Genomic DNA, 448,421 nt, shown 5'->3' with positions numbered 1-448,421 from the left:
TGTCGAAGCGCGGGTCGGCGCGCAGGCGGCGCGTGGCTTCCAGGCCGTCCATCTCCGGCATCATCACGTCCATCAGTACCAGGTCGATCTCGCGCACGTGGGCGAGTTTTTCGAGCGCCTCGCGGCCGTTGCGGCCGATCTCGACCGCGGCGCCGCGCTGCTCCAGTGCGCTCGTCAGCGCGAAGATGTTGCGCACGTCGTCGTCCACCAGCAGGATGGTGCGGCCCTCGAAGATGCGGTCGCGCCCGCGCGCGGCCTTGAGCATGCCCTGGCGCTCGCTCGAAAGCTCGGCTTCCACCTTGTGCAGGAACAGCGTGACCTCGTCGAGCAGCCGCTCCGGCGAACGGGCGCCCTTGATGATGATCGAGCGCGAATAGCGCTGCAGTTCGGCCTCTTCGTCGCGCGTGAGGTTGCGCCCGGTGTAGACGATCACCGGCGGGAACGAGACGATTTCTTCGGCCGCCATCTGCTTGAGCAACTCGCTGCCCTGCATGTCGGGCAGGTGCAGGTCGGTGATCATGCAGTCGAACACCCGCCTGCGCAAAAGCTCGAGCGCTTCTCCGCCGGAGCCCACGGCAATGATCTCGATGTCTTCGTCGCCGATGAGCCGGATCACGCTCTCGCGCTGCAGCGCATCGTCTTCGACCAGCAGCACGGTCTTGACCTTTTGCGTGAGCTTTTCTTCGAGCCTCGCGAACACCTGCATCAGCTCGGCGCGCGTGGCCGGCTTCTGCGCATAGCCGATGGCGCCCATGTGCAGCGCGGCGGCCTGTGCGTTGTCGGCGGCCGACACCACATGGATCGGAATGTGGCGCGTCTTCGGCGAATCCTTCAGGCGCTGCAGAACGTCCAGGCCGGTGCTGTCGGGCAGCCGCATGTCGAGGAGGATTGCATCGGGCACAAACTGCTGCGCCAATTCAAAGCCGTCGGCGGCACCGTGCGCCACCAGGCAGCGGTAGCCAAGCTCGTGCGCCAGGTCGTAGAGGATGTGCGCGAACTGCGGCTCGTCCTCGATCACGAGCACCCGGCGCACCTGGTCGCGCGGCAGCTCGCGGTCGTCGGCAAAAAGCGGTGGCGGCACGGCGCCGTGCGGCCCCGGGGCCACCGGCGGCGAGTGTCCTGTGAAAGCAATGGGAGAGGGGGCCTGCACGGCTGCCGCTTTGGCGGGAGCCGGGGCCGGCTCTTGCAAGCCCTGCGGCGCCACGGCCGGCAACTGCAGCGTGAAGGTGCTGCCCTGCCCAGGCTGGCTCTGCACCGCGAGCGTGCCGCCTAGCAGCCCCGTGAGGTCGCGCGAAATCGAAAGGCCCAGGCCCGTGCCGCCATAGCGGCGGCTGGTGGTGCCGTCGGCCTGGTGAAAGGCTTCGAAGATCAGTGCTTGCTGGTCGGGTGCAATGCCGATGCCCGAATCCGAAACCGCGAAGACCGCACCGCCGTCCGGCGCGGCGGAAACCACTAGCGCCACCTCGCCGCTGTCGGTGAACTTGATTGCGTTGGAGAGCAGGTTCTTCAGGATCTGCTCGACCCGGTGCCGGTCGGTCACCAGCAGGGGCGGCGTGCCCGGGCGCATTTCCAGCCTGAAAGCCAGCCGCTTTTCGGCGGCCACGGGCTTGAAGGTACTCTCCAGGCTTTGCGCGAGTTTGTCGAGCGCCACGTTCTCGACCACGATCTCCAGCTTGCCCGCCTCGACCTTGGAGATGTCCAGGATGTCGTTGATGAGCGTCAACAGGTCGTTGCCCGACGAATAGATCGATTCGGCGAACTTCACCTGCTCCGGGCTCAGGTTGCCCTGCGGGTTGTCGCCGAGCAGCTTCGCAAGGATGAGCGCACTGTTGAGAGGCGTGCGCAGTTCGTGCGACATGTTGGCCAGAAACTCCGATTTGTAGCGGCTTGCCCGCTGCAGCTCGTCGGCGCGGTCTTCCAGGTCGCGCTGCACCCGGCGCAGGGCGGCGTTGCGCTGGTCCAGCGCCTCGGTGCGCTCGGAAAGCTGGCTGTTGGTCTGTTCCAGCTCGGCCTGTTGGTTTTCAAGCATGGCCTGCGAAGCCCGCAGCGCGCGCGATTGCTCTTCGAGCTCCTCGTTGGCGGTGCGCAGTTCTTCCTGCTGCACTTGCAGCTCTTCGTTGAGCTGCTGCGTTTCGGCCAGCGCGTCCTGCAGCTGTTCGCGATAGCGGGCTGCTGCCAGCGAGTCGCCGATGTCTTCGCCCACCAGGTCGAGCAGTTCGTTGGCGCGCGAATCGGGCGCGGCCGGAAGGCCCAGCTCGACCACGCCGTTGACAACGCCGTTGCTCGACACCGGCATCAGCAGCACGGCCGAGGGCGCCATTTCGCCCAGGCCCGAATTCACCTTCAGGTAGTCCGCCCGGATCGGCTCGATGAGCATGCGCCGCCGCTCCGCCGCAGCCTGGCCGATCAGGCTCTGGGTGGGGGAGAACACTTGCGGCGAGGCCTCCGCCTCCATCGAGAAGCCATAGCTCGCCGCGCGGCGCAGCGACCCGTCCCGTTCGCGAACATACAGCGCACCCACGGCGCTGCCCAGGTGACGCGAGCAAAAGGCCAGGACCTTGCGGCCCAGGTCGTTGGCGCTCAGTTCGCCCACCAGGTCGCCCACCAGCTCTGTTTGCGCACTGCGCAGCCACGCTTGCTGCGCCAGCCGATCGGCATGCGCGGCTTGCTCCTGCAGCACCACGTCGTAGCTGTCCGAAAGCCGCATCAGCTGCCGCCGGCCGAAGTACGCCACCAGGCCGGTGAACAGCAGCGTGAACAGCAGGAACGTGCCCACCACCAGCCAGCTCGTGCGGTTGGCCTGTTCGCTGCGCTGAAAACGCAAGCCCTGTTCGGTCTCGATAAACCCCGCGAACTCGGCGCGCATGGCATCGCTCAGCTGCTTGCCGCGGCCTTGCCGCACCGCCTGCTGGTAGTCGGCGCCGGTCTTGCGCACGGCAATCAGGCCGCGGGCATATTCATTCCAGTCCTGCTGGATGGCGTCTATGCGCTCCAGCCGCTCCAGCTGCTGCCGGTTGTCCGAAACCAGCTTGCGCAGCGAGTCGATCTCACCCTTGATTCTTGGCAAGGCGGTTTGGTAGGGCTCCAGAAAGCTCTCGTCGCCCGTAATGAGAAAACCGCGCAGCCCGGTTTCCATATCGATGCTGCGCCGCTGCAGCTCGCTTGCGCTGCGCGTCACGCGGTCCGAGTGCTCGACCGCGCCGATGGTCGACAGCAGATAGACGATCAGGCCAACGAACACCAGGGCGCCGATCAGGCCTCCGAGCAACGGCAGTTTCAGGTTTCGGCTCAGCAGGCGGTCGAAATCATCGGGGTCGATCGCGGTCGGAGTTTTCATTAAGGCGAGATTTGTAAGCAAAACTTTTCTAGTTTTGCCGAAGTCAGAGGTCCTTTGTGTCGGAGAAGGCCCCGAGACGTTCTTGTGCGGCAATGCGGAGCGCCACCTCGGGCTCGCCGTTATACTGTTCTTTCATACAGTGCCATCCAAGTGACCGCGAATCCTTCGACCAAGCTGCAGAACGGGGTGATCGATCCGCCCGGGGAGCGTACGGTGTCCGTCAAGGCGCTGTGTGCCTTTGCGGCCAAGGCGGGCGATCTCGACCTGCGTTTTGTGCCCGCGCCCAGCGCGCTCGAGGGCATGGCCGGCCACGCGCTGGTACAGGGGCGGCGTGGCAATGGCTACCAGAGCGAGGTGGCGCTGGTTTCGCACTGGGGCGCGCTCAAGGTGCGGGGCCGGGCCGACGGCCATGATCCGCGCGAACGCCGGGTCGAAGAAATCAAGACCTTCCGCGGCGACTTCGACGCCATTCGCGGCAACCACCGGGCCCTGCACTGGGCCCAGGCGCGCACCTACGGCTGGATGCTGTGCGAACTGCACGGCTACGAACGCATGACCGTGGCGCTGGTGTACCTCGATCTGGCCACCGGCGACGAAACCGTGCTCGAAGAGCAGCACGAGCGGGCGGCGCTGCAGGCGCATTTCGAGCGCTTGTGCGCGTGCTACAGCGCCTGGGCAGAGGCTGAAGCCGCGCACCATGCAGCGCTCGATGGCGCGCTCGCCCGGCTCGGATTTCCGCACGGCGCGTTCCGTGCGGGCCAGCGTGAACTGGCAGAGGCCGTGTACCGCGCCGCCGTGAACGGCCGCTGCCTCATGGCGCAGGCCCCCACCGGCATCGGCAAGACGCTGGCCACCATCTTTCCGCTGCTCAAGGCCCGGGCCGCGCAAAAGATCGACAAGATCTTCTTTCTTACCGCCAAGACCTCCGGCCGCGCCGTGGCGCTGGACGCGCTGCGCTTGCTGGGCAAAGACTGCGCGCAGGTGCGAGTGCTCGAGCTCACCGCGCGCGAGAAGGTGTGCGAATACCCAGACCGGGCCTGCAACGGCGACTCATGCCCGCTTGCCAAAGGCTTCTACGACCGCCTGCCCGCCGCACGGGAAGAGGCCGCGCGCACCGCCCGGCTCGACCGGCAGGCGCTGCGGCACATTGCGCTGGCACACACCGTGTGCCCCTATTTCCTTGCGCAGGAAATGGCGCACTGGTGCGACGTGATCGTGGGCGACTACAACTACTACTTCGACGGCAGCGCCTTTCTCTTTGCCACCATGAAAGACGCCGAGTGGCGCGCAGCCGTGCTGGTGGACGAGGCGCACAACCTGCTGGAGCGGGCGCGCGGCATGTACACCGCCCAGCTCGACGGCCCGGCGCTCGAAGAAGCTCACCGCGCGGCTCCCTCGGCGGTGCGCGGCCCGCTGGCCCGGCTCTACCGCGAGTGGGACACGGTGCAGCAATCGCAGGCCGAGCCGTACGACGTGGTCGATGAAGTTCCCGAGCGTTTTGCGCGTGCCCTGCAGGCGGCCAACATGGCGATGGGCGAATATTTCGCGGCCACGCCCGAGGCCCTGCAAGGACCGCTGCAGCGCTTTTTCTTCGATGCGCTGCAGTTCGCGCGGCTGGCCGAATCGTTCGGCGACCATTCGGTTTTCGAGCGAACGCTGGGGCCCGCGCAAGACCAGCAGCAGCGCAGCCTGGCCATCCGCAACCTGGTGCCCGCACCGTTTCTCGAACCGAGGTTTGCCGATGCCGCATCGGTCACCTGCTTTTCGGGCACCTTGTCGCCTTTCGAGTTCTACCGCGACGCGCTCGGGCTGCCGGCCGACACGGCCTTGCTCGACGTGGCGTCGCCTTTCTGCAGCCAGCAACTGCGCGTGGAAGTGGCCATGAACGTGTCGACCCGGTTCCGCGACCGCGCCGGATCGTTGCGCAGCGTGGCCGAAATCATCGGGGCCCAGTTCGAGCGCCTGCCGGGCAACTACCTCGCGTTCTTCAGCAGCTTCGACTACCTTGAAAAAGCCTGCGCGGCATTCTTGGCCAGGCACCCGGGCGTGCCCGTGTGGACGCAAACCCGCGGCATGGCCGAGGCCGAGCGGCGCGACTTTGTGGCTCGCTTCGAGGAGGGCGGGCGAGGAATCGGCTTTGCCGTGCTCGGCGGCGCCTTCGGCGAAGGCATCGACCTGCCCGGAAGCCGGCTCATCGGCGCCTTTGTCGCGAGCCTGGGCCTGCCGCAATACAACGCCCTGAACGAGATCACGCGCGAGCGCATGCAGGCGCGCTTCGGCAAGGGGTACGAGTACACCTATCTCTATCCGGGCCTGCAAAAAGTGGTGCAGGCTGCCGGGCGCGTCATTCGCACCGAACAAGACAGCGGCGTGCTGCATCTGCTGGACGACCGGTTTGCACGCGCTGAAATCCGGCAGCTGCTGCCGCCCTGGTGGGAGTTGCAGCTGGGCGGCCCGGCACGTGCGAAGGGAGAACGGGGAGGCGTCGATGCGATCCGCTAGGCGCATTCAGCTGGCCGACGAGCCCGACCTGTTCGGTGAGGTGCCGGCGGCAGCCATCGAGGGCCTGCGGTACGAGCATGAATTTCTCACGCGCGCCGAAGAAGAGGAGCTGCTGCGCATCGTGCGGGGCTTCGAGCTCCGGGAGATGCGCTACAAGGAATACACCGCGCGCCGCCGCGGCATCGGCTTTGGCGGCAGCTACGACTTTGCCAACCATCGTCTCAAGCCGGGTGCGCCGATCCCTGAGGTATTCCACCCCCTAAGGGCCAGGGTGGCCGAATGGATGGGCATGGCGCCCGAAGATTTCGCCCACATGCTCGTGGCCGAATATCGGCCCGGAACGCCGCTTGGCTGGCACCGCGACGTGCCCGACTTCGAGGACATCGTCGGCGTTTCGCTGCTCGGCGATGCCGTGATGCAGCTGCGGCCTTATCCCCCGGCCAGCGCCAGCGCACCTCCGGGCCTCGAGCTGCTGATGGAGCCGCGCTCCATCTACACGCTTCGAAGCGAAGCGCGCTGGGCCTGGCAGCACGCCATTGCGCCCACCGAGACGCTGCGCTATTCGATCACCATGCGCACGCGGCGGCGCGCCTGACATCCCGCGCGGCGAGGGCCTAGGCAGGGGCTGTCGTTCGAGTCCGGCGTGGGGCGCGCACCGGCCGGGGCGCGGGGGCGGCACGCCCGGGAGACTTGGCAGCCGCCGTTTTCTTCATCACCTCCGAGGCCACCCGCAGGTCCTTGAGCCAGGCTTCCCACGCGGCCTCCCTTTGCTCCGGGTCGCCGCGCAGCAGGGCGGAAGGGTGCAGCGTCACCAGCACTCGGTGTCCGGCGGGGTTCTCCTGCCACTGGCCACGCTCCTTCATCACGGCCACCGGCCGGCCCAGCAGCGAGCGCGCGGCCGTGCCGCCCAAGGCAATGAAGGCGCGCGGCTGCACGAGCTCTATTTCGCTTTCGAGCCAGTGCCTGCAGGCCTCAGCCTCGCGCTGGCCCGGCGTCTTGTGGATGCGGCGCTTGCCGCGCAGTTCGTATTTGAAATGCTTCACCGCATTGGTCACGTAGAGCTTGTCGCGCGACCAGCCGAGCTCGGCCACGGCGCGGTCGAACAGCTTGCCGGCGGGGCCGACGAAGGGGCGGCCCACCAGGTCTTCCTTGTCGCCGGGCTGCTCGCCCACCACCATCAGCACAGCGCCGACCGGGCCCTCGCCAAAGACCGACTGCGTTGCGGGCTCGCCCAGCGGGCACTCGCGGCATGCGTCGGTGGCGATGCTCAGCGCCTTCAGGGCTGCGGTGGCTTCGTTGCGGTGAGACATGGGCGAGACCGCAGGTAGTTCGTGTTCAGCCGGGGGCCCTCAGTGCGTGCCGCCGCCTCGGCGCGATTGGGTCTGGTTGCTGCTGCCGACGTGGCTTTCGCGGTCGTGGCGGCTTTCAGCGGTGCGGCGTGGCTCGTTACGGGGCGTGGGGCTCTGGTTGCCCGCCTTGTTGTGATCGGGCGGGAGCGAGCCGCGTTCATCGGGGGTGTTGGGATTCGTCTTCGACATGAAATTGCTCCTTGAAAAATGCGTGGACATGCATTTCTCCGCGCGGCGCGGGGCCGCCGGTGTGGGAATAGACCCACGACGGGCGTCGTCCAACCCGGGCGCTCGCGGCGGCGGCGGGCCAATAGCTTCGAGCCATGTCATTTCCGGTTTGCAACCGTTGAAGAAAGGCACACGCATGACGCACATCGTCCTTGGCGCGACCGGGCATGTCGGCTCGGCGCTGGTTTCTGCGCTGCTTGCGCAAGGCGAGAAGGTGATCGCGGTCACGCGCGACGCCGCACATGCCGACGCCTTGCACCGGCAGGGCGCCACCATCGCGGAGGCCGATGTGTTCGACGTGCCTTCGCTGCGGCGCGTGGTGGCCGGCGGCAAGCGCCTGTTCCTGCTCAACCCGCCCGCGCCGCCTTCCAGCGACACCGCTGCCGAGGAGCAAAGGAGCCTGGACTGCATTCTCGAAGCGATCGAAGGCTTGCCGCTCGAGAAGATCGTTGCCGAATCGACTTACGGCGCGCAGCGCGGCGACCGTATCGGCGACCTCGATGTGCTCTACCGGATGGAGCAGGCGCTTGCGGCCCAGCCTGTGCCAGTGAGCGCGATTCGTGCCGCCTACTACATGAGCAACTGGGACGCCTCGCTCGAGCCCGCGCGGAGCAAGGGCAAGCTGGACAGCATGTATCCGCCCGACTTCACGCTGCCGATGGTGGCGCCGCGCGACCTCGGCGAGTTTGCGGCGCGGCTCATGCTGGGCGAGGGCCGCTCCTCCGGGCCGCACTATGTCGAGGGGCCGGAGCGCTACTCGCCGCGCGATGTCGCTGAGGCGTTCGCAGAGGCACTGGGGCGGCCGGTGGAAGTGGTCGTGACGCCGCCGGACCAATGGGAGCAGGCGTTTCGTTCGATGGGATTTTCGGAGGCCGGCGCAAGGTCTTATGCCGCCATGACGCGCCTCACCCTCGATAACAAGGAAGAGCCGGAAAGATCCGAACGCGGGGCGACTTCATTGCGCGAATACATCTCGGCGCTGGTGAAAAAGGGCTGAAAACGCCAGGATGCCAAGCCGGCTTCTCATGATTTTCAAAATCAGCCATCGGCGTGTCCGATAACAAGAAAACACACCCGTGCGCCGGCGGATGCTCGATATTCTGCAACTATCTCTATCGTCTGCAAGACAACTTGCGTCCGGCCCTTCGCAAGTTCTACGCACGGGAAACCGCCGTGTTGCACGAGCTTGATTCGAACCATCAGCTACGCCGGCCAACGCCGCTCAAACCGGCCGCATCTCGCATCGGAGCCGGCGGTTTGCCGCGGCCGATCTGCGTCGATACGATCCCGCGCCTTGCTCCCAAAGGATTACGCGGATGCCGCCAACGATTGCTCCTCACCCGACGCCCGCGCCGTCAAAAAACGCGAGCTGGCAACAGCGCAGCCGGCGCCACGTGTGGCATCCGTGCACGCAGAGCATCCGCCTGGAGGCGGTGCCGCCGCTGCCGATCGCGCGGGGCGAGGGCGTCTGGCTCCATGACCATGACGGCCGCCGCTACCTCGACGCGACGAGTTCGTGGTGGGTCAATCTCTTCGGGCATGCGCATCCGGCCATCAACGCCGCGCTGAAAGACCAGCTCGACACGCTTTCGCACGTGATGCTCGCAGGCTGCACGCACGCGCCCGCGGTGGAGTTGGCCGAGCGGCTTGCCGCGCTGACCGGCCATGCGCTCGGCCATTGCTTCTACGCCTCCGACGGCGCATCGGCGGTGGAGATCGCGTTGAAGATGAGCTTTCATGCGTGGCGCAACGCGGGCCTCGCCGGCAAGCGCAACTTTGTCGCGCTGCGCAACGGCTACCACGGCGAGACGCTGGGCGCGCTGCATGTGACCGACGTGCCGGTGTTCCGCGATGCCTACGCGCCGCTGCTCGCGAATGCGCACTTTGTTGCATCGCCCGACGCACGGGGCGCACGGCAGGGCGAAAGCGCTGCCGCGGTGGCGCGGCACGCTGCAGCCGAACTCGAGGCGCTGCTGGCCGAAAGCCATGCGTCGATTGCCGCCGTGATCGTCGAGCCGCTGGTGCAATGCGCCACCGGCATGGCCATGCACGACCCCGAATACCTGCGCCTGGTGCGCGCGCTGTGCGACCGCTACGGCGTGCACCTCATCGCCGACGAAATTGCTGTGGGCTGCGGGCGCACGGGCACCTTCTTCGCGTGCGAGCAGGCCGGCATCTGGCCCGACTTTCTTTGCCTCTCCAAGGGCATCAGCGGCGGCTATCTGCCGTTGGCGCTGGTGATGACGCGCGATGCGATCCACGATGGCTTTGTGGACGACGACGTGGCGCGCAGCTTTCTGCATTCCCATTCGTATACCGGTAACGCGCTGGCCTGCCGGGCGGCGATTGCGACGCTCGACCTGTTCGAGCAGGAGGATGCGCTGCGGCGCAACCGCGCCCGCGCCGAACGGCTGCTATGCCGCTTGCGCGAAGGTTTGCGAGGCATGCCCGTCGATCACCTGCGCCAGCGCGGAATGATCACGGCCTTCGACGTGCGCCAGCCGGGTGCCCGGTTTGCCGAGCGCTTTCACCTGGGCGCGCGGGCAAACGGCCTGTTGATGCGGCCGATCGGCGCCACGGTGTACCTCATGCCGCCGTATGCGATTGGCGACGGCGAGATCGACCTGCTGGTCGACGCCACGCTGGACACGCTGCGGGCGCTAGACGTGCCCGGCCGCGCAGAACAAGGAGGCCGCGATGTCGCGCTTGCTTGAACGCCTGGAGGACGAGATTGCGGCGCTCGATGCGCAGTCGCTGCGCCGCCGGCGGCAGATCGCCGAGACGGCCTGCGCGCCCGAGCAGACGCTGACGCTCTCCGGCGCACAAGCGCAGCGCGCCATGCTCTGCTTCAGCAGCAACGACTACCTGGGGCTGGCAGCGCACCCGGCGCTGGCCGCCGCATTGGCCGAAGGCGCGGCACGCTATGGCACCGGCAGTGGCGGGTCGCACCTGGTGCTTGGCCATTCGCGCGCGCATGCGGAGCTGGAAGAGCGGCTCGGCGACTGGATGGCGCCCTTCATTCCCGAGGCGCGCAGCCTGTTCTTCTGCACGGGCTACATGGCCAACCTCGCGGTGCTATCGGCGCTTGGCGGTGCCGAAGCCGTGATTTTTTCGGAGTCGCTCAACCATGCCTCGCTGATCGACGGCGCACGGCTGGCCAAGGCTCGGGTCGAGCGCTATCCGCATTGCGACCTGGCCGCGCTGGATGCGCAGCTCGGCGCCTGCGATGCACCGGTCAAGCTCATCGTGAGCGATGCGGTCTTCAGCATGGACGGCAACATCGCGCCAGTAGCGGGGCTGCTCTCACTGGCGGAGCGCCACGACGCCTGGCTGGTGCTGGACGACGCGCACGGCTTCGGCGTGCTGGGCGCCACGGGGCGCGGCGTGCTGCAGGCGGAGGGCCTGCGCTCGGAGCGGCTGGTGCTTGTGGGCACGCTCGGCAAGGCGGCCGGGGTTTCGGGCGCGTTCGTGGCTGCGCACCGCACCGTGGCCGACTACCTGGTGCAAAAGGCGCGGCCATACATCTTCACCACCGCCGCGCCGCCGGCCGTTGCGCATGCGTTGCTTGCGAGCCTCAAGCTGATCGAGGGCGAAGAGGGCGATGCGCGCCGGGCCCGCCTGAAGGCACGCATCGCCCAGTTTCGCCGGGGCCTAGAGGCCATCTTGCAGCCGGGCGGCAGCGCCTGGCTGCCCGCTTCATCCACCGCGATCCAGCCGCTGATCGTCGGCGGCAACGCGCGTGCAATGGAAACCATGGCGCAGCTCGATGCCCGCGGACTGCGCGTGGGTGCGATCCGTCCGCCGACCGTGCCTGCCGGCACCGCGCGCCTGCGGATCACGCTATCGGCCAGCCACACCGAGTCCGATGTGGCCCGCCTGGTCGATGCAGTGGGCAGCGCGCTGGCGCAGCAGCCCGAGGTGCACCCATGACGCCCCGGCGCTGGTTCGTTACCGGCACCGACACGGGCGTCGGCAAGACGCTGGTCAGCAGCGCAATGCTGAGCCTGCTGGCCGCCTCGGGCCTGCGCGCGGTCGGCATGAAGCCGGTGGCGGCGGGCCTGGACTTGGTCGATGGTGCGTGACGCAACGACGATGTCGAGCAGCTGCATGCCGCAGGCAATGTCGACGCACCGCTGGCGCTGCGTTGCCCGTACCTGCTGCGCGCGCCGATGTCGCCGCACCTGGCGGCGCGGGAAGAGGGCGTGCGCATCGAGTTGCCGCCGCTGCTCTCGGCCTTTGCGGCCTTGTCGCAGCGCGCCGATGCGGTGGTGGTCGAGGGGGTGGGCGGGTTCTGCGTGCCGTTTGGCGACGACCTCGACAGCGCAGACCTCGCCGTGGCGCTGGGCTTGCCCGTGGTGCTCGTGGTCGGGCTGCGCCTGGGCTGCCTGAACCACGCGCTGCTCACGGCCGAAGCCATCCGGGCGCGCGGCCTTGTGCTGTCGGGTTGGGTCGCGAGCATCATCGAGCCGGGGATGCTGGCGCCCGACGCCAACCTGCAGACCTTGCGCGGCCGGCTCGGGGCGCCATTGCTGGGCGTGGTGCCGCACCTGGCAGAGGCTTCTGCGGCAAGCGCCGCGCAGCACCTCGACCTGCGTGCGCTGCGCGCAACCGCGGCGCACATCGCGAGGCGCTCAGCCGAGCTGGCCTGATCCTGCGAGACGTTCAGCCGCGCTGACTCGATTCCGCCAGGCGCTTTGCCCGTGCGCCGCCCTGACGCTCGAGCATCCAGCCCGGGTACTCGGAAGGCAGCGCGCTCACCTGGTCGAGTTGCGCCAGCTCGTCGGCGCCGAGCCGGATGGCCGTTGCGGCAATGTTGTCGTCCAGCTGCTCGACGCGCTTGGCGCCCACGATCACGCTGGTTACCACCTGCTGGTGCAGCAGCCATGCCAGCGCGATCTGTGCCACCGACACCTTGCGCGCCTCGGCCAGTTCGCGCATCGCGTCGATGCAGTCGTAGGCCCGCACCACATTCACCGGCGGAAAGTCGAAGGTGGTGCGGCGGCTGCCTTTTTCGGCTTCGGTATTGCGCCCGTACTTGCCGCTGAGCAGGCCGCCCGCCAGCGGGCTCCAGACCATGAGGCCGACGTTTTCGCTCCGCAGCATGGGCGCGAGCTCGCGCTCCAGGTCGCGGCCCGCAATGGTGTAGTAGGCCTGCAGCGACTCGAAGCGCGCGAGGCCCTGGCGCTCGGCAATGCCCAGCGCCTTCATGATCTGCCAGGCGGCCCAGTTCGAAACGCCCACATAGCGCACGTGGCCTTGCTGCACCAGGTTGTCCAGCGCGCGCACGGTTTCCTCGATGGGCGTGACCGGGTCGAAGCCGTGGATCTGGTACAGGTCGATATGGTCGAGCTGCAGGCGCTTGAGGCTCGCCTTCACGCCGTCCATGATGTGATAGCGCGAGGCGCCGGCCGCATTGGGGCTCTTGCCGGCTTCGCCGAAAACCTTGGTGGCGACCACGACGTTGTCGCGCGGTACCTTGAGGTTCTTCAGCGCCTGGCCGGTGATGGTTTCCGAAAGGCCTTCGGAATACACGTCGGCGGTGTCGATGAAGTTGATGCCCGCGTCCAGTGCCCGGCCGACCAGGCTTTCGGCCTCGGCTTGCTGGAGGTTGCCGATATGCCCCCAGATGCCGCTGGCGCCGCCGAAGGTCATGGTGCCGAGGCACAGCTCGGAAACGAACAGGCCGGTACGGCCGAACTTGCGGTATTGCATGGAGAGGTCCTTTGCGTTGGAAAAGCGTCGTCGGCAAAAAGTATCCGCCCGCAGGCACCGGCGCGGCGAGTGCGTTTCTGCAAAGTCTTTGCCTAATTCTCCAGACCTCGGTTCGGGCCCGTGCAGATTTGCAAGCGCGGCGCTAAGCTGTAACCACCCGATCCTCCACGGTGCGTGGCACCGTGGATCCAACCGCGACAAAGCCCTGAACATGTCCGACGAAACACCCGAAACCACTGCCGCCATTGCCCAGCCGATGCCCCTGGAGCCCGAACTCGACGAGGCCCGCAAGGAACTGGTGGCGCTGATCAACCGCATCACGGGCGGGCGCGACGGCACTGTGGAAACACCGGTGGCCGGCCTGCAGGTGTTCTGCATCAGCAAGCCCGACGGCCCCAAGCACGCCTTTGCCACCCCGGCGCTCGGGCTCATAGCGCAAGGCTCCAAGCGGATCATCGTGGGCGACGACATCTATGTGTACGACCCGATGCACTACCTGGTGACTTCGGTCGACCTGCCGGTGTGCGGCCAGGTGCGGCTGACGAGCGACAACGAGCCCTACCTGGGCGTGCGGCTGGAGCTGGCCATCGACGACATCGGCGAGCTCATCGGCGACGAGAAGCTGCCTGCCAAGGCCAATGCGCCCGCGTCGCGCGGCATGTATGTCAACCGCATTGCCATGCCGGTGCTGGAGCCGGTGCTGCGGCTCTTGCGGCTGGCTGAAACGCCGGAAGACGTGCCGATCATGGCGCCGCTCATCAAGCGCGAGATCATGTACCGCCTGCTGGTGAACGGCGAGGGCGCGCGCCTGCGGCAGATTGCGCTGCAAGACAGCCACACCCAGCGCATTGCCAAGGCCATCAGTGCGCTGCGCGTCAACTACGCGCAGTCGCTGCGCATCGAAGACATGGCGCGCGCCGTGCACATGAGCGTGTCGTCGTTCCACCATCATTTCAAGGCCGTGACGGCGATGAGCCCGCTGCAATACCAGAAGCAGCTGCGCCTGCAGGAGGCGCGCCGCCAGATGCTGATGGCCGGCGCCGACGTGGCGAGCGCCGCGCACAGCGTGGGCTACGAAAGCCCGTCGCAGTTCGCCCGCGAGTACGGCCGCATGTTCGGCGCACCGCCGCTGCGCGACAAGCGGCGTTGGCTCAGCGACGCGGAGAACGACGCGCAGTTGGGCGGTGCGGCCATGGCGGCCGCCTGAGCGTGGGGCGCCGGCGGCGGCTCAGCGGGACCAGCGCCAGTTTTCGATCTCGGGCATGTCCTTGCCGTGCCGCGTGACGTAGGCGCGATGCTCCAGCAGCTTGTCGCGCAGGTGCTGCTGCACATGGCCCGCGCTGTCCTGAAAACGACCGACCCTTGCAATGGCATCGGCCGCCAGGTGAAAGCGGTCCAGCCGGTTGAGCACGGTCATGTCGAACGGCGTGGTGGTGGTGCCTTCTTCCAGGTAGCCGTGCACATGGAAGTTGCCGTGGTTCGTGCGCTTGTAGGTGAGCCGATGGATCAGCGACGGGTAGCCGTGGAACGCGAACACCACCGGGCAGCCGGTGGTGAAGATCGAGTCGAACTCCGCATCGGGCAGGCCGTGAGGGTGCGCGTCGGGTGACTGCAGCGCCATCAGGTCGACCACGTTCACCACGCGCACCTTCATGTCCGGAAGCAACTCGCGCAGCAGGTCGACCGCGGCCATCGTCTCGAGCGTGGGCACGTCGCCGGCGCAGGCCATGACCACGTCGGGCGTGGCGCCTTCGTCATTGCTGGCCCACGTCCACACGCCCAGGCCCACCGTGCAGTGGCGCACCGCGGCGTCGATGTCCAGCCACTGCGGGCCGGGTTGCTTGCCGGCCACGATCACGTTCACGTAGTTGCGGCTGCGCAGGCAATGGTCGGCCACAGAGAGCAGGGTGTTGGCATCGGGCGGCAGGTACACGCGCACCACTTCGGCCTTCTTGTTGACCACATGATCGAGAAAGCCCGGGTCCTGGTGGCTGAAGCCGTTGTGGTCCTGCCGCCAGACGTGGCTGGTGAGCAGGTAGTTGAGCGAGGCGATCGGCCGCCGCCAGCCGATGCCGCGTGTCACCTTGAGCCACTTGGCATGCTGGTTGAACATCGAATCGACGATGTGGATGAACGCCTCGTAGCACGAGAAGAAGCCGTGGCGCCCGGTGAGCAGGTAGCCTTCGAGCCAGCCCTGGCAGAGGTGCTCACTCAGCACTTCCATCACGCGTCCCTCGGGTGACACGTGCTCGTCGCCGGGCAGGATCTCCGCGGTCGAGGTTCGCCCGGTCACGTCGAACACGTCGCCCAGCCGGTTGGACGCGGTCTCGTCCGGCCCCATCACGCGGAAGTTGCGTGATGCCGCGTTCTGGCGCATCACCTCGCGCAAGAACCGGCCTGCCACGCGCGTGGCCTCCGCATCTGCAGCGCCGGGGGAATCGACCGCGACGGCATGCTCGCGGAAGGGCGGCAGGGCCAGGTCCTTGAGCAGCAGGCCGCCGTTGGCATGCGGGCTGGCGCTCATGCGCTTCGCGCCCCTGGGCGCAAGGGCGGCGATGTCGGCACGCAACGCGCCGCCGGCATCGAACAGCTCTTCGGGCCGGTAGCTGCGCATCCAGTCTTCGAGCAGGCCCACATGGCCCGGCTTGCCGGAAAAGCCGGTGAGCGGCACCTGGTGCGAACGGAAGGTGCCCTCGATTGGCACGCCGTCCACCTGGCGGGGCCCGGTCCAGCCCTTGGGCGAGCGCAGCACGATCATCGGCCAGCGCGGCCGTTCGCTGAATCCGTTTTTCCGCGCGCGGGCCTGGATGGCGTGGATGTCGTCGAGCGCCTTGTCGAGCGCTGCCGCCATCAGGCGATGCATCTGCGCGGGGTCATTGCCGGCCACGAAGTACGGTTCGTGTCCGTAGCCTCTCATCAGTTGGGCCAGTTCTTCGTCGCCGATGCGCGCGAGCACGGTGGGGCCGGCAATCTTGTAGCCGTTGAGATGCAGGATGGGCAGCACGGCACCATCGGTCGCGGGGTTCAGGAACTTGTTCGAATGCCAGCTCGCCGCGAGCGCGCCGGTTTCGGCCTCGCCGTCGCCGACCACGCAGCACGCAAGCAGGCCGGGGTTGTCGAACACCGCTCCGTAGGCGTGCAGCAGCGAGTAGCCCAGCTCTCCGCCTTCATGAATGGAGCCCGGGGTTTCGGGCGCCACATGGCTCGGAATGCCACCCGGAAACGAGAACTGCGTGAAGAGCCGCTTCAGCCTCTCGGCGTCCTGCCCGACGTGGGGATACACCTCGCTGTAGGTGCCTTCGAGGTAGGTGTTGGCGACCACGCCCGGGCCGCCGTGCCCTGGGCCGGCAATGAAGATGGCGTCGAGCTCCCGCGCGTTGATGACGCGGTTCATGTGCGCATAGACGAAGTTGAGGCCCGGCGTGGTGCCCCAGTGGCCCAGCAGGCGCGGCTTGATGTGGGCCAACTCGAGCTTCTGGCGGAGCAAGGGGTTGTCCATCAGGTAGATCTGGCCCACGGACAGGTAGTTGGCCGCGCGCCACCAGGCATCGAGCAGCGTGAAGTCTTGCTCGGCAGCGGGCGAAGAGGCGAGGGGCATGGGCAGCTTTCGGCGGATTGGCTAGCCAAGTGTCAAAGCTTCGGGCGTGCCGTGGCTTGATGCTCATCAATGATCATCAACTGGTTGACGATGGTGCCGATGCCTTCCGCGCGGCGCACCGCACGCTCCACGGCGGCTTTCAGGCCTTCGCTGGCAAGCGTGCCCTGCAAGGTGACCACGCCGGCCGCCACGCACACGTCTACATCGCAGCCGACGACGGCGGGGTCCCAGTTCAGTTGGGCAAAGACTTCGTGCCTGAGTTCAAGATCGGGGTTCATTCCAAACCTTTCGAAAAAGAGAGTGTTCGAACAGGGGACCGTTCTTCTTTTTCGTTGCGCTCAGGGTGCAGGATGCCGCGATCGAGCCGAGGGTGCAAATGCAACCCCTGGCTTTTCTCGGGCGATTTTTGGGGCGCGACCGGCCGGTGGGCCGGCGGTGCTACGTGGCGCGTGTCAAGGCGTGAAGGTGACGCGCTTCGCGATGAGCACGCCGTTCTCGACCGTATCCCCGACCACGGAGACGCGGCGGCCGTTGGCCAGCTCGGCAATGGTTCCGCCTTCGAAGCTTGTACCTGGGCCGCTGGCGTTGACTTGCCGGCCCTGCACCTTGAAGTTCGATGGAGAGTGATACCCCCCGATGGCGCCGATGAGCGTGAAATCGACCGGCCCGCCGACGCCTGGCACGTTGCGGATGCGCAGTTTTTTCGCCACCAGGATGCCGTTGGCCATGAAGCCGTCGACTTCCACCTTCACGCCATTGCCGATCGATGTCGGGAGGCCCCCGGTGATCTGGGCATTGGACGCGTCGATTGCCGTTCCGAGAACCTTGAACTGGGCGTTGAGCGAGGTGTAGCTGGTAACGACGCCAGCAAGCTGCACCGCCGCGGTGTTCTGCGTTGGTATGGCGTACCAGCTCTGCACCTTGGTTGCGTTGAAAACGCCCGCAACCGGCGCTGCGATGCCGCGCACCCGGACAATCGTACCCTCGGTGAAGGTCGATGCATCGATGCCACCCGAGAACACGGCCCCGCCGTACTTCACCTCGAACTGGCCGAGCGTGAAGCTCTGCCTGAGCCGATCGAGGTTCTGCACGAACCCGGTAACCAGTGGTTCAACCGATGCGGGATTCAGCTCGACGCGGGTGGCACGCAGGCTGCCCGGCTCCGAGGGGAGGCCCCACACCTGCACTACAGCGCCCGCCGGCAGCTGGTTCAGGCTGGTCACGCCGCTCCACACCGTGGCGTTGTCTGTGGTGACGGTGGTGCCCATCACCACGAAGCTGCCGCCCGCGAGGTTGATGACCGAAACCGCGCCGCGCAGTTCAGCTGCCGAGACGACCTGCTGGGCCGTGGCAGCAGTAAAGGCGCTGTCGATCTTGCCGGCAATGCGCACGCTCATGCCGATCTGCAGTTCGCTCGTGTCTTCGAGACTGACGGTGGCTGCGTCCGTGTTGTAGCGCACACCGTTCAGGATGATGCTGCCGATTCCGCCCACCGAGCCCACGCCCGTCGCGTCGGCGGTGCTCACGCCGGTGCCGCCCGAGCCCACGCCCGAACCGTCGTCGGTACCGTTGCCCGCCGTGGTCGTGCCGTCGGTGCCGCCGCCTGTACCGCCCGTACCGCCGGTGCCGCCCGCGCCGCCCGCGCTCCCGGTGCCCGAACCGTCGGAGCCGCCCGCCGTGCCCGTGCCCCCGCTATCGCCGGCTCCGGTGCCCGTGCCAGTACCCGTGCTCGAACCCGTGCCCGTGGATGTACCCGCGCCACCCGAAGCCGAGCCGCCGCCAACGCCCACAACGCCTGCCGAAGTTCCGCCGCCACCGCCACCGCCGCACGAGAGCAGCAGCGCTATTGCTCCGGCAAAGAGGATGCCGCGCATCCATCTGTAGTGGTTCTTCATGGTGCTTTCTCTTCCCGCCTGGGCACAACGGCCGGCGCAATCGGCGCCGCGTCGTCTTCATAATAAGTGTAGATACCGACCCGGATGCGCCCTTTGGCGCCGCTCGGGGCTTGGTCTACAGCGCGCGTCATCTCGCCCGCCAGTTCTCGGTGCAGGGCGGACCAGCGTTCGCGCACCAGTTGATGGATGTTCTCGCAGTCTTCCAGCGCAAGTCCGCGAGCGTACACCGCGCGTTCGAGCATGCGGGGTTGCTCGCCAAGCGTGTTGGACACCGCCGCCAGCAGGTGGTCGCGGCCGTTGTCGCCCAGAAACGCCAGCATTGCCTGCAAATCGTCCACGGGCACGAAACCGTCGACCTTGAGTTCGGCGCAGCCGTTCTCCTCGGCCGCCATGTTCAGGCGCACCAGTTCGTCCAGGATGGTGCGGTGGTGCACGTTGCCGCGGCTGCCAAGCCTTGCCACCGCTTCGAAGGACGGCATGTCCTCGCCGTCGGCCGTGATCGGAAGCCGGTGGTACGCCTGGTTTTCGGACACCATCTGCAGCCACAGCGTGAAAGTCTTGGCGGCTGCGGACACTTCTGTATGGGGCAGGGCATCCGCCGGGGCGCGGACCTTGGAAGTCACGGCCTTGCGGTTAAGCCCGGTCGTAACCGACAACTGGCTGATATTGGGCTTTGCCACGCCCTGCTTGCGCCACGAAAGGGTGGCTTCCTCCAGCAGCAGGTCGCGCAGCAACACCTCCAGGTGCGGATGCTTCACACCCATGGCCAGGGCGAGCCGCACCACCGGCCGCAGGATGCGGCCGCAGGCGGCAAGTGCCCAGTCCAGTTGATGTTCCATGAAATGAGGCGTTTCTACTGATGAAATCGGCAGCGGCGATGTAAACGAACAGGGCCCAGGGCCGAGTTAGTGCACTATTGTCCGCATCGCCGAGGATCGCACAAAAAAGACCTCATTCATGCACCACAGGTACCCACACTGGTCCGGGTGATCGATGAACGCCCCGTGGCGCTTATTTTCACCACCCGCTCCTGGCTGCCGACCGGGGTGGCGCGGCAAATCGTGATGTTGGCCGCGGTGCCGCCGACACCGGTGGCGTCGAAGGTGAGGGCGCTCAGCCCGCCGCTGTCGCGCATCTGGTAGCCGCTGGCGGTGGCCGGTTGCTTCTGGATGACCCGCCCGTCGTTGCTCACGACGATCCATCCGGCTTCCCACTGGCCGTTGGTGGCGCAGGCGGTGCCGTTGGCCGAGGCGCACAGCGTTACGGCAGCGTTGCGCTTGATGGCTTCGCTGCGCGCCAGCTGGCTGCCGGCCACGAGATCGGTCGAATACGAGTTGAGCCGGCTCGAAAGCCGTATGTTGTCGAAGGAGGGCACGGCCACCGACACCAGCACGACCAGCACCACAATGGTGACCATCAGCTCCACGAGCGTGAAGCCGCGTGCGCGCATGCCGGAGGTTGTCTGCACCTTGCGCACCCTTTTACTTCTGGATGAACCAGTAGACGCGGCCCTTGGGCTGCGTGAAAGCGGTCTTCACCGCTGCACCCTTGGGGCTCAGGAAAGAGTCCGGGTTGGCGCCGATCACCACGTCGCGGAAACTGCCGTTCACCATGACGCGGCCGACCACGGGCGAGGGCGCAAGGCCGCCGCCGACCACGTTCTGGAACCGCGCACCCTGCGCTCCGGCGTTCAGGTAGGCCAGGTTGTAGACATTGGCCGTTCCCAGGTCGGCGCGGCAAGACTGGCGCACGGCCGGGTCGGTGGGCGTGTGGGTGTTGAAGGTGGTGTTGCCATAGGCGGTCACCGACGAAGTCACCACCTGTTCGCCCGGCGCGAGCACAAGATACCAGCCCTTCTTGGCCGCCAGGGCCGTAGGCGTGGGCGCGTCTGTGCCGGTAATGGCCAGCAGCGAGCCGTGGCACAGCAGCGAGCTGCCGTCGCAGTTGGTCGACTCGCTGGTCAGCCAGGTGTCGTCGGCCGGCTTGTCCACCATCATGTAGAAGCGGTTCGAGACGCTGAGCGCGGCGCTGTAGGAGCGCAGGGGCTTTTCGCGGTCGCCGGAGCCCAGCAGCAGTACGTTCATGCCGTTGTCTTCGACCACGTCGGGGCCGAACATGAACTTGCGGTTGGGCGTGCAGGTGGCTGTGGTGGTGGCGCAGCCGAGCGAGGCGATCTTGGTCATTTCCCAGCTGCCGGGTGCGGCTGAGCCTATCTTGATGCGGTAGACATTGCCGCCCAGGTCGGCCGCATAGGCAAGCTTGGCCAGGCCGGCGCTGTCGTTCACAACGGTAACTTCGCCGGTGACTCCCCGGTCGGTGTTGAAGGTCTTCAGCACATTGCCGGTGCTGCCGTCGAGCACGTAGATCCTGTTGCCCTTGGCGGCCGCGCCGCAGGCCTGGGCCGCAGAGGTGGTGTCGACGTCTTCGCACTTGTCGTACCCGCCGCCGAACATCACCATGGGCGAGTTGCCCGAACCATAGCCGGCCGACTTGACGATCTTCGGCGCCGACCAGGTCTGGCCGATGCCTGTCATGTCGTTTGCACCCGTGTCGCAGCCGAGGTCGTTGTCCTGGTTGGGGCAGCCCCTGCGCCATTTGAGAATGGGCGAGGCGGGGTTCGACACATCGAAGGCATAGACCAGGCGCCCGCCGCGGCGCATGCTTGCGTACAGCCAGGCTTCATTGCCCTGGCGGTAGGCGGCCATGGCGCCGTCCATGCCGTAGGGCTTGGGAGCGGTTGCGCCCACGCTGACTGGCAAGCCGGGGAAATTGATTCGCGTGGTGTTGTCGTAAAGCCGCTTGATGCTGCCGTAGAACTCCGGCGGCACGAAGGACCACATCTCGCTGCCGGGCGCCGCGGAGCCGATGGCGGCGGTCTGGTTGCCGTTGACGGCGCGCAGCATGCCGTCGTTGGCGCCATAGAACACCACCACCTGCGGCTGGTCGTCGCTGCCGTAGTTGATGGCCACGGGGCGGGAGTGAACCACGTCGCCGTGCACCGAGGGCCGCATGGCCGCGGAGGTCAGGGGGGTTCCGTCGGCGGCACGCCGCTCGTCGCCCTTGTTGTCCAGGCCGCGCAGCCATTCGATGAGTGCGCTGCGCTCGGCCTCCGTCGGCACGCCGAGCGCCTCTTTGGTGATGCCCGCCGTGTTGGTGGTGGCAAAGCTCGTCAGGGTCGAGCAGCCGCTTGCGGCGCAGGTCTTCACGTTGCGGTCGGCCGGGAGCACCTGCCGCAGCATGTAGCCTTGCGCGCCTTTTTCCACCACATTGCCGTCGGGGCTCTCGGCGGCCTCCTTGCCAAGGCAGTCACCGGCGGGCCGGAAGCTCCAGTAGGCGTCGGTGGCGCTTGGCGCAGGCGTCCAGAAACTTCGTGCGCAGGGCGCGATGAAGCCGGTCTGGTTGTTGATGGCGTTGGTTCCTGCGGCGTCTTGCAGGATGAGCTGGTTGTTGGTGTCCAGGCCGAGCTTGTATTGCTTGAGGTTGCCGTTCCAGCGCGGATAGGCGGAATCGTCGGGTCGGAACATGCCCACGAACACCTGGTTCAGATAGGTGCCCTGCGTGTTCACGCTCACGGGCAGGCTCACCGACGAGAACACGCTGTTGACCGACTGGATCTTGCTGAAGATGTCGTCGAGCGCGCTGGACAGCGCCTTGCCCAGGTCGGGCGTGGCGCTGAGGTCGTAGTACTCGCCCTTGCTCTGGGCGGCCATGCTCTTGAGCAGCGCGCTCCAGCCCGGCCCCTGGCCGCCGGTGGCCTGTGCGGCCTCGACGGTGTAGACCTTCACGCCCATGCTGGTCTGCAGGAACTTGGCCCATTCGTCGGCCACGTTGTCCTGCGAGCCGCTGGGGCTCAGCGGAATCATGGTGGTGCTGCCTCCGGCCGTACGCAGCGCGTTGGTCGAGGTGGTGGTGTCGCTGCTGTTGTCCTGCGCGGCGCCGTTGCTGATGTAGATGACGTAGGTGCCGATGCAGTTGGTGGTGTTCGGCCCGGTGTAGGTGCTGCTGTTGATGGCCGCCAGCGGGTTGTCGGGCAGCGCATAGATCGCCTTCGAAGCCGCGGTACCGAAGACATTGCCGGTGTAGTCGGCCTTGGCCTTGTTGTTGCCGCCCATCGGCGCGCCGCTCGAGAGATAGCGATACACCTCCGCCATCATCTTGCCGGCCTTGCCGCCGTTGGACTTGTCGTCGAGCTTGTCGAAGCTGCGGATCAGCGCGCCGTACTTGACCTTGTTGGCATCGTCCATCATGCGCACGCCGGCGCGCAGGTAGGCGCCGTCGATGTTCGAGTTGCCCCCGCCTGTTTCGCTGAACATCATCACGCCGACCTTGAACTTGCCCGCGGGCAGGCTCTCGAAGGCGCTGGCCAGCGCGTTGATCTCGGCAGTGAACGGCTGGTTCCAGTTGGCCGTGTTGTCCAGCACGAACAGCACGTTGGGCGCGTCCGTCACGGTCTGGTTGTAGCCGACGAACAGATCGATGTCTTCCGCCTGCGCCGCGGAAAGGCCGAACACCAGCATCGCGACGGCCCAGAACGGCCGGAAGAAGTTCTTTTTCATGATGTCGATCCGTTCATCGTCGTGATCATTCGCAGTAGAGGGCGCGGGGTCTGGCTACGAGCACAGGGCTTCGAATTGCTCTTTGCTCAGGAGCGCCCGAACGCCCTGGCGTACTGCCGTGACGGTGCCGCTGGCGGCGTCCGTCACGCTGGTGCTGATGTCCCACACCGAGTTGTATTGGTCGGGCAGGGCATTGAGCCCCGAGCCGCTGGTGGAAGAGCTGCCGCCAATGCCGCCGGGGCCCGCAGTGCCGCCGCCGCCCGTGTCGGTCGACTTGGTGGCGCGCACGCAGGTGGGCGGGGCGATGTCCACGGTGTAGTCGATGGTGCCGTCGTTGTTGATGTCCACTCGGCTCTGGGTGCCCAGCGGCCGGGCCAGCGAAGGCGATCCGTCCACGCCCGGCAGCAGCAGGGAGGAAGCCACTTCCTCGATGGCGCGGTTGGCCGCGGCCACCGCCTCGTTGCGGTTCTGCATGTTGCCCACCGACTTGAGGTTGGTGTTGCTGAGCGTGAACCCGGCCGTGACCGCAAGCGTGATCAGCACCAGCATGATCAGCCCGACGATCAGCGCCGCGCCGCCTTGCCGGCGCTTGGGCAATGTGGATGGCATCTTCACGGCGTTTCCCTGCGGCCGGTCACATTGGTCATGCGGATCGCCGTGGTGAACGCATGGCGCTTGTAGTGGTCGTTGAAGGGGCCGAGCGTTGCGCTGCCGAGGTTGTAGGTGCGCGTGTCCGTATGGCCCGGCGAAATCTCGGTGCTGCGTGCCACCACATAGAGCTTCACCGCGACCACGTTGATCAGCTGGTCGGCGGTGCAGGGTGAAGCCGTGCTGCAATGAACGAAGTTGCCGTCGGGGCTTCCGTCGCCGCGGTTCGTGGGGGCAGACCTGACGGCCGCATCCGCCCACGAGATGGCCTGGGCGTAGTTCACCGCCGCGCCGGTCTTGCTCAGCGTGTCCAGGCCCAGTTCCACGCGAAAGCCCTCGACACCTTCGATCAGAGGCACCGGCGGCTGCTGCGCCAACCCTGTGGCCGACAGGTCGAAGCGCGAACGTGCCAGCGTCGGAATGCCGTCGCCTACCGTGTCGGCGTAGTCGCGCACGTAGTAGATGTCGGAGATGAACTTGCGCTTGGGCGACGGCGTCGTGCAGTTCTTGCTCATCATGGTGGCAAAGCCGGCCGTGGTGAGGTCGAAATCCGAAGGCTTCTGCGTGCCGCAGAACGACGACTGAAAGTACAGCTTGCCCAGCGCGTCGGCTTCGCAGTTCGGCATGCCCGCCACGCAGGTTTCGGCATGGCGCACCACCAGCACGTCGGTGTTGGCCTTCTTGTTGGTGAGCAGGCCGGCGCAGCTGGCCGGCACGGCGTCGTAGGCCTGCACGGGTGTGTCGAGCAGGCTGCGCTTGTAGTCGTCGGTCCAGGTCGCGGCCGTATAGGGCAGGCATGGGTCGGGCGCGTTGCCGGTGGGCACCTTGGCGGGCACGCCCGAAACCGTGAGGTCGTCGAACTCGGGCATGTAGTTTTCCCAGAAGCCCGCGTGCGAGATTTCGTTTTCCAGCACAAACACGCTGAGCCGGCCGCTTTCGATCTGGCGGTTGACCTTGACCATCTCGCGCTGCGTGTTGTTCACGTTGAGGAACAGCGCAATCAGCGCGGCCAGCACGATCAGCATGATCGTGATCGACACCATCAGTTCGATCAGCGTCAGGCCGCGCTGGCGCAACAGGGCGCGGGCAGGGCGTGGCGCTCCGTGCGCAGAGGGTGCGCGCATCATGAAAGCGTTCCGATGCGCACCAGCGTCGTCACGATGCGGCGGCACCGGTCGGCCGTGCACTGGGGGTTTGGCGCCGTGGCGGTGGGAGCCACGTCGTACTGGTCCTTGCCGCAGGCCACGCCTTCGGGCGGCGCTGCAATGGGCACGAGGCCCTGCCAGGCCACGGTGACCATGTATTCGTTGTTGCCCAGGTCTTCCACGCAGCCGCGCCCGCCGATCATGGCGCCCAGCTTTGTGGCACCCGAGGTTTCGGCCGCGCCTTGCAGCGCGTTGCACCATTCCATGGCGTCCACCTGCTGGCGCGAGCCCGTGCCGGTCGGGCAGTTGATGCCGGCGCCGAGCGGCGAGCTCGTGACGTAGCTGGAAGCCAGCCGGCGGTTGATCGCGATGCGATTCGCCATGTCGTTGAGCAGGATCAGCGCCTGGGAGCGCTGGTAGGACTCCATCTCCGACGATTGGAGGCGGGCCTGCAAGCCCACCAGCCCGAACAGCCCGAAGGCGAGGATCAGCAGGGTGACCATCACTTCGAGCAGCGTCGCGCCGCGTTGCGCACCGGCGCGCCTGGAAAGCCGGCGGTTCGGACGGGGCTTCACCATTTGTCGGCCGGCGTTTTCGCGCCTTCGTTGTTGAGGGTGAGATTGCCGTCGGACGCCTGGCTTCCGCTGGGAGTGAAAGTCAGAACAAAGCCCGGAGGAGCTCCGGCCGCCGGCAGGGTGATCGTGTAGTCGTAATTGGCCGCGACTTCCGGAGGCAGCGAGTAGCCGCTGGCCGCCAGCGTCGTCTTGTCCGCGTAGCTGCGGTTTGCCAGCAGGAACTGCTGCTCCCGGTTGGCGATTTCCATCATCTGCGCCTGGGCGGCGGAGCGCTTGGCGCGGATCACGTAGCGCTGGTAGCTGGGCATCGCAATGGAGGCCAGGATCGCAACGATCACCACCGTGATCATTACTTCGATCAATGTGAAGCCATTGCGCCGACGCGAAAACGAGAGCTTTTTCATTCAGCGGGCCAGGTGATGATGTGTCAGATTGTATTTAAATGTGAATTTATCACATCCGCGCGGTAAATAGTGCCCTCAAGCACCGGTCTGTTCCAGTCCCGCCGGCCAGGGTGTCGTGTACCGGCACATACGAACCACCGACACATTCAACACTTTGAAAAGGATTCAGAGGCGAGGATGCTTCCGACTGATGGACGCTGGCGTCGTCCTACGCTCGTGCCCCGGCCGGCTCCCAGAATCCATTCATTGCCACTTTGCTCCTCGAGCAACAGGAGTCAAACGAAATGAATAGAGAACCTTCCAATCTCGGTTCGGGCGACGGATCCCGGCCCACCACCAGCGGTGGCGTGGACAACATCGGTGCCGGAGAAAAGTTCACCGGCAGTTCCTCGGCCACGGGCGAACAAGACTCGGCACCGGCTCCCGCCGAGCGCATGTCGAGCAAGCGCAAGAACGTGGAGGCATCGCGCCACGACGGTTCCGCAGCCTACGGGCTGAGGGAAGACCTGCGCTCGGAAACCAACAAGGAGCCGCGCAAGCCGTAACGGCGTGCACGGCCGAGGAGTTGCCATGACCTCAGAAAAAGCCTTCCCATTCCCCACGTCCAAGAACCACGGCAAGCCGGCCGTCGAACCGGCCAAGCCGGTCGAGCAGGCGCCCAGCGAGGAGGCGCTGGACAGCGGCGTCGAAGAGTCCTTTCCCGCCAGCGACCCGGTGTCCGTGACGGTGACCAAGGTCAAGCTGCCGAAGGCGCAGCAGGACAAGGACAAGGAAAAAGCGGACCAGGGCGCATCGGGCGGCGGCAGCAAGCAGAAGTAGCCGCCCCCGGCGCCAGGCACCCAACAGAAACCGCGAACAACGGGCAAGGTTCTTGCACGCTGGAGCATGCCGCCCGGGCAACCACCATGGCAGGACCCGGCCTTGGGCGGTAGATTGCGCTCCTGCCCCGGCGGCAGAGATCGGTATCACTACTTTGCCCCTGAGGAGTGTTCGTGGACGCATGGTCGAGCCAGCAGCTTTCCACCCTGTACGGGCGCGAGATCTTCCGATCGCGCAAGGCGGACGAAACCCACGCACTGGTAACCCATGAGCTGAAGGCGCACCGCAGCACCTGGGGCCGCGGCAGTGTCGATGCAGTCTTTTGCCGGGCCGAACTGAGCGCGCTGTCGCTGTGCATCCTGCGGTATGGCTGCGATGTCGACATCGAGCCCGACACGCTGGGCAACTTCGTGCTGGTCCAGATGCCGCTGCGCGGCCATGCCGAAGTGAATACCGGCGGCCAGACGGTGCAGATCCATCGGGGCCAGGGGGCGGTGGTGTCCGCGCACAAACCCGTGCGGCTGCGCTGGCGTGCCGACTGCGAGCAGCTGATGCTCAAGATCGACCTGGCCCGCCTGCAGGACGTGGCGCGCCGCACGTTTGCCGCCAGGCCCGCGGGCGGTTCGGCGGGTGCAACTGAAATCGGCGAAATCGATTTCGAGCTGCCGCTCCGGCTCGACGACGCAGCCGGCACGCAATGGTGCCGCATGGTGGCAGGCCTCGCATCGCTGCTGCCGTCTGACACCCGTGAGCCGTATGACCCGCGCTGGCTGGCCCACTACGAAGACAACCTCATGCTCTACCTTCTGTGCCACCGGCCCAACTCGGTGCGGCAGCAGCACGACGCGTTGCGGCTCGGCTCCGAGGCGGCCAGCATGCGGCAGCTGCGGCTTGCCGAGGAGTTCATGCGCAGCCGGCTCGATGCGCCGCTTTCGGTGGAAGACGTGGCAGAGGCTGCGGGTGTGTCGCGCCGTGCGCTGGGCCTGCTGTTCAGGCGCCATCGCGATCTTTCGCCCATGGAAGTGCTTCGCAACATGCGGCTCGATGCTGCGCACGCCCAACTGGCGCGGCACGACGGTGCGAGCGTGACCGAGGTTGCTTTCAACTGCGGCTTCTCGCACCTGAGCCGCTTTGCCGCCTGCTACCGCGAGCGCTTCGGCCGGCTGCCGCGCGAAACATCGCGCGAGCCGGCCCGGCACTAGAACCGCAGGCGCGCCAGTCGGCTTCTCAGGCCGGCTTCATTGCGCACTTGGCGGAAGAGCTGTCCTGGTAGTTCCGCAGCACCGTGCCGATCACCTTGTTGGCGATGCGTCCGCTGGCGTCCTTGCCGATCACGCGCAGGTAGTAGTTCTGAATGGGGAAGTTGTTGGCGCCATAGCTGAAGTCGCCCCGCACCGACTTGTACCTGGCGGCCTTGATCGCCTTCAGCAGCGCCGGCCGGTCGGCCACTTTGCCGCCCACGTCACGCACCGCCGCGTCCATGGCCATGAGCACGTCATAGGCCTGGCCCGCATAGAACGATGGATTGCGCCCGTTGTTCTGCTGCCGGAACGCCTCCACGAAGCGCTTGTTCGCAGGGTTGTCGAGGTCGTAGGACCAATGCGCGGTGTTGAAGAGTCCGAGCATCGGCTCGCCGACGGCGGGAATCATGTCTTCATCGGCCGAGAACGCCGTCGAGATCAGCGCCACGTCTTTCGACAGGCCCGCGCCGACAAACTGCTTGATGAAGCTCACGCCCATCGCGCCCGGCAAAAAGAAGTAAAGCGCGTCGGGCCGGGCTGCGCGGATCTGCGCGATTTCGGCGGAGTAGTCGAGCTGGCCCAGCTTGGTGTAGAGCTCGTCGCTTATCGCACCCTTGAAGTTGTGCTTGAAGCCGTTGATCGCATCCCTGCCGCCGGGGTAGCTCGGCGCAATGAGCGCAACCTTCTTGAAGCCCTTGTCCGAAGCGAACTTGCCCGCTGCCTCGTGGTATGCGTCGTTCTGGTAAGACGCGCCGAAGAAATAAGGGTTGCATTTCGCCCCCGAGTAGTCGCTCGGCCCGGTGTTGCTCGAGAGATAAGGCACCTTGGCCGCGAAGAGCGGCGCGCCCACTGCAAGCGCGACCGTCGAGCCGACGGGGCCGGTGAACAGGTCGATCTTGTCGCGCAGCAGCATGCGCTCGACCACCTGCCGGGCCATGTCGGGGCTGCCGCCGGTGTCGGCCTCCACAAATTCGACCGGCACGCCGCCGAGCTTGCCGTCCAGTTGCTTCATTGCCACCGCAAAGCCGGCCTTCGCCTCGGCGCCGCCCACGGCAAACGGGCCGGAGAGGTCCATTGCAAGCCCGACCTTGACGGTTGGCGCCTGGGCCAGGGCCTGCGGTACGAATGCGGCCGTGACGGCGAGGGCCAGCAAAGCGATGCCGGTTGTGATTCTTGCCTGCGACATGAAAGATCTCCTCAAGGGGTGATTCGGACGGCGTGGGGTGCAACAAAGGTATGTATGCGCGGGCCGAGTCTCCATGGCGCGCGGATCGCGGGCTATCCACTTCTTGCGCGGCATGCGCCTGCAAGAAGTGGACAGACAACGTGCCGGGCGCTCCACAGAATCGTCCGCCGAACCCCACCACTTCGGAGACTCGCCCCATGAGCCAATACATCGACATCGCAGCCGCAGACGGCCAGGCCTTTCGCGGCTACCTTGCATTGCCGCCTTCGGGGCAAGGCCCCGGCATCGTGCTGTGCCAGGAGATCTTCGGCATCAACGACTACGTGCGCGAGGTTGCCGACCTCTACGCCGAAGAGGGCTATGTGGTGCTCGCGCCCGACCTGTTCTGGCGCATGGAGCCGAATGTCGAACTGGGCTATTCGCCTGAAGACTGGCAGCGCGCGTTCGGCTTCTTTCAAAAGTTCGATGTGGCCGCCGGCGTTTCGGACATCACGGCCAGCGTGAAGGCGCTGCGTGCGCACCCGGCATGCACCGGCAAGGTGGGCGCGCTGGGCTTTTGCCTCGGCGGAAAGCTCGCCTATCTGGCAGCCGCGCATTCGGGGGTCGACGCGGCGGTGGGCTACTACGGTGTCGGCATCGAGGCAGACCTTGACGTGCTGCCGAAAATCCACTGCCCGATTGCGCTGCACTTTGCCGAGCTCGACAAGTTCTGTCCGCCCGAAGCGCGCGAGCAAGTGTTGGCGGCCTTTGCAGGCAAGCCCGGTGCGCAGATGTATGTGTACCCCGGCGTCGACCACGCATTCGCACGCACCGGCGGCGAGCATTTCGACAAGCCCTCGACGCTCATGGCCCACCAGCGCTCCATGGCGCTTTTCAAAGACGCCATCGGGCCCGTGTACGACCTGTCGGCTCTCTGGGACAAGCACTGCGAATACGAGTTTGCGACACGCGACGTGGTCGCCACCATGGGCACGATGGTGAGCGAGCCCTATGTGAACCACATACCTACCATGACGGGCGGCGTAGGGGCCAGGGAGCTCTCGCGCTTCTACAAGCACCACTTCATTCCCACCACGCCGCCGGATACGCGGCTCACCCCCATCTCGCGCACCGTGGGGGCCACGCAAATCGTCGACGAGATGCTCTTCTGCTTCACCCACACGGTGGAAGTCGACTGGATGCTGCCGGGCATTGCGCCAACCGGCAAGGCGGTCGAAATTCCGCTCGTTGCCATCGTCAAGTTCCGGGGCGACAAGCTCTATCACGAGCACATCTATTGGGACCAGGCCAGCGTGCTGGTGCAAATTGGCCTGCTCGATACGAAGGGCTTGCCGGTGGCGGGCGTGGAAACGGCGCGCAAGCTGGTGGACGAGCACTTGCCGTCGAACACGCTGATGCCGCGCTGGCAAAAGTCGGCCAGCCTGACCATTGCCGATCCGGCCCTGCCGCTGGGATGATGGCCGCCGGCCAGGCAATGCTCGAACCGCTGGTGCTCGACATCTGAAGACCACAGTTCAGGAGACCCATTTTCATGACCATCGACCTGCAGGCGCTCGTGCAGCCTGACCGCGTGCACAAGCGCGTCTACACGGACCCCGCCATCTTCGAGCTGGAGATGGACCGCGTCTTCGGGCAGGCCTGGCTCTACGTCGGCCACGAGAGCCAGGTGCCCAACGTCGGCGACTACTTCACCACGCGCCTCGGGCGCGAACCCGTGGTGATGGTGCGCCACACCGACGGCGCCGTGAACGTGCTCTACAACCGCTGCCCGCACAAGGGCGCCAAGATCGTTCCGGACGGCAGCGGCAGCGCCGGCAAGTTCTTGCGTTGCCTCTATCACGGCTGGACTTTCAAATGCGACGGCAGCCTGCTCTCCGTGCCGCTGCGCAGCGGCTACGAAGACACCGCGCTCGACCTGAAGGCGCAGCAGCATTCCGTGCGCAAGGTGGCGCGCGTGGCCAGCCACCGCGGCTTCGTGTTCGCGAGCCTGGCTGAGGAAGGCCCCGAGCTCGTCGAATTCCTGGGCGGCGTGGCCACCTCGCTCGACAACTTCTGCGACCGCGCCCCCGACGGCGAAGTGGAAGTGGCCGGCGGCGTGCAGCGCGTGATCCAGCGCAACAACTGGAAGATATTCTTCGAGAACCTGCACGACACGATCCATGCGGTGGCCACGCATGAATCGTCCTGGCGCGCAGCCAAGGAAGAGTTCGAATCGATGCCCGCCGGCACGCCCAAGCCCTTCGAAGTGGTGATCGTCGACGGCAACGGGGAGCCGCTGGAGTTCTGGGAAAAGCTCGAACTCAAGGGTTACGACCACGGCCACGGCTTCATGGAAGGCATCTTCGTGCCGCCCACCGACCCGGTGAGCCTGGCCTATGTGGCGGCGCTCGAAGCGAAGCAGGGCGCGGCTCGCGCCGACCAGATCTTGCGCGTGAACCGGCACAACACCATCGTGTACCCGAGCTGCTCGCCGCACACCTCGTTCCAGCAGATCCGGGTGATACGGCCGCTCTCGGTGGACCGCACGCTGGTGGAAATTTTCAGCTTTCGGCTGAAGGGGGCGCCGGAGGCCACATTCCAGCGCACGCTCAAGTACACCAACATCGTCAATTCGCCCTCGTCGAACGTGATGCCCGATGACCTTGAAGCCTACAACCGCGTGCAGGAGGGCCTGGCCTCCGACGGCGGCGACTGGGTCAGCATGCATCGCGGTATGGGGCGCGACCAGCCCCTGCCGGGCGGCCGGTCTTCCAACGGCAACAGCGAAATGCCGCCGCGCAACATGTTCGGCGCCTGGGCTGCGTACATGGGCGTTCAGGCTGGAGGCGCCGAATGACCTTCACCGACTGGCAAGAACAACAGGACATTTCACAATTTCTGTTTCATGAGGCGCGCCTGCTCGACGAGCACCGCTGGGACGAATGGCTGCGGCTTTTCACGCCCGATGGGCTCTACTGGGTACCGCTGGTCCACGGGCAGACCGATCACCTCAACCACGCCTCGCTGTTCTGCGAAAACGCCTTGCTGCGCTCGATGCGGGCTCGGCGGCTCGAGCAGGCCCGCGCCTATTCGCAGCAGCCACCGACTCGCACCGTTCATGTGCTGGGCAACATCTCGCTCGAGTCGCGCACCCAGGGCGGTTGCGTGGTGCGCTCGACTTTCCATCTGCTCGAGTGGCGCAAGACCGAGCAGCGCGCCTTCGGCGGCAGCGTGCTGCACACCTTGCGCCGCGAAGGCGACGCGTGGCGCATTGAAATGAAGCGCGTAGAGCTTGTCAATTGCGATGCGCCGCATGAAGCCTTGCAGGTGTTCATGTGACCAAGGCCGCGCTGCTGGCAATGCATTACCAGAACGACGTGCTCCACGCCGACGGCAAGGTGCGGGTGGGCGTGGCCGCAGACGACCCCGCGCGCCCGCGCCTGATTGCCTCAGCCGCGCGGCTGATTGCCGGTGCACGCGCGAGCGGCGTGCCGGTCATCTTTGTGCGCATTGCCTTTGCGCCCGGGTATGCGGACTGCCTGCGCAACAGCATGCTGTTCCGCCGCGTGGCCGAAACCGGCGCCGTGCTCGATGGGCAGTGGGGCGCGGAGTTCTACCCCGAACTGGCGCCGCTGCCCGGCGAAGCAATCGTCACCCACAAGCGCAACAATCCGTTCTGGGCGAGCGGGCTCGAAGAGGCGGTGCGCACCACTGGCGCCACGCGGCTGTATGTGGCGGGCATTGCGACCAACCACGTGGTCGAGCACGGTGCGCGCCATGCCAGCGACCTGGGCTATGACGTGGCGGTTGTGGCCGATGCATGCAGCACCGCGCAGCCGCACCTGCATGCGGCCAGCCTGGAGACACTGGCCATGCTCGCGGACGTGATGCGCGTCGACGAAGCGATCGCGCGCATGAAGAACGATGAGGTCCCCCAGGACATGAAAGAAGCGAAACAATCGAAAGACAGGCCATGACTCTGCAAGGCAAGGTTGCCATCGTCACCGGCGCGGGTGCCATGCTCGGCAGCGCCATCGCTCGTGCATTCGTGCAAGCCGGTGCTCAGGTATTGGCGGTCGATATCGATGCCGGGCGCGGCCAGGCGCTGCAGGCCGAACTAGGTAGCGGCTGCCGCTTTGCGGAGTGCGACATCGCATCGGACGCGGCGCTCGATGCGCTGTTGGCCGATGTGCTCGCCACCGAAGGCCGCATCGACTTTCTCATCAACAACGCGGTGGCCTACGGAGACAGCGGCATGGCGGCCACGCGCAGCGAATGGCTGCACGCGCTGGACGTCAACCTGGTGTCCGGCGCAGTGCTGGTGCAAAAGGCCGCGGATGCGCTGGCGGCGCAGCGCGGCGCCATCGTCAACATGGGGAGCGTCGGGGGCAAGTTCGGCACCGCGAACCGGGCGCTCTATCCCGCGGCCAAGGCCGCCATCCTGCAGCTCACACGCAACCAGGCGGCCACCTTGGCACCGCGCGGTGTGCGCGTCAACTCGGTGTCGCCCGGCTGGACCTGGTCCGACGCATTGAGCCGCATGGCCGGCGGCGACCGGGCGCATGCCGACCGCATGGCGGCGCCACTGCATCCGCTGGGCCGGGCGGGCGACCCGGACGACGTGGCGCAGGTGGTGCTTTTCTTGTGCTCGGACGCCGCGCGTTTCGTGACCGGTGCCGATATTCCGGTCGACGGCGGCTTCTCGATGCTCGGGCCGGACCAGGGAAGGTCGGCCCGTGATTGGTTCGGCGCCTGAGCTACAGCCTTTGCGCCGCTCCTCCGCTTACTCCTTGATGAAATTCAGCAGGTCGTTGTTGAGCCGATCCTTGTGCGTGTCGGCGAGCCCGTGCGGTGCACCTGCATAGACGATCAGCTTGGCGTTCTTGATCAGCTTGGCAGATGCCCGGCCGGATGCATCGATCGGCACGATCTGGTCGTCGTCGCCGTGCACGACCAGGGTCGGCACGTCGAAGCGCTTCAGGTCTTCGGTGAAGTCGGTGGCCGAGAACGCGGCAATCGAGTCGTAGGTGTTCTTGTGGCCGGCCTGCATGCCCTGCGCCCAGAACGACTGGATGGAACCCTGCGACACCTTGGCGCCCGGCCGGTTGAAGCCGAAGAACGGACCCGAGGCAATGTCGAGGTACAGCTGCGAGCGGTTCTCGAGCTCTCCCTTGCGAATGCCGTCGAACACCTCGATGGGGAGGCCGCCCGGGTTCTTGTCGGTCTTCAGCATGAGCGGGGGAACCGCGCTCACCAGCGCCGCCTTCTTCACGCGGCTGGTGCCGTAGCGGCCGATGTAGCGCGCCACTTCGCCGCCACCGGTGGAGAAGCCGACCAGCGTCACGTCCTTCACGCCGAGCGTGTTGATCACGGCCGCCAGGTCGTCGGCGTAGTGGTCCATGTCATTGCCTTCCCAGGGCTGGCTCGAACGGCCATGGCCGCGGCGGTCATGCGCAATCACGCGGTAGCCCTTGGAGGCGAGGAAAATCATTTGCGATTCCCAGCTGTCCGAGTTCAGCGGCCAGCCGTGGCTGAAGGCAACCACCTGGCCATTCTTCGGGCCCCAGTCCTTGTAGTAGATCTGCACGCCGTCCTGGGTGGTGATGTAGCTCGCGCTCTTTGCAACCGCGGCCGCCGGCTGGCGGACCGGCGAGGGGTCGGCGGCGAACACGGCATTGGCGGCAACAGCCAGGGCGGCCAGGGCGAAGATGCGGGTAACGGCGTTCATGTTTTTTCCTTTGATTCGGTTTCAGGTTTCAGGTCGGAATCGACAGAACGAACTTTACGTGTGTGGTGAAACGATTGGTGATAAAAAGTCCTGATAACTTGACTTGGAGTATTTGATGGCTGATCGGCTCGAAGCCTTGCTGACTCACTTTTCGGTCACTGCGCGGGTGTTTCATACCGGTGCGCTGTGCGGAATCAACGACCTGGACGGGGAGGGCGCAACGGGGCAGCTGCACCTGGTGCGGCGCGGCGAAGTGGGTGTGAGCCACGGCGGCGCGGAGGTGCTGCGGATCGGAAAGCCCAGCCTCCTGATGTATCCGCGGCCGATGGCGCACAGGTTCATTACCGACACCGTGCACGGCGCGGACTTTGCCTGTGCGCACCTGCAGTTCGAAGGTGGCGCCGCCAACCCGATCCTGGCCGCGCTGCCTGCGTTCGTCTGCCTGCCGCTGGAAGAAATAGACGGCACCGAGGGCGTGCTGGAGCTGCTGTTCGAAGAGGCTTTCGAGCAGCGCTGCGGCAAGCAGGTGCTGCTGAACCGCCTGTTCGATGTCGTGCTCATCCAGGTGCTGAGGCACCTCATGGAAAAAGGGCAAACCCGCTCGGGTCTGCTCGCCGGGCTTTCGCACCCGCGCCTGCGCAATGCCGTGGTGGCCATGCACGACAAGCCTGCGCTCGAATGGACGCTCGATGGGCTGGCTGCCGAGGCGGGCATGTCGCGCAGCGTGTTTGCCACGCAGTTTCGGGACACCGTGGGGTGCACGCCGGGGGTCTACCTGCAGCGCTGGCGCGTCGGCCTTGCGCAGCAGGCGCTGCGCCAGGGTCGCCCGCTCAAGCTCATTGCGCAAGAGGTCGGCTATGGGAGCGAAGCGGCGTTGTCGCGCGCTTTCAAGGCGCAAAGCGGCCTGTCGCCACGGGAGTGGAAGCAGGCCGCATGAGGCCTCGAGACTTGCGTTACACCGGTCTCGCTAGCCGGTGATGATGGGCTTGAGCGCGTCGATTTCAGTGGCAATGAAGTCGAAGAATGCGCTCACGCGGGGCGTCTTCCGAATCTCGGGCATCGCAAGGAGCCGCCAGTCCCGCGACAGCGCCGGGATCGGACCGAGAACCCGTTCCAGTTCCGGCTCCGAATCGCCGAGCGCTGTCGGCAGCGGCGCAACGCCCACGCCGGCCTTTGCCGACAACAGGAGACCGAGCACGCTGCCGCTGCGGGCCACGATGTTTGCCCCCGGCGCCACCTGGCGCAGCCACTGGCTTGCACGGTGGCTCGCCATGCTCTCTTCGAACCCGGCCACCGGATGCGCCTGGATCTCTTCGATCGACGAGGGTTTGCCGTGGCGCGCCACGTAGTCCCGGCTCGCATACACGGCCCACAGCGAGTCGCCCACCTTGCGGCCGACGAGCACGGCATCGTCCGTGTCGCCTGAACGCAGTGCGACGTCGGCCTCGCCGGTGCGCAGATCGACGTATTTGTCGCTCATTACAAATTCAACGTGCAGCGCCGGATGCAGCGCATGAAACCGATCCAGCAGGCCCGAGCGCGTCAACCTGTTCACGAGCGGCTCCGGGCAGGTGAGCCGGATCACGCCGGCGGCATTGCGCTTTGACGCAGCCAGCACCTGTTCGAACTCGCCCACGGCCAGTTCGACCTCACGCGCGGCTTCCAGCATTTCGATGCCGAAGCCGGTGAGCGTGTAGCCCGTGGTATGCCGCTGGACGAGCGCACGGCCGATGTGCCGCTCCAGCGCGGTCAGTCGTCGCTGCACCGTCGACTGGTCGACCCCCAGGGCCCGGCCCGCAGCCAGCGTGCTGCCGTGCTGCGCCACAGCCACGAAGTATTTCAGGTCGTTCCAGTCGAGCATGGCCCGTTATGCACTATTGCGGCCCCGTTCTGCAAGTCCGCGCCTTGTGGCCCATGGAGCTCCGGCCTACGCTGGAGTTGCCACACTACTTCAAGGCCGCCCATGAAGACAAGCTCCCTCGCCAATGGCCGCATGCCCCGCCGCCGGGTGCTGATTGCCGGTGCGGCCGCAGCAGCTGCTGCAGCCTGCGGTTCCGCCTCCATCGGGCAGACGGTATCGGGAGCGAAGCAGGAACGCCTTCGCATTCTTTGCACCGGTCCCGCAGGCAGCGTGCCGGACATCGTGGCGCGAACCTTTGGCGAAGCGCTTGCCGGTGCCTTCTCACAGCAGGTGGTTATCGACAACCGGCCAGGTGCGGCGGGGCAGATCGCGGTGCAGGCGCTGAAGTCGGCGCCTGCCGATGGCTCGACCTGGCTGCTGGGCCAAGGCGCGATTGCCAGCCTCTACCCAACCCTGTACGGAAAACTCGGCTACGACCCCGCGCGAGACCTCGTGCCCGTGTCGCTTGCCGCAGAGATGAATCTTGGCGTGGCCGTGGGCAATGCCGTACCGGCGGAGGTTGCCGACACCAGGATGTTGATCGAGTGGATGCGGCGCCATTCCGGCGAGGCCAACGCCGCCTCGCCCGGCACGGGCACCCTGCCGCACATTCTGGAAGCCATGCTGTTCGATCAGCCCGGGCTCGACTGGCGCCATGTTCCCTATCCGGGCGGCCCACCCGCCATGGCGGCGCTCCTGGGCGGGCAGGTCGCCGTACTCGTGCTGCCGGAAGGCCTGCTGCTGCCGCAACTCTCCGGCGGCCGTCTGCGGCTTCTCGGCACCTCGGGGCGAGAGCGCAGCCGTTTCTCGCCCACGGTGCCCACGCTCATCGATCAGGGCCACGCGCGATCGGTGATGCGCGAGTGGTTCGCCTTTTTTGCACCTGCCGGCACCCCGGCGCGTATTGCGGAACAGGCGTCGGAGGCGATCGGCAACGTCGTCACGCGCGCCGGGCTGTTACGCCGGTTCGAGGATGCGGCCATGATGGCTGCGCAAAGCTCACCCTCGCAATTGGCCGCGAAGATAGACGACGACCGACGGGCCTGGATGCCCCTGCTGGTCAAAGCTGGCATCCGGGGTGACGCATGACGGAGCCCGTTGTGAAAGCCTGGGACCGGGCTGCCGAAGGCTGGTCCAGCAGTTCGCCGATCATTCATGCGTGGTTGCGCCAGGCAACCGCAGCGATGCTGTCCGAGGCCCGGCTCCAGCGGGGTGCACGCGTGCTCGACCTGGCCGCGGGTGCGGGCGACCAGACAAAGGACATCGCGTTCGCAGTCGGGCCGACGGGCGACGTGCTGGCGACCGACATTTCGCCGAAGATCCTGGACTTCGCGCGCGGGCGCATCGAAGCGGCTGGCCTTGCCAACGTGCGCTTCGCCGTTGCAGACGCGGAGCAGCCGGTTCATGCGCAGACGCCTTTCGATGCGGTGATGTGCAGGCTCGGGCTCATGTTCTGCATGAACCCGGCCGCTGCGCTGGCCGCGGCATTCAACGCGCTGCGCCCGGGCGGCCGCTTCGTTGCGCTGGTGTTCGGCGACCCCGCAAACAACCCTTGCATCACGACCATGATGAAGGTGGCCCGCAAGCACCGGGGCTTGACCGGCAGCGTCTCGCCGTACGCCGATGGCGGTCTGTTCAGCCTTGCGGCACCGGGCAGGCTTGCAAGTCTGTTGACGGCGGCTGGCTATGCCGAGGTTGCAGTGAAACCGCTGGCGGCACCATTCGAACTTCCTGACGCCGCTGCCTACGTCGCATTCGTTCGAAGTTCAGGTTCACCCATCATGGAAGTACTCGCGCCGCTGGATGCACCGGCCAGGGAGTTGGCCTGGCAAGAGATGGAGGAGGCGCTTGAGGAATTTCGCGGCCATCGAGGCTGGCTCGGGCCCAACGAGCTGTTGCTCGGCTCGGCAACGCGGGCCGGGTGAGGCTGGGGTCAGCGCATGGGGGCGGCTCGGGTTGCCGCCGGCACCATGGTGCGGTAGCCTCCCGGCTCCAACACTGCCAGGAGTCTCCTCATGCCCAGTCGCTTGTTTCTTTCCGCTGGCGTCGCCATTGCGGCCACTGCACTGATCATCGGTTGCGGTGCCATGGGTTCATCGGGCGGCGGAAACTCCATGAGCTTCTTCATCACCAGCGCGAACCCCGGCAAGGGCGGCGACCTCGGAGGCCTGGCCGGGGCCGACCGCTTCTGCCAGTCGCTGGCCGCCAGCGCGGGGGCGGGCAACAAGACGTGGCGCGCTTATTTGAGCACCGCTGCCGCAAACGGACAGCCCGCTGTCAACGCGCGCGACCGGATCGGCACTGGCCCGTGGACCAATGCCAAGGGAATGGTTGTCGCTACCAGCGTGGCCGACCTGCACAGCGCCAACGCCAAAGTCGGCAAGGACAACTCGCTGACCGAGAAAGGCGAGGTTGTCTCCGGCTTCGGCGATCCGGTCAACCGCCACGACATCCTCACCGGCTCGCGCCCTGACGGCACCGTGGCCGTACCCGAGCCGGGCAAGGACACCACATGCGGCAACTGGACCAAGAGCGAAGGCGGCTCCGCCATCGTGGGACATCACGACCGCAAGGGCACCAATCCCGATCCGGTAGCCAATGCTTCGTGGAACTCGTCGCACGGTACGCGCGGCTGCAGCGTCGATCAGCTCAAGATGAGCGGCAGCGCCGGGCTGATGTACTGCTTCGCGGCGAACTGAGTTTGGCTAATAGGCGGGCCGACGCCCGCGTGGTTCGGCGGGGCTGTTCGTTGTCGAACAGCTACGTCCTTGCTCTCGACCTCGAAGGCGCCCTGATCTCAAACACGATGGAGCCAGATACCCTGGCCGGGCTTTGCTGAGTTCCCGGACCGTTGCGCTGAAATTTTCCTCGCATCGTCATGTCCGGCACTGTCAAGGAAGAACGGGAGGACGCCACTTGGCACGGCGAGACAAGAGACGGTTCGTTACGACGGCCCAGATTCTCCGACTCAGGGCTCCTGCCGGGCAGCGGCGGCGGCGAGCAGCGCATCCGTGACGTCGTCCGCGAATCGATAGCGCCCCTCTCCGATCAGGACGATGTCCGAGCCGTTCGGGTCCGGCCGCACAGGCGGCAGGCCATGTGCGCACAAAGCCTCTGCGCAGCCAACCCAGTCCCCCCCTTCGATCGGTTGGTTGAGCGATGCCCAGGACAGGGTGCCGCAGACGTTGTCGTCGAACCCGTGCAGCGTCCGCCAATCGGCGCCACGCTCCAACAGAAAGCGCGTGAGGGCTGCATCACCACGAAAAACAGCGTGGTTGAGCGCTGAGGCGTCGATGTCGCCACCGCGGATCTCCAGCGGCCAACCGCACGTCGCCATCACCTTGACGGCGGCGACGCACCCCTGCGCAGCGAGTTCGGGGAGCATGCGCAACCGGGCATCGTCGAGTGTGTCGATCAGGCCTGGGTGGGCCTGCTGAATTGCGCGTGCCGATTCCGCGTCGCCGCGTGCGCAGGCGGCCGCGAAGGCTTCATCCGCGGCGAGCGGCTCACGGCCGGCGCCTGCACGCTCCAGCAGTTCAGCAACCTCGACTTGCCCGAAGCGAAGCGCCAGCGTGTGGGCCGAAACGCCGTCGGGTGTGCGCGCGTTCGCCCTTGCACCGGCCGCAAGCAGGGCTTGGAAATGGACCAGCGAGCGGCGTCGGCGGATCGCCCACAGCAGCGGCGATCCCCAATCGGATGCCGGCGGACCCTGCGGCGGCTCGTTGGGATCGCCACCGTGATCGAGCAGCACTTGCAATGCGCTGGCGTCGTCGAGATCGAGCGCGCGATACATCGCGTTCGAACCGGCAATCCTCGCGCCCGCATCGAGCAGGAGCTTGGTGCATGCGGGTGCCTCGAGGGAGTGGTAGAGAGACTCGCCGTCGTTCGGATCGGCACCGGCCTCGAGCAGAAGCCGGGTCAGTTCCGGATCGAAGGCCTTGCCCGCGGCGCCGTAGAGCGCCGACAGCCGCTCGGTGGCCGAAGGCGCCTCGAGCGAAGCCGGAGGCCAGCGGTTGCCGACGGACTGGCTGGGCGACGCGCCGGCGGCCAGCAGGAAACTCGCGCAATCACGCAACCGCTCTCGAAAGCCCGGCCGGCGCGCCAGTCCTGAATGCGTTACTGCCACCAGGGGAGGCAGCCGCAACGGCCCACCCTCGCGGTGGACCCATGCGGGATCGTGCAGCGTCGCGCGACGCAGGCCGGCCTCGTCCCCGACGGCACAAGCCAGGTAGGGATCGTCCCCCGCCAGCGTGGGGTTCTCGGTGAGCAACCGTTCGGCCACAGCGGGCCGATGGGCGTTGTTGCCGCCAGCGACGTCGCCGGCATAGACCAGGGTCAGCCATCGGCGCACCGCCAAGTTCGGATCGTCGGCGAGCGCGCGGCGCGCATGGACGAAAAGCTGCAGGTCGGCCCAGGAGGGAAAGCCGTGCTCGCGCGCCAGGCACGACTGTGCGTCGTGCAGGCGCAAGGACATCGCGAGCAGGTCTTTGTCTTGCTTGCTGCGAGCCGCAGGCAGAAATTCGCGAAATCGGCGCATCGCTGCGGGATCCCCGCGACGATAAAGAGTGAGCAACTCTTTGGCCTGTTTCTTCAGTTGGCCGACGTCGGGCCGAGGGGGAATGCGCTTCATGGACACCTCCGTGCATCAAGTGCCGATGACCCGCAATGTCGGCTGCACAAAAGGCGTGAACAGGAGATGGAGGCAAGTGGGTTCAACCCTTCCCGCGGGCCCGGGCGCGTCTTGCACGCGGGGGGATCATAAAACATGTCGGGTTCGGCCCGCCGGTTGTCATTGCCTTGCCGAAATTGGCGCATGGATCAGTTTCTCGCCACGTTCCTGAACGCAGCAGAAAGTGCGTCCACGGCGTTCCGCGGCCGGCCCTCCCGGACCCTGGAGTGCAGCAGAACAGGCAATCGCGGCAACTCGGGTAGACCTAGTTTGGAGCCTACGTCGACGCAGCCCAAGGGCAGCATGCGCGGCGCTAGCGCCGCGATCCCAAGTCCGGCCATAACCGCCGCCGCGACGGCTGCGACGCCGCCCCCCACAAAAACCTCGGTCCACGGGATGCGGGCCGTATCCAGGAGCTGCCCCGCCAACGCGCGCACCCCGCAGGGCTCCGCCATCGTGGCAAGCGGCAGTGGCTCACCATCGCGGTGCTGCCAGTCCGCCGCAGCGAACCAACCGAAGCGCTCCTCTGCCAGAAGCTCTCCGTCGGTCCGTCCGGCATGCAACCGGACGATGACAGTATCGAGTTCCCGTCGATCGAAGCTCTGGAGCAGATCGCCCGACGAGCCGATCCGAATATCGATCAGCAACTGCGAGTCTTGCGCGTTCATGCGGGCGATCAGCGCGGGCAACTCCGGTCCCGCCACGTGATCGCTGATACCGATGGTCAGTCGCTGGCGGGCGCTCGCAAAGGCCAGCAACGCGCGATCGTGGACCGCCAGGAGTTCTCGGGCATGTGCAAAGAAGGCGACTCCTCGCGCGGACAGCTCCACGTGCCGGGGTGTCCGCTCCAGAAGCCGGCAGCCCAACCTGTCTTCAAGGCGTTTCAGTTTTTGGCTGATTCCTGCCTGCGTGGTCTGCATGACTTCGGCAGCGCGCGTGAAGCTGCCCAATTCAGCGATGCGAACGAAAGCCTGAACAGCGTCGAGATCCAGAGCGCGATCAATCATGACAAAAGATTGTTATTGAGATAAGTATCAATAGCAAATCAGAATACATAACATCCGTTGTTCCAGCATGACCGGAGTAGCGATGCCCCTCATTCACATCTCGATGCGCGCAGGAAAGCCAGAGGCTTACCGGCAGGCGATCTTCGATAGTCTCTATCGCGCCCTGCGTGACACATTGAACGTGCCGCAAGATGATCAGTTCATGACGATCACCGAGCACGACCCCTCCAACTTTCGATACGGAGGCGCCTTTGGAGTCGCGCGCAGCGACGATCTCCTTTACGTCCAAATCACCGTTTTCAACACACGCACCGCCGAGCAGAAGAAGGTACTGTTCCAGCGCACCGCGCAGCTGCTGGCGGAGAGTCCGGGGATACGCCCGGAGGATGTGTTCGTGACCATTGCTGATGCCCCCAAAGAGAACTGGTCCGTCGGGCATGGGTTGGCGCAATTTGCCTGAGGAACGGCTGCTCTCGGGCCGGCGCCATCTCTGCAAAGGGCCCGTCCGCGGCGGCAGCGGGACCGGCTACAGCCGGCCCCACGCCCCCGATCGACAGCGCCGTTCGATAGCTCAGCCCCGGCGGACAATAGAGCATGACCACCGACCAAGAGAGTTCGACAAGCTGGCCCGAATTCATGAGTGCTTTGGAGCCGGAAGCCTCGGAGAGCACAGTTGCTGCGGCCGTGCCGCAAGACCTCGTCGTCGTGAAGCCGTCGAGCGACCTGCCGGTCTCAGTCTCAGCTTGGTCCGGGGAATGGTCCGGATGGGCGGTCAGGGGCGGCCCTACGACGTCAAGCTGATAGTCGAGAAACTCTCCCTGCACGATGCCACGATCGTTTGCGTGCGTGCGTCTGATGGGCAGGATGTCTTTAGCGAACGTGTGATTGCTCGGATTCACGAAAGCGAGCTGCGAGGTCGCCTGACGAACGGGGCAAGCCTGCAGTTCAGGCTGAGAAATCCGCGTGTTGTCGAACTTGTGTGGCGCGAGCCCGACGGCCGCTGGATAGCTGGGGTCCTCTCGCAGCTGAGTGTCGAAGGACAACGCACCATCGAACGTGTGGCCACCGGAGCATTCGAACATGGGGAGCAGATCACGCTCGAGATGGTGACGTTCAAACCGGCGGGGCCGGGTCCTTTCCCGACACTGGTGTTCAATCACGGTTCGACGGGGATTGGAAATGATCCGTCGCTGTTTACCAGCACGGTGACCAGTCCGGCACTGGCGAAGCACTTTACTGACCGTGGCTGGATGGTCGTGTTCCCACAGCGACGCGGACGCGGAAAGTCGAACGGTCTTTACGACGAGGGCTTCGAACCAGATCGGTCGCAGTACTCTGACGATCCTCGATACGCTCTTCCGGGCTTCGAGCACGCGCTGCTAGACGTGGCGTGCGTTGTCGATCACCTGCTTGCGAGACCTGACGTGGACCATGAAAACCTGCTGATAGGTGGGCATTCTCGAGGGGGCTTCCTTGCGTTGGCATTTGCCGGGATACGACCCGATCTCTTTGGCGGCGTGCTCAATTTCGTGGGCGGCTGGGTTGATGAACATGGGCCCGCATCCGAGATGATCAATCCCGTGATCGCCAGGAGGGGAGCAAGGTTTCCCGGGCCTACCGTGTGGCTGTATGCGGAAAACGATCCCTTCTATAGCGTTGCTCATAGCCGCAAGAACTTTCACGCCTTCGAAGTCGCTGGCGGTCAGGGGCAGTTCCATGTGCTCGAAACATCGCCGCGGCAAGACGGCCATCACATCCTTTCCTTGACAAGCCTTTGGGGACCCGTTGTAGATGGCCTCCTCGAACTCGTTGGCAAGCGGAATGACCGGCGTTCTACATCGAATTGATCGGTGGACGCGATCAGGTTGGACAGCTGTTGCATCGGGCCTCAGGAGCGCGGCAACGCCCCGATCTGCTGCATCAGTCCGAGCAGGTCCGGTTGCCCCACTTCGGAGACGATTTTCCCAGTCGCGAGCCGATAGATGTTCAGCGCCTGCACGGCAATCGTCTTGCCGGTGCGAGGCACGCCGAAGAAGGCTCCGCGGTGCGTCCCGCGCATCGTGAATCGCGCCGCGATGACTTCACCTTCGATGACGGTTTCCTCAAGAGTCCATTGGATGTCGGGGAATCCGCCACGCATCATCCCGATGATCTCCAGGTAGCCTTGTGGCCCGTGCACGGGGTCGGCCCGCCCCGGAACGTGAAACACGGCGTCAGGAGAAACCAACTCTGTGGCGAGCCGCGGGTCCGCGGTGTTGATGAACTCCACGAAGCGAGCCATGAACTGTCGGTTTGCGGTTTGCATCTGTCGCCTGGGGCTGGCTATCTGGATGGGACACAGGGCATGGTGGCCGCCCGGTGCCGTGTTTCCATATTGTTCGATTTGCCGGCGTGTTCGACACGATCGAAGTCGGTTGCCGAATGGTGAATTTCGGACACAATGGGTCGATGCCGCGCGGAATGAGACCCATCGACATCGAGCGGGTGCAATATCGGCCCTCGGCCGAGAGTGCGCTGGATCTCGAGGTCTTTTCGATGGCGGACTTGAGACGAAGGGTGTCCCGAGCCCACCTACAGCGTCACCACCGCTACGACTTTCACATGTTCGTGCACGTCAAACGCGGAAGATGTCACGCCGTGGTGGACTTCAGTCACATCGAGTGCGGCGCCGGATCGCTGCTCACCATCCGGCCCGGACAAGTCCACCGCTTCGGCCCGGGAAGCCGTTGGGATGCAAACCTCCTGCTGTTCCGACCCGAACTGCTGCAGGCTTCGCAAGGCGAGGAACGCCTCCAGATGCCTGAACTGCTCGATGCGCTTCCTGGCCATCTGCGCCTCGACCGGTCGACGGGGCGGTTCTTGGCCGACACGCTCGCGCGGCTCGAGGAGGAGTGCACGCTCGAAGCCCGGCAACCGCTGCTGAACTGGCTGCTCCAGAGTGAACTGGCAACGCTCGTGGTGCGACTGCACATCTTTCACGCCGAGCAAAAGCCGCCTGCCGGAGCGTCGGCCGACGCGCCGGAGCGCTTTCGTCTTTTCAAACGGCTTTTGGACGCGAAGATGCATCAGTGGCATCACGTTTCACGCTACGCACATGCCATGGGATGTTCCGAGAAGACTCTCACACGCATCTGCAGTGCGGTGGCTGGCGTCGGTGCAAAGGCCTTTATCGCTTCGCGCCTTGCGCTGGAAGCCAAGCGCCTTCTCGTGCACACGGAGATGCCTATTTCCGCCGTCGCACAGCGGCTTGGTTTCGACGAGGCGACCAACTTCACCAAGTTCTTTCGCAGCATTGAAGGATGCACCCCAGGCGAGTTCCGCCGTCGGTTCGATGTCTCGTTGTAGCCGCGATACCCATCGACGCGAATCGGACGTTGCATTCGATCTCGCTCACGCGCTACGGGACTCCTCGCGTTCGAGCCAAGCTGCGCCATCTTTGGTTCTTCTTGGGCTGTGCCTCCAAAGGCAAGCAAGCTCGATTCTCCTGAAAATCAACATTCAGCCTCGCTGGCTGAGCACCCCAAGCAGCACGACCACCGCAATGCCCAGCAGCAGGGTCATGCATTTCCAGAAGATCACCGGGTTCTTCTCGACCAGCGGCGTGCCGCGGCTGTTCAAAAAGTCGGGATGAGGCTGCCGCAGATCTTGCACAAACTCTGAAAGCACTTCGTAGCGCTTGAGCGGGTTGGGGGCGAGCGCCTTTCGCAGGACTTCGTCGATCCAGGCCGGAATGGCCGGCTGCGTGTCCAGCGCAGACCGGTACTGCAGGTTTCGCTGGTCTGCCCGCGTGCGGATTCTTGCAGCCTCCGCGCCGTAGGGCAGGCGTCCGGTGAGCATCTGGTAGACGATGACGGCCAGCGAGAACAGGTCCGACCTCGCCGATCCGCCTTCGCCCAGAAAGTATTCGGGCGCCGTGTATTGCACCGTGCCCAGTATCTGGTTGGGTGCGGTCAGCGTGCTGTCGCCCAGCCCGGCCACCCAGGCGGAGCCAAAGTCGATGATGCGCACCGTGCCCGTGCGGTCGATCATGATGTTCTCGGGCCGCAGGTCCTGGTGCAGCATCTCCAGGCGATGGAAAGCCTGCAGGCCTCTTGCAAGCTGCTCGACGATGCCGCGCATCGATTCGAGGCTTGGCCGCGGGTTGTCCACCATCCACTGCGCCAGCGTCTGCCCTTCGACGAACTCCATCGCAACGTAGAGGTAGTTGCGCTTGCGGTTGCTGGCGTGCGGCTTGAGCACGTGGGCGCTGTCGATGCGCCGCGCGACCCATTCTTCGAGCAGAAAACGGTCCAGGTGGGCCTCGTCGTTCTGCAGGTCGACCGAGGGGGTCTTGAGCACCACGCGTTGCCCGGTGTCGTCGTCGGTGGCCAGGTAGATGTGGCTGCGATGGCTATGGTGCAGGTCGCGCAAGATGGTGTAGCCGTCGAAGCGCATGCGCGCCTCCAGCATGGGCGGCAGCTGCAATGCGGTGCGCTGTGCTTGCAGTTCGTTGACGTCGCCGTCGGGCAGCGCGTCGACCCTGACGATCTGCACCGTCAGGTTGTCCGGGCTGCCACGGCGATACGCTTCTTCGGCAATGCTGCGGGCTGCGGCATCCAGGTCGCCGGGGTTCGAATCGAGTGCGGCCTTGACGGCTGCGGTGTCGATATGCTCGTGAACCCCGTCGGAGGTCAGCAGGAAGACGTCTCCCTGCTCGATGGGAACGGCGCGGTAGTCGATCTCCACATGCGGCCCTACGCCGAGGGCTCGGCCGAGATAGCTTTGTCCGCCGCCCACCGATACGCGGTGGTCCTCCGTCAGCTGCTCGAGTGCCTGTGCATGCCAGCGATAGACGCGCGTGTCGCCCACATGAAAAACATGCGCGGTGGTCGACTTGAGGACCAGGGCGCTGAAGGTGCAGACATAGCCGCGGTCCTTGTCGAAACGGCCGCCGCCATTCTGGGTTTGCGCGTGCAGCCAGGCATTGGCGGCCGTGAGCACGCGTTGTGCCGAGCGGCTCACGCTCCATGCGTCCGAGGTGCAGTAGTAGTCGGTCAGAAAGCTCCTGACCGCCGACTCGCTGGCCACATGGCTCACGTCGCTGCTGCTGATGCCGTCGGCAATGGCAATTGCCACGCCCTTCGCGGTGCGGACTTGCCCCTCCGGCAGGGCGGCGCCGTGGAAATCCTGGTTGGTTTCCTTGCGTCCCTTGTCGGAGTGCTGTCCGATGGAGACCGCGAGTGCGCAGCGCATCGTCACCGACGGTGAGCGGTCAAGCCGTGTTCAGCGAGCCACGCGCTTGGGCGCAGTTCTCACATGCGTGGCGTACAGCGTGAGCCCGGTGAACGACAGGCCGCCGACGAGGTTGCCGAGCACGGTGGGGATCTCGTTCCAGATGATGTAGTCCATGATCGAGAAGTTGCCGCCCATGAGCAGCGCCGACGGAAACAGGAACATGTTGACCACTGAGTGTTCGAACACCATGAAGAAGAACACCATGATCGGCATCCACATGGCAATCACCTTGCCGGAGACCGAGGTCGAGATCATCGCGCCCACCACGCCGGTCGACACCATCCAGTTGCACAGCATGCCGCGCACGAAGAGCGTCAGCATGCCCGCGGCGCCATGGTTGGAATAGCCCAGCGTGCGTGCCTCGCCGATGGTGGCGATGACCTGGCCGACCTTGTCGGGCGGGCTGGTGAAGCCGAAGGTGAAGACGATGGCCATCAGTACGGCGACTGTGAACGCGCCGAGAAAATTGCCGACGAACACAAGGCCCCAGTTGCGCAGCACGCCGGCAACGGTGACGCCGGGGCGCTTGTCGATGAGCGCGAGCGGCGTCAGCACGAACACGCCGGTCAGCAGGTCGAAGCCGAGCAGGTAAAGAATGCAGAAACCGACCGGAAACAGGATGGCCCCGATGATCGAGTAGCCGGTCTGCACGTTGATGGTGACCGCAAACACGGCCGCCAGCGCCAGGATTGCACCCGCCATGAAAGAGCGGATGAGCGTGTCCCGCGTGGACATGAAGATCTTGGATTCACCGGCGTCCACCATCTTGGTGACGAATTCGGAAGGCTGCAAATAGGCCATGGCGTTACTTAGGTTCGATGGAAAAATTGAAAGAGAAAAATGAAGGGGAGGGGAGGCCGAAGGATCAGGCCGCCTTCTCCAGCGCAACATGAGCGGAAGACGCCGCGGCAGCCAGTCCTTGCAGCACGTCGCCCACCACGATGATCGAAGGGCTGCACAGGCCGTTGTCGGCAATCGTGCGCTCCAGGGTGCCGAGTGTTCCCACGGCGTGCCGCTGGGTTGGCATGCTGGCGTTCTGCACCACGACGATGGGGGTGGAGGCCGGAAGGCCGCTCAGCAACTCGCCTTGAATGCGGCCTGCGCCCGACACGCCCATGTAGATGACCAGCGTCAAGCGCGCGGCATGCGCCGTTGCGGCCAGCGCGTGCCAGTCGGTGCCCGGCGAACCTGGCTTTGCATGCCCCGTGACAAAGACGACGCCCTGCGCATGGTCGCGGTGCGTGAGCGGCACGCCGAGCGATGTCAGCCCGGCAAGGCCTGAGGTGATGCCGTTCACCACCTCCACATGGATGCCGGCCTGCGCCAAGTGCTCGACCTCTTCGCCGCCGCGGCCGAAGATGAAAGGGTCACCGCCCTTGAGCCGCACCACATGCTCGCCTTCGCGCACGGCCATGATCATCAGCCGTTCGATGAAGCTCTGCGGGGTGCTCTTGCAGCCGCCGCGCTTGCCGACGTGGATCAGGCGAGCACCGGGTTGCGCCATGGCAACGATCTCGTCGCTCACCAGGTCGTCGACGAGCAGCACGGTGGCCGACTGGATGGCCTTGAGCGCCTTGATCGTGAGCAGTTCGGGGTCGCCGGGGCCGGCGCCGACGAGCGTGCAGCGGCCGTGCATGGAGCGATCGTCCACGGGCGGCGTGCGTAGGTTGCGGTCGTCGCTGCGCGACGAGGGCGTAAGAGTGAGGCTCATGTTGTTCGTTGTGTCAGGCAGCCGTGTCTTCGGCCTGGAGGCAGGCACGGTTGGCCGGCCCGGCGACCGGGCGCTCGAGCTCCACGGCATGTGTCGCGAGCTCGTTCGAATCGAGATGCACCACGCCTTCGGCCACCTTCACCGCGAACTTGGGGGTGCACCCTTCATCGGGCGACCTGGCGCAGCCGTCGTTCAGGCCGATGGCCCAGTTGTGCAGCGGGCAGGCCACGCTGGTACCGAACACGATGCCCTGGCTCAGAGGCCCGCCCTTGTGCGGGCAACGGTCGAGCAGCGCGAACACCTGGTCCTCGGCATTGCGGAACACCGCCACATCCACGCCTACCGGGCGCGCCACGCGGCGTGCACCCAGCACCGGGATGTCTTCGACGCGGCAGATCACTTTCCATTCGTTGTTGTTCATGGTTGTTGCTCCTTTCAGGCTGCCTGGGCCACATCGTCCACGACGGCCACCGGCGTGAACTGCCGCACATCCACAGAAGCCTGGCTGGACTCGAACCAGGGATCCGGCTCCCCGTCCAGCGCGAACTGCAGCCGCTCCCACAGCGCCTTGCGGCCGGCCTCGTCTTCCAGGAGCGTCGGTGCAGCCGCACACCGCCTTCTTCTTGGGCGTGGCCGAATAGTCGCCGCCGGCGGTGAACATCAGGATCTGCTCCACGAGGCCGGTGCACGAGCCGCAGCTTGCGCTGGCCTTGGTGTGCTTCTTGACCTCGTCCAGGGTGAACAGGCCCTTGTCCTTGATCGCCTTGCAGATGGTGCCCTTGGTCACGCCGTTGCAGCCGCACACCTCGGCCTCGTCGGGCATGCTGGCGGCCTTGTTGTGGCCCTCGTGGCCGGTGTCGCCGATGTTGGATTCGCCGAACATCAGCTTGTCGCGGATGTCGTGCACGCTGCGCCCGTCGCGCAGGAGCTTGAAGTACCAGCTGCCGTCCACCGTGTCGCCGTACAGGCACGCGCCCACCAGCTTGTCGTCCTTGATCACCAGCTTCTTGTAGACCCCGCCGAAGGGGTCGCTCATGACGATCTCCTCGGTGCCTTCGCCGCCCATGAACTCGCCGGCCGAGAACAGGTCGATGCCCGTGACCTTGAGCTTGGTGGAGGTGAGCGAGCCCAGGTAGCGCCCGATGCCGAACTGGGCCAGGTGGTTGGCCGCGACCTTGGCCTGCTCGAAGAGAGGCGCCACCAGGCCGTAGGCGATGCCGCGGTGGGCGGCGCATTCGCCCACCGAGTAGATGCGCGCATCGGTCACGGTCTGCATGGTGTCGTTGACCACGATGCCGCGGTTGCACCACCGAGTAGATGCGCGCATCGGTCACGGTCTGCATGGTGTCGTTGACCACGATGCCGCGGTTGCAATGCAGGCGCATCTTCTCGGCCAGCTCGGTGTTGGGGCGGATGCCGACAGCCATGACGACCAGGTCGGCGGCCACTTCGGTGCCGTCCTTGAAGCGGATGGCACGGACGCGGCCGGCCTTGCCGTCCTCGGCATCGCCCACCAGCTCCTGGGTCTGGGCGCCGATGAGGAACTCCAGGCCCCGGTCTTCCAGGGACTTCTGCAGCAGCTTGCCGGCCACGTCGTCCAGCTGGCGCTCCATGAGCCAGGGCATGACGTGCACCACGGTGACGCTCATGCCGCGCAGCATGAGGCCGTTGGCCGCCTCCAGGCCCAGGAGGCCCCCGCCGATGACGACCGCGTGCTTGTGGGTGCGGGCGGTCTCGATCATGTAGTCGGTGTCGGCGATGTCGCGGTAGGCGATCACGCCCTTCAGGTCCTTGCCGGGCACGGGCAGCATGAAGGGGTTGGAGCCGGTGCACATCAGGAGGCGGTCGTAGGCGGCTTCGGTGACGGCGCCCTGCGAGTCGACGGCGCGCACGATGCGCTTGACGCGGTCGACTTCGACCACCTTCTTGCCCGCGTGCAGGGTGATGTGGTTGTCGGTGTACCACTCCCAGCTGTTGAGCACGATCTCGTCCACGGTCTGCTCGCCGGCCAGCACGGGGGACAAGAGGATGCGGTTGTAGTTGGGGTGCGGCTCGGCACCGAAGACGGTGATGTCGTACATGTCCGGGGCGAGCTTCAGGAGCTCTTCCAGGGTGCGCACGCCGGCCATGCCGTTGCCGACCATCACGAGCTTGAGTTTGTGCATGGGGTGGGGCCTTTCAAAATGCAATGCCGCGACGCTGCCAGGCGGGGCTGCATCGACGGACGGGGTTGGGGGGAAGGGGCCCGCTGCGTGCGGGCTGGAGGTGCTGGCGCTCCATTGCGCCGGGGCATTCGCAAGACCGCGAAAACCTCACCAAAGCGGTGCTTCGTTACACCGTGAGTTGTGGGTCATGCAAAGACCGTGCCTGCGCGGCGCGATCGCAGTCTTGCTGTGAAAGGCGCCTCGTGCGGCGGCCGAAGAGGGCACTCGAACGGAGCCCGCGCTCGCAACTGGTGCGGCGGAGCAGTGCCGCAGTGCCTCAGGCGATGCCGTGCACCAGGCGCTCGAACACGTCGTTCGAGCCCATCTGGCCGCCCTTCAGCATGATCTCCATGCCGTCGAGTGCGGCATCGTCGCTGTGCACGCGGCACAGCGATGCGCCGGCGCCCATGTCCGCCACATACGAAAGCCCCCATGCATCGAGCGCTTGCATGCCGTGGCTCGACGTGTCGCCGCCGGCAATGCCCACGCGCTGCAGCGGCGCCATCGCGAGCACCTTGGCCAGCAAGTCGCCGCCCGCGCGTGCGAGCGCCTGCGCATCCAGTTCGGTGGCGGGCTGCAACTGCTGTTCAGAGGGGCGGGTGCAGGCCAGCACGTTGCGGCCGCCTGCGAGGCCGCGCGCAATGTCTTGGGCGTGGCGTTCGAGCGTGGCCGCGTCCCGCTGTGCGAGCAGAGGTGCGTCGAGCCACACCGTCTCGAACGAGCGTGCCTCCGCCACTTGTCGTGCGGTCACGGGCGAGAGGCTTCCGGCAAGCACCAGCACCGGGCCTTGCGCGGGTGCCACGCGGGGCGGGCCGGCCTGCGCGTTGGCATGGCGCGGTCCAAGGGCGGCGGCCAGTGCGTCTACCACGCTGCTCGGCCCTACGGCAAGCAGCGTGGCACGGCTTGCCTGTGCCCACAGCACTTGGCCAATGTTTGCCAGTTGCGGTGCGTCGGCCACGTCGAACAGCACGGCGCCGGTGCCGGCTTCGGAAAAGGGCGCCTGCAATGCGCGCTGCAGCGCATTGCCGAGCGCATCCGTTCCCTGCAAGGCGGCCGTGAACGGAATGGAGCGCACCTCGGCCAAGCCCTGCCTGGCCAGGTGAATCCGCAGGTCCGCCTCGTGCATCGGCGTCACCGGGTGACGGCTCATCGTCGGATGCCGGTCGATACGGAACACCTCGCCGCCCGCACCGGCTGCGGCAAACAGGTTGCCAAAAAGGCAGTACCGCCCAAGGTTGGGCTGGCCGCCGACGATCGCGGCCCACGGTTGCTCTACGGCGGTGCGCAGCGCGCCAACGGCTGCGCCGATGGAGCCGATGTGCGGCGCGCTGTCGAATGTCGAACAGGTCTTGTAGTGCAGCACGCGGGCGCCGAGCGAGCGGAACAGTGCCGCCACCGGGGCCAGCTCGGCCTGCATCGCCTCCGGCGCCATGGCCCGCGCAGCGCCGGCAATGCCCAGCACGTCGAGCGGCCCGGTGCGGGCGAGCCGGGCGGCATCGGGCGTCTTCAGGAACAGAAGCGCACGCAGGCCCGCTCGCGCCGCGGTGCCGAGCGTGTCGGTTGCGCCGGTGAAGTCATCGCCGTAATAGACGACGGCTGGAGCGGGCGTTGCCGGCGTCACGGCTTGCCGAAGAAGGCGAGGGCATGTGCAAGCTCGGGAGCGCCGCGGGCCGCGTCTTCCAGCGCAATACCGTTGCGAACGGCCGACCATGCCTGCCGGATGCTGGCCACACCTGCCGCGGCACCGTCCGGATGCGCAAGAATGCCGCCGCCGGCCATGAAGAGCAGGTCGTCGCTGCCGATGGCCGCCCAGGTGGCTGGCACAGTGCCGGCCCATTGGCCCGACGAGAACGCCGGCATCACGCGGTCGTCCGCGGCATCGGTCAACGGCGTGAAGCAGTCGCGTGCCGATTCGATCACTTCGCTGTCGGCCTGCGAAAACTTGCCTTGCAAGCCGTGCACGTGCATGTGGTCGACGCCCGCGAGCCGCCAGAGCGTTTGATACGCCTGGAACGAGATGCCGAGCAAAGGATGCCGCGACAGCGCGCCGTATCCGTTGCGGTGGCCGTGCAGCGCCAGGCCGGTGTGGCGCCGCAAGCTCTGTATGCCCGAGTGCCCGCACCAGTTGAGGCTGGCCATCACGCATGAGCCGCCTTCGCGCTCGACCAGGTCGGCATGCCGCTTCATGGCATCGGTTTCGTCGGTGATGTTGAAGGCCACCATCACGTGCTTGCCGGTGCGCTCCTGGTGTGCGCGCACCACGGCCATTACCGCGGGCACGCGCTCCGCGAGCGGCGCATGCGCGGGGTCGGCGCACACCTCGTCGTCCTTGATGAAGTCGACGCCCGCGGCGCACAGCCGTGCCACCAGCTCAGCCGTCTCGGCTGCAGAAAGCCCCACGTTCGGCTTGATGATGGTACCGACCAGCGCACCGCTTGCCACGCCGGTGGCGCGCCGGGTGCCCGCGATGCCGGCGCGCGGCATTTCGAACTGCGCGCGGTAGGCCGCCGGCACGCGAAGCGATTCGAGCCTGAGGCCGGTGACTTCGCCCAGGTCGTACAGGTTGCCCGAGACGGTGGCCGCGAGCGTCGGCAGGTTGGCGCCGATGTTCGCCGCCGGAAACGAAATGTCGATGTGCGCGCGCCGCCACGGCCCGCGCGCGCCCTTGCGCTCCAGCAGCGCGTTCGGCAAGCTCGGCGCTTCGGCCGGGGCAACTTCGGCAATTGCCTCGACGGTGGCGCGGGCCCGCTCGCGCAGCGCATCCGTCTCGCCCTCCACCCGCGTGAAGGTGCCGCACGATTGCTCGCCCGCCATCACCTCGGCCACGGCGGCCGGGTCCAGCGGCGTTTCGATGAGGTAGCGCGCGTGGATGCGTTCAACTGGCGCCATCGCCGTGCTCACAGCTTGCTCAGGTCCGGAAAGGGCCGCACCGGCTCGCTGCCGTCCCAGCCTTCGGAGGCGCTTCGGATCAGGTCGAACATCTTGCCCTTGGGCCCCGCCACCTCGGACAGTTCGATCACCGTGCCCGGGTGGTATTCGGTGTCGAAGTAGATGAAGCGGCCGCGCTCGCCCACTTCGCCGCTCATTACCGGCTTGAAGCCCTGCGCGGTAAGGCGTGCCAGGTCGGCGTCGTAGTCGGCCGTCCAGTAGGCCACGTGCTGCAGCCCGGTGCGGCCGGCCTGCAGGAAGTCGCGGTACATCGAAGGCACGTTGTTGCGCGTCTGGATGAGCTCTACCTGCACGTAGCCCGAGTTGGCCAGCGCCACCGAGTTGTGCGGCTCATGCGCCTCGCCGTTGTAGCGGTAGTTCTTGATGGGCACCTTGGGGTTGTAGAACCAGGGGCCCACGCCGAGCTTGGTGCTCCAGTAGTCCATGGCGGCCTCGATGTCGTGCACGACATAGCCCAGCTGGCGAATCTCGCCGAGGAATCGACTCATTGCGGTTGGCTCCGTTGATGTGAGTGTGTTGTTGTGGTGTCAGAACTTGAGAAAACCGGTCGAGAACCACGGGAACGCGGCCACGATCACCAGGCCCACCAGCATGGCGGCGATGTAGCCCCAGATGTGCCTGATGCCTTCGTCGGGGTTGACCTTGCTCACCGCGCATGCGCCGTAGTAGCCCACGCCGAAGGGCGGTGCGAAGAGGCCGATGCCCATCGCAAAAATGACGACCATGGCGTAGTGCACCTCATGCACGCCCGCGGCCTTGGCAATGGGAAAGAGCAGCGGCCCGAACAGCACGATGGCCGGAATGCCCTCGAGCACGCTGCCCAGCACGATGAAGGCGACGATCGACACGGCAAGGAAGCCGTAGGCACCACCCGGCAGCGCGCCCATGATGCGAGCCAGGTCTTGCGAGAAGCCCGACTGCGTAAGGCCCCAGGCCATCGCCGTGGCACAGCCCACAATGAAGATGATCGCGCCCGAGAGCGATGCGGTGTCGATCAGCATCGGCTTGAGCCGCTTCCAGTCGAACTGCCGATACACAAAGAGCCCGACGAGCGCCGAGTAGACGATGCCGATGGTCGACACCTCGGTAGCCGTTGCCACGCCTTCGACCACCGCGGCGCGAATCACGAAGGGCAGCAGCACCGCGGGCAGGGCGACCAGCAGCAGCTTTCCGATTTCGCGCTTGCTGTGGCGCTGCACGCCGCCCAGGTCTTCGCGCCGGTAGCGCCACCACACCACCACGCACAGCGCGGCACCCAGCACCACGGCCGGCAGCAGCCCGCCGGTGAACAGCGCCGCAATGGAAATGCCGGTGACCGAGCCGATGGTGATGAGCACGATCGACGGCGGAATGGTCTCGGTCTGCGCGCCGGTGGCAGAGAGCAGCGCCACCAGGTCGCCAGGCTTTGCGCCGCGCTTCACCATTTCAGGGAAGAGCACGGGCGCAATGGCGGCCATGTCGGCAATCTTGGAGCCCGAAATGCCCGACACCAGGTACATCGCGCCGATCAGCACATAAGAGAGGCCGCCGCGCACGTGCCCCAGCAGGCTCGCAAGAAACTGGATCATGGCGCGCGCCATGCCCGTCATCTCGATGAGCGCGCCCAGGAAGATGAAGAGCGGCACCGCCAGCAGGATGAGGTGCGACATGCCTTCGTCGAGCCGCCCCACCATCACCAGCAGCGGCGTGCGCGTGGTGAGCGCCAGGTAGCCGAAAGTGGCCAGCGCGAATGAAAAAGCAATGGGCACGCCCGAGAGCACCGTGGCCGCCACCACCACCACGAAGAAGATCACCAGGTTGAACTTGCCGAGCGTTGCAAAGAGCGGCGCCGCCAGCCAGAAGGCGCCCACCAGCGCAGCCATGCCGAGCACCGCGACGGCGATCTGCCGGCCGGTGCACACGCGCAGCAGGCGCAGCAGCGCCATGACCACCATGATGCCGATGCCCGCCGGAATGGCCGCGGCGCGCCACGCGTTGCTGATCTCCAGCGCGGGCGTGACGATGAACGACTCTTCATGCGCGTAGTCGATCGACGGCCAGACGATCAGCACCAAAAACGCGACAGACGCCGCTATGGCAAAGGCGTCGAGCAGGGCGCGCGTCGAAGGCTGCACCTTCTGCAGAAGCGCGGTCATGCGCATGTGTTCGCCGCGCCGCAGCGCCACGGCCGCGCCGAGCATCGAGAGCCACAGGAACAGGATGGATGCGAGCTCGTCCGACCACACCAGCGGCGCATGGAACACATAGCGCGACACCACGCCCGCAAACAACACGCAGATTTCTGCCAGCACCAGCAGCGCGGCAACGGCTTCGACCGCGCCGCCGAGCACGCGGTCAGCGCGCCCGGCCATACCGCTCAGCGGGTTGGCCGATGCTCCGGTGGCCACGTCGCCGTGCAAGAGAGGCGGCGTCTCGAAAGTGGATTCATGCAGCATGGGCGGTCAGGCCAGCTTGCCGACGGCGCCTTCGAGCAGGGCCCACGCCTCGGGGCCGAAGCGGCCCTTCCATTCGCCGTAGAAGCCCGATTCGCGCAGCTTGGCGCGAAAGCTGTCGGCGGTGGGGCGGTTGATGGTGAGGCCCTTGGCCTGCAGGTCGCCCACCACCGATTCGTTGAGCTTCCTGATGTCTTCGCGCTGCTGCATGCCGGCGTCGTTGATGGCGCGCGCCACGATGGTCTTGAGGTCTTCGGGCAGGGCGTCCCAGGCCCGGCCGTTGGCAACGAACCAGTAGCCGTCCCAGATGTGGTTGGTGAGCGAGCAGAACTTCTGCACTTCGAACAGCTTGGCCACCTGGATGATGGGCAGCGGGTTCTCCTGCGCGTCGACGATCTTGGTCTGCAGGGCGGAGTAGACCTCGCTGAACTGCAGGCTGGCGGGCGCGGCGCCCAGGCCCTTGAACATCGAGATGGACAGCGGGCTCACCGGCACGCGGATCTTCAGGCCGTCCATGTCCTTCGCGTTCGACACCGCGGCCTTGCTGCTGGTGGTCTGGCGAAAGCCGTTGTCCCACATTTTCTCGAAGGCATAGAGGCGCGACTTGGCAATGGCGCCGCGCACGTGGGCGCCGAGCTTGCCGTCCATGGCGCCCCACACCTGGTTGTAGTCGTTGAACGCAAAGCCCACTGCGTTGATGGCCGCCACCGGAACCAGCGTGGCAATGACGAGCGCGGAAGGCGTGAAGAACTCGATGCCGCCCGAGCGCACCTGCGCCAGCATGTCGGTGTCGCCGCCGAGCTGGTTGTTGGGAAAGATCTTGATCTCGACCCGGCCCTTGGTTTCCTTGGCGATGCGGTCGGCGGCCTCTTGCGCGCGGATGTTCAGCGGGTGCGTCAGCGGCAGGTTGTTGCCGTACTTGTACGAGAACTCGGCCGCGCGGGCAATGCGCGGCACGGCCGACACGATGCCGGCGGCGGGGAGGGCGGAAAGCGTGCGCAGGGCACTGCGGCGGGTCAGCGATGTCATGTCTTTTGTCTCCTGGATCTTCGGAATACGGTTGATGCAATCTGATGCATCATTGGATTCGAGCCACAGCGAAGATAAAAGCATGCATGATCCGGGTCAAACTTGATCCTGATGGTTTTTGATGTATGAGGGATAACCCTTCAACCGATGCCCGCCGGGCACGCGTGGTCGACATTGCGCGCGCCGCAAAAGTGTCGACCGCCACCGTCGACCGCGTGCTCAACCGCAGGCCCGGCGTGCGCGACGCCACGGTGCAGCGCGTGCTCAAGGCCGCCGGAGAGCTCGACTACCTTCCCGGCCCCGAGCTCTATGCCGCGCTCACGCCGCCGCCGCTCAGGCTGGTGTTCTTGCTGCCGGCCGGCACCAACCGCTTCATTCGCATGCTGGGCGACATGGTGGGCTACTCGCAGGAGCACTGGGCGCCCTTCAACGTGCAGTGCCGCACGGTGTTCATCGAGAGCTTCAATCCGCATGAGCTGGCCGACGCGCTGCGGCGCTACGGCCAGCGTTGCGACGGCATTGCGATGATGGCGCTGGAGCACCCCGCGGTGCGCGAGGCGGTGGCGGCGCTGGCCGCGCGCGGCCTGCCGGTGGTCACGCTCATTTCAGACCTGTCGAACTCCGAACGCGCCGCCTTCGTGGGGTTGGACAACCGCGCCGCCGGGCGCACGGCGGGCTATCTCATCGGGCGGTTCATCGGCGCGCGTGCAGCAAAGGTTGCGCTCATCGCGGGCAGCCTGAGCTACAAGGCGCACGAAGAGCGTGAGGCCGGCTTCCTGCATGTGATCGATGAGATGTTTCCCAGGCTCGAAGTGGTGGGCCTGCGCGAAGGGCAGGACGACGCCGGCAAGAACTACCGCCAGACCCGCGCATTGCTGGAGCAATACCCCGACATGGGCGGCATCTACAACATTGGCGGCGCGTCCGACGGCGTGGCGCGTGCACTGAAAGAAGCCGGGCGCGAACAGAAGGTGGTCTTCATAGGCCACGGCCTCACGCCCGACACGCGCACGCTGCTGATCGACGGCAGCATGGATGCGGTGATCACCCAGAGCCCGCACACCACGCTCATGAATTGCGTGCGCATTTTTGCCAACCTGCGCGACGGGCGCGAAGCGCTCAGCGGCGTGGAAACCACCCGCAGCCAGGTGATCTTTCGGGAGAACCTGCCGTAGCTGCCGTTCAGCCCGGCCACTGAAAGCGCGGCGCGCGCTTGGCGAGGAAGTCCGCCACGGCGTCGCGGTGGCCCGTGGTTCCCATCGCGAGCGCCTGCGCGCTGGCCTCCAGTTCGAGCCGGGTGTCCAGGTCGTCCGCGGCAGCCAGGCTGCGCTTGATGAGGCTTACCGCAGAAGGCGAGGCGCCGGCAAAGCTGTCGGCCAACGCACGTGCGCGGGGCAGCAGTTGCTCGGGCGCCTGCAGTTCCATGGCCAAGCCCAGGCGCAGCGCTTCTTCGCCGCCGACCTCGCGGCCCGAAAGCATCAGCTCCTTGGCGCGTTGCGCACCGACGATGCGCGGCAGGGTATAGAAGGTGCCGCAGTCGGGCACGAGGCCGATCTTGATGAAGGACACGCACAAGCGCGCGCGCGGCGTGGCAGTCACGAAGTCAGCCGCCATGGCCAAGCCGAAGCCTGCGCCGAAGGCCGCGCCATCGACCGCGGCAACCACGGGGCGGTCGAGCGTGATGAGGTCGCGCAGCCAGCCGTGCAGGTCATGCAGGCGTTCGCGCCAGCCTTGGTTGTCCAGCCCCGCGCTTGCAATGCTGCGCAGATCGCCGCCGGAGCAAAAGTGCCCGCCGGCACCGGTGATGACCAGCGCGCGCACGCCGCGGTCGCGCCGAACGCGCTGTACCGCATCGGCCACTTCTTCGCGCATGGCCGGGCCGAGCGCATTGCGGGTGGCGGTGTCGTCGAGCGTCAGCACGGCCGTCGTGCCCTCGGTTTCGAAGCGGATGCGCTCGTAGGTTGGGGATGTTTCGGAGATGGTCATGGCGTTCAAGAAAACAAATTTGATTCAGGCCGCCGGCTTGAGCGCCGAGCTCAGGTCGCGCCCGCCGGCGAGCGAACTTCCGCCGTCCACCGGAATGACGGCGCCCGTGACAAAGCTGGACCAGGGCGAGCTCAGCATCAGCGCCATCAGCGCAACGTCTTCGGTGCGGCCGAATCGGCCGAGCGGAATGGATGCCGCCATCGCCGCGAGTGCCTCGGGCCCGGGGGCGAGCCTGCGCACGCCTTCGGTGTCGCCAATGGGGCCCGGCACGATCGAATTGACGCGCACGCCGTCCACGCCCCATTCCATGGCCAGCACGCGCGTGAGCATGTCGACACCGGCCTTGGCGGCGCACACATGCGCCTGGTAGGGCGTGGGGTTGGCCGCCTGCGGCGCCGAAATGTTGATGACCGATGCGCCCGGCCGCCGCAGGAATTCATGCGCCGAGCGCAGCACATTGAAGGTGCCCACCAGGTCGATGTCGACCACGGTGCGAAAGCCCTTGCTCGACATGCCGAGTGCGGGCGCCACGAAGTTGCCCGCAGCCCCCGAGATCAGCACATCGATGGGACCGAAGGATTCATGCGCCGAGGCCAGCGCGGCGCCGATGCTGTCCGCATCGCGCACGTCGGCACTCCAGCCTTCGGCGCGGCCGCCGTGGCTGCGCAGGCGCTCGACGGCGGCGGCCACGCGCTCGGGCGAGCGGCTGGCAATGCTCACGTTGGCGCCGCGCCGGGCGAAGGCCTCGGCAATCGACAGGTTGATGCCGCTGCTTCCGCCGGCGACGAAAACCGCGCGCCCCCGAAAGTCGAAGGCCGCTTCGGGTGGCGGTGCGAGAAAAGCTTCTGCGTGTTCGGTCATGGCGATGTGTGAATGAAGAAAGATGGCCGCTGCATTCAGTTTTCCGACGGCGGCAGCGGCAGGTAGCGAAACGATCCGAGCGCGGTGGCCACCAGTTCGCCGCTGGCGTCGCGCGCTTCGGCGGAGCACGAAATGACGCCGTCGTTGGTCTCCAGCGCAAAGCCGTCGGCCACGATGCGGCCAAGGCCAGGCCTGAGGAAGCTGGTGTTCAGGTTCAGCGTGACGGCCGTCTTGGTGAAGTCGACCAGCGAAACCGCTGCGCTCGCCATCACCACGTCGAGCATGGTGAGGATCACGCCGCCATGCACGGCGCCGATCACGTTCTGCAGTTCGGGCCGCGCATCGATCAAAAGCCGCGCCCGGCCGTCTTGCGAATAGGCACGCTCCACACCCATCATCCGCGTGAACGGCACGCGGGCATAGGCGTTGCGGCGCGCCGTCTCGTGGGCCCTTTTAGCGGCCATCTCAGCGGACATAGGCGGCGCGCAACGCGGTCTTGAGCACCTTGCCCGCGGCGCTCATCGGCAGCTCCTTGGCAAAGGCAATGCTGCGCGGGCATTTGTAGCCGGCCAGTTCGCGTCGGCACCAGGCCGTGAGTTCGGCGACGAGTTCAGCGGCGACGGCATCGCTGGCCGCACCGGCCGCGGGATGCCCTTGGCGCACCACGATCACCGCATGCACCGCTTCGCCCCAGCGCGTGTCGGGCACGCCGATCACCGCGGCGTCGGACACCGCCGGATGGCTGCGCAGCGCCGCCTCGACCTCGCCGGAATAGACGTTCTCGCCACCCGAGATGATCATGTCCTTCAGCCGGTCGGCAATGAAGATGTAGCCGTCTTCATCCATGCGTGCGGCGTCGCCGGTGCGAAACCAGCCGTCACGGAATGCCTGCTGCGTGGTCTCCGGCAGGTTCCAGTAGCCGCGCGTGACCATGGGGCCGCGCACCACGATTTCTCCGACCGATCCGCGCGGCAGCTCGCTGCCCGATTCGTCGACGATGCGGATCTCCGCGCCCAGCCCGGCCCGGCCGACCGAGCGCCAGCGGTCGGCAAGGCGAGCCTCGCCGCGGTGGTTCTGCGGCGGGTTGATGCAGACGGCGCCGGCGGTTTCGGTCAGCCCATAGGCCTGGAAGAACTCGGCGTCGGGCCAGGCCTGGAGGGCCCGGTCGAGCAGGTCGGGCGGCATGGGCGCGGCGCCGAATGCGATGCGGTTGAGCGACTGCGCGCGCGCCGCGTTGAAATACGGCCAGTCGAGCACGCCCTGCAGCATGCTCGGCACCATCACCGTGTCGGTGATGCCGTGGCGCTCGATGGCCGCGAGCACCGGCTCCGGGCGGAAGCTCGGCATCGTGAGGCAGGTGCCGCCGACCATCGACTGGCCCACCAGCCGCCCCATGCCGGCCACGTGGAACAACGGGGCCACCAGCAGCGACACGCTGTCGGGCGAGTTCGGCAGCTCGGCGGCGCGCGTCATCGAAGCGGTCCAGAAATTGGCATGCGAGAGCATCACGCCCTTCGAGCGCCCGGTGGTGCCGCCGGTGTAGAGCAGGGTGCACAGCGCATCGCCGCCGGTGCGGCTGTCGGGCAGCGGGGCGCAGCCCGCAGCCTCGCCGGCCAGCGTGCCGAACGAAATCACCGGTGCCAGCTCGCGCAGGGGCGCAGCAGCCTCGCCCAGCACGTCATCGGCAAGCAGAAGCAGGGCGCCCGCATCGGCCAGTGCAAAGCGCAATTCAGGCACGCTCCAGCGCGTGTTGAGGGGGCACGCCACGGCGCCCAGCCACCAGCAGGCCCACAGCGCCACGATGAGGCGGTCGCTGTTGGGCGCCAGCAGCGCCACGCGGTCGCCGGGTTGTATGCCCCTAGCCTGCAAGGCGGCGGCATGGCGAGCTACCGTCTCCAGCAATTCGGCAAAGTCGAGCGAGCGTTCCGAGTCTTCCGCCACATGGCGGAGGGCCGTCTTGTGGGGATGGCGCTGCACGGCGCGGTGCAGGCCTTGTGTCAGGTACATGTGTGTCTCCAGCCGAGTGGGTTCAGTTGGGGCGAGGCGCCTCGGTGGCGTTTGCATCGGCCGGCGCGCGGTAGCGGAAGGTGCCCATTGCCTTGGCCACCACCGTGCCGCTGCCGTCGACCAGCTCGGCCTCGCAAAAGCACACTGAGCGCCCGCCGCCCGTCGCACGGCCGGTGGCAACCAGCCGGCCTGCCGCGGGGCGCATGAAGCCGATGTGCATGTCGATGGTCACCACTTCGCGGCTGTAGTCGATGCGGCTGAGCGCAGCATGTGCCATGGCGCTGTCGAGCAGCGTCATGACCACACCGCCATGGCCGCCGCCGTGGTTGTTGCACAGCTCGGGGCGCAGCTCGAGCGAGACGATTGCCTTGCCGTCGGCCGCAAAGTCGCGGCTGGCAGCCAGCAGTTCGAGAAAGGGCACATGGCGCTCCGGTCCCGCTACGGGGCGCACGGTCGATCCGGGTTGGGTGAGGATTTCGTTCATCGGGGCAAGGTTCATTCGGGTTTGAAGCCGACCTCGTCCAGCATCTGCTTCTCGCGTGTGTACTGGGCCTGTGCGTAGGCGCGGAACGCCGCGGCATCCAAAGGCCAGGCCGCAAGATCGAAGTCGCTCAAGAGGCGCTGGTAGGCCGGGTCTTCCATGCCCTTGCGCAGGGCGGTCTGCAAGCGGGCGGAAATCTTCGCATCGAGGTTCTTCGGCGCCACCAGCCCGAACGGCGACTGGATCACCAGGTCGTAGCCTTGCTCCTTCACGGTCGGCACAGCGGGCCAGCGCTTCAGCCGCTCTTCGGTGAAGGTGGCCAGCACGCGCACCTTGCCGCCCATTGCCATCGCGCCGAAGCCCGGGTCGCCCGACACGTCGAGGTGGTGGCCGATGAGCGCGGTGAGCTGTTCGTTGCCGCCCTTGAACGGAATGAAGTTGAACTTGACGCCCGCCGCGCGCGCCAGCCGCTCGGCATAGATGCGGTTGATGCTGGTGCTGCCGACATTGCCCCAGCTGATCTCGCCCGGGCGCTTCTTCGCATCGGCCAGCAGGTCTGCAAGGTTCTTCCATGGCGCATCGGCCGCCACGGCAATGCCAGTGGCCAGGCCGGCCATGCCGATCACATAGCTGAAGTCGGTCCGCGGGTCCCACGGCACCTTGATCATGTGCGGCTGGCGGATGACGGTGTTGTGCATCACGGCCAGCGTGTAGCCGTCGGCATCGCCCATGGTGGTGAGGCTGGCCGTGCCGGTTACGCCGCCTGCGCCCGCCCTGTGCGTCAGGATAAAAGGTTGGCCGATTTCATGCGAGGCGGCGTCGAGCATGGCGCGCACCACCGCGTCTAGCATGCCGCCCGGCGGAAAGGGAAGAATGACGGTGATCGGCTTCGACGGAAACTCCGCCGCCAGCGCCGTTGTGTGCCGCCCGAGTGCCGCCGCGCCGAATGCAGCAAGCGCACCGGCGCCGAGTGCCCGGCGTGTGAGCCCCGGAGAAGCGGAAGAAAAAGATGAGGTCTGCATGCTTGTCTCCTTGTTTTCGTCAATGCGTGGCGCGCTCGACTTCGGCAATGGCCTCTTCCTGCAGCAGCCGCCACAGCACCTTGCCGGTTTCAGACTTGGGAAGGGCGTTGCGGAACACCACGCTGCGCGGCACCTTGTAGGCGGAGAGCCGCTCGCGGCACCAAGCAGCAATGCCTTCCGCGTCGACCTGCGCGCCCGGCCTGCACACCACCAGCGCCCGCACGGCTTCGCCTTGGCGGGCATCCGGCAGGGCCACCACGCAGGCTTCGTGGACGGCCGGGTGCTGGTGAAGAAGGCCTTCAACCTCGGCCGGCCACACCTTGTAGCCGCTCACGTTGATCATGCGTTTGAGCCGGTCGCGCATGAAGAAGAAGCCGTCCGCATCGCGGCAGGCGAGGTCGCCGGTGCGAAAGAATCGCTTGCCGTCGCGCTCGAAGAAGGCGGCCGCATTGGCCTCCGGGTTGTTCCAGTAGCCCAGCATGAGCTGCTCGCCGTGCGTGACCAGTTCGCCGACTTCGCCGTCGGGCAGCGGCGCCAGCGTGACCGGATCGACGATGCGCGAATCGACTCCGAAGGCCGGCAGGCCCAGCGACAGCGTCTTGCCGTTGCCCGGCGGATTGCCGTGCAGGAACGAGGCCGTCTCGGTGAGGCCGTAGCCTTCCACGTACGAGATGCCGAAGCGCTCCCACAGCAGCGTGGCAACGGCCTGCGGCATCGGCGCGCCGCCGCCGTTGAGCATGCTGAGGCTGCGCAGGTCGCGTTGCGCGGTTTCGGGGTGGGCGAAGAAGTCGTTCAGCATGGCGGGCGGTGCGGCCCAGGTGGTGACGCGGTAGCGCTCGATGGCGCGGCCCGCGGCCGCCACATCCCAGCGCGGCAGGATCACGACAGTCGCGCCGTGCGAAAGGGGCATCAGCATCGCGTTCTGCAGCCCGAGCATGTGAAAGAGCGGCGCCACCGCGAGCACCACCGCCTCGGCATGCAGGCCGCGCCACAGGGCGGCGCCGTACGTCGAAGCCAGCACTGTGCGGTGCGTGTGCATGCAGCCCTTCGGGTGGCCCGTGGTGCCAGAGGTGTAGGGCAGCAGGCACAGGTCGGTGGGCTGCACGTCCACGTCTTGCGGCGGCGGTGCGTCGGCCAGTGCGGCGTGCCACGCCACCGCGCGGGGCACATCGAGCGGTATGCGTGGCGCCGTCACGGCATCGGGCACCGGCTGCGTGGGTGGGTGCAGCAATGCATCCGAATAGGTGTGCACGACGGCATGTGCGAGGCGCCCTTCGTGCAGCGCCGGAGCCACCGCCGCGAGCAGCTCCTGCGCCACGCAAGCCACGCGGGCGCCGCTGTCGGCGAGATAGTGCGACACCTCGGCCGCGGTGCTCATGGCATTGACTGGAACCACCACGCCGCCCGCATGCAAGATGGCATGGAACGCGACGACGAACTGCGGGCAGTTCTGGCTCAGCAGCAGCACCCGGTCGCCGCGGTTCACGCCTTGCTGCTGCAAGTGGCCGGCCAGACGCACAGCCTGGTCGCGCAGCGCGGCATACGTGACGGCGTTCTCGCAGAAGAAGATGGCGGGCTTGTCCGGAAAGCGAAGCGCCGCCGATTCGAGCTGCTGCCAGAGCGTGATGCGCGGCACGTGGATGCGCGCAGGCAGCCCGCGCGGCCAGTGCGGCGGCGGGGTTTCGGCGAGAGCGGGGCGGTCGGTCATGGGCGGCGGAACCTGTTCTTGCTGCATCGCTTCGACGTCAGGGCTCGATCGCGCGGGCGATGATTTCCTTCATCACCTCGTTCGAACCGCCGTAGATGCGGCCGACGCGCGCGTCTGCCCAGATGCGCGCAATCGGGTACTCGGTCATGTAGCCGTAGCCTCCATGAATCTGCACGCATTCGTCCGCCACGCGGCACAGTGCGTCGGTGGTCCACCACTTGGCCATGGCGGCGGTTGCGGCGTCGAGCTCGCCGCGCAGCAGGCGCGCCATGCAATCGTCGACAAAGCTGCGCGCAATGGCGGCTTGCGTCTGGCATTCGGCCAGGCGAAAACGGGTGTTCTGCAGGCTCATCAACGTGTCGCCGAAGATCTGGCGCTGCGTGGCGTAGGCCACGGTGTCGTCCACCGCGCGCTGCATGGTGGCAGCGGCGCCCACCGCAATGAGCAGCCGCTCGCGCGGCAATTGCTGCATCAGCTGAACGAAGCCGCGGCCTTCGGTGTCGCCGAGAAGGTTGATTGCCGGCACGCGCACATCGTCGAAGAAGAGTTCGACTGTGTCCTGGCCGCGCTGCCCGACCTTCTCGAGCAGCTTGCCGCGCCGGAAGCCCCGCAGGTCGGCTGTTTCCACCATCAAGAGCGAAACCCCCTTGGCCCCCAGCGCGGGGTCGGTCTTCACCGCCACGCACACCAGGTCGGCATGCAGGCCGTTGGTGATGAAGGTCTTGGCGCCGTTCAGCACGTAGCAGTCGCCGTCCAGCCGGGCCGTAGTCTTGATGCGCTGCAGGTCGGTGCCGGCGCCAGGTTCGGTCATGGCAATGGCGCCGACCATGTCCCCGGTGGCCATCTTCGGGAGCCAGCGCAGCTTTTGCTCTTCGGAGCCGTAGCCCAGCAGGTAGTGCGCGAGGATGCCGCTGTGCACATTGAGGCTGAAGCTGTTGACCAGTGCGCGGCCTTGTTCTTCGCAGATGACCGCCTCGTGCAGCACGCCGCCGCCACCGCCGCCGTACGCTTCCGGAATGCCGGGGCACAGCAGGCCGAGCTCGCCCGCGCGGCGCCAGATGGCGCGGTCTGGGTGGTGCTGCCGCGCCCATTCCTCCTGGCGCGGCACGCATTCGGTTTCGAAGAACCGGCGCGCGGTGCCGGCCAGCATGGACAACTCGGCGTCCATCCAGGGGCGGGCGGCAGTGGGCAGGGGCATTGCTCGCAACTCCGGCTCAGGGGCGGCCGCCGCCGCAGACCAGCACCTGTCCGCTGACATAGTCCGACTCGGGAATGCAGAACAGGTAGACAGCCCCCGCTGCTTCTTCGGCCGTGCCGCCGCGGCCCAGCGGAATGAGCGATTCGGCGTTCTTCAGGATCTGCGGGTTGACGCCGACCTTGATCTGGCGCCCGTCGATGTCGATACTGGCGTCGGCATTGGCGTCCGCTTCGGTCAACCGTGTCTTGATGAGGCCGAAGGCCACGCTGTTCACATTGACCTTGTAGCGGCCCCATTCCTTTGCAAGCGCCTTGGTCAGGCCGTTGATGCCCGACTTGGCCGCCGCGTAATTGGCTTGCCCCGCATTGCCGTAGACGCCGGAGGTCGAAGAGATGTTCACCACCTTGCGCAGCACCGGCGTGCCGGCCTCGGCCTCGCGCTTCGACGCTTCGCGGATGAAATCGGCCGCTGCGCGCAGGATGCGGAAGGGCGCGGTCAGGTGCACGGCGAGGATGTCTTCCCACTGCTCGTCGCTCATCTTCTGGATCACGTTGTCCCAGGTGTAGCCGGCGTTGTTAACGATGATGTCCAACCCGCCGTAGGTCTCGATGGCGGTGCCGACGAAACGCGCGCCGAAGTCGGGCTGCGTCACGCTTCCGATGCAGGCCACGGCCTGCCCACCGGCCTCGCGGATGGCGGCCACCGTTTCAGCGGCCGGCGCCTCGTCGAGATCGTTGACCACCACGCGCGCGCCTTCGCTCGCGAGCTTGAGTGCAATGCTGCGGCCGATGCCGCGGCCCGAGCCCGATACCAGGGCGACCTTGTCGTGCAACTTGTTCAACTTGTTCATGGGTTGGAGTGCGTTCGAGAAGATGAAGAGATCAGGGCAGGGCCACCACGGCGTCGCCCGTGAGCTTGACCTGGCCGTCCTGGTCGACGGTAGAGAGCTCGAGCCGTACGCGGCGCTCGCCGCCCGCTTCGAACTTCTCCGCCACGCGGCCTTCGCAGCGCACGCGGTCGCCCACATGCGTGATGGCCGCAAAGCGCACGCCGTAGCTGCGCAGCGCCGAGGGCGGCACCCAGTTGGTCAGCAGCCGGCCGAGCCAGGCCATCGACAGCATGCCGTGGGCGAACACGTCGGCCTGCCCGGCACTGCGCGCAAAGTCGATGTCGACATGAATCGGGTTGTGGTCGCCCGATGCGCCGCAGTACAGCGCGAGCATGAGGCGCGAAACGGGTTCGAGTTGCAGCGCGGGGAGGGTGTCGCCGACCTGCAGGCTGTCGAACCGGGGAGTGTGCGAGGTTGTTGAAGTCATGGTGATGCGGTTCAGACCCGTTCAGGCGTTGCGCAGCACGGTCACGGTGCGCAGTTCGGCCACGCGTGCATCGTTCTGGTTGCGCACCTGCGTGCGGCGCACCACAAACTCCAGCGCGCCGCCTTTCTTGTCGTAGATGTCTTCGATGCGCTGCTCGAAGCGCAGCGTGTCGCCGGCATGCGCCGGTGCGTGATACGTGAACTGCTGCTCGCCGTGCAGCAGCTTCCGGTAGTCCATGCCCAGCATATTGCGGATGGCGGCCGGATCGGGCGCGTCCATCTCCAGGCAGAACAGGAAGGTGGGCGGCACCAGCAAGCCCGGCAGACCGGCGGCGCGCGCGGCTTCTTCATCGACATACAGCGGATCGGTCTGGCCCGTGGCCTTGGCGAAGAAGCGCAGCCGGCCGGCCTCCACGCGCACATCGAAGGCGGGGAGGGTGTGGCCGATGAAGCTACGGTCGATCATGCGGCTGCCCCTCAAGCGCGCTGGTACAGCGTGACCACGCAGGCGCCGCCCAGCCCGAGGTTGTGCTGCAGCGCGAGGCGCGCGCCTTCCACCTGCCGCTGGTCGGCCTGGCCGCGCAGTTGCCAGGTGAGTTCGGCGCATTGGGCCAGTCCGGTCGCGCCCAGGGGATGCCCCTTCGAGAGCAAACCGCCGGAAGGGTTGGTGACCACGCGGCCGCCATAGGTGTTGTCGCCTTCGAGGATGAACTTCTCCGCCGTGCCTTCGGGGGTGAGCCCGAGCCCTTCGTAGGTGATGAGCTCGTTGGCGGTAAAGCAGTCGTGCAGCTCCACCACGTCGATGTCTTCGGGGCCGATGCCGGCTGCCTCGTACACCTGGCGTGCGGCGGCCACCGTCATGTCGTAGCCGACCACCTTGCGCATGTCGTGCGAGTCGAAGGTGCTGGGCGTGTCGGTCGTCATGGCTTGCGCGGCAATCGAAACCGTGGTGTCGATGCCGTGCCGACGCGCAAAGTCTTCGGAGCACACCACCGCCGCGGCGGCACCGCAGGTGGGCGGGCAGCACTGCAGCCGCGTCATGGGCTCGAACACGGTCGGCGCGGCCATCACCTCGTCGAGCGTGACCGTGTCGCGAAACACCGCCATGGGGTTGCGCGCCGCATGCTGGCGCGCCTTGACGGAGATGCGGCCGAAGGTGTCGGCGCGGATGCCGTGTTCTTTCATGTAGTCGCGCCCGGCGCCACCGAAGAACTGGGCAGCGCGCGGCGCGGTCGGGTCGAAGCCCTGCAGTGCCGTCATCTCTTCGGCGAAGCGCGCCATCGGCGAGGGCCGGTCGTCGTACGCGCCTTTCAGTGCGCCCGGCACCATCTGCTCGAAGCCGAGCGCGAGCGCGCATTCGACCATGCCGCTTTCGACGGCCTGCCGCGCCAGGAAGAGCGCGCTCGATCCGCTGGAGCAGTTGTTGTTGAGGTTGAACACGGGCACGCCTGTGAGGCCGACGCGGTAGATGGCGGCCTGGCCGGCGGTCGAGTCGCCATACACATAGCTCACGTAGGCCTGCTGCACTTCGGCATACGGCACGCGTGCATCGTCGAGCGCAAGGCGCGCGGCACGCTCGCCCATCACGAGGTAGGGCTCGCTCTTGCCCGGCTTGCTGAATGGAATCATGCCGACGCCGGCAACGATGACTTTGCGTTTCATGGTCTTTCCTGGATCAACGAATGGAAGGAAGGGGGAGGTCGCCTACTGCAGCTTGATGCCGAGCTGTTCGATGAAGGTTTTTTCGCGCGCCGTCTGTTCGGCGGCGTACTGCTGGTAGGCCGCGCTGGACATGTACAGGTCGGGCTGGTCGTAGAGCTCCAGCGCGCGCTGGTAGGTGGCGTCTTTCATCGCGCGATGGAATGCGTCGTGCAGCGTCTTCACCAAGGCCGGGTCCATGCCCTTGGGGCCGACGATGCCGACCGGCGAATTGACTGTGATGTCGTGGCCCATTTCTTTCAGCGTGGGGACTTGCGGCCAGCGCTTCAGGCGCTTGTCGCCCAGCGTGGCAAGCACGCGGGCCTTGCCGCTCTCGACCAACGCGCCCCAGCCGGGGTCGGAGATGACGTCGATGTGCCCGCCGAGCAGCGCGCTGGTTTCCTCGGCCATGCCCTTGAACGGAATGAAGTTGAACTTGAGGCCCGTGGCACGCGCCAGGCGTTCCATCGCAATGTGGCCACCGCCGCCCACGCCGGTCGAGCTGTAGCTGATCTGCCCCGGCCGGCGCTTGGCGTCGTCGAGCAGGTCTTGCAGTGTTTTCCACGGCGCGTCGTCGCGCACCACAAGGCCGTTGGTGTAGCCCGTGAGATTGATGATGTAGGTGAAGTCGGTCACCGGGTCGTAGCTCACCTTCTGCAGATGCAGCAGGCGAAAAAGCGTGGCCGGCACCACGGAGATGGTGTAGCCATCAGGTGCGGCGCTGCGCGCCATGGCCGCCGGGGCCAGCGTGCCGGCCAGGCCGGGCTGGTTGACCACGACAACCGTCTGGCCGATTTCCTTGCCCAGCGCCAATGCAATGGCGCGCATCTGCGCATCGGTTGCACCGCCCGCGGGAAAGGGCAGGATGAGCGTCACGGGTTTGTGCGGATACGCAGGCGGCTGGGCCAGGGCAGCCGGCGCTGCAAGGCACATGGCCGATGCGGCAAGTGCGCCGAGGGCCTGGCGGCGGGAAAGAGCGCGATACGTCATCTCTGTCTCCTGTCTTTTTCGGCAGCTGTGCCGCTGCCTGTGGGCGATCACCGGCGGTGGCCGGTGTCATGTCGAACCTTGCGAACTTCGCAGGACCGATGAGGAAAGTTTAGGGAGACGACGCAGTGCGGCCCATGGCCGAACCGATGATTCGGATTGGCACGTTCGATCAGCGTGCCGGTCCGGCGGGTTCAGTGCTCGCGCAGACGCGTGGTGCGGTATTCGCCCGGGGCCACGCCGGTCCAGTGCTTGAAGGCACGGTGAAAGGTGCTGGCTTCGGAGAAGCCGAGCCGCTGCGCAATTTCGACCAGGTTCAGCTCGGGCCGCGCCAGGTACTCGATGGCGGCATCGCGCCGCAGGTCGTCCTTGATGGCGCGGTAGCCCTGGCCTTCTTCGGCCAGGCGGCGGCGCAGTGTTTGCGGCGTAACGGCCAGCTGCTTGCCGACCGTCTCGAGCGAAGGCAGTTCATCGGCCAGTTGCCGCCGCAAGATGCGGCGGATGCGCTCGGTCATGCTGGTCTGGTCGCGGTACTTCACAAGCAGGCTGGCCGGTGCCTGGCGAAGAAACTCCTCCAGGCTTTGCTCGTTCTGCACCACCGGCAGTTCGAGCCAGCGCGCCTCGAAGCGCCAGCCGGTGCAGCCCGCGCCAAAACGCACCGGTGCCTGGAACAGCGCGGGCGCATCGCTGGCGCGCTCGTCTTGGTGCGGGTAGTCCACCTGCAGCAGCGGCACGCGCCGCGCAACCAGCCAGGAGACCAGGCCATAGGCAAGAAAAGAAAATGCCCGCTGCGCATAAGCCACCGATGCTGTGAGCGGCACGCGCGGCACCAACGCGAACGTGGCCTCGCCGTGCTGCACATGCAGGCGCGGCACGAAGTCGCTGAGCAGCAAACGGTAGTGGCGCAGGCCGAGCGTCAAGGCTTCTCCGAGCGTGCGGCAGCGGATGAGAAGGCGCGTGGCTTGCGCAAAGCTCCCCGTCGGCACCGGCTGGCTGCACAGGCCCCACAGCTCGTCGCGCAGGCGGTGCCGTAGCGCGAAGATGAGGGCCGCGAACTGGTCCTGCGTGACGCGGGAGAGCGGTGCATCGAGCAGCGCCGCCGAGATGCCGGCACGCTGCAGCAGCGCATCCACATCGGCGCCCCGCGCACGCGCACCGATCAGGATCTGATCGACGTGCTGGATGCCGATGGTGTGGCGCGTGCTGTGTGTCGGTGTGTGCCTGATGGCCATGGGCGTTCGAGGTGCGGCAGCGCCCCGTGCGGCGCACGCATGGCCGGATTCTAGGAGCAGCTGCACCGGGCGGCGGCGCGTGCTCAGCCCACCACGCCGCGCCGGCGCAGGTCGGCGCGCGCGGCCTCGTCGTGCCCCAGCGCGGTGAGCACTTCGTCGGTGTCCTGGCCCGGCGACGGCGCCGGCCGCTCGATGGAAAACTCGAAGCCGGTCATCCTGACTGGGCAGGCCAGCTGAGGCGCACCGCCTTCGGCGGCTGGCGGATGCACCATGCCGCGCGCGATGAAGTTTTCGTGCGCGAGCGCCTCTTCGAGCCGCAGCACGGGCGTGACGCAGCATTGCCGGCCATGGAACACGTCGGCCCAGTACGCGAGCGGCCGCGCTTCGATAAGGGCGGCCACGTCGGCACGCACCCGCTCGGCGGTCGCTCGATCAGGCGGCATGTGCATGGGCTTCAGGTCGGGTCGGTCGAGCACGTCGCAGAAGCGCTCCCAGAACTTGTGCTCGAGCGCACCGACGGACAAGTGGCGTCCGTCTTGCGTGCGGTACATGGCATAGCAGGGCAGCGCCCCACTGAGCTTGTCGAGGCCCGCGCGGCGCGTGGCGCCCTGCGTGGCCAGGGTGACCATCGGCACCAGCGCATGCGCCAGCACGCCGTCGGCCATCGAGATGTCGACATGGCGGCCGGTGCCGGTGCGCGCCGCATCGAACAAGGCTGCGAGGATGCCCATCACGGCATTCATCGAGCCGCCGAGCAGGTCGGCGATGGGCAGGTTGGAGAGGGCGGGACCGGCGTCGTCGCGGCCGATCTGGTCGCTGACGCCGCTCAGCGCGCAGTAGTTCAGGTCGTGCCCCGGCTCGTCGCGGTAAGGCCCGGTCTGGCCGAAGCCGGTGATGCTGCAGTAAACCAGCCGCGGGTTCACCGCCGAAAGCGCGGCATAGCCCACGCCCAGTCTGTCCATCACGCCGGGCCTGAAGCCTTCGACCAGCACGTCGGCGTTTTCGGCCAGCCGGTGCAACAGCGCCACGCCGTCGGCTTGCTTCAGGTCGAGCCGCATGGCTTTCTTGTTGCGCTGGACCATGGCGCGCAAAGCCGGTGCGGCGTAGTCGCCAAGGCCGGTGTCTTCGACCTTGAGCACCTCGGCGCCAAGGTCGGCCAGGTGCAATGTGCAGACCGGACCGGGCAGCAGGCGGGTCAGGTCGAGTACGCGAATGCCGGCCAGCGGCGGGCGCGATGCGCCGGTTGTCTCCATCGAGTTTTTCCTGGGTGAATTTGGAACGGGCGCGTTGCAGTCTAAAAACAGGTGCCTGGCGTGCCCATGGCACAAAGCCTGAAAGCCGTTGGCAGAAAGAATCATTTGCACACACGCTCCGGTCGGTTCAGCCACGCCGAGGGGGCCCTTCGGCAATCGCGAATGGCGCGAATGAGGCACAGCCGGCATGCTCGACGCAACCCATGCCGAACTCCGGCGATTTCAATGACTCAATGACGAATTCATCGACGACATCAAAACCGACCGGCACCGGCGTGCTGGCGCGCCACCAGGCGGAGCTGGACGCTGGCCGCTTTCTCATTCAGCGCTGCGGCGCCTGCCAGCGCGCGGTGTACTTTCCGCGGGTGCTGTGCCCCCATTGCGGCGCTGAAGAGCCCGCGCTGGTGGCACCTGCCGGCACCGGCGCCGTGTATGCCGTGACAACCGTGCGCCGCAAGCCCGAGGCCGGCGGCGACTACAACGTGAGCATCGTCGAGCTGGACGAAGGCGTGCGCCTGATGAGCCGCGTCGAAGGCATGCCGCCGGCCGACGTGCGCATCGGCCTGCGTGTGCGGGCGCGCGTGGTGGTGCCGCCCGGCGGCAGCGGCATGGTGGTTTTCGATGCCATCACGGGAGACGCTGCATGACCACGCTGAAGCAACTGCGCGGCAGCGCTGCCATCGCCGGCGTGGCCACCTACGGCTGCGGCGAATCGCCCGGCCATACCGACATGGAACTGCTGGCTGAAGCCGCGCGCCGTGCCGTGGCCGACGCCGGGCTGGCCATGAAGGACATCGACGGACTTTGCACCGCCAGCGCAAGCGCAACGATGTGGGCCATGCCGGTTGTCGAGTACCTGGGCCTTCGCCCGAGCTACATCGACAGCACCATGCTCGGCGGCTCCAGCTTCATCGCGCACCTGTTGCCGGCCATGCAGGCGCTGGCCAGCGGCCAGTGCAACGCGGTGCTCGTCTGCTACGGAAGCGCGCAGCGCACAGCCACCTTCGGGCGCCGCGAAGTGGTGGCAAGCCGCCGCTACCTCGACCCGCAGCCTTACGAAACGCCTTATGAGCCGATGCAGCCGCTCTCGGCCTATGCGCTGGCCGCGTCGCGCCACATGCACGAGTTCGGCACCACGCGGCGCGACCTTGCCGAAGTGGCGGTGGCCGCACGCGCCTGGGCGCGGCTGAACCCCGAGGCGTTCATGCGCGACCCGCTCTCCATAGACGACGTGCTGAACGCGCGCATGGTTTGCGACCCGCTGACCGTGCGCGACAGCTGCCTGGTGACCGACGGGGCGGGTGCCTTCGTGCTGGTGCGCGCCGACCGCGCGCGGGACTTGCCGCGCGAGCCGGTGCATGTGCTGGGCACCGGCACGGCCGTGTGGAACCGGCAGATTTCATCGATGCACGACCTGACGACGACGGCCGCGCGCGACAGCGGACGTGCCGCATTCGACATGGCAGGTCTCTCGCCGCGCGACATCGACGTGGTGCAGCTGTATGACGCCTTCACCATCAACGTGCTGCTGTTTCTCGAAGACCTGGGCTTCTGCGCCAAGGGCGAGGGCGGGGCCTTCGTGCGCGGCGGCGCCATTGCACCTGGCGGCCGATTGCCGGTCAATACCAACGGTGGCGGGCTGTCTTGCGTGCACCCGGGCATGTACGGCATCTTCGCGTTGATAGAAGCCGTGCGGCAGCTTCGCGGAGAAGGCGGCGACCGGCAGGTGGCCGGTGCCCGCACGGCGCTGGCACATGGCAACGGCGGCACGCTGTCCAGCCAGGCCACGGCAGTGCTCGGGCTCGCGCAAACGTTGTGATGAATGAAGGGCGTCAGCCGTATTCCGCGGCCAGCTCCGTTCGGCCCACCGGCGTGATCTCCCTTACCACCGCGCACTCGTAGTCTTCGAACGAACTGCACAGATCGAGGGGCGGAGAAATCTCCGCCTCGACGCAGCCAATCGCCTTCAGAACAGCGATGGCCTGGATCGCGTCCCGGTCCCGGATATGCACCGGGAGGCTGGCATGCTCGAGTTCGAGCAAATACTCAATGGGTCTGGGTGTTGCTGGCACTGTATGGAAATACTAGCCCAACAACTTCGGCTTGTGCTCAGGGTGTCACCCCAGTAACCGTGCGGAACACGCTACAAGAGGTGTCGGAAAACTCGCACCACTTTCGACTCAATGCGCCTTGGCATGGGTGCATTGGTATTAGCGGTGCAGCGATGCACCGCCGCAAATGGCGATGTCCTGTCCGGTAATGGCTGCGGCCGGCGCCGAGAGAAGAAAGGCGACCAGCGCGGCAATCTCCTCGGGCTGGATCAGCCGCCCGATGGGTGGCAGGCGCGGTGCGCTGCCCGCGCGCGCCGGGTCTTGCAGCATCGCGGTCTGCGTGGCGCCGGGCGACACCACGTTGATGGTGACGCCGCTCGCGGCCACCTCTGCCGCCCAGCTGCGTGCGAGCGCGACCAGCGCCGCCTTGGTGGCGGCGTATTGCCCGCGGCCGGGCATGCCTTGCGCAACACGGCTGCCGACGAACACCACTCGGCCGCTGCCGCGCGCGGCCATCGCGGGCACGAGTGCATCGGCCAGGCGCGTGGCCGCATCGACATGCAGCCGCCACATCAGCTCGCCGCCCGCATGGTCGAGCTGGCCCAGCGGGCCGACGCGCAGGACGCCGGCTGCATGCACCAGCGCGTCGGCGTCTTGCAAGGCGGCCGCGGCGCGCGCAATGGCTTCGGCGTCCGACAGATCCATCGCCATGTGAAGAAAGGCTGCATGCGACAGCGTAGGCGCCGCAAGGTCGAGCCCGCTCACACGCCAGCCTTGTTCCAGCAGATGCGAGGCAATGGCGCGGCCGATACCGCTGCTGCTGCCCGTGACCACCGCATGCGGCGCGGCCTTATTCGACACGGATGTTGCCCTCGGTGATGATTTTCTTCGAGCGCTCCATGTCGGCATGCTGGAACTTGACGAAGTCTTCGACGCTCCCGGGCGTGAGCAGCAGCCCCTGCGCGTTGAGCGTTTCGCGCATGTCGGTGCCAAGCGCCTTGTTCACTTCGGCATTGAGCCGCTGCGTAATGGCCGCAGGCAGCTTGGCCGGGCCCCACAGGCCGTACCAGCTGTAGAACTCGTAGCCCGGAATGCTTTCGCCCACCGTGGGCACGTTCGGCAGGCTGGTGGCGCGGTTGGCCGAAGTAACCGCCACCACGCGCAGCATGCCGCTCTTGTGGTACTGCAGCGAGCCCAGGATGGGGTCGATGAAGCCGTCGATCTGCCCGCCGATCAGGTCCTGGAAGGCCGGTGCCGTGCCCTTGTACGGCACGATGAGGTAGTCGAGCCCGCCCGCGCGCTTGAGCAGCTCGGTCGACAGGTGGCCGGCCGAGCCGATGGAGCCGACCGCGAAGGTCATCTTGCCCGGGTTCGCCTTGGCGTACGAAATGAGCGACTTGACGTCGGTGATCGGCAGGTTCTTGTTGATGGCCACCGACAGCGGCGCCTTGGCCACCAGCGCCACCGGCGTGAAGTCGCGCACCACCTCATAGGGCACAGACTTCATCGTCATCGGCGCCGTGGTGAAAGTCGATGCGTTGAACAGCAGCGTGTAGCCGTCGGCCGGCGCCTTCGACACCACGTCGGCGCCGATCACGCCGTTGCCGCCGGGCCGGTTCTCGACGATGAAGGGCTGGCCGGTCTGGTCGCCGAGCTTCTGCGCAAGCAGGCGCCCCACAGTGTCGAGTGTGCCGCCCGGCGGAAACGGAATGACCACGCGCACGGGCCGCGTGGGCCATGCTTGCGTCTGTGCAAAGCCGCAGGAAGCCGCGCCAAGCGCGAGAACCGCGAGCGTGGCGCGCAGGAAATGGTTGCGTTGCATGTCTCTTGTCTCCTTCTGGTTTTGTGGGGGAGGGCACCGGCAGTGCCGGGCCTCTCGTGATCAGCGCTTCGACAAACCGGCTTGCTGCACCGCGGCGCGCAGCGCCTGCATCTCGCGTTCATTCGGCGCCTCGGTCGGTGGGCGCACCGTGGCGTTGTCGAGCACGCCGGCCAGGAACATGCCGCCCTTCATGCGCGCGTGCGCTTCTCCGGTCGGTTCGCCGCCGCCGTACACCGCGTCTTTCAGCGGCGTGATGAGGGCCTGCACGGCCATGGCCTTCTTCAGGTCGCCGGACTTCACCGCATTCCACAGGTCGATGATCAGCTGCGGTATGAAGGTGGCGAAGCCGACCAGCGCGCCGTCCACGCCTTGCACCATCGAGGCCAGCAGGTATTCATCGTGGCAGGTGAGGATGGCCTTCGACGCATCGGCCTCGCGGATCGCCTGGATATCGCGGGCGTATTTGTTCATGTCGCGCTGGCCGACCTTGAAGGCCTGCAGGTAGGGCAGGCGCGCCAGCTCGGCCAGCAGCTGCGACGAGTAAGAGGCGCGCGTCCAGGCCGGGTACACATGGCAGACCAGGTCGAGTTCCGGTGCGGCGCGGTGAATGGCCTCGAAGTATTGCAGTGCATGGCCGGGCGTGAAGCCGAAGCGCAGCCAGTGGTGGGGCGGCATCACGTCCAGCGCCACGGCGCCGGCGGCCTGGGCGGCGCGTGCATGCTCGGCGGCGTCGGCCAGGCCCTCGCAAACGATGGACGAGATGACCGGCATGCGGCCGCGCAGCTCGTCAGCCACGATGCGGGTCACCTCGGCGCGTTCGGCCGGCGTGAGCGAAAACACCTCGCCGGTGTGGCCGTTGGTCATGACTGCCACCACGCCGTCGTGCCCCGCCAGCCATGAGGCGAGCTTGCGCAGCGCCGGTTCGTCGATGCGGTGGTCGGCCGTGAAGGGGCAGGAAATGGCGGGAATGATCCCGCGATAATTCGCGATGGCAGGCATGCTGTGTCTCCGTTGTGGTTCAAGGTGCAGGAATGGGTGCATCTTTTGCCGGCGGGGCATGCACCGTCCAATACTCGAATCGCATACAACTATTCAACCGATTGCGCAGCACATGGGCCCCGGCAACCGCCCCCTCGACCTCGAATGGCTGGAAGACTTCATTGCCCTGGCCGAGACCGGCAATTTCTCGCGCGCGGCCCAGGTGCGCTCCATCGCGCAGCCTGCGTTCAGCCGGCACATTCGTGCGCTGGAAGAGTGGGTGGGTGTCGACCTGTTCGACCGCAGCGCGCACCCCGCGGCACTGACGGCCGCCGGCAAGCGTTTTGAGCCGCTGCTGAAAGAGCTGCTGGCCGGCCTGGAAGCCGCCCGCATCAAGGCGCGCGCGGCACACGACATGGCCGCGGCCAGCCTGAGATTTGCCGCCACGCATGTGCTGTCGCTGACATTCTTTCCGCGCTGGTTGGGCGCCGTGGAAAGCCGGCTCAGCCTGGGGCCGATCCAGACCATCTCCGACAGCTCGCAGGCCTGCGAAGACCTGATGCAGCAGCGCCGCGTGCAGTTTGTGCTGTGCCACGGCCATGCCGGTGCACCGGGCCGGCTCGACGAAGGGCAATACCCGGTCCTGCGGTTGAGCGAAGACGTGCTGGTTCCGGTTTCCGCACCGGATGCCCAGGGCGTGCCGCTGCATGCGCTTGGCACTGCCCAGGCGCCTTCGGTGCTGGCCTACAGCGACGCATCGGGGCTGGGGCGGATCATGCGGGCAATACAGGACAGCGAGTTCGGCAAGGATTTCGCATCGTCGCTCTCGGTGGTTTTTACGGCGCACCACGCCGCGCTGCTCAGAACCATGGCGCTCGAAGGACGCGGCCTCGCGTGGCTGCCCATGAGCCTGGTCGCGGACGACCTGCGCAGCGGTGCGCTGGTGGATGCCGGCAAGGGCGCCTGGCGGGTGCCGGTGGAAATCCGGCTGTACCGCCAGGCTGCAAGCATGGCCCCGGTGGCCGAGGCGCTGTGGCAACTGGTGAACGAAGGGTCACTCACCCGCTAGTGGAGTGCCTGCCCGGGGCGGCTCGGCTCAGGCCACCGGCGAAATGAACGAGATCAGCCGTCCCATCCGCGCGATGAAATTCGACGTGACGATGAACTGCGGCTTCTCGCGCTTCACATACGGCTCGATCTCCGGCGGCGCATCGGCCGGATACGGAGAGGTGTCGTAGATGTCGCCCACGTGGCGGCTGCGGTACGCCGTGCCGGTGTATGGCGTCGTCGGGCCGTTGCCGCGGTAGGGGTTCACGATCTCCGGCACGGGCGCGGTCCAGTAGTTGCCGTCCACCAGCGCGGCCAGGATCGTCTGCACTTCCGATTCGGGCACCACCGGTGTCTTCAGCACCGCGCCTTCGAACAGGTCCGGAAAATCCACCTCTCGAACGGCGGCAAAGTACTTTGGCAGGGCCCTGGGCGTGGTGGCCCGCAGCGGCGACTTGGCGACCATGGCATCGATCTGCGGCTGCGTCATCGCGTTGAGTTCGTTCAGGCGTGTTTGCAGTGCGGCGGCGTTCACCGACCGGCCCGACGAATAGTGGCTGATCGTGTTGGTGATGTCCTTGTCGAAAAAGTACGCGCCGTTGTGAATGTTGGAGCCATAGCGGTGAATGAACAGCGGCTCGTTTGTGTCGAGCTCGATGAACGTGGCCACGTTGCGCCCGGCCAGCAGCGGGTTGAGGGTCGCGACATCGGCTGGGAGCTGGATCGATGGCGACTTCAGCCAGTCGATCGCCTTTTGCAGCTGCGACAGGTACTTCTTGTCGCCGGTGAGCGTGAAGTAGCCGAACAGCTGCTGGATGTTGGTCTGCGTGGTGTGCGTGGCCAGTGAGCGCGGCTCGTAGGAGCGCGCGCCGGCCGGAGCCCCTGCCGGGCGGCCGTTCGTTACGCGCGACAGGTGCTGAAGGCTCCAGCCCGACTGCAGCGGCAGCGCCGACGAGGTCCACTGCATGCGCTGCATGCAATCCATCGCCCGCGTGATGTTGGCCACCAGGTCGGTGCGGCCCAGCGTCATCACGCACATGGTCAGGAACTTGATGTTCTCGCCCATGACGTCGTCGTTGAAGGTCACATGCAGCGTGTAGTCGCTGTCTTCCATGCCCGCACGCGCGCCCGCGGGCAGCTGCTGCGGGTTGGGCAAGGGCATCGACGTGATCGCGTTCGGGTTGTGCGGAAAGCGCTGCGGCCAACCGCCATCTGCAATGCCGAACTGCGGGCCGAACTGCGCATCGGTGATGAACTTGATGGCCTTCTCGGTTGCGGCCTGGTAGACCGGGTCTTTCTTTTCCAGGTACATGCGCAGCATCAGCTGCGATGCGACGGCGGTCGTGGCGTCGTCGAAGGTGGCATTGCCGTAGTAGTGCTGGAACTCTTCGAGGCGCCAGCCGTTCATGCCGACGGTTTCGTACCAGTGCTGCAGCGACGCTTCGCCGGCGAAGTCGTAGATGTAGTTCCAGCCGCCCGAGCTGTGCTGGGCCGCGGCAACTGCCTTGGCGGTGCGGTCTGCGGCCTGGTAGAAGCGCTCGTCGCCGGTTGCGTGATAGGCATCGAGGTAGATATGGCCGATGGACGATGTGCCCGGTGGCTGCAGCCACAGCATGGTGCGCTTGGCTTCCATTTCGCCGAATGTCTGCAGGAGATCGGGCGAGTACGACCACACGTAGCCGCCTTTGTACGAAACCACTTCGTCCATGTAGGTCGCCGCGCGCTTGAGCCCCGCCGCGGCGGTGGCCTGCGGAGTCGGGGCGGGTGGGGGGGCAGGGGGCGGAGGGGGCGGCGGAACAGGAAACGGGAAGCTGGGCCCGTCATTGCCGCCGCCGCCACAGGCGGCAAGCGCGATGGGAGACAGGACCGAAATTGCAAACTGTCGACGTTTCATGGCATTTCCCTTTATTGATCGAATGTCCGGGGTTGGTCGGGGGGTCATCAGATGTCATACAACATCAGTTGTCATACGACGCGGCGCGCGGATTATTTGGGCAGCTTCAATGCTGCGTCAATCAGGAATTGCGGAGAAATTCGCTTCAAAGTATCACCAGTAGTTACATGGTTGTAGGACAACGTATGAGTCGATGGGTAGGGTTCCACCTTTTCTCACCATTGCGCCGAACGAATGCGAGCCGGTGATAGCGCCGTTGCGTCGGCACTGCCAATCCCGTAGGCTGACTGTCGGCGTCTACACGCGATGCCCGAGCCTGCGAGGCCGCCGGGCAAGCCTTCGGGGCGCCAAGGAGTGCATGCCATGCCAAGCCGATCGAACGGCCTCGCGGCCGAGATGGAAGCAGTGCGAACGTTGGCGCTCGTCGGGCCTGCCGCCGCCGGCAAAAGCTCCCTTGCCGAGGCGTTGCTGCACAAGGCGGGCGCCATCGGGGCGTGCGGCAGCATCGAGCGGGGCAGCACTGTCAGCGACCACGATCCGCTCGAGCGCCGCATGCAGCATTCGCTCAACGCATCGGTGATGCACCTCACGCATGCCGGCACGCGCATCCACTTCATCGACACTCCCGGCGGGCCCGACTTTCTGGGCCAGAGCCTGCCCGCGCTGGAGGCCGTGGAAACGGCGGCCGTGGTCATCAATGCCGCTGCCGGCATCGAGCCGATGGCGGTGCGCATGATGGAGTACGCGGCCTCGCGCCACCTTGCCCGCATGATCATCGTCAACCGCATCGACGCGCAGGGCATCTCGCTTGCTGGGCTGCTGGCTGATATCCAGGCGACCTTCGGCCGCGAATGCCTGCCGCTCAACCTGCCCGACGGAGTCAACAGGCAGGTGGTTGACTGTTTCTTCAACCGCTTCGGGCGGTCCGACTTCGGGCCTGTCGAAGCGGCACATCGGGCGCTCGTGGAGCAGGTGGTAGAGGTGGACGCCGCCTTTGTCGACCGCTACCTCGAAGAGGGCGACGTGGACCCGTCAGAGCTGCATGCGCCTCTCGAGCAGGCGCTGCGCGAAGGCCACCTGATTCCGGTTTGCTTTGTCTCGGCGCGCAGCGGCGCCGGTGTGGCCGAGCTGCTCGACATCATCGTCAAGCTGCTGCCCGACCCCACCGAAGGCAATCCGCCGGAGTTCTTGCTGGGCGAGGGCGCAGAGGCCAAGCCGTTGGAGGTCAAGCCCGACCCGTCGCTCCACGTGCTCGCGCATGTGTTCAAGGTCACGGTCGATCCCTATGTGGGCAAGATGGGCATCTTTCGCGTGCACCAGGGCACGCTCACGCGAGACAGCCAGCTCTACATCGGCGACGGCCGCAAGCCCTTCAAGGTGGGACACCTGTTCATGCTGCAGGGCAAAGACCATGTGGAGGTTTCGCATGCGGTGCCGGGCGACATCGTGGCGGTGGCAAAGGTGGAGGAGATTCATTTCGATGCCGTGCTGCACGACGCCGCGGAAGACAGCCACGTGCATCTGGCACCGCTCCCTTTTCCGGTGCCGGTGTACGGCCTGGCCGTGGAGCCCAAGCGCCATGGAGACGAACAGCGCGCGTGGGAAATCCTGGGCAAGCTCGCGGCCGAAGACCCGTGCCTGCGCATCGAGCATGTGGCGGCCACCAACGAGACGGTGCTCTACGGGCTTGGCGAGCTGCACCTGCGCATCGTGCTCGAGCGCCTGCGCGAGGTGTATCGCTTCGAGGTGCTGACGCGGCCGCCCCGCATTGCTTATCGCGAGACCATTGCAGCGCCGGCCGAAGGCCACCACCGCCACAAGAAGCAGACCGGCGGCGCCGGGCAGTTCGGCGAAGTCTTCCTGCGCATCGAGCCATTGGCGCGGGGTGCCGGCTTTCAGTTTGCCGATGAAGTCAGGGGCGGTGCGATTCCGGGCCAGTTCATTCCCGCGGTGGAAAAAGGCGTGCGCGAAGTGCTGGCGAGCGGCGCGATTGCCGGCTACCCCGTGGTCGACGTGCGCGTGGTGGTGTACGACGGCAAGCACCACAGCGTCGACAGCAAGGACATTGCCTTTGCAACCGCCGGCCGCAAGGCCTTCATGGCAGCCATCCGCGAGGCTCGGCCGGTCGTGCTCGAACCGATCGTCGAGATCGGTATCGACGTGCCCGAGCATTCCGTCGGCGATGTCACGAGCGATCTGTCTTCACGCCGCGGCCTGGTCACAGGTACATCGGACCTGGGAGTGGGCACCGTGAGCATCGGCGGCCAGGTGCCCATGGCCGAACTGGCCAACTACCAGTCGCGCCTCAACGCAATGACCAGCGGCCAGGGGCGCTACACCATTGCGCTGTCGCACTATGAAGCCGTGCCGCCAGGGGTTCAGCAAACGCTGATGGGGCAATACCGGGTGCACGAAGACGAGTAGCAGGCCACTGGCCGCGTGGGCCGCTCACCGGGTTCGCCGCTAACCTTGCTTGCGGTAGCCCAGCAGCTCGCTGACCGCGCGGGCTTCCTGCCGCACCGCGGTGGCAATGGGGCCGTCGATGGCGGGGTCGAAGCCACCTGTCGCTCCCAGTGCCGTCAGCACCGCGCACACGCGGCCCGCGTAGTCGTAGACCGGCGCTGCCACGGCGCTGATGCCGCGCAGGTAGGTGTCCTTCACGCTCGCGCAGTGCGCCTTCTGTACGTCGCGGCGCAGTTGTCCGATGGGGTCGGCCGCATCGAGCGTGGCGCGCATGTCTTCAGGCGATTCGGCGAGCTCCTGCTCGGCGAGCGCCAACACCCGCGACTCGTCGAGCAGGCCCAGGAAAGCGCGGCCCGTGGCCGACCAGAGGATCGACATCACCGAGCCGGCGCGCACGTTCACCGTGACAGGCAGGCCCGGCTCCTCGAAGCGAACGATGGTCGGCCCCTTGTTGCCCATGACGGCGACAAAGCAAGTGACCTCCAGCGACTCGCGCAGCCGTACCAGGCAAGGCTCGGCCGCGCGAATCGGGTCGGCCTGGCGCATGGCCGCCAGGCCGATCTGGATGGCCTCGGTGCCCAGGTAGTAGTGCTGCGAGACGGCGTCCTGCAGCACCAGTCCTTCCTCCATCAGGCTCGCAAGGTAGCGGTGCACCTTGGCCGGGCTTTCGGCGACATGGGCCGAAAGGGCGGTAAGGCTGCTGCGGCCGCCCAGGTGGGCGAGGCCCTTGAGCACCGCCATGCCCGTTTCGGCCGATTGCACGCGCTGTCGGCGCTCGCGGATTACGGGAGAAAGAGAAGAGGGCTCCGGGGCTTTGGTCATGTGCGCCTGATGTTAGTTGCTGGGGCTGAGCGGCAAGGGGAGCGTTCGGATACAGGGTTAGCCCTCAAGAATCATCATTACGCAATGCGTATGATATTTACGCAATACGAAACTACGCTAACTGGAGACTTTCATGAAAAACCGTCTTGCCCGCTGCCTCGCCGTTCTCTCCCTCCTTGCCGCGGCCGGCGTCAGCGCCCAGACCTTTCCGGCCAAGCCGATCCGCTGGCTCGTTCCCTACGCGGCAGGTGGCGGCTCCGACTTTTTGGCGCGCACGGTCGCGCAGACACTCTCCACCCAAGTCGGCCAGCCGGTGCTGGTGGACAACAAGCCCGGCGGCAACACTGCGCTGGCTGCGGCTGAAACAGCACGCGCACCGGCCGATGGCTACACCGTGCTGTCTGCCGACAACGGCACACTGGTGTTCAACCCGGCGCTGTACAAGTCGCTCTCGTACAGCCCCACCAAGGACCTGACGCCGGTTACGCTGATGGGCAAGTTTCCGATGATCCTGGTGGTCGGCGCCAATTCAGGCATTGCTTCGGCCAAGGACTTCATCGCCAAGGCCAAGGCAAAGCCGGGCGACGTGAGCTACGCCTCGGCAGGCGCAGGCAGCCCGCATCACCTGGCAATGGAACTGCTCAAGGTAGAGGCCGGCCTGTTCATGGTTCATGTGCCGTACCGCGGTGCCGCGCCGGCGTTGGCCGACGTGGTGGGTGGACAGCTGCCGGCCATGATGGTCGACCTGGCGGCCGGTGCCGGGTTCATCAAGGGCGGCAAGGTCCGTGCGCTGGCGGTGGCCAACCCCACGCGCCTGCCGCAGCTGCCCGATGTGCCCACCTTCGCCGAGCTCGGCTACAAGAACGTCGAAGCCGCGGCGCTGGTCGGCGTGGTGGTGCCCTCGGCCACGCCGCCTGAGGTGGTGAACACGCTCAATCGCCAACTGGTGGCTGCGATCAACGAGCCCTCTGTGCGCACGCGCATGATCGATTTTGGCGTCGAGCCAGTGGCCAACACGCCCGCCCAATATGCCGCGCTGCTGAAGAGCGAAACGGTGCGCTGGCACAAGCTGATTCGCGACCTGAAGATCACGCTCGACTGACGCGACCCGAGAGACCGCCCATGTCCGATACCGCCAATCTCCCGCGCTCGACAGGCTGTCCGGTCGCCCACGGGCCGCTGTCGTCCGAACGCACGCCCACCGGCTGCCCCGTGAGCGCGCGCGCCGCCGAGTTCGATCCCTTCGAAGACGGCTACCAGCAAGACCCGCCCGAATACGTGCGCTGGGCGCGCGAGAAAGAGCCGATCTTCTACAGCCCCAAGCTCGGCTACTGGGTGATCACGCGCTATGACGACATCAAGGCGGTGTTTCGCGACAACATCACCTTCAGCCCCTCGAACGCCCTGGAAAAAATCACGCCGACGAGCGACGAGGCCAACGCCGTGCTCGCCTCGTACGGTTTTGCGCTCAACCGCACGCTGGTGAACGAAGACGAGCCCGCCCACATGCCGCGCCGGCGCGTGTTGATGGACCCGTTCACGCCCGAGGCGCTCAAGCACCACGAGCCGATGGTGCGCGAACTGGCCCGCACCTATATCGACCGCTTCATCGACGACGGCAAGGCCGATCTGGTGGACCAGATGCTGTGGGAAATTCCGCTGACGGTGGCGCTGCATTTCCTGGGCGTGCCCGAGGAAGACATGGACACGCTGCGCAAGTATTCGATTGCGCACACCGTCAACACCTGGGGCCGGCCCAAGCCGGAGGAGCAGGTGGCCGTGGCGCATGCGGTCGGCAACTTCTGGCAGTACGCCGGCAAGGTGCTCGAAAAGATGCGGCAAGACCCCGACGCGCCCGGATGGATGCAATACGGCATCCGCAAGCAGAAGCAGCACCCCGAGGTGGTGACGGATTCGTACCTGCACTCGATGATGATGGCCGGCATTGTGGCCGCGCACGAGACCACGGCCAATGCCACTGCCAACGCGGTGAAGCTGCTGCTGCAGCACCCCAAGGCGTGGCAGGAGCTGTGCGAAGACCCGAGCCTCATTCCCAACGCGGTGGAAGAGTGCCTGCGGCACAACGGATCGGTGGCCGCGTGGCGGCGCCTCGTCACCAGGGACACGCAGGTGGGCGGCGTCGATCTGCCGGCCGGTTCGCGGCTCCTGATCGTCACTTCGTCGGCCAACCACGACGAGGCGCATTTTGCCGATGCCGACCTGTTCGACATCCGCCGCGACAACGCGAGCGACCACCTGACCTTCGGCTACGGGTCGCACCAGTGCATGGGCAAGAACCTTGCGCGCATGGAAATGCAGGTCTTCCTCTCCGAGTTCACGCGGCGGCTGCCGCACATGCGGCTTGCGCAGCAGCGCTTCACCTATGTACCGAACACCTCGTTCCGCGGGCCCGAGCACCTGTGGGTCGAGTGGGACCCTGCGGCCAACCCGGAACGCCGGAATCCGGCGCTCCGCGAGGCGCAGTTGCCGGTGCGCATCGGCGAAACCTCGCGGCATGCCGTGTCGCGGCCCGTGGTGGTGGAGCGCGTCACGCGCGTGGCCGAGGGCGTGGTGAAGCTGCGCCTGGTGTCACCCGACGGCAAGCCGCTGCCGCGCTGGACCGCGGGTTCGCACATCGATGTGGAATGCGGCTCGCCCGAGCTGTCGCGCCAGTATTCCCTCTGCGGCGACCCGGACGATGCCGGCGCGCTGGAGATTGCGGTGCTGCACGAGCCCGAGGGCCGCGGCGGCTCTGCCTGGGTGCACGCGCAAGTGAAAGCCGGCGACCGGCTCCGCATTCGCGGGCCGCGCAATCACTTTCGCCTCGACGAGTCGCTGAAGAAGGCGATCTTCATTGCGGGCGGCATCGGCATCACGCCCGTGAGCGCAATGGCGCGCCGCGCGAAGGCGCTGGGCATCGACTACGAGCTGCACTACAGCGGCCGCAGCCGCAGGCACATGGCCTTTCTCGACGAGCTCGCGGCGTTGCACGGGGAGCGGCTGCACGTCTATGCGCGCGACGAAGGCCGGCGCTGCGATCTGCCGTCGCTGCTTGCCGAACCGGTGCCTGGTGCCCAGGTCTATGCGTGCGGTCCGCTGCGGATGCTCGAGGCGCTCGAAGGCTGCTGCGCCGCATGGCCCGAAGGCGCCTTGCGCGTCGAGCATTTCGAATCGACGCTGGCCACGCTCGACCCTTCGAAGGAACATGCGTTCGAAGTCGAGCTGAAGGATTCAGGCCTGGTCGTCACGGTGCCGCCGCACCAGACACTGCTGTCCGCCTTGCGCGCGGCAAACGTCGATGTGCAGAGCGATTGCGAGGAGGGCCTTTGCGGTTCGTGCGAAGTGCGGGTGCTGTCCGGCAACGTCGACCATCGCGACATGGTGCTGACCCGACCGGAGCGTGAGGCCAACACGCGGATGATGGCCTGCTGTTCGCGTGCTTGCGAGGGGCGGCTGGTGCTGGAGCTCTAGGCAAGCAAGACTCGGCAACTCAGCCCCGGCGGAACATCGTTCGTCGCGTGTTCCGGAAAGCCGGCCGGACCCTTGCACTCCACGCCGTTGCGCGAACGGCTAGCCATGCGGGGCTGCCCAGGGCGTCTGGACTCGCGAGGTCGTAGCAAGCGTAGTAGCGCGGAGAGCCCGTTGCGTCGAGGTAGCGCGCTGCGCGTACCGTTCCGGGAACGGAAGCCAGGCCAGGCAGATGCTCCTGTGCATACCAGGCGTTCAAGTCGTCTTCGTGCCCCGCCAGCACATCGGTTTCGACGATGTAGTGATAGGGCGCGCCCTGGCCCGCAGACGCGCCATCGAGCATCTGAAGGCACCGCAACCGGTGCCGTGATGTGCCTGACCCCGTGGCATGCCTTTCCAGATCGGCGCCGTCCGGTGCGTACACGTAAGTCCAGGGGCCTTCCAGCGACTGCCAGCATTGCGTGCCGGGTGCAAGGTGGACGGCGTCAGGCAGCGCGCCGGTCGCGGCATCATGCTTGAAAAGCCAGAGATCTTTCATTTGCCGCTCTCCTCAGTGCGCGACATTGAGCGCCACAAGCAGGCGCGACACCATGTTGTACGCGGCAACGGTGGCAACCACCTCGACCACGCCCTTCGGGTCGAAATGCTGCTGGACCCTGGCCATGAGCGCATCGGGCACCTTGATGTCGCGGGTCATCGCATCGGTCAGCTCAAGAGCAAGGCGTTCAAGAGGCGCAAATACGTCTGCAATCGAAGCGTCTCGGACGGCGTCGATCTTCTCCATGCTGAGGCCCGCCTTCTGCGCATGAGGCACGTGGGCGTCGAACTCGAAGCTGGCGCCGTTGAGTACCGCCACGCGAAGAATCATCAGCTCGCGAAGATCGGCGGGCACGCCGGTCTGGTTGCGAACCGCGGTAAGCATGCGTTCCCAGCCGGATGCGATCGGCCCGCTGTTGAGCAGCACCTGATAGAGCAGCGACACGCGGCCGCGCTCGGCCATGATTCGGGCTTCGACTTCGGCCAGTTCAGGCCGCGTGCCTGGCTGAACGAGAGGAACACGAATGGAGGTGTTAGTCATCATTCGGCCTTGATGTTCTTGGCGCGCACCAGCTTCGCCCATTTGTCGGAATCCTGCTTCTGGATGGCCGCCAGTTCCTGGGGAGTCGATCCGACGGGCTCCGTACCTGTCTTCAGCAGCTTCTCTCGCACGGCAGGCTCGGCCAAGGTGTTGCGCACCGCCTTGTTGAGCGCCGCAATCATGTCCGGCGGCGTCTTGGCCGGGGCAAAAAGGGCGTACCAGTTGTTGGTGTCCACGCCGCGGATGCCTTGCTCCTCGAGCGTCTTCACGTCAGGCAGGGAAGGGTGGCGCTTGCTCGATGCAACGCCGAGCGCCTTGAGCCTGCCGCCTTGCAGATGCCCGAGCAGGCCCGGCACGTCGCCGAAGAAACCGCTGACCTGCCCGCCCATGAGGTCGGCGATCGCGGGCGCGGCACCCTTGTAGGGTATGTGGAGCAGCTTGGCGCCGGTCGAGTCGGCCAGCTGCTCGATGGCCAGGTGAGGAATGCTTCCCGTGCCCGACGAGCCCATCGGCGTCGGGTCGGCCTTTTTCTTGGTTGCCGCGACAAATTCCGCCGCGTCCCTGGCCGGGTTGCCTTGCTGCGCGACCAGCAGCTCGACGTTGTTGACGACCAGGGAGACCGGCGCAAAGTCGCGCTGCATGTCGTAGGGGAGCTTGTCGTAGAGCGAAGAGTTGATGGCCGCCGCCCCGACGCTGGTGAACCACAGCGTTCCGCCGTCGGGGGCCGACTTCATGACATCGACCGCGCCGATCGCGCCATTGGCTCCGGGCTTGTTGTCGATGATGACCGTGCGCCCCAGCTCTTTGCCCAATTGCTCGGACATGGCGCGCGCGACGGCGTCGACTGGACCTCCGGAAGTGAACGAGACGACGATCCGCGTCGTCTTGGGTTGGGCGTGGGCGGTGGCCGCCAGGGCGGCGGAAAGAGCGACGGTGAGCAGATACCGTTTGACCATTGTGAATGTCTCTCTTCGTTCTGTTGGGTTGGCTGCTTGATCGTTCAGTCGCAGCGCGCCGTCATGCCGCCGTCCACGACGAGCTCGGTGCCCGTGATGAACCGGGCCTCGTCGCTGGCGAGATACAGCACCGCACTGGCGGTGTCGCGGCCGTCGCCCATGAAGCCGATCGGAATGCGCTTCTGGCGCTGGGCCAGAAGGGCTTCGACGTCGCCGCCCGCACGCTGCTTGGCCAGACGGGTCTCGACCATCGGCGTATGCAGCTGGCCGGGCACGACGCAGTTGACGCGCACGCCTTGCGCGGCATGCTGCACCGCCACCACCCGCGAGAGATGAATCACCCCGGCCTTGGTGGCGGCGTACGCGACCTGCGCGCTCCCGGTCCACCGCAGGCCCGAGGTGGACGCGATGTTGACGATGGCGCCGGCCCCTTTGGCAAGCAGGGTCGGCAGCACATGCTTGCAGGTGAGGAACACGCTCTTCAGGTTGATGTCGACCTGCGAGTCCCACACCTCTTCGGAGAGCTCGACGGGGCCCCCGGCAGCGGAGCCGCCGACGTTGTTGACCAGGATGTCGATGGTCCCGTAAGTCTTCACGCATGCCGCAGCCATGGCGGCAACGCTCTCGCTGCTGGTCACGTCGCACACCCAGGGCGTGATGGAGTCGCGCGCTTCGCCGGCCAGTTCAAGCGTTTCGTCCAGCCGCGCGCGGTCGCGGTCGACCGCCAGCACCTTGGCGCCTTCCTCCGCGAGCCGCACCGCAATGGCACGGCCGTTGCCCCAGCCGGCGCCAACGCATCCGGCGCCCGTGACTATTGCAATCTTGTCCTTGAAGCGAAGGCTCATGTGTTGTCTCCGAATTGATAAAGGCGTTCAGGGTTGTGCACCAGCAGCGCGTCGCGCGCGGACGGCGTGGGCGCGATCTTTGCGATGAGATCGACCAGTTGCTGCTCGTCGGGTACCGGCCCTGCGTGGTTGGGATGCGGCCAGTCGTTGCCCCAGACCACCCGGCTGCCGAACTCCGCAACCAGCATCCGCGCGAACGGTTGGGCATCGGCATAAGGCGGACCTAGCCGCGTGATGCGGTCCATGCCGCTCACCTTGACCCAGAAGCGCTCATCGGCCATGAGCTTCAGCAAGGCCTGGAAATAGGGCTGGTTCACGCCGAGCGCCGCGTCGATGCGGCCGATATGGTCCATCACCACGGGCGTGGGGCAGCGCCGCAATGCCGGTCCGAGCTCAGTCAGCAAAGCAGGGTCGCCGTGAATCTGCAGGTGCCAGCCGAGCGACGCGAACCGGCCCGCCAGGGACAACACATCTTCAATGGGCGTGTGCCGTCCGAGGTGCCCCATGAAGTTGAAACGGACACCGCGAAAGCCCGCTGCATCGAGACGTTTCAGCTCGGCGTCCTCAACGTCGGTCGGCAGCAGCGCGATGCCGCGATAGCTCGCCGGGCGGGAGGCGACGGCATCTTCGGTCGCGCGGTTGTCAAAGCCGTGGCAGGCCGACTGCACGACCACGCAGCGTTCCAGGCCGAGGCTGTCGTTCAGCGCATACAACTGCTCCTTGGGAGCATCTTCCTTCGGAACGAAGGTCGCATCGGGTGCGTAGGGAAAGCGCGCACGTGGCCCGAAGACATGGCAGTGGGCGTTGCACGCGCGCGGGGGCAGGGTGGTTGTCATGGCGCCAGTGTCGCGAAGCCACTGCGCCCTCGTAAGGACATTGCTTCTATATCAGCTATGCTGATTGGCTATGGAACTTCGCCAGCTGCTCTACTTCGTGACCGTGGCGGACGCGGGCAGTTTCAGCCGCGGCGCCGCAGAACTGAACCTTGCGCAGCCCAGCCTCAGCAGGCAAATTGCATTGCTGGAAGCCGATCTCGGGCAGCGCCTGCTTGTAAGAACCGGGCGCGGCGTGTCCCCCACCGAAGCGGGCGATGCCTTGCTCGTCCATGCGCGGGCAATGCTCGACATTTCGCGGCGAGCGCGAGACGAGCTTCAGGAAATGGATGAAAGCCCCGGCGGCCGGATCATCGTGGGAATGCCGCCGCGGGTGGCACTGGGTCTGAGCACACCGCTGGTCCAGAGGTTTCGCGAACGGTTTCCGCGCGCGGTGATTACGGTGCTCGAAGGGTTGAGCGTCGCGCTTCGGGAGTCGCTCCTCGCGGGCAAGCTCGACCTGGCACTTCTCTTCGACCCGGCAACGTCGCCGCAGCTCGCGTTCCAGCCGCTGATGCGCGAAAAGCTCCTGCTGGTTGCGCCGCCCAAGAGCAAGCTGCCGCCGCGGGTCGGCCTGGCCGCGCTTGCCAACTACCCGATGGTGCTGCCGAGTGCCCCCAACGCAATCCGGCATCTGCTCGACTCGGTGCTTGGTTCACGCGGCATCCAGCTGAAGGTGCTCGCCGAGGTGGGCGCGGTTCGTACCGTCATCTCCCTCGTGCAAACGGGCGTGGGCTGCACCGTGCTTCCCGAGAGCGCGCTGGGCTCGCCTGGCGACGAACTGCTGCCCCGTGCGCCCATCGGGCCACCAGCGATCTGGAATGCGCTGGTACTCGCCACTCCCAAGGCGCGCCCCGCAACCCGGCTCACCCGAGGGACAGCGCAACTGCTGCAGGAACTGGACTTTCGCCAGCGCTATTGACCAGAAGAGACGGAGAGAGGGGCATAGCCGCCAGGCATAGCTGATATAGGTTCCATGCCCTTACCGGTGATGGCAGTGCCGGGGAAACTCGCCTCCATGTCCACCGAAACCCAAACAAATCCGGCGCGTACGGCGCCACTGCAGCGCAAGCTCATCGCGTATCGCTCGCCCCCTTCGGGTGCAGAGGTGCAGATCGAATTCAGCGACGAAGGCCGAGGCCCGGTCATCTGCATTCTTCCGTCGCTTGCACGCTCGGGACGTGACTACGACGAAGTCGCCGCCAAGCTGGCAGCCGCGGGGTTCCGCGTGTTGCGCCCCGACCCTCGAGGCGTGGGCTCAAGCCGCGGCCCCATGGAGAACTTGGACCTTCACGACTTTGCCCGCGACGTCGCCGCGGTGCTCGACCATGAGGCAACCGGCCGCATCGTCGTCGTGGGGCATGCGTGGGGCAGCCAGCCGGCGCGCACCCTCGCGGCCGATCGTCCCGACCTGGTGCGCGGCATCGTCATGGCCGCGGCCTCCGCGGGAAAGCTTTCTCCGGGGTCCACCGAAAAGCCGTATAGCCGGCTTCGTGACGAGATCGACGGAGCCGGCGACCTGAGCCTTCCAATCGAACGGCGGCTGGAATGCCTTCGCAAGGCTTTCTTTGCACCGGGCCATGACCCGGCCGTATGGCTCGATGGCTGGTATCCCGCGGCACACCAGGCACAGGGCAGGGCGCGCGAGATGACGCCGGTCGATGACTATTTCTCTGGCGGTGACAGCGTGCCCATCCTGGACCTGCAGGCTGAGCACGATGCCGTGGTGATCCCGAATGTCATGAAGCCATATCTGGGCGACCGGGTCACTGTGCAGGTCATTCGCGATGCGGGGCATGCCATGGCCCCAGAACAACCGCAGGCGATGAGCGACGCCATCGCGGTCTTTGCCCGCGCGATCTATTCCGCGTGACGCCCTATCTGTTCAAGGCCATACAAATCCAAGGAGACGCTCCATGTTCAAGAAAACTGCTTCGTTCGCAAAATTCGTGTTGCTGGGCGCCGCCTTCGCAGGTGCCCAGCTATGTGCGGCAAGCGAATACCCGAACAAGCCCATCAAGATGGTCATTCCCTACACGCCGGGCGGATCGATCGATACGGTGGGACGCATGGTTGCCGACCAGTTGCAGAGGCAGTTGGGCCAGCCCATCGTCATCGAGAACCTGCCCGGCGCCTCGGGTGTGCTCGGTTCGTTGAATGTCAAGAAGGCCAAGGCCGACGGCTATACCTTGCTGTTCAACGCATCGAGCCAGGTCTACATGCCCCTCGTGGTGGCAAAGAAGACCTACGACGCGGAGCAGGACTTCACGCCTGTCGGGCAGATCGGCTATGTGCCCCTTCTCGTGGCGGTAAACAACGATGTTCCCGCAAAGAACCTCGGCGAGTTTGCCGCGCTGGTCAGGGCCAACCCCGGCAAATACACCTGGGCGACCTCGGGCCTGGGAACGACCAGCCACCTGAGCGAGGAAATGATCAACCGGGCGCTGAAGCTCAACATGGAAATCATCGCCTACAAAGGCGCGATTCCGCAGTTGACGGACGTGGTTGGTGGCCACGTGTCGGCGGCGGTTTCGCCGATGCCCGGCGTGCGCTCGTTCGTGCAGGGCGCACGCTTGCGTGCGATAGCCATTACCAGCAAGACCCGCGTTGCCAGCATGCCAGACGTACCCACCGTGGCCGAGAGCGGCATTCCTGGTTTCGAACTTCTCTCCTGGTATGGCATCTGGGGGCCGGCAGGCATGCCAGAGGCCGTGACGAACCGGCTCAATTCAGAAATTGCCAAGGCGGTCGACACTCCCGCGCTCAAGGCCAAGTTCACGGAGCTTTCCTTCGTTCCCGCCAAGTCGAATCCCGAGCAGTTCAGGAAGCTCATTCGCGAGGACCTTTCGAAGATAGGCCAGGCGGTGAAGGAAGCCAACATCAGGATCGATTAGCAGGAACTAGCGAGCGCGGCCTTCACATCCGCCGAAAGCGCGAGCAGCGGGCCTGCGAGCATCGCCTCGGCCTCGGCAATATCGGCCTTTGTGGTGATGCTCACGTTCAGCACGTAGACAGGCCGGCCTTCCGCCACGAGCGGCGTGGCAAGGGCAACCACCTCCGGTTGCCAGGCCGCCGCGCAAAAGCCGCGCTCGGCCACGCTTCGGGCCGCGCTCCGGATCTCGTCGCGAATCCGGTTCCAACCGCTTTCGCGCCTTTCGCGGAACTGCGCCATGAGGGCACGCCGCCTGGGCTCTTCGGCGACCGCCAGGTAAGCCCGGCCGAGCGACGTGAGCTCCATTGGCACCCGCTGGCCCGCAACCACGTTGCGCAGTGAAACCTTGCGGTTGTAGCGCACCGATTCGAGGTAGACCATCTCGTCGCGGTCCGCGACAGCCAGGCCGACGTTGATGCGAAGCTTTTCCGCCAGGTTCCGCATCAGCGGAGCAACCGTGTTCAACACCGGGGAGCCGGCCCGCATGGCGTGGGCAAAGCTCAGTACCGGCGCCGCAAGCCGGTAGGCCCGAAGGGTGCGGTCGTGCTCGAGCATTCCGGACTCGACCAGCGTCTGGGTCAGGCGGCTCACGGTAGCGCGCGAAAGCCCGGTGCGCTCGGCGATGTCTCCGTTTCCCAGCAGATCGGCACCGGGCCTGAAGGCCCGAAGGATCTCGATTCCGCGCTCCAGCGAGCGGTTGAGCGTCGGCTCTTCGAAATGTTGGCGTCTGGCGAGCGTGGGCACGAGTTTCAGGACTGAAGGAAAGGGCTCCAGTTTAATTCCACTGCTTGGAAATAGGGGGCTGCGCGAGACGCATTGAAAACCTAAGCTCGATGCACTCGATGAGAAGACCGATCCGCCATCGATCCTGCTTCTTTCCGCCCTTATTCCAATTGGAGACAACCATGCAAAAACGCCTGCTCTGGGCACGCCTCAGGACCGCCCTGGTTCTTTTCTCGACCGCAGCGGCAGCCGCGACTGTTTCGATGGCGGCGCTCGCAGCCTTTCCCGACAAGCCCGTCAAGATCGTCGTGCCGTTCGCACCCGGCGGCGGCACCGACCTTGTCGCACGGACCATGGGCATTGCGATGGGCCAGGAGCTGGGCCAGCCCATCATCATCGACAACAAGCCTGGCGCCGGCACGATCATCGGAACGGACGCGGTGGCAAAGGCACCGCCCGACGGCTACACGCTGGTGATGGCCACCGTGGCGCATGTGGTGAACCCCAGCATCCAGAGCAAGCTGCCCTATGACCATGAGAAGGCCTTTGCACCGGTCATGCTCGTCGGGGTGTCGCCGAACGTGCTGGTGGTGCGGGCGGAAAGCCCGCTCAAGTCGGTGCAGGACGTCATCAACGCCGCCAAGGCGAACCCGGGAAAGCTGTCGTTCGCATCGCAAGGCGCGGGAACCTCGGCGCACCTTGCCGGCGAACTGTTCAGGAACCTGACGAAGACGAACATCACCCACATTCCCTACCGCGGTGCCGGTCCGGCCATGAACGATTTGATGGGCGGCCAGGTGGATGTCATGTTCGCAACCGCCGCGGCGGTGGGCACCTTCATCGAAAACGGCAAGCTGCGCGCGCTCGCGGTAACCACGGCCACGCGATCACCGGCCCATGCCCTTGCCAAGGTGCCGACGATTGCCGAAAGCGGCGTACCCGGCTACGTGGCCGACAGTTGGTACGGCCTGTATGCGCCGGCAGGCACTCCCGCAGATGTCGTCGCGCGCCTGAACGCTGCGGCCAGGAAGGCCGTGCAGACGGAGGCCTTTCGCAAGCGCGTGGAAGGAGAGGGCCTTGTGATCAACGCGGGCTCGCCGGCGGACTTCGACAAGTACGCCAAGGGCGAGGAAGCGCGCTGGCGCAAGGTCGTCAAGGAAAACAACATCACCAACGAATGAATGAACAAACGAATGGAGGAACGGCGAAATGACTGATGAACAACTGATCGAGCTCGAAGTTGCAGCCGGCATCGCCACCCTGTGGCTGAACCGGCCCGAAAAGCGCAATGCCATGAGCGACGATATGCGGACGCAATTCATCGCGGCGCTGGAGCATGTGGCCAACGACAAGTCGATTCGCGCGCTGGTGCTCACGGGGCGCGGCAAGGGCTTTTGCGCCGGCGGAGACGTTGCCGGCATGGAGCGGCGCATGCAGGCTCCGGCGGGCGAGGTCGGCTTCAATGGCTGGAGCCGCCAGCAGCGCGTGCACCACACCCAGTCGCTGCTGCACACCATGCCCAAGCCGACGATCGCTGCGGTCAATGGTGCGGCATCGGGCCTGGGGGCGGACACGGCGCTGGCGTGCGATTTCATCATCGCTTCCGATGCGGCAAGCTTCACGTGGTCGTACATCAATCGCGGCATCGTTCCCGATGGCGGCGGCATGTACTTCCTGCCGCGCCGGGTCGGCCTCTCGAAAGCCAAGGAGCTGATCTTCAGCGGCCGGAAGGTCGAACTCGAAGAGGCCATCGGCCTCGGCATTGCCGATCGCCAGACGAGTGCCGAAACACTCGTTGCCGATGCGCAGCGCTGGGCGGCCGAGATGAGCAAGGGATCGGCCACCGCGCTGGCCCTTGGAAAGACGATCCTCAACCAGAGCTTCGAACTCTCCGCGCACCAGGTGTTTGCACAGGGAAGCCAGGCGCAGGGCATTTGCTACACCAGCACAGAGCACCGCGAATCGGTGATGGCCTTCCTGGCCAGGAGCAGTGCAAAGAACGGGATGACGAAATGACTGAGATGAACGCCATCGCCAGGCTGCTCCAGCCGCGCAGCGTTGCGGTGATCGGCGCATCGGCGGATGCGGCCAAGACCGCCGGCCGGCCCGTGGCCTATTTGCGCAAGCACGGATTCACGGGCGAGATCTACCCGGTCAATCCGCGCGTCGACTCCGTCGGCGGCCTGGCCTGCTACCCGGACATCGCCTCGATTCCCGGCACACCCGATGTGGGCATCGTGCTGCTGGGCGCGGAGCGGGCGCATCAGGCTGTGCGCGAACTCGCGGCCAAGGGCACGGCCGCGGCCATCGTGCTTGCCAGCGGCTACACGGAAACCGGAGAGGAGGGCGCACGGCGCCAGCAGCAACTCATCGAGGCGGCGGGCGGAATGCGCATCCTCGGTCCCAACACCATCGGACTGGTCAATCTGACCGACAACATCGTGCTTTCTGCCAGCGGCGCACTCGAGATGGACCACTTTCCGGTCGGCGGCATCGGCGTGGTCTCGCAAAGCGGAGGCATTCTGGGTGCGCTGCTTTCGCGTGCTGCGGCTCGCGGCATCGGCTTGTCGAAGTTGATCTCGACCAGCAATGAAGTCGATCTGGACCTGGCCGATTTTGTCGACTACCTGGCCGACGACCCGGGCACGAAAGTCATTGCCCTGTACGTGGAGAGCGTCCGCAACGCCGAGAAATTTCGGGCCGCTGCATTGAAGGCGGCTCGCGCGGGCAAACCGGTGGTGGCATTCAAGATCGGCCGTTCCGAGGCCGGTGCCAAGGCTGCCGTGTCGCATACCGGCGCACTGGCGGGCGCCGACAGCATGTACGACGCTTTGTTCAGGCAGGTTGGCGTGATTCGCGCCCAGACCTTCGGCGACCTGCTCGACATTCCGGTCGCACTGGCCACGGGCCGCAAGCTGCGCGGCAAGCGTGTGGCCATCCTGACCTCGACCGGCGGAGCGGGAACCCTGGTTTCGGACGACCTGGGCATGCGAGGATTCGAGACGCCCGCGCCGGACGCCGCAACGGCCGAGGCCCTGCGCGCATTGCAGAGCGGCGACCACGCCGTGCTCGACCGCAACCCCATCGATGTGACCCTGGCCGGCCTGCAACCCGACCTGCTGCGCGGCGCCATCAACGTTCTGCTCAAGAGCCCGAGCTACGACGCGCTGGCGATCATCGTCGGCTCCTCCAGCCTGGCCATGCCGGAGCTGATGGCGGGTGCCATCCAGGACTGCCTGCTCAATTCGGACAAGCCGGTGATCGCCTACGTGAGCCCGCACGCACCCGAAGTGGCCGCCTTGCTCACGCAGCGCGGCGTGCCGGCATTTGCAGCTGCCGAAAGCTGCACCAGCGCGCTGGGCGCCATGCTGAATGCCGGCAGCTGGCAAGAGCCGAAGCTGCCCAGCGAGCCTGCGGCCGACGTGCGCATCGACGATCTGCCGGAGGGCTCCCTCGACGAAGCAGAAGCCAAGCAGCTGTTCACCCGTTTTGGCATGCCCTGCGCGCGCGAGCGGGTCGTGACCATGCCGGGGGAGGCCGAAAGCGCGGTCCGCGAACTGGGCGGACGCGTCGTGCTCAAAATTCTTTCGGCCGAGATCACGCACAAGAGCGACGTCGGCGGCGTTGCCGTGAACATGACGGCCGAGACGGTGGGCGCGCGCCTGCTGGTGATGGCCTCCGAGGTCGAGAGCAAGACTGGCGTGCGGCCCCAGCGCTTCCTGGTGCAGGAAATGGTCGGCGGCGGCACCGAGCTGATCCTGGGCGTGCACCACGACGCCCTGGGCACGGCCATTCTGCTGGGCATGGGCGGCATCACCGCCGAGCTGTTCAAGGACACCGCGATGCGGCTGCTTCCTGCTCAAGGGGGCCTCGGCCGCGAGGAGGCGCTTTCGATGGCGCGCGAGCTGAAGACATGGCCCTTGCTCGACGGCTTTCGCGGCCGCCCCAAGGCCGATGTCGACGCGCTGGTCGATGCGATCGTCGCCTTCTCGCAAATGGCGGCCCAGCTCGGCAACCGCTTGCTCGAAGCGGAGATCAACCCGATCTTCGTGCTGCCGCAGGGGCAGGGCGTGTGCGCCGCCGACGGGGTGGTGGTGCTCGCGTCTTCGGAGAGTTGATATGCACGCGACAGAAATATTTGCCCGCTACGCAGCCGATTTCCATCGGCAGCCGCTGCCTCCCGAGGTCATCCATCACGCCAAGCGCGCAGTGATCGATTGGTACGCCTCCGTGTTCCCCGGCCTGGCGGCTGCACCTGTTCGGCAGCTCGAAGAAGTCCTGGCCGATGACCTCGGCTGCGGCCGGGCTTCGCTCATTCTCGGCCGGCCGGCGACAGCGCGCGCGGCGGCGCTCATCAACGGAACGGCTGCCCATGCGGCAGAAGTGGACGACAGTTTTCGCGAGGCCATGTACCACCCAGGCGCCGCGACCATTGCGGCCGCCCTGGCCGCCGGCCAGGATGCGGGCGCCAGCGGGATCGAGTTCTTGCGTGGTGTCGTCCTGGGGTATGAAGTGTCGACGCGCATCGGTGTCGTCATGGGCCGCGCGCACTACAAGTATTGGCACAGCACCGGCACCATCGGCAGCTTTGGCGCCGCGGCCGCCGCCGGTTGCCTGATGTCGCTCGACGAAGCGGCCTTTGCGCACGCGCTGGCAACGGCCGCCACTTTCACTGCCGGCCTGCAACAGGCGTTCCGCATGGACTCGATGTCCAAGCCGCTGCATGCGGGCCGGGCCGCGGAGGCGGGGGTGCTCGCGGCGCAGCTTGCGGCGCGGGGCGTGACCGGCTCGCTCGACGTATTGGACGGAGAAATCGGCCTGGGCCAAGCCATGAGCAGCGGCCCGGATTGGTCGCAGGCCGGCGCGACGCTGGGGCGGGACTTTCACATCACGCGGCTGACCTTCAAGAACCACATCGGCTGCGGCCACACCTTTGCCGCTATCGACGGCGCGCTGGAACTGAAGCAGCGTTATGGCCTGGAAGCCGCCGATATAGAGCGCGTGCAGGTGGCAACTTACCGCCCCGCGCTCGACATCGCCTGCTATACGCATCCGGCCACGGCCAACGAAGCGCGCTTCAGCCTCGCCTACGTTGTGGCGACGGCCTTGGCGCATGGCAGCGTGCGCCTGGCGGCGTACGAGCCGACCCGGCTGGCGGACCCGGGGACGCGCGCGCTGATGGAGCGCATGGACCTGGCCGTCGACCCGGAACTGGACGCGGCCTTTCCGGGACAGCGCGCCGCGCGCGTTGTCATCCACACCCGCGACGGGCGCCGTCTCGAACATCTTCAGCCCAACCGCAAGGGCGACCCCGAGCAGGCGTTGACCGACGGCGAACTGGAGGGCAAGTTTCTCGAACTGGCGTCGCCCGTGATCGGGAGCGAACGTGCTGGCGCGCTGCTCGCACGCATCTGGGCGCTGGATACCAGTGCAGCGCTGCCTGCCGCCTGAGTTGGGCCGGCGCCCTTTTCAGCTGGGCGTCGCAGCTCAGGCCGGCCTTTCCATCGGCCGTGGCCTACCATCGGCCGATGCTGCAACCCTCGCTTTCGTCAGAGCAACCCAGAGGACGCGCCCGTTGAAGCGGCTCGGCGCTTCGGTCGCGAAACTGCTCTGGCGTGTGCTGGCGCTGTTGCTGGTAGCTCTCGGCCTGCTCGGCGTCTTTCTGCCCGTTCTGCCCACGGTGCCTTTTCTGCTTGCCGCCGCCTGGGCCGGCGGACACGGCTGGCCGGCCTTGGAGCAGTGGCTTGTCGGGCACCCGCGCTACGGCAAGTACATCCGGCAATGGCGGGAGGGAGGCTTCGTGCCGCGGCGCGCAAAGTGGGCCGCAAGCTGGATGATGATCTTCAGTTCAGCCGTGCTGCTGGCAACCAACGCCCCCATTGCCGCGAAGATCGGCGCGCCGCTCTTCATGGCCGCGGTCGCCATCTGGCTGTGGATGCGGCCCGAGCCGTGATCCGCTGCTGAGCAGGGAACAGCTGGTGCCGCAGCTGCTCGCAGGCGCTAACCCGGTGCCGCGCCCTGCGTTGCGGTGTAGACGGCATACAGCGACTGGCTGGCCGCCATGAACAGGCGGTTGCGCTTGGGCCCGCCAAAGCAGATGTTGCCGCAGACCTCCGGCAGCCGGATGCGCCCGATGAGGCGGCCTTGCGGCGTCCATACCGTAACGCCGCTGTAACCCACGCTGCGGCCTGCATTGCTGGAGCACCACAGGTTGCCGTCGACATCGGCGCGCACGCCGTCGGGCGCGCACTTCACGCCGTCGATCATGAAGTTGCTGAAGAGCTTGCCGTTGCTGAGCTTGTTGTCCGAGCCGACATCGAACACATACATGTCGCCCTTGCCGCCGGCAATGGTGTCGCCCGGCCCCTGCCCGGTGCTGACGACGTAGAGCTTCTTGAAGTCGGGCGAAAAACACAGGCCGTTCGGATCCGGCACCAGGTCTTCGCCGGCCACCTGGGTGAGCGTGCCGCTCTTGTCCAGACGGTACACAGCGGTAGGCAGCTCGCGCTTGTACGAGCCGATCTCGGGCGGCTGCCCCAGCCTCGGATTCAGCCGGCCCGCCTTGTTGGCGGGCCCGCCCGGGGCATCGACCGCGCCCTCGTAGAGCTGGGCGCCGTAGGGCGGGTCGGTAAACCAGTAGCTGCCGTCGGGATGCGGGACGATGTCGTTCGGAGAATTGAGCTGCTTGCCGTTGAAGCTCGACGCGAGCACGCTCACCGAGCCGTCGAGCTCGTAGCGCACCACGCGCCGCGTCAGGTGCTCGCAGGACAGCTGCCTTCCCTGGTAGTCGAAGGAGTTGCCGTTGCTGTTGTTGGAAGGCGAGCGAAACACGCTCACGTGGCCGTCGTCCTCGCTCCAGCGCAGTTGCCGGTTGTTCGGAATGTCGCTCCACACCAGAAAGCGGCCGACCGAATTCCACGCCGGTCCTTCAGACCACAGCGCGCCGGTCCACAGCCGCTGGATGGCGGCATTGGGCTGGCGCAGGCCGTCGAAGGCCGGATCGACCGTGAGCACATCGGGATCGGTGAAGTACGTGGTCGGGGCGCCGCCCGGGCCAAAGTCGCGCGGCGGCTGGGTGATGGTGCTCGGCGGAGTAGCCGGTTTGCCGGACGCGGATTGCGCGTACGTCCACTGCGGAAAGACGAACGAGGCGCCGACCGCGGCTCCTACGCCCCCAAGAAGCTTTCGGCGTAGTACCGAACTATTCAATCCCGGATCGATTTTTTCCTGTGCCACGAATCACTCCATGAAAACGACGGAAGAAGCTGCAGACATCGAGACCGCAAAACCGGTCGCATGCTACGCGCTTCTCCTGCGCCGCACCAGATTGCGCCGATGCTGCATGAGCTGCATCGTGTTCGATGTTGCGCAAGGTTCGTATCGATCAGGAGCGATGGTCGATCGGCTGTGGGCTCTACTGGCTTGCGACGAAGCCGCTCGGCATTTCGAAACGCGCGGCCTCGGCCCTGGCATGCGCTTCAGGCGCGCGAACCAGCAGCACCGGAATGCTGGCGTGCCGCAGGATGAGTTCGGCGCTGCTGCCCATCACCATGCGCCCCAGGCCCCGGCGTCCGTGCGTTCCCAGCACGATCAGGTCCGCCGGCCAGGATGCGGCCTCTTGCGTGACGCGGTCGGGTACGGCGCCGCGAAAGGTGTCGCGCAGCACCGAGTCGGCTTCCACGCCTTCTGCAGCGGCCCTGGCCATGCCTTCTTCGAGCAGGCGGGTGCCCGCGGCGCGCAGTTCGTGCAGCCAGTCGCCTGTTTGCCCCGAATAGGCGTCCATGGCCAAGGCGAACGAGAGCTCGTCGATCACGTGGATGAGCCGCAGCCGCCCTTGCGTGAGCCTGGCAAGGCGAATCGCTTCGCCCAAGCCATGGCTGGATGTAGAGCTTCCATCGACAGGAACAAGAATTCGCTGGTACATGGTGTCCTCGCTGGCAGTGGTCCGAAGGCCAGTATCCCGGGCCGCACACGGCGGCACTTGATATCGATCAACCCAGCGCGATCTCGGCCGGCTGGGCTTTCCTGGGCAGAGCAACCGGTCGATCCGCCGAAGGACACACTCGCTTGCAGGGCTTGTCAATTGCGAGAAGATCCCAAGATCATTGGCTCCCGCCCATACTTGTCCCGCCCCCTATAGTGGCCTTCTTTGGAGAAAACCGAATGCCCGACTACCGCAAGACGCCCGAAGCCGTTGCCGCACTGTCACCGGAACAGTTCCGCGTGACGCAGGAAAGTGCAACCGAACGACCCGGAACCGGCGAATACCTGGAAAACAAGGAGCCCGGTATCTACGTCGACATCGTTTCGGGCGAACCCTTGTTCGCATCGTCCGACAAGTACGACTCCGGCTGCGGATGGCCAAGCTTCACCAAGCCCATCGAGCCGGCGCACATCAACGAGCTGCGCGACACCACGCACGGAATGGTGCGCATCGAAGTGCGCTCGGCGCACGGCGACAGCCACCTGGGCCATGTTTTTCCGGACGGCCCCAGGGACCGGGGCGGCCTGCGCTACTGCATCAACTCGGCATCGCTGCGCTTCATCCATCGCGACGACATGGCCGCGCAGGGCTATGGCGACTACCTGAACCAGGTGGAGGACATCAAGTGAACAACGAACGCGCAATCCTCGCAGGCGGCTGCTTCTGGGGCATGCAAGACCTGATCCGCCGCTACGACGGCGTTGTTTCCACGCGCGTGGGCTACACGGGCGGCGACGTTCCGAACGCCACCTACCGCAACCACGGCACGCATGCGGAAGCGATCGAGATCGTTTTCGATCCCGCCAAGATCAGCTACCGCAAGCTGCTCGAGTTCTTCTTTCAGATTCATGACCCGACCACGCTCAACCGCCAGGGCAACGACATGGGCCTTAGCTACCGGTCGGCCATTTTCTTCACCAGCGAAGAGCAGAAGCGCATTGCCGAAGACACGATTGCCGATGTGAATGCATCGGGCATCTGGCCCGGCAAGGTGGTGACCGAGGTTGCGGCGGCGGGGCCTTTCTGGGAGGCGGAGCCGGAGCACCAGGACTACCTGGAGCGCATTCCCAATGGGTACACCTGCCACTTCGTTAGGCCTGACTGGAAGCTTCCGGTGCGCGCCGGCGCAACGTAGACGGCGTCTCCTCGATAAGCCTGCTTCAAGGAGCCCGGCACTGATAGTTCGACGCCTGCGTGCGGTCACCGCCGACGTAGCGTGGGTAGCCGGGATGGCGGCACATGGGACGCGAGGCTTGCAGCCCGAACGCCGGAAGCGGGGCCTTCACAACCTGCACCAGGGCATTCGCAGGTGCATCGCCGGCGCTCACCCATCGGTCCAACGGGTCGAGCAGGTCCACCATCGTCGGCACTGCAGACCCACGGGCAACTCCGCGCGAGTTGCCGGAATGCGTTGAGCCGGGCGAAACGTAGAGCCGTACCGACTTTTCGGCTGCCGCGGCACCCAACCGCGCCACGAGCGCTTCGTGATACTGAAGGCCCATGAGTGCGCTCTGCGCGCGATCGGCGGCGTTTTCGCGCAGGATGCGCTTGCCGCCGCGCGCAAAGAATGCCGACAGGTCCGGGTTCGTGGAGTCGATCAGTGCCGAGGTCTTTTGCACCCGGTCGCGAAAATCTTCTGGACGATAGCTGCGCACGTCGTAGTTCCTGTCCCGCGCAATTGCATGGCGGATGCAGTTGCTTCCATAGATCCACTGGGTGGATTTGTGCGCGGCATCGGGCGGCGACGCAGGCGCCGCCGTACCGGTAACCCAGCGCACCAAGTTGAGGGCAGAGGGCCCGTCGAGGCTGTCTTCGTGGCCGTACAGCCATGGCGGATACGCCGTGAGGCCATTGGGCACCTGATTGCGCGCGAAGGCATGGAACAGGCCGGTCCAGTTGATGACGGGAACGATGCTGACGATGCCGTCATAGTCCGCCGGAAACCGCTGCGCCATCGTCAGCCCTTCACGTCCACCCTCGGAGCCGCCGAAGTAATACATGCGCTGGGGTGTCCGGGCGTAATACGCGCGCATGACGTTCACGGCCACGTCTTTCACTTTCTTGCAGGAGGCGAAAGCAAAGTTCTCGAGCATCTCGTCGTTCAGCGCGAAGGCGCCGCTTACCTTGCAGAACTGGGGCAGGGGGCATGAACGCGCCGCATTGAAGGGGTCAACAACGCTGAATGCTCCACGGGCGTTCCGAGGCGCCGGCGTCCAGATACGTAATTCCCCTCGCATCGGCGTCAGATTGCGATCAGTTCGACGCAAGAGCATTCGAACGTCCGGAGCCCAGTCCGGATGGAGACAAGCCGGGCCGTATTCACCCGCGCCGGCTGCGTTCGACAAACCCTCTACATCGAGAACGTATGAGAAACAGAAATCTTGCCAGGGGACTCTTCCTCATGGCAATTGCGCTGGCCTTCGGCCTCACGGCGCTTCGCTATCCCATTGGAGACCTGAGCCGCGCGGGGCCGGGCCTGTTCCCCGTGATGGTGAGCAGCCTGCTGCTGCTGATCGGCCTTTCGACGGTGGTCCGGTCGTTCTTCGTCGAGCCGGTGCGGCTGGACCTTCACTTCAAGAACATCGCGCTCATCCTGGGCAGCCTTTGCGGCTTTGCATTGATCTCGATGTATCTGGACATGGCCGTGGGCATTGTCTTCATGGTGTTCTGCTCGGCCTTTGCCGGCAGCTCCAACTCGTGGCTGCGCAACGTCAAGATTTCTGCCGGGCTGATTGCCATGGCCTTTGCGCTTCAGAAGCTCCTCGGCTTGAACCTGCCGCTTTTTTGAGGCTACCAACATCATGGAAGTCCTGCACAACCTGGCGTTCGGTTTTTCGCACGCCCTCACATGGCAGAACCTGCTGTTCTGCGCCATCGGCTGCACGGTGGGAACACTGGTCGGCCTGCTGCCGGGCCTTGGCCCGTTGGCAACCATCAGCCTGCTGCTGCCGCTGACCTATTCGATTCCCACGACCGGCGCGCTCATCATGCTGGCCGGCATTTACTACGGTGCGCAATACGGCGACAGCGTGAGCGCCATCACCATGAAGATTCCGCACGCGAGCAGCATCGTGGCGTGCATCGACGGGTATGCGATGACGCTGAAAGGGCAGACCGGACTGGCGCTCTTCACGGCCGGTTTCTCCAGCTTCATCGGCGGCACAGTGGCCATTCTGGTTCTGTCGTTCTTCGCACCCATGCTCGGCGAGGTCGCCTTTCTGTTCGGCCCCGCGGACTATGTAGCAATGATGCTGGTGGGCTTTGTGTGCGTGAGCTTCGTGACCACCGGCAGCCTGCTGAACGGCCTGGCCATGTGCATGATTGGCGTGCTGCTGGGAACGATTGGCACCGACGTGAACAGCGGCATGGCGCGCTTCACGCTCGACATGCCTTTCTTGACCGACGGCGTTGGCATCGTGAGCATTGCGCTGGGTTGTTTCGGCATTGCAGAGATCACCAAGAATCTCGATTCGCGGGAAGAGCGCTCGCCCTTCAACGGCAAGATCAACCTGATTCCCACCTGGGCGGAATTCAAGCGGATCATTCCCAGCGCGCTGCGCGGCAGCGTGGTTGGCTCGTTGCTGGGCATCTTGCCCGGCGGCGGCCCGACCATCGCGCAGTTTGCGGCCTATGCGCTGGACAAGAAGGTGAGCAAGTACAAGCATGAAATCGGCTCCGGCTGCATCGAGGGTGTGGCCGGCCAGGCCGCGGCCGATGAAGCGGCCGCGCGCACCAGCTTCATTCCGCTGATGAGCATCGGCATTCCGGAGAATGCGGTCATGGCGCTGATGCTGGCGGCCTTCATCATCAAGGGCATCCAGCCGGGGCCCAACATGATCGGCGCGCACCCCGAGCTGTTCTGGGGCCTGGTGGCCAGCATGTGGATCGGCAATGTGTTCCTGCTGGTGCTGAACGTGCCGCTGGTGCGCTACTGGCTTTCGGTGTTCAAGATTCCATACAGCGTGCTGTTTCCGTCGATCCTGTTCTTCTGCTGCATTGGCACCTACAGCGTCAACAACAACCTCGAAGACGTCTTCATCACGTCGGCCTTCGGCTTCATGGGGTACATGTTCATGCGGCTCGAACTGGACGCCGCGCCACTCATGCTCGGATTCATCCTCGGCCCGATGCTGGAAGAAAATTTCCGCCGGGCGATGTTGCTGAGCCGCGGAAGCTTCAATGTGTTCGTCAACAGGCCCATCAGCGGCACGCTCATGGCGATGATTGCCGTTTTCACCGTCTGGCAGGTTGTGGCCTTCTTCATCAAGGCACAAAAGAAGAATGCAGGCACGGGTGTGGTGCATGGGGTGTTGGCGGAGGAGTGAATCGGCCGGAGCGAGATGGGCACCGGGCAAGGGCGCTTGGTACGATTCCGACCGAACATGATCACCCTTCACCACTGCGTCAGCGCACGCTCGTTCCGGCCTCTCTGGATGCTTGAGGAAATCGGGCTTTCCTACCAACTCGAGATGCTGCCGTTTCCGCCGCGCGTGCTGTCGCGGCCGTACCTGGAGGTCAACCCGCTCGGCACGGTGCCGATGCTGTCCGATGGCGCCATGCGAATGACCGAGTCGGCCGCAATCTGCCAGTACCTGGCCGCGCGGTTCTCGGCGGGACAACTGGACGTAGGTCCCGGTGAACCAGACTTCGGGCCGTACCTCAACTATCTTCATTTCGGTGAGGCGACGCTGACCTTTCCGCAGACCCTCGTGTTGCGGTATGCGCATTTCGAGCAGGGGGAGCGAAAGCAGCCGCAGGTGGCCGACGACTATGCCAAGTGGTTCCTTGCGCGGTTGCGAACGCTGGAGCCGCTGCTCGCCGAGCGCGACTATCTTTGTGCGGGCCGCTTCACCGCGGCGGACGTGTCCGTGGGCTATGCATTGTTGTTGGCCGAGCACCTGGGCCTGGCGGAGCGCTTCACACCCTCGGTCTCGGCTTACTGGGGTCGGTTGCAGGCGCGCCCGGGCTTCAAGGCTGCGATGGCCGCGCAAGCGAGCGCCGCGAAGGCGCAGGGTGTTTCTTCGACCCCGGCGCCAGACATCAGGCCCGATCGCCCTTGACGGGTAGCGCCGGGCTCTGCTTTCGTGGGGCGGCTGCTTGCAGGTTCGGGTAAATTGCGCTCAAAACCACAGGAGACAAAGCATGCCCACGCGTCCACATTTCAACCCGTTCGGATTGCGGGCTGCCTTGTACTCGTGCCTGGCGATGCTCGCCTTGACCAGCCGGGCCGCAGATTACCCGGCGCCCCAGGAGGGCAGTTGGACCGCGAAGGACTTTCGCTTTCATACCGGGCAAGTCGTGCCTGAACTGCGCCTCAACTACGTTACCGTTGGCGCACCCCGCGGCGAGCCGGTGCTGATCCTGCATGGAACCGCCGGCTCGGCCGCAAGCATGCTCACACCCGCGTTTGCCGGCGAGCTATTCGGCGTGGGCCAGCCGCTGGACGCCACCCGCTACTACATCATCATTCCCGATGGTTTGGGAACGGGCAAGTCGGCCCGCCCCTCCGATGGCCTGCGCGCCAAGTTTCCCCGCTACAACTATGACGACATGGTGGAGGCACAGTACCGGCTTGTCACCGAACACCTGGGCGTCAGGCACCTGCGGGCGATCATCGGCAATTCGATGGGGGGCATGCACGCATGGATGTGGGGCGTGAAGTACCCGAACGCCATGGACGCGCTGGTGCCGATGGCGTGCCAGCCCACCGAAATGTCCAGCCGCAACTGGATGATGCGACGGCTGCTGACGGAGTCCATCCGACGAGATCCGGAGTGGAACAACGGCAACTACACCGCGCAGCCTCGCAGTGCACAGTTTGCCTCCGTGTTCTTCGGCACCGCCACCAGCGGCGGCAATCTGGCGATGTACAAGGCCGCACCCACGCGCGCCCAGGCCGACAAGCTGCTGGAGGGTCGCCTGAGTGCGCCGTTCACTGCAGACGCGAACGACATCCTCTACCAATGGGAAGCGTCCGCCGACTACAACCCGTCCAGTGGCCTGGAGCGCATCGAGGCAGCCGTGCTTGCCGTCAACGCGGCCGACGACGAGCGCAACCCACCTGAGACCGGCATCATGGAACGTGAAATGAAGCGCGTGAAGAATGGCAGCTATCACCTGATTCCGGCCAGCGACAGGACCACTGGACACGGAACCACAGCCCAGGCCATTTGGTGGAAGGCGCAGCTTGCCGAACTGCTGCAAAAGGCGCCAAGACGAGGGCTGTAGAGTCCACACCTGATCGGCTTTCGCCCGTTTTCCGCGGCCCCGATCCGCGCATACGCTTCCATGACACGTTTTCTCCACTCGGCCGACTGGCAGATCGGCCGCCAGTTCGCTACCTTCGATGCCGAGCACGCGCCGATCCTGGCGGAGGCGCGGATCACCGCGGTCGAGCGGCTTGCGGCACTTGCCACCGAGCACGGGGTGGATGCCGTGCTCGTCGCCGGGGACGTCTTCGACATGCAGACTGTTTCCGAGCGCACGCTGCGCCGGCTGTTCAATGCGCTGTCGGGCTACACGGGCCCCTGGCTCATGATTCCGGGCAACCACGACGCCGCCCTGGCGGAAAGCGTCTGGACGCGCGCGCAGCGCCTGGGCGTGGTGCCGCCAAACGTCCATGCGTTGCTGGCTCCCGAGGTGAGCGTGTTCGAGGCGCAAGGCTTTGCAGTGCTGCCCGCGCCGCTTGTGCAGCGCCACACCTACAACGATCTCACGACCTGGTTCGACGCAGCAGAAACGCCCGCGGGCATGTTGCGTATCGGCCTGGCGCACGGCAGCGTGCAGGGCCTGCTGGCGGAAGACATCGATTCCGCCAACCCCATTGCGCCCGACCGGGCAACGAGCGCGCGGCTCGACTATCTTGCGCTTGGCGATTGGCACGGCTGCAAGCGCATCGACGCGCGCACCTGGTACGCGGGCACGCCGGAGCCGGACCGTTTCAAGGACAACGGATCGGGCCAGGCGCTGCTGGTCGACATCGCCGCGCCGGGCGCTGAACCGCAGGTCGCCCCGCTGGCGGTAGGCCGGTTCCGGTGGCGGTCGATCACTGCGACGCTGCAGGTTGCCAGCGACAGCGATGGCTTGATTGCACAACTGGAGCCGCTGGATGTGCACGACGTGGCGGAGCTGCGCGTGCAAGGCCAGGTCGACGTCGCGGGCCTGCAGCGTTTGCAAGAGGCCATCGGCCGTGCGGAGGCTCGGGCGCGGCATTTGCAGGCCGATCTGTCGGCGCTCCGGCTGGTGCCTACCGATGAAGACATTGCCGGGCTGCAGGCCGACGGCTATCTGGGCGAGGTGGTGCAAGAACTGCGCGAAGCGCAGGCCGGCGCCGATCCGCACGAGGCGCGCGTGGCCCAGGACGCGATGGCGCTGCTGGCAGCCGAGCTTGTGCAGCGCGCACCGGCTGTCGTGCCGAAGGAAGAGGGCGCCCGGCCATGAAGCTGCAGATCACTCGCCTGCGCGTGGAGCAGCTGCGGCGCTTTCGCTCACCGCTGGAGCTCGGCGGCTTCGGGCCCGGGCTCAACATCGTGGCCGCGCCCAACGAGGCGGGCAAGAGCTCGCTGGTGCGCGCGATTCGCGCGGCTTTTTTCGAGCGCCACCGCTCCACGGCCGTGGAAGACCTGCGGCCCTGGGGCGAGGGCAGCGGTGCCGCACCGCTGGTCGAGCTCGACTTTTTGATCGACGGCCAGAGCCATCGGCTGGTGAAGAGCTTTCTCGGCAAGAAGCGTTGCACCCTTGCCGTCGGCACGCGCGCCTTCGACGGCACTGATGCCGAAGACCATCTGGCGCAGCTGTTCGGCTTTTCCTTCGCCGGAAAGGGCGCAAGCAAGCCGGAGAACTGGGGCATTCCAGGCCTGCTGTGGGTGGAGCAGGGGCGCGGGCAAGAGCTGGACGTGAGCCATGCCCGCGATCATCTGCACGACGCGCTTCGCGACCCAGCGGGCGATTCGGCTGCGGCGTTGGCAGCGAGCGGCGGCGACGTGATTCTCGACAGCCTGCGGGCCCAGCGCGATGAACTCCTGACTTCGACCACCGGCAAGCCGCGCGCCGCCTATGCGGAAGCCATCGCCCAGGCTGCTGAGTTGCAAGCCGAACTTGGAGCGATCGACACGCAGGTCGCCACCTACCGCCAGCAGGTCGACCAGCTGGCGGACATGCGCCTGCAGCACCGGGCCGACGAGATCGCCCGCCCCTGGGAAGTGCTGCGCGAAGAGCTGGTTGCAACGCAGCGCCGCAACGACGCGTTGCAGGCCAGCCAGGAACAATTGCGCAGCGACCGTGCGCGCCTGCACCAGTTGCACGAAACCCGCGAGCTGCTTGCAAAGGAATTGGCCGGATTGGCACAGCAGCAAGCCGAAGTTCAAACACGCGAGCGTGCCTGCGACCAGACGGCCAGGCAGCTGCAAGACAGCGACGCCGCCGTGGACCACGCGCGCCAGTACGCGGCAGAAGCCCAGCGCCGTGCCGACAGCGCGCGCGCTGCTTGGCGTGCAGCCAGCCACGAGGCCCAGCGCCGCAATCTCGAGCAGTTGCTGCAACAGGCGCAAGCCGATGCAGCGCGGAGCGCCGAAAGCATCGCCCGTGCGGAGGAGGCCCAGGCACGCCTGGCGGCGTTGCAAGCAACCTCGGCTGCGGCACCGAAGATCCGTGCGGCAGACGTCGAACAATTGCAAAAGCTCGAGCGGGCCGAGCGCGATGCCGATCTGCGCCGCCAAGCCGTGGCCACCCGGTTGCAGTTCGTGTTGCCTGAAGGCCAGGCGCTCGAACTACAGGCCCGCAGTGAAACCCATGAGTTGCGCGGGGAGGGCGAACGGCTCATCGACGCAACCGCCACGCTGCATCTTCCGGGGGGCGGGCGGTTGGTCATCACGCCGGGCGGCGACGACCTGGCGGCACTTGCGCGCGCGCACGGCGATGCACGCGATGCGTTGCACTCTGCACTGCGGGCCCATGGCGTAGAGGACATCGCGGAAGCTCGGTCGCGGCTCGGCACGTCGGCCGATCTCGATGCGCAGATCAAGCTTGCGCAGCAGGCGCTGGGCATCGTCGCACCGCGCGGGCCCGACACGCTTCGTGCGGACCTCGTGCAGGCGCAGTCGCGCATGGCCACTGCGCAGGCGGCGCTCGAACGCCTTTCCCCGCAGGCGGCAGAACCGACACTGCCGATCGAGGAGGCCGAAGCCGCGCAGCAGGCCGTGGCAGTGGCCGAGCAGGCCGGGCAGAAGGCGCTCGCCGAAGCGCAGCGCCGCCAGTCGGCGGCACAGGAAGCGAGCGCCTCGGCACAGCGTGAACTCGCCTCCGCGCAGGCCGCGCTTGCGGACCCGAGCCGGCAGCAACGCCATGCGCAGGCCAGCAAGCAATGGCTGGCGGTGGGCGCCGAGGCCGAGGCGCTGACCGCCCGCATCGAGCAGACGAGCGCCGACGTGCAGGCCGCGCGGCCGGACATCGTGCTGCAGGACATCGACAGGCTGCAGCGCAGCATCGAGCAGCTCACGCGCAGCCACCAGCTGCGCCGCGACCAGTTGCTGGTTCTCGAAAACACGCTGCAGCTGGCCGGGGCGCAAGGCCTGGAAGAACAGCGGGAGGCCTTGGCGGGCCAACTTGCGCAGGCGCAGCGCCGGCAGGCCGAACTGCAGCGCCGTGCCGATGCACTCGCGCTGCTGTGCCGCAAGCTGGAGCAGAAACGCCAGGCCACGCTGACGCGGCTGCAGGCACCGCTGCAGGCGCGCATGCAGCACTACCTGCCGTTGCTGATGCCGGGCGCGACCCTGCACATGGACGCCGGGCTCGCGCCCGCCACGCTGACGCGCCCGAACGCCGGGGGCACGGTCGAGAGCGGGCAGTTGCAGGAGCTGAGCTTCGGCGCGCGCGAGCAACTGCGGCTCATCAGCCGCTTCGCGTATGCCGACCTGCTGCAGGAAGCGGGCCGCCCGACGCTGCTGATCCTGGACGATGCGCTGGTGCACAGCGATGCTCCCCGGCTGGCGCAGATGAAGCGCGCCCTGTTCGATGCGGCGCAGCGGCACCAGGTGCTGCTGTTTACCTGCCATCCCGAGCACTGGCGTGACATGGGGGTGGAACTCAGGTCGCTGGGTTGAGCTTGGTGGTGCGACCCAGGGTGGCCTTGCGAATCTGATGCGCGAGTTTCCTGCTGCAAGTCTTCCGTCTTGTTGCAGGCGGCTTCATGCCACGTCTTCGCGGTTGGCGAAGATGCTTGCCACTTCGGCCATGTGCTCGGTGCCCCAGGTGCACAGCGGCACGATCGCGTCGGCCAGGCTGCGGCCGAGCGGGGTCAGTGCGTAGTCCACACGCGGCGGCACCTCCTTGTAGTCGGTCCGCGCGAGCACGCGATCGGCCTCCAGGTCTTTCAGATGCTGGATCAGCACCTTGTCGCTGACGCCCTCGATCAAGCGCTTGAGCTCGCCGTAGCGCCTTGGGCCGTCGCGCAGGAAGAACAGGATCAGCGGTTTCCACTTGCCCGAGATGATGCGCAGCGTGGCGTCGAGCCCGCAGGAGAAGCCGCCGGTACCGCAGGTGGGATGAGAGGGCGTCGTCATTAATTGATACTTACCAAAAAGTGCATACTTGTCCTTAGGTTATCAGAACTCCATACTTGTTCTCAAGCAGTTCCCTGCTTCCGTGCAACTCGAAACTATGGATTCATGACATGACCAGACTGAATGGAAAGACCGCCGTGATTACCGGCGGCGCTACCGGCATCGGCCGCGCCGCGGCAAAGCGATTTATCGAAGAGGGCGCTTTCGTCTTCATCTTCGGCCGCCGGCAGGAAGCACTCGACGCCGCCGTGGCCGACCTCGGGCCCAATGCGCGCGCGGTGAAAGGCTCGGTCTCCGATGAGGCCGACCTCGACCGGCTCTACGCGGCGGTGAAGGCCGAGCGCGGAACGCTCGACATCGTCTTCGCGAATGCCGGGGCGGGAAGCCCGCTTCCGCTCGGCAAGCTCACCGCCGAGCACATCGACGAAACCTTCGACACCAATGTGAAGGGCACGATCTTCACGGTTCAGAAGGCATTGCCGCTGATGGGCGAGGGCGCCTCGATCATCCTGACCGGATCGAGCGCCGGCACCACGGGCGCCCCGGCATTCGGCGCCTACAGCGCGAGCAAGGCAGCGGTGCGCAACCTCGCGCGGACCTGGGCAGAGGACCTGAAGGGCACGGGCATCCGGGTCAACGTGCTGTCGCCCGGGCCGACGGCGACCGAACTCGCGAAGGCCGCGCTGGGCGAGGAGGGCATGAAGGTCTTTGCCTCGATGAATCCGCTCCAGCGCATGGCCGATCCGGCCGAGCTCGGGGCGGCGGCTGCGTTTCTCGCCTCGTCGGACAGCAGTTTCATGACCGCCAGCGAGCTCGCCGTTGACGGCGGCCTGGCACAAATCTGATGCACAAGCCAAAGGAAAACAAATGAGCTACGCAATCATCGGCTTCGGCAATGTCGGCCAGGCCCTCGCCAAGGCGTTCGCCCGCAGGGGCATCGAAGTATCCGTTGCAACCACGCGCGACCCGGAAAGCTTTGCGCCTGCTGCGGCCGCGATCGGCCCCACGATCATTCCCAAAAAGCTGGCAGAAGCGCTCAAGGCGGACATCGTCTTTCTGGCTGTCCGTTTCGAGTCGCACCCGGACGTCGCGAAGGCGCTCCCCACCTGGAAGGGAAAGACCATCGTCGATGTGACCAATGCCTATGGGGTGCCCCCTGAGAAGCTGGGCGGAGAGCCTTCTTCCAGAGCCCTCGTGCATGCCTTCGCCGGCGCAAGGCTGGTGAAGGGCTTCAACCATCTGGTCGCTGGCGTCCTAGGCCAGGACCCTGCCGTCCATGGTGGCAAGAGAGTGGTGTTTCTTTCGAGCGACGATGACGGCGCGGCCGCGGAGATTGGCGCGCTTGCGGAGAATCTCGGGTTTTCGCCGGTCAGGCTTGGCGGGCTTTCGGAAGGTGGGCTGCTTGTGCAGGCGCGCGGGAACAGCTGGGGCCAATTGATCTTCAAGGACCTGGTCAAGTTCGACTGATGAGCCATCATCGCGCTCGAGCCAAGTGGCCGAGGAACCTTGGGCGTTGAACGCGCGCGACGACCCCGTTGGGTTCTCGCGCGATTCATCTGGCAGGAGCGACCTGTGCGCCGTGAATGCCATGCCGCGCCATGGTTGCCGGCAGCGTCGAAAACCATAGGCTGCAGGTCGCGACTTCATCGCACGCGACCTGGTCGCGCAGGGTCGGGCGGTCGTCTATTTGCAGAAAAGTGTTCGATAGAAACCAACGGCAAGTCATTGATTTATAACGGGCGATACATCCGCTGGGAAGTGCGCTTTCGACTACCTCGTTTGCACAAAACTGTTCGCGAAACCTCGATTTTGCAAAATGTGTTCGCGAGATGTAGGCAATTGCGGAAGGCCTATGAACTTGCCAAGAGTTGCGGCGCGAGGAGCATTGTGCGCCGAGCACCCGAGGACAGCGACTAGCGGAATTGCTGCCGTTCTTTCGGCGCATTCTTCAGAAGCAGGACTTGTCCACGTCTAGCGCCTCAACCGCAACAAAGTTGACACCAATGTTCCTGTGAGCGCGCTCATTGGGAGACAGTCATTCGAGCTTAGAACTTTGGTCATCTTTGCCCGCTTGTAGTTCAAAAGTGTGTCGCGATCTCGCAATTGTCAGCGAGTTCCTACTCGGGTATCTTTATGTTTCATAAGAACATTCGAGGGATCCCAAATGGGAGTCGTGGAGACGGCCGTGCAAGCGCACGGGGAGGGTGGCACGCCGCCGCAAAAGGCCCCTGAAGCAGGGCCTGCCGCGAACTCGTCTTTGGTCGCCCTGTGCACGGTGGCCCGCTTCCACCAGATCGCTGCCGACGCCGCCCTGCTGTCGCACCAACTGGGCCTGACCCCTTCCGAGCCGGTCGACACCGCTACGCTGCTGCGTGCGGCCAAGCACCTCGGCCTCAAGGCCAAGTCCTCCCGCACCACCCCCGAGCGCCTGTCCCTGACGCCCTTGCCCGCATTGGCCGTGCTGCGCCACAAGGCCGTGGACGGCAGCATCAGCGAGCGCGTCGTCATCCTCGCCCAGTGCGACGCCCAGCGCGTGCTGCTGCAGGACCCCTCCGCCGCCTCGGCCGAAGCCGCCCGCCCCGTCATCGAACCCCTGGACGTCTTTGCCGCCCACTGGACCGGCGAACTCATCCTCATCACCAGCCGCGCCAGCTTGGCGGGCGAACTCGCCAAGTTCGACTTCTCCTGGTTCATTCCCAGTCTCGTCAAGCACCGCAAGCTCTTGGGCGAAGTGCTCTTCATCTCCTTCATCCTGCAGCTGTTCGCACTGGTCAGCCCGCTCTTCTTCCAGGTCGTGATGGACAAGGTGCTCGTTCACCGCGGCATGACAACCCTGGACGTGCTCGTCATCGGCCTGTTGGTCGTCGTCGTCTTCGAATCCTTGTTGAACGGCCTGCGCAGCTACATCTTCAGCCACACCACCAACCGCATCGACGTCGAGCTCGGCGCGCGGCTGTTCCGCCACCTCGTGCAACTGCCGCTGGCCTACTTCCAGGCTAGGCGCGTCGGCGATTCGGTCGCCCGCGTGCGCGAGCTCGAGAACATCCGCAGCTTCCTGACCGGCAATGCGCTGACGGTGCTGCTGGACGTCGTCTTCTCCGTCGTCTTCGTGGCCGTCATGCTGTTCTACAGCGTGCCCCTCACCCTGATCGTGCTCGTGAGCATGCCGCTGTACTTCGGCCTGAGCCTGGCGGTCGTGCCCATCCTGCGCCGGCGCCTGGACGAGAAGTTCGCGCGCGGCGCGGAGAACCAGGCGATGCTGGTGGAGACCGTCAGCGCCATCCAGACCGTCAAGGCCACCGCGCTCGAGCCGGCCTTCGGCCGCCGCTGGGACAACCAGCTCGCCGCTTATGTCTCGGCCAGCTTCCGCACCCAGAACCTCGCGAGCTGGGCGCACGAAGGCGTCAACCTCATCGGCAAGCTCGTCAACGCCGCCACCCTCTGGTACGGCGCCCACCTAGTGATGAACAACGACATGACCGTCGGCCAATTCGTCGCCTTCAACATGTTCGCCCAGCGCGTGAGCCAGCCCATCATGCGCATGGCCCAGCTGTGGACCGACTTCCAGCAGACCGGCATCTCCATGGCCCGGCTCGGCGACATCCTCAACACCCGCACCGAGGTGCCGCCCAGCACCGCCGCCCAGCTGCCCGCGCTCAAGGGCCGCGTCACGCTGGACAACCTGACCTTCCGCTACCGCCCCGAGGCCGCGCCCGTGCTGCACGGCGTGAGCCTGGACGTGCGCCCCGGCGAAGTCATCGGCATCGTCGGGCGCTCGGGCTCCGGCAAGAGCACGCTCACCAAGCTCATTCAGCGCCTCTACGCCCCCGAGCAGGGGCGCCTCTTGGTCGACGGCATCGACATCAGCCTGATCGACGCGGCGCAACTCCGAAGACAGGTGGGCGTGGTGCTGCAGGAGAACACCCTCTTCAACCGCAGCGTGCGCGAGAACATCGCCGTGGTCGACCCGGCCGCGCCGCTCGAGGCCGTGATGCACGCCGCGCAACTGGCCGGCGCCCACGAATTCATCAGCGAGCTGCCCGAGGGCTACGACACCATGGTCGGCGAACAGGGCGCGAGCCTCTCGGGCGGGCAACGCCAGCGCATTGCCATCGCCCGGGCCCTGTTCACCCATCCGCGCATCCTGATCTTCGACGAGGCCACCAGCGCGCTCGACTACGAGAGCGAGGCCATCGTGCAGCGCAACATGGCGCACATCTGCAAGGGGCGCACCGTCTTCATCATTGCGCACCGGCTCAGCGCCGTGCGGCATGCGAACCGCATCATCGTGATGGACAAAGGTCGGATCGTCGAAGGCGGCACGCACGAAGCGCTGCTGAACCGGTCAAAGGGCATCTATGCGCACCTGTGGGCGATGCAGGGTGGCGGGCATCCGACCGAAGGGGCTGGAGCGGGAGCGACGGTATGACGCCGGAAGTCTCCACTACGGCCCCAGCGGCCAATGCGCCCAGTGTTCGTCATCCGGTTATCGAGCTGCTGGGACGTTACCGGGCTATCTTCAAGGCCGCCTGGCAGCACCGCCATGAACTGGCCGGGCCGAAACGCCTCTCCGACGAGGCGGCGTTCCTGCCTGCGGCCTTGAGCCTGCAGGATACGCCCGTGCATCCCGCCCCGAGGCGCTTGGCCTTCGCGCTGATCGCGCTGTTCCTCATCGCCCTGACCTGGGCCATCTTCGGGCAGGTCGACATCGTGGCCGTAGCGCCCGGCAAGATCATCGTGAGCGAGCGCACCAAGATCATCCAGCCGCTGGAGGTGAGTGTGGTCAAGCGCGTGCTGGTCAAGGACGGCGACCATGTCGAGGCCGGGCAGGCCCTGGTCGAGCTCGACCCCACCACGGCCACCGCCGACAAGACCAGCATCGACGAGCAGTTGAAGTCGATGCAGTCCGAGGTGCTGCGCACGCGCGCCTTGCTGCAGGCGCTCAATGCGCCCACGACCTCGCGGGCACCGGAGCTGGCCAAGAGCATGCCCGCCGGCTGGACGGACGCCGATCTCGCGGCCACCCGGGCGCAGCTGAGCGACGAATGGAGCGACATCACCGCCAAGCTCGCCAAGGCAGCATCGGAGATCAATCGCCGCCAGGCCGAGATTGCCACCGTGCGCGAGATGGTCGCCAAGCTGGAGACGACGGTGCCGATCGCCAAGCAGCGCGAGGCCGACTTCCACCAGCTGGCCAACCAGGGCTTCATGTCCAGCCATGCGAACCAGGACCGCACGAGGGAGCGCATCGAGCTGGAGCGCGACCTTGCCACGCAGCGCGCCCGGCTCGCGGAAGCCAATGCCACCCTGCGGGAGAGCGAGAACACCCGGGCCGCCTACATCGCCGAGACCAAGCACAGCTTGCGCACGCGCGAGGCCGCGGCCGAACTCAAGCGCCAGCAGGGCACGCAGGACCTGGCCAAGGCGGGTCAGCGCGAACGGCTGACCACCTTGAAGGCGCCGGTGGCGGGCACGGTGCAGCAGCTGGCCACGCACACCGAAGGCGGCGTGGTCACGGAAGCGCAGCCCTTGATGGTGATCGTGCCCGATGGGGCGCAGGTGACCGCCGAGGTGACGCTGGAGAACAAGGACATCGGCTTCGTGAGCCCGACGCAGGATGCCGCGATCAAGCTGGAGACGTTCCCGTACACGCGCTACGGGACCGTGAACGCGACGGTGAAGACGGTGACGGCGGATGCGGTGAATGACGAGAAGCGCGGGGCGATCTTCCCAGTGACGTTGAGCCTGAGCAGCACGACCATCGATGTGGATGGCAAGCCGATCAAGTTGAGCCCGGGGATGAATCTGACGGCGGAGATCAAGACGGGGAAGCGGCGAATTATTGAATTTCTGCTCAGTCCTGTGCAGAGGGCTAGCAGCGAGAGCATGCGGGAACGTTGACCGTCGTCGTGAACGGCGTACCGATTCAGCATTCGTTGCAACTCCAACCAGTCGGAATCCTGCATCCATAGACCTTTAACCCTTGGGACCCGCCTGCTCGGCCCTGCAGACAGGATTCTCAACGCTCAAAAATGCAATGAACAAAAAGATTCCTCGCAACATTGCCATCGCTGTTTCGGTCCTTCTGCTGATCGCATGCACGTGGGGGTACTGGCGCCTGATGGATTCGGGCTTCTGCGTGTCGAAGATGAGGTACCTCGACGATCGTGAGCTGATCGAATCCGCGATTCGGCACGAGCTCTTCCAGATGAACCTCGAAACGAACCCTGAGGCGATCGCCAGCTTTCTGCAAGCGAACAAATCTTGCTGCGGGGTGGACCGGCATCCCGACTGGCGTCGCACCTGGTTCGACACACTGACCGGCTTCAACTACGCCGAGGTCACCCTCAATTTTGAGAAGAAGCAGACCGAAGCCTCGCAGGGCATGCGGCGCTTCTACAAGAGCCTGGTCGCCGTTGATGCGTGCGGCCCGGCACTGAAGAGTATTGGCACCGATACCGCAACGCTCGAAAACTACCCATGAAGGTTTAACCAAAGGATCGCGATATGTACACGTGGATGCAACTGGGCGCCCGGGAGATGACGGCCCTTTATCTTTACGGCCAGACGACACCGCCTCAGAACCTTGCCAGCGCGGCGATGATCCGTCCCGCTGGGCCGATCACCATCGACATGGATGCGGTGTCCTTCATGGCTGGGGGGCCCGGCCGGTTCGCCAATGCATCCTCGATCCAGGTCGTCAAGGGCGCAATGCGCCAAGCGGCCAGCGCTATAGTGACCAACAAGACTGCTCAGACCCAGCGAGGCATTCGGGTCATTGCATGTCTATCCGAGCCGATCGAATACTCACAAGGGTCAAGATGAAACGACTGCTCACCTCGAATGCATTCCTACTTTGCCTGACTGTCACATCACTGTTTGTCGGATTCGTACTCAGCCTTCCGCTGCGAAATTTCGATTGGCTGAGCCGCTTCGGCGCATTGGTGATCTGCTGGGGCATTCTTCTTCTGGCACGCCCGAGCCTGACGGGCAAAGAGATCGGGCAGCACATAGGCGCCCACGACTCTGACCTCAGCCTGTTCGACCCTCAGTACTACGTCCTCAAAGGAGAGGCCGTTCCGGAATGGGTTGCCGACAACTCGATCTCACGCAACGCAGTAGGCGTCTATGGCCCCATCGTTTGTTTCTTGGGCACCTTCATCAATGGGTTTGGCAATCTGCTCAATGGGGCTGCCGGTTTTTGTTGACACTGCAGCCTGCAACTCTGCGTGTTCTAAGGGACTTACAGCCATGTCTGCAGAAAGAGGGCGAGCGCAGATGAAGTCGCGAACACATTTGTGCCAAAACGGCGAACACATTTGTGCAAATAGACGGCGGTCGGCCTGACGCTGACGAATCAACGCAAGTGATTTAACATAATGCACATTGTGTTATCTATTAGGGGGGTAGACAGACCCAGCATCCAGATCTCGAATCGCGCCCCTCAGGACCCCATAGGACTCACCGAAGCCATCGTCGGATCGAAATCGGCCTCTACACGGTGCACGTCCGGCACGCGCGGATACCGCAGCACGCGATACCCGGCCTCTACCAGCAGCGCATCTCGGTCCTGGTCGCGCTGCGACTTGCCTTTGCTGTTCTTGTCGCCGAGCGCGACCACGGCCACGACCTTGAACGAACGGTCGCACACGACAAAATCTGCGATCTTGCGGCTGAACGAGCTTCGTGCCGCGCGTGTGCGGGCCGTGAGCAATGCGCCGAAGCTGACCTGCGGCAGCACCACAAGGTCCGGCAGCGTTTGCACCAGGCGGTTGTACATGGCTTGTTCGCGCGCCGTAAGCGGCGGCCGTGCCTTGGGCTTGTCGACAAAGCCGCTGCTGCTTTGCGCAGCCTTTTTTCTTGCGAGCGCTACGAACACCAGCAGCCCGATGGCCAATAAAAAGACCATGAATAGAAACGTATTCATCTCTGCTTCTCCTTCTCCGCAGAGTCTCGCATGACTGCGCGAACGCCTCTTTTGGTGTTTTGCCGGACGTGTTCTGGAACGCCTTTTTCAGCCGTGCGCGTCGTACGAAAGCGGCGTTGCTCCAAGCGCGCAGCCCGCTGACGGCCGGGCCGCAGAACTCACCACTTGCCGTCTTTGGGAATCGCTTGAGGTGCCGGCTTTGCGCCGGCGGCAGCCGTAATGAGTTGCGCGGCTTCCGGGCGATTGGCCTTGGTTGCGAAGTCGACTGCGGTCATGCCGAGCTGGTTCTTCATGGTGGTGTCCGCGCCTTCGGCCAGCAGCAGCTTCACGGCTTCTGTCGATCCATACATCGCAGCCATCATGAGCGGCGTCGTGCCGTTGGGCGATTGCGCATCGATGAAGGCAAAGTTGTCGAGCAGCACTTTCATGATGCTCAACTGGCCGCTGCTGGCGGCATAGTGAAGCGGCGTCCAGCCGGTCTTGTTGACGGCGGCGTCGCGCTTGAGCAGCTGGGCGACGATGTCTTGCTGGCCCTTGATGGCGGCCAGCATCAGCGGGGTTTCGTCCTTGGCGTTGGCAATGTCGACGTCGGTTTGCGGCGACTCGAGCAGCACCTGGGCGACCTTGGGCGACGGTTCGCGCAGGGCGATGATCAGGCCGGTCTGGCCGTGTTCGTCGCGCGTGTTGGGATCGAAACCGCGCTGCAGCAAGGTGCGCACACCGCTGGCGTTGTCTCCGCGCACGGCCCGGAAGAAATCTTCGAACGAACCTGCGTGTGCGGCAAAAGTTGCTGCAGCGACAGCCACATAGAAGAACTTCTTAATGTAATTTCTCATTTTGTTTTTACTCCCTTGAACAGCGTTTCGAAGTTGTCGCTCGTAGCCGTTGCGACTGCTTCGATGGGCAGCTTGCGCAGCTCGGCAATCTGCTTTGCGACGTACGGCACGTACGACGGATTGTTGGTCTTGCCGCGGTACGGCACCGGGGCCAGATAAGGGCTGTCGGTCTCGATCAGCATCCGGTCCAGCGGCACAAAGGCGGCCACGTCGCGCAGGTCCTGCGCCTTCTTGAAAGTCAGGATGCCTGAAAAGGAAATGTAGAACCCGAGGTCGAGCGCCGCGCGCGCGACTTCGGCGGTTTCGGTAAAGCAATGGAACACGCCGCCTGCGGCCTTGCCGGAGCCGTGTTCGCCCTCCTCTTTCAGGATGGCAAGCGTATCGGCGGAGGCCTCGCGGGTGTGAATGACCAGCGGCATGCGGGTTTGCTGCGCGGCGCGAATGTGCACGCGGAAGCGGTCGCGCTGCCATTCCATGTCCGAAATGCTGCGCCCGCCCTTGCGCTCTTCCATCTGGTAGTAGTCGAGCCCGGTCTCCCCGATGGCCACTACCTTGGGCAAGGCCGCACGGCGAACCAGGTCATCGACCGTGGGCTCGGCGATGTCCTCGTTGTCGGGGTGCACGCCCACGCTGGCCCAGAAGTTGTCGTAGCGGGCCGCCAGGGCCTGCACGTCATCGAACTCTTCGAGCTTGGTGCAGATGCACAAGGCCCGGTCGACCTGCGCTTCGGCCATGGCTGCGCGGATTTGCGGCATCTGGTCCGCGAACTCGGGGAAAGTGAGGTGGCAGTGGGAATCGGTAAACATGGCGCTGATTGTCTGGCGGATGCCAGGGACGCCGAGGGACCGGCGCTGCCGGGCCTCTGGTGTCGCCCCCGGCAGGGGGTCGGCGGAGCGACACGACGTGCGCGCAGCCTGGGGGCGAGCCTGGCCTTCGAGCCTAGATAGTTTGTGTGGGGCGGTCGGAGGCCATCGAGCCGCCGAGCGCCGCCTCGATGCGCGCCTTGAGCTGGCGCGACTTTTCGTCCGACGGAAAGCGGATGCCGACGCCCGGCGCCCGGTTGCCGGCGGCGCGCTGCGGCGTGATCCATGCGACCTTGCCGGCCACGGGGTAACGTTGCGGGTCTTCAGGCAGCGTCAGCAGCACATAGACATCGTCGCCCAGCCGGTATTCGCGCGACGTGGGAATGAAGATGCCGCCTTCGGCAAACAGCGGAATGTAGGCGGCGTAGAGCGCGCCCTTTTCCTTGATGGCGAGCTGGATCACGCTTGGCCGTTGAGGCGTTGCGGCGGCGGCGGGGGCGGCTGGTTGGTTCATGGTCGGCGAGGAGCAGAGTTTAGGGTGGTTCGCGCCTCGCTCACAAGCGCTTCCAGCATCAGGCCCGCATTGAAAGGGTGTTCAGCGGTTCTTGCCGCACTGGCAAGCGACTTCGACCAGCGGGCCAGCGCCAGGTGCGAAGGCACTGCCGCCGGCAGGTCGGCCGCCTCGAAGAACCGGGGTTCAGCGCCGCTGCCGACGGCCATCAGGTCGTGGCAGAGCTTCTGCAGTGCACTGATGGCTTGCGAGGGCGCCTGGTCCGCCAGCGCGGCGACGTCTCCGCGCAACACTGCCTTTGGCAGCAGCGACCAGGCCTTGGGCGATTGGCCGGAGCGCGCGAGCCGCAGCGCATCGCTGGGCCGGCCGCCCGCCGCACGCAGCAAGGCGGTGGCGTCGGCCGCGGGTACGTCGTGCGCACCCAGCCAGGCTTCAGCTTCGGCCGTTGCGGGCCACGGCAGCGTAAAGCCGAGGCAGCGGCTGCGGATGGTCGGCAGCAATTGCCACGCCGCCTCGCTCGCCAGCACAAAGCGAACGTCCCCGACCGGCTCTTCAAGCGTCTTGAGCAGTGCGTTGGCGGTGATGGTGTTCATGCGCTCGGCGGGGTACACCAGCACCACCTTGCCGCGGCCCCGGGCGCTGGTGCGCTGGGCAAAGCCGACCGCATCGCGCATCGCTTCGACGCGGATTTCGCGGCTGGGCTTGCGCTTCTTGTCGTCGATGTCGGCCTGCGCTTTTTCGTCGAGCGGCCAGCCGAGCTCCTGCATGGCGACTTCGGGCATCAGCACGCAAAGGTCGGCATGGGTTCGGACCTCGATGGCGTGGCAACTTGGGCACTGGCCACACGCGGTGCCGCCCTCTTCTGTCTTGGGCTGCTCGCAAAGCCATGCGGCGGCAAGCGCCAGCGCGAGCTCGTATTGGCCCAGGCCCGACGGCCCCTGCAGCAACCAGGCATGGCCGCGCTGGCGCAGCAGCTCTGCGAGGGGGCGCTGAAGCCAGGGCGAAAGTGCCGAGGTGCTCATAATGCCGCCCCGCTCGCGGGTGCCAGCGCGCCGCGCGCGACAAGCGCCGCCTCGACCTGCTGCCAGACCTGGTCGCGCGTCTGGCTGGCGTCGATTCGAACGAAGCGCTGCGCATCGGCGGCCGCGCGGGCCGCGTAGCCGGCTGCCACACGCCGGAAGAACTCGACCGGCTGGGCTTCGAACTTGTCGGGCAAGCGCGCGCCCGCCAGGCGCTGGGCGGCGATTTCGGGTGCCAGGTCGAACCACAGCGTGATGTGGGGCTGCAGCAACCCTGCCGCTCCCCTGCCCCCTTGCACCCATTGCTCCAACGTCGACAGCACCTGCGCATCGAAGCCGCGGCCCGAGCCCTGGTACGCAAAAGTGGCATCGGTGAAGCGGTCGCACAGCACCACGTCGCCGCGGGCCAGCGCTGGCTCTATGACTTGCGTGACGTGATCCCGCCGCGCCGCGAAAACCAGGAGCGATTCGGTCAGCGGGTCCATCGGCTGTTCGAGGATGAGCCCGCGCAAGGTTTCCGCCAGCGGCGTGCCGCCGGGTTCGCGCGTGCGCACGACCGTGCGGCCCTGCGCCTTCAAGAGCGCTTCCATTGCATCCAGATGGCTGGACTTGCCCGCGCCGTCGATGCCCTCGAGCGTCAGAAACAGGCCTTCACTCATTGGGCAACCTTCGGTTTGGGTTCGCCGCCTCCGCGCTGGTAGCGGTTGACCGCGCGGTTGTGCTCGTCGAGCGAGGTGCTGAACTGGCTGGTGCCGTCGCCGCGCGAAACAAAGTACAGCGACTTGCTTTGCGCCGGCTGCACTGCCGCCAGCAGCGCGGCCTTGCCCGGCATGGCAATGGGCGTTGGCGGCAGGCCGCCACGGGTGTAGGTGTTCCAGGGCGTATCGGCCTGCAGGTCTTTCTTGCGCAGATTGCCGTCGAAGGTGGTACCCAAGCCGTAGATCACGGTCGGGTCGGTTTGCAGCGGCATGCCGGTGCGCAGGCGATTGACGAACACAGCCGCGATCTCGGAGCGGTCCTTGGCCTTGCCTGTCTCCTTTTCGACAATGCTGGCCAAAATAAGCGCCTCATCGGCCGTTTTGATCGGCAAATCGGCCGCCCGGGCGGCCCAGGCGGCTTCGAGCTTCTTGTCCATGGCCCGCATGGCGCGCTGCAGCAGCGCGATGTCGGTCGAGCCCTTCGAATAGGTGTACGTGTCGGGGAAAAAGCGCCCCTCCGGGTGCACGCCAGGCCTGCCGAGCTTGGCCATCAGCGCATCGTCGGGCAAGCCGACGGTTTCGGGCTTGAGCTGCTCGGCCTTGGCAAGGGCGGCACGCACCTGGCGAATGTTCCAGCCTTCGACCAGCACCAGGCTGCGGGTTGCCTCTTCGCCGCGCACCAGCACGTTGAGCAGCATCTTGGGCGTGATGCCGCGCTCCAGCTCGTAGCTGCCGGCGCGAATCTGGCGGTCTTGCCCCGAAAGGCGAAACCAGAGATAGAGCAGTTGCGGCTCCACGTTGGCGCCGGCATCGGCCACCGCCTGCGCAACGCCGCGCGGCGTGGTGCCGGGCTCCACCGAAAGATCCAGGCTCGGCGCGGGGAGCTTGAGCGGCTGGTGCACCCACCACAACCCGGCGGCGCCGAGGCCGAGCGCAGCCAGGGCGGCAAGCAGAAAGAGCGTAAGAAAGAAGCGGCGCACGGGTCCGATGGAATGACGGGAAGAAGAAAAACGAATCGAGGATTCGGCGCGAAAAGTCGGTGGCCCTGCGGGAACAACGGCAAGTTTCCCTGCAGACCGGACGGAACGGCCTCGACCATGATAATTCAGCGATGACTACTGTCGTTCTCAATGGTGTTACCGCCCTTTCGCACCTCGGCGTGATTCGCGCCGAAGGACCGGATGCCGCCAGCTTTTTGCACGGCCAGCTCACGCAGGACTTTTCGCTGCTCGGCGCCACGGAGGCCCGCCTGGCAGCCCTTTGCACCGCCAAGGGCCGCGTGATTGCCAGCTTCATCGGCATACGGCCGCAACCCGACCTGGTGCTGCTGGTCTGCAGCAAGGACATCCTGGCCGCCACGCTCAAGCGCCTGTCGATGTATGTGCTGCGCGCCAAGGCCAAGCTCACCGATGCCACGGAGCAGTTCGCGCTGTACGGCTTGGCCGGCACCGCGCTGACCGCCAACGGCCTCGATGCCGCCGCCCTGCCCGGCCAGCGCACCGCCATCGGCGAAGACATCAGCTCCGTTTCGCTCTACCCGGCCGACGGCGTGCCGCGTGCCATGTGGATCGCACCTGCCGGCAGCCCGGTGCCCGCAGGCCCGGCGCTCGATGCGGACCTGTGGCAGTGGAGCGAGGTTCGCAGCGGCATCGTGACGTTGACCACGCCGGTGGTCGAGGCTTTCGTGCCGCAGATGATCAACTACGAATCCGTGGGCGGCGTCAATTTCAAGAAGGGCTGCTACCCGGGCCAGGAAATCGTGGCACGCAGCCAGTTTCGCGGCACGCTGAAGCGCCGCACCTACCTTGTGCAGGCCGATGCGCCTGTGAGCGCAGGCCAGGAAGTGTTCGCCGCCGCTGATGCCGAGCAGCCCGTGGGCATGGTGGCACAGGCTGCGCCGGTACCTGGCGGCGGCTGGGCCGCGCTTATTTCCATCCAGATCTCGGCGCTTGAAACCGGCGGCCTGCATGCGAGCAGCGCCGACGGCCCGGCGCTCACGGTCGAGCCGCTGCCATATCCGCTGCTCGAAGACATCTAGCCTTGCCGCCAACCCCAGCGCCCTGAAAGAAGGACGCCCGGCGCTGCCCGAAAGAGGCAGCGCTATTTTTTTGCGCGCGTTTAACCCTGCCTCCGGTGCTGCTCCGTAGAAGCCCTACCGATCCACTCCCGGCAAGGAAGACCACCATGAAGCGCAGACTCATCTTCTCGACAGCACTCGCATTGGCCGCCCTCTCGGCTTGCGCTGAAAGCCCGATACGGCCGCCCTCGCCGCCTTTGACGTACGACCGCCTCGGCTCGCTCATGCAGGTGAGCGTGGTCGACCGCGCCACGGGCCGCGAGCTGCCCATCTACCGGTACCGCGGTGAATACTGGGTGGCTGGCCGGCCCGGCTCGCGCTACGCGATTCGCGCGCGCAATGCGATGGGCGAACGTGTCATGGCCGTGATGTCGGTCGATGGCGTGAACATCGTCACCGGCGAAACCGCGGGCGTGCTGCAGAACGGCTACGTTTTTTCCGGCGGCGAGCGCAGCGACATCACAGGCTGGCGCAAGAGCGATTCGCAGATCGCGGCCTTCGAGTTCACGTCTGTCGGCAATTCGTACGCGAGCCGCACCGGCCGGCCGGCCGACGTGGGGGTGATCGGCGTCGCGCTGTTCCGCGAGCGGGTGCCCGCGGCGCCCATCGTGCTGCCGCAACGAGACGGCTACGGCAGCAACCGCGAGATGGAGCGCCGCAGCGAGGCGCCATCTGCCGTCGCGGAGGCCGCGCCGGCCGCACCTGCGGCACAGTCCCGCTCCGCCGACAGCGCCTTGGGCGCCGAAGCCAGTGCATCGGCCAAGGGCGAGCTGGCCCGGCGGTCGCCAAGCCTGGGAACCGGCCATGGCCGGCGCGAGACATCGCATGTCGGCCACACCACCTTCGAGCGCGCGCAATCCACGCCCGACGAGGTGGTTCGCATCCGCTACGACAGCCGCGAGAACCTCATTGCCGCCGGCGTGATTCCGGTGCCTCCGCCTCCGCCGCGCTGGCCGCGTCCCGAAGGTCCGTCCGCCTTTCCGGGTTCGGAGATGGGCTATGTGCCCGACCCGCCGGCCCGCTACTGATTGAGCGTGCGGCGCATCTCGATGTGCGGGATGCCGGCTTCCTCGAAGGGCTCGCCATGCACGGTGTAGCCCAGCCGTGCATAAAAGCGCTCCGCGCTGCGCTGGGCGTGCAGGCCAATCTCGCGATCGCCGCGCGCCCTGGCGGCCTCCTCCAGCGCCTTCACCACTGCCGCGCCGTGCCCGCCGCTGCGCAGCACGCGGTGCACGGCCATGCGGCCGAGCATCGCTGTACCGTCAACCGCATCCAGCAGCCGGCCGGTCGCAATCACCTGGCCGAGCCGGTTGCGCGCCACCGCATGCAGCACCACCGCATCGTGCTCGTCCCACTCCAGTTCCTTGGGGATGTTCTGTTCCTCGATGAAGACGGCGCGGCGCAAGGCGCTTGCGCCTTCGCCCAAGGTTTTCCAGTCGCCCGTTTCCACGGTGCGCATCGGCTCGCCGGCTTCGAAGCCCATGAGAATTTCGCGCAATAGCGGCGGCACCGGCTTGGAGGTCTGCGTGGCCGGGTCTGCAAACACATAGACCAGTTCGCAGCCCACCAGGTACTGGTCTTGCCGAAACAGCGCGCCTTGGAAGACCATGGACGAATTGCCGATGCGCGCGCACTTCATGCCCACGTCGATCACGTCGTCCATGCGGGCGGAAGCCTGAAAATCTACCGTCGCCTTGCGCACATACAGGTCACCGCCCAGCGCATGCATGGCCTCTTCGTAAGGCAGCGCAAGCGCGCGCCAGTAGTCGGCAATGGCGGTGTCGAAGTACATCAGGTAGTGCGCGTTGAACACGATCTTCTGCATGTCGACCTCGGCCCAGCGCACGCGCAGGCGGTGGAAGAAACGGAAGTCTTTTCTCTGGGGTACTACGGTTTCTTGGCTCATGGCTTCAGTGCTTCTTTGAGTGCGCGCGCCGCGTCGTTTTGCGCCTGCAGCGCTTCAGGAATCGCGCGGCCCATTTTCAGAAATTCGTGGATCACGCCGCGATAGATTTCAAGATCGACCGCCACGCCCGCGGCACGCAGCTTGTCGGCGTAGGCAATGCCTTCGTCCACCACCGGGTCGCATTCGGCCAACCCGATCCAGGCCGGCGCCACGCCCTCGACATCGTCCGCCAGCAGCGGCGCAAAGCGCCAGTCGTCGCGGTCGGCCGGCGTGCGCACATACTGGCCGAAGAAATAGTCGATCAACGCCTTGGTCAGGAGCGGCCCGTTGGCGTACAGCCGGTGCGAAGGGGTGTCCTGGTGCCCGGTGGTGCCGGGGTAGATCAGCATCTGCAGCGCAAGCGGCAAGCCCGCATCGCGCGCAAGAATGGCGCACACCGCGGCCAGCGTGCCGCCGGCGCTGTCGCCGCCCACCGCAAGGCGGCTGGTGTCCAGGCCGAGGCGCGCGCCGCCGTTCGCAACAAAGGCGAAGGCGTCCCAGGCATCGTCGGAGGCGGTCGGAAACTTGTGCGCGGGTGCGAGCCGGTAGTCGACCGAAACCACCGCGCAGCCGCTCTTCAGGCTGAGCACGCGGCACAGCGTGTCGTGGGTGCGGATGTTGCCAACCGTGAAGCCGCCGCCATGAAAGTACACCAGCACCGGCAGCCTGGCCGACGATGGCGCGTAGAGCCGCGCCGGAATGTCGAAGCCGTCACGCGCGGTAATGCGGAAGTCTTCGATGCGCGCGAGCTCGGGCTTGGGCACCTCGAGCACGCCGGCGCCCTTCTCGTAGGAAGCCTTGGCCTCGTCGGGCGTGAGCTGGTCCAGGCTCGGATGGCCCGCACGGGCCATGCGCTCGACCACGCTCGCCATCTTGGCGGTCAGCAATGTGCCCGACGCGACAGCGGCAAGGGTTTTGTTCATGTGCAAGACTGATTGCTCTTGTTAGATTCGAATGGTCGGCAATCGTACCGCCCCAAGCATCAACGCCCATGGCCCTCATCCAATACCTCACCCAGATCCAGTTCGAGTTCGGCGCCATCAAGCTGCTGTCCAGCGAGTGCGCGCGCATAGGCATCACCCGTCCGCTGATCGTGACCGATGCGGGCGTGCGCGCCGCCGGCGTGCTGCAGAAGGCGCTCGACGCCATCGCCGACCTCGAGGTGGCGGTGTTCGACCAGACGCCTTCCAACCCGACCGAAGCCGCCGTGCGCGCGGCTGTGGAGCTGTACCGCAGCGCCCGCTGCGACGGGCTCATTGCCGTGGGCGGCGGATCCGCCATCGACTGTGCCAAGGGCGTGGCGATCGCGGCCACGCACGAAGGCCCGCTCAAGACCTACGCCACCATCGAAGGCGGCTCGCCGAAAATCACCGAGCGCGTGGTGCCGATCATCGCGGTGCCCACCACCAGCGGCACCGGCAGCGAGGTGGCGCGCGGCGCCATCGTCATCGTGGACGACCACCGCAAGCTCGGCTTTCACAGCTGGTTTCTCATGCCGAAGGCGGCCATTTGCGACCCCGAGCTCACGCTCGGCCTGCCGCCCCGGCTCACGGCTGCCACCGGCATGGACGCCATTGCGCATTGCATGGAAACCTTCATGTCGGCGGCCTTCAACCCACCGGCCGACGGCATCGGTCTGGACGGCCTGGAGCGTGCCTGGCTGCACATCGAGCGCGCCACCAAGGACGGCAGCGACCGCGAGGCACGCCTGAACCTGATGAGCGCATCAATGCAAGGCGCCATGGCTTTCCAGAAAGGCCTGGGCTGCGTGCATTCACTGAGCCACAGCCTGGGCGGTGTCGATCCGCGCCTGCATCACGGCACGCTCAACGCCCTCTTCCTGCCCGCGGTGATCCACTTCAATGCCGGTGCGGAGTCTGTGCAGAAAGAGCAGCGGCTGCAGCGCATGGCCCGGGCCATGCACCTCGATTCGGCCGGCGATTTGGCCGAGGCCATCCGTGACATGAATGCGCGTCTTGGCATGCCCAAGGGCCTGGCTGAAGTGGGCGTGACGCCCGACCTGTTCGAAAAGATCATCGATGGCGCCATGGCAGACCATTGCCATAAGACCAACCCGCGGCTGGCTACGCGCGACGACTACAGGGCGATGCTCGAAGCGTCGATGTAGGAGCTTTTGGGTTGTAGGAGCGCTGCTGTTCAGGGCGGCGCGCCCGCCGACGGGGTACCTTTCTCCGCGAATGTCCCCCGGCCTGCGGCCTCCTCCTTTATTTCGCTGCTCCCCGCAGCGAAATAAAGGAGGAGCCGAAGGCGGGGGACATTCGCGGAGGGGAGCACCCGGTGGCCTTTGCACGCGCCCTGAACAACGGCCTAAGAACAATAGCCCCCGAACAGCCACGTCATGTATATGACATAAGGAATTTCTAGACTGCCAACCGAAGGCTTTGCATCCGAACAAGCCCCAAGGGCGAGGGAAATTCCGAATGACGCGTACCGTCCAGGTTCACACCGTACTCAGCGCCGAGCAGCTCAAGTTTCGCGCCATGCGCGGGCGGGAAGCACTGTCGCAGTTGTTCGAGTTCGAGGTCGACATGGTCAGTCCGAGCTTCAACCTCGACCTGAAGAAACTGCTTGGCACTTCTCTCACCATCGAGCTGACAGACGGCGGCTCGCCCCGTTTTCTTAACGGTACCGTGGTGCGCTTCGAACTCGTGGGCCGCGCCAACGAAACCGGCCGCCACTATGTGTACCGCGCCTTGGTGCAGCCGTGGCTCTGGTACCTTACGCGCACGACCGACTGCCGCATTTTCCAGAACAAGAGCGTGCCCGAGGTGCTGGACGAAGTGCTGGGCAAATATGGCTTCGAGTTCGAAAAGCGTCTGGCGGGCAGCTACCGCCCCTGGGAATACTGCGTTCAATACCAGGAGAGCGACTTCGCTTTCGTGAACCGCCTCATGGAACACGAAGGCATCGCCTACCATTTCGAGCACACCAAAAGCTCGCACCTGCTCGTGCTGGCCGACGACACCGGCAGCTACCGCAAGCTTCCGGGGTACGCCACCATTCCCTACCGCCCGCGCGACCGCGTGCTGCATGCGATGGAGCCCTGCATCGACCAGTGGCGCGTGGCCGAGCAGATCACCTCGGGCCGCGTGATGCTCGACGATTTCGATTTCAAGAAGTCGCGCGCGTCGCTGCAAAGCGTGCGGCAAGACCCCAAGGGCCACGACCATTCGACCTACGAAGTCTATGAATGGCTGGGCGGCTACAGCGAACACCAGCAAGGCGACACCTACGCGAAAATTCGCCTGCAGGAGCTGCAGTGCGCGCATGAGCTCGCTGCGGGCCACACCAACGTGGTCGGCATGGCGCCCGGCTATCTGTTCGAGATGACGCACTGCCCGCGCGAGTCGGACAACCGCGAGTACCTGGTCACCGAAACCCGCTACGACCTGCAGGAGCCCGAGTACTCCACCGGCATCGGCACGGAGTCGGTGTGCCAGTTCGACTTCACGGTGCTGCCTTCGAACGTGCCCTTCCGGCCCGCGCGCAAGACGCCCAAGCCGCGCACCAACGGCCCGCAAACCGCCACCGTGGTCGGCCCCGAAGAAATCTGGACCGACCGCTTCGGCCGGGTGAAGCTGCAGTTCCGCTGGGACCGCTACGGACAGTCGGACGAAAACAGCTCGTGCTGGGTGCGCGTTTCGAGCAACTGGGCCGGCGCCAACTACGGCACCATGCACATGCCGCGCGTGGGCCAGGAAGTGATCGTCGATTTCATCGGCGGCGAGCCCGACCGCCCCATCATCACCGGCCGCGTCTACAACAACGACCAGATGCCGCCGTGGGAACTTCCGGCCAACGCCACCGCCAGCGGCATCCTCACGCGCTCGAGCACGGGCGGTGCGGCCAACCAGGCCAACATGCTCCGCTTCGAAGACCGCAGCGGCGCCGAGCAGATCCTGCTGCACGCCGAGCGCAACCTCGACGTCGAGGTGGAAGCCGACGAAACGCACACCACCGACGGCACGCGCACCACGCTCATCAAGGGCCATGAATCGGCCACCTACAAGAGCGGCGAAACCCGCGACATCACCGCGGGCGCGAAAGAAACCATTACCGGCGGCGACACGCGCGACGTGACCGGCGGCTTCAGCGAAACGGTCAGCGGCGGCGTCACGCAGACCATTTCGGGCGGCAAGAAGCGCACGCTCAGCGGCGGGCTGAACGACACGATCTCGGGCGGCGTCAACCTTGCGATCACCGGCGGCTTCCACGGCACCATCGATGGAAAGGAGATCCGCTTCGTGAGCGGCGGACGCAACGACACCATCGACACCTCGAACACCGTGCTGGTCAACGGCCCGTCGAACACCACGGTGACCGGCCCGACGGTGCACACATCTCCAGACGTGACCTTCAACACGACGAACCACATCCACAACACGACGCAGCACGTCATCAACACCAGCATCTACAACACAACGTCGAACACCTACAACAACCTGACGGTCAACTACACCAACAATTCCATCTCCTACACCAACAACTACTCCAAGAGCAGCGACTGGAGGTGGTTCCGCCTGGGCGGCACCGGCCTGAACATGGACGTGTCGGGCATTTCGCTGGGTGTGGTGGCCGTGCGTTCGATGGCTATCGGCGTTCAGGCGCAGGCCATCGGCGTGAAGCTGGAGGCCGTGGGCGCGGAGTGGAAGAACAAGGCAATGTCGCTGGGGGATGCCGGTGCGCTCATCCAGCTCGTGGGCACGGAGATCAAGACGGGCGGCCTGCGCGCCGGCATCCAGGCGCTCAAGATCCTGCTCTGAAGCGTGGAAAACGTGCTCGATATCGTGCTGTGGGGGGTGTTCGGCATCGTCAGCCTGGGCGTGATCGCGCTCGCCGCAATCGTGCTCGCAGTGGCGCTGATGAGCCATCGCGCCTATGCCGAGGAAGGCCGGCTGTCGCAGCAGTTGCAGGCCAGTGGGCGTCCGCTGCAGGGCGTCGCGGTTTCCCTGGTGCGCTCGCCCAGCGGCTACTCCCGGCGCGGCCCCATCGGGCAGCGCATGACGGCCGTGCAGCTGGGCGTTGCCTACGTCGATGCCGCCGGCATCGAGCAGCAGACCACCTTGCGCACGCTCATCGACGAGGACCTGCTGGCCCATTTTTCCGCGGGCCGGCCCGACATTCATCTGCTGCAGGACCCGCAAGATCCGTCGCGACTGGCCATCGACCGCAGGCACACCCCGCTGGAGATCCGCGGCGCAAGGCGCTGATGCCGCCGTGAAAACCATCAAGCCCCTGCGCCTGAGCGTCCTTACGCGACCCTTCCTGCGCGCGCAAAGCCAGCGTCTTGCACTCACCGTGATCGGCATGCACACCCTCGGCGAAGGGGGCGTGCTGCTGCCCGAGACGGAGCTCTGGAAAACCGTCTCTGCCGAACTGGGAAACCAGTCCGCAATCGATCTCGGCATTCCCAAGCTGCGGCCCGAATTCCTGGTGAGCGGCCAGGCCTACACCTGCCACCAGCAGGACAAGACGCGCTGCGCGGTCGACCTGCGCGTCGGCACCTTGCGACGCCAGTTCCTCGTTTCGGGCGACCGCTACTGGCTGGATGGCCGCGCCACCGAGCCGCAGGCTTTCGACACCATGCGCCTGGACTGGCGACATGCGTTCGGTGGCCCCGGCTTTGCCGCCAACCCCGCGGGCATCGGGTACGCACCCGAGATGGTCAATGGCCTGCTGGTGCAGCGGCTTCCCAATGTCGAACGCCCGGGCGATGGCATGGATCGCCCCGACCGCAGGCCGGTCCCGGCCTGCCCGGCTGCGATGGACGTCGATCTGCCCGAACGCCTGAAGCTGCTGGGAACGGACTACGGCGACCAGTGGCGCGAGACCCTCTACCCCGGTTTTGCGCGCGACATGGACTGGCAGTTCTTCAACGCCGCGGCTCCGGAACAACGCTGGAAAGACGAACTGTCCATTCCCGCAGCCGCCCCCTACGAGATCTGGAACATGCACCCAGAGCATGCGGTGCTGCGCGGACGGCTTCCGGATCTGCGCGCACGCGGCTTCGTGGCGAGAAAGTCTGCGCGGCCCCTTGCACTGGAAGAGGTGCCGCTGCGGCTGACCACCGCCTGGTTCTTCCCGGACATGGCGCAGGTCATGCTGATCTTTCACGGCGAGACGCTCATTGCCGAGGACGATGCCGCGGACATCACGCATGTCATGCCGGCAATGGAGGCGGCAGACAGCCCGCTGCGCCCCCTCTCCCACTACGAGAAGGTCTTCGAGAATCGCTGCAACCTGGAGAAAGGCGCGATCCATGCGCTGCTCGACGAGGAACTGCTGCCCGCCTCGGCCATCGGTCCCTGGCTGGACCAGATCGACGCGCGCGAATCGATCCTGGCAAGGAACATCAAGGACAAGGGCGAGCGCCTGCGTGCCGAGCTGACGGCGCGCGGACTGGAGGCCGGCCACAAGGCGCGCCATTTCCGGGAACGGCCCCTGCCGAAGCCTTTCGACAAGATGCCCACGCTGGCCGAGCTGCCCGAGTTCATCGACAACACACGCGCCTACCAGCGCGAACAGCAACGCAAGCTGGAGGAAGCCAGGCAGGAGGTCGCGAAGGCGGCCCGGGACAACGCATCCGAATCGCGCAAGGCGGGCTTCGACAGCAGCCGGATCACCGACGAGGAAAGCCGGAACGCGCAGCTCAAGGGCCCGCCGAAATTCGAGGCCGAGACAATCGTCAAGGGCCTGGCCGGCATCGCCGCGGCCACGGGCACCCCGGCCATGAGCGCCGCCGAGCACGCCGAGCTGCAGGCCCTCGGGCAGCGGGGCCGGCAGGACATGCTGACGCTGTACCGCATGGCGGCCCACCACCAGGCCGCTGCCGATCCGATGGCTGCCGAACAGAATGCGCAGACGCGCGAACGCGTGCTCGCCGCCATGGCCGCGGACCGCGATCTTTCCGCCATGGATCTGACGGGCTGCGACCTGTCGGGCCTCGATCTGCGGGGCGCCCGCATGCACCAGACCTTGCTCGAAGGCGCCCTCTTCCAGGGCACCCGCCTGGATGGCGCCGACTTGAGCCAATCGGTGCTGGTGCGCGCCGACCTGCGCCAGGCCTCGTTGACGGGCTGCAACCTGGAGCGTGCCAACCTCAGCCTCGCGCGCTGCGAAAACACCAACTTCGCGCAGGCCCGCTTCGAGCGCACGCAGATGGAGAAGCTGCGCCTCGACCGCTGCTGTCTCGACGAAGCGAGGTGGAGCCATCTGTTGCTGCAGGGAATCGAACTCGCGGATTGCAGCCTGCGGCGCGCCGACCTCCGCTACGTGAGCATGGCCGAGCACTGCCGGCTGGCGCGCTGCGACTTCGGCGAGGCTCGCTTGGAAAAGGTGCTGTTCGTGCAGGCCGAATTCGAGTCGGTGGATTTTTCCGGCGCCACCGTCGAAGCCTGCAGCTGGGCCCACACTCCATTGCACAAGGGCATCCGGTTTCGGCGTGCACTGCTCAAGACCACCAGCTTCGTCGGCACCACGGATCTTCGCGAGGCCGACTTCGAGGATGCCACGCTGGTGCATTGCACCCTGCGCGAGCTGCCTCTCGATGACGCGAACTTCAGGCGGGCTACGCTCGATACTTGCGATTTCTCCTCCGCGTCGCTCAAGGGCGCGGACCTGCGCGCGGCGGCGGCGCCCGACAGCCTCTTCATCCGCGCCGATTTCACGCGTGCCTCCCTGCGGCTCGCCAATCTCATGAATGCCAACCTTCAGAAGGCCTGCCTGGTCGGTGCCGACCTGGGCGAGGCCAACCTGTTCCGTGCCGATGTCTCCCAGATCCTCATCACCCCGGGCACGATCACCCTGGGTGCCCACATCGACCAGATGAAGACACTGCCCCGGCGCCCCGAGGCAAGCGGCGCGTGAACGCCGAGACACTGGCAGCCCAGGTCCGCAACGGCGAGCCGATACGCGAGAAGGACTTCAGCAACATGGACCTGAGAGGCATCGACCTGCGCGGCGGCGTGTTCAGCGAATGCAGCTTCCGGGGCGTTCAGGCCGATGCCGCGCGCCTGGGCGAATCGCTCTTCGAGAAATGCCGCTTCGACCAGGCGCAGTTGCCGGCGGCGGAGCTGACGCGCGCCGCCTTCCACGAGTGCAGCCTGCAGGATGCGGTGCTGGACGCGGCCTCCATGCCGCATTCGGTGTTCAGCGGCTGCAAGCTGTGGGGCATTCGGCTGGAAGAGGCCTTCATGGACCAGGCGAACTTGCATCAAAGCGAGCTGCGCAACGCCTGCCTGGACCGTGCCAGCCTCGACAAAGCCGTGTTCTCCGAGTGCGACTTGACGGGCGCGTCCTTCAATGCGGTGGCCTTCTCGTCGACCATCTTCTTTCGCGCAGCGCTGGCGGGCACGCGCTACGCCGGAGCCAGCTTCACGAACGCGATTTTCAGCAAGGCGGATCTTGCGGGGCAGGACTTCTCCGGGCAGCAGTTCCACCTCTGCCAGTTCATCGATGCGGCGCTGACGGCGTGCCGATTCCGCGACGCGCGCCTCACGCAGTGCAACTTCAAGGGTGCCGATCTGCGCAATGCGGTGTTGGCCGGGGCGCAGGCCATGCAGTGCCTGTTTCCCGAGGCGGACCTGCGCGGCGTCGATGCGCGGCGCGGTCATTTCCAGCAGAGCATCTGGGTCGACGCTCATCTCGACGGCGCAGACTTCTCGCAAGCGCAGCTCGAGCAGGGCGTCTTCCATCGCGCGCACTGCGGGCAGACCGCATTCGCCGGCAGCCGCCTGGACTACGCCGATTTTTCCTACGCCTCGCTGGTCCAGGCCGACTTCCGCGATGCCGCTTTCCTGCGCACCGTGTTTCATCGCGCCGATTTGGAGGGCGCCAGGTTCAGTACCCGCCTGGGTACGCTGGACCGGGACCCTGCGCTGCACGAAGCCGAGAAGGTGGCGCTGCAGCAACCCGAGCGCCCGTCTCGCCTGGACCGCGACATCCATGGCCGCCGCCCGAAGAAAGAAAGCCCATGACCTCCACCCGGACCATCACCCGGACCACCGCCGGCGACACGGTCGCCACTGCACGCCATGCAACGCAAGGCGTGCTGGATCCGCTCATGCAGCGCCCTTCACATGCGGCCCGCGCGGACTCGGGCACGCGGACCGCCACGGTGATCGCCAGCGATGGCGATCCCTGGTTCGAGGTCGACCTCGACGACGGCCAGGGACCGCTGCGCTGCCGGCGCGTCGCCAGCTGCCTGCTGCTGCCCGCGCCGGGCGATACGGTGCTGATCACCTCGACCCGCCAGGGCGACAGCTTCGTCATCGCGGTGGTCGTCCAGGCCGACCCGCGGCAGGCGACGCTGGCCGTGGACGGCGACCTGACGCTGGTGTCGCGCTCGGGCGGCATCCGCGCGCGCAGCGCCGGCCCGATAGCGCTGGAGTCGGACACCTCGGTCGAGATGCGGTCGCCCGAGTGGCGCGCGCAGGCCCAGCGGGCCCATTGCGAGATCGGGGAGATGGACTACCAGGGCGCCCGCATCCGCTTCAGCGTGCTGGTGTCGCGCTTCGTCGGGCGCACCTGCGAAGTGGTGCTGGATCGCCTCAACCTGCTCACCCGCTCGAGCTTCCGCCTGACCGAGGAGATGGAACAGGTGCGTGCCGGCCAGATCGACATCCAGGCAGAGCAGACCTTGCGCCTGCATTCGAAGAACACGCTGCTGACCAGCAAGGGGCTGGTCAAGGTAGATGCCGAGCAGATCCACATGGGCTGAAAAAAAGGAGCACCGCATGTTCGCCAACTGCCAGATGATGGGCCTCGATCTCGCCATCCCCGACGTCTGCAAGACGCCGCCGGCGCTGCCCATCCCTTACCCGAACTTCGCGCTCGGGCCTACGGCCATTCCCAATGCCTGGAACATCCTGTACGGCGGCACGCCGGCCCACAACCTGGCCACCGTCACGCCCATCACCAACGGCGACAACGCGGGCGTGCTGATGGGCGTGGTGTCGCAGACCGTGATGGGGCCTTCGCGCCACATCACGGGCGCTTTCACCGTACTGCTCAAGGGCACGCCCTGTACGCGCATGACCAGCCTGTCGGTGCAGAACCGCTGCAACATCGTGGGCATGCGGATCGTGCCGAGCCAGTTCAAGGTGCTGGTGCTGGCGGCCTGAGGCTTTCTTCGCTCGCCTGTTCCGCTATTCCGCCTTCACGCCGGCGGTGCGGATCACCTTCGCCCATTTCGTGGTTTCGGCCGCGATGAAGGCGTCGAACTCCTCCGGCGTGCTGCCCGCCGGAATCGTGCCCATGGCATCGAGCTTGGCGCGCGTTTCGTCGCTCTTGATCACGCGCGCCACCTCTTCCGACATGCGCTTGATGATGTCGCGCGGCGTGCCCGCTGGCGCCAGCATGCCGGCCCAGGTGCTGCCGGTGAAGCCGGCAAAGCCTTGTTCGATGAAGGTGGGCACATCGGGCGCGGCGGCCAGGCGCTTGTCGCCAGCCACGCCGATGAGCCGCACCTTCCCCGCCTTGGCCTGGTTGATGAGGCCCGTGGGCGCATCGAAGAACAGCTGGATCTGGCCGCCCATCAAATCCGTGAGCGCCGGCACCGCACCGCGGTACGGGATGTGGATCATGTAGGTCTGCGTGAGCGACTTCCACAGCTCGGTCGTCAGGTGCGCGGCCGATCCGTTGCCGGACGAACCGAAGCTCACCTTGCCCGGGTTGGCACGCGCGTAGTCGATGAGTTCGCGCGCGGTCTTGAACGGCGCATCGACGTTGACCGCCGCCAGCAGCGGCGACACGCCCATCAACGAAACACCGCTCAGGTCCTTTTTCGGGTCATACGGCAGTTTGGGGTACAGCGTGGTGTTGGCCGCATAGGCCGCAATGACAACGCCGAAGGTGGTGCCGTCGGGCGCGGCCTTGGCAATGGCATCGACGCCAATCAGGCTGTTGGCACCGGGCTTGTTGTCGACGAGCACCGGCTGTCCGAGCCGCGATTGCAGGCCCACCTGCACCAGCCGTGCCATCTGGTCGGTAAAGCCGCCCGGCGTGTACGGCACGATGATGCGGATCGGCTTGTTGGGCCAGGCGCTTTGCGCCAGCGCGGGCAACGGGATGGTTGCGGCTGCTGCGGCGGCAAGGGTGAATCGGCGGCGTGAAATCGGGGCCTGCTGCATGAGGGGCGGCTTTCTCTGAAAAGAGTGAACGGCCCATTCTCGAAGGCGCTGCGCGCCCGCAGCCTCAGGGTTTGCCCCGGCGATGCGTTTTCAGAGCGGCAGCAGGTCTTGCGTCCGGCCGGTTGAAAGCCACGCCTCGAACTCATCCGACAGCCGCTGCGCTTCGCGCGTCGCCCTGCCCCAGGCGCCGATGCGGGCCTGCGCGTCGTTTGCAAAACGGATGAAGTCCTTGCGATCGGGCAGCTTGCCGTTGGGCAGCGAGCGCACCCAGTCGGCGTCGGGTGCGAGCACCACCATGCGGTCGAGAAAGCCGGTGGACTTGTGCCGCCAGCGCAGGCCCTTGTCGAGCCAGCCCGGCACCACCGAGCGCTGGAAATGCGGATACAGCACGATGCCTTCGTCGGCCGGCTGGTAGTCCAGGTGCAGGTGATAGTCGGTAATGCCGCCGTCCCAGTAGGCGCCGCGTGGCGCGCCCGGAATGTCGTGCACGGCGGCAAGAAGGAACGGAATCGAGCACGATGCCTGCAGCACCATGTTGAAGTTCTCTTCGCTCAGCGCGTGCTGCCGCGTACGAAAGTCGTTGGTGCCGAAAGGCAGGGCCGCGCCGGGCGTGGAGAACACGCAGCGCTCCAGCCATGCGCCCAGGCTCTTGCGGTGCAGGCTGTTGGTGGCAAAGGCGCCCAGGTAGCCGAAGGGCGTGCGCGCCCTGCCCTCTCGCCCGAGGATGTGGCGGCCGCGCGAGGTCACCACATGGAGCTTGTAGCGCGAGTGGTTGAGCACCTCGCCGATGCGCCCGCCGTAGAACTCATGCAGGCTCTCGGCAAAGCGCGCGCTCAACTGGTCGGGGCTGAGCCGCTTCTGCCCTGGCGGCACTTCGAACTGCTGGCGCACATAGTCGTGCTCAAAGCGCTCGAAGGCCTTCTGCGGATCGGACAGGCAGGCCGTCGAAAGCCGCCACGCACCGATCGATGCGCCCACCAGGTGCACGGGCTGGCTCGACTGCGTGAGCCAGCGACCGAAGATGAAGCGGTCGAGCGGGCCGAGGATCAGCCCCTTGGGGCCGCCCGCGGCGCCGGGAATGGTGCGCACGTCCTGCGGGCGCAGGCCGTTCGCCTCGATGTGCTTGCGGGCCGCCGGGCCGGCATAGATGCGCAGTGCCTTCATCGTCATGCCGGCTGCCTCAGCAAGAACCGTGCGGCCGGTTTACTTGCGCAGCCCCTGCAGCTTGGCAAACGCGCTGGCCATCTGGCCCGCGGGCTGCGGCGCGCTGTCGCGGCGCGAACCCTGCTGCTGGCCGCGTCCCGCGCCTTCGAAGCGGTTGTCGCGCGGGCCGTCGCGGCGGGCTGGGGCCGCGTCGAGCTTCATGGAGAGCCCGATGCGCTTGCGTGCCACGTCCACTTCCATCACCTTGACCTTGACGATGTCGCCGGTCTTCACCACTTCGCGCGCATCGTTCACGAACTTGTGGCTCAGTTGGCTCACGTGCACCAGACCGTCCTGGTGCACGCCCAGATCGATGAAGGCGCCGAACTGCGCCACGTTGCTCACGGTGCCTTCGAGGATCATGCCTTCCTTCAGGTCGGCAATGTCGTCCACGCCGTCGTTGAAGCGCGCCACCTTGAAGTCGGGGCGCGGGTCGCGGCCGGGCTTTTCGAGTTCGCCGAGGATGTCCTTCACCGTGATGACGCCGAACTTCTCGTTGGCGAACAGCTCGGGCTTGAGCGTCTTGAGCATCTCGGCGCGGCCCATCAGTTCGGCGATCGGCTTGCCGGTCTTCACGATGATCTGTTCCACCACCGGATAGGTCTCAGGGTGCACGCCGGTAATGTCGAGCGGGTCTGCGCCGTCGCGAATCCGCAGAAAGCCGGCGCTCTGCTCGAAGGCCTTGGGGCCGAAGCCGGTCACGTCGAGCAGCTGCTTGCGCGTGGAGAACGCACCGTTCGATTCGCGCCAGCGCACCACGGCCTTGGCCACGCTGGCCGACAGGCCCGACACGCGGCTGAGCAGCGGCACGCTCGCGGTGTTGAGGTCCACGCCCACCGAGTTCACGCAGTCTTCCACCACGGCCTGCAGCGTGCGCGCCAGTTCGCTCTGGTTCACGTCGTGCTGATATTGGCCCACGCCGATGCTCTTGGGGTCGATCTTCACGAGTTCGGCCAGCGGGTCTTGCAGGCGGCGCGCAATGCTGGCGGCGCCGCGCAGGCTCACGTCCACATCGGGCATTTCCTGCGAGGCGAATTCGCTGGCCGAATAAACCGAAGCGCCGGCCTCGCTCACCACCACCTTGTCGACCTTCATCTCGGGTGCGCCGGCCTGGGCCGCCATCTTGGCGAGCAGCTTGATGAGGTCGGCGGCCAGCTTGTCGGTCTCGCGGCTGGCGGTGCCGTTGCCAATGGCGATCAGGTTCACGCCGTGCTTGGCGCACAGCTTGCCGAGCGTGTGCAGCGAGCCTTCCCAGTCCTTGCGCGGTTCGTGCGGGAACACGGTGGCGGTTTCAACCAGCTTGCCGGTCGCGTCGACCACGGCCACCTTTACGCCGGTGCGAATGCCCGGGTCCAGGCCCATCACCACGCGCGGGCCGGCGGGAGCGGCCAGCAGCAGGTCGCGCAGGTTGTCGGCAAACACCTTGATGGCGACCTTCTCGGCGTCTTCGCGCAGGCGGGTGAACAGGTCGCGCTCGGTCGAAAGCGCGAGCTTCACGCGCCAGGTCCAGGCGACGCACTTGCGGATCAGGTCGTCGGCCGGGCGGCCTGCGTGGCTCCAGCCCAGGTGCAGCGCGATCCGGCCTTCGGCGATGCTGGGCTTGCCCGGTTCGGGCTCCACCGGCAGCACCAGCTTGGCATCGAGGATGTCGAGCGCGCGGCCGCGAAACACGGCCAGCGCGCGGTGCGAAGGCACGCGGCCGATCGGCTCGTCATAGTCGAAGTAGTCGCGAAACTTGGCGACGTCGGCGTTGTTCTCGTCCTTGCCGGCCATCAGCGTCGACTTGAGCAGGCCCTCGGCCCACAGCCATTCGCGCAGGCCCTGCACCAGCGCCGCGTCTTCGGCCCAGCGCTCGGAAAGAATGTCGCGCACCCCGTCGAGCACGGCCGGCACGGTCGAGAAATCGGGGCCCGGCTTGCCGTCGTCGAGCGTGGTGGCGGGCTGCAGGAAGGCCTTGGCCTCCACTGCGGGGTCGAGCGTTGGATCGGCCAGCAGTTTGTCGGCCAGCGGCTCGATGCCGAATTCGCGCGCAATCTGGCCCTTGGTGCGGCGCTTCTGCTTGAACGGCAGGTACAGGTCTTCGAGCTCCTGCTTGGTCGGGGCGAATTCGATCGCGGCGCGCAGTTCGGGGGTGAGCTTGCCCTGCTCGTCGATGCTCTTGATGACCGCGGCGCGGCGGTCTTCGAGCTCGCGCAGGTAGGCCAGGCGCGCTTCAAGCTCGCGCAGCTGAATGTCGTCGAGGCCGTCGGTGACCTCCTTGCGGTATCGGGCAATGAACGGAACCGTGGCACCGCCATCGAGCAGTTCGATGGCCGCCTTCACCTGGTGCTCGCCTACCTTGATCTCGGCGGCAAGCTGGCGAATGATTTTCTGCATTTCTGGATGACGTCCCTGTCACGCACGGCCGGCTGGGCCGACGGTGCTTGGCGAATAAAGCGCTGAAGTTTGCCATAGGGCGGAAGGCGGCCATTCGGTGGACGCCGGCGGCAGGCCGCACAATCGCCCCGGTGCAAACCCCTCCTCCATCCGCTCCCCCGCCGGCCGGCCCTCGTCCCGCATCGGCGCTGCGAAAACTGCTGCGCACGCTGGTGGCCGTGCTGCTGGTGCCGGTGCTGCTGTTCGAGGAATGGGGTTGGGTGCCGCTGGCTGCCTTTGCCGCCCGGCTGGCGCGCCTGCCGCTTTGGGCCCGTGCGGAAAACTGGCTGCGCAATCTCCCGCCATGGGGCGCGCTGCCGGCGTTTTTCCTGCCCGTGCTGCTGCTGTTGCCGGTCAAGGTGCTGGCGCTCTACCTGTTCGGCCAAGGGCATTCGGCAAGCGCCGTCAGCTTGCTGGTCATCGCCAAGCTGGTAGGCACCGCGATCGTGGCGCGGATCTTCCAGCTGGTCGAAGCTGCGCTCATGCGCATTCCGCTGTTCGCCCGCTGGTACCCGCGCTGGAAAGCTTGGAAAGACCACGTGCTGACGCTTGTTCGCGAGAGCCGCCCCTGGCGCGTGGTGCGCGCCTTCAACTGGCGTGTACATCGCTTCTGGCGCCGGCTGCGCGGCCAAGCGTTCTGATATTTTTACCCGGGTATATTGCTTTTTTATCTTTTACCCGGATAAAATTAATGGCATGAACACCTCCATGCCAGCCTCAACAAGTCCAACAGCCCTGGCCAGCACCACCATTACCGCTTTTTCCGGTTTCCGGCGTATTGCAGGCGGCACCAGAAGCGAAGTCATCGCGCAACTGCGCCAGCTTCCTTACGCTGCCTCCGTGCTGCTTTTCGACGACTCGACCGGTGCACCGCTCGATCTCGACCTGCGCGAAGAAGCTGCACCCGCCGAACCCCAGACCCACGACGAAGCACCGCGCACTGTCGGCCGCCCCAAGCTCGGCGTGGTGGCACGCGAAGTCACCCTGCTGCCGCGCCACTGGGACTGGCTCGGCCGGCAGCCGGGCGGCGCCTCGGTTGCATTGCGGCGCCTCATTGACGACGCGCGCCGTGTGCACGCCGACCGCGACACCGTACGTGCCGCGCGCGAAGCTGCCTACCGCTTCATGACGGCCATTGCGGGCAATCTCAGCGGCTTCGAGGAAGCCACGCGCGCGCTGTTCGCGGGTGAATGCGAGCGCTTCGATGAACTGACTGCGCCATGGCCCGAAGACGTCAGGGCGCATCTGCAGAAGCTTTCCGCAGCCGCGTGGAGCGCCGCATGAGCACCACGCCAACCGCCACCACCGAAGTTCCCGCGGACAAGACCGGCCTGCGCGGCACACCCGTTGCTGCCGTCGGCGCGCCGCGAGCGCTCTGGAAGACCTTCTTGTTCTTCCTTGCGCCGATGCTGCTCAGCAACATCCTGCAGTCGCTGTCGGGCACCATCAACAATATCTACATCGGCCAGATGATCGGTGTCAGCGCCCTGGCGGCGGTGTCGAGCTTCTTTCCGGTGATGTTCTTCTTCATTGCTTTCGTCATCGGGCTGGGGGCCGGGGCTTCGGTGCTCATCGGCCAGGCCTGGGGCGCGCGAGACGTCGCCAAGGCCAAGGCCGTGGCGGGCACCACGCTGGCGGTCGGCATCCTGCTCGGGCTTGCCGTGGCGGTGTTCGGCGGCGCCTTCACCACGCCGCTGCTGGCACTGCTCGGCACGCCGCCTGACGTGCTGGCCGATTCCACGAGCTATGCCCGCATCATGCTGATTGCAATGCCGGGGCTGTTCGTCTTTCTGCTGTCCACCGCCATGCTGCGCGGTGTCGGCGACACGGTCACTCCGCTGCTCACGCTGATCATTTCCACCGTGACGGGTCTCATCGTCACGCCGGCGCTCATTCGCGGCTGGGGCGGCTTGCCGCAGCTCGGCGTTGCAAGCGGCGCCTGGGCCACGGTGGTGGCCTTCGTCATCGCCACCCTGTGGCTGGGCTGGCGCCTGCGCAGCCGCAACAGTCCGCTGGCACCCGACGCAGAGTTGATCCGCCACTTGCGCATCGACCCCAAGCTATTGAAGGCGGTGCTCAAGGTGGGCGTGCCCACGGGCGTGCAGATGATCGTGGTGGCGCTGGCTGAAATCGCCCTGCTCTCGCTGGTGAACGGCTATGGCTCCGGCGCCACCGCGGCGTATGGCGCGGTGAACCAGGTGGTGGCGTATGTGCAGTTTCCGGCCATCTCCATTGCAATCACCGCCTCGATCCTCGGCGCACAGGCCATCGGTGCGGGCCGCGCAGACCGGCTCGGCGCCATCGCCAAGACCGCGCTGCTCATGAACCTTGCGCTCACCGGCGGGCTGGTGCTGCTGGGCTACCTGTTCTCGCGCCATCTCATGGGCTTTTTCATTACCAGCGCGCCGGTGATCGAAATTGCGCAGACGCTGCTGCACATCATGCTGTGGAGCATGGTGATCTTCGGCATGGCCGCGGCCATCTCGGGGATCATGCGGGCCAGCGGCTCGGTGCTGGTGCCCACGGCCATCTCGATCCTCTGCCTCATCGGGATCGAGGTGCCGGTGGCCTGGTTCATGAGCCACCGCATCGGGCTCAACGGCATCTGGTATGCCTACCCCGTGACTTTCGGGGCGATGCTGCTGCTGCAGACGGCCTACTACCGGCTGGTGTGGCGCAAGAAGGCGATCCGGCGGCTGGTGTAGCAGCCGCGGCAGGGGTCACTCGCCGTCGAATGCCTTCTGCACAGTGGCGATGTCGAGCTTGATCATCTTCATCATCGCTTGCATTGCACGCGCGGCCTTGGCCGGGTCCTTGTCCTGGAACATGCGCAGGATGGGCATGGGTGCCACCTGCCACGACACGCCGTAGCGGTCGGTGAGCCAGCCGCACTGCACCGGCTGGCCGCCGCCTTCGAGCAGCTTGTCCCAGTAGTTGTCCACCTCGGCCTGCGTTTCGCACCGCACCAGCATCGAGATGGCCGGAGTGAACTTGTACTGCGGCCCGCCATTGAGCACCATGAACTCCTGCCCGTCGAGCTCGAACATCGCGGTGAGCAGCGAGCCCTTGAGGCTGGGGTTCTCGTCGCCCCAGAACTGCTTTTCGGTCAGGCGCGAATTCGGGAAGATGCTGGTGTAGAACTTCAACGCGTCTTCGCCGTTGCGGTCGAACCAGAGGCAGGGAACGATTTTCTGCATGGGAATCTCCTGGTTTTTTGATAATGAACCTGTAGGTTCAGTATCGGGGCGGTGCAAGGATCTTGTCAACCCGTGCAGCGCCTGTCAGAGCGAAGTCTTCATTGCGGCGAAGCGCCGGTCCGCTCCTGAGGAGCCGGCGCAGCCCCGCCCCCGCCAATCATCAGCCAGGCACTCAACGCACTGAACACCGCCAGCCCCGCGCTCAGCAGCATCACCCACCGAAAGCCCGCCACGAAGGATTCGGCCACGGCGCGCTTCAAGGCCGCGGCGGTGGCCGCATCGACGCCCGGCGGCAGCGCGGCGCCGGCCAGCTTGTTGCGCTCGCCCTCCAGAAACGCAGACACTTCCGCCGAGGCACCCATGCCGCGCAGGCTCTCGGCCAGCGTGCTGTCGAAAGCCCAGGCCATGACCAGGCCGAACACGGCAATGGCCAGCACCGCAGCTGCGCGCGACACTGCGTTGTTGACGCCCGAGGCCACGCCGGCCTGCTCGGGACCGACCGCGTTCATCACTGTGGTGGTGAGCGGCGCCACCGTCACGGTCATGCCGAAGCCCAGCACCACCACTGCCGGAAGAAAGCCGCTCCAATAGCTCGCTCCGACGCCGGGCACCGCGAACAGCGCAAAGCCGACGGCGGCAATCGAGGGGCCGATGACCAGCGGCAGCCGCGGGCCGAAACGGTCGACCAGCTGGCCCGCCCAGCCCGAGAGCGCAAACATGATGAGGATGAACGGCAGCAGCGCCGCGCCCGCCGCCGTGGCGGAGTAGCCCTGCACCTGAATGAGGTTGAGCGGAAAGAAATACAGGCTGCCGCCGAGCGCGGCATACAGCAGCAAGGTGAGCAGGTTGGCCCCGCTGAAGTTGCCGATCCGCAGCAGCGCAAGCGGGAGCATGGGCGTTTGCGCCCTGCGCTCCACGGCGATGAAACCCGCGCTGGCCGCAATGCCGATGCCCAAAGCTGCAAGCACGGCGGGCGAGTTCCAGTGCTGGGTAGGTGCCTCGATGAACGCGTAGACGATGCCGCCGAGCCCGGCGGTAGCCAGCAGCGCACCCAAAAAGTCGAGCCCGCCGCTTGCGGACGACCCACGGCTTTCGGGCACGTGCCGCCACACGATCCACAGCACCAGAAGCGCCATCGGCACATTGATGAAAAAGGCCCAGGCCCAAGAGAAATGGTCGACCAGAAAACCTCCGAGCACCGGCCCTGCAGCCGCGGTAATGCCGCTGAAGCCCGACCACACGCCGATGGCCTTGCCGCGCTCTTTTTCAGGAAAAGCCGCGCTGATGAGTGCCAGGCTGCCGGGCACCAGCAAGGCACCGCCAATGCCCTGAACCGCGCGCGCGGCAATCAACTGCTGCACGTTGGCCGCCAGCCCGCAAGCGACCGATGCAACGGCGAAGATGCCGACCCCAATCGCGAAGATGCGGCGCCGCCCGAAATGGTCGCCGAGCGCGCCGCCCACCAGCAGCAGCGCCGCAAGCAGCAAGGCATACGACTCGACGACCCATTGCGCCTGGAATGCGGTCGCCCGCAGGTCCGCCTGGATGGCCGGCAGCGCCACGTTGACGACCGTGCCGTCGATGAAGGCCATGCTGGAGCCCAAGATGGCAGCGGCCAGCACCCACGGTTTGGAAGCGTCGGGACAGACGCCATCCTGGGCCTTGGCGCCATGCAGGATCAAGGCGTTGTCGCAGGGTGCCTTGCCGATTTGCGCCATGGCGTTTGCTCCTGGCTATGGAATTTCAGGCCGGGCAAGCCGTCGCTGCAGGATTCGCCCTTGCCGCGCCCACACTGCGCGCAATGGCAGCAGCAGCCGCCGCCGTGATGCGTTGCGCACCCTGCGCCACCGCATCGATGCCGCCTGCCACGCCCTCGCCCACGTCGAGCTGGCACACCATGGTGCGGGTTTCATCGGAGCGCCGCAGCGTCCAGCTGAAGCCTGCGTCAACGCGCCCGCCATCGACGGCGTCGAACTGGCGCACCTGCACCGCAATGCGCCACACGGGTTGCGATGTTTGCCGGCCGCCCTTGGTTACGTCGAGCGCGCCCAGCCGGGCGGCAATGCCGCTCGCCAATGCGTCGCGCAGCTCGTTCTCGAACGATGCCGCCCAGCGGTGCTGCTCGAGCACATCGACCTGCACGCTGCCGTTGGCGCGCCCCACCACCATTTGGGGCCGTGCCAGCCGCTCGGGCACGGCCAGCGGCGCCAGTTCAATGTAGACCGGCGCGGCGGTGCCGATGGTCGACGGTGCGGCTTCGGCGGCCGGCACCGTGCTTGCCAGCGTGTAGTAGTTGTCGGGCTTGCTCGCGCAGCCCGCAAGCACCAACAGCGCTGCGGCCACGGCACCGGAAAGTAGCGGTTGTCTTTTCTTCATTTCTTGTCGTCCGGCTTGCCGCGCAGCAGCGACTCGGGGTGGCGCTCGAGGTAGTCGGTGAGCACGCGCACCGAGCCGGCGGCGCGGGTCAGTTCGCGCAGCGTCTGGCGCATGTCCTGCTGCAGCGGCGAATCGTCGGCCAGCGTGCGCTCGGCGTTGTTGACCGTCTTGCGCACGTCCTTCATGGCGGCGGCAAGCTCGGGCGTTACGTCGGTGTTGATGCGCGTCACGGCTTGCTCGGTGCTGGCGAGCGTCTTGTTCAGCGTGGTGAGCGTGGTTCGCAGGTCGGCCGCAATCTGTTCGTAGGGCACCTTGTTGAGCTTGCTCGCAATCTCCTGCACCTGCGACTGGATCTCGTCGAGGCTGTTGGCCATGGTGGGCAGCTCGATCGGGTTCTTCGTCACGTCGATCTTCGCCGGGGGCGCCTTCGGGAAAAAGTCGAGCGCGACGTACACCGAGCCGGTCAGCAGATTGCCGTTGCGCAACTGCGCGCGAAGGCCCTTCTCGGCCAAAAAGCGCAAGCGCTCCTGCTGCGTGGCGCGCGACTCGACACCAGTTTCACCGGCGCGGCGGCGCAGGCGGTCCGGGTAGACCTGCACCAGCACCGGCATGCGGAACTCCCGCTCGGCGCGATCGAACTCCACCCCAATAGACTTGACCTCGCCGATCACCACGCCGCGGAAGTCGACCGGCGCGCCCGGCGTGAGGCCGCGCAGCGACTGGTTGAAGTACATCAGCAGCGTCTGCGGCGGACCGTCGGGCTCCTTCATGGCCGTGGTTTCGTCTTCGGCAAGCGTGAAGGCCGTGTTTTCCTTGGCCAGCGGGCCCATGGCGTCGTCCGGCGCCTTGAAGGCAATGCCGCCCAGCAAGATGGTGGCAAGCGATTGGGTGCGCAGGGTAAAGCCGCTCGCGCTCAGCTGCGCATCGATGCCGCTCGCCTGCCAGAAGCGCGTGTTCACGCCCACGAACTTGTCGTACGGCGCGTTGACGAAGATGCGCAGCGTGACCCCGCGGCCGTCGCCGTCGAGTTCATAGGCGGCCACCTGGCCCACCTTGATGCGCCTGAAATACACGGGCGAGCCCACATCGAGCGAACCGATATCCGTGGCGCGCAGCAAGAACTGCTGGCCAGAGGCGTCGCGCGTGACGATGGGCGGCACTTCCAGGCCCTTGAACTCGCTCGCGGTTTCGGTCGATACGCCTGCGTCGGCGCCAATGTATGCGCCTGAAAGCAACGTGCCCAGGCCTGAAATGCCGGAGGTGTCGAGCCGCGGCCGCACCACCCAGAAGCGCGAATCCTCGGCGGTGAAGCTCTTGGCTTCGTTGTTCAACTGCACGATCACCCGTACGTGCGAGCGATCGCGCGCAAGCCGCAGGCTCTGCACGGTGCCGATCTGCACATCCTTGTACTTGACGGCTGTCTTTCCGGCTTCCAGGCCTTCGGCGGTGTCGAAGGTGAGCACGATCTCGGGCCCGCGCTCCATCAATATCTTGGCGATAAGCATCACGCCGACCAGCGCCGCAACGATGGGAATCAGCCAGATCAGCGAAGGCAGCCACTGGCGCCGCCGCACCACGCGCGGCGGCGGCAAGCCGGGCGGGGCCTGGTTGTCGTTCGGTTTGACTTCTTCTTCACTCATGCTGGCTTTTCTTCCCTGTTGTCGGGTGCGGGTTCATTTCGCTGCCGCTGGGCTTGCTGCTGCTCTTTGCTGTCCCATGTGAGCCTGGGGTCGAAGCTCAGCGAGGCCAGCATGGTGAGCACCACCACCGAGCCGAACGCCGCGATGCCCACGCCCGCGTTGATGACCGCAAAGCCCTGGATCTGCACCAGCCCGGTGAGCAGCGACACCACGAACACGTCGAGCATCGACCAGCGGCCGATGATCTCGACGATGTGATAGAGCTTGGCGCGCTCGGGCCTGCGCCAGTCGCTCGCGCGCTGTGCGAGCACCGCGAGCAGGATCAGTACCGTGAGCTTGAACAGCGGCACCAGGAAGCTCGCGATGAAGATGATGGCCGCCAGCCCGTAGGCGCCCGAGACCCAGAAATAGATCACACCGCTCAGGATGGTGTCGTACTGCGCGCCGAACAGCGTGCGCGTGATCATCACCGGCAGCAGGTTGGCCGGTATGTACATGATGCAGGCCGCAATCAGGAAGGCCCAGGTACGGCTCAGGCTGTAGGGCTTGCGCGTGTACAGGCGGGTGCCGCAGCGGCCACAAGGTTCTCCTTCGGCGGCATTGCGCCACACGGCGTCGCAATGCGGGCAGGCCACAAGGCCGAGCGAGGCCGCCGTGGCCACCGGGGCTTCGTCGCCGTCGTCATGCGGATGGAGAAAGGGGCCGATCACGCCGCATCCTCCTTTGGCTCGCCGGGCGGGCGAAAGGTCATTTCCCAGAAGGCGTTGGGATTGAACGAAAGCACCGCCGTGAGCAGGACCGTGAGCGCAACAAACGCCCAGAGCGCCGGCCCGGCCACCACGGTGGCCATGCTCGACAGCTTGACGATGGCCACCAGCACGCCCAGCAGGAATACCTCGATCATTCCCCAGGGCCGCAGCGTCTGCATGGCGCGCACCAGAATGGCAAAGCCGGCCGGCCGGTGCTCGCGCTGCAGCGGAACCAGCAGATAGCCCAATATGCAAAGCTGCAGCAGCGGAAAAAGAAGCGTGGTCGCCAGCACCAGCAACGCCACCGGCGACATGCCCTCCGTGCTCAGCACCACCACCGCGCCGACCAGGGTGGTTTCGCTGCGCAGGCCCTTCAGCTCGATCTCGACGATGGGAAACAGGTTGGCAATGGCAAACATGATGAGCGACGCCACCGTCAGCGGCAGGATGCGGCGCTGCTGGTCGCCGGCATGGCGGTAAAGCTCGGTACCGCAGCGGGCGCAGCGCGAAACCTCGCGCGGCGCGAGGGGCGCGCGGCTGAAGACCGCATCGCAGCCCGGGCAAACCACGGTTTCAGGTACTTCCGTCATGGGGCCGTACCCTACCCTATTCAGCCATGCTGTCCCGTCGTCTTTAGCCGCAGGGTGCTGAAAACCGCCGCCACGCCGGCGCAGCAGGCCGCCAGCACCAGGGCTACCACCGGCCCGTGGCCGCCATGCGGGCTCCAGACGCTGAACACGCCCGCCAGCACCACGGCGCCCAGCGTCTGGCCCGTGAGCCGCGCCGTGCCCAGCATGCCGCTGGCCGCGCCGCTGCGGTGCGCCGGCGGCGAGGTCACAATGGTGTGGTTGTTGGGCGACTGGAACAGGCCGAACCCCAGGCCGCACAGCGCCATGCGCCATGCAATGTCGGCATTGCCCGGCTGCGCCGGCAGCGCCGCAAGCAGCGCCAACCCGGCGGCAAGCAGGCCCAGCCCGATGCCGCCCAGGAGTCCGTCGGGATAGCGCCCGATCAGCCGGCCCGCCAGCGGCGCCATCACCACGATGGCCAGCGGCCAGGCGGTAATGAGCAAACCGGCCTCGATGTGGCTGCGGCCATATACGTCGAGCAGCAGGAACGGCAAGCCGATATAGGCCAGCATCTGCGCACAGAAAGCGGCCACCGAAGTGCCCATTGAAAGCGCGAACACCGGAATGCGCAGCAGGTCGATGGGGAAAAGCGGCACCGCCAGCGTTCGCTGCCGCCGCAGGTAGAAGAAACCGACCGCCAGGCCGGCCAGCAGGATGAGCCAGGCGGACGCGTGCGAACCGCCGGCTGCCGCCGCGCCGCCCTCGCGCACCCCCAGGTGGTCCACCCCCAGGAACACCAGCGAGAACATCAGCACGTTCAGCGCCACATCCACCGGCGAGAAGCGCAGCCCCGCGGCCGGCGCCACGCGGTTGAACGGCAGCGCCTTCATTCCCAGCGTGAAGACGAGCAATCCGAGCGGCACATTGATGGCAAAGAGCCACGGCCATGAAGCCACCGACAGGATGGCCGCCGCCACCGAGGGGCCTGCCACCGAAGATGTGGCAACCACCATCGAGTTGATCGCCATGCCCCGCCCCAGCAATGCCGAAGGAAAGGTCAGCCGCACCAGCGCCGCATTCACGCTCATGATGCCCGCCGCCCCCAGCCCTTGAAACGTGCGTGCGGCAATCAAGGTGCCGAGCGAATCGGCAAAAGTGGCGCCGATGGACGACACCGTGAACACCGCCATGCCCACCAGGTAGACGCGCCGGTAGCCCACCAGGTCGCCCAGCGACGCCAGCGGCAGCAGCATGACGAGCGTGGCAATCTGGTAGGCGTTGACCACCCATATCGCATGCGAGGGGCTGGCCTGGAGCTCGCGTGCGATGCCCGGCAACGCAAGGTTGACGATGGTGCCGTCGAGCACCGCCACCATGATGCCAAGGATGATGACCAGCATCGCGCGGCGGCGCGCGGGTTGCTCCAGCCCGTCGACGGGCTGCGCGGGCTCGTTGCTTTCTGGCGCCCGAGCCTCGGCGCCTGCGCGCGTGGTGTTCAAGCCTCTTGCGCTCCGTGTGCGTTACGCGTGGGCTGCGAAGGCACGCGCCCCAGCGTGAGCCAGGTCAGCACCAGCGCAATCAGCGCGCCGCCGGCCATGCCGGCCACCATGGGCAGCGGGCGCCCGTCGGTAAACAGGCCCACCACCGCCATGGCCAGCGCGCCGGTCAGCATCTGCAACGTACCGAGCAACGCCGAGGCCGTGCCGGCAATGGCGCCGTGCATTTCGAGCGCCAGCACGCCGGTGGTCGGAATCACCAGCCCCATGAAGCCCGAGGCAATGAAGTAGAGAACGACCAGCACCCAAAAGCTGTCGCCGCCCGTCGCAAAGCAGATGAACATGGCGACCATGGCCGTGCACGAGGCCACCACGCCAAACTTGACGAGGCCCACCAGCCCGAAGCGCTCGCCGAGCGAACCGGTGAACTGGGAGGCGCCGATGAAGGCCGCCGCGTTCACGCCGAAGGCCACGCTGTACATCGTGGGCGACAGGCCGTAGTGGTCGATCATCACGAACGACGAATTCGCCAGGTACGTGAAAAAGCCGGCCAGCGCAAAGCCGCCGATGAACACCAGCCCGAGGTAGTGCCAGTCGCGCAGCAGCAGCCAGTAGGCCGACAAGGCGCTGCCCAGGCTGCTTTCAACACGCTCTGACGGCGGCCGCGTTTCCTGCAGCTGCGCAACCATCATTGCAAGGCCGGCGGCAGCGGCAATGGTCACGGCCCAGAACACGCCGCGCCAGCCCGCCACCGCAATCACGGCGCTGCCCGCCAGCGGCGCGAGGATGGGCGACACGCTGAAAACCAGCATCAGCAGCGACATCAGCCGTGCCGCGTCGGTGCCGGTGTGCAGGTCGCGCACCACCGCGCGCGGAATCGCCATGCCCGCGGCAGCGCCCAGGCCCTGCACAAAGCGCAGCACGATCAGCGCCTGGATGTCGGTGGCCAGTGCGCAGCCGATGCTCGCAAGCGCGAACAGCACCAGCCCGGCATAGAGCGGCGGCTTGCGACCGACCATGTCCGAGACCGGCCCGTACAGCAGCTGGCCCGCACCCAGCGAGAGAAAAAATGCCGTAAGGCTCATTTGCACCGCGCCGATGTCGGCGTGCAGGCTTTGCCCGATCGCCGGCAGCGCGGGCAGGTACATGTCGATGGCGAAGGGGCCGATGGCGGAGAGCAGGCCCAGCAGCAGGGCCATCTTGAAGAAGGGAGAAGAACGCATTGGACGGATTGTCGCCAAGCCCGGCGAACGGTGCAGGCGTGGGGTCGCCGCCGGGCCGTTGCTAATTCTGAACAAAGAGTACGAACTTGGTATTCGCGCCGCTTGCCTGGGCGCTGTCCGATATTCGCAAGAAAGCAAACGGACGCTACGCTATCGGCTTCCCGGATATTTACAACGATTCACAACAACTGTCTCCTGGAGGGAGTACCCATGGCCGTCGCGCGCACGATCCATAAAGACCTTTTTCGCGTGTTTCTACTGACGCTGGTGTCGCTCTTCGCCATTCCGGCGGCGACCCTGGTTTTCACCGAATATGCGCTGCGCTCGCAAGACGCCGAGTTCTTGCAGGCAATCGAAGCGCGCATCGCTTCCGACACCCGCCTGTCCGCCGGCGACAAGGCGCAGACCACCGAGTTCTATCGCAGCCACCCGCTGTCCAAGGCTTGCAGCGCCACGGCGCCTGAAGACAAGGACTTTCACGACCAGGTGTGCAAGCCCTATTCGATGCAATGGCAGTTCCATTGGGCCGACCGCGCCGCCATCTGGACGCTGGCGCTCGGCGCGGCGCTGCTGGCAGCCGCGCTTGTGCTGGGCGCCCTCGCCTTTGCCAACCGCGGTCTTCGCTATGCCAGCTTTGTGGCGGGCTGGCGGCTCATGACGCTATCCAGCGCGGTCGAAGTCGTGCTGCAGAGCTCCATGCTGGTGTGGCTGTCCTTCTGGCTCACCGCGTACTTCATGGAGCGCTACTACGTCAAGCTGATCGCCATTGCCGGCATTGCGGCTGCGGTGGCTGTTTTCTATGCGATCTACACGCTGTTCAAGAAGCTGCCCTTCGGCAACGTGATCGAAGGCGAAGTGGTTGCCGAAGCCGATGCGCCGCGTTTGTGGAACCGCATCCGCGAACTGGCCGCCCGCGTGAAGACCACGCCGCCCGACCACATCGTTGCCGGCATCGACACCAACTTTTTCGTGACCGAGACACCCTGCGATGTTCGCGGCCAGACCCTGCACGGCCGCACGCTGTTCGTGAGCATTCCGCTGCTGCGCGTACTCGACCAGACCGAAGCCGATGCGGTGCTCGCGCACGAGCTGGCCCACCTGGGCGGCGGCGACACCCGAAGCAGCGCCGCACTCGGCCCCAAGCTGCAGCAGTTCGACCAATACACCTGGGAAATGCGCAGCGGCGGGCTGACCATCGTTGCGCACTTCTTGCTGCGCCTGTATCGCATGATCTTTTCGTTTGCCCTGGCGCGCGACAGCCGCGAGCGCGAATTCAAGGCCGACCGCGTCTCCGCGGGCCTGACGGCGCCGAACGCCATCGTGCAGTCGCTCATCAAGATTTCGGCCTATGCCAGCTACCGCAGCGACGTGGAGCAGAAGCTCTTCGAGCACAACCGCCAGCATGACGGGGCGCTCGGCATTGCCGGCTTCGTGGCCGCGGGCCTGCCGCCGTATGCGGGCTCGGAGGCGTTCATCGAGACGATGAAAACCGCCGACGTGCCGCACCCCTACGACACTCACCCGCCGCTCTTGGAGCGCATGCGCAACGTGGGGCATCACGTGCCCGAAAGCGACTACGGCACCATCGTCTCGACCGCGCCGCAGGCCTCGTGGGCCGACGAGATCGAAACTGCCGCCGACATCGAGGCGCGCCTGTGGAGCGACTATGAGCAGCGCTTCGTGCAGAACCACGAGCTGAGCCTTGCCTACCGCTACGAACCCGCCACGGAAGAAGAGCGCGCCGTGGTGCTGCGCCACTTTCCGCCGGTAGAGTTTGCGCTGAAGAACGATGAAAGCGTGCAGGTGAGCTACGAGGGCCTGCACCAGAGCGTCGACGGCGGCTCGACCATCGGATGGGACGAGGTCAAGGACCTCACCTACCAGGACAACACCTTCGGCGATGTGCTGGTCGTGACACACCACGACAAGGGCATGCTGGGGGCGCGCACCACCAAGGTAAAGGTGGGCGGTCTCGGCAAGCAGAAGGAAAACTTCAAGGGCGTTGTCGGCCGCTATTGGCAGCGGCACCAGATCATGAGGGCGGAGCAGGCGGCGTCCAAGCAGGAATGAGGAAGCACGCTGCTGCCGGGCGCGGGTTTCCGACCTTGCTCGCGCCTCTTGTGCTGCTGGTTGCATCTGCGCCCTGCCTGGCTTCGTGGAGCATTGAAGACGCCCGCTCCACCGCCGAAATTCACGGCCTGTACGAGATACGGGAAGAAGCCCGCGGCTTTGTCGCCAGGGAGAACGCAGCCGGGCGTGGCGAGGGGGTCGCGCTCGATCCCAACTTGAAGATCCTCGTCGCCAGGTGCGCGGTTCCTCTCAAGACACAATGGACGCCCCGCAGCTACGGCATGACGGGACGGAATGTGATGGTCAGCTGCGCGCAGGTTGCGCCGCCCCACAAGGCCTGGAACGTGCATGTTCCGGTGACTACCGCCGCCTTGCGCGCGAAGCACCTGCCCCCTGGCCGCTAACCCCTACCCCGCTAGTACAAGGTAGCGCGCTGCCTCGCGGGCAACTCGCGGTCGTAGGTTGCGCCGTCGAACGCAGCATCGGTCAGCGCCGACAGGATGGCGCCGGGCGTGGGCACCTCGCGTGGCTGGTCGGCCGGCAGCGGTGCCCACAGCTTCGAGCGCTGTATGGCGCGCGCGCATTGAAAGAAGACGGTTTCGACCCGAACCTCGATCACGCACTGCGGCAGCTTGCCTTCCACCGCAAAGCGTGCCATGAGTTCGGGCGCCACCGTGATGCGCGCGTTACCGTTCACGCGCAAGGTTTCGCCAACGCCCGGAATAAGAAACAGCAGTGCCACACGCGAGTCACCCACGATATTGCGAAGGCTGTCGATGCGGTTGTTGCCGCGTCGCTCCGGCAGCAGCAAGGTTTTCTCGTCTTGCACGATCACAAAGCCCGGCGCGTCGCCGCGCGGCGAAGCATCGAGGCCGCCAGGGCCGCAGGTGGCGAGCACCGCAAACGGAGACGCGGCAATCAACGCCTGGTAGGCCGGGTGCAGGTACTGCACTTCTTTCTTGAGCGAGGCTTCGCCGGGCTGGCCGAAAAGTGCTTCGAGCTGCTCGGTGGTTTCGATGGCGTGGGTCATGAATGTGATTTGATCTTTCGCCGTTTTTTCTAGAAAAGCGACGCCATGCCGTTCGGCCGCGCGCCCTCGATGCCGAGCATGCGCAGCTTTGTCAGCGCGCCGCCGCCCGCCGAAAAGCCGCCGGGCTTGTTGCCCGCGGCCAGCACCCGATGGCACGGCACCACCGGCGCGAAGGGGTTGTGGCCCATGGCCTGCCCTACCGCGCGCGAAAGGCCCTTGTCGCCCAGCTCGGCCGCAATTTCGCCATAGGTGCGCGTCTGGCCAGGCGGAATGCGGCGGGCGATGGCATAGATGCGTTGATGGAATTCCGACACGCGGCTCATGTCGAGCTCGACATTTGCCAAGTCGTCGGGCGCGCCTTGCAGCAGCGCCTGAATGGCCGCGACAGCCTTTTGCGCGCTCTCGGGCGGCTCCGCCTCGGCAAGATCCGGAAAGCGGCGCCGCATGCGTGCGCGGGTTGCGGGCGCCCCGCTTTCTTCTGGCAACTGCACGCCGATGAGCCCGCGCGGGCCCCACGCGAGCGCGCAGGTGCCTATTGCGGTGTCGAACAGCGCGAAGCCGAGGTCTGCCGCAACTGCCGGTGTTGTCGCCGATGCTTCATCGTTCATTGCGCCATTTTGTGCCAGCCGCGCAGGCCGTTCAACCGACTGTGGCTTGCGGTGCCAGGTGCCGCTCCAGCAGCACGGCCACGTGCACGGCTTCGCGCTGCGCGCCGTCGCCGATCTGGTGGCGGCAGCTGGTGCCGTCGGCCACCACTGTTGCGCCGGGCTTGGCGCGGATCGCCGGCAGCAGGCTGGCCTCTGCCATCTGCATCGATACGTCGATATGGCGCGCCTCGTAGCCAAAGCTCCCCGCCATGCCGCAGCATGAGCTTTCGATCAGTTCGGGCTCGGCGCCGGGAATGAGCCGCAGCACCTCCAGCACCGGGCTCACGGCGCCAAAGGCCTTCTGGTGGCAATGGCCGTGCAGCAGGATCGGTGCCGTGGCGGGCGTGAGCGCAAGCGCAAAGCGGCCGGCCTTCAACTCGCGCGCAATGAACTCTTCGAACAGCAGCGCCTGCCTGGCGACCACCTCGGCCTTCTTGCCGAAGCCCATCACCAGGGTTTCGTCGCGCAGCGTGAGCAGGCATGAGGGCTCGAGCCCGACGATGGGAATGCCCGCATCGGCCAGCGGCCTGAGCGCATCGATCAGTGCCCCGGCGCGGCGCTTGGCTTCCGCAACCATGCCGCTCGCCAGGAAGGTGCGGCCGCAGCAGTAGTGCCCGCCGCTCTTCTCGACCGTGTGCAGCGTGTAGCCCGCGGCCTTGAGTACGCGCGCTGCGGCCAGCGCGTTCTCGCTTTCGAAAGTGCCGTTGAAGGTGTCGACGAAAAGCACCGCGGCCTTGCCGCCGCTGGCCTGTACCGAAAGCACCGCCTCGCGGCTGGCGAACATGCCGTGCAGGTCGGCCTTGGTGCGCCAGAAGGTGTCGGAGCGCCATTCGGGCAGCGATCGTCGTGCGGAAAAACCCAGCAGCTTTTCGCCCAGCCAGGCTGCGCCGGGCAAGGTGTTGCGCAGGTTCATGAGCCACGGCAAGCGGCTGGCCTTGTGCGCGTAGTCGGGCATGTACGCCACGATCTTGTCCTTCAGCGTGTAGCCGTGGCGCTTCTTGTAGTGGTCGAGAAACTCGATCTTCATCTTCGCCATGTCCACGCCGGTCGGGCAGTCGCGCTTGCAGCCCTTGCAGCCGACGCACAGGTCCATGGTCTCGTGCATCTCTTCGCTGGTGAAGGCGTCGGCGCCGAGCTGACCCGAGAGGGCTAGCCGCAGCGTGTTGGCACGGCCGCGCGTCAGGTGCTGCTCGTCGCGCGTCACGCGGTAGCTCGGACACATGGTGCCGGCGTCGAACTTTCTGCAGTGGCCGTTGTTGTTGCACATTTCCGCGGCCTTGGCCAGGCCGCCCGTGCTGTCACCCCCGGTACCGGGCGCGGTGGTCTGCTCGGTCACCGGATCGGCGTTGACGTTCCAGACCGACCAGTCGAGCACGGGCTTGAGTTCGATGCGCTTGTAGGGCTTGGGCGCGGTGGGCGGCGCAAAGCGGAACAGCGCGCCGTCGTCCATGCGCGGCGTATCGATGATCTTGCCGGGGTTGAAAAGATTGGCCGGATCGAGCTTTTGCTTGATGGCGCGAAACGCCTCGTTGATGGCGGGGCCGAACTGCCATTCGATCCATTCGCCGCGGCACAGGCCGTCGCCATGCTCACCGCTGAAGGCGCCCTTGTATTTGCGCACCAGCGCGGCGGCTTCTTCGGCAATGGCTCGCATCTTGGCGCCGCCGTCTGCGCGCATGTCGAGAATCGGCCGCACGTGCAGCGTGCCTACTGAAGCATGCGCATACCAGGTGCCGCGGCTGCCGTACCGGGCGAACACTTCGGTCAGCGCGTCGGTGTATTCGGCCAGGTGCTCGAGCGGCACGGCGCAGTCTTCGATGAAGCTCACCGGCTTGCCGTCGCCCTTCAGGCTCATCATGATGTTGAGGCCGGCCTTGCGCACTTCCCACAGGTTTTTCTGGCGCGCGTCGTCGGGCATTTCGACCACGCTGCCGGGCAGCCCCAGGTCGCCCATGAGCTCGACAAGTTGCTTGAGCCGCGGCAGCAGCCCGGCCTTTTCAGCACCCGCAAACTCCACCAGCAGAATGGCCGCCGGCTTGCCGATCAGCGCCGTTTCCACCGTGGGCTTGAAGGCCGGGTTGGCAAGGCTCAGCTCGATCATCGTGCGGTCGACCAGCTCCACCGCCGTGGGGCCGAGCTTCACGATGTGCTGCGCCGCATCCATGGCCGAATGGAAGGTCGGAAAATTCACGATGCCCAGCACCTTGGCGCGCGGCAGCGGCGCGAGCTTGAGCTTCAGGCTCTTCGTATAGGCCAGCGTGCCTTCCGCGCCGATCAGCAGGTGCGCAAGGTTCACGCTGCCGTCGGCGGTATAGGGCCGCTCGTTCTGGTTGTCGAAGATGTCGAGGTTGTAGCCGGCCACGCGGCGCAGCACCTTGGGCCAGTTGGCGTGGATCTGTTCGCGATGCTCGACGGCCAGCCCGTGCACGAACTGCGCAATGCCATCCGCGCGCGGGCCCAACGTGGCCTGTGGGCCAAACTCCACCAGCTCGCCGCTCGAAAGCCAGGCGCTCGCGCCCAGTACGTTGTGCACCATGTTGCCGTAGGCAATGGAGCGCGAGCCGCAGGAGTTGTTGCCGGCCATGCCGCCCAGCGTGGCCTGCGCGCTGGTCGACACATCGACCGGGTACCACAGGCCGTGCGGCTTGAGCTGCGCGTTCAGGTGGTCGAGCACCAGGCCGGGCTCGACGGTGGCGGTGCCCTCTTCCACGTTCACGTCGAGCACGCGGCGGAAGTGCTTGCTGTTGTCGATGACCAGTGCGGCGCCGGTGGTCTGGCCGCACTGGCTGGTGCCGCCGCCACGCGCGAGCACGGGCACCTTCAGCTCGCGCGCAATGTCGATGGCCGTTGCAATGTCCTGGTCGTTGGTCGGCACGAACGCGCCCACGGGCATGATCTGGTAGATCGACGCATCGGTGGCGTAGCGCCCGCGCGAGCCGTCGTCGAACAGCACCTCGCCCTGCGTTTCGGCGCGCAGCCGGCGTGCGAGCGCATCGCAAGTTTCATTGGGCGGAAGAACGGTTCCGGCGGGCTGGATGTGGCTGGCGGGATCGACGCGCATGGTGTGGGGTCAGCTCGCTTTGTGGGTCTGTGGGTAGATTTCGCCGGCGCGCATCAGCTCCAGCACCGTGTCGCGCTTGCGCATGAGGTGCGCGACCATCACCTTGCGCATTGCCGGTGCGTCGCGCGTGGCCAGCGCGTTGACCATCTGCTCATGCTCTTCGACCGCATGCTTCCACTTGGCGTCGTTCTGGTTGGTGCGAAAGCGCAGCGACTGCACGCGGGCATTGATGGAACGGTAGGTGCTGGCCAGCACCGGGTTTCCCGCGGCCTCGTTGATGGCGGTGTGAATGCGCGCATTGAGGCGGTAGTAGCCCGAGAGATCGCGCCGCGCGAAGCAGGCCATCATTTCGTAGTGCAGCGCGCGCACCTCGGCCAGTTCTTCATCGGTAATGCGCTTGGCCGCCAGCTCGCCCGACATGCCTTCGAGCATGGCCAGCACTTCGAAGGTGTTGAGCACGTCGGCTTCGGTGAGCTTGACCGCCACGGCGCCGCGGTTGGGCAGCAGGTCGACCAGCCCTTCGGCCGCCAGCAGCTTGATGGCCTCGCGCAGCGGCGTGCGCGACACGCGCAGCTGCAGGCACAGCTCGCGCTCGTTGAGCTTTGCGCCCGGAGCAATGTGCCCTTCGACGAGCATCGTGCGCAGGCGCGAAGCTACCTGGTCGTGCAGTGCAAGGCGTGAGATTTCGATGATGTCGGCGGTCATGTCTGTTTCCCTCGAATGCATTTTGAATGCAAAAAACCTTAGCCGCAATCCGTCTTACTACGGGTAAACCATCATGCTTTATTCGATTTTGAATGCAAAACTGAAAGCGAAAGGACAGTCCATGCTGCAACTCGACATCCATCCCACCGGCCGCCACTTCCTCCAGATTCCCGGCCCCAGCCCGGTGCCCGATCGCATCCTGCGGGCCATGAGCCTGCCGACCATCGACCACCGCGGGCCCGAGTTCGGCACGCTGGGTCTCAAGGTGCTCGGCGGCATCAAGCAGATCTTCAAGACGAAACATCCAGTCGCGATCTACCCCGCTTCGGGCACCGGTGCCTGGGAGGCCGCGCTGGCCAACACGCTGAGCCCGGGCGACCACGTGCTGATGTACGAAACCGGGCACTTCGCATCGCTGTGGCAAAAAATGGCCACGCGGCTCGGCCTGTCGACCGAGTTCCTCGCATGGACGGGCAAGGACGACCAACTGCCCGCCGCGCCCAGCTGGCGCCGCGGCGTGCAGGCCGATCTCATCGAGGCGCGCCTTCGCAAGGACACCGAAAAGAAGATCAAGGCCGTGTGCGTGGTGCACAACGAAACCTCCACAGGCGTCACCTCGGACATCGCCTCGGTGCGCAAGGCCATCGATGCGGCGGGCCACCCGGCCCTCTTGATGGTCGACAGCATCTCCGGCCTCGCAAGCGCCGATTTCCGGCATGACGAATGGGGTGTGGACGTCACCATCAGCGGCTCGCAAAAGGGTTTGATGCTGCCGCCCGGCATCAGCTTCAACGCGCTTTCGCCGCGTGCGCTCGAAGCCTCGAAAACCGCCAGGCTGCCACGCGCGTTCTGGGCCTGGGACGAGATCGTGGAGATGAACAGGGACGGCTACTGGCCCTACACGCCCAACACCAACCTGCTCTACGGCCTTTCCGAATCGCTCGACATGCTGCTCGGCGAAGGGCTCGACAACGTATTTGCGCGCCACCAGCGCTGGGCCGCCGGCGTGCGCGCGGCGGTCAACGCCTGGGGCCTGCCGATCCAGTGCGCAGACCCTGCCGTGTACTCGCCCGTGCTCACCGGCGTGATCACCCCGGAGGGCGTCGATGCCGATGCGCTGCGCCGCCTGATTCACCAGCGCTTCGATCTGTCGCTGGGCACCGGCCTCGGCAAACTCAAGGGCCGCATGTTCCGCATGGGCCACCTGGGTGACAGCAACGACCTGACGCTGGTCGCGATGGTGGCGGGCGTCGAAATGGGCATGAAGCTCGCGGGCATCAAGCTGGCGGGCAGCGGTGTGCACGCGGCCATGGACCATTTCGCGAGCCACGCCGCATCCCCGGCACTGCAAAAGGCCGCGTAGCGCACGAACCCGTTCACGCCCGGCCGCAACACGTCGCTCGAACGGCGCGGCGGCCGACACCCTTGCCTGGCATCCAGTCAGGCACGCATCGGACCCACCACACACTGGAGACAAAGATGATGCAGAGACGTTCGCTGATTCAAGCCGCGGGTGCCGCGGCCGCCACGCTGGGCGTGCCCCGGCTCTTTGCGCAGGAGTGGCCCAGCGGGCCGGTGCGCATCGTGGTGGGGTTTCCGCCGGGCGGGGGCACCGATGCGCTTGCGCGCGTGGTGGCGCAAAAGCTCACGACGATGTGGAACCAGCAGGTCATCGTCGAGAACAAGGGCGGCGTGGCGGGCGTGCTGGCGGCCGAATACGTGTCGCAGCAGCCCAGCGACGGCAGCACGCTGCTCATGGCGCACATCAACAGCCACGCGCTCGCGCCCAGCCTGCAGCCCAAGCTGCGCTACAGCGTGGAGCGCGACTTCGTGCCGATCGTGCTGGTGGGTGTCACGCCCAACCTGCTGATTGCGAGCCCGGCGCAGAAGGCACTCACGGTGAACGACATCGTGACCGCTTGCAAGGGCGCTCCAGGCACGGTGAGCTTCGGCTCCGCGGGCGCCGGTTCGGCACAGCACCTGGCACTGGAAATGTTCAAGCTGCAGGCCAAGGTGGATGCGCTGCATGTGCCGTACAAGGGCAGCGGCCCGCTCTTGGCCGACCTGATGGGCGGCCAGATTCAATACAGCTTCGAAACCATGACCGCAGCCACGCCGCACGTAAAAAGCGGCCGCGTCCTGGCCGTGGCGCAGACCCGAGCCAAACGAGCCAAGGGCCACCCCAACGTTCCCACCATGCAGGAGCAGGGCTTCGCCGGTTTCGAGGCCACCACCTGGTACGGCCTGGCAGGCCCGGGCAAGCTGCCGCAGCCGGTGGCCGACAAGGTCAACCGCGACGTCAACACGGTGCTCGCAATGCCCGACGTGCAGGAAAAGCTCGACACCTATGGCGCGGAAGACGGTGGCGGTTCACAAGACAAGTTCAAGCAGTTCATTGCCACCGAAATCGCCAAGTGGGCCAAGGTGGTGAAGGATGGCAAGGTGCATGTGGACACTTGACGTGGTGCCTCTTCGGGGTTCCCGGGGCTTAGGGATTCAGGGCGGCGCACCCGCCGACGGGGTACCTTTCTCCGCGAATGTCCCCCGGGGCTGCGCCCCTCCGAATGTCCCCCGGCCTGCGGCCTCCTCCTTTATTTCGCTGCGCAAGGCACCCCGCCAGCGGGTGCGATGCAAAGAGCAGTCGTTGATCAGCGGTACACCAGCGACGTGCCCCAGTGCACAGGGCATCGGGTGCTCCGCGCAGCGAAATAAAGGAGGAGGGGCGCAGCCCCGGCGCAGCGAAATAAAGGAGGAGCCGAAGGCGGGGGACATTCGCGGAGGGGAGTGCCCGGTGGCCTTTGCACTCGCCCCAAACACAACTGACAAAATCCCCAAATGACCTCACAAATGACAGCCCTGACCGATGCGCTCGCTGCAGCCCGTCGCAGCAACACCACTCTCGATGCCGCCCCCTGGACCGATGTGCTTCAAGACGCAGCCCAAGCCTACGAAGTGCAGGACGCAATCGCCTCCGCGCTAGGCTGGTTTGGTGACCGTGCCGTCCCGGCACATTGGAAATCCGGCGGCGCCTCCAGAAGCGCGACGCTCACGCATGCGCCGCTGCCGCCACACGGCGTGCGCAAGAGCCCGGCGGACTTCAGCGACCTGGTTTTTCACGCGCCCGGCATCGAAGCTGAAATCGCCCTGCGGCTCGGACAGGACGTGACACCGGAAATGGCCGCGAAGCTCGACCACCAGGACGCGGCTTCGGTGATCGATGCCATGGCGGTCTCGGTGGAAATCGTCGATTCGCGCTGGCAAGACCTGGCCGCTACGCCCCCGTTGCTGCGCCTTGCGGATTCGCAAGTGCATGGCGCGCTGGTTCTCGGCGAATGGCAGCCTTATGCGGCCTTCGATTGGGCTTCGCAGCGCTGCGAAACCAAAGTCGGCAATTCGGAAACCGTGGTGCGCGAAGGCACCCATCCGCTGGCCGACCCCGCATGGCTGCTGCCCATCTGGCTGCGCCACATCACGCGCCATGGGCAAAGCGCGCCGGCCGGCACCGTCGTCACCACAGGGTCGTGGGTCGGCATCGTGCCCTGCCGCCGCGGCGATCAGGTAACCGCGGAATTTGCGGGCATCGGCTCGGTTCGCTTGATCGTGTAGCGCCCTCCCCCCACGCCCGAGCACGCCACCAGAAAGTCGAGCACCGCGCGCACGCGTGCTGGCAAGGTGCCGGCCTTGCCGATGTACACCGCGTGGATCGGCTCCACCTCGGCGGGGTTGAATTCCTGCAGCAGCGGCACCAGCCGGCCCGCATCGATGTCGTGCTGGATGTGATACAGCGACAGCCGTGCCACGCCCGCGCCGGCAATGGCCAGCTGCCGCAAGGTTTCGCCATCGCCCGCGCGCACCGGGCCGGCTACGGGCAGCGAGATCATCCGTCCATCGACACGTAATGGCCAATCAGGCGTATTGCGCCGGTAGCTCCAGCCCAACCTGTTGTGCGCCTCCAGCTCCTGCGGCGTGTGCGGCGTGCCGTACTTGGCAAGGTAATCGGGCGAGGCCACGATCGCCTGGCTGGTTTCGCCGAGGCGCCGCGCCACCAGGTCTGAAGGCGGCAACTGCCCCCAGCGGATCGCGATGTCGGCACGCTCGTCCATCAGGTCGACGATGCGGTCGGTCAGCGCAATGTCCAGCGTGATTTGCGGATGCAGCTCGAGCAGCCTGGGCACCAGCGGCACCAGCTTGTGGTGCCCGAAAGACACGCTCGCGTTGATGCTCACCCGCCCGCGCGGCGCGGCGCCCGCGGCGGCGCAGCGCTCGGCCTCGTCCATGTCGGCCAGCACCCGCGTGCTGCGCTCGTAGAAATGCAGGCCTTCGGGCGTAAGCTGCAGCTTGCGCGTGGAGCGGTGCACCAGTTGAATGCCAAGCCGCAATTCGAGCCGCGCGACGAGCTTGCTCACCGCGGAAGGCGTCATGTCGAGCAGCCGTGCCGCGGCAGAAAACCCGCCGGATTCGACCACCTGCACGAAGGCCTCCATTTCACCGGAGCGGTTCACATCGATACGCGGCATGGCGGCTCCTCGGCTTTCAGCTGTGACTTCAATTCACAAGTCTATGTACAGCCGGCATTCTAGTCATCCATGGGGATAACCCGCACAGTAGAGCCATCATGCCAATCGCTCTACTCGCCCTTACCGCCGGTGCCTTCGGAATAGGCACCACCGAATTCGTCATCATGGGCCTGCTGATGCAGGTCTCGGCGGATCTCCATGTCTCCATCACCGCCGCCGGCTTGCTGATTTCGGGCTATGCGCTCGGTGTTGCGGTCGGCGCGCCCATGCTCACCATTGCCACCCGCAAGCTGCCGCGCAAAACGGTGCTGCTGGCGCTGATGGCAATCTTCACGCTCGGCAACCTGGCTTGCGCGCTCGCGCCCAACTACGAGCTGCTGATGGCCGCGCGTGTGATCACATCGCTCGCGCATGGCACCTTCTTCGGCGTGGGCTCGGTCGTGGCCACGGGCCTCGTGGCGCCGGAGCGCCGCGCCTCGGCCATCGCCATCATGTTCACCGGCCTCACGGCCGCCACGCTGCTCGGCGTGCCGGCGGGTGCATGGCTCGGCCTGCAGTACGGATGGCGCGCCACCTTCTGGGCTGTGACGCTGATTGGCGTGCTGGCATTTGCAGTGCTCGCGCTCTTTGTGCCCCGCGTCAAGGGCGAGGCCAAGCCGGCACCGCTGCGCGATGAGCTTGCGGTGCTCGCACGGCCCCAGGTGCTGCTGGGCCTTGCGATGACGGTGCTCGGCTTCGCGGGCGTGTTCGTGGTGTTCACCTACATCCAGCCCTTGCTGACGCAAGTCACCGGCCTGCCTGAATCGGCGGTATCACCGATATTGCTGGTGTTCGGCGGCGGCCTTGCCGTGGGCAACATTCTTGGCGGCAAGCTGGCCGACCGCGCAACGATGCCCGCCGTGATCGGCACGCTGGTGGCGCTGGCCGGCGTGCTCGGCGCAATGCAATTCACCATCGCCACGCCGTTCACCGCCGTGGTGTTCGTCGGCCTGCTCGGCATCGCTTCTTTCGCGACGGTGGCGCCCATGCAGCTGCGCGTGCTCGAGAAGGCTTCGGGCGCGGGCCAGAACCTGGCGTCGAGCCTGAACATCGCGGCCTTCAACCTGGGCAACGCACTCGGCGCATGGATGGGAGGCGCAGTCATCGACCACGGCCCGGGATTGCGTGCGCTCGGCTGGGTGGCTGCGCTCCTCACGCTCGTTGGCCTGGCAATCGCGCTCTGGAGCCGGTCGCTCGACTGGCGCGAGAGCAACAACGGCGCTCCGGCCGACTGCGCCTCTTCGGCGCAAGCCTGAACCACTCAACGACCATAACAAGGACACCATCATGGAACAACGCTTTCTCGGCCGCTCCGGCTTCAAGGTTCCCGCACTAGGCTTCGGCGCCGGCACCTTCGGCGGGCAAGGCCCGCTCTTCAGCGCCTGGGGCAACACCGACGTCGAAGGCGCACGCGGCATCGTCGACCTGGCGCTCGATGCCGGCGTAACGCTGTTCGACACGGCCGACGTGTATTCGAACGGTGCATCGGAATCGATTCTCGGCGCCGCGCTCAAGGGCCGGCGCGACAAGGCGATCATCTCGACCAAGCTCTCGCTGCGTGCGGGCGACGGACCGAACGACGTCGGCGCCTCGCGCCACCACCTGATCGCCGCAACGGAGGCTGCGCTCAAGCGCTTGGACACCGACTACATCGACATCCTGCAGCTGCACGCCTTCGATGCGATGACGCCGGTCGAGATGGTGCTCGACACGCTCGACGACCTGGTGCGCGCGGGCAAGGTGCGGCTCATTGGCGCATCCAACTTCTCGGGCTGGCAGCTGATGAAGTCACTTGCGGCCTCCGACCGTATGGGGCTGCAGCGCTTTGTGGCCAACCAGACCTACTACTCGCTGATCGGCCGCGACTACGAGTTCGAACTGATGCCGCTCGGCATCGACCAAGGCCTGGGCGCCATCGTCTGGAGCCCGCTGGGTTGGGGCCGCCTCACGGGCAAGGTGCGGCGCGGCCAGCCGCTACCCGCCGGCAGCCGCCTGCATGAAACCGCCGGCTTCGCGCCGCCCGTGGACGACGAGCGCCTGTACCGCGTGGTCGATGCAATGGACCAGGTGGCCGAGGAAACCGGCAAGACCGTGCCGCAGATCGCGCTCAACTGGTTGCTGCAGCGGCCCACCGTGTCGAGCGTGCTGATCGGTGCGCGCAACGAAGAGCAGTTCAAGCAGAACCTTGGCGCACTCGGCTGGCAGCTCAGCGCGGAGCAGATCAAGCGGCTCGACGCGGCCAGCGCGGTGACGCCGCCCTACCCTTACTACCCGTACTGGAACGGGCAATTCGCCGAGCGCAGCCCCGTGGCGGTATGAGCCGGCCGAGGTAGATGAACGCCTAGGCCAGCGCGGCGTCGACAGAGCGCTCGTTCGCCAGTGCTCCACCAAGTTGGTCCACCAGCCGATCGACTTCCTGCTCAGCCTTGCGAATCGATTGCGCGAGCTCCTCGCCGCCGAACTCGTCGGACTCCACCGCCGCTTCGTACACATCGGTAATGCCGATGTAGCCAACCACGGAGTGCACAGAGCTTTCGACATGGTTCAGGTGTGCGATCCGTCCACCCGTGCCATAGCCGTGGTCGCCGCGAGCGCCGAGCAGCACCATGCGCTTGCCCGCATCCGCGAGCAGCGGCCAGTACGGCACGGCACCGCGTGCACGGTCAAAACCAAAAGTGCGGCCCACACGCACGATGTTGTCGATATACGCCTTGAACTGCGCGGGCACGCTGAAGTTGTACATCGGCAAGCCCACCACGATCACGTCGGCGGCAATCAACTGGTCGACGAGCCGGTCGCTCTCAGCCAGTGCCTCGGCCATCCACGGCTCGCGTTCGGCGGGCGGTGTGAACGCTGCATGAATCCAGCGGCCGTTGACGTGTGCGGGCGGGTGCTGGCCCACGTCGAGGTAGTCGATGCGGTCGCTCGGGCGGGCCTGGCGCCAACGCTCGACAAAGCGCGCGGAGAGCCGGCGCGTGTGCGAGCCGTGAGGGTCGATTCCTGAAAGCCCGGGGCGGGCGCTGGTGTCGATATGGAGAAGGTTCATGGTCGTCAATGAGTGAGTTGATCTGTTCTGTTCGGTGCGTTCAAAATGACTGCACAGGCCTCTAATCTAGAGACGACACCAGACTCCTACAAACGATCATTTCTCCATCGATGAACGAAAATAGCTCACCTGTTCGCCGACCGCGCAGCTTGCCACCCCTGCTCTCGCTGCGCGCATTCGAAGCGGCGGCCGCGCATTTGAGCTTTCAGCGCGCGGCGCACGAGCTTTCCGTGACGCCATCGGCCATCAGCCATCAGGTGCGCGCGCTCGAAGACACGCTCGGCCGGCCGCTGTTTCGCCGGCTCACGCGGCAGTTGGCCTTGACACCCGCGGGCCAGCGGCTTTTCGACGACCTGCGCGCAGGCTTCGACGCGCTTGAAGCCGGAATCGAAAGACTGCGCCAGCCTGCCGCACTGCAGGCCGTCACGCTCACCACCAACACCGCTTTTGCCGCCCGTTGGGTGCTGCCGCGCATGGCCGGCTTTGGCAAGGCGTGCCCCGGCATCGAGCTGCGGCTGCACGCCAGCGAGTCGCTCGTCGACCTGGCGCGTGGCGATGCCGACATTGCCGTGCGCTCCGGCAGCGGCAACTGGCCCGGTCTCACTGTGAGCGAGTTGATGGCCGAGCAATACGCACCGCTGTGCAGCCCGATGCTCGGCCTGAAGCGCGTGAGCGATCTGCCGAAGCACCAGCTGATTCACGCCGATTGGCAGCCCGGCGCCGCTGCGCCCGCAACCTGGCCGCGTTGGTTTCGCGAGGCCGGCATTGCGCCGCCCCGTGGCCGATCGATGAAGGCTGCGGGCCTCTCGTTCTCCGACGAAACCCACGCCATCCTCGCCGCCCTCGCGGGCCATGGCGTGGCGCTGCTCAGCCTTACCCTCGCGGCCGAAGAGCTACGCAGCGGCGCGCTGGTGCAGCCCTTCGGGCCGGCGCTGGACACCGGAAGCTACTTTCTCGCGACGGCGCAGGGACGCGAAAATGAACCGGCGATTCGCGGCGTCTGGGACTGGATCGCGTCGCAGGCCGCGGCAGCTGCCTGATGCAGCCTCACATACCCTTAAGGCACCCAAGATGAAGAACATGAACCTCGCACTGGCGCGCCTTCTTCACGGCGTTGTCGCACTCGCCGCGCTGGCGGGCATCGGCCTCGAACTCGCCGCGGCAATCACCGGCGGCGCGGGAGCCGCCCCGACGCATCTCGAGCGCTTTGTGCGGCTCTTCAGCTACTTCACCATCGACGCGAACATCCTCATCGGCGGCGTGAGCGCCTTGCTCGCTTTTCGTCCCGCGCACGATGGCCGACTGTTCCGTCCGCTGCGGCTGACCGCTGTCTTGAGCATTGCCGTGACGGGTATCGTCTTCCACACTGTGCTCACCGGGCTGCGCGAGCTGACGCCGTCCGGGCAGCTGGCCAACTTTCTGCTGCACACCGTGACACCGGTCGTCGCGGTGCTCGGCTGGTTGCTCGTCGGCCCGCGGCCGCGCATCGACGGCGGCACCATCGGTCTCTCGGTACTGCTGCCGCTGGCGTGGATCGTCTACACCTTCGCGCGCGGTGCGTTCGTCAGCTGGTATCCGTATCCGTTCATGGATGTCGGTGCGCTGGGGTTCGGGCGTGCGGTGCTCAACTCGGTGGTGGTTGCCGTGATCTTCCTGGTCATGGCATTCGGCTTGCGGCTGCTGGAGAAGCAGCTTCCTTCAGCGCCGGCGGCCTGAAAGCTTCAGCGCAGCGGCAGCTCGATGCAGCCTGCAAGCGGCACCGCGGTGACGCGTTCGCTGCTCGCAACGACGACAGCTCGGCCGGGCTGCGCAGCGCGCCGGGCCAGCGCATTCCACAGGTGATGAATCGATCGGGCATCGAGCGCAGCCGTAGGCTCGTCGAGCAGCACCAGCGGACGTCCCGATGCCAGTGCTGCCGCCAGCCACACCTTGCGCTTCGAACCGGTCGAGAGCATGTACATCGGTTTCTCGAGATGCGGGGTCAGTGCGAAGCCTTCGACGAGGGCCTGCCATGAAGCCTCATCGAAACCCGCATCACCTTCGCTGAGCGTTGCCGTGCATGCGTGGGCCGTGACCTGGTCGAAGGCCTCCGTCGTTGGATCGCAGAAGAAGACGTTCCGGCGATAGGCATCGGGTGCGAGGTCGAGCCGCGCGCCCACTACCGTCAGACGCCCGGTCGCAGCCAGCGCGCCGGCCATCAGGCGAAGCAAGGTGGACTTTCCGGTGCCGGTGTCGCCATACAGCAGCGCGACGCCCTCCCCGATGGCCACGGACCAACCGGACGCCAGCGGGGGCTGGCCCGGGTACGCGAAGCCCAGATCCTGGAGTTGAAGAATCGAGGAAGAAGTCGAAGGATTCATGCCCCGGTTGTAGCCGCAAACGATCAACCAGCCCGCAATTGCTCCCGCAGCTTCTGCCCGATCTCGGGCCGCTCGAGAAACGGATCCGCCGGGTTCTTGACCTCGACGATGTTCTCCATGCGGCTTCGCACATTGCCCAGCGCCTTCGGATGGCTGAACACGTAGAACTGGTTGTCTCTGATCGCCTCGAACACCTTCGCCGCCACCTCGGCCGCAGTGATCTTGCCGCTGCTCACCGCCTTGTTGCTCATGGCTTGGCCGATCAGCTGGCTCTTCGTGAGCTCCGTCTCCTTCGGCGCGTTCGGGCGGTTGCGCTCGCTGCTTGTGATGCCGGTGGGCACGAAGTAGGGACACAGCAGGCTCGCGCCGATCTGGTCTGTGACGAGGTTCAGGTCTTGGTAAAGCGTTTCGGTCAGGCTTACCACCGCAGCCTTGGCGGCGTTGTAGATGCCCATGTTGGGCGGCGTGAGCAGGCCCGCCATGCTGGCCGTGTTGGTGATGTGGCCGCGGTAGCCCGGGTCCTTGGCGGCGGCTTCGAGCATCATCGGCGTGAACAGGCGCACGCCGTGAATCACGCCCCACAGGTCGACGCCCAGCACCCATTCCCAATCGGCCACCGTGTTTTCCCACACCAGGCCGCCCGCGCCCACGCCGGCATTGTTGAACACGAAGTGCGGCGCACCGAAGCGCTCTTTCACCGCAAGGGCCAGTGCCTCCATCTGCGCAGCGTCGGACACGTCGACCTTGCGGGCCAGCACCTGCGCGCCAGCGGCTTCCATCTCGGCCTGGGCCTTGTCGAGCGCGTCTTGCTGCACATCGACCAGCACCAGGTTCATGCCGCGCGCGGCCCCGATGCGTGCGCACTCCAGCCCAAAGCCCGAGCCTGCGCCGGTGAGTACGGCCGTCTTGCCCTTGAAGTCCTGAATCATTTGCCGGTGTCCTTCTTGCGTTGAAAGTTTTGTCTCTGATTGACGTTGGTGCGGCAATTGAAATACGAAAAGCGCTGCGGCGCAGTCACGAAGGTGCCCCGCGCGAGAAGCTTTCAGGCTTCGGCTTGCTTCAGCACGTAGCCGATGCGCGGAAAATGCACGTGCACCGTGCCCACGCGCTCGTGGCTGCGCTCCAGCGTGTAGTGCGTGCGCGTGGCGGCCACCAGCGTACCGGGTGTTTCCTCGAGGCCGAAGCTCTCGGCGCGAACCGTGACGGCGCTTCCCAGCGGAATGCCGTGGTCGTCCTGAAAGGTGCTGTCCGTCAGCAGCGTGTGCGGCGTGGCAGCCTTGGCGATGGCAATGGCCTCGTCCGGATTCGATCTTTCAGGCGCACCGTGGCCAATGGCGGCCATGCGGTCCATCCAGTCGACCACCGCGGGCGTGAGGTCGAGAATGCCCCGCACCGAGTCGATGCGGCGCGTGTACCAGAGCGGGTGGTACGCCGAAAAGTCGGCAATGCACGGCGCTTCGCCCAGCAGGTAGGGCTTGTCGTCGAGCATGTCGGACAGGCGGCGCAGATAAGACTTGTACGCACTGGTCGCATCGGCCGGGCGCAGCCGCGTCATGTTGCCCGTGCTCATCTTCGCGCGATCTTCGCCGAAGGCCTTGGCGGCTTCAGGCGGCGCCTTGGCAAACACCTCGGCCACGCCGCGTGGCTGCAGGTTCCAGGCCATCGCGGCCCAGAACAGCGTGGTGTCGGCCCACTGCGAGAGGATGCGCGACATACCCTTTTCGGGCTCCGGGTAGAGCGTCGCCTCGGGCTGGAGATGTTCCAGCACATCGGCGATGAGTGCGCTGTCGCAGTAGATGTCGGCGCCGATCTGCAGGAACGGCGTCTTGCGGTAGCCGCCGGTGAGTATTCCCACCTCGGGCTTGGGCATGATGGCCGGAATGAGGACGGACTTCCACGGCAGCTTCTTGGCGCCGAGGATGAGCCGCACCTTCTCGGAAAACGGCGAAGTGTTGTAGTGGTGGAGGATGAGTTCGGCCATCGGCGTCCTTGTGTTCTTTCTTTGAATTGTTCGGGAGCATGCGATCAGCGCGGGCTGGCGCGCTCGATGATCGAATCGAAATCGGTGTCCGCACCCAGCGTGCCGAATGCGTTGCCCCAATCGCCGCCCAGGCGCGATGCGCAGAAGGCGCCCACAACGGCGGGCGGTGCGGTCTGCGCAAGCAACGCAGCTTGCACCGCCAGGGCCACGTCCTGTGCCAGACGGCGCGCCTCGGTTTCGGAGGCCATCGCCTCGATGCGGGACGGCAGCGCTTCGGCCAGACGGTCGAGTGCGGCGTGCTGGCCGCGTGCCGGCGCCAGCTCTTTGGAGAGGGCCGCTACGGCATCGCCCTTGCGCAGGCCGCGCAGCAGGTCGAGCGCCATGATGTTGCCCGCGCCTTCCCAGATGGAGTTGAGCGGCATCTCGCGGTAGATGCGGGCCATGGTGCCTTCGCCGCCCTCCTCCACATAGCCGTTGCCGCCCAGGCATTCCATGGCCTCTTGCGCAAAGTGGCTGCCGCGCTTGCAGATCCAGAACTTGGCGACCGGCGTGAGCAGGCGCGCCATCAGCCGTTCATGTTCATCGTCCTGCCGGTCGAACGCGCGGGCAAGGCGGATGGCGAGCGCGGTAGAGGCTTCGCTTTCGAGCGCGAGATCCGCCAGCACGTTCTTCATGAGCGGCTGCTCGACAAGCGGCTTGCCGAAGGCGTTGCGCTGCACGGTGTGGTTGATGGCCAGGCTCAGCGCCTGACGCATGAGGCCGCTGGTGCCCAGTGCGCAGTCGAGCCGCGTCATCGTGCCCATCTCGAGGATCTGCGGAATGCCGCGCCCCTCTTCGCCCACCAGCCACGCACTGGCGCCATGGAACTCGACCTCCGAACTCGCATTGGCCTTGTTGCCGAGCTTGTCCTTCAGGCGCTGGATGTGGATGGCATTGCGGGCGCCATCCCCCATCCATTCCGGCAACACGCGGGGCAGGAAAAAGCAGCTCAGCCCGGCAGGCGCCTGCGCCAGCACCAGGAAGGCATCACACATCGGCGCCGAGAAAAACCACTTGTGGCCGGTGATCGCGTAGCGCTCGCCCCAGGCGTCGCTGCCCTCGCGCACGGCACTTGTGGTGTTGGCCCGCACGTCCGAGCCGCCCTGCTTTTCGGTCATGCCCATGCCCATGGTCACGCCTGGCTTGTCCTTGAACGACTTGAGCGCAGGGTCGTACCAAAGGCTGCCGACCTTTGCCCCCCAGTCTGCATACACCGCCGCATTGCTGCGCAGTGCGGGCGTTGCGGCGTAGGTCATCGAAATGGGGCAAAGAACCGACGGCTCCAGCTCGGTGAAGAGCATGAAGCCCGCCGCCCGCTGCACGTGCGGCGAGGCGGAAGTGCCGGTCCACGGTGTGCCATGCAGGCCCGCGCCGACGGCGGCCTTCATCAGCGCGTGGTAGCTGGGATGAAACTCCACCTCGTCGATGCGCCGGCCGAAGCGATCGTGCGTATGCAGCTGTGGCATATGGGTGTTGGCCAGGCGCGCATGCGTCTGCATGTCGGCCGAGCCGACGGTGGCGCCCAGTTCATGCAGCTGCGCCAGCTGGAGCGCCGGCGCGTTGAACTGCAACGCATCGCGCAGGGGCCTGTTGGTTTCGAAGAGGTTGTAGTCCACCAGCGGCGCGGGCTGGTTGAACACCTCGTGCGTTCCAGCATTCTTCATACAGAACCTCCGAGAAGTCAGTTCCAGAAAAACCGCGGCACCGGGTTTGCCGGGCCGCCGGCGTGGCCCCCGGCAGCCTAGACCAGCTTGACCAGTTGCTTGCCGAAATTCTTGCCCTTGAGCAAACCCAGGAAGGCCTCAGGGGCGGATGCGATGCCTTGCGCCACCGATTCGCGCGGCTTGAGCTTGCCGGTGGCCACCAGCGTGCCGAGCTCGGTCAACGCCTCGGGCCACACTTCCATGTGCTCGCTCACGATGAAGCCTTCGATCTTCATGCGGTTGATCAGGATGAGCGCCGGGTTGGCCAGCGGCAGCGGCTGGCCGTCGTAGCCCGCGATCATTCCGCACAGCGCAACGCGCGAGAAGGCATTCGCGCGCAGCAGCACGGCGTCGAAGATATAGCCGCCCACATTTTCGAAGTAGCCGTCGATGCCGTTCGGGCAGGCTTCCTTGAGCGCGGCGCTCATGCTCTTCACATCAGGGTGCTGGCGATAGTCGATGCAGGCGTCGAAGCCGAGCTCTTCGGTCACGTACTTGCATTTGTCAGGGCCGCCCGCGATACCCACCACGCGGCAGCCGCGCGCCTTGGCGAGCGCGCCGAACGCGCTGCCGACCGCACCGCTGGCGGCCGTAACGACCATCGTCTCGCCGGCCTTGGGCGCAATGATCTTCACCAGCCCATACCAGGCAGTGACGCCCGGCATGCCGACCGCGCCGAGGTAGTGCGATAGCGGCACGTGCGTGGTGTCGACCTTCTTCAGCGCGCCGGGCTGCGACGCATCGACCACGCTGTATTCCTGCCAGCCGCCAAAGCCCACCACCTTGTCGCCAGGGGAGAACTTGGGGTGCCTGCTTTCCACCACTTCACCGGCGGTGCCGCCCTGCATCACCTGGCCGAGCGGCTGGGGCTGCGCATAGCTCTTGGAGTCGTTCATGCGGCCGCGCATGTACGGGTCCAGGCTCATGTAGTGGTGGCGCACCAGCACCTGGTTCTCGGCCAGCGCGGGCGTTTCGGCGGTCACGAGCTTGAAGTTGCTGGCAACGGCTTCGCCATCGGGGCGGTTGTCGAGGTGGATCTGCTTGTTGGTGGGCATGAATGGGCTCCTGGAGATTCGTTTCGGTGGTCGGTCAGTCGGTCGAGGGCGGACGCATCGCATTCGCGCTGGCCGGCCCTGTCGGCAGGCGGCGCTTCACGTACTTGAAGGTGCCTGTGGCATGGGCGCACACGCGCTCCTGCTCGTCGTAGATCTTGGCTTCGGTAAAAGCCAGCGTTGCGGTGCGATGAATGAGCGTGCCGCGTGCATGCAGCGGGCCGACCGAAGGCTGCATGAAGCTGGTCTTCATCTCGATGGTGACCACGCCCGTCTCGGGCGCCACGCTGCGCGCTGCGGCCGCCATGGTGATGTCGAGCAGCGTCATGCAGGCGCCGCCGTGGGTCACGTCGAAGGTGTTCAGGTGCTCGGGCTTGGCGGTGTAGATGATCTCGGATTCGCCGCCCTCGAACTTGGTGAGCTCGAAGCCCAGGTGGCGCGCGAAGGGAATCTGGCTCGTGTACGAGCGGATGTTGATGTCGGTGGAATCTTCAGTCATTACGCACCAAGCTTACGCGCCAAGCACCACGCTCACACCGCCGTCGACTGCGAGCCACTGCCCTGTGATGTGCTTGCCGGCATCGCTTGCGTACAGCAGCGTCAGGCCCTTCAGGTCTTCTTCATCGCCCAGGCGGCCGAGCGGCGCATGAGAGGCCATCTTTTCCTCGCCCAGCGACTTGATCAGCCCGGCGGCCATCTTCGTCATGAAGAAGCCGGGGCAGATCGCGTTCACGTTGATGTTGTACTTGCCCCATTCGGCGGCCAGCGTGCGCGTGAAGCCGATCACCGCCGTCTTCGAGGTGTTGTAGGCCAGCGTCTGCATTTCAGGCGGGTTGCCGTTCAGGCCTGCAATGGATGCAATGTTGATGATGCGCCCCGTTTTCTTGGGGATCATGTAGCCGTTGGCCACGTGCTGCGACAGGATGAAATAGCCGCGCACGTTGAGGTTCATCACCTTGTCCCACGCCTCGACCGGATGGCTCTCGGCCGGCGCGCCCCAGCTGGCACCCGCGTTGTTCACGAGGATGTCGATGGCGCCCATGCGCTGTAGCGTTTCGTCGGCCAGGCGGCGCGTGTCTTCTTCCTTCGAGCAGTCGGCGGCGATCCAGCGCGCGTCGATGCCGGCGGATTGCAGCTCGGCCGCGGCCTGCTCCAGGTCGTCGGCCTTGCGGGAGCTGAGCATGATCCTCGCGCCCGCCTCGCCCAGCGCATGCGCCATCTGCAGGCCAAGGCCGCGCGAGCCGCCGGTGATGAGGGCGGTCTTGCCGGTAAGGTCGAACAGCTGCTTGGTGGTGCGAGGGGTCATTGGGTGTCTCCGATATTCACGATGTTCAGAAGAGATGCGTGCTACTTGTCGCCCAGGCGCGAGCGCACATAGATGAGCACGACGCCCACAAGCGCGACCACCCCGCCGGGCACGGCCATCGACCAGCCGATCGCCGGTTCGGTGCGGCCGGTGGCAATGCCGAGGATCACGAGAAACAGGCCGCCGTAGATCAGGATCCAGATCCACTTCTCTAGCCGCGCGTGCGGCTTGGGTGGCTTGACGGGGTTGGGGGTGTTGTTGTTTGGGGCGGCGTTGGCCATTATCAAAAAGCTTCCTCTGGCAATGCTGTACAGGTGGGATCCCGGCTTTCGACCACGTTGAGCCAGGCGCCGATTTTCGGCAGCTCGTAGTGGAAGAAATAGTCCGTGGCTCCAATCTTGCCAGCTGTTACCGCCCTCGCCTTTTGTGCGTCGATTTCGAGTGCCCGCTGCGCCACGTCCAGCCAGATCCAGGCCAGCACGGTGTGGCCGAACGCCTGCATGTACGGCACGGCGTTGGCCAGCGCATCGGCCGGGTCGCCGGTGGACCAGGCGGCCTCGGTCGCACTGCCGATGCGCTGCAAGGCCACTTTCAGTGTCTTGGCATGCGCCGCGAGCGCCGGCACCTCGCCCGCGCGGCCGATGGTGTCGGTGATGCGGCCGGCCAGCAGCTGCAGGCCCCGGCCTTTTTCCATCAGCACCTTGCGGCCCAGCAGGTCGGCCGCCTGGATGCCGTGCGTGCCCTCGTGGATCATGTTCAGGCGGTTGTCGCGCCAGTACTGTTCCACCGGAAAATCGCGCGTATAGCCGTAGCCGCCGTGCACCTGAATGGCCAGCGAGTTGGCCTCGAGGCACCATTCGCTGGGCCAGCTCTTGGCAATGGGCGTGAGCACCTCGAGCAACAGGCGCGCGTCGTCCGCAGCCTGCGCGTTGCCTGTTTTCTGCTCGTCGACCAGACGGGCGCAGTACAGCTCCAGCGCCAGGGCGCCTTCGCAATACGCCTTCTGCGCGAGCAGCATGCGGCGCACGTCGGCGTGCTCGATGATGCGCACCTGCGGGCTGGCCGAATCTTTTGCGACCGCGGTGCCGGGCTGTTCGGCTTTTTTCACGAGCCGGCCCTGCGGCCGGGTCTTCGCATATTCGAGCGAGGCGTAATAGCCGGCCATGCCGAGCATGGTGGCCGCGGTGCCGACCCCGATGCGCGCCTCGTTCATCATGTGGAACATGCAGTGCAGGCCCTTGCCGGGCTCGCCGACCAGGTAACCCACCGCACCCGCCTTGCCGCCGACGGGATACTTGCCCTCGCCGAAGTTCAGCAGCGTGTTGGTGGTGCCGCGCCAGCCGAGCTTGTGGTTGAGCCCTGCGAGCGCCACGTCGTTGCGCTCGCCGGTCAACTCTCCATTCGTGTTCACCATGCGCTTGGGCACGATGAACAGCGAGATGCCGCGCGTGCCCGGCACCAGCTTGCCGTTGGCATCGGGAATCTTGGCAAGCACGATGTGCACGATGTTCTCGGTCAGCTCGTGGTCGCCCGCCGAGATCCACATCTTGTTGCCCGTGAGCCGATAACGCGGCCCCAGCGGATCGTTCTGGTAGTCGTCGCCGTCAGGCACAGCGCGCGTGGCCACGTCGCTCAGCGAAGAGCCTGCCTGCGGCTCCGACAGGCACATGGTGCCCGCCCAGCGGCCCGAAAATTCGTTCTTGGCGAACACCTCTTTCTGCAATTCGGTGCCGTGCACCATCAGCAGGTTGGCGTTGCCGCTGGTGAGCATGTTGGAGCCGATGCTCACCGATGCCATTGCGAAAAAACTGTTGGCCGCGGCCTGCAGCGTGTAGGGCAGCTGCATGCCGCCAATGTCGTAGTCCTGCGCCGCGCTCATCATTCCGGATTCGACAAAAGCCTTGTGCGCATCGTGGGTTGCCCGCGGCAACACGACTTTCTCGCCGTCGAAATGCGGCTCCTGCGTGTCGACGATGCGATTGGCCGGCGCGTACTTTTCGCGCGCGATGCGCTCGCAGGTGTCGAGCACCGCGTCGAAGGTTTCACGCGAATGGTCTGAAAAGCGCTCGCGCTGGCTCAGCGATTCCGCGTCGAGCCAGTCGTAGAGCAGGAAGTCGAGTGTGGGACGCAGGCTCATGATCGGATCTCGGTGTTGAGGCTACAGACTTCGACCGGTAGCGCTCGTCGGCCGGCGAAGCCAGGCCCGTTCGTGGAACACCGCGGAACCGGCTTTGCCGGTCCGCTGGTGTTGCCCCCGGAAGGGGGTTGGCGGAGGCGACACGAAGTGCGCCGCAGACTGGGGGAGAGTCAGATGATTTCGAATACGCCCGCGGCGCCCATGCCGCCGCCGATGCACATCGTCACCAGCACCTTCTTCGCGCCGCGGCGCTTGCCTTCGATGAGCGCGTGGCCCGTCAGGCGCTGTCCGCTCACACCGTAGGGGTGGCCCACGGCGATGGCGCCGCCGTCCACGTTCAGGCGGTCGCCCGGAATGCCGAGCTTGTCGCGGCAGTAGATCACCTGCACCGCGAAGGCTTCGTTCAGCTCCCACAGGTCGATGTCGTTGACCGTGAGGCCCAGGCGCTTGAGCACCTTCGGAATGGCGAAGACGGGGCCGATGCCCATTTCGTCGGGTTCGCAGCCGGCCACGGCAAAACCGAGGAAGCGGCCGAGCGGCTTCAGGCCCTTTTGCTGGGCGTACTTCTCGTCGACCACCACGCAGGCGCCGCCGCCGTCGGAGAACTGGCTGGCGTTGCCGGCCGAAATGAGGCCGCCGGGCAGTGCCGGGCGGATGCCGCTGATGCCTTCCTTGGTGGTACCGGGGCGAATGCCTTCGTCGTTCTCGACCGTGACTTCCTTGGTGCGCAGGCCCATCACGGGATCGGCCACGCCGGCCAGCACGGTGATGGGGGCGATCTCGTCCTTGAAGCGGCCGGCTTCGAGCGCGGCGGTGGCCTTCTGCTGGCTGGCGGCGCCGTATTCGTCCATGGCGTCGCGGCCGATGTTGTAGCGCTTGGCGACCTGCTCGGCAGTCTGCAGCATGTTCCAGTAGATCTCGGGCTTGTGCTTTACCAGCCAGGGGTCGGCCAGCATGTGCTTGTTGGCTTCGTTCTGCACGCACGAAATGCTCTCGACGCCGCCGGCCACGTAAACCTCGCCCTCGCCTGCAATGATGCGCTGGGCGGCGGTGGCAATGGTCTGCAGGCCCGACGAGCAAAAGCGGTTGATGGTCATGCCCGAGGTGGTCACGGGGCAGCCGGCGCGCAGCGCGATCTGGCGCGCAATGTTGGAGCCGGTGGCGCCTTCGGGCGTTGCGCAGCCCATGATCACGTCGTCGACTTCGGCGGCTTCGATACCGGCGCGCGAGATGGCGTGCTGCACCGCATGGCCGCCGAGCGTGGCGCCGTGCGTCATGTTGAAGGCACCCTTCCAGCTCTTGGCGAGCGGCGTGCGGGCAGTGGAAACGATGACGGCGCTGGTCATGGTGAGGTCCTTTGAAGATGGAAGGGAAAAGAAGTCGTGGTCGTCATTGCGCCGGCGCAGCGTTGGTGTTGCGCAGGAGCTGGTGATAGAAGCCGATCATCTCGCCGTAGTTGGAGATGGCCAGGCGTTCGTTGTTGCCGTGGAAGCGCGCCAGGTCTTCGCTCTTCATGCGGAAAGGCGAAAAGCGGTAGACGGCGTCGCTCACAAGGCTGAAGTGGCGCGAATCGGTGGCGGCCGTCATGAGGCCGGGCGCCACCACCACGTCGGGGAACGACTGTCGCACCGCCTGCTGGATGGCACGGTAGCCGGTGCTGTCGGTCGGCGACACGGGCGAAGGCTCGGAGTTGCCCGGATAGCGCTTGATCTTGATCTCGTCGTTGCCGAGCGCCGTGCGCAAGTGCGCTTCCACGCTGTCGATCGTGTCGCCCGGCAGGATGCGGAAGTTGACCGCCGCCTCGGCCCGGCCGGGCAGCACGTTGTCCTTGTTGCCGGCGCGCACGATGGTGAGCGCGGTGGTCGTGCGCAGCATGGCGTTGCTGCTCGGGCTCTTCTGGAGCTGGCTGCGCACCAGCGGCTCTGTGAGCCACAGGTTGGAAAGCATCACGCGGTTGACGCCGCTCATCTCGGGCGCGAGTGCGCCGAACATCTGGGCGGCCACGCCTTTGATGCCGCCGGGCATGGGATCGCCCTCGAGCCGCGCGAGCGCTGCGCTCATGCTGCCGATGGCGCTGCGCTGCGGCGGCATCGACGAATGGCCGGGGGCCGTGTCGAGCGAAAGAAAAAAGGTGCCGTAGCCCTTCTCGGCCAGGCCGATGAGCGCGGCCGGCTTCGAAAGGCCGGGCAGCACGCCGTCGAGGATCAGCAGGCCCTCGTCGAGCACCCAGTCCAGCCGCACGTTGCGCGACTTGAGCAGTTCGGCAATCGGCCGCGCACCGCGCAGGCCGCTCACCTCTTCGTCATCGCCCATCACGAGGTAGACGGTCTGCCTGGGCTTGAAGCCGCTCGCAATCAGCAGCTCGATGGCTTCCATCTGAGCGAACAGGTTGCTCTTGTTGTCGAGCGTGCCGCGGCCCCAGACAAAGCCGTCCTTGATCTCGCCGGCAAAGGGATCGACGGCCCAGGCCTTTTCGGTGCCGGGCGCAATCGGCACCATGTCCTGGTGCGCCATCAGCGCGATGGGTTTGGCCGCCGCATCGGTGCCGGCCCATGTGTAGAGCAGCGCCTTCTGGCCCACCACTTCCTTCTTGAGGGTGGCGTGGACCTTGGGGAACTGCTGCTCCAGGTAGGCGTGCAGCTTGTCGAACTCGGCCAGGTTGGCGGCCGGATCGTCAAGGCTGGAAACGGTGCGGATCGGAATTGCGCCCGCCAGCCGCGTGGCGGCGGCCTGCACGTCCATCTCGAGCTTGGGAGCGGGCGCTGCCGCCAGTTGCTGCGACGGCGTGCGCCAGGTATTGACCGCCACGGCTGCCACAAGCACCACAAGCACCAGCAGCAGCCCGAGAAAGATGCGTTTCAACATGGGCGGTCAGGCTTCCCGTATCAGCTGAAGGACTTGCCTTCGGCCACCAGCTTCTGGATCAGCGGCGCGGGCTGCCAGAACTCGGCGTCGTCGCGCGGGTTCTTGGCAAAGCGCTTCATGGTTTCGGCCACGTTGTACAGGCCGACCTGCGATGCGTAGTGCATCGGGCCGCCGCGCCAGATCGGGAAGCCATAGCCGGTGAGGTACACCATGTCGATGTCGCCCGCCTTCGAGGCAATGCCGTCTTCCAGGATGTGCGCGCCTTCGTTGACCAGCGCATACACCAGGCGCTGCACGATTTCTTCGTCGGAAATCTTGCGCGGCGTGATGCCCATTTCCTTGCGGTGGTCTTCGATCATCTTGTTGACCAGGTCCGACGGAATCGCATCGCGCTTGCCGGCTTGGTAGTCGTACCACCCTGCCCCGGTCTTCTGGCCGAAGCGGCCCAGTTCGCACAGCTTGTCGGCCGTGCGGCTGTACTTCATGTTCGGATGCTCCACGGCGCGGCGCTTGCGAATGGCCCAGCCGATGTCGTTGCCGGCCAGGTCGCCCATGCGGAACGGACCCATGGCAAAGCCGAACTTCTCGATGGCCTTGTCGACCTGCTGCGGCGTGGCGCCTTCGTCGAGCAGAAAGCCCGCCTGGCGCGAGTACTGCTCGATCATGCGGTTGCCGATGAAGCCGTCGCACACGCCCGAGACCACGGCCGTCTTCTTGATCTTCTTGCCGATGTCCATGACGGTGGCCAGAACATCCTTGCCCGTTTGCTTGCCGCGCACCACTTCGAGCAGCTTCATCACGTTGGCGGGGCTGAAGAAGTGCATGCCGACGACGTCTTGCGGACGCTCGGTGAACGATGCGATCTTGTCGACGTCGAGCGTGGAGGTGTTCGAAGCCAGGATGGCGCCCTTCTTGGCGACGCGGTCGAGCTCCTTGAACACCTTCTCCTTCACGCCGAGTTCCTCGAACACGGCTTCGATGATCAGGTCGGCGTCCTTCAGGTCGTCGTAGCTCAGCGTGGTGCTCAAGAGCGCCATGCGCTGCTCGTACTTGTCCTGCTTGAGCTTGCCCTTCTTGATCTGCGATTCGTAGTTCTTCTTGATGGTGGCAATGCCGCGGTCGAGCGCTTCCTGCTTCATCTCGAGAATCTTGACGGGGATGCCCGCGTTCAAAAAGTTCATCGAAATGCCGCCGCCCATGGTGCCGGCGCCGATCACGCCGACCGACTTGATCTCGCGCTTGGGCGTGTCGTCGGCCACGTCGGGAATCTTGGAGGCCGCACGCTCGGCCATGAACAGGTGGCGCAGCGCGAGCGACTCGGGCGTGAACATCAGCGATGTGAAGATGCGGCGCTCTTCGGCCATGCCTGCGTCGAACTTCATCTTGGTGGCGGCCTGCACGGCCTCCACGCACTGCAGCGGCGCGGGGTAGTTCTTCGACATGCCGCCCACCATGTTCTTGGCAAACTGGAAGTACGCATCGCCCTGCGGATGCTTGCACGGAAGGTTGCGCACCAGCGGCAATGCGTCGCCGGTCTTGCCGGCCACGCTCTTGGCAAAGGCCACGGCTTCTTCGAACACCGATTCAGGCGAGGCTGCGAGCCTGTCGAACAGCTTCTGGCCCGGCAGGCTGGCGAGCAGTTCGCTCTTGACCGGCTCGCCGCTCACGATCATGTTGAGCGCGGTTTCCACGCCCAGCACGCGCGGTAGGCGCTGCGTGCCGCCGGCGCCCGGAATGAGGCCCAGCTTGACTTCGGGCAGCGCAATGCTGGTGCCAGGAGCCGCCACGCGGTAGTGGCAACCCAGCGCCAGCTCGAGGCCGCCGCCCATGCACACCGAATGAATGGCCGCGACGATGGGCTTGGGCGAAGCCTCGAGTGCGAGGATCACGCTCAGCAGGTTGGGCTCTTGCAGTGCCTTGGGCGTGCCGAACTCCTTGATGTCTGCGCCGCCAGAGAACGCCTTGCCGGCGCCGGTGATGACGATGGCCTTGACGGCGTCGTCGGCATTGGCCTTCGACAGGCCATCGGTAATGCCGATGCGGGTCGAGAAACCGAGACCGTTGACCGGCGGGTTGGTCAGTGTGATCACGGCGACATCGCCGAGCACTTTGTATTCAGCCGTCATGCTGCGTTCCTTGGTGTGTGAAGAAAAAGAAGAAAAAGCACGAGTGTTCTTTTTCGAGGGATTCTAGGCGTTTCGCGTGGCTCAACAATGGCACGCAGTCGCTGTTGGGACAAGAGGATCCGGGGCGCGGCCCGGATCCTCGGAGGGCTTCTTCAGACCTCGAGCCACTCTTTGCGGGTGGTGGCGTCGGCGCGCAGGCTGTCGGGCGTTCCGTCGAAAACGATGCTGCCGTGGCCCATGACCAGCGCACGGTCGGAGATCTGCATCGCAATGGTGAGCTTCTGCTCGATCAGCAGCACCGAAATGCCCTTGTCCTTGAGCGTCTTGAGGTACTGCCCCACCAGTTCGACGATCTTCGGCGCAAGGCCTTCGGTCGGCTCGTCGATGATGATGAGGTCGGGGTCGCCCATGAGCGTGCGGCACAGCGTGAGCATCTGCTGCTCGCCGCCCGAAAGCACGCCGGCCTCGGTGTGCTGGCGTTCCTTCAGGCGCGGGAACATGCCGTACATGTCGTCGAAGGACCAGCGGCTGCCCTTGCCCGAACCCTTTTGCCCGAGCAGCAGGTTCTGGTGCACCGTGAGCTTGGGAAAGATATCGCGGTTCTCGGGCACGTAGCCGATGCCGAGGTGCGCGATTTCGTAGGCCTTCTTGCGCAGGATGTCCTGCTCCTTCCAGCGCAGCGTGCCTTCGGCATGCACCAGGCCCATGATGGCCTTGGCGGTGGTCGAGCGGCCCGAGCCGTTGCGGCCCAGGAGCGCAACGATCTCGCCGGCGCCAACCTCGAAGGAAACACCATGCAGCACATGGCTCTTGCCGTAGTAGGCGTGAATGTCGTGAAGCTTCAGCATGTCAGTGTCCCTGGCCTTGAGCATCGGCTACCGAAGAGCCGAGGTAAGCCTCTTGCACGCGCGCATTCGCACGCACTGCGGCCGGCGTGTCGAAGGCGATGACTTCGCCATACACCACCACCGCAATCTTGTCGGCCAGGCCGAAGACCACGCCCATGTCGTGCTCCACCGTGAGCAGCGTCTTGCCGACCGTGACGTGCTTGATGAGCGAGATGAAATGCGAGGTCTCGGTCTTGCTCATGCCCGCCGTGGGTTCGTCCAGCAAGATGACGTTGGCACCGCCCGCAATGGTTACGCCAATTTCGAGCGCGCGCTGCTCGGCATAGGTGAGGTTTACCGCGTGCACGTCGCGCTTGCGCTCCAGGCCGATCTGCTTGATGAGCTCTTCGGTGCGCGCATTGGCATCGTCCAGGTTGGAGAGAAAGCGAAGGAAGGTGTACTTGTAGCCCAGGCTCCACAGCACGCCGCAGCGCAGGTTCTCGAACACGCTCAGCTTGGGGAAGATGTTGGTGATCTGGAAGCTGCGCGAAAGGCCCAGCCGGTTGATCTCATACGGCTTCTTGCCGTCGATGCGCTCGCCGTTCAAGAGCACCTCGCCGCTGGTGGGCGCAAGGCGCCCGCTGATCAGGTTGAAGAGCGTCGACTTGCCCGCCCCGTTGGGGCCGATGATGGCCACGCGCTCGCCGGCGTTCACCGCGAGGTCGACGCCGCGGATGATCTCGGTCTTGCCGAAATTCTTGCGCAGCGCCTTCAGTTCCAGTGCATGTTGCGCGCTCATTTACGCCGCCTCCCGACGTTTGATTTCTGCTTCGATTTCTTCTTGCGCCTGGCCCCACACGCGCACGAAGCGGCGTCGCGCCACCTCGAGCGCACCCAGGCCCAGGGCCAGGATGGCCACGGCGCCGAGCCAGCTGCCCACGCCGGCGGTGTCGAGCGCCACACCGAAGAAGTTCAGCGTCGGCCCCATCGCTGCATTCAGCTGGATGTGGTAGATCATTTCGATGAGCGCAGCCGCCCCGATGACCACCGGCACCAGCGCCACGGCGAGCGCGAGGTACAGCAGCCAGAAGCGGTCGAACTTGCCGAACTTGGCAACGCGCAGGTTCATCATCACCAGGCTTGCAATGCCGCCGGGCGCAAACATCACCATGAACACGAACACCAGGCCGAAGTACAGCTGCCAGGCCTTCGACAGTTCGGACAGCAGGATCGACGCGAACACCAGCAGAATCGCACCGATGATCGGCCCGAAGAAGAACACTGCGCCGCCAAGGAAGGTAAACAGCAGGTAGCCGCCCGAGCGGATGGCGTTGAGGCTGTCGGCCGCGTTCACGATCTCGAAGTTGATCGAGGCCAGGCCGCCGCCAATGCCTGCGAAGAAGCCCGCGATGATGAACGCGAAGTAGCGCACGCGCTGCGTGTTGTAGCCGATGAACTCGACGCGCTCCGGGTTGTCGCGCACCGCATTCAGCATGCGGCCGAGCGGCGTGCCGGTAAAGGCATACATCAGCGCGGTGCAAACGAAGCAATACGCGGCAATCAGGTAGTACACCTGGATCTGCGGACCGAAGTTGAAGCCGAAGAAGGTCGGGCCGTACACGCGGTCGGTGGTAATGCCGCCTTCGCCGCCGAAGAAGCTCGGGAACATCAGCGCCATGGAGGCCACCAGTTCGCCGATGCCCATGGTGATCATCGCGAAGGTGGTGCCCGACTTCTTGGTGGTCACAAAGCCGAAGATCACCGCGAAGAACATGCCGGCCAGGCCACCCACCAGCGGGATGAGCACCAGCGGAATCTGCAGGCCGCCCTTTGCGCCCATGTTCATTGCATGAATGGCCAGGAACGAACCGAGGCCGACATACACCGCGTGGCCGAAGCTCAGCATGCCGCCCTGCCCCAGCAGGATGTTGTAGCTCAGGCAGATGATGATGAGATAGCCCATCTGCGAGAGCATGGTGAGTGCCAGGCTGCTCTTGAACAAAAGCGGCGAGACGATCAGCACGATGGCGAAGAGCGTCCAGACCAGGTAGCGCCCGATGTTCCAGGGCTTGAAGCGGTAGTACTGTGTAGAAGTTGCTGTGGTCATGGCGTCAGTCCTCCCGGGTTCCAAGAAGACCCTTGGGCCTGAAGATGAGGATCAGCACCAGGAACAGGTACGGCAGGATCGGCGCAACCTGCGAGATCGTGAGCTTGAGCAGCTCGTAGCCGAAGGTCTGGTCTGTCACGGTCATGCCGATGGCGCGCAGGCCCGTGGCCAGCGACTGGTCCATGGCCACCGCAAAGGTCTGGATGATGCCAATGAGCAGCGACGCCAGAAACGCCCCCGCCAGCGACCCCATGCCGCCGACCACCACCACCACGAAGATGATGGAGCCGACCGAGGCCGCCATTGCCGGCTCGGTCACGTAGGTGTTGCCGCCCACCACGCCCGCCAGGCCCGCGAGCGCGGCGCCGCCGCCGAACACCAGCATGAACACGCGCGGTACGTTGTGGCCCAGCGCCTCGACCATGTCCGGGTGCTTGAGCGCCGCCTGGATGACCAGGCCGATGCGGGTGCGCGTGAGCAGCAGCCACACCGAGATGAGCATGAGCACCGCCACCAGCATGATGAACGAGCGGGACTTGGGAAATTGCGTGCCGTACAGCGAGAAAAGCGGCCCCTGCAGCTGCGGCGGCAGGCCGTAGGGCACGGTGGAGCGGCCCCAGGCAAGCTGCACCACTTCGAGGATGAGGTAAGACAGGCCGAAGGTCACGAGCAGCTCGGGCACGTGGCCGAACTTGTGGACCCGGCGCAGGCTGTAGCGCTCGAACGCAGCGCCCAAAAGGCCTACCAGCAGCGGCGCAATGAACAGCGCCGGCCAGAAGCCGATGATGCCCGACAGCGTGTAGGCAATGTAGGCGCCGAGCATGTAGAAGCTGGCGTGCGCAAAGTTGAGCACGCCCATCATGCTGAAGATCAGCGTTAGGCCAGAGCTCAGCATGAACAGCAGCAAGCCGTAGCTCACGCCGTTCAGCAGCGAGATGACGAAGAATTCGACGTTCATCGGTCTTTCGGGTGCGTGAAAAAGAAAGAGGCCCGAGTGTTGAAGTCGGGCCTCGACCGGTCAGGCGACCGAAGCGGTCACGAGGCGCCGCCGGGCCGCTTCATCTGGCACGACGTGGGCGTGCTCGAGACATACGCCTCGTAGTATTTGACCGGTGCCAGCGTGTAGCCGGTGTTTTCGGGGCTGTACGGGTTCTTGGCGTCGGCCTTTTGCCAGCGCGTGATCCACAGGCCCTGCTGCAGCTGGTGATCGGCCTTGCGCATTTCGACGTCGCCGTTGAAGCTCTTGAACTTCATGCCTTCCATGGCAGCCGCAACCTTGACCGGCTCGGTCGACTTGGTGCGCACGAAGGCTTCGCTCAGCATGGCGTACACCGTGTAGATGTCGGTGGTGTACATGTCGTCGTTGAAGCGCTTCTTGAACTCGCCCATGAGCGGTTGGACCGGGCCCGGCGCGTTGTAGTGGCTGTAGCCCACCTGGTAGACCTTGCCGTCGGAGGCCGCGCCCATGGCGGTTGGCGTGCCATTGGTGACGGCGTAGTAGGTATAGAACTTGACGTTCAGGCCCGAGTCGTTGGCCGACTTGATGAGCAGCGCCAAGTCGGAGCCCCAGTTGCCGGTAATGACGGTGTCGGCGCCCGAAGCCTTGATCTTGGCGATGTACGGCGCAAAGTCGCGCACCTGCGCAAGCGGGTGCAGGTCGTCGCCGACCACTTCCACGTCGGGGCGCTTGGCCTTGAGGTTGTCCTTCGCGAACTTCGAGACCTGCTGGCCGTGCGAGTAGTTCTGGTTGATCAGGTAGACCTTCTTGATGTCCGGCTGGTCCTTCATGAAGGTGGTCAGCGCTTCCATCTTCATGGAGGTGTCTGCGTCGAGGCGGAAGTGCCAGTAGCTGCACTTGCTGTTGGTGAGGTCGGGGTCGACCGCCGCGTAGTTGATGTACAGCACTTCTTTGCCCGGGTTGCGGGCGTTGTGCTTTTCGAGCGCGTCGATGATGGCGAGCGCGGGGCCCGAGCCGTTGCCCTGCACCACGTAGCGTGCGCCCTGGTCCATGGCGGAGCGCAGCGCAGCGGTGGTTTCTTGCGGGCTGAGCTTGTTGTCGATGCCGATGACTTCGAACTTCACGCCGGCCGCGTTCTTCTTGTTGAATTCTTCGGCCAGGAACTGGAAGGTCTTGAGCTGGTTGGTGCCGACCGCGGCCATGAGGCCCGAGAGCGGATCGAGCCACGCGATCTTGACGGTTTCACCCTTCTGGGCCAGGGCGCCTGTGGCACTTGCGGCAAGGATGGCTGCGGTAGCGATTTTCAGAGCGAACTTCACGATCTATATCTCCTGGTCAAACCGAATCAAAAAGCCTTGCACGAGCGTACAAGCGTTCACTGCCCCTCCCCTCAGGGAATGCCCGGAGGGGGTGGGCCGCAAAGGCCCGTTTCTATCGCGCAGGCGACAGCGCATTTCTCCAATTGCTACCCACGGGTAGAGGGCTTCTACCCGCGAGTAGGAAATGCGTTTACAAAGACGCTCAAGGGCGCTTCATCTGGCAGGTCGTTGGCGTGCTGGCCACATACGACTCGAAGTACTTCACGGGAACGTTGGTGTAGCCGGTGTTCTCGGCGTCATAAGGGTACTTGGCGCTGGCTTTCTCCCAGCGCGAGATGTAAAGCCCCTGCTGCAACTGGTGGTCGGCCTTGCGCATTTCGACCTCGCCGTTGAAGCTCTTGATCTTCATGCCCTCGAGCGCGGCCGCAACCTTGACCGGGTCGGTCGACTTGGTCTGCACGAAGGCGGCATCGAGCAGCGCGAACGTGTGATAGATCGACGATTGCGTCAGGTCGTCGTTCATCTTCTTCTTGTAGCCGGCAAGCAGCTTCTGGATTTCGCCGCCCATGTTGTAGTGGCCATAGGCCACCGTGTAGATCTTGCCCGCGGAGGTGGCGCCCATGGCCGTGGGGGTGCCGGTGCCGAATGCGTAGTAGGTGAGGAACTTGACGTCCAGGCCCGAGTCGTTGGCCGCCTTGATGAGCAGCGACAGGTCGGAACCCCAATTGCCGGTAATGACGGTGTCGGCGCCCGAGGCCTTGATCTTGGCGATGTACGGCGAGAAGTCGCGCACCTGCGCGAGCGGGTGCAGGTCGTCGCCCACGATCTGGATGTCGGGGCGCTTGGTCTTGAGGTTCTCCTTGGCAAACTTCGACACCTGCACGCCGTGTGCATAGTTCTGCCCGAGGATGTAGACCTTCTTGATGTCTGTCTGGTCCTTCATCCAGGTGGTCAGCGCCTCCATCTTCATGGAGGTGTCGGCGTCCAGGCGAAAGTGCCAGTAGCTGCACTTGCTGTTGGTGAGGTCGGGGTCGACCGCCGCATAGTTCAGGTAGAGCAGTTCCTTGCCCGGATTGCGTGCGTTGTTCTTCTCGACCGCATCGATGATTGCCAGGGCCGGGCCAGAGCCGTTGCCCTGGGTGATATAGCGCGCGCCTTGGTCTTGGGCCGAGCGCAGCGCCGCGGTGGTCTCTTGCGGGCTGAGCTTGTTGTCGATTGCAATGATCTCGAACTTCACGCCCGAGGCATTCTTCTTGTTGAACTCTTCAGCCAGGAACTGCGTGGTCTTGAGCTGGTTGGTGCCAACAGCGGCCATCAGCCCCGACAGCGGGTCCAGCCAGGCGATCTTGACCGTCTCGCCCTTCTGCGCAAACGCGGCTGCGGCGCTCACCAGCATGGCACAAGCTGCTACGGACTTGACGGCAAATTGCATGAAGAGTCTCCTGGATGATTGGCGGGTATGAAGCGGGATGCCAGCGTACAAGCGCCCTTTTCTTCACCGCACAGGGATTGCCCGGAAGGAAGGCCGCCGAAGCGGCCTTGCTATCGCGTGCGCGACAGTGCGGCTGGATTCGGACGATTCGTCAGGCGGTCGGCAGCTTGTAGTCCTTCAGCATTTCGCGCAGCCGGGTCTTGAGGATCTTTCCGGTCGCGCCGATCGGAATGGCGTCGACAAACACCACGTCGTCTGGCACTTGCCACTTGGCGGTCTTGCCTTCGTAGAACTTCAGCAGTTCTTCGCGTGCAACTTCCGCGTTGGGCTTCTTCACGACCGCGATGATCGGCCGCTCGTCCCACTTGGGGTGGTACACGCCGATGCAGGCGGCCATGGCCACGGCCGGATGCGCAACGGCGATGTTCTCGATCTCGATGGAGCTGATCCACTCGCCGCCGGACTTGATCACGTCCTTGCTGCGGTCGGTAATCTGCAGGTAGCCCTCGGCGTCGATGGTGGCAACGTCGCCGGTGGGAAACCAGCCGCGGCCCTGCTCGTCGCGGATGAGCGGATCGCCGCCCTCGCCCTTGAAGTATTCCTTGACGATCCACGGCCCCTTGACCAGCAGGTCTCCGAAGGCCTTGCCGTCCCAGGGCAGCTCCTTGCCGTTGCCGTCGACGATCTTCATGTCGACGCCGAAGATGGCGCGGCCCTGCTTCATGCGGATTTGCAGCTGCGCATCGGGCGGCAGCGACAGGTGCTTGTTCTTGAGCGTGCACAGCGTGCCGAGCGGGCTCATCTCGGTCATGCCCCAGGCATGCAGCACCTCGACGTTGTACTTCTCCTGGAACGCCGTGATCATGGCCGGCGGGCAGGCCGAGCCGCCGATGACGGTGCGGTTGAGCTTGCTGAACTTGAGGCTGTTGGCCTGCATGTGGCCGAGCATCATCTGCCACACGGTGGGCACGCCGGCCGCAAAGGTGACGCCTTCGGATTCGATCAGCTCGAACACCGATTTGCCGTCGAGTGCCGGGCCGGGGAACACCACCTTGCAGCCCACCAGCGCCGCCGAGTACGGAATACCCCAGGCGTTGACGTGGAACATGGGCACCACCGGCAGCACGGAGTCTTGTGCCGAAAGGCGCATCACGTCGGGCAGCGCCGCGGCATAGGCATGCAGCATGGTCGAGCGGTGGCTGTAGAGCGCGGCCTTGGGGTTGCCGGTGGTGCCGCTCGTGTAGCACATGCTCGAGGCCGAGTTCTCGTCGAAGGTCGGCCATTCGTAGCCGGTCGATTGAGAGCCCATCCAGGCCTCGTAGCTCACGAGATTGGGAACACCGCTGTCGGCGGGGAGCTTGTCGGCATCACAAAGTGCAATCCATTTCCGGATGGTGGGGCACTTGGCGTGGACCGCCTGCACCAGCGGCAGAAAGCTCAGGTCGAAGCACAGGATCTGGTCTTCGGCATGGTTGGCGATCCAGGCGATCTGGTCGGGGTGCAGGCGCGGGTTGATGGTGTGCAGCACGCGGCCGCTGCCGCTCACGCCGTAGTACAGCTCCAGGTGGCGGTAGCCGTTCCAGGCCAGCGTGGCAATGCGGTCGCTGAACAGCAGCTGCTCGTCGTCCAGCGCGTTGGCAACCTGCCGGGCACGCGATGCGATGCCGCCCCACGTCGTGCGGTGGATATCGCCCTCGACCCGGCGCGAGACGATTTCGCCGTCGCCGTTGTGGCGCTCGGCAAACTCGATCAGCGACGAGATCAAAAGCGGTTGGTCTTGCATCAAACCCAGCATCTACGGACTCCTAAAGGAAATGACTTCATGAAAGCTTGCAAAGCACAGATTCACGCAAGCTTCGGCCGCTTCCACAATGACACAAACCCGCACTGCTGAATGGAACGAAGCGGCTCATCAAGGTGCGCTCGCGGCCGTGATTCTGGCGGCCGTTGGCGTTGCGTCGAGCAACAGCTGAGAGGGCCATGTCCCCCAGGCGACCCCGAGTTGGGGCGTGTTGGGATCGCCCTTGCGCATGAAGGCGCTCACGCTCGCCATCATGGCGGCGGAAAGCGCGAGCCGGCCTGGCTGGTTGGCCTTGCCGCCCATCACGTTGCTTAGCAGCGAGCCGTTGAAGTTGCCAAAGACGAACGGCAGGTCGAACGCGTGCGCCGCGCCGTACACATCGTTCCACGGCGGCGCCTCCTGCGCCCAGTCGAGCCGGTAGTGCCAGATGTTCGACTGGCGCGTCTTCATCGTGTTGAGCAGGTTGTCACGGCTGGCGCCGAAAAGCCCTTGGGTAATGACGTCGGTGGCCGCGTTGTAGCCCGTGCCCGGCTTGTCTACCGGAAGGTAGGACGCATCGATGATGTCGGCCACGGTGAGCGCGGACGGCGCATCGGGGTCGAAATTGAACATCATCGAGAAGCGCTGCGCGTCGGTCACGATCCAGCCCGGCTTCGGAAAACCGATGGTGCCCAGCAGCGAGGCGAAGAGCTTGCCCTCGTCGCGCGTGTTGCCCGCGAGCATGGGCACCTTGTTGTACCGGTCGGCCGCAATGGCGCCGATCGGGTCGAGCGGCAGCACCGTGCCGTCGGGAATCGGAGCGACCGAACCGAGGCCGGCGGCAACCACCTTGGTGAGCAGCGCCCCGCCCTCTTGCGCGCGCATGTAGTCCGCGATTTGTTCCGGTGTGCGGCTGGCGATGTAGGCCTTGGCCGCCGCGACGTCGGCCACTGTGCCGTCGGCAACGAGCAGTCTTTCCAGGATGGCCTGGCCCTGCGCGAGCGAGGCCGATGCCGGGGCCAGCGTGGGGAGCGTAGCGGGCGGCAGGTTGCTCGCAAGCGAGATGCCGCCGCTCATCTCGAAGGCCTTGTGAAACAGGCCCTTGGCCATCGGCGACGTCATGACCGCCAGCAGGTTGGTGGCGCCGGCCGACTCGCCCGAGAGCGTCACATTGCCCGCGTCACCGCCAAAGCTGGCGGCATTGGCCCTGATGAAGCGAAGCGCCGCCATGATGTCCAGCAGCGCGAAGTTGCCCGAATCATCCCCCGCCGCGCCGCCCGGGCGCAGTTGCGGCATGTTGATGAAGCCCAGGATGCCCAGGCGGTAGCTGGCGGTAATGACCACCGCGTTGGCGGCCTTGGCCAGCGCCGCACCGTCGTAGAGCGGATCGGCCGTGTAGCCGGAGATATTGCTGCCCCCGTGGATGAACAGCAGCACGGGCAGGTTCTTCTCTTCTGTCGCCGGGCGCCAGATGTTGACGAACAGGCAGTCTTCGCTGCCGACGGGCTTGCCCAGGTTGGTGCCGATGGTGGCGTCGAAGGTGTTGTTGGTGCCGGGGCTGAAAAGCCGGCCGATCTGCAGGCACGAGTTGCCGAACCTGGCGGCCGGCCGGATGCCGCTCCAGGCCTCGGGTTCGACTGGTGCGCGCCAGCGCAGCGCGCCCACTGGCGGTTTGGCGAACGGAATGCCTTTCCAGGACCAGGTGCCCGTTCGGGCGCTGTCGTCCACGCCTTCGATCTTGCCGGCAGTGGTCGTGCGCACCATGGCCCCGTCGGCAGGCGGCGGCGGGAGCGCCGCGGGGGCGGTCGGGATGACCGAGAACCCACCGCCGGATCCGCCGCCGCAGGCGGAAAGCGCGATGCAGGCTGTGACCGCGACCGCTTGCGCCGCGGTTCTTGCCGCAGCCTGCAGGGTTGCGCCGCGGACTTCCGTCGTCTCTGCTGTGTTCATTGTTTGTCTCCACACCGGGTTAATCGGAATGACTCCATCGGTGCCAGCCCGCCATACTCCGCCGGGCTGGATCCGCCAGAAAATTCTAGGAACCGGCTGCGTTTTCCCCGCTATCGCAAGCGAGCCAATTCAATGACTTCAGGAGCCTCCATGCCGCATGCCCAGCGCCGTCCGCAACGCCGGCCGGGCTGCGCACAGCAGCCGGAACTTCGAACCAGTTCGGCCGCGTGGCTCGAGGGCGTGCTCTCGATGTTTGCGGCCGAGGGCCTGGATGTGGCCTCGCTGCTGCGCGAAGCCGGCTTCGACCCCGATTCGCTGCACCGGCAGAACGCGCGCATTCCGGTCGACGAGGTCTCGGCGCTGTGGCAACTGGCCGTGGCCCGTGCCGGCAAGCCCACGCTGGGCCTGCACCGCGACCTGGCCGCCACGCACAGCAAGCTCGGCACGGTGGGCCACGCCATGTCGTGCAGCGCCAACTTGAGCGAGGCGCTCAACCGGCTTGCGCGCTACATGGCCGTCATCTCCGACGCAACCGCGTTCTCGATACAGCCCGATGCACGCGGCGCGTGGATGGTGATGGAGCACACAGGCGGCAGCCTGCCGATTCCGCGCCAGCGCGTCGAGTACGCGCTGCTCACCGTATTCATGCAGTGCCAATGGCTCACCCGGCGCGAGCTGCAGCCGCTGGCCCTCGAGTTCGTCTATCCGCCACCGGCCGACGACCGCCTGCACCGCGAGGCCTTCGGCTGCCCGATCCGCTACAACGCGCCGGCCAACCGCCTGCTGCTGTCAACGGCTGACTTGTCCATGCCCCTGCCCACTTACCACCCCACTCTGGGCGAGATGCAGGAGCACCTGCTTGACGAGCAGCTGAACCTGCTGGGCCAGACCACCACCAGCACCCTGGTGTGCGCCGAAATCGCGCGCCGCCTGCCCCATGGCGAGCCGCGACGGCAGGACGTGGCAGCGGGCCTCGGGCTGGCCGAGCGCACGCTGCAGCGGCGGCTGCAGGAGGAGTCGGTGTCTTTCCAGTCGCTGCTCGACCGCACTCGCCGCGAGCTGGCGCAGCAGTACCTGGCCGAAGACCGCCACACGCTCACCGACGTGGCGGACATGCTGGGATTTGTCGACAGCAGCAACTTCTTTCGCGCCTGCAAGCGCTGGTTCGGCCTGCCGCCGGCGCAGTACCGGGCGCGCATCTGGGACACGCCGGCGCTTGCCCACTGAACCAGCCCGATAGCGGGCGGCGTCCCCGATGGCCCGCGCCGCAAGGGGTCTCATGCTCTGCCGGACAATCGGGGCATGAGCTTGCTTGCTGAAGACACGGCCGCCGCCGACCTGGGCGTGCGCTGGAAACCCGGGTTCCGGACACTGGGCCCCGCCTTTCTTACCGAACTGCGGCCTACGCCGCTGCCCGATCCCTACTGGGTCGGCACCAGCGGTGCGGTGGCGGGCTTGCTAGGTTTGCCGGCCGATTGGCTGCAATCTGCCAGCACTCTGGCGGCGCTGACCGGCAGCCTGCCCGTAGCCGGCACCCAGCCGTTCGCTACCGTGTACAGCGGCCATCAATTCGGCGTGTGGGCCGGGCAGCTCGGCGATGGCCGCGCGATCATGCTCGGCGAAACCGAAGGCGGCCTCGAAGTGCAGCTCAAGGGCGCGGGCCGCACGCCCTACTCGCGCGGCGGCGACGGCCGCGCCGTGCTGCGCTCCAGCATTCGCGAATTCCTTTGCAGCGAGGCGATGCACGGCCTTGGCATTCCCACGACGCGCGCCCTGTGCGTCACGGGCTCCGACGCGCGCGTGTACCGCGAGGAGCCCGAGAGCGCGGCCGTCGTGACCCGCGTGGCCCCCAGCTTCATCCGCTTTGGGCACTTCGAGCACTTTGCGGCCAACCAGCGCGATGCCGAATTGCGCGCTCTGGCCGACTACGTCATCGACCGCTACTACCCGGCCTGCCGCACAACCGAGCGCTTCGGCGGCAACGCCTATGCGGCTTTCCTGGAAGCCGTGAGCGAGCGCACCGCGGCCCTCTTGGCGCAGTGGCAGGCCGTCGGCTTTTGCCACGGCGTGATGAACACCGACAACATGAGCATCCTCGGGCTCACCATCGACTACGGACCGTTCCAGTTTCTGGACGGCTTCGACCCGCGCCACATCTGCAACCACAGCGACACCAGCGGGCGCTACGCCTTCAACCAGCAGCCCAACGTGGCCTACTGGAACCTGTTCTGCCTGGCGCAGGCGCTGCTCCCGCTCATCGTCGACCAGGAGGTCGCAGTGGCGGCGCTGGAGTCTTACAAGACAGTGTTCCCACGCGAGTTCGAAGGCCGCATGCGCGCCAAGCTCGGGATCACCGATTCGGCCGAGGGCGACCGCGCGCTCATCGAGGGCGTGCTGAAGCTCATGGCCGCCGAAAAAGTCGACTACACGATCTTCTGGCGCCGCCTTTCGCAGCACATGGCGGACGGCAACGCCGAGCCGGTGCGCGATCTTTTCCTGGACCGCGCCGGCTTCGACGCCTGGTTGCTATCTTTTTTGGAGCGGCACGCCAAGGGCCAACGCGAGGAGGCCGCCGACTTGATGCTCAAATCGAATCCAAAGTTCGTGCTGCGGAACCACCTGGGCCAGCAAGCCATCGAAGCTGCTGCGCAGAAGGACTTCTCGGGTGTGGCAACCTTGCTGACCCTGCTCGAGAGCCCCTTTGACGAACATCCAGGTGCCGACGCATATGCCGGCTTTCCGCCCGACTGGGCCTCCACAATCGAAATCAGCTGCTCGTCATGACCGCACCCGTACAAAAAACCAACCACAGGCTACCGCCCAGCGCATGAAACTGATCCTCGACTTCTTTCCGATCCTGCTGTTCTTCGGCGCCTACAAGCTGGGCGACATCTACACCGCCACCGCCGTGCTGATGGGCGCCACCGTGGTGCAGATGGGCATCATCTATGCCACCGAGCGCAAGCTGCAGGCCATGCAAAAAGCCACGCTGGTGCTGATCCTGCTCTTCGGCACGCTCACGCTGGTGCTGCATGACGACCGCTTCATCAAGTGGAAGCCCACGGTGCTCTACGGCGCAATGGCCATTGCACTGGCCGTGGCGCTCTGGGTGCTGAAGAAGAACTTCCTCAAGATGCTGCTCGGCTCGCAGCTCCAGCTGCCCGACCGCATCTGGGGCCGCCTGAACGTGGCGTGGATCGGGTACTGCCTTTTCATGGCCCTTATCAACGGCTACGTGGCGGCGTACTTCACCACCGAGGCCTGGGTCAACTTCAAGCTCTGGGGCTATGTGTTCCCCATCGTCTTCCTGGTGGCTCAGGGCCTGTACATCTCGCCGCACCTCAAGAGCGACGAGCCCACCGCATGAGCGCCGCCGCAACCCATCCCCTGCCGACGGCAAATGCGCTCGAAGCGGTGCTGCGCGAGAAGCTGCAACCCACCGCGCTCGAGGTGATCGACGAGAGCAGTGCCCACGCCGGGCATGCAGGCGCCAACGCGAAGGGCTACGGCACGCATTTCCGGGTTCGCATTGCCTCCCCACTGTTCGAAGGGAAGCCCCGCGTGGCGCGCCATCGCCTTGTGTATGATGCCCTCCAAGTTTTTATCGCGCAGGGTCTGCACGCCATCGCCATCGAGGTGCTCTGAGTCGTTCGAGCGGTCAAATGACCGGTCAATGCCACGCGGCTTTCGCTGCGGCGGCTCCGCCCTCCACCCGTTTTCTCTTCGTTCTTCGTCCTTCCCGCTTTTTCCACGCGCTTTTTCTACACGCGCATTTCCCTCAGCCTGATATTCATTCCATGAAAAAACAAATCTTGACGGCCGTTGCGGCCGCAGCGCTGCTCGGTGCGATTCCCCTGGCGGCAGTGGCGCAGAACGCAGCCATCGTCAACGGCAAGCCCGTGCCCAAGGCGCGCATGGACGTGCTGGCGCAACAACTGGCGGCAGCCGGCCGACCCGTTACGCCGGAAATGCAAGGCCAGCTGCGCGAAGAAATCGTCGCGCGCGAAGTGTTCATGCAGGAAGCGCAGAAGCAGGGCCTGGACGCAACGGACGACTACCGCAACCAGCTCGAGCTTGCACGCCAGGCCATCCTGATCCGCGCGCTGTTCGAAAACTACCGCAAGACCAACGCCGTGTCGGAAGCCGACGTCAAGGCCGAGTACGACAAGTTCGTGGCGGCCAACGGTGGCAAGGAATTCAAGGCTCGCCACATCTTGGTCGAAACCGAAGACCAGGCCAAGAAGATCATGGCCGACCTGAAGAAGGGCGCCAAGTTCGAAGATATCGCCAAGAAGCAGAGCAAGGACCCGGGTTCGGGTGCCAACGGCGGCGACCTCGACTGGGCCAATCCCGCGAGCTTCGTGCCCGAGTTCTCGGAAGCGATGATCAAGCTCAAGAAGGGCGAAACCACGGCAGCGCCCGTCAAGACGCAGTTCGGCTATCACATCATCCGCGTCGACGACATCCGCCAGGCACAACTGCCGAAGATGGAAGAAGTGCAGCCGCAAATCACGCAGCAACTGCAGCAGCAACGCCTGCAGAAGTACCAGGAAGAGCTGCGCGCGAAGGCCAAGGTCGAGTAAGGGCTGGGCAGCCTCGGCGCTGCCCTCGTCTTCTCTTCCCCAAAAAAAAGCGGCCTTCAGGCCGCTTTTTTTGTTTGGGGCGATTCTTCTCAGCCCACCCAACGGCGCGCGTTGCGCCAGATCTGCATCCAGGGGCTCAGTGCGCTCCGGTCGCCCGGCGTCCAACTCATCTGGATGTTGCGGAACACGCGCTCCGGATGGGGCATGACGGCGGTGAAACGGCCGTCCGGCGTGGTCACCGAGGTCAGGCCGCCGGCGCTGCCGTTCGGGTTGAACGGGTACTGCTCGGTAGGCTTGCCGTGGTTGTCCACGAAGCGCATGGCCGCAATGGCCTTGGCGGCATCGCCGCGGTGCTTGAAGTTGGCGTAGCCCTCGCCATGCGCCACGGCGATGGGCAGGCGGCTGCCGGCCATGCCCGCGAAGAAGATGCTGGGTGATTCGAGCACTTCGACCATCGAAAGGCGCGCCTCGAAGCGCTCGCTCTGGTTGGTGGTGAAGCGCGGCCAGGCTTCGGCGCCGGGGATGATGTCGGCCAGCTCGGCGAACATCTGGCACCCGTTGCACACGCCCAGGCCGAAGGTGTCTTCGCGGCCGAAGAAGCCCTTGAACTGCTCGGCGAGCTTGGGGTTGAAGGTGATGCTGCGCGCCCAGCCGATGCCGGCGCCCAGGGTGTCGCCGTAGCTGAAGCCGCCGCAGGCGACCACGCCCTTGAAATCGGCGAGGTCCGCCCTGCCCGTCTGCAGGTCGGTCATGTGGACGTCGTAGGCCTCGAAGCCCGCTTCGGTGAAGGCGTAGGCCATTTCGACGTGCGAGTTGACGCCTTGCTCGCGCAGGATGGCGACCTTGGGGCGGTTCTGAAGGATGGCTGGGGCGTTGATGCCGCTGCCCTCACCCAGAGGGAGGAAGATGTGCATGCCGGGGTCCGAAGGCTCACCCGCAGCGGCATGTTCGGCATCGGCGCACGCCGGGTTGTCGCGCTCGCGGGCGATCTTCCAGCTGACCGAGTCCCACACCTGGTGCAGGTCGTGCAGGCTGGCGCTGAACACCGACTTGGCATCGCGCCACACTTCGACCTTGCCCTTGCCGGCGTCCATGGTCGAGCTGGCCGGACGCGTCTTGCCGACGAAGTGGCTGTGGGCGCTGAGGCCGTGGGCGCGCAGCACTTGCATCACGTCGTTGCGCTCGGCCGTGCGCACCTGCAGCAGCATGCCGAGTTCTTCGTTGAACAGTGCCTTCAGCGTGAGCTCTTCGCGGCGCGCGCTCACCTGCTGCGCCCAGTTCTTGGCGTCGCCGGTTTCCATGCGGCTGTCGGAAATGCCGTCGCCTTCGGTCACCAGCATGTCGACATTCAGCGCCACGCCCACATGGCCGGCAAAGGCCATTTCGCAGGCAGTGGCAAACAGCCCGCCGTCGCTGCGGTCGTGCATCGCAAGGATCTTGCCTTCGGCGCGCAGCGCGTTCACGGCATTCACCAGCGCCACAAGCTGGGCCGGATCGTCGAGATCAGGCACGGTGTCGCCGCTCTGGCCGAGCGTTTGCGCCAGGATGCTGCCAGCCATGCGGTGCTTGCCGCGGCCGAGGTCGACGAGCACGAGCGTGGTGTCGGCCTCTTGTGCATCGAGCTGCGGCGTGAGCGTGCCGCGCACGTCGGCCAGCGTTGCGAACGCGGTCACGATCAGGCTGACGGGCGACGTGACCTTCTTGGCTTCGCCATCGTCTTTCCACTGCGTGCGCATCGAGAGCGAATCCTTGCCGACCGGGATCGACACGCCCAGCGCCGGGCAGAGCTCCAGGCCCACGGCCTTGACGGTCTCGTACAGCGCGGCGTCTTCGCCGGGCTCGCCGCAAGCGGCCATCCAGTTGGCCGAGAGCTTGACGCGCGAGAGTTCGATGGGTGCGGCCAGCAGGTTGGTAATGGCCTCAGCCACAGCCATGCGGCCCGAAGCCGGTGCATCGAGCGCGGCCAGCGGCGTGCGCTCGCCCATGCTCATGGCTTCACCCGCAAAGCCCTTGTAGTCGGCCAGCGTCACAGCGCAGTCAGCCACGGGCACTTGCCACGGGCCGACCATCTGGTCGCGGTGGCTCAGGCCGCCCACGGTGCGGTCGCCGATGGTGATGAGGAAGCGCTTGGAGGCGACCGTCGGGTGCGAGAGCACGTCGATGGCGGCCTTCTGCAAATCGACGCCGGTAAGGTCGAGCGGCTTGAAGCTGCGCGTGACGGTCTTCACGTCGCGGTGCATCTTGGGCGGCTTGCCGAGCAGCACATCCATGGGCATGTCGACGGGCTGCACCTGGGCACCTTCGTCAGCCACGAGCAGCTGGCGTTCTTCGGTTGCGACGCCCACCACCGAGAACGGGCAACGCTCGCGCTCGCAGAAGGCCTTGAACTGCTCGAGCGATTCCGGCGCAATGGCCAGCACATACCGCTCCTGGCTTTCGTTGCACCAGATTTCCTTCGGCGCCATGCCCGATTCTTCGAGCGGCACGGCGCGCAGGTCGAAGCGCGCGCCGCGGCCGGCGTCGTTGGTCAGCTCGGGGAAGGCGTTGCTCAGGCCGCCCGCGCCCACGTCGTGGATCGCAAGGATCGGGTTGGCCGCGCCCTGCTGCCAGCAATGGTTGATGACCTCTTGCGCACGGCGTTCGATTTCGGGGTTGCCGCGCTGCACCGAGTCGAAGTCGAGCTCGGCCGCATTGGCGCCGGTCGCCATCGAGCTTGCGGCGCTGCCGCCCATGCCGATGCGCATGCCGGGGCCGCCAAGCTGAATGAGCAGCGAACCCGCCGGGAACTGGATCTTCTTGGTCTGTGTGGCGTCGATGCTGCCAAGGCCGCCCGCGATCATGATGGGCTTGTGATAGCCGCGCTGCACCGTGTCGATGTCGCTCGCCACCGTTTGCTCGTATTCGCGGAAGTAGCCCAGCAGGTTGGGCCGGCCGAATTCGTTGTTGAACGCGGCGCCGCCCAGCGGGCCTTCGGTCATGATCTGCAGCGGGCTGGCAATGTGCTCGGGCTTGCCGTAATGGCCCTCTTCCGGCCAGAGCTTAGACACGGTGAAGCCGGTCAGGCCGGCCTTGGGCTTGGAGCCGCGGCCGGTGGCGCCTTCGTCGCGGATTTCGCCGCCGGCACCGGTGGAGGCGCCGGGGAACGGCGAGATGGCGGTCGGATGGTTGTGCGTCTCGACCTTCATCAGCACATGGCTCAGCGCGCTATCTTTTTGATAGCTCTGCGAACCCGAAGCCGGGATGAAGCGCTCGACTGTGGAGCCCTCCATGACCGAGGCGTTGTCCGCATACGCAACCACCGTGTGCTGCGGGTTCTGCTTTTCGGTGTGGCGGATCATCGAGAACAGGCTTTGGGGCTGGGCCTTGCCGTCGATGGTGAACTGGGCGTTGAAGATCTTGTGGCGACAGTGCTCGCTGTTGGCCTGCGCGAACATCATCAGCTCGACGTCGCTGGGGTTGCGGCCCAGGCGCATGAAGGCGTCGACCAGGTAGTCGATCTCGTCCTCGGCCAGCGCCAGGCCGAAGCCCGTGTTGGCCGCCACCAGCGCGGCACGGCCGCCGGCCTGCACGTCGACCAGCGCCATCGGCCGGGCCGGCAGTTCGCTGAAGAGGCTCGCAGCCTGCTCGACGGTGGCCAGCACCGATTCGGTCATTCGGTCGTGGAGCGGGCCCGACGCGGCGGCCAGCAGGTCGCCCTCGAGCACCGGCGCCTTGCCGATCAGCGGCGCCTTGAGCTTCAGGTGGTACTGGGTCACGCGCTCGACCCGGCGCAGCGCAAGGCCGCAGTTGTGGGCGATGTCGGTGGCCTTGGAAGCCCACGGCGACACGGTGCCCAGTCGGGGCGTGACGACCACCGATGTGGCTGCCTTGGCAGGTGCCTCGAAGGGCTCGCCGTAGGTCAGCAGCGCGGCAAAGCGCTCATGCTCGGCAGCGCTCAGGGTTGCGTCGGTGACCACCAGGTGCACGAAGCGGGCCGAAATGCCTTCGATGCGCGGCTCGATGGCCTGCAGTTTCGGCAGCAGCTGCCGCGCGCGGAAATCGCTGAGTGCGCTGCCGCCCTCGAACATGGTTACGACAGGAAGGGCTTGGGATGCGGGCTGCGTCACGGTCGATGGGGCCTTGGGGCCGCGTTGGGAATCAAAGAATCGAGGCGGAAGACCGCTGACTGGGGTCATCCGCGTTAACCCGGAATTTTAGCTTGCTGAATGGGATAATTCCGGGATGAGCATTACCTACAAAGACGCAGCGGGCATCGCAGCCATGCGCGTCGCCTGCCGCCTGGCCTCCGAGGTGCTGGACTACCTCACACCGTTCATCAAGCCAGGCATCACCACGAACGAGATCGACCGCCTCGCCGCCGAATACATGGTCAAGCAAGGCACCACCTCGGCCACGGTGGGCTACATGGGCGCGAGCAGCGTGCCCTTTCCGAAGTCGCTCTGCACCTCGGTCAACCACGTGGTCTGCCACGGCATTCCCAATGACAAGCCCTTGAAAAAGGGCGACATCATGAACGTGGACGTCACGGTGGTGAAGGACGGCTGGTTTGGCGACAACAGCCGCATGTACATCATTGGCGACGCTTCCATTGCCGCCAAGCGGCTGTGCAGCATCACCTTCGAAGCCATGTGGCACGGCATTCTGCAAGTGCGCCCGGGCGCCCACCTGGGCGACATCGGCCATGCGATCCAGAAATTTGCCGAAGGCCATGGTTTTACGGTGGTGCGCGAGTTCTGCGGCCACGGCGTGGGCCAGCGTTTCCACGAAGAACCGCAGGTGCTGCACTACGGCCGCCCGGGCACGCTCGAAGAACTCAAGCCCGGCATGATCTTCACCATCGAGCCGATGATCAACGCCGGCAAGCGCGACGTGAAGGAAGACTTCAAGGGCGGCCAGTACGACGGCTGGACCATCGTTACGCGCGACCATTCGCTCTCGGCGCAGTGGGAGCACACGGTGCTGGTCACCGAAACGGGTTACGAGGTCCTCACGCTGTCCGAAGGCAGCCCGCCCCTGCCCTCCTTCGTCATTTCCACGAAAACGTGAGCCGCGCGAGCGGCGCACGGCCCCGGACCAAGCCGTGATCGAACCAGCCAAAGTCGACGTGGCAACGCTGCGCGAAGCCTATCGCGCAAAGAAGCTCGCACTCTTCGAAACCTTGCGTTTTGCACGTGCGCCCACGCGCAGCGTGCATACGGTGCTGCGGCAGTTGTCGGCATTGGCCGACCAGACGCTGTGTGCGCTTTGGCGGGAGGCCGATTTCGGCGATTCGCTCACCCTGGCGGCCGTGGGCGGCTTTGGCCGGGGCGAGCTGTTTCCGTATTCCGATGTCGACGTGCTCCTGCTGCTGCCGCCCGAGGGCCACGCCAGCGAAATCGATCCGGCACGCATCGAGGCCTTCATCGGGCATTGCTGGGACGCGGGGCTTGAAATCGGCTCGAGCGTGCGCACGGTCGAAGAGTGCCTCGCCGAAGCCGAGAAAGACGTCACCGTACAAACCTCGCTGCTCGAGGCACGGCTGATTGCAGGCAACAAGAAGCTCTTTGTCGCCTTTCGCCGCCGTTTTACCCGCGCCATCGATCCGCAGGCCTTCTTCGTCGCCAAGTCGCAGGAAATGCGACACCGCCACCAGAAGTTCGACAACACGCCGTACGCGCTCGAACCCAACTGCAAGGAATCGCCAGGCGGCCTGCGCGACCTGCAGACCATTCTCTGGATGACCAAGGCGGCCGGCTACGGCAGCCGCTGGGACGACCTGGCAAAGAACGGCCTTGCCACGCCGTTCGAGGCGCAGCAGATCAAGCGCAACGAAGCGCTGCTTTCGCTGATTCGCGCACGGCTGCACGTGATCGCCAACCGACGCGAAGACCGGCTGGTGTTCGACCTGCAGACTGCCGTGGCCGCGAGCTTCGGCTACGAGAGCGAATCGCAGCGCAAGTCGAGCGAAGCGCTGATGCGGCGCTACTACTGGGCGGCCAAGGCGGTCACGCAGCTCAACCAGATCTTGCTGCTCAACATCTCGGAGCGGCTGCAGCCCAGCGACGAACAGCACACGCCCATCAACGAACGCTTCTACGAGCGCGCCGGCCTGATCGAAATTGCGAGCGACGACCTGTACGAGCGCGAACCGCGAGCCATTCTGGAGACCTTCCTCCTGTACCAGAAGACCATTGGCGTGAAGGGCCTGTCGGCACGCACGCTGCGCGCGCTCTACAACGCGCGCCATGTCATGGACAGCAAGTTCCGGAACGACCCGGCCAATCACGAGACCTTCATGCGCATCCTGCTGCAGCCGTACGGCATCACGCATGCGTTCAGGCTCATGAACCAGACCTCGGTGCTGGGGCGGTACCTGCGGGTGTTCCGCAGCATCGTGGGGCAGATGCAGCACGACCTGTTCCATGTGTACACGGTGGACCAGCACATCCTGATGGTGCTGCGCAACGTGCGGCGCTTCTTCATTGCCGAGCACGCGCACGAATATCCGTTCTGCTCACAGCTTGCGGCCGGCTGGGACAAGCCGTGGATTCTTTACGTGGCGGCGCTGTTCCACGACATTGCCAAGGGCCGCGGCGGCGACCACTCGACGCTCGGCGCGCGCGACGTGCAACGCTTCTGCAAGCAGCACGGCATTGCGCGCGAAGACGCGAAGCTCATCGAATTCCTGGTGGCCGAACACCTGGTGATGAGCCAGGTGGCGCAAAAGCAGGACCTGAGCGACCCGGAAGTGATCGGCGCGTTTGCCAAGCGCGTGGGCAACGAGCGTTATCTCACGGCGCTCTACCTGCTCACCATTGCCGATATTCGCGGCACCTCGCCGCGCGTGTGGAATGCCTGGAAGGGCAAGCTGCTCGAAGACCTTTACCGCTACACCCTGCGTGCGCTGGGTGGCCGCATGCCCGACCCGGACGCAGAGGTGGAATCGCGCAAGCGCGAGGCGCTGGTGCAGCTTGCGTTGCATGCGCAGCGCTTCGAAGCACACAAGGCGCTGTGGGACACGCTCGACGTCGGCTACTTCATGCGCCACGAGGCCAGCGAAATCGCCTGGCACGCCAAGCAGCTTTCGCGCTTTGTGCCGCCGCCCAATGTGCCGGTGGACCCCAAGGCGCCGCCCATCGTGCGGGCGCGCCTTTCGCCCGTCGGCGAAGGGCTGCAGGTGGTGGTGTACACGCCCGACCAGCCGGATCTCTTCGCGCGCATCTGCGGCTATTTCGACCAGTCGTCGTTCAGCATTCTTGACGCGAAAGTACACACCACCAGCAACGGCTACGGCCTTGACACCTTCCAGGTTGTAACTACTTTCCTTCCCGACCACTACCGCGATCTCATCAGCATGGTCGAGCTGGGCCTCGCTCAAACGCTGACCGAAGCCGGGCCGCTGCCTGCACCCAGCGTGGGGCGGGTGTCGCGCCGGGTGCGCAGCTTTCCCATCAAGCCGCGCATCAGCCTGCTGCCCGACGACAAGGCCCAGCGCTGGCTGCTCAACATCTCTGCCAGCGACCGTGCGGGCCTGCTGTATTCGGTGGCGCGCGTGCTTGCGCGGCACCACCTCAACCTGCAGCTCGCCAAGGTCACTACGCTCGGCGAGCGCGTGGAAGACACGTTCCTTATCAGCGGGCCCGAGCTGCAGGGACAGAAGACGCAGCTGGCCATCGAGACCGAGTTGATGGAGGCGCTGGCCTCCTGAGGAGCTTTCCGCTTGTTTCGTTCGCAGGCGCATCCTGCGGCATGATGTTGTCGACTTGATTCAACTCGAACGGCAACACTCGACATGAGCCAAAAGACCCATCCTCTCGCGGGCCAGCCCGCACCGCTGGACCTGCTCGTCAACGTCCCGCGCCTCGTATCGGCCTACTACACGGGCCGGCCCGATCCTTCGGTGCCCGCGCAGCGCGTGGCCTTTGGAACATCGGGGCATCGCGGCTCCTCCTTCGACGACGCCTTCAACGAGTGGCATGTGCTGGCCATGAGCCAGGCCATTGCCGACTACCGCAAGCAAAAAGGCATCGACGGCCCGCTGTTTTTGGGCATCGACACGCATGCGCTCTCCACGCCCGCCTTCAACAGCGCGGTCGAAGTGCTGGCGGCCAACGGCGTCGAGCTGATGCTGTCGAAGGACGACGAGTACACGCCGACGCCCGCGGTCTCGCACGCGATCCTCGTCTACAACCGCGGGCGCACGACCGGGCTGGCCGATGGCATCGTCATCACGCCTTCGCACAACCCGCCCGAAAGCGGCGGCTTCAAGTACAACCCGCCCAACGGCGGTCCGGCCGGCACCGACATCACCTCGGCCGTGGAAGCCGCGGCCAATGGCTATCTTGCCGCCGGCCTTCAGGGCGTGAAGCGCCTGCCGCTCGCGCAGGCCCTGCGCGCCTCGACCACGCACCGTCACGACTACCTGAACACCTATGTGGAAGACCTGGCGCAGGTGCTCGACATGGACGCGATTCGCGGCGTGCCGATCGACCTGGGCGTCGATCCGCTGGGCGGCGCCGGCGTGCGCTACTGGCCCGCGATTGCCGAGCGCTACAAGCTCGACCGGCTCACCGTGCTCAGCCAGGAGGTCGATCCGACCTTCCGCTTCATGTCGCTCGACTGGGACGGCCGCATTCGCATGGACCCGTCGTCGCCAGATGCCATGCACCAGCTCATCGGCCTCAAGGACCGCTTCGGCATTGCCTTTGCATGCGACACCGACCACGACCGGCATGGCGTCGTCACGCGCAGTACGGGGTTGCTGCCGCCGAACAACTACCTGGCGGTGATGGTGGACTACCTCTTCACGCACCGTCCGCAGTGGGCGCCGCATGCGGCCGTGGGCAAGACGGCGGTCAGCAGCCAGATGATCGACCGCGTGGCTGCAAACCTGGGGCGCAAGCTCTACGAGGTGCCGGTGGGTTTCAAGTGGTTTGTCGAAGGGCTGGTGGATTCATCGCTGGGCTTCGGCGGCGAAGAAAGCGCGGGGGCCACCTTTTTGCGGCGCGACGGCACGGTATGGACCACTGACAAGGACGGCATGGTCCCCGCCTTGCTCTCGGCGGAGATTGCCGCACGCACGGGCCGCGACCCCGGCGAGCGTTTTGCCGAACTGGCCGAAGCGCTAGGCAAGCCGGTGTCCAACCGCGTGGATGCCGCTGCCACCGTCGAGCAGAAGAAGAAACTCTCAAGCCTGTCGCCGCAGCAGGTGCTGTCGACGGAACTCGCAGGCGAGAAAATCCAGAACGTGCTGAGCCATGCGCCCGGCAACGGAGCGGCCATCGGCGGCGTGAAGGTGGTCACCGAAAACGGCTGGTTTGCGGCGCGGCCCTCGGGCACCGAGAACATCTACAAGATCTACGGCGAGAGCTTTCTCGGTGCCGAGCACCTCGGGCGCATCCTCGAGGAAGCGCAGCAGCTGGTGGACAAGGCGCTTTCAGCAGGCTGATGGAAAACCGGGCACGGCTGCTTCAGCGCGCGCCCTCCCCCAACCGCCGCTCCAGCCACACGCTGTAGCGCGAGAGGCCGAAGCACAGCACCCAGTACACCGCGGCGATGAACAGGTAGCCCTCGAGGTAGAACGGCCGCCAGGTCGGGTCGCCGCCCAACGCCAAGCCCAGCGCGCCGGTCAACTCGAACAGGCCGACCACCGTGACCAGCGATGTGTCTTTCAGCGTACCGACCACGCTGTTGGTCAGCGCGGGCACCACAAGCCGGAGGGCCTGCGGCAGCACGATGTCGCGTTGAACCGGCCAACGCCCGAAGCCGAGCGCCATCGCCACTTCAGTCTGCCCGCGCGGCACGGCCTGCAGGCCGCCGCGGATGATCTCGGCCAGGTAAGCCGCCACGAACAGCGTGAGCCCGGCCAGCACGCGCACCAGCACATCGGGCTGCCAGCCAGCGGGCCACAAGAGCGGCAGCAGGAAAGAAGCCATGAACAGCACCGAGATCAGCGGCACGCCGCGAACCAGCTCGATGTAGCTCGCGCAGAGCGTGCGAACCACCGGCCAGCCCGAGCGGCGCCCCAGCGCGAGCAGCAACGCGAGCGGAAACGCCAGCGCGAGGCCCACCACCGCAAGGCCGATGGTGAGCGGCAAGCCGCCCCAGCGGCTGGTCGGCACATGGACCAGGCCGGCCATGCCGCCGCGCATCAACAGCACGAAGAGCAGCAGTGCCACGATCCAGAGCGGCGCCAGCCACCATCGCCAGCTGCGCGGCCAGGCGCTGAGCACCGTGACGGCCGACAACACGACCACCGCAATGGCAGGACGCCATTGCTCTTCATAGGGAAAGCGGCCGAACAGCATCGGCCGCCACTTCTCGGCCACCACGCCCCAGCAGGCGCCGTGCTGTACCGCGCGGCAGGCTTCGGCATCGGGCCGGAACACCGCGTTCAGCACGCCCCATTCCAAGGCATGGAACCCGCCCCACGCAAGCAGTGCGAGCAGCAGCACCGTGGCCAGTGCGCGCAACGGCGAACCCCAGAGCTCGCTGCGCCACGCAACAGGGCCCTGGGCAACGTTTCTCATTGCCAGCCTCGCAGCGCAACGCGTGCGTTGTAGCGGTTCATGCCGAAGGAGATCAGCAGCGACAGCAGCAGGTACACCGCCATGATGATGGCAATGCACTCGAAAGCCCGCCCATTCGAGCCGATGGTGGTGTTGGCCACCGACACCAGTTCGGGGTAGCCCACGGCGACCGCGAGCGACGAATTCTTGGTGAGGCTGAGCAGCTGGTTGGTGAGCGAAGGCACGATCACGCGCAGCGCCTGCGGCAGGATCACGATGCGCAGCTGCTGCACCGTCGTAAGGCCGAGTGCCTGCCCCGCCAGCACCTGCCCCTGCGACACCGACAGGATGCCGGCGCGCACGATTTCCGCCACGAAAGCCGCCGAGTAAAAAGACAGGCCCGCGACGATGGTCACGTACTCGGGGCTCAGCGCGGCGCCGCCGCTCACCCCAAAGTCGCCCTTCTCGGGCCATTCGAAGTGCGTGGGCCACCAGCCGCCCTCACCCGATACAGGCCAGGGCACGCTCAAGCCACCCTTGCTGAGCCACACCCCCGGCAGCAAGCGCACGGGCTCGATCGGGTCGGGCAACAGGTTGGCCATGGCAAAGGCCAGCATCAACAGCTGCACCAGCAGGGGCACGTTGCGCAGCACTTCAACGTATGCCGTGCAAATGCCGCGCAAGAGCACGTGCGGCGCGAGCCGGCCGATGCCAATCAAGGTGCCGAGCACGACCGCGAAGACGGCCGCGGGCACCGCCGCCCGCACGGTGTTGATCAACCCCGCAAGGAAGGCGCGCCAGAACGGCTGGCTGGCATCGAAGTCGAGCCAGCCCTCGCTGATGGAAAAGCCCGCCGGCTCGGTGAGAAAGTCGAACCCGGAGCGCACCCCTCGCGAGCGCAGCACGTCGAGCGCGTGGTTCATCACCCAGACGGCGCCGGCCATTACGGCCAGCACCAGCAGCGCCTGGACAACCCAGGCCAGCCAGGCGCCGCGGCGCGAGGCTTGCCGGCTCATCGAACCGGTGGTGCGTAGATCAGGCCGCCCTTGTTCCAGAGATTGTTCGAACCGCGCGGCAGCTTGAGCACCGATTTGGGCCCGACGTTGCGTTCGAACATCTCGCCGTAGTTACCCACGGCCTTGATCGCGCGGAACGACCAGTCCTTGTCGAGACCCAGCAGCTTGCCCAGGTCTTCGCCGGTGCCGACCAGGCGCTGCTGCGCCGGGTCTTTGCTGTTGGCCTTGAGATCGTCTGCATTGGCCTGCGTCACGCCAAACTCCTCTGCCTCGATGAGTGCGTTGGGCACCCACTTGGCAATGGCAAACCATTCGTCGTCGCCGCGGCGCACCAGCGGCGCGAGCGGCTCCTTGGAAATGAGCTCGGGCAGGATGATGTAGTCGTCGGGGTTGGGCGCTTCCTTGTTGCGCAGGCCCGCAAGCGCCGAGGCGTCGGTGGTGAAAGCCTGGCAGCGGCCCGAGAAGAACGCCTTGAACGAAGCCTCGAAGCTCTCGAACACGACCGTCTTGACCGGAATGTTCTGGGCGCGGAAGTAGTCGGAGACGTTCTTTTCGTTGGTGGTGCCCGACTGCGTGCAGATGGTCGCGTTCTTGAGCTGCTTGGCGCTTGTGACCTTGAGCTTCTTCGGCACCAGAAAGCCCTGGCCGTCGTAGTACGTGATGGTGGTGAAGTTGAAGCCCAACGACGCATCGCGCGTGAGCGTCCACGTGGTGTTGCGGGCAAGAATGTCGATTTCGCCGGCCTGCAGGGCCGAAAAGCGCTGCTGCGAGTTGAGCGGCACGAAGTCGACTTTTTTCGCATCGCCCAGCACCGCGGCGGCAATGGCGCGGCATGTATCGACGTCCAGGCCCGACCAGTTGCCTTGTGTGTCGGGCGCCGAAAAGCCGGCCACGCCGTTCGTCACGCCGCATTTGACGGTGCCGCGCTGCTTGACCGCATCGAGGGTCTTGCCGGCAAAAGCCGGCGCTGCGGCCGACAGTGCAACAACGGACGCGGCAACGGCCAGCGCGGGGCGGAATCGATTCTTCATTGGTGTGTTCTCCTCAACAACAAGCAAAAGGCAGTGTACGGGGCCGCGCGCCACTCTGCCAAAGAACGGTCGGTTGGATGCATATGCCATATAGGCCGCCGGTCGCGGGCTTTTCTTGACCTTGGCACATTCACTAACATATGACCCTTCAATCACTCTCACCAGGAATCTGCTCATGACCAAATCCGATGACACCGGCAAGCTCGTTCTGCGCGTTGCACTCGGCATCCTCATCCTGCTGCACGGCATTGCGAAAGTCGGCAAGGGCGTCGACGGCATCGGCGGCATGCTGGCATCCCATGGGTTGCCGGCGGCCATGGCGTACCTGGTCTACGTCGGTGAGATCCTTGCTCCCGTGCTGCTGATCGTGGGCCTTTTCACCCGCCCGGCAGCGTTGATCGTGGCAATCAACATGGTGGCGGCGATCTGGCTCGTGCACCAGAAGGACCTGGGCGCCCTCAATGGCCAGGGCGGCTGGGCGCTGGAACTGCAGGGCATGTTCCTGTTCTCGGCACTTGCCATTGCACTCTTCGGCGGCGGCCGCTTCGGCCTGGGCGGCAGGTACAACTGAACGCATGCGGCCGGTGCTGAACCGGCCGCTTTTTCTCAGTCGTCGTCATTGGCGTCGAGCCCTGGAAACAGGACGTCGGTATAACCGAAGCGCGAAAAATCGCGCACCCGCATCGGATAGAGCTTGCCCAGCAGGTGATCCACCTCGTGCTGCACCACGCGTGCATGAAAGCCGCTCGCGGTCCGGTCGATCGGATCGCCATAAGGATCGAAGCCGGTATAGCGGATATTCGAAAAGCGCGGCACCACGCCGCGCAAACCTGGCACCGAAAGGCACCCTTCCCAGCCCTCTTCTTCCTCGTCGCCGATCGGCGTGATGACGGGATTCAGCAGCACGGTGCGTGGCACCGGGGGTGCGTCGGGGTAGCGGGGATTGACGACGTCGGTGCCGAATATCACCAGTTGCTGGTCGACGCCGATTTGCGGTGCGGCCAGCCCGGCGCCGTTCACCGCAAGCATCGTCTCGAACATGTCGCGCACCAGCAGGTGCAGCTCGTCGGTGTCGAAAGCGGCCACCGGCTGCGCAACGCGCAGCAACCGGGGGTCGCCCATTTTCAGGATTTCGCGTATGGCCATGGCGGGATTATCGCGACAGCCAAGCGCTGCGATGGTCTACCCGCCCGCGCCGCGATCAGGGAGGGGTCTGGGTCTTGGAGTCGGGCGAGGTGTAGAGCCGTGCACGGCCACGCGGCGTCTGGTCTGGCGCCACGCCTGGCTGCACACTGGGCCCCGGGCGCCCGCCACCCCAGCCCGGCCGCGCAGGTGCCACCGGATAGCTTGGACGCACCGCCGGGTAGCCTGGACGGCCGTAGTAGGGACGGTCGCCGTAATAAGGCCGCCCGCCATAGTAGGGACGGCGGCCTTCGTAGTAGGCGCCGCCCTCGATGTAGACAGGCGCCGGCTGAACGACCACCGGGTTGTCGTAATACGGCTGCGAGTAGCCCCCGTTGTAGTAGGGATCGCCGGGAACGGCAACGCAACCGCCAAGCAGCGCGAAGCCGCCAATGGCGACACAGGTACCGAGAACACGAATTTTCTGCATAAGGGACTCCTTGTCAGCCTTTTGTCTTCAACGCCAGCTTGTAGCCCCTGTTGACTGCTCGGGTGTGAAGCCGCGTAACCAGCGGTAAACAGGCCTCGCCTCCACAGCTTTCAGCCCGGCACGCCGTTGGCGAGTATCTCCAGCATACCCGCCTCATCGATCACGTCCACGCCGAGTTCACGGGCCTTGTCGAGCTTGCTCCCGGCCTCTTCGCCGGCAACCAGGTAGTTTGTCTTCTTGCTGACGGAGCCGGCCACCTTGGCACCGGCCGCTTCCAGTTTGTCCTTTGCTTCGTCCCTGCTGAGCGTAGGAAGGGTGCCGGTAATCACGAAGGTCAGTCCCGCCAGCGGCTTGGGCGCGCGGGCGGCGGGTTCGCCCTCTTCCCAGCTCAGGCCGCAGGCGCGCAACTGCTCGACCACTTCGCGGTTATGCGGCTGGTCGAAGAACGTGCGCAGGCTTTGCGCCACCACGGGACCCACGTCGTTGACTTCGAGCAGCTGTTCTTCGGTCGCGTCCATGATGGCGTCCAGCTTGCCGAAATGCTTGGCCAGGTCTTTCGCGGTGCTCTCGCCCACATGCCGGATACCCAGCCCGAACAGGAAGCGCGGCAACGTCGTTTTCTTCGAGGCTTCCAGCGCATCGACAAGGTTCTTGGCCGATTTCTCGGCCATGCGGTCCAGGCCCGCCAGGGTGGTGAAGCCCAGCCTGTACAGGTCAGGCAAGGTGCGGATGAGATTGGCATCGACCAATTGCTCGACCAGCTTGTCGCCGAGTCCATCGACATCGACCGCACGGCGCGCCGCAAAGTGCAGGATGGCTTCCTTGCGCTGGGCGGCGCAGAACAGGCCGCCCGTGCAGCGGTAGTCGACCTCGCCTTCTTCGCGCAGCGCTTCCGATCCGCACACGGGGCACTGGCGCGGCATGGTGAACAGCGGGCCGCGCTCGCCTTCCGGCTTGGCCAGGCTCTCGGGCACCACGCCGACCACTTCGGGAATCACGTCGCCCGCGCGGCGCACGATGACCTGGTCGCCCACCCGCACGTCCTTGCGGCGTGCCTCGTCCTCGTTGTGCAGCGTGGCGTTGGTCACGGTCACGCCGCCGACGAAGACCGGCGCGAGCTTGGCCACCGGCGTGAGTTTGCCGGTGCGCCCCACCTGCACCTCGATGCCGAGCACCTCGGTGATTTGTTCCTGCGCGGGATACTTGTGCGCCACGGCCCAGCGCGGCTCGCGCGAAACGAAGCCGAGCTGCCGTTGCAGTTCCAGGCTGTCGACCTTGTAGACCACACCGTCGATGTCGTAGGGCAAGGCATCGCGCTGGCGCCCGATGTTCTCGTGGAACGCAATGAGCTCGATGGCACCCTTGGCACGCGCAGTCTGCTTGGCCACGGGGAATCCCCAGGCGTGGAACTGCTGCAGCCAATCGAATTGGGTCGGAAAATCCGGGCCGCCTTCGCTGGCCGGCGTGACCTCGCCGAGGCCATAGGCAAAAAAACTCAGCGGGCGCGCCGCAGCAATGGCCGGGTCGAGCTGGCGCACTGCGCCGGCCGCTGCATTGCGAGGGTTGACGAACACCTTTTCGTTCTTCTGCCCGGCTGCAATCTTCTCCCGCTGGCGCTCATTGAGCGCATCGAAGTCGGCGCGCTTCATGTAGACCTCGCCGCGCACCTCGACCACGGGCGGCGCGTTGCCGTTGAGCCGCAGCGGAATATCGCGCACCGTGCGAATGTTCTGGGTTACCTCTTCGCCGACCTCGCCGTCGCCGCGCGTTGCGGCCTGCACCAGAACGCCGTTCTCGTAGCGCAGGTTCATGGCCAGGCCATCGAACTTGAGCTCGCACACGTATTCGACCTGAGGCCCGTCTTCAGCCAGGCCCAGCTCCTTGCGCACGCGCGCATCGAAGGCGCTCGCACCGCCCGGAGAGATGTCTGTTTCGGTGCGAATCGAAAGCATCGGCACCTTGTGGCGCACCTTCACAAAGCCTTCGAGCACCTTGCCGCCGACGCGCTGCGTGGGGGAATCGGGCGTTCTCAGATCAGGGAACTCAGCTTCGATGGCCTGAAGCCGCTGGAAGAGCTTGTCGTATTCCGCGTCGGGCAGCTCAGGCGCGTCGAGCACGTAATAAAGGTGGGCGTGCTTGTGGAGCAGTTCGCTCAGTGCGGCGGCTTCGCGTGCCGCTTCGTCGCGCGTTGTCATGAATGTCTCCCGAAGAGGTCGGATCAGCTGAAGAGGCGCCGAGCCAAAGGCGAACCGGCGGCCAGGTCGCGCGATTCGAGCGTGTCGTAGAGCTGCTCGAGGTCGGCGCCGATCACGTCCATGGTTTCATCGCGCAGCAACTGTCCGTCGCTGTCGGTCACCACGCCGTCCATCTCGCGCGCGAGCGTGGCAGCGGCTTCGCGCATGCGGCGAAACGGCTGCTCGGCGCGGTCGACCTGCGGTACGTCCAGGCTCAGGCTGAGCTCGCGGATGGCCGACTGCGCCGGGTCATCGGCCAGCGCGGCCTGAGTGTCGAACGAAAGCCCGAGGATCGGCGGCAGCCCGACTTCGCTGGTCGGCAGCACCATGCGGCCGGGAATGATGCCCGCCACAAAACCCAAACGGGCTGCGTTCTGCTGCACATAGCCGGGGCTCCAGGCCGCGTGCAGCGCGCGCAGCACAAAGCCCAGTTGTGCGTCGTGCGCGCTGGCAAACTGATCGAGCTCGCGTGCGCGCGCCACTTCGTCGAGCATTTCGGGAAATTCGAGCGCGCCATTGACCGCGTCGGCAAAGGCCTGCGCCTTCACCACGAATTCGGAATATTCGATTTCGTTGAGCGCACCCGTGCGGTTTGCCAGTTGCACGCCGACCTGGAACGCGCTGTAGCGCTGGCCCGCCACGGGCGGCTCCCATTGGCCGGTGTGCTCGTTCAGTCCTTCGATGGCAACCGGCTTGCTGCCCGCACGGCGGGTGGGTGGCATGGCCGCGATGGCCGCATCGCCCGACGCAAGTCCGTCCAGCGACACAGGCGCGATCACGTCGATGAGCGGATCGAGTCCGCCGCGCCGCTCGGCGGCAGGCAGCGGGTTGGCACCGGGCGCAGGCAGATCGGGATCGAACAAGGGCTCGTGCCGCTCCTGTCCTGGCGGCATCTGGTGCGGATCGGTGTGCAGCGTCGGCTCCACCCCGTCGGCCGCGGGCTGCGGCGAGCGGTCCGCGTCAGAAAACTCGTCTCTGGCCGCATCGGGCTGGCGGGGCGCATTGCGGCGCGAGGTGACGGTGTTGTAGGCCACGACGGCCGCGAGAACGAGGCCGCCGAGGATGGCCAGGGCGAGAGTGAGATTGCTCATGTGCGCTGCTCGGCTTAAGCAGCTTCGACCATCGAGACCGCCGATTCCATATCGACCGCAACGATGCGCGACACGCCCTGTTCCTGCATGGTGACACCGATCAGCTGCTCGGCCATTTCCATGGCGATCTTGTTGTGGCTGATGAAGAGGAACTGGGTTTCGCGGCTCATGGCGGTCACGAGTTTGGCATAGCGTTCGGTGTTCGCGTCGTCCAGCGGAGCGTCCACCTCGTCGAGCAGACAGAAAGGCGCGGGGTTGAGCTGGAAGATGGCAAACACGAGCGCAATGGCCGTGAGCGCCTTTTCGCCGCCCGAGAGCAAGTGGATGGTCTGGTTCTTCTTGCCGGGAGGCTGCGCCATCACCTGCACGCCCGAATCCAGGATTTCGTCGCCCGTCATCATCAGCCTTGCGTTTCCGCCGCCGAAGAGCTCGGGGAACATGCGGCTGAAGTGTTCGTTGACGATCTTGAAGGTGCCGCCAAGAAGCTCGCGCGTTTCGCCGTCGATCTTGCGGATGGCGTCTTCGAGGGTGCCAATGGCTTCGTTCAGGTCGGCCGACTGCGCATCGAGGAAGGTCTTGCGCTCGCTGGCAATCGCAAGTTCGTCCAGCGCGGCCAGATTGACCGCGCCCAACGCGACCACTTCGCGGTTCAGGCGGTCGATTTCGCTTTGCAGGCCGGTGAGGCGCACCTTGTCGGTTTCGATCGACTGGGCAACGGCTTCGAGGTCGGCACCCGCGTCGTCGAGGAGTTGCTGGTACTGCTCGACGCCCAGGCGCGCGGCCTGTTCCTTGAGCTGGAATTCGGTAATGCGCTGACGCAACGGATCGAGTTCCCGCTCCAGCTGCAGCCGGCGTTCGTCGCTGGCACGCAGCTTCAGCGTGAGGTCGTCGTACTGGCTGCGTGCTGCGCCCAGAGCGGCTTCGCGCTCGAGCTTGAGCGCCAGCGCGTCCTGCAGACCGGCTTGGGCTGCCGCATCGGACAAGCGGCCAAGTTCGGTCCTGGCGCGCTCGTCTTCGTCGGTAAGGGCAACCACTTGCTGCGATGCGGTTTCGATGGCCCGGCTCAGCTCGCCGCGGCGGGCTTCGAGCGTGCGCTGCGAGAAAGTCGCTTCTTGCGCCTGCCGCTCCAGGCTGCGGTGCTGCTCACGGCTCGCGGCGAGTGCACGGCCGGCCTCGATCACGCGCTCGTCGAGTTGCGCATGGCGCTCCTGGCTATCGGCCAGCTGCATGTCGAGCTCTTCGAAGCGGCCTTCGGCGGCCATGCGCTTTTCCTGCAGCTCCTCGAGCTGCGCATCGACCTCTGCGAGGTCGGCTGCGAGTTGCTCGCTGCGCGCTCGCGTCTGCTCGGCAAGCTGCGTCATGCGCAGCGTTTCGACCTGCAGTTCGTGTGCACGCGATTGCGTCTCGGCCGCTTCACGGCGCGCCGTGACAAGGCGCTGTGCGGCATCGGCGTAGGCGGCTTCGGCGCGGACCAGCGCGGTGCGTGCTTCTTCGCTGATGAGCGTTTGCGCACGCAGCTGGCGCTCGAGGTTTTCCATTTCCTGCTGGCGCGCCAGCAGGCCGGCCTGCTCGGAATCGGGGGCGTAGAAGTTCACGCTGTGCGAGAACACGGCATGGCCGGTCTGCACGTAAATGACTTCGCCTGGCTGCAGCGTGCCGCGTTGCGCAAGGGCTTCTTCGAAACTCTGGGCCGTGTAGCAGCCGTGGAGCCAATCGGTCAGCAGGGCTTGCAGGCCTGCATCGTTCAGGCGCAGCAGGCTCGACAGGCGCGGTAGCGCGGCCGTGGCTTGCGGCATGCCGGCATCGGGCGGGCTGTAGAACGCCAGCTTGGCGGGCGGCGCATCGTTGCCGAACGCGCGCACCATGTCGAGCCGGCTGACTTCGAGCGCACCCAGGCGCTCGCGCAGCGCCGCTTCAAGCGCGTTTTCCCAACCCTGCTCTATGTGAATGCGGCTCCACAGGCCTTGCATGCCTTCGAGCCCGTGCTTGGCGAGCCAAGGCGCAAGCTTGCCGTCGGTCTTGACCTTTTCTTGCAGCGCGCGCAGCGCTTCGAGCCTTGCCGAGAGCTCGGCATGCCGAGCGCTCTCGGTATTGACGGCCTGCTGCTTCACCCGGCGGTCGTCGTCGAGCTGCGGCACGGATTCTTGCAGTTCATGCAAGCGGGCTTCGGATTCGCTTGCGGCTTCTTGAGCGGCGGCGTGCTCTTCCTGCATGGACTGCAGGCGGGCTTCGTCGGGCGCAGCCAGCGCGTTCTGGTCGGCGCGCAGGCGTTCGCCGCGCTGCGTGAGCTGCCTGCTCTGGTCCTCGATGTTGCGCTGGTCGGCGGCCAGCACCTGGATCTGCTGCTGGATCTGCACCACGGCGGCCCGCTGCGCATTGGCCTCATCCTGGGCGCGTTGCTGCGCCTCTTCCAATTCGGGCATGCGGGCGTCGTGCTCTTCGAGCTGCGCGGCCAGCATGACGGCTTGCTCTTCGGCATCCACGCCCTGGCCGGCCAGGGTTTCGATCTCGGCCTCGGCCTCTTCGCGGCGGCGGCCCCATTGACCCATTTGCTCGCGCAGCTGAACGAGCCGCTGCTCCACGCGCTGGCGGCCTTCGACCACGAAGCGGATCTCGCCCTCGAGGCGGCCCACTTCCGCGCTGGCTTCGTAGAGCTTGCCCTGGGCCTGGTTGACCTGGTCACCGGCCGCGTAGTGCGCCTGGCGCACGGTTTCGAGCTCGGATTCGATGCGGCGCAGGTCGGCCGTGCGCGACTCCAGGTCGTTGATCGCCTTTTCGGAGTCGGCCTTGATCTTGGCCTGGTCGGCGTCGCTTTCGCTGCGCTTGAGGAACCACAGCTGGTGCTGCTTCTTGGTGGCTTCGCCCTGCAGCGTGTTGTAGCGCGCGGCCACCTCGGCCTGCTTCTCCAGCTTTTCAAGGTTCGCGTTCAGTTCGCGAAGAATGTCTTCGACGCGCGTGAGGTTCTCGCGCGTGTCGCCCAGGCGGTTCTCGGTTTCGCGCCGGCGTTCCTTGTACTTGGAAACACCTGCCGCTTCTTCCAGGAACAGGCGCAGTTCCTCGGGCTTGGATTCGATGATCCGGCTGATCGTGCCCTGCCCGATGATGGCGTAGGCGCGCGGGCCGAGGCCGGTGCCCAGGAACACGTCCTGCACGTCGCGCCGGCGCACCGGCTGGTTGTTGATGTAGTAGCTGCTGGTGCCGTCGCGCGTGAGCACGCGCCGCACGGCAATTTCGCCGAACTGGTTCCATTGGCCGCCGGCGCGGTGGTCGGCGTTGTCGAACACCAGTTCCACGCTCGAGCGGCTGGCCTGCTTGCGCGTGGTCGTGCCGTTGAAGATCACGTCCTGCATCGACTCGCCGCGCAGCTCCGACGCGCGCGACTCGCCCAGCACCCAGCGCACCGCATCCATGATGTTCGACTTGCCGCAACCGTTGGGTCCGACAACGCCGACCAGTTGGCCTGGCAGCAGGAAGTTGGTCGGTTCGGCGAACGACTTGAAGCCTGAAAGCTTGATGGAATTGAGACGCACGACTTGTCGGCCTGCCTTGGCATAGCGCCAAGGTATTGATTTGTAAGGAAAATTGCACGGGCCTGCCGCTTGAAGCAGGCCGCCGCCCCAGCTGTGGATGATAACGTCAGGGCATGAGCGATTCTCTGGTTTCACCCTTCACCGCGCGCCGCGGTTACCTGCTTGCCGGCGCGGCTGCGCTGCTGGGCGTTGGCGGTTGCGCGGCCACCCGTTCCACCGAGCGCGCCGAACCTTATGCCAACCAGGAATGGTTGCAATCCAGCGCCAACCGCATTGCCAACCTTTCCCTTCGGGACAACCTGCAATCGATCCGGCGCGTGCAAACCACGCTGTACCGGCGCAATCCGCGCGAATGGCGCAAGTCGGCGGCAAGCGTCGAAGCGGCTGCCCAACGCGCCTGGGACGCGGTGTTGGCGGGCCCCGCCCTGCCCGAGCTGCGCGGCGCCACCGGCATCGACGCCATCCGCCTGGCGTTCGACACCAGCCCCCAGGGTTACCAGAGCGACCGCGTTGCGGCGTTGGTCGTCGGCTGGGCTTCGATGCTCAAGCAGGCCAACGGCGACACCTGGGACCAGACCATGCTGGACGGCGTCAATGCCGAAAACAGCTACCGCGCCGCGCGCAACTTCGAAATATCGCTGTGGCTTATCTCCTCCAAGACTGGCCCGGACGGCCAGCCTTTGCTGCTGGCCACCGAAATCAGCGAGCGAGGCCGCAACCTTGTGGCCGACCGTGAGCTGTCGAAGGTGGTGGCCCGGCTCGACCTGCTGGCCGCGCAGGCCGACGAAAAATACCGCCGCGCCGCGCTCGACTTCGGGCAGAACTGGATCATGGGTGTCGTCATGCCCTTCTTCACCCTGATTCCCAGATAAGGCAATAGACACATCCAGGAAATATATTTCCCAAATAGCGGTTTGCGGTAATATGTTTCCGTGATCAAACAGGAACTCATTGCTGCTCTCACCTCCCGCCGCGATGCCGCGGGTCTCTCCAACGCAGAAATCGCGGAACGCTCCGGCCTGACCGAGCGCTCGGTGCGAAACGCGTTGAGCCTCAAGGGCAATCCCCAGCTGTCGTCGCTGCTGGCATTGGTCGACGCCATCGGCCTGGAACTGCAGCTTGCACCCAAGGGCTTCGGCGAGAGCACGGCCACCGATGACGGCTACCGCCCGGTCGCCACCCGCGTGGGCCATGCCATTGCGCAGGCCCCCTCTCCGCCGCCGTACGCCAACAAGCGGCGCCGTTCGTCATGAACGTCAAGATCCTCGAAATCTCGCTGGGCTCGCGGCGCTTCGGCAAGCTCTTTCAATACGCCGACCTGTGCCGCTTTGTAGCGGAGCCCGAACTGGTGGCCGCTCCGCCGGCCGAGGTGCTGTCGCTTTCGATGGTGGCGAGCGACCCGGCCACGCAGTCGGCCCTGTGGAGCGACGTGAAGAACCCACTCTTCAATGCACAGGGCGGCCAGCTTCCTCGGTTTTTCCAGAACCTCTTGCCCGAAGGCGTTCTGCGAAGCCATATCGCGCAGTTGCGCGGCTGCCGCGAGAACGACCATTTCGAACTCCTCGCAGCTTGCGGCGGCGACCTTCCCGGCGCAGTGAGCGCCCGGCCGGTTTCGGTCGACCGGGGCACGCTGCAACGGCTCATCACGCAAGACCAGGACGCGCTCGAAATGTCCGTGGTCGAGCTGCCTATGCCGCAAGGCATTTCGGTGTCGGGCGTGCAACCCAAGCTCGGCCTGCGCCGACAAGGCGGGCGCTACGTGGCCCGCACGCGCGCCGGGGCCAGCACGCGCGTGATCGCCAAGCTGCCCATGGCCGGCCGGCCGCACATGCCGCAGCTCGAAATGCTCTCGCTTCAGTTGGCAGGCGCGGCCGGCGTCGAGGTGTGCCATGCCGAACTGGCACCGCTCTCCGCCATTGCGGCCGAGCACAGTTATGCGCTGCCCGACGAGCCGGATTTTCTTGCCGTCACGCGCTTCGACCGCGAAGGCGCACGCCGCATTCATTTCGAAGATTTTGCGCAAGTACTTGCCGTCGACCCGATGCACAAGTACAGCGGCAGCTACCTCGACATGGCGCTCGCCATGCGCGCCTTTCCTTCGATGGGCGAAGAAGCCGTGCTCGAACTTGTGCGGCGCTTGGCGGTGAACGACCTGCTCGGCAACCCCGACGCGCACCTGAAGAACTTCGGCGTGATCTATCCCGACGGCGTTGCACCGCGGCTGGCTCCGGCCTACGACATCGTGGCCTATGCCGCACTCCAGGGCGTCGACGGCCATGCCTTGCCGCTTCTGCCTGCGGGGGGAGGCGCCACGCCCAAGCGCACGGCCCTGTTCACGCCCGCCAATGTGCGCGCCTTCTGCTTCTCAACCGGCTTGCACGAACCGTTGGTCCGACGCGTCATTGCAGACACGGCAAGGCTCGCGCGCAGCCAGTGGCCCGCGATGATCGACGCATCGACGCTGCCTGCACCATGGAAAAAGCGGCTGCAGCAGCGCTTGCAGGCACATCCCTTGCTGCAAGGCATGGCCAAGCGCGGCAAATGAGAAAAAGAAAAGAAAACGCGCCCCTAGAATGATTCGGCCCTTCACTCCTCAACCCATGCGAGGCAGCAGCAACTCATGAGCTCCATCAATTTCATCGGCGGCGAAAAAGGCGGTGTCGGCAAGTCGGTTACCGCGCGCGTGCTGGCGCAGTACTTCATCGACCACAGCCGGCCTTTCACGGGCTTCGACACCGACCGCTCGCACAGCTCGTTCACCCGCTTCTACGAAGGCTTTGCATCGCCCATCGTGGTCGACAGCTTCGAGGGGCTCGACACCGTGGTGAACGGTTTCGAAACCAATCCGCAGCAAAGCGTCATCGTCGACCTGGCCGCCCAGACGCTCGCGCCGCTGTCGCGCTGGATCAAGGAGTCGGATCTGTTCGACGTGTTCGTCGAACTGGGCGTGGCCGTCAACTTCTGGCATGTGCTGGACGACGGCAAGGACTCCACCGACCTGCTCGGCACGCTGATCGACACCTTCGGCAACCGGCCCAACTACATCGTGGTGCAGAACTACGGCCGCGGCAGCGACTTTGGCATGCTGCTCGCGTCGCAGTCGCTCTCCAAGGCCACCGCGAACGGCGCCCGCGTGATCACCCTGCCGCGCCTGCACGAGGCGAGCATGCGCAAGATCGATGCGCAGAACACCAGCTTCTGGAAGGCCGTGAACGACCGGGAAGGCCCTCACGCGCTGGGCTTGCTGGAGCGCCAGCGCGTGAAGTCCTGGCTGGCCACCGCCTACGCGGCTTTCGACACCCTGCCGCTGTAACTGCCGGGCTCAGCGCGCCGCCGGGCGCCTGCGGAAGATCAGCACCAGCAGCAAAACCGCAAGAACGAAGAAGGCGACGAACGACCAGTTCGCCAGCGTCAGGCCGAAGAGCGACCAGTCGACCTTCGAGCAATCGCCGCCACCACGAAAGATCATCGGCAGCGCCCGCTTGAGCGGAAAGGTCTCGATCATTCCGTACAGGTCGCGGCCGCACGAGACGACCTCGGGCGGATACCACTGCAGCCAGCTCTGCGCGGCGGCCGTATAGGCGCCGCCAACAGCCGACACCAACGCCAGGACGCCGCCGGTTACCTGCAGGCCGCGGCTGCGGAACACGGCGGCCAGCCCGGTGAAGAGCGCCACCAACACCAGCGCATACCGCTGCACGATGCACATCGGGCAAGGCTCCAGGCCCACCACGTGCTGCAGGTAGAGCCCGAAGGCCAGCATGAGAACGCAGGCCAGGCAAATCAGCCCATACGCACGGCGCGGCGCGCCAAAATACCAATCGATCAAGGGGAAACCCAATCTTCTTCTACGAACACCCGGGCCTTGCGCGGCGTGGCAACCACTGTGTCGCCCTCGTTCAAGCCCAGTTCACGGAACTGTTGCGCAGGGATTTGCGCCTCGATGATGGTTCCGGAGCCCGGATTATCTGGATTCGTTTCGGTGGGCTCAAGTTCCAGCCGCGCGATCGGGCCGACCACGATGGCGCGCGACAAGGTGGCCACGATGCCGGTGGCACCGGCGGTGTAGCGCTCCACGGTGAGGTCATGCGGGCGCACATAGGCCATGGCCTTGGCATCGCGCGCACCGCTGTGCTCGGGCGAGTCCAGGCGCATGCCGTCCAGCTGCACCGCGCCGTTGTCGGCCCGGCCATGGAACAGGTTCACGTCGCCCAGAAAGCCGTAGACGAAGGGACTCGCGGGCTGGTCCCACACCTCTTGCGGCGAACCGACCTGCTCGATGCGGCCCTTGTTGATGACCACCACGCGGTCAGCCACTTCGAGCGCTTCTTCCTGGTCGTGCGTGACAAAGATCGAGGTGACATGCAACTCGTCGTGCAGCCGGCGCAGCCAGCGGCGCAGTTCCTTGCGCACCTTGGCGTCGAGCGCGCCGAAGGGTTCGTCGAGCAGCAGCACCTTGGGTTCGACCGCCAATGCGCGCGCCAATGCAATGCGCTGCCGCTGGCCGCCCGAGAGCTGCGAGGGATAGCGGTCGGCCAGCCAGTCGAGCTGAACCAGCTTGAGCAGATCGGTCACCTTCTGCTTGATCTGCGCGTCGCTCGGGCGCTCCTTGCGCGGCTTCACACGCAGGCCGAAAGCCACGTTCTCGAACACCGTCATGTGGCGGAACAGCGCGTAGTGCTGAAACACGAAGCCCACCTGCCGCTCGCGCACATGCACGTCAGTGGTGTCTTCGCCCGAAAAGAGAATGCTGCCGGTGTCGGCCGTTTCCAGCCCCGCGATGATGCGCAGCAGCGTGGTCTTGCCGCAGCCCGATGGGCCGAGCAGCGCGACAAGCTCGCCTGATTCGACGTCGAGGTTGACGTTGTTCAATGCGCGGAAGTCGCCGAACTGCTTGCTGATGTTGCGGATTTCGATGCTCATGATCTTGTTCTTTCTCTCTCAGGCCGCCGTGGGCTCGGGCGGACGTTCCGGCGGCAGCTCGGCAATGGCCTTCATTTCACGTTCGTGGCGCCATTCGATGACCGACTTGATCACCAGCGTGACCAGCGCAAGGATGGCCAGCAGCGAGGCCACCGCAAACGCCGCCACCGACTGGTACTCGTTGTAGAGCACTTCCACATGCAGCGGCATCGTGTTGGTCTGTCCGCGGATGTGGCCCGACACGACCGACACCGCGCCAAACTCGCCCATGGCGCGCGCGCTGCAAAGAATCACCCCGTACAGCAGGCCCCACTTGATGTTGGGCAAGGTCACACGCCAGAAGGTCTGCCAGCCGGTCGCGCCCAGCACGATGGCCGCCTGCTCTTCGTCGGTGCCTTGCGCCTGCATCAGCGGCACGAGCTCGCGCGCAATGAACGGAAAGGTCACGAACACTGTCGCCAGAACGATGCCGGGCACAGCAAAGATGATCTTGATGTCGTGCTCCGCAAGCCATGGGCCCAGCCAGCCCTGCGCCCCGAACACCAGCACGTAGATCAGGCCTGCCACCACCGGCGAAACGGCAAACGGCAGGTCGACCAGGGTGGTCAGAAAAGCCTTGCCGCGGAATTCGAACTTGGCAATGGCCCACGCTGCGGCAACGCCGAACACCAGGTTCAGCGGCACCGAAATGGCGGCCGTGATCAGCGTGAGGCGAATCGCACTCCACGCGTCGGGTTCCTTCAGCGCTTCGAGGTAGGCGCCAAGGCCCTTGCGCAGCGCCTCGGTTGCCACAGCCGCCAGCGGCAGCACCAGAAACAGGAACATGAACGCAAGCGCAATGCCGATCAGCAGCCAGCGCACCCAGGGCGATTCGGTGGTACCGGCCTGCGCGCGGCGAATGACTTTGGAAGGGGCGCTCATGTCAAGCTCCTGCGCGGCGGCGCTGCCAGGCTTGCAAGCCGTTGATGACCAGCAGCAGGATGAACGAGATCACCAGCATCACGAGGGCGACCGCGGTTGCGCCGGCAAAGTCGTATTGCTCCAGCTTGCCGATGATGATGAGCGGCGTGATCTCCGAAATCATCGGCATGTTGCCGGCAATGAAAATCACCGAGCCGTATTCGCCGATGGCCCGCGCGAAGGCCATCGCAAAGCCGGTGAGCAATGCAGGCGCAATCGACGGGAAGATCACCTTGGTGAAGGTCTGCAGGCGCGTTGCGCCGAGCGACGTAGCGGCTTCTTCAAGCTCTTTCTCGGCATCTTCGAGCACCGGCTGCACGGTGCGCACCACGAACGGCAGGCCGATGAAGATCAGCGCAATGACAATGCCCGCCGGCGTGAAAGCCAGCTTGATGCCGTGCGGCTCGAGCAATTGCCCGATCCATCCGTTGCCCGCAAGCAGCGCGGTGAGCGAGATGCCGGCCACTGCCGTGGGCAAGGCAAAAGGCAGGTCCACCAGCGCATCGACGATTCGCTTGCCCGGAAACTTGTAGCGCACCAGCACCCAGGCCACCAGCAAGCCGAACACCGCATTCACCATGGCCGCGAGCAGCGATGCGCCGAACGTGAGCCGGTACGAGGCCATGACGCGCGGCGCGGTCACCGCCACCCAGAACTGCTCCCAACTGAGCGTGAAGGTCTTGAAGACCAACGCCGACAGCGGGATCAGGACGATCAGGCAGAGATAGAAAATCGAAAAGCCGAGCGTGATGTGAAAGCCCGGCAGCACCCGCCTGGAGCCCCCTGCCCGGTTCACATGCGAAAGCGGCGCTCCCGCGGACGGGAGCGCCGAAGAAACAGCGCCGCTCATTTACTTTGCGCCGGGCGTGTACAGCTTGTCGAACTGGCCGCCGTCGTTGAAGTGCACCTTCTGTGCATCGCCAAGGCTGCCGAACAGTTCCTGCACCGTGAACAGCTGCAGCGGCTTGAAGGTGGCGGCGTGCTTCTTGAGCACGGCCTGCGAGCGCGGGCGCAGCGCATGCTTGGCCGCAATTTCCTGCGCTTCTTCGGAATAGAGCCAGTCGAGGTAGGCCTTGGCGAGCTCGGCCGTGCCCTTCTTCTTGGTCGTGCGCTCGACCAGCGCCACCGGGTTTTCGGCCACGATGCTGATCGACGGATAGACCGAATCGACCTTGCCCGTGCCGAACTCGCGGTCGATCGACACCACTTCGGATTCGAACGTGATGAGCGCGTCGCCGATATTGCGCTGCAGGAAGGCGGTGGTCGCGTCGCGGCCGCCGCGCGCCAGCACCGGCACGTTCTTGAACAGCTTGCCGACGAACTCGGCCGCTTGTGCGTCGGTGCCGCCCTTCTTCTTCACGTAGCCCCAGGCCGCAAGGTACGCATAGCGCCCGTTGCCGCCGGTCTTGGGATTGACGATGACGACCTGCACGCCCGGCTTGACCAGGTCTTCCCAGTCCTTGATGCCCTTGGGGTTGCCGTTGCGCACCAGGAACAGCATGGTCGACGTGGTCGGCGATGCGTTCTCGGGAAACTGCTTGTTCCAGTCCTTGGCCACCACTCCGGCGTTGGCCAGGAAGTCGATGTCGGTGGATGTGTTCATGGTCACCACATCGGCATCGAGGCCGTCAGCCACAGCGCGCGCCTGCGCGCTGGAGCCGCCATGCGACTGGTCGATCTTCACGTCCTTGCCCGTGGCCTTCTTGTAGTGGGCCACGAACGCCGCGTTGTAGTCCTTGTAGAACTCGCGCGCCACGTCGTACGAGGCGTTCAGCAGCGTGGTGCCTTGGGCAAAGGCGCTGCCTGCGAATGCGGAGGACGCCAACGCGAGCACGGCGGCGAAGGTCTTGAGTCTGGAAGTCATGTGGTTGCCAAGGTTTCTGAAAATTCACGGCCCGGCCAGGCGGCGGGCTCGTCGGTCAACGACTGGAGCAAGGCCAGGCCGAGCGGCCAGTCTCCATGCCCCGAATCGATGTTGATATGTCCCGCATTCTGCATGCGGACAAACTCACTGCCCCAGGCGCGGGAATATGCGCCGGCCAGGCGGATTGGGCAATACGGGTCGTTGCTGCTTGCCACCACGATGCTGCGGTACGGCAGGGCCGCATACGGCACCGGCGCAAAGTCCGACAGCACGGCCCGGCGCTCGGGGTCTGCCGGCGCCACCAGCAGCGCGCCGCGAATGCGCGCGGCGGCCTCGGCTGGCAGGTGCGTCGTCGCAATGCAGCCCAGGCTGTGCGCGGCAATCACCACCGGGCCGGGGCTTTCGAGCACCAGCCTGGCCAGCGTGGCCACCCAGGCTTCGCGCTTGGGCGAAGCCCAGTCGTCCTGCACCACCCGTGCCGCGCCCGGAATGCGCTGCTCCCACAGGCTCTGCCAATGGCCGGGCCCGGAGTCGCGCCAGCCGGGCACGATGATCACGGAAGTCTGCATGGCGGCGCTGCCCTGCCTGCTTACTTGTTGGGCTGCGGCGTGATGCGCAGGTAAGGCTTCACGGCCTTGAAGCCCTTGGGAAAGCGCTCTGCCAGTTCAGCCGGGTCCTGGATGCTCGGGATGATGACCACGTCGTCGCCGTCCTTCCAGTTCACGGGCGTGGCCACCTTGTGGCTGTCGGTGAGCTGCAGCGAGTCGATCACGCGCAGGATTTCGTCGAAATTGCGGCCTGTGGAAGCCGGGTACGTGATGGTGGCGCGAATCACCTTCTTCGGATCGATGATGAACACGCTGCGCACCGTGGCCGTGGCCGATGCGTTCGGGTGGATCAGGTCGTACAGGTCGGCCACCTTACGATCGTGGTCGGCCACGATCGGAAAGTTCACCGTGGTGTTCTGCGTCTCGTTGATGTCGCCGATCCATTCCTTGTGCTTGGTGGCCGGGTCGACGCTCAGCGCGATGGGCTTCACGCCGCGCTTGGCAAATTCGCCCGACAGCGCCGCGGTCTTGCCGAGCTCGGTGGTGCAAACGGGCGTGAAATCGGCAGGGTGCGAGAAGAACACGACCCAAGAATCGCCAGCCCACTGATAGAAGTCGAGGGGGCCTTCGCTGGAATCCTGGGTGAAATTGGGGGCTGTGTCGCCGAGTCGCAGGGTCGCCATGGTCGCTCCTTGGATTGGATGGGACCTGGGATTGTGCGAAGGCCTGCTTCAATGCCAAACGAATATCTACTTGTTTGGTTATGGCGTTTTTCGCATAAGGGCTGCACGGAAAGCTATTTGAGCGGCGCAGTCGCCGTCAATACATGCCTGTTTCGCTTCCATGCAGGTGCTCGGCCAAGAAATCGATCAGGCGGCGGACTGCCGGCACAAGCGCCCGCCGGGCTGGAAAAACCATGTGTGCAATGACTGCAGGGGGCCCCCACTCGGGCAGCACCCTCGCGAGCCGGCCGGCCTCCACGTCGCCGCGGCACATGTAGCCGGGGAGCAGCGTTGCGCCCGCGCCCTCGAGCACGGCCAGTTGCAGCGTGGCCAGGTCGTCCGCCACATAGCGCGGGGTATGAACATGCACCTGGATTTCGCCGTTCGGGCCCTCCAGCCGCCATTCGCTGCGCCCTTCGCTGTTGACCGACATGGCCGCGGTCTGCAGCCGCGCAAGATCGGCGGGCGTTTTCACAGGTCCTTGTTTTTCGAGCAGATCGGGCCTCATCACCAGCACCGCGCGGCTCGTTCCCAGCACCTTGGCCACGAGCGTCGTGCTGTCCTCTATGACCGGACGCACGCGCAATGCAATGTCGATGCCTTCTTCGATCAGGTCGACCGGCCTGTTCATCACCCGCAGATCGATCCGCACGGCCGGGTAGCGCTCCATGAACTGCGGCAGCAGCCGCCCTAGCCCACTGTGGGCAATCGAGATCGGGCAACTCAGCCGGACCATGCCGCTGGGTTCCGTTTGCACCTGCGCCACCGCCTCGGCCGCCGCCTGCGCCGCGTCGCGCATGGCAGCCGAATGCCTCAGGTAGATCTCGCCAGCCGGGGTGAGCGAAAGCCGCCGTGTGCTGCGCTGCATCAGTTGCACGCCGAGCCGGTGTTCCAAGTCGGCCACGCGGCGCGACAAGCGCGATTTGGGAATGCCCAGTGCACGGCTCGCCGCGGCAAAGCCACCGCGTTCTGCCACTTCAGCAAAGAAAACCATGTCGTTGAGGTCTTGCATGGCGGCCATTGTCCTGCATACGGAACAATGTAGGCAAATTTTGGCTACTTATCAGAAACTAGCATCAAAAATAGAATTCTCACATCGTCGGCCACTTCCAAGCGTCGACTGCCACACGAAAGCGATTGACCATGAAACTGCTCCACGTAGATTCCAGCATCCTGGGTACCAACTCGACCTCCCGCCTTCTCACTGCCGAGATCGTGGCAGCCTGGAAGACCGCGCACCCGGACACCACGGTCGAATACCTCGACCTGGCAGCCGACACGCCGCCGCACTTCAGCGCCGATGCGCTGGGCATCAAGACGGGCGTGCAGGCCCAGCCGACCGAAGCGCAGCAGCGCGAGAACGAACTCTCCGAAAAGCTCGTGAGCCAGTTTCTCGCCTCGGACGTCATCGTTGTGGGCGCGCCGCTGTACAACTTCTCTGTTCCGACCCAGCTCAAGGCCTGGATCGACCGCCTCGCCCAGATCGGCCGCACCTTCAAGTACACCGACAAGGGCCCCGTGGGCCTGGCCGGCGGCAAGACCGTGATCGTGGCTTCGAGCCGCGGCGGCATCTACTCGACCTCCGAAGGCGGCCGGGCCCTGGAACATCAAGAGAGCTACCTGAAGGCGATCTTCGGCTTCTTCGGCATTACCGACGTGCGATACGTGCGCGCCGAAGGTCTTGCCATGGGTGACGCACCCAAGGCCGCCGCGCTGGCCGCAGCTCGCGCAGACATCCTCGCGGCAACGGCCGAAGCCGCCAACCAGAAGGACGTGGCACAAGCCGCCTGAGCCTCGCTCGCATCATGAAGAAGCCGCTCCCGGGAGCGGCTTTTTCATGTGTGCGCGACTGACCGGCTGGTGCGATTGGCCAGCCCGGGCGTCAGGCGCCCGAGTGCGCCTTGATCCAGGCAACGTACTTGTCCATCCACCCCTGCAGGAACTTCTTCGTTCCATCGTTGCCGATGTGGCCCTTGTCGTCGAACAGGCCGTCCTTGAACTGCAGGAATATCTCGGGCGCGCCCAGCGTCGGAACGTCGAGATACGCCAGCACGTTGCGCAAGTGCTGCTGTGCCAGCGCGGTGCCGGTGGCGCCCACCGAGATCCCCACCACGGCCGCAGGCTTGCCCGCCCAGGCACTTTGACCGTAGGGACGCGAAGCATGGTCGATCGCGTTCTTCAGCAGGCCGGGGAATGAGCGGTTGTATTCGGGCGTAACGAACAACAAGCCATCGGCCGCGGCAATCTCGGTCTTGAGCCGTTTCACCGAAGGCGCCTGGTTGCCGTCGTCGTCCTGGTTGTACAGGGGCAAGTCATCAATGCGCAAATGCTCGAAGGTGAAATCCGATGGTGCGAGGTGCGCCAGCGCAAGGGCGAGCTTCTGGTTGTACGAATCCTTGCGAAGGCTGCCCACGATGACGGCAATTCGGGTCTGGCTCATGAATGAAGCTCCTTGAGATGAGTGAAAGGAAGGAATCCAAATGGCGAAAACCATTATGCGAAGCGCCCAAGACCTTTTCCAGAAAAGCTCTTCCATCGCGGCCGCCTTTTCGGCTCGCCAAGCAGGCGCTGCGAATCGAAGGCATCATCGTCCCGGTCCTTTCGACCCAGGAGCAATGCACGATGAGATTCTTGATGGTGGGTGCCGGCGCACTCGGCGGTTATTTTGGCGGCCGTTTGCTGGAGGCGGGGCGCGATGTGACCTTTCTGCTGCGCCCCCGGCGCGCGGCGCAGATCGAGAAGACTGGCCTGGTGGTCCAGAGCCCGTTCGGCAATCTGCAATTGCCCTCGCCGCCGCATGTGCTGGCTGAAGACATCAAGGTGCCCTTCGACGTGATCGTGGTCGGCAGCAAGGCCTACGACCTCGACTCGACCATGGAGTCGTTCGCGCCGGCCGTCGGGCCGAACACGGTCATCCTGCCGCTGCTCAACGGCATGAGCCACATCGAGCGCCTGGTCGAGCGCTTCGGCGACGAACGCGTGCTGGGCGGCCTTTGCATGATCTCGGCCACGCTGGACGACGAAGGCCGCGTGCTGCACCTCAACGACATGCACGGCCTGAGCTACGGCGAGCGCGCGGGCGGGCGATCGGCCCGCGTCGATGCCATCGCGGCCCAGTTCGACGGTGCAAAGTTCAGTGCGACCGCAAGCGAAACCATTTCGCAGGACATGTGGGAGAAATGGGTCTTCATCGCTTCGGCGGCGGGCCTCACCAGCCTGATGCGTGCATCCATCGGGGACATCGCCAGCGCGGGCGGCCAGGACGTGGCGCTTTCGATCTTCGACGAATGCTGCGCCATTGCCGCGCACAACGGCTTCGCGCCGCGCCCGGCAGCCGTCGAGCGCGGCCGCGCCATCATGACGGCGCCGGGTTCGCCGATGACCGCATCCATGTACAAAGACATCGTGCGCGGTGCGCCGGTCGAGGCGGACCACATCATCGGAGACCTGCTTGGCCGTGCGCCCGCCGGCCGGTCGCCAACACCTTCGGTGCTGCGCATCGCCTACGTTCACCTGAAAGCCTACGAGGCGCAGCGCGCCCGCCAAGCCACCTGAGGAGGGTTCCCGATGACCGATGCCATCGCGTTTCTCCACACCGCGCAGGTCCATGTGCCGACTTTCGAGCAACTCACCCGCGAGATTGCGCCCGAGTTGGAGGTGCGTCATCTGGTGAGAGAAGAGCTGTTGCACGAAGCCCGCGCGACCGGCATCGACAACCCCAAGCTCGCCGCCCGCGTGCACGACGCCATGCGAGAAGCCGCATCCGACGGCGCGGCCGTGGTTGCATGCACCTGCTCCACCATTGGCGGCATTGCGGAAAAAACGGCGACGGGCGGCGCCTTTACCGCCCAGCGCATCGATCGCGCAATGGCCGAACGTGCCGTGCGCGCCGGTCCGCGCGTGCTGATTGCGGCGGCGCTCGAAAGCACGCTCGAGCCTACGACAGCGCTCATTCTTTCAACCGCCGCGCAGGCCGGTGCCGGCGTCAGGCCGAGCGTGCTCTGGGTCGAGGAAGCCTGGCCGTACTTCGAGGCCGGCGACACCGCCCGCTATATCGAGACGCTGGCCAGGGCAATCCGCACCGCCGCTGTCGCCGCCGACGCGGTGGTTCTGGCGCAAGCCTCCATGGCGCCCGTTGCGCATGAGCTCGCAGACCTTGGGATCGAGGTGCTCGCGAGTCCGGCCCCAGGGGTCGCGCACGCGGTGGCAACGCTGCGCGCCTCGCGCACGGCATGGGCCGCGCAGGCCGCAGCGCTCGCTGCGCCCGGAGCTTTCACTGCTCCGATTTGAGGATCGTCTCGCCCTTCAGCGCGCCCATGTCGCGGATGTTGAAGCGGTGCCGCTTCCATCCCTCCCACGTGCGGCGCATGTGGGTGACCGAGATGAAGTAGTAGAGAAACTTGAACATGCCGAGCGCCCGCCAGATCGGCGTGCCGCGGTAGATGTCGCCGGCCAGCAAAGACATCAACCCTTCCTTCACGCGGAACGGATTGCCCGGGTGCATGAACATGTCGCGGATCGTCGGGTTGGTTACCCGGTAGATGAACCACGAATACTCGCGCGGACCCTTGCGCATCATGGTCTCGAACTCGTTGCGCGCCTGCGCCAGCTCGGCCGGCTTGTCCAGCGCCTTGGCCACCAGCTCGGCGCCGTCGAATGCGCTGTGCATGGCCAGGTACACGCCGGACGAGAACATCGGGTCGATGAAGGTGAACGCATCCCCCAGCATCAGGTAGCGGTCGCCGGTGGCATGGGTGCTCGAGTACGAGAAGTTGCCCGTGGCGTGCACCGCGTCGTCGACCAGCGTGGCGTTCTTCAGCCGATCGACCAGCACCGGGCAAAGCGCGATGGTGTCGTAGAAAAAATCTTTCAGCGGCTTGTCGCGCGTCTTCAGGTAGTAAGGCCAGCAAACCGCGCCCACGCTGGTGGTGCCGTCGGCCAGCGGAATGAACCAGAACCAGCCGTGCGCGAACCAGCAGATGCTGATGTTGCCTTCCTTCTTCCCCTCCAGCCTTTCAGCATTGGTGAAGTGGCCGAACAGCGCAGTGCTGTTGTGGTCGGGGTTCTTTTCCTTGCAGCGGAATTTATTGGCCAGCAGCGTGTCGCGGCCCGTGGCATCGACCACGAAGCGCGCGCGCCAGCTGCGCTTGGCACCGTCGTCCATCTCGGCTTGCACCGTGGCACCGTCGGCGTCGAAAACCACGTCGCGCACCTTGCAGCCTTCGAGTGTTTGCGCACCGCGCGTGGCGGCATTGCGGAACAGCAGTTCGTCCAGTTCCGAGCGGCGCACCTGCCAGGCAGAGTCGAGCGACTTGTCCCAGCCTTCGGCAAAGTCGACATAGCTGCGGTGTTCGTGGTCCGGCGAGACAAACTCGATGCCGAACTTGGGCATGCCGATTTTCTCGACCTGGTCGCGCACGCCGAGCCTGTCGAAAAGCTCCACATTGGCAGGGAGCAGCGATTCGCCGATGTGAAACCGCGGGTGATGCGCCTTTTCGAGCAGCACCACCTTGCGGCCCTGCTGCGCGAGCAGCGCGGAAATCGTCGAACCCGCGGGTCCGCCGCCGACTACGAGTACATCGCAGGATTCGTCGGCCGTCCGCGGCATGGAAGAAGCGGAAGAAGTAGCTTGAGGCGAGGACATGCGGGGGCAAGCACCAATGTTGACAACCGCGAAGCATAGCGCGGCTGGTCGGCGGCGCGCGCCGTAACAGTCCGGTGTGCGTTGCCCGGAGATGCTACGGCGCGCCGGTTTTCGGTGCGTTCTGCAGGCTGGCCTGCGTCACGCTCGCACCCGCGGGCACGTTGTCGGTGATCCACACGTTGCCGCCGATGACGGCGCCCTTGCCCAGCGTGACGCGCCCAAGGATGGTGGCGCCGGCGTAGATCACCACGTCGTCTTCCACCACCGGATGCCGCGGCAGGCCCTTCTGCAGGTTGCCCCCGGCATCGGTCGGAAATCGCTTGGCGCCAAGCGTCACCGCCTGGTAAAGCCGCACACGCTTGCCGATGACGGCCGTTTCGCCGATGACGACGCCCGTGCCGTGGTCCATGAAGAAGCCCGCGTCGATCTTGGCGCCGGGGTGAATGTCGATGCCCGTCTGCGCATGGGCCAGTTCGGCCACGATGCGCGCCAGGAGCGGCAGGTCGAGCTTGTAGAGCTCGTGCGCGAGGCGGTGGTGGATCATTGCCAGCACGCCCGGGTAGCACAGCAGCACTTCGTCCACGCTGCGCGCCGCCGGATCGCCCTGGTAGGCCGCGAGCACGTCGCTGTCGAGCAGGCGGCGCAAGCCCGGAAGCGCACTTGCAAACTGGCGGACGGCGTTGGTGGCTATCTGATCGATCTCGCTCGCGGGCCGCGGCTCGTGGCGGGCATTGAAGTTCAGCTCCAGGCGCGCCTGCACCAGCAGCGCGTGCAAGGCGGTGTTCAGCGTGTGGCCGACGTAGAAGTCCTCGCTCTCGTGGCGCAGCTCAGGCGGCCCTAGCCGCATGGGAAAGAGCGCGCCCTTGAGCGATTCGACGATCTGAGCAAGCGCCTCGCGCGACGGAAATTCGCGCGCTCCGGGCTCGCGCGAGCGGCGCTGCGAGTCGCGCCATTCGTCGCGCGCGCCGTGCAGCGCCCGAACGACGTCGCTCACATCAAAATTGACCATGTTGCTTTCTCCGGGACATGTGTAGCCACACTGTAGAAGCCCGCGGCGCTTGTGCCAAGAACTGAAAACCCGGTGACGCGGCAACCTGAAAAAAACCCGGCGCCAAGACGGCGCCGGGTGTCGCAAGCCCGAGGGTCCGTCAGAGCTTCGCGATCGAAACCTCCGTCGACTTGACCAGCGCGACCACGTCGGAGCCCACCTTGAGCTGCAGCTCGTCGACCGAGCGCGTGGTGATGACCGAGGTCACGATGCCCCAGGCGGTCTCGACGTCGACTTCGGAGACGACGTCGCCGCGGATGATCTCGCGGACCTTGCCCTTGAACTGGTTGCGGACGTTGATGGCTTGAATGGACATGGTGTTTCTTTCTATTTCAGGTTGAACGATGGATTGGGGGTGAATAAATCGAAGCGAGCCCTCAGGCGGCCGCGGCGGCCAGCGCCTGGTCGAGGTCGGCCAGCAGGTCGTCGATGTGCTCGATGCCTACCGAAAGGCGTACCGTGTCTTCCGTGACGCCGGCTCGCGCCAACTCTTCGGGCGAGAGCTGCCGGTGCGTGGTCGAGGCCGGATGCGTGGCCAGCGAGCGCACGTCGCCGATGTTCACAAGCCGCGTGAAGAGCTTCAGCGCATCGAGAAACTTCGCCCCACCCTCACGGCCGCTGCCAATGCCGAAGGTGAGCACGCCGCTCGACTTGCCGCCGAAGTACTTTTTCGCCAGTGCGTGGTCGGGGTGGTCTTCGAGCGCCGCGTAGTTGACCCAGTTGACGGCCTTGTGCGTCTTGAGGTGCTGCGCCACCGCAAGCGCATTGCTGCTGATGCGGTCCATGCGCAGCGCAAGCGTCTCGATGCCCTGCAGGATCAGGAAGGCGTTGAACGGCGAAATGGCCGCGCCTGTGTTGCGCAGCGGCACCACGCGCGCGCGGCCGATGTAGGCGGCAGGGCCCAGCGCTTCGGTGTAGACCACGCCGTGGTAGCTCACGTCGGGCTCGTTCAGGCGCCTGAAGCGCTCCTTGTGCTCGGCCCACGGAAACTTGCCTGAATCGACGATGGCGCCGCCGATGCTGGTGCCGTGCCCGCCCAAGTACTTGGTGAGCGAGTGCACCACGATGTCCGCGCCATGCTCGATGGGCCGGCTCAGGTACGGCGAAGGCACGGTGTTGTCCACGATCAGCGGCACGCCGTGGCGGTGCGCGATCTCGGCAATGGCTGCAATGTCGGTCACGTTGCCGGCCGGGTTGCCGAGCGACTCGACGAACACCGCCTTGGTCTTCTCGTCGAACAGCTTCTCGAAGCTTTTTGGATCGCGGTGGTCGGCAAAGCGCGTGGTAATGCCGAACTGCGGCAACGTGTGCGCGAACAGGTTGTAGGTGCCGCCATACAGCGCGGTGCTGCTGACGATGTTGTCGCCCGCCTCGGCGATGGTCTGGATCGCATAGGTCACCGCCGCCTGGCCCGAGGCCAGCGCGAGCGCCGCAATGCCGCCCTCGAGTGCGGCCACGCGCTGTTCGAGCACGTCTTGCGTCGGGTTGTTGATGCGGGTGTAGATGTTGCCCGGCACCTTCAGGTCGAACAGGTCGGCGCCGTGCTGCGCGCTGTCGAAGGCATAGGCCACCGTTTGATAGATGGGCGGCGCCACGGCGCGCGTGGTCGGCTCGGGCGAGTAGCCGGCGTGTACCGACAGGGTTTCGAATTTCCAGTTCTGCGACATGCAGCTGCCTTTCTGTTTTTGTGAATGAGCGGGTTCAGACTGCCCAGCGCAGCGTGTGCGCCGAGGGCTGCAGCCAGGCGGCATCGGTTTCCGCGGGCTCCGTGTCTCCGGCCTTCTGCAGCACGCGGTCGAGAATGCGTTTCTCGATGGCGGCAAAGGCCGGGTCGCCCTGCGAGCGCGGCCGTGCGAGCGCAATGTTCTCGTCCAGCGCAATGCGGCCGTCCTCGATCAGGATCACGCGGTCGGCAAGGGCCACGGCTTCCTGCACGTCGTGCGTGACCAGCAGCGCCGTGAAGCGGTGGCGCTGCCACAGGTTCTCGATGAGCCGGTGCATCTCGATGCGCGTGAGCGCGTCGAGCGCGCCCAGCGGCTCGTCGAGCAGCAGCAGCCGCGGATGGTGCACCAGCGCCCGTGCCAGCGACACCCGCTGCCGCTGCCCGCCCGAGAGGCGCGCCGGCCATTCGTTCTCGCGGTCGGCCAGGCCGACCTGCGCAAGCACTTCCGTGCCGCGCGCCTTGGCGTCGCTGGGCAAGCCCAGCGTCACGTTGTCGAGCACGCGGCGCCATGGCAAGAGGCGCGCCTCCTGAAACATGATCCGGGTGTCGTCGTGCAAGCCGTCGATCGCTTTGCCGTCCGTATAGAGGCCGCCGGACGTAGCCTCCTCGAGCCCGGCAATGAGCCGCAGCAGCGTGCTCTTGCCGCAGCCGCTGCGCCCCACGATGGCGATGAACTGCCCCGGCTCGATGGTGAGCTGCGTGTTGCGCAGCACCTCGCGTTCGCCGTAGCGCTTGTGCAGGCCACGGGCCTCCAGGCGCACACCGCCCGCGATTGCAGTGGGTTGGATGTCTTTCAGAACGGCGCTCATGATTTAAGGCTCGGTTGGAACAGCGCCACGTCGAGCGCGTTGATCTTTCTGGGCAGCAGCTTTTCCGCGAAGAAGGCATCGGCGATGCGCTGCTGTTCGGCCAGTGCCTCGGCCAGCACCGGGCGCACCGCATAGCTGCGGCGCGCGTTGGCCTGTTCGATGGTCGCGGCGTCCAGACCCCATACGGGCGAGAGCAAGGCCGCCGCTTCCTTCGGGTTCTGCTTGACCCACTTGCCGGTTTTTTCGAGCTCGGCATACACCACGCGCAGCACGTCGGGGCGTGCCTTTGCGAACTTGGTGCTTGCAAGGTAGTAGCGCTGGTATGAAGCGATGCCCGTGCCGTCGGCCAGCACGCGCACCTTGGCCTGGCGCTGGGCCGCCGCAAGAAACGGGTCCCACACCACCCAGGCGTCGATGGCGCCGCGCTCGAAGGCGGCCCGGCCATCGGCCGGAGTCAGGTAAGCCGGATCGATGTCCCTGAAGGACAAGCCGGCCTTCTCGAGCGCCGCAATCAGCAGGTAGTGCGCGCCGGCCGCCTTGGCAAAGCCGATCTTCTTGCCCTTCAGGTCGGCCACCGATTTGAGCGGTGAATCCTCGCGCACCAGAATGGCCTGCGCCGCGGGCGAAGGCGCCTCTTGCGCGACGAAGGTCAGGTCGGCGCCTGCCGCCTGCGCGAATACCGGCACGGTGTCGGCGACGTCGGCGCTGATGTCCAGGTTGTCGAGGTTCAGCGCCTCGAGCAGCGGCAGGCCGCTGGTGAACTCATGCCAGCTCAGCGTGGCATTGAGCGGTGCAAGCTGCTTTTCGAGCGTGCCCTGCGCCTTCAGCAGCGCGATCAGCGTCGAAGACTTCTGGTAACCGAGCCGGACCGTCACAGGCCGTGCGGCCGTGCCCTGGGCGAGCGCGGCGCCGGCACCGAGCGCGCCCAAGCCGGCCAGCCCCGCCACCACAGTACGGCGAGAAATCGCGGAATTCGTATTCATCTGCCCTGCCCTCACTTCGGCTTCTTCTGGTAGCCGGGGTGCCAGCGCAGCCACCACTGCTCCAGCCCGCGTGCGAACAGGTCGGCCAGCTTGCCGAGCAGCGCATACAAGAGGATGCCCACCAGCACGATGTCGGTCTGCAGGAACTCGCGGGCGTTCATGGTCAGATAGCCAATGCCCGCCTGCGCCGAAATGGTTTCGGCCACGATGAGGATCACCCACATCAGCCCGAGCGAAAAGCGCAGGCCCACCAGGATGGACGACAGCGCGCCCGGCAAGATGACCTCGCGGTACAGCTGCCAGCGAGAAAGGCCGTACGTGCGCCCCATCTCGATCAGCTGCGGATCCACGTTGCGAATGCCGTGAAAGGTGTTGAGGTAGATCGGAAAGAACACCGACACCGAGATGAGAAACAGCTTGGCCGATTCGTCGATGCCAAACCAAAGAATGACCAGCGGGATGAGCGCCAGCGCCGGAATGTTGCGCACCATCTGAATCGTCGAATCGAGCAGCGTCTCGAAGAACTTCACCGAGCCCGTCAAGAGGCCCAGCACCAGCCCCGTTCCGCCGCCAATGGCAAGGCCCGCGAGCGCACGTCCCGCGCTTACCTTGACGTGCGTCCAGAGCTCGCCCGAAACCGCCAGGCTCCAGGCCGCCTTGACCACGTCCACCGGCGCCGGAAGCACGCGGGTGGAGAGCCACCCCAGCGATGAAGCGATCTGCCAGAAGACGATGAGCCCCACCGGCACGAGCCACGGCACCAGCCGCCCCGCAACGTTGGCGCCAAAGGCCTTGAGCGCTCCAGGCGCGCTTTCTCGCGAAGGCGCGAGCGCCGGGAGTTCCTGCACTTGTTCGGTCATGACAGTCCTTAGCTTTGGGAGGCGAGGCGCGACGGCGCATCGAGATTGGCGACGACTTCGCCGAAAGGCCCGCTCAGCGAGCCGCCTGCGAGCCGCGCCTGCGCCCTGCGCGAGAGCAGCGGGAACACCAACTCTGCGAAGCGGTAGGCTTCTTCGAGGTGCGGGTAGCCCGAGAGAATGAACTTGTCGAGCCCAAGCGCCGCGTATTCCTCGATGCGCGCCGCCACAGTCTTGGCATCGCCGACCAGCGCCGTGCCCGCGCCACCGCGCACCAGGCCCACACCGGCCCACAGGTTGGGCGAAATTTCCAGGTCGGCACGCGAGCGCTTGGCCCCGCCCGCATGCAGCGCGGCCATGCGGCGCTGCCCTTCCGAGTCCATGCGCTCAAAAGCGGCCTGGGCGCGGATCACCGTTTCGTCATCGACGCGGCTGATCAGCTCGTCGGCGGCCTTCCAGGCGGCTTCTTCGGTTTCGCGCACGATCACGTGCAGCCGAATGCCGAACGCGACCTTGCGGCCCTTGCGCGCGGCGCGGTTGCGCACGTCGGCAATCTTCTTTCCCACCTCGGCGGGCGGCTCGCCCCATGTGAGATAGGCATCGACCTGCTCGGCCGCGAGCTCGTGCGCTGCCGCCGACGAGCCGCCGAACCACACCGGCGGGTAAGGCTTCTGCACCGGCGGAAACAGCAGCTTCGCGCCCTTCACGCTCAGGTGCTGCCCTTCGTAGTCGAAAGACTGGCCGTCGTGGCTGCGCGCAAGAATCTCGCGCCAGATGCGAATGAACTCGGCCGACTGCTCGTAGCGGGCCGCATGGTCGAGGTAAACGCCGTCGCCTTCGAGTTCGGCCTGGTCGCCGCCTGTGACCAGGTTCACCAGCAAACGGCCCCCTGAGAGCCGATCGAAAGTCGCGGCCATGCGCGCAGCCAGGCTGGGCTGGTGCAGGCCCGGCCGCACCGCGACCAGGAATTTGAGCTTCTTCGTCGCGCCGATCAGGCTCGATGCGACTACCCAGGGGTCTTCGCACGAGCGGCCCGTAGGAATCAGCACCCCTTCATAGCCGAGGTTGTCGGCAGCGCCGGCAATCTGCTGAAGGTAAGCCAGGTCGACTTGGCGCGCGCCTTCGGTGGTGCCGAGATAGCGGCTGTCGCCGTGCGTGGGTAGGAACCAGAATATCTGCATGTCTTCTTTCCGTCGGTTGGTCCGGGGGGTCAGATGGCAAAGAAAAAGCCGCGCACGCGAGGCAACGTGAGGCGCAGGCGAGGCAATGCGGAACAGGCGCGGCTGGCCCTCGGCTCAGGAATGCCCCATGCGCGCCTGGTGGTGGCGAGCACGCAAGCCGCGCGGCCGCGCAGGGTTTCGCGCGTCACGCAATTCCCGCCGGAGCGGCCTCGAGCACGTTGATCCGCTTCGGGATCAGCTTCAGGTCGAAGAAGGCGTCGGCGATCTTTTGCTGCTCGGCAAGGATCGCCTTGGTAATGGGGCCGGTGCCGTAGACCGCGCGCGCCACCGTCAGGTCGGCCACCGGCTTCGGCAGGCCCCACAGGGTGGCCAGCTCGGCGGCAAGATCGCTCTTGTTGGCGGTGCCCCAGGCGTCGATCTTGCCGATCTCTTCGGTCACGATGGCCAGCACGTCGGCGTTCTTCGCCGCATAGTCGAGCGACGAGAAGTAGTACGAGCGGTTGCCCACCACGCCGGTCGCATCGGCCAGCACGCGGGCTTCGAGAGATTTTTCAGCGGCGGCGAGAAACGGGTCCCAGATCACCCAAGCGTCGACGGAGCCCTTTTCGAATGCGGCACGTGCATCGGCCGGTGGCAGGTACACAAGGTTCAGGTCTCTGTACGCAAGGCCGTGCTTCTCGGCCAGCTTGACGATGAAATAGTGAACGTTCGAGCCCTTGTTGAGCGCGACCTTCTTTCCCTTCAGGTCGGCCACGTTCTTGATGGCGGAGCCTTTGGGCACCAGCACCGCTTCGGACTGCGGACGCTGCAGCGTGGCGGCCACATAAGCCAGCGGCGCGCCTGCGGCCTGCGCAAAGATGGGCGGCGCTTCGCCCACGTCGCCGAAGTCGATGGAGCCGACGTTCAAGGCTTCGAGCTGCACCGGACCGGCGGTGAACTCGGTCCACTTGAGCGACACGCCAAGCGGCGCAAGCCGCTTCTCGAGCGTGCCACGGCCCTTGAGGATGCTGAGCAGGCCCTTCTGCTTGCCGATGCGAAGCTGGCGCGCAGGTGCTTGTGCAATTGCGCCGAACGAAGGCAGCGCAACAGCGGCGGCGGCGCCCTGCAGCAGGCGGCGGCGTGGAATGGTGATCGAAGTCATGTGGTTGTTCTTTCGAATGAGGAGCAAACCGGGCTCAGGCCGAGATGAAGCCGACGATGAGCGCAACGGCCGCCACCACGACCGTGCTGATCGCGAGGTCTCGCAACGCATGCCAGATGGAACGAGGCGGCGTCTCGAGCGCGGAGTCTTCGGTGGCAACGGGATTCACGTGTGGTTCCTTTTGGGCAAAGCTGTCCCCTCGCCGCTTGCGGGCGATCAAAAAAACGAGAACAGAAATGGGGCTGGTTGGAGGCGGATTCGACGGGGAGCCCGTCAGACGCTACATCGCACTCGGGAAAACGGCACCGGCTCGAAGCCGTGCGTGGCGGGCAGCTTCAGTCCTTCGGTCGCCAACAGTTCGACGGCTTCATTGAGCCGTTCGGCCAGGTCGGCATGCACCTGGTAGGCGTTCTCGGGTGTCAGCGTGATCTGAGAATCGGTGGCGTAGACACCCGGAAGAATGTGCCGTGCCGAGAGCGCATGCAGCACGGGCCGCAATGCATAGTCGAGCGCGAGCATGTGGTGCGGGCTGCCACCCGTGGCCAGCGGCAGCACCGTCTTGCCCTTGAGGGCGTTCTGCGCCAGCAGGTCGAGAAAGACCTTCAGCACACCGCTGTAGGCCGCCTTGTAGACCGGCGTGGCCACCACGACCACCCGCGCCTGCGCCACCTGCGCAATGGCGCGCTCGATGGCCGGGTGGTCCCAGTCGGCCAACAGCAGCGCCTCCGCCGGCAGATCGCGGATCGCGAGCCGCTCGATACGCGCACTGCGGCCGGCGAGCCGCTCGCCCACGGCCTCGAGCAAGGCGGTGGAGCGCGACGGCGCCGAAGGGCTGCCAGCAATCAGGAGAACGGACACAAGAGGCTTTCTTTGCAGTTTTACTTGTAGATCTGGTCGAACGAGCCGCCGTCGGCAAAGTGCGCCTTGTCCGCCTTTGCCCAGCCGCCGAACGCTTCGTCGATGGTCACGAGCGTGAGCTTGGGAAACTGCTTGTCGTACTTGGCCTTGGCCTTTTCGGAGGTCGGGCGGTAGAAGTTGCGGCCCGCAATGTCCTGGCCCTCATCCGAGTACAGGTACTTGAGGTATTCCTCGGCCACGGCGCGCGTGCCCTTCTTGTCGACCACCTTGTCGACCACCGCCACGGTGGGTTCGGCCAGGATGGAAATCGAAGGCACCACGATCTCGAATTTGTCGGTGCCGAACTCCTTCAGCGCCAGGAAGGCCTCGTTCTCCCAGGCCAGCAGCACGTCGCCCACGCCGCGTTGCACGAAGGTGATGGTCGAGCCGCGGGCACCGGTGTCGAGCACGGGCACGTTCTTGAACAGGCTGCCGATGAACTCCTTGGCCTTGGCCTCGCTGCCGTACTTGCGCTTGGCAAACTCCCACGCGGCCAGGTAATTCCAGCGGGCGCCGCCGGAGGTCTTGGGGTTGGGCGTGATCACCTGCACGCCGGGCTTCACCAGGTCGCTCCAGTCCTTCAGGCCCTTGGGGTTGCCCTTTTTCACCAGGAACACGATGGTCGAGGTGTACGGCGCCGAGTTTTGCGGCAGGCGCTTCTGCCAGCCCTCCTTGACGACCCCGCCATGCGTGACCAGCGCGTCGATGTCGCCGCCCAGCGCCAGCGTGGCCACGTCGGCGTCGATGCCGTCGATGATCGAGCGCGCCTGCTTGCCCGAGCCGCCGTGCGACTGCTTGATGGTCACGTCCTGGCCGGTCTTGGCCTTCCAGTATTTGGCGAAGGCGCGGTTGTAGTCAACATACAGTTCGCGCGTCGGGTCGTACGACACGTTGAGCAGCGTCACCGGGCCCGCGCCCTGTGCAAACGACGGCAATGCTGTCAGGGCCATGGCGCCGGCCACGCCGGCCCCCAGGGAAAGCTTGATAAAGTCGCGGCGAAGGCTCATGGTGTCTTACTCAAAAAGGCATATCAATGAAGCTACGTATTCTGAATACGACATATGGAAACTGGAACGACCGAGTTCTCAGTTCTAAATAGCAAAATCAACTAAGCAACCGCTTTCCCCACCAGAGGCAATCAAAAATGGCACGCATGGTTCAGTGCATCAAGCTCGGCAAAGAGGCCGAAGGGCTCGACTTCCCGCCCTATCCCGGGGAACTGGGCAAGCGCCTGTGGGAGAACGTCAGCAAGGAAGCCTGGGCCGCCTGGCTCAAGCAGCAAACGATGCTGGTCAATGAAAACCGGCTGAATCTGGCCGACCTGCGGGCTCGCCAATACCTGGCCCGCCAAATGGAAAAGCACTTCTTCGGCGAAGGCGCCGACGTGGCCCAGGGCTACGTTCCCCCCTCGAACTAAGACCACCTTGGCCGCCGAGCCCGTCGCCTGGCGCGCCGACGGCGTGCCGTACAGCGAGCGCTTCGGCGACATCTACCACCCCGAAACCGGAGCACTGGCGCAGGCTCGCCACGTGTTTCTGGGCGGCTGCGGCCTGCCCGAGGTATGGTCGGGCCGGCCGAAATGGCTGATTCTCGAAACCGGCTTCGGGCTGGGCCTCAACTTTCTGACAACCTGGCAGGCGTGGCGTGCGGATGCGAACCGGCCGCGCCTGCTGCACTTCGTCTCGATCGAGGCGCACCCGGTCGGGCCTGAAGACCTGTTGCGCGCCGCCGGGACTTACCCCGAACTGATGCCGCTGGCCAAGGAGCTGGCCGCGCAGTGGCAGGGGCTGCTGCCCGGCTTTCACCGGCTGGCCTTTGACGCAGGCCGCGTGCTGCTCACGCTGTGCATCGGCGACGTGCAGCCGATGCTGCGCGCGCAGCGCTTCGAGGCCGACAGCATCTTTCTGGACGGCTTCATTCCCGAGCAGAACCCCGCCATGTGGTCGCCCGATACGCTCAAGGCGGTGTCGCGCTTTGCCCGCCAGGGCACCGGCATTGCCGCCTGGACCTTTGCCCGGGCGGTGCGCGATGCGCTTTCGCAGAACGGTTTCCAGCTTGAAAGCCGGCCAGGCCTGCCGCCCAAGCGCGACAGCCTTGCCGGCGTGTTCGCGCCTGCCTGGACAGTGCGCCGCCGAGGCCCGGCGCCCGAGCACGGACAGCCTTGCCGGCGTGTTCGCGCCTGCCTGGACAGTGCGCCGCCGAGGCCCGGCGCCCGAGCACGTCGAAACGCCTGGCCGCTGCGCGGTCATCGGCGCCGGGCTGGCCGGCGCCGCCGTTGCCGCCAGCCTCGCGCGGCGCGGGTGGCACGTCACGGTGTTCGACGCGGCCGACCGACCCGCCGCCGGCGCTTCGGGCCTGCCGGTCGGCGTGCTGGCGCCGCATGTCTCGCCCGACGATGCCCTGCTCTCGCGGCTTACGCGTGCAGGCATTCGTGCCACCTGGCTGGAGTTGGAACGGCTGCTCGAAGAAGGCCGCGACTGGCGCGCCGGCGGCGTGCTCGAGCGCCGGCCCGAAGGCGACACGCGCGTGCCCGCCGGGTGGAGCGAGAGCGGCCCAAACGAATCTTGGCCAGCCAGCGCCGCGCAACTGTCGAGTGCCGGTTTGCCCGTCGACGCGCCCGCGCTCTGGCACGCGCGCGCGGGCTGGGTGCGCCCATCAAGGCTCATCGAAGCCTGGCTGCGCGAGCCGGGCATCGAGTTTCGCGGCAACGCGCCGGTCGCACGCCTGTCACGCAGCGCGGCCGGCTGGCAGCTCTGGAGTGCGGCAAACCAGTTGCTGGCCGAAGCCGATCGCGTGGTCATTGCCGCGGGCTACGAATCGGGCAGCTTCGCGCCCGAGCTTCCCCTGCAGCCGGTGCGCGGCCAAGTCGCGTGGGGCCGCATGGCGGACGACCTTGCATTGCCCGCCACGCCGCTCAACGGAGACGGCCATCTGATTGCTCATGTGCCCGATGATGAAGGCGCCCTGCTCTGGCTGTGTGGCGCCACCTTCGACCGAGACAGCACCGAGCTGGCGCCCCAGCCAAACGATGCCCAGGCAAACCGGGAGCGCCTGAAGCGCCTGCACCCCGGCGCCGCGGCAACGCTCGCACCGGCTTTCGAAAGCGGCAAGGCCAAGACCTGGGTGGGCATCCGCTGCGCCTCGGGCGACCGCCGCCCGCTGGTCGGCCCACTGAATGAAGCCGGCCTCTGGGCCTGCACCGCGCTGGGTTCGCGCGGGCTCAGCTTTGCCGCGCTCTGCGCCGAGCTGCTGGCCGCGCAGTGGCACGGCGAGCCGCTGCCGCTGCCCGCCAACCTGTCGAAGGCCCTCGGCACCGAAAGAACCGCTCCCTAGGCGCCAACGTTGCCGGCCGGCGCCAGCATGTGGTCGATCTTGCTGTCGCCGTAGACGCGCACCACCTCGGCAATGACGACCTTGTAGCCGTCGAGCCAGTTGGCCTGCGCCGCCTTGGCTTGCTGGTGCACGGGGTGCTGGATGAGCGCCTGCAGCGCGTCGAGCGAATCCCAGTAGTAGACGTTCGACACCAGTCCGTTGCTCGTGTTCTCCCATGTCTCCTCGCCCAGGTAGCCGGGCAGCGACTTCGCGGCCGCCGCAATGGTCTGGTCGAGACGATGGAATTCATCGTCGAACTGCTTCTTGGCAAAAATGAAGGTGGCGGAGTACATGTGGCGTCGATGCGGTGAAGGCCGTTCGGGCGCCGATTCTGCGGCATAGGACCGCGGCAAGCCGACGGAAAGCCACCGCTCGCCCCGCCGACACGTGAGAATGCACCGCATGGCCATTCAGTACGACATTACGCACACCACCGTCTACCGCTACAAGAAACCGGTGACCTTCGGGCTGCACCGCGTCATGTTTCGGCCCCGCGACAGCCACGACCTGCGGGTGCTGGCCACCGACCTGCAGGTAAGCCCGCAGTCCTTCACGCGGCTCATCCAGGACCCGCACTCCAATTCGGTTGCGCTGGTGCAGCCCATGGGCGAGGCCACCGAACTGCGCATCGTGTGCTCCTTCACCATCGAGCATGTGCCGGCGCAGCAAGACCAGCTGGCGCTCGACCCGGCCGCCGAATTCCTGCCCTTTGCCTATTCTGTGCAGGAGCGTCTCGATCTGGAGCACTATCTGCGGCCGCACCACGACGACGATACGAACGGAACGCTCATCCGTTGGGCTCACCAGTTCCTGCATACCGACAAGCCCAACAGCACGCGCGAAGTGCTCACGCGCATGAACGCGCACATCGGGCAGAGCCTCGAATACAAGGCGCGCGACGAAGAAGGCACGCAAACGCCGCTCCAGACGCTGGCGCTCGGCAGCGGCAGTTGCCGCGACTACGCGCTGTTGATGATGGAAGCCACGCGCCGCCTGGGCATTGCCACCCGTTTTGTCTCGGGCTACATCTACGACGCGGCGCTCGACCGCGCGGCCCAGTCGCCCGGCGAATCGATGACAGGCGCCGGCACCACGCACGCCTGGCTGCAGGCCTACCTGCCCGGCGTCGGCTGGCTGGCGTTCGATCCGACCAACAACCTGATGGGCAGCGGCCAGTTGATTCGCGTCGGCGTCACGCGAGACCCGGCGCAGGCCGCGCCGATCTCCGGCAGCTGGTATGGCGACGCCGAAGCCTACGACGGGCTGGAGGCCACGGTGGTGGTCACGCGCCGCAAAGAGTGACGCCTCTGTGCACCGGCGTGGCACCGGTGTCGCGTACGAGATAGCAGCTACGGGAAACCCCGGAACGTCGCGCCCCGCAACGCCCCTACGCTGCGCCGCCGGTCCAGCGAAATAGCACGGTCGTTCTCTACGGCCTGGCGATGCAGCGCTGCGCCTGGCTTCTTCTTCCCAACGCCACAAGAACGGAGAGAAACATCCCATGCATTCCGCGCGCCTGACACTCCTTGCCCTTGCAGCCAGCCTTGCCGTCGCCTCCTGCGGCGGTGGTGGCGGCGGGGGCGGCTTTGCGTTCACCCCGCTGCCGCCGGCTCCGGCACCCGCGCCGCCCCCTCCTCCTCCCCCGCCCCCGCCGCCGCCCGAAGAGACGCGCCTGCAAGACAGCCGCAACGCGTTCGCCCCCTTCGACCCATCGGCCACCACTTTTCCGGCGCTTGCCGCCGACGCCAGCGACGCCATCGACAACGCCACCACCAGCCGCTGGGCCGGCATGCTCGGCAGCGCGCAGTACCACGTGGAGGTTCCCGCCAACTGGAACGGCAAGCTGGTGATGTACGCGCACGGATACGCCGGCGACGTCAACCTGCTGAAGGTGAACGAGCCGTCCATCCGCCGCTACCTCATCCAGAACGGCTATGCCTGGGCGGCATCGAGCTACAGCAAGAACTTCTATGACGTGCGCGCTGGCGTGGAAGACACCAACGCGCTGGCCCTGCAATTCAACGCCATTGCCAAGGCCAACGGCAGGGAGCTTGCGGCGCCTTCAAGAATCTACATCACGGGCCATTCGATGGGCGGCCACATCACCGCGGCAGCCATCGAGGACGAGGCCTACGCCACGGCCAACCACAAGGTCAAATACAACGGCGCGGTGCCGATGTGCGGGGTGGTCGGCGACACCGAGCTGTTCGACTACTTTGCAGGTGCTCAGATCGCCGCACAGGCGCTGGCAGGTCTGCCCAAGTACCCGACCGTCAATTGGCTGGACATCAGGACGCAGGTCACGGGCACGCTCTACACGGCCTTCCCGGGCACGCCCACGGCCACCGGCCTGAAGTTCGGATCGGTGGTGAAGAACCTCACGGGCGGCGAGCGGCCGATGTTCGACCTTGGCTTTACGCAGGGCGGTTCATTCGCCGCGGTGTGGGGCGTGTTCGGCAGCGACGGCACGGTCAACGGCATCTTGAACAAGAGCACGCTCGACACCAACCGCTTTACCTACACCATCGATGGCGATGTGCCGGGAACAACCGCGCTGAACGCATCGGTGCTAAAGCTCACCGCTGCGGCCGACGCCAACCGCCTGCGCACCGACGGCCTGCGCTGGATTCCCAAGGCCAACGGCGAATTCAAGATCCCGGTGGTTACGCTGCACACGCTGGGCGACCTGTACGTGCCCTTCAGCATGGAGCAGATCTACAACCAGCGCGTGGCGGCCAAGGGCAACAGCGGCTGGCTGGTGCAGCGCGCGGTGCGCGGCATCTCGCATTGCGACTTCACGATTGCCGAGCAGGTCGAGGCCTTCGATGCAATGGTCAAGTGGGAGCGCGACGGCGTGAAGCCGGCGGGCGACGACGTGATGACCGCGGCCACGGTGGCGGACCCGGCCTACGGCTGCACGTTCACGCGCCCGCTTGGCACGGTGGACGAAAGCGCCACCAGCCAGGCAACGCGTCCGGGAGCAGCGGCCGCACGCCCCTGCCCGCCCTGAAGCACGCGCCGGCTCGAACGGCTGAAGCGGAACTTCCGCCCGGCCGCACGGGCCCAGGCGCTTCAGGCGCCTGCGGCCCCGCCCAGCTGAAAACGGAACACCGCGCCCTTGTCGGGCTGCTGCACGAGCCTGATGTCGCTGCCGTGCAGTTGCAGGATGCGCTGCACGATCACCAGGCCCAGCCCGCCGCTGCCGGAGCCATCGCTGCGCGCGCCGCTCATGAACACCGGGCGCACGAAGAGCCCTTTCTGCAACTCGCCCGGGATGCCGGGGCCCGTGTCGCTTACCTGCACGGCCACGCCTGAGCTGGCGGGCCGCAGCTGAACTTCGATCCGGCCGCCGGCCGGCGTGTGGCGGATGGCGTTGTCCAGCAGGTTGGTCAGCACGCGCTCGATCATTCCCAGGTCGGCCGACACCACCGGCAGGCCCGGTGCAATGTCGGGCCTGAGCTGCTGCTGGCGGGCCTCGGCCGCGAGTTCGAATTTCTGGAACACGTCTTGCACCAGATCGGCCAACGCGAAGTTCTCCTTCTCGGGCTTGACCACGCCGTATTCGAGCCGCGCCAGTTCGAACAGCTCTTGTGCGAGCCGGCCCACCTTGCGGCTTTGGCCGAGCGCAATCTCGAGATAGCGCCGGCGCTCTTCTTCGCTGAGCGTGCCCGCCTTGAGCAGCAGGGTTTCAAGATACCCGTGCAGCGACGTGAGCGGCGTGCGCAGGTCGTGCGAGATGTTGGCGAAGAGTTCGCGGCGCTGCTGGTCCTGCAGCGTGAGCTCGCGCCATTGCTCGGCGATGCGGCGCTTCATCTGCGTGAAGGCCTGGCCCAGCAGCGCGATCTCGTCGCCGCCATGCGAGAGCCGCTCCAGCCCGGCGGCTTCACCGCCGGCCGGGGCCGGGCCCTCGGTCTCCAGCGAAGCCACCCCCCCGGTTTCGAATTGCTTGACCGCCTGGGTCAGCTCGCGCAGCGGCCGCGTGATGAGCCGGAAGGCCGCCAGGCCTGCAATGAGCCCGAGCAGCGCCACCAGCGCCATCGACCAGAGCGTGGTGCGCAAGAGATTGTCGGTTGCGAGCCTGGCGGCCAGCGCGTCGTAGTCTTCACCTTGCAGCACCACGTAGACGTAGCCCGCATCCCGACCACCCACTTTCAGCGGTGCTGCACTGAACACCTTGGCTGCGTTCGGGCTGCGCGGATCGTCTCCCACAATAGGAAGCGCAGCACCCGACAGGAGCTTGCGGATCGGCTCGAGCGCGACGCGGTCGCGCCTCAGGTGCCCGGGCGGCGCAGCCTGCGCCTCGATGCGGCCGTCCAGCCCCAAGAGGTAGACCTCCACGCTGGGGTTGACCGCCATCAGCTTGTCGAACAGGTCCTTCACCGCGGCCTGGTTGAGGCCGCCGGGGCGCATCAGCTCCGAGTTCTCGGCAATGTGCGCCGCCAGGCCGCTCGACAGGCGCTGCACAACTTCCTGCCCGTGCAGCCCGCTCGCGCGCACCTGCAGCCAGGCCGAGGCGCCGCAGCAGGCCAGCAGCAGCACCGCGAAAACCATCGAGAGGCGGCGCGAGAGCGTGGCCCAGGCGGCCGGGGTCCTCATGCGCTCCCCTCCTCGCCGGCACCGGTGGCCGAGAGCTTGTAGCCCCGCCCCCAGACCGTCAGGATGCGCCGCGGCTCGGCCGGATCGGCCTCGACCTTGGTGCGCAGCCGGTTGATGTGCGTATTGACCGTGTGCTCGTAGCCGTCGTGCTGGTAGCCCCAGACCTGGTTGAGCAGGTCGAGGCGCGAAAAAACCTTGCCCGGATTGCGCGCGAAGAAGTACAGCAGGTCGAACTCGCGCGGCGTGAGCTCGATGAGCCTGGCATCGACGCGCACCTCTCGTGCCAGCGGGTCGATGTCGAGATTGCCCAGTGCGAGGCTCCCCGACTCCATGCGCGCATTGCGCGCCAGCGCATCGGTGCGGCGCAGCAGCGCCTTGACGCGAGCCACGAGCTCCAGCACCGAAAAAGGCTTGGCCAGGTAGTCGTCGGCGCCCAGCTCCAGTCCCAATATGCGGTGCACCTCGCTCGACCGCGCACTGATGATGATGATCGGCGTGTAGCGGGCCATGGCGCGGGCCCGGCGGCAGATCTCGAGACCGTCGACCCCCGGCAGCATCAGGTCGAGCACCAGCGCGTCCCACTGGGCGCGCTCCAGTTCGCGAAGGCCGGCGTGGCCGTCGGCTGCGTGGCCGACCTCGTAGCCCTCGTCGCGCAGGTGCATGCGCAGAAGCTCGGCGATGTGGGCGTCGTCCTCGACGATCAGCACGCGTTTGGCGGTATCCATGGCGCCGATTGTCCTGCCAACCGGCTTCGGGAGTTATCACGATTAATTGAACTTTGCGTGATGAATCGGCCATGGGGTGCGCCCAAGAATCCGCTCCATGACCAGCAACGCCATTGCAAGCACCGCACCCGATGCCCGCTCCATCCACCCGCTGTGGATGCGCATCACGCATTGGCTCAACGCCCTTGCGGTGCTGGTGCTGGTGGCGAGCGGCTGGCGCATCTACAACGCATCGCCCCTCTTTGCGTTCCGCATTCCGGACGCGGTCACGTTGGGCGGCTGGCTCGGCGGCGCGCTGCAATGGCACTTTGCGGCCATGTGGCTGCTGGTGTTCAACGGCTTCGTCTATCTGGCGATCAATATCGCCAGCGGCCGGCTGGCCGCCAGGTTCTTTCCGGTCACGCCCGCCGGCGTCTGGCACGACGCGCTGGCCGCGCTCAAGGGCCGGCTCTCGCATGCCGACCCGCGCCGCTACAACAGCGTGCAGAAGCTGGCCTACCTGTTCGTGATGCTCGACATTGCCGTGATCGTGCTTTCGGGCCTCGTGCTGTGGAAATCGGTGCAGTTCGCCGTGCTGCGCGAACTCTTGGGCGGCTACGAGCTTGCACGCCGCATCCACTTTTTCGGCATGGCATCGCTGGTTGCCTTTGTCGCCGTGCACCTGGTGATGGTGGCGCTCGTGCCCCGCACCCTTCTCACCATGATCCGCGGCCGCGCGCCAAAGCAATGATGAAGATATTCAAAGCCCCCCGAATGACCGGCGTCGACGGCGACGCCGTGGTGCGCGAAGCCCGCACGCTGATCGCACGGCAGCTCGACCAGCCCGCGCGCCGCGCCTTCCTGCAACGCTCGCTCACGCTCGGCGGCCTGTCGCTGCTCACGGGCTGCAGCATCAGCGACGACAGCCATGTGGAAGCGGCGCTCTCGAAGATCTCGCGCTTCAACGACAAGGTGCAGGGCCTGATCTTCAGCCCGACGCAGCTCGCTGAAACCTACCCCGAATCGATGATCACGCGGCCCTTCCCGTTCAACGCCTACTACGGCGAAGACGAGGTCCGTGAGGTCGACGAGGCCGGCTACAGGCTCGAAGTGACCGGCATGGTCGCCGACAGGCGCAACTGGACGCTGGCCGAGCTGCGCGCCATGCCGCAGCACGACCAGGTCACGCGCCACATCTGCGTGGAGGGCTGGAGCGCGATCGGCAAATGGGGCGGCGTGCGATTTGCCGACTTCCTGCACCGCATCGGCGCGGACACAACGGCCAAGTATGTCGGCTTCAAGTGTGCCGACGACTACTACACCAGCATCGACATGCCGACCGCACTGCACCCGCAGACGCTGCTCACCCTCAGCTACGACGGGCAGCCCCTTCCGCCGAAGTACGGCTTTCCCATGAAGCTGCGGATGCCCACCAAGCTTGGCTACAAGAACCCCAAGCACATCAAGGCGATCTTCGTCACCAACACCTATTCAGGTGGCTACTGGGAAGACCAGGGCTACAACTGGTTCGGAGGGAGCTGAGCCGCACCCGTGCGACTCGACTGCCGATGAAAGCGCGAGGCCGTGTTCCAGAGGGACCGTGCCGTTCTCTTGAAAAAATGAAACATCAACTGGAAGATTCCGAATGAACAAGCTCACTGCAACCCTGCTCGCAACCTGCATCGCCTTTGCTGGCGCCTCGGCCCTTGCCGCGGACGACATGGCCAAGGACGGTATGGCCAAGGATTCGATGGCAAAGGACGGCATGAAGAAGGACTCGATGGCCAAGGACTCCATGTCCAAGGACGGAATGAAGAAAGACTCGATGTCCAAGGACGGCATGAAGAAGGACAGCATGTCCAAGGACGCGATGGGCAAGGACGAAATGAAGAAGTAAGAGGCGCGGGTACGCGGCATTGACGCCCGCCGCAATCGGCGGCAATGTCGCTCCCATCCGCTGGCATCGCAGACTCACTCGCATCGGAACCGCACATGAGAATCCTTGCATTCACCGCCGCCGCACTCGCAGCCGCAGCGATGGCCTGGCCTGCCGTGTCTTCGGCTGCCGATCCCGGGCGGCGCGTGCCGGCGGCCGCGGTCGACCTCGCGGCCCCGCCCACCCTCAAGTACGACACCGCGGTGTTTGCCGGCGGCTGCTTCTGGGGGGTGCAAGGCGTGTTCCAGCGCGTCAAGGGCGTGAACAACGCCGTGTCGGGCTATGCCGGCGGCGATGCCAGGACGGCGCGCTATGACGACGTCGGGTCGGGCCGCACCGGCCACGCCGAAGCGGTTCGAATTACCTACGACCCGCAGCAGATCAGCTACGGCAAGCTGCTGCAGATCTATTTCTCGGTCGTGCACGATCCGACCCAGCTGAACCGGCAGGGGCCCGATACCGGTCCGCAATACCGCTCGACCGTATTTGCCGAGAACATCGAACAGGCACGCATTGCCAAGGCATACATCACGCAGCTGAACCAGGCCAACACCTTCGGCAAGCCGCTCGCGACCACCATCGAAATGTCGAAGCCCTTCTATGCGGCCGAGGCCTATCACCAGGACTTTCTCACGCGCCACCCAAGGCATGCGTACATCGTGTTCCACGACCAGCCGAAGATCGAAGACTTGAAGAAGCTGTTTCCCGAAGACTACCGGCAGACGCCGGTGCTGGTGAATACGGCCAAAAGCAGTTGAGGCTCAGCCCGGTTCGGGCGCATCCGCCAATGCGTCGTAGGCGCCGCGCCGCGCAGCCTGGTTGCAGCGGGCGCGGTACACCAGTGCTTGCTGGGCCGCTTCAACGTTGGCGGCGTCGCCCTTCCACGCATCGAGCGCCGGCTGCTGCACCGCGCGCGAATACGAAAACGCCAGAGCCCATGGCAGGCGCGAACCGAATGTCGCGTTCATGGCATTCAACCGGGCCGATGCGAGCTGTGCCGATTGGCCGCCCGACAGGAATGCAACGCCAGGCACCGCCGCAGGCACGGTGCGCAGCAGGCACGACACCGTGGCCTCGGCAACCTCGTCCACGCCCTCCTGCTTCGGGCAGTCTTGCCCGGGCAACACCATGTTGGGCTTCAGCAGCATGCCTTCGAGCAGCACGCCCTGCAGGCGCAACTGCGCAAACACCGCATGCAGCGTGTCTTCGGTGATTTCGGCGCAGCGCGCGAGGGAATGGTCGCCTTCCATCAGCACCTCGGGCTCCACGATCGGCACCAGCCCGGCCTCTTGGCAAAGGGCCGCATAGCGGGCCAGCGCATGGGCGTTCACCTCGATGCATGCCCGGCTGGGCAAGCCGGGCCCCGGTGTAATGACGCCGCGCCACTTGGCAAAGCGCGCGCCCATGCCGGCGTACTCGGCCAGGCGCTCGCGCAGTCCGTCCAGGCCTTCGGTCACCGCCTCTCCCGCGTGGCCGGCCAAAGGCTTCGCGCCGGTGTCGACCTTGATGCCCGGAATGATGCCCGCCGCCTCGAGCGCCGACACGAACGACGCACCCCCGCTGGTGCGCTGCCGTATGGTTTCGTCGAAAAGAATCGCGCCGCTGATGCATGCGCCGAGGCCCGGCGCGGTCACGATCAGTTCGCGCCAGCTGCGGCGTGCGTCTTCGGTCTGGGGAATGTTCAGCTTCGCAAAGCGCTTGTGGCAGGTGGCGTTGCTCTCGTCCATTGCGAGCAAGCCCTTGTCGCCGGCAACCAGCGCCTGTGCGGTATCGATCAATGCCTGTGCAGTCATGATGCTGTGGCCCTCGCTTGCGAAGCATCGTACGCCTCCGCCCGGCCTCCGGCTAGATCACGTTCTTCTCTACCAGCGGCCTGTTCTCGAGAATGCGCGAAAACGAAACCGGCGACAGGTCGAGGGTGCGGTATTCGCCGTGGCGAATGAGTTCCGCCACCCCTCGGCCCGCCGCGGGGCACTGCTGCAGCCCGTGCCCCGAGAAGCCGTTGGCAAAGTAGAGGTTGTCGCAGTCCGGGTGCAGCCCGAGGATCGCGTTGTGGTCGAACACGTTCATCTCGTAGTAGCCGGCCCAGGCGCTGGTCATGCGAATGGCTTCGAAAGAAGGCACGCGCGCTGCCAGTGCCGGCCAGATGAAATCGTCGAAAACGCGGTAGTCGACTTCGAGCGGCGCATCGTCGCGGTCCCTGTCCTGCGGCGGCGCAAAGCCGCAGATGAATCGGCGCCCCTCGGGGCGCAGCCAGATGCCCGACGTGTCGATGATCAGCGGACAGCCCGGCAAGGTGTCGGGGCACGAAAAGCTGAACACCATGCGGCGCCGGCCGCGCACCGGCAGATCGATGCCGGCCCAGCCGGCCACCTTGGCGGCCCAGGCGCCCGCGGCGTTGACCACCACGTCGGCCTCGATCGGGTCGCCGATGTCCAGTTCAACGCCCGTCAGCATGCGGCCGCTGCGCTGTAAACCTGTTGCCTTGGCCTGCACATAACGGGCGCCCTGCGAAATGGCCTTTTTGCGAAACGCCTGCAGCAGGCTGTAGCCGTCGTACCAGCCCTCGCCCGAAAGACCGAGCGACGCCAGCGCGACGCCGTCGGTCGAAATCCACGGAAAGCGGGCTTCCAGCTGCTCGGGCGTCAGCAAGACCACGTCGACGCGGTGCGCCCTTTGCGTTGCATGGTTCTCGCGCAGCACGTCGACGCCTTCCGGCGAAGCAAGGTACAGGTACCCGGGTTCGACCAGGCCGATGTCGGGCACGTTGTCGCCCACGCGCAGGGTTTCGCCAAGGCGGCGAAAAAACTCGATGCCGTAGAGCGACATCTCGATGTTGATGGCGGTGGAGAACTGCTGCCGGATCGAGCTCGCGGACAAGGCCGACGAAGCCTGCGTGTACGAGAAATCGCGCTCGACCACGGTCACGTCGAACGGCTCTTCCGCCGGTTCCTGGTTAAGAAAATAGGCAATGGCAGAACCTATGGCTCCGCCGCCGATGATCACCACACGACGCATGAAAACCCTTTCTTGCTGCTCGCCGACAGGTCCATTCTTACAAGCGCCGGGAAAAACCGCGAGGCCCGCACGCAGAATAGCAACGATGAGAAAAGACATTCCCAACCTGGGCGCGCTGCAGGCCTTCGAGGCCTCGGCACGCCTGGGGAGCTTCACCCGCGCGGCGGCCGAATTGGCCCTGACGCAAAGCGCCGTCGGGCGGCAGGTGGCCACGCTCGAGCAGCGGCTGGGCGTGCCGCTGTTTTCGCGCGTGCGGCGGCGGTTGACGCTCACCGATACGGGGCGTGAATATGCGGCGCGCATTCGCCGCCATCTGGACCAGATCCGCCGCGATACGCTGGAAATCAGCGCCGGGCACGACATGGGTTTTGTGCTCGAAGTGGCGGTGGTGCCCACCTTCGCCACCCAATGGCTGATTCCACGGCTCCCCGACTTCAGCCGGCAGCACCCGAACGTCACAGTCAATCTCTCGGTGCGCACGCAGCCCTTCTCGTTCCAGGAAAACGCCTATGACGCCGCCATCTATTTCGGCGACCAGTTCTGGCCGAGTACGCAGGGAGGATTGATCTTTTCCGAAGGCGAGATGGTTCCTGTGTGCAGCCCGGCCTTCCGCGATGCGAATGGGCCATGGGACGAATCGGCCTTCGAGCGTTGCCGCCATGTGCACCTGAGCACGCGCGCGCACGCCTGGCGCGACTGGTATGCGCAGCAGGGTTGGGACTACACGCTGCACGCCTCGCGCGGCCCGCGCTACGAACTTTTCACCATGGTGACCGCCGCCGCCGCTGCGGGAATGGGCGTGGGCCTGGCACCGCGCATCCTGATCGAGCGCGAACTGCGAACCGGCGAACTCGTGGTTCCGATCGACCGGCACCTGGATGTGAGCCAGGGCTACTACTTTGCCTATCCCGAAGGCCCGCCGGCCTCGGGGGCGCTGGAGCAGTTCAAGGGCTGGGTGCTCGGGCTTACGCCGACCTGAAACGGCAGACCGGACTCCTGGTCCGCGGTTCCCGCTGCGCAAAACCGCTTCCTGTTCGGGCCAAAGCAGGCCCGTAATTTGCTCATTCGATCAAAAATGACAGAAAATTTTCTTTTTTGTCTTATATTTGTAAACTGATTTTCATCAAACACTCCCTTCCGGAGTGCACGGCCCACGAATGAGCACCAACGTAGACACCACCGGCACCACCGTGGCCCAGCGCATTGCGCAGGCGTTGCCGCGGCTGACGCGGTCGCACCGCCAGGTGGCCGACTACGTTCTGGAGCATCCGCTGCAGGTCGCCACGCTGCCCATCGATGAGCTTGCGGCAGTGGTGGGCGTGTCGGTTGCCACGGCCAACCGCTTTGCCCGCGCGTTGGACTTCGACGGCTACGCCACCTTTCGCGCCGAGCTCGTGCGCGGTTTTGAATCGCTGGTGGCGCCGGTGGAGCGCCTGCGCGGCAACCTCGAGCATCCGACCACGGTGGCCGAGGTGTTTGCCACCGCGCTCGACGAGAGCCGCCGCAACATCGAAGCCACGCGCCAGTCGCTGGACTACGCCGCCTGCGAGGCCGCGGTGCAGCGCATCTTGAAGGCGCGGTCGGTGTACATCGGCGGCTTTGGTGCCAGCGCATGGCTGGCGGGGCTGTTGCAGCACGGCCTGGACGGCAGCTGCAACGACGTGCGAATGCTTTCCAGCGTGAGCGGCGTCACGCACGCGGCGCGCACGCTGATGCATGCAGGGCCGCAGGACTTGTTCATCGGCCTGACCTTTCCGCGCTATCTCACCGATACCGTGGCGCTGGCGCAGATTGCGCGCGGCCAGGGCTGCGCCGTGCTGGCGCTGACCGACCGGCCGAGCTCGCCGCTCGCGCCGGTGGCCGACGTGGTTCTTTATTGCCAGACCGAAACCAGCTACCGGCCGAACTGCGAAACCAGCGTGCTGGCCTTGATCGAGGCGCTGACCAGCGCGGTGGCGCTGCGTGCACCCCGCGCGGTGCAGTCCGCGAGCCGCATCCTGCAAGCCGTGCGCCCCTGGCTGCATGGCGCACAGGGCCTGGCGCGGTCTGAGCTGCCCGCACAACCCGCGAGCGCGGCGCCGGCCGGTGCCCGCAAGAAAAACAAGAAATCGCCCACATGACAAACAGCAGAAGCACACCGGTCATCGCCATTCACGGCGGCGCCGGAACCATCAGCGCCGCAACCACCAGCGCGGCCCAGGCGCAGGCCTATCACGACGCGCTGCAGAACATCGTGCGTGCCGCGCAGGCCGCGCTGCTCAAGGGCGCATCCGCGATGGACGCCACTTGCCTGGCCGTTGAAATGCTCGAAGAGTGCCCGCTTTTCAATGCGGGCCACGGTGCGGTTTTCACGCACGACGAAACCCATGAACTCGATGCCGCCGTGATGGACGGCGCCACGCTGGCCGCAGGCGCCATTGCCGGGGTGTGCCACATCCGCCGACCGGTGCGCGCCGCGCGTGCCGTGCTGCAGGACGGCGCCCATGTGCTGCTGGCCGGCGCCGGCGCCGAAGCCTTTGCGCGCGAGCACGGTCTCGAAATGGTCGAGCCATTTTTCTTCTCGACCGAAGCGCGCCGCCAGCAGCTCTACCGCGTGCGCGATACCGGCCGCGTGGTAACCGACCACGAAGGTGCCGCCATGACGCCGCCGCTCGACGAAGACAAGAAGTTCGGCACCGTGGGCGCCGTGGCGCTCGACATGCACGGCCACCTGGCCGCGGCCACCTCGACCGGCGGCATGACCAACAAGCGCGTCGGCCGCATCGGCGACACCCCGCTGATCGGCGCCGGCACCTATGCGGACGACCGCACCGCCGCCGTCTCTTGCACCGGCAGCGGTGAAATGTTCATCCGCATTGCGGCCGCCTACGACGTTTGTGCGCGCATGGCCTACGGCGGCGCCACGCTCGAAGCCGCCACGCATGCGGTGGTGCACCAATCGCTACCCGCCATCAATGGCACGGGCGGCCTGATCGCCATCGACCGCCACGGCAACCTGAGCCTCGCCTTCAACAGCGAAGGCATGTACCGCGGCCACGCGCGCGGCGATGAAGCCCCTGTGACGGCCATCTTTGCCTGACGCGCACGCTCCTTCTTTTTCCCGCACCGCCATGTCCTCCCCTGCCCTCGCCCTGCCAGACGGCCGTGTTCTCGCCGTCGACGATCTCACCGTTCGCTTTTCGACTTCCGAGCGCACGGTCGATGCGGTCAAGAACCTGTCTTTCCACGTCGACCACGGCGAAACGCTTGCGGTGGTGGGCGAATCGGGCTCCGGCAAGTCGGTCACTTCGCTCGCGCTGATGCGGCTGGTGGAACATGGCGGCGGCCGCATCCTTGGCGGGCGCATGGCGTTTCGCCGCCGCAGCGGCGAAGTGCTCGACCTGGCCCAGGCGCGCGACGCAGAGATGCGCAACATCCGCGGTGCGGACATCGCCATGATCTTCCAGGAGCCGATGACGTCGCTCAACCCGGTGTTCACCGTCGGCGAGCAGATTGCCGAGGCCATTCGCATCCACCAGGGCAAGAGCAACGCGGCCGCACGCGCCGAGGCGTTGCGCATGCTCGAGCTGGTGCGCATACCTGAAGCGCGCAACGTGCTCGACCGTTTTCCGCACCAGCTCTCGGGCGGCATGCGCCAGCGCGTGATGATTGCGATGGCGCTCTCGTGCAAGCCGCAGTTGCTGATTGCCGACGAGCCCACCACCGCGCTGGACGTGACGATCCAGGCGCAGATCCTGCAACTCATTCGCGAGCTGCAGAAAGAAATGCGCATGGGCGTGCTCTTCATTACGCACGACATGGGCGTGGTTGCCGAAATTGCCGACCGCGTGCTGGTGATGTACCGCGGCGACAAGGTGGAGGCCGGCAGTTCCGACACAGTCTTTGCCTCTCCGCAGCACCCGTACACCAAGGCGCTGCTGTCGGCGGTGCCCAAGCTCGGCGCCATGCAGGGCACCGACCTGCCCGCCAAGTTCGAACTGCTGCGTACCGAAGGCAGCGCCGATACCGTGCCGGTCACCGACGCAACGCCGCAGACCACGGTGCGCGAAGAGGCTGGTCCCATCCTTCGCGTGCGCGACCTGGTCACCCGGTTCGATGTGCGCAGCGGGCTTTTCGGCCGCGTGAAGCGGCGCGTGCATGCGGTGGAAAAGATCAGCTTCGACCTCTACCCCGGCGAAACACTGGCGCTGGTGGGCGAATCAGGTTGCGGCAAGTCCACCACCGGCCGCTCGCTGCTGCGCCTGGTCGAAAGCCAGAGCGGCGCCATCGAGTTCGGCGGCCAGAACATCCGCGAGCTGCCGACGCGCGAGCTGCAGGCGCTGCGCCGCAATATCCAGTTCATCTTTCAAGACCCGTTCGCGTCGCTCGATCCGCGCGTGACGGTCGGCTTCTCGATCATGGAGCCGCTCTTGATCCACGGCATTGCCAAGGGCGCCGAAGCGCAGCAGCGCGTCGACTGGCTGCTGCAGAAGGTGGGGCTGCCGCCCGAGGTGGCGCAGCGCTATCCGCACGAGTTTTCAGGCGGCCAGCGCCAGCGCATTGCCATTGCGCGCGCCCTCGCGCTCAACCCCAAGGTGGTGGTGGCCGACGAATCGGTGTCGGCGCTGGACGTTTCGATCCAGGCGCAGATCGTCAACCTCATGCTCGACCTGCAGCGCGAACTGGGCGTGGCGTTTCTCTTCATCTCGCACGACATGGCCGTGGTGGAGCGCATCAGCCACCGCGTCGCCGTGATGTACCTGGGACAGATCGTGGAGATCGGCCCGCGCCGCGCGGTTTTCGAAGCGCCGCAGCACGCCTACACCCGCAAGCTGATGGCCGCGGTGCCGGTGGCCGATCCGTCGCGCCGCCACAAGCCTCGCGCGCTGCTCGAAGGCGAAATTCCCAGCCCCATTCGCGCCGTGGGCGACGAGCCCGACGTGCCGCCGCTGGTGCAGGTGGCACCTGGGCACTTTGTCGCGCGGCACGCCGTTGGCGGCGCGTTCTGAATTTTTCAACCCGCAGGCCCTCCTGCTTTTTTCCCTCGAACCGACTGGAGTTCTTTCCATGAAGCAATCTTCTTCCTCCCTGCGATGGGCATCGGCACTGCTGGGCCTGGCCGCCTTTGCAATGACCGGCACGGCAATGGCCGCGAAAGACGCGGTGTTGTCGATCGGCTACCAGCCCGAAACGCTCGACCCCTACAACACCAACACGACCATCACCACGGCCGTGACCAAGACCTTCTATGAAGGCCTGTTCCAGTTCGACAAGGACCTGAAGGTGCAGAACGTGCTGGCCGAAGGCTACGAGGTGTCGAAGGACGGCCTGGTCTACACCATCAAGCTGCGCCAGGGCGTCAAGTTCCACGACGGCACCGACTTCAACGCAGAAGCCGTCAAGTTCACGCTCGACCGCGTGCTGAACCAGGACAACAAGCTGCTGCGCTACAACCAGTTCAACCGCGTGAGCAAGGTCGAAGCGGTGAACGCCAGCACCGTGCGCATCACGCTGAAGGAGCCGTTCGGCCCCTTCATCAACTCGCTGGCCCATGCATCGGCCGCGATGATCTCGCCCACCGCGCTCAAGAAGTGGGGCAACAAGGACATCGCCTTCCACCCCGTGGGCACCGGCCCGTTCGAGTTCGTCGAGTGGAAGCAGACCGAAGCCGTCAAGGCCAAGAAGTTCGACGGCTACTGGAAGAAGGGCTACCCCAAGGTCGACACGGTGCAGTGGAAGCCGGTGCTCGAGAACAACACGCGCGCCGCCATGCTGCAGACCGGCGAAGCCGATTTCGCCTTCCCGATTCCCTACGAGCAGGCCGAGCTGCTCAAGAAGAGCGACAAGCTCGAAGTGGTGGCCATTCCGTCGATCATCACGCGCTTCCTGGCATTCAACATGCTGCAGAAGCCGTACGACAACCCGAAGGTGCGCGAAGCCATCGGCTACGCCATCAACAAGGAAGCCCTGGCCAAGGTCGCGTTCGGCGGCTATGCCTTCCCAGCGCAAGGCGTGCTGCCGCAGGGCGTGAAGTTCGCCGAGAAGATGGCGCCTATTCCCTACGACGTGAAGAAGGCCAAGGAACTGCTGGCGGAAGCCGGCTATCCGAACGGCTTCGAATCGGTGCTGTGGAGTGCCTACAACAACACGACCAGCCAGAAGACGATCCAGTTCGTGCAGCAGCAGCTCGCGCAAGTGGGCATCAAGCTGCAGGTGCAAGCGCTCGAAGTGGGCCAGCGCACCGAGCAGGTCGATGCATGGCCCGATCCCAAGACGGCCAAGGTGCGCATGTACTACACGGGCTGGTCTTCGTCGACCGGCGAAGCCGACTGGGGCCTGCGCCCGCTGTTCGCCTCTGAAGCCTGGGCGCCCAAGCTGAACAACATGTCTTTCTACAAGAGCGATGTGGTGGACAACGCGCTCGCCAAGGCGCTGATTACCGTGGACGACAAGGAAAAGGCAGCGCTCTACAAGACCGCGCAGGAAGAGATCCGCAAGGACCTGCCGCGCGTGCCGCTGGTCACCGAGCAGAACCTGTCGGCGCATTCCAAGCGCCTGTCGGGTGTGCACGTGATGCCTGACGGCAACATCAACATCGACGCCATTGCTGTGAACTGACCCACCCCCGAAGCGGCTCACTTCGTGTAGCCGCCTCCCCCTCAAGGGGGCGACACCAGCGGCCCGGCAAAGCCGGTTCCGCGGTGTCTCCCGACTAGGGCCCCAAAGGCTCCGAGAGGCCTGATCGCCTGTATGCCATGCTGAATTACTTTCTCAAACGACTGTTGGGCCTGATCCCGACGCTGCTCATCGTGGCAGTGCTGGTGTTCCTGTTCGTCCACATGCTGCCGGGCGATCCGGCGCGCCTTGCCGCCGGCCAGGACGCCGACGAGCAGACCGTGGCCATGGTGCGCGCGGAGCTGGGCCTGGACAAGCCGCTGCCGCAGCAGTTCGTGAGCTTCTTCACCCACATGCTGCAAGGCGACTTCGGCACCTCGATCCGCACGCGGCGGCCGGTGGCGACGGAAATCGGCGAGCGCTTTTTTCCGACGGTGATGCTCACCATCACCAGCATGGTGTGGGCGGTGATTTTCGGCATGGGCATCGGCATTGTTTCCGCGGTGTTCCGCAACCAATGGCCCGACCGCCTCGGCATGACGCTGGCGGTATCGGGCATCTCATTTCCCGCATTTGCATTGGGCATGCTGCTGATGCAGATCTTCTCGGTTCAGCTCGGCTGGCTGCCCACGGTGGGGGCCAGCAGCTGGAAGCACTACATCCTGCCTTCGATCACGCTGGGTGCAGCGGTGGCGGCCGTCATGGCGCGCTTCACGCGCGCATCGTTCGTCGAAGTGATCCAGGAAGACTTCGTTCGCACCGCGCGCGCCAAGGGCGTGCGCGAGCGCACGGTCATCATCAAGCACTGCCTGCGCAACGCGCTCATTCCGGTGGTGACCATGATGGGCCTGCAGTTCGGCTTTCTGCTGGGCGGCTCGATTCTTGTCGAGGCGGTGTTCAACTGGCCCGGCCTCGGCCGCCTGCTGGTCGACGCCGTGCAGATGCGCGACTACCCCGTCATCCAGACGCTGGTGCTGCTGTTCTCGCTCGAATTCATCCTGATCAACCTGGTGGTCGATGTGCTGTACGGCTACATCAACCCCACCATCCGCTACAAGTGAGGCAGCCGACATGACGCAAGCTACCGGCGTGTCTGCCGAAAATATCTCTCCGCCCGTGGTGGCGGTTCAAACCGCGGGCAAGGTCCGCACGCCGTGGGGCGAATGCTGGCGCCGCTTCAAGAAGCAGCCGGTGGGCATCGTTGCGGCGGTGTTCGTGCTGCTGCTGGTGTTCGTTGCGGTGTTCGCGCCGTGGATCGTGCCCTTCGACGCAGAGAACTTCTTCGACTACGACATGCTGAACACGGGCCCTTCGGCCACGCACTGGTTCGGCGTCGATCCGCTGGGCCGCGACATCTTCAGCCGCATCCTGATGGGCGCACGCATTTCGTTGATGGCGGGTTTTCTCTCGGTGCTGGTGGGCGGCTTCGTCGGCACGGCCTTCGGCCTGCTCGCGGGCTACTACGAAGGCTGGTGGGACCGCATCGTGATGCGCATCTCCGACGTGCTGTTTGCCTTTCCGGGCATTCTGCTGGCGCTGGGCGTGGTCGCCATCCTGGGCAGCAGCATGACCAACGTGGTGGTGGCGGTGTCGGTGTTCAGCGTGCCGGCGTTCGCGCGCCTGGTGCGCGGCAACACGCTGGTGCTCAAGCAGCAGACCTACATCGAGGCCGAGCGCAGCATCGGCGCATCGGACTGGACCATCATCGTGCGGCACATCCTGCCGGGCACCATTTCGTCGATCGTCGTGTATTTCTCGATGCGCGTGGGCACGTCGATCATCACGGCGGCCAGCCTCTCGTTCCTGGGCATGGGCGCGCAACCGCCAACGCCCGAATGGGGCGCGATGCTGAGCGAAGCACGCGCCGACATGGTGACCTCGCCCCACGTGGCGCTGTTCCCGAGCCTGGCCATCTTCTTTACCGTGCTGGCCTTCAACCTGCTGGGCGATGCGCTGCGCGACGCGCTCGACCCGAAGATCGATCGCCAGTAGACCAGGGCCTCGCATGCCATCGATTCCGCACATCGGCAGCCTGCCCTCGGGCTCGCGCAACGCCATCACCGACGTGCAGGGGGTCTCGGTCGGCCACCGCACGCTGAACGACGACGGTGTGCAGACCGGCGTAACCGTTGTGCGCCCGCATGGCGGCGACGCTTTCCGCGACAAGGTTCCGGCCGCGGCCGTGGTGCTCAACGGCTTTGGCAAGAGCGTGGGGCTGGTGCAGGTCGAAGAGCTTGGCGTGCTCGAAACGCCGATCGCGCTCACCAACACCTTCTCCGTCGGCACGGTTGCGACGGCGCAGATCCGCGACTGCGTGGCGGCCAATCCGGAATCGGGGCGTTCGCTGCCCACGGTCAATCCGCTGGTCTTCGAGTGCAACGACGGCTTTCTCAACGACATTCAGCGGCTGGCAGTGACCGAGGCCGACTACCTGCACGCACTGCAAAGCGCAGGAGCCGATTTCGAGCAGGGCTCGGTGGGCGCGGGCCGCGGCATGTCGAGCTTCCAGTTCAAGGGCGGCATCGGCAGTGCGTCGCGCTGCGTGCCTTCGCGCCACGGCGGCGTGCACACCGTGGGCGCGCTGGTGCTGGCCAACTATGGCCGGCTGCCGCAACTGATGCTGGCGGGCCGGGCGGTGGGCGCGCAACTCGCGGCGCAGCTGGCTTCGCAAGAAGCAGCCGCGCAGGCGACTGCGGCGGCCGAGCCGGAAAAGGGCTCGATCATCATGCTCATTGCCACCGACGCCCCGCTGGACGCACGGCAACTGCGCCGGCTGGCGTTGCGCGCAGGTGCCGGGCTGGCGCGCACGGGCTCGGTTTTCGGCCACGGCAGCGGCGACATCGCACTGGCTTTTTCGACCGCGTACACCGTGCCCGACCGGGCCGAACGGCCCATGCCCGCCGTCGCCATGCTGCACGACAGCCTGCTTGACGATATCTTCCAGGCTGCGGCCGACAGCACCGAACAGGCCATCGTCCACGCGCTGTGGCGTGCCACGGCGGTTACCGGCCGCGACGGCCACCACCGGCATGCGCTTTCGGAACTGCTGCCGCCCTCTTCCTTCATCTCTTGATCCGCAGGCATTGCTCCGCATGAAAGTTCTGATCTCCACCGACATCGAAGGCGTTGCCGGCGTCTACCACCAGGAGCAGGTGCGCCCCGGCAATCCGGAGTTCGAGCGTGCCCGGCTGCTGATGGCGCAAGAGGCCAATGCGGCCATTGCCGGCGCCTTCGAGGCCGGCGCCACCGAGGTGCTGGTCAACGATTCGCACGGCGGCTTTCGCAACATGCCGCCCGACGTGCTCGATGCGCGCGCGCGCGTGGTCCAGGGCAAGCCGCGCTACCTGAGCATGGTGGCGGGCGTGGAAGAAGAAGGCGTGCAAGCAGTCTGCATGGTGGGCTACCACTCTCGGGCACAGGGGCGCGGCATCCTCGCCCACACCATCAACAGCTTTGCGTTCGCGGGCATCTGGCTCGGCGACCAGGAGCTGGGCGAGGCCGGGCTCTATGGCGCGCTGGCCGGTGAATACGGCGTGCCGGTGGTCATGGCCAGCGGAGACGATGTATTCATCGCCGAGAACCAGCCGGTCTTTCCGCATGCGGTCTTCGTGCAGACCAAGCGGGCCACGGGGTTCAGCAGCGGCGTGTCGCTTTCTCCCGATGAGTCGCGCGCGGCCATCCACGCGGGGGTGATTCAGGGCCTGGCGGCCAGGGCCAGCGCAGCGCCCCTGGTCTTCGAGGGCCCGCAGGTGGTCACGCTGCGCACCCAGTCGCCCGCCATGGCCGATCTTTTTTGCCAATGGCCGTCGTTCGAACGCGTCGATGGTGTGAGCTTGCGTTTCACCGCAGACTCTGTGGAAGCCGCGGTTCGCATGCTGAACTGCTGCTCGGCCATGTCGGCCATGCTGCGCTGAAGCAGCACCCGCACTCTCCCCAAGACGGGAGTGGACAAAACGCGCAATCCCAATGGGCCTTATCCTAGGCCTGCGGAGCACTCGCGCCCTTATCCAGAATAAGCATTCAACCGCCCGGCAACCCGCATGGGCATTGGAGAATAAGCTTATCCGCATAAGGCGCGAACCAAAAAATAGTTTGCTTCCATAAGGCGTGCTTTCAGAATCTCGGCTTCTTGCTGGGGCGCCCCGTTGGACGTGCGGCACCGCACTTCTTCAAGACTCACGATGTACCAATACACAGATTTCGATCGCCAGTTCGTCCACCAACGGGCAGCCCAATACAGAGACCAGCTCGAACGCTGGCAAAAGGGCAAGCTCGCCGAAGACGAGTTCCGCCCGCTGCGGCTGCAAAACGGCTGGTACGTGCAACGCTATGCGCCCATGCTGCGCGTGGCCGTGCCGTACGGCGAGCTCTCGAGCCGCCAGCTGCGCGTGCTGGCCCGCATTGCGCGCGAGTACGACGAGCCCGAAGCCGAGGTCTACAAGAAGGCCATCGAAACGCAGGGCCTGCTCGGCAGCCACAAGCTGCCCACGCACTACGCCCACTTTTCGACGCGCCAGAACGTTCAGTACAACTGGATTCCGCTGTCCAAGTCCGCCGACGTGATGGACCTGCTGGCTTCGGTCGACATGCACGGCATTCAGACCAGCGGCAATTGCATTCGCAACATCACCAGCGACGAGCGTGCCGGCATCGCGGTCGACGAAATTGCCGATCCGCGTCCGTTCGCGGAAATCATGCGCCAGTGGAGCACGCTGCATCCTGAATTCGCCTTTCTGCCGCGCAAGTTCAAGATTGCGATTACCGGCGCCACCGAAGACCGCGCCGCCACCGGCTGGCACGACGTGGGCCTGCATGTGGTGAAGAACGAGGCCGGCGAAATCGGCTTTCGCGTGCAGGTGGGCGGCGGCATGGGCCGCACGCCCATCATCGGCACCGTGCTGCGCGAGTTCCTGCCGTGGCAGCAGATCATGAATTACCTCGAAGCGGTGATTCGTGTCTACAACCGCTATGGCCGCCGCGACAACATCTACAAGGCGCGCATCAAGATCTTGGTAAAGGCCGAAGGCCAGCGCTACATCGACGATGTAGAAGCCGAGTACAAGCAGATCATCGAGCACGACGGCGCACCGCACACCATCACGCAGGAAGAGTACGACCGCGTTGCCGCATCCTTCGTACCGCCGACGCTCGCCACGCGCGTGCTGCAAAGCGCTGAGAAGACCGACGCCGAGTTGCGCGCCCACGCCGCGGACGACGTGCAGTTTGCCCGCTGGCTGGCCCGCAATGTGGCCCCGCACAAGAACCCCGCGCTGCGCGCCGTCACCCTGTCGTTCAAGCGCCTGAAGCAGGCGCCCGGCGATGCATCGGCCGACCAGCTCGACACGCTCGCCGTGCTGGCCGACCGCTTTTCGGCCGGCGAAGCCCGCGTAACGCACGACCAGAACATCGTGCTGCCCTGGGTGCATGCCGAAGACCTGCACGCGCTGTGGCTCGCCGCCCGCGCGGCCGGCTTTGCCAGCGCCAACGTGCACCTGCTCACCGACATGATCGCCTGCCCCGGCGGCGACTTCTGCGCGCTGGCCAATGCGCGCTCCATTCCCATTGCCGAAGCCATCACCGAGCGCTACCAGGACCTGGACGAGCTCGACGACCTGGGCGAGATCGACCTGCACATCAGCGGCTGCATCAACTCGTGCGGCCATCACCACAGCGGCCACATCGGCATCCTGGGCGTCGACAAGGACGGCAAGGAGTGGTACCAGGTCACCCTGGGCGGCTCCGACGGCTCCGCGCTCAGCGGCACGCCGCAGGCCGGCAAGGTGGTCGGTCCCTCGTTCTCGGCGGCCGAAGTGCCGGGCGTGATCGAGGCCGTGCTCACCACCTACCGCGACACCCGCGAAAATGGCGAGACCTTCATCGACACGTTGCGCCGCGTGGGCCACGACCCGTTCAAGGCCGCGGCCAACAGTGCACGCTTCAAGGTGGAGGAAGCAGCATGAACCGCAAGCTGAACATCCTGGCCGCCGAAGAGCACATCGACGACGGCGACCCGAAGGTGCTGCAACTGCCCAACGATGCCGACCCGCTCGCCATCGAGGTGTGCCTGGAAGACATCGAGCGCATCGACCTGAACTTTCCGAAGTTCACCGACGGCCGCGCCTACAGCCAGGCCTTTTTGCTGCGCCGCCGCCTGGGCTTCAAGGGCGACATCCGGGCCACCGGCGACGTGCTGATCGACCAGCTGGTGCAGATGGAACGCACCGGCTTTTCGAGCGCCGTGCTCAAGGAAGGCGTGGACGCCTCCGACGCGCAGCGCCAGTTCGACCGCTTTGCCGCCTTCTACCAAGGCGACGCGGTGCAGCCGGTGCCGCACTTCGTGGCCAGCAACTGAGCCCGCAGCACAGGAACCTTCGACATGAGCATTGCCACCGACATCGACTTTGCACGCATCAACACCGAACTCGGCCGCAACGCCGAGGGGCTGGTGGATTGGGCAATCGGCCTCGGCCAACCGGCGATCGTCACCACCAACTTTCGCCCGTTCGAAGCCGTGATCCTGCACATGGTCACGCGTGCCAAGCGCGACGTTCCGGTGATCTGGATGGACAACGGCTACAACACCGAGGCCACCTACCGCTTTGCCGACGAAGTGACGAAGCAGCTCGGCCTGGATCTGCATATCTACCTGCCGCGCCGCTCGCGCGCACACCGTGAAGCGGTGGAGGGCCCGACCCCGGCGCTCGACGATCCGCGGCACGCCGCGTTCACCGAAGAAGTGAAGCTGGAGCCCTTTGCCCGCGCGCTGCGCGAAACAGCGCCCAAGGTGTGGTTTACCGCGCTGCGCGCCACCGACACGGCAGTGCGCGCGCAGATGGACCCGGTTAGCGTCAACCCCGACGGCCTGATCAAGGTTGCGCCGCTCTTGCACTGGTCGTCCAAGGATTTGTACGAATACTGCGAAGCGAACGGCCTGCCCAACAACTTCGACTATGTGGACCCGACCAAGGGCGAAGACAACCGCGAATGCGGCTTGCATCTTTCGCACTGAACGATCGATCTCCGCATCCAGGACCCCATCCGATGAACGCCCGTACCGAAGCCGAACTTTTGCAGCCCTCGATGCATTCCCCTGCGCACCTGTCCAACACGCACCTCGATGCGCTCGAGGAAGAAACGATCTTCATCCTGCGTGAAGTCGCGGCCGCCTTCGAGCGCCCCACCCTGCTGTTTTCGGGCGGCAAGGATTCGCTGGTGCTGCTGAAGTGCGCCGAAAAGGCTTTTGGTGTCGGCCGCATTCCCTACCCGTTGCTGATGATCGACACGGGCCACAACTTTCCCGAAGTCACGGCCTACCGCGACCAGCGCGCCAAGGAACTGGGCGCCGAGCTCATCGTGCGCAGCGTCGAAGACTCGATGGCGCGCGGCACCGTGCGCCTGGCCCACCCGGGCGAGTCGCGCAATGCGCACCAGTCGGTCACGCTGCTCGAGGCCATTGAAGAATTCCGCTTCGAGGCGCTGATTGGCGGCGCCCGCCGCGACGAGGAAAAAGCCCGCGCCAAGGAGCGCATCTTTTCGCACCGCGATTCATTCGGCCAATGGCAACCGAAGGACCAGCGCCCCGAACTCTGGACGCTGTTCAACACGCGCCTGGCACCGGGCGAGCACTTCCGCGTGTTCCCGATTTCGAACTGGACCGAGCTCGACGTGTGGCAATACATCGAGCGCGAGCATGTGGGCCTGCCGTCGATCTACTACACGCACAAGCGCGAAGTGGTCGAGCGCCGCGGCCTGCTGGTGCCGGTGACTGAACTCACCCCGCCGCGAGACGGCGAAACGGTGCAGGTGCGCGACGTGCGCTTTCGCACCGTGGGCGACATCACGACCACCTGCCCGGTCGAAAGCCTGGCCGCCGACGCCGGCGACGTGGTGCTCGAGACCCTGTCGGTCGACGTGAGCGAGCGCGGCGCCACGCGCATGGACGACATGACTTCGGAAGCTTCGATGGAGAAGCGCAAGAAAGACGGATATTTCTGATGAGCACGACGACGGCAACCCTCGATAGCAACGCCCTGCACGGCGACACCGGCACCGCCCTGCGCTTCATCACTTGCGGCTCGGTGGACGACGGCAAGAGCACGCTCATCGGCCGACTGCTGGTCGACAGCAAGACCGTGCTGCAAGACCAGCTGGCCGGCGTGCAGCGCGGCGGCGAAACCGATCTCGCCCTGCTTACCGATGGCCTCTCGGCCGAGCGCGAACAAGGCATCACGATCGACGTGGCCTACCGCTACTTCTCGACCGCCAAGCGCAAGTTCATCATCGGCGACGCGCCGGGCCATGAGCAATACACCCGCAACATGGTCACGGCCGCCTCGGCCGCCGATGCCGCCGTGGTGCTGGTCGATGCCACCAAGCTGGCCTGGGCCGCAGAGGTGGAAGACGGCACCGTGGTCAAACGCGAGCTGCTGCCGCAAACCCGCCGCCACACGCTGCTGACCCATCTGCTGCGCGTGCAGTCGATCGTGTTCGCGGTCAACAAGCTCGATGCCATCGACGACGCCGCCCTGGCCTTCGAACGCATTTCGACCGCGCTGAACGCCTTTGCCGAAGCGGCGGGCGTGCAGGTGGCCGCCATCGTGCCGATCTCGGCCCTCAAGGGCTGGAACGTGGCCACGCGCCATGCCGATTGGGTCGGCTACGAAGGCCCGAGCCTGCTCGAGCTGCTCGAGGAACTGCCGGTGACCGTGCAGGACGAGGCCGTGCCCTTCGCCTTCCCGGTGCAGTGGGTCGAAAAATTCTCTTCCTCGTCCGACACTTCGCAAGGCCGCCGCGTGTTCTGGGGCCGCGTAGCCTCGGGCCATGTGGAGCCCGGCCAGCGCGTGACCGTGCTGCCCAGCAACCAGACCGCCACCGTCGCCCAGGTGCTGAGCCACACGCGCCAGCCGAAGGCGGTGCATGCGGGCCACAGCGCCGGCATCGTGCTCGACCGCGAAGTGGATGTGTCGCGCGGCGACTGGCTGCTGGCGCCCGAGGCCTTCGAGCCGGTGCGCGAAATCACCGCCACCGTGGCCTGGCTCGACGACGAGCCGCTGGTTGCGGGCCGCGTCTACTGGGCGCTGCAGGGCCATCGCTGGGTCAAGGCCAAGGTGGCGCGCATCGTCGACCGGGTGAACATCACCACACTCGAATCCGAGCCGACGGCACAGCTGGAGGCCAATTCGATCGGCGATGTGGTGCTTGCGCTGCAGCAGCCGCTGGCCGTTCTGCCCTTCACGCAATCGCGGGCATTGGGCTCGCTGGTGCTGGTCGACACAGCCACTCACAAGACCGCTGCTGCCGTGCTCGTGCAGCCTGCCGCCGCAAAGGCCTAAAATCTCGGGTTTTCCCGACCCACATACTGACGTTAGAAGACAAATGACCCACGTCGTCTCTGAAGCCTGCATCCGCTGCAAATACACCGACTGCGTGGACGTATGCCCCGTGGATTGCTTCCGCGAAGGTCCCAACATGCTGGTGATCGACCCGGACGAGTGCATCGATTGCGCGGTTTGCATTCCTGAATGCCCGGTCAATGCGATCTACGCCGAGGAAGACCTCCCGGCCAACCAGATCGCCTTCATCAAGCTCAACGCCGAGCTCGCGCTGGCCGACGGCTGGAAGAGCATCACCAAGCGCAAGCCGGCCCTCCCCGACGCCGAAGAGTGGAAAGACAAGACCGACAAGATCGGCGAACTGGTCCGTTGAACCCCGAAGGCCCGGCCCCCATCGAAACCGACGCGCTCATCATCGGCGCCGGTCCGGTCGGGCTGTTCCAGGCCTTCCAGCTCGGCCTGCTCGAGATTTCCTGCCACATCGTCGATGCGCTGCCCGCCGCGGGCGGCCAGTGCGTGGCGCTCTACGGCGACAAGCCGATCTACGACATTCCGGGCACACCATTCACCAGCGGGCGCGATCTTGCGCAATCGCTGCTGCAGCAGGTGGCGCCGTTCAAGCCGCAGTTCCACTTCGGCGAGCAGGTCGCCACCCTTGCCCGCCAGGCCGATGAGCGCTTGCTGCTGACGACATCGGAAGGCAAGGCCTTCCTGGCCAAGACCGTGTTCATCGCGGCCGGCGTCGGCGCCTTCGTGCCCAAGCGAATTGCCATCGACGGCATTGCGCAGTTCGAAGGCAGCTCGCTTTTCTATCACCCCGATTCGCTGGAGCGCTTTGCGGGCCAGACCGTGGTGGTGAATGGCGGCGACGACATTGCGCTGCAAACCGCCATCGGGCTCACCGCCATTGCCAAACAGGTCACGCTGGTGCACCGGCGCGACGGCTTCCAGGCCGATGAAAACCTCGTCGCTTCGATGCGCGCGCTGGTCGCCGAAGGTAGGCTGGCGTTCAAGGTGGGCCAGCCCACCGCCTTCGACGGCAAGCAACTGCAGATCACCACCCCAGACGCAACGACTGTCGACCTGCCGCTCGACGCGCTGGTCGCCTGCCTTGGCATTTCGCCCCGCCTCGGCCCCATTGCCGATTGGGGCCTGGAGCTCGAGCGCAAACAGGTGCCGGTCGACACCGAAAAATACGAAACCCGCGAACGCGGCGTGTTCGCGGTGGGCGACATCAACACCTACCCGGGCAAGAAGAAGCTCATCGTCTGCGGCTTTCACGAGGCCACGCTGGCCGCCTGGGGGGCCACCGCCATCGTGTTCCCCGGCAAGGCCGTGCCGCTGCAGTACACGACCACCAGCACGCGGCTGCACGAGCTGCTGGGCGTGGCCAGCACTACTCCGCGCTAGGCAGCAGCGCCCGGCACTCGCCGATGAAGCTGCCGATGGCGGCGACGAAGCGGTCGATGTCCGCATCCGGCAAGGGCAGCGACAGCACCACGAAGCCCCGCGGCGAAGCGTAGATGCCTTGGCTCAGCAGGTGAAAGAACAGCAACTGGCGCAGACGCCCGTCGACCACCGCCAGATCGTCCACACGCCGCACTTCCCGTCGGAGGAAATGCGCATTCATCAGCGAACCGACGCCGGTGAACTGCATGGCCACGCCCTCCTTCGTGCACAGCGCATTGAGCCGCGCGCGCATCGCCTCGCCGCGCTCGGCCAGCGCGCCGGCCGCCTCGGGCGTGAACAATTTCGTGAGACCGGCATACCCGGCGGCCATGGTCATCACGTTGTTGTTGAAGGTGCCCGAATGAGAGAGCGACCCCGTGCGCGGATCGAACTGCGCCATCACGTCCGAACGCCCGCCGAAAGCGCCGAACGACATGCCGCCGCCGATGTACTTGCCGAGTGTGGTGAGGTCTGACCGGATACCCAGCTTGTCGGCAAGGCCGTTCGGCGCAAGGCGCGAGGTCATGACCTCGTCGAAGATCAGCAGCGCGCCGACCTTCGTCGCGCCATCGCGGAGTGCCTGAAGGAAGTCGAGGCGCCCCGGAATGCAGCCGCTCGCGCCCTGCATCGGTTCGGCCAGGATGGCGGCGATCTCCGGCCCGTGCTTGGCGATCTGCTCGCTCGCAAGCTGTGCGTCGTTGTAGGGCAGTACCAGGAAGTCGAACGGCACAGTCGTCGGCAAGGGCTTGGCACCGAACCCCAGCACGCCGCCGTGATAACCGCCTGAGAACACCACGATCTTTCGGCGGCCGGTGAAGTGCAGCGCAGCCGTGAGCGCCATCAGGTTTGCCTCGGTGCCAGAGTTGGTGAAGCGCAATTGCTCGATCTGCGGAAAGCGCTCGCAGATGGTTTTTGCCAACCGCCCTTCGAGCAGGTTGTGCCCCGTGAGGTTGATGCCGCTTTGCATCGCCTCGATGACGGCATCGCGGATCTCGGGCGCCGAGTGGCCGTAGACGCCGGCCGTGTACTCGGCGATGAAGTCCGCATAGCGGTGGCCGTCGGCGTCCCAGAGCGCAGCGCCCTCGCCCTTGGCGATGGTGAGCGGAAACGGCGCATAGAAAAGCACCGAGCGGCTGTTGGCGCCGGGCATGTAGCGCGCCTGCTCCTCGAACTGGCGCCGGCTCGCGGGGTTGCTGTCGATGAAGCGCCGATGCGCCTCGGCAAGGGCATGGTCGATTGCGGCGTCGGTCATGGACGGGTCCTTCGAAAGTGGCAGGGCAGGCGTTCGCCTTCGATTAATTGATCAATGCTCAATTAATATTATTTATACAATCAATTTAGCGGCCGCACAATGCCAGCATCCATGAAGAAGACCACCTCCGAGCCCAAACCCAAGACCGCTGGCCGCCCCGCCGGCGGCGGCGCGCTGTCCAAGCGGCTCATCGCTGAAGCCGCCCTGGCGCACATCGACGAGTTCGGCCTCGGCGCTTTCAGCATGCGGGAGATCGCCGCGCGGCTGGGCGTCTACCCGGCCACGGTGCACTGGCATGTGAGCACGCGAGAGGCGCTGCTTGCCGAAGTGGCCGCCATGGTGATGGCCGAAGTCACGCCGCCGCCCGGCAACCAGGGCTGGCAGGAATGGATCGCGCAACTGTTTCGCCGCTGCCGCGCCGCGGTTCGCCGCCACCCGAATGTGGCGCAGTTGCTGGGCGCGCAACTGGTGTCGAACGGCAGCCTGCCCATCGAGCTGGTGGAAGGTGTGCTCGCGGCCCTGGTCGAGGCCGGATTCGAAGGGCAGCCGCTGCTGGAGGCCTACAACTGCGTGATCGCGGCCATGCTCGGCTTCGTGACGATGGAGTTCTCCCCCCTGCCCTCGGACAACACCCAGGCCTGGGCCGAGGAGCTGCGCGAGCGCGTCCACACCATTCGCCCGCTCGATCACCCGGTGCTTACGCGCAACCTGCCGCTCCTGGCCAACCAGGCCTTCATCGTGCGCTGGGACAACGGCAGCACGGTGCCGCTGGACAGCAGCTTCGAGCGGCATATCCAGATCGTCATCGATGGTTTGGAAGCTTTCGCGCGCAGGCTCGTACAATAGTTTCCGCTTTGCGCCACGGCGCGGAGCACCACCGCTAGGGGTGTCGAACCGGAATCCGTTCCGGGGCTGACTGAGAGAGTCCCTTTGAACCTGACTGAGGTAATCCTCGCGCAGGGAAGCTGGTCCGGCGGCCTGTCGCGTTGTCTCGCGCGATGGCTCCGCCGCCGGAGCCTCGCCCACCTGCCAAACCTTTTGCATTGGAGCAACTGGATGGCACACGACGATAGTTTTTCTTCCGCCAACGAGGCGCTGACGCCTTTGCCCGCGTCGCAGCGCGTGTTCGGCTGGCACGACCACGCCTCGCTCTGGTTCAGCCTGGGCGTGGGGCTGCTGGTGATGCAGATCGGCGCCTACCTGGTGCCGGCGGTGGGCACGCGCGACGCGGCCATCGCCATCGTGCTGGGCTCGCTGCTCGGTGCGGGCTTGTTGGCCTGGACGGCGCGGCTGGGCTGCGAAACCGGGCTGGCAAGCGCCGGGCTGATGCACGCGACCTACGGCAGCGCCTTCGCGCGGCTACCGGTGCTGCTCAACATCGTACAGCTGGTCGGCTGGACCACCTTCGAGCTGGTGATCATGCGCGAGGGCACGCAGGCCATCGGCCAGCAGGCGTTCGGGCTCACACTCACCGGGCCGCTGGGCAGCGCGCTCACCACCCTGCTCTGGGGCGCTGTGCTGCTGGCGCTGCTCGCAGGCTCCATGGTCAAGCTGGTGCGGCGCTTCGTCAGCCGCTTCGGCCTTCCGCTGGTGGTGCTTTCGCTGGTATGGCTCACCTGGCAGTTTGCGACTCGGCTGGAGGCAAAGGGTCTTGAAGGCTTCTGGGCCCGGCCGGGGGCCGGAGGCATGGGCATGTTCAGCGCGCTCGACCTGGTGATTGCGATGCCGGTCTCGTGGCTGCCGCTGGTCGCCGACTACGCGCGGCACGGCAAGCGCAATGCCAACGGACGGGGCGGCCTCGGCAGCGCATTCACCGGCACCTGGCTCGGCTACGCGCTGGCCAACATCTGGTGCTACGCGCTCGGCGTGATGGTGGTGAGCGTGGCGGAGCCGGGCACCGGGCTGGTCACCGCCCTGCTGCTCGCGCAAGGCGGCCTGGTGGCGCTCGGCCTCATCCTCATCGACGAGCTCGACAACGCATACGGCGATGTGTACTCGGGTGCGGTGTCCACCCACAGCCTGCTGCCGCGCTGGAGCGTGCGCCGCTGGGGGCTGCTGATCGCGGCGCTGTGCACCGGGCTGGCGCTGGTGCTGCCCATGCACACGCTCGAGCCGTTTTTGCTGCTGCTGAGCTCGGTGTTCGTGCCGCTCTACGGCGTGATCCTGGGGCGGCTGGGCACAGGCCGGGCCATTGCGTCAGCCGGCAACCGCCGCGTCGACCTGGGCGCGGCGCTGATCTGGATTGCCGGCATTGCGGCGTATCACGCCGCTGCCAAGTGGGCGCCCCAGTTCGGCTCTGCGCTGCCGACGCTGGCAGCCACGTTCGTGCTGGCTTGGATCAGCCGGCCCAAGCCGGCATCTACAACAACGGCAGGCGGTGCGTCGGCACTGGCGCAAAACCGTGGTTGAGCGGACCGTGTCCCTCGCCGATGCGCACGCTCGCACCGGTGGCCATGGCGCCGAGCACGTAGGCGCGCGCGCGCTCCACGGCCTCGGGCAACGCCAGGCCCAGCGCCAGGTGCGCGGCAATCGCGGACGACAGCGTGCAGCCGGTGCCATGCAGGTTGCGGCTTGCAATGCGGGCCGAGGCCAGGCGCTTGCGCACGCCGCCGCGTCCCAGCAGCACGTCGACCACTTCGTCGCCGGGCAAGTGGCCGCCCTTGAGCAGCACGGCCTGCGCGCCAAGGGCCAGCAGTTCATCGGCGGCCTGGTCGAGCGCGTCGATGCCGTCGATGGCATGGCCGATGAGCAGCGCAGCTTCGTCGAGATTGGGCGTCACCACCACGGCGCGCGGAAACAGCTCGCGCACCAGCACCTGCACCGTTTCGGCCGCAATCAGCCGGTCGCCGCTGGTCGCGACCATGACCGGGTCGAGCACCACGTTGGGCAGCCGGTAGTGATCAATGGCCCACGCCACCACGTCGACCACCTCGGGCGCATGCAGCATGCCGAGCTTGACCGCATCCACGCCGATGTCTTCGACCACGGCCTGGATCTGCGCCTTGAGAAACGCCGGCGGCACGCCGTGGATGCCGGACACGCCGCGCGTGTTCTGCGCGGTAAGCGCGGTAATGGCGGTCATGCCGTAGCAGCCGAGCGCCGCGAAGGTCTTCAGATCGGCCTGAATACCGGCACCGCCGCCGCTGTCGGAGCCGGCGATCGAGAGCACGCGCACGTAGCGCTGGGGCGCTTGCGGCGCGGCGTCGGAAAGTGCTTGGGTCATATCGAAAATTATCGGCGACTGGCCCTGCCTTGCTCCCTCCCCTTCCGGGGGAGGGCTGGGGTGGGGGCAAGCGGCGCATCCAATGGGCGCTCTGGCTGCCCCCATCCCAACCTTCCCCCAAAGGGGGAAGGAGCAAGACCATGAGCCTTCCGTTTCAATCCGCTGCCATCCTCGGCGCAGGTCTCATGGGCCGCCTGCTCGCGGTCACGCTGGCGCGGGCCGGCTGCAAGGTCGAGCTGTTCGAAGCAGGCAGCCCCGAGGCGGAAGGCGCGGCCGCGCGCGTGGCGGCCGCCATGCTCGCGCCGTTGGCCGAGTCGGCCGTGGCCCCGGTGTCTGTCGTGCGCATGGGCCAGTACGCGTTGAGCCGCTGGCCCGAACTGCTGGCGCCGCTGGCGCAGCCGGTGTTCTTCCAGCGCGAAGGCACGCTGGTGTTGTGGCATCGGCAGGATGCCGCCGAAGCAACGCGGCTCGCGCGCGTGTTGGCCCGCACCGGCGCCCAGGTGCCCGAACTTGCCGCGATGCAGACGCTCGACGGCTTGGGCATTGCCGCGCTGGAATCTTCGCTGGGCCGGCGCTTCGCACAAGGGCTCTTTCTTCCGGGCGAAGGCCAGCTCGACAACCGGGCGCTGCTCTCGTCGCTGCTCGCCACGCTGGAAGCCAGCCCGAACGTGCAAATGCACTGGCAGTCGCCGCGCGCACCGGGTGATTTTTCTCCGGGCGCACCCGGCCAGCCCGACCGTGTGATCGATTGCCGCGGTCTCGGCGCAAAACCTCAATGGAGCGCACTGCGCGGCGTGCGCGGCGAAGTCATTCGCGTGCATGCGCCCGAGGTGGCATTGCAGCGGCCGACCCGGCTGGTGCATCCACGCTATCCGCTCTACATCGCGCCCAAGCCCGGCGGCGTGTTCGTGATTGGCGCGACCGAAATCGAATCGGACGACATGTCGCCAGCTAGCGTGCGCTCCACGCTCGAGCTGCTGAGCGCAGCCTATGCGGTGCACAGCGGCTTCGCCGAGGCCCGCATCCTGGAAATTGCGACGCAGTGCCGCCCCACGCTGCCCGACAACCTGCCCGCCATCCGGCAGCCGCACCCGCGCGTGCTGCAGATCAACGGCCTGTACCGCCACGGTTTCATGATCGCGCCGGCCGTGCTCGACGCTGCCATGGAGCTGCTGGTGCATGGCCGCTCCGCGCTCGCACAAAGCCTTGGCCTGGAGGTTTCCAACACATGACGATCGACGTGCTGATCAACGACAAGCCTTTTGCGCTGCCAGAAAGCGCCACGCTGGTGGATGCACTCGCCGCGCTGAACGCCGTGCCGCCTTTTGCGGTGGCCGTGAACCGCGAATTCGTGCCGCGCTCCGCCTATGCGGCGCGCGCATTGCAACAACAAGACCGCATCGAAGTGATCCGCCCCGTCACGGGCGGCTGAACAGACGACATAGCGACGGAGACAACACACACCATGACCACCTCTTCAATTTCTTCCGTTCCAGACAACGATCCGCTGGTTCTCTACGGACAGACCTTCCACAGCCGCCTGCTGCTGGGCACCGCGCGCTACCCCTCGCCGGACCTGCTCGAAGCCGCCGTGAAGCGCTCCAAACCCGCGATGCTGACCGTCTCGCTGCGACGCCAATCCGCGAGCCCTGGCGCAAGCGACAGCGGCAACGGTTTCTGGGAACTGCTGCGCCGCCTCGCGGTTCCGGTGCTGCCCAACACCGCAGGCTGCCACAGCGTGCAAGAAGTGATTGCCACCGCGCAGATGGCGCGCGAGCTTTTCGACACGCCGTGGATCAAGCTCGAACTCATCGGCGACGACTACACGCTGCAGCCGGACACGCTGAACCTTGTCGATGCCGCATCGCAGCTGATTCGCGATGGCTTCCAGGTGCTGCCTTATTGCACCGAAGACCTGGTGCTGTGCCAGCGCCTCGTCGACGTGGGCTGCCAGGCCGTCATGCCCTGGGCCGCGCCCATCGGCACTGGCCGCGGCCCGGTGAACCCCTACGCGCTGCAGTTGCTGCGCGAGCGGCTCAGCGTGCCGATGCTGGTCGATGCGGGCCTGGGCCTGCCCTCGCACGCCTGCCAGGTGATGGAATGGGGCTACGACGGCGTGCTGCTCAACACGGCGGTTGCGCTGGCGCAAGACCCGGTGTCGATGGCCGGCGCCTTTGCAGACGCAGTGCAGGCAGGCCGCGCCGCCTACCGCTCCGGCGCCATGGCCGCGCAAGACTCCGCGCAGCCGAGCACACCGGTGCTCGGCACGCCTTTCTGGCATCACACAGCATGACCGCATTGAACGACCACCGGGCGGTTGCCCACGCCATCGTCGCGGCGCATGGCCTGCGCTTTGGCGCCATCACGGCCGCGGCCATTTCAGCTGGCAGCTTTTCTTCGGACGACCCGGTGTACCGCGGCGCCAAGCAGGCTTGCGCGGCGCTCGGCTTCATCGAGATCGACGCCGAATGCCTCGCGCTCGCGTGGCAGGCGCAGACAGTGCGCACCGGCGCATTCGACGCAAGCCAATGGCCAGAGACACCGGCCGATTTCGGCATGCGCGCGTTTCCGCCCAATGCGCGCGATGACGCGTTTGCGCCCTGCCCCGAACGGCTCGGCCTGTACGCCGTGCTGCCTGATGCGCAATGGGTCGGCCGCATGGCGCGCGCCAGCGTGCCCACCGTGCAGCTGCGCTTCAAGTCAGGCGATGCGGCAATCGTCGAACGCGAAGTGCAGGCTGCGGTCGACGCCGTGCGCGGCACCGGCGCGCTGCTTTTCATCAACGACCATTGGCAAACGGCCATTGCAGCGGGTGCCTACGGCGTGCACCTTGGCCAGGAAGACCTCGATGCGCTCTCGCCCGCGCAGGTGCGGCAAGTACGCGATGCCGGTTTGCGCCTTGGCGTGAGCACCCACGGCTACGCCGAGATGGTGCGCGCCGACGCGGTGAGCCCGAGCTACATCGCCATGGGTGCGGTGTACCCGACCACCCTCAAGAAAATGGCGACGGCCCCACAGGGCGTGGCGCGGCTTGCAGCGTATGCGCGCCTGTTGCGCGGCTATCCGCAAGTGGGCATCGGCGGCATCGATGCGGTGCGCCTGCCTGAGGTGCTGGCCACCGGTGTCGGCTCCGTCGCCGTGGTGCGCGCGCTTGTCACCGCGGACAACCCTGAGGCCACGGCCGCTCAATGGATGGCCGCCCTGAGCGCAGCCGCCGCATGAACAGAACAACAATGACCAAAAAGCAATCTCTTCTTCGCGCATGGCCGCTGTCGCCGGTTTCGCGCGCAACGGCCGCCGCCCTCCTTCTGGCGGCCGGCAGCGCGCAAGCCCAGCAGCCAACGGAGCTGCCCGCCATCACGGTGAACGAAAGCAATGCCTCGCCGCAAGCCGACGTGAGCGGCTTTGGCGACGTGCCGGTGCGCGAGCTGCCGCTCTCGGCCACCGTCATCGACAGCACGCAGCTCCGCGCGAGCGGCGCGCGCCGGCTGGCGGACCTCACGCAGTTCGATTCGTCCGTGACCGATGCCTACAACTCCGCCGGCTACTGGGACTACCTGACCGTGCGCGGCTTTGTGCTGGACAACCGCTTCAACTACCGGCGCGAGGGCTTGCCGATCAGCGCCGAGACATCGATTCCGCTCGACAACAAGGAGCGCGTTGAAATCTTGCGCGGCACCAGCGGCATCCAGGCCGGCACCAGTGCGCCGGGCGGTTTGGTCAACTACGTGGTCAAGCGGCCGACCGAGCAAGACCTGCGCGCGCTGCGCCTCGAAACCACCAGCCGCGGCAGCGTGCTGGGCGCGCTCGATCTTGGCGGGCGCTTCGGCGCGAACCGCGAGTTCGGCTACCGCCTCAACGTGGTGAACGAAAACCTGAAGCCGCTCACGCACAACCTCGACGGCAACCGCAACATGTTTTCGCTGGCCGGCGACTGGCGCATCACGCGAGATTCGGTGCTCGAATTCGAAATCGAGCGCAGCGACAAGACGCAGCCCAGCCAGAACGGCTTCAGCCTGCTGGGCAGCACGCTGCCGGCGCCGGTCGATCCCAAGGTCAACCTCAACAACCAGCCGTGGTCGCAGCCTTCGGAGTTCAACGCGCTCACCGGCAGCGTGCGCTTCAGCCAGGCAATCAATGCCGACTGGCGCTGGAGCGCGCAAATCGGCCAGCAGCGGCTCAAGACCGATGATCGCCTGGCCTACGCGTTCGGCTGCGGCGCCGAAGGCAACTACGACCGCTACTGCTCCGACGGCACCTTCGACTTCTACGACTTTCGAAGCGAGAACGAGCGCCGCACGCAAACCGCCGGCAGCCTGAACCTCAAAGGCAACGTGATGACCGGCAGCGTGCGGCATGAGCTCGGCTTTGGCCTGCTCGCAAGCCGCGTGCGCAACCGCTTCCAGGACCAGGCCTACAACTACGTCGGCACCGGCAACATCTGGGCCACGGCCATCGTGCCGGCGGACCCGACGCTGACCGACGCCAACACCAACCGCGACGAGCGCTCGACCGAGCTTTCGGTGCAAGACGCCATTCGCTGGAACAGCCGCTTCACCACTTGGGTCGGGTTGCGCCACACGCGGCTCGACCGCGACAGCATTCGCACCGACGGCTCGCGCCCCACCGGCTACAAGGACGGCATCACCACGCCATGGGTTGCGGCCAGCTACGCCATTCAGCCCGGGCTGCTGGCGTACGCAAGCTGGGGCAAGGGCGTGGAGTCGCAGGTGGTGCCGAACAAGAGCTCGCAATACACCAACGCTGGTGAGGCTCTGCCCGCGCTCACCTCGCGCCAGTGGGAACTTGGGCTCAAGGGCGGCAACGACGTTTTCAACTGGCAGCTTGCATGGTTCGACATCAAGCGTCCGATGACGAACCTCGACGCCTGCAACCGGCTGGGCACCACGCCGTGCGACGGCCGCTACGACGGCAGCGCGGTGCACCGCGGGCTCGAAGCGGGCGCGCAATGGAACACTGGCCCCTGGCGCCTTGGCGGCAGCGTCACGCTCATGGATGCCAAGCGCCGCGGCAGCACCGCAGAGCCCACCGTCAACGGCCAGTGGCCCACCAACGTGCCCAAGCAGGTGCTGCGCGCGCAGGCCGCGTACCGCGTTGCATCGGTGCCGGGCCTCGAGGTGCTGGGACAGCTTTCGCATGAAGGCCGGCGCAATGTGTTGCCCGATGGTTCGATCACCCTGCCCTCATGGACTCGCGTCGATGCGGTGCTGCGCTACGACACCAAACTGCGCGGCGTTCAGACCAGCTGGAGCCTTGCCATCGATAACCTGTTCGACCGCCGCTACTGGAAAGAATCGCCCTACCAGTTCGGCCATGTGTACCTGTTTCCGGGCGCGCCGCGCACGCTGCGACTTGGCCTGAGCGTGTCGCTGTGAGCGCCACTCAAAAAATTTTCAAAAATTTATCGCGGACATATTCGCGTGTTCGAAAGGCCCAAAAAATCACGCTATAATTTGAGGCTTGTTCCTCGATAGCTCAGTTGGTAGAGCGCCGGACTGTTAATCCGTAGGTCCCTGGTTCGAGCCCAGGTCGAGGAGCCACTACAAGCCGCAAGGCCTCTGGATGCCCCGCTACTTTGAAGGTAGCGGGGCATTTTCTTTTGGGGAGTCCGTGGGCACAAGCTCATGTGAGTTCCACCCCCGCGCCGGGAGGCCGCCGACAGTTGGATCCGTTCCTCCAGAACATCAGGCCAACGACGAACGTCGAAACCCACTCCTGCCCCTTTGCAGTGTCTTGGCGGTTCGCCGGGGTTCGTTGAGCATCTTGCTGATTTCCGCGAGGCCCTCCTCGGTGATGCGCGTGATAGTGGCTGTTCGGGCGACGTGGTACTTGCCCCCGGCGTCGGATGCCGGCGCTATATCCGCTTCGATAAGCCCTGTGGCCTTCAGCACGCTCGCATACTGAACGTCCTCGGGTCTCGTCACCACCTTTGGCAAGGCAACGCTCTGCAGGTGCAGCAAGTAGAACAAGGACAAGGGCATGGTCGAATCTCGTTCGATGCGGATTCTTCAGGTACTGGCACTTGCTCGCATCGCCCCTTCGAGGGGAGGTCAACCGTATTGCCGCCGCCACGGCCTCCTTGTCAGACGGAAATCACGCGGCAGGTAGGATATGGGAATAAATCACATTTAGCTGACGGGCAAAAGACAACTTAGACGCCATACCGAGAGCAGGCTTCAGCGCCAATGGGTGCCAGATCTGCTCCGCGCAGCTGCCCCGGGCAAGTCGCTGGAGGAGCGGCGGCGGCAGTTGTCCGCCAGGCGCATCGGGCTGCCTGAACGAAAAAGGATTTCCTCGCGTTCGTTCAGTTCTTCATCGCAAGAAGATCACCGAGCGCCTTGGCTTGTTCCTTTGCTGTTCCTCCCAGCACAAGGTCATCTGAACCGCCGCCTGTGCGATAGACGCGAAGCGCCATGCAATTCAAAGAGCCTTGCTCTGCTTCATGGAGAAGCTCGCGCAGTGTGGCCAAACCTGCTTCTTTGCCGAGAACAGCACCGGTTCGAATCATTTTCCAGACATCCAGGATGTGAGTTCACAACGTATCTGCCGAGCGTTTCCAGCGCGTCAGCCACAGTCGCTTTCGACCGGCGATTCTGGAAACTACCGAGCAGTCCAACTCGTAACCAAGCGTACGATAAAATGTGAAATTATCACATTAAGCTCAAATGATGAATGATTTGGCACACCCCGGCGCCTCCTCCGATCTGGGGGAAAGGATCGCTGCGCTCAACGCAGTCGTAAGGCGGCTTTCCGAAGACTCTCAGTGGCTGCGCGCGGAAGCCAAGCGTCTGCGAACCGAGCACGCCAGAACTCACCTGGAAAACCGGATGCCGCTCTGGTTTTTGCTGCAACTGCAGCACGAAGAGCTCCCGGTTCGAGTCTTCGAAGCTGGAGAAGTCCGCTCGGTTTCGGTGCTTGCGGCAACCGGCCTGGTCGAGGCCGAGATCGGCGCCCTGGAGGCCACAGCCCGATACGCCCCGTCAAGGGCTGCCACGGTGACGCGCATTACCGAACACGGGCATGCAGAGATCGCAAGAATCGAGGACATGCCGACACCCGCGCCGGCCTCAACGCTGTGCGCGCAAGGAGTGCGGGCGATATGACCTCTCCAGAGGGCTCAAGGGCCCTTTGAGGCGACCTGCTGCTCAAGGGCCTCGTTAACGGCCTTCAACTTCTCCTCGGCTGCCTCGAGCTTGTCTTTGAGTTGGTCCGTCTGCTCGATGGCCTGCCCGACGTCAGGGTGCAGAGTCTCTTTGGGCACTTCGCTTTCCAGCACCGTGTGAACTACCGAGAGATCCTCCGCGACTTCATGGACCGTTTCAGCCGCCCGCTTGTTCTTTTCGAGCGTCTTGGCCAGATCGGCGGTGTTTTCGCCTGGAGGAAGAGCGGAGGATGAACGGGTCATGACGCACCTTTTCAGTCGGGAGCCCGATGTTAGCTGGCACATGGCAACGACTCGGGCGCCGCCGCCGATTCAGGCTTTTGGCCTACACCCCCAAGTGCCCCGGAACGTATAACCATTCACTGCCAGCAACCTATCGCAACAAGTCGAACTGAGCAGCGCTGCTCCAACGTCATGTCGCTCCAGACAGTTCTAATCGAGGACAGCAGCACCATCAGGGAGGCTTTGGTCCCGGCACTGGCCGACCTTGTCAATGCAGAAGTCGTCGCCGTCGCAGAGACTGCACGCGAGGGGATCGAAATTCTCCAGAAACTCGGCGATAGCTGGGACCTGGCTGTGGTGGATCTCTTCCTGCGTGAGGGCTCGGGCCTTGCGGTATTGCGAACCTGCAAGCAGCGAGCACCGCACCAGAGGATGGTTGTCTTGACGAACTATCCAACCGAAGAAATGCGTCGCCGCAGCCTGGAGTTGGGCGCCGATGCCCTGTTCGACAAATCAACTCAGCTTGACCAGTTCTTCGAGTGGTGCCTTAGGAGCGGCCTTCCGCGCTCCGTCGATGCAGATGCCTTGTGGAAGGCCGCGCGGAACAAAAACATCAAAAACGACCAGAACTAGTGGGGTGGGGATGGTTCGTCCGGCTGTCTCGATCCGTCCAGAGGCTACAGCCGCGCGAGCGCGGACACCAGCGCGGGCAGCCTGGCCGGCACCTACGACAGCAGCACGACCCAGGCCTTTGGCGAGTTGGGCCACCGCATCGACCTGGGTGCCGCCACGCTGGAGCCCTTTGCGGGCCTGGCCCATGTGCGGCTGCGCAGCGATGCGTTCGTCGAGCAAGGCGGCCTTGCCGCGCTGTATGGCTACGGCGGCCACACCGATGCAACCTTCTCGACCATTGGCGTGCGCGCAAGCATGCAGGCCAGCGAAAGCATTCGCCTGCGCGGCACGCTGGGCTGGCGCCACGCATTCGGCGGCGCCACGCCGACGAGCACGCATGCATTTGCGGGCAGTGTGCCGTTCACGCTGTCGGGCGTTCCGCTGGCAAAGGATGTGGCGGTGCTCGAGGCCGGCATCGAAACGCAGCTGCGCCCAAACCTGGCATTGAATGCCTCGTACTCGGGCCAGTTTGGAGACCGGCTGCAGGACCATGGGTTCAAGGTCAACCTGAACTGGTCTTTCTGATGCCGTTCTGAAAAATGGCGGGGTGATCCGATCGCCTCGCCAGGCAAAAAAAAGCCCAGCCCGCAGGGGGCTGGGCGGAAGCCCTGACGATGTCGCCACGTCAAGGGCCCCGAGAGGAAGAACCAAGGATCGGGGCAACGGCAAATTAGGTTTGGAGCGCCGGCCGGGTTGTCGGACTTGGCCGACTTGCGGGCCAGAGACCAGCCCGGCGATCATACTGTATGTTTGTACAGTTTTCTGAAGCCCCAAGAGATCTTCCGTTGCGGGTTAGCGGATGGTTTGGAGCGCGCTCTTGCGGCTCGGCCCTCCGACTGCGGCGGTTTCGATGCCTGCGGACGCCCGCGTCCGCTTGCCGCGCGAATTGCACTCTTCGATATTTATCAAGCGATAGCATTAGATCTGCAATGCAGATGTTTGCCTCTCGCCAATCACTTTTTGGTGACCTGCAGCTGACGCGGATTCCGACGTGTACGCACAACTCATCCTTGGCAGCCTTTTTAAAAGATGTTCGGATCGCATTGAAAGAAATTGCGGATCCCGCACTGCAGCAATGTCGATTGCATTTTTGCAATGCATCGATCCTTTTTAGTCATCAACCGGGGGATTGAGGCGTACGACTGGTTGAGATGCCTTCCAAACCGAGCAAGCGGCGCCCCCGGCTTCGAAGGCTGAGACTTTCCCAGCGCAAACGTGAGCAATCCGACAATGGAAACCGAAGCACGTCGACGACAAGAAAGTGCGGCTCAGAATGAAGAAAATCTTCTACCAAGCCCAAAACAGGTGCACGTATTAACTTAATTCTACGTGTAACTTCATATTACTATCGATTGCATAAAGTCAATTTTAATTATCAATTGATTCTACAAATTGACTCCAAAATGAGACAGCAATAGTTGCAACGCTCCGTGCCTCTTCTAAGATTTGTTTGCAAAACTAGATTTCATTATTTTGCAAATTTTGAATGGCCAATGCCATTCATTAAAACTTTTATATTCGTGGATGGAGCTCATGAACACTACTTATCGCACGGTCTGGAATGAATCGCTTGGTGCCTGGGTTGCGGCATCGGAGATCACCCGGGCCCGGGGCAAGCGCAGCGCAAGCTGTGTGAGAGGTTTCGCTGCAGGTAACGCGCTTGCATCGCCCGCGCCAGGACGACTGCGCAAGGGTGTTCTGACTGCGCTGCTGGCGATCAGCGGTTTGGGATGGGGCTCTTGGGCGCAGGCGCAGGCGCTTTGCACAGCAGGGCCCTACTACTCCTACAGCGGCAGCGCGACATGCGCGGGCCAGCAGGCCCAGGCGACTTTCGGCGGAGCCACTGCAATAGGTTTCAACGCCTTCAGTGGAGGGATAAATGCCACGAGTCTTGGCATCAGCGCCCTTGCCTCAGCCACCAACGCCATTTATCTGGGTTCGCGCACCACTGGAACCGGAGCATCCGCCGAGTCGGCGATTGCTATTGGCACGGATGTCAACTCCAGCGGCTTGGCAGCCATTGGTATCGGCATACAGTCGAAAGCAGCTGGAATCAGGAGCGTTGCCATGGGCGCGCAAGCCAATGCCACTGTTGACTATGCAACAGCGCTCGGCGGGGGGGGCATCAGCGCAGCAACAGCCGTGCGGGCCACCAATGTCGGTTCGCTGGCAATCGGTGGCAATGCCACCAGTGGTGCTCTCGCGTCGGGCGCCGATGCCATCGCCATTGGTGGCCAATCCGTTTCGTCGACGCAATACTCGGTGGCTGTTGGCTTGGACGCGGCAGCCTCAGGCGCTGGCGGTGCAATCGCTATAGGTGGCAGCACGGTCTCAAGCAACATCAATACAGTCGCACTAGGAGTTAACGCCGAGGCGACCGGCGCCGGCGCCAGCGCGTTGGGCACCGCCTCTATCGCTTCGGGAGGGAACTCCACCGCAGTCGGTGTGAACTCTACGGCGGGTGCGAACTTTGCGTTCGCCGGGGGTTTTTTATCTCAGGCAACCGGGCTGCGCACCGTCGCGCTAGGCAATGAGTCAGAGGCAACCAGCGACGCAGCCACCGCCGTCGGCAACGCTGCTCGTGCGGTAGGAAATAGTTCGCTTGCGCTCGGGGCACAAGCGCTCGCTATGGGCGCCAGCACCGTTGCGGTCGGCCAGGGTGCCGGTGCGGGCTCGACTGCTGGCAATACCGGTTCAGTCGCATTGGGTATCGCATCCGGGGCACTGGTTACCGGCGCACAGAACACCGCCATCGGCGGTGGCATTGCGAGCGTGATGCGGGGCGCGGGTTCGGGCGTCACGGGAACGCGCAACCTCGCCTTCGGCACAGGCGACGGCACTGTCGCCTACGACGGGACCCTGAAGGCCGCGGCAGGCAGTCTGGTCAGCGGCAACGACAATGTCGCCATCGGCACCAATGCCGGCATCGGCGTCGCGGCCAACGCGACGACGTCGATCGGCCTGAACGCGAACGCGAGCGCAGACAACGCGATCGCCATCGGTAGCTCCGCAGTTGCCAACTCGGCCGAGGCAGTTGCAATCGGCACCAACGCAACCGCCACCGGAGGCCGCTCGGTCTCCATCGGCTCCGGCAACGTTGCCAGCGGCAACGGCGCGGTGGCGATCGGCGACCCGAACACTGCGACCGGTGACGGCGCGATTGCGAGCGGTATGGACAACACGGCCACCGGCAACGGTTCCGTGGCAATGGGCAACACGAACAAGGTGGGCGGTGGGGGCCAGGCGGTGGGCGTGCCCGGCACCGCGGCACAGGGCGCGGTCGGCATCGGCTACCAGAACACCGTGGTCGGCCAGGGCAGCGTTGCGATCGGCAGCACCAGCAGCGCGCTGGCCGCGGGCGCGGTTGCGTTCGGCGACACGGCGGTGGCGAACAACGCTGGCGACGTGGCATTGGGTTCCGGCTCCGCGACGAGCAAGGCGGTTGCCACGCCCAACGCCGTGATCGGCGGCACCACCTATAACTTCGCCGGCATCAACCCGCTGAGCACGGTCAGCGTTGGCTCGCTGGGTGCGGAGCGCACCATCACCAATCTCGCGGCCGGGCGAATTGCGATCGACTCGACTGACGGCATCAACGGCTCACAACTGTTTGGCACCAACCAGCAGGTAACGGCCAATACAACGTCGATCACCAACCTCAACAACCAGATCGGCGATATCAACAACGGCAAGGGCATCAAGTACTTCCACGCCAACTCCACCCTGCCCGACTCGCAGGCGGTCGGCGTGGATTCGGTTGCCATCGGCCCGAACGCGGTGGCCAACAATGCCGGCGACGTGGCGCTGGGTTCGGGCTCGGTATCCACCGCAACAGTGCAGACCGCCGGCACCGTGATTGGCGGCAATCCCTACGTCTTTGCCGGCGCCACGCCCACCAACACTGTGAGCGTCGGCGCGGTGGGTGCCGAGCGCACGATCACCAACGTGGCAGCGGGCCGGCTTTCGAACAGTTCGACAGATGCCATCAATGGCTCGCAGCTGTTTGCCACCAACCAGCAGGTAACGCTGAACTCGACGCAGATCACCAATCTCAACAACCAGATCGGCGACATCAACAACGGCGGGGGCATCAAATACTTCCACGCCAACTCCACCCTGCCCGACTCGAGCGCCGTGGGGACCAACTCGGTCGCCATCGGCCCGAACGCGGTGGCCAACAACGCAGGCGATGTCGCGCTCGGCTCGGGCTCTACGACGACCGCAGCCGTCGGCACGGGCGGCGTGGTGATCGACGGCAAGTCCTACGTCTTCGCCGGAGCCGCGCCGACGAGCACGGTCAGCGTGGGCGCGGCGGGTGCCGAACGCACCATCACCAACGTGGCGGCCGGCCGCGTCGCAGTCGACTCGACCGACGCGATCAACGGAAGCCAGCTGTTCGCCACCAACCAGTCGATCGAGAACCTGAGCAGCACGGTTACGGCCAACAAGACCCGGTACTACAGCGTCAGCTCCACCGGCGGCGGCAACGAGGCCAACGAGGGCGCGACAGCCGCCGACGCCATTGCCTCGGGCAAGGATGCGGCCGCGAGCGGCGTGGCCAGCATTGCGCAGGGCCTCGGCGCCAGCGCCACGGTCGACGGCGGGGTTGCGCTCGGCTCGGGCTCGGTTTCCGACCGCTTCGTGGCGCCGTCGACCGGCAGCATTCCAGCCGGCAGCAGCCTGATCGAATACAACACCGCCGACCGCACGCTGCTTGGCGCGCTCTCGGTCGGCAGCGCGACCACGTACCGCCAGATCACCAACGTGGCCGACGGCACCGAGGCGCAGGACGCGGTCACGGTGCGGCAGCTCAGCGGTGCGTTGCAATCGTTTGCCGTCACGCCCACGCTGTATTTCCACGCCAACTCCACGGCGGCGGATTCACTGGCCATCGGCGCCGAGTCGGTGGCGGTCGGGCCGCAGACGGTGGTCAACGGCAACAACGGCGTGGGCATCGGCAACGGCGCCATCGTGCAGCAAAGCGCACCGGGCGGGATTGCCATCGGCCAAGGCGCTACATCGCACCTGGCCGACTCGATTGCATTGGGCACCAACGCCTCGGCCGCCGGGGTTCAGGGGGTGGCGCTGGGCGCGGGCAGCAGCGTGACGCAAGCCGGCGGCGTGGCGCTGGGCGCGGGCTCGGTTGCCTCCACCGCGGCGGGCGTGGCGGGCTTCGTGCCGCCCACGGCCACCGATGCGCAGCGCATTGCCATCGGCGCGACCACCAGCACGCTGGCGGCCGTGTCGGTGGGCGATGCGGCCAACGGGCAGTTCCGCCAGATCACCGGCGTGGCGGCGGGCACGGCCGACAGCGACGCGGTCAACGTGTCGCAGCTGCGCGGGGTGCAAGGCGTGGTGGCGGTGATCGACCAGTCGACGGTCAAGTACGACACCAACCCGGACGGCTCGATCAACTACAACAGCGTGAGCATGGGGGGCAGCAACGCAACGGGCCCCGTCACCGTGCACAACGTGGCGCCCGGTGTTGCGGGTACCGACGCCGTCAACGTCAACCAGCTGAACGCCGGCATTGCCGGGGCCAACGCCTACACCGATGCGCGCGTGAACTCCCTGGGCGGGGAGATCCGCAGCATTGCCAAGGACGCCAGCGCCGGTGCCGCCGGTGCCATGGCAATGGCCAACATGCCGCAGGCCTACATCCCCGGCAAGAGCATGGTGTCCGCAGGTGTTGCGGGTTTCGACGGCCAGGCTGCCCTCGCGCTGGGCGTGTCGAAGCTCTCGGACAACGGCCGCTGGGTGGTCAAGTTCAGCGGCTCGGCCAACTCGCGCGGCAAGGTTGGCGTGGCGGCCGGTGCTGGCTTCCATTGGTAAGCCGACGGCCCGAAACAAGAGGAACAACATCATCATGACGAAAACACAAATCCATCGCTTCTCGGCCGTCGCACTGGGAGCCGCCGCCGTTCTGGTCCTGCAGGGCTGCAGCTCCTACGTGAGCAAGGGCATCACCGACGACGGCAAGGCCACCGAATTGGTCTTCCCCAGCGTGGAGAACGACGCCTGGCTCAAGGAAGGCACGTTTCCCAACCTGGACAACCTGCGCGCCGTGGCGCCAGGCGTCACCAAAGACCAGCTGTTCGATCTGCTCGGTCGCCCGCACTTTCGCGAAGGCGTGGCGAGCCCGCGCGAGTGGGACTACATCTTTCACTTTCGCAAAGCGGGCGGCGGCATGACCACCTGCCAATACAAGGTGATCTTCGACAAGGACTTCAAGGCGCAGACTTTCCACTGGCTGCCCGCTGGTTGCGGCGACGTGCTGGGGGCGCGCGCGGTGCCTGTGGCCGAACGGCCGGCTGGGGCGGCCCCGGGCGCGCCGCGCAAGGTCACGCTGGGCGCCGACGGCCTCTTCCGCTTCGACGGCAGCTCGCTGGCCGATCTGCTGCCCGAGGGCCGGCGCAAGCTCGACGCCTTGGCCGGCGAGATCAAGGGCAGCGTCAAGTCGGTGGATGCCATCAGGGTAACGGGGCACACCGACCGCCTGGGCAGCAGCGCCTACAACAACGCCCTCTCGCTGGCGCGTGCGAACACTGTTCGCAACTATCTGGCGCATTCCGGTGTGCCGGCGCACAACGTGCAAGCGCAAGGCAAGGGCGAATCCGAACCCAAGGTGCAATGCGCGCAAACCCGGCGAGCGGAGCTCATCGACTGCCTGGCACCGAACCGGCGCGTGGAGATCGAGGTCTTCGGCGGAAGCTGAACGGCCCCGAGGACCCGGCAGAACACGGCCCGGGCTCGCGCCGAGCCCAGTCTTTGGGCGGTAGCCGCGTTACAAACGGTCGCGGCTTTGTCTGACATCTGCAATTTTGAAACAACTCGATCTTCGCTTCTCGTTTAGGAGGTTGAGATGCAAGATCGTGACAAGAGAACCGGCCCCGACGCGCAAGCGACAAGGGCCCTTTGGTGGGTGCTCGCCGCAATGGCGGCAGTGATTTGCACGCTGGCGCTGCTGCATCTTGCCGTGCAGCGCGAGCGTGCGGCCGCAGCAGTCGGGCAGGTGGACTTTCAGCTGCTTCCGGAGGTGTTTATTGGCGCCTGGCAGGCTACCCCACCCCTCTTGAATCCTGGCAGCGCGCCCGCATCATTGATGCCATCAAAAAAACCGGAGGAAGATGATGTCGAGGTCTTCGGATGCGCGCGCCATCGCAAAGCTGGCCTGGGAGGCGGCATGGGAGCGCCTTGGCAATGCTCTGCAGCCACCGCCGGGCTATCCGGAACCGACGCCGGAGCAAGTGACCGAGTGCTTTCGCGTAGCGCAGGAACAACTTGAAAGCCTGCGCCAGATTTACGACGTTCCACCTTTGGACAAACCGTAGACCACAGCGCAGGCCGCCCGATGCAACGCGAAATTTCGCGAAAAAAGGGTATTTCCCAAAGCGCGAGTCAGCCGCAAAACAGTAACGCCGCGTACATTACCGCCAATGTACTATCGGCCTGGGCCATGCACTTGAATTCTTTACTCTTGGTTGCGCTGCTACTTGTTGCAAGCGGTCTGTTCTGGTGGTGGTCCTTCGGCGGAGGCTTGTTCGCCTTGATCTCCGTTGCCGTGGTCGGCCTTGGCGCCGTGCTCTACCTGGCGCTGCGCGGGGACAGGGGCATCAAGGACGAGCTCGACGCGCAAGTGCCCGAAAAAGACACCGGCAAAAAAGAGTCCTGAGCTTCGTCCCCTCGCCTGCTCAGAGATGCCTTGTCTCTGCGGGCGATTCAAACCAGTTGTTGTTGCGCCCGTCCATGTAGCGGACCGGCGCGTTGGCCAATTCGTCCGCCGTGGCGTCGTCCAGGCAAGTCACGTTCACGCTGACGTAGGCGCCCCCGATCTCCGGCACGTTGCCGCGCCCGAAAGGGCGAACGCCGCAGTGCCTGCAAAACAGGTGCTCGGTGCTGTGCGTGTTGAACTGGTAGAGCGAAAGCTCCTGCTCCCCTGCGAGCAGCCGAAAGGCGTCGGGCCTGACGATGGCGCCCCACCCTCTTGTCTTGGTGCAGATCGAGCAGTTGCACTTGCCGGTGCCTTCGCTCAGGTCGATGTCTGCCTGGAAGCGAACCTTGCCGCAGTGGCAGCTTCCGTTGTAGGTCTTCTTCATGGTCGTGTCCTTTCGGTGGTGCGGTGTGATCTGGAGAACCAAGGCTAAACGGCATTGCGGACAGTTTCTGTCCTCGATCAGCGGCATCATTCGCCCATGCTGTCCGCCTCCGCTCGCCTGATACGGCTCTTGTCGTTGTTCCAGGCCCAACGTTCATGGACCGGCGCCGATCTGGCTGCGCGGCTCGAAGTGACCGAGCGCACGCTGCGCCGCGACGTCGACCGGCTGCGCAGCCTCGGCTACACGGTCGATTCGACATCCGGCGTGGCCGGCGGCTACCGCCTGGGCGCCGGCACATCGCTGCCGCCGCTGCTGCTCGAAGACGAAGAAGCCATTGCCGTGGCACTGGGCCTGGGCAGTCCGGCCGGCGCAACGGCGGGCGACATCGAGAACGCATCGATGCGTGCACTGGCCAAGCTCGAGCAACTGATGCCGCAGCGCTTGCGGCGCCGCCTGGACAGCGTGCGCGCATCGGTAGTGCCTGTCATGCGCGGCAAGTCAGGGGTCCGGCTGAAGGCCGTGTCTCTCTTTGCGGAGGCCTGCACCGAAAGGCTGGAGCTGCGCTTCGACTACCGCGACCACCACGACGCCGCCAGTGCGCGCACGGTGGAGCCGCACCGGGTGGTGCAGACCGGGCAGCGCTGGTATTTGCTGGCGTGGGACACGGCGCGCCAGGACTGGCGCACCTTTCGTCTCGACCGCATCGACGGACCGGTGCCCACGGGCGCCCGCTTCACGGCGCGGCGCTTGCCCCATGGAGACATCGAAGCCTACATGCAGCATGCGCTCGCGGTGTCGCCGTTTCTGCACCATGCGTGCGTGGTGGTGCACGCGCCGGCCAAGGCACTCGAGCCGCACCTCGCCTGGGTCGGCGGCAGGCCGCAGGCGCTGGACGACAGCCGCACCCGCATCGAGACCGGCGCCAACTCGCTCGATGCGCTGGCGGTCTGGCTGGCCTGCCTGGGGCACGATTTCGAGATTGAATCACCCAAGGAACTGGTCGGGCATCTTGCGCTGGTGGCGGCGCGGCTCGACAAGGCTGCGCGGCGCTAACGGGTTTGGCTTTGGCTCTGCGCCGCTCTTCAGCGCAAGGCAAACGCCAGCGTGACTGCGCCCAGCGCCAGCAACGCGAGCCCGGCAATAAAAACCACCTCGCCCCAAGCCTCCAGGCGAACGCCCGATCGACGCGACCGCATCGAGATGAAGGACAGCAGCGCACTGGCCAGGAACACCAGTGCGTCGATGGCCAGCATGCGGTCGATGAGCAGCCGCAGGTCGTCGCGCGGCCCCAGGTGGCCGATCGACATCACGGTCATGCACACGCCGATCATGGTGGCCGACGTGGGCAGGATGTGCGCCGAAAGGCCGCCGGTCGACGAGCTCATGTTCTGCGCCGGAGCATCACGGCAAGCCTCAGCCGATGCGCACCGGCACGAAGATCTTGTCTTCGCCGCGCTGGATCAAAAGCGCCACCGACTTGTCGGCCTTGGCCACCACTTCGCGCACCTGTTCCAGGCTCTTGGCGGGCGTGCCGTTGATGGCCAGCAGCACGTCGCCCGCCTGTACGCCGGCAATGGCCGAGGGGCCGGCAACGTCTTCGACCAGCAGCCCGTTCTCGATGGCGGCTTCGCGCTTTTCCTGCGGCTGCAGGGGCCGCAGCGCAAGGCCGAGCTTGCCCTGCCCTGCCGCATTGTCGGCCTTGGCGACTTGCGTGGGCTTGTCGCTCGCGTCGCCGAGCTTGGCGGAGAGCTCCTGGCGCTCGCCCTGGCGCCACACTTCGAGCGTGACCTTCTTGCCGGGCGTCTGCTGGCCGATGACCGCGGGCAGGTCGCCCGACGAGACGATGGGCTGGCCGTCCACCTTGCGGATCACGTCGCCCGCCTTCAGGCCGGCCTTGTCGCCGGGGCCGCCCTTCTCGATGTTGGAGACCAGCGCGCCCTCGGGCTTGTCGAGCTTGAACGAATCGGCAAAGGCCTGGTTCACCTCCTGCACCGCCACGCCCAGGCGCGCATGCGTGGCCTTGCCGGTGGCAACGATCTGGTCCTTCACCTGCACGGCCACGTCGATGGGAATGGCGAACGACACACCCTGGTAGCCGCCGCTGCGGCTGTAGATCTGCGAGTTGATGCCGACCACCTCGCCGCGCGTGTTGAGCAGCGGCCCGCCCGAGTTGCCGGGGTTCACGGCCACGTCGGTCTGGATGAACGGCACGTAGCTGTCGTCGGGCAGCGAGCGGCCCTTGGCGCTCACGACGCCTGCAGTCACGGTGCTCTCGAAGCCGAAGGGCGAGCCGATGGCCAGCACCCATTCGCCGACCTTCAGGTCCTTGGTGTTGCCCAGAGCAAGCGTGGGCAGGTTCTTCGCATCGATCTTGAGCACGGCGATGTCGGTCTTGGCGTCGGCGCCGAGCACCTTGGCTCGGTATTCGCGGCGGTCGGTCAGCTTGACGGTGACCTCCTTCGCGCCCTTCACGACATGCGCGTTGGTCATGATGAGGCCGTCGGGGCTCACGATGAAACCCGAGCCCTGCGCCCGCACCGGCACGTCGCGCTGCTGCGCGCGCGGGCCCGTCTGGCCCTGGAAGCGGCGGAAGAACTGGAGCATCGGGTCGTCCGGGTCGATGCCCTGCATCTCGGCCGCGGCTTCAGCGTCCGACTCCTTGGCGGTGCCGGTCACGCTGATGTTGACCACCGCCGGGCCGTCTCGCGTGGTGATGGTGGAGAAATCGGGCAGCGTGACCATTGCGGGGGCTGCGGCGATGGGCGTGGCGTTGGTCGGAGCGCTCACGGCACTGGTGTAGGCGCCGGCACCAACGGCGCCGATCACCCCGGCGGTCGCCAGGGCAAGAACCAGGGCGGAGGGAGAAGTCAGGCGGGTGTTCATTTCTAGCTTTCCTTTCAATGCGTCTGCACGCAAACACGATGAGAGGAATGTCGGCCCGTTGACTTAAGCGCGCCTTAAAGCGCGGCTCGAATTCGAGAAGAGCTCAGGCCTTGGCCGGAAAGCGCACGAGCACCCGCAGGCCACCCAGGCTCGGTGACGCCGCGAGCGCCACCGTGGCGCCGTGCAGGTCGGCAATCGACTTGACGATGGCCAGGCCGAGCCCGCTGCCCGGCGCCTGCGGCTCGCCCGAACGGTAGAAGCGGTCGAGCACCCGCTCGCGCTCTTCCTCGGGGAGGCCGGGCCCGCTGTCGTCCACGCTGAGTTCCACGCCCTCGCCCTGCACGGCAATGCCCACGTCGACGCGCCCGCCTTCGGGCGTGTACTTCACGGCGTTGTCGACCAGGTTGCGCAGCAGCATGCGCAGCGCCTCGGGCTGGCCGTTCACCACGGCGGCGTCTGCATGCGAAATGCCGATGTCGATACGCCGTGCCTGCGCGGCCGCGACCGTGTCCGAAATGGCCAGCCGCGCGGTTTCGGCAAGGTCTACCGGTTCGGGCTTTGCGCCTGCGGCCATGCTGGCCTCGTGCCGCGCCAACGCGAGCATCTGCTCGACCAGCCGCGTGGCGCGGTCGATGCCCGCGACGAGGCGGCCCACGGCCACTTCGCGCGCGGCGGCATCGGGCGCGCGCTGCAGGCCCTGCACCTGCAGCTTCAGTGCGGCAAGCGGCGAACGAAGCTCATGCGCGGCATCGGCCACAAAGTGCTTTTGCGCATCGAAAGCGTGGCGCACCCGGTCGAACAACAGGTTGAGTTCTTGCACCAGCGGGCGGACCTCGTCGGGCAGGCCTTCTTCGCTCACGGCGGAAAGATCGTCCGCCTGCCGCGACGCAACCTGCTTTCGCACGCGCGCCACGGGCGCGAGCGACAGGCTCACCACCCACCACACGATGAGCATGAGCAGGGGCGCCATCAGCGCCACGGGTGCGATGGTGCGCAAGGCCAGCGCGCCGGCCATGTTGCGCCGCGCCGCCATGTCTTGCGCCACCTGGATGACCAGCCCGCTGGTCTGCATCGAGAACACGCGGTAGGTGGTGCCGCGCGCACGCACGTCGGCAAAGCCCAGCACCGCGAGTTGAGGCAGCGCGGCCTGCTCGGCCGATTCGAAAATGCGCACGCCGTCGGCCGTCCACACCTGCACCACAAACTCGAAGTTCTGCTCGCCGCTGCCTATGCCGCCCACCGCCGCGCTGGGCGGCAGGCCGGCGCGCAGCGAAAGCGCCATCTGCTGCATGTGGTAGTCGAAGATGTCGTCGGCCTCCTTCAGCACCGTGCGGTAGGCCACCACCGCCTGCGCCCCGGCGGCCAGCACAATGGCCGCAAGCAGAAACCACAGCAGGCGCGCGCGCAGCGACCCGGTCAGCGCGCGGATCATGCCTTGGGCACCATGTAGCCCACGCCGCGCACGTTGCGGATCAGCTCGGCGCCCAGCTTCTTGCGCAGGCCGTGCACGTAGACCTCGACGGCGTTGCTGCTGATCTCATCCTTCCAGCTGTAGAGCTTTTCTTCGAGCTGCGCGCGCGACAGCACCATGCCGGGCCGCGCAATCAGCGGTTCGAGCACCGCCCACTCGCGGGCCGAAAGTATCACCGGCTGGCCTGCCACCGAAACCTCGCGCGTGGCGGGATTGATGCTCACGCCCATGTGCTCGTACACCGGCTCGGCACGCCCGGCTGCGCGGCGCAGCAGCGCCCGGATGCGTGCCAGCAGTTCGTCCAGGTCGTAGGGCTTGAGCACGTAGTCGTCGGCGCCTGCGTCAAGCCCTTCGATGCGTTGCTGCACAGAGTCGCGTGCGGTGGCAACCAGCACGGGCATGCGTTGCTTGCGGGCGCGCAGGTTGCGCAGCACCTCGAGCCCGTCGCGGCGGGGCACGCCCAGGTCGAGCAACACCAGGTCGTATTGCTGGGTACGCAATGCGGACTCGGCCGCATCGCCGTCCTTCACCCAGTCCACGGCATATTGCTCGGCCCGAAGCAGGTCGAGCACGGCCTCGCCGATCATCACGTCGTCTTCCAGGAGCAGCAGTCGCATGGTTGTCGTGGTCCGATTTTCTGGATTCGAGGCGGTGGCAGGGCAGAAAGTTCAGGCTACAGCAGCGACCTGACCTCACGCGCGGCCTCGAAGAGCAGCGGCAGCATTTCGCGCTGGAGCGTCTCTTCCTGGTAGCGCGTGCCCGAGAGCACCACATTCAATGCAGCCACGGTGTGGCCCTGCATGTCCCGCAGCGGCACCGCCAGCGCCTGCACGCCAAGCTCATGCTCTTCACTGGCAAAGCAGTAGTCGTCCTTGCGAGCCTTGGAAACCAGTTGCCGCAGGTTTCGCGCCTGCGTGGTGGTGTGCGGCGTGAGGCGTGCCAGGTGACGCCCCTTGAGCCATTGCGTGAGCTGCGTGGGCGCCATGGCGGCCAGCAGCACCCGGCCGGTCGAGGTGGCATGCGCAGGCAGGCGGGCGCCAAGGTGCAAGCCATACGCCAGCACGCGGGTGGGCGTGCCGTAGCTGCCACTGCGCGCGACGATGACCACCTCCTCGCCGTCGAGCACCACCGCCGAGAACGATTCGCCGGTTTGTGCCGCAAGGCGGTTCAGCGTGGGCTGCAGCGCACGCGGCAGGCGCGACGAAGCAAGATAGCTGCCCGAGAAGCGCAGCACCTTGGGCGCCATCCAGAAATAGCTGCCGTCGGTTTCCAGGTAACCCAGGTGGGCCAGCGTGAGCAGGTGCCGGCGCGCGGCGGCGCGCGTGAGGCCGGCGCGCTCTGCGGCCAGGGTGGCATTGAGGCGCTGGCGCTCGGTGTCGAAGCTTTCGAGCACCGCCATGCCCTTGGCAATGCCCTCGATGAAGTCGGCTTTGGCGATGGTCATCTGGTCGAAGTGAGAAGTGTTGCGCGATGATCGCGCAGCCGCTCGCATGATCGCACAGAGCCTCACAGAGCGCCGCGCCAGCATGCCGTGCACGCCCTACGCTCCGGAAAACCCCATCGGAGACATCAACATGCGCACACAGGTCGCGATCATCGGCGCGGGCCCAGCCGGCCTGCTTCTCGGCCAGCTGCTTTTCAAGGCCGGCATCGACAACATCATTGTCGAGCGCCAGAGCGGAGACTACGTGCTGGGGCGCATTCGCGCGGGCGTGCTCGAGCAGGTCACCATGGACCTTTTGGCGCGCGCCGGGGTCGATGCGCGCGCCAAGGCCGAGGGGCTGCCGCACGAAGGCATCGAGCTGCTGTTCAAGGGGGCACGCCACCGCATCGACATGCACGGCCTCACGGGCGGAAAGCAGGTCACGGTCTATGGCCAGACAGAGGTGACGCGCGACCTGATGGAGGCACGCTCGGCCGAAGGCCTGGCCACCGTCTACAGCGCGGCCAACGTGAGCCTTCATGACTTCGATTCGCAGCGCCCGAGCGTGCGCTATGAGAAAGACGGCCAGGTGCACGAGATCGAATGCGACTTCATCGCGGGCTGCGACGGCTACCACGGCATAAGCCGCGCCAGCGTGCCTGCCGACGCCATCCAAACCTACGAGAAGATCTATCCCTTCGGCTGGCTCGGCGTGCTGGCCGACGTGCCGCCGGTGTCGCATGAACTCATCTATGCCAACACCGAGCGCGGCTTTGCCTTGTGCAGCATGCGCAGCGCCACGCGCAGCCGCTACTACGTGCAGGTGCCGACTGAAGAACGCGTTGAAAACTGGAGCGACGAGGCCTTCTGGAACGAACTGCGCGCACGGCTCGACCCCGAGGCGCGCGAGCGCCTGGTGACCGGGCCTTCGCTGGAAAAGAGCGTTGCGCCGCTGCGCAGCTTCGTTGCCGAACCGATGCGCTTCGGCTCGCTGTTCCTGGCCGGCGATGCTGCGCACATCGTGCCGCCCACCGGCGCCAAAGGGCTCAACCTAGCGACGGCCGACGTGGGGTATCTCTCGCGTGCGCTCGAGATCTTCTATGGCGAGAAAACGCCCTCCGCGCTCGACCGCTATTCGGACCTTTGCCTGCGCCGCGTGTGGAAGGCGGAGCGCTTCTCGTGGTGGTTCACCTCGCTGATGCACCGTTTTCCGGAGACCGGCGCCTTCGGCCAGAAGATCCAGGAGGCCGAACTCGACTACCTGGTGCATTCGCACGCCGCCTCCACCGCGCTGGCCGAGAACTATGTGGGCCTGCCGCTCGAAGACTTCTAGGCCGGGAGCAGCGGTTTACTTTTCGAGCGTCTTCTTCATCGCAGCGCCGCCCTGGTCCATCATCGGCGCGATGTAGGCGGCCAGTTCGTCGGGCAACACGTCGGTAATCCAGACGAAGCGCGAGCGCCCTTCGCCGTGCGCAAAAACCTGCGCCGATGCATGGTGATGGCTCGCCTTGCCGCCCGTGACGGTATAGGCCAGGCGGCGGCTCTCTTCGTCGATGCCCACGAGCAGTTCTCGCGCTACCAGGCCATTGGCAAAGCTCACGATGCGGGCACCCTGCCCGTCGAGTTTGGCGTCGGTCAGAAAGCCGGGCGCGAGCCGCGTGTGCACGGCGCCGAAGTCGCGAAGCGCGTCCCAGACCTGCGCTGCATCGGCCTCGACGATGAATTCCTTGTAGATGGTTGCCATGGTTCTTCAATCCACCGTGTGCATGGCCTGCCACACGCGAGCCGGACTCAGCGGCATGTGCAGGCGCGGTGCGCTGGCCGCAAAGCCGTTGCGCGCAAAGGCATCGGCCACGGCGTTGACGATGGCCGGCGTGGCGCCGATGGTGCCCAGCTCGCCCACGCCTTTCACGCCCAGCGGGTTGTTGATGCAGGGTGTCGACTCATCCATTTCCATGTGGAACATGGTTTGCACGATGTCGGCGCGCGGCGCGGCGTAGTCCATGAGGCTGCCGGTCACGGGCTGGCCGGTTTCGTGGTCGTACACCACCTGCTCGTACAGCGCCTGGCCAATGCCCTGCACCGCGCCGCCTTCGAGCTGGCCGCGCACGATCATGGGGTTGATCACGCGGCCGACGTCGTTGACCGAGCTGTAGGCCACCACGCTGATCTCACCCGTGGGCGGATCGATCTCGATCTCGCAAATGTGGCAGCCGTTGGGCCAGGTCGGGCCGGCCACGGTGCTGGTGGAGTCGACAAAGATTTCGCCGTCGGGCTGCTTGCCCGCCAGGGCGAACAGGTCGAGCTCGAGATCGGTGCCGGCCACGTTGAACACGCCGCGGCTGTAGACAATGTCGTCGACCGAGGCTTCGAACTCCTGCGCCGCGAGCTCGCGCGCCTTGTCGATGGTGCGCTCCGCGCCAATGCGAACGGCCGAGCCGCCGGTAAAGAGCGAGCGCGAACCGGCACTGCCGAAGCCGTCGCCGCGATCTGTGTCGCCAAGCACCACGCGCACCTTCTCTATCGGCACGCCGAACGCATCGACCGCCAGTTGCGCCAGCGAGGTGGCAATGCCCTGCCCCATGGCGTTGACGGCCGAGAACACCTCGATCACGCCGTCGGCCTGCACCGAAACCGTGACGCGCTCCTCGAACACGTTGCCGCCCGTCCATTCGAGAAAAGTGGCAATGCCCAGCCCGCGGTGCTTGCCCTGCTGCGCCGACTCGGCCGCGCGAGTTTCGAAGCCCTGCCAGTCGGCGAGCGCCAGCGCCTGGTCCATCACCGACTCGAACTTGCCGGTGTCGTAGGTCTGGGCCATCGGGTTCTTGTAGGGCATCTGCTCGGGGCGGATGAAATTGCGGCGGCGCAGCTCGACGCGGTCGATTCCGGTCTGTCTTGCGGCCTCGTCCATCAGCCGCTCGATGGTGAAGATGGCCTCCGGGCGGCCCGCTCCGCGGTAGGCGCCGGTGGGCGCGGTGTTGGTGAGCACCGCCTTGAAGTGAAAGTCGATGGTCTGGATGTCGTAGACGCTGGTTTGCACCCAGGGGCCGATCAGCAACTGAATGGCGACGCCGGTGCCGGTGGCATAGGCGCCCACGTTGGCCAGCGTCTTGATGCGCAGCGCAAGGATCTTTCCGTCGGCATCTAGCGCGAGCTCGGCCCGGGCCTCGATGTCGCGGCCGTGCGCGCTGGAAAGAAATTCTTCGCTGCGCTCGGCCACCCACTTCAAGGGGCGCTTGACCTGCAGCGCGGCAAACGCAACGGCAATGTCCTCGGGATAGGCGCCGGTCTTCATGCCGAAGCCGCCACCCACGTCGCCCACCACCACGCGCACCTTCTCCTTCGCGAGGCCGATGGCGGCGCACACGGAGTCGCGCACGCCCGAGGGCATTTGCGTGCTCATGCGAATGGTGAGGCGGTCGGTTTCGCCGTCGTAGGCCGCAAGCACCGAGCGCGGCTCGATGGTCAGCGCGACGACGCGCTGGTTGACCACGTCGAGCGCCACCACATGGCTGGCCTTTGCGAAGGCCGCAGTTGCAGCGTCGCTGCTGCCGTGCTTCATTTCGGCGGCAATGTTGCCGGTGGCTTCGTCGCACAACTGCGGCGCGCCACTGGCGGTGGCGCTCGCGAGATCGACCACCATGGGGAGCTCGTCGTAGTCGACCATCAATGCCTCGGCGGCATCGCGCGCCTGCTGCACGGTTTCGGCCACCACCGCCGCCACCGCCTCGCCAACGAAGCGCACGCGCTCGTGTGCCATCGCAAGGCGCGGCGGGCTGGCGCAGTCGCCGCCATCGGCGCGCTTGAAGCCGGCGGCGCCCGGCATGGGCTGCACACCCGCTTCAGCCATTTCGGCGCCCGTGATCACGCGCAGCACGCCGGGCATGGCGGCGGCGGCGGCTGTGTCGACAGACACGATGCGGGCATGCGGATAGGGAGATCGCACAAATACGAGATGCGCCTGTCCAGGCAGCGTGACGTCGTCGGTGTAGCGGCCTGCGCCGGCCAGCAGGCTCTCGTCTTCAAGGCGGCGAACCGCATGGCCGCTACCGAAACGCGTGGGGTTGGATTCAGTGGTCAACGTGGTCCTTTTGGGCTGGCCTCCGCAAGGCAATGCCGGCCTGGCGGTCCGCTATGGGTCTGTTGTGATGTTCCTGTGCGCTGTTGCACAGGGAGCCTGTGTCTCGCAGGCCGCAATCGTTTGCGAACCGCTGAAGAATGGCCATTTTCACCCATCCGGATGAAGCTCGCCACGAAGCCGTGTATACCTACGGCATGCAACAACTGCCCTGGCTCGAACCCGGCGAAGCACTGCCCGACCCAGCCTCTGCCTGGGGTGAGGCCGATCCCGTTCCCGGCCTGCTTGCGGCCGGCGGTGCGCTCGATGTGGATACTCTGACGCAAGCGTATGGCCGGTGCGTATTTCCGTGGTTCAGTGAAGACCAGCCGATTCTCTGGTGGAGCCCGGACCCGCGCATGGTGCTGCAGGTGGCCGACTTCAAGCTGCACAGGTCGCTGCGCAAGACCCTGGCGCGGTTTTCACAAACGCCGGGGTGCGAGGTGCGGATCGACCACGATTTTGGCGCCGTCATCAAGGCCTGCTCGCAATCGCCGCGCGTCGGCCAGTCGGGCACCTGGATCGTGCCGGACATGGTGAATGCGTACCTCGCGCTGCACCAGGCAGGCCACGCGCACAGCGTGGAAACCTGGATCGATGGCGAGCTTGCGGGCGGGCTCTACTGCGTGGCGCTCGGGCGGGCGGTGTTCGGCGAATCGATGTTCACCCGCCGCCCGGATGCCTCGAAGATTGCGCTGGCCGCGCTGGTGTGCCTGTGCCGACGGTTCCAGGTAAAGATGATCGACTGCCAGCAGAACACCTCTCACCTGGCCAGCCTGGGAGCGCGCGAAATGTCGCGCAGCCGCTTTGTGGCGCACGTGTCCAATGCCCGCCGGCAAGAGGGGCCACAGTGGCATTTCGAGCCCGTATACTGGGCAGAACTCCTTTCCACGCGACCCTCTCAATCGACGTGACGCACCTCAAGGATCTTCCGCTTCACACGCTGCAGTTCTACGCGACGGCGCCCTATCCGTGCAGCTATCTGCCGGATCGCCAGGCCCGGTCGCAGGTGGCCACGCCCAGCCACCTCATTCACAACGACGCCTACTCCGACCTGGTGCTCAGTGGTTTCCGGCGCAGCGGAATGTTCACCTACAGGCCGTATTGCGACGGCTGCCATGCCTGCATACCGCTGCGCGTGCTGGTCAACAGCTTTCGGCCCAGCCGCAGCCAGCGCAGGGCTGTCAAACAGCACAAGGACCTGCATGCGCGCGTGCTCAAGCTGTGCTTTGTGCCCGAGCACTACCAACTCTATCTTCGCTACCAGAATGGCCGCCATGCCGGCGGCGGCATGGACCACGACAGCATCGACCAGTACACCCAGTTCCTGCTGCAGAGCCGGGTCAATTCGCGGCTAGTCGAATTCCGCGAGACGCTGCCCGACGGCAGCGCGGGCGCATTGAAGATGGTGTCGATACTCGACGTGCTGAACGACGGCATTTCGGCCGTCTATACCTTCTACGAGCCCGGCGACAGCGCGGGTTACGGCACCTACAGCGTGCTGTGGCAGATCGAACAGGCCCGAAAACTCGGCCTGCCGCACGTCTACCTTGGATATTGGATCGAAGGCAGCGCCAAGATGAACTACAAGGCTCGCTTCAGCCCCCATGAAGTGCTGATCGACGGACACTGGCAGGCGCCGAGCGATTTCACAAGGTAAAATGGCGCCCGGTCCACACCGCATCGCGCCATGAGAAAAATCCAATCCGACGTTCCTGCCGTTCCAGTCATCCAGGTGATCGAGCGCATGTTCGCGCTCATCGACGTGCTCGCCTCCCGCGAGGAAGCGATTTCGCTGAAGGAAATCAGCGAAAAGACCGGGCTGCACCCCTCCACCACGCACCGCATCCTCAACGACCTTGCAGTCGGCCGCTTTGTCGACCGGCCCGAAGCCGGCAGCTATAGGCTTGGCATGCGGCTGCTGGAGCTGGGCAACCTGGTCAAGGGCCGGCTCAACGTGCGCGACGCGGCACTGGGGCCAATGCGCGAGCTGCACAAGCTCACCCAGCAGCCGGTGAACCTCAGCATGCGGCAAGGCGACGAAATTGTTTATATCGAACGCTCTTACAGCGAGCGCTCGGGCATGCAGGTGGTGCGCGCCATTGGCGGCCGCGCCGCACTGCACCTCACCTCGACCGGCAAGCTGTTCCTGGCGGCGGACGATCCGCAACGCGTGCGCAGCTACGCCACGCGAACCGGCCTGGCGGGCCACACGCGCAACAGCATTACCCAGTTGCCTGCGCTCGAGCGCGAGCTGTCGAAGGCACGCCAATACGGCATTGCCCGCGACAACGAAGAACTGGAGCTGGGGGTGCGATGCATGGCTGCCGGCATCTACGACGACCAGGGCAAGCTGGTGGCGGGCCTGTCGATCTCCGCCCCGGCAGACCGGCTGGACGAGGGCTGGTTGCCCAAGCTGCAGGCCACGGCCAATGAAATTTCGGGAGCGCTGGGCTACAAGGACGCTGCCTCGGCGTCTGCTGCTCCAGGCGCAAGCGGCAACGGCTCTTCAGCCGCTGCCTGAGTCGTTCAGCCGGCGACCTGGTAAGCCGCGTTGCTGCGCGCGGCTGCCGGCGAGCCGGTGGAGGCATGCGTTGCCTCGACCCAGCGGCGCACCCGCTCTGCATCGGCAATGCGGCTGAACTTGCCGGCCGAATCCAGGAACACCATGATGAGCTTGCGCCCGGCCACCTTGGCCTGCATTACCAGGCACTGGCCGGCCTCGGAAATATAGCCCGTCTTCTGCACGCCAATTTCCCAGTCCGGGCTCTTCACGAGGCGGTTGGTTGTGTTGAACTGCAGCACGCGGTTGCCCACCTCGACCTGGTATTCAGGCGAAGTGGAGAGCGAGCGCACCGTGGCATCGGAATAAGCGGCGTTGACGAGCAGCGCCAGGTCCTGGGCGCTCGACTGGTTGCGGCTCGACAGGCCGGTGGGCTCCACGTAGCGCGTGTCCTTCATGCCGAGCATCTTTGCCTTGGCGTTCATGATGCTCACAAAGGTTGCAAGGCCACCCGGATAGGTGCGTCCCAGTGCGTGGGCCGCGCGGTTTTCGCTCGACATGAGGGCCAGGTGCAAAAGCTCGCCGCGCGACAGCGTGGTGCCCACGGTAAGGCGCGAGCGGCTGCCCTTTTCGGTGTCGACGTCATCCTGGGTGATGGTGATGAGTTCGTCGTTCGGAAGATGGGCTTCGCTGATCAGCAGGCCGGTCATCAGCTTGGTGAGCGACGCAATCGGCAACACCGCATGGTCATTCTTGCTGAACAGCACTTCATGCGTGTCCTGGTCGATCACGAGCGCAACGCTCGATTTGAGGTCGAGCACGTCGTCGGTTCCGTGCAGGCCCGCCAATTGGCCGAACGACTGGCGCGCCGGCGTTTCGACACGAACCACCGAACGGCGTTGCACTGCAACCACGGTCTTGCCGTTCTTTTGGCGAATGGAGGCCACCACATTGCGGCCACCGCGAACAACCTTTTCGCTACGGTCGGCCTTGCGCGGCGCCTTGGCCGAGCGCTTGACTTCTACTGGCACCGGCCCGGCGGCCTTCCTGGCCGTGGACGTCTTGGTGGCAGCTGTTTTTTCCTTTTTGGCGGCCTGTGCACCGGGCAGCAAAAACGCCGTGGCGCAGAGCGCGACGGCGATGAATTTGACTGCGGGCAAGAACCGCTGGCTGGAAACTCGGCGGGGGCGGGTTTCGGGCATTTAAAACTCTCCAGCGGCAAAATGAGAACCGCAGTGTATCGAAATCAAAAAAGGCACGCAATATCAGTTACTTGCGTCCTTTTCTTCACTCGAATCCAAGGATCACCCGTAAACCTAACCTTGTGCCGCCACTCTCTCAGCTTGGCTCTGTAACTTGTTGAGAGCACTCAAATAAGCTTTGGCCGATGCGACCACGATGTCGGGGTCTGCGCCAACTCCATTCACTACCCGCCCTGCATTTTGTAACCGAACTGTAACTTCTCCTTGGCTTTCTGTCGAGCCACTGATGGCATTAACCGAGTAAAGCACCATCTCGGCGCCACTTTTTACAAGCGACTCGATAGCCTTGAGTGAAGCATCAACCGGGCCATTGCCATCGGATTCGCCGGTTACTTCCTTGCCCTGGACGGTAAACACGACCTTGGCCTGCGGGCGCTCGCCGGTTTCGCTGTGCTGGGAAAGCGACACAAAAGCAAACTGTTCATCAACGTGCGCCAGCTCTTCCGCGCTGACGAGCGCAAGGATGTCCTCGTCGAAAATTTCGGACTTGCGGTCGGCCAGTTCCTTGAAGCGCAGGAACGCGGCATTGATGTCGGCTTCGCTCGCCATTGTCACGCCGAGATCCTGCAACCGCTGCTTGAAAGCGTTACGCCCGCTGAGCTTGCCCAGCACGATCTTGTTGGCCGTCCAGCCCACGTCTTCGGCACGCATGATTTCGTAGGTGTCGCGCGCCTTGAGCACTCCGTCCTGGTGAATGCCCGAAGCATGCGCAAAGGCATTGGCGCCCACCACGGCCTTGTTGGGCTGCACCACGAAGCCCGTGGTCTGGCTCACCATGCGACTCGCCGCCACGATGTGCCGGGTGTCGACATTCAGTTCGAGCCCGAAGTAATCCTTGCGGGTCTTCACGGCCATGACGATCTCTTCGAGCGAGCAGTTGCCCGCGCGCTCGCCCAGGCCGTTGATGGTGCACTCGACCTGGCGCGCGCCGCCGATCTTCACACCCGCCAGCGAGTTGGCCACGGCCATGCCGAGGTCGTTGTGGCAATGCACGGACCAGACGGCCTTGTCGCTGTTGGGCACGCGCTCGCGCAGCATCTTGATGAAGTTGCCGTAGAGCTCGGGAATGGCGTAGCCCACGGTGTCGGGCACGTTGATGGTGGTGGCGCCCTCGTTGATCACGGTTTCGAGCACGCGGCAGAGAAAGTCGGGGTCGCTGCGGTAGCCGTCTTCGGGGCTGAACTCCACGTCTCCCACGAGATTGCGCGCAAAGCGCACGGCTAGCCTGGCTTGCTCATGCACCTCGTCCGGCGACATGCGCAGCTTCTTTTCCATGTGCAGCGGCGATGTTGCAATGAAGGTATGGATGCGCCCGCGCGCCGCGCCCTTGAGTGCTTCGGCGGCCCGTGAAATGTCGCGGTCGTTGGCCCGCGAGAGGCCGCAAATCGTCGAATCCTTGATGGCGTTGGCAATGGCCCTGACGGCCTCGAAGTCGCCGTTCGAACTGGCGGGAAAGCCCGCCTCGATGACATCGACCTTGAGCCGCTCGAGCTGCTTGGCGATGCGCAACTTCTCGTCGCGCGTCATCGAGGCGCCGGGCGATTGCTCGCCATCGCGCAAGGTGGTGTCGAAAATAATGAGTTGATCGGTCATCGTGGACTCCTTTGTTCCTTTTGGTCGTTTCGCACCTTGCGCGCGCGGCGGCGGACAGCGTCAGGCGAGCTCAACCACCGATTGTGCGCTGTGCGCGCCCCGGCTCCGGGCCCGCTGCACGCCAGAGACCATGGCCTTGAGCGAAGCCGAGATCACGTCCGCATCGATGCCGACGCCGAACAGCGTCTGGGCCTCGTCAACGCGCAGTTCGAGGTACGTCACCGACCTGGCATCGGCGCCCGCGCCAATTGCATGCTGGTGGTAGTCCATCACGCGCACGCTATGGCCGGTGGCCTTGCTCAGCGCCTGCGTGAAAGCGTCGATCGGCCCGTTGCCGCGGCCTTCGATGGCGCGGACTTCACCGTCCCACGGCAGGTTGCCGCGCAGCACCACGGAGGCGCTGGCGCCCTCGCCTTCTTCCTCGAGCACCCGGTGCTGCAGCGCGTGAGCGGCTTCGATGCCGTATTCGCGAACGAACAGTTGCCAGAGGTCTGCCGCGGTGAGCTCTTTACCCGCCACGTCCATCACGCGCTGCACGGTCTGCATGAACTCCATCTGCAGGCGGCGCGGCATTTCAAGCCCGTACTCGCTCTCGAGCAGGTACGCCATGCCGCCCTTGCCCGACTGGCTGTTGACGCGAATCACGGCCTCGTAGCTGCGGCCCACGTCCTTCGGATCGATGGGAAGGTAAGGCATGTCCCAGATGTCGCCCTCTTTTCGCGCTGCAAAGGCCTTCTTGATCGCGTCCTGGTGCGAGCCGGAGAACGAGGTGTAGACCAGGTCGCCCACATACGGGTGGCGCGGGTGCACGGGGATCTGGTTGCAGTGCTCGACCGTCGCGCGAATTTCGTCGATGTTCGAGAAGTCGAGGTCGGGCGAAACGCCTTGCGTGTAGAGGTTGAGCGCAACGTTCACAAGGTCGAGATTGCCGGTGCGCTCGCCGTTGCCGAAGAGACAGCCTTCGATGCGCTCGGCGCCGGCCATGAGCGCCAGCTCGCCCGCCGCAGTGCCCGTGCCGCGGTCGTTGTGCGGATGCACGCACAGCACAATGGAATCGCGCCGCGCCAGATTGCGGTGCATCCACTCGATCATGTCGGCAAAGATGTTCGGCGTGGAATGCTCGACCGTGGTGGGCAAGTTGACGATGCACTTGCGCTCGGGCGTCGGCGCCCAGACTTCGGTGACCGCATCGACCACGCGCTTCGAAAACACGACATCGGTGCCCGAGAACATTTCGGGCGAATACTGAAAGGTCCACTTCGTTGCCGGCTGCTTCGCGGCAAACTCGTTGAACATGCGCGCATGGCTGCTGGCGAGCTCGACGATCTGGTCTTCGTCCATGCCGAGTACCACGCGGCGCATCACAGGGGCCACCGCGTTGTAGAGGTGAACGATGGCGCGCGGCGCGCCTTGCAGCGACTCGAAGGTGCGCGCAATCAGGTGGTCGCGCGCCTGCGTCAGCACCTGGATCGTCACATCGTCGGGAATGCGGTCTTCCTCGATGAGCTTGCGCACAAAGTCGAACTCGATTTGCGAAGCGGAGGGAAAGCCGACTTCGATTTCCTTGAAGCCGATGGCCACGAGCGTTTCGAACATGCGCATCTTGCGCGCAATGTCCATCGGCTCGACCAACGCCTGGTTGCCATCGCGCAGGTCCGTCGACAGCCAGATGGGCGCCTTGGTCAGCACGGCATCGGGCCAAGTACGGTCCTTGAGGCCGATCGGGGCGAATGCGCGGTATTTGGCTTGAGGTTGCTTGAGCATGTCGATTTCTCTGGATGGTTGGTAATCAACCAGCAACCCCAAAAACAAACGGCCCGTTGCTGGTGCGAACGGGCCGTGGTGAGGGATTTGCGCGTGCGCTACCGTCTCCGCCCGTGAGGGAGGGCTAGTAGGGCCAGCAGCGAAATCTTGGTCATGAGGGTTTCGAATGTAGCACAAGCCGCGGTCAGTTATGCAAGCCCCGCTCGTCCGGCTCTTCGGTCGAGGTGCTGATCACGCTGGCCTGCTGCCCCTTGGCCTTGCGCCACGCATAGACCACATAGCCACTCAGGCCGTACGCCACGAACAATCCGAACAGCACCGTTGGCGGGTGGATGTTGATGACCGCGATGCCCAGGGCGATGAGCACGATCACCACGAACGGCACGCTCTTTTTCATCTGCACGTCCTTGAAGCTGTAGAACGGCGCATTGGTGACCATCGAAAGACCTGCGTAGAGCGTGAACGCGAAGGTGATCCACGTGATCTGCGTCCACGAGAGGTACAGCACCTCGCCGCCCCGCTTGCCCCATTCGGTCATGAGCCAGATGAATCCGGCCACCAGCGCGGCCGCAGCGGGCGACGGGAGCCCTTGGAACCAGCGCTTGTCGACCACGCCGGTGTTGACGTTGAAGCGTGCGAGGCGCAGTGCCGCGCATGCGCAATAAACAAAAGCGGCAATCCAGCCCCAGCGCCCCAGCCCCTTGAGCGACCATTCGTACGCGATGAGCGCGGGCGCGGCACCAAAAGACACCATGTCGGACAGCGAATCCATCTGCTCGCCGAACGCACTTTGCGTGTTGGTCATGCGGGCCACGCGGCCGTCCAGGCTGTCGAGAATCATGGCGGCAAACACGCCGAGCGCCGCAAGATCGAAGCGCCCGTTCATCGCCATCACAACCGAATAGAAGCCGCCGAACAATGCGGCAAGCGTGAACAGGTTCGGCAGGATGTAGATGCCCTTGCGGCGCTTGCGCGGCGGCACTTCGTCGGGAACTGTGTCGTCATGCATTGGGTTTGCCTCCGTCCCTCATGGGCACTGCGCGAGCAGCTACCCATTCGATAGCATCTTGATCTGTGAATCGCATGGGTTCGCAGTGTAGTTCAGGGCCATGGTTCGCCCCTTCATGAAAAAGGCCACCCCACGGGTGGCCCTCGGGAAAACAGGCGCCGCAGCGCCCGCTTCATTTGCCTTCGGATCAGTTGCGGGTCTGGTCGACCAGCCTGTTCTTCTTGATCCAGGGCATCATCGCGCGCAGCTTTTCGCCGACGACTTCGATCTGGTGCTCGGCGTTCAGGCGGCGGCGGCTGATCAGCGCGGGCTGGCCGGCAGCGGCTTCGAGCACGAAGCTCTTGGCGTATTCGCCCGTCTGGATGTCGCGCAGCACTTGCTTCATGACCTTCTTGGTCTCGTCAGTCACGATGCGCGGGCCCGTGACGTACTCGCCGTATTCGGCGTTGTTCGAGATCGAGTAGTTCATGTTGGCGATGCCGCCTTCGTAGATCAGGTCGACGATGAGCTTGAGCTCATGCAGGCATTCGAAGTACGCCATTTCGGGCGCGTAGCCGGCTTCCACCAGCGTTTCGAAACCGGCCTTGATCAGCTCGACCGTGCCGCCGCACAGAACCGCTTGCTCGCCGAACAGGTCGGTCTCGGTTTCTTCGCGGAAGTTGGTCTCGATGATGCCGGCCTTGCCGCCGCCGTTGGCGGTGGCGTAGCTCAGCGCGAGGTCACGCGCCTTGCCGGTCTTGTCCTGGTGCACGGCCACGAGGTGGGGCACGCCGCCGCCTTGCGTGTAGGTGCTGCGGACGGTATGGCCGGGAGCCTTGGGCGCCACCATCCACACGTCGAGGTCGGCGCGCGGCTGCACGAAACCGTAGTGCACGTTGAAGCCGTGCGCGAAGACGAGCGAAGCGCCTTCCTTGATGTGCGGGGCCACGTCGTTCTTGTAGACGTTGGCAATCTGCTCGTCGGGCAGCAGGATCATGACGACGTCGGCCGCCTTCACCGCGTCGGCCACTTCGGCGACCTGCAGGCCGGCCTTGCCGACCTTGTCCCACGAAGCGCCACCCTTGCGCAGGCCGACCACGACCTTGACGCCGCTGTCGTTCAGGTTTTGCGCATGCGCGTGACCTTGCGACCCGTAACCGATGATTGCGACCGTCTTGCCCTTGATGAGGCTGAGGTCGGCGTCCTTGTCGTAGTAAACCTTCATGATGCGTCTTTCCTATTTAATCTCTGGCACCCCCAGGGCGGGGGTGCCTTCACTCACAGTTGGCCGGAGGGATTCCGGTCCTTCATTTGATGGTTGATCGACACGAGGTTGTCGTGAATGCGAAACAGCAGGATCAGCAATTCGCTATAGACGCGAACCATGATCGCGCCGAAAACGAGGATGCCGATGGCAGCCAGAAAGCGCCCCTGGAACAGCGAAACGACCGTTGCCGCGAGAACGCCCAGCAATCCGAGGAAGTACAGAATCCGAATGATGATCGGTGTCACCATCTTCTCGAAACCCAGCAAATCTTGCATTACCTTCTCCTCATGTGTTGATTTAGAACATTGAAACTGAGGGGATCTTCACCCCCTACACGCGCAGGATGCGCTCGCCGCGCCCGATGCCGCTGGCACCGGTGCGGACAGTCTCGAGGATAGCGCTACGGTCGATTGCTTCCAAGAAAGCATCGTTCTTGCCGTGGTCGCCGGTGAGTTCGATGGTGTAGCTCTTGTCCGTAACGTCGATGATGCGGCCGCGAAAAATCTCGGCCATGCGCATCATTTCTTCGCGTTCCTTGCCCACTGCGCGTACCTTGACCATCATGAGTTCGCGCTCGGTATAGGCGCCTTCAGTCAGGTCGACGACCTTGACCACTTCGATCAGGCGGTTCAGGTGCTTGGTGATCTGCTCGATCACGTCGTCGGAGCCGGCGGTGACGATGGTCATGCGCGAGAGGCTCGCGTCCTCCGTCGGCGCCACGGTGAGCGATTCGATGTTGTAGCCGCGGGCCGAGAAAAGGCCCACCACGCGGGAAAGAGCACCGGGCTCGTTTTCCAGCAGCACTGCAATGATGTGTTTCATGTTTGCGCGACTCCTCTTTTCGCCGCCCTCCCCCGTGCACGGTAATGCGCGGGCTTGGCGGGCAATAGATTCGTCGTCAGTAAAGTTAAAAGCGAATGCGCCGACGATCAGAGATCTTCGGAGCCCAACAGCATTTCGGTGATGCCCATGCCGGCCTTGACCATCGGGAACACGTTCTCGGTGGGGTCGGTACGGAAATCCATGAACACGGTGCGGTCCTTGAGCTTGCGCGCTTCACGCAGCGCCGGCTCCACGTCTTGTGGACGCTCGATCAGCATGCCGACGTGGCCGTAGGCCTCGGCAAGCTTCACGAAGTTGGGGAGCGCATCCATGTAGCTGTGGCTGTAGCGGCCGGAGTATTCGATCTCCTGCCACTGGCGCACCATGCCAAGGTAGCGGTTGTTGAGCGAGCAGATCTTGATCGGCGTGTTGTATTGCAGGCAGGTCGAGAGTTCCTGGATGCACATCTGCACCGAGCCTTCACCGGTGATGGTGAACACTTCCGAATCGGGCTTGGCGAGCTTGATGCCCATCGCGTACGGAATACCGACGCCCATGGTGCCCAGGCCGCCCGAATTGATCCAGCGGCGCGGCTCGTCGAAGCGGTAATACTGCGCGGCCCACATCTGGTGCTGGCCGACGTCCGACGTGATGTACGTGTCGGCGTCCTTGGTCATGTTCCAGAGGGTTTCGACCACGTACTGCGGCTTGATGACGTCCTTGTTGTCGCGGTCGTACTTGAGGCAGTCGCGCGAGCGCCAGGCCTCGATGGTCTTCCACCAGTCGGACAGCGCGCCGGCGTCTGGCTTGGTGGTGCTCTCGCGGATCATCGAGATCAGCTCGGTGAGCACGTCCTTCACGTCGCCGACGATCGGAATGTCGACCTTCACGCGCTTGGAGATGCTCGAGGGATCGATGTCGATGTGGATGATCTTGCGATCGTTCATCGCAAAATGCTTCGGATTGCCGATCACGCGATCATCGAAGCGCGCGCCCACGGCCAGCAGCACGTCGCAGTTCTGCATGGCATTGTTGGCCTCGATGGTGCCGTGCATGCCCAGCATGCCAAGGAACTTGCGGTCGCTCGCCGGATAGGCGCCCAGGCCCATCAGCGTGTTGGTGACCGGGTAGCCGAGCATGTCGACCAGCGTGCGCAACTCGTTGGTGGCGTTGCCCAGCAGCACGCCGCCGCCCGTATAGATGTACGGGCGCTTGGCGTTCAGCAGCAGGTTCAGCGCCTTGCGGATCTGGCCGCCGTGACCCTTGCGCACGGGGTTGTACGAACGCATCTCGACCTTGTCGGGATAGCCTGAATAAGGGGTCTTCTTAAACGAGACGTCCTTGGGCACGTCCACCACCACGGGGCCCGGACGGCCGCTGCGTGCGATGTGGAAGGCCTTTTTGATCGTCATGGCCAGATCCTTGGGATCCTTGACGAGGAAGTTGTGCTTCACGATGGGGCGCGTGATGCCCACGGTGTCGCACTCCTGGAAAGCATCGAGGCCGATGGCGGCGGTGGGTACCTGGCCCGAGATGATCACCATCGGGATGGAGTCCATGTACGCGGTGGCGATGCCGGTGACCGCATTGGTCAGCCCGGGGCCGGAGGTAACCAGTGCCACGCCCACTTCGCCGGTGGCGCGCGCATAGCCGTCGGCCGCATGCACGGCTGCCTGCTCGTGGCGTACCAGCACGTGCTGGATGGTGTCCTGCTTGTAGAACGCGTCGTAGATGTACAGAACCGCGCCGCCCGGATAGCCCCAGATGTACTGGACGCCTTCGGCCTGCAGTGCCTTGACCAGCACTTCAGCGCCCATGAGCTCTTGCGTTTGATTGCCGGCGCCAGAGGACGCGGCTGCTGCGGAGATGATCTCCGCCTTTGAGATTTCCATGATCAACCTTTGCGTTTTTTCGGGAACGAAAAACCTTGGGTGCCCCTTGCCAACCCTTGTGGGGTCGCGCCAGGACTTGAGGCCAAAGCCATGAGCGGACTGATGTTCCGCCGGACCGTGACCCGTTTGCCTTTTGACTTGCAATGCGAATTATGACATCGATGCGCCGGCCTTCGCGCGAAAACCGCGACCAAAAGGCAGGAAGGCATAATCCGCGGCGGAAAACATCAGCGCTTCCAGACACCCTATTCCCACGCGGCGCCCCACGGCGCCCCCTCTCGCTTGGCCACTGAACAAGAACTTTCCGACTTTCTGAAGAGCGTCGAACGGCGCGCTTTCAAGCGCTCGGTCTATCACGTGCGGGACGAGGAAGCGGCTCTCGACATCGTGCAGGACAGCATGATGAAGCTGGCGCAGCACTACGGAGACAAGCCGCCGGAAGAACTGCCCATGCTGTTCCAGCGCATTCTTTCGAACTGCACGCTCGACTGGTTCCGCCGGCAGAAGACCCGGCGCGCCCTGTTCTCGAACCTGGGCGACTTCGAAGCCGCCAGCGACGACGGCGATTTCGATCTTCTGGAGAACTTCGTCTCTCCAACCGACTCAAGGGAGACGGAGAGCGCCGAGGACACGACCCGCCGCGCCCAGGTGTTCCACGAAATCGAAGAACAGATCGCAGCTCTGCCGGGTCGTCAACGAGAGGCTTTCCTGATGCGTTACTGGGAAGAAATGGATGTGGCGGAGACGGCCGCTGCAATGGGCTGCTCCGAAGGCAGCGTCAAAACCCACTGTTCGCGGGCCGTGCACGCCTTGAGCAAAGCGCTCAAAGCCAAGGGAATTTCGCTATGAACACTAAGGTTCCAACCTCTTCTTTTGCCGCCGAAGATCAATTCGGCCAGCGAGTGGCTGCGCGGCTGTCTGCGGGCAGCCAGGAGCTGCCGCATGACATCGGCGAGCGGCTGCGCGTCGCGCGTGCCCAGGCCGTGGCAATGCGCAAGCAGGCGCCCCAGCTGCGCGCGGCATCAACCGTTATCCAGTCGGGCAATGTGGCCACGATGGGTGGTGGCTGGTGGACCCGCATCGGTTCGGTGGTTCCGCTGATCGCGCTGGTTGCCGGGCTGATCACCATCAGCGTCATGCAGGACGAAGACCGCGCGAGCGAACTTGCGGAAGTCGACGCGGCCCTTTTGACCGACGACCTGCCTCCGGCTGCCTACACCGATCCCGGATTCGCCCAGTTCCTCAAGTCGGACGGCGCTTCGGACTGAGGCCCGCCGAACGAACGAATGCGACGCTTCTCCGTTTTCCGCACCTCCACACCCCGCCCGATGCGCCCGCAAACGCCGGGCGCCGTCGTTTGGGCGAGTGCAATCGCCACGGCGGTCTTCACCCTTGCAGGCCTGACCGGCCTGCCACCGGCCAGCGCTCACCAGCGTTCCGAGTCGCCCAAGGCCGGTGCCGACGCCGCGCAGGCCGCCCCAACGTCGGCCTCGCACCCCTCGGTCTCGAAAGCGGCCCCGGCAACCAAGCCATTCTGGAACGAGCTCACCGCCGAGCAGCAACAGGCGCTGCAGCCGCTGGCATCGCACTGGCACACCTTGAGCACGGCGCACAAGCGCAAATGGCTGGCACTGTCACGAAACTACGCGAACATGTCGGCCGATGACCAAACCACCCTGCACAGCCGCATGATCGAATGGGCAGCCCTGAGCAACCAGCAGCGAGCCCAGGCGCGCCTCAACTTCGCAGAAGTGAAAAGCGTGCCCGCGGACGAACGCAAGGCCAAATGGGAGCAGTACCAGGCGCTGAGCGAAGAAGAAAAGCGCCGCCTCGCGGAACGTGCCCCCGCCAAACCCCGCGGCGCCGCCATTCCGGTGCGCCCCGTGCCCGCCCAAAAACTGGTCACCGTTCCGGCGGTGACTCCCTCCGGCCAGCACACGCCGCGCATTCTGCTGGCGCCCCCGGTTCCCGTGGCCGCGTCCGCCACGGCCCCGCCGACCGCCATCATGGTCACTTCGCCGCCAGAGCGCGCTCCGGCCATTGCGACCATTCCCTCTTCTGCTCCAGCCACGCCCTCCGCGCCGGTTCCACCCGAAGCGCAGGTGCCGATGCCTTCGGCCCCCTGAACAAGATTTCGATGGTTCCCCCCTCTCCCGAAGTTTCGGAATCGAATTCCCCTTCCTCTCCCGCAGACTCTTCGAGCAGCGCTCCCCTTTCGATAGTGCCCGGCCTGCGGCGCCGCATGGCGTGCTGGCTCTATGAAGGCATGCTCCTGCTCGCGGTGGTGTTCGTGGCAGGCTGGCTGTTCAGCACGCTCGGCCAGATGCGAGACGCCATGGATTCCCGCCGGCACCTGCTCCAGGCCTTCCTCTTCGTGGTGTTCGGCGTCTATTTCGTCTGGTTCTGGGCTCGCGGCCAGACACTGGCCATGAAAACCTGGAACATCCGCATCGTCGACCTGCACGGCCGTCCCGTGAGCCAGCGCCGGGCCTTGGCGCGCTACCTGCTGAGCTGGATCTGGTTCCTGCCACCCCTGGTAGCCATCGCACCTTTCAAGCTTTCGGGAGGAGAATCGACGGTTCTGATCTTCGGATGGGTCGCCGTCTGGGCATTGCTGGCCCGCTTCCACCCCGAGCGCCAGTTCTGGCATGACGCCTGGGCCGGCACGCGGCTCATCACCTCCAAGCCAATGAGCCGCCGATGAGTGCCTTGCCCAAATTACCCGATCCCGCCGTCAATCCGCAAAAAGCCCGCAAGGGCTTCGAGCGCGTTTGGCACGCCACGCTCATCTCGCTGCACGGCCTTCGCGCGGGCTGGAGCGAACCGGCCTTCCGCCAGGAAGCCATCATCGCCATCGTGATGATTCCGACCGCCTTCTGGCTCGGCCGCGGCTGGGTCGAAGTCGCCCTGCTGGCCGGCAGCGCCATTCTGGTGATGATCGTCGAACTGCTCAACACGGCGGTCGAAGCCGCCATCGATCGCATCGGCCCCGAATGGCACGACCTTTCCAAGCGCGCCAAGGACATGGGCAGCGCCGCCGTGCTGCTGTCGCTCACCTTGTGCGGAGGCATCTGGCTCGCAGCCCTGTGGCAGCGCTTTGCGTCATGAAAGCGCCTGCCGCACGAGGCATGATTGCGGCATGAATCCTGAATTTTCGATCTGTGTGTATTGCGGCTCGCGTCCCGGCGAGCGCGTTGAGTTTTCCAAGGCCGCGGAAGCCGTCGGGCAATGGATTGGCCAGCATCGCGGCCAGCTGGTCTACGGCGGCGGGCGCACCGGCCTGATGGGCACCGTGGCCGAGGCCACCCGCAACGCCGGCGGCCGGGTGGTCGGCATCATTCCCAAGGCGCTGGTCGACCGCGAGCTGGCCAACACGCTTTGCGACGAACTCCACGTGGTCGACACCATGCATGAGCGCAAGGCCATGATGGGCGAGCGCGCCGATGCCTTCATCGCCCTTCCGGGCGGTATCGGCACCTTCGAGGAACTGTTCGAGATCTGGACCTGGCGCCAGCTCGGCTATCACGACAAGCCGACCGGCATCCTGAACACCGCCGGCTACTACGACGGCCTGCTGGGCTTCCTGGCGCACAGTGTGCGCGAAGGATTCATGGGCGAATGGCAGATGGAACTCATCCGCACGGGCACCGACCCCACTGAACTGCTCACCGCGTTGCGGGCCCAGGTGCCGCTGCATCCCCGCAGCGACCGCCTGGCTGAAAACCTGTAGCCGCAGCCCAACTGGCGCACGGCCCTTCTTACACGGCGTTTTCGTTCTCTTCGCCAGTTCGGATACGCACGATGCGCTCCACTTCGGTGACGAAGATCTTCCCGTCGCCGATCTTGCCGGTGCGGGCCGAATTGACGATGGCTTCGATGCAGCGTTCCACGTCGCCCTCGTTGACGACCACTTCGACCTTCATCTTCGGCAGAAAATCGACCACGTATTCCGCACCACGATAGAGCTCGGTGTGCCCCTTCTGGCGCCCGAAGCCCTTGACTTCGGTCACCGTGAGGCCTGTAACACCCACTTCGGCCAGCGCTTCGCGCACGTCCTCGAGCTTGAAGGGTTTGACGATGGCGGTGATCTGCTTCATGGTTTTTGCGCTCCGGCGGTTTCGTTGAATTTGCTGGTGATAGGGTAACGCCAATCTTTGCCGAAGCTGCGATGGGTGACCCGGATGCCCACTGGCGCCTGGCGCCGTTTGTATTCATTGATCTTGATGAGCCGCGCAACCCGCTCGACCACCGCGCGTTCGTATCCCGCCGCAATGATCTCGTCGATGCCCTCGTCGTCCTGCATGTAGCGTGCCAGGATGCCGTCGAGGATGTCGTACGGCGGCAGGCTGTCCTGGTCGGTCTGGTCGGGCCGCAGTTCGGCGCTGGGGGGCCGCGTGATGATCCGCTCGGGAATCGGCGACGCGCCGGTGCCGTACGGGTCATGGGCATTGCGCCACCGGGCCAGCGCAAACACGGTGGTCTTCAGCAGGTCCTTGATGACCGCGAAGCCGCCCGCCATGTCGCCGTACAGCGTGCAGTAGCCGGTGGCCATTTCGCTCTTGTTGCCGGTGGTGAGAACAATCGAGCCGAACTTGTTCGACAGCGCCATCAAGAGGGTGCCGCGAATGCGCGCCTGGATGTTTTCCTCGGCCGTGTCTTCAGGCAGGCCCCTGAACTCATCAGCGAGCGCGCCCTTGAACGACTCGAAGGTGTGCTTGATCGAAATTTCGTCATAGCGCACACCCATGCGGTTGGCCATCTCTCGCGCATCGATCCAGCTGATGTCCGCCGTGTACGGCGAAGGCATCATGACGGCGCGCACCTTGTCCTTGCCGAGCGCATCGACCGCAATGGCAAGCACCAGCGCTGAATCGATGCCGCCCGAGAGCCCCAGGATGGCGCCTGGAAAGCCGTTCTTGCCGATGTAGTCCCGCACGCCCAGTACCAGTGCATTCCACAACTGGGCCTCGGCATCGCGCGGCGGCGCTATTGCTCCCGGCTCGGCCACGAAGCCGATGCCTTCGCCGCCCTGCGACGGCCGCACCAGTTCCATGAAAACCAGTTGCTCCCTGAAGCTCTCCGCCTGCAGGGCCAGGGCGCCGTCGGAGTTCAGGGCGAACGACGCTCCGTCGAACACCACTTCGTCCTGTCCGCCGACCAAATGCGCGTAGACCAGCGGCAGGCCCACGGCGCGGGCGCGGTCGGCCATGCGCGCGACGCGTTCGCCTTCCTTGCCCACGTGGTACGGCGAGGCGTTGATGACTGCCAGCACCTCGGCGCCGGCCGCGCGGGCCAGTTCGGCCGGTTCGTCGAACCAGGCGTCCTCGCAGATGAGCAGGCCCACCGAGACCCCGCCGGCCTCGAACACGCAGGTGCCCTGCCCTGGCGTGAAATAGCGGCGCTCGTCGAAGACCTGGTAGTTGGGCAGTTCGCGCTTGGCGTAGGTCTCGAGAATGCGCCCTTCCGTGATCACGCTGGCGGCGTTGTAGCGCATCTGCACCGCCACAGAACGGCTGCGCAGGCTTCCGCCGGTCGGATGCCCCACCACCACAACCATGTCTTTGAGACCGGCCAGCGCAGCGGCAATGCCTTTCACGGCATCATCGCAAGCTTCGGTAAAGGCGGGCCGCAGGAAAAGATCCTCCGCCGCATAGCCGGCAATCGAGAGTTCGGGCGTGAGCAGAAGACGCGCACCCTCTGCGTAGGCTTGCTGCGCGGCATCGACAATTTTTTTCGCATTGCCGGCGAGGTCGCCCACCACAAAATTGAGTTGCGCGACGGCGAGCTTGAGCGTCATACGGAAGGAAGAAAAAGGCTTGAACGATTATGTCATTCGGGTGATGGCATCGCTGTCGGACCTGAACCCGAAAGCATGGAACGCGTTGCTCGACGCCGAGGTGCAGTCCTCGCCTTTCATGCGCTACGAATACCTTGCGGCGCTCCACGAAAGCGGCAGCGCCTCGCCCGAAAGCGGTTGGACACCGCAGTTCGTCACGCTCTGGTGCAACGATGAATTGCAGGCCGCCTGCCCGGCCTACATCAAGACCCACTCGTATGGCGAATATGTCTTCGACTGGGCTTGGGCCAATGCGTATGAGCAGCACGGGCTTGCCTACTACCCCAAGGCGGTGGTGGCGGTGCCGTTCACTCCGGTGCCGGGCGCGCGGCTCCTGGCGCGCGATGCGCACAGCCGCACGCTGCTGGTGCAAGCACTGGTGGTCTGGTGCAAGACGCAGGAACTCTCTTCGCTGCACCTGCTGTTCGGCTCGGACGCCGACATTGCCGCCTGCACCGAAGCGGGCCTCATGCTGCGCAACACGGTGCAGTTTCACTGGACCAATGCAGCCCCGGCGAGCGTCGACGGACCCAGGCCATACACGGATTTCGAGTCGTTCCTTGCCAGCCTCTCCCACGACAAACGCAAGAAGATCCGCCAGGAGCGCCGCAAGGTGGCCGAGGCGGGCGTAACCTTTCGCTGGTCTCGCGGCGCCGACATCGCTTCGGCCGATTGGGATTTTTTCTACCGCTGCTATGCGCGCACTTATCGCGAGCACGGCAATCCGCCCTACCTTTCGCGCGATTTCTTCCAGCGCATGGCCGACACCATGCCCGAAGCCTGGCTGCTGTTCGTCGCGGAGCGCGAGGGCAAGCCGATTGCAACCAGCCTGATTGCGCTCTCCACACACGGCGACGGCGCGCCGGTCGCCTATGGCCGCTACTGGGGCGCCATCGAACGCGTCGATTGCCTGCATTTCGAGGCTTGCTACTACCAGCCGCTGGCCTGGTGCATTGCGCATGGCGTCGGGCGCTTCGAGGGCGGCGCACAGGGGGAACACAAGATGGCGCGCGCGCTGATGCCGGTCAAGACCACCAGTGCCCATTGGCTGGCACACCCGGCGTTTGCCGATGCGGTCGAGCGCTTTCTCGAGCGCGAGGGCGAAGGCATCGGCAACTACATGGACCACCTGGGCGAACGCAGTCCGTTCAAGGCCGGTTGAAGAGAGCCGGACGGCGGCCGGCCTGCCGCCACCAGGGGCTGCTATAAACGCGCCCAATATCCAACAGCAGAAAGAAAATAGATGCCATTCCTGGGACTGGGGCTGCACATCCTCATTGCGCTGTTTTTCGCGGTGCATGCAATGCGCCACGGCAAGCAGATGTACTGGCTCATCATTCTCTTCAGCTTCCCTGTGCTGGGCAGCATCGTGTATTTCATGGTCGAGTACCTGCCCGCCTCGCGCTTGCAGCGCACCGCGGGCAAGGTGGCGAATGCCGCCATCGGCTTCATCGACCCGGAGCGCGAGTACCGCGCGGCCACCGAAGCCTACGACCTCGCTCCGACGGCCCAGAACAAGCTCCGCCTGGCCAAGGCCGCACTGAACAAGGGCCAGGCTGCGGACGCGGTCGGGCACTACCGCGATGCCCTGAAGGGTCCGCTTGCTTCCGATCCGGAGTTGCAATTTGGCTTGGCCAGCGCCCTGCTCGCCGCCGGCGGCCCGGCTTCCGGGCGCGACGCCCTGCAGGTGATCGAGACTCTGCGTGCCACGCGAGACGACTACCGCAAGGACGAGGTTGCCGTGCTCACCGCCCGCGCACTTGCCGCCGACGGGCGCCATGCCGAAGCACGCGAGTCATTCGAGGCGGCGTTGAGCCGGTACAACACCGTCGAGGCCCGCGCCCGCTACATTGCGTGGCTGGCCCAGCAAGGCGATGCGGCCAGTGCGCAACGCCAATGGAGCGAACTCCAGCAGGCTGCACGCCACTGGAACTCGCACGCCCGTTCCGTCAACCGCGATTGGATGCGGCTGGCCGGAGACGCGGTACAGGGCTGAGGCAACGCCTTCCGGCGCCCGCCCTGCACCGAGCCGATTACTTCTTGTAGGCGGCAATGCCGTCGATCACTTCCTTCTTGGCGGCGTCGATGCCTTCCCAGCCCAGCACTTTGACCCACTTGCCGGCTTCCAGGTCCTTGTAGTGCTCGAAGAAATGGCTGATGGCCTTCAGGCGCATCGGGTTCACGTCGTCCACCGACTTCCAGTGGCTGTAGATCGGCAGCACCTTGTCGGTGGGCACGGCAAGCACCTTGCCGTCCACGCCGGCTTCGTCTTCCATCATCAGGATGCCGAGCGGACGGCACGGCACCACCACGCCGGGCAACAGCGGGTACGGTGCAATCACCAGCACGTCGACCGGGTCGCCGTCGCCCGAGAGCGTCTGGGGCACGTAGCCGTAGTTGGCCGGGTAGTACATCGCGGTCGTCATGAAGCGGTCGACGAAGATCGCGCCCGATTCCTTGTCGACTTCGTACTTGATCGGGTCGGCGTTCATCGGGATTTCGATCACGACATTGAAGGCGTCGGGAATATTCTTGCCGGGGGAGACTTTGTCGAAGGACATGACGTTTTCGAGTAGTTGAAAAGTATGAGAGGAGATGGGGACAAACCCGGAGTTTACTTTCCGTGTCACGGCACGGTCGCACGCGTTCCTGTATTTGCCTGTAAATTGCACCCGTTGGCCAATCGGCTCCGCACTTCGGTGCAGCGAGCTTCGAGGAAGCAACGCGACGGAAAACCTGGGTCCCGTACGCGTTGCGCGCAGGACCCATGCTGTCCGTCTCCACAAGTCACAACGAACGAATGGAGAAGCAAAGCATGATCGGCAACACCCCCCTGATACTCGCCATCGTCTGCGGCCTTGTGGCCGTCGGCTACGGTTTCTGGGCCCGAAGTTGGATTCTCGCCAAGGACCCGGGCAACGCCCGAATGCAGGAGATAGCGGCGGCCATCCAAGCCGGCGCATCGGCCTACCTCGCCAAGCAGTACACCACCATTGCGGTGGTCGGCGTCGTGCTGGCCATTCTCATCGGCATCTTCCTGGATGCGACCACGGCCGTGGGCTTCGTGGTGGGCGCGGTGCTTTCGGGCGCCTGCGGCTTCATTGGCATGAACGTGTCGGTGCGCGCAAACGTGCGCACCGCTCAGGCGGCCACCCAAGGCATCGGCCCGGCGCTGGATGTGGCGTTTCGCGGCGGTGCCATCACCGGCATGCTGGTGGTCGGGCTGGGCCTCCTGGGCGTTTCGGTCTTCTACTGGTTCCTGGCGGGCAACGGCAAACTCACGCCGGACCGCAGCCTTTCGGCCATTCTCAACCCGCTCATCGGCTTTGCCTTCGGCTCATCGCTGATCTCGATCTTCGCGCGACTGGGCGGCGGCATCTTCACCAAGGGCGCCGACGTGGGCGCCGACCTGGTGGGCAAGGTCGAAGCCGGCATTCCGGAAGACGATCCGCGCAACCCGGCCGTGATTGCGGACAACGTGGGCGACAACGTCGGCGACTGCGCCGGCATGGCGGCCGACCTGTTCGAAACCTACGCAGTGACGCTGATCGCCACCATGGTGCTGGGCGCGCTCATGGTGGCGGCGGCGCCGGTCAATGCAGTGCTTTATCCGCTCGCACTCGGCGGGGTGTCGATCATCGCGTCGATCGTCGGCTGCTTCTTCGTGAAGGCCTCGCCGGGCATGGTCAACGTGATGCCGGCGCTCTACAAGGGCCTGGCGGTGGCGGGCATCCTGTCGCTGATCGCTTTCTGGTTTGTCACGAGCTGGATCATTCCGGACAACGCCATCGCCCCGAGCGGCAGCCAACTGAAGCTGTTCGGCGCTTGCTTCGTGGGCCTTGCACTCACTGCGGCGCTGGTGTGGGTTACCGAGTACTACACGGGCACGCAGTACAAGCCGGTGCAGCACATCGCGCAGGCCTCGACCACGGGCCATGGCACCAACATCATCGCCGGCCTGGGCGTCTCGATGCGCTCCACGGCGTGGCCGGTGATTTTTGTCTGCATCGCGATCCTGGCTTCATACGCGCTTGCAGGCCTCTACGGTATTGCGGTGGCTGCCACCTCGATGCTGAGCATGGCAGGCATCGTGGTTGCGCTCGACGCCTACGGCCCCATTACCGACAACGCCGGTGGCATTGCCGAGATGAGCGAGTTGCCCGACAGCGTGCGCGCCATCACCGATCCGCTCGATGCCGTCGGCAACACCACCAAGGCGGTGACCAAGGGCTACGCCATCGGATCGGCCGGCCTGGCCTCGCTGGTGCTCTTTGCCGACTACACCCACAAGCTGGAAAGCTTCGGGCTGGCCATCAGCTTCAACCTGAGCGATCCGATGGTGATCGTCGGCCTCTTCATCGGCGGGCTGATCCCCTACCTGTTCGGCGCCATGGCCATGGAAGCCGTGGGCCGGGCGGCCGGCGCGGTGGTGGAAGAAGTGCGCAGGCAGTTCCGCGACATTCCCGGCATCATGGAGGGCACCGGCAAGCCCGAGTACGGCAAGGCCGTGGGCATGCTGACCGGCGCGGCCATCAAGGAAATGATGATCCCGTCGCTGCTGCCGGTGGTGGTGCCGATCGTCGTCGGCCTGCTGCTCGGCCCCAAGGCGCTGGGCGGCTTGCTGATGGGAACCATCGTCACGGGCCTGTTCGTCGCCATCTCGATGTGCACGGGCGGCGGGGCATGGGACAACGCCAAGAAGTACATCGAAGACGGCCACCATGGCGGCAAGGGCTCCGAGGCGCACAAGGCCGCCGTCACCGGCGATACCGTGGGCGATCCCTACAAGGACACGGCCGGCCCCGCGGTCAACCCGCTGATCAAGATCATCAACATCGTCGCGCTGCTGATCGTGCCGCTGGTGGTCAAGTTCCATGCGGGCGATGCGGCGGCAGCCATGCCGCACAAGGTGGAGGCGCCAGTGGCAGTCACCGCCCCGGCGGCTCCCGCCGCCTCCGCCACGCCGCCTGCACCGGTTGCATCGGGCGCCGTGAAATGAAAGCCCATACCTGATGCCTTCCACGGAAAGACTCGAGGCCTTCATTGCAGCCGTCGAAAGCGGCGCGCATGCCAAGGCCATCGAAAACTACTACACCGAAGACGCGACCATGCGTGAGAACCAGGCCGAGCCCCGTCGCGGCCGTGCCACGCTGGTTGCGCACGAGCAGGCGATGTTGGAACGAACCGAGTCCGTCGTTTCGACCTGCGTGCGCCCCGTGATCGTGAACGGCGACCACGTGGTGATCCGGTGGGTGTTCGATTTCCGCTTCAAGGGCGGCAAGACCATGCGCATGGAAGAGCTCGCCTGGCAGCGCTGGGCTGGCGACCGCATCGCCGAGGAAGAATTCTTCTACGACCCGGCGCAGGCCAAGCCGGCCTGATCGCCCTGCGCTAGCTGAAGCTCTCGGCCGCCACTGCCCGTACAAGGCGTGTGGCTGGAGCCACCAGCTGGCCCAGGCTTCCAGCCTGGTCTTGCTCGATGGCCTGGAGCACCAGTTCGTTGATGCCGCCCACCACCGTCATTGCCATTTCGCTGGTGAGGTGCGCCGCTGGCCCTTCTTGCGAACCGCCACCGTTGATGGCCAGTTGAATGAAGCTGGCGATTTCGTCGTTCACCCGGCGCCGCGCCGCAAGACCCGGCATGCCGAGGCCCAGAATCTCGACGAACAGCGTACGCAGCAGCACCGGGTCCTGCGCAAGGTAATCGAAATACGCGCTCATGGCCCGCTCCACCTGCGCGTGCCAGGGCTGCGCCGGATCGAAGGCCTCGCTGACCGCGCGCAGCGCCAGTTTGCTGGCAGCCTCGTACAGCGCAATCAGGCATTCCGCTTTGGTTGTGAAGTGCTCATAGAACGTGCGCCGCGAAACCGCTGCTTCGCGGACGATGTCCGCAATGGTTGTTTCTGCGTAGCCCTTGGCAGCAACCGCGCGCGCCATGCCCTCGAGCAACCTTGAATAATGCTCGTGGACCGCATCCCCGGAAGGGTCGGCAAGGGCTGGTCTTTCAATCGCGACACTCATGAAGGTACATTTTCCTACGCCTTGGTACTTGACGGTACCAGCCGGTATGCTCATTATTCAGGCAAGTGGTACCCGCGTGTACCAAAATGCTTGCCAGAGGATATTTCCGATGACCGACCTTGTCGTGCGCCGTCTCCTGATCGATCTGCAAACGCCCTTCATCCGCAACTGGTGCGGGGGCGATGCATTCTCCACCGCCTTCTTCAATGCGTTGTCGATGAGCTTTCCATTCGGCGAGCAGTTCTTCATCGATGCCGTGCGCGACACCGTGGCCACGCTCCCGGCAGAGGCACAGGAAAAGTATCGCACCCAGGTGCGCGGCTTCATCGGCCAGGAAGCCACGCACCGCCGCATTCACTCGCTGTTCAACGGCCACCTCGAAGCCCAGGGCTTCAAAGACGGCTGGACACCGCGCGCCGCCAAGCGCATGGAGCTGATGGAGGGTGCCGACCCCCGCCACGCACTGGCTGTTACCGCAGCTACGGAGCACTTCACGGCAATGTTCGCCGAGTGGCTGCTCGCCCACCCTGAAGTGCTCGACCGCGCCGAGCCGCGGCTGCGGACCATGTGGCTTTGGCATTGCGCCGAAGAGCTGGAGCACAAGTCTGTCGCCTTCGACATCTACAAGGCTGCCGGAGGTTCAGACCCATGGCGCACCCGCTGGTTTCGCCGGGTCACGGTCATGTTCCTGGGCGACCTGCTGCGCCAGACCGTCGACAACCTGCGCCATGAAGGCCAGTTGTGGAAGTTGGCAACGTGGAAGAGCGCCGCGCACATCCTGCTGAGCCGAGACGGCCTGCTGAGAGGAAACTGGCGGGCTTGGCACAGCTACTTTCGTGCAGACTTTCACCCTGCGCAGCAAGACAGCAGCCTTTCAGCGCGCTGGCTCGAAAACAACCGGGCGCAATACACGGCTGTAGGCGCGGCACCCGAGGCGGCCGCAGCCGCTGTTCAGTAGAAGCTGGCCCGGTGCGTGGGAGGGCTCGCGGCAGGCCGGTGGTCGGGCCGCATCGTCAAGTCGTGCAAGGTGTCGAAGTCCGAAGGAGCATCTGGAACGCGCATCACGGCTTCCAGTTCGTTCAGTGAGGCAACCCATTTGCCCGCGGCCGACTCCGCAGGCTCATCGTTGGCGAAGGTACCGTCGCGGATATACAGGGTTTCGTTGTCGGGGCGTTCGTCGTGCAGTTCGATCAGGCGCGCAATCGAGAAGTTGTACGTCACCAGCTTTTCGCGCGTGTTGCGGTCCTTGCCGCCGCAATTGAACGAGCCTTCTGCCGCAATCACGATGCACGAACCCTCGACGCCGCTGTCGACGTGGCTTCCGGTGCGCCAGATGGCATTTGGCAGCCGCACACGCACCTTGTCGATCACCAGGTCGCGCTGTTTGTTGAGGCTGCCAAGAGGAGGAACCAGCGAACGCAACTGCCGAAGGCGCTCGGCAAAGATGTTGTCCATGAAAAATTCGACGTGGTGCGTGGCGCTGCCGGATGAGCGCTTGACCACCTGCATGACAACATGACGTGATTTATTCATTGCAGGTCCTTCCGCACGGTCGCCCAACGCTGGGCGCCTTGCCTATACAAAATCATTGCGTCGAGTAAATTAGAACTTTTTATTGACTGCAATTACTTGCATCAATTGTGTCTAACTGTATATCGAATACCGCAAATAGGGAAGGAAATCTGCACCGCCGGTGCTCGGGCATGTCGCCAAAAAGACGCTCGGACGTGGCAGCCGAGCGCCGCCAGCTTATTCGAGCGACTCGTCGAGCGCCTTGCAGGAAGGCGCACAAACGGTTTGCGACTTGCCAAGCACCTGGCGGGTGCGCAGTTGCGACCGCACGCGGTGCTTGCCGCACATGAAGCAGGACATGGTTGCCCCGCTGAAAGACGCGGATGCGCGGAACGGGGATCCCGGTGCTTTCGACTTGTAACGCAAGCCATCGGCCACGACGGCAGTCTTCACCTCAGCTTTGGCCATCGGCTTTGTCCTTTTTGGGTTCAGTATTTCGCATGGCGCGTGCAATAACGTCTCTGGCGCGGACTTCGGCTGCAAGCGCCGCGTCCAGCGCCGAACGGCACAGGCCGGCGTGTTGATAGTTGAGATTTTCGTACACCTCGGCAGCCGCCGGATAGGCATCGAGCAAACGGCCCAGGTCGGCGCCTGGTTCCACGTCGCTGAATTCATGCACAAGGTGCTCGACCACCGAGCGGTACTGCTCCGCGCCCACGGGAACGGTGCTGTGCTCGAGCCGTTCCAGCAGTTGAGCCAGCACGTGGGTCACTGCCAGATCGGTCTTGGGAGACGGATTTTGGGTCGTGTTCATGGAGTCCATCTGGGGGCAGCATACGCTTTATGCAAGTGCCTCCTCCCGTATGGGGGTTGGCTCAGCCGCTGCCTCATGCGCAGCCTGCATTCGCCGGAGCAGGCTGTGCAGCATTTCGGTCGAGAGCCCATGGATGACCAGCCGATGCCCCGCCCGAAGCGTTGAAAGCGGCACCAGCGGGTGCTTGTTGTTCACCAAAATGAGGTGTTCGGGCGCTCCCAGCACGGTTGCCGCGTAAATGCCGATGGTTTCGTCGAGCTGCAGGGAGTTGGCGGCGCGCCAAAAGTCGTTATCGGTCAACATCAACTGGTAAAGCGGCGTAAAAAGCTCAATTGAACTCTGCAGATCAAGAAAATTGAGCTTACTGCGCGGCATGTCCGAAAGCCGCAACCCAGGGTCCTTGATCATCGAAAAATCGACATTCACCGCCTTGCCGAGCATGAGACCCTGATCGCGGAGCGCCTGGTTCAGGCGGATCACAAAATTGAAGAGGTTCAGGTCGTGCTTCAGGAACATCTCATCCCTGAGCGCATCGATGTCCGCGGGCTCCAGCGGCGAGGTACCCACCGGCACTGGCGAATTGCGGCCAATGAAGCTCAGCACCTGCGAGCCCAGATGGAAGTGCCGCAGGATCAGCCAGTTCGCCTCCGGCGAGACGAAGCGCTTCAGACCCCAGGCCAGGAGGTTGTGCAGCAGCTTGGAGTGCGACCAGTTGCGCGGCACGAACACCTTCACCACCTGGATCAGGATGATGGTCAGCCGCGCCAAGGGCCGCAGGAACGGCAGCAGGTACTGGCGCGAGCCCGAGCTCGAGTCGGCCAGCCAAGCCGCCTTGACCTCGTCGGGCAGTGGCGTGCTCTGGTCGAGGTAGAGCGCGAGCCAGGGGCTGGGGTCGCGCTCGTCGTGTCCCTGTGCAAGAAAATCAGGCGTTCGGCTCATGTGACATTCGCTCCGTGATGTGCTGAAACTGCATCAGGTACAGCGCGGCCGTGTGGCGCGCCGTGTCGATGATCTGACGGGCTGCGCGGCCCTGCCCTTTGGCATCTTGGCCATCCTTGCCCGCTTCCACAGCCATCACCATCTCGACTGCGGCGAGCCAGCGGTTCAGGTGGTTCTCGTCGTTGTGGCCGTGGTATTCGAGAAAGCGGAACGCATCGGGCGGCAGCTTCAGGCCGGCCTTGATGAGCGGCAGCAAGGCCGGCACGATGCGCTGCCCGGTGCCCTCGATGATGTAGATCGCGCCCAGAAGCCCGATGGGGTCGCGCGTGGCGGCCAGGCCATGAAGATAGGCGTTGAGCGCCTCCCCGCCGGGGTTGCGCCGCAGGTCGCCAATCTCGGCCACGGTACCGCCAGCCTTCCGGTAATCGCTGAAGAGAATGTTGAAATCGTCTTGTTCCTCGCCCGCATGCACGTCGATCAGCGCGGCCAGCGCCTTGTATGGGCCGGTCAGCGAAGCGGCGCCTTCGCGCATCCAGCGGCTGCCTTCGCGCACCTGCGGAACCCACTGCTCCATCCAGTTCAGGTAGTCGGGCAGCGCGAAGCGGCGTTCGCGGATCTGGCGGATCAGCGGCGTACGCCAGACGTTGGATCGGTAGTCGTGCCAGATGCCGGCCAGCTCGGTCAGCAGCGCGCCCAGGCCTTCAGGCGCGGCGGCGGGATCGTGCGGCGGCGCAATCGCCAACTCGTCATCGGCGGGCGCGGTTTCGGCAGCCGCGCGTGGGCTGGACACCGCCTGCACGGGCGCATCCGCCGCCTCGACCTCCAGCAGCATGTAGGCGGCCATGAAGCGGCCCGACTCCGGCACGTAGCAGAAGATCTGTTCACCGGGCCTCAGCGTCTTGGTGTGCAAGAACTCCGACAGCATGATCAGGATCGACGCCGCACCGGTGTTGCCGCGCCAGGCAAGATTGCTCCACCACTTCTCGCGCGGAATGGCGAGGTCGGCCTTGGTCATCAGGTCTTCGACCACGGGAATGAATTTTTCCGACGAGTAGTGGCACAGGAAGTGATCGACCCGCTTCGGATCGACCCAGCCATCGCGCACCAGCGTCGCGTATTCATGAATGCCGATGTCGAACAGGTGCGGCAGCAGGCGAATGTCTTGCCGCAGCGACAAGGCGCCGGCTGCTTCCGCCTCGGCCCAGGAGCCGTAGTCGAGATGGCCGCGCGTGCGGTCTTCGGTCAGGCCCAGTTGCATGCACACCGGGTAGTCGCCCGAGAACGCGCGCTGGTGCACCCATTTCAGCCGCAACCGCAACCCGGCGTTGCCCGCGAGGCCGGGCGTGCCGTCGGAGAGCAGCAGCGCGCCCGCGCCGTCGGAGAGCATCCAGCGCAGGAAGTGCGAATCGAAGTCCGTTTCATAGCCGCGCGCCGCGAAACGCGATCGCTTGAAAAGCCTCGAGGGCATTTCGCTGGCCACCGCAAGCGCGCTGCGGTGCGCGCCCAGCTCGATGCCTTGCGCGGCGGCCTGGATGGCCGACACGCCCGCGGCGCAGATGCCGTGCACCGACAAGGTCTCCATCGGCGCCGCCGCCAGTTCGCCCTGGATCATGTTGGCAAAGCCGGGCATGAGCGTGTCGCCGCCCGACGAACCGCTGGCCAGCAGCGACACGCGCGAAAGCTCGGCCCCGCCGCGCTGCAGGCAATCGCGAATCGCGCCCGCCGCGAGCTGCGCGTTGGTTTCGCGCGTTACGCCTTCCTCGTCGATTGCGTAGTGCCGAGTGAGGATGCCGTTCTCGGCCAGGATGCGCCGCTTGATGCGCTCCGACATGCGATTGAGCGGCGCAATGAATGCGTCCATGTGCTCGTTGGGAATGGGTTCGCCCGGCATGTAGTAGCCGGCGCTCTCGATGTAGACGCGTTGAAATGGAACAGGCATGGTTCAGTGGATTGAAGACTTGGGCGGCACGGAAGGCACAGGTGACATCAGCGAGCGGCTGCGAAAACGCGGCCACAGTGCTCCCAGCACAAACACGCGAACCATGTAGGACACCAGCCCTTGCTCGTTGAGCGCGGGATCGACCTGCGCGCGGTAGCGCGTGCGGTGCAATTGCGTGAGTTCGGACCAATGGACATGCGGGTTCTCGTGATGTGCGGTGTGCAGGCCAATGTTGAACAGCAACGGGTTCACGAGCCCTTCGAAATTGCGCGCGTAGTTCAGGCGGGTACCCGCGGTATCGCGCCGCGCCTCTGCCTCCGGCACGGGCCTGCGCCCGTCCGCATGCGCGTGCTGCAGATAGTTGGTGGCCAGCAGCCAATGCAGCCCATGCAATTGCGGCACGATCACGAGCAGCAGCGCCTTGCGCCAGTCGAGCAGCAGCAGCGCGCTCCAGCTGCCGAGCCACAGCGCGTACTGCGCCATGCAATAGCGCCAGGGCCCCGGCCGATGCCTGCGCAGCCGCCCGAGCCAGCCAAAGAACACGGGCATCAGCACCCACACTGCCTGGAACGGATGCAGCAGGTAGCCGCGCAAGTGATTGGTGTCGCCGCCGAAGCGATAGGTGCGCGCCACGTCCCGCGGCCCGTGCCGGTGGCGATGGTGGTTGGCCACGTGCGCGGGCCAGAACACAAAAGTCGGGTGCCCTTGCAGCAGCGTGATCCAGAAGTCGGTCACCCGGTTCATGCGCCGCCCGCGCCACATGCGCAAGTGCACGTGGTTGTGGTGGATCACGCCCACGCCCAGCGTCAGAAACAGCATCAAGCCATAGAGCAGCACCGCAAAGCCATGCACCCACTGCCATGCCGCGAGCGCCGGAAGCGCCATCAGGTACGCAAGGCTCTGCCAGTCGCGCCAATGGCGCAGGCCCGCCGGCCGGCGCGGCGCCTCAGGCGGGGGTGCCATGCTGCTGTCGGCGTTGCTGCTTTTCTTGAAAAGCCTGGAACTGCGGCTCGGCCGCGTCGGCGGCTATGCGTGTGCCGAACAACCGGTCCATGAACGTGAACTGGAAACCGTAGTTGCCGCCATGGCAGGCGTGGTGCAGATGGTGCCGGCGGCTGGCGGCAAACCAGTGGCTGTAAGACACCCCGGGAAAGAAGTCGTAGTTCGAATGACCGATGCTGTTGAAGAACAGGCTGAAAAGCGGCACCGACGCAAGCGACCAGAAACTGAAGTCATGCAGCAGCATCGGCAGCAGGATCACGTTGCCGAGCATCACCGCCTCGATCGGGTGAAAGCTGTACGTGGCCCAGGGCGTGGTCACCACCGACCGGTGATGCGGCCCGTGAAAGCGCCGCAACCAGCGCATGTGCAGCACGCGATGGTTGAACCAGAAATGCACGTCGTTCCAGACCGCGAGCACCACGATTTCAAGCGCGACTTGCCGCCAGCCCGCATCGGCGTCGAGCCGCGCCCAGCCCAACTGAAGCAAGCCCCACGGAAACACCATGCCCAACCCGAAAACCAGCACCGAAACGCCCGACTGCGTCAGTTCGCGGCGCAGCTGCCCCGGCTGCAGCGGGCGTGGATCGAGCACCCGGCCGATGCCGAGCGCCGGCAGCGCCCGCCGGGTCAACAGCCAGTTGAGAGCGCCGAACCCCAGGTAGATCGAGCCGAAAAACGCCAGCCCCCAGCACATCACCTGGAGGGCGGACAAATTTGTAAAGGTTTGCGCCATCCCCCGAGGCTACAGCAGCATTTCGGGAACCAGGGGCGCAATGATCAGGTTATGGAGCCGCTGAAAGAAAGTCGACTCCGGTTCCGAGGTCAGGATGACTTCCTTCTCTCCGTCGCTCGTGAGCCACTGCAGCGTGCCGGTGTCCTTGGCAAGGCGCAGGCGGTACGAGTTCTGCAGCTTGCTGATGTTGATGACACGCAGCATTTCGCGCGCCAGCTGGGGGCTGTCGACCACCAGGCCCATCTCGGTGTTCTGGCTTGCCGAACGTGGGTCGAGGTTCATCGAGCCGATGAAGACCCGCGTCTTGTCGATGGCGGCTGTCTTGGAATGCAGCCGCCCCAGCGACTTGCCGAACATGCCGAAGCGCTCGCCCGCGGTGGTGCGCTGCGGGCTCAGTTCGTACAGGTCGGCCCCGCCCTTGAGCAGCCGCTCGCGGTAGCGCGCGTAGCCGGTGTGCACCAGCGGCTCGTCGTTGGCGGCCAGCGAATTGGTGAGCAGCGTGAGCTTGACGTTGCGCTTTGCCAGGTCTTCGAACGCTGCCATGCCGCGCTCGCCGGGGACCAGGTACGGAGAGGTCAGGTCGACCTGGACCTTGGCGTCCATCAGCAGCGTCCAGACCTGCATCGTCACACTGGTGGCAATGGCTTCGTCCGCCGTCATGGTGGTCGGCTTTGTCGGGGGGTCAGCGATGGCGCGGGCCTCACCCCACAGCAAGCCCATGCGGCCGCCGTCGAGCTCTTCCGCAATCGGCCCGTAGCCCAGGATGTCGGCGGGCGGAAGCACGATCTTCGGCGGCGCCGCCGCCATGCCGATCCACGCGTCGAAATCCGCGGTGGTCGGCATCCGGCCGCCCTCCCCCTTGACGATGTCGGCAATGGGCCAGACCTGCTCGCTGTTCCAGTAGGCATCGAAGATCGACTCGAGCTGCGGCAACACCTTGCCCACCACCAGCGCGTCCATGTCGATGAAGTTCTGCGCCTCGCTCAGCACAAAATATTCGTCGGCAATGTTGCGCCCACCCACCACCGCCATCACCCCGTCGGCAATGAAGAGCTTGTTATGCATGCGGTGGTTGAGCCGCCCTATTTCGAGCGGCGACGCGGCAAAGCGCGAAAGAAAGCCGTTGCGTCCGCAACAAAACGGGTTGAACAGCCGCACGTCGACGTTGGGCGTTTCGGAAAGCGCCAGCAGCAATTGCTGGCTCTTCACCGTGTAGAGATCGTCCACCAGCAGCCGCACCTTCACGCCGCGGGCTGCCGCCTCGCGCAGCGCGCGCATCAGGAGGCGCCCGGTGGCGTCGTTCTCGAACTGGTAGTACTGAACCACCAGCGAACGTTGGGCGCGCTCTGCAAGCTGCACGCGCGCGTCCAGCGAATACACCCCGAGCGGCATCAGCCGCAAGCCCGAATGCTCCCCAGGCGGCGTCGAGGCCGCCACGATCTTTGCGAGCGTGGTGGAGGAGTCGACCGCTGCCGCCGTCACCGCCGCCCGCTGGCGCGCCGGGGGCAAAGAGCCGCAGGCCGCCAGGGACGCGATCACCACGCCCGCAAGGCAGATCCGAAAAAGTCGAGACCAGGCATTCATGATGGTAGACCGGTGGTCCTCTTTGGTTTTCTTCAACGATGCCATGGATAGCCCGCCGGTTTCATCCGGCCTCCTTCTTGATTTGCTCGCCCATCCTAGAATTCGCTCAACACCCGCTCGGAGTTACACCATGGCAAGACCGATCCTCTCACGCATCGCACTGATGTCGGTCGCGGCGCTTGTGGCGCTGCCCGCCAGCGCCGCCCTCGACATCGGCGATCCGGTACCCAAGTTCACAGCCAATGCCGCGCTTGGCGGCAAGACATTCCGCTATTCGCTGGCGGAGGCCTTGGCCAAGGGGCCCGTGGTGTTGTACTTCTTTCCGGCGGCCGACTCCAGCGACTGCTCCATCGAAGCCCATGCTTTCGCCGAAGCCGTCGACCAGTTCGCCGCGCTCGGCGCCACCGTCATCGGTGTTTCCGCGGACGACATCGACACCCTCTCGAAGTTCTCGGTCAAGTCGTGCCAAAGCCGTTTTCCCGTGGCCTCGGACGAAGCGAAGACCGTGATCAACGGTTTCGACGCCCTCATGCAGACGCGGCCTGACTTTGCAAACCGCTTGTCCTATGTGATTGCGCCGAACGGTACCGTGGCGTATTACTACCAGAACCTGAACCCGGACAAGCACGTGGAGCGCATGCTCAATGCGGTTCGGGCGCTGCCCCGGCCGGGTTCGCCCAGGTAGCAAGCGCGCGACGGCGGGTTTGCTGCGCTTCGCGCAAAATCCCGTTCCATGCAACTCAACTTCATCGCCAACGCCGACGTCCCGTCTTCCTCCGGCCGCACACTGCAGGTGCTCGACCCTTCCGACGGACAGCCCTTCGACGAAATCCAGCGCAGCAATGCCGCCGACATCGACTCCGCGGTGCGCGCGGCGCGCGATTGTTTCGAGGGCACCTGGCACAAGGTAAGCGCCGCCGACCGCGGCCGCCTGCTCTACAAGCTCTCGCAGAAGATCGCCGAACACGTCGATGAACTGGCGCTCCTGGAGCAACGCGATTGCGGAAAGCCGGTGAAGCAGGCGCGCGCCGACGCAGTGGCGCTGGTGCGCTATTTCGAGTTCTATGCCGGCGCCTGCGACAAGCTGCACGGCGAAACCATTCCCTACCAGGACGGCTACAGCGTTTTCACATGGCGCGAGCCGCACGGCGTTACGGGCCACATCATTCCGTGGAACTACCCGATGCAGATTTTCGGGCGCAGCGTGGGCGGGGCCCTCGCGGCCGGCAACGTGTGCGTGGTGAAGCCGGCCGAAGACGCCTGCCTTTCGCTGATCCGCGTGGCGCAGCTTGCAGCCGAGGTCGGTTTTCCGGCCGGTGCGCTCAACATCGTGACTGGCTACGGCCACGAGGTGGGCGACGCGCTCGCGCGGCATGAAGGCATCGACCACATCAGCTTTACCGGCAGCCCGAAGATCGGCACGCTCATCCAGCAGGTGGCGGCCGAGCGGCATTGCCCGGTCACGCTCGAGCTCGGCGGCAAGAGCCCGCAGATCATCTTTGCCGATGCCGACCTCGACGCGGCCATTCCGGTCATCATCAACGCCATCGTGCAGAACGCCGGGCAGACCTGCTCGGCCGGCTCGCGCGTGCTGATCCAGCGCGGCATTTACGAGCCGCTGCTCGAACGCCTCGGCCATGCCTTCGAGGCCCTGCGCGTCGGCCCCGCAGCCATGGACCTCGACGTGGGTCCGCTGATCCGCCAGACCCAGCAGCAACGCGTGTGGGATTTCTTGAGCGACGCCCAGGTGGCCGGCATTCCGATGGTGGCCCACGGCGTCGTGGTCGACGAAGCGCCCGAAACAGGCTTCTACCAGGCTCCCACACTGCTGCGCGACGTGCCGGTGAACCACCGCCTCGCACAGGAAGAAGTGTTCGGCCCGGTGCTTGCCGCAATGCAGTTTGCCGATGAGGACGAAGCGGTGGCGCTCGCCAACGCGACGCAGTTCGGCCTTGTTGCCGGCATCTGGACAGCCGACGGCGCGCGCCAGTTCCGCATGGCCAAGCGCGTGCGCAGCGGCCAGGTGTTCATCAACAACTACGGCGCCGGCGGTGGCGTGGAGCTGCCGTTCGGTGGGGTCAAGTCGTCGGGCTACGGACGCGAAAAGGGCTTCGAAGCGCTCTACGGTTTCACCACGCTCAAGACCGTCGCCATCAAGCACGGCTGAAGGCCCGGCCACGGCGGCCGGTCACCCCAGCGCCGTGTCCAGCAGCATCATCAGCACGAAGCCGAGCATCAGCCCGCTGGTCGCAAAGCTTTCGTGCCCCTTGCGGTGCGACTCCAGAATGATCTCGTGGCTGATCACGAACAGCATGGCCCCGGCCGCAAAGCCCAGCCCCCACGGCAGCAGCAAGACCGAGTGGCCGACCACGGCGGCGCCGAGCACCGCGCCGATAGGTTCGACCACCCCTGAAACCATTCCGATGAAGACCGCGAAACCACGCCTGTAGCCCGCCGCCAGCAGCGCAACCGCCACCACCAGGCCTTCGGGCACATCCTGGATGGCAATGCCTGTGGCCAGCGCATCAGCGCGCAACCCGTTGCCCGCGGCGTAGCCAACGCCTATAGCGAGGCCTTCCGGCAAGTTATGCAGCGCGATGGCGAACACGAAAAGCCACGTGCGCCGCAAACGGTGCGCCGTCTGCCCCTCGACGCCCTTGATGAAGTGCTCGTGCGGCAGCACGCGGTCCAGCAGCATCAGGCCAATGCCGCCCAGCAGGATGGCCGAGCCCATTACGCCGCCAGCGGCCCAACTGCCGCCGCCGAACATGCCGACTGTTCGTGCCGCGTCGAGGCCCGGAATGATCAGCGAGAAAGCACAGGCCGCCAGCATCACACCGGCCCCGAAACCGAACAGCGTGTCATGCAGCCGGTCCGGGAGCTTCTGCGAGAACATTACCGGCAGCGTGCCCAGCGCGGTGGCGAGGGCCGCGACCGAGCCGCCAAGCAAGGCGTTCCACACGAGCGGGTCTGCCTGAATGAATTGGCCAAACCTGACCACCAGTGCAAGCGCGCCGGCAGAGACGATTGCCAGGCCGATCCATTGGCGTGACGAAAGATCGGTGCGCTGCGTGTAAAGCACGGTTGCAAGCTCCTTGTGTTGAAAGAGCCCTTTGCGTGCATTCGGGTGCTGCGTACTCAGGCACCTGGATGATAGTAATTCTCAACAACCTCGTCCAGCCCATGGCCCGATACACTGCCCCGCTGCACTTTTTTCGAGGAGACACAGCGTGCGCGTCAAGGACAAATCCATCATCGTGACCGGTGCCGGCGGCGGCATCGGCGAAGGCATCGCCAAGCGGCTCGCGGCCGAGGGCGCCCAGGTGCTCGTGAACGACATCAACCCGGCAGCCGGCCAGCAGGTGGTCGAAGCCATCCTGCGCGACGGGGGCCGGGCCTCGTTCTTTGCGGCGGACGTGACGCAGTCGGCCCAGGTCAAGGCCTTGGTCGAAGCCGCGGTGGAGCGCCACGGCAAGCTCGACGCCATGGTGAACAACGCCGGCTGGACGCACCGCAACCGCCCTGCCCTCGAGGTCGGCGAAGACGAGTTCGACAAGTGCTACGCGGTCAACGTGAAGAGCATCTACCTCGCCACCGTTCACGCGGTGCCGGCATTCCGCGCCAACGGCGGCGGCTCGTTCATCAACATCGCCTCCACGGCCGGCGTGCGTCCGCGTCCGGGGCTCACTTGGTACAACGGCTCCAAGGGCGCCGTCATCACGACGAGCAAGTCGCTGGCCGCCGAGCTCGGCCCCGACAACATCCGCGTGAACTGCATCAACCCGGTGTTCAACCCCGACACCGGCCTGGCCGCCGAATTCGCGGGCGGACCGCTCACCGAAGAGCGCAAGGCCAAGTTCCGCGCCACCATTCCGCTCGGCCGCTTCTCGACCGCGCTCGACGTCGCCAACGCCGCGCTGTACCTCGCGAGCGACGAGGCCGCGTTCATCAGCGGCGTGTGTATCGAAGTGGACGGCGCGCGCTGCGTCTAGCGGCCTTTCCGAGTAGCCCTGTACGGCTCGGCCCATCCCCGATGGAGTAAATTGGCTTCTGCCCCATGAACAGCAAAAGCACAACCGTCATTCCGCTCTCCGAAATCGGCCGCGCACGCCCGGCGGTTTCGGTGCCGGAGGTTGCCGTGCCCACCACGGGCCATCTGCTCGACCGCCTCGGCCGGCCACTGACCGACCTGCGCATCAGCGTGACGGACCGCTGCAACTTTCGCTGCAGCTACTGCATGCCGAAGGACGTGTTCGACAAGGACTACCAATACTTGCCGCAAAGCGCGCTGCTGAGCTTCGAAGAAATGACGCGGCTCGCGCGGCTTTTCGCGGCCCACGGCGTGCGCAAGATTCGCCTCACCGGCGGCGAGCCGCTGCTGCGCAAGAACATCGAGGGGCTGATCGAGCAGCTTTCCGAACTCCGCACGCCGGCAGGTGAACCGCTCGCGCTCACCCTCACCACCAACGGCTCCCTGCTCCAGCGCAAGGCGGCAGCATTGGCCGCCGCCGGGCTTCAGCGCGTGACCGTGAGCCTCGACAGCCTCGACGATGCGGTGTTCCGCCACATGAACGACGTCGACTTTCCGGTGGCCGACGTGCTGGCCGGCATCGAGGCGGCGCTGGCCGCCGGGCTCGGCCCGATCAAGGTGAACATGGTGGTGAAGCGCGGCACCAACGAGCAGGAAATCCTGCCGATGGCGCGCTACTTTCGCGACAACCACGGCGGCAAGGTGGTGCTGCGCTTCATCGAATACATGGACGTGGGCGCCACCAACGGCTGGCGCATGGACGAGGTGCTGCCTTCGGCGGAGGTCATCGCGCGCATCGGCGCCGAGTTTCCGCTGGTGCCGCTCGAGGCCAGTGCGCCCGGTGAAACCGCGCAGCGCTGGGCCTATGCCGATGGCGGCGGCGAGGTCGGCGTGATCAGCAGCGTGACCCAGGCCTTCTGCCACGACTGCAGCCGCGCGCGCCTGTCCACCGAGGGCAAGCTCTACCTCTGCCTTTTTGCCAGCGCGGGCCACGACCTGCGCCCGCTGCTGCGCGGCACCGCCACCGACGAGGAGATCGCCTCCGCCATCGGCCACATCTGGCAGGGCCGCGCCGACCGCTATTCCGAACTGCGCGCGCTTCGCGGCCCTGAAAGCGCCGAGCACGACACCAACGACAAGGCGCCCCGGCGCGTCGAAATGAGCTACATCGGCGGATGACCCCACAGACACAAGAACCCATTTCCCCCAGCGAGATTACCGGCCTGCTGCTGGCCGGCGGACGCGGCACACGCATGGGCGGCATCGACAAGGGCCTGCAGAACTTCAACGGCTCGCCGCTCGCAATGCACGCCGTGTTGCGGCTGGGCATGCAGGTCGGCGAGGTCATGATCAACGCCAACCGCAACCTGGCCGCCTACGAGTCCTTCGGCGTGCCGGTATGGCCCGACAGCCTGGCCGACTACGCGGGGCCGCTCGCGGGCTTTCTGACCGGCCTCGAGCGCTGCGAAACGCCTTACCTGCTGACCGTGCCTTGCGACACACCGCTGTTCCCGCTCGACCTGTCAAGCCGCATGGCCGAGGCGCTGGTTGCCGACAACGCGGAAATCGCCATGGTCAGCGCCCCCGAAGCCGCCGCCGAACCCGGCGCGGCGCCGGTGCTGCGGCCGCAGCCGGTGTTCTGCCTGCTGCACACGGCGTTGCTCGAAAGCCTGGTGAATTTCACCCAGTCCGGCGGCCGCAAGATCGACGCGTGGACCGCGCAGCACCGCACCGTGCTCGTGCCCTTCGACCGGCCCGGCGATGCGCCCGATGCTTTCTTCAACGCCAACACGCTGGCCGAGCTGCACGCGCTTGAAAACCGATGAGCCGTATCGCCGACATTGCCGCCGCCCTTGCGGGCTATGACCCCCAGGCGCTGAGCGTCGACGGAGTGCAGGCCTTCCTGGCCCAGCTCGTCGCCCGGGCTGTGGTCTCCGAACGCGAAGAAGTCGGCGTGCGCGAGGCCCTTGGCCGCGTGCTGGCCGAAGACATCATCTCGCCGGTCAGCGTGCCGCCGCACGACAACTCCGCCATGGACGGTTTTGCCTTCGACGGCGCCATCCTGCGAGACGACGCGGCCACCGACGCGTCGATTGAACTGAACGTAGTCGGGACTGCACTGGCCGGCGCGGCCTGGCGTGGCTCTTTGGGTGCGGGCGATGCGGTTCGCATCATGACCGGCGCGGTCATGCCCGAAGGGCTCGACACCGTGATTCCGCAGGAGTTCTGCAAGGTCGACGGCGACCGCGTGAGCTTTCCGGCCAAGGTGCTCCGCCGTGGCGACAACCGCCGCTTTGCGGGCGAAGACCTGATGCAGGGCCAGCCAGCCCTGAAGCGCGGCGAGCGCCTGTCGCCCGCAGCCCTGGGCATGATCGCGAGCCTCGGCCTTCCCTCGGTTTCCGTGCTGCGGCGCCTGCGCGTGGCCTACTTTTCGACCGGCGACGAAATCCTGAGCCTCGGCGAACGGCCGCGCGAAGGCGCGGTGTACGACAGCAACCGCTACACGGTGTTCGGCCTGCTCACGCGCCTGGGTTGCGAGGTGATCGACCTGGGCCTGGTGGGAGACGATCCGGCCATGCTCGCCGCCACGTTGCAACGCGCCGCCAGCGAGGCGGACGCCATCATCACCAGCGGCGGCGTGAGCGTCGGTGCTGCCGACCACACGCGTGCCGTGATGCAGCGGCTGGGAGACATGGCATTCTGGCGGGTTGCCATGCGGCCTGGTCGGCCGATGGCCGTCGGGCTGATCCCGCGCGACCAGGCCTCTTCATCGCAAGCGGGCGCCGCCGTGCTGTTTGGGCTGCCCGGCAATCCGGTGGCCGTGATGGTCACTTTTCTTGCGTTCGTGCGGCCGGCGTTGCTACGCATGATGGGCTGCCACGACATTGCCGCCGCGCCGCGGCCTCTGCTGCGTGCACGCAGCGCGGGTGCCATCCGCAAGAAGCCCGGCCGCACCGAATACCAGCGCGGCTTCGTCACGGCCGTGACCGGCGCCCTGCCCGAGGTTCGCATTGCGGGCAACCAGGGTTCGGGTGTGCTGAGTTCGATGGTCGAGGCCAACGGGCTCGTGGTGCTGCACCACGATCAGGGCAGCGTGGCCGCGGGCGATGAAGTCGACGTGATGATGCTCGAGGACTAGTCCGGTCTGGATCCGGCTTAGATCCGGCCGAGGGCCTTGTCGACGCCCTTGTTGGCAAGCATGTCGGCCCGCTCGTTGCCGGGGTCGCCCGAGTGGCCCTTGACCCACCGCCATTCGATGACGTGGCCGCCTTCGGCCACCAGCTTGTCGAGCTTCTGCCAGAGCTCCACGTTTTTGACGGGCTGCTTGGTCGAGGTGCGCCAGCCCTTGGCTTTCCAGCCGCGGATCCATTCGGTGATGCCCATGCGGACGTACTGGCTGTCGAGGTAAAGAATGACTTTGCAGGGCCGCTTGAGTGCGGCCAGGCCCTCGATCACGGCCGTGAGTTCCATGCGGTTGTTGGTGGTGTTGAGTTCGCCGCCGAACAGCTCTTTCTCGGTGGCGCCCGACTTGAGCCACGCGCCCCAGCCGCCGGGGCCGGGATTGCCTTTGCACGCACCATCGGTGTAGATCACGACTTCGTTCAAAACTTTCTTTTCCTTCTTCTTTCAATCATTCGTTCATTCACTTGTTTGTTCAGTCGGCGTGTTCGGCCTTGTGCACCTTGCCTGCCAAGGGAACCGGAGCCGTTGCGCGCGCTGTGGCGCGGCGCCATTCGGCCCCCAGCAGGCGCATGCCGCGCACCCGCTTGACCGCCACCAGGAAATACACCGCTCCGAAAATCGGCCACCAGCGTTCTCCGGCAGAGTCCATCCAGCGGCAGCGCTCCAGCCATGCCTCGCTGCGCACGGCCGGGCGATAGATGCCAAAACGCCCTGACTCCACCTCGAAGCTCAGGAGCCGCAGCCAGTCGCGAAGCCGCCAGTAGCCGATGAACTCGCCGCCCTCGGGCAGAAAGAACTCGCCGAAGCCGAGCTTGCGATACAGGTGCGCACGGCGTTGCCGCATGCCCCACAGGCTGGCCGGGTTGAGGCCGCAGATCACCACGCGGCCTTCGGGCACCAGCACCCGCTCCACTTCACGCAAGGTGGCGTGCGGGTCGGGGCTCAGCTCCAGCGCGTGCGGCAGCACCACCAGGTCCAGGCTGTTTGCCGCGAATGGCAGCGCCGCAAAGTCGGTAAAAAGTGCGGCCCTGCCGGGTTGCTGCAAGGGGTCGCTCAGGGCCAGCCAACGGTGCGGCATGCGGTTGGAGCGAAGCCCTTCGATCTCGGTGGCGCCCAGCTGCAACGCGTGGTAGCCGAAGACATCCGCCACCGCCTCGTCGAACTGGGCCTGCTCCCACGCCAGGAGGTAGCGGCCGGGGGGGGTCGCGAACCAATCCTGCAAACCTATAATTTGACCGCTCATGACCCTTGTTCCGCTGCCCGCCTTCGCTGACAACTACATCTGGATGCTGCAGGACGGGTCCAACGCGATCGTGGTGGACCCGGGCGACGCTCAACCGGTATTCAACGCATTGACGCGCGACAAGCTGCAGCTCGCCGCGATTCTAGTCACGCACCACCACCCCGATCACACGGGCGGCGTGGCTGCGCTGCATGCGGCAACGGGCGCCCCAGTGTTCGGTCCCGCGCGCGAGCGCATTCCCGAGCCCTTTACACCGCTGTTGCAGGGCAGCAGCGCCGAAGTGCTCGGGCTGCGCTTCCAGGTCATCGACGTGCCGGGCCACACGGCCGGCCACATCGCCTACTTCTTGCCCGCACAGCAAGAACAGGCGCCGCTGCTGTTTTGCGGCGACACGCTGTTCTCCGGCGGCTGTGGCCGCCTGTTCGAAGGCACGCCGGCACAAATGCTCGCATCGCTCGACGCGCTTGCGGCACTGCCCGGCAATACACGCGTGTGTTGTGCGCACGAATACACACTTGCTAACCTGCGTTTCGCCCAAGCGGTGGAACCCGGCAATGCCGATCTGACTCAGTACACCGCGCACTGCGAAAGCCTGCGCGCGCAAGGGCAGCCCACGCTGCCCTCGCAATTGGCCATTGAACGCCGAATCAATCCTTTTCTTCGCAGCCGCGAAGCCACTGTCCTTAGAGCGGTGCGTGAGCATGCCGAGCTTTCTGCCAATGCTGGCGAAGCCGATGTGTTTGCCGCACTGCGCCAATGGAAAAACGACTTCCGATGAAATTTATCGCTGCTGCCTGCCTTGCAGGCTCACTGTTGCTCGCGGGCTGCGCGGGCACCACCGACTCGTCTTCGTCCGGCACTTCGGCGCAATCGACCGCCTCGCCTGGCGGCACCGGTTCCAAGGCGTCCGGTAGCGCCGCGCCGGTTTACCCGGGCGGTCCCCTCACCCCCATCACCAGCAGCGAAGCGCATTCGCAAAGCGTCGTCACGCTGGCACCGCCCGCCGACATGTGGGACCGCATCCGCCGCGGCTTCAAGATGCCCAACCTCGAGAGCGACCTCGTGCGCGACCGCGAACAGTGGTACGCCAGCCGGCCCGACTACATCCAGCGCATGACCGAGCGCTCGAACAAGTACATGTTCCACATCGTCGAGGAACTCGAACGGCGCAACATGCCCACCGAGCTCGCGCTGTTGCCGTACATCGAAAGCGCGTTCAACCCGCAGGCCATTTCGAGCGCGCGTGCCGCGGGCATGTGGCAGTTCATGCCGGCCACCGGCACCGACTTCGACCTGAAGCAGAACATCTTCCGCGACGACCGCCGCGACGTGGTGGCATCGACCCGCGCCGCGCTGGACTACCTGCAAAAGCTCTACCGCATGTTCGGCGACTGGCAGCTGGCGCTGGCGGCCTACAACTGGGGCGAAGGCAGCGTGAGCCGCGCCATTGCCAAGAACCAGCGCCTGGGCCTGCCCACCACCTACAGCGATCTTTCCATGCCGGCCGAAACCCGGCTCTACGTGCCCAAGCTGCAGGCCGTGAAGAACATTGTTGCGAACCCGCAGGCATTCAACACCGAACTGCCGCTGATCGCCAACCACCCGTATTTCCAGACCGTGACGCTCACGCGCGACCTCGACGTCGAGCTGGCAGCCAAGCTGGCCGACGTTCGGCTCGAAGACTTTCGCGCCCTGAACCCCGCGGCGCACAAGCCTGTGCTGCTCGCGGCCGGAACGCAGCAGATCCTGCTGCCCTGGGACAACGCAGCCGTGTTCCAACGCAACTTCGACGCCTATTCGCAAGGCCAGTACGCCAGCTGGACGGCATGGGTGGTTCCCAACACCATGACGGTGGCCGATGCCGCCCAGCGCTCGGGCATGAGCGAGGCCGACCTGCGCGCGCTCAACAGCATTCCGCCGCGCATGCTCATCAAGGCCGGCTCCACGCTCATCGTGCCGCGCGGCGCCCGCGTGAAGGAAGACGTGACGGCCGTGGTCGCGGACAGCGGCCACCTGAGCTTCCAGCCCGAGATCGTCAACCGCCGCACCACTGTCAAGGCCGGACGCAACGACAGCGTGGCCAGCATCGCACGCCGCTACAAGCTCGCGCCGGCCAACGTGGCCGAGTGGAACGACGTCAAGCCCAACCACGCCTTCAAGCGCGGCTACAGCGTGGTCGTGTACCTGCCGGTTCGTGCCGCACCCGCGGCCCGCGTTGGCTCGGGTGCCGCACCGGCCCGCGGCCGCACGAGCGCAAGCACCAAGGGCGGCAGCGCGGTGAAGGCGACCACCACGCGTGGCGGCAATGTGGCCAAGTCGAGCAGCAAGCAGCAGGTCGTGCGCGAAAAGCGCGGCGGCACCCCGGCAAAGAAAAAGCGCTGATCCGGCTCAGAGCTTTTCGGTCTCGCCGCTGCGCGGCTGCCACTTCATCAAGCGCTTCTCGATGAGGCCTACCAGCCCGTCGAGCAGCAGCGCAAAGGCCGTAAGCACCACGATGCCGGCAAACACCGTGTAGACGTCGAAAGTGCCTTCGGCCTGCAGTATCAGGTAGCCGACGCCGCGCGCCGACCCCAGGTACTCCCCCACCACCGCGCCCACGAAGGCCAGGCCCACCGAGGTGTGCAGGCTCGAGAACACCCAGCTGGTGGCGCTGGGCAAATACACGGTGCGCAGAAGCTGCCGCTGGTTGGCACCCAGCATCCTCGCGTTGGCCAGTACCACGGGGCTCACCTCGCGCACGCCCTGGTAGACGTTGAAGAACACGATGAAGAACACCAGCGTGACGGCCAGCGCCACCTTGCTCCAGATGCCCAGGCCGAACCACAGCGCGAAGATCGGCGCCAGGATGACGCGCGGCATCGAATTGGCCGCCTTGATGTAGGGATCGAGAATCAGGCTCGCCGTGGGCGCCAGCGCCAGCCAGAGCCCGCACGCCAGGCCCAGCACCGTGCCGATACCAAAGGCCAACACCGTCTCGAGCAGCGTGGTGCCCAGGTGGCGGTAGATGTCTGCATTGCCTTTCAGTCCTTCTGGAAACAGCAGGTTCGGCGGCACTTCGAAAGGCAGAAACCAACTCCAGATGCGTCCGGCCACCTGAATGGGCTCACCCAGGAAGAACGCGATCTGCTGGTTGCGCGACGCCAGGTGCCAAGCCACCAGCAAGACCACAAGCAGCGCCAGCTGCCAGAAGCGCGCGTTGCGTTCGTTCAGGCGCGGCATCATGCGGCTTTCCTCAGTTGCTGCGCGTAGCCCTTGAGCACTTCGTCGCGCAGCACTTCCCAGATCTGCGTGTGCAGTTCGACGAAGCGCGGTTGCGTGCGCACCTCGGCCACGTCGCGCGGGCGGGCAAGGTCAATGGCGAATTCGCCGATGGGGTGCGTGGCCGGGCCGGCTGACAGCACCACCACGCGGTCGCTCATCGCAATCGCCTCATCAAGGTCGTGCGTGATGAACAGCACCGCCTTTTTCTTGGCGCTCCACAGTTCGAGCACTTCGTTTTCCATCAGCTGCCGGGTCTGGATGTCGAGCGCGCTGAAGGGCTCGTCCATGAGGATGATGTCGGGGTCGAGCACCAGTGTTTGCGCCAATGCCACGCGCTTGCGCATGCCGCCTGAAAGCTGATGCGGATAGCGGTCGCCAAAGCCTGAGAGGCCCACGCGCGAAAGCCAAGCCTCAGCCTGCTCGCGCGCATCGGCATCCGAAACGCCCCGGTATTGCAGCCCCACCATCACGTTGGCGACGGCGCTGCGCCACGGCATCAGCGCTTCGGTCTGGAACATGTAGCCGGCCCGCGCGTTGACGCCGGCGAGCGTCTGGCCAAACACTTTCACCGTGCCCGACGAAGGCTCTAGCAGGCCCGCGCCCACGTTCAGCAACGTCGACTTGCCGCACCCCGTCGGTCCCACCACTGAAACGAACTCGCCCGCCCCGACGCGCAGCGTGGTGTCTGCCACCGCGGTGTAGCGCTGGCCCGGATCGTCTTTCGAGTGAAAGGTGCAACTGATGGAGAGAAGTTCGAGTGCGTAGTCGGACATGTCTGGCTGCAAGAAAAAACCCGGCCGAAGCCGGGTCGCGAGGACGTCCGGAGGTCAGGCTTTGAACCTGTCCTTCGCGCGCCGGGCAAAATCGTTGGTGTAGGTCTTGGCAAGGTCGATCTTGTCGGCCTTCACCGCCGTGTCGAAACTCGAGATGGCTGCAAGCGCGGTTTTGGGGCCTTCGGTGGGCACCAGGCCATCGGTGGCAATCGATTCGCGCACCTTGTCGAAAGACGCAAGGTAGAGCGCCCGGTCGCCGAGCAGGTAGGTTTCAGGCACTGTCTTGATGATGTCGCCCGGCCCTGCCGTCTGCAGCCACTTGAGGCCGCGAACAATGGCATTGGCCATCGCCTGGCAAGTGTTGGGGTTCTTCTGGATGAACTCCATCGGTGCGTAAAGGCAGGCCGCGGGCATGGGCCCGCCGAACACCTGCTGCGTGCCCTTGAGCGTGCGCGTGTCGCTGATGATCTTCACGTCGCCCTTCTGCTCGAGCATGGTCATCACCGGATCGGTGTTGCTGATGGCATCGATCTGGCCCGAGCGCAGCGCCGTGAGCGCGCCGGCCGCCACACCCACGCCGATATAGCTCACGTCGCTGGCCTTCAGGCCGCCGCGCGAAAGCACGAGGTTGGCCACCATGTTGGTCGACGAACCCGGCGCGGAAACGCCTATCTTCTTGCCCTTCAGGTCGGCAATGCCGGCGTAGCCCCCCATGTTCTTGGTTGAAACGCCCACCGCGATTTGCGGGGCGCGGCCTTGCAGCACGAAAGCCTGGAAGAACTGGTTCTTGGCCTGCAGGTTGATGGTGTGCTCGTAGGCGCCGGAGCACACGTCGGCCGACCCGCCGACCACAGCCTGCAGCGCGCGCGCGCCGCCGGCAAAGTCAGAAATTTCTACTTCGAGCCCTTCGGCCTTGAAGTAGCCGAGCTGCTCGGAAATGGTGAGCGGCAAGTAGTAGAAAGCCGCCTTGCCGCCGACTGCGATGGAGATCTTCGTCTTCTCGAGCTTGGCTTGCGCAAAGACCCGCGGCAGCGCAACTGCTGCGGCAGCGACTGCGGAGGCGGTGATGAGGGTTCTGCGATGGAGCATGGAGCGGTCCTGCGGGCTCTTTGATTCTGGTGAACTGAATCGAGCTTAGGGGTGCGCCCACCTTGCTTGCATCGGGGTCATCCCGTGCGGGTTTTCACGTAAACATGAAGACCTCTACGAGACCCTGTTCAGAAGGGCTCGTGTGCGCCTATCGCGCGATGAAAAGAATCGCGATGTTGACCAGGAATCCGAGCGCCCACACCGCGCTGCGCACGGTGCCTATGCCCTTGATGTACACCGCGATGTAGATCACGCGCAGTACGACATACGCGGCCGCGAGCATGTCGAGCCTTGCCTGCGCTGCGCCGAGCTGATGCGCAATGATGACTGCGCCGATGAAGAACGGCAGCCCTTCGAAGCTGTTGGCCTGTGCGCTGTTGGCGCGCGCACGCCAGCCGCTCTGCTTTGCGGCCCAGTCGCGCGGCTGGATGTTGTCGCGCGGACCGAAGCTGCCAACCTTTGCAATCCATGCCGCCAGATATGGCAGGCCGCACGCAATGAACACACACCAGTAGGCAATGGTGAGCAGTGAAAGAGTCATGTCCTGTTGTCTGTGGCTACCTGCGGTCTACCAGCGCATGCGCGATGGTGCCGAGGTCGACGTATTCGAGTTCGCTGCCCGCCGGCACGCCGCGCGCAAGCCGCGTCACGTTCAGGCCGCGCTGCTTGAGTGCCTCGCCGATCACATGCGCCGTGGCTTCGCCCTCCGCCGTGAAGTTGGTGGCAAGGATCACCTCGCTGACCGTGCCGTCGAGCGCGCGGTCGAACAGCTTCTGCAGGCCGATGTCCTTGGGCCCGATGCCGTCGAGCGGACTGAGCTTGCCCATCAGCACGAAGTAGTAGCCGCGGAACGCACCTGTGCGCTCGAGCGCCGCCTGGTCGGCAGGCGTTTCGACCACGCAAAGCTTGCTCGCGTCGCGGCGCGGGTCCAGGCACACGTTGCAGACCGGCGCCTCGGTAAAGGTGTTGCAGCGCTCGCAATGCCGCACGTTTCCGGCCGCCTGCTGCAAGGCGCGCGAAAGCATCTGCGCGCCCTCGCGGTCGTGCTGCAGCAAATGAAAAGCCATGCGCGAAGCCGACTTCACGCCGACCCCGGGGAGGCGGCGCAGCGCATCGATCAATGCGTCGAGCGAGCTGGCGTCGGCCATCAATCGCTCAGAACGGCAGCTTCATGCCGGGCGGGAGGCCCGGCATGCCGGCCGTGAGCTTGCCCATCTTCTGTTCGCTGGTTTCCTCGGCCTTGCGCACCGCGGCATTGAAGGCGGCGGCCACCAGGTCTTCGAGCATGTCCTTGTCGTCGGCCAGCAGGCTCGGGTCGATGGTGATGCGCTTGACGTCGTGCTTGCAGGTCATCACGACCTTGACGAGGCCGGCGCCCGATTCGCCTTCGACCTCGATGGTGGCCAGCTCTTCCTGGGCCTTCTTGAGGTTGTCCTGCATTGCCTGCGCCTGCTTCATGAGGCCGGCCAGTTGTCCTTTGTTGAACATCGTTGGTCCTGATTGGTTGGGGAAAATTGGGGAAAGGATAAGAGACGGCGCTCAGGCGGGCTTGAGCGTTCCAGGCACGATCTTCGCATCGAATTCGCGCATCAGCATCTGCACCTCGGGGTCGTTGCGAATCGCCTCTTCGGCAACGCGCTGGCGCTCGTCGGCCGCGTGTTTGTTGCGTCGCGCGGGGCTGTCGATCACGCCGCCGATTTCAATGGCCAGCTTCACGCTGTGGCCCAGGGCCGCGAGCGCGTCGGCGAGCTTCTCGCGCGCAGAAGGCTGATTGAGCAGTTCCCGCTCCACGCGCAATATCCACTGGTCGACATCGCGCGCCACCAGCTGCGACTGCAATGCAAGTTCGCGCGCCAAGGCGTTGATGCTCTCGGCCGCAATCATCTGCGTGACGGTGGCATGCCAGAAATCGCCGTCTTCGCTAGGCGGAATGGGGGGCGCGGGAGCGCGCTGCTCATCGGAACGGGGCACGTCCCGCTGGCCCGGCGGCGGCTGGACCCGAATTGGCACCGCAAGCACCCTGGGGCGGTCTTCAAGAGCCTGCGGCTCGGCCGAAGCGCCAGGCCTCGGCGGTCCGCCCTGGCGCATTGGCTCGCTGACCACCGTAAGCCGCTGCCCGGCAGGTGCCGAGCCGGCTTGCGGCGGCAGCGGCGCGGCAGACACAACCGGCGCTTCAGCTGCCTGTGCAGGTCGAGCCGAAGGTGTTGCCGAGGGGGTTAAAACCGCCCTTGGCGCTTCATTCAGAGTTTTTTTTTCCGCGGAGCCCGAAGAGGCCGATGCGGAAGGTGCCGCGCCCGAAGGCTTGAAGGCCAGCAGCCGCAGCAGCACCATTGTCAGCGCCGCGTACTCGTCGGGCGCCAGGCCCAGCTCGCCGCGGCCGTGCAGGCACAGGCTGTAGAGCAACTGCGTTTCGTCGGCCGGCATCAGCGACGCCAGGCGTGCCGTGTCGGCCGCATCCGGGTCGGTGGCCGAATCGGCGGACTCCGCGCGCGAAGGCACCGCCTGCAGCACGGCCATGGCCTGCAGCACGGCGGTCATTTCTTCGAGCGTGGAAGCGGCCGACATGCCGTCGCGCCGCAGCGCCTCGGAGGTGTCGACCACCGTCTTGCCGTCGCCCTGCGCCAGCGCCTCGATGAGCTTGAACACGTGGCCGCGGTCGACGCTGCCGAGCATCTGGCGAACGCCGGTTTCAAGCAGTTCGCCGTTGCCGAAGGCAATGGCCTGATCTGTGAGCGACAGCGCATCGCGCATCGAGCCGCGCGCGGCGCGTGCCAGGAGCCGCAATGCCTGCGGCTCAGCCGGCACCTGTTCGGTCTGCAACACGCTTGTGAGGTGTTCGAGCACCGTTTCAGGCGCCATGGGACGCAGGTTGAACTGCAGGCAGCGCGACAGCACGGTGACCGGCACCTTCTGTGGATCGGTCGTTGCCAGAACGAACTTGAGGTATTCCGGCGGCTCCTCGAGCGTCTTCAGCATCGCGTTGAACGCGGTGTTGGTGAGCATGTGCACTTCGTCGATCATGAAGACCTTGAAGCGTCCCTGCACCGGCTTGTAGACCGCCTGTTCGAGCAGCGACTGCACCTCGTCCACGCCGCGGTTCGAGGCCGCGTCCAACTCGGTGTAGTCGACGAAACGGCCCGAATCGATGTCCTTGCAGGCCTGGCACATCCCACAGGGCGTGGCCGTGATGCCGCCCTGCCCGTCCGGGCCCTGGCAGTTGAGCGATTTGGCCAAGATGCGCGAAACCGTGGTCTTGCCCACGCCCCGCGTGCCGGTAAAAAGATAGGCGTGATGCAGGCGCTGCGTGGTCAACGCGTTCTCGAGCGCCTGCACCACGTGCCCCTGGCCGACCATCTCACCAAAGGTTTTCGGACGGAACTTGCGAGCGAGCACGAGATAAGACATTGGGGGCATTCTAAAAGGCGCGGAGGCGGTCCCCGGCCCCACCCCTCAATCAAAAAAAGCCCTGTCCATCCGTGGGATACCGAGGAACCGGCTTTGCCGGGCCTCTGGTATCGCCCCCAGCAGGGGGTGGGCGAAGCGACACGAAGTGCGCGCAGCCTGGGGGGTTACAATAGCCTTTGACGGGCCTCCCTGCATGGTGAAGTGGCCAACCGGGTCAGGTGGGGAACCAAGCAGCCCTAACTGCGTAGTCAGTGCCAGGGGTAAGGCTCGTCAACCTAACATCGATGAACGGACGGGCGCGGCATGCGCCCCCGCAGCGGCGCCGAATCGGCAGCCGCTGCATCCAACTAACCAATCTGTCGTAGCCCGGCCATGACCTCTTCGGCCGGCGGCAACTCGCTGGTTCGCCAGACCAGCCGGGCATGACGGTCGAACAGATAAACCTGGCCGGTATGGCGGTCGCCCGCTGCCGCGCCTCCCGTGAACAGCGAGAGCATCGACTCAAGTGCCTCGGGGGCTGGCGCCGCCGCGCTCCAGGTCGACCTCGCGCCGAAGCGCCGCAACCAGGCGCCCAGCGCAACAGGGTCGTCGGAGAGCGGGTCGATGCTCAGCGACAGCAGACGCACTCCCGCGTAGCGCTCGGGCAGCAATGCCGCCTGCAGCGTCGAGAACAAGGCCCCCTGGATCGGGCAGACCGTGCTGCATCCGGTAAACATCAATTGAACGGCGGTTGGGGCGCCTCGCAGCTGCGCCGCGAGCATCGGTTTTGCGCCGTCGTGGCGCCGCAGCGGCAAGGCCGGAGCCGACACCGCCGGCAGCACCGGGCCGATGCTGGTGTTTGCGCGGGCCGGAGGCACACCCAGCCACGCCAGTCCACCGGCGGCAAGAAGGCGCCGGCGCCCGCGGGATGCGACCTGCGGGGGTATGAAGGGGTCGTGCGCGTTCATCGCTTTATTGAGTTCATTGAATTCATTGGGTAAGGGCTTGCGTCAGGTAGTCCCACAACGCCGCGCACTGGCCTTCGTCGGCATCGAACCGCGGCATGGCTCGGGGCACCATGACATGGGTGGGGTCGATGCCGGTACGCAGCGTGCGGCAGAAGGATGCGCGCTCGTACGCGACGGGCGGGCCGCCGCGGCGCGCGAAGACTTCGCGCAGCTGGCGCCGGTCGAGCGGCGGCGCGAAACCGGAGACAGCGGCAGTGGACTTTCCGGGGCCCGCGTGGCACTGGATGCAGCGCGTCGCCGCGCCCGGCAGCGGCGCGCTGTGGCCGGACAGCGTGCCGGCGAGCGGCTCGGTGCCATCGAACAGGCGCGCGCCACGCGCCACCGAGGAAGGCACGGCGGCTTCAGGCTCTGCGGACCACGCCGGGCCAACGGCCAGTGCGGTTCCGAGCGCCAGCGTCAGCATCATCATCGAAAGCCTCGGCTTCGCGAAGCGCGCCGGCCGCTACCGGATGTTGATGGTGCGCGCCACGCTCGGCACGCCGCTGCTGTCGAGCGCGAACAGCATGTAGTTGCCCGGCAGCACCGTCCCGGGATCGGTCGGAATGCCCAGCTGGTAGTTGCCTGCCGTGCCCGTGAATGACAGCGGGATGCGGCGTTGATCGGTGTTGACCGAGTGAGTGGCCGATGCCATGCGCACCAGCGCAAAGCGGGCCGCCGCGCGGTCGGTCGCCACGGCGATCTGGCTGCCCCATGTGGCGCTGGCCGGCGCAGCGGTGATGGCCGGGCGGGACGCCGGCGAACCGTCGCTCGCCAGCAGGTACGGTGGCGTGTAGATCTCCGCGTCCGGGTGGTCGCCCGCACAGTCGCACAGCCCGCCGCCGCCCGCCAGCACGCGTCCGTCCGGCAGCAGCAGGGCCACGCTGTGATAGTTGCGCGGTTTCTGCATCGGCGGCACGGTGATGAAGCTCTCCAGCTCCGGGCTCCACAGTTCGGCCGCCAGCACACTGTAGGAGTCGGAAAACGGAACGGGCTGCGTCTGTCCGCCTATCACGAACACCTCGCCGTTGGGCAGCACCACGCTGTTGACAAAGGTTCGGCCATAGGCCATCGGTGAAAGCTTGCGCACCGTGGGCGCCGCCGGCGCGCCTGCGCTGATGTCGATGATGTAGGCGGTCTTGAAGGCGTTGCCGCTGTCGTGGTTGGGCGCGCCGCCGAGCTTGAGGATCTTGCCGATGTCGTACATCACGGCGCTGGCGGTCATGGCATAGGGGTCATCGTTGCGTAGCCCGGCCTGCAGGATGGCGCCGCTGCCGCGCGTGTCGATCCAATGCATTGCGGCAGCAGGCCCGGCGTGGAATACCCAGCCGTTGGCGGCGCCGAACAGCCACATGTGGTTGTCGCCCCGGTAGACCCCCGCCGCGTCCGGGCCGGCCAACGGCGGGTTGGAGACATTGCTCGCATCGGGCATGTTGGCTGGTATGCCGGACAGCGTGCGCCAGGTCTTGGTGGCGGCCGACCACACCTCGCCGTACTTGCCGCCCTGCCCGCCGTTCCACGACCCCCCGACGGTGAATACGGAGCCGTCGGACATGGTCGTGCTCGCCTGGTAGGCACGTGCAATGCCGAGTTGTGCCCCCGTCACCCAGCCGCCGAGCGCCGGGTCGTAGATCGAGGTCTTCGTCGCATCGCTGCCGCCGCTGACCAGCACGCTGCCATCGGCCAGCATGCTCAGGCCGGGGCAGAACATCTGGTGGCCGGTGGCCGTGATCACCAGCGGGCTGGCGCTTCGCGTGATGGGGTCGAACACAGAGGTGTAGGTGTACGCCTCGTTGCTGCTCGTGCTGAAGCTGGTGGGCGAGCGGGCTGCCCACAGCAGCAGCTTGCCATCCGGGAGGTTGGCGGCCGATGCGGGAACGAGCGGCAGCGCGATCGGATCGGACCAGGGCTTCACCGCGGCGGTCGATTGCGCCGCGGTGTATCCGGCTGCCGTGAACAGGTACTCGTTGGCCGGCAGCCACTTTCCCTTGAATCGGGAGCGCAGGCGGACCACGAGCCCCGCGCCGTCTATGGGAAGGTTTGTCACCGTCAGCGTTGTCGCACTTGTCGATGTGTCCACCACGGGTGTCGCCGAAGAGGCCGAGAGGATCGTCAACCCGTACTGGGTGGCACCGGTGTTGTTCCAGGCGAAGGTGGCGCTGCGGCTGGCGAACTTGGTGCCGGGGGAGGGACTGGTGAGGGACGCCGGCTGTCCGTCCGGTGGCACCGGCTTGCTGGCCGATGCGGACGTGCCCGCCAGCGTCGGATGTGCGCCCTGCGCGCCGGCGCCGCCTCCTGCGTCACCGCCGGACCAAACCAGGAACACCAGGGATGCATAAGCAAGCCCGCGCGCGGCGCGCGGCGATGGAACGCTGGTCATCGCTGCTCCTTTTGTTTTTGTCTGGTCGCAGCTTATTCCTTGTGCGTGCAATAAACAATACAAAAGTATTCAGCCATACCCTCAAAGGCCCAGTTGCTTGATGGCTCCGCGGGCCGCGGCCGCACCGCTGGCCATGGAAGCCGTCAGCAGGTAACCCCCGGTCGGTGCTTCCCAATCGAGCATTTCTCCCGCAACGAACACGCCGGGCAATGCAGTTGCCATGAGCCCTTCGTCGAGCGCATCGAAGCGCACCCCACCCGCGGTGCTGATGGCTTCATCGATAGGACGCGCCGCAACCAGCCGCAACGGCACGGCCTTGATGGTCGCCGCCAACTGCGCAGTGTCTTGCATCGCCTCGCGGCTCAATACCTCGTGCAGCACGCCGGCCTTGATGCCCTCCAGCCCCAGCCGGCTCTTCAGGTGGCTGCTGAGCGAACGGGCGCCACGCGGATGCTTCACGGCCGCCAGTACCTGCTCGGCACTGCGGTCTGGCAACAGATCGAGCAGCAGCGTCGCACTGCCGTGCGCGGCAATCTCGTCGCGCAGCAATGCCGATGCCGCGTAGATCAGGCTGCCCTCGATGCCGGTGGCAGTCGCAACGAACTCGCCCTTGCGCGCAAAGCGGCGGCCCTGGCTGTCGGTGAACGAAACGGCGACCGACTTGAAGGGCTGGCCCGCAAAGCGGCTGGAGAAATGTTCGCTCCACCCTGCTCCATCGAAGCCGCAATTGGCGGGCAGCAGCGACGCAACGTCGACCCCGCGTGCCTGGAGCCACGGCGCCCACGCGCCGTCGGAGCCCAGCCGCGCCCAACTGGCACCACCGAGCGCGAGCACTACGGCATCGGCCTTCACGGTGGCTTCACCGGCCGGGGTGGCAAACCGCAGCGAAGCCGCCGTTATCGGCGCATCTCCGTCGACAAGCCAGCGATGGCGCATATGAAACTGCACGCCCGCTGCGCGCAGCCGCTGCAGCCACGCACGCAACAACGGCGCGGCTTTCATGTCGGTCGGAAACACGCGGCCCGATGTGCCCACGAAAGTCTCGACGCCCAGGCCTGCTGCCCATTGGCGCACCTGCTCCGGTCCGAACTGGGTGAGCATGGGTTCGAGCTGTGCGCGCCGGTCGCCGAACCGGCTCATGAAGATGTCGAAGGGCTCCGAGTGCGTGAGGTTGAGCCCGCCACGGCCAGCCAAAAGGAATTTCCTGCCCACGGAGGGCATGGCGTCGTACACGTGCACCTGCACGCCTGACGCGCTCAAGACTTCGGCCGCCATGAGGCCGGCAGGTCCGCCGCCGATCACGGCGACGGTATGGGAAAGAGTCATTCGAGATTTACCAGTTCGCCCTGCCCGGTCAGGAACGCGGCGCGCACCGTGGCACCGGGATAGGCATGTTGCACAGCCGCGCGGTAGCGCTGCATCTGTGCGATGAGTGCCGCGTCGCGCTCAGGGCGGGCGGCAGATTTGTAGTCGAGGATCCACCAGGCGCCGGTCGCGCGCTCGCGCACCAGCCGGTCGATGCGCAGCGTTTCGCCTTCGTGCACCAGGGTGACTTCGTTGCCGTGCCAGTCGATCATGCGCTCATTCCAAGCCCATGCGCCGGCGCCGCCGCGAATGCGTTCGGCGAGCACCGCGGCGCCGCGTGCCTGCTGCGCGTCGAGCAAGAACTCGCGCGCCGCGGCGCGCACGTGCGCGGCCGGCAAAGGCTCACCCGGCTCGGCCCATTCGAGCAGGCGGTGCATCGCCTGGCCGAATGCGGCAGCGCGCGCATCGACGGTGGCGTCGGCGGCTTTCTTGATAACCACGGGTTCCTTGGCCGCTGGCGCGAACACGGGCATCTGCTTCATCGGGAAGCTGCCCGCACCGGAAGCCACCGGCAACACGATCAGCGGCTCATCGGCTTCGGCCGGTTCGCAAATCGACTCGAGCCGCGACCACCAGCTGCCCTCGTTGGCGCGGGCCGGCTGCACCGACGACAGCACGAGGCGCTCGCGCGCCCGGGTGGTCGCCACGTAAAGACCGTTGAGTTCCTCACGGTGGCGTGCGCGCTGCTCTTCTTCGAGCAATGTGGTGGCGCAGCCCGGCGGCGTCTTTTCGCTCGCCAGGAATACGAAGCGCGTGGGTGCGCTGTCGCTGCCCTTCCACTCGACAAGCACGCCCATGGTCTGGGCGCGCGGCGGCGGCGCGTCGCAATCGAGCATGAGCACGGTGTCGGCCTCGAGGCCCTTGGCGCCGTGAACCGTGAGAAGCTGCACCGCGTCGGGCACCGCGACCGACGGCGCCCTGACCCCACCGGCGCGCAATGCGCGCACCAGTGCATAAGGCGTGGCGTAGCGCGCGCCTTCGATCTCGAGCGATGCCGCCAGCAGCCCGCGCAAGTTGGCCAACGCACTCTGGCGCATGGCCGAGGGCATGGCGGCGCCGAACCTGGCGAGCACATCGCCATCGTGAAAGATCGCGTCGAGCGCATCGTGCGGCGGCAACGCAGCAAGCCAGCGCTGCCACTGCTTGAGCCTGGCACCAGCCTCGACCAATTCCTGCGGCAGGCCTTCACCCTTCTGGATCAACGCGAACCAGCTCGACGACGGTTGCTCGCGCTGGCGCAGCGCCAGCTGCACCAGCGCGTCGTCGCCGATGCCGAACAGCGGCGACTTGAGCGCGCGCGCCAGGGAAAGGTCGTGCGCGGGCGACACCAGCGCATCGATCAGCGCGACCACGTCCTGCACTTCAGGCGCATCGTGCAGCTCGTTCTTTTCGGGCTGCTGCACGGGTATGTGCCGCTGGCGCAGTGCGTCCTGCATGGCAGCCAGGCGATTGCGGCGGCGGGCCAGCACCATGATCTGCCGCGGCGGCGTGCCGTCGGCAATGCGCTGCGCAACCCAGCGCGCGGCCTGCTCGCATTCTTTTTGCAGCAATTGCTCTTCAGGCAACACGCGCGGCGTCACGAGGCTGTCGCGCCAATGCAGCATGCCGTCGTCGGCAGGTTCGGGTGCGGCCGTGCCGACCGCATCGCGGTCGATGGGCGGGAGCTTCAGCAGCTCGCCCTCGTCGTTGCGCTCGGTGGTGTGCGCGCGGTAGCCGTCGAACTCGCCCGCGTCCTGCGCGGCCAGCATCGCCTGGTTGACGAGCCCGACCACCGCACGCGCGTTGCGGTGGGTGTGGTCGCAGTTGAGCAGCTCGCCGCCCAGGCCTTCGCGCACGAACTTCTTCGCGGCAATGAACACCTGCGGCTCGGCGCGGCGAAAGCGGTAGATGCTCTGCTTCGGATCGCCCACGATGAAGACGCGCGGCGCCTTGCCCCCCGCACCGGTGTAGGCGCTGAGCCAGCCGTAGAGCGCCTGCCACTGCAGCGGGTTGGTGTCCTGGAACTCGTCGATCAGCAGATGGGCGATGCGCGCATCGAGCCGCTCCTGCACCCAGCCCGACAGTGCCGACTGGCCGAGCAGCAGTTGCGCGGCCTGCTCGACGTCGTTCATGTCGACCCAGCCGTGCGCGCGCTTCACTTCGGCAAACGCGGAGACGAGGATGCGCGTGAGGCGAGTCATGCGCTGCTGGTAGAGCCACGCCGCGTGCTGGGCCTGCGCAACGCACAGGGTCTGGAGCTCGGCTTCGGCTTCTTGCGCGGCGGGGAATTTCTGCAGGTTCTTGGTGAGCCGGTCTTCCGTCGCGACAAAGAAATTCTTGCGCAGGTGCGCCAGGGCGGCGGCACGCGATTCGCTTGGCGGCTCGCCGGTGCCGAATACGTCGATGATCGCCTCGGCGGCTTTCTGCGGCGTCTTGTTGGCCTCGCGGCCGAGCGCGGCGGCGCGATCGAGCCAGCGGCGCCTGACAAGGTCTCCACTCAGGGCATCGGTCGGCTCGTCCAGACCTTGGAGCGAAGGATGCATGGCGCTGAAGTGCTGCACCGCCGACGCCGGGTCGGACAGCGCAAACTCGACGCGGCGCGTGAGCGCTTCGCCCAGCGCCTTGGCGGTCTGCGAGCGGCCGTAGGTGGCCACGACGGCGTAGTAGTCGGCCAGCGCCTCCTTGTCGGCCGTCACCGCCTCGAAGAAGGGCCGCCAGGTGCGCGCACGCGCCTCGGCATCGTCTTCGAGCAATTCATAGTTCGCAGGCAGGCCGAGTTCACGCAATACCGCCAGCGGCGCGTTGCGCAACAGCCCTGCAAACCAGGCATGAAAGGTACGAAACTGCACCGGCCGGCCGCCTTCGAGCAAGCGCCTGTAGAGGCCTTTCAGACGCGGCACGGCGGCAAGCGCGGCCGCGGGATCGACGCCGCGCATCACGAGCTCGCGCACCAGTTCTTCGGGGCTGCGGTCGGCGAACTGCTCCAGCCATTGGTCGAGCCGCTCGCGCATTTCCCCGGCGGCCTTCTTGGTGAAGGTAATGGCCAGGATTTCGTGCGGCTCGCAGGCGGATTCGCCCTCTTCGAGCAGCGCCCGCAAGATGCGGGACACCAGCATCCAGGTCTTGCCGGCGCCTGCGCAGGCTTCGACCGCAACGGAGCGGCGCGGATCGCAGGCGACGGTGTAGAAGGCCTCGCGCGTGACGTGCCGGCCGTTGTGTTCGTAGGCGGCGCCGTTCATTGGGCGGGCCCTCCGGCCGCAGCTTCAGTCGAAGGCGGAGGTTGTTCGATCTCCCAGAAGTCTTTTCTGCAAAGCCCGCGTGCGGCGCAGTAGTCGCAGATTGCGCCCTCACCCAACGGCGGGAGCGCCGCGCCATCTGCAATGCGCGTGAAATCGTGAAGGATGCCCGCGACCAGTGCATCGCGCGCCTCCACCACCACGGGCTGCTCGACGGTCTGCGTGCCGGACGATTTTTCGCCAACATTCACGTAGGCGGCGCGCAGGGTGTCGTCGGCCACCAGCGCGGCATAGAAGGCTAGCTGCGTGTCTTCGGTCGGGTCTTTCACACGCTCCTTGGTGACCGCGGCCGATTCGGTCTTGTAGTCGATCACGAAGGCCTGGCCGTCGGGCATGCGGTCGATGCGGTCCAGCCGGCCGACCAGTTGCAGGTTGCCCAGTGGTTGCTCCATCCACGGCTCCGATTCGGCGAACACCGCGCCGCTTGCCTCATGCCCGGCGAGCCACTGCAGGTAGCCGTCGCGCACCGCCGGCCAAGCCGCGGCGAACGGCAGGAACTCGGCATCGGACAGAGCAAACTCTTGCGTGGCGCGCTCGGCCGCGGTGGTGATGTACGCCACGCGCTCCGCCACCTCATCGGTGGGGGTTTCCTTCAGCGCCTCATGAAAGTTGCCGAGCACGGCATGCAGCCAGTTGCCGAAGTCGCGCTTGTCGACCTCGGCGTCGAGCTCATCGGCACTGCGCAGGCCCAGTTGCCGCAGCGCGAAGAAGCGGTAGGGGCAGCGACGCAGGTCCTCGTAGACGCTGGTCGAAATGTTCCGCAGCGGCAGCAGCGCTCCGGAGGGTGTCGGGTACAAGGTCGGCCGCAGCGCAACCTCGCGCGGGGTGCGCGGATCGGCCGCCATTTGCAATGCATGGTCGAGTTGGAGCGACTGCACCAGCGGGCTCGGCCGGACGGGTTCGCCGCTGGCGTCGGACTGGCGCCAGAGCAGTTCGCAGCACGGATTGCACAAGGCGGCGGCCCAGGCCGAACGCTGCGCGGCCTCGAGCGTTTCGCGTGCGGGCAAGCCGAGTTCTGCGCGCTGGGCGGCGCTCCAGTTGCCGGGCGGCTCGGGCGAGGCAGGCAGGCGCCGGTCGTCGCAGCCGGGAATGACCACCGCGCCGAATGCGCGCCCCAGGAGCTGGTGCAGCGGCAGCACCACCACCTGCGGCACGTCGCCGCCGGCTGGCGGCACAAAGCTGGCGTCTTCGAGCACGTCGCGCACCCAGGCCGTGAACTCGGCAAGCGTGTGGCGTCCGCCCGGAAATTCGTCGTCGTCGCCGTGCGCGCCGGCATCGAGCCACAGGGCACCGATCACCTTGCCACCGGCCATGTCGGCGGCGAGCGGCTCCCACTGCCCGCCGGCTTCGAGCAGCTCGCGCAAGGCCCGGAGCCAGTCTGCAAGCGGCCTGGAACGGGCCATGGCCATGCGGCGGCCTTCGACGGCTTCGGTGAAGGGCAGCAATGCGATGTCTTGCGGCTTTTCGCTGCGCGCGGCCTGCCCGCACCAGGCAGCCCACTCGCGCACGCCTTCGCGCCGCAGCCGCGCCTCGAGCGCCTGCACCGCGAGCGCATCGCCGTCGGCGCTGCTCTTGAGCCATTCGAGCACCTGGTCGCTGCCCGCGTCGTGCGCACAGGCGCGCAATGCGCTCATCACGGTGGCGGCGGCGCGCGTGGTGGAAAGCTTCCAGCCGGTTTCGTCGTGCGCGGTGATGCCGTGCGCCTGGAGCTGCGCCCCGATGCGCCGCGTGAGCGCACGGTCGGTGGTGATGAGCGCGACCGGTGCGCGGCCCTCTGCCAGGTGCCGCAGCATGCAGGCGGCGGCCAGTTCCGCCTCGTCTTCCGGGTCGTCGGCAACGTGCGCACTTGCGGCCGCGGCGGGCGGTGCGGTGGGCACCAGCGAGAGATGAATCGCGCGATCGCCCCACAGGTTGCACAGCGTCTGGGTGAGCGGATCGGTCTGGAAGCCCTCGAGCACGATGAGCGCATCGACCTGCGTGCGCACGCTCTCGCGCAGCAGCACATCGGTGGCATAGCCCGAGTTGGCGGCCCAGGCCACCGCAACGCGGATCAGCGCGCTCTCGATGCGAAACCATTCCGATTCACTGCCCGCTTCGGCCACCTGGGCCGCGCGCTGGGCCCATTCGCCGCCACGCTCTTCGGGCAAGGCGGCCGCCGCCAGTGGAGCCAGCTGGTAGGCCAGCTCGACCACCCGCCCGGCCAGTGCAAAGCGCTCGGCGGCAAAGCCGGCCTGCGACAGCAGCGCCTGGGCCGTGACCAGGTCGCGCGCCATGTCGAATGCAATGTCGTAGCCCGTGGGCAAAAAGCCGCCCGAGCTGCGCGCCCAGTTGCGGGTGGTCTCGAACCGCGGCACAAAGCCCGCGCTGCCGCAGCGCGCCCACATGGCGCGCGCGACTCCCATCAGCTGCGCATAGGGCACCAGCACCACGGTGCGCGCAGCGTGCAGCTGCCGCTGCGCGATGGCGGCGGCAATGCGGGCAACCACGCCGTCGGCGGGGTCGCACCACAGGGCCTGGACGGGGTGGCCTTCGTTCATGTTCTATCGAGGGGTTGGAGGGCGTGGAGGCGCGACGCGCAAAGGGCTTTTGCTATCGGCGCCATAGCGTTCCCGCACGGCACCCCACCCCTTGGTTTCTGTCACAATGACCAGCACTTTAGCTGCACCGAAACTCTCCGCGCACAAGGACACATCACATGGCCAGCGACCTGATCAAACACATCTCCGATTCTTCCTTCGAAGCCGACGTGCTCAAGTCCAGCCAGCCCGTGCTGGTCGACTACTGGGCCGAATGGTGCGGCCCCTGCAAGATGATCGCACCCATCCTGGATGAAGTGTCGGCCGCCTATGAAGGCAAGCTGCAGATCGCCAAGCTCAATGTGGACGAAAACCGCGACATCCCGGCCAAGTTCGGCATCCGCGGCATTCCCACGCTCATGCTGTTCAAGGACGGCCAGCTGGCCGCCACCAAGGTTGGCGCCATGAGCAAGGCGCAACTCACGGCTTTCATCGACCAACAGCTCGCCTGAGACATTTCAACCGGCCAACGCGCAATGCGTTGGCCGGACGATTTTTCCTGTCATAATCTCCCACAGATCACCGGCCCTTCCAGGCAACCGGTTCGAGTTCCCCGGTTAGTGAAGCAGTTCTCGCTTCACGTTTAACCTCCCCCCGTTTTCCGATCGATTACCCCGCGAGGGGTCATTCCATGCACTTAAACGAACTCAAGGCACTCCACGTGTCTGAAGTCCTCAAGCAGGCTGAAGCGCTTGAGATCGAAAACGTCGGCCGCATGCGCAAGCAAGAGCTGATGTTCGCGATCATCAAGAAGCGCGCCAAGGCCGGCGAGCAGGTCTTCGCCGACGGCGTGCTCGAAATCCTGCCCGACGGCTTCGGTTTTCTGCGCAGCCCCGACACCAGCTTTACGGCCAGCACGGACGACATCTACATCTCGCCGAGCCAGGTGCGCCGCTTCAACCTGCACACCGGCGACATGATCGAAGGCGAAGTGCGCACGCCCAAGGACGGCGAGCGCTACTTTGCGCTGACCAAGCTCGACAAGGTCAACGACGGTCCGCCCGAGCAGAACAAGCACAAGGTGATGTTCGAGAACTTGACGCCGCTGTTCCCCAAGGAGCAGATGAAGCTCGAGCGCGACGGCATCAAGAGCGACGAGAACATCACGGGCCGGATCATCGACATCATCGCCCCCATCGGCAAGGGCCAGCGCGCCCTGCTGGTGGCGCCGCCCAAGAGCGGCAAGACGGTGATGATGCAGCACATCGCCCACGCCATCAGCGCCAACTACCCCGAAGTGCACATGATGGTGCTGCTGGTGGACGAGCGGCCTGAAGAAGTGACCGAAATGCAGCGCACCGTGAAGGGCGAGGTCATTGCCTCGACTTTTGACGAGCCCGCCGCACGCCACGTGCACGTGGCAGAAATGGTGATCGAGCGCGCCAAGCGCCTGGTCGAGCTCAAGAAGGACGTGGTGATCCTGCTCGACTCGATCACCCGCCTTGCCCGTGCCTACAACAACGTCGTGCCCTCGTCGGGCAAGGTGCTGACCGGCGGTGTCGACTCCAACGCGTTGCAGCGCCCCAAGCGCTTCCTGGGCGCGGCGCGCAACGTGGAAGAAGGCGGCTCGCTCACCATCATCGGCACCGCGCTGATTGACACCGGTAGCCGCATGGACGAAGTGATCTTCGAAGAGTTCAAGGGCACCGGCAACTCCGAAATCCACCTGGACCGCCGCCTGTACGAAAAGCGCGTGTTCCCGTCGATCCAGCTCAACCGCAGCGGCACGCGCCGCGAAGAGCTGCTGCTCGCCCCCGAGATCCTGCAGAAGACGCGCATCCTGCGCCAGCTCATGTACAACATGGACGAGATCGAGTCGATGGAGCTGATGCTCAAGAACATGAAGGCGACCAAGACCAATGTCGAGTTCTTCGACATGATGCGTCGCGGCGGGTAACTGTTGCTCGCCCCCAGGCTGCGCGCACTTCGTGTCGCTACGCCCTCCCCCTACCGGGGGCGGTGCTGACCGCCCGGCAAAGCCGGATCGGTGGCACCCCACGAACGAATGCCCGCCTTTGGCGGGCATTTTTCATGTGCGCAGCGCCTTCCCCTCGGCGGCACTTCTTGCGCCCAGATCCAACAATTCCATCAGCGCGACAGCCTGCTCCGGAGGCACCGGATTCGGACCATTGCCAAGAATCGCGTCGCGCACCGCTGCGTAGTAGTCGACATAGTTGCCGGCCCGCGTGGGCCAGATGCGGCGCTGCGGCTCGCCGCCATCGCTGCCGGGCACCACGAGTTCGCCGTCTTGCGGGTCTGCGCCCCACCCCGCCATGGGCGGCCGCTGGCCGGCGCGCAGCGCGTCTTCCTGCGGATCGACGCCCTGCTTGATGTAGCTGCCGCGCGTACCGTGCACGATGTAGCGCGGCGCCGCATGGGCCGCGAGCGTCGTCGCGTGGAGCACCACGCGCAGCGGCGCATGCGGGCCGCTTTCGTAGCGCAGCACGGCGTGAAAGTAGTCCTCGACCTGCGCCCCGTCTCGCAGCGCCGCGGTGTCGAGCTGCAGCGAGTCGGGCTTTCCGAACAGCTGGACAGCCTGGTCGACCAGATGAGCACCCAGGTCGACCCACAGGCCCGCGCCGGGCACCTTCTGCTCGCGCCAGCGGTCCCGGACCTCGGGGCGAAAGCGGTCGAAATGCGATTCCAGGTACACCGGGCGGCCGAGTTCGCCGCTGGCCAGTACGTCCTTGAGCGTGAGGTAGTCGGCGTCGAAACGACGGTTCTGGTAAACCGCCAAGATCCGATTGTTGCGCCGAGCCAACAATTCGAGCTCCCGGGCCTCGGCCACGTCGAGGGTGAAGGGCTTGTCCACCACCACGTGCTTGCCGGCTTCCAGCGCTGCCCTGGCAACCGGATAATGCAGCGCGTTTGGGGTGGCGACCACCACCAGGTCGATGTCCGCCCGGGCCACCAGCGCCCCTGCATCCGGCACAACAGCCACGTCAGGCCAGTCTGTGTGGACTTTATGGGGCTGCGAGCTCGCCATGGCCGCTAGTTCGAGGCCTGTAACGGCTGAGAGCACGGGCGCATGAAAGGTCTGGCCGGCAAAGCCGTAGCCGACAAGGCCGGCGCGCAAGGTTCTGGAGGTCATCTACGGGGGCCTTTCGCTCGAAACGGCCAGTATGCGATAATCGGCGGCTCCGCGAAAAGTGCGGCTGGGCGTTTTGCCCGGCGCTTCCCCAAGGAACAGCTTGCCCCTTACGGCACGCTTGTGGCTCTCGCATCGACCCCAAAGGAAACACCATGGCAAAAGAAGGCATCCACCCGAATTACCGCGAAGTTCTGTTCGTCGACATGTCGAACGGCTTCAAGTTCGTGACCCGTTCGTGCGCGAACACCAAGGAAATGGGCAAGACCGACGACGGCCGCGAACTGCCGCTGTTCAAGCTCGACACCACGAGCGAATCGCACCCGTTCTACACCGGCACGCAAAAGTCGGTCGACAACATGGGCGGTCGCGTCGAGAAGTTCCGCAACCGCTTCGGCAAGACCACCGGCGCTGCTTCCAAGTAAAGCACGCGCTTTCGCACAGAGGGCAGCCCGGTTTACCGCGCTGCCCTTTTTCTTTCCTAAAACCGCCGTTCGCTCATCTTTGTGAATCAGCCCACTCCTGCGATCGTTGCCCAGAGCGCCGTGCGCCGGTTGCCGCGCATCGCGTTGCTGTTGTTATGCGCCGCCTATCTTCTGCCGGGCCTCGTGGGACGCGGCCCGTGGAAAAGCGCAGACATCACCTCGTTCGGCTACATGGCCGAGCTGGCGCGCACCACCGAAGGCATCGCGCGCTGGTTCGACCCCATGCTGCTGGGCCTCCGGCCTGAAACGCCGGCGCTCATTCCGTACTGGATCGGCGCCTGGGCCATCAAGATCGCGCCCTCGTGGCTGCACCCCGACCTGGCCGTGCGCATCGTCTTTGCGCTGATGCTCTGGGGCACGTTCACTGCCACCTGGTACGCGGTTTACTACCTTGCCCGCACCTCGCGGGCCCAGCCGGTGGCCTTTGCCTTCGGCGGCGAGGCACGCCCCACCGACTACGCCCGCGCCATCGCCGACGGCGGATTGCTGGCGCTGATCGCCTGCCTGGGCCTGGCCCAGCTCGGCCATGAAACCACGCCGGCACTGGCGCAGCTGTACTTCGCATCGCATCTCTTCTACGGCGTGGCCGCGCTGCCGTACCGCCGAGTCGGCCCCGTGATCGCGCTGATCGTCGGAACGGTCGGAATGACGCTGAGCGGCGGTCCCACCGTCGGGCTGGCGCTGGCCATCGGTAGCGCGCTTTTCATGGCCTACGAACGGCGCACCGCCCGGAAGGCCGACGTTACGACGGACGAAGGCCCCGGCTACACCCGGGGGGCGCTAGTGACGATGGTTGCGGTTGCGCTGGTCGCCGCGGCGTTGGCCATCGGGCTTGGACTGCTCGAATGGAAAATCCAGTTGCCGGGCCGCCACCCGAGCAGCACCTCCGTGCTGGGCGACGTGCGCAGCCAGGCCAAGCTGCTGGTGTGGTTCACCTGGCCGGTGTGGCCCCTCGCGATCTGGACGCTCTGGCGCTGGCGCCGCCAGCTCACCGCACGCCATGTGGCGCTGCCCTTCTGGTTTGCGCTGGTGCCGCTGGCCGCCACCTGGACAACCGACTATTCGGACCGTTCGCTGCTGCTGGCGCTGCCGGCGTTCGCCACATTGGCCGCGTTCGCGCTGCCCACCTTCCGGCGCAGCGCGGCGGCGCTGATCGACTGGTTCAACGTTCTGTTCTTCAGCGGGTTGGCCGTGCTGGGCTGGATCTACTGGATCGCCATGCAGACCGGCGTGCCGCCGAAGCCGGCGGCCAGCGTGGCGCGCCTGGTGCCCGGCTTCGTGCCCGAGTTCTCGGTCGTTCCGTTTGTCCTGGCGTTGGCCGCGACCATTGCCTGGTGCTGGGTGGTGCGCTGGCGCACCGGCCGCCACCGCGCCGCGTTGTGGAAAACGCTGGTGCTCCCGGCCGGCGGCACCGCACTGTGCTGGATGCTGCTGATGACGCTCTGGCTGCCTTCCATCGACTACGCGCGCAGCTACGTTCCCCAAGTGCGCGCGGTGGCCGAGCGGGTCGGGCAGCCGAGCTGCGTTGCCGAACTGGCGCTCAGCCGGGCGCACATTGCGGCCTTGCAGCACCACGGCCGGTTCAACCTGCAGCCGCTGCTGCTTGGCACCAATTGCCCGTGGCTGCTGGTCAGCCCTGAAACCATCGAGCGGCTGCACACCATCATTCCCCTGGAGCAATGGCGTTTCAGCGGCACGCTGCGCCGGCCCAGCAGCGCGACCGACGACCTGCTGCTCTATCAAAAGATTGCACCGTAGCAAGTGATTGGCGAAAGAGGTCTGATCGCAAGGCACGCCGGCACGGTGCTGGTCGGCCAGCTGGCCGTCATGGCATTCGGCGTGACCGACACCATCGTGGCCGGGCGCTATGCCGAGAGCGCGCTGGCGGCGCTTTCTGTGGGCGCGGCCGTCTTCGTCAGCGTGTTCGTCTCGCTGATGGGCGTGCTGCAGGCGCTGCTGCCGGTGTGGGCCGAACTGCACGGCGCCGATCGCAGGAGCGAGGTCGGCCGCTCGGTGCGGCAGTCGCTTTACCTGAGCGCCATCACCATCGCCGTCGGCATGGTGGTGCTGCTGTTTCCCGGCGCCGTGTTGCGCTGGACCCAGGTGCCTCCGGAAATGCGCGCCGGCGTCGAGGCCTACCTCGCGGTGCTGGCCTTCGCGCTGCCGCCTGCCCTGCTCTTTCGGTTGTTCAGCACGCTGAACCAAAGCCTTGGCAAGCCGCAGGTGGTCACTTGGCTGCAGCTCGGCTCGCTGTTCGTGAAGCTGCCTCTGTCGATCTGGTTCACCTTTGGCGGCGCGGGCCTGCCGGCCATGGGCCTGGTAGGCTGCGCCTGGGCCACGCTGTGCGTGAACTGGGCCATGCTGGCTTGTGCGGCATGGCTCCTGCGCAGCAGTTCCTTCTACAAGGACTACCGGCTGTGGGAACGCATCGAGGCGCCCGACTGGCGGCAGATCCGCCAGTTTGCGAGTTTGGGCATTCCCGGCGGGCTGGCGGTGCTGGTGGAAGTGACCTCGTTCACCTTGATGGCGCTGTTCATCGCCCGCCTCGGCACGGCCGCGGCCGCCGCGCACCAGATTGCCTCCAACCTGCTGGCAGTGGCCTACATGGTGCCTCTTTCATTGGCCATTGCCACCAGCGCGCGCGTGAGCTTCTGGCTGGGTGCCGGCCAAGCGGCAAGGGCGCGGCGTGCCTGCCGCCTGGGCTTTGAACTCACCGCCCTGTGCGCGCTGTTCTTTGCCGGCGCGATGGTGGCATTGCGCTTCAAGCTGGCCCATGTGTATTCGGACAACCCGGCCGTGGTCGCGATTGCCGCAGCGTTGTTGCTGGTGGTGGCGGTCTATCACTTTGCCGATGCGTTGCAGACGCTGTGCGTCTTCGTGCTGCGCTGCTACCGCGTCACGCTGGCGCCGCTCGTCATTTATTGCACGCTGCTGTGGGGCCTGGGCCTTGGCGGCAGCTATCTGCTGGCCTATCGCGGCCTGGGGCCCTGGCCTGCGATGCAATCGCCCCTGGCGTTCTGGCTCATGGGCTCGGGCGCACTCGCGGTCACGGCCGTGCTGTTCGGGGCGCTGCTCCGGTGGACGATGCAGCGTTCACTTCGATAGCAGCCGCGCTTCCCGCACCCGGTTGGGCGGAAAAACGAGTGCGAAACGAGAGCCCTTGCCCACCGTGCTCTCTATGCGCAGCTCAGCCCCGTGCCGCTGCGCAATGTGCTTGACGATGGCAAGGCCCAGCCCGGTGCCGCCAGTCTCGCGCGAACGGCTGCGGTCGATGCGATAGAAGCGTTCGGTCAGGCGGGGAATGTGCTCCGCGGCAATGCCGGGGCCGGTGTCGCGCACCGCGTATTCGCCGCGCCCATCGGGCAGCAGCCGCCAGCTCACCGCCACCTCGCCTCCGCCGGGCGTGTAGCGAATGGCGTTGGTCAGCAGGTTCGACATGGCGCTTTGCAGTTCGGTCGGCGCGCCAGAGATCTCGGACTCGGCCTCGATGGTGAAAGAAAGGCGGTGCCCCTGCGGCACCAGCCGCCCCGACAAGCCGCGTCCTTCGTCTTCGCATTGGGCAAGCAGCGCGCGGATGCGAATCCACTGGGTGCCCGAAGGCGGCGCGCTGCCTTCGAGGCGCGAAAGCGTCAGCAGGTCGTTCACCAGCGTTTCCATGCGGTGCGACTGCTGGCTCATCAGCGAAAGGTACCGTGTGCGCTCTTCCGCATCGAGCGGGAGGTTCTGCAGCGTTTCGACAAAGCCGGCCAGCACCGTGAGCGGCGTGCGGATTTCGTGCGACACATTGGCGACGAAGTCGCGCCGCATCGCTTCCGCCTGCTCTACGGCGGTGATGTCGCGCGTGAGCAGCATGCGGCGGTTGCCGGCATAGGGATGCACTTGCACCGAAAGCCTCACCGGATGGCTGCGCTGCTGCGCCTGTCCGGGGCCGGAGGCGTCGATGACGACGTCGCGGCTGTAGTTCCACGAGGCCAGGTAGGCCACGAAGGCCGGGTCGCGCACCAGGTTTGCAAGATGCTGCAGAAGATCGCGCTCGGCGTTGATGCCGAACTGGGCGGCCGCCGTCTGGTTGCACCATTCGATGCGGCCCTGCTCATCGAGCAGGATCACGCCGTTGGGCGACGCCTGGATGGCCGCCAGAAACTCCTGGAGGCGCTCTTCGGCCTGCCGGGTCTGCTGCTCGCGCTCGCGCAGCAGCTTGCGAATGCGCTCCGCGAGTTCACCCCACACGCCGGCTCCGCGCGTGGGCAGCCCCGATGCGTTGTTGCGCAGCACCCGCAGCAGGCGCTCGGCCCGCCATGCGTCCAGCGCCAGCCAGAGCACAGCGCCGAGCCATGCGCCCAGCCATCCGAACTTCCAGCCAAAAATGACTGCAGCGCCCACTCCTATTGCGAGGGACGCTATGAGAAACGTAGCAATACGGAAAGGCATGGCGCGCGATTATCCGCGCCCGCGGCCGATGAACACCGCGCTCTTCAAACCGTGACTTGGGCCGTCAGGCGATAGCCGGCGCCGCGCACGGTTTCGACCATGGGCGCCGCGGCACCCAGCGATTCGCGCAGGCGCTTGACGTGCACGTCGACCGTGCGTTCCTCGATGTAGACGTGGTCGCCCCATACCTTGTCGAGCAGTTGCGCACGGCTGTGCACGCGCTCGGCATGCTGCATCAGGTAGGCCAGCAGCTTGAACTCGGTGGGCCCCACCTTGAGCGCGTTGCCCTGCCAGGTGACACGGTGCGTGGCGGTGTCGAGCGCGAGCTCGCCGATTTCGACACGCTCGGTCACCACCTCGGGTGCGCGGCGGCGCAGCACCGCGCGGATGCGCGCGAGCATTTCCTGGGTGGAAAACGGCTTGGTGATGTAGTCGTCGGCGCCCGCGTCCAGGCCTGCCACCTTGTCGGGCTCGTCGCCGCGCGCGGTCAGCATCAGGATGGGGATTGCCTTGGTGCGTGCGTCCTTGCGCCACTGGCGGGCGAGCTGCAGGCCGCTTTGGCCCGGCAGCATCCAGTCGAGCAGGATCAGGTCCGGCAGGAAAGCGTCGATCTCGCGCTGGGCTGCGGCACCGTCTTCCGACCAGATCGGCTCGAAGCCGTTGTGGCGCAGGTTGACGGCGATCAGCTCGGCGATCGACGACTCGTCTTCGACGATCAGGACTCGGGGTTTCTTCATGCTTTCTGGGGAGTCTGGCGCTTGTTGTTACTGCAGCGCCGATTCGATTTCCTGCATCGAAGTGTGCCGCACATCGGCACCCTTGACGATGTAGATGATGAACTCGGCAATATTCTTGGCGTGGTCTCCGATGCGTTCGATGGCCTTTGCCAGGAACAGCAGGTCGAGGCTGGCCGAGATGGTGCGCGGGTCTTCCATCATGTAGGTGACCAGCTTGCGCACGAAGCCGTCGAACTCCTTGTCGATCAGGTCGTCGTCCTTCAGGATCGACAGCGCCGCGGCCGTGTCCAGGCGCGCGAATGCGTCGAGCGCGGTACGCAGCAGGCCCGAGGCCAGGTCGGCCGCAATGCGCAGCTCGTTCGAAGGCAGCGCGCGCGCAGAACCGCTCTCGATGATCGACTTGACCATGCGCGCAATCTTGTTGGCCTCGTCGCCCACGCGCTCCAGGTTGGCGGTGGTCTTCGAAATGGCAATCAGCAGGCGCAGGTCGCGCGCGGTCGGCTGGCGGCGCGCAATGATCGACGACAGCTCGCGGTCGATCTCGATCTCCATCGCGTTGACGCGGTGCTCGGTTTCCATCACGCGGTCGGCCGCATCGGGGTCGAACTGCAGCAGCGCGTACACCGCCTGGTGGATCTGCGCCTCGACCATGCCGCCGAGCTCCATCACGCGCGACGAAACGCCGTTGAGTTCGCTGTCGAACTGGCTGGAGAGATGTTTTTCAGTCATGTGTGCCTCCTTGGCATCAGCCGAAACGGCCGGTGATGTAGTCCTCGGTCTCCTTGCGCTGCGGCTTGAAGAACATCTGTTCCGTTGCGCCGAACTCGATCAGGTCGCCCAGGTACATGTACGCGGTGTAGTCGCTGCAGCGTGCGGCCTGCTGCATGTTGTGCGTCACGATGACCACGGTGTACTCGTTTTTCAGCTCGGCGATCAACTCTTCGATCTTCGCGGTCGAAATCGGGTCGAGCGCGGAGCACGGTTCGTCGAGCAGCAGCACCTCGGGCTTGATGGCAATGCCGCGTGCAATGCACAGGCGCTGCTGCTGGCCGCCCGAAAGGCCCGAACCGCTTTGCTGCAGCTTGTCGCGCACCTCGGTCCAGAGGGCGGCCTTCTTCAGGGCCCACTCGACGCGGTCGTCCATTTCGCTGGCGCTCAGGTTCTCGAACAGCTTCACGCCGAAGGCGATGTTGTCGTAGATCGACATCGGGAACGGCGTGGGCTTCTGGAACACCATGCCGACCTTCGCGCGGATCAACGCCACGTCCTGCTTGGACGTGAGCAGGTTCTCGCCGTCCAGCGCAATGGTGCCTTCGGCGCGCTGCTCCGGGTAGAGCTCGAACATGCGGTTGAAGGTGCGCAGCAGGGTCGACTTGCCGCAGCCCGACGGGCCGATGAAGGCCGTGACCTTGTTCTCTGGGATCTCGAGGTTGATGCCCTTGAGCGCGTGGAACTTGCCGTAGTAGAAGTTCAGGTCCTTGACCGAGATCTTCGAGCGCGACGGTTGTACGACGGTGTTTGGCATGGTTGCTACTTCTTCTTGAATCAGAGTTTGTTGCGCGTGAGAACGCGCGCCAGGATGTTGAGGGCAAGCACGGCCACGGTGATCAGGAACACGCCGGCCCAGGCCAGCTGTTGCCAGTTTTCGTACGGGCTCATCGCAAACTTGAAGATCGTCACCGGCAGGCTGGCCATCGGCTGGCTGATGTCGGCGGTCCAGAACTGGTTGTTCAGCGCGGTAAACAGCAGCGGCGCGGTTTCACCCGCAATGCGCGCCACGGCCAGCAGCACACCCGTGACCACGCCGGCACGCGCGGCGCGCAGGGTGATGCTCAGGATCACCTTCCACTTCGGCGTGCCAAGTGCATAGGCCGCTTCGCGCAGGCCCGGCGGCACCAGCTGCAGCATGTTCTCGGTGGTGCGAATGACCACCGGAATCACGATCAGCGCCAGCGACAGTGCACCCGCAAGGCCCGAGAAGGTCTTGAAGTACGCCACCACCACGGCATACACGAACAGGCCGATCACGATCGACGGCGCCGACAGCAGGATGTCGTTGACGAAGCGCGTGACCGACGAGAGCCAGCCCTTGGGGTTGTACTCGGCCAGGTAGATGCCGGCCATGATGCCGATCGGCGTGCCCACGAAAGTTGCGAGCATCACCATCACGAACGACCCGAAGATCGCATTGGCGATGCCGCCCGCCTCATTGGGGGGCGGGGTCATTTCGGTGAAAGTGGCAAGCGCCAGGCCGCCAAGGCCCAGGCGCAGCGTTTCCCAAAGAATCCAGATGAGCCAGAAAACACCGAACACCATGGCCGCAAGCGACAGCGTAAGCGCGATCTTGTTGACCCGGTTGCGCGCGGCGAACTTGGCCTGGCGCGTTTCGGCCAGCGCCTTGGCGTTCAGCAGGTTTTGAGCGGTGCTCGTACTCATGACTTGGTCCCTTCGCTCTTCTTCATTTGCGCCAGCAGCACCTTCGAAAGCGTCAGCACCACGAAGGTGATGAAGAACAGCACCAGGCCCAGGTACATCAGCGCAGCCTGGTGAAGGCCCGCACCGGCTTCGGCAAACTCGTTGGCGAGTGCCGAGGTGATGCTGTTGGCAGCCTCGAACACCGACAGTGAATTGAGCTGGTTCATGTTGCCGATCACGAAGGTGACCGCCATCGTTTCGCCCAGCGCCCGGCCAAGGCCGAGCATGATGCCGCCGATGACGCCGGCCTTGGTGTACGGCAGCACAACCTTGGAGACCACCTCCCAGGTGGTGGAGCCAAGGCCGTAGGCCGACTCCTTGAGCAGCGGCGGCGTCACCTCGAACACGTCGCGCATCACCGATGCAATGAACGGAATGATCATGATCGCGAGGATGATGCCGGCCGAAAGAATGCCGATGCCCACCGGCGGGCCGGACACGAGGGCGCCGAGGTACGGCACGCCTGCGAGCAGCTTCTGCAGCGGCTGCTGCACCCAGGTGGAAAGAATCGGGCCGAACACGAGCAGGCCCCACATGCCGTAAACGATGGACGGCACAGCGGCGAGCAGCTCGATGGCCGTGCCCAGCGGGCGCTTGAGCCAGCTGGGCGAAAGCTCGGTAAGAAACAGTGCAATGCCGAAGCTCACAGGCACCGCAATCACCAGCGCAATGATCGAAGTGGCCAGCGTGCCGTAGATCATGACCAGGCCGCCGTACTCGTTCTGTACCGGGTCCCACACGCTGCTGGTGAGAAAGCCGAGGCCGTATTTCGAGATGGCGGGCCATGCACCGGCGATCAGCGACAGCAGGATGCCGATCAGCATTGCAAGCGTGAGCAGCGCGGCGCCCTTTGCGGCCCAGCCAAACAGGCGGTCGGCCATCGGGCCGGAGCGCGGTGCCTTGGCTGGCGGTGGAGAGGTGGCGCGCCCGCGCTCGGCCGCGAGGTCGAGCGTGGATGCGGAAGCAGGATAAGTGGATGACACGGGTCGCTCCGGCAATGACGAAAGCGGCGCATCCTCGAGCGAAGTGGTGCTCATGAATGCGCCGTTCCTGGCTTGATGGGTGGGTTGCTTACTTGAACGCGACCGGCTTGCCCGATGCGTCCTTCACCTCGCCCCATGCCTTGGCAATCGTGGCCTTCACCGTATCGGGCATCGGCACGTAGTCCAGGTCGTCGGCGGTCTTGTCGCCGTTCTTGTAGGCCCAGTCGAAGAACTTCAGCACCGTGGTTGCGTTGGCGGGCTTGTCCTGCGACTTGTGCATCAGGATGAAGGTCGCGCCGGTGATCGGCCATGCGCCCTTGTCGGCCTGGTTGGTCAGCACCTGGTAGAAGCTCTTGCTCCAGTCGGCAGCGGCGGCGGCGGCCTTGAATGCCGTGTCTTCCGGCGATACGAAGTTGCCGGCCGCGTTCTGCAGCTGCGCGTAGGTCATCTTGTTCTGCTTGACGTAGGCGTATTCGACATAGCCGATCGAGTTGGGCAGGCGGTTCACGAAAGCGGCAACGCCTTCATTGCCCTTGCCGCCCGCACCGGTGGGCCAGTTCACGGCCGTGCCTTCGCCGACCTTGGTCTTCCACTCGGCGTTGACCTTGCTCAGGTAATTGGTGAACAGGAAGCTGGTGCCCGAACCGTCGGCGCGGCGAACCGGCGCAATGGCGGCATCAGGCAGGGCCAGCGAGCCGTTCAGCGCCTTGATGGCCGGGTCGTTCCACTTGGTGATCTTGCCCAGGTAGATGTCGCCGAGCACCTGGCCGTTGAGCTTCAGTTCGCCGGGCTTGATGCCGGGAATGTTCACTACCGGAATCACGCCGCCGATGACGGTGGGGAACTGCATCAGGCCCTTGGCCTGGAGTTCTTCGTCCTTCAGGGGAGCGTCCGACGCGCCGAAATCGACCGTCTTGGCTTCGATCTGCTTGAGGCCCGCGCCCGAGCCGACCGACTGGTAGTTGATCTTGACGCCGGTGCTCTTGTTGAAGTCAGACGCCCACTTGGCATACAGCGGTGCGGGAAAGCTCGCGCCGGCGCCGGTTACGTCTTGTGCAAAAGCGGGAACTTGAGCGAAGACCGCGGCCACGAGGCCGGCGGCTGCAAATTTGAAAGTCGTTTTCATGAGGCTTCCTTTTTTAGAAGTAAGAAGTAGTCCCTTTCGGGCTTGGGACGGACTCTAGAAAGCTTGTGTGACATCGGTGTGACACCCCGCCACAGAGGGAAAATGGCGTTGGCTGCCATGCGGCTTGTATGACGCTGTCACACAACCGTCATTCACGCGGCATAGCCTTCCGAGCCTCGCCGCCGGCGATTCGGGCGTCGGCGCAGCTGCCACCGTCTTTCACGGCGCTACGATGAGGGCCACCCGCCTTCTTCATCACTACAACTACATGCAAAACGGCACCCGCCTCGCCGCAGTCGATCTCGGTTCGAACAGCTTCAGGCTCGAAATCGGACAGGTCGATTACGGCCAGATTCACCGCACCGAATACCTCAAGGAGACCGTGCGCCAGGGCAACGGCCTGGACAGCGCCCGGAACCTCACGCCCGAGGCGATGCAGCGCGGCTGGGACGCCCTCGCCCGCTTTGGCGAGCGGCTGGCCGGCTTCAAGCGATCGCAGGTGCGCGCCGTGGCCACCCAGACGCTGCGCGAAGCCCGCAACCGCGAAGAATTTCTATTGCGGGCGCGCACCATCCTGGGGTTTGGCATCGACGTGATCCCCGGGCGCGAAGAGGCCCGCCTTATCTACCAGGGCGTGGCACACATGCTCCCGCACACCGACGCCTCCGACCGGGAGCGCCGCCTGGTGGTGGACATCGGCGGGCGCTCGACCGAAATGATCATCGGCCGCGCACTGGAAGCCGAGCTCATGGAGTCTTACCGCGTCGGAAGCGTCGCGTGGTCGATGAAGCACTTTGCGGAAGGCCTCTTCACCCCGGCCGCATTCCGCGCCGCCGAGGTGGCCGCCAAGGCCGTGCTGGACGATGCGCTCTCCAGCTACACCCGCGACCAGTGGGATGTGGCGTACGGCGCTTCCGGCACCATTGGCGCGGTCGGCGACGTGCTGGCCGCCGCCGGCGGAGAGCCGGGCCTGATCACCCGCGACGGGCTCGACTGGCTGGTCGACCGCCTGCTGAAGGCGGGCAGCGCCGACAAGCTGCGCATCGACGGCATGCGGGAAGACCGCAAGCCCGTCATTGGCGGCGGCGTGAGCGTGCTGCGGGCCGTGTTCGACCTGCTCGGCATTGAAGAAATGAAAGTGGCCCAGGGCGCGCTTCGCCATGGCGTGCTCTACGAGTTGCTGGAACGAGACGAAGGCGTGGCCGATTTGCGCACCGCCACGGTGGCGCGGCTGGCCAGCCGCTTTTCTGTCGATGCAGCCCAGGCCAGGCGAGTGGGCGAAACGGCCGCCGCACTCTTCGTGCAGCTCACGCCGGCGGCACGCGGCGGCAGCGCCACCAGCCGCGCCGGCCGGGCGCTGCGAAAGCTGGGCTGGGCGGCGCAGTTGCATGAGATCGGCACGCTGGTTTCGCACAGCGACTATCACAAGCACGGCGCCTACATCCTGGACAACACCGACGCACCCGGCTTTGCCGTGAATGAACTGCACGCGCTCGGCCAGCTGGTTCTGGGCCAACGCGGCAAGCTGCGCAAGCTCGAGGCCGCACTGGATGATGAAACCTTCGTCATGCAGCTGCTGTCGCTGCGCCTGGCAGTCATCCTGTGCCACGCCCGCCGCGATCCCGATCCGCAAGCGCTGCATCTCGCGGCTTTGGGCGCCAGGGCTTTCACGATTGCCTGTGCGCCCGACTGGGCCGACGCCTACCCGCAGTCCGCACACCTGCTGCGCGAAGAAGTGCTGGCCTGGCAAAAGACCAGCAACTGGCGCGTTGAACTCAGCGGCGCCTGAGCTATCTCACTTTGCCTCGAGGCCGGCCGTGAGGGCGGGTTCCGCGCTGGCCAGGCGAGACGACTCGTCCTCGCCGAACATGCCGGCATACGCGGTGTGGAGGATTCGCGAAAGCCCCTGCCGGAGGCCCTCCTGCGCCTTGGCCGTGTCCTGCAGCAAGCCGTCGTACGCAAGGAAGGTCGGCTCCTCCAGGTCGGAGGTGTGGGTCGTCTGGTAAAGAACGGCCTGCTGCTCGTTCCTGAGCGTCTGCTCGATGGCGACGAAGGGCTTGAAGCTCGACGTCATGTCGGGCGCCGAATAGATGGTGGTGACCCGCACGGTCAACGTGCTGTAGCCGGGGGTCGGCTGGAACCCGGCTGCCTGCAGCTGCGCGAGTCCGCCGTCCACGCGCAGGGCTGGCGTCAGCTTTACCTCTCGGCCCCCGGTGCGCAAGCGCGCCGCCAACTGCTCCGCGAATTGCCGGTTGAGCGACGTTGCGCCACTGTTCTTCACGGCGGCCGTGAACTCCAGCGTGCGCCTCTCCATGCGGCTGGCCATCGTTACCCGTGTGCCCACCTCGACACCGAGCGCCACCAGCGTTCCGACCGGCCCGAAAACCCCGGCCCAACCGATGATTGCGGAGCCCCCGCCATCCATGACGGTCAGCTGGTCCTGATCGTTGTAGACGAGTTCGATCCTCGAGATCGACCGGGTGGCGTCGTGGCGTACCTGGGGTGCGGGCTCAGGCGTGCTCGTGGCGCATCCGGCCAGGAGGGCTGCAGCAGCCAACAGGGAGACGAGCGCTTTCATGGGGCATCCGCGGTGACAGACGGCTGCAACAGCCCTCGCCACCTGGCGCCCGGGAATCCGCGGCACACAAGGCACTTGCTGCGCAATCGCCTTGTGGTTGTAAGTTATGGATGCAATTTGTGACCAAATGCATCTGGCGTGGCCATTGTGCCTACATGCCGCCGCCGCGGAGCCCTGATTTGGTCAATTAGTTTACAGTTTTGGGCAAATTCTCTGCCCCGCACACTCCCATCACAGGAGTTCGGGCGATTGGACGGTAACCACCACCGTCTGCACATCGCCGTCGCGCTCGCGCGTTCGAATCCACCACAGCGCGCCCTTGCGCACAGGGCAGCTGTCCTGCTTGAGTCCAAGAAGCAGCGAGATGGCCTGGCCCACCGACGGCTGGTGGCCGATCATCAGCACCACCGACTTTCCGTTGGGCCAGCCGGCCGCGCCCAGCATGGCCTCGGCCGTGGTGTCTGGCGCGAGTTCGGAACGCAGCTTGTATTTGCGGCCGAGCGCGAGCGCAGTCTGCTCGCAGCGCCGCGCCGGGCTGCAGATGATGCGGGTGCCGTCGGGCAATTGCCGGTCGAGCCAGCTGGCCATGCGCTTGGCCTGCTTTTCGCCGCGCGCGGTAAGGGAGCGCTGCAGGTCGTCGCAGCCCTCGGTCCAGTCTTCGGCTTCGGCATGGCGCCAGAAGATCAAGTCCATGCTCATCGTCTTTCGATGGTCAGTTGCTGGATGCATCGGCGTGATGCCCTCGCGATGCATATCGGTTCATGAGCGCAGTCTGCGCGCCGTGCGCCTCGACGGCGCGCGAAGCACCCGCCTCTCCAGGGTGGGTGTCGCGGTCGACGCGCGTGTAGATGCCATCGCCGCCAAGGTCCCAGGCATCGCGGCCGTCGTGCAGGTAGGCCACAAGGCATTCGTCGATCAGGCGCTGGCGAAGGCTCGGATCGGTAACCGGCCAGGCCAGTTCCACGCGCCGCATCATGTTGCGGTTCATCCAGTCGGCGCTTGAAAGGTAGAGCGACTCTTCTTCGCCGCTGCGGAAGTAGAAGACCCGCGAATGCTCCAGGAAGCGCCCGATCACCGAGCGCACGCGGATGTTGTCCGTCAACCCCGGCACCTGCGCCGGCAATGTGCACGCACCGCGCACGATGAGATCGATCTTTACGCCCTGCTGCCCCGCACGCATGAGCGCGGCAACCAGCTGGTCGTCGGTCAGCGCATTCATCTTTGCAACGATGCGCGTGGGCTCTCCGGCTGCGGCAGCCATGCCCAGGGCATCGATCTGCGCAACGAGGTTCTTGTGCAGGTCGAACGGCGCGAGCCACATGCGGTTGAGCTTGGGCAGGCGGCTCTGGCTTGCCAAGTGAACGAACACCGCTTCCATGTCGGCCGTCAGCAGCGGATCGGCCGTCAGGTGGCTGATGTCGGTGTAGAGCTTGGCCGTGCGGGGGTTGTAGTTGCCGGTGGAAAGATGGCCGTAGCGGCGCATCTGCTTGCCCTCGCGGCGCGTTACCAGCAGCATCTTGGCGTGCGTCTTCAGGCCCACCACGCCGTACACCACCTGCGCACCGATCGACTCGAGCATTTCGGCCCAGTTGATGTTGGCCTCTTCGTCGAATCGCGCCTTGAGCTCCACCACCACCGTCACTTCCTTGCCGCGGCGCACAGCTTCGCGCAGCAGGTCCATGAGCTCCGAATCTGCACCGGTGCGGTAGATGGTCTGCTTGATGGCCAGCACTTGCGGGTCTTGCACGGCCTCGCGCAAAAACGCGAGCACGCCGTCGAAGCTTTCGAAGGGCTGGTGGATCAGCACGTCGCCGCGCTGCAGCCGCTCGAAGAACGACTGCGCCGGAGACAGCGTGACCGGGTACGAAGCCGAGTACGGCGGAAAGCGCAGCTGCGGCTCGTCCAGCAGGTCGATCAGCTGCGTGAGCCGCGCCAGGTTGACAGGGCCATGCACGCGATAGAGCGCCTGCGGCGGCAGGTTGAACTGCGCCAGCAGAAAGCTTGCGAGCGACTCGGCACAACTCGCCGACACCTCGAGCCGCACGGCTTGCCCGTAGTGGCGATGCTGCAGCCCCTGGCGCAAGGCGGTGCGCAGGTTCTTGACGTCTTCTTCGTCGACCGCAAGATCGGAATGCCGCGTGACGCGGAACTGCGAAAAGTCGCCCACCTCGCGGCCCGGGAACATGCCGGCCAGATGCGCGCGGACCACGCTCGAAAGCGCCACGAACAGCGTCTTGCCGTCCGACACCTTGGCCGGCATGCGAATGACGCGCGGCAGCACACGCGGCACCTTGACGATCTGGATCGGGTTTTCGCGCCCGAACGCGTCCTTGCCGCCGAGCCGCACGATGAAGTTGAGCGACTTGTTGGCCACTTGCGGAAACGGGTGCGCCGGATCGAGCCCCACCGGAATCAGCAACGGGCGCACTTCGCGCTCGAAATATTCGCTGACCCATTTGCGCTGCGCCGCGTTGCGCTCGCCGTGCGAAATGATGTGGATGCCGTGCTTGGCAAACGTGGGCATCAGCTCGTCATTGTAGAGCGCATATTGGCGCCCCACCAGCGTGTGGGCAGCCTCGGACAAGCGCTCGAAAGACTCGGTGGTGTAGGTGCCCTTCTGGTCGCTGGCGCTGCTGGCAATCAGGTGCGGTGCGGCGCGGACCTCGAAGAATTCGTCGAGGTTCGATGAAACGATGCACAGGTAGCGAAGGCGCTCGATGAGCGGCACCTCGGGCCTGTGGGCCCAATCGAGCACGCGCTCGTTGAAAGACAGGATGCTGTGATCGCGGTCGAGCAGCGTGAGCGCCGATGCCGCGACCGCAAGTGTCCGGTCAGCGGTAGCAGATTGCATGGGCACTGATTCTGGGGCAAGGGGCACGGGAGCACACGTAGGCGGAAATATGACAGTTTCGTCCTTGTTTGTGACGTTTCCGTGACGCTCCTGTGACGCCGATTCCCCGCCGGCCATCTCGCCCGGACCGGGCAAGGAAGCCGAAGGCCTGGCGGCGGGCCGGGCGACCGCCGGTTTCATGCGCCGAGAAAGTGCTTGCGGTAGCGCGCCGGCAAGTCGTCGATGCGCATCAGCATCGGCAGGTCCGCGGTGTTGAAGTCCGGGTCCCATGCGGGTGCGCCAAGCACCTTGGCGCCCAGGCGCAGGTAACCCTTGATGAGCGCGGGCGGCTCGACGTCGAGCGCGCTGTCCAGGCGCTCGACCGGCAACGGCAGCCTTGGCTGCACCTGGTACTGGATCGGCGCCATGTGGCTGGCCGACAGCTGGCGCCAGATACTGGCCGCCGCATCGCCATTGGTCACGCCGTTGTGTGACATGGGAATGCTCGCGCAGCCGATCATCGTGTCGAGCTTGTTGCGATGCATGAAGCCCGCCAGGGCGCCCCACAGCGCAAGAATGACCCCGCCCTGCCGGTGATCGGGGTGCACGCAGCTGCGGCCCAGCTCGACCATGCGCTCGCGCAGGTCGCGCAGCCGGGTCAGGTCGAACTCGGTGTCGCTGTAGGTGCTGCCCACACGCCGGGCCTGGGCCGGCGTGAGCACGCGGTAGGTGCCAATTACTTGCTGCGTGAGCTCGTCGCGCACCAGCAGGTGCTCACAGAAGTCGTCGAACAGGTCGATGTCGTGTCCGGGCACCGGCGTGCTCACGCGTGCGCCCATTTCGCCGACGAACACTTCGTAGCGCAGGCGCTGCGCGGCGCGCACGTCATCGAGGTGGCGCGCCCAGCTCACCGTGATGCCCTGCTTGGCATCGACGACCGGTGGCACCAGAACCGCAGCAGGCGCCTCGGGCACCGACGTGCGCGCGGCGTTTGCAACAGCAGGGACGGGCCACAAGGCGGCGCGCAGTCCGATCTGCGACAGCGGAAACGTCGGATTGGGCAGTTCTTTCATTGGGAACCCTTTCTGCCGACGGAGTCTCTGCACTCGCGGTGAAACCGGCATGTCAATGGCATTGCATTTGCATGACGGGTGTTACAGCCCGTGCGGCCTGGCAACCCTGAATGCCCAGCCAAGGCCCTGAGGTTGTCTAATGCGGTGGGTTCGCGACACGGAGTTTTTTCAAATGGCCACAGACGCAAGCAGCAATTTCGACAATCGTCTTCACCAGACCTTTCCCGTTCTCAGCGATACCGAAATCGCGCGCATCGCGCGATTCGGAACGGTGCAGCGTTTTGCCCGCGGGGAAAGACTGTTCACCGCCGGCGAAACAGGCCCTGGCATGTTCGTGCTGCTCAAGGGCGTGGTGGCCATTACGCAGCGCGACGGCCTCGGGCACGTGGTGCCCATCGTTCGCCAGGGGCCGGGCGAGTTTCTTGCCGAGGTGGGCCAGCTCAGCGGCCGCCCTGCCCTGGTCGATGGACATGCCGACGAAGACGTCGAAGCGATCGTCGTACCCCCGCCCCAGTTGCGCGCACTGCTCGTGGCCGAGGCCGACCTCGGCGAACGCATTACCCGCGCGCTGATCTTGCGGCGCGTGGCGCTGATCGAATCGGGTGCGAGCGGGCCGGTGCTCATCGGCAAGCCCGAGTCGCCCGACATGGCGCGGCTGGAAAACTTCTTGCGCCGCAACGGGCACCCGTATCACCTGGTCGATGCGGCGGAAGACCCCGACGCCGCGGCGCTGCTCGAACAGTACGGCACCTGCAAGCTGCTGGCCGTGTGCCCCGACGGCTCGGTGCTGGTCAATCCGGCCGAAGATGCCTTGGCGCGCTGCCTTGGCATGGTGGACACCGCCGAGCGCGATGAGCTGTTCGACGTGGCCGTGGTCGGTGCCGGCCCGGCCGGCCTGGCAACTGCGGTGTATGCCGCATCCGAAGGCCTGCACGTGATCGTTCTCGATTGCCGCGCCTTCGGTGGCCAGGCCGGCGCCAGCGCGCGCATCGAGAACTACCTTGGCTTTCCCACCGGCATTTCGGGGCAGGCCCTCGCGGGCCGGGCCTTTGTGCAAGCGCAGAAGTTCGGCGTCGAGATGCTCATTCCAGCCAAGGTCACCTCGCTGGACTGCACGCGCAAGAACGCAATGGGCAGCCTGCGCATCGCGCTGGCCGACGGGCGCACCATCAACGCGCGCACGGTGGTCATTGCCAGCGGCGCGCGCTATCGGCGGCCCGATGTTCCGCGGCTCTCCGAGTTCGAAGGCCGCGGCATCTGGTACTGGGCTTCGGCCATCGAAGCCAAGCTTTGTTCGCAGCAGGAGGTGGCACTGGTAGGCGGCGGCAACTCGGCGGGGCAAGCCGCGGTGTTCCTGTCGCGGCATGCGGCCAAGGTCAATGTGCTGGTGCGCGGCCCATCCCTCGCGGCCAGCATGTCGCGCTACCTCATCGACCGCATCGAGGCCACGCCCAACATCGAACTGCATCCGCACACGCAGCTGGTAAAGCTGAACGGAAGCTCCGACGAAGGCCTGACCGGCGCCAGGTGGCGCAGCCAGACCACCGGCGACGAACACGATTGCGCGGCCCGAAACATCTTCCTGTTTGTCGGCGCCGAGCCCGAAACCAGCTGGCTCGAGGGGTGCGGTGTTTCGGTCGACAAGCACGGCTTTGTGCTGACGGGCGATGCGGCGAGCAGCGGCTTTCCGGCGCGCCCCTCAGCGGCGCTCGAGTCCAGCGTGCAGGGCGTCTTTGCCGTGGGCGACGTGCGCTCGGGCTCGGTCAAGCGCGTGGGCGGCGCCATCGGCGAAGGCGCTGCCGTGGTGGCATTGATTCACCAGCACCTGTCGTCCACTTCGGCCGTCGCCTGAGCGCCGCGGCGGGCATCGGCCGCGCAATTCCCTGCCCCGCGCACATTTGCATCGCCGCGTATATCCTGCCTGCCTCGAACCACAACCCGCACATCGGAGCCCCGAGACATGCCTGCATCGCCCATCGAGGTTTATTCCTGGCCAACGCCCAACGGCCACAAGATCCACATCATGCTGGAGGAGTGCGGCCTGCCGTACAACGCCCGACCGATCAACATTGGCAAGGGCGACCAGTTCGCGCCTGATTTCCTGCAGATCAGCCCCAACAACAAGATTCCCGCCATTACCGACCCCGACGGTCCGGACGGCAAGCCCATTTCGCTCTTCGAATCGGGCGCCATCCTCGTTTACCTCGCAGGCAAGACCGGCAAGCTGCTGCCCAAGTCGGACCGCGAACGCTACGACGTGCTGCAATGGCTCATGTTCCAGATGGGCGGCGTTGGCCCCATGCTCGGCCAGGCGCATCACTTTCGCATGTATGCGCCTGAAAAGATCACCTACGCCATCGAGCGCTACAGCAACGAAGCCAAGCGGCTCTACGGCGTGATCGACAAGCAGCTGTCGAAGAACAAGTTCATTGCCGGCAAGACCTATTCCATTGCCGACATCGCCATCTTCCCGTGGCTGCGCAGCTGGGACAAACAGGGCATTACCCTCACCGACTACCCGCACCTGAAAGCCTGGTTCGACGCCATCGCCGCCAGGCCCGCAGTGCAGCGCGGAGTGAAAGTGCTGGCCGATTTGCGCCAGCCGATCACCGGCGACAAGGAACGCGAGATTCTTTTCGGCAAGACGCAATACGAGAAACGCTGAGGGCACCCGATATTCAAGCTAGAATAGAAGGCTTGTCGGGGTGTAGCGCAGCCTGGTAGCGCATCTGGTTTGGGACCAGAGGGTCGAAGGTTCGAATCCTTTCGCCCCGACCAAGTTTCTTCTGTATTTTTCGTTTTGCTTCTGTCCGGCCCGGAATCTGCCCGTAGCTCAGTTGGATAGAGCACCTGCCTTCTAAGCAGGTTGTCGGGGGTTCGATCCCCTCCGGGCAGGCCAATCCCCCATCTCTTGCAGCTTCACGCTGCCTGCGCAAACCCACAGCCGCTTGGCGATTGCGCCGCCGCACCGATGCCGATGCGGGCAGGCCGCCTCCGCTGTCCTTTTGCGTTCGAGTTCGGTCAGGCGAACGCCATTTCGCGGCGCGCCTCGTCCAACCTGAAGACACCCACCAACTGAGACAGGTTGCCCGCCTGGTCCTGCAGCGAGGCGGCTGCAGCAGCGGCTTCTTCCACCAGCGCGGCGTTCTGCTGGGTGACCTGGTCCATCTGCGTGATGGCCTGGTTGATCTGCTCGATGCCGGTCGTCTGCTCCTGGCTGGCGGCGGCGATCTCGCCCATGATGTCGGTCACCCGGCGCACGCTCGCGACAATTTCATCCATCGTCTGGCCTGCTTCAGCCACCTTCTGGCTGCCGGCCTCGACCTTGCCGACAGAGTCGTCGATCAAGCCCTTGACTTCCTTGGCCGCTGCGGCCGAGCGCTGCGCAAGGTTGCGCACCTCTGCCGCCACCACCGCGAAGCCCCTGCCCTGCTCGCCGGCGCGGGCCGCCTCCACTGCGGCGTTCAGCGCCAGGATGTTGGTCTGGAACGCGATGCCGTCGATCACCGCGATGATGTCCACGATCTTGCGCGATGACGAGTTGATCGATCCCATGGTGTCGACCACCTCGCTCACCACGCTGCCGCCGCGCACCGCCACTTCGGACGCCGAGGCCGCAAGCTGGTTGGCCTGGCGGGCGTTGTCCGCGTTCTGCTTGACTGTAGAAGTCAACTCCTCCATGGAGGCGGCGGTTTGCTGGAGTGAACTTGCCTGCTGCTCCGTGCGTGACGACAAGTCCTGGTTTCCCGATGCGATCTGGCCGGACGCCGTGGCGATCGTGTCAGTGCCTTGGCGCACCTCGCCGACCACCTTCGAGAGGTTGTCGTTCATCGACTTGAGCGCCGTCAGCAACTGGCCGACCTCGTCGCGTGTGCTGGCGACGATCCGGGTGGTCAGGTCACCTGCCGCCACCCGCTCCGCCAGGCCGAGCGCATCGCGCATCGGACGCACGATTCCCACGGTGAGCCGCCACGCGCACAAGGCACCCGCCAGCAGCGCAACGGCGGACAGGCAAATCACGACCCAGCGGCCGCTCTGATGGATCTGTTGGATCTCGCGGGCTTTCGCGTCGATCTGCACCCGCTGGTTTTCTGCAATCTGCTGCACGGCCTTGCCGTAGACCTGAAGCGCCGCCTGGTAGTCCGTGTCGGCCAGCTTGCCGGCCGCTTCGTTGTCGCCGGCCGCCTTCAGCTTGTTGATTGTCGCCAGGTGGGCCAACACCTTCTTGCGGGCCTCGACCACGTCGTCGAACGACTTCTTCTCATCCGGCGAGGTGAGCAGCCTGCCCATCTCCTCCTGGACCGGGTTGATCGACGCCACCCCCTCGGTCAGGTTCTTCTTGAAGTAGGCTTCATTCGCACTGTCTGTGGCCTTGGCCATGCCAAAGGAGTGGACGATGCTCGGGCCGAGCAGGTTGGCCCAGCGGTTTGCAACGCGTTCCTTTACCAGCGCTTCGTCGACCATCACGCTGGCCGAATGCGCCACGGCATTCAGCCGGATCAGGGCGACGCCGGAAACCAGCATCATCAGCAACAAGATGGCGGCAAAGCCTCCGCTGAGGCGGATGCCGATTTTCATATCTCGCAAGTGCATGGAGCTCTTCTTTCACAGGTGAGGGGCGTGTCCGGTCGGGAGTGGAGCTCTGGGCGCTCGGGTCGCAGGGCTGCCACATCCGGTTATCGGCAACTAAGCCGAAAGTTGAAGGCCGCGGCGAGAAATTTTGGACCTGGAGGCGGGCGGGCCCGCCGCACTGAACAAGGTGTAGGCCGAAGGCTCGTTCAGATTGCACCATTGGCTGACGCCCGCTCCGGAAAACGAGGGCAAGCCTTGAGCATCCAGACAGGAGACATCGGAGACATCGACATGGGAGAGTCCCGCGCAGCACAGCAGCCCGGCGATCAAACCGATCCGTGGGTTCAGGTGGCGGCGATCCTCGATGCGGTCGGGCAGGCGGTCATCGTCAAGGACGAGGCCTCGCGGTTCGTGCATCTCAACCGGCGGGCGTGCGAGCTGCTCAACGTGTCGCTCGACGGCGCGCGTGGAAAGACGGACCACGATTTCCTGCCACGCGTGGAGGCCGATCGAATCAGGGCGGTCGATCTACAGATTCTCTCGAGCGGCGAAAGCCGCAGCTTCGAAGAAGAAATCACCACGGGGGACGGATCGACCAGAACGTTGGTCACGCTCAAGCAAGCCGTCGATCTCACGGGTTCCATCGGCAAGCTCCTTGTGGTCGTCATCTCCGACGTGACCGAACTGCGTACGGCCGAGCGGGTGCTGCTGGCCAGCGAAGCGCACTACCGCTCGTTCGTCGAACTGCATCCGCAGATCACCTGGACCGCCGACGCGGCCGGCGCTATCACCGAGGTCGGACCTGGCTGGCCGGCGCTCACCGGCAATTCGGTCGAAAAGACGCTGGGCTCGGGCTGGGAATGCGCGTTGCACACCGACGATCTCGAACGCGTCAGAACGCAGTGGATCGACTCGGTGGCCCGCGGCGTTCCCTTCGACGCCGAATACAGGGTGCTGAGCGCTGCAGACGGAAGATACCGATGGTTCAGGGCTCGTGCCGCGCCCCGTCGCGACGAAAGCCATGCCATCGTGCGCTGGTACGGGCTGCTGGAGGACGTTCACCAGCGCCGGATCGCGATCGAAGCGCTGCGCGAGAGCGAGTCGCTGTTCCGCCTGATTGCCGACAGCGTGCCCGTGATGATGTGGCTCACGGACCAGAATGGAGAGGCCACCTTCCACAGCCGGCTCTGGCTCGAGGTGACGGGCCAGACCGAGATCGAGTCGCTGGGCGCAGGCTGGAGCCGCGCCATCCACCCCGAAGACCGCGCCTCGGTGCTCGAACAGTTCGAGGCTGCAAGCGCCCAGCGCATTCCGGTTCAGCTCGACTACAGGCTGCGCCGGGCCGACGGCAGCTGGGCCTGGGTCATCGACACTGGAGCGCCCCGGCTCGCGCCTGACGGCGGGTTCCTCGGCTATGCCGGCTCCATTCTCGACGTGACGGAGCGGCGCGAGGCCGAAGCCGCGCTGCGCGAGAGCGAAGCCTCGATTCGGAGCATCTTCGACAGCAGCCCCGATTGCATCAGCATGCTCGACCTGTCGGGCAATACGCTGCTGATGAACAAGGCGGCGAGGCAGATGATCGGGCTCGATGTCTCTGAACTCGCAAACCGCGACGCGCTCGAGACCATCTTTCCCGAAGGCCGGCTTCGGAAGCTGAGCGCCATGTTCGACGTGGTGCGCGCCGGCGGCACCTCGAGACTGGAGGTAGATGCCATCGACGCCCAGGGCGTGCACCGGTGGCTCGACGTCATCGGTGCACCCGTGCTGGACGCGTCGGGCGAGCCGATCCGGATGGTGAGCATGTGGCGCGACATCACCGAGGCCAAGGCGGCGCGCAACGATGCCGTGGTGGCGCAGCAGCAGGCAGAACGTGCGGCGACGCGGCTCTCCGCGGTTCTCGAGAACACGATGGACTGCGTGCTGGTTGTCGACCATGCATGGCGCATCGCGTACATGAACGAGAACGCCCGCCGGTTCTTGAGGCTCGGCGAGGAGGCCATGAATGCAAGCCTGTGGGACCTCTTTCCCGCCGAGGTCGAAAGCCTGTTCGGCGACTACTTCCGGCAGGCGACCATGGGCAACAAGGCCGTGTCGTTCGAGGAATTCGTGCCGGCGACGCAGGTGTGGCTCGAGGTCCATGCCTCGCCTACCGAGGACGGCTTGTCGATCTTCTTCCGCGACACCACCGCACGCCGGCGGGCGGAGCAGGAGCGCTTCCAGGCCCAGAGCCAGGTGTCCCACATGGCCCGCCACGATGTTCTCACCGGCCTGCCCAACCGCTTGGCGTTCCACGAGGTGCTGCAACGGCACCTGAACGATGCGGGTGGCGATGGGACTTCGGTGGCCGTGCTGACTTTGGACCTCGACGGCTTCAAGGCCGTCAACGATGCTTACGGCCATCCCGTCGGCGACATCCTGCTGCAGAAGGTCGCGCAACGCCTGCGGCTCGGCCTTGCCGGTGAAGAGCACACGCTCGCGCGGCTCGGCGCGGACGAGTTCGCGGTCGGCTGCGCCGGGCTGCCGCATCCTGATGCGGCAATCGAGATCGCGCGCCGGCTCATGGGCATCCTGCTCGCGCCCTTCGACCTGGAAGGAAACAAGGTGAGCATCGGGGCCAGTGTCGGCGTGGCCATGGCGCCGGACGACGGGGGCACCGTCGACGACATCAAGCGAGCCTCCGCCGTGGCTCTCCACCGCGCCAAGGCCGCCGGCGTCAGAAGCCTCCGGAGGTACGCCAAGAGCATGGACGCCCACCTGCAGACTCGCCAGGCCTTGAAGCTCTCGATGCGCGAGGCGCTCGCCCACGGAGAGTTCGAGGTCCATTTCCAGGCGCTCGTGAATCTCGCCTCGAATCGCTGCACCACCTTCGAAGCGCTGGTACGTTGGCGCCACCCCGACCGGGGGATGATCTCGCCGGCCGACTTCATTCCGATCGCCGAGGAGACGGGGCTCATTGTGGAACTTGGCGAATGGGTCCTTGGCGAGGCCTGCCGCGAAGCCGCCACTTGGCCCGACGGGATCGGTGTGGCGGTGAACCTCTCGCCGGTCCAGTTTGGCGCGGACAACTTGATAGAGGTCATCGAGAACGCGCTCGATGCCTCGGGGCTCTGCCCTTCGCGCCTGCAGCTCGAAATCACCGAATCAGTGCTGCTTGGCAACGACGACAGGAACCTGCGCACCCTGCAGGAGATCCGGCAACTGGGTGTGAAGATCGCGATGGACGATTTCGGGACCGGATACTCGTCGCTGGGTTATCTGCGCAGCTTTCCCTTCGACAAGATCAAGGTGGACCGCAGCTTCATCGCCGATCTGCCCGACAGCAAGTCGCTCGCGATCATCCGGGCTGTGGCCGGCATCGGCACGAGTCTTGGCATCGCCACCACCGTGGAGGGCGTCGAGACCGAGGCGCAGCTGCAGATCATCCGGCAGGAAGGCTTCGACGAAGCGCAGGGTTATCTGTTCGCGCGGCCTGTCCCGGCGTCGCAGGTACATGGTCTCATCGCCTCGCGCAGGAACTGACCGAGGCACCACGACCGTTTGCCGCCGGACGGGCCCACGCTGCATGCGTCTCGCCGACCAGGGACGCCGGTGGCCAACGCTGCAAGTCGGCGCTGCGGGCACAATTCTGCAAACCAAACGAACATCGCCACATGCCAATCGAGTTCTCGCCCCAAGCCGTCGGTGCAGTCCTTGCCGCCACCATCGCCGGAGGCATGAGCTTTCTCGGGTCTGTGTTCAGTAAGGACCAGAAGACTTCGGAGTTCCGCCAGGCGTGGATCGACGGGCTGCGCTCCGAAATCTCGCAGCTGATCGCCCATGCCAACGCAATCCGGGGGGCAGCAGCAGTTGGGTATCCCGCCGCGAGTGATCTTTACGATGCGGCGAAAGATCACTTCGTGGGGATCACCGTCGCCAAGACCAGCATCCTCCTTCGGCTGAACCCGTCGGAGGAAAACAACGCGAAGCTGATCGGGCACGTCGACGCGCTCGAGAAGCTCATGGACGCGAGTCCGATCGACCTTGCGGCTTGCCAGAAGGAAGAAGCGGCGCTTGTTGCGACGGCTCAGGCTGTGCTGAAGGGCGAATGGAGTCGCGTCAAGCGAGGCGAGCCCCTCTTCTTCCTGACCAAGATCATCGGCCTGTTCGTGTTTCTGGGAGCACCCCTCACACTTGGCGCCCGCTATTTCGGGTGGTTCTGAGTGACGCCCCGCATCGTTGATCTTCAAGCTGGCGACTTCCCGGATTTCGCGAAATACCTGAACGATCACATTTCGGACAACGGGGCCGAAGGGCAAGCTCTGTTTCAGACTGCTTCCGTGTAGATGGGCGCCGGGTGGACTATCTGTTCATGGCACTTCCGGTTAAAGCGCGTTAGCGCCCGTCAGGGCATCCCGACCAGGCGGGCGGGATGCGGCTACCCCAATCCATCACCCGGCAACCGGAGCAGCCACGCGGTCCAGCGCCGCGATTGCATCGGCCGGAAGTTCCAGCCTCCCCGCAGCCAGGTTTTCGCGCAAATGCCCGACAGACGAGGTACCGGGAATCAACAGGATGTTGGGCGAGCGTCGAAGCAGCCAGGCCAGCGCCACCTGCATCGGCGTGGCGCCCAGGCGCTGCGCCACCTCTGAAAGCCCTGCGGATTGCAGCGGCGTAAAACCGCCGAGCGGAAAGAACGGAACGTACGGAATTCCTTCGCGCGCGAGCTCGTCGATCAGCGCATCGTCATTGCGATGCACAAGGTTGTACTGGTTCTGCACGCAGGCAATGCGGCAGATGCTGCGCCCCTGCGCAACCTGGGCGGGAGTAACGTTGCTCAGGCCGATGTGGCGCACGAGGCCTTGGCGCTGCAGTTCGGCCAATGCGGTGAGCGGCGCCTCGATCGAACCCTCCGCCGGGCCATGCACATCGAACATGATGCGCAGGTTCACCACTTCCAGCACGTCCAGGCCCAGGTTGCGCAAGTTGTCGTGCACCGCCTGGTTCAGTTCCTCTGGCGAGAACGCGGGCAGCCAGGCCCAGGTTGCGCAAGTTGTCGTGCACCGCCTGGTTCAGTTCCTCTGGCGAGAACGCGGGCAGCCAGCCGCCGGTATCGGAACGGCGCGCCCCGATCTTCGTAACGATGACAAGGTCCTTCGCATAAGGCGCGAGAGCCTCGCGAATGATCTGGTTGGTGATATGGGGGCCATAGAAGTCGCTGGTGTCGATGTGATCGACACCGCTGTCGACGGCTTCGCGCAGCACGGCCAGAGCCGCCTCGCGATCTTTCGGCGGCCCGAACACGCCGGGGCCGGCAAGCTGCATGGCGCCGTAGCCAAGCCGGTGAACCGTGCGGCCGCCAAGGGTGTAGGTGCTGTGGGTCTGCATGGTAGTCATGGTGTTTTCCTGATGCGTTGAAGAGATGAACGACGTCATGAAGCCCAGTCTAGGAAGCCAGCTGCTGTTTGATAAGCCGTCATAATCGGCACGGGCTGTGCAGGATTCGGAACAATGAAAGTCGACCTCGAGGATCTCAATGCCTTCGTGGCGGTTGCTGGAGCCAAGGGCTTTCGCGACGGCGCGCGCCTCGGCGGCGGGAGCGCATCGGGCTTGAGCGAGGCCGTGCGCCGGCTGGAAGCTCAGCTCGGCGTGCGCCTGCTCCACCGCACGACTCGCAGCGTGCGGCCGACGGAGGCGGGAGAACGCCTTCTCGAGCGGCTGAGGCCCGCGCTCTCAGAGGTCGAAGCCGCGCTCGACGTGGTGAACGGTTTTCGCGACCGGCCGGCCGGCACGCTCAAGCTCAATGTGCCGATCAGCGCCGCACGGCTCGTGCTGCCATCGATCGTGCCGCGCTTTCTTGCCGCCTACCCCGACATCTCGCTCGAAGTGATTGCCGATGATGGCTTCGTCGATATTCTGGCCGCCGGTTGCGATGCCGGCATTCGCTATGACGAGCGGCTCGAGCAGGACATGATCGCAGTGCCGATCGGTCCGCGCTTCCAGCGCTTTGCCGTGGCGGCCGCCCCCTCCTACCTTGATCGCTGCGGGCGGCCGGAGCATCCGCGTGAACTGCTCGGCCATGCCTGCCTGCGTGGGCGCTTTGCCAGCGGCTCGATGCCGCCGTGGGAGTTCGAGCGCGACGGCGAAACCTTGCGCATCGATGTGACCGGGCAGCTGATCGTGCGAATTGGCGCAGCGGCAGATCTCTCGGTCGATGCGGCGCTGGCTGGTGCCGGCGTGATCTACCTGTTCGAGGATTGGCTGCGGCCTCACCTCGACAGCGGCGCACTCGAACCGATTCTCGAACCCTGGTGGCCGCGCTTCTCCGGGCCCTTTCTCTACTACCCAGGCCGCCGGTTGCTGCCGGCACCGCTCAGGGCCTTTGTCGATTTCATACAGAGCAGCCCGCCCTGAGTGCTTGCCCGCACCGGCAATCGGCTACGGTATTGGGGCAAGTTGTCACGCGGGCGCAAGCCGGCTCGCCAGAAAATCGAGAAATGCACGGTGCACCGCCGTACTGTGCCGGCGCTGCAGATAGACAGCCGACAGCCACATGTCGCTGCGGACGAACTCCGACAACACCGGCACCAATCTCCCGCTCTCCACGTACGGCTTGAGCATCACCGACGGAAGATAGACCACGCCCGCGCCGAGCAATGCCGCCTGGATCAGCGGGCCGGCTTCCGTGGCGCTCAGCCTCCCGCGAACCTCGACCTCTACAGGCTGGCTGCCGGCCTTGAAACGCCATTTCGCCAGCGGATTCAACTGGGTGCTGATCAACGCGACGTGATGCGCAAGCTCGGTGGGATGGGCCGGCATGCCGTGCTTGCGCCAGTACATGGGCGCCGCGCATACGCTGAGCTCCATGGGCATCAGTTTTCGAACGATCAGGTTCTCGTTGGCCGAAGGGCCGAAGCGCAGCGCAATGTCGACGCCCTCCTCCGTCAGGTCGATCAGGCGGTTCGAAAGCACAAGGCTGATGCTGACCTCGGGGTAGCGGCCAAGAAACTCGTCGATCAGCGCCGGCAGTTCCGTCAGGTCCATGCCATGGGGCGCCGAAACTCGCAGGCGGCCGCTCGGAACGCGTGCACGGCCTTGGAGCTCGGCACTTGCCGCGTCGGCCAGTTCCAGTATTGGCCTGCTCCGGTCGAGCAGCAACAGGCCCGCGTCCGTCAGGCTCACGGCGCGGCTGGTCCGGTTGAGCAGCCGGACGCCGAACCGGCGCTCGAGGGTTGCGATGTACTTGCTGACCGTACCCCTCGACAGCGCCATTTGCCTGGCCGTCCGGGAGAAGCTTCCGGAAGAGGCAACCTCGCTGAAGGTGCGCAGGAGATCCAGGCTGTCCACTATGTTCTCCTTCGTTTGCGCGGCGGAAGCAAGTGCTCAGGTGAGCCGAGTCCGAGCTTTTTTCTCAGGCTTGCATCCACCGAGGAGAGACGCATCAGTGCGCGGGCTGGGCAGCGCTGCCGGGTTTGATCCGGAACCAGATCGAATACATCGCAGGCAGGAACACCAGCGTGAGGATGGTCCCCGCGAAGGTGCCGCCGATCAGCGTGTAGGCCAACGCGCCCCAGAACACCGAGTGCGTGAGCGGAATGAACGCGAGGATTGCCGCCAGCGCAGTGAGGATCACGGGCCGCGCACGCTGCACGGTCGCTTCGACAACGGCATGGAACGGATCGAGCCCCTCCTCCTGGTTGACGTGGATCTGCCCGAGCAGGATCAGCGTGTTGCGCATCAGGATGCCCGACAGCGCGATGAGCCCGACAAGCGCATTGATGCCGAAGGGCTGCTGGAACAGCAGCAGGGTCGGCACCACGCCGATCAGCCCGAGCGGGCTCGTGAGGAACACCATGACCATCGCGGACATGGAGCGCACCTGGAAGATGATGATGAGCAGCGTGGCCGCCAGCATGATCGGGAACAGCGGCAGCATCGCCTGGGTCGCCTTCTCCGATTCCTCTATGGAGCCGGCCTCGGCAATGCGGTAGCCGGGCGGCAGCTTCTGCATCAGGGGCTGCAGCTTTGCGGTGATCGCGGTCGATACGTCGGGGGGCTGCAGCCCCTCGGCGATGTCGCCCTGCACCGTGGTCGTGGGCATGCGGTCACGCCGCCGCATCACGGGCTCTTCCATGCGCACCTCGACCTCGCCGACCTGCGACAGCGGAATGCGCTGGCCGCCGGAGCCGGCGAGCGTGAAGTCCGCGAGCCTTGCGGGATCGAGCCGGGTGCTGCCGGCCGAGCGGGCCACCACCTGCACGGTGCGGATGTCCTCGCGCACGGTGGTCACCGGCGCGCCGCTCAACAGAAACTGCAGCTGCTGCGCCACCGCGCCGGAGCTCAGCCCCACGGCCTGCAGGCGATCCTGCTTCAGGGTGAAGTGCAGCGTGGGCGTGCGGGTGCCCCAATCGGTGTTCACGGTGCGCATCATCGGGCTGGCATCCATCACCTGCCGCACTTCGGCGGCGATCCTGCGCAGTTCGTTCGCATCGGGTCCGCTCACGCGGTAGGCCACGGGAAACGGCGAGTACGGGCCGAACACCAGCTGGGTCACGCGCACCCGTGCCTCGGACGCGAGGCCGTCGGCGATCGCCTGGCGCAAGCGGTGCTTCAGCGCGTCGCGCTCCTCCTGGCTGGCCGTGCGCACCACGATCTTGGCGAACGACGGATCGGGCAGCTCCGGCCCCATTGCGAAGTAGAAGCGCGGCGCGCCCTGCCCGATGTAGGAAGTGACGATCTGCGCCTCCGGCTGCGTGGAGAGCCACGTCTCGATCTTGGCCGTGGCACCGCTGGTCTGCGTGATGGAAGTACCGTAGGGCATCTGCACTTCGACCAGGACCTCGGGGCGGTCGGAGATCGGAAAGAACTGCTTCTTCACCACGCCCATGCCGAGGATCGACACCGCAAACAGGCCGACCACCGCGCCTGCCACCAGCCATTTGCGTGCAATGACGCGCGCCAGCACGCGGCGCAGGCGGTTGTAGCGCGGCGTGCCGTAGATCGCGGCATGGCCGCCTTCGATCTTCTTGAAGTTCGGCAGCAGCTTGACGCCGAGGTAAGGCGTGAACACCACGGCGACCACCCAGGACGCGATCAGCGCGATGCCGACGATCCAGAACATGTTGCTGGTGTATTCGCCCGCTGTAGAGGGCGCGAAGCCGTTGGGCATGAAGCCCACTGCGGTGACCAGGGTGCCCGAGAGCATCGGCGCCGCCGTGTGGCTCCAGGCGTAGGCGGATGCGGCCACGTGGCTGTAGCCTTCCTCGATCTTCACCACCATCATCTCGATGGCGATGATCGCATCGTCCACCAGCAACCCGAGCGCAAGGATCAGCGAGCCGAGCGTGATGCGGTCGAAGTTCTTGCCGGTCGCGGCCATCACCACGAAGACCACCGCCAGCGTCAGCGGCACCGCGGCTGCAACCACAAGCCCTGCGCGCCACCCCATGCTCAGGAAGCTCACCAGCATGACGACCAGCAGGGCCGCGAAGAACTTGACCATGAACTCGTCGACCGACGCGCTGATGTTCACCGACTGGTCCGTGACCTTGGTGAGGCTGAGGCCCAGGGGCAGCCCGGCGTTGATGGCACCGGCTTCCACCTCCAGGGCCTTGCCCAGGTCCAGGCCGTTCCAGCCTTCCCGCATGACCACGCCGATCAGCAAGGCAGGCTCGCCGCCGTTGCGGATCATGAAGGTGGCCGGGTCTTCGTAGCCGCGCCTGACCGTGGCCACGTCCGAAAGCTTCAGGGTGCGGCCCTGCGCGACCAACGGCGTGTCGCGGATCTTCTGCAGGGTATCGAATGCGCCGTCCAGCCGAATGAACACCTGTGGCCCGCGGGTTTCCACAGAGCCGGCTGGGCTCAGCGCGTTCTGGCTGTTGAGCGCGGCAAATACCTCTTGCGGGCCGATGCCCAAGGTGGCCAGACGGTCGTGCGCGAACTCGACGTAGATGCGCTCCGGCTGCTCACCGGCGATGTTCACCTTCTTCACGCCCGGCACATGCAGCAGCCGCTGGCGCAGCGCCTCGGCGTCGCGCACCAGCAGGCGCTGCGCTTCTCCCTTGGCCTTGAGCGCGAACAAGGCGAAGGTGACGTCCGCATACTCGTCGTTGATCGTCGGCCCGATCACGCCGGCCGGCAGGTTGCCCGCTTCGTCGCCGAGCTTCTTGCGCGCCTGGTAGAACTGTTCCTGCACCTGGGCCGGCGGGGTGCTGTCGAGCAGCGTCAGGGTCGTGAACGCCAGGCCGGGCCTCGTGTAGGTCTCCGTGCGGTCGTAGTAGCGCAGCTCCTGCAGGCGCTTCTCGAGCTTCTCGGCGACCTGGTCCTGCATCTCCTGCGCCGTGGCGCCGGGCCAGGCGGTGATGACCGTCATCACCTTGACGGTAAAGGCGGGATCTTCCGCGCGGCCGAGCTTGAAGAACGCGACCAGTCCCGCCAGGGAGATCAGGCCGATGAGGAACAGCGTGATGGATCGCTCGCGTACCGCCAGCGCCGACAGGTTGAAGCGGCCTTCGCTCATGGGCGGGCTCCGCCCACCGCGGGTGCAGCGGTCGACGCCGCGGTCCGCACCTTCTCGCCTTCGCGCAGCAGGTGCGCGCCGAGCGCGACCACCTGGTCGCCCTGCTTGAGCTGCCCGGCCACCAGTGCACGCTCGCCGTCCAGGCGCTCGATGGCCACCGGCTGCCAGCGCACCGTCGACGGATCGCCGCCGATGACCCAGACGCCCGTCGCCTTGCCTGTGTCGAACAAGGCGCTGATGGGCACCTGGACGCCTCCTGCACGGGCCGGCTTGCCGTCGGCGATGTCGACTGTGACCGTGGCACCCAGCGGCGCATTGGCGAGTTCGCCTTCGAGCACGTAGCGCGCCTCGAAGGTGCGCGTGAGCTTGTCTGCCGCATCGGAAAGCTGCCTGAGCCTGACGGGCACGCCAGCACCATCCTTGCCGAACAGCGTGGCCTGCCCCACGGAGCCGACCGCGGGGCGCAGCGTTTCAGGCAGCTGCACCACGGCCTCCCTGCGCCCGGCCTGCGCCACGCGCACCACCGGCTGCCCGGCGTTGACGACCTGGCCCGGCTCGGCCAGCGTCTCGAGCACGGTCCCGTCGGCATCGGCGATGAGTTCCGAATAGCGGTTCGAATTGCGCGCAACCTCGGCCTGCGCTTCGGCCGCGCTGAGCTGGGCCTGGGCGGCATCCGCCGCCGCCTTCGCCTGGTCGTATGCCGAGACCGAAATGGCACCCGTGCCGCGCAGATCGCGAAAGCGCGCTTCTTCATCGCCGGCCTGCTTTGCCCGCGCACGCGCGGCGCTCACGGCCTCCTGCTGCGCACGCGCCGCCAGCTTCAGGTCGACGGGATCGATGCGCATGAGCAACTGACCGCGCTTGACCGTCTGGCCTGCATCGACAAGGCGCTCCAGCACCTTGCCGGAGACGCGAAAGCCCAGGTCGCTTTGAACCCGCGCGGCCACGGTGCCGGTGAACGAGCGTGATGCCGCCGCGGCCGCCTGGACGGTGGCTGCACGCACCAGCGGCGTTTGGGTGCGCGGATCGGGCGAGGTCTTGTCGTCGCAGGCGGCCAATGCCAAGGGCAAGGCGCAGACAAGTGCAGAGATAAGGAGGCGGCGCTGGTGCATGAGGGGCCCATTGACGAATCGATCAGGGCCCCGATTCTGATAACAGTGACCATTCTAGTCAATGGTCACAACGAAATTAATCGTCTATGGCGAAAGGCTGCGCAGCACCAGACCTGACAACTGGGCCGGCGCCCGTTCCGTGTGATCGGAGCTGAGCCGCAGGATCAGCGGGTTGACGTAGGGGTAGACGACCAGGTAGATGGCCGCCGCGGTTTCGTCGATCGGCGTCTTGCGCTCGAAGTCGCCGGACTCCCGCCCCTGCTTCAGCAACTCGAGAAGCATCTGGCGTATGCACTCCTCGTGCGCAATGGCGGACGGCCAGCGCTCGCTGGCCGCCGAGATGGCGATCTCGTAGAGCTTGCGGTCCTGGAAGAACAGCCGAAGGCCCGAATCCACAATGGCCTTGAACATGCGGCGCAGCTTCTCGGGCGGGCTTTCGGCCCCGTCGACCGCCGCGCGAATCCCCGCCTGGATCTCGCGCAGGCAGTTCGAGCAGATCATTTCGCCGATTGCCTGTTTCGATTCGAAGAACTTGTAGATGTATGCCTTGGAGAAACCGATGGCCTTGGCGAGGTCGGAAACCGTGGTCTTCTCGTAGCCGTATTGGCTGAAATGCTCGGTGGCCGCAGCGACGATCTGTGCACGCACGTCGTGGTCGGCCGGCCCCCGCGTGGCAGGCGGGGAAGAAGTTGCGTTGTTCATGCCCAGAGCTTACCGCCCGGGCAAACAATCGACAACAAGTGACCAAATTGAATTATAGTCACTGACAAATCACGACCTTCTTTCCGTTCTTCCTGCCGCTCTTCACGGAACAAAGCCATGCCCCACCGCACCCTTGCCTTGCCCCTCTTGTTCAGCCTTCTCGCAGGCTGCGCCGTCGGGCCCGACTATGTCCGGCCGGCCCCAAGCCTGCCGGACCGCTTCATCGGCGAGACGGTGCTCAGCCAACGATCGACCACTGCCAATGCCGAACTCGCGGCATGGTGGGCCGGCTTCGGCGATGCGCAACTGGCCCGCTATGTCGAAGAGGCGCTGAGGCAGAACCTCGATCTTGCGCAGGCTGCCGCCCGCATGGCGCAGGCGCGGGCCGGGCTGGGCGCGGCGAATGCGGCGCTGCTGCCTTCGGGCAACCTCGGCGCGCAGGCCGCCCGGGCCTACCAGTCGGTGGAGACGCCGCTGGGCCAGGTGCTGAACGGGCAGCCGGGCTTCGATCGCCATGGCAGCGCCTACGAAGCGAACCTCGGCGCCAGCTGGGAGCTGGACATCTTCGGCGGCCTGCGCCGGGGACGCGAGGCCGCGCTGGCCGACTACCAGGCCTCGGAAGCCGGCGTGGCCGCCACGCGCCTGGCCGTGGCCGCGCAGACCGCCGACATCTACATCGCGCTGCGCGGCCTGCAGGCGCGCCTGGACATTGCACGCCGGCAAGCCGCCACACAGCAAGACCTGCTCGCGAAGATCGGCCTGCTCCATGGCAAGGGCTTGGCCACCGAGCTCCAACTGCACCAGGCCGAGGCCGCGCTGGCACAGGTTCGCGCAACGGTGCCGGCGCTCGAGGCCGGCGAGGCCGCGGCCATGAACGCGCTCGACGTGATGCTGGGTACGGCGCCGGGCGCGCACCGCGCCGAACTGGCGGCAGCCGCGGCCATTCCCGTTGCTCCCGGCATCGGCGCCACCGGCTCGCCCGCCGAATTGCTGCGCCGCCGGCCGGACCTGATCGCCGCCGAGCGGCGCCTTGCGGCATCGAATGCCCGCATCGGCATGGCCGTGGCCGAGTACTACCCGAAGCTATCGTTGGCGGGAACGATCGGCAGCGCTACGTCGGTGGCCAGCGGCAATCTCTTCACCGGGGGCGCAAGCCAGGCCGCGGCCCTGCTCGGCCTGCGCTGGCGGCTGTTCGACTTCGGGCGCATCGATGCGCAGATCGAACTCGCCAAGGGGCAGGAAGCCGAGCTGCTCGCGGCCTACCGGCTTGCCGCGCTGCGTGCCACCGAAGATGTGGAGAACGCCTTCTCCACCCTGGTCAAGCGCGAAGAACAAGCCGCCCTGCTCGCGCAGGGAGAGGCATCGCTCGGCCGTGCGCGGGGCGCATCGTTCGCGGCTTATCAGCGCGGTGCCGTCAGCCTGATCGAAGTGCTGCAGGCCGACGAGAGCATGCTGCGCCTGGCCGACGCAAGAGCGCAGGCGCAAACGGAGTCGGCGCGCGCGGCGGTCAATGCGTTCAAGGCGCTGGGCGGCGGCTGGCAGCAGGCCCCGGCATTCCGGCGCGAGGCGACTTACCGGAGTTGCGTCGTCATCGGGTGTCAGCCTGCAGGCTTGCTCGCCAATTGACGCGCCAGCGCATCGCGCACGCCGTCACCCGCGGCGGGCAGCGCCCGCCCTACTCCACCGCCACCTTGCCTTCCTTCACGAGCTTGGCGAACTTCGCTGTTTCATCGCGAATCCGCGCCGCCATGTCGGCGGAGCTGTCGCCTATAGGGTCAGCCCCGATCGCGCGCATTTTTTCCGCGAAGTCGGGCGACTTGATGATCCGGGCCATCTCGGTGTTCAGCTTCACGACGATGTCCTTCGGCGTTGCGGCCGGCGCGAGCACGCCGAACCAGGTGCCGATGTCGAAGCCCTTCAGCCCCGCCTCGTCGAGCGTCGGCACATCGGGCAGCACGGCCGAGCGCTTGGCAGTGGTCACCGCCAACGCCCGCAGCTTGCCGCCCTTGATGTGCTGCAGCACGGGCGTGATGGTGTCGAAGGACATGTCCACCTGCCCGCCCAGCAGGTCTGTGGTGAGCGGCCCGCTCCCCTTGTAGGGCACGTGCAGCAGCTTCACGCCGGTGCTGGCCTGGAACTGTGTGCCGATGAGGTGCTGCGCGGTGCCGTTGCCATTCGAGCCGTAGGCCAGTTCCTTGGACGACGACTTGCCGGCGGCAACCAGTTCAGCCACCGATTTTGCGGGCGTGAGCGAAGCATTGACCACCAGTACATTCGGCACCATCGCCACGGTGATGATGGGCGACAGGTCTTTCTGGAAGTCGTAGGGCAGTTTCTTGTACACGCTGGTGGCAATGGTGTGGTGCACCGCGCCCATCAGCAGCGTGTAGCCGTCGGGCCTGGCCTTGGCGACGTAGTCTGCGCCGAGCGTGGCACCTGCTCCCGGCTTGCTCTCCACGATCACGGGCTGCCCCAGGCTCTTGGAAAGCGCATCGGCGAGCGCGCGCGCCAGCACGTCGGTGGTGCCGCCCGAGGGAAAAGGTACGACCAGGCTGATCGGCTTGGCCGGCCACGGCTCTTGCGCAGAGGCCCAGGGCGCGGCAGAGAGTGCCATGCTTGCCAGGACGGCCCCCGCGACGGCGCGGCGCCCCATGGCGAATGGTTGCTTCTTCATGTCTTTGTCTCCAGGCTGACGGCATGCGCCGTTCTTCTTGCGGTTTGGGGCGGAATGCGGCGGGTCTCTATGCAAGCCGCGAACACACGGCCTGCGTCACCTGCGCCGTGGTGGCAGTGCCGCCAAGATCGCGGGTGTGAAGCGCGGGGTTCGCCGTCACGGCCTCGACCGCCTGCATGACGCGCTGCGCGGCATCGGCTTCGCCCAGGTGCTCCAGCATCATCACCACGGACCAGAAGGTGCCGACCGGATTGGCCAGGCCCTTGCCCATGATGTCGAATGCGGAGCCGTGAATCGGCTCGAACATCGAGGGATAGCGGCGCTCCGGATCGATGTTGCCGGTTGGTGCAATGCCAAGGCTGCCTGCGAGCGCTGCGGCCAGGTCGCTCAGGATGTCGGCATGCAGGTTGGTGGCAACGATGGTGTCGAGCGAGGCCGGCCGGTTGATCATGCGGGCAGTCGATGCGTCGACCAGTTCCTTGTCCCAGGTGACGTCCGGAAACTCCTTGGAGACCTGCAGCGCAATTTCGTCCCACATCACCATGGCGTGGCGCTGTGCGTTGCTCTTGGTGATGACCGTGAGGAGCTTGCGGGGCCGCGACTGCGCCAGCCTGAAGGCAAAGCGCATGATGCGTTCGACGCCTGCGCGGGTCATCATCGACACGTCTGTGGCGGCTTCTATCGGGTGGCCCTGGTGCACGCGGCCGCCCACGCCGGCGTATTCGCCTTCGGAGTTCTCGCGCACGATCACCCAGTTGAGGTCGCCGGGACCGCAGCGCTTCAGCGGACCGTCGATGCCGGGCAGGATGCGCGTCGGGCGCACATTGGCGTACTGGTCGAAGCCCTGGCAGATCTTCAGGCGCAGGCCCCACAGCGTGATGTGGTCGGGAATGTGCGGATCGCCGGCCGAGCCGAACAGGATGGCGTCTTTGCCGCGCAGTGCCTCCAGGCCGTCCGCCGGCATCATTGCGCCGTGCTCGCGGTAGTGGTCGCCGCCCCATCCGAAATTCTCGAACTCGAAGTTGAAGCTGCCGCCGGCCGAGGCCAGCGCCTCGAGCACCTGCTGGCCCGCGGGAATCACTTCCTTGCCAATGCCGTCTCCGGGAATGGTTGCGATCTTGTACGTCTTCATTTGCGCCGTGGTCCTTTGATTGGTTCGGCGAATTCTGTGGTTTGCACTGCGCGTCACCGCAGGGGTAAAGTCAATCCATCATTAACCGTAAGTAAACAATCGGTCGACCCATGAGCCACGGCATCCAGCCCACTGAACTGGGCTTCTTCGTGCAGATTGCTACCGGCGGCAGCCTGAGCGCCGCGGCGCGCAACCTGGGCGTTTCCACGCCTGCGGTGAGCAAGCGGCTCTCGCAGATGGAGCAGCGGCTGCGCATGCCGCTGGTCAACCGCACCACGCGGCGCATGAGCCTGACGCCCGAGGGCGAAGTGTTCCTCGAACATGCGCGCCGCATCCTCGGCGAGCTTGATGACCTGGACCAGCTGCTGGCCAAGGGCAGAGGGTCCCCGAAGGGCCTGCTGCGCGTGAATGCGACGCTGGGGTTCGGCCGCATGCACGTGGCGCCGGTCATTTCGCGCTACAGCCGCTTGTGCCCCGAGGTCGAGGTGCAGTTGCAGCTGTCGGCCGACCCGCCGCCGCTCACGGACGATGCCTTCGATGTTTGCGTGCGCTTCGGCGAGCCGCCGGACGCAAGAGTGATTGCCAAGCGCCTGGCACCGAACCGGCGGCTGTTGTGCGCCTCTCCCAAGTATCTTGCCCGGCGAGGCGCGCCTGCCGTGCCGAGCGACCTGGTGCGCCATGACTGCATCGGCATCCGCCAGGGCAACGATGCCTACGGCGTCTGGCGGCTGTCGAGCGGAAAAGGCCGCCGGGAGCAGACCGAACCCGTCAAGGTGCGCGGCGCGCTGACCACCAATGACGGCGAGATTGCGGTGCGCTGGGCGCTGGACGGGCATGGCATCGTGATGCGCGCCGAGTGGGACATCGAGCGCTATCTGGCAAGCGGGCGCCTCGTGCAGGTGCTGCCGCAGTACCGCACGCCAAGCGCAGACATCTACGCCGTCTACGCGCAGCGGCACCAACTTTCGTCGCGCATCCGCGTGTTCGTCGATTGCCTGGCCGATGCCTTTGCGCGCCTTGGAAACAAGAACGAGCCGAGCCCGGCGGCTATCGCCTGAAGGCTTACAACGCTTCGCGCAGGCGGCTGTCGAACCGCACCGCGGACCCCTGCAATCGTTGCCGCATGAACACTGCAGACCCTCGGGCGCCCTTTCCTTCCTGGTGGCGCATTGGCGCGCTCGCCTATTCGGCCGCGGGCGTGGTCTGCGTGGTTTCGTCGGCCGCCTTTCCCGAAAGCGAGCTGGCCATGCTGGCGTCAATCGCCGGCGCGCTGCCCTGGTCGCTGGCGCTGTTGACGCTGAACCTGGAGCCCGGAATTGCGCAGACCGCGCTCCTCGTTCTTGCGGGTGGCTGGGCAATCAATGCGGCGCTGCTCTGGTGGTTGGCGCTCAGGCGCTCCGGACACCGGGCGCCGTTCCGCACCGACTGAACGAAGCTTCTTTTTCGGCCGCCGCGCGAAGTACCGCGGGCGGCTTTTCGGTGCGATCATTTCGCCATGCACCCGCGCCCGGCGCGCCCCCCTCGAACCCGCATACAAAGGTTTCCATGCTTACTGATACGCAAGTGAACGCACCGCTGATCGGCCTTGCCGGGGGCCGGCGGTCGCTCGACACGCCCGCGCTCCTGCTCGACCTGGGCGCCCTGACGCGCAACATCGAGCGCATGGCCGCCTTTGCCAAGGGGCGCGGCGTAGGCCTCCGGCCGCACGTAAAAACGCACAAGTCCGTGGAGATTGCGCGGCGCCAGGTGGCCGCCGGGGCCATCGGCGTGAGCTGCGTCACGCTGGGCGAGGCAGAGGTCATGGTCAAGGCCGGCATTCCGGATGTGCTGATCACCTCGCCGGCCGTCACCCCGAGCAAGATTGCACGGGTGGTCAAGCTCGCACGGCTTGCGGGCCCGGGCGGAATGATGGTGGTGGTGGACGACCCGCGCAACGCAGCGGACCTTGCCGCCGCCACATTGGGGCTGCCGCATCCGCTTGAGGTGCTGGTCGACTACGGCGCGGGCTACAACCGTACCGGCGCGGCAACCGAGGCACAGGTGCTCGAACTTGCGCGCCAGGTTGCGGCTGAGCCGCGCCTCAAGCTGCGCGGCTTGCAGGCCTACGCGGGCAACCTTCAGCACATTGTCGACCGGGAGCAGCGCAGTGCGGCAGCCGCCGGGCTGCGCGAAACCGTCGCGCGCATCGTGGCAGAGGCCCGGCGCGAGGGCATCCATTTCGAGATCGTGACGGGCGCGGGCACCGGCACCCACGACCTGGACGCACAGCGCGACGCGTTCACCGAGTTGCAGGCGGGCTCCTATGTGTTCATGGATGCGGAATACACCGAGGTGCTAGGCGGCGCCGGGCAGCCATCGCCTTTCGAGGTGGCCCTGTTCGTGCAGACGGCGGTGGTGAGCGCCAATGCTGCAGACTGGGTCACGGTCGACGGCGGCACCAAGTGCTTTGCCACGGACAGCGGCGTTCCGCTGGTGGCGCGCGGCGCCGATCCGGCGAGCCGCTATGCGTTCTTCGGCGACGAGCACGGCAAGCTGCTGTATGCCGGCGCACGGCCGGCGCTTGGGGAGCGGGTCGAGTTCGTTACCCCGCACTGCGACCCGACCGTCAACCTGCATGATGCCTATCACGTGGTCGACGGCGACACCCTGGTGGCTATCTGGCCTGTGGACGCGCGCGGCAGGCACTAGGCCCCGTGCGCTGCTGGGGAGTTGCGACGGTTGCCTGCTGCGCGGGCGTCAAACGCGGGGCAGCGCAGCAAGGTAGGTAGAGACGACGACCGCGGCCGCGCGGTCCAGCTGCAACAGGTCTGCCACTTCGAACGCGCGCGCAGCAGGGCCTCCGCTCATTTCGGGCGGCATGCGGATCTCTACAAGAACTTCGGCCGCGAGCTCGCGGTCGCTGCGGGGCCTGCCATCGGGGTGCATCACCCACTCGTCTATTTGCTCGAACGGAATGCTTCGGAAGACGCCGACGACAGGTATGTACTTGTAGCGATCCTCGCCCACCAGGATGGGCACGCTGAGGTTGCAGAAAAACGTGGTCGGCATGCAGGGTCGCCGTCGCAGTCAAAAGGATTAATTGTTAATGAATGTGACTGACTCAGCCACCCTTCTCAACCCCTATTCCCCCGCCAGACGTGACCTTCGTCACACAAAGTTCATCTTTCTACGGAATGGTTTTTCTGCAATTGCAGAAACCTAAGTGCTACAAAGTTGCCGAGCCGTCTGATGCCCTGGCTGCTTTTAATCATTGATTGCGCAAGATGCTTCTATTCGGCCATCGGGCTTTCGCTCACCCCGCTGCACCGAATCGAGGCGGTCGCCGCTCGATATTTGCCTGTACCGCCTCTTTCTGGTTTGCGCCGCCAATCAGCGCCTTCTGCTCCACGGATTCGGCAATCAGCAAGTCGGCCGCGCTGTGCATGTGCGCCGCATTGAGCAGGCGCTTGCCCGCCCGGATGGCGTCCGGGCTCTTGCCCGCGATGTCGCGCGCCATCCGAAGAGCTTCGGCCCGCGGGTCGGCCGCGAGCCGCGTGGCAAACCCGAGCTGCAGCGCCTCCTCGCCCGAGAAGATTCGCCCGGTGAAGGTGAGCTCGCGCACCACGTCGCTGCGGGCAAGCTCCCGCATCAGCAGCATGCCGCCCATGTCCGGCACCAGGCCCCACTTGATTTCCATCACCGAAAGCCTGGTGTCGGGCGCCACGATGCGAATGTCGGCACCCAGTGCCACCTGCAGGCCGCCGCCAAACGCCACCCCGTGCACGGCGGCGATTACCGGCACCGGCACCTCGCGCCAGACCATGGCGACGTACTGCGCCGCGTTGGAAATGCCGTGTGTCCGAACAGATAAATCGGTGCCGACGGCGCCCGCTCCCAACACGGCACTGGCGGCGTCCTGCCCCATGCGCTCGAACGAGGCCATGTCCAGGCCAGCGCAAAACGCCTTGCCCTGGCCCGAGATCACCACGGCGCGCACCGCGGTGTCGCGGCGCAGCGCTTCACCGGCCTCGATCAGCGCATCGAACATTGCGGGATCGAGTGCATTCATCTTGTCTGCGCGTGCAAGCTGCAGTTCCACCACGCCGTCGGGGTGACGGGTCCATTCGATTCGGTCGGCCATTCATGTCTCCTTCGGTTTTCTTCGCGCCAGTATCGCCCCGCGCCGTTGCTCGGCGATGATGGCGGCTGTCGCCCACCCAACACCTGCTCTACGACTCATGTCTCTGGATCGCCGGATCTTCCTGCAATCGGGTGCCGCCGCCGTGGTGGCGCTGCTCCACCGAAGCGGCGCCAACGCGTCCTCCAGCCGGGAAATGCCGGCCATGCTCGGCTTTGCCGCTGTACCGGCTTCACTGCGCGACGCCGTCGTAGTGCCGCCGGAATACGAATGGCAGCTGCTTTATCCCTGGGGCACGCCGGCCGGTGTCAAGGGCCAGCCGATGCCGGCCTTTGCGGCCGACGGCTCGCACAGCGCGGCCGACCAGGCGCTGCAGGCGGGCATGCACCACGACGGAATGCACTTCTTTCCGCTGGCCACACCAGACCGCGCGCTGCTCGTGATGAACCACGAATACACCGACGAGCAGCTGCTCCACGCAGACGGCATCAAGGAATGGACCGCAGAGAAGGTTCGCAAGTCGCTGCATGCCATGGGTGTTTCGGTCATCGAAATCCAGCGCACGCGCGAAGGCTGGCGGCAAGTGCGCCCATCGCCTTACGCCCGGCGCGTGCACGGCAACACGCCCATGCGCATTGCGGGCCCCGCAGCCGGCACCCCGCTGATGCGCACGCAGGCCAATCCGGCGGGCGACGAGGTGTTCGGCACCTTCGCCAATTGCGCAATGGGGGTCACGCCGTGGGGTACCTACCTGACCTGCGAAGAAAACTTCCACGGCTACTTCGGCGGCCCGAAGGAAGCGGCCAAGGACTTGACTCCCGCGCAGCGCCGCTACGGCACCGTGCCCGGCTCGCAATGGGTGGAATACTGGCGCTTCGACGAGCGCTTCGACCTGAGCCGGCATCCGAACGAGGCAAACCGTTTCGGCTGGGTGGTTGAAATCGATCCCTTCGACCCCGCAGCCAAACCCGTCAAGCGCACGGCGCTCGGCCGCAAGCGCCAGGAGAGCGCCACCTGCACGCTCGCCAAGGACCAACGCCTCGTGGTCTACATGGGCGACGACGCCAGGTTCGAATACATCTACAAGTTCGTGAGCGACGGAAAGGTTTCGCCTGACGGCGGCAGTGCCGCCAATGGAGGCCTGCTCGACGAAGGCACGCTCTACGTCGCGCGATTCGACGCCGGCGGCCGCGGCCGGTGGCTGGAGCTCGCCCACGGGCGCAACGGCATCAACGCGGAAAGCGGCTTTGCCGACCAGGCCGAGGTGCTGGTTCACGCCAGGCTGGCGGGCGATGTGGCAGGCGGCACCCGCATGGACCGCCCCGAGTGGATTGCCGTGCATCCGCAAACCGGCGAGGTGTATGTCACGCTCACCAACAACAGCCAGCGCGGCGAGCCTGGCAAGCCCGCGCCGGACGCAGCCAATCCGCGCATCGGCAATCTCTTCGGCGGCATCCTGCGGTGGCGCGAGGACGGCGGCGACGCAGGCAGCGAAGGCTTCGGCTGGGATCATTTCGCGCTCGCGGGCGACCCCGCACAAACCGGCAGCGGCGCGCGCTACCCGTCCGGCGAGGCGGACATCTTCGGCAGCCCCGACGGCTTGCACTTCGACAGCGGCGGCCTGCTCTGGATCCAGACCGACATGAGCGGACAGGTCATCGGCAAGCCGCCTTACGCTTCCCTCGGCAACAACCAGATGCTGTGCGCCGATCCGGCAACGGGCCGCATCAAGCGTTTTCTCACGGCGCCGAACGGCAGCGAAGTTACCGGCTGCGTGGTCACGCCCGACCGGCGCACGCTGTTCGTCAACATCCAGCATCCAGGTGAATCGCGCGACGACGGCAGCGGAGCGCCGACCAGCGCCTGGCCCGACGGCACCGAGCCGGGCAGCGCACGCCCACGCTCGGCCACGCTGGCCATTCGCAGGCGCGACGGCGGTATTGTCGGCACCTGAAGCAGTTCAGAAAAAAGAGAAGGAGACCCTGCATGAGCATTCGCATCGTTCGCCTCGGCACACCGCGCGCCAGTGGCGAGGGCCTGCGCATCGGCACCGTGCGCCGCCCGCCGCGCGGCGTTCCGAAGACTGAGTTCGCCTCGCAGGATTGGTACGACGTCTGGTACCCGAACCTTGCGCCCTCGGCCGAGACCATGAAGCTGGGCCAGGAGGCGGAAACGCCCGCGCAATGGAACGCCTTCATGCGCAAGTACAAGTCCGAGATGGCCGAGGCCGACGCGAGCCGCAGCCTCGACCTGCTCGCGGCGCTCTCGCACACCGCGGCATTTTCCGTCGGCTGCTATTGCGAAGACGAGTCGCGCTGCCATCGCTCGCTGCTGCGCGGCCTGCTGGCCGAGCGCGGGGCCGACATCGCCGCGAAGTGATTCAGACCTGCGGAAGAGCCACGAACGCCGGCAGCTTTTCCACGTCGGCCGCAAAGGCTGCGAGCGAGGGGTAATCGGCCGGCGCAATCAGGTCCGGAAGCACCAGCTGGGTGAAGCTCCATGCCACGGCGCTTGTCAGCGCGGCCTGCCCGATGGTGCCTTCGGTGCTCGGCACAGGCAGCTTCCGCACCTCGGCCTGGAGCCCCGCATAGGCCGCACCGAGCTGGCCTCGCACCCTGTCGACCCATGGCGCATGCTGCTTTTCGGGTGGGCGCAGCTTGCGCTCATAAACGATCTGCACCGACTTCTCGCACGCGGCCAGCGCAAGCCCGAGCACCTTCAGCGCATGCTGCCGTTCTGCAAGTCCGGACGGCATGAGGCTGCGGCCGGCGAGCGTTTCGGCGTAGTCGATGATCAACGTGGAATCCATCAGCAGCGTGCCGTCGTCGCACACCAGTGTCGGTGCCTTGACCACGGGATTGATCTCCCGGAACTGCTGGAAGGTGCTGAAGACCGAGATCGACCGGTGTTCGAACGAAAGCCCGAGCAGCCGGAGCGAGACGGCCACGCGGCGGACATAGGGCGAATCGAGCATGCCGACAAGTTGCATCTGCTTCTGTTCCTGGTTGATATGGCGCAACGATAGCGCGCGATCCATCTGCTGCCTGCAAGCGGGGCGTCAACGCTGAGCCTTGTCCTTCTGGTTCTGCGCCTCGATGCGCTCGCGCGCGGCCTGCCAGTCGTCGTCGCTCCATTGGCGCAGCTCGTAGAAGTTGCCGCCCGTGGCCAACGCGTTGCCGCCGTCCATCATGATGCTCTGGCCGGTGAGCCAGTCGCACTGGCCCGGCGCCATGAGAAAAGCGGCCAGGTTCTGCAGCTCGCTCATGCGGCCGGTGCGCGCCATGGGGTTGCTCTTCTTGCTGCGGGCGCCGGGCTCCTCGCCGGGGTTCAGGCGCTTGCTCATGCCCTCGGTCGGAATTTCGCCCGGCCCGACGGCGTTCAGCCGAATGCCGTGGCGCGCCCATTCGACCGCCAGCGACTTGGTCATGACTTCGATGCCGGCCTTGCTCATGGCCGAGGGCACCACGTAGGGGCTGCCGTTGTCCACCCAGGTCACGATGATGCTCATCACGCTGCGCAGCGCATCGCCCTCCTTCCATTTGCCGGCCTTGGCTTCGGCCACCCAGCGCTTGCCCACGGCCTGCGTGACGTAGAAGCTGCCGTGGAAGACGATGTTCGCAATGGCGTCGAAAGCGCGCGGCGAGAGGCTTTCGGTCGGGGCCACGAAGTTGCCCGCCGCGTTGTTGACGAGCCCCGTGAGGCCGCCGCTCTGGAACAGGCTCTCGACCATCTCGTCTACGTTCTGCGCAATGCGGATGTCCACGCCGAAGGTGTCGATTCGGCGCCCCGGAAACTGCTGGCGCCACTCGGCCGCAGTTTCTTCGCAGACCGACTGGCGGCGTCCGCAGATTGCGATGTCGGCCCCCAGGCCCAGAAAGCGCTCGGCCATCGCGCGGCCAAGGCCGGTGCCGCCGCCAGTCACGAGAATGCGCTGGCCGCTCATGAGGGAAGCTTCAAACATGATGAATCTCCTTGAACATTGCAACTGAGTGGCAAAGCGCGGCGCCGCCACGGCACATGCTACGCCTGGGGTGGACGCCGTGGCTTGCGAAATCTGGCTCCGCGTGGGTAAAAATGGCCCCAGCCCTGTTCACTGGATACATGACCATGCAAAGCCCCGCTGCCTCGTCTTTCCAATCGCTTGCCGGCGTTCGTGTGCTGAGCCTTGCGCTCAACCTGCCGGGCCCGGCGGCGCTGCTGCGCTGCCGCGGCATGGGTGCCACCTGCCTGAAGTTCGAGCCGCCGGCCCGCGACCCGATGGCGCTCTACAACAAGGCCGCGTACGCCGCGCTGCACGAAGGCATCGAGGTTCGCACGGCCGACCTGAAGACCGAAGCCGGGCAGCAATTGCTGCATGCCGAGCTCGCGCAAACGGACGTGCTGCTGACCTCTTTCCGGCCTTCGGCGCTCGTCAAGCTGAAGCTCGACTGGGCATCGCTCCAGGCGCGCCATCCGTCCCTGTCGCAGGTCGCCATCGTCGGCGCGCCTGGCGAGCGTGCCGAGGAGCCGGGACACGACCTCACCTACGTTGCGGAAAGCGGGCTGGTCACCGGCACCGAACTGCCGCCGACGCTCTATGCCGACATGGGCGGCGCCCTGCTCGCAAGCGAGGCGGTGCTGCAGGCCACCTTGCATGCGCGCTCCGCTGCCAAGCCGAACGGCGTGTACCTCGAAGTGGCGCTCAATGCATCGGCCGATTGGCTGGCGCTGCCGCGCACCTGGGGCCTGACGCGGCCCGAGGGCGCCGTGGGCGGCGCGCACGCGGGCTACCGCGTCTACCCCTGTGCGGATGGGCGCGTGGCCGTTGCCGCGCTGGAGCCGCACTTTGCAGAACGCCTCTGCGAAGCGGCAGGCGTGGCTTCGCGCGACATGTTTGCCGCGGCCACGCACGAGGGCATTGCCGCGTGGATTGGCACCCGCACACGTGCGCAGCTCGAAGCCATGGCACGCGAGCGCGACGTGCCGCTGCTCACGCTGGCCGACTGATCAAAGGCGCAGTTCGCTCAGCTTGCGATCGAGCTTGATGAGCCAGATGCGCACCGGCCGTTCCAGGTCGCTGCCGCGCGTGATGCGCGCGCCCGTCACGCCCGGCGGGCACTTGGCAATGATTGCGCCGGCCGCATCCACCGTGCAGTCCTCGACGCTGCCTGCAACAGTCTTGCCGTCGGCATCGAGCAGGATCGTGCTCAGGCCGAAGTCGTTGTCGTTCACCAGCGCCAGCGTCTGGTCGTCCACCACGGTCAGGCCCTCGGCCTTTTCGGCCAGCCAGCCCAGTGCGTTGAGATCGAGCAGTTCGGTTTTGCGCATCGCTACCACCGCAGAGTAGTCAGCTGCTCCCGAAGGTGCCTGCGTGATGCTGCTGATTTCCAGGTTGTGGTCGAAGGCTGCAATGTCGGTCGCATTGGCCGGCAGCTCGACAAGCATCAGCTTGTTGAACACCTTGCCGTCGCTCTTGCGCGCCCCCTGCTCGATCACGATGAAGCGGCCGTTGCCCAGGCTCACCACGTCGCCGAGCTTGGCGTTGCCGGTGCGGTTCTTGTCGTACTGGCTGCCGTCGATCGGGTAGGCATAGAGCTTGGACGTCTCGGTGGCCGGATCGAACGCGAGCCAACGCGTGAACTTCGCAATGTGGCGCACATCGGTCTTGCTGCCGCCCGGCGGCGTGGCCTGGATCGACTTGCCCGCGCCGTCCTTCGGATCGATCGGGCTCTGCAGGAAGCCATGCAGCTTGCCGCTGGCCGCGTCGAGCGTCAGCCCCTCCATGCCGCGGTTGGCACGGCGCTGCGCAAGCACCGGCGGCAGGTCGGCGGCGCCGCTGCCGGGGGCGTATTTCTTCTCGATCACGCCGGTCGCAATGTTGATGCGTGCGATGAATGGGCCGTACTCGTCGCTGGTCCACAGCACGTTGCGCGCCTTGTCGAGCACCAGCGTCTCGGGGTCGAGGCCGTTGGCGTCGTAGTTCGCCTTGGCGGCATCGAACACGTAGCGATCGGTCAGCGGCGTTTCGCCCGTCGAACCCACCCCCGATTGGGGCGGCAGGCCGGTGATCTTCTTGCCGGCGTCGAGCTTGAGCGGCAGGCTGGACGAGAGCACCGCGCCCGTCTTGCCGATGCGAACGATGCCGAAGCTCGGCGCAAACGACGGCGCGGGAAACACCTTGCTGATGCTGGTGGCGCCGCCGCCGCCGGGCACGGGCGCGGTCGGGCCGTCGCCATTGGGGCCGCGGTCGGTAATGGCATAGAACTCGAGCGTGCCGTCGTCGGCCTTGCCCTTGAACGCCAACCCCGAGCCGTAGGCCGGCAGGAAGCCCGCTGGAAAGTCGGCCTTGGTCTTCTCGTTCTCGCCCTCGTAAGGCACGTTGAAGCTGGCATCGGCCTGCATCTGGTAGCGGGTCACGTCGATGCCGATGGTGCCGAGCGCGTTGGTCTGCGTCGAGGCTTCGGTCACCGGCTCGGCAAGGCGCGAGGCCAGCGTGTTCTCGAAGTGTTCACGCGCCAGCGTGCGGCGGCTCGAATCGACCATGCGGGCATTGTAGGGAGCCGGCAGCCCTGCGAGCACCACGTTGAGGGCGGTGTTGAAGGCATCGGCCGCGGCGCCAAAGTCGAGCGCACCGGCCGTCAGTGCGGCCTTGAGCGCCGGGCTCAGGTGAATGCCGTTCGAGGGATCGCGGTCTTCGTCGAAGCTCTGCAGCGCGAGCAAGCGGTTGACCACTGCGTCGGCCTTCACATCGGTGCCGCCGGCCAGACTCAACGGGGTGATCGCGTCGCCGCAGGCTGCACTGCCGAGCGCGAGCGCGCCGAGGCTGAACACAACGATCTCTCCGTCTTTGCAGGTGAACTCGCCACTGGCGTTGGTGGAGGTCTTGGCCGAGTTGCCGGCAACGTAGTCGAGGCCCTCTACTGCCGCGTCAAGGAAGGTGCCGGTCTTCGATTGGGCGACCGGCGGATTGGTCGTGCCACCGCCACTGCCTCCGCCTCCGCCGGATGCCGGCGGAAACGCCCATGCGCCAGTGCCGCCGCCATCGCCGCTGCCGCCGCAGGCGCTCAACAGCACGCCGGCACTTGCGAGCGCCAGCCAGCCCATCCTCGATCCTCTCGTCTTCCGCATTGCTTGTCCTTGTGATGCGCCGGCGCAAAGGCGCAGGCCCCGGCGATTACCGCCGAGGCAGATGACAAGTCCGTGAAATTGCAGTCGAAAGGCTGCGGTGGCCGCGCTTTTTTCTTGGCGCCGGTTCAGCGTTTGGTGCCGTCGCGTTCGCGGTCCTCGCGCTTGATCGCGAGATAGGTTTCGAGTTCGATCTCGTGCAGCTGCCGCGGATATTGCTCGGCCGCGGCAAACCAGGAGCGCTCCCGCCGCTCGGCCGGCGCGCCGGCTTCCGAAGAGAGATAAGTGTCGAGCGTCAGAAAGTAGCGCATCGCATTGCGCTCCACCAGACCGCGCGCGCCGCGAATGTACTCGGGCTGCCCGTCGGCCTCCTTGCCCACCACGGTAAAGCCCACCTTGTTGCGGCCGAAGGTGGCCAGGTACGCCTGGGTGGCCATGCGAACCATCATGTTGTGGTCGTAGCTGTAGCCAAAATGCAGGAAGCTCTTTTTCTCGTCGAGCGCCACCGCTTCGAGCGTGACTCGGTAGTTGCTCGTGCCCAGCGGTCCGCTCGCCGCGTTCATCTCGACCGACAGGTAATCCGGCGTCGCGTTGGCCACCCGATAGATGAATGGCAACTGAAACGCCTGCTCCACTGGCTTGTCGTAGCGCCGTACGACGAAGAGCGTGAGCATGTCCTGGCCCTGCGGCGTGGCGCCTGCGCGGCATCGGCGATTGTTCACATGGAGCTTCAGCAGTTCGCACCACTGGGACGACTCCTTGAGCGCGGCGCTGATCTCCGGCAGCGGGTGGTCCACCACCGCGTAGATATCGCCCTGCAGCCCGCCGGGCGTTTCAAGTGAATCAAGCCGAACTGGGCGCCCGAAGCCGCTGCGCTCGAGCTTGGCCTTCATGCGCTGATGCGTCGTACGCAGCGCCTCCGCCGAAGCGGGGGCCGGCGCAGAAGGAGATTCGGACGGCGCTGCCGCCGCGTACGACGAAGCCGCGAGCAGAACAGCCCCCGCCAGGGCGCGCAACCACGAAACCAGCGGAGAGAACAAAGTACTCATGGGGCCACACGATACAACGGGCGGCGAGAATCCCGCCATGCATCCTTCTCTTTCAGTCTGCAAACCGTGAAGCGCCAAGCTCCCGCATCGCCGAATGCGGGCCGCGCCGCAGCCGCTTCGCGACGACGCAGCGGGGCGGCGCCCTCCTCTTCATCGTCGATGCTGCCCATGAGCCTGCTGCTCCTGGGTTATGCGGCCGTGCTCGGCTACGGCGTATGGACCGCGCGCCTGCCTCCGCTTGCCTTGGGCGTGCTGCTGCTGGTCAGCCTTCTGACCTTCGCTGTCTACGGTTTCGACAAGAGCGCCGCCCAAGCCGGCCGTTGGCGCACCGCGGAGAGCACGCTACACCTGCTGTCTCTGGCGGGAGGATGGCCGGGCGCGTGGTGCGCGCAGCGGCTCTTCCGCCACAAGTCGCGCAAGGTGAGTTTCATGGCAGGCTACTGGGCCACCGTGCTACTGAATATCGCCGCTGTGGCCGCCTGGGTCGGCAAGCTGGTGCCCGCAGGCGTGCTCGGGAACTGAAGCTCAGCGCGGCTTGCGGATGCTGCCGCGCACCGGGCCGGCGGCAGCCTTGCGCGCCGGCGCTGAACCGTTGTCCCGCGGAGGCAGGCCGGTGTGCTGCGTGAGCATGCGGCCCTTCGATGGCTTGACCGGCGCCAGCCTGACCGGCGCAGATGCCTTGGCATCCTTCGCCTTTGCCGGGGCAACCGGCGCGCTGGTCGAGTTCTTGCGCCGCGCGCTCGTGTAGCCGCCGTCGGTGAGCGGCTGCCACGTTGGAATGAGGTGGTGCTTGCCGTTGCCGATGAGGTCGGCGCGGCCCATGCTCTTCAGCGCCTCGCGCAGCAGCGGCCAATTGTTGGCGTCGTGGTAGCGCAAAAAGGCCTTGTGCAGGCGGCGGCGCTTGTCGCCGCGCACGATGTCCACCGTCTCGCTGTCGCGCGTGATCTTGCGCAGCGGGTTCTTGTTGGTGTGGTACATCGTCGTGGCCGTGGCCATTGGGCTCGGGTAGAACGTTTGCACCTGGTCGGCGCGGAAACCGTTCTTCTTGAGCCAGATCGCGAGGTTCATCATGTCCTCGTCGCTGGTGCCCGGGTGCGCGGCAATGAAGTACGGAATGAGGTACTGCTTCTTGCCCGCCTCGGCCGAGAACTTCTCGAACATCTGCTTGAACTTGTCGTAGCTGCCGATGCCGGGCTTCATCATCTTGGTGAGCGGGCCCTGCTCGGTGTGCTCTGGCGCAATCTTCAGGTAGCCGCCGACGTGGTGCTGCACCAGTTCCTTCACGTACTCGGGCGACTGCACGGCCAGGTCGTAGCGCAGGCCCGAGCCGATCAGAATCTTCTTGATGCCCTTGAGCGCACGCGCACGGCGGTAGATCTTGATGAGCGGATCGTGGTTGGTGCCCAGGTTCTGGCAGATGCCCGGATACACGCAACTGGGCTTGCGGCAGGCGGCTTCGATCTCGGGGCTCTTGCAGCCGAGCCGGTACATGTTGGCCGTGGGGCCGCCCAGGTCGGAGATGGTGCCGGTAAAGCCGCTCACGCTGTCGCGAATGGCCTCGACCTCCTTGATGATCGATTCTTCGGAGCGGCTCTGGATGATGCGGCCCTCATGCTCGGTAATGGAGCAGAAGGTGCAGCCGCCAAAACAGCCGCGCATGATGTTCACGCTGAAGCGGATCATTTCCCACGCGGGGATCTTGGTCGCGCCGTCGTGGCTGCCGTTTTCGTCGGCGTAGCGCGGATGCGGGCTGCGTGCATACGGCAGGTCGAACACGTGGTCCATCTCGGCCGTGGTGAGCGGAATGGGCGGCGGGTTGATCCACACGTCACGCGCCGTGGCGCCTTCGCCGTGCGCCTGCACCAGTGCGCGGGCGTTGCCGGGGTTGGTTTCGAGGTGCAGCACGCGGTTGGCGTGGGCATAGAGCACCGGGTCGGCGCGCACCTGCTCGTACGAAGGCAGGCGAATCACGCTGCGGTCGCGCGGAGGCACCTTGATCTTGGCGCGCTGCTGGAGCGCGGGGTTCGGCACGAAGGTGAGCGGCTTGATGGCCGGGTTCACCGGATTGGCCGCGGCGCCTGCTTCAGCAGCTTGCGCCACAGCCTGGGCCTCGTCTTCCTTGGCGCAGGTGGCGCCATTGGCCTTGGCCTGCTCCGACACCATGAGATACGGGTTGACGTGCGCCTCGACGCGGCCCGGTTCGTCCACGCTGGTGGAGTTGATCTCGAACCACTCTTCAGGCGTGTCGCGCCGCACGAATGCAGTGCCGCGCACGTCTGTAATCTCATGCACCGGTTCGCGGGCGGCCAGCCGGTGCGCAATTTCGACAATGGCGCGCTCGGCATTGCCGTACAGCAGCAGGTCGCACTTCGAATCGACCACGATCGAGCGGCGAACCTTGTCCTGCCAGTAGTCGTAGTGCGCAATGCGCCGGAGCGAGCCTTCGATGCCGCCCAGGATGATGGGCACGTCGTTCCACGCTTCCTTGCAGCGCTGCGAATACACGATGGCCGCGCGGTCGGGCCGCGCGCCGCCGACATCGCCGGGGGTGTAGGCGTCGTCGCTGCGAATCTTGCGGTCCGCCGTGTAGCGGTTGATCATCGAATCCATGTTGCCGGCAGTCACGCCGAAGAACAGGTTCGGCTTGCCCAGCGCCTTGAAGGGCTCGGCGCTCTGCCAGTCGGGCTGCGCGATGATGCCCACGCGAAAGCCCTGCGCCTCGAGCATGCGGCCGATCACGGCCATGCCGAAGCTCGGATGGTCGACATAAGCGTCGCCCGTCACCACGATGATGTCGCAGCTGTCCCAGCCGAGCGCATCCATTTCCTTGCGTGTGGTCGGCAAGAACTTGGCCGTGCCGAAACGGGCTGCCCAGTACTTGCGGTAGCTCGTCAGCGGCTTGGCGGCGCGCGCAAAAAAGGAGACGTCGACGGGGGCGTTCATCAGTGGGAATTGGGCAGCGCGGCTTGGCGGGCTCGGCGCGGCAGTGGGCAACCCACCATTTTAGGGTTTTCCATCACTTCTGTCGCGTCCGGATGGGTTGGCGCGGAGTCAGCAAGGCCTTTAATTGGTTGCCATAGTCAACTATAAATATGACAATGGCAAGTATGCCAAACACCCTCGCCACTCCCGACGCCGCCGCCGTCAAGGCAATCCGGCAGTTCAACCGCTTCTACACAAGCCGGATCGGCGTGCTCGATCCGTACCTTGGCAGCGACATGTCGCTCACGGATGTGCGCGTGCTTTACGAACTGGCTCACCGCGAAGTACCCGTGGCGAGCGAAATCGGACGAGATTTGCGGCTGGACGCCGGCTACATGAGCCGCATCCTGCGCCGCTTCGAAGCCGCTGGCTGGCTCACGCGCGAGCCCCATGCCCGTGACGCGCGGCAAAGCGTGCTGCGCCTTACTGAAGCAGGCCACGCCGCATTTGCGCCGTTGCAACAAAAATCGCGTGACGAGGCAGCCGCCCTTCTCTCACCGCTGCCGCCGCACGACCGCCAGCAGGTGGTCGATGCCATGGCGCGCATCGAGCGCCTGCTCGATGCGGCCGCCGCCCCGGTGGCACGCACCCGCACCATCGTGCTGCGCGACCCGCTGCCCGGCGACCTGGGCTGGGTGGTGCAGCAACACGGCGAGCTGTATGCGCGCGAATACGGCTGGAACAGCGAGTTCGAGGCACTGGTTGCAGAAATCGTGGCCGAGTTCGTCCGCAAGTTTCAGCCAGAGTGGGAGAAATGCTGGATTGCGGAGCTCGACGGCGAGCGGGTGGGCGCGATCTTCGTGGTGCGCAAATCGTCCACTACCGCCCAGCTGCGGCTGCTTCTGCTGGCCCCCTCGGCCCGCGGCCTGGGCCTGGGCGGGCGCCTGACCGACGAATGCATTGCCTTCGCACGCGCCAAGGGCTACAAGAAGATGGTTCTCTGGACCAACAGCTGCCTCGAGGCCGCCCGCGCCATCTATGCCAAGCGGGGCTTCAAGCTGGACAAGGCCGAGCCCTACGAAGGCTTCGGCCAGCAGCTCGTGGGCGAAACCTGGTCGCTCAAGCTGCAGTAGACGGAGCCGTTCGCCGGCCCTTGGTCCACAGCTTCTTGAGCAAGGGCACGACCCAAATCAGCACAACCACCGCGGCCAGCGAGGCGGCAATCGGCCGAGACACAAAGCCCGCCAGGTTGCCGTCGGACTTGATCATCGATGTGATGAAGTTCTCTTCGAGCATGCCGCCGAGCACCACGCCAAGGATGGCGGGCGCAATTGGAAAACCGTTTTCCTCGAGCAGGTAGGCCACGATGCCGGCCGCGAGCATCACGCCCACGTCGAACAGCGAGTTGTTGATGGCAAATGCACCGACGATGCAGAACAGCAGGATGAGCGGCATCAGCACGTTGCGCGGCACCCGCAAGATGCGCTTGGCCACCTTGATGCACAGGATGCCGAGCGGAATCATGATGATGTTGGCAATGATGAACAGCATGAACACCGCATAGATGTTCTGCGGGTTCGTGGTGAACAGCGTCGGCCCCGGGTTGAGGTTCTTCATGTAGAGCACGCCGATCACGATGGCGGTGATCGAGTCGCCCGGAATGCCGAACACCAGCGCCGGAATCCACGCGCCGGCCAGTGCGCTGTTGTTGGCCGAGCCCGATTCGACAATGCCTTCGACATGGCCGGTGCCAAACTTCTCGGGCTCCTTCGAGAACTTCTTGCTCATGGCGTAAGACATCCATGCCGCAATGTCGGCGCCCGCCCCGGGCAATGCCCCCACCGCCGTGCCCAGCACGCTGCCGCGCAATATCTGCACCGGGTACTTCTTGGCCAGCGCCCATTGGCCCGAAAGCACGCGGCCCACTTTCTCGACCACGATCTCGCCCGGCGGCAGCGTGTCGACCGCGAAGCGGATCACCTCCGAGATGGCGAACATGCCGATCATCATCGGGATCATGCCGATGCCGCCGGTCATCTCGGCGTTGCCGAAAGTGAAGCGCGGAAAACCCGCCGGGTTGCCGAGGCCCACGCAGGCCACCAGCAAGCCCAGCAAGAGCGTGACCATGCCCTTGAGCGGCCGGTCGGAGGTAATGAACACCGCGCACGTAAGGCCCAGCAGCACGAGCCAGAAATACTCGAACGAGCTGAAGTTGAGCGCAAAGTCGGCCAGCGCCGGCGCCGCCACGATGAGCACCACCGTGCCGAAAAGACCGCCGACGGCAGAGAACACCAGCCCCGCACCCAGCGCCGTTTCCGCCATGCCCTTGCGCGTCATGGCAAAGGCCTCGTCGGTATAGGCGGCCGATGCAGGCGTACCCGGAATGCGAAGCAGGCAGCCCGGAATGTCGCCCGAAAAAATAGCCATTGCGGTGGCCGTCACCATGGCCGCAATGGCGGGAATGGGCTGCATGAAGAAAGTGACCGGCACCAGCAGCGCAACCGCCATGGTGGCCGACAACCCCGGTACCGCGCCAACGAAGAGGCCGTAGAGCGAGGCCAGCACCATCACAAGGATGGTGTAGGGCTCGAAGACCATCGAGAAAGCCTGCAAGAGTGCTGCCGACATGTGTAGAGACCCTCGTTACCAGGCAATGGGCGTCAGCACGCCCCAGGGAAGCGGAACGCGCAGCAGCTTGTAGAACGCTGCATGAATGACCAGCGAGGCAATCAGCGCAACCAGCACCGCGCGGCCTGGCGGCACGCGCATGGTCAGCATCAGCGCCAGCAATGAGATGGCCACGGTCGGCAAGAAGCCGAGCCGCTCCGAAGCGAATATGTAGAACAGCACCGATCCGACGACCAGCGCCGCGGCCAGCACATGGCGCGGCGAAGAGGCCCAATCGCCCAGCCGCACCCATGCCGCGGCATGCCGCTCGCGCCAGCCCTTGACCAGCAGCATGGCGCCGCAAAGGCACAGCCCGATGGCGATCAGCCCCGGAAAAAGCGCCGGCCCCACCTGCTGGCCCGGTATGCCCGGATAGCCGCGCACCACGGCAAGCACCAGCCCGCCGAGTACCAGAAGAACGAGCCCGAAGACCGCGTCGTTGAACTTCATTGCGCCGCACCTCCGCCAGGCACGCACGCACGCCGCGCGGCACTCACTTGACGATACCCACGGCCTTCATGGTTGCGCCAAGCTCGGCGTCGGACTTGGCCATGTAGGCTGCAAATTCGTCCGGCGCCGCATAGATCACGCCGAAGCCGCGGGAGGCCATGAAGTCGGTGTACTCCTTGCTCGCCACCACCTTCTTGAGCGCACCGGCAAGCTTGTCGCGCACATCGGCCGGAAGGCCCTTTGGCGCAACAATGCCGCGCCAGGCGGCCATCGACCAGTCGCTGCCGATGGAGGCCTTGAGCGTGGGCACATTGGGGTAGAGCGCCGAAGGCTTGTCGCTCATGATGGCAAGGCTCTTGACCTTGCCCGCATCGATGAGCGAGCGCGCCTCGGGCAGCGAGACCGGCGCAATCTCCACGCCGCCTGCAACCACGTCCTGCAGCCCCGGCGCTGCGCCGTTGCTCGGCACCCACGGCACGGCCGCGGGGTCGATCTTCTGGTCGCGCAAGAGGCCGGCAATGGCCAGGTGCCAGATGCCGCCCTGCCCCGTACCCGAGGCCTTCAACTTGCCGGGGCTGGCCTTGATGGCCGCCAGCAGTTCGGCCACTGTCTTGTAGGGCGCATCGGCGCGCACCTGGATGCCGGCCGGGTCGAGGTTGGCAAGGCCGATGGGCGTGTACGACGCGCTCGTGAGCTGCGTGAGCCCCTGCCAATGCATCATGCCGATCTCGACCGTGGCCATGCCGATGGTGTAGCCGTCCGGCGGTGCGGCGGCAATGGCCGAATGGCCCACCACGCCGTTGCCGCCCGTGCGGTTCACCACGGTGATCGGCTGGCCCAGCTCTTTTTCGAGCAGGCTCGCAATGATGCGCGCCGTGGCGTCGGTGCCGCCACCCGCGCCCCACGGAACGATCAGTGTGACTGGGCGGCTCGGATACGCCTGCGCCGCCGCGGGAGCCGACCCCGCCAGCATTGCGAGCCCGGCAGCAAGGACCGCGGCATGGGCAACGAAGGAGCGCCGCGAAAAGACATGGGACGAACTGACACGGGACGAACTGACACGCATGGTTGTTGTCTCCTGGCGAAAGTCTTTGGTATGACGTTTGAATGGCCATGCGATTTTTCGCACAGTTCACTCGCCAGAGACATTAGGGTGAACCATCGTGCGCCGCGCGCCGCGGCGTCTTAGGGGGTTACTGCATGAACCAGCCGTGGCTCACCACCAGCGATTGCCCCGTCAGTGCGTTGGTCGGAAAAGCCGCGAACATCAACGCCACCCGGGCCACGTCTTCGGTGGTGGTGAACTCGCCGTCGACCGTCTCCTTGAGCATCACGTTCTTGATGACTTGTTCTTCGGTAATGCCAAGCGTCTTCGCCTGTTCCGGAATCTGCTTTTCAACCAGCGGCGTGCGCACGAAGCCCGGGCAGATCACGTTGGCGCGCACACCGTGCCTGGCGCCTTCTTTCGCGACCGTCTTGGCCAGGCCGATGAGGCCGTGCTTGGCGGTAACGTAGGGCGCCTTCAGCAGCGATGCTTCCTTCGAATGCACCGAGCCCATGTAGATCACGCTGCCGCCACGGCCTTGCGCGTACATGTGCTTGAGGCAGGCCTTGGTGGTGAGAAAGGCGCCATCCAGGTGAATGGCGAGCATCTTCTTCCAGTCGGCAAAACTGAACTCATCGACCGGATGGACGATCTGCACGCCGGCATTGCTGATGAGAATGTCGATGCCGCCAAAGGCCTTGGCCGCTTCTTCGACCGACGCGTTGACCTGGTCTTCGCTGGTCACATCCACCGCCACGCCGATGGCTTGGGCGCCCGAGGCCTTCAATTCCTCGGCCGTCGCGTCGGCCGCTTGCTTGTTGAGGTCGGCAATGACGACCTTGGCGCCTTCGCGCGCAAACAGAACGGCAATTTCCTTGCCGATGCCGCTGGCCGATCCGGTGATGTAGGCGACCTTGTCCTTGAGTTGCATGGTGAACGTCCTTGAGGTTAAAGAAGAAGAAAAACTGCAAGATTCAGGCGAGCGCGCAGGCCGCTGCCTTTTGAATCAACGCGACAACCCGGGCCGCTTGATGCGCCCCACACCGGGTTCGCCCAGGTCGAAGGTGGTCACGCCGTTCACCGTGGCGTCGCTGCGCAATGTTTCGGGATGCGCAAGCGTCCGCCGCATGTCGCGCGCGCCGGCCTCCCAATGCTCTTCGACGGCGGCGCGCGAGAACTCGTAGTCCTTCGATTCGGCCTCGTAGGGCTTGTCGCGGTAGATCAGGTGAAAGATGTCGATCGGGTGGTGCGTGAGCTCGGCCTGCACCGCAAGCACCGAAGGGTCGTTGCGCAGGTTGGCGGGCAGCTTGGAGATCAGGTCCGCAATGGCCTGCTGCAGGTTCAGGTTGGCGGCCAGCGCATCGGTGTTCATGCGGGTGCGGCTCGAATAGGTGATGTCCTTCTGCCGCTCGAGCACACCCGACAGCGTGCGCGGCATTTCGCCCCGCGCATTGAAAAGATCGACCTGCAGCACCACCAGCGGCTCGGAGCGCGGGTGAATGTCGAGCACGTACTGCAGCGGCGTGTTCGAGACGATGCCGCCGTCCCAATAATCGTCGCCGTCGATCGTCACCGGCGCAAAGCCTGGCGGTAGTGCGCCGCTGGCCATGATGTGCTCGGGGCCGATGCGCTGGCGCGTGTTGTCGAAGTACACCGAGTTGCCGGTGCGCACGTCGACCGCGCCCACGCTGAAGCGCGCCTCGCAGGCGTTGATGCGGTCGAAGTCGACCAGGCGCTCCAGCGTGAGCTTGAGCGGCGCCGTGTCGTAGTAGCTTAGAAGCGGTGCCGCGGCGCCCATCAAAAGCGCGGGCGAATAGCGCGGTTCGAAGAAACCGGGAATGCCGACCAGCATTGCCATGGAAGCGCTCCACTGGTTCTGCGCGGCGCGGTCGCCCAGCCATGCCGGCAGCCGCTGCGCCGGCCCGGAAGACACCAGGTGCCAGAACTCCCGCAGCCGCTCTACCCGCTTCTCTGGCGCATTGCCCGCGATCAGCGCGGCGTTGATGGCGCCGATGGAGACGCCGGCAATCCAGTGCGGCTGGAGGTCGGTTTCACTGAGCGCGGCATACACGCCGGCCTGGTAGGCGCCGAGGGCGCCCCCACCCTGCAGCACCAGCGCCTTGCGCGCATGGCGCATGTCCTCGCGGGGCGCTGCGAACGGGCTCAGGGTCTTCTTGCTTGCCGTGCGAGGCTTCTTCGTCGTCATATGGTGTCATTTGACACCAGCCCCGCGACTGCAAGCTGACCGCAGTCCCCTTACATCTTGGGCAGCATCTGTCCCCGGATTTCGCCCGCCGGGTTGGCGGCCGTGTGGATGTTGGCGTACCACTTGCCCGCGATCAGGTCGGCAGCTTGCGCCGGCGTGAGCGTGGCCTGGCCTTCGATGGGGCTCTCCGCGCTGGCAAAGGGCAGCACCACGCCGGCATTGGCGCCCGCGGCCGCCGGGCCGTGGAAGTGCCCCGCCGTTGCCGGGCCGCTGAGGCCGCTGTAGGTGATCTTGTATTTCAGGACGTTGGTGTCCCTGTTGAGCCAGGCCTCGGCCAGCCCGCTGCCGCGTGTCATGTTGGGCGGCACTTCGCTGGCTGCGTTCATGGTGCCGCTGAAGCTCGCGACGTTCGACTTCGACATCATCCCGCAGCCGGCCAGCGCAGCGCTGGCCACCCCGGCAATGAGGGTTGCGCGCAAAAGGGTGCCATATCGGTTCATGAGCTTTATCTCCTGAGTTATGAAACCGCTTCAGCATAGGCAGCGCCGGCCTGTGCCGATGTCGGCCACCACCGCGACTTTCAAGGCCCCGGGGCAGCGCCCCAGGCTGAAAGACAATGCAGCGATGAACCCTGCCAACCTTCCCTCCGCCCGTGACGTGGTCGACTTCTGGCGCAGCGCCGGGCCCGACCGATGGTTTGCCAAGAACGACGCCTTCGACGCAGAGTTCGGCGGGCGCTTTCTCGCCGCCCATGAAGCGGCCGCACTTGGCGAACTGGACCATTGGGCGAAAGACGCCGAGGGCGCGCTCGCTCTGATGGTGCTGCTCGACCAGTTTCCGCGCAACACCTGGCGCGGCAACGCGCGCATGCTCGCCACGGATGCCAAGGCGCTTGCCATTGCCCGCCAGGCGATAGAGGCCGGGTTCGACCTGAAGGTGGACAAGGCATTGCGGCGCTTTTTCTACCTGCCCTTCATGCACTCCGAATCGCTGCCGGACCAGGAGCGCTCGGTCGAACTCAACGCGGCGCTCGACGCCAACACCCAGCGCTTTGCAGTCTTGCACCGGGACATCATTGCGCGCTTCGGCCGTTTTCCGCACCGCAACAAGCTGCTCGGGCGCACCAGCAGCGCCGAGGAACAGCGCTACCTGGACGAAGGCGGATTTGCCGGCTAGCGCTGGGGCAGCGGCTCCGACCGTGTCGGCGACGGGTTCGCTGGGGCGGCGTCCTTTGCGTTCTTGAGCGAGCCGTAGGTCTTGGCATACACCCAGGTGAACTCGGCGCCCAGGAGAAAGATCTGCGCCGAGTAATACACCCACACCAGCACCACCACCAACGAGCCCGCGGCGCCATATCCCGAAGCCACGCTGCTCTTGCCGATGTACAGGCCGATGAGGTGCTTGCCGATGGTGAAGAGCAGCGCCGTGACCGCAGCCCCAACCCACACGTCGCGCCACTGCACTTTGGCGCGCGGCATGATCTTGTAGATCATGGCGAAGATCACCGTCACCATCGCAAAGCTGAAGACGAAGTTCACCGCTTGCGCCAAGGTGGCCCAGGCTCCGAACACCGGCGACCACCACTTGCCCAGCGCAGCCAGCGCCGCGCTCGCCACCAGCGACACCATGAGCAGGAAGCCGATGCCCATGATCATGCTGAACGACAAGAGCCGCACGCGCAGCAAGTTGAAGAGCCCCTTGTTCTTCGCGCGGGCCGGTGCGCGCCAGATGCGGTCGAGCGCGTCTTGCAACTCGCCAAAAACGGTGGTCGCGCCGATCACCAGCAGCCCAATGCCGGCCATCGTGGCCACGATGCCTTCGGCCGGCTTGTTGACCGCCTGCAGCATGGCTTGCACCGCAGCGGCACCCTGCTCGCCCATGAGGCCCGCAAGCTGCAGGAAGATCTCGCCTCGCGCGGCCTCCTGGCCGAACACCAGGCCGGCCACGGCAATCACGATCAGCAGCAGCGGCGCAATCGAGAACACCGTGTAGTAGGCCAGCGCGGCGCCCATGCTCGGGGCATAGTCGTTCGACCATGAGGCGATGGCCTCCTTGCACAGATCGAAAAGCGCGCGCATTTGCATGACCATGAAGTCTCCCTTTTGAATGACACAACGGGATGTCAGCCCGATGCCCGGCGTGTTGCAGGTATGGCTACGATAATCGCACCACATGCATCCGTCCCCCTCAGGCGCGGCGGCGCCGTCCGACCCTCCGCAACCGAAGTCGCCACGCGACCTTTTTGTTTCATTCACCTGGCTCGCCCTGCAGGGATTCGGCGGCGTGCTGGCCATCGTCCAGCGCGAAATGGTCGAAAAAAAGCGCTGGCTCACGCCAGAGCAGTTCCTCGAAGACTGGGCCGTGGCCCAGGTGATGCCGGGGCCGAACGTGGTCAACCTTGCGCTGATGATCGGCGACCGGTACTTCGGGCTCCGCGGCGCCATCGCCGCCGTGGCGGGCATGCTCGCGATACCGCTGGTCGTCATCCTCATGCTGGCCGTGCTCTACGCCCACTATGCCGGCAACCCGCAGGTGGCGGGTGCGCTGCGGGGAATGGGCGCGGTGTCGGGCGGCCTGATTGCGGCCACCGGCATCAAGCTGATTCCGCAGCTGCGCAAGCATCCGCTGGGCTTTGCCGCCTGCCTGGTGTTCGTGGCGCTGGTGTTCGGCGCCATCGCACTTCTGAAGGTTCCGCTCGGCTGGGTGCTGCTGGCGCTAGGCGGCGTGGCCTGCGCGTGGACGTGGCGGAGGATTGCGCCATGAGCCAAATAACGATCGCGATGCAGTGGCACGACTGGCTTGCGCTCTTCGGCCAATACCTGCTGCTTTCACTGCTGTCGATCAGCGGCGCCATCACCACCGTGCCCGACATGCACCGCTACCTGGTTGCGCAGCACGGCTGGCTCAGCGATGCGCAGTTCAGCTCGTCGGTTGCCATTGCACAGGCTGCGCCGGGCCCGAACGTGCTCTTTGTGGCGCTCATGGGCTGGAACGTGGGGCTCAATGCGGGCGGCGGCATTGGCGCCGGGCCGGGCGCCTGGCTGCTCGGCTTGCTCGGGCTTTCGGTCACCATGGTCGGCATCATGCTGCCGAGCACCACCCTCACCTACCTTGCCACCCGCTGGGGCCACCGCAATCGCGGCAGGCGCGGCGTGCGTGCCTTCAAGCAAGGCATGGCGCCGGTGGTGGTGGGCCTGCTGATTGCCACCGGGTGGGTGCTCGCGGCGGGCAACCATTCGGGCGATGCGCCGGCCTGGCACCTGTGGCTGCTGAGCGCGGTCGCCACGCTCGTCGTCTGGCGCACGCGCATTCACCTGCTGTGGCTGCTCGGCGCGGGCGCGCTGCTCGGTGCCGCGGGCTTCGTCTGATTCTTCTTTCTCTCCCTCTCAGGAAACACACTCATGTCGCAACTGCGCTCGCTGGGCCGCTCGGGCCTCCTGGTTTCACCGCTTGCCTTCGGTGGCAACGTGTTCGGCTGGACGGTGGACGAAGCCACCTCGTTCCGCCTGCTCGATGCCTGGCTCGATGCGGGCTTCAACTTCATCGACACGGCCGACGTGTACTCGAGCTGGGTGCCCGGGCACACCGGCGGCGAGTCCGAAACCATCATCGGCAAGTGGCTCAAGCAAAGCGGGAAGCGCAACCGCGTGGTGCTGGCCACCAAGGTAGGCAAGCCGATGGGCGAAGGCAAGGCGGGCCTTTCGCCAGCGTACATCCGCGAGGCCGTGGAGGCTTCGCTCAAGCGCCTGCAGACGGACTTCATCGACCTGTACCAGTCGCACGACGACGATACGGCCACGCCGCTGGAAGACTCGCTGGGCGCTTTCGACGAGCTCATCAAGGCCGGCAAGGTGCGCGCCATCGGCGCCTCCAACTACAGCGCGCCGCGGCTGGCCGAAGCGCTGGACGTGTCCGAGCGGCTGGGCATTGCGCGCTACGAAAGCCTGCAGCCGCTCTACAACCTGTACGACCGTGCGGTGTTCGAAGACGAGCTGGAGCCGCTGTGCGTGAAGCGTGAGGTGGGCGTCATCAACTTCTATGCGCTGGCGGCCGGCTTCCTGACCGGCAAGTACCGCACCGAAGCCGACGCCGCCAAGAGCGCACGCGGCGCCAACACCACCAAGAAGTACCTGAACCCGCGCGGGCTGCGCATTCTCGAGGCGCTCGACAAGGTAGCCCAGCAGTACAACGCCAAGCCGGGCCAGGTTGCAATTGCATGGCAGATCGCGCGGCCTTCGGTTACGGCGCCCATTGCCAGCGCAACCTCGATTGCCCAACTCGAAGAACTGGTCGTGGCCACACAGCTGAAGCTGGATGCCGGCACCATCCAGATGCTCGACCGGGCCAGCGAAGAAGCCTAGCCGTCGACCGGGTTCAGCGGGGTCGAAAGAATCCGCTGGTAGAAGGCCACGTCCAGCCAGCGGCCAAACTTGAATCCGGCCTGCCGTACGGTGCCGGCATGTTCGAAGCCCAGCCGTTGGTGCAGGCTGATGCTGCCGGCGTTCGCCGCATCGATGGCGCCGACCATCACATGCACGTCGCGCGCCACCGCCTCGTCGATGATCGCCTCCATGAGCGTGCGGCCGAGCCCGGCGCCACGGTGGCCGGACTCTACATACACAGAATGCTCCACCGTGTACTTGTAGGCCGGAAAGGCGCGAAACGCGCCGTAGCTCGCAAAACCCAGCAGCTTTCCGTTCTCGTCTTCGGCGCCGATCACCGGAAAGCCGTTGGCGCGCTTGGTGGCAAACCACGCCACCATGCTCTCGGGCGTGCGTGGCTTGTAGTCGTACAGCGCGGTCGAACGGACGATGGCTTCGTTGAGGATGGCGAGGATGGCGCCCGCGTGGGCTTCTTCGGTGCAGGGGATCAGGCGCATGTTTTTTTCCTTTCAGGCGGAAGCGGAGTGTTGGACAGTCTGCCCGATATGAGCGTGCGATTGCCTCGCGTGCCACCCAGGGAGTAGTAGGCAAGTTCCCACATCGACTGGCGACGAAGGCTTGGGCCGGCCCGGTCGCCCGTCGGGATACTCGAGGCATCACAGTTTCGGGGGAAACAAGCATGTCCTTTGTGCTCTACATGATCGGTTTTCTGATTTTCCTGGCCGGCCTCGCCTGGGGCGCTTCGGTCGCCGGCGTGCCCACGTTGTACATCGGCATTGGCGCGCTGATCATCCTGGGCATCGGCATCTTCAGCGCGGTGGGACGCACCCGCAGCAAAGACCCGTCTTGACCCGCTAGCCCGACGGCCAATCTTCAAGATGCGGCAACGGCTTCCTTGACGAAGTCGGCATACGTGCGCAAGGGACGGCCCAGAACGGCCTGCAGGCGATCCGCCGCACCCTCCGCGCGCATGCCGAACTTCTGGATTCCGGCCATCATCAGGCGCATGTCGTAGGCAAGCCAGGCCGGCCCCAGCGCGGCCATCTGCCCTTCGAAAGCCGCCACGTCATCCCCGCCGTAAGCCACCGCCCGACCGAGTGCGGCACTCCACATTCCGGCCACCGACTCTCCAGTCAACAGCTCCGGCCCAACCAGTTCCAGCGTTGTGCGCGGCAATGGCGCGGGCGCGCGATCGCGGCGCAGCAATTCTGCAACCGCCGCATCGGCGATGTCTCGCGCATCGATCATCGCAACACCCGCCGAGCCGATCGGCATCGGGTATACGCCGTAGCCCTGGATCACCTGCTGGACCATGCGTTCGTTCTGCATGAAGTAGGCCGGCCGAAGGATGGTCGCCGGAATGTCGAGGCTCTCGATCATTCGCTCGACCGTGTGCTTGCCGGTGAAGTGCGGCACGTTGGTGAACTTGTCCGCATGAATGACCGACAGGTAGACGATGCGCTCGATGCCAGCCTCGCGCGCCAGGTTCAGCGCGACAAGGGCTTGCGTCACTTCGTCCGGCGTGACGGCGTTCAGCAGGAACAGCGTGCGCATCGGCGACAGAGCCGCGCGCATTGAAGGCACGTCGGTCAGGTCGCCGACGACCTCCTTGACGCCAGCCGGAAAGCTTTGCTTGCCGGCTGTGCGAACGAACGCGCTGACTTCGGCGCCGGCACTGGCCAAGCCCTGGACGACGAGGGAACCGATGGTGCCGGTGGCACCTGTGACGAGAATGGTCATGAAAATCTCCGGGGTGGTTGAGTCAAAGGATTGAGTTGAAGGAACAAGGCGAAGGCGTCGATCAGCGCGAAAAGTCCGCGACGACCTTGCCGATGCGAGGGTCGGTGCGATTGCGTTCGATGGCCGCAGGGATGTCGTCGAAGCCCACGGCTTCGCCCAGCTTCGAGACCAGCGTGCCTTGCGCAACCTCGGCCACGAGGCGTTCCAGCAAAGCGGCGTCCGGCTTGTTCATGAACCACAGTCCACGGCGGCCGGAAGGCGTGCGTGCAAGGATGTCGGGCGAGGTCGTGCCGACGATGGCGCCGTTCTTCGCCAGCACCTGCCAAGAGCGGTCGAGCACTTCGCCGCCGACGTAGTCGAGCACCAGGTCGATGTCCTGGGCGACCGATTCGAAGCGCTCGTTCTGGTAGTCGATGACATGGTCTGCGCCCAGGCTGCGCACGTAGTCGACATGCGCCGTGGACGCAGTCGCGAAGACTTCGGCACCTGCCTGCCTGGCGTACTGCACGGCATAGCCGCCCAAGCCTCCCGCCGCACCGTGGATCAGGATTCGCTGGCCTGCGGCAATCGGGCCCGCGTGGTGCAAGCTTTGCCAGCCTGCAACGGCAGCCACGGGAATAGCGGCCGCATGGACGTCGTCCAGGCCTTGCGGCGTGCGCACGAGGTTTGCTTCGTCGACTGCGACGACATCGGCATAGGCCCCCAGGCCGCCAAGCGGTCCCATGACGCGATCGCCAATGCGAAAGCGCGAGGCGCCGGCGCCGACTTCCTCGACGACACCCGCCAGTTCGATGCCCAGCACGGCAGGCAGCTGAAGCGGGAAAGCCTCGCGGACAAAGCCTTCTCGAACTTTCCAGTCGATGCCGTTCACACCGGCAGCCCGAACGCGGACCAGAACCTGGCCCGGGGCGGCCGTGGGCCTTGCGATCCCGGCGATCTCGGCGGCGGCTGCACCGCCATAGGCACGGATCAGCACAGCACGTTGAGTGGGAGCGGTCATTTCAATTTCCTCGTATCGAAGTTGCGATGAGGAGAAGATAGGCCGTTGCACTCCTAAAACGAAGATGCAAAAATATAGACACCTCGTTTCAAATATGGAACACACATGGATCTGAACGCATTGAGCGACTTCGCGCTGGTCGCGGCAAACGGAGGGCTCGGAAAGGCGAGCCGTGCAAGCGGAAGATCGAAGGCGACGCTGTCCCGCCGCATTGCAGACCTGGAAGAGCAGCTCGGCGTGCGGCTCATCGAGCGCAGCGCGCGCGGACTCAAGCTCACCGAGGCCGGCCAACTACTGATGGATCGCACCGAAGGGCCGATGCACGAAGTGGCCGACGCCATGACCTCCGCGCGCGAGGGCTTGTCGGTACCGCGCGGACGCCTGCGCATCGCTTCGCCGGTGCTGTTCTCCCAGCTTGCGATGGGCCGCATCTGCGCCGAGTTCTGCGCCGCCTATCCAGAGGTCACGTGCGAGGTGGTGGCCGACGACCGCATGGTCGATCTGGTCGAAGAGCAGTTCGACGCCGCGATCCGGATCAACCCCAGCCCCGACAGCAGCCTGGTGGGCCGGTGCTTCGCCAAGGACCGGCTCGTGGTTGTGGCTGCGCCTTCCGTGCCTGTGCCCGTGCCGGGCAAGGTGAGCCCCGTACCAGGCATCGTCTCAACCAACTATCAGGCCGGAAACTGGACGCTCGACGACGGGCGTCTTGTGGTGGAGCCGGTTCCAAGGCTCAGGCTTTCTTCATTCCTGATGATTCGCGATGCAGCGGTTGCCGGTGCCGGCGCCGCCCTGATGCCGCAGTCGATCGCGTGGGCCCAGCTGACGCGCGGGGAACTGGTTCAGTGGGGCACGGTTTCGGGGGCCGAGCCCGCGCTGTGGGTGCTGCATACATCGCGGCGACTTCCCGCGCCGAAGGTCCGGGCGTTCGTCGAATTCATGTGCGGGCGATATCCGCAGGGCTCTCTCGTACTGGAAGGCTAGACGCGTCAGCGCGAATGGGGAAACAGCCGTTCGATCGGGCAATGCGTCTTGATGAACGGCGACTTGATGACGATGTAGCTGAAGTACTTCGAGATGCCGATATTGCGTTCGAGCAGTCCCTCGATCACTTCCTGGTAGTGGTTGACGCCGCGCGTCAGAAAGCGCAGCAGGTAGTCGTATCCCCCGCTCACCAGGTGACATTCGAGCACCTCGTCCACCTCGCGGATTGCAGTCTCGAAGCGCACGAAGTCTTCGCGGTGATGGTCCTGCAGCGTGACTTCGGTAAACACGGTGAGCGCATCGCCGAGCTTTTCGAGCCGCAGGTGCGCGCCGTAGCCCGCGATGTAGCCGGCCTGTTCGAGCCGTTTGACTCGAATCAGGCACGGACTGGGCGACAGGCCCACGGCGTCGGCCAGGTCGACGTTGGTCATGCGCCCGTTCTGCTGCAACTGGGCCAGGATGCGCAGGTCGAGTCGGTCGATCTTGAAAGCTTCAGACATGGCGGTCCTGGAAAAACGGAGATGGTCCGATTCTGCTTTGCTGGCGGAACCCCGGATCAGTGCTTTCCCGCTCAGGCCGCGAGCGCGGCGCGCACGTCGGCGGCTTCCAGCACGTCGTCGAGCGTTTTCTTCAGGCGCACAAACATCTGGGCAAACTCGTCCTCGGTGAAGGTGAGCGCCGGTGCAAAGCCGAGGACGTTGTCGCCAAACGCTCGAAAGACGAGCCCGTTGCGATAGCCTGCTGCAAAGATGCGGTCCGAAAGGCCGAGCGCCGCATCGAAGCCGCGTTTGCTTTGCTTGTCGCTCACCAGTTCCAGCGCACCCAGCAGGCCGCGGTGCCGCGAATCACCCACCAGCGGATGCTCGCGCAGCGCATCGAGCCCCGCCGCGAAGTGGGCAGCAACGCGTTGCCCGTTGGCGAGTACGCCGCCCTCTTCGTAGAGGCGCAGCACCTCCAGCGCGACCGCGGCGCTTACCGGGTGGGCCGAATAAGTTGCGCCGTGGCCGACAGGGGCACCTGCGGGCGCACCGTCGGCAATGCCTGCGTAGACCTTCTCGGACATCATGGTCGCGCCCATCGGCACGTAGCCAGAGGTCAGGCCCTTGGCCATGGTCATCAAATCGGGCTCCACGCCTTCGGCCTCGCAGGCGAACATGGGGCCGGTGCGGCCGAAGCCGGTGATGACTTCATCGACGACAAAGAGAATATCCAGCTCGCGTGCAGCGTCTCGCATCGCCTTGAGCCAGCCCTTGGGCGGCACGATGACGCCGCCCGAACCCTGGATCGGCTCGCAGAAGAAGGCGGCCACGTTGTCCGCCCCCAGCTCGGCAACCTTCGCGCGCAGCGAGGCCACCGAAGCGGCGATCAGCGCCTGCGGATCACCGCCCTCCGCATGGCGGTAGGGGTTGGGCGACGGAATGTAGTGCTGGGTGGCAAGCGGCAGATCGAAGCCGCGATGAAAGACCGGCAAGGCCGTGAGCCCCGCGCCGGTGGACGACGAACCGTGGTAGCCGCGCTCCAGCGCAATGAACTGTTTTTTCGACGGCTTGCCGATCGCGTTGTAGTACTGCACGATGAAGCGCACGGCGGCATCGACGGCTTCAGAGCCGCCAAGGGTCATGTACACGCGGGTCAGCGAAGCGGGCGTGATCTGCACCAGCTTCTCTGCAAGGCGAATGGCCGGCTCGCTGCTGAAGTGGAAATAGCCGGTGGCGTACGGCAGGCGCCGCATCTGGTCGGCCGCAGCTTGCACCACGCTTTCCTGGCCGTATCCCACGTTCACGCACCAGAGGCCTGCAAAGGCATCGAGCAGTTCATGCCCGTTCGCATCCGTGAGCCATGCACCGCGTGCCGAGGCCAGCACGGTGGGGCCGCGCTGCTCGTGGGTGCGCCACGGTGAGACAGGATGAATGAGGTGGGCGCGGTCGAGGGCGTCGAGCGCGGCGAGCTGCGGCAATGCGGTGGGATGCGTCATGGCGGTGGTGTGTGAAGCGAGAGCGAACAAAGCTTTCGAATGAATGCCCTCAGCTTAGGTGCCCGGCCGCGCTGCGTGGTGCTGCTTTGGGGGTGCTGTGCAAAGCACGATGCGGTTATGCGCCTTGCCACAGCACAACATGCGGCGGGGCTTTTCAGTAGCCCTTGGCGCGGTCCACCAGGCCGACCATCGGCTCGCCTGCTTCGAAGCGGCGCAGGTTCCCGAGCACGGCCTCCGCGGCGCTCAACGGCTGCGTCATGCTCGCGATGTGCGGCGTGAGCTCGATGCGCGGATGGCGCCAGAAGGCATGCGAGGGCGGCAGCGGCTCGGGGTCGGTCACGTCGAGCACGGCATCGCCGATTCGGCCGGTGGCGAGTGCATCCAGAAAATCATGCTCGACCAGATGAGGCCCGCGGCCGACATGCACCAGCCCTGCGCCCACGGGCAACATGGAGAACAGCCTTGCATCGAGAAAGCCCCGCGTCGAATCGGTGAGCGGCAGTAGGCACACGAGGATGTCGGTGCGCGCAAGAAACGCGGGCAGCTCGTCGGCACCCGCATGGCACTGCACGCCCCGCACCTCATGTTGCGAGCGGCTCCAGCCGGCGCAGTCAAAACCCAAGGAGACCAGTTGCGCCAGCACGGCCTGGCCAAGGGAGCCCAACCCCAGCACACCGACGCGCCGCTCGCTCGCGGGCCGCACCGGCAACGGCTTCCATTGGCCTTCCTGCTGCTGCCGGCGGTACTGCGGCATGTCGCGATGCAGCCCGAGCACCGCATGCGTCACGTACTCGACCATGCCGTTGACGATGCCGGGCTCGACCATGCGCACGACGGGCAATCCCGGCGGCAATGCGGTGAAGTCGAACTGGTCGACACCCGCGCCAGAGGAGAACAACACCTCCAGATTCGGGAACAGCTCGGCGATGTCTTGCGGCGGCTCCCATGCAGCAAGAAAGCGCACCTGCGCCGGGTCACCTATGTCGGGCCAGATGCGGAAGTCGATGTCGGGGCGGCGTTGACCGAACACTTCGGCCCATTGGCGGCCGCGTACGGGGTCTGATTTGTAGAGGAAGGTGGTTTTCATGATTCGGATACGTTTGCTTTTTTGCTTTGCTGTTCAGGGCGGGTGCACAGGCCACCGGGTACTCCCCTCCGCGAATGTCCCCCGGGGCTGCGCCCCTCCTCCTTTATTTGGCTGCGCCCCTCCTCCTTTATTTCGCTGCGGGGAGCACCCGATGCCCTGTGCACCTGGGCACGCTCTAGGTGCACCGCCGATCAACGACCGCTCTTTGCAACGCACCCGCTGGCGGGGTGCCTTGCGCAGCGAAAGCAGCGAAATAAAGGAGGAGGCCGCAGGCCGGGGGACATTCGCGGAGAAAGGTACCCCGTCGGCGGGAGCGCCGCCCTGAAGACGGCGCGCAACACCCAACGCGAAGACCCAAAACCTAGCCCACAGCCTGCGTAACGATGGCAAACAACGAGGGCGAACCCACAGGCACAGCAGCCGCCCCACCCCGCACCATCGTCGTCGGCGCATCCACACGCAGCAGGCCGATGCTCTCGAGCCATTCGGCCAAGCCGCTGTCGAAGTCGATATCGATGCGCGTGAAGTTGCCGGCATTCAAGCCCGCAAGATGCGCAATCAACGCCTTTGCACCCTCGGCGTCGGGCGCGACCACCGGCCCGATGGAATGGCCTCGTCCAAAACGCCTCAGCATTGCGAAACCCTTTGGCTGGTTGTCATGGTCGAGCACCACGCAGGCATCGGCGCTTTGCAGAAGCTCGGCAATCAGCGCATCGCGCGGCATGCCTCGCGAGGCTGCGTCGAGCGACTGCAGCGCGGGCAGTTCATTGAGGCCCGCGGGCCGCAGGCGCCAGCCAGGCTCCAGTGCAATGAGCGGTGCGGGCTGCGCAATGCCCTGGTGCTGCCGCATCTCGCCCGTGCGCACAAACCCGAGCCGCTCATAAAGCCCCCGCCCTTCCGCGGTGGCATGCAGCAGCACCGTACGGTCTTCGAGCCCATCGAGCAGTGCGCTCATCAGCCGGTGCCCGATGCGGCGGCCCTGGCAGGCAGGCGACACGATCACCAGCCCGATGGTGGCGTGGGTCTTGCCCCAGAGCCAACGCAGCCCGGTGGCAATGACTTCGCCGTCGCGCTCGACCGCAATGCCGTCTGCATGCGCGAACACCTGCTCCCAGTCCGCGGGGCGGTGCGGCCAGCGCAGTTCGGCCGACAGCGCATGCGCACGTGGAAGGTCGGCGGCCGTCATAGGCCGGAGCACCACGCCGTCGGTGGCGGGTGCATTCGAAGTGGGTTCGGGCATAGGGAAAACTCTCTGTTCCGGAGGAATGGCGCATCCATCTTGGACGACATTGCGGCGCCGCACCAGACCGAAATCGACGTCTTTCGCAACTCGCAAGCTTCAGCTGCCGAGCACCCCGGTTTTGCAATTCGCTGCGGCGGAGCGCCCGCATACGCACACAAATGCTGCGCGACCCTGCCTAGGATCGACCGCCACTTTGAAAGACCTCTGCCATGCAAGCCTTCGATCCGCTCGACATCTGCCCAAGCCGCCACGCTGCGCTTCAAAAGCGTGCTCACCGGGTTTGCCGCGACGCACTGCGGTGCATGGCTGCACGCACGCTGGGCACACCGCATGGCATGCCGTCGCCGGCCCCGCAAACCGCAGCTTCGCTTTGCCCAGCGCCTTTTTTCCCTACATACGCCGAGCGGGGGCGTGCTGCAATCGCTTCGTAATGAGTTCGTAATGAGTTCGTCGCATCTGCCACCTTCTACACAGGACCAAAGACCATGACTTTCCGCCCCAAGTACGTGACCTTCGACTGCTACGGCACCCTCACGCGGTTCCGCATGAAAGAGCTGACGCTCGATCTCTTCGCCGATCGCATCCGCCCCGAGCAGATGGAGCAGTTCATTGCCGACTTCACCGCCTACCGTTTCGACGAGGTGCTCGGCGCGTGGCAGCCCTACGAGGTGGTGCTGAAGAACGCGGTGCGCCGCCTGTGCAAGAAGTGGAAGATCCAGTACCTCGACAGCGACGGCCAGAAGTACTACGACGCCGTACCCACCTGGGGCCCTCACGACGACGTGGCCGCAGGCCTTGCCAAGGTGGCCAAGGAGATTCCGCTGGTCATTCTCTCGAACGCCTCGGACGACCAGATCCAGAAGAACGTGGCAATGCTCGGCGCGCCGTTCCACCGCGTGTACACCGCGCAGCAGGCACAGGCCTACAAGCCGCGGCTCAAGGCCTTCGAATTCATGTTCGATTCGCTCGGCTGCAACCCCGAAGACGTGCTGCACGTGTCGTCGAGCCTGCGCTACGACCTGATGTCGGCGGACGACATCGGCGTTGTCAACAAGGTGTTCGTCAATCGCGGGCACGGCCCGGGCAACCCCGCCTATCGCTACACCGAGATCCAGGACATCGGCGGCCTGCCGGGTGTCGTCGGACTCTGATCTTTCCTTGTACACGCTCATCCGCCCTACGCCATGAAGCTCGACTCCTACTGGACCGATTCCGCGCCGGCCTTCGCGCCGGCCGTGCATGCATTGCCGGCGCAGGTCGACGTCGCAATCGTGGGCGGCGGCTTCACGGGGCTTTCGGCGGCGCGGGCGCTGGCCCGGCGCGGCGCCAACGTGGCGGTGCTGGAGGCCGGCACGCGCGTGGCGGCAGAGGCATCCGGGCGCAACGGCGGCCATGTGAACAACGGGCTGGCAATGGACTATGCCGACGTGGCCGCCAAGGTCGGCATTGAAAAAGCCCGCGCCTGGTACCGCGCCTACGACGACGCGGTGGACACCGTGGCGCGGCTGGTGCGCGACGAGGCCATCGACTGCGACTTCATGCGCCATGGCAAGCTCAAGCTCGCCACACGTGCCAATCAGATGGCCGCGCTCGAACGCAGTGCGCAGCGCCTGGTGGCGGACGGCGTGGACACCGACGTCGAAGTGCTCGACGCGGCGCAGGTGCGCAGCGAAGTGCAGAGCGAGCGCTTTCACGGCGGGCTTCTCTACAAGCGCAGCGGCCAGATGCACATGGGCCGCTTTGCCCAGGGCCTGGCCGCGGCCGCGGAGCGCCAAGGTGCGCAGATCCATACCGGCGCCCAGGTAAACCGCATCGAGCGGCTGGGCCGGGGCCATGCGCACCGGCTGCATACCGCGGGCGGCATCGTCACCGCTCAGCAAGTGCTGCTGGCCACGGGCGCCACGCGCCATGGCGGCTACGGCAGTTTCGGCTGGCTGCGCCGGCGGATGGTGCCGATAGGCAGCTTCATCGTCGTGACCGAACCGCTCGGCGCGGAGCGCGCGCAGGCGCTGCTGGCGGCCCGCCGCACCTACACCACGGTGGCGAACATCCATCACTACTTCCGGCTCACGGCCGACCACCGGCTGGTGTTCGGCGGCCGCGCGCGCTTCTCGGTTTCCAGCCCCCAATCCGATATGGCCAGCCGCGAGATCCTGCGCGCCGGGCTGGCCCAGACCTTTCCGCAGCTCGGCGAAGTGCGGCTCGACTATTGCTGGGGCGGCGTGGTCGACATGACGCAAGACCGCCTGCCGCACGCAGGCGAACGCAACGGCCTGTACTACGCCATGGGCTATAGCGGCCACGGCACGCAGATGTCGGTTCACATGGGCGAGCGCATGGCCGCGGTGATGAACGGCGAAGCCAACGCCAACCCCTGGCACGGCCGCGACTGGCCCGCCATTCCCGGCCACTTCGGCCCGCCCTGGTTTCTGCCGGCGGTGGGGCTTTACTACTCGCTCAAGGACAAGCTGGCCTGAGCGCCGCGCGAGCCGCCGATTTTTTCGTTCCGTGTTTGTTCTTCAACCTTCAGTCACCGGCCCACAGGAGTACCCCACCATGAGCGACAGCAACAACAAGAGGTTCGAAAACCTCGTCGGTCCCGACGAAAGCCTTCGCGTGATGGCGTCGCTGAAACGCGGCGCGTCGCGGCGCGACATTCTCGCGATGCTGATGGCCGGCGGCATGCAGGCCACGCTCGCGGGCAGCCTTGCCGGCATGGCGGTGTCCGCCCATGCGCAAACACCGCGGCGCGGCGGCCGCATCCGGGTGGCCGGTGCCACCGCCGCAGCCACCGACACGCTCGATCCGGCCAAGCAGTCGAACCAGACCGACTACTCGCGCTGCAACATGGTCTACAACGGCCTGACCTCGCTGGACAGCAGCCTCACGCCGCAGCCCGCACTGGCCGAATCGTTCACCACCAAGGACGCGAAGACCTGGGTCTTCACGCTGCGCAAGGGCGTGACCTTTCACGACGGCAAGGCGCTCGCGCCGGCCGACGTGGTGTTCTCGGTAATGCGGCACAAGGACCCGGCCACGGCCTCCAAGGCCAAGATCCTTGCGGACCAGATCGAAAGCGTGAAGGCCACCGGCCCGAGCGAAGTGACCTTCGTGCTCAGCGCACCGAACGCCGACCTGCCGGTGATCCTGGGCACCTTCCACTTCCACATCGTCAAGGAAGGCACCACCGATTTCAACGCCGGCATCGGCACCGGCCCCTACAAGCTCAAGGAGTTCAAGCCCGGCGTGCGCTCGCTCATGGTGCGCAACGATGCCTACTGGAAGCCCGGCAAGCCCTACCTCGACGAGATCGAGTTCGTGGGTATCGGCGACGAGAGCGCACGGGTCAACGCACTGCTCTCGGGCGGGCTGGACCTGGTCGGCTCGGTCAACCCGCGTTCGGTGGAGCGCGTGAAGGGCACGCCCGGCTTCGGCATCTTCGTTACCCAGTCGGGCCAATACTCCGACCTGGTGATGCGCAAGGACGTGGGCCCCGGCGCCAACCCGGACTTCGTGCTCGGCATGAAACACCTGTTCGACCGCGAGCAGATGAAGAAGACCATTGCGCTCGACTACGCGGTGGTTGCCAACGACCAGCCCGTCGACCCGACCAACCGCTTCTACTTCGCGGGCCTGCCGCAGCGGCCGTTCGATCTCGACAAGGCGAAGTTCCACCTGCAGAAGGCCGGCATCACGGGCAAGGTGCCCATGGTGGCGTCGCCAGCGGCGCTGTATTCGGTGGAGATGTCCCTGCTGCTGCAGCAGACAGCGCAGCGCGCGGGGTTGGAGATCGACATCAAGCGCATGCCCGCCGACGGCTACTGGTCGAACCACTGGCTCAGCAGCCATGTGGGCTTTGGCAACGTGAACCCGCGGCCGAGCGCCGACGTGCTGCTGACGCAGTTCTTCCAATCGGGTGCGGCGTGGAACGAGTCGCGCTGGAAGAGCGAGAAGTTCGACCAGCTGCTGCTGGCCTCGCGCGCCGAAACCGACCTGGCCAAGCGCAAGCAGATGTATGCCGACATGCAGACCATGATCCACCAGGACGCCGGCATCGGCATTCCGCTGTTCCTGTCGAGCATCGACGGCCACAGCTCCAAGCTCAAGGGCCTGTCGCCCATTCCGCTGGGCGGCCTGATGGGCTACAACTTCGCCGAGAACGTATGGCTGGAGGCATGACGCGTCCGCGGCCGTCCGCCTCGTCTCCAGGAGCATCGACATGAACCATGTGATCCTGAAGCTTCTGGCCCAGCGCATCGCGCTGGCGCTGTTGTCGCTGCTGGCCGTGTCGGTGGTCGTGTTCTCGATCACCGCTGTGCTGCCCGGCGATGCCGCGCAGGAGCAGCTCGGCCAGGACGCCACGCCCGAAGCCGTGGCTGCGTTGCGCGCCCAGATGGGCCTGGACGTGCCCGCACCCGAACGCTACGCCAAGTGGCTCGTCGGCATGCTGAAGGGCGACCCCGGCCGCTCCGCGACCACGCAGATGCCGGTGGCCGAGCTGGTTGCCGCCCGTTTGCCCAACTCGCTGCTGCTGGCCGCCGTCACGGCGCTGTTCTCGGTGCCGATTGCGCTGGCGCTCGGCATTGCCTCGGCGGTGTGGCGCGGCTCGTGGTTCGACCGTGCCGCATCGACGACGGCCGTGGGCGTGGTCTCGGTGCCCGAGTTCCTGGTGGCGACACTGGCGGTGCTGGTGTTCGCGGTCAAGCTGCGTTGGCTGCCGGCGCTCTCCTTCGTCAACGACATCGAATCGCTGGGCCAGCTGCTGCGCGCCTTTGCCATGCCGGTGCTGGTGCTGTGCTGCGTGATCGTCGCGCAGATGATGCGCATGACCCGTGCGGCCGTCATCGACCAGCTCGAGGCGCCCTACATCGAAATGGTTCGGCTCAAGGGCGCATCGCCCATGCGCATGGTGCTGGCGCATGCGCTGCCCAATGCGGTCGGGCCAATTGCCAATGCGGTGGCGCTGAGCCTGTCTTACCTGCTTGGCGGCGTGATCATCGTGGAGACCATCTTCAACTACCCGGGCATCGCCAAGCTGATGGTCGACGGCGTCTCGCAGCGCGACATGCCGCTGGTGCAGACCTGCGCCATGATCTTCTGCTGCGCCTACCTCATCCTGGTGACGACGGCAGACATCTTCGGCATTCTTGCCAATCCACGGCTGCGGCACCGCTGAGGGAAGCGTATGGAAACGTCTACAACTTCAACGGTGGCCAGCGCCACGGCTTCTGTTGCGCCGGTGCCGCTGGTGCTGCCGCAACGCCGGGGCGGTCCGCTACCGTGGCTTGCGGGCTTCGGCCCATCGGGCCTGCTCGGCCTGGCGGTGCTGCTGTTCTGGCTCTTTGCGGCGCTGTTCGGGCCATGGCTGCTGTCGCACAGCGCGGCGGCCGCGGGCACGTCGAACGTCTTCGAGCCCATCAGCACGGCGCATTGGCTGGGCACCGACTACCTCGGCCGCGACATGCTGGCGCTCATCATCGAGGGGGCGCGCTACACGATCGGCGTTGCGCTCCTGGCCACGCTCCTGGCCAGCGGAACCGGCACCGTGCTGGCGCTCTTGGCAGCCGCCAGCGGCCGCTGGATAGACGCGGTGCTGAGCCGCGGCCTCGACACGCTCACGGCAATCCCGAGCAAGATGTTCGCGCTCATCATGGTGGCGGGCTTCGGCTCCTCGGTGCCGATGCTGGTGGTTACAGCGGCCATCATCTACGTGCCGGGCGCCTACCGCATGGCGCGTTCGCTGGCGGTGAACATCAATGCGCTCGACTACGTGACCGTGGCGCGCACGCGCGGCGAAGGCACGCTCTACATCATGCTGCGCGAAATCCTGCCCAACATCCTGGGCCCGATGCTGGCCGACCTTGGGTTGCGCTTTGTCTACGTGGTGCTGCTGCTGGCAAGCCTGAGCTTCCTGGGCCTGGGCATCCAGCCGCCCGCGGCCGACTGGGGCTCGCTGGTGCGCGAGAACATCGGCGCGCTGGCCATGGGCGGCGCTTCGGTGATCGTGCCGGCACTGGCCATAGCAAGCCTGACCATCGCGGTCAATCTTGTCATTGACAACCTTCCCGGCCGTGCGGCCAGGGAACGAGGAGCACGCTGATGGGCGCACCACTCGATGTCCAGGGCCTCAGCATCTGTGCAGGGGCGAACACGCTGGTCGACAACCTGAGTTTCTCGGTTCAGCCCGGCGAAGTGCTGGCGCTCATCGGCGAATCGGGCTCCGGCAAGACCACTACCGCGCTGGCGCTGATGGGCTATGCGCGCAGCGGCTGCCGCATTTCGGCAGGCC

General features: G+C 65.7%; 411 protein-coding genes, 3 tRNA genes, 1 other RNA gene, 8 pseudogenes and 1 riboswitch (2 of these 424 running past the window's edge). Of the genes and pseudogenes, 189 read left to right on the top strand and 234 right to left on the bottom strand.

What is annotated here, in order from left to right:
- On the bottom strand, positions 1-3,337 hold the 5' portion of the coding sequence (locus tag QHG62_RS11130; protein ID WP_281150911.1) for a response regulator. Its footprint begins 155 nt before the window's first position; only the first 3,337 of its 3,492 coding nucleotides appear in the window; its start codon is at positions 3,335-3,337; its stop codon lies beyond the left edge, outside the window.
- A gap of 213 nt (positions 3,338-3,550) precedes the next feature.
- Here QHG62_RS11130 and QHG62_RS11125 point away from each other — a divergent pair, with 213 nt between their 5' ends.
- The gene (locus QHG62_RS11125) at positions 3,551-5,839 is read left to right on the top strand and encodes a helicase C-terminal domain-containing protein (RefSeq protein WP_281151589.1); all 2,289 of its coding nucleotides are present in this window, start codon (positions 3,551-3,553) and stop codon (positions 5,837-5,839) included.
- Entirely contained in the window at positions 5,826-6,434 is a 609-nt protein-coding gene (locus tag QHG62_RS11120; RefSeq protein ID WP_281150910.1) for an alpha-ketoglutarate-dependent dioxygenase AlkB, read from the top strand. Before QHG62_RS11125 ends, QHG62_RS11120 begins: the two co-directional genes overlap by 14 nt.
- A gap of 19 nt (positions 6,435-6,453) precedes the next feature.
- On the opposite strand, the gene QHG62_RS11115 is transcribed toward QHG62_RS11120, so the two are convergent.
- On the bottom strand, positions 6,454-7,149 hold the full coding sequence (locus QHG62_RS11115; RefSeq protein ID WP_281150909.1) for a UdgX family uracil-DNA binding protein: 696 nt from the start codon (positions 7,147-7,149) through the stop codon (positions 6,454-6,456).
- A gap of 39 nt (positions 7,150-7,188) precedes the next feature.
- Positions 7,189-7,377, bottom strand: a complete 189-nt coding sequence (locus QHG62_RS11110) for a hypothetical protein (RefSeq protein ID WP_258506406.1) — start codon at positions 7,375-7,377, stop codon at positions 7,189-7,191.
- Positions 7,378-7,552: 175 nt separating this feature from the next.
- On the opposite strand from QHG62_RS11110, the gene QHG62_RS11105 reads away from it, so the two are divergent.
- The 4 genes and pseudogenes from QHG62_RS11105 (at position 7,553) to bioD (ending at position 12,065) form a co-directional block, all read left to right on the top strand.
- Positions 7,553-8,413, top strand: a complete 861-nt coding sequence (locus QHG62_RS11105; protein ID WP_281150908.1) for an NmrA family NAD(P)-binding protein — start codon at positions 7,553-7,555, stop codon at positions 8,411-8,413.
- A 319-nt stretch (positions 8,414-8,732) separates the two neighbouring features.
- Positions 8,733-10,130: an adenosylmethionine--8-amino-7-oxononanoate transaminase gene (gene bioA / locus QHG62_RS11100; RefSeq protein ID WP_281150907.1), complete on the top strand. Its 1,398-nt coding sequence runs from the start codon at positions 8,733-8,735 to the stop codon at positions 10,128-10,130.
- On the top strand, positions 10,114-11,346 hold the full coding sequence (gene bioF, locus QHG62_RS11095; RefSeq protein ID WP_281150906.1) for an 8-amino-7-oxononanoate synthase: 1,233 nt from the start codon (positions 10,114-10,116) through the stop codon (positions 11,344-11,346). The genes bioA and bioF overlap by 17 nt, the downstream gene beginning before the upstream one ends.
- Positions 11,343-12,065, top strand: a pseudogene (gene bioD / locus QHG62_RS11090) (dethiobiotin synthase). The gene bioF and the pseudogene bioD overlap by 4 nt, the downstream one beginning before the upstream one ends.
- 13 nt (positions 12,066-12,078) lie before the next feature.
- On the opposite strand, the gene QHG62_RS11085 reads toward bioD, so the two are convergent.
- Positions 12,079-13,128 (bottom strand): aldo/keto reductase, encoded by a 1,050-nt coding sequence (locus QHG62_RS11085; protein ID WP_281150905.1) that lies wholly within the window; start codon positions 13,126-13,128, stop codon positions 12,079-12,081.
- 211 nt (positions 13,129-13,339) lie between these two features.
- Here QHG62_RS11085 and QHG62_RS11080 point away from each other — a divergent pair, with 211 nt between their 5' ends.
- Positions 13,340-14,335 carry an AraC family transcriptional regulator gene (locus QHG62_RS11080; RefSeq protein ID WP_281150904.1) on the top strand — a complete coding sequence of 332 codons (996 nt, stop codon included), beginning with the start codon at positions 13,340-13,342 and terminating at the stop codon, positions 14,333-14,335.
- Positions 14,336-14,356: 21 nt separating this feature from the next.
- Here QHG62_RS11080 and QHG62_RS11075 read toward each other — a convergent pair whose 3' ends face one another.
- From QHG62_RS11075 to QHG62_RS11030, 10 genes are all read right to left on the bottom strand, one after another.
- Positions 14,357-16,726 (bottom strand): phosphoketolase family protein, encoded by a 2,370-nt coding sequence (locus QHG62_RS11075; protein ID WP_281150903.1) that lies wholly within the window; start codon positions 16,724-16,726, stop codon positions 14,357-14,359.
- A 32-nt stretch (positions 16,727-16,758) separates the two neighbouring features.
- Complete coding sequence (locus QHG62_RS11070) at positions 16,759-17,004, bottom strand: BON domain-containing protein (RefSeq protein ID WP_281150902.1); 246 nt, start codon at positions 17,002-17,004, stop codon at positions 16,759-16,761.
- Positions 17,005-17,178: 174 nt separating this feature from the next.
- Positions 17,179-18,621: a DUF5666 domain-containing protein gene (locus QHG62_RS11065; RefSeq protein ID WP_281150901.1), complete on the bottom strand. Its 1,443-nt coding sequence runs from the start codon at positions 18,619-18,621 to the stop codon at positions 17,179-17,181.
- Positions 18,618-19,460: a DUF6502 family protein gene (locus tag QHG62_RS11060; RefSeq protein ID WP_281150900.1), complete on the bottom strand. Its 843-nt coding sequence runs from the start codon at positions 19,458-19,460 to the stop codon at positions 18,618-18,620. Before QHG62_RS11060 ends, QHG62_RS11065 begins: the two co-directional genes overlap by 4 nt.
- 116 nt (positions 19,461-19,576) lie before the next feature.
- Complete coding sequence (locus QHG62_RS11055; RefSeq protein ID WP_281150899.1) at positions 19,577-20,089, bottom strand: GspH/FimT family pseudopilin; 513 nt, start codon at positions 20,087-20,089, stop codon at positions 19,577-19,579.
- Positions 20,090-20,102: 13 nt separating this feature from the next.
- Positions 20,103-23,177, bottom strand: a complete 3,075-nt coding sequence (locus QHG62_RS11050; protein ID WP_281150898.1) for a pilus assembly protein — start codon at positions 23,175-23,177, stop codon at positions 20,103-20,105.
- Between the two features lie 54 nt (positions 23,178-23,231).
- Entirely contained in the window at positions 23,232-23,786 is a 555-nt protein-coding gene (locus QHG62_RS11045; protein ID WP_281151588.1) for a pilus assembly PilX family protein, read from the bottom strand.
- 2 nt (positions 23,787-23,788) lie between these two features.
- On the bottom strand, positions 23,789-24,952 hold the full coding sequence (locus QHG62_RS11040) for a PilW family protein (protein ID WP_281150897.1): 1,164 nt from the start codon (positions 24,950-24,952) through the stop codon (positions 23,789-23,791).
- The gene (locus QHG62_RS11035) at positions 24,949-25,548 is read right to left on the bottom strand and encodes a pilus assembly protein (protein WP_281150896.1); all 600 of its coding nucleotides are present in this window, start codon (positions 25,546-25,548) and stop codon (positions 24,949-24,951) included. Before QHG62_RS11035 ends, QHG62_RS11040 begins: the two co-directional genes overlap by 4 nt.
- Positions 25,542-25,949: a type IV pilin protein gene (locus QHG62_RS11030; protein ID WP_281150895.1), complete on the bottom strand. Its 408-nt coding sequence runs from the start codon at positions 25,947-25,949 to the stop codon at positions 25,542-25,544. Before QHG62_RS11030 ends, QHG62_RS11035 begins: the two co-directional genes overlap by 7 nt.
- A 284-nt stretch (positions 25,950-26,233) precedes the next feature.
- Here QHG62_RS11030 and QHG62_RS11025 point away from each other — a divergent pair, with 284 nt between their 5' ends.
- The 3 genes from QHG62_RS11025 (at position 26,234) to QHG62_RS11015 (ending at position 27,970) form a co-directional block, all read left to right on the top strand.
- Complete coding sequence (locus tag QHG62_RS11025; protein WP_281150894.1) at positions 26,234-26,494, top strand: hypothetical protein; 261 nt, start codon at positions 26,234-26,236, stop codon at positions 26,492-26,494.
- A 25-nt stretch (positions 26,495-26,519) separates the two neighbouring features.
- Complete coding sequence (locus QHG62_RS11020; RefSeq protein ID WP_281150893.1) at positions 26,520-26,768, top strand: hypothetical protein; 249 nt, start codon at positions 26,520-26,522, stop codon at positions 26,766-26,768.
- Between the two features lie 173 nt (positions 26,769-26,941).
- Positions 26,942-27,970 (top strand): AraC family transcriptional regulator, encoded by a 1,029-nt coding sequence (locus QHG62_RS11015; protein ID WP_281150892.1) that lies wholly within the window; start codon positions 26,942-26,944, stop codon positions 27,968-27,970.
- 25 nt (positions 27,971-27,995) lie between these two features.
- Here QHG62_RS11015 and QHG62_RS11010 read toward each other — a convergent pair whose 3' ends face one another.
- On the bottom strand, positions 27,996-29,195 hold the full coding sequence (locus QHG62_RS11010; protein ID WP_281150891.1) for an ABC transporter substrate-binding protein: 1,200 nt from the start codon (positions 29,193-29,195) through the stop codon (positions 27,996-27,998).
- Between the two features lie 197 nt (positions 29,196-29,392).
- On the opposite strand from QHG62_RS11010, the gene QHG62_RS11005 reads away from it, so the two are divergent.
- From QHG62_RS11005 to QHG62_RS10985, 5 genes are all read left to right on the top strand, one after another.
- Entirely contained in the window at positions 29,393-30,652 is a 1,260-nt protein-coding gene (locus QHG62_RS11005; RefSeq protein ID WP_281150890.1) for a dienelactone hydrolase family protein, read from the top strand.
- Positions 30,653-30,726: 74 nt separating this feature from the next.
- Complete coding sequence (locus tag QHG62_RS11000) at positions 30,727-32,031, top strand: aromatic ring-hydroxylating dioxygenase subunit alpha (protein WP_281150889.1); 1,305 nt, start codon at positions 30,727-30,729, stop codon at positions 32,029-32,031.
- The gene (locus QHG62_RS10995) at positions 32,028-32,513 is read left to right on the top strand and encodes an aromatic-ring-hydroxylating dioxygenase subunit beta (RefSeq protein ID WP_281150888.1); all 486 of its coding nucleotides are present in this window, start codon (positions 32,028-32,030) and stop codon (positions 32,511-32,513) included. The genes QHG62_RS11000 and QHG62_RS10995 overlap by 4 nt, the downstream gene beginning before the upstream one ends.
- A 20-nt stretch (positions 32,514-32,533) precedes the next feature.
- A complete protein-coding gene (locus QHG62_RS10990) occupies positions 32,534-33,151 on the top strand; it encodes a cysteine hydrolase family protein (RefSeq protein ID WP_281151586.1) in 618 nt (205 codons plus the stop codon).
- Positions 33,148-33,930, top strand: coding sequence for an SDR family oxidoreductase (locus QHG62_RS10985; RefSeq protein ID WP_281150887.1), 783 nt, complete (start codon positions 33,148-33,150; stop codon positions 33,928-33,930). Before QHG62_RS10990 ends, QHG62_RS10985 begins: the two co-directional genes overlap by 4 nt.
- Positions 33,931-33,957: 27 nt before the next feature.
- On the opposite strand, the gene QHG62_RS10980 is transcribed toward QHG62_RS10985, so the two are convergent.
- Positions 33,958-34,902 (bottom strand): alpha/beta fold hydrolase, encoded by a 945-nt coding sequence (locus QHG62_RS10980; RefSeq protein ID WP_281150886.1) that lies wholly within the window; start codon positions 34,900-34,902, stop codon positions 33,958-33,960.
- Between the two features lie 115 nt (positions 34,903-35,017).
- On the opposite strand from QHG62_RS10980, the gene QHG62_RS10975 reads away from it, so the two are divergent.
- A complete protein-coding gene (locus QHG62_RS10975) occupies positions 35,018-35,839 on the top strand; it encodes an AraC family transcriptional regulator (protein ID WP_281150885.1) in 822 nt (273 codons plus the stop codon).
- Between the two features lie 30 nt (positions 35,840-35,869).
- On the opposite strand, the gene QHG62_RS10970 is transcribed toward QHG62_RS10975, so the two are convergent.
- Complete coding sequence (locus tag QHG62_RS10970; RefSeq protein ID WP_281150884.1) at positions 35,870-36,763, bottom strand: LysR family transcriptional regulator; 894 nt, start codon at positions 36,761-36,763, stop codon at positions 35,870-35,872.
- A 102-nt stretch (positions 36,764-36,865) separates the two neighbouring features.
- On the opposite strand from QHG62_RS10970, the gene QHG62_RS10965 reads away from it, so the two are divergent.
- The 3 genes from QHG62_RS10965 (at position 36,866) to QHG62_RS10955 (ending at position 39,501) form a co-directional block, all read left to right on the top strand.
- Positions 36,866-37,891, top strand: a complete 1,026-nt coding sequence (locus QHG62_RS10965; RefSeq protein WP_281150883.1) for a tripartite tricarboxylate transporter substrate-binding protein — start codon at positions 36,866-36,868, stop codon at positions 37,889-37,891.
- Positions 37,888-38,727 (top strand): class I SAM-dependent methyltransferase, encoded by an 840-nt coding sequence (locus tag QHG62_RS10960; RefSeq protein WP_281150882.1) that lies wholly within the window; start codon positions 37,888-37,890, stop codon positions 38,725-38,727. Before QHG62_RS10965 ends, QHG62_RS10960 begins: the two co-directional genes overlap by 4 nt.
- Before the next feature lie 90 nt (positions 38,728-38,817).
- On the top strand, positions 38,818-39,501 hold the full coding sequence (locus QHG62_RS10955) for a hypothetical protein (RefSeq protein WP_281150881.1): 684 nt from the start codon (positions 38,818-38,820) through the stop codon (positions 39,499-39,501).
- A gap of 269 nt (positions 39,502-39,770) precedes the next feature.
- Here the strand turns inward: QHG62_RS10955 and QHG62_RS10950 are convergent, their stop codons facing one another.
- On the bottom strand, positions 39,771-41,432 hold the full coding sequence (locus QHG62_RS10950) for an ankyrin repeat domain-containing protein (protein ID WP_281150880.1): 1,662 nt from the start codon (positions 41,430-41,432) through the stop codon (positions 39,771-39,773).
- Between the two features lie 188 nt (positions 41,433-41,620).
- Entirely contained in the window at positions 41,621-42,478 is an 858-nt protein-coding gene (locus QHG62_RS10945) for a LysR family transcriptional regulator (RefSeq protein WP_281150879.1), read from the bottom strand.
- Between the two features lie 82 nt (positions 42,479-42,560).
- Between QHG62_RS10945 and QHG62_RS10940 the strand changes: the two genes are divergently transcribed.
- The gene (locus tag QHG62_RS10940; protein WP_281150878.1) at positions 42,561-42,938 is read left to right on the top strand and encodes a tautomerase family protein; all 378 of its coding nucleotides are present in this window, start codon (positions 42,561-42,563) and stop codon (positions 42,936-42,938) included.
- Positions 42,939-43,242: 304 nt separating this feature from the next.
- Entirely contained in the window at positions 43,243-44,325 is a 1,083-nt protein-coding gene (locus QHG62_RS10935) for an alpha/beta hydrolase family protein (protein ID WP_281150877.1), read from the top strand.
- Positions 44,326-44,366: 41 nt separating this feature from the next.
- Here QHG62_RS10935 and QHG62_RS10930 read toward each other — a convergent pair whose 3' ends face one another.
- Positions 44,367-44,759 (bottom strand): ester cyclase, encoded by a 393-nt coding sequence (locus tag QHG62_RS10930; RefSeq protein WP_281150876.1) that lies wholly within the window; start codon positions 44,757-44,759, stop codon positions 44,367-44,369.
- Positions 44,760-44,869: 110 nt separating this feature from the next.
- Here QHG62_RS10930 and QHG62_RS10925 point away from each other — a divergent pair, with 110 nt between their 5' ends.
- Positions 44,870-45,823 carry an AraC family transcriptional regulator gene (locus tag QHG62_RS10925; RefSeq protein WP_281150875.1) on the top strand — a complete coding sequence of 318 codons (954 nt, stop codon included), beginning with the start codon at positions 44,870-44,872 and terminating at the stop codon, positions 45,821-45,823.
- A gap of 153 nt (positions 45,824-45,976) precedes the next feature.
- Here QHG62_RS10925 and QHG62_RS10920 read toward each other — a convergent pair whose 3' ends face one another.
- The 10 genes and pseudogenes from QHG62_RS10920 to QHG62_RS10875 form a co-directional block, all read right to left on the bottom strand.
- Positions 45,977-47,710, bottom strand: a complete 1,734-nt coding sequence (locus QHG62_RS10920; protein WP_281150874.1) for a bifunctional protein-serine/threonine kinase/phosphatase — start codon at positions 47,708-47,710, stop codon at positions 45,977-45,979.
- A 30-nt stretch (positions 47,711-47,740) separates the two neighbouring features.
- Complete coding sequence (locus QHG62_RS10915) at positions 47,741-48,553, bottom strand: formate/nitrite transporter family protein (protein ID WP_281150873.1); 813 nt, start codon at positions 48,551-48,553, stop codon at positions 47,741-47,743.
- Between the two features lie 64 nt (positions 48,554-48,617).
- The gene (gene cobA / locus QHG62_RS10910) at positions 48,618-49,463 is read right to left on the bottom strand and encodes a uroporphyrinogen-III C-methyltransferase (protein ID WP_432445598.1); all 846 of its coding nucleotides are present in this window, start codon (positions 49,461-49,463) and stop codon (positions 48,618-48,620) included.
- A 13-nt stretch (positions 49,464-49,476) separates the two neighbouring features.
- A pseudogene (gene nirD / locus QHG62_RS10905) lies at positions 49,477-49,860 on the bottom strand (nitrite reductase small subunit NirD); the annotation flags it as partial.
- Positions 49,861-50,058: 198 nt separating this feature from the next.
- Positions 50,059-51,628: pseudogene (locus QHG62_RS10900) on the bottom strand (FAD-dependent oxidoreductase); the annotation flags it as partial.
- Positions 51,629-51,944: 316 nt separating this feature from the next.
- Complete coding sequence (locus QHG62_RS10895; protein ID WP_281150872.1) at positions 51,945-53,288, bottom strand: four-carbon acid sugar kinase family protein; 1,344 nt, start codon at positions 53,286-53,288, stop codon at positions 51,945-51,947.
- Entirely contained in the window at positions 53,285-54,556 is a 1,272-nt protein-coding gene (locus QHG62_RS10890; RefSeq protein ID WP_281151581.1) for a ribulose-bisphosphate carboxylase large subunit family protein, read from the bottom strand. The genes QHG62_RS10895 and QHG62_RS10890 overlap by 4 nt, the downstream gene beginning before the upstream one ends.
- An 8-nt stretch (positions 54,557-54,564) precedes the next feature.
- Positions 54,565-55,104, bottom strand: a complete 540-nt coding sequence (locus tag QHG62_RS10885) for a VOC family protein (protein ID WP_281150871.1) — start codon at positions 55,102-55,104, stop codon at positions 54,565-54,567.
- Between the two features lie 39 nt (positions 55,105-55,143).
- Positions 55,144-57,051: a TRAP transporter large permease subunit gene (locus QHG62_RS10880; RefSeq protein ID WP_281150870.1), complete on the bottom strand. Its 1,908-nt coding sequence runs from the start codon at positions 57,049-57,051 to the stop codon at positions 55,144-55,146.
- Positions 57,052-57,057: 6 nt separating this feature from the next.
- Complete coding sequence (locus QHG62_RS10875; RefSeq protein ID WP_281150869.1) at positions 57,058-58,077, bottom strand: TRAP transporter substrate-binding protein; 1,020 nt, start codon at positions 58,075-58,077, stop codon at positions 57,058-57,060.
- 125 nt (positions 58,078-58,202) lie between these two features.
- On the opposite strand from QHG62_RS10875, the gene QHG62_RS10870 reads away from it, so the two are divergent.
- Complete coding sequence (locus QHG62_RS10870; protein ID WP_281150868.1) at positions 58,203-59,252, top strand: LacI family DNA-binding transcriptional regulator; 1,050 nt, start codon at positions 58,203-58,205, stop codon at positions 59,250-59,252.
- A gap of 7 nt (positions 59,253-59,259) precedes the next feature.
- Here QHG62_RS10870 and QHG62_RS10865 read toward each other — a convergent pair whose 3' ends face one another.
- From QHG62_RS10865 to QHG62_RS10795, 15 genes are all read right to left on the bottom strand, one after another.
- A complete protein-coding gene (locus QHG62_RS10865; RefSeq protein ID WP_281150867.1) occupies positions 59,260-60,063 on the bottom strand; it encodes an enoyl-CoA hydratase/isomerase family protein in 804 nt (267 codons plus the stop codon).
- Between the two features lie 24 nt (positions 60,064-60,087).
- Entirely contained in the window at positions 60,088-60,924 is an 837-nt protein-coding gene (locus tag QHG62_RS10860; protein WP_281150866.1) for an SDR family oxidoreductase, read from the bottom strand.
- A 35-nt stretch (positions 60,925-60,959) separates the two neighbouring features.
- Entirely contained in the window at positions 60,960-61,388 is a 429-nt protein-coding gene (locus QHG62_RS10855) for a PaaI family thioesterase (RefSeq protein WP_281150865.1), read from the bottom strand.
- Between the two features lies 1 nt (position 61,389).
- Positions 61,390-62,931 carry a class I adenylate-forming enzyme family protein gene (locus tag QHG62_RS10850; RefSeq protein ID WP_281150864.1) on the bottom strand — a complete coding sequence of 514 codons (1,542 nt, stop codon included), beginning with the start codon at positions 62,929-62,931 and terminating at the stop codon, positions 61,390-61,392.
- A gap of 22 nt (positions 62,932-62,953) precedes the next feature.
- Complete coding sequence (locus QHG62_RS10845) at positions 62,954-63,415, bottom strand: PaaI family thioesterase (RefSeq protein ID WP_281150863.1); 462 nt, start codon at positions 63,413-63,415, stop codon at positions 62,954-62,956.
- Between the two features lie 11 nt (positions 63,416-63,426).
- Positions 63,427-64,434: a tripartite tricarboxylate transporter substrate binding protein gene (locus QHG62_RS10840; protein ID WP_281150862.1), complete on the bottom strand. Its 1,008-nt coding sequence runs from the start codon at positions 64,432-64,434 to the stop codon at positions 63,427-63,429.
- A gap of 19 nt (positions 64,435-64,453) precedes the next feature.
- Positions 64,454-66,142, bottom strand: coding sequence for a long-chain-fatty-acid--CoA ligase (locus QHG62_RS10835; RefSeq protein ID WP_281150861.1), 1,689 nt, complete (start codon positions 66,140-66,142; stop codon positions 64,454-64,456).
- A gap of 37 nt (positions 66,143-66,179) precedes the next feature.
- Positions 66,180-67,340, bottom strand: a complete 1,161-nt coding sequence (locus QHG62_RS10830; protein ID WP_281150860.1) for an acyl-CoA dehydrogenase family protein — start codon at positions 67,338-67,340, stop codon at positions 66,180-66,182.
- A 16-nt stretch (positions 67,341-67,356) separates the two neighbouring features.
- Positions 67,357-68,190 carry an SDR family NAD(P)-dependent oxidoreductase gene (locus QHG62_RS10825; protein WP_157613896.1) on the bottom strand — a complete coding sequence of 278 codons (834 nt, stop codon included), beginning with the start codon at positions 68,188-68,190 and terminating at the stop codon, positions 67,357-67,359.
- 31 nt (positions 68,191-68,221) lie between these two features.
- Positions 68,222-68,656 (bottom strand): MaoC family dehydratase, encoded by a 435-nt coding sequence (locus tag QHG62_RS10820; RefSeq protein ID WP_281150859.1) that lies wholly within the window; start codon positions 68,654-68,656, stop codon positions 68,222-68,224.
- Positions 68,657-68,677: 21 nt separating this feature from the next.
- Complete coding sequence (locus tag QHG62_RS10815; RefSeq protein WP_281150858.1) at positions 68,678-69,121, bottom strand: MaoC family dehydratase N-terminal domain-containing protein; 444 nt, start codon at positions 69,119-69,121, stop codon at positions 68,678-68,680.
- A gap of 11 nt (positions 69,122-69,132) precedes the next feature.
- Positions 69,133-70,317 carry a lipid-transfer protein gene (locus QHG62_RS10810; RefSeq protein ID WP_281150857.1) on the bottom strand — a complete coding sequence of 395 codons (1,185 nt, stop codon included), beginning with the start codon at positions 70,315-70,317 and terminating at the stop codon, positions 69,133-69,135.
- 42 nt (positions 70,318-70,359) lie between these two features.
- Positions 70,360-71,343, bottom strand: coding sequence for a tripartite tricarboxylate transporter substrate binding protein (locus tag QHG62_RS10805; RefSeq protein WP_281150856.1), 984 nt, complete (start codon positions 71,341-71,343; stop codon positions 70,360-70,362).
- A 191-nt stretch (positions 71,344-71,534) separates the two neighbouring features.
- A complete protein-coding gene (locus tag QHG62_RS10800) occupies positions 71,535-72,572 on the bottom strand; it encodes an AraC family transcriptional regulator (protein WP_281150855.1) in 1,038 nt (345 codons plus the stop codon).
- Between the two features lie 83 nt (positions 72,573-72,655).
- The gene (locus QHG62_RS10795; RefSeq protein ID WP_281150854.1) at positions 72,656-73,825 is read right to left on the bottom strand and encodes a CaiB/BaiF CoA transferase family protein; all 1,170 of its coding nucleotides are present in this window, start codon (positions 73,823-73,825) and stop codon (positions 72,656-72,658) included.
- A gap of 233 nt (positions 73,826-74,058) precedes the next feature.
- Between QHG62_RS10795 and QHG62_RS10790 the strand changes: the two genes are divergently transcribed.
- Together QHG62_RS10790 and QHG62_RS10785 are read left to right on the top strand one after the other, a co-directional pair.
- A complete protein-coding gene (locus QHG62_RS10790) occupies positions 74,059-74,472 on the top strand; it encodes a Zn-ribbon domain-containing OB-fold protein (RefSeq protein ID WP_281150853.1) in 414 nt (137 codons plus the stop codon).
- On the top strand, positions 74,469-75,644 hold the full coding sequence (locus QHG62_RS10785) for a thiolase (protein WP_281150852.1): 1,176 nt from the start codon (positions 74,469-74,471) through the stop codon (positions 75,642-75,644). The genes QHG62_RS10790 and QHG62_RS10785 overlap by 4 nt, the downstream gene beginning before the upstream one ends.
- A 13-nt stretch (positions 75,645-75,657) precedes the next feature.
- Here QHG62_RS10785 and QHG62_RS10780 read toward each other — a convergent pair whose 3' ends face one another.
- From QHG62_RS10780 to QHG62_RS10765, 4 genes are all read right to left on the bottom strand, one after another.
- Positions 75,658-75,867, bottom strand: a complete 210-nt coding sequence (locus QHG62_RS10780) for a hypothetical protein (protein ID WP_258506329.1) — start codon at positions 75,865-75,867, stop codon at positions 75,658-75,660.
- Between the two features lie 168 nt (positions 75,868-76,035).
- The gene (locus QHG62_RS10775; RefSeq protein ID WP_281150851.1) at positions 76,036-76,737 is read right to left on the bottom strand and encodes an SDR family NAD(P)-dependent oxidoreductase; all 702 of its coding nucleotides are present in this window, start codon (positions 76,735-76,737) and stop codon (positions 76,036-76,038) included.
- A complete protein-coding gene (locus QHG62_RS10770) occupies positions 76,727-77,698 on the bottom strand; it encodes a Bug family tripartite tricarboxylate transporter substrate binding protein (RefSeq protein WP_281150850.1) in 972 nt (323 codons plus the stop codon). Before QHG62_RS10770 ends, QHG62_RS10775 begins: the two co-directional genes overlap by 11 nt.
- A gap of 60 nt (positions 77,699-77,758) precedes the next feature.
- Complete coding sequence (locus tag QHG62_RS10765) at positions 77,759-78,697, bottom strand: dihydrodipicolinate synthase family protein (protein ID WP_281150849.1); 939 nt, start codon at positions 78,695-78,697, stop codon at positions 77,759-77,761.
- A gap of 112 nt (positions 78,698-78,809) precedes the next feature.
- Between QHG62_RS10765 and QHG62_RS10760 the strand changes: the two genes are divergently transcribed.
- Positions 78,810-79,745 carry a LysR family transcriptional regulator gene (locus QHG62_RS10760; RefSeq protein ID WP_281150848.1) on the top strand — a complete coding sequence of 312 codons (936 nt, stop codon included), beginning with the start codon at positions 78,810-78,812 and terminating at the stop codon, positions 79,743-79,745.
- 27 nt (positions 79,746-79,772) lie between these two features.
- Here QHG62_RS10760 and QHG62_RS10755 read toward each other — a convergent pair whose 3' ends face one another.
- Positions 79,773-81,617: a pectate lyase gene (locus QHG62_RS10755; RefSeq protein ID WP_281150847.1), complete on the bottom strand. Its 1,845-nt coding sequence runs from the start codon at positions 81,615-81,617 to the stop codon at positions 79,773-79,775.
- Positions 81,618-81,980: 363 nt separating this feature from the next.
- On the opposite strand from QHG62_RS10755, the gene fusA reads away from it, so the two are divergent.
- Positions 81,981-84,041, top strand: coding sequence for an elongation factor G (gene fusA, locus QHG62_RS10750; protein WP_281150846.1), 2,061 nt, complete (start codon positions 81,981-81,983; stop codon positions 84,039-84,041).
- A 39-nt stretch (positions 84,042-84,080) separates the two neighbouring features.
- Here fusA and QHG62_RS10745 read toward each other — a convergent pair whose 3' ends face one another.
- A complete protein-coding gene (locus tag QHG62_RS10745; RefSeq protein ID WP_281150845.1) occupies positions 84,081-84,902 on the bottom strand; it encodes an IclR family transcriptional regulator in 822 nt (273 codons plus the stop codon).
- A gap of 133 nt (positions 84,903-85,035) precedes the next feature.
- Between QHG62_RS10745 and QHG62_RS10740 the strand changes: the two genes are divergently transcribed.
- Together QHG62_RS10740 and QHG62_RS10735 are read left to right on the top strand one after the other, a co-directional pair.
- Positions 85,036-86,004 (top strand): Bug family tripartite tricarboxylate transporter substrate binding protein, encoded by a 969-nt coding sequence (locus QHG62_RS10740; RefSeq protein ID WP_281150844.1) that lies wholly within the window; start codon positions 85,036-85,038, stop codon positions 86,002-86,004.
- Between the two features lie 20 nt (positions 86,005-86,024).
- Positions 86,025-88,373 (top strand): cytochrome P450/oxidoreductase, encoded by a 2,349-nt coding sequence (locus QHG62_RS10735; RefSeq protein WP_281150843.1) that lies wholly within the window; start codon positions 86,025-86,027, stop codon positions 88,371-88,373.
- A gap of 19 nt (positions 88,374-88,392) precedes the next feature.
- Here the strand turns inward: QHG62_RS10735 and QHG62_RS10730 are convergent, their stop codons facing one another.
- The 5 genes from QHG62_RS10730 to QHG62_RS10710 are packed head-to-tail and all read right to left on the bottom strand — an operon-like array spanning position 88,393 to position 92,085.
- On the bottom strand, positions 88,393-88,908 hold the full coding sequence (locus QHG62_RS10730; RefSeq protein ID WP_281150842.1) for a DUF4286 family protein: 516 nt from the start codon (positions 88,906-88,908) through the stop codon (positions 88,393-88,395).
- Between the two features lie 12 nt (positions 88,909-88,920).
- Complete coding sequence (locus QHG62_RS10725; protein WP_281151579.1) at positions 88,921-89,448, bottom strand: carboxymuconolactone decarboxylase family protein; 528 nt, start codon at positions 89,446-89,448, stop codon at positions 88,921-88,923.
- Positions 89,448-90,404, bottom strand: a complete 957-nt coding sequence (locus tag QHG62_RS10720) for a Bug family tripartite tricarboxylate transporter substrate binding protein (protein WP_281150841.1) — start codon at positions 90,402-90,404, stop codon at positions 89,448-89,450. The genes QHG62_RS10725 and QHG62_RS10720 overlap by 1 nt, the downstream gene beginning before the upstream one ends.
- 44 nt (positions 90,405-90,448) lie before the next feature.
- Positions 90,449-91,249: an SDR family NAD(P)-dependent oxidoreductase gene (locus tag QHG62_RS10715; RefSeq protein ID WP_281150840.1), complete on the bottom strand. Its 801-nt coding sequence runs from the start codon at positions 91,247-91,249 to the stop codon at positions 90,449-90,451.
- Positions 91,246-92,085: an amidohydrolase family protein gene (locus QHG62_RS10710; RefSeq protein WP_281150839.1), complete on the bottom strand. Its 840-nt coding sequence runs from the start codon at positions 92,083-92,085 to the stop codon at positions 91,246-91,248. The genes QHG62_RS10715 and QHG62_RS10710 overlap by 4 nt, the downstream gene beginning before the upstream one ends.
- A 70-nt stretch (positions 92,086-92,155) precedes the next feature.
- On the opposite strand from QHG62_RS10710, the gene QHG62_RS10705 reads away from it, so the two are divergent.
- From QHG62_RS10705 to QHG62_RS10695, 3 genes are all read left to right on the top strand, one after another.
- Complete coding sequence (locus QHG62_RS10705) at positions 92,156-93,043, top strand: LysR substrate-binding domain-containing protein (RefSeq protein WP_281150838.1); 888 nt, start codon at positions 92,156-92,158, stop codon at positions 93,041-93,043.
- A gap of 96 nt (positions 93,044-93,139) precedes the next feature.
- Entirely contained in the window at positions 93,140-93,994 is an 855-nt protein-coding gene (locus tag QHG62_RS10700) for an alpha/beta fold hydrolase (protein WP_281150837.1), read from the top strand.
- Positions 93,995-94,037: 43 nt separating this feature from the next.
- The gene (locus tag QHG62_RS10695; RefSeq protein WP_281150836.1) at positions 94,038-95,015 is read left to right on the top strand and encodes a Bug family tripartite tricarboxylate transporter substrate binding protein; all 978 of its coding nucleotides are present in this window, start codon (positions 94,038-94,040) and stop codon (positions 95,013-95,015) included.
- On the opposite strand, the gene QHG62_RS10690 is transcribed toward QHG62_RS10695, so the two are convergent.
- Entirely contained in the window at positions 95,012-95,797 is a 786-nt protein-coding gene (locus QHG62_RS10690; protein WP_281150835.1) for an IclR family transcriptional regulator, read from the bottom strand. The two genes, QHG62_RS10695 and QHG62_RS10690, sit on opposite strands and share 4 nt — an antisense overlap.
- Before the next feature lie 161 nt (positions 95,798-95,958).
- On the opposite strand from QHG62_RS10690, the gene QHG62_RS10685 reads away from it, so the two are divergent.
- The 5 genes from QHG62_RS10685 (at position 95,959) to QHG62_RS10665 (ending at position 101,729) form a co-directional block, all read left to right on the top strand.
- Positions 95,959-96,957, top strand: coding sequence for a tripartite tricarboxylate transporter substrate binding protein (locus tag QHG62_RS10685; RefSeq protein ID WP_432445597.1), 999 nt, complete (start codon positions 95,959-95,961; stop codon positions 96,955-96,957).
- 28 nt (positions 96,958-96,985) lie between these two features.
- Positions 96,986-97,792 carry an enoyl-CoA hydratase/isomerase family protein gene (locus tag QHG62_RS10680; RefSeq protein ID WP_281150834.1) on the top strand — a complete coding sequence of 269 codons (807 nt, stop codon included), beginning with the start codon at positions 96,986-96,988 and terminating at the stop codon, positions 97,790-97,792.
- On the top strand, positions 97,789-99,894 hold the full coding sequence (locus tag QHG62_RS10675) for an acetate--CoA ligase family protein (protein WP_281150833.1): 2,106 nt from the start codon (positions 97,789-97,791) through the stop codon (positions 99,892-99,894). Before QHG62_RS10680 ends, QHG62_RS10675 begins: the two co-directional genes overlap by 4 nt.
- Position 99,895: 1 nt before the next feature.
- On the top strand, positions 99,896-101,227 hold the full coding sequence (locus QHG62_RS10670) for an MmgE/PrpD family protein (RefSeq protein WP_281150832.1): 1,332 nt from the start codon (positions 99,896-99,898) through the stop codon (positions 101,225-101,227).
- Positions 101,228-101,351: 124 nt separating this feature from the next.
- On the top strand, positions 101,352-101,729 hold the full coding sequence (locus QHG62_RS10665; protein WP_281150831.1) for a YbaN family protein: 378 nt from the start codon (positions 101,352-101,354) through the stop codon (positions 101,727-101,729).
- Between the two features lie 47 nt (positions 101,730-101,776).
- On the opposite strand, the gene QHG62_RS10660 is transcribed toward QHG62_RS10665, so the two are convergent.
- Together QHG62_RS10660 and QHG62_RS10655 are read right to left on the bottom strand one after the other, a co-directional pair.
- Positions 101,777-103,012 (bottom strand): SMP-30/gluconolactonase/LRE family protein, encoded by a 1,236-nt coding sequence (locus QHG62_RS10660; RefSeq protein WP_432445596.1) that lies wholly within the window; start codon positions 103,010-103,012, stop codon positions 101,777-101,779.
- Positions 103,013-103,190: 178 nt separating this feature from the next.
- A complete protein-coding gene (locus QHG62_RS10655) occupies positions 103,191-103,700 on the bottom strand; it encodes a universal stress protein (RefSeq protein WP_281150830.1) in 510 nt (169 codons plus the stop codon).
- Between the two features lie 239 nt (positions 103,701-103,939).
- Between QHG62_RS10655 and msrB the strand changes: the two genes are divergently transcribed.
- Together msrB and msrA (QHG62_RS10645) are read left to right on the top strand one after the other, a co-directional pair.
- On the top strand, positions 103,940-104,389 hold the full coding sequence (gene msrB, locus QHG62_RS10650) for a peptide-methionine (R)-S-oxide reductase MsrB (protein ID WP_281150829.1): 450 nt from the start codon (positions 103,940-103,942) through the stop codon (positions 104,387-104,389).
- Positions 104,386-104,895 (top strand): peptide-methionine (S)-S-oxide reductase MsrA, encoded by a 510-nt coding sequence (msrA, locus tag QHG62_RS10645; RefSeq protein WP_281150828.1) that lies wholly within the window; start codon positions 104,386-104,388, stop codon positions 104,893-104,895. Before msrB ends, msrA (QHG62_RS10645) begins: the two co-directional genes overlap by 4 nt.
- Before the next feature lie 25 nt (positions 104,896-104,920).
- Here the strand turns inward: msrA (QHG62_RS10645) and QHG62_RS10640 are convergent, their stop codons facing one another.
- Positions 104,921-106,033: a tannase/feruloyl esterase family alpha/beta hydrolase gene (locus tag QHG62_RS10640; RefSeq protein WP_281150827.1), complete on the bottom strand. Its 1,113-nt coding sequence runs from the start codon at positions 106,031-106,033 to the stop codon at positions 104,921-104,923.
- A 128-nt stretch (positions 106,034-106,161) separates the two neighbouring features.
- Here QHG62_RS10640 and QHG62_RS10635 point away from each other — a divergent pair, with 128 nt between their 5' ends.
- The 6 genes from QHG62_RS10635 (at position 106,162) to QHG62_RS10610 (ending at position 113,860) form a co-directional block, all read left to right on the top strand.
- Positions 106,162-106,548 carry a tripartite tricarboxylate transporter TctB family protein gene (locus tag QHG62_RS10635; RefSeq protein WP_281150826.1) on the top strand — a complete coding sequence of 129 codons (387 nt, stop codon included), beginning with the start codon at positions 106,162-106,164 and terminating at the stop codon, positions 106,546-106,548.
- A gap of 13 nt (positions 106,549-106,561) precedes the next feature.
- Positions 106,562-108,085: a tripartite tricarboxylate transporter permease gene (locus QHG62_RS10630; RefSeq protein ID WP_281150825.1), complete on the top strand. Its 1,524-nt coding sequence runs from the start codon at positions 106,562-106,564 to the stop codon at positions 108,083-108,085.
- 57 nt (positions 108,086-108,142) lie between these two features.
- The gene (locus QHG62_RS10625) at positions 108,143-108,820 is read left to right on the top strand and encodes a glutathione S-transferase family protein (RefSeq protein ID WP_281150824.1); all 678 of its coding nucleotides are present in this window, start codon (positions 108,143-108,145) and stop codon (positions 108,818-108,820) included.
- 82 nt (positions 108,821-108,902) lie between these two features.
- Positions 108,903-109,988 carry an alpha/beta fold hydrolase gene (locus QHG62_RS10620; protein ID WP_281150823.1) on the top strand — a complete coding sequence of 362 codons (1,086 nt, stop codon included), beginning with the start codon at positions 108,903-108,905 and terminating at the stop codon, positions 109,986-109,988.
- Between the two features lie 60 nt (positions 109,989-110,048).
- On the top strand, positions 110,049-111,200 hold the full coding sequence (locus tag QHG62_RS10615; RefSeq protein WP_281150822.1) for a metallophosphoesterase family protein: 1,152 nt from the start codon (positions 110,049-110,051) through the stop codon (positions 111,198-111,200).
- Positions 111,197-113,860 carry an AAA family ATPase gene (locus QHG62_RS10610; protein WP_281150821.1) on the top strand — a complete coding sequence of 888 codons (2,664 nt, stop codon included), beginning with the start codon at positions 111,197-111,199 and terminating at the stop codon, positions 113,858-113,860. The genes QHG62_RS10615 and QHG62_RS10610 overlap by 4 nt, the downstream gene beginning before the upstream one ends.
- A gap of 84 nt (positions 113,861-113,944) precedes the next feature.
- On the opposite strand, the gene QHG62_RS10605 is transcribed toward QHG62_RS10610, so the two are convergent.
- Positions 113,945-114,319, bottom strand: a complete 375-nt coding sequence (locus tag QHG62_RS10605; RefSeq protein ID WP_281150820.1) for a winged helix-turn-helix transcriptional regulator — start codon at positions 114,317-114,319, stop codon at positions 113,945-113,947.
- Between the two features lie 110 nt (positions 114,320-114,429).
- On the opposite strand from QHG62_RS10605, the gene QHG62_RS10600 reads away from it, so the two are divergent.
- The 7 genes from QHG62_RS10600 to QHG62_RS10570 all read left to right on the top strand — a co-directional run bounded on the left by QHG62_RS10600 (position 114,430) and on the right by QHG62_RS10570 (position 121,527).
- Complete coding sequence (locus tag QHG62_RS10600) at positions 114,430-115,164, top strand: SDR family NAD(P)-dependent oxidoreductase (RefSeq protein WP_281150819.1); 735 nt, start codon at positions 114,430-114,432, stop codon at positions 115,162-115,164.
- 22 nt (positions 115,165-115,186) lie between these two features.
- Positions 115,187-115,786 carry an NADPH-dependent F420 reductase gene (locus tag QHG62_RS10595; protein ID WP_281150818.1) on the top strand — a complete coding sequence of 200 codons (600 nt, stop codon included), beginning with the start codon at positions 115,187-115,189 and terminating at the stop codon, positions 115,784-115,786.
- Positions 115,787-116,483: 697 nt separating this feature from the next.
- Positions 116,484-118,748 carry a type I secretion system permease/ATPase gene (locus tag QHG62_RS10590; protein ID WP_281150817.1) on the top strand — a complete coding sequence of 755 codons (2,265 nt, stop codon included), beginning with the start codon at positions 116,484-116,486 and terminating at the stop codon, positions 118,746-118,748.
- Positions 118,745-120,220 (top strand): HlyD family type I secretion periplasmic adaptor subunit, encoded by a 1,476-nt coding sequence (locus QHG62_RS10585; RefSeq protein ID WP_281150816.1) that lies wholly within the window; start codon positions 118,745-118,747, stop codon positions 120,218-120,220. The genes QHG62_RS10590 and QHG62_RS10585 overlap by 4 nt, the downstream gene beginning before the upstream one ends.
- 136 nt (positions 120,221-120,356) lie before the next feature.
- Positions 120,357-120,803 (top strand): hypothetical protein, encoded by a 447-nt coding sequence (locus QHG62_RS10580; RefSeq protein ID WP_281150815.1) that lies wholly within the window; start codon positions 120,357-120,359, stop codon positions 120,801-120,803.
- Positions 120,804-120,826: 23 nt separating this feature from the next.
- The gene (locus tag QHG62_RS10575) at positions 120,827-121,144 is read left to right on the top strand and encodes a hypothetical protein (protein WP_281150814.1); all 318 of its coding nucleotides are present in this window, start codon (positions 120,827-120,829) and stop codon (positions 121,142-121,144) included.
- Complete coding sequence (locus QHG62_RS10570) at positions 121,141-121,527, top strand: hypothetical protein (protein WP_281150813.1); 387 nt, start codon at positions 121,141-121,143, stop codon at positions 121,525-121,527. The genes QHG62_RS10575 and QHG62_RS10570 overlap by 4 nt, the downstream gene beginning before the upstream one ends.
- A 236-nt stretch (positions 121,528-121,763) precedes the next feature.
- Here the strand turns inward: QHG62_RS10570 and QHG62_RS10565 are convergent, their stop codons facing one another.
- From QHG62_RS10565 to mltG, 7 genes are all read right to left on the bottom strand, one after another.
- Positions 121,764-122,246, bottom strand: coding sequence for a DUF2726 domain-containing protein (locus QHG62_RS10565; protein WP_281150812.1), 483 nt, complete (start codon positions 122,244-122,246; stop codon positions 121,764-121,766).
- A gap of 158 nt (positions 122,247-122,404) precedes the next feature.
- Positions 122,405-123,082, bottom strand: coding sequence for an ankyrin repeat domain-containing protein (locus QHG62_RS10560; protein WP_281150811.1), 678 nt, complete (start codon positions 123,080-123,082; stop codon positions 122,405-122,407).
- A complete protein-coding gene (locus QHG62_RS10555; protein WP_281150810.1) occupies positions 123,079-123,888 on the bottom strand; it encodes a TatD family hydrolase in 810 nt (269 codons plus the stop codon). The genes QHG62_RS10560 and QHG62_RS10555 overlap by 4 nt, the downstream gene beginning before the upstream one ends.
- A gap of 133 nt (positions 123,889-124,021) precedes the next feature.
- Positions 124,022-124,399 (bottom strand): PilZ domain-containing protein, encoded by a 378-nt coding sequence (locus QHG62_RS10550; RefSeq protein WP_055806688.1) that lies wholly within the window; start codon positions 124,397-124,399, stop codon positions 124,022-124,024.
- Positions 124,396-125,418 carry a DNA polymerase III subunit delta' gene (locus QHG62_RS10545; RefSeq protein ID WP_281150809.1) on the bottom strand — a complete coding sequence of 341 codons (1,023 nt, stop codon included), beginning with the start codon at positions 125,416-125,418 and terminating at the stop codon, positions 124,396-124,398. Before QHG62_RS10545 ends, QHG62_RS10550 begins: the two co-directional genes overlap by 4 nt.
- Positions 125,415-126,074: a dTMP kinase gene (gene tmk, locus QHG62_RS10540; protein ID WP_281150808.1), complete on the bottom strand. Its 660-nt coding sequence runs from the start codon at positions 126,072-126,074 to the stop codon at positions 125,415-125,417. Before tmk ends, QHG62_RS10545 begins: the two co-directional genes overlap by 4 nt.
- Positions 126,071-127,093, bottom strand: a complete 1,023-nt coding sequence (mltG, locus tag QHG62_RS10535; protein WP_281150807.1) for an endolytic transglycosylase MltG — start codon at positions 127,091-127,093, stop codon at positions 126,071-126,073. Before mltG ends, tmk begins: the two co-directional genes overlap by 4 nt.
- A 131-nt stretch (positions 127,094-127,224) precedes the next feature.
- Between mltG and QHG62_RS10530 the strand changes: the two genes are divergently transcribed.
- Entirely contained in the window at positions 127,225-128,151 is a 927-nt protein-coding gene (locus QHG62_RS10530; RefSeq protein WP_281150806.1) for a YgfZ/GcvT domain-containing protein, read from the top strand.
- 146 nt (positions 128,152-128,297) lie between these two features.
- Positions 128,298-129,218, top strand: a complete 921-nt coding sequence (locus QHG62_RS10525; RefSeq protein ID WP_281150805.1) for a hypothetical protein — start codon at positions 128,298-128,300, stop codon at positions 129,216-129,218.
- Here QHG62_RS10525 and QHG62_RS10520 read toward each other — a convergent pair.
- Both QHG62_RS10520 and QHG62_RS10515 read right to left on the bottom strand, forming a co-directional pair.
- Complete coding sequence (locus QHG62_RS10520; RefSeq protein WP_281150804.1) at positions 129,212-130,096, bottom strand: YbgC/FadM family acyl-CoA thioesterase; 885 nt, start codon at positions 130,094-130,096, stop codon at positions 129,212-129,214. The genes QHG62_RS10525 and QHG62_RS10520 overlap by 7 nt on opposite strands.
- Positions 130,093-131,058, bottom strand: coding sequence for an alpha/beta hydrolase (locus tag QHG62_RS10515; protein WP_281150803.1), 966 nt, complete (start codon positions 131,056-131,058; stop codon positions 130,093-130,095). Before QHG62_RS10515 ends, QHG62_RS10520 begins: the two co-directional genes overlap by 4 nt.
- Positions 131,059-131,126: 68 nt before the next feature.
- Between QHG62_RS10515 and QHG62_RS10510 the strand changes: the two genes are divergently transcribed.
- The 7 genes from QHG62_RS10510 (at position 131,127) to QHG62_RS10480 (ending at position 140,277) form a co-directional block, all read left to right on the top strand.
- The gene (locus QHG62_RS10510; protein ID WP_281150802.1) at positions 131,127-132,263 is read left to right on the top strand and encodes an iron-containing alcohol dehydrogenase; all 1,137 of its coding nucleotides are present in this window, start codon (positions 131,127-131,129) and stop codon (positions 132,261-132,263) included.
- A 313-nt stretch (positions 132,264-132,576) separates the two neighbouring features.
- Complete coding sequence (locus QHG62_RS10505) at positions 132,577-134,919, top strand: type VI secretion system Vgr family protein (protein ID WP_281150801.1); 2,343 nt, start codon at positions 132,577-132,579, stop codon at positions 134,917-134,919.
- Positions 134,920-134,922: 3 nt separating this feature from the next.
- Positions 134,923-135,366, top strand: coding sequence for a hypothetical protein (locus QHG62_RS10500; RefSeq protein ID WP_281150800.1), 444 nt, complete (start codon positions 134,923-134,925; stop codon positions 135,364-135,366).
- 7 nt (positions 135,367-135,373) lie between these two features.
- Positions 135,374-138,022, top strand: coding sequence for a DUF2169 family type VI secretion system accessory protein (locus QHG62_RS10495; protein WP_281150799.1), 2,649 nt, complete (start codon positions 135,374-135,376; stop codon positions 138,020-138,022).
- Positions 138,019-139,131, top strand: coding sequence for a pentapeptide repeat-containing protein (locus QHG62_RS10490; protein ID WP_281150798.1), 1,113 nt, complete (start codon positions 138,019-138,021; stop codon positions 139,129-139,131). The genes QHG62_RS10495 and QHG62_RS10490 overlap by 4 nt, the downstream gene beginning before the upstream one ends.
- A complete protein-coding gene (locus QHG62_RS10485; protein WP_281150797.1) occupies positions 139,128-139,874 on the top strand; it encodes a DUF3540 domain-containing protein in 747 nt (248 codons plus the stop codon). Before QHG62_RS10490 ends, QHG62_RS10485 begins: the two co-directional genes overlap by 4 nt.
- 16 nt (positions 139,875-139,890) lie before the next feature.
- Positions 139,891-140,277: a DUF4150 domain-containing protein gene (locus tag QHG62_RS10480; RefSeq protein WP_281150796.1), complete on the top strand. Its 387-nt coding sequence runs from the start codon at positions 139,891-139,893 to the stop codon at positions 140,275-140,277.
- 24 nt (positions 140,278-140,301) lie between these two features.
- On the opposite strand, the gene QHG62_RS10475 is transcribed toward QHG62_RS10480, so the two are convergent.
- From QHG62_RS10475 to QHG62_RS10465, 3 genes are all read right to left on the bottom strand, one after another.
- Positions 140,302-141,285 carry a tripartite tricarboxylate transporter substrate binding protein gene (locus QHG62_RS10475; protein ID WP_281150795.1) on the bottom strand — a complete coding sequence of 328 codons (984 nt, stop codon included), beginning with the start codon at positions 141,283-141,285 and terminating at the stop codon, positions 140,302-140,304.
- Positions 141,286-141,375: 90 nt separating this feature from the next.
- The gene (locus QHG62_RS10470; RefSeq protein WP_281151573.1) at positions 141,376-142,449 is read right to left on the bottom strand and encodes a patatin-like phospholipase family protein; all 1,074 of its coding nucleotides are present in this window, start codon (positions 142,447-142,449) and stop codon (positions 141,376-141,378) included.
- 39 nt (positions 142,450-142,488) lie between these two features.
- A complete protein-coding gene (locus QHG62_RS10465; RefSeq protein WP_126746332.1) occupies positions 142,489-144,864 on the bottom strand; it encodes a Tex family protein in 2,376 nt (791 codons plus the stop codon).
- A gap of 131 nt (positions 144,865-144,995) precedes the next feature.
- On the opposite strand from QHG62_RS10465, the gene QHG62_RS10460 reads away from it, so the two are divergent.
- From QHG62_RS10460 to QHG62_RS10450, 3 genes are all read left to right on the top strand, one after another.
- Positions 144,996-145,544, top strand: coding sequence for a hypothetical protein (locus QHG62_RS10460; RefSeq protein WP_281150794.1), 549 nt, complete (start codon positions 144,996-144,998; stop codon positions 145,542-145,544).
- A 67-nt stretch (positions 145,545-145,611) separates the two neighbouring features.
- A complete protein-coding gene (locus tag QHG62_RS10455) occupies positions 145,612-146,187 on the top strand; it encodes a DUF2239 family protein (RefSeq protein WP_281150793.1) in 576 nt (191 codons plus the stop codon).
- Entirely contained in the window at positions 146,184-147,608 is a 1,425-nt protein-coding gene (locus QHG62_RS10450) for an MATE family efflux transporter (protein WP_281150792.1), read from the top strand. Before QHG62_RS10455 ends, QHG62_RS10450 begins: the two co-directional genes overlap by 4 nt.
- Positions 147,609-147,623: 15 nt before the next feature.
- On the opposite strand, the gene QHG62_RS10445 is transcribed toward QHG62_RS10450, so the two are convergent.
- The 8 genes from QHG62_RS10445 to QHG62_RS10410 form a co-directional block, all read right to left on the bottom strand.
- Positions 147,624-148,100 (bottom strand): VOC family protein, encoded by a 477-nt coding sequence (locus QHG62_RS10445; protein WP_281150791.1) that lies wholly within the window; start codon positions 148,098-148,100, stop codon positions 147,624-147,626.
- A 98-nt stretch (positions 148,101-148,198) separates the two neighbouring features.
- Positions 148,199-149,818 carry an MFS transporter gene (locus tag QHG62_RS10440; RefSeq protein WP_281150790.1) on the bottom strand — a complete coding sequence of 540 codons (1,620 nt, stop codon included), beginning with the start codon at positions 149,816-149,818 and terminating at the stop codon, positions 148,199-148,201.
- A gap of 25 nt (positions 149,819-149,843) precedes the next feature.
- Positions 149,844-150,476, bottom strand: coding sequence for a PqiC family protein (locus QHG62_RS10435; RefSeq protein ID WP_281150789.1), 633 nt, complete (start codon positions 150,474-150,476; stop codon positions 149,844-149,846).
- Positions 150,473-152,116 carry an intermembrane transport protein PqiB gene (locus tag QHG62_RS10430; RefSeq protein WP_281150788.1) on the bottom strand — a complete coding sequence of 548 codons (1,644 nt, stop codon included), beginning with the start codon at positions 152,114-152,116 and terminating at the stop codon, positions 150,473-150,475. Before QHG62_RS10430 ends, QHG62_RS10435 begins: the two co-directional genes overlap by 4 nt.
- The gene (locus QHG62_RS10425) at positions 152,113-152,823 is read right to left on the bottom strand and encodes a paraquat-inducible protein A (protein ID WP_281151571.1); all 711 of its coding nucleotides are present in this window, start codon (positions 152,821-152,823) and stop codon (positions 152,113-152,115) included. The genes QHG62_RS10430 and QHG62_RS10425 overlap by 4 nt, the downstream gene beginning before the upstream one ends.
- Positions 152,823-153,455 carry a paraquat-inducible protein A gene (locus tag QHG62_RS10420; RefSeq protein ID WP_281150787.1) on the bottom strand — a complete coding sequence of 211 codons (633 nt, stop codon included), beginning with the start codon at positions 153,453-153,455 and terminating at the stop codon, positions 152,823-152,825. The genes QHG62_RS10425 and QHG62_RS10420 overlap by 1 nt, the downstream gene beginning before the upstream one ends.
- Before the next feature lie 20 nt (positions 153,456-153,475).
- Entirely contained in the window at positions 153,476-154,834 is a 1,359-nt protein-coding gene (locus QHG62_RS10415) for an MFS transporter (RefSeq protein WP_281151569.1), read from the bottom strand.
- 95 nt (positions 154,835-154,929) lie between these two features.
- Positions 154,930-156,153, bottom strand: a complete 1,224-nt coding sequence (locus tag QHG62_RS10410) for a multidrug effflux MFS transporter (protein WP_281150786.1) — start codon at positions 156,151-156,153, stop codon at positions 154,930-154,932.
- 210 nt (positions 156,154-156,363) lie between these two features.
- Here QHG62_RS10410 and QHG62_RS10405 point away from each other — a divergent pair, with 210 nt between their 5' ends.
- Entirely contained in the window at positions 156,364-158,223 is a 1,860-nt protein-coding gene (locus QHG62_RS10405) for a M48 family metallopeptidase (protein WP_281150785.1), read from the top strand.
- Positions 158,220-158,627 (top strand): hypothetical protein, encoded by a 408-nt coding sequence (locus QHG62_RS10400; RefSeq protein WP_281150784.1) that lies wholly within the window; start codon positions 158,220-158,222, stop codon positions 158,625-158,627. The genes QHG62_RS10405 and QHG62_RS10400 overlap by 4 nt, the downstream gene beginning before the upstream one ends.
- Positions 158,628-158,638: 11 nt before the next feature.
- Here QHG62_RS10400 and QHG62_RS10395 read toward each other — a convergent pair whose 3' ends face one another.
- Genes QHG62_RS10395 through QHG62_RS10380 form a run of 4 tightly spaced genes read right to left on the bottom strand, consistent with a single transcriptional unit; the run spans position 158,639 to position 163,666 of the window.
- Positions 158,639-159,253, bottom strand: coding sequence for a pyridoxamine 5'-phosphate oxidase family protein (locus QHG62_RS10395; RefSeq protein WP_281150783.1), 615 nt, complete (start codon positions 159,251-159,253; stop codon positions 158,639-158,641).
- A 29-nt stretch (positions 159,254-159,282) separates the two neighbouring features.
- Positions 159,283-159,861: a methylated-DNA--[protein]-cysteine S-methyltransferase gene (locus tag QHG62_RS10390; RefSeq protein ID WP_281150782.1), complete on the bottom strand. Its 579-nt coding sequence runs from the start codon at positions 159,859-159,861 to the stop codon at positions 159,283-159,285.
- Between the two features lie 31 nt (positions 159,862-159,892).
- Entirely contained in the window at positions 159,893-162,961 is a 3,069-nt protein-coding gene (locus QHG62_RS10385) for an FAD-binding and (Fe-S)-binding domain-containing protein (protein WP_281150781.1), read from the bottom strand.
- A 9-nt stretch (positions 162,962-162,970) separates the two neighbouring features.
- On the bottom strand, positions 162,971-163,666 hold the full coding sequence (locus QHG62_RS10380; RefSeq protein ID WP_157613807.1) for a GntR family transcriptional regulator: 696 nt from the start codon (positions 163,664-163,666) through the stop codon (positions 162,971-162,973).
- A 121-nt stretch (positions 163,667-163,787) separates the two neighbouring features.
- Here QHG62_RS10380 and QHG62_RS10375 point away from each other — a divergent pair, with 121 nt between their 5' ends.
- The 3 genes from QHG62_RS10375 (at position 163,788) to QHG62_RS10365 (ending at position 167,272) form a co-directional block, all read left to right on the top strand.
- A complete protein-coding gene (locus QHG62_RS10375) occupies positions 163,788-165,029 on the top strand; it encodes a pyridoxal-phosphate-dependent aminotransferase family protein (protein ID WP_281150780.1) in 1,242 nt (413 codons plus the stop codon).
- A gap of 119 nt (positions 165,030-165,148) precedes the next feature.
- Positions 165,149-166,126 (top strand): Bug family tripartite tricarboxylate transporter substrate binding protein, encoded by a 978-nt coding sequence (locus tag QHG62_RS10370; RefSeq protein ID WP_281151567.1) that lies wholly within the window; start codon positions 165,149-165,151, stop codon positions 166,124-166,126.
- 375 nt (positions 166,127-166,501) lie between these two features.
- Entirely contained in the window at positions 166,502-167,272 is a 771-nt protein-coding gene (locus QHG62_RS10365; protein ID WP_281150779.1) for a fumarylacetoacetate hydrolase family protein, read from the top strand.
- Here QHG62_RS10365 and QHG62_RS10360 read toward each other — a convergent pair.
- On the bottom strand, positions 167,221-168,183 hold the full coding sequence (locus tag QHG62_RS10360; RefSeq protein WP_281150778.1) for a LysR substrate-binding domain-containing protein: 963 nt from the start codon (positions 168,181-168,183) through the stop codon (positions 167,221-167,223). The genes QHG62_RS10365 and QHG62_RS10360 overlap by 52 nt on opposite strands.
- A 98-nt stretch (positions 168,184-168,281) precedes the next feature.
- Here QHG62_RS10360 and QHG62_RS10355 point away from each other — a divergent pair, with 98 nt between their 5' ends.
- A complete protein-coding gene (locus QHG62_RS10355) occupies positions 168,282-169,478 on the top strand; it encodes an MFS transporter (protein ID WP_281150777.1) in 1,197 nt (398 codons plus the stop codon).
- A 31-nt stretch (positions 169,479-169,509) separates the two neighbouring features.
- Positions 169,510-170,541, top strand: a complete 1,032-nt coding sequence (locus QHG62_RS10350) for an aldo/keto reductase (protein ID WP_281150776.1) — start codon at positions 169,510-169,512, stop codon at positions 170,539-170,541.
- 22 nt (positions 170,542-170,563) lie between these two features.
- Here QHG62_RS10350 and QHG62_RS10345 read toward each other — a convergent pair whose 3' ends face one another.
- Positions 170,564-171,268: an FMN-dependent NADH-azoreductase gene (locus QHG62_RS10345; RefSeq protein WP_432445595.1), complete on the bottom strand. Its 705-nt coding sequence runs from the start codon at positions 171,266-171,268 to the stop codon at positions 170,564-170,566.
- Positions 171,269-171,378: 110 nt separating this feature from the next.
- Between QHG62_RS10345 and QHG62_RS10340 the strand changes: the two genes are divergently transcribed.
- Both QHG62_RS10340 and QHG62_RS10335 read left to right on the top strand, forming a co-directional pair.
- On the top strand, positions 171,379-172,308 hold the full coding sequence (locus QHG62_RS10340; protein WP_281150774.1) for a LysR substrate-binding domain-containing protein: 930 nt from the start codon (positions 171,379-171,381) through the stop codon (positions 172,306-172,308).
- Positions 172,309-172,339: 31 nt separating this feature from the next.
- Positions 172,340-172,984: a Pr6Pr family membrane protein gene (locus tag QHG62_RS10335; protein ID WP_281150773.1), complete on the top strand. Its 645-nt coding sequence runs from the start codon at positions 172,340-172,342 to the stop codon at positions 172,982-172,984.
- A gap of 5 nt (positions 172,985-172,989) precedes the next feature.
- On the opposite strand, the gene QHG62_RS10330 is transcribed toward QHG62_RS10335, so the two are convergent.
- From QHG62_RS10330 to QHG62_RS10235, 20 genes are all read right to left on the bottom strand, one after another.
- Positions 172,990-173,628 (bottom strand): ABC transporter ATP-binding protein, encoded by a 639-nt coding sequence (locus QHG62_RS10330; protein WP_281150772.1) that lies wholly within the window; start codon positions 173,626-173,628, stop codon positions 172,990-172,992.
- A gap of 23 nt (positions 173,629-173,651) precedes the next feature.
- A complete protein-coding gene (locus tag QHG62_RS10325) occupies positions 173,652-174,557 on the bottom strand; it encodes an SDR family oxidoreductase (protein ID WP_281150771.1) in 906 nt (301 codons plus the stop codon).
- Positions 174,558-174,670: 113 nt separating this feature from the next.
- Positions 174,671-175,609, bottom strand: a complete 939-nt coding sequence (locus tag QHG62_RS10320; protein WP_281150770.1) for a glutathione S-transferase family protein — start codon at positions 175,607-175,609, stop codon at positions 174,671-174,673.
- 44 nt (positions 175,610-175,653) lie between these two features.
- Positions 175,654-177,312, bottom strand: coding sequence for an isovaleryl-CoA dehydrogenase (locus QHG62_RS10315; protein ID WP_281150769.1), 1,659 nt, complete (start codon positions 177,310-177,312; stop codon positions 175,654-175,656).
- Positions 177,313-177,389: 77 nt separating this feature from the next.
- Complete coding sequence (locus tag QHG62_RS10310) at positions 177,390-178,406, bottom strand: NADP-dependent oxidoreductase (RefSeq protein WP_281150768.1); 1,017 nt, start codon at positions 178,404-178,406, stop codon at positions 177,390-177,392.
- A 34-nt stretch (positions 178,407-178,440) separates the two neighbouring features.
- Entirely contained in the window at positions 178,441-178,902 is a 462-nt protein-coding gene (locus tag QHG62_RS10305) for a PaaI family thioesterase (RefSeq protein ID WP_157613793.1), read from the bottom strand.
- A gap of 12 nt (positions 178,903-178,914) precedes the next feature.
- Complete coding sequence (locus tag QHG62_RS10300) at positions 178,915-179,709, bottom strand: SDR family oxidoreductase (protein ID WP_281150767.1); 795 nt, start codon at positions 179,707-179,709, stop codon at positions 178,915-178,917.
- Between the two features lie 41 nt (positions 179,710-179,750).
- A complete protein-coding gene (locus QHG62_RS10295; protein ID WP_281150766.1) occupies positions 179,751-179,990 on the bottom strand; it encodes a hypothetical protein in 240 nt (79 codons plus the stop codon).
- Positions 179,991-179,992: 2 nt separating this feature from the next.
- Positions 179,993-181,846, bottom strand: coding sequence for an acyl-CoA dehydrogenase (locus tag QHG62_RS10290; protein ID WP_281150765.1), 1,854 nt, complete (start codon positions 181,844-181,846; stop codon positions 179,993-179,995).
- A 170-nt stretch (positions 181,847-182,016) separates the two neighbouring features.
- The gene (locus QHG62_RS10285) at positions 182,017-183,192 is read right to left on the bottom strand and encodes an acetyl-CoA C-acyltransferase (RefSeq protein ID WP_281150764.1); all 1,176 of its coding nucleotides are present in this window, start codon (positions 183,190-183,192) and stop codon (positions 182,017-182,019) included.
- 43 nt (positions 183,193-183,235) lie between these two features.
- A complete protein-coding gene (locus QHG62_RS10280) occupies positions 183,236-184,711 on the bottom strand; it encodes a M20 family peptidase (protein WP_281150763.1) in 1,476 nt (491 codons plus the stop codon).
- Positions 184,712-184,731: 20 nt separating this feature from the next.
- Complete coding sequence (locus QHG62_RS10275; protein ID WP_281150762.1) at positions 184,732-186,837, bottom strand: 3-hydroxyacyl-CoA dehydrogenase NAD-binding domain-containing protein; 2,106 nt, start codon at positions 186,835-186,837, stop codon at positions 184,732-184,734.
- Between the two features lie 152 nt (positions 186,838-186,989).
- Positions 186,990-187,685 (bottom strand): ABC transporter ATP-binding protein, encoded by a 696-nt coding sequence (locus QHG62_RS10270; RefSeq protein ID WP_281150761.1) that lies wholly within the window; start codon positions 187,683-187,685, stop codon positions 186,990-186,992.
- Position 187,686: 1 nt separating this feature from the next.
- Positions 187,687-188,463, bottom strand: a complete 777-nt coding sequence (locus tag QHG62_RS10265; protein WP_281150760.1) for an ABC transporter ATP-binding protein — start codon at positions 188,461-188,463, stop codon at positions 187,687-187,689.
- Positions 188,464-189,771 (bottom strand): branched-chain amino acid ABC transporter permease, encoded by a 1,308-nt coding sequence (locus QHG62_RS10260; RefSeq protein ID WP_281150759.1) that lies wholly within the window; start codon positions 189,769-189,771, stop codon positions 188,464-188,466. It lies immediately after the preceding gene.
- 4 nt (positions 189,772-189,775) lie between these two features.
- The gene (locus QHG62_RS10255) at positions 189,776-190,729 is read right to left on the bottom strand and encodes a branched-chain amino acid ABC transporter permease (protein WP_281150758.1); all 954 of its coding nucleotides are present in this window, start codon (positions 190,727-190,729) and stop codon (positions 189,776-189,778) included.
- 77 nt (positions 190,730-190,806) lie between these two features.
- Positions 190,807-192,048: a branched-chain amino acid ABC transporter substrate-binding protein gene (locus tag QHG62_RS10250; RefSeq protein ID WP_281150757.1), complete on the bottom strand. Its 1,242-nt coding sequence runs from the start codon at positions 192,046-192,048 to the stop codon at positions 190,807-190,809.
- Between the two features lie 202 nt (positions 192,049-192,250).
- Positions 192,251-193,480: a branched-chain amino acid ABC transporter substrate-binding protein gene (locus QHG62_RS10245; protein WP_281150756.1), complete on the bottom strand. Its 1,230-nt coding sequence runs from the start codon at positions 193,478-193,480 to the stop codon at positions 192,251-192,253.
- A 151-nt stretch (positions 193,481-193,631) separates the two neighbouring features.
- Positions 193,632-195,275, bottom strand: coding sequence for a 3-(methylthio)propionyl-CoA ligase (locus tag QHG62_RS10240; RefSeq protein ID WP_281150755.1), 1,644 nt, complete (start codon positions 195,273-195,275; stop codon positions 193,632-193,634).
- 117 nt (positions 195,276-195,392) lie between these two features.
- On the bottom strand, positions 195,393-197,210 hold the full coding sequence (locus QHG62_RS10235) for a carboxylesterase/lipase family protein (RefSeq protein WP_281150754.1): 1,818 nt from the start codon (positions 197,208-197,210) through the stop codon (positions 195,393-195,395).
- Positions 197,211-197,360: 150 nt separating this feature from the next.
- On the opposite strand from QHG62_RS10235, the gene QHG62_RS10230 reads away from it, so the two are divergent.
- The 5 genes from QHG62_RS10230 (at position 197,361) to QHG62_RS10210 (ending at position 201,793) form a co-directional block, all read left to right on the top strand.
- Entirely contained in the window at positions 197,361-198,437 is a 1,077-nt protein-coding gene (locus QHG62_RS10230) for an AraC family transcriptional regulator (RefSeq protein ID WP_281151565.1), read from the top strand.
- A gap of 75 nt (positions 198,438-198,512) precedes the next feature.
- Positions 198,513-199,994 (top strand): protein adenylyltransferase SelO, encoded by a 1,482-nt coding sequence (locus QHG62_RS10225; protein ID WP_281150753.1) that lies wholly within the window; start codon positions 198,513-198,515, stop codon positions 199,992-199,994.
- 43 nt (positions 199,995-200,037) lie between these two features.
- Positions 200,038-200,577 carry a septation protein A gene (locus QHG62_RS10220; RefSeq protein ID WP_281150752.1) on the top strand — a complete coding sequence of 180 codons (540 nt, stop codon included), beginning with the start codon at positions 200,038-200,040 and terminating at the stop codon, positions 200,575-200,577.
- A complete protein-coding gene (locus tag QHG62_RS10215) occupies positions 200,574-200,855 on the top strand; it encodes a BolA family protein (RefSeq protein WP_281150751.1) in 282 nt (93 codons plus the stop codon). Before QHG62_RS10220 ends, QHG62_RS10215 begins: the two co-directional genes overlap by 4 nt.
- Positions 200,856-201,007: 152 nt before the next feature.
- A complete protein-coding gene (locus QHG62_RS10210; protein ID WP_281150750.1) occupies positions 201,008-201,793 on the top strand; it encodes a peptidylprolyl isomerase in 786 nt (261 codons plus the stop codon).
- An 89-nt stretch (positions 201,794-201,882) separates the two neighbouring features.
- Here QHG62_RS10210 and purL read toward each other — a convergent pair whose 3' ends face one another.
- Complete coding sequence (purL, locus tag QHG62_RS10205) at positions 201,883-205,860, bottom strand: phosphoribosylformylglycinamidine synthase (protein ID WP_281151563.1); 3,978 nt, start codon at positions 205,858-205,860, stop codon at positions 201,883-201,885.
- 154 nt (positions 205,861-206,014) lie between these two features.
- Between purL and map the strand changes: the two genes are divergently transcribed.
- The 3 genes from map to pgm all read left to right on the top strand — a co-directional run bounded on the left by map (position 206,015) and on the right by pgm (position 211,220).
- Complete coding sequence (gene map / locus QHG62_RS10200) at positions 206,015-206,839, top strand: type I methionyl aminopeptidase (protein ID WP_281150749.1); 825 nt, start codon at positions 206,015-206,017, stop codon at positions 206,837-206,839.
- A 34-nt stretch (positions 206,840-206,873) separates the two neighbouring features.
- A complete protein-coding gene (locus QHG62_RS10195; protein WP_281150748.1) occupies positions 206,874-209,480 on the top strand; it encodes a [protein-PII] uridylyltransferase in 2,607 nt (868 codons plus the stop codon).
- Positions 209,481-209,564: 84 nt separating this feature from the next.
- The gene (gene pgm, locus QHG62_RS10190; RefSeq protein WP_281150747.1) at positions 209,565-211,220 is read left to right on the top strand and encodes a phosphoglucomutase (alpha-D-glucose-1,6-bisphosphate-dependent); all 1,656 of its coding nucleotides are present in this window, start codon (positions 209,565-209,567) and stop codon (positions 211,218-211,220) included.
- A gap of 22 nt (positions 211,221-211,242) precedes the next feature.
- On the opposite strand, the gene QHG62_RS10185 is transcribed toward pgm, so the two are convergent.
- From QHG62_RS10185 to QHG62_RS10175, 3 genes are read right to left on the bottom strand one after another with little or no spacing between them, the layout of a single operon-like run.
- A complete protein-coding gene (locus QHG62_RS10185) occupies positions 211,243-212,301 on the bottom strand; it encodes an amino acid ABC transporter permease (RefSeq protein WP_281150746.1) in 1,059 nt (352 codons plus the stop codon).
- Positions 212,298-213,296, bottom strand: a complete 999-nt coding sequence (locus QHG62_RS10180; protein ID WP_281150745.1) for an amino acid ABC transporter permease — start codon at positions 213,294-213,296, stop codon at positions 212,298-212,300. The genes QHG62_RS10185 and QHG62_RS10180 overlap by 4 nt, the downstream gene beginning before the upstream one ends.
- Positions 213,293-214,327 (bottom strand): amino acid ABC transporter substrate-binding protein, encoded by a 1,035-nt coding sequence (locus QHG62_RS10175; RefSeq protein ID WP_281150744.1) that lies wholly within the window; start codon positions 214,325-214,327, stop codon positions 213,293-213,295. The genes QHG62_RS10180 and QHG62_RS10175 overlap by 4 nt, the downstream gene beginning before the upstream one ends.
- Before the next feature lie 175 nt (positions 214,328-214,502).
- Here QHG62_RS10175 and QHG62_RS10170 point away from each other — a divergent pair, with 175 nt between their 5' ends.
- Positions 214,503-214,898, top strand: coding sequence for a DoxX family protein (locus QHG62_RS10170; protein WP_281150743.1), 396 nt, complete (start codon positions 214,503-214,505; stop codon positions 214,896-214,898).
- A gap of 35 nt (positions 214,899-214,933) precedes the next feature.
- Here the strand turns inward: QHG62_RS10170 and def are convergent, their stop codons facing one another.
- The 5 genes from def to smc form a co-directional block, all read right to left on the bottom strand.
- Complete coding sequence (gene def / locus QHG62_RS10165) at positions 214,934-215,473, bottom strand: peptide deformylase (RefSeq protein WP_281150742.1); 540 nt, start codon at positions 215,471-215,473, stop codon at positions 214,934-214,936.
- A gap of 55 nt (positions 215,474-215,528) precedes the next feature.
- Positions 215,529-215,939: a hypothetical protein gene (locus QHG62_RS10160; RefSeq protein ID WP_281150741.1), complete on the bottom strand. Its 411-nt coding sequence runs from the start codon at positions 215,937-215,939 to the stop codon at positions 215,529-215,531.
- A gap of 110 nt (positions 215,940-216,049) precedes the next feature.
- A complete protein-coding gene (gene ligA, locus QHG62_RS10155) occupies positions 216,050-218,134 on the bottom strand; it encodes an NAD-dependent DNA ligase LigA (protein WP_281150740.1) in 2,085 nt (694 codons plus the stop codon).
- A gap of 23 nt (positions 218,135-218,157) precedes the next feature.
- A complete protein-coding gene (locus tag QHG62_RS10150; RefSeq protein ID WP_281150739.1) occupies positions 218,158-219,264 on the bottom strand; it encodes a cell division protein ZipA C-terminal FtsZ-binding domain-containing protein in 1,107 nt (368 codons plus the stop codon).
- 14 nt (positions 219,265-219,278) lie between these two features.
- Complete coding sequence (gene smc / locus QHG62_RS10145) at positions 219,279-222,794, bottom strand: chromosome segregation protein SMC (RefSeq protein ID WP_281150738.1); 3,516 nt, start codon at positions 222,792-222,794, stop codon at positions 219,279-219,281.
- Positions 222,795-222,907: 113 nt separating this feature from the next.
- On the opposite strand from smc, the gene QHG62_RS10140 reads away from it, so the two are divergent.
- The 4 genes from QHG62_RS10140 (at position 222,908) to QHG62_RS10125 (ending at position 226,107) form a co-directional block, all read left to right on the top strand.
- A complete protein-coding gene (locus QHG62_RS10140; protein ID WP_281150737.1) occupies positions 222,908-223,666 on the top strand; it encodes a hypothetical protein in 759 nt (252 codons plus the stop codon).
- 60 nt (positions 223,667-223,726) lie between these two features.
- The gene (locus tag QHG62_RS10135) at positions 223,727-224,047 is read left to right on the top strand and encodes a helix-turn-helix domain-containing protein (protein ID WP_281150736.1); all 321 of its coding nucleotides are present in this window, start codon (positions 223,727-223,729) and stop codon (positions 224,045-224,047) included.
- A complete protein-coding gene (locus QHG62_RS10130) occupies positions 224,044-225,339 on the top strand; it encodes a type II toxin-antitoxin system HipA family toxin (protein ID WP_281150735.1) in 1,296 nt (431 codons plus the stop codon). Before QHG62_RS10135 ends, QHG62_RS10130 begins: the two co-directional genes overlap by 4 nt.
- A 75-nt stretch (positions 225,340-225,414) precedes the next feature.
- Positions 225,415-226,107: a mobilization protein gene (locus tag QHG62_RS10125; protein WP_126746403.1), complete on the top strand. Its 693-nt coding sequence runs from the start codon at positions 225,415-225,417 to the stop codon at positions 226,105-226,107.
- Between the two features lie 9 nt (positions 226,108-226,116).
- Here QHG62_RS10125 and QHG62_RS10120 read toward each other — a convergent pair whose 3' ends face one another.
- The 8 genes from QHG62_RS10120 to QHG62_RS10085 all read right to left on the bottom strand — a co-directional run bounded on the left by QHG62_RS10120 (position 226,117) and on the right by QHG62_RS10085 (position 232,823).
- Positions 226,117-226,623: a disulfide bond formation protein B gene (locus QHG62_RS10120; protein WP_281150734.1), complete on the bottom strand. Its 507-nt coding sequence runs from the start codon at positions 226,621-226,623 to the stop codon at positions 226,117-226,119.
- Positions 226,620-227,717 carry a sulfate/molybdate ABC transporter ATP-binding protein gene (locus QHG62_RS10115; protein WP_126746404.1) on the bottom strand — a complete coding sequence of 366 codons (1,098 nt, stop codon included), beginning with the start codon at positions 227,715-227,717 and terminating at the stop codon, positions 226,620-226,622. The genes QHG62_RS10120 and QHG62_RS10115 overlap by 4 nt, the downstream gene beginning before the upstream one ends.
- An 18-nt stretch (positions 227,718-227,735) precedes the next feature.
- Entirely contained in the window at positions 227,736-228,638 is a 903-nt protein-coding gene (gene cysW, locus QHG62_RS10110) for a sulfate ABC transporter permease subunit CysW (protein ID WP_281150733.1), read from the bottom strand.
- A 1-nt stretch (position 228,639) separates the two neighbouring features.
- Positions 228,640-229,527, bottom strand: a complete 888-nt coding sequence (gene cysT, locus QHG62_RS10105) for a sulfate ABC transporter permease subunit CysT (RefSeq protein WP_258506059.1) — start codon at positions 229,525-229,527, stop codon at positions 228,640-228,642.
- Positions 229,528-230,541, bottom strand: coding sequence for a sulfate ABC transporter substrate-binding protein (locus QHG62_RS10100; RefSeq protein ID WP_281150732.1), 1,014 nt, complete (start codon positions 230,539-230,541; stop codon positions 229,528-229,530).
- Positions 230,538-231,110: an RBBP9/YdeN family alpha/beta hydrolase gene (locus QHG62_RS10095; RefSeq protein ID WP_281150731.1), complete on the bottom strand. Its 573-nt coding sequence runs from the start codon at positions 231,108-231,110 to the stop codon at positions 230,538-230,540. Before QHG62_RS10095 ends, QHG62_RS10100 begins: the two co-directional genes overlap by 4 nt.
- Before the next feature lie 20 nt (positions 231,111-231,130).
- Positions 231,131-231,772, bottom strand: coding sequence for a peroxiredoxin (locus QHG62_RS10090; RefSeq protein WP_258506056.1), 642 nt, complete (start codon positions 231,770-231,772; stop codon positions 231,131-231,133).
- 136 nt (positions 231,773-231,908) lie between these two features.
- Entirely contained in the window at positions 231,909-232,823 is a 915-nt protein-coding gene (locus QHG62_RS10085) for a LysR family transcriptional regulator (RefSeq protein WP_281150730.1), read from the bottom strand.
- A gap of 131 nt (positions 232,824-232,954) precedes the next feature.
- Here QHG62_RS10085 and QHG62_RS10080 point away from each other — a divergent pair, with 131 nt between their 5' ends.
- Positions 232,955-233,602, top strand: a complete 648-nt coding sequence (locus tag QHG62_RS10080) for an FMN-dependent NADH-azoreductase (protein ID WP_281150729.1) — start codon at positions 232,955-232,957, stop codon at positions 233,600-233,602.
- A gap of 91 nt (positions 233,603-233,693) precedes the next feature.
- Here the strand turns inward: QHG62_RS10080 and QHG62_RS10075 are convergent, their stop codons facing one another.
- Positions 233,694-234,251, bottom strand: a complete 558-nt coding sequence (locus tag QHG62_RS10075; RefSeq protein WP_281150728.1) for an NADPH-dependent FMN reductase — start codon at positions 234,249-234,251, stop codon at positions 233,694-233,696.
- Positions 234,252-234,433: 182 nt separating this feature from the next.
- Between QHG62_RS10075 and panE the strand changes: the two genes are divergently transcribed.
- Both panE and QHG62_RS10065 read left to right on the top strand, forming a co-directional pair.
- Positions 234,434-235,366: a 2-dehydropantoate 2-reductase gene (panE, locus tag QHG62_RS10070; RefSeq protein WP_281150727.1), complete on the top strand. Its 933-nt coding sequence runs from the start codon at positions 234,434-234,436 to the stop codon at positions 235,364-235,366.
- 12 nt (positions 235,367-235,378) lie between these two features.
- Positions 235,379-236,101, top strand: a complete 723-nt coding sequence (locus QHG62_RS10065; protein ID WP_281150726.1) for an Asp/Glu/hydantoin racemase — start codon at positions 235,379-235,381, stop codon at positions 236,099-236,101.
- Here the strand turns inward: QHG62_RS10065 and QHG62_RS10060 are convergent.
- The 13 genes from QHG62_RS10060 to QHG62_RS10000 form a co-directional block, all read right to left on the bottom strand.
- Positions 236,085-237,455, bottom strand: a complete 1,371-nt coding sequence (locus tag QHG62_RS10060) for an NAD(P)/FAD-dependent oxidoreductase (RefSeq protein ID WP_281150725.1) — start codon at positions 237,453-237,455, stop codon at positions 236,085-236,087. The genes QHG62_RS10065 and QHG62_RS10060 overlap by 17 nt on opposite strands.
- Before the next feature lie 94 nt (positions 237,456-237,549).
- Positions 237,550-238,464 (bottom strand): serine O-acetyltransferase EpsC, encoded by a 915-nt coding sequence (gene epsC / locus QHG62_RS10055; protein ID WP_281150724.1) that lies wholly within the window; start codon positions 238,462-238,464, stop codon positions 237,550-237,552.
- Positions 238,465-238,603: 139 nt separating this feature from the next.
- Positions 238,604-238,819 carry a TOBE domain-containing protein gene (locus QHG62_RS10050; RefSeq protein WP_007829250.1) on the bottom strand — a complete coding sequence of 72 codons (216 nt, stop codon included), beginning with the start codon at positions 238,817-238,819 and terminating at the stop codon, positions 238,604-238,606.
- Between the two features lie 61 nt (positions 238,820-238,880).
- The gene (locus tag QHG62_RS10045) at positions 238,881-240,170 is read right to left on the bottom strand and encodes an O-acetylhomoserine aminocarboxypropyltransferase/cysteine synthase family protein (RefSeq protein ID WP_281150723.1); all 1,290 of its coding nucleotides are present in this window, start codon (positions 240,168-240,170) and stop codon (positions 238,881-238,883) included.
- A 34-nt stretch (positions 240,171-240,204) separates the two neighbouring features.
- A complete protein-coding gene (locus tag QHG62_RS10040; protein WP_281150722.1) occupies positions 240,205-241,035 on the bottom strand; it encodes an ATP-binding cassette domain-containing protein in 831 nt (276 codons plus the stop codon).
- Complete coding sequence (locus QHG62_RS10035) at positions 241,032-242,018, bottom strand: aliphatic sulfonate ABC transporter substrate-binding protein (protein ID WP_281150721.1); 987 nt, start codon at positions 242,016-242,018, stop codon at positions 241,032-241,034. Before QHG62_RS10035 ends, QHG62_RS10040 begins: the two co-directional genes overlap by 4 nt.
- An 11-nt stretch (positions 242,019-242,029) precedes the next feature.
- Positions 242,030-242,878, bottom strand: a complete 849-nt coding sequence (ssuC, locus tag QHG62_RS10030) for an aliphatic sulfonate ABC transporter permease SsuC (RefSeq protein ID WP_281150720.1) — start codon at positions 242,876-242,878, stop codon at positions 242,030-242,032.
- Positions 242,879-242,886: 8 nt separating this feature from the next.
- On the bottom strand, positions 242,887-244,056 hold the full coding sequence (ssuD, locus tag QHG62_RS10025; RefSeq protein WP_281150719.1) for an FMNH2-dependent alkanesulfonate monooxygenase: 1,170 nt from the start codon (positions 244,054-244,056) through the stop codon (positions 242,887-242,889).
- A gap of 29 nt (positions 244,057-244,085) precedes the next feature.
- Entirely contained in the window at positions 244,086-244,244 is a 159-nt protein-coding gene (locus QHG62_RS10020) for a hypothetical protein (protein ID WP_281150718.1), read from the bottom strand.
- On the bottom strand, positions 244,241-245,197 hold the full coding sequence (locus QHG62_RS10015) for a sulfonate ABC transporter substrate-binding protein (RefSeq protein WP_281150717.1): 957 nt from the start codon (positions 245,195-245,197) through the stop codon (positions 244,241-244,243). Before QHG62_RS10015 ends, QHG62_RS10020 begins: the two co-directional genes overlap by 4 nt.
- Positions 245,198-245,231: 34 nt before the next feature.
- Complete coding sequence (locus tag QHG62_RS10010) at positions 245,232-245,366, bottom strand: hypothetical protein (RefSeq protein ID WP_281150716.1); 135 nt, start codon at positions 245,364-245,366, stop codon at positions 245,232-245,234.
- 104 nt (positions 245,367-245,470) lie between these two features.
- The gene (gene ssuE, locus QHG62_RS10005; RefSeq protein WP_281150715.1) at positions 245,471-246,055 is read right to left on the bottom strand and encodes an NADPH-dependent FMN reductase; all 585 of its coding nucleotides are present in this window, start codon (positions 246,053-246,055) and stop codon (positions 245,471-245,473) included.
- Between the two features lie 20 nt (positions 246,056-246,075).
- Entirely contained in the window at positions 246,076-247,101 is a 1,026-nt protein-coding gene (locus tag QHG62_RS10000; protein WP_281150714.1) for a sulfate ABC transporter substrate-binding protein, read from the bottom strand.
- 137 nt (positions 247,102-247,238) lie between these two features.
- On the opposite strand from QHG62_RS10000, the gene QHG62_RS09995 reads away from it, so the two are divergent.
- From QHG62_RS09995 to mnmC, 3 genes and pseudogenes are all read left to right on the top strand, one after another.
- Complete coding sequence (locus QHG62_RS09995; protein WP_012748083.1) at positions 247,239-247,511, top strand: oxidative damage protection protein; 273 nt, start codon at positions 247,239-247,241, stop codon at positions 247,509-247,511.
- A gap of 43 nt (positions 247,512-247,554) precedes the next feature.
- Positions 247,555-248,142 (top strand): annotated as a pseudogene (gene mnmD / locus QHG62_RS27790) (tRNA (5-methylaminomethyl-2-thiouridine)(34)-methyltransferase MnmD); the annotation flags it as partial.
- Positions 248,143-248,263: 121 nt separating this feature from the next.
- Positions 248,264-249,427 carry an FAD-dependent 5-carboxymethylaminomethyl-2-thiouridine(34) oxidoreductase MnmC gene (mnmC, locus tag QHG62_RS27785; protein WP_432445594.1) on the top strand — a complete coding sequence of 388 codons (1,164 nt, stop codon included), beginning with the start codon at positions 248,264-248,266 and terminating at the stop codon, positions 249,425-249,427.
- On the opposite strand, the gene QHG62_RS09985 is transcribed toward mnmC, so the two are convergent.
- Positions 249,424-249,759 (bottom strand): antibiotic biosynthesis monooxygenase family protein, encoded by a 336-nt coding sequence (locus QHG62_RS09985; protein WP_281150713.1) that lies wholly within the window; start codon positions 249,757-249,759, stop codon positions 249,424-249,426. The genes mnmC and QHG62_RS09985 overlap by 4 nt on opposite strands.
- 109 nt (positions 249,760-249,868) lie before the next feature.
- Here QHG62_RS09985 and QHG62_RS09980 point away from each other — a divergent pair, with 109 nt between their 5' ends.
- Entirely contained in the window at positions 249,869-250,768 is a 900-nt protein-coding gene (locus tag QHG62_RS09980) for a transglutaminase family protein (RefSeq protein ID WP_281150712.1), read from the top strand.
- 199 nt (positions 250,769-250,967) lie between these two features.
- Entirely contained in the window at positions 250,968-252,476 is a 1,509-nt protein-coding gene (locus tag QHG62_RS09975; protein WP_281150711.1) for an alpha/beta hydrolase family protein, read from the top strand.
- A gap of 62 nt (positions 252,477-252,538) precedes the next feature.
- Here the strand turns inward: QHG62_RS09975 and QHG62_RS09970 are convergent, their stop codons facing one another.
- Positions 252,539-254,062, bottom strand: coding sequence for a sensor histidine kinase (locus tag QHG62_RS09970; RefSeq protein WP_281150710.1), 1,524 nt, complete (start codon positions 254,060-254,062; stop codon positions 252,539-252,541).
- Positions 254,059-254,787, bottom strand: a complete 729-nt coding sequence (locus QHG62_RS09965; protein WP_281150709.1) for a response regulator transcription factor — start codon at positions 254,785-254,787, stop codon at positions 254,059-254,061. The genes QHG62_RS09970 and QHG62_RS09965 overlap by 4 nt, the downstream gene beginning before the upstream one ends.
- A 97-nt stretch (positions 254,788-254,884) precedes the next feature.
- Between QHG62_RS09965 and QHG62_RS09960 the strand changes: the two genes are divergently transcribed.
- The 4 genes from QHG62_RS09960 to msrA (QHG62_RS09945) all read left to right on the top strand — a co-directional run bounded on the left by QHG62_RS09960 (position 254,885) and on the right by msrA (QHG62_RS09945) (position 257,460).
- A complete protein-coding gene (locus tag QHG62_RS09960) occupies positions 254,885-255,517 on the top strand; it encodes a cytochrome b/b6 domain-containing protein (protein WP_281150708.1) in 633 nt (210 codons plus the stop codon).
- On the top strand, positions 255,517-256,308 hold the full coding sequence (locus QHG62_RS09955; RefSeq protein WP_281151561.1) for a molybdopterin-binding protein: 792 nt from the start codon (positions 255,517-255,519) through the stop codon (positions 256,306-256,308). Before QHG62_RS09960 ends, QHG62_RS09955 begins: the two co-directional genes overlap by 1 nt.
- A 103-nt stretch (positions 256,309-256,411) precedes the next feature.
- On the top strand, positions 256,412-256,663 hold the full coding sequence (locus tag QHG62_RS09950) for a pentapeptide MXKDX repeat protein (protein ID WP_281150707.1): 252 nt from the start codon (positions 256,412-256,414) through the stop codon (positions 256,661-256,663).
- Between the two features lie 95 nt (positions 256,664-256,758).
- Positions 256,759-257,460, top strand: a complete 702-nt coding sequence (gene msrA / locus QHG62_RS09945) for a peptide-methionine (S)-S-oxide reductase MsrA (RefSeq protein ID WP_281150706.1) — start codon at positions 256,759-256,761, stop codon at positions 257,458-257,460.
- Between the two features lie 3 nt (positions 257,461-257,463).
- Here msrA (QHG62_RS09945) and QHG62_RS09940 read toward each other — a convergent pair whose 3' ends face one another.
- Together QHG62_RS09940 and QHG62_RS09935 are read right to left on the bottom strand one after the other, a co-directional pair.
- Positions 257,464-258,495: a class I fructose-bisphosphate aldolase gene (locus QHG62_RS09940; RefSeq protein WP_281150705.1), complete on the bottom strand. Its 1,032-nt coding sequence runs from the start codon at positions 258,493-258,495 to the stop codon at positions 257,464-257,466.
- Between the two features lie 52 nt (positions 258,496-258,547).
- A complete protein-coding gene (locus QHG62_RS09935; RefSeq protein ID WP_281150704.1) occupies positions 258,548-259,720 on the bottom strand; it encodes an NAD(P)/FAD-dependent oxidoreductase in 1,173 nt (390 codons plus the stop codon).
- An 85-nt stretch (positions 259,721-259,805) separates the two neighbouring features.
- Here QHG62_RS09935 and QHG62_RS09930 point away from each other — a divergent pair, with 85 nt between their 5' ends.
- The 16 genes from QHG62_RS09930 to QHG62_RS09855 all read left to right on the top strand — a co-directional run bounded on the left by QHG62_RS09930 (position 259,806) and on the right by QHG62_RS09855 (position 277,056).
- A complete protein-coding gene (locus tag QHG62_RS09930; RefSeq protein ID WP_281150703.1) occupies positions 259,806-260,699 on the top strand; it encodes a LysR substrate-binding domain-containing protein in 894 nt (297 codons plus the stop codon).
- Positions 260,700-260,877: 178 nt separating this feature from the next.
- Positions 260,878-261,840 carry a MurR/RpiR family transcriptional regulator gene (locus QHG62_RS09925; protein ID WP_281150702.1) on the top strand — a complete coding sequence of 321 codons (963 nt, stop codon included), beginning with the start codon at positions 260,878-260,880 and terminating at the stop codon, positions 261,838-261,840.
- Complete coding sequence (locus QHG62_RS09920) at positions 261,837-262,799, top strand: isoaspartyl peptidase/L-asparaginase family protein (protein WP_281150701.1); 963 nt, start codon at positions 261,837-261,839, stop codon at positions 262,797-262,799. The genes QHG62_RS09925 and QHG62_RS09920 overlap by 4 nt, the downstream gene beginning before the upstream one ends.
- 31 nt (positions 262,800-262,830) lie before the next feature.
- Positions 262,831-264,708 (top strand): dipeptide ABC transporter ATP-binding protein, encoded by a 1,878-nt coding sequence (locus tag QHG62_RS09915; RefSeq protein WP_281150700.1) that lies wholly within the window; start codon positions 262,831-262,833, stop codon positions 264,706-264,708.
- Positions 264,709-264,766: 58 nt separating this feature from the next.
- Positions 264,767-266,317 carry a glutathione ABC transporter substrate-binding protein GsiB gene (gsiB, locus tag QHG62_RS09910; RefSeq protein WP_281150699.1) on the top strand — a complete coding sequence of 517 codons (1,551 nt, stop codon included), beginning with the start codon at positions 264,767-264,769 and terminating at the stop codon, positions 266,315-266,317.
- 137 nt (positions 266,318-266,454) lie between these two features.
- Positions 266,455-267,375, top strand: coding sequence for a glutathione ABC transporter permease GsiC (gene gsiC / locus QHG62_RS09905; RefSeq protein WP_281150698.1), 921 nt, complete (start codon positions 266,455-266,457; stop codon positions 267,373-267,375).
- Positions 267,376-267,385: 10 nt separating this feature from the next.
- Complete coding sequence (gene gsiD / locus QHG62_RS09900) at positions 267,386-268,306, top strand: glutathione ABC transporter permease GsiD (protein WP_281150697.1); 921 nt, start codon at positions 267,386-267,388, stop codon at positions 268,304-268,306.
- Between the two features lie 13 nt (positions 268,307-268,319).
- Positions 268,320-269,387, top strand: coding sequence for a P1 family peptidase (locus tag QHG62_RS09895; protein ID WP_281150696.1), 1,068 nt, complete (start codon positions 268,320-268,322; stop codon positions 269,385-269,387).
- 19 nt (positions 269,388-269,406) lie between these two features.
- Complete coding sequence (locus QHG62_RS09890; RefSeq protein ID WP_281150695.1) at positions 269,407-270,228, top strand: M55 family metallopeptidase; 822 nt, start codon at positions 269,407-269,409, stop codon at positions 270,226-270,228.
- 267 nt (positions 270,229-270,495) lie between these two features.
- Complete coding sequence (locus QHG62_RS09885; RefSeq protein ID WP_258506010.1) at positions 270,496-272,274, top strand: nitrite/sulfite reductase; 1,779 nt, start codon at positions 270,496-270,498, stop codon at positions 272,272-272,274.
- Entirely contained in the window at positions 272,271-272,666 is a 396-nt protein-coding gene (locus QHG62_RS09880) for a DUF934 domain-containing protein (protein WP_281150694.1), read from the top strand. Before QHG62_RS09885 ends, QHG62_RS09880 begins: the two co-directional genes overlap by 4 nt.
- Positions 272,667-272,690: 24 nt before the next feature.
- Positions 272,691-273,323, top strand: a complete 633-nt coding sequence (locus tag QHG62_RS09875; RefSeq protein ID WP_281150693.1) for a phosphoadenosine phosphosulfate reductase family protein — start codon at positions 272,691-272,693, stop codon at positions 273,321-273,323.
- 32 nt (positions 273,324-273,355) lie between these two features.
- Positions 273,356-274,309 (top strand): sulfate adenylyltransferase subunit CysD, encoded by a 954-nt coding sequence (gene cysD, locus QHG62_RS09870; RefSeq protein ID WP_281150692.1) that lies wholly within the window; start codon positions 273,356-273,358, stop codon positions 274,307-274,309.
- Positions 274,309-275,646: a sulfate adenylyltransferase subunit 1 gene (locus QHG62_RS09865; RefSeq protein WP_281150691.1), complete on the top strand. Its 1,338-nt coding sequence runs from the start codon at positions 274,309-274,311 to the stop codon at positions 275,644-275,646. Before cysD ends, QHG62_RS09865 begins: the two co-directional genes overlap by 1 nt.
- A gap of 43 nt (positions 275,647-275,689) precedes the next feature.
- A complete protein-coding gene (gene fdxA, locus QHG62_RS09860) occupies positions 275,690-276,019 on the top strand; it encodes a ferredoxin FdxA (protein ID WP_055806301.1) in 330 nt (109 codons plus the stop codon).
- The gene (locus QHG62_RS09855) at positions 276,016-277,056 is read left to right on the top strand and encodes an NAD(P)/FAD-dependent oxidoreductase (RefSeq protein ID WP_281150690.1); all 1,041 of its coding nucleotides are present in this window, start codon (positions 276,016-276,018) and stop codon (positions 277,054-277,056) included. Before fdxA ends, QHG62_RS09855 begins: the two co-directional genes overlap by 4 nt.
- On the opposite strand, the gene QHG62_RS09850 is transcribed toward QHG62_RS09855, so the two are convergent.
- On the bottom strand, positions 277,043-278,347 hold the full coding sequence (locus QHG62_RS09850) for an aspartate aminotransferase family protein (RefSeq protein WP_281150689.1): 1,305 nt from the start codon (positions 278,345-278,347) through the stop codon (positions 277,043-277,045). The genes QHG62_RS09855 and QHG62_RS09850 overlap by 14 nt on opposite strands.
- 111 nt (positions 278,348-278,458) lie before the next feature.
- On the opposite strand from QHG62_RS09850, the gene QHG62_RS09845 reads away from it, so the two are divergent.
- The gene (locus QHG62_RS09845) at positions 278,459-279,193 is read left to right on the top strand and encodes a TetR/AcrR family transcriptional regulator (protein ID WP_281150688.1); all 735 of its coding nucleotides are present in this window, start codon (positions 278,459-278,461) and stop codon (positions 279,191-279,193) included.
- A 26-nt stretch (positions 279,194-279,219) separates the two neighbouring features.
- Positions 279,220-279,327: riboswitch (TPP riboswitch) on the top strand.
- A gap of 76 nt (positions 279,328-279,403) precedes the next feature.
- Positions 279,404-280,756, top strand: a complete 1,353-nt coding sequence (locus tag QHG62_RS09840; protein WP_281150687.1) for a purine-cytosine permease family protein — start codon at positions 279,404-279,406, stop codon at positions 280,754-280,756.
- On the opposite strand, the gene thiD is transcribed toward QHG62_RS09840, so the two are convergent.
- Positions 280,707-281,570 carry a bifunctional hydroxymethylpyrimidine kinase/phosphomethylpyrimidine kinase gene (thiD, locus tag QHG62_RS09835; protein ID WP_281150686.1) on the bottom strand — a complete coding sequence of 288 codons (864 nt, stop codon included), beginning with the start codon at positions 281,568-281,570 and terminating at the stop codon, positions 280,707-280,709. The genes QHG62_RS09840 and thiD overlap by 50 nt on opposite strands.
- Positions 281,571-281,710: 140 nt before the next feature.
- On the opposite strand from thiD, the gene QHG62_RS09830 reads away from it, so the two are divergent.
- The 6 genes from QHG62_RS09830 to QHG62_RS09805 all read left to right on the top strand — a co-directional run bounded on the left by QHG62_RS09830 (position 281,711) and on the right by QHG62_RS09805 (position 287,131).
- Positions 281,711-282,802 carry an FAD-dependent oxidoreductase gene (locus QHG62_RS09830; protein ID WP_281150685.1) on the top strand — a complete coding sequence of 364 codons (1,092 nt, stop codon included), beginning with the start codon at positions 281,711-281,713 and terminating at the stop codon, positions 282,800-282,802.
- Entirely contained in the window at positions 282,799-283,002 is a 204-nt protein-coding gene (thiS, locus tag QHG62_RS09825; RefSeq protein WP_281150684.1) for a sulfur carrier protein ThiS, read from the top strand. Before QHG62_RS09830 ends, thiS begins: the two co-directional genes overlap by 4 nt.
- 33 nt (positions 283,003-283,035) lie before the next feature.
- A complete protein-coding gene (locus tag QHG62_RS09820) occupies positions 283,036-283,863 on the top strand; it encodes a thiazole synthase (protein WP_281150683.1) in 828 nt (275 codons plus the stop codon).
- The gene (locus QHG62_RS09815) at positions 283,860-284,792 is read left to right on the top strand and encodes a thiamine phosphate synthase (RefSeq protein WP_281150682.1); all 933 of its coding nucleotides are present in this window, start codon (positions 283,860-283,862) and stop codon (positions 284,790-284,792) included. Before QHG62_RS09820 ends, QHG62_RS09815 begins: the two co-directional genes overlap by 4 nt.
- Positions 284,793-284,803: 11 nt before the next feature.
- Positions 284,804-286,966, top strand: coding sequence for a TonB-dependent siderophore receptor (locus QHG62_RS09810; RefSeq protein WP_281150681.1), 2,163 nt, complete (start codon positions 284,804-284,806; stop codon positions 286,964-286,966).
- Between the two features lie 89 nt (positions 286,967-287,055).
- Positions 287,056-287,131: transfer RNA gene (locus QHG62_RS09805), tRNA-Asn, on the top strand.
- Positions 287,132-287,275: 144 nt separating this feature from the next.
- Here QHG62_RS09805 and QHG62_RS09800 read toward each other — a convergent pair.
- The gene (locus QHG62_RS09800) at positions 287,276-287,572 is read right to left on the bottom strand and encodes a hypothetical protein (protein WP_281150680.1); all 297 of its coding nucleotides are present in this window, start codon (positions 287,570-287,572) and stop codon (positions 287,276-287,278) included.
- Between the two features lie 323 nt (positions 287,573-287,895).
- Positions 287,896-288,099: a hypothetical protein gene (locus tag QHG62_RS09795; RefSeq protein ID WP_281150679.1), complete on the bottom strand. Its 204-nt coding sequence runs from the start codon at positions 288,097-288,099 to the stop codon at positions 287,896-287,898.
- A 157-nt stretch (positions 288,100-288,256) separates the two neighbouring features.
- Between QHG62_RS09795 and QHG62_RS09790 the strand changes: the two genes are divergently transcribed.
- The gene (locus QHG62_RS09790) at positions 288,257-288,694 is read left to right on the top strand and encodes a hypothetical protein (protein WP_281150678.1); all 438 of its coding nucleotides are present in this window, start codon (positions 288,257-288,259) and stop codon (positions 288,692-288,694) included.
- Positions 288,695-288,708: 14 nt separating this feature from the next.
- On the opposite strand, the gene QHG62_RS09785 is transcribed toward QHG62_RS09790, so the two are convergent.
- On the bottom strand, positions 288,709-288,996 hold the full coding sequence (locus QHG62_RS09785) for a hypothetical protein (protein ID WP_281150677.1): 288 nt from the start codon (positions 288,994-288,996) through the stop codon (positions 288,709-288,711).
- Positions 288,997-289,167: 171 nt separating this feature from the next.
- On the opposite strand from QHG62_RS09785, the gene QHG62_RS09780 reads away from it, so the two are divergent.
- The 7 genes and pseudogenes from QHG62_RS09780 (at position 289,168) to QHG62_RS09755 (ending at position 297,319) form a co-directional block, all read left to right on the top strand.
- Positions 289,168-289,608, top strand: a complete 441-nt coding sequence (locus tag QHG62_RS09780; RefSeq protein WP_281150676.1) for a response regulator — start codon at positions 289,168-289,170, stop codon at positions 289,606-289,608.
- A gap of 69 nt (positions 289,609-289,677) precedes the next feature.
- Positions 289,678-290,172, top strand: a pseudogene (locus QHG62_RS09775) (autotransporter outer membrane beta-barrel domain-containing protein); the annotation flags it as partial.
- Between the two features lie 999 nt (positions 290,173-291,171).
- Positions 291,172-291,300, top strand: a pseudogene (locus QHG62_RS27780) (ESPR domain-containing protein); the annotation flags it as partial.
- Between the two features lie 363 nt (positions 291,301-291,663).
- Positions 291,664-295,479 (top strand): annotated as a pseudogene (locus QHG62_RS09770) (YadA-like family protein); the annotation flags it as partial.
- A 34-nt stretch (positions 295,480-295,513) separates the two neighbouring features.
- On the top strand, positions 295,514-296,362 hold the full coding sequence (locus QHG62_RS09765) for an OmpA family protein (protein ID WP_281150674.1): 849 nt from the start codon (positions 295,514-295,516) through the stop codon (positions 296,360-296,362).
- Between the two features lie 147 nt (positions 296,363-296,509).
- Positions 296,510-296,932 (top strand): hypothetical protein, encoded by a 423-nt coding sequence (locus QHG62_RS09760; RefSeq protein WP_281150673.1) that lies wholly within the window; start codon positions 296,510-296,512, stop codon positions 296,930-296,932.
- A gap of 66 nt (positions 296,933-296,998) precedes the next feature.
- Positions 296,999-297,319 (top strand): hypothetical protein, encoded by a 321-nt coding sequence (locus QHG62_RS09755; RefSeq protein ID WP_281150672.1) that lies wholly within the window; start codon positions 296,999-297,001, stop codon positions 297,317-297,319.
- A gap of 19 nt (positions 297,320-297,338) precedes the next feature.
- On the opposite strand, the gene QHG62_RS09750 is transcribed toward QHG62_RS09755, so the two are convergent.
- Positions 297,339-297,743, bottom strand: a complete 405-nt coding sequence (locus QHG62_RS09750) for a GFA family protein (RefSeq protein WP_281150671.1) — start codon at positions 297,741-297,743, stop codon at positions 297,339-297,341.
- 96 nt (positions 297,744-297,839) lie between these two features.
- On the opposite strand from QHG62_RS09750, the gene QHG62_RS09745 reads away from it, so the two are divergent.
- Entirely contained in the window at positions 297,840-298,796 is a 957-nt protein-coding gene (locus QHG62_RS09745; protein ID WP_281150670.1) for a helix-turn-helix transcriptional regulator, read from the top strand.
- A gap of 29 nt (positions 298,797-298,825) precedes the next feature.
- On the opposite strand, the gene QHG62_RS09740 is transcribed toward QHG62_RS09745, so the two are convergent.
- From QHG62_RS09740 to QHG62_RS09720, 5 genes are all read right to left on the bottom strand, one after another.
- Positions 298,826-299,128, bottom strand: a complete 303-nt coding sequence (locus QHG62_RS09740; RefSeq protein ID WP_281150669.1) for a hypothetical protein — start codon at positions 299,126-299,128, stop codon at positions 298,826-298,828.
- A 28-nt stretch (positions 299,129-299,156) separates the two neighbouring features.
- Entirely contained in the window at positions 299,157-300,626 is a 1,470-nt protein-coding gene (locus tag QHG62_RS09735; RefSeq protein WP_281150668.1) for a DegQ family serine endoprotease, read from the bottom strand.
- A 103-nt stretch (positions 300,627-300,729) separates the two neighbouring features.
- The gene (locus QHG62_RS09730; protein WP_281150667.1) at positions 300,730-302,058 is read right to left on the bottom strand and encodes an ATP-binding protein; all 1,329 of its coding nucleotides are present in this window, start codon (positions 302,056-302,058) and stop codon (positions 300,730-300,732) included.
- Positions 302,055-302,714, bottom strand: coding sequence for a response regulator (locus tag QHG62_RS09725; RefSeq protein ID WP_281150666.1), 660 nt, complete (start codon positions 302,712-302,714; stop codon positions 302,055-302,057). Before QHG62_RS09725 ends, QHG62_RS09730 begins: the two co-directional genes overlap by 4 nt.
- 56 nt (positions 302,715-302,770) lie before the next feature.
- Entirely contained in the window at positions 302,771-303,541 is a 771-nt protein-coding gene (locus tag QHG62_RS09720; protein ID WP_281150665.1) for an IclR family transcriptional regulator domain-containing protein, read from the bottom strand.
- Positions 303,542-303,671: 130 nt separating this feature from the next.
- On the opposite strand from QHG62_RS09720, the gene pobA reads away from it, so the two are divergent.
- On the top strand, positions 303,672-304,853 hold the full coding sequence (gene pobA, locus QHG62_RS09715; protein WP_281151559.1) for a 4-hydroxybenzoate 3-monooxygenase: 1,182 nt from the start codon (positions 303,672-303,674) through the stop codon (positions 304,851-304,853).
- A 15-nt stretch (positions 304,854-304,868) separates the two neighbouring features.
- Here the strand turns inward: pobA and QHG62_RS09710 are convergent, their stop codons facing one another.
- Both QHG62_RS09710 and QHG62_RS09705 read right to left on the bottom strand, forming a co-directional pair.
- Positions 304,869-305,264 (bottom strand): SRPBCC family protein, encoded by a 396-nt coding sequence (locus tag QHG62_RS09710; RefSeq protein ID WP_281150664.1) that lies wholly within the window; start codon positions 305,262-305,264, stop codon positions 304,869-304,871.
- Between the two features lie 6 nt (positions 305,265-305,270).
- Positions 305,271-307,601 carry a xanthine dehydrogenase family protein molybdopterin-binding subunit gene (locus QHG62_RS09705; RefSeq protein ID WP_281150663.1) on the bottom strand — a complete coding sequence of 777 codons (2,331 nt, stop codon included), beginning with the start codon at positions 307,599-307,601 and terminating at the stop codon, positions 305,271-305,273.
- Between the two features lie 194 nt (positions 307,602-307,795).
- On the opposite strand from QHG62_RS09705, the gene aat reads away from it, so the two are divergent.
- The 3 genes from aat to QHG62_RS09690 are packed head-to-tail and all read left to right on the top strand — an operon-like array spanning position 307,796 to position 310,161.
- Positions 307,796-308,551, top strand: a complete 756-nt coding sequence (gene aat, locus QHG62_RS09700; protein ID WP_281151557.1) for a leucyl/phenylalanyl-tRNA--protein transferase — start codon at positions 307,796-307,798, stop codon at positions 308,549-308,551.
- A complete protein-coding gene (locus QHG62_RS09695; RefSeq protein ID WP_281150662.1) occupies positions 308,548-309,297 on the top strand; it encodes an arginyltransferase in 750 nt (249 codons plus the stop codon). Before aat ends, QHG62_RS09695 begins: the two co-directional genes overlap by 4 nt.
- A 30-nt stretch (positions 309,298-309,327) precedes the next feature.
- Positions 309,328-310,161, top strand: coding sequence for an IclR family transcriptional regulator (locus QHG62_RS09690; protein ID WP_281150661.1), 834 nt, complete (start codon positions 309,328-309,330; stop codon positions 310,159-310,161).
- Between the two features lie 5 nt (positions 310,162-310,166).
- On the opposite strand, the gene QHG62_RS09685 is transcribed toward QHG62_RS09690, so the two are convergent.
- The 8 genes from QHG62_RS09685 to QHG62_RS09650 form a co-directional block, all read right to left on the bottom strand.
- A complete protein-coding gene (locus QHG62_RS09685; protein ID WP_281150660.1) occupies positions 310,167-311,342 on the bottom strand; it encodes a serine hydrolase in 1,176 nt (391 codons plus the stop codon).
- Between the two features lie 114 nt (positions 311,343-311,456).
- On the bottom strand, positions 311,457-312,995 hold the full coding sequence (locus QHG62_RS09680; RefSeq protein WP_281150659.1) for a 2-isopropylmalate synthase: 1,539 nt from the start codon (positions 312,993-312,995) through the stop codon (positions 311,457-311,459).
- A gap of 60 nt (positions 312,996-313,055) precedes the next feature.
- A complete protein-coding gene (gene leuA, locus QHG62_RS09675) occupies positions 313,056-314,759 on the bottom strand; it encodes a 2-isopropylmalate synthase (protein WP_281150658.1) in 1,704 nt (567 codons plus the stop codon).
- A 184-nt stretch (positions 314,760-314,943) separates the two neighbouring features.
- Positions 314,944-315,768: a CDP-diacylglycerol--serine O-phosphatidyltransferase gene (gene pssA / locus QHG62_RS09670; protein WP_055800083.1), complete on the bottom strand. Its 825-nt coding sequence runs from the start codon at positions 315,766-315,768 to the stop codon at positions 314,944-314,946.
- A gap of 187 nt (positions 315,769-315,955) precedes the next feature.
- Positions 315,956-316,972, bottom strand: a complete 1,017-nt coding sequence (gene ilvC, locus QHG62_RS09665; RefSeq protein WP_281150657.1) for a ketol-acid reductoisomerase — start codon at positions 316,970-316,972, stop codon at positions 315,956-315,958.
- A gap of 53 nt (positions 316,973-317,025) precedes the next feature.
- Complete coding sequence (locus QHG62_RS09660; RefSeq protein WP_157613688.1) at positions 317,026-317,289, bottom strand: DUF4282 domain-containing protein; 264 nt, start codon at positions 317,287-317,289, stop codon at positions 317,026-317,028.
- 55 nt (positions 317,290-317,344) lie between these two features.
- Complete coding sequence (gene ilvN / locus QHG62_RS09655) at positions 317,345-317,836, bottom strand: acetolactate synthase small subunit (protein WP_012747479.1); 492 nt, start codon at positions 317,834-317,836, stop codon at positions 317,345-317,347.
- Positions 317,837-317,943: 107 nt separating this feature from the next.
- Positions 317,944-319,728: an acetolactate synthase 3 catalytic subunit gene (locus QHG62_RS09650; protein ID WP_281150656.1), complete on the bottom strand. Its 1,785-nt coding sequence runs from the start codon at positions 319,726-319,728 to the stop codon at positions 317,944-317,946.
- A gap of 282 nt (positions 319,729-320,010) precedes the next feature.
- On the opposite strand from QHG62_RS09650, the gene QHG62_RS09645 reads away from it, so the two are divergent.
- Genes QHG62_RS09645 through QHG62_RS09620 form a run of 6 tightly spaced genes read left to right on the top strand, consistent with a single transcriptional unit; the run spans position 320,011 to position 323,458 of the window.
- Positions 320,011-320,577 (top strand): RNA polymerase sigma factor, encoded by a 567-nt coding sequence (locus tag QHG62_RS09645; protein WP_281150655.1) that lies wholly within the window; start codon positions 320,011-320,013, stop codon positions 320,575-320,577.
- On the top strand, positions 320,574-320,996 hold the full coding sequence (locus QHG62_RS09640) for a DUF3619 family protein (protein ID WP_281150654.1): 423 nt from the start codon (positions 320,574-320,576) through the stop codon (positions 320,994-320,996). The genes QHG62_RS09645 and QHG62_RS09640 overlap by 4 nt, the downstream gene beginning before the upstream one ends.
- Positions 320,997-321,056: 60 nt before the next feature.
- Positions 321,057-321,854 carry a DUF3106 domain-containing protein gene (locus tag QHG62_RS09635; RefSeq protein WP_281150653.1) on the top strand — a complete coding sequence of 266 codons (798 nt, stop codon included), beginning with the start codon at positions 321,057-321,059 and terminating at the stop codon, positions 321,852-321,854.
- 11 nt (positions 321,855-321,865) lie between these two features.
- Complete coding sequence (locus tag QHG62_RS09630; RefSeq protein WP_281150652.1) at positions 321,866-322,432, top strand: RDD family protein; 567 nt, start codon at positions 321,866-321,868, stop codon at positions 322,430-322,432.
- Positions 322,429-322,836, top strand: a complete 408-nt coding sequence (locus QHG62_RS09625; RefSeq protein WP_281150651.1) for a diacylglycerol kinase — start codon at positions 322,429-322,431, stop codon at positions 322,834-322,836. The genes QHG62_RS09630 and QHG62_RS09625 overlap by 4 nt, the downstream gene beginning before the upstream one ends.
- A 31-nt stretch (positions 322,837-322,867) precedes the next feature.
- A complete protein-coding gene (locus QHG62_RS09620; RefSeq protein WP_281150650.1) occupies positions 322,868-323,458 on the top strand; it encodes a TIGR00730 family Rossman fold protein in 591 nt (196 codons plus the stop codon).
- 28 nt (positions 323,459-323,486) lie between these two features.
- Here the strand turns inward: QHG62_RS09620 and QHG62_RS09615 are convergent, their stop codons facing one another.
- Both QHG62_RS09615 and QHG62_RS09610 read right to left on the bottom strand, forming a co-directional pair.
- Positions 323,487-323,825: a P-II family nitrogen regulator gene (locus QHG62_RS09615; RefSeq protein WP_126746480.1), complete on the bottom strand. Its 339-nt coding sequence runs from the start codon at positions 323,823-323,825 to the stop codon at positions 323,487-323,489.
- Positions 323,822-325,525 carry an NAD+ synthase gene (locus tag QHG62_RS09610; protein WP_281150649.1) on the bottom strand — a complete coding sequence of 568 codons (1,704 nt, stop codon included), beginning with the start codon at positions 325,523-325,525 and terminating at the stop codon, positions 323,822-323,824. Before QHG62_RS09610 ends, QHG62_RS09615 begins: the two co-directional genes overlap by 4 nt.
- A 19-nt stretch (positions 325,526-325,544) precedes the next feature.
- Between QHG62_RS09610 and QHG62_RS09605 the strand changes: the two genes are divergently transcribed.
- On the top strand, positions 325,545-326,726 hold the full coding sequence (locus QHG62_RS09605) for a GNAT family N-acetyltransferase (protein WP_281150648.1): 1,182 nt from the start codon (positions 325,545-325,547) through the stop codon (positions 326,724-326,726).
- An 81-nt stretch (positions 326,727-326,807) separates the two neighbouring features.
- A complete protein-coding gene (locus tag QHG62_RS09600) occupies positions 326,808-327,560 on the top strand; it encodes a hypothetical protein (protein WP_281150647.1) in 753 nt (250 codons plus the stop codon).
- A gap of 37 nt (positions 327,561-327,597) precedes the next feature.
- Here the strand turns inward: QHG62_RS09600 and ppa are convergent, their stop codons facing one another.
- Positions 327,598-328,125 carry an inorganic diphosphatase gene (gene ppa / locus QHG62_RS09595; RefSeq protein WP_093019105.1) on the bottom strand — a complete coding sequence of 176 codons (528 nt, stop codon included), beginning with the start codon at positions 328,123-328,125 and terminating at the stop codon, positions 327,598-327,600.
- Positions 328,126-328,379: 254 nt separating this feature from the next.
- Here ppa and QHG62_RS09590 point away from each other — a divergent pair, with 254 nt between their 5' ends.
- A complete protein-coding gene (locus QHG62_RS09590; protein WP_281150646.1) occupies positions 328,380-330,563 on the top strand; it encodes a sodium-translocating pyrophosphatase in 2,184 nt (727 codons plus the stop codon).
- A gap of 13 nt (positions 330,564-330,576) precedes the next feature.
- Complete coding sequence (locus tag QHG62_RS09585; RefSeq protein WP_281150645.1) at positions 330,577-330,945, top strand: nuclear transport factor 2 family protein; 369 nt, start codon at positions 330,577-330,579, stop codon at positions 330,943-330,945.
- Between the two features lie 10 nt (positions 330,946-330,955).
- Here QHG62_RS09585 and QHG62_RS09580 read toward each other — a convergent pair whose 3' ends face one another.
- Positions 330,956-331,585, bottom strand: coding sequence for a TetR/AcrR family transcriptional regulator (locus tag QHG62_RS09580; RefSeq protein WP_281150644.1), 630 nt, complete (start codon positions 331,583-331,585; stop codon positions 330,956-330,958).
- A 109-nt stretch (positions 331,586-331,694) separates the two neighbouring features.
- Between QHG62_RS09580 and QHG62_RS09575 the strand changes: the two genes are divergently transcribed.
- Positions 331,695-332,543 (top strand): metal-dependent hydrolase, encoded by an 849-nt coding sequence (locus tag QHG62_RS09575; RefSeq protein WP_281150643.1) that lies wholly within the window; start codon positions 331,695-331,697, stop codon positions 332,541-332,543.
- On the opposite strand, the gene QHG62_RS09570 is transcribed toward QHG62_RS09575, so the two are convergent.
- The 8 genes from QHG62_RS09570 to QHG62_RS09535 all read right to left on the bottom strand — a co-directional run bounded on the left by QHG62_RS09570 (position 332,537) and on the right by QHG62_RS09535 (position 340,108).
- Entirely contained in the window at positions 332,537-333,118 is a 582-nt protein-coding gene (locus QHG62_RS09570) for a hypothetical protein (RefSeq protein WP_281150642.1), read from the bottom strand. The two genes, QHG62_RS09575 and QHG62_RS09570, sit on opposite strands and share 7 nt — an antisense overlap.
- 216 nt (positions 333,119-333,334) lie before the next feature.
- The gene (locus QHG62_RS09565) at positions 333,335-333,565 is read right to left on the bottom strand and encodes a hypothetical protein (protein WP_012747462.1); all 231 of its coding nucleotides are present in this window, start codon (positions 333,563-333,565) and stop codon (positions 333,335-333,337) included.
- Positions 333,552-333,920 carry a hypothetical protein gene (locus QHG62_RS09560; RefSeq protein ID WP_281150641.1) on the bottom strand — a complete coding sequence of 123 codons (369 nt, stop codon included), beginning with the start codon at positions 333,918-333,920 and terminating at the stop codon, positions 333,552-333,554. The genes QHG62_RS09565 and QHG62_RS09560 overlap by 14 nt, the downstream gene beginning before the upstream one ends.
- Before the next feature lie 18 nt (positions 333,921-333,938).
- Positions 333,939-334,850, bottom strand: coding sequence for a DUF6999 family protein (locus QHG62_RS09555; RefSeq protein ID WP_281150640.1), 912 nt, complete (start codon positions 334,848-334,850; stop codon positions 333,939-333,941).
- On the bottom strand, positions 334,834-336,789 hold the full coding sequence (locus tag QHG62_RS09550; protein WP_281150639.1) for a 3-oxoacyl-[acyl-carrier-protein] synthase III C-terminal domain-containing protein: 1,956 nt from the start codon (positions 336,787-336,789) through the stop codon (positions 334,834-334,836). Before QHG62_RS09550 ends, QHG62_RS09555 begins: the two co-directional genes overlap by 17 nt.
- A gap of 3 nt (positions 336,790-336,792) precedes the next feature.
- Positions 336,793-337,752: a fatty acid desaturase gene (locus QHG62_RS09545; RefSeq protein ID WP_281150638.1), complete on the bottom strand. Its 960-nt coding sequence runs from the start codon at positions 337,750-337,752 to the stop codon at positions 336,793-336,795.
- Entirely contained in the window at positions 337,736-338,524 is a 789-nt protein-coding gene (locus QHG62_RS09540) for a sterol desaturase family protein (protein ID WP_281150637.1), read from the bottom strand. The genes QHG62_RS09545 and QHG62_RS09540 overlap by 17 nt, the downstream gene beginning before the upstream one ends.
- A 9-nt stretch (positions 338,525-338,533) precedes the next feature.
- Entirely contained in the window at positions 338,534-340,108 is a 1,575-nt protein-coding gene (locus tag QHG62_RS09535; RefSeq protein WP_281150636.1) for a phospholipase D family protein, read from the bottom strand.
- 130 nt (positions 340,109-340,238) lie between these two features.
- Here QHG62_RS09535 and QHG62_RS09530 point away from each other — a divergent pair, with 130 nt between their 5' ends.
- Both QHG62_RS09530 and QHG62_RS09525 read left to right on the top strand, forming a co-directional pair.
- Positions 340,239-340,793 carry a peroxiredoxin gene (locus tag QHG62_RS09530; protein WP_281150635.1) on the top strand — a complete coding sequence of 185 codons (555 nt, stop codon included), beginning with the start codon at positions 340,239-340,241 and terminating at the stop codon, positions 340,791-340,793.
- A 48-nt stretch (positions 340,794-340,841) separates the two neighbouring features.
- Complete coding sequence (locus QHG62_RS09525; protein ID WP_281150634.1) at positions 340,842-342,275, top strand: aldehyde dehydrogenase family protein; 1,434 nt, start codon at positions 340,842-340,844, stop codon at positions 342,273-342,275.
- 21 nt (positions 342,276-342,296) lie between these two features.
- On the opposite strand, the gene QHG62_RS09520 is transcribed toward QHG62_RS09525, so the two are convergent.
- Complete coding sequence (locus tag QHG62_RS09520; RefSeq protein WP_281150633.1) at positions 342,297-343,190, bottom strand: ZIP family metal transporter; 894 nt, start codon at positions 343,188-343,190, stop codon at positions 342,297-342,299.
- 148 nt (positions 343,191-343,338) lie between these two features.
- On the opposite strand from QHG62_RS09520, the gene QHG62_RS09515 reads away from it, so the two are divergent.
- The 4 genes from QHG62_RS09515 (at position 343,339) to moeA (ending at position 347,277) form a co-directional block, all read left to right on the top strand.
- Positions 343,339-344,100, top strand: a complete 762-nt coding sequence (locus QHG62_RS09515) for an SDR family oxidoreductase (RefSeq protein ID WP_281150632.1) — start codon at positions 343,339-343,341, stop codon at positions 344,098-344,100.
- 65 nt (positions 344,101-344,165) lie between these two features.
- Positions 344,166-345,317, top strand: a complete 1,152-nt coding sequence (gene moaA / locus QHG62_RS09510) for a GTP 3',8-cyclase MoaA (protein WP_281150631.1) — start codon at positions 344,166-344,168, stop codon at positions 345,315-345,317.
- Positions 345,314-345,964: a molybdenum cofactor guanylyltransferase MobA gene (gene mobA, locus QHG62_RS09505; protein ID WP_281150630.1), complete on the top strand. Its 651-nt coding sequence runs from the start codon at positions 345,314-345,316 to the stop codon at positions 345,962-345,964. The genes moaA and mobA overlap by 4 nt, the downstream gene beginning before the upstream one ends.
- Positions 345,961-347,277 carry a molybdopterin molybdotransferase MoeA gene (gene moeA / locus QHG62_RS09500; RefSeq protein ID WP_281150629.1) on the top strand — a complete coding sequence of 439 codons (1,317 nt, stop codon included), beginning with the start codon at positions 345,961-345,963 and terminating at the stop codon, positions 347,275-347,277. The genes mobA and moeA overlap by 4 nt, the downstream gene beginning before the upstream one ends.
- Before the next feature lie 17 nt (positions 347,278-347,294).
- Here the strand turns inward: moeA and rnhA are convergent, their stop codons facing one another.
- Together rnhA and QHG62_RS09490 are read right to left on the bottom strand one after the other, a co-directional pair.
- A complete protein-coding gene (gene rnhA / locus QHG62_RS09495; RefSeq protein WP_126746501.1) occupies positions 347,295-347,744 on the bottom strand; it encodes a ribonuclease HI in 450 nt (149 codons plus the stop codon).
- Between the two features lie 49 nt (positions 347,745-347,793).
- Entirely contained in the window at positions 347,794-348,564 is a 771-nt protein-coding gene (locus QHG62_RS09490) for a class I SAM-dependent methyltransferase (RefSeq protein WP_281150628.1), read from the bottom strand.
- Between QHG62_RS09490 and gloB the strand changes: the two genes are divergently transcribed.
- Both gloB and QHG62_RS09480 read left to right on the top strand, forming a co-directional pair.
- Positions 348,563-349,342 carry a hydroxyacylglutathione hydrolase gene (gene gloB / locus QHG62_RS09485; protein WP_281150627.1) on the top strand — a complete coding sequence of 260 codons (780 nt, stop codon included), beginning with the start codon at positions 348,563-348,565 and terminating at the stop codon, positions 349,340-349,342. The genes QHG62_RS09490 and gloB overlap by 2 nt on opposite strands.
- Complete coding sequence (locus tag QHG62_RS09480) at positions 349,339-350,946, top strand: transglycosylase SLT domain-containing protein (RefSeq protein WP_281150626.1); 1,608 nt, start codon at positions 349,339-349,341, stop codon at positions 350,944-350,946. Before gloB ends, QHG62_RS09480 begins: the two co-directional genes overlap by 4 nt.
- Before the next feature lie 6 nt (positions 350,947-350,952).
- On the opposite strand, the gene QHG62_RS09475 is transcribed toward QHG62_RS09480, so the two are convergent.
- From QHG62_RS09475 to dnaX, 7 genes are all read right to left on the bottom strand, one after another.
- Complete coding sequence (locus QHG62_RS09475; RefSeq protein ID WP_432445593.1) at positions 350,953-351,786, bottom strand: ABC transporter permease; 834 nt, start codon at positions 351,784-351,786, stop codon at positions 350,953-350,955.
- Positions 351,783-352,598: an ABC transporter ATP-binding protein gene (locus tag QHG62_RS09470; protein WP_281150625.1), complete on the bottom strand. Its 816-nt coding sequence runs from the start codon at positions 352,596-352,598 to the stop codon at positions 351,783-351,785. Before QHG62_RS09470 ends, QHG62_RS09475 begins: the two co-directional genes overlap by 4 nt.
- 54 nt (positions 352,599-352,652) lie before the next feature.
- Positions 352,653-353,687 carry an ABC transporter substrate-binding protein gene (locus QHG62_RS09465; RefSeq protein ID WP_281150624.1) on the bottom strand — a complete coding sequence of 345 codons (1,035 nt, stop codon included), beginning with the start codon at positions 353,685-353,687 and terminating at the stop codon, positions 352,653-352,655.
- Positions 353,688-353,835: 148 nt separating this feature from the next.
- On the bottom strand, positions 353,836-354,228 hold the full coding sequence (locus QHG62_RS09460; protein WP_281150623.1) for an MAPEG family protein: 393 nt from the start codon (positions 354,226-354,228) through the stop codon (positions 353,836-353,838).
- 16 nt (positions 354,229-354,244) lie between these two features.
- Positions 354,245-354,835, bottom strand: a complete 591-nt coding sequence (recR, locus tag QHG62_RS09455; protein ID WP_281150622.1) for a recombination mediator RecR — start codon at positions 354,833-354,835, stop codon at positions 354,245-354,247.
- Positions 354,836-354,842: 7 nt separating this feature from the next.
- Positions 354,843-355,175: a YbaB/EbfC family nucleoid-associated protein gene (locus QHG62_RS09450; protein WP_012747441.1), complete on the bottom strand. Its 333-nt coding sequence runs from the start codon at positions 355,173-355,175 to the stop codon at positions 354,843-354,845.
- A 51-nt stretch (positions 355,176-355,226) separates the two neighbouring features.
- Complete coding sequence (gene dnaX / locus QHG62_RS09445) at positions 355,227-357,092, bottom strand: DNA polymerase III subunit gamma/tau (protein ID WP_281150621.1); 1,866 nt, start codon at positions 357,090-357,092, stop codon at positions 355,227-355,229.
- 178 nt (positions 357,093-357,270) lie between these two features.
- On the opposite strand from dnaX, the gene ffs reads away from it, so the two are divergent.
- An RNA gene (ffs, locus tag QHG62_RS09440) (signal recognition particle sRNA small type) lies at positions 357,271-357,367 on the top strand.
- Positions 357,368-357,439: 72 nt separating this feature from the next.
- On the opposite strand, the gene QHG62_RS09435 is transcribed toward ffs, so the two are convergent.
- The 6 genes from QHG62_RS09435 to QHG62_RS09410 all read right to left on the bottom strand — a co-directional run bounded on the left by QHG62_RS09435 (position 357,440) and on the right by QHG62_RS09410 (position 367,632).
- Positions 357,440-358,039 (bottom strand): SCO family protein, encoded by a 600-nt coding sequence (locus QHG62_RS09435; RefSeq protein ID WP_281150620.1) that lies wholly within the window; start codon positions 358,037-358,039, stop codon positions 357,440-357,442.
- 22 nt (positions 358,040-358,061) lie between these two features.
- Positions 358,062-358,508: a hypothetical protein gene (locus tag QHG62_RS09430; RefSeq protein ID WP_281150619.1), complete on the bottom strand. Its 447-nt coding sequence runs from the start codon at positions 358,506-358,508 to the stop codon at positions 358,062-358,064.
- A gap of 33 nt (positions 358,509-358,541) precedes the next feature.
- Complete coding sequence (locus QHG62_RS09425; protein WP_281150618.1) at positions 358,542-360,455, bottom strand: galactose oxidase-like domain-containing protein; 1,914 nt, start codon at positions 360,453-360,455, stop codon at positions 358,542-358,544.
- Positions 360,456-360,536: 81 nt separating this feature from the next.
- Positions 360,537-361,781 carry a TIGR03862 family flavoprotein gene (locus QHG62_RS09420; RefSeq protein ID WP_281150617.1) on the bottom strand — a complete coding sequence of 415 codons (1,245 nt, stop codon included), beginning with the start codon at positions 361,779-361,781 and terminating at the stop codon, positions 360,537-360,539.
- Positions 361,778-365,038, bottom strand: coding sequence for a UvrD-helicase domain-containing protein (locus QHG62_RS09415; protein WP_281150616.1), 3,261 nt, complete (start codon positions 365,036-365,038; stop codon positions 361,778-361,780). The genes QHG62_RS09420 and QHG62_RS09415 overlap by 4 nt, the downstream gene beginning before the upstream one ends.
- Positions 365,035-367,632: a PD-(D/E)XK nuclease family protein gene (locus tag QHG62_RS09410; RefSeq protein WP_281150615.1), complete on the bottom strand. Its 2,598-nt coding sequence runs from the start codon at positions 367,630-367,632 to the stop codon at positions 365,035-365,037. The genes QHG62_RS09415 and QHG62_RS09410 overlap by 4 nt, the downstream gene beginning before the upstream one ends.
- A 158-nt stretch (positions 367,633-367,790) precedes the next feature.
- Here QHG62_RS09410 and trxA point away from each other — a divergent pair, with 158 nt between their 5' ends.
- The gene (gene trxA / locus QHG62_RS09405; RefSeq protein WP_055800184.1) at positions 367,791-368,123 is read left to right on the top strand and encodes a thioredoxin TrxA; all 333 of its coding nucleotides are present in this window, start codon (positions 367,791-367,793) and stop codon (positions 368,121-368,123) included.
- A 179-nt stretch (positions 368,124-368,302) separates the two neighbouring features.
- Entirely contained in the window at positions 368,303-369,568 is a 1,266-nt protein-coding gene (gene rho, locus QHG62_RS09400) for a transcription termination factor Rho (RefSeq protein WP_012747432.1), read from the top strand.
- A 132-nt stretch (positions 369,569-369,700) separates the two neighbouring features.
- Here rho and QHG62_RS09395 read toward each other — a convergent pair whose 3' ends face one another.
- Positions 369,701-370,762, bottom strand: coding sequence for an oxidoreductase (locus QHG62_RS09395; protein ID WP_281150614.1), 1,062 nt, complete (start codon positions 370,760-370,762; stop codon positions 369,701-369,703).
- 152 nt (positions 370,763-370,914) lie between these two features.
- Between QHG62_RS09395 and QHG62_RS09390 the strand changes: the two genes are divergently transcribed.
- From QHG62_RS09390 to QHG62_RS09380, 3 genes are all read left to right on the top strand, one after another.
- Positions 370,915-371,184: a type B 50S ribosomal protein L31 gene (locus QHG62_RS09390; RefSeq protein ID WP_019653042.1), complete on the top strand. Its 270-nt coding sequence runs from the start codon at positions 370,915-370,917 to the stop codon at positions 371,182-371,184.
- A gap of 81 nt (positions 371,185-371,265) precedes the next feature.
- A complete protein-coding gene (locus QHG62_RS09385) occupies positions 371,266-373,002 on the top strand; it encodes a hypothetical protein (protein ID WP_281150613.1) in 1,737 nt (578 codons plus the stop codon).
- A gap of 3 nt (positions 373,003-373,005) precedes the next feature.
- Positions 373,006-374,349 carry an MATE family efflux transporter gene (locus QHG62_RS09380; RefSeq protein WP_281150612.1) on the top strand — a complete coding sequence of 448 codons (1,344 nt, stop codon included), beginning with the start codon at positions 373,006-373,008 and terminating at the stop codon, positions 374,347-374,349.
- Here QHG62_RS09380 and phoR read toward each other — a convergent pair.
- Genes phoR through pstS form a run of 7 tightly spaced genes read right to left on the bottom strand, consistent with a single transcriptional unit; the run spans position 374,338 to position 380,996 of the window.
- Positions 374,338-375,675 carry a phosphate regulon sensor histidine kinase PhoR gene (gene phoR / locus QHG62_RS09375; RefSeq protein WP_281150611.1) on the bottom strand — a complete coding sequence of 446 codons (1,338 nt, stop codon included), beginning with the start codon at positions 375,673-375,675 and terminating at the stop codon, positions 374,338-374,340. The two genes, QHG62_RS09380 and phoR, sit on opposite strands and share 12 nt — an antisense overlap.
- Before the next feature lie 44 nt (positions 375,676-375,719).
- Positions 375,720-376,412, bottom strand: coding sequence for a phosphate regulon transcriptional regulator PhoB (gene phoB / locus QHG62_RS09370; protein WP_126746518.1), 693 nt, complete (start codon positions 376,410-376,412; stop codon positions 375,720-375,722).
- 27 nt (positions 376,413-376,439) lie between these two features.
- On the bottom strand, positions 376,440-377,141 hold the full coding sequence (gene phoU / locus QHG62_RS09365; RefSeq protein WP_281150610.1) for a phosphate signaling complex protein PhoU: 702 nt from the start codon (positions 377,139-377,141) through the stop codon (positions 376,440-376,442).
- A 16-nt stretch (positions 377,142-377,157) separates the two neighbouring features.
- Positions 377,158-377,937, bottom strand: coding sequence for a phosphate ABC transporter ATP-binding protein PstB (gene pstB / locus QHG62_RS09360; RefSeq protein ID WP_281150609.1), 780 nt, complete (start codon positions 377,935-377,937; stop codon positions 377,158-377,160).
- A 20-nt stretch (positions 377,938-377,957) separates the two neighbouring features.
- Positions 377,958-378,848, bottom strand: coding sequence for a phosphate ABC transporter permease PstA (gene pstA / locus QHG62_RS09355; protein WP_281150608.1), 891 nt, complete (start codon positions 378,846-378,848; stop codon positions 377,958-377,960).
- Positions 378,845-379,924: a phosphate ABC transporter permease subunit PstC gene (gene pstC / locus QHG62_RS09350; RefSeq protein ID WP_281150607.1), complete on the bottom strand. Its 1,080-nt coding sequence runs from the start codon at positions 379,922-379,924 to the stop codon at positions 378,845-378,847. The genes pstA and pstC overlap by 4 nt, the downstream gene beginning before the upstream one ends.
- Positions 379,925-379,958: 34 nt before the next feature.
- Positions 379,959-380,996, bottom strand: coding sequence for a phosphate ABC transporter substrate-binding protein PstS (gene pstS / locus QHG62_RS09345; protein WP_281150606.1), 1,038 nt, complete (start codon positions 380,994-380,996; stop codon positions 379,959-379,961).
- Between the two features lie 268 nt (positions 380,997-381,264).
- Between pstS and QHG62_RS09340 the strand changes: the two genes are divergently transcribed.
- Positions 381,265-382,785 carry a Ppx/GppA phosphatase family protein gene (locus tag QHG62_RS09340; protein ID WP_281151553.1) on the top strand — a complete coding sequence of 507 codons (1,521 nt, stop codon included), beginning with the start codon at positions 381,265-381,267 and terminating at the stop codon, positions 382,783-382,785.
- A 6-nt stretch (positions 382,786-382,791) separates the two neighbouring features.
- On the opposite strand, the gene QHG62_RS09335 is transcribed toward QHG62_RS09340, so the two are convergent.
- The 4 genes from QHG62_RS09335 to QHG62_RS09320 all read right to left on the bottom strand — a co-directional run bounded on the left by QHG62_RS09335 (position 382,792) and on the right by QHG62_RS09320 (position 387,477).
- Positions 382,792-383,574, bottom strand: a complete 783-nt coding sequence (locus QHG62_RS09335) for a hypothetical protein (protein ID WP_281150605.1) — start codon at positions 383,572-383,574, stop codon at positions 382,792-382,794.
- A gap of 231 nt (positions 383,575-383,805) precedes the next feature.
- Complete coding sequence (locus QHG62_RS09330; protein WP_185868070.1) at positions 383,806-384,267, bottom strand: SixA phosphatase family protein; 462 nt, start codon at positions 384,265-384,267, stop codon at positions 383,806-383,808.
- A 19-nt stretch (positions 384,268-384,286) separates the two neighbouring features.
- Entirely contained in the window at positions 384,287-386,425 is a 2,139-nt protein-coding gene (gene ppk1 / locus QHG62_RS09325) for a polyphosphate kinase 1 (protein WP_281150604.1), read from the bottom strand.
- A 176-nt stretch (positions 386,426-386,601) separates the two neighbouring features.
- Positions 386,602-387,477 (bottom strand): GNAT family N-acetyltransferase, encoded by an 876-nt coding sequence (locus tag QHG62_RS09320; protein WP_281150603.1) that lies wholly within the window; start codon positions 387,475-387,477, stop codon positions 386,602-386,604.
- 172 nt (positions 387,478-387,649) lie between these two features.
- Between QHG62_RS09320 and QHG62_RS09315 the strand changes: the two genes are divergently transcribed.
- From QHG62_RS09315 to QHG62_RS09300, 4 genes are all read left to right on the top strand, one after another.
- Positions 387,650-389,329 carry an FAD-dependent oxidoreductase gene (locus QHG62_RS09315; RefSeq protein ID WP_281150602.1) on the top strand — a complete coding sequence of 560 codons (1,680 nt, stop codon included), beginning with the start codon at positions 387,650-387,652 and terminating at the stop codon, positions 389,327-389,329.
- 108 nt (positions 389,330-389,437) lie between these two features.
- Complete coding sequence (locus tag QHG62_RS09310) at positions 389,438-390,142, top strand: glutathione binding-like protein (protein WP_281150601.1); 705 nt, start codon at positions 389,438-389,440, stop codon at positions 390,140-390,142.
- 36 nt (positions 390,143-390,178) lie between these two features.
- Positions 390,179-390,255 (top strand) — tRNA-Pro (locus QHG62_RS09305).
- A gap of 44 nt (positions 390,256-390,299) precedes the next feature.
- Positions 390,300-390,376, top strand: a tRNA-Arg gene (locus tag QHG62_RS09300).
- A gap of 122 nt (positions 390,377-390,498) precedes the next feature.
- On the opposite strand, the gene QHG62_RS09295 is transcribed toward QHG62_RS09300, so the two are convergent.
- Positions 390,499-392,070: a methyl-accepting chemotaxis protein gene (locus tag QHG62_RS09295; RefSeq protein ID WP_281150600.1), complete on the bottom strand. Its 1,572-nt coding sequence runs from the start codon at positions 392,068-392,070 to the stop codon at positions 390,499-390,501.
- A 105-nt stretch (positions 392,071-392,175) separates the two neighbouring features.
- On the opposite strand from QHG62_RS09295, the gene QHG62_RS09290 reads away from it, so the two are divergent.
- On the top strand, positions 392,176-395,568 hold the full coding sequence (locus tag QHG62_RS09290) for a sensor domain-containing protein (RefSeq protein WP_281150599.1): 3,393 nt from the start codon (positions 392,176-392,178) through the stop codon (positions 395,566-395,568).
- Positions 395,569-395,699: 131 nt separating this feature from the next.
- Complete coding sequence (locus QHG62_RS09285) at positions 395,700-396,248, top strand: hypothetical protein (RefSeq protein WP_281150598.1); 549 nt, start codon at positions 395,700-395,702, stop codon at positions 396,246-396,248.
- Between the two features lie 228 nt (positions 396,249-396,476).
- Here QHG62_RS09285 and QHG62_RS09280 read toward each other — a convergent pair.
- Positions 396,477-397,422: pseudogene (locus QHG62_RS09280) on the bottom strand (aldo/keto reductase family oxidoreductase).
- Between the two features lie 114 nt (positions 397,423-397,536).
- Between QHG62_RS09280 and QHG62_RS09275 the strand changes: the two are divergent.
- Positions 397,537-398,439: a LysR family transcriptional regulator gene (locus tag QHG62_RS09275; RefSeq protein ID WP_281150597.1), complete on the top strand. Its 903-nt coding sequence runs from the start codon at positions 397,537-397,539 to the stop codon at positions 398,437-398,439.
- A 45-nt stretch (positions 398,440-398,484) separates the two neighbouring features.
- On the opposite strand, the gene QHG62_RS09270 is transcribed toward QHG62_RS09275, so the two are convergent.
- The 4 genes from QHG62_RS09270 to QHG62_RS09255 form a co-directional block, all read right to left on the bottom strand.
- Positions 398,485-399,372 carry a LysR family transcriptional regulator gene (locus tag QHG62_RS09270; protein WP_281150596.1) on the bottom strand — a complete coding sequence of 296 codons (888 nt, stop codon included), beginning with the start codon at positions 399,370-399,372 and terminating at the stop codon, positions 398,485-398,487.
- 94 nt (positions 399,373-399,466) lie between these two features.
- Positions 399,467-402,544: an efflux RND transporter permease subunit gene (locus QHG62_RS09265; RefSeq protein WP_281150595.1), complete on the bottom strand. Its 3,078-nt coding sequence runs from the start codon at positions 402,542-402,544 to the stop codon at positions 399,467-399,469.
- A complete protein-coding gene (locus QHG62_RS09260; RefSeq protein WP_281150594.1) occupies positions 402,541-403,656 on the bottom strand; it encodes an efflux RND transporter periplasmic adaptor subunit in 1,116 nt (371 codons plus the stop codon). The genes QHG62_RS09265 and QHG62_RS09260 overlap by 4 nt, the downstream gene beginning before the upstream one ends.
- An 84-nt stretch (positions 403,657-403,740) precedes the next feature.
- Complete coding sequence (locus tag QHG62_RS09255; RefSeq protein WP_281150593.1) at positions 403,741-404,358, bottom strand: TetR/AcrR family transcriptional regulator; 618 nt, start codon at positions 404,356-404,358, stop codon at positions 403,741-403,743.
- A 117-nt stretch (positions 404,359-404,475) separates the two neighbouring features.
- Here QHG62_RS09255 and QHG62_RS09250 point away from each other — a divergent pair, with 117 nt between their 5' ends.
- Positions 404,476-405,984: an efflux transporter outer membrane subunit gene (locus QHG62_RS09250; protein WP_281150592.1), complete on the top strand. Its 1,509-nt coding sequence runs from the start codon at positions 404,476-404,478 to the stop codon at positions 405,982-405,984.
- 49 nt (positions 405,985-406,033) lie between these two features.
- Here QHG62_RS09250 and QHG62_RS09245 read toward each other — a convergent pair whose 3' ends face one another.
- Both QHG62_RS09245 and QHG62_RS09240 read right to left on the bottom strand, forming a co-directional pair.
- Entirely contained in the window at positions 406,034-406,972 is a 939-nt protein-coding gene (locus tag QHG62_RS09245) for a Bug family tripartite tricarboxylate transporter substrate binding protein (RefSeq protein WP_281151551.1), read from the bottom strand.
- A 127-nt stretch (positions 406,973-407,099) separates the two neighbouring features.
- Positions 407,100-408,164, bottom strand: a complete 1,065-nt coding sequence (locus tag QHG62_RS09240) for a tartrate dehydrogenase (RefSeq protein ID WP_281150591.1) — start codon at positions 408,162-408,164, stop codon at positions 407,100-407,102.
- Positions 408,165-408,274: 110 nt separating this feature from the next.
- Between QHG62_RS09240 and QHG62_RS09235 the strand changes: the two genes are divergently transcribed.
- The 3 genes from QHG62_RS09235 (at position 408,275) to QHG62_RS09225 (ending at position 410,852) form a co-directional block, all read left to right on the top strand.
- On the top strand, positions 408,275-409,222 hold the full coding sequence (locus tag QHG62_RS09235; protein WP_281150590.1) for a LysR family transcriptional regulator: 948 nt from the start codon (positions 408,275-408,277) through the stop codon (positions 409,220-409,222).
- Positions 409,223-409,287: 65 nt separating this feature from the next.
- Entirely contained in the window at positions 409,288-409,593 is a 306-nt protein-coding gene (locus tag QHG62_RS09230; protein ID WP_281150589.1) for a hypothetical protein, read from the top strand.
- Between the two features lie 116 nt (positions 409,594-409,709).
- Positions 409,710-410,852: a DSD1 family PLP-dependent enzyme gene (locus QHG62_RS09225; RefSeq protein ID WP_281150588.1), complete on the top strand. Its 1,143-nt coding sequence runs from the start codon at positions 409,710-409,712 to the stop codon at positions 410,850-410,852.
- A 48-nt stretch (positions 410,853-410,900) separates the two neighbouring features.
- Here QHG62_RS09225 and QHG62_RS09220 read toward each other — a convergent pair whose 3' ends face one another.
- Together QHG62_RS09220 and QHG62_RS09215 are read right to left on the bottom strand one after the other, a co-directional pair.
- Complete coding sequence (locus tag QHG62_RS09220; protein ID WP_281150587.1) at positions 410,901-411,212, bottom strand: hypothetical protein; 312 nt, start codon at positions 411,210-411,212, stop codon at positions 410,901-410,903.
- Positions 411,213-411,456: 244 nt separating this feature from the next.
- Positions 411,457-412,284 carry a crotonase/enoyl-CoA hydratase family protein gene (locus tag QHG62_RS09215; RefSeq protein WP_281150586.1) on the bottom strand — a complete coding sequence of 276 codons (828 nt, stop codon included), beginning with the start codon at positions 412,282-412,284 and terminating at the stop codon, positions 411,457-411,459.
- Between the two features lie 97 nt (positions 412,285-412,381).
- Here QHG62_RS09215 and QHG62_RS09210 point away from each other — a divergent pair, with 97 nt between their 5' ends.
- Together QHG62_RS09210 and QHG62_RS09205 are read left to right on the top strand one after the other, a co-directional pair.
- Positions 412,382-414,235, top strand: a complete 1,854-nt coding sequence (locus tag QHG62_RS09210; protein WP_281150585.1) for a PhoX family protein — start codon at positions 412,382-412,384, stop codon at positions 414,233-414,235.
- Between the two features lie 32 nt (positions 414,236-414,267).
- Entirely contained in the window at positions 414,268-414,660 is a 393-nt protein-coding gene (locus QHG62_RS09205; protein ID WP_281150584.1) for a DUF488 domain-containing protein, read from the top strand.
- 1 nt (position 414,661) lies between these two features.
- Here QHG62_RS09205 and QHG62_RS09200 read toward each other — a convergent pair whose 3' ends face one another.
- Positions 414,662-415,270 (bottom strand): glutathione S-transferase, encoded by a 609-nt coding sequence (locus QHG62_RS09200; protein WP_281150583.1) that lies wholly within the window; start codon positions 415,268-415,270, stop codon positions 414,662-414,664.
- Positions 415,271-415,339: 69 nt separating this feature from the next.
- Positions 415,340-416,242, bottom strand: a complete 903-nt coding sequence (locus QHG62_RS09195; protein ID WP_281150582.1) for an SDR family oxidoreductase — start codon at positions 416,240-416,242, stop codon at positions 415,340-415,342.
- Between the two features lie 146 nt (positions 416,243-416,388).
- Between QHG62_RS09195 and QHG62_RS09190 the strand changes: the two genes are divergently transcribed.
- The gene (locus QHG62_RS09190) at positions 416,389-417,267 is read left to right on the top strand and encodes a CoA transferase (protein WP_281150581.1); all 879 of its coding nucleotides are present in this window, start codon (positions 416,389-416,391) and stop codon (positions 417,265-417,267) included.
- Here QHG62_RS09190 and QHG62_RS09185 read toward each other — a convergent pair whose 3' ends face one another.
- From QHG62_RS09185 to QHG62_RS09175, 3 genes are all read right to left on the bottom strand, one after another.
- Positions 417,268-419,388 carry an esterase-like activity of phytase family protein gene (locus tag QHG62_RS09185; protein ID WP_281150580.1) on the bottom strand — a complete coding sequence of 707 codons (2,121 nt, stop codon included), beginning with the start codon at positions 419,386-419,388 and terminating at the stop codon, positions 417,268-417,270.
- Positions 419,389-419,513: 125 nt separating this feature from the next.
- Positions 419,514-420,434: a hypothetical protein gene (locus QHG62_RS09180; RefSeq protein ID WP_281150579.1), complete on the bottom strand. Its 921-nt coding sequence runs from the start codon at positions 420,432-420,434 to the stop codon at positions 419,514-419,516.
- Positions 420,431-420,604: a hypothetical protein gene (locus QHG62_RS09175; protein ID WP_281150578.1), complete on the bottom strand. Its 174-nt coding sequence runs from the start codon at positions 420,602-420,604 to the stop codon at positions 420,431-420,433. Before QHG62_RS09175 ends, QHG62_RS09180 begins: the two co-directional genes overlap by 4 nt.
- On the opposite strand from QHG62_RS09175, the gene QHG62_RS09170 reads away from it, so the two are divergent.
- Positions 420,603-420,956, top strand: a complete 354-nt coding sequence (locus QHG62_RS09170; RefSeq protein WP_281150577.1) for a DUF1294 domain-containing protein — start codon at positions 420,603-420,605, stop codon at positions 420,954-420,956. The genes QHG62_RS09175 and QHG62_RS09170 overlap by 2 nt on opposite strands.
- Positions 420,957-420,959: 3 nt before the next feature.
- On the opposite strand, the gene QHG62_RS09165 is transcribed toward QHG62_RS09170, so the two are convergent.
- Entirely contained in the window at positions 420,960-423,377 is a 2,418-nt protein-coding gene (locus QHG62_RS09165) for a YgiQ family radical SAM protein (RefSeq protein WP_281150576.1), read from the bottom strand.
- Positions 423,378-423,532: 155 nt separating this feature from the next.
- On the opposite strand from QHG62_RS09165, the gene QHG62_RS09160 reads away from it, so the two are divergent.
- Positions 423,533-424,489 carry a bifunctional helix-turn-helix transcriptional regulator/GNAT family N-acetyltransferase gene (locus QHG62_RS09160; RefSeq protein WP_432445592.1) on the top strand — a complete coding sequence of 319 codons (957 nt, stop codon included), beginning with the start codon at positions 423,533-423,535 and terminating at the stop codon, positions 424,487-424,489.
- Here the strand turns inward: QHG62_RS09160 and QHG62_RS09155 are convergent.
- The 6 genes from QHG62_RS09155 to QHG62_RS09130 form a co-directional block, all read right to left on the bottom strand.
- Positions 424,476-425,984 carry a tripartite tricarboxylate transporter permease gene (locus QHG62_RS09155; protein WP_281150574.1) on the bottom strand — a complete coding sequence of 503 codons (1,509 nt, stop codon included), beginning with the start codon at positions 425,982-425,984 and terminating at the stop codon, positions 424,476-424,478. The two genes, QHG62_RS09160 and QHG62_RS09155, sit on opposite strands and share 14 nt — an antisense overlap.
- Before the next feature lie 15 nt (positions 425,985-425,999).
- On the bottom strand, positions 426,000-426,473 hold the full coding sequence (locus QHG62_RS09150; protein ID WP_281150573.1) for a tripartite tricarboxylate transporter TctB family protein: 474 nt from the start codon (positions 426,471-426,473) through the stop codon (positions 426,000-426,002).
- A 43-nt stretch (positions 426,474-426,516) separates the two neighbouring features.
- Positions 426,517-427,539, bottom strand: a complete 1,023-nt coding sequence (locus tag QHG62_RS09145) for a tripartite tricarboxylate transporter substrate binding protein (RefSeq protein ID WP_281150572.1) — start codon at positions 427,537-427,539, stop codon at positions 426,517-426,519.
- Positions 427,540-427,666: 127 nt separating this feature from the next.
- Positions 427,667-428,449, bottom strand: a complete 783-nt coding sequence (locus QHG62_RS09140; protein WP_281150571.1) for a 3-hydroxybutyrate dehydrogenase — start codon at positions 428,447-428,449, stop codon at positions 427,667-427,669.
- A 75-nt stretch (positions 428,450-428,524) separates the two neighbouring features.
- A complete protein-coding gene (locus tag QHG62_RS09135) occupies positions 428,525-429,724 on the bottom strand; it encodes a patatin-like phospholipase family protein (RefSeq protein ID WP_281150570.1) in 1,200 nt (399 codons plus the stop codon).
- A 50-nt stretch (positions 429,725-429,774) separates the two neighbouring features.
- Complete coding sequence (locus QHG62_RS09130) at positions 429,775-430,224, bottom strand: CHRD domain-containing protein (RefSeq protein WP_281150569.1); 450 nt, start codon at positions 430,222-430,224, stop codon at positions 429,775-429,777.
- A 124-nt stretch (positions 430,225-430,348) separates the two neighbouring features.
- On the opposite strand from QHG62_RS09130, the gene QHG62_RS09125 reads away from it, so the two are divergent.
- Complete coding sequence (locus tag QHG62_RS09125; RefSeq protein ID WP_281150568.1) at positions 430,349-430,900, top strand: DUF924 family protein; 552 nt, start codon at positions 430,349-430,351, stop codon at positions 430,898-430,900.
- Here the strand turns inward: QHG62_RS09125 and QHG62_RS09120 are convergent.
- Entirely contained in the window at positions 430,897-431,814 is a 918-nt protein-coding gene (locus QHG62_RS09120) for a YihY/virulence factor BrkB family protein (protein ID WP_281150567.1), read from the bottom strand. The two genes, QHG62_RS09125 and QHG62_RS09120, sit on opposite strands and share 4 nt — an antisense overlap.
- Positions 431,815-431,896: 82 nt before the next feature.
- On the opposite strand from QHG62_RS09120, the gene QHG62_RS09115 reads away from it, so the two are divergent.
- From QHG62_RS09115 to QHG62_RS09105, 3 genes are read left to right on the top strand one after another with little or no spacing between them, the layout of a single operon-like run.
- The gene (locus QHG62_RS09115) at positions 431,897-432,487 is read left to right on the top strand and encodes a chromate transporter (RefSeq protein WP_281150566.1); all 591 of its coding nucleotides are present in this window, start codon (positions 431,897-431,899) and stop codon (positions 432,485-432,487) included.
- A complete protein-coding gene (locus tag QHG62_RS09110) occupies positions 432,484-433,092 on the top strand; it encodes a chromate transporter (RefSeq protein WP_281150565.1) in 609 nt (202 codons plus the stop codon). Before QHG62_RS09115 ends, QHG62_RS09110 begins: the two co-directional genes overlap by 4 nt.
- A gap of 33 nt (positions 433,093-433,125) precedes the next feature.
- A complete protein-coding gene (locus tag QHG62_RS09105; RefSeq protein ID WP_281150564.1) occupies positions 433,126-434,085 on the top strand; it encodes an aldo/keto reductase in 960 nt (319 codons plus the stop codon).
- On the opposite strand, the gene QHG62_RS09100 is transcribed toward QHG62_RS09105, so the two are convergent.
- On the bottom strand, positions 434,082-434,603 hold the full coding sequence (locus tag QHG62_RS09100) for a GNAT family N-acetyltransferase (protein ID WP_281150563.1): 522 nt from the start codon (positions 434,601-434,603) through the stop codon (positions 434,082-434,084). The two genes, QHG62_RS09105 and QHG62_RS09100, sit on opposite strands and share 4 nt — an antisense overlap.
- A 182-nt stretch (positions 434,604-434,785) precedes the next feature.
- On the opposite strand from QHG62_RS09100, the gene QHG62_RS09095 reads away from it, so the two are divergent.
- Positions 434,786-434,956 (top strand): hypothetical protein, encoded by a 171-nt coding sequence (locus tag QHG62_RS09095; protein ID WP_018902777.1) that lies wholly within the window; start codon positions 434,786-434,788, stop codon positions 434,954-434,956.
- Between the two features lie 23 nt (positions 434,957-434,979).
- On the opposite strand, the gene QHG62_RS09090 is transcribed toward QHG62_RS09095, so the two are convergent.
- Together QHG62_RS09090 and QHG62_RS09085 are read right to left on the bottom strand one after the other, a co-directional pair.
- Positions 434,980-435,846, bottom strand: coding sequence for an NmrA family NAD(P)-binding protein (locus QHG62_RS09090; protein WP_281150562.1), 867 nt, complete (start codon positions 435,844-435,846; stop codon positions 434,980-434,982).
- Positions 435,847-435,907: 61 nt separating this feature from the next.
- The gene (locus QHG62_RS09085) at positions 435,908-436,846 is read right to left on the bottom strand and encodes an NADP-dependent oxidoreductase (RefSeq protein WP_281150561.1); all 939 of its coding nucleotides are present in this window, start codon (positions 436,844-436,846) and stop codon (positions 435,908-435,910) included.
- Positions 436,847-436,951: 105 nt separating this feature from the next.
- On the opposite strand from QHG62_RS09085, the gene QHG62_RS09080 reads away from it, so the two are divergent.
- Positions 436,952-437,827 (top strand): LysR family transcriptional regulator, encoded by an 876-nt coding sequence (locus tag QHG62_RS09080; protein ID WP_281150560.1) that lies wholly within the window; start codon positions 436,952-436,954, stop codon positions 437,825-437,827.
- A gap of 5 nt (positions 437,828-437,832) precedes the next feature.
- Here the strand turns inward: QHG62_RS09080 and QHG62_RS09075 are convergent, their stop codons facing one another.
- The 4 genes from QHG62_RS09075 to QHG62_RS09060 all read right to left on the bottom strand — a co-directional run bounded on the left by QHG62_RS09075 (position 437,833) and on the right by QHG62_RS09060 (position 442,129).
- Complete coding sequence (locus tag QHG62_RS09075) at positions 437,833-438,327, bottom strand: Lrp/AsnC family transcriptional regulator (protein ID WP_281150559.1); 495 nt, start codon at positions 438,325-438,327, stop codon at positions 437,833-437,835.
- Between the two features lie 71 nt (positions 438,328-438,398).
- On the bottom strand, positions 438,399-439,802 hold the full coding sequence (locus QHG62_RS09070; protein ID WP_281150558.1) for an aspartate aminotransferase family protein: 1,404 nt from the start codon (positions 439,800-439,802) through the stop codon (positions 438,399-438,401).
- A gap of 154 nt (positions 439,803-439,956) precedes the next feature.
- Entirely contained in the window at positions 439,957-440,889 is a 933-nt protein-coding gene (locus QHG62_RS09065) for a 2-hydroxyacid dehydrogenase (RefSeq protein ID WP_281150557.1), read from the bottom strand.
- Between the two features lie 361 nt (positions 440,890-441,250).
- Positions 441,251-442,129: a GNAT family N-acetyltransferase gene (locus QHG62_RS09060; RefSeq protein WP_281150556.1), complete on the bottom strand. Its 879-nt coding sequence runs from the start codon at positions 442,127-442,129 to the stop codon at positions 441,251-441,253.
- Positions 442,130-442,617: 488 nt separating this feature from the next.
- Between QHG62_RS09060 and QHG62_RS09055 the strand changes: the two genes are divergently transcribed.
- The 6 genes from QHG62_RS09055 to QHG62_RS09030 form a co-directional block, all read left to right on the top strand.
- Positions 442,618-443,283 carry a haloacid dehalogenase type II gene (locus QHG62_RS09055; RefSeq protein WP_281150555.1) on the top strand — a complete coding sequence of 222 codons (666 nt, stop codon included), beginning with the start codon at positions 442,618-442,620 and terminating at the stop codon, positions 443,281-443,283.
- Between the two features lie 33 nt (positions 443,284-443,316).
- Complete coding sequence (locus QHG62_RS09050; RefSeq protein ID WP_281150554.1) at positions 443,317-444,609, top strand: NAD(P)/FAD-dependent oxidoreductase; 1,293 nt, start codon at positions 443,317-443,319, stop codon at positions 444,607-444,609.
- Positions 444,610-444,688: 79 nt separating this feature from the next.
- Entirely contained in the window at positions 444,689-446,311 is a 1,623-nt protein-coding gene (locus tag QHG62_RS09045; protein WP_281150553.1) for an ABC transporter substrate-binding protein, read from the top strand.
- A gap of 40 nt (positions 446,312-446,351) precedes the next feature.
- The gene (locus tag QHG62_RS09040; protein WP_281150552.1) at positions 446,352-447,308 is read left to right on the top strand and encodes an ABC transporter permease; all 957 of its coding nucleotides are present in this window, start codon (positions 446,352-446,354) and stop codon (positions 447,306-447,308) included.
- 9 nt (positions 447,309-447,317) lie between these two features.
- Complete coding sequence (locus QHG62_RS09035) at positions 447,318-448,232, top strand: ABC transporter permease (protein WP_281150551.1); 915 nt, start codon at positions 447,318-447,320, stop codon at positions 448,230-448,232.
- Positions 448,232-448,421, top strand: the 5' portion of a protein-coding gene (locus tag QHG62_RS09030) for an ABC transporter ATP-binding protein (RefSeq protein ID WP_281150550.1). 1,460 nt of this gene lie beyond the right edge of the window; the window shows 190 of its 1,650 coding nt (coding positions 1-190); its start codon is at positions 448,232-448,234; its stop codon lies beyond the right edge, outside the window. Before QHG62_RS09035 ends, QHG62_RS09030 begins: the two co-directional genes overlap by 1 nt.

This window comes from Variovorax paradoxus (assembly GCF_029919115.1).
In the GTDB taxonomy this organism is placed as follows: Bacteria; Pseudomonadota; Gammaproteobacteria; order Burkholderiales; family Burkholderiaceae_C; genus Variovorax; species Variovorax paradoxus_O.
The sequence above is the reverse complement of the archived record's forward strand: the minus strand, read 5'-3'. Positions and strand labels throughout refer to the sequence as shown.

Excerpts from the sequence above, each read along its gene's own strand:
- QHG62_RS10760 (WP_281150848.1), top strand. The coding sequence starts at position 78,810 with ATGGGCCCCGGCAACCGCCCCCTCGACCTCGAATGGCTGGAAGACTTC.
- QHG62_RS09465 (WP_281150624.1), bottom strand. The coding sequence starts at position 353,687 with ATGCTCCATCGCAGAACCCTCATCACCGCCTCCGCAGTCGCTGCCGCA.
- QHG62_RS10575 (WP_281150814.1), top strand. The coding sequence starts at position 120,827 with ATGTACACGTGGATGCAACTGGGCGCCCGGGAGATGACGGCCCTTTAT.
- QHG62_RS09920 (WP_281150701.1), top strand. The coding sequence starts at position 261,837 with ATGACAAACAGCAGAAGCACACCGGTCATCGCCATTCACGGCGGCGCC.
- QHG62_RS09840 (WP_281150687.1), top strand. The coding sequence starts at position 279,404 with ATGGCACACGACGATAGTTTTTCTTCCGCCAACGAGGCGCTGACGCCT.
- moeA (WP_281150629.1), top strand. The coding sequence starts at position 345,961 with ATGAGCCGTATCGCCGACATTGCCGCCGCCCTTGCGGGCTATGACCCC.
- QHG62_RS09255 (WP_281150593.1), bottom strand. The coding sequence starts at position 404,358 with ATGAACAACGCAACTTCTTCCCCGCCTGCCACGCGGGGGCCGGCCGAC.
- QHG62_RS10565 (WP_281150812.1), bottom strand. The coding sequence starts at position 122,246 with ATGAATACGTTTCTATTCATGGTCTTTTTATTGGCCATCGGGCTGCTG.
- QHG62_RS09180 (WP_281150579.1), bottom strand. The coding sequence starts at position 420,434 with ATGAGTACTTTGTTCTCTCCGCTGGTTTCGTGGTTGCGCGCCCTGGCG.
- QHG62_RS10520 (WP_281150804.1), bottom strand. The coding sequence starts at position 130,096 with ATGAGCCAAGAAACCGTAGTACCCCAGAGAAAAGACTTCCGTTTCTTC.
- QHG62_RS10765 (WP_281150849.1), bottom strand. The coding sequence starts at position 78,697 with ATGCCTGCCATCGCGAATTATCGCGGGATCATTCCCGCCATTTCCTGC.
- QHG62_RS10785 (WP_281150852.1), top strand. The coding sequence starts at position 74,469 with ATGACCACGCTGAAGCAACTGCGCGGCAGCGCTGCCATCGCCGGCGTG.
- QHG62_RS09970 (WP_281150710.1), bottom strand. The coding sequence starts at position 254,062 with ATGAGGACCCCGGCCGCCTGGGCCACGCTCTCGCGCCGCCTCTCGATG.
- QHG62_RS09950 (WP_281150707.1), top strand. The coding sequence starts at position 256,412 with ATGAACAAGCTCACTGCAACCCTGCTCGCAACCTGCATCGCCTTTGCT.
- QHG62_RS09965 (WP_281150709.1), bottom strand. The coding sequence starts at position 254,787 with ATGGATACCGCCAAACGCGTGCTGATCGTCGAGGACGACGCCCACATC.
- QHG62_RS10325 (WP_281150771.1), bottom strand. The coding sequence starts at position 174,557 with ATGATTCAGGACTTCAAGGGCAAGACGGCCGTACTCACCGGCGCAGGC.
- QHG62_RS09320 (WP_281150603.1), bottom strand. The coding sequence starts at position 387,477 with ATGAAAGAACTGCCCAATCCGACGTTTCCGCTGTCGCAGATCGGACTG.
- QHG62_RS09045 (WP_281150553.1), top strand. The coding sequence starts at position 444,689 with ATGAGCGACAGCAACAACAAGAGGTTCGAAAACCTCGTCGGTCCCGAC.
- QHG62_RS10810 (WP_281150857.1), bottom strand. The coding sequence starts at position 70,317 with ATGAAACGCAAAGTCATCGTTGCCGGCGTCGGCATGATTCCATTCAGC.
- cysD (WP_281150692.1), top strand. The coding sequence starts at position 273,356 with ATGAACGCCCGTACCGAAGCCGAACTTTTGCAGCCCTCGATGCATTCC.
- QHG62_RS09165 (WP_281150576.1), bottom strand. The coding sequence starts at position 423,377 with ATGAACGCCCCCGTCGACGTCTCCTTTTTTGCGCGCGCCGCCAAGCCG.
- QHG62_RS10945 (WP_281150879.1), bottom strand. The coding sequence starts at position 42,478 with ATGATTGATCGCGCTCTGGATCTCGACGCTGTTCAGGCTTTCGTTCGC.
- QHG62_RS09070 (WP_281150558.1), bottom strand. The coding sequence starts at position 439,802 with ATGACGCATCCCACCGCATTGCCGCAGCTCGCCGCGCTCGACGCCCTC.
- QHG62_RS09200 (WP_281150583.1), bottom strand. The coding sequence starts at position 415,270 with ATGCAACTTGTCGGCATGCTCGATTCGCCCTATGTCCGCCGCGTGGCC.
- QHG62_RS09820 (WP_281150683.1), top strand. The coding sequence starts at position 283,036 with ATGACCACCTCTTCAATTTCTTCCGTTCCAGACAACGATCCGCTGGTT.
- QHG62_RS10315 (WP_281150769.1), bottom strand. The coding sequence starts at position 177,312 with ATGAAGAATGCTGGAACGCACGAGGTGTTCAACCAGCCCGCGCCGCTG.
- QHG62_RS09765 (WP_281150674.1), top strand. The coding sequence starts at position 295,514 with ATGACGAAAACACAAATCCATCGCTTCTCGGCCGTCGCACTGGGAGCC.
- QHG62_RS10015 (WP_281150717.1), bottom strand. The coding sequence starts at position 245,197 with ATGACTTCGATCACCATTCCACGCCGCCGCCTGCTGCAGGGCGCCGCC.
- QHG62_RS10670 (WP_281150832.1), top strand. The coding sequence starts at position 99,896 with ATGCACGCGACAGAAATATTTGCCCGCTACGCAGCCGATTTCCATCGG.
- QHG62_RS09760 (WP_281150673.1), top strand. The coding sequence starts at position 296,510 with ATGCAAGATCGTGACAAGAGAACCGGCCCCGACGCGCAAGCGACAAGG.
- QHG62_RS10125 (WP_126746403.1), top strand. The coding sequence starts at position 225,415 with ATGAGCTCCATCAATTTCATCGGCGGCGAAAAAGGCGGTGTCGGCAAG.
- QHG62_RS10415 (WP_281151569.1), bottom strand. The coding sequence starts at position 154,834 with ATGCTGGTCATCATCCTTGGCATCATGGTGGCGGTGCTCGACGGCACC.
- QHG62_RS09130 (WP_281150569.1), bottom strand. The coding sequence starts at position 430,224 with ATGAACCGATATGGCACCCTTTTGCGCGCAACCCTCATTGCCGGGGTG.
- QHG62_RS10115 (WP_126746404.1), bottom strand. The coding sequence starts at position 227,717 with ATGAGCATCGAAATCCGCAACATCAGCAAGCAGTTCGGCGACTTCCGC.
- QHG62_RS10310 (WP_281150768.1), bottom strand. The coding sequence starts at position 178,406 with ATGCCCACCAACAAGCAGATCCACCTCGACAACCGCCCCGATGGCGAA.
- QHG62_RS10280 (WP_281150763.1), bottom strand. The coding sequence starts at position 184,711 with ATGTTGAAACGCATCTTTCTCGGGCTGCTGCTGGTGCTTGTGGTGCTT.
- QHG62_RS09145 (WP_281150572.1), bottom strand. The coding sequence starts at position 427,539 with ATGCGTGTCAGTTCGTCCCGTGTCAGTTCGTCCCATGTCTTTTCGCGG.
- QHG62_RS10430 (WP_281150788.1), bottom strand. The coding sequence starts at position 152,116 with ATGAGTGAAGAAGAAGTCAAACCGAACGACAACCAGGCCCCGCCCGGC.
- QHG62_RS10235 (WP_281150754.1), bottom strand. The coding sequence starts at position 197,210 with ATGAACACAGCAGAGACGACGGAAGTCCGCGGCGCAACCCTGCAGGCT.
- QHG62_RS11120 (WP_281150910.1), top strand. The coding sequence starts at position 5,826 with ATGCGATCCGCTAGGCGCATTCAGCTGGCCGACGAGCCCGACCTGTTC.
- QHG62_RS11000 (WP_281150889.1), top strand. The coding sequence starts at position 30,727 with ATGACCATCGACCTGCAGGCGCTCGTGCAGCCTGACCGCGTGCACAAG.
- QHG62_RS09810 (WP_281150681.1), top strand. The coding sequence starts at position 284,804 with ATGACCAAAAAGCAATCTCTTCTTCGCGCATGGCCGCTGTCGCCGGTT.
- QHG62_RS10440 (WP_281150790.1), bottom strand. The coding sequence starts at position 149,818 with ATGGCGCAAATCGGCAAGGCACCCTGCGACAACGCCTTGATCCTGCAT.
- QHG62_RS11040 (WP_281150897.1), bottom strand. The coding sequence starts at position 24,952 with ATGATGCGCGCACCCTCTGCGCACGGAGCGCCACGCCCTGCCCGCGCC.
- QHG62_RS10525 (WP_281150805.1), top strand. The coding sequence starts at position 128,298 with ATGAAGCGCAGACTCATCTTCTCGACAGCACTCGCATTGGCCGCCCTC.
- fusA (WP_281150846.1), top strand. The coding sequence starts at position 81,981 with ATGCCAAGCCGATCGAACGGCCTCGCGGCCGAGATGGAAGCAGTGCGA.
- QHG62_RS09730 (WP_281150667.1), bottom strand. The coding sequence starts at position 302,058 with ATGATCCGCGCGCTGACCGGGTCGCTGCGCGCGCGCCTGCTGTGGTTT.
- QHG62_RS09750 (WP_281150671.1), bottom strand. The coding sequence starts at position 297,743 with ATGAAGAAGACCTACAACGGAAGCTGCCACTGCGGCAAGGTTCGCTTC.
- QHG62_RS09235 (WP_281150590.1), top strand. The coding sequence starts at position 408,275 with ATGAGCCACGGCATCCAGCCCACTGAACTGGGCTTCTTCGTGCAGATT.
- QHG62_RS10410 (WP_281150786.1), bottom strand. The coding sequence starts at position 156,153 with ATGCGTTCTTCTCCCTTCTTCAAGATGGCCCTGCTGCTGGGCCTGCTC.
- QHG62_RS11115 (WP_281150909.1), bottom strand. The coding sequence starts at position 7,149 with ATGTCTCACCGCAACGAAGCCACCGCAGCCCTGAAGGCGCTGAGCATC.
- QHG62_RS09865 (WP_281150691.1), top strand. The coding sequence starts at position 274,309 with ATGAGCACGACGACGGCAACCCTCGATAGCAACGCCCTGCACGGCGAC.
- QHG62_RS10700 (WP_281150837.1), top strand. The coding sequence starts at position 93,140 with ATGTCCACCGAAACCCAAACAAATCCGGCGCGTACGGCGCCACTGCAG.
- QHG62_RS10685 (WP_432445597.1), top strand. The coding sequence starts at position 95,959 with ATGCAAAAACGCCTGCTCTGGGCACGCCTCAGGACCGCCCTGGTTCTT.
- QHG62_RS09880 (WP_281150694.1), top strand. The coding sequence starts at position 272,271 with ATGAACCGCAAGCTGAACATCCTGGCCGCCGAAGAGCACATCGACGAC.
- QHG62_RS10995 (WP_281150888.1), top strand. The coding sequence starts at position 32,028 with ATGACCTTCACCGACTGGCAAGAACAACAGGACATTTCACAATTTCTG.
- QHG62_RS09120 (WP_281150567.1), bottom strand. The coding sequence starts at position 431,814 with ATGGTCATGCAAATGCGCGCGCTTTTCGATCTGTGCAAGGAGGCCATC.
- QHG62_RS11085 (WP_281150905.1), bottom strand. The coding sequence starts at position 13,128 with ATGCAATACCGCAAGTTCGGCCGTACCGGCCTGTTCGTTTCCGAGCTG.
- QHG62_RS09075 (WP_281150559.1), bottom strand. The coding sequence starts at position 438,327 with ATGTCTGAAGCTTTCAAGATCGACCGACTCGACCTGCGCATCCTGGCC.
- purL (WP_281151563.1), bottom strand. The coding sequence starts at position 205,860 with ATGTTCGAGGGCGGCAGCGCACTCAGCGATTTCCGCGCGCGGCAGCTG.
- QHG62_RS10545 (WP_281150809.1), bottom strand. The coding sequence starts at position 125,418 with ATGAGCACCTCGGCACTTTCGCCCTGGCTTCAGCGCCCCCTCGCAGAG.
- QHG62_RS10740 (WP_281150844.1), top strand. The coding sequence starts at position 85,036 with ATGAAAAACCGTCTTGCCCGCTGCCTCGCCGTTCTCTCCCTCCTTGCC.
- QHG62_RS09755 (WP_281150672.1), top strand. The coding sequence starts at position 296,999 with ATGCAACGCGAAATTTCGCGAAAAAAGGGTATTTCCCAAAGCGCGAGT.
- QHG62_RS09575 (WP_281150643.1), top strand. The coding sequence starts at position 331,695 with ATGACCGACCTTGTCGTGCGCCGTCTCCTGATCGATCTGCAAACGCCC.
- QHG62_RS09215 (WP_281150586.1), bottom strand. The coding sequence starts at position 412,284 with ATGGCCGACCGAATCGAATGGACCCGTCACCCCGACGGCGTGGTGGAA.
- QHG62_RS10240 (WP_281150755.1), bottom strand. The coding sequence starts at position 195,275 with ATGCTGGGTTTGATGCAAGACCAACCGCTTTTGATCTCGTCGCTGATC.
- QHG62_RS10790 (WP_281150853.1), top strand. The coding sequence starts at position 74,059 with ATGACGAATTCATCGACGACATCAAAACCGACCGGCACCGGCGTGCTG.
- QHG62_RS09475 (WP_432445593.1), bottom strand. The coding sequence starts at position 351,786 with ATGATGCCGCGCCTGAACGAACGCAACGCGCGCTTCTGGCAGCTGGCG.
- QHG62_RS10160 (WP_281150741.1), bottom strand. The coding sequence starts at position 215,939 with ATGCAGAAAATTCGTGTTCTCGGTACCTGTGTCGCCATTGGCGGCTTC.
- QHG62_RS10060 (WP_281150725.1), bottom strand. The coding sequence starts at position 237,455 with ATGTCCTCGCCTCAAGCTACTTCTTCCGCTTCTTCCATGCCGCGGACG.
- QHG62_RS10245 (WP_281150756.1), bottom strand. The coding sequence starts at position 193,480 with ATGCAATTTGCCGTCAAGTCCGTAGCAGCTTGTGCCATGCTGGTGAGC.
- QHG62_RS10085 (WP_281150730.1), bottom strand. The coding sequence starts at position 232,823 with ATGCAAGACCTCAACGACATGGTTTTCTTTGCTGAAGTGGCAGAACGC.
- QHG62_RS09800 (WP_281150680.1), bottom strand. The coding sequence starts at position 287,572 with ATGCCCTTGTCCTTGTTCTACTTGCTGCACCTGCAGAGCGTTGCCTTG.
- QHG62_RS10090 (WP_258506056.1), bottom strand. The coding sequence starts at position 231,772 with ATGGCGACCCTGCGACTCGGCGACACAGCCCCCAATTTCACCCAGGAT.
- QHG62_RS09175 (WP_281150578.1), bottom strand. The coding sequence starts at position 420,604 with ATGGGCAGCATCGACGATGAAGAGGAGGGCGCCGCCCCGCTGCGTCGT.
- QHG62_RS10225 (WP_281150753.1), top strand. The coding sequence starts at position 198,513 with ATGAGCTTGCTTGCTGAAGACACGGCCGCCGCCGACCTGGGCGTGCGC.
- msrB (WP_281150829.1), top strand. The coding sequence starts at position 103,940 with ATGCCCGACTACCGCAAGACGCCCGAAGCCGTTGCCGCACTGTCACCG.
- QHG62_RS10335 (WP_281150773.1), top strand. The coding sequence starts at position 172,340 with ATGAAGAACATGAACCTCGCACTGGCGCGCCTTCTTCACGGCGTTGTC.
- QHG62_RS10560 (WP_281150811.1), bottom strand. The coding sequence starts at position 123,082 with ATGAGAAATTACATTAAGAAGTTCTTCTATGTGGCTGTCGCTGCAGCA.
- QHG62_RS09875 (WP_281150693.1), top strand. The coding sequence starts at position 272,691 with ATGAGCATTGCCACCGACATCGACTTTGCACGCATCAACACCGAACTC.
- QHG62_RS09635 (WP_281150653.1), top strand. The coding sequence starts at position 321,057 with ATGCGCCCGCAAACGCCGGGCGCCGTCGTTTGGGCGAGTGCAATCGCC.
- QHG62_RS09085 (WP_281150561.1), bottom strand. The coding sequence starts at position 436,846 with ATGACCGCTCCCACTCAACGTGCTGTGCTGATCCGTGCCTATGGCGGT.
- QHG62_RS09850 (WP_281150689.1), bottom strand. The coding sequence starts at position 278,347 with ATGACCGACGCCGCAATCGACCATGCCCTTGCCGAGGCGCATCGGCGC.
- QHG62_RS09310 (WP_281150601.1), top strand. The coding sequence starts at position 389,438 with ATGCCTGCATCGCCCATCGAGGTTTATTCCTGGCCAACGCCCAACGGC.
- QHG62_RS11020 (WP_281150893.1), top strand. The coding sequence starts at position 26,520 with ATGACCTCAGAAAAAGCCTTCCCATTCCCCACGTCCAAGAACCACGGC.
- QHG62_RS09420 (WP_281150617.1), bottom strand. The coding sequence starts at position 361,781 with ATGACTCTTTCCCATACCGTCGCCGTGATCGGCGGCGGACCTGCCGGC.
- QHG62_RS09885 (WP_258506010.1), top strand. The coding sequence starts at position 270,496 with ATGTACCAATACACAGATTTCGATCGCCAGTTCGTCCACCAACGGGCA.
- QHG62_RS09230 (WP_281150589.1), top strand. The coding sequence starts at position 409,288 with ATGAACACTGCAGACCCTCGGGCGCCCTTTCCTTCCTGGTGGCGCATT.
- QHG62_RS10980 (WP_281150886.1), bottom strand. The coding sequence starts at position 34,902 with ATGAACGCCGTTACCCGCATCTTCGCCCTGGCCGCCCTGGCTGTTGCC.
- QHG62_RS09390 (WP_019653042.1), top strand. The coding sequence starts at position 370,915 with ATGGCAAAAGAAGGCATCCACCCGAATTACCGCGAAGTTCTGTTCGTC.
- QHG62_RS09780 (WP_281150676.1), top strand. The coding sequence starts at position 289,168 with ATGTCGCTCCAGACAGTTCTAATCGAGGACAGCAGCACCATCAGGGAG.
- QHG62_RS10735 (WP_281150843.1), top strand. The coding sequence starts at position 86,025 with ATGTCCGATACCGCCAATCTCCCGCGCTCGACAGGCTGTCCGGTCGCC.
- QHG62_RS10370 (WP_281151567.1), top strand. The coding sequence starts at position 165,149 with ATGCAGAGACGTTCGCTGATTCAAGCCGCGGGTGCCGCGGCCGCCACG.
- QHG62_RS09205 (WP_281150584.1), top strand. The coding sequence starts at position 414,268 with ATGAGCATTCGCATCGTTCGCCTCGGCACACCGCGCGCCAGTGGCGAG.
- QHG62_RS09110 (WP_281150565.1), top strand. The coding sequence starts at position 432,484 with ATGAGCCAAATAACGATCGCGATGCAGTGGCACGACTGGCTTGCGCTC.
- QHG62_RS10475 (WP_281150795.1), bottom strand. The coding sequence starts at position 141,285 with ATGCAGCAGGCCCCGATTTCACGCCGCCGATTCACCCTTGCCGCCGCA.
- QHG62_RS09245 (WP_281151551.1), bottom strand. The coding sequence starts at position 406,972 with ATGGCACTCTCTGCCGCGCCCTGGGCCTCTGCGCAAGAGCCGTGGCCG.
- QHG62_RS09915 (WP_281150700.1), top strand. The coding sequence starts at position 262,831 with ATGTCCTCCCCTGCCCTCGCCCTGCCAGACGGCCGTGTTCTCGCCGTC.
- QHG62_RS09830 (WP_281150685.1), top strand. The coding sequence starts at position 281,711 with ATGAGCCTTCCGTTTCAATCCGCTGCCATCCTCGGCGCAGGTCTCATG.
- QHG62_RS10920 (WP_281150874.1), bottom strand. The coding sequence starts at position 47,710 with ATGCGCTGCGCACTCGCGGTCTCCATCGGACAGCACTCCGACAAGGGA.
- QHG62_RS10450 (WP_281150792.1), top strand. The coding sequence starts at position 146,184 with ATGAGCACCACGCCAACCGCCACCACCGAAGTTCCCGCGGACAAGACC.
- QHG62_RS11025 (WP_281150894.1), top strand. The coding sequence starts at position 26,234 with ATGAATAGAGAACCTTCCAATCTCGGTTCGGGCGACGGATCCCGGCCC.
- QHG62_RS10465 (WP_126746332.1), bottom strand. The coding sequence starts at position 144,864 with ATGCAGAAAATCATTCGCCAGCTTGCCGCCGAGATCAAGGTAGGCGAG.
- QHG62_RS09795 (WP_281150679.1), bottom strand. The coding sequence starts at position 288,099 with ATGATTCGAACCGGTGCTGTTCTCGGCAAAGAAGCAGGTTTGGCCACA.
- QHG62_RS10595 (WP_281150818.1), top strand. The coding sequence starts at position 115,187 with ATGAGCTACGCAATCATCGGCTTCGGCAATGTCGGCCAGGCCCTCGCC.
- QHG62_RS09410 (WP_281150615.1), bottom strand. The coding sequence starts at position 367,632 with ATGAACGAAGGCCACCCCGTCCAGGCCCTGTGGTGCGACCCCGCCGAC.
- QHG62_RS09930 (WP_281150703.1), top strand. The coding sequence starts at position 259,806 with ATGAGAAAAGACATTCCCAACCTGGGCGCGCTGCAGGCCTTCGAGGCC.
- QHG62_RS10640 (WP_281150827.1), bottom strand. The coding sequence starts at position 106,033 with ATGCTCTTGCGTCGAACTGATCGCAATCTGACGCCGATGCGAGGGGAA.
- QHG62_RS09435 (WP_281150620.1), bottom strand. The coding sequence starts at position 358,039 with ATGAACGCGCACGACCCCTTCATACCCCCGCAGGTCGCATCCCGCGGG.
- pstB (WP_281150609.1), bottom strand. The coding sequence starts at position 377,937 with ATGCCAAACACCGTCGTACAACCGTCGCGCTCGAAGATCTCGGTCAAG.
- QHG62_RS10590 (WP_281150817.1), top strand. The coding sequence starts at position 116,484 with ATGGGAGTCGTGGAGACGGCCGTGCAAGCGCACGGGGAGGGTGGCACG.
- QHG62_RS10635 (WP_281150826.1), top strand. The coding sequence starts at position 106,162 with ATGGCAATTGCGCTGGCCTTCGGCCTCACGGCGCTTCGCTATCCCATT.
- QHG62_RS10550 (WP_055806688.1), bottom strand. The coding sequence starts at position 124,399 with ATGAACCAACCAGCCGCCCCCGCCGCCGCCGCAACGCCTCAACGGCCA.
- QHG62_RS10050 (WP_007829250.1), bottom strand. The coding sequence starts at position 238,819 with ATGTCCATTCAAGCCATCAACGTCCGCAACCAGTTCAAGGGCAAGGTC.
- QHG62_RS09430 (WP_281150619.1), bottom strand. The coding sequence starts at position 358,508 with ATGATGATGCTGACGCTGGCGCTCGGAACCGCACTGGCCGTTGGCCCG.
- QHG62_RS10715 (WP_281150840.1), bottom strand. The coding sequence starts at position 91,249 with ATGAGCCTTCGCTTCAAGGACAAGATTGCAATAGTCACGGGCGCCGGA.
- gsiB (WP_281150699.1), top strand. The coding sequence starts at position 264,767 with ATGAAGCAATCTTCTTCCTCCCTGCGATGGGCATCGGCACTGCTGGGC.
- QHG62_RS10515 (WP_281150803.1), bottom strand. The coding sequence starts at position 131,058 with ATGAACAAAACCCTTGCCGCTGTCGCGTCGGGCACATTGCTGACCGCC.
- QHG62_RS10710 (WP_281150839.1), bottom strand. The coding sequence starts at position 92,085 with ATGACAACCACCCTGCCCCCGCGCGCGTGCAACGCCCACTGCCATGTC.
- QHG62_RS09220 (WP_281150587.1), bottom strand. The coding sequence starts at position 411,212 with ATGCCGACCACGTTTTTCTGCAACCTCAGCGTGCCCATCCTGGTGGGC.
- QHG62_RS10630 (WP_281150825.1), top strand. The coding sequence starts at position 106,562 with ATGGAAGTCCTGCACAACCTGGCGTTCGGTTTTTCGCACGCCCTCACA.
- QHG62_RS09265 (WP_281150595.1), bottom strand. The coding sequence starts at position 402,544 with ATGAGCGAAGGCCGCTTCAACCTGTCGGCGCTGGCGGTACGCGAGCGA.
- QHG62_RS10885 (WP_281150871.1), bottom strand. The coding sequence starts at position 55,104 with ATGAGTCGATTCCTCGGCGAGATTCGCCAGCTGGGCTATGTCGTGCAC.
- QHG62_RS09615 (WP_126746480.1), bottom strand. The coding sequence starts at position 323,825 with ATGAAGCAGATCACCGCCATCGTCAAACCCTTCAAGCTCGAGGACGTG.
- QHG62_RS10275 (WP_281150762.1), bottom strand. The coding sequence starts at position 186,837 with ATGACGGCTGAATACAAAGTGCTCGGCGATGTCGCCGTGATCACACTG.
- QHG62_RS10730 (WP_281150842.1), bottom strand. The coding sequence starts at position 88,908 with ATGAAAGATCTCTGGCTTTTCAAGCATGATGCCGCGACCGGCGCGCTG.
- QHG62_RS11105 (WP_281150908.1), top strand. The coding sequence starts at position 7,553 with ATGACGCACATCGTCCTTGGCGCGACCGGGCATGTCGGCTCGGCGCTG.
- QHG62_RS11075 (WP_281150903.1), bottom strand. The coding sequence starts at position 16,726 with ATGCCCCTCGCCTCTTCGCCCGCTGCCGAGCAAGACTTCACGCTGCTC.
- QHG62_RS10625 (WP_281150824.1), top strand. The coding sequence starts at position 108,143 with ATGATCACCCTTCACCACTGCGTCAGCGCACGCTCGTTCCGGCCTCTC.
- gsiD (WP_281150697.1), top strand. The coding sequence starts at position 267,386 with ATGACGCAAGCTACCGGCGTGTCTGCCGAAAATATCTCTCCGCCCGTG.
- ilvN (WP_012747479.1), bottom strand. The coding sequence starts at position 317,836 with ATGAAACACATCATTGCAGTGCTGCTGGAAAACGAGCCCGGTGCTCTT.
- QHG62_RS10130 (WP_281150735.1), top strand. The coding sequence starts at position 224,044 with ATGAACGTCAAGATCCTCGAAATCTCGCTGGGCTCGCGGCGCTTCGGC.
- QHG62_RS09275 (WP_281150597.1), top strand. The coding sequence starts at position 397,537 with ATGAAAGTCGACCTCGAGGATCTCAATGCCTTCGTGGCGGTTGCTGGA.
- QHG62_RS10480 (WP_281150796.1), top strand. The coding sequence starts at position 139,891 with ATGTTCGCCAACTGCCAGATGATGGGCCTCGATCTCGCCATCCCCGAC.
- QHG62_RS10835 (WP_281150861.1), bottom strand. The coding sequence starts at position 66,142 with ATGACCGACCGCCCCGCTCTCGCCGAAACCCCGCCGCCGCACTGGCCG.
- QHG62_RS10395 (WP_281150783.1), bottom strand. The coding sequence starts at position 159,253 with ATGACCCACGCCATCGAAACCACCGAGCAGCTCGAAGCACTTTTCGGC.
- QHG62_RS10880 (WP_281150870.1), bottom strand. The coding sequence starts at position 57,051 with ATGCTGCATGAATCCACTTTCGAGACGCCGCCTCTCTTGCACGGCGAC.
- QHG62_RS10985 (WP_281150887.1), top strand. The coding sequence starts at position 33,148 with ATGACTCTGCAAGGCAAGGTTGCCATCGTCACCGGCGCGGGTGCCATG.
- QHG62_RS10455 (WP_281150793.1), top strand. The coding sequence starts at position 145,612 with ATGCCAGCCTCAACAAGTCCAACAGCCCTGGCCAGCACCACCATTACC.
- pobA (WP_281151559.1), top strand. The coding sequence starts at position 303,672 with ATGCGCACACAGGTCGCGATCATCGGCGCGGGCCCAGCCGGCCTGCTT.
- QHG62_RS10510 (WP_281150802.1), top strand. The coding sequence starts at position 131,127 with ATGGCCCTCATCCAATACCTCACCCAGATCCAGTTCGAGTTCGGCGCC.
- moaA (WP_281150631.1), top strand. The coding sequence starts at position 344,166 with ATGAACAGCAAAAGCACAACCGTCATTCCGCTCTCCGAAATCGGCCGC.
- QHG62_RS09975 (WP_281150711.1), top strand. The coding sequence starts at position 250,968 with ATGCATTCCGCGCGCCTGACACTCCTTGCCCTTGCAGCCAGCCTTGCC.
- phoB (WP_126746518.1), bottom strand. The coding sequence starts at position 376,412 with ATGAAGAAACCCCGAGTCCTGATCGTCGAAGACGAGTCGTCGATCGCC.
- QHG62_RS10950 (WP_281150880.1), bottom strand. The coding sequence starts at position 41,432 with ATGAAGCGCATTCCCCCTCGGCCCGACGTCGGCCAACTGAAGAAACAG.
- QHG62_RS10230 (WP_281151565.1), top strand. The coding sequence starts at position 197,361 with ATGCCGCATGCCCAGCGCCGTCCGCAACGCCGGCCGGGCTGCGCACAG.
- QHG62_RS10865 (WP_281150867.1), bottom strand. The coding sequence starts at position 60,063 with ATGACCATCTCCGAAACATCCCCAACCTACGAGCGCATCCGCTTCGAA.
- msrA (WP_281150706.1), top strand. The coding sequence starts at position 256,759 with ATGAGAATCCTTGCATTCACCGCCGCCGCACTCGCAGCCGCAGCGATG.
- QHG62_RS10365 (WP_281150779.1), top strand. The coding sequence starts at position 166,502 with ATGACCTCACAAATGACAGCCCTGACCGATGCGCTCGCTGCAGCCCGT.
- QHG62_RS09940 (WP_281150705.1), bottom strand. The coding sequence starts at position 258,495 with ATGACTGCACAGGCATTGATCGATACCGCACAGGCGCTGGTTGCCGGC.
- QHG62_RS11070 (WP_281150902.1), bottom strand. The coding sequence starts at position 17,004 with ATGAACCCCGATCTTGAACTCAGGCACGAAGTCTTTGCCCAACTGAAC.
- QHG62_RS09710 (WP_281150664.1), bottom strand. The coding sequence starts at position 305,264 with ATGGCAACCATCTACAAGGAATTCATCGTCGAGGCCGATGCAGCGCAG.
- QHG62_RS10600 (WP_281150819.1), top strand. The coding sequence starts at position 114,430 with ATGACCAGACTGAATGGAAAGACCGCCGTGATTACCGGCGGCGCTACC.
- QHG62_RS09720 (WP_281150665.1), bottom strand. The coding sequence starts at position 303,541 with ATGACCATCGCCAAAGCCGACTTCATCGAGGGCATTGCCAAGGGCATG.
- QHG62_RS10355 (WP_281150777.1), top strand. The coding sequence starts at position 168,282 with ATGCCAATCGCTCTACTCGCCCTTACCGCCGGTGCCTTCGGAATAGGC.
- QHG62_RS09725 (WP_281150666.1), bottom strand. The coding sequence starts at position 302,714 with ATGCGACTGCTGCTCCTGGAAGACGACGTGATGATCGGCGAGGCCGTG.
- QHG62_RS10350 (WP_281150776.1), top strand. The coding sequence starts at position 169,510 with ATGGAACAACGCTTTCTCGGCCGCTCCGGCTTCAAGGTTCCCGCACTA.
- QHG62_RS10940 (WP_281150878.1), top strand. The coding sequence starts at position 42,561 with ATGCCCCTCATTCACATCTCGATGCGCGCAGGAAAGCCAGAGGCTTAC.
- QHG62_RS10870 (WP_281150868.1), top strand. The coding sequence starts at position 58,203 with ATGAGGGATAACCCTTCAACCGATGCCCGCCGGGCACGCGTGGTCGAC.
- aat (WP_281151557.1), top strand. The coding sequence starts at position 307,796 with ATGCAACAACTGCCCTGGCTCGAACCCGGCGAAGCACTGCCCGACCCA.
- QHG62_RS10400 (WP_281150784.1), top strand. The coding sequence starts at position 158,220 with ATGAGGAAGCACGCTGCTGCCGGGCGCGGGTTTCCGACCTTGCTCGCG.
- QHG62_RS10615 (WP_281150822.1), top strand. The coding sequence starts at position 110,049 with ATGACACGTTTTCTCCACTCGGCCGACTGGCAGATCGGCCGCCAGTTC.
- gsiC (WP_281150698.1), top strand. The coding sequence starts at position 266,455 with ATGCTGAATTACTTTCTCAAACGACTGTTGGGCCTGATCCCGACGCTG.
- QHG62_RS10860 (WP_281150866.1), bottom strand. The coding sequence starts at position 60,924 with ATGACCGAACACGCAGAAGCTTTTCTCGCACCGCCACCCGAAGCGGCC.
- QHG62_RS11030 (WP_281150895.1), bottom strand. The coding sequence starts at position 25,949 with ATGAAAAAGCTCTCGTTTTCGCGTCGGCGCAATGGCTTCACATTGATC.
- dnaX (WP_281150621.1), bottom strand. The coding sequence starts at position 357,092 with ATGTCTTATCTCGTGCTCGCTCGCAAGTTCCGTCCGAAAACCTTTGGT.
- gloB (WP_281150627.1), top strand. The coding sequence starts at position 348,563 with ATGACCCTTGTTCCGCTGCCCGCCTTCGCTGACAACTACATCTGGATG.
- QHG62_RS10955 (WP_281150881.1), top strand. The coding sequence starts at position 38,818 with ATGCCCAGTCGCTTGTTTCTTTCCGCTGGCGTCGCCATTGCGGCCACT.
- QHG62_RS09890 (WP_281150695.1), top strand. The coding sequence starts at position 269,407 with ATGAAAGTTCTGATCTCCACCGACATCGAAGGCGTTGCCGGCGTCTAC.
- QHG62_RS10095 (WP_281150731.1), bottom strand. The coding sequence starts at position 231,110 with ATGCAGACTTCCGTGATCATCGTGCCCGGCTGGCGCGACTCCGGGCCC.
- rho (WP_012747432.1), top strand. The coding sequence starts at position 368,303 with ATGCACTTAAACGAACTCAAGGCACTCCACGTGTCTGAAGTCCTCAAG.
- QHG62_RS10180 (WP_281150745.1), bottom strand. The coding sequence starts at position 213,296 with ATGAGCCGGCAAGCCTCGCGCCGCGGCGCCTGGCTGGCCTGGGTTGTC.
- QHG62_RS10965 (WP_281150883.1), top strand. The coding sequence starts at position 36,866 with ATGAAGACAAGCTCCCTCGCCAATGGCCGCATGCCCCGCCGCCGGGTG.
- QHG62_RS10345 (WP_432445595.1), bottom strand. The coding sequence starts at position 171,268 with ATGAACCTTCTCCATATCGACACCAGCGCCCGCCCCGGGCTTTCAGGA.
- pstA (WP_281150608.1), bottom strand. The coding sequence starts at position 378,848 with ATGAGTACGAGCACCGCTCAAAACCTGCTGAACGCCAAGGCGCTGGCC.
- bioF (WP_281150906.1), top strand. The coding sequence starts at position 10,114 with ATGTCGCGCTTGCTTGAACGCCTGGAGGACGAGATTGCGGCGCTCGAT.
- QHG62_RS10340 (WP_281150774.1), top strand. The coding sequence starts at position 171,379 with ATGAACGAAAATAGCTCACCTGTTCGCCGACCGCGCAGCTTGCCACCC.
- QHG62_RS10840 (WP_281150862.1), bottom strand. The coding sequence starts at position 64,434 with ATGCAGACCTCATCTTTTTCTTCCGCTTCTCCGGGGCTCACACGCCGG.
- QHG62_RS10185 (WP_281150746.1), bottom strand. The coding sequence starts at position 212,301 with ATGAGAAACGTTGCCCAGGGCCCTGTTGCGTGGCGCAGCGAGCTCTGG.
- QHG62_RS10270 (WP_281150761.1), bottom strand. The coding sequence starts at position 187,685 with ATGCTGAAGCTTCACGACATTCACGCCTACTACGGCAAGAGCCATGTG.
- QHG62_RS09135 (WP_281150570.1), bottom strand. The coding sequence starts at position 429,724 with ATGACGACGAAGAAGCCTCGCACGGCAAGCAAGAAGACCCTGAGCCCG.
- QHG62_RS09210 (WP_281150585.1), top strand. The coding sequence starts at position 412,382 with ATGTCTCTGGATCGCCGGATCTTCCTGCAATCGGGTGCCGCCGCCGTG.
- QHG62_RS10770 (WP_281150850.1), bottom strand. The coding sequence starts at position 77,698 with ATGCAACGCAACCATTTCCTGCGCGCCACGCTCGCGGTTCTCGCGCTT.
- QHG62_RS11005 (WP_281150890.1), top strand. The coding sequence starts at position 29,393 with ATGAGCCAATACATCGACATCGCAGCCGCAGACGGCCAGGCCTTTCGC.
- QHG62_RS10825 (WP_157613896.1), bottom strand. The coding sequence starts at position 68,190 with ATGAACAAGTTGAACAAGTTGCACGACAAGGTCGCCCTGGTATCGGGC.
- QHG62_RS10530 (WP_281150806.1), top strand. The coding sequence starts at position 127,225 with ATGACTACTGTCGTTCTCAATGGTGTTACCGCCCTTTCGCACCTCGGC.
- QHG62_RS09450 (WP_012747441.1), bottom strand. The coding sequence starts at position 355,175 with ATGTTCAACAAAGGACAACTGGCCGGCCTCATGAAGCAGGCGCAGGCA.
- QHG62_RS10220 (WP_281150752.1), top strand. The coding sequence starts at position 200,038 with ATGAAACTGATCCTCGACTTCTTTCCGATCCTGCTGTTCTTCGGCGCC.
- QHG62_RS09535 (WP_281150636.1), bottom strand. The coding sequence starts at position 340,108 with ATGAATGCCTGGTCTCGACTTTTTCGGATCTGCCTTGCGGGCGTGGTG.
- QHG62_RS10930 (WP_281150876.1), bottom strand. The coding sequence starts at position 44,759 with ATGGCTCGCTTCGTGGAGTTCATCAACACCGCGGACCCGCGGCTCGCC.
- QHG62_RS10695 (WP_281150836.1), top strand. The coding sequence starts at position 94,038 with ATGTTCAAGAAAACTGCTTCGTTCGCAAAATTCGTGTTGCTGGGCGCC.
- QHG62_RS09065 (WP_281150557.1), bottom strand. The coding sequence starts at position 440,889 with ATGAAAACCACCTTCCTCTACAAATCAGACCCCGTACGCGGCCGCCAA.
- QHG62_RS09565 (WP_012747462.1), bottom strand. The coding sequence starts at position 333,565 with ATGGCCAAAGCTGAGGTGAAGACTGCCGTCGTGGCCGATGGCTTGCGT.
- QHG62_RS09995 (WP_012748083.1), top strand. The coding sequence starts at position 247,239 with ATGGCACGCATGGTTCAGTGCATCAAGCTCGGCAAAGAGGCCGAAGGG.
- QHG62_RS10285 (WP_281150764.1), bottom strand. The coding sequence starts at position 183,192 with ATGACCAGCGCCGTCATCGTTTCCACTGCCCGCACGCCGCTCGCCAAG.
- QHG62_RS09105 (WP_281150564.1), top strand. The coding sequence starts at position 433,126 with ATGTCGCAACTGCGCTCGCTGGGCCGCTCGGGCCTCCTGGTTTCACCG.
- QHG62_RS09845 (WP_281150688.1), top strand. The coding sequence starts at position 278,459 with ATGAAGAAGACCACCTCCGAGCCCAAACCCAAGACCGCTGGCCGCCCC.
- QHG62_RS10620 (WP_281150823.1), top strand. The coding sequence starts at position 108,903 with ATGCCCACGCGTCCACATTTCAACCCGTTCGGATTGCGGGCTGCCTTG.
- QHG62_RS09035 (WP_281150551.1), top strand. The coding sequence starts at position 447,318 with ATGGAAACGTCTACAACTTCAACGGTGGCCAGCGCCACGGCTTCTGTT.
- QHG62_RS09285 (WP_281150598.1), top strand. The coding sequence starts at position 395,700 with ATGCCAATCGAGTTCTCGCCCCAAGCCGTCGGTGCAGTCCTTGCCGCC.
- QHG62_RS09580 (WP_281150644.1), bottom strand. The coding sequence starts at position 331,585 with ATGAGTGTCGCGATTGAAAGACCAGCCCTTGCCGACCCTTCCGGGGAT.
- QHG62_RS11035 (WP_281150896.1), bottom strand. The coding sequence starts at position 25,548 with ATGGTGAAGCCCCGTCCGAACCGCCGGCTTTCCAGGCGCGCCGGTGCG.
- QHG62_RS09095 (WP_018902777.1), top strand. The coding sequence starts at position 434,786 with ATGTCCTTTGTGCTCTACATGATCGGTTTTCTGATTTTCCTGGCCGGC.
- QHG62_RS10405 (WP_281150785.1), top strand. The coding sequence starts at position 156,364 with ATGGCCGTCGCGCGCACGATCCATAAAGACCTTTTTCGCGTGTTTCTA.
- QHG62_RS10175 (WP_281150744.1), bottom strand. The coding sequence starts at position 214,327 with ATGAAGAATCGATTCCGCCCCGCGCTGGCCGTTGCCGCGTCCGTTGTT.
- epsC (WP_281150724.1), bottom strand. The coding sequence starts at position 238,464 with ATGGTCAATTTTGATGTGAGCGACGTCGTTCGGGCGCTGCACGGCGCG.
- QHG62_RS09555 (WP_281150640.1), bottom strand. The coding sequence starts at position 334,850 with ATGAGCCGAACGCCTGATTTTCTTGCACAGGGACACGACGAGCGCGAC.
- QHG62_RS10065 (WP_281150726.1), top strand. The coding sequence starts at position 235,379 with ATGACCGATGCCATCGCGTTTCTCCACACCGCGCAGGTCCATGTGCCG.
- QHG62_RS09090 (WP_281150562.1), bottom strand. The coding sequence starts at position 435,846 with ATGACCATTCTCGTCACAGGTGCCACCGGCACCATCGGTTCCCTCGTC.
- QHG62_RS09395 (WP_281150614.1), bottom strand. The coding sequence starts at position 370,762 with ATGACCTCCAGAACCTTGCGCGCCGGCCTTGTCGGCTACGGCTTTGCC.
- QHG62_RS09590 (WP_281150646.1), top strand. The coding sequence starts at position 328,380 with ATGATCGGCAACACCCCCCTGATACTCGCCATCGTCTGCGGCCTTGTG.
- QHG62_RS10815 (WP_281150858.1), bottom strand. The coding sequence starts at position 69,121 with ATGATCGACCGTAGCTTCATCGGCCACACCCTCCCCGCCTTCGATGTG.
- QHG62_RS09470 (WP_281150625.1), bottom strand. The coding sequence starts at position 352,598 with ATGTCCGACTACGCACTCGAACTTCTCTCCATCAGTTGCACCTTTCAC.
- QHG62_RS09185 (WP_281150580.1), bottom strand. The coding sequence starts at position 419,388 with ATGCGGAAGACGAGAGGATCGAGGATGGGCTGGCTGGCGCTCGCAAGT.
- QHG62_RS09570 (WP_281150642.1), bottom strand. The coding sequence starts at position 333,118 with ATGAATAAATCACGTCATGTTGTCATGCAGGTGGTCAAGCGCTCATCC.
- QHG62_RS10705 (WP_281150838.1), top strand. The coding sequence starts at position 92,156 with ATGGAACTTCGCCAGCTGCTCTACTTCGTGACCGTGGCGGACGCGGGC.
- QHG62_RS10800 (WP_281150855.1), bottom strand. The coding sequence starts at position 72,572 with ATGGCCATCAGGCACACACCGACACACAGCACGCGCCACACCATCGGC.
- QHG62_RS09550 (WP_281150639.1), bottom strand. The coding sequence starts at position 336,789 with ATGCCTGTTCCATTTCAACGCGTCTACATCGAGAGCGCCGGCTACTAC.
- QHG62_RS09690 (WP_281150661.1), top strand. The coding sequence starts at position 309,328 with ATGAGAAAAATCCAATCCGACGTTCCTGCCGTTCCAGTCATCCAGGTG.
- QHG62_RS10960 (WP_281150882.1), top strand. The coding sequence starts at position 37,888 with ATGACGGAGCCCGTTGTGAAAGCCTGGGACCGGGCTGCCGAAGGCTGG.
- QHG62_RS09195 (WP_281150582.1), bottom strand. The coding sequence starts at position 416,242 with ATGTTTGAAGCTTCCCTCATGAGCGGCCAGCGCATTCTCGTGACTGGC.
- QHG62_RS10580 (WP_281150815.1), top strand. The coding sequence starts at position 120,357 with ATGAACAAAAAGATTCCTCGCAACATTGCCATCGCTGTTTCGGTCCTT.
- QHG62_RS10850 (WP_281150864.1), bottom strand. The coding sequence starts at position 62,931 with ATGTACCTGACACAAGGCCTGCACCGCGCCGTGCAGCGCCATCCCCAC.
- QHG62_RS09150 (WP_281150573.1), bottom strand. The coding sequence starts at position 426,473 with ATGAAGTTCAACGACGCGGTCTTCGGGCTCGTTCTTCTGGTACTCGGC.
- QHG62_RS09955 (WP_281151561.1), top strand. The coding sequence starts at position 255,517 with ATGAAGATATTCAAAGCCCCCCGAATGACCGGCGTCGACGGCGACGCC.
- QHG62_RS11110 (WP_258506406.1), bottom strand. The coding sequence starts at position 7,377 with ATGTCGAAGACGAATCCCAACACCCCCGATGAACGCGGCTCGCTCCCG.
- QHG62_RS10045 (WP_281150723.1), bottom strand. The coding sequence starts at position 240,170 with ATGTCGCAGAACTGGAAATTCGAAACCCTGTCGGTACACGCCGGCTAC.
- QHG62_RS10000 (WP_281150714.1), bottom strand. The coding sequence starts at position 247,101 with ATGAGCCTTCGCCGCGACTTTATCAAGCTTTCCCTGGGGGCCGGCGTG.
- QHG62_RS10605 (WP_281150820.1), bottom strand. The coding sequence starts at position 114,319 with ATGACGACGCCCTCTCATCCCACCTGCGGTACCGGCGGCTTCTCCTGC.
- QHG62_RS09895 (WP_281150696.1), top strand. The coding sequence starts at position 268,320 with ATGCCATCGATTCCGCACATCGGCAGCCTGCCCTCGGGCTCGCGCAAC.
- QHG62_RS09735 (WP_281150668.1), bottom strand. The coding sequence starts at position 300,626 with ATGAACACCCGCCTGACTTCTCCCTCCGCCCTGGTTCTTGCCCTGGCG.
- QHG62_RS10320 (WP_281150770.1), bottom strand. The coding sequence starts at position 175,609 with ATGGCCGAACTCATCCTCCACCACTACAACACTTCGCCGTTTTCCGAG.
- QHG62_RS10375 (WP_281150780.1), top strand. The coding sequence starts at position 163,788 with ATGCTGCAACTCGACATCCATCCCACCGGCCGCCACTTCCTCCAGATT.
- QHG62_RS09640 (WP_281150654.1), top strand. The coding sequence starts at position 320,574 with ATGAACACTAAGGTTCCAACCTCTTCTTTTGCCGCCGAAGATCAATTC.
- QHG62_RS09140 (WP_281150571.1), bottom strand. The coding sequence starts at position 428,449 with ATGCAACTCAAGGACAAGGTCGCCTACATCACCGGATCGGCCAGCGGC.
- QHG62_RS10100 (WP_281150732.1), bottom strand. The coding sequence starts at position 230,541 with ATGACTTCCAGACTCAAGACCTTCGCCGCCGTGCTCGCGTTGGCGTCC.
- QHG62_RS09985 (WP_281150713.1), bottom strand. The coding sequence starts at position 249,759 with ATGTACTCCGCCACCTTCATTTTTGCCAAGAAGCAGTTCGACGATGAA.
- QHG62_RS10470 (WP_281151573.1), bottom strand. The coding sequence starts at position 142,449 with ATGAAGGCACTGCGCATCTATGCCGGCCCGGCGGCCCGCAAGCACATC.
- panE (WP_281150727.1), top strand. The coding sequence starts at position 234,434 with ATGAGATTCTTGATGGTGGGTGCCGGCGCACTCGGCGGTTATTTTGGC.
- QHG62_RS10150 (WP_281150739.1), bottom strand. The coding sequence starts at position 219,264 with ATGAGCAATCTCACTCTCGCCCTGGCCATCCTCGGCGGCCTCGTTCTC.
- QHG62_RS10805 (WP_281150856.1), bottom strand. The coding sequence starts at position 71,343 with ATGACGTATCGCGCTCTTTCCCGCCGCCAGGCCCTCGGCGCACTTGCC.
- QHG62_RS09630 (WP_281150652.1), top strand. The coding sequence starts at position 321,866 with ATGGTTCCCCCCTCTCCCGAAGTTTCGGAATCGAATTCCCCTTCCTCT.
- QHG62_RS09480 (WP_281150626.1), top strand. The coding sequence starts at position 349,339 with ATGAAATTTATCGCTGCTGCCTGCCTTGCAGGCTCACTGTTGCTCGCG.
- QHG62_RS11045 (WP_281151588.1), bottom strand. The coding sequence starts at position 23,786 with ATGCCATCCACATTGCCCAAGCGCCGGCAAGGCGGCGCGGCGCTGATC.
- QHG62_RS09330 (WP_185868070.1), bottom strand. The coding sequence starts at position 384,267 with ATGGACTTGATCTTCTGGCGCCATGCCGAAGCCGAAGACTGGACCGAG.
- QHG62_RS09525 (WP_281150634.1), top strand. The coding sequence starts at position 340,842 with ATGCAACTCAACTTCATCGCCAACGCCGACGTCCCGTCTTCCTCCGGC.
- QHG62_RS10795 (WP_281150854.1), bottom strand. The coding sequence starts at position 73,825 with ATGGAGACAACCGGCGCATCGCGCCCGCCGCTGGCCGGCATTCGCGTA.
- QHG62_RS09225 (WP_281150588.1), top strand. The coding sequence starts at position 409,710 with ATGCTTACTGATACGCAAGTGAACGCACCGCTGATCGGCCTTGCCGGG.
- QHG62_RS09260 (WP_281150594.1), bottom strand. The coding sequence starts at position 403,656 with ATGCACCAGCGCCGCCTCCTTATCTCTGCACTTGTCTGCGCCTTGCCC.
- QHG62_RS10755 (WP_281150847.1), bottom strand. The coding sequence starts at position 81,617 with ATGAAACGTCGACAGTTTGCAATTTCGGTCCTGTCTCCCATCGCGCTT.
- QHG62_RS09055 (WP_281150555.1), top strand. The coding sequence starts at position 442,618 with ATGACTTTCCGCCCCAAGTACGTGACCTTCGACTGCTACGGCACCCTC.
- QHG62_RS09560 (WP_281150641.1), bottom strand. The coding sequence starts at position 333,920 with ATGGACTCCATGAACACGACCCAAAATCCGTCTCCCAAGACCGATCTG.
- QHG62_RS10855 (WP_281150865.1), bottom strand. The coding sequence starts at position 61,388 with ATGGCCGCTAAAAGGGCCCACGAGACGGCGCGCCGCAACGCCTATGCC.
- QHG62_RS10215 (WP_281150751.1), top strand. The coding sequence starts at position 200,574 with ATGAGCGCCGCCGCAACCCATCCCCTGCCGACGGCAAATGCGCTCGAA.
- QHG62_RS09170 (WP_281150577.1), top strand. The coding sequence starts at position 420,603 with ATGAGCCTGCTGCTCCTGGGTTATGCGGCCGTGCTCGGCTACGGCGTA.
- QHG62_RS10485 (WP_281150797.1), top strand. The coding sequence starts at position 139,128 with ATGACCTCCACCCGGACCATCACCCGGACCACCGCCGGCGACACGGTC.
- QHG62_RS09790 (WP_281150678.1), top strand. The coding sequence starts at position 288,257 with ATGATGAATGATTTGGCACACCCCGGCGCCTCCTCCGATCTGGGGGAA.
- QHG62_RS09960 (WP_281150708.1), top strand. The coding sequence starts at position 254,885 with ATGACCAGCAACGCCATTGCAAGCACCGCACCCGATGCCCGCTCCATC.
- QHG62_RS09155 (WP_281150574.1), bottom strand. The coding sequence starts at position 425,984 with ATGTCGGCAGCACTCTTGCAGGCTTTCTCGATGGTCTTCGAGCCCTAC.
- leuA (WP_281150658.1), bottom strand. The coding sequence starts at position 314,759 with ATGCTCAAGCAACCTCAAGCCAAATACCGCGCATTCGCCCCGATCGGC.
- QHG62_RS10035 (WP_281150721.1), bottom strand. The coding sequence starts at position 242,018 with ATGAATACGAATTCCGCGATTTCTCGCCGTACTGTGGTGGCGGGGCTG.
- QHG62_RS10935 (WP_281150877.1), top strand. The coding sequence starts at position 43,243 with ATGGGCGGTCAGGGGCGGCCCTACGACGTCAAGCTGATAGTCGAGAAA.
- QHG62_RS09050 (WP_281150554.1), top strand. The coding sequence starts at position 443,317 with ATGAAGCTCGACTCCTACTGGACCGATTCCGCGCCGGCCTTCGCGCCG.
- QHG62_RS09080 (WP_281150560.1), top strand. The coding sequence starts at position 436,952 with ATGGATCTGAACGCATTGAGCGACTTCGCGCTGGTCGCGGCAAACGGA.
- recR (WP_281150622.1), bottom strand. The coding sequence starts at position 354,835 with ATGGCCGACGCCAGCTCGCTCGACGCATTGATCGATGCGCTGCGCCGC.
- QHG62_RS09190 (WP_281150581.1), top strand. The coding sequence starts at position 416,389 with ATGCAAAGCCCCGCTGCCTCGTCTTTCCAATCGCTTGCCGGCGTTCGT.
- trxA (WP_055800184.1), top strand. The coding sequence starts at position 367,791 with ATGGCCAGCGACCTGATCAAACACATCTCCGATTCTTCCTTCGAAGCC.
- QHG62_RS10725 (WP_281151579.1), bottom strand. The coding sequence starts at position 89,448 with ATGACTAACACCTCCATTCGTGTTCCTCTCGTTCAGCCAGGCACGCGG.
- cysT (WP_258506059.1), bottom strand. The coding sequence starts at position 229,527 with ATGAGCGGCGCTGTTTCTTCGGCGCTCCCGTCCGCGGGAGCGCCGCTT.
- fdxA (WP_055806301.1), top strand. The coding sequence starts at position 275,690 with ATGACCCACGTCGTCTCTGAAGCCTGCATCCGCTGCAAATACACCGAC.
- QHG62_RS10585 (WP_281150816.1), top strand. The coding sequence starts at position 118,745 with ATGACGCCGGAAGTCTCCACTACGGCCCCAGCGGCCAATGCGCCCAGT.
- ppk1 (WP_281150604.1), bottom strand. The coding sequence starts at position 386,425 with ATGCAATCTGCTACCGCTGACCGGACACTTGCGGTCGCGGCATCGGCG.
- QHG62_RS10305 (WP_157613793.1), bottom strand. The coding sequence starts at position 178,902 with ATGACTGAAGATTCCACCGACATCAACATCCGCTCGTACACGAGCCAG.
- QHG62_RS10830 (WP_281150860.1), bottom strand. The coding sequence starts at position 67,340 with ATGCCCCTGCCCACTGCCGCCCGCCCCTGGATGGACGCCGAGTTGTCC.
- QHG62_RS09530 (WP_281150635.1), top strand. The coding sequence starts at position 340,239 with ATGGCAAGACCGATCCTCTCACGCATCGCACTGATGTCGGTCGCGGCG.
- QHG62_RS10555 (WP_281150810.1), bottom strand. The coding sequence starts at position 123,888 with ATGTTTACCGATTCCCACTGCCACCTCACTTTCCCCGAGTTCGCGGAC.
- QHG62_RS09660 (WP_157613688.1), bottom strand. The coding sequence starts at position 317,289 with ATGCAAGATTTGCTGGGTTTCGAGAAGATGGTGACACCGATCATCATT.
- phoR (WP_281150611.1), bottom strand. The coding sequence starts at position 375,675 with ATGCCTTTCCGTATTGCTACGTTTCTCATAGCGTCCCTCGCAATAGGA.
- QHG62_RS09315 (WP_281150602.1), top strand. The coding sequence starts at position 387,650 with ATGGCCACAGACGCAAGCAGCAATTTCGACAATCGTCTTCACCAGACC.
- QHG62_RS09545 (WP_281150638.1), bottom strand. The coding sequence starts at position 337,752 with ATGGCACCCCCGCCTGAGGCGCCGCGCCGGCCGGCGGGCCTGCGCCAT.
- QHG62_RS09425 (WP_281150618.1), bottom strand. The coding sequence starts at position 360,455 with ATGACCAGCGTTCCATCGCCGCGCGCCGCGCGCGGGCTTGCTTATGCA.
- QHG62_RS10255 (WP_281150758.1), bottom strand. The coding sequence starts at position 190,729 with ATGAACGTCGAATTCTTCGTCATCTCGCTGCTGAACGGCGTGAGCTAC.
- QHG62_RS10360 (WP_281150778.1), bottom strand. The coding sequence starts at position 168,183 with ATGCCGCGTATCGATGTGAACCGCTCCGGTGAAATGGAGGCCTTCGTG.
- QHG62_RS10970 (WP_281150884.1), bottom strand. The coding sequence starts at position 36,763 with ATGCTCGACTGGAACGACCTGAAATACTTCGTGGCTGTGGCGCAGCAC.
- QHG62_RS09980 (WP_281150712.1), top strand. The coding sequence starts at position 249,869 with ATGGCCATTCAGTACGACATTACGCACACCACCGTCTACCGCTACAAG.
- QHG62_RS10875 (WP_281150869.1), bottom strand. The coding sequence starts at position 58,077 with ATGACATCGCTGACCCGCCGCAGTGCCCTGCGCACGCTTTCCGCCCTC.
- QHG62_RS10080 (WP_281150729.1), top strand. The coding sequence starts at position 232,955 with ATGAAACTGCTCCACGTAGATTCCAGCATCCTGGGTACCAACTCGACC.
- QHG62_RS10975 (WP_281150885.1), top strand. The coding sequence starts at position 35,018 with ATGGCTGATCGGCTCGAAGCCTTGCTGACTCACTTTTCGGTCACTGCG.
- QHG62_RS10290 (WP_281150765.1), bottom strand. The coding sequence starts at position 181,846 with ATGAGCCTGCGTCCCACACTCGACTTCCTGCTCTACGACTGGCTCGAC.
- QHG62_RS10420 (WP_281150787.1), bottom strand. The coding sequence starts at position 153,455 with ATGACGGAAGTACCTGAAACCGTGGTTTGCCCGGGCTGCGATGCGGTC.
- QHG62_RS09340 (WP_281151553.1), top strand. The coding sequence starts at position 381,265 with ATGCAAAACGGCACCCGCCTCGCCGCAGTCGATCTCGGTTCGAACAGC.
- QHG62_RS10260 (WP_281150759.1), bottom strand. The coding sequence starts at position 189,771 with ATGACCACAGCAACTTCTACACAGTACTACCGCTTCAAGCCCTGGAAC.
- thiD (WP_281150686.1), bottom strand. The coding sequence starts at position 281,570 with ATGACCCAAGCACTTTCCGACGCCGCGCCGCAAGCGCCCCAGCGCTAC.
- ssuD (WP_281150719.1), bottom strand. The coding sequence starts at position 244,056 with ATGCAGATATTCTGGTTCCTACCCACGCACGGCGACAGCCGCTATCTC.
- QHG62_RS09740 (WP_281150669.1), bottom strand. The coding sequence starts at position 299,128 with ATGAGCTCGTCGACCGGCGGCCTTTCGGCGCACATCCTGCCCACGTCG.
- QHG62_RS09620 (WP_281150650.1), top strand. The coding sequence starts at position 322,868 with ATGAATCCTGAATTTTCGATCTGTGTGTATTGCGGCTCGCGTCCCGGC.
- QHG62_RS10720 (WP_281150841.1), bottom strand. The coding sequence starts at position 90,404 with ATGGTCAAACGGTATCTGCTCACCGTCGCTCTTTCCGCCGCCCTGGCG.
- QHG62_RS10385 (WP_281150781.1), bottom strand. The coding sequence starts at position 162,961 with ATGCGCGTCGATCCCGCCAGCCACATCCAGCCCGCCGGAACCGTTCTT.
- map (WP_281150749.1), top strand. The coding sequence starts at position 206,015 with ATGAGCATTACCTACAAAGACGCAGCGGGCATCGCAGCCATGCGCGTC.
- QHG62_RS10075 (WP_281150728.1), bottom strand. The coding sequence starts at position 234,251 with ATGAGCCAGACCCGAATTGCCGTCATCGTGGGCAGCCTTCGCAAGGAT.
- QHG62_RS09460 (WP_281150623.1), bottom strand. The coding sequence starts at position 354,228 with ATGACTCTTTCACTGCTCACCATTGCCTACTGGTGTGTGTTCATTGCG.
- ssuC (WP_281150720.1), bottom strand. The coding sequence starts at position 242,878 with ATGACCGAACAAGTGCAGGAACTCCCGGCGCTCGCGCCTTCGCGAGAA.
- QHG62_RS10210 (WP_281150750.1), top strand. The coding sequence starts at position 201,008 with ATGAAAAAACAAATCTTGACGGCCGTTGCGGCCGCAGCGCTGCTCGGT.
- QHG62_RS10680 (WP_281150834.1), top strand. The coding sequence starts at position 96,986 with ATGACTGATGAACAACTGATCGAGCTCGAAGTTGCAGCCGGCATCGCC.
- QHG62_RS09040 (WP_281150552.1), top strand. The coding sequence starts at position 446,352 with ATGAACCATGTGATCCTGAAGCTTCTGGCCCAGCGCATCGCGCTGGCG.
- QHG62_RS10330 (WP_281150772.1), bottom strand. The coding sequence starts at position 173,628 with ATGAATCCTTCGACTTCTTCCTCGATTCTTCAACTCCAGGATCTGGGC.
- pstC (WP_281150607.1), bottom strand. The coding sequence starts at position 379,924 with ATGAGCACCACTTCGCTCGAGGATGCGCCGCTTTCGTCATTGCCGGAG.
- pssA (WP_055800083.1), bottom strand. The coding sequence starts at position 315,768 with ATGCATGACGACACAGTTCCCGACGAAGTGCCGCCGCGCAAGCGCCGC.
- pstS (WP_281150606.1), bottom strand. The coding sequence starts at position 380,996 with ATGAAAACGACTTTCAAATTTGCAGCCGCCGGCCTCGTGGCCGCGGTC.
- QHG62_RS10380 (WP_157613807.1), bottom strand. The coding sequence starts at position 163,666 with ATGACCGCCGACATCATCGAAATCTCACGCCTTGCACTGCACGACCAG.
- thiS (WP_281150684.1), top strand. The coding sequence starts at position 282,799 with ATGACGATCGACGTGCTGATCAACGACAAGCCTTTTGCGCTGCCAGAA.
- QHG62_RS10610 (WP_281150821.1), top strand. The coding sequence starts at position 111,197 with ATGAAGCTGCAGATCACTCGCCTGCGCGTGGAGCAGCTGCGGCGCTTT.
- ilvC (WP_281150657.1), bottom strand. The coding sequence starts at position 316,972 with ATGAAGGTTTACTACGACAAGGACGCCGACCTCAGCCTCATCAAGGGC.
- QHG62_RS10915 (WP_281150873.1), bottom strand. The coding sequence starts at position 48,553 with ATGGCCTATTTGCAGCCTTCCGAATTCGTCACCAAGATGGTGGACGCC.
- tmk (WP_281150808.1), bottom strand. The coding sequence starts at position 126,074 with ATGAGTGAAGGCCTGTTTCTGACGCTCGAGGGCATCGACGGCGCGGGC.
- QHG62_RS09540 (WP_281150637.1), bottom strand. The coding sequence starts at position 338,524 with ATGGCGCAAACCTTTACAAATTTGTCCGCCCTCCAGGTGATGTGCTGG.
- QHG62_RS09115 (WP_281150566.1), top strand. The coding sequence starts at position 431,897 with ATGCATCCGTCCCCCTCAGGCGCGGCGGCGCCGTCCGACCCTCCGCAA.
- QHG62_RS10505 (WP_281150801.1), top strand. The coding sequence starts at position 132,577 with ATGACGCGTACCGTCCAGGTTCACACCGTACTCAGCGCCGAGCAGCTC.
- QHG62_RS09240 (WP_281150591.1), bottom strand. The coding sequence starts at position 408,164 with ATGAAGACGTACAAGATCGCAACCATTCCCGGAGACGGCATTGGCAAG.
- phoU (WP_281150610.1), bottom strand. The coding sequence starts at position 377,141 with ATGACTGAAAAACATCTCTCCAGCCAGTTCGACAGCGAACTCAACGGC.
- QHG62_RS09680 (WP_281150659.1), bottom strand. The coding sequence starts at position 312,995 with ATGACCGATCAACTCATTATTTTCGACACCACCTTGCGCGATGGCGAG.
- QHG62_RS09600 (WP_281150647.1), top strand. The coding sequence starts at position 326,808 with ATGCCATTCCTGGGACTGGGGCTGCACATCCTCATTGCGCTGTTTTTC.
- ligA (WP_281150740.1), bottom strand. The coding sequence starts at position 218,134 with ATGACAACGCGCGACGAAGCGGCACGCGAAGCCGCCGCACTGAGCGAA.
- QHG62_RS09585 (WP_281150645.1), top strand. The coding sequence starts at position 330,577 with ATGCCTTCCACGGAAAGACTCGAGGCCTTCATTGCAGCCGTCGAAAGC.
- QHG62_RS09160 (WP_432445592.1), top strand. The coding sequence starts at position 423,533 with ATGGCAAGTATGCCAAACACCCTCGCCACTCCCGACGCCGCCGCCGTC.
- QHG62_RS09125 (WP_281150568.1), top strand. The coding sequence starts at position 430,349 with ATGAACCCTGCCAACCTTCCCTCCGCCCGTGACGTGGTCGACTTCTGG.
- QHG62_RS09815 (WP_281150682.1), top strand. The coding sequence starts at position 283,860 with ATGACCGCATTGAACGACCACCGGGCGGTTGCCCACGCCATCGTCGCG.
- QHG62_RS10435 (WP_281150789.1), bottom strand. The coding sequence starts at position 150,476 with ATGAAGAAAAGACAACCGCTACTTTCCGGTGCCGTGGCCGCAGCGCTG.
- QHG62_RS10655 (WP_281150830.1), bottom strand. The coding sequence starts at position 103,700 with ATGTACCAGCGAATTCTTGTTCCTGTCGATGGAAGCTCTACATCCAGC.
- QHG62_RS09100 (WP_281150563.1), bottom strand. The coding sequence starts at position 434,603 with ATGCGCCTGATCCCCTGCACCGAAGAAGCCCACGCGGGCGCCATCCTC.
- QHG62_RS09415 (WP_281150616.1), bottom strand. The coding sequence starts at position 365,038 with ATGAACGGCGCCGCCTACGAACACAACGGCCGGCACGTCACGCGCGAG.
- QHG62_RS09625 (WP_281150651.1), top strand. The coding sequence starts at position 322,429 with ATGAGTGCCTTGCCCAAATTACCCGATCCCGCCGTCAATCCGCAAAAA.
- QHG62_RS09785 (WP_281150677.1), bottom strand. The coding sequence starts at position 288,996 with ATGACCCGTTCATCCTCCGCTCTTCCTCCAGGCGAAAACACCGCCGAT.
- QHG62_RS11060 (WP_281150900.1), bottom strand. The coding sequence starts at position 19,460 with ATGGAACATCAACTGGACTGGGCACTTGCCGCCTGCGGCCGCATCCTG.
- QHG62_RS09250 (WP_281150592.1), top strand. The coding sequence starts at position 404,476 with ATGCCCCACCGCACCCTTGCCTTGCCCCTCTTGTTCAGCCTTCTCGCA.
- QHG62_RS10890 (WP_281151581.1), bottom strand. The coding sequence starts at position 54,556 with ATGGCGCCAGTTGAACGCATCCACGCGCGCTACCTCATCGAAACGCCG.
- QHG62_RS11010 (WP_281150891.1), bottom strand. The coding sequence starts at position 29,195 with ATGTCGCAGGCAAGAATCACAACCGGCATCGCTTTGCTGGCCCTCGCC.
- QHG62_RS09335 (WP_281150605.1), bottom strand. The coding sequence starts at position 383,574 with ATGAAAGCGCTCGTCTCCCTGTTGGCTGCTGCAGCCCTCCTGGCCGGA.
- QHG62_RS11050 (WP_281150898.1), bottom strand. The coding sequence starts at position 23,177 with ATGAAAAAGAACTTCTTCCGGCCGTTCTGGGCCGTCGCGATGCTGGTG.
- QHG62_RS10990 (WP_281151586.1), top strand. The coding sequence starts at position 32,534 with ATGCATTACCAGAACGACGTGCTCCACGCCGACGGCAAGGTGCGGGTG.
- QHG62_RS09295 (WP_281150600.1), bottom strand. The coding sequence starts at position 392,070 with ATGCACTTGCGAGATATGAAAATCGGCATCCGCCTCAGCGGAGGCTTT.
- QHG62_RS09650 (WP_281150656.1), bottom strand. The coding sequence starts at position 319,728 with ATGGAAATCTCAAAGGCGGAGATCATCTCCGCAGCAGCCGCGTCCTCT.
- QHG62_RS09935 (WP_281150704.1), bottom strand. The coding sequence starts at position 259,720 with ATGCGTCGTGTGGTGATCATCGGCGGCGGAGCCATAGGTTCTGCCATT.
- QHG62_RS11065 (WP_281150901.1), bottom strand. The coding sequence starts at position 18,621 with ATGAAGAACCACTACAGATGGATGCGCGGCATCCTCTTTGCCGGAGCA.
- cysW (WP_281150733.1), bottom strand. The coding sequence starts at position 228,638 with ATGAGCGCCCCTTCCAAAGTCATTCGCCGCGCGCAGGCCGGTACCACC.
- QHG62_RS10845 (WP_281150863.1), bottom strand. The coding sequence starts at position 63,415 with ATGAACGAAATCCTCACCCAACCCGGATCGACCGTGCGCCCCGTAGCG.
- QHG62_RS10300 (WP_281150767.1), bottom strand. The coding sequence starts at position 179,709 with ATGACCCCTCGCACCACCAAGCAGCTGTTCGACCTTACCGGCAAGACC.
- QHG62_RS10040 (WP_281150722.1), bottom strand. The coding sequence starts at position 241,035 with ATGAGCGCCGTTCTGAAAGACATCCAACCCACTGCAATCGCGGGCGGT.
- QHG62_RS09610 (WP_281150649.1), bottom strand. The coding sequence starts at position 325,525 with ATGACGCTCAAGCTCGCCGTCGCGCAACTCAATTTTGTGGTGGGCGAC.
- bioA (WP_281150907.1), top strand. The coding sequence starts at position 8,733 with ATGCCGCCAACGATTGCTCCTCACCCGACGCCCGCGCCGTCAAAAAAC.
- def (WP_281150742.1), bottom strand. The coding sequence starts at position 215,473 with ATGGCCATACGCGAAATCCTGAAAATGGGCGACCCCCGGTTGCTGCGC.
- ppa (WP_093019105.1), bottom strand. The coding sequence starts at position 328,125 with ATGTCCTTCGACAAAGTCTCCCCCGGCAAGAATATTCCCGACGCCTTC.
- QHG62_RS09060 (WP_281150556.1), bottom strand. The coding sequence starts at position 442,129 with ATGCCCGAACCCACTTCGAATGCACCCGCCACCGACGGCGTGGTGCTC.
- QHG62_RS10570 (WP_281150813.1), top strand. The coding sequence starts at position 121,141 with ATGAAACGACTGCTCACCTCGAATGCATTCCTACTTTGCCTGACTGTC.
- QHG62_RS09745 (WP_281150670.1), top strand. The coding sequence starts at position 297,840 with ATGCTGTCCGCCTCCGCTCGCCTGATACGGCTCTTGTCGTTGTTCCAG.
- QHG62_RS10445 (WP_281150791.1), bottom strand. The coding sequence starts at position 148,100 with ATGCAGAAAATCGTTCCCTGCCTCTGGTTCGACCGCAACGGCGAAGAC.
- mobA (WP_281150630.1), top strand. The coding sequence starts at position 345,314 with ATGACCCCACAGACACAAGAACCCATTTCCCCCAGCGAGATTACCGGC.
- cobA (WP_432445598.1), bottom strand. The coding sequence starts at position 49,463 with ATGAGCCTCACTCTTACGCCCTCGTCGCGCAGCGACGACCGCAACCTA.
- QHG62_RS10675 (WP_281150833.1), top strand. The coding sequence starts at position 97,789 with ATGACTGAGATGAACGCCATCGCCAGGCTGCTCCAGCCGCGCAGCGTT.
- QHG62_RS09685 (WP_281150660.1), bottom strand. The coding sequence starts at position 311,342 with ATGCCCGAAACCCGCCCCCGCCGAGTTTCCAGCCAGCGGTTCTTGCCC.
- QHG62_RS11080 (WP_281150904.1), top strand. The coding sequence starts at position 13,340 with ATGTCCGACGAAACACCCGAAACCACTGCCGCCATTGCCCAGCCGATG.
- pgm (WP_281150747.1), top strand. The coding sequence starts at position 209,565 with ATGAGCCAAAAGACCCATCCTCTCGCGGGCCAGCCCGCACCGCTGGAC.
- QHG62_RS10170 (WP_281150743.1), top strand. The coding sequence starts at position 214,503 with ATGACCAAATCCGATGACACCGGCAAGCTCGTTCTGCGCGTTGCACTC.
- QHG62_RS10745 (WP_281150845.1), bottom strand. The coding sequence starts at position 84,902 with ATGACCAAAGCCCCGGAGCCCTCTTCTCTTTCTCCCGTAATCCGCGAG.
- QHG62_RS09490 (WP_281150628.1), bottom strand. The coding sequence starts at position 348,564 with ATGAGCGGTCAAATTATAGGTTTGCAGGATTGGTTCGCGACCCCCCCC.
- QHG62_RS09925 (WP_281150702.1), top strand. The coding sequence starts at position 260,878 with ATGAGCACCAACGTAGACACCACCGGCACCACCGTGGCCCAGCGCATT.
- QHG62_RS10820 (WP_281150859.1), bottom strand. The coding sequence starts at position 68,656 with ATGACTTCAACAACCTCGCACACTCCCCGGTTCGACAGCCTGCAGGTC.
- QHG62_RS10265 (WP_281150760.1), bottom strand. The coding sequence starts at position 188,463 with ATGAGCGCGCAACATGCACTGGAACTGAAGGCGCTGCGCAAGAATTTC.
- QHG62_RS10295 (WP_281150766.1), bottom strand. The coding sequence starts at position 179,990 with ATGGCCAACGCCGCCCCAAACAACAACACCCCCAACCCCGTCAAGCCA.
- QHG62_RS10390 (WP_281150782.1), bottom strand. The coding sequence starts at position 159,861 with ATGAACGATGAAGCATCGGCGACAACACCGGCAGTTGCGGCAGACCTC.
- QHG62_RS10140 (WP_281150737.1), top strand. The coding sequence starts at position 222,908 with ATGAGCGATTCTCTGGTTTCACCCTTCACCGCGCGCCGCGGTTACCTG.